Raw genomic sequence first — 376,392 nt, forward strand, 5'->3', positions numbered from 1 at the left:
CAGACCAGATCCTTCACCGCCTAGCCAGTTATCTGAACAGAATTCCTGACTCAGGACACTAGGCGGGGGCCTTGGCGACGAGCGCCTTGCCCGCCTCGACCCAGCGGGCCTCGTCGGGGGTGCCCTCGCCGACGTGGATCTCCAGCAGGTACTTCTCGGTGGCCACGTAGATGTCGCCGCCGGGGGCGCCGAGCGCGGCGGGCACGGTGACCGCGCCCAGGCCGACGTCGGTGATCAGCTTGCTGCCGGGGGTGTTCTTGTTGGCCCGCTGCACGAGTTCGGTGGGGTGCTGGCCGGTCGTGCCGTAGACGTTGATCCAGTTCTTCGGCAGCCCGGTGGCCTCGGTCGGGTAGAAGCAGCTGCGCTTCTGGCCGTCGGGGCCCATGTCCAGCTGGGTGTTCTGCCCCGGCGAGACGGGCTGGCCGACCAGCGTGCTGAACTCGGCCGTGGTGAGCAGGCACTCGTCCTCGACCACGCCGGTGATCAACGGCGCGCCGGAGGTGGTGGTCGGCACGGGGTCCAGCTCGATGTCGGAGGCCGGGGGCTTGGTGAGGGCCACGGAGGGCGCCGAGTGCTCCGGGGTCGCAGGGGGTGGGGGCGCGCCGTCAGCGCCCTTCGCGCACCCGGTCAGCAGGAACGCGGCCACTGCCAAGGCGGCGGTGACCCAGCCACGGCGGTCTGCTCGCACGAGATCCAAATTAGTGCACGGGCGCGTCAGCGGCCTCTGCGCACCAGTTCGAAGCACAGCACGGCGGCGGCGCTGGCCACGTTGAGCGACTCGACACCGCCCGCCATCGGGATGGACACCCAGCTCGTGACGTGCTCGCGGACCTCGGGGGAGACGCCGTCGGTCTCCCCGCCGAGCACGAACGCCACGCGGCCCGGGACCTTCGCCTCGAACAGCGTCGTGCGGCTCGTCCCGTCCATCCCGATCACGGTGTAGCCCGCCGAGCGCAGGTCGTGCGCGGCCTCGCCCGCGGTGGCGCAGCGCAGCATCGGCGCGTGGAAGGCCACTCCGGCGGAGGCCTTCACCACGAGCGGGTCGATGCTCGCGACCCCGCGCCTGGGCACGACGATTCCGCCGATCCCGGCGGCGGTCGCGGTGCGCAGGATCATCCCGACGTTGGCGGGCGTGGTGATCCCGTCCAGCACGAGCACGGAGGACGGCAGCTTGCGCCCGGACAGCGCGGCGTCGAGCGTGCGCATCTTCGGCGCCACCACGTCGGCGAGCACGCCCTGGTCGTGACGGCCGTTGCCTGCGAGCACCTTCACGCGGTGCGGGGTCGCGCGCTGCACCTGCACACCGCGGCGACGCGCGGCGTCGAGGATCTCGTGCGCCGCGGCGCCCCGCGCGTTGTCGGCGAGGATCACCTTGTCCACGGCGAGCTGGTCGTCAGCGAGTGCCTCCAGCACCGGCTTGCGGCCGTACACAGTGACGAATCGGTCCTTCGGTGACACCTGCTCCACGTGGTCAGCATCCCATGCCTCATAAGCGACTCGTTTCCCGCGACATCTCGAACCGGGCGCGCGCTGTGTCAGGATCGACCGCATGCCCGATCGCCTCTCCGCACTCGATGCCTCGTTCCTCTACCTGGAGGACCCGATGACGCCGATGCACCTGGGAGGCGTGTCGATCTTCCGGAAGCCGCGGAGCGGGTTCGACTACGACCGTCTGCTGGGGCTGATCGAGGAGCGGCTGCCGCTGGTGCCCCGCTACCGGCAGAAGGTCATGCAGGTCCCGGCGAGGCTCGCGCGCCCGGTGTGGGTGGACGACCCGGACTTCGACCTGACCTACCACGTGCGTCGCTCCGCGCTCCCCAAGCCGGGCAGCGAGGAACAGCTCAACGAGCTCGTGGCGCGGTTGATGTCGAGGCAGTTGGACCACACACGCCCGCTGTGGGAGGCGTACCTCGTCGAGGGCCTCGCGGGGGGCCGTGTCGCCGTGGTCACCAAGACGCACAACGCGATGGTCGACGGCATCGCGGCGCCGGACATCACTCAGGTCATCCTGGACGTCACCGCGACGCCCAGGAAGACCCCTGAAGAGCTCTGGATGCCCCATCCGCAGCCCAGCGGTGCCCAGTTGGTGTTGGAGGCGGTGGCGGAGGTCGTGCAGCGCCCAGGGGAGCTTCTGGAGAACGTGCACGCCGCTGCGCTCGACGCGGCCGCGACGGTTCGCAAGGTCACCGATGCCGTAGGCGGTCTGGCGTCCGCCGTGACGACTGCTGCGCGCCCAGCGCCTTCGGGGCCGCTGAACGTCCGGATCTCCACGCAGCGCCGTTACGCCGTCGCGCGCACGCGGCTTGAGGAGTACCGCGCGGTGCGGCGCAAGCACGGTGGCACCGTCAACGACGGAGTGCTTGCGGTCATCTCGGGGGCACTACGCAACTGGCTGCTTTCCAGGGGCGAAGCCGTCACGTCCTCCACGACGATCCGCGCGATGGTGCCGGTGTCTGTGCTCGGTACGGACACCGGCAACAGCGTCTCCTCGTACCTGGTCGATCTGCCTGTGGGGGAGCCGAACCCCGTAGTGCGCCTGCACCACGTCAGTCACGCCATGCGCGCACACTCGGAGTCAGGTCAGTCCGTGGCCGCAGAGGCGCTAGTGCGGCTCTCGGGCTTCGCGCCGCCCACGCTGCACGCGCTCGGCGCACGGGCCGCCAGCTCGTTCTCCAAGCGCATCTTCAACCTCGTCGTGACCAATGTTCCGGGGCCGCAGGTGCCGTTGTACGCGGCAGGGGCCAAGATGATGGAAATGTTCCCGGTCGTCCCGTTGGCCATGAACCAGGCGTTGTCGATCGGTGTCACCTCTTACGACGGCGGCGTATATTTCGGGCTCAACGCTGACCGCGACGCGATGTCAGATGCAGACGTGCTCGCCGGAATGGTTGAAGAGTCCTTGGAAGAACTAGTAGGAGCGGTGTCGGTGTGAGGGTCTACATCCCGGTCACGGTGCCGATGTTGCAGCGTTTCGTGAAGGACAGCGAGCTCCAGCCGCTCGGTGGCACGGCGTTCGCGCTGACCCCGATGCTGCGCGAGTCCTACGCCACGGGCGACACCGAAGAGCTGGAGTACGCGGCCATGTCCGAGGCCGCGCGCGCTTCGCTGCGGCTCATCGCCGCCGAACAGGCCGACGACGCGGACGTCCCCGTGCGCCGCGCGGTGGTGTCCGCCGACGTCGAGGACGTGAAGCTGCGCCCGGACCTGGACGACGCAGTGGTGAGGCTGTCCGGCCCCGTGCCGATGAGCGCCGTTGCCGCAGTGCACGTCGACCTGCCCGACGCGGAGAACGCCGTGCGCGCCGCGGCCGCCGTGATCGACGCGGCGGACATGGGCGATCCGGACGCGGAGTTCACGCTCGGCGACGCGGAGGACCACGAGCTGGCTTGGTACGCGGTGCAGGAGCTGCCGTTCCTGCTGGAGCTGATGTAACCGACCGTCAGTGACAGGATGGGCCGGGTAAGTCGATCCGAGAGGGAGGCGAACCCGACCCATGGACGCCGTCACGTCCGTTCCGCGCCCGGTGAACGAGCCGATCCGCTCCTACGCGCCAGGAACCGCCGAGCGCGAATCGTTGCAGCGCAGGATCTCCGAGCTCGAAGGCGACCAGCACGAGCTGACCATGACCATCGGCGGCAAGCAGCGCATGGCCGGTGGCGATCGGATCACCGTGGTGCAGCCGCACGACCACGCGCACGTGCTCGGGGTGACCGCGCAGGCCACCGCGCCCGATGTCGCCGACGCGGTCGCGGCGGCGAAGCAGGCCGCCCCGGGCTGGCGTGAGCTGCCCTTCGACCAGCGAGCCGCCGTGCTGCTGCGTGCGGCCGACCTGCTCGCCGGGCCGTGGCGGGACACGCTCAACGCGGCGACGATCCTGGGGCAGTCCAAGTCGGCGCAGCAGGCCGAGATCGATGCGGCCTGCGAGCTGATCGACTTCCTCCGGTTCAACGTGTCCTTCGCGCGGCAGCTGCTGGAGGAGCAGCCGATCTCCAGCCCCGGCGTGTGGAACCGCTTCGACCACCGCCCGCTGGACGGCTTCGTCGTGGCGATCACCCCGTTCAACTTCACCGCCATCGCGGGGAACCTGCCGCTGGCGCCCGCGCTCATGGGCAACACGGTGGTGTGGAAGCCCTCACCGACCCAGCAGCTCGCCGCGCACCTGACGATGCGCCTGCTGGAGGCCGCGGGCCTGCCGCCCGGCGTGATCAACATGGTGACCGGTGACGGCGCGGCGGTGAGCGAGGTCGCGCTGGCCGATCCCGGGTGCGCGGGCCTGCACTTCACCGGCTCCACCGCGACCTTCAAGAAGCTCTGGCGCTCGATGGCCGACAACCTGGACGTCTACCGCTCCTACCCGCGCATCGTGGGCGAGACCGGCGGCAAGGACTTCGTCGTCGCGCACCCCTCCGCCGATCCCACCGCCGTCGCGGTCGGGCTCGTGCGCGGCGCTTTCGAGTACCAGGGCCAGAAGTGCTCGGCCGCCTCGCGCGCGTACCTGCCACGTTCCTTGTGGGACAACGGACTTCGCGAGCAGCTCGCCGATCTGACCGGCAGTGTCACCTACGGCGACGTCACCGACTTCTCGTTCTTCGGGGGTGCGGTGATCGACTCGCGCGCCTTCGCGAAGAACAAGGGCGCGCAGCTCATGGCGAGCGCGTCGTCCTCGATCGAGGTGCTCGCGGGCGGCACCGCCGACGACTCGGTCGGCTATTTCGTGCAGCCCACGGTGCTCGTCGGCTCCGACCCGACGCACGAGGTGTTCACGACCGAGTTCTTCGGGCCGATCCTCGCTGTGCACGTCTACGAGGACTCGGACTTCGAGAAGGTGTTGCAGATCGTCGACACCACAACGCCTTACGCGCTCACGGGTGCGGTGTTCGCGACGGACCGCGCGGCCGTCGAGCAAGCGCAGAAGTCGCTCCGCTTCGCGGCGGGCAACTTCTACGTCAACGACAAGCCGACCGGAGCCGTCGTCGGCCAGCAGCCCTTCGGCGGCAGTCGCGCGTCGGGCACCAACGACAAGGCGGGGTCGGTCTTCAACCTGCTGCGCTGGACCAGTCCGCGCTCGGTGAAGGAGACCTTGGTTCCCCCGACTGAGCACACCTACCCGCACATGGGCTGAATCCGTTTCTGCTGTGTGGAAGCGTGTCCCGGGTGGAGGACAACACCCGGGACACGCTGGTGGAGCTTCGTTCTGCCGATGACCGCGCGCCGCACGTGGCTGCGGCGGTCCGGACCAGTCTGCGCGACTTCTTCGGGGACGCGGAGTCGGCCATCGCGCGAGATTTCGTTGTCACCGTTGAAGACGGCGACCGTCCGGAGACTCTGATGGTCTTACTCCGGAGGGGCGGCTTCGTCGCTGGCTTTGGGGTCTTCGACGCTGACAACGGGGCTGAGACCCTGGCCGCGGTCGCCGACAGGCTTCAGGACGCGATCACCGAGGAGTTCCGCGTGGCGACGCCGCGCTGCCCCGGCCACCCGCACCCGCTCAGCGTTCGAGTGATCGATGCGGAGCCGATGTGGTTGTGCCCCAAGGACAACAACCACTTCGCCTGCCGTATCGGCGAGTACGAAAAGCCCCCGCCCGCTCCGTGAGGAGCTGACGGGGGCCCTTGTTCTTGGCTAGCGCGGCGGCTGCGGGAGCTGGATGGGCGGGGCGATCTCGCTCTCGGCGGGAGCCTTGATGTCCACCGGCTCACCCCAGTTCGAGTACTTCACGCTGATGCCGTTCGCGTCTTGCTGACCGGGCATCAGCTGGCTGAAGTCGATCTGCTTCGGCAGGTCCTGGCCGTCGATCCAGAAGTCGTAGCTCATGGTCGTCATGCCGGACTTGAGCAGGATGTCCAGACCGAGCTTCTGCAACGGGTCGGTGGTCCGCTCGGCCAGCTTCCGCATGTCCACGTCGATCTTGTGCTTCGTCGCGGGCGCGCCGTCCAGGGTGCCGGGCGTGGAGTTGGCGAGCGTGCCGGCGTCGCCGAACTTCTTGATGGCGATCTGCGGGTCGGCGGAGTCGCGCATCTGCTGGACCAGGCCGCCCATCAGCTTCGACATGATGTCGGTGCCCTTGGGGTCGATCTTCAGCCACTTCTTGCCGGGCGGCACCGAGCCGTCCTTGGGGGCCTCGACGTACATGACCCCGCCGACGAGCAGCATCTTGGTGTCCTGCGCGGGCTGGCCGTCCTCGCCAGGGGTCTTCGAGGTCATCGACAGCGAGACCTCGTTGCCGTCGAAGCGGATCATCCCGTTGCCGCCGACGTCGGCCGCCTTCGGGCCGCTGCCCGCGACGGTGACCTTGGCGGTCTTCTTCGCCTTCATCGCGGTGGCGGCCTTGTCCATCAGCCCGGCGATCGGCCCGGACGGCGCACCGCCACCCCCGCTCGCGGCACTCGTCGGAGCGCCCGCCTGGCCGGAGTTCTGCGCCGGGACTGCCTCGCCCGGCTGAGCCGAGCCGCATGCGGTGAGCACGCCGACGAGCGCGAGCCCGGTCAGCGTGACGATGGTCGTGCGACGCACGGTGCTACCCCCTGGGAGCGAGTGGTGAGGTGCCGTTACGACGGCCCCTGCCGATGTCCGGTTCCGCCCTACTCGGGCGGGAGGTCCTCGACGCCCGCCCGGGAGCCGAGCAACCGGCGAAGGGACTCCAGCCGACCGGATGGTGCCACACCTTCGGCGACCACCTGGTCCAAAGCGCAATCCGGGTCCTCCGGATCTCCCCGGTGCCCGCAGTTGACCTGGCACTCCTCGGCGGCCGCGGCGAACTCCGGGAAAGCCAGCACCAGGTCGTCGGGGGTGATGTGGGCGAGGCCGAACGAGCGCACGCCCGGGGTGTCGACCACCCAGCCGTCGCCCTCCGGAAGCGGCAGGGCGAGCGCGGTGACCGACACGTGCCGTCCCTTGCCGACGCCGGACACCGCGCCGGTGCGCCGGTTCGCGTCCGGAACGAGCTTGTTGACCAGCGTCGACTTGCCCACGCCGGAGTGCCCGATGAACGCGGACACGCGCCCGGTGATCCGCTCGCGCAGCTCGGCCGGGTCCTGGTCGCGCCGCGTCACCACGACCGGCAGGTCCAGGTCGGCGTAGGCGGCCAGCAGTTCCTCGGGGTCGGCGAGGTCGGACTTCGTCAAGCACAGCAACGGGTCCAGGTGCCCCGCGTAGGCCGCTACGAGGCACCGGTCGATGAAGCCGGTGCGCGGCTCGGGGTCGGCGAGCGCGGTGACGATCACCAGTTGGTCGGCGTTGGCCACCACGAGCCGCTCGAACGGGTCGGTGTCGTCGGCGGTGCGCCGCAGGACGCTCTTGCGCTCGGTCACCCGCACGATCCGCGCCAGCGTGTCGGTCTTGCCGGAGGTGTCGCCGACCAGGTCGACCCAGTCGCCGACGACCACGGGCGTTCGGCCCATCTCGCGGGCGCGCATCGCGATCACCTCGCGGCTCGGGTCTCCGCCGAGCGCGCAGGTCCAGCGGCCCCGGTCCACGGTGAGCACCATGGCCGCCTCGGCGTCCTCGTGGCTGGGCCTCAGCTTGCTGCGCGGGCGCGTGCCCTTGCCCGGACGGACGCGGACGTCCGACTCGTCCAGGTTGCGCCAACCCCGCCGACTCACGACGCCTCCACGACCGCCCCGTCCAGCATTGTCCGCCACATCGCGGGGAAGTCCGGGATGGTCTTGTCGGTGGTGCCGATGTCGTCGACCTCCACGCCCTCGACGCGGAGCCCGACGATCGCGCCCGCGGTGGCCATGCGGTGGTCGGCGTAGGCGCCCCACACGCCGCCGTGCAGCGGACGCGGGCGGATGACCAGGCCGTCCTCGGTCTCCTCCGCGTCACCGCCGAGCCGGTTGATCTCCGCCGTCAGCGCGGCGAGCCGGTCGGTCTCGTGCCCGCGGATGTGCGCGATGCCCCGCAGCCGCGTCGTGCCCTCGGCCAGCGCGGCGACGGCCGCCACCGTGGGGCTCAGCTCGGAGGCGTGCCGCAGGTCCATGTCGATCCCGGTGAGCACGTCGGGGCCGCGCACGGTCAACCCGCGCTCGTCGAGCGTCACCTCGCAGCCCATGAGCTGCAGGATCTCGCGGATCGCGTCGCCGGGCTGGGTGGTGCGCGTCGGCCAGCCGGGCACGGTGACCTGGCCGCCGGTGACCGCCGCCGCCGCGAGGAACGGCGTTGCGTTGGACAGGTCGGGCTCGATGTCCCAGTCCCGCGCGCTGATCACACCGGGCCGCACCCGCCAGGTGTTCGGCTCGTCGTCCTCGACCTCGACACCGTGCGCGCGCAGCATCTCCACGGTCATCTCGATGTGCGGCAGCGACGGCACGGGCTTGCCGTCGTGCAGGACGGTGATGCCGTTGTCGTAGCGCGCGCCGGAGAGCAGCAGGCCGGAGACGAACTGCGAGGAGTTCGACGCGTCGATCACCACCTGACCGCCGGTGAGGTGACCGGTTCCGTGCACGGTGAAGGGCAGGGCGTCGCCGTCGATGTCCGCGCCGAGCGCGCGCAGCGCTCCGAGGATCGTGCCCATCGGGCGCAGCCGGGCCTGCGGGTCGCCGTCGAAGCGCACAGTGCCCTTGGCCAGCACCGCGGCGGGCGGCACGAAGCGCATGACGGTGCCCGCGAGGCCGCATTCCAGCTCGGCGGGGCCGGTCAGCGGCGCGGGGGTGACCTGCCACGAGCCGTCCGGCCCGTCCTCCACACCGACGCCCAGCGCGCGCAGCGTGCCGACCATCAGCGCGCTGTCCCGGCTGCGCAGCGGGGCGCGCAGCACCGACGGACCGTCCGCCAGCGCCGCGAGCACGAGCGCGCGGTTGGTGATCGACTTGGAGCCGGGCAGCGGTACTTCCGCGTGCACGGGGGAGTCGGTGCGGGGGGCCAGCCAGTGCGAGGTCATGTGTCGATGATCCCCCAACCGGCCCCGGGCCCCTCGCCCGGACCGGCCTGACATGCCACGATGGTCACGTGTGCGGCAGATTCGCCACCACCCGGGACCCGGATTCGCTTGCCGCCGAGTTCGACGCGGTGGATGGCACCGAAGGTCTCGCGGGCGGCGCTGACTACAACGTGGCCCCGACCAAGCACGTCCCGGCGGTCGTGGCGCGGCACCCGCGCGACGCCGAGGGCGAGCCCGACCCCGACTCCGTGGTCCGCAGCGTCCGGATGATGCGCTGGGGCCTGGTGCCGATGTGGGCGAAGGACCCCTCCGTGGGCTCGCGCATGATCAACGCGCGCGTCGAGTCCGCGGCGGAGAAACCCGCGTTCCGCAAGGCTTTCGCCCGCCGCCGTTGCCTGATCCCCGCCGACGGGTGGTACGAGTGGCAGGTTGACGGCAGCGGCCGCAAGCAGCCCTTCTTCATGACCCCGGAGGACGGCTCCGTGCTGGCCTTCGCCGGGCTCTGGGAGACCTGGCGGCCCAAGGAGGCGGCTGCCGACGAGCCGCCGATGGTGACCTTCGCCGTGCTGACGACGGACTCCTTCGGCCAGCTCGCCGACGTGCACCACCGGATGCCGCTCATGCTCGCCCGGCACGCGTGGGCGGCCTGGCTCGACCCCGACTCCGCCGACCCCTCTGCCCTTCTCGCCCAGCCCGACGAGGCGCTGATCGCGAGGCTTGAGCTGCGCCCGGTGGCGACGAAGGTCAACAGCGTCCGCAACAACGGCCCGGAGCTGCTGGACCGCTTCGTCCAGGAGGAAACGGCCGAACAACCCCTCTTCGAGCTGCCATGACCACCGTGGAGATCGACACGCCGTTCGGCCCGGCGCGGGCGGAGCTGCACTGCGCCCCCGGGGCTCGCGCGGCGCTGCTGCTCGGACACGGCGCCGGTGGGGGCATCAGTGCTCCTGACCTGGTCGCGGTGACGCGCGCGGCGACCGAGGCGGGCCTGGACGTCGCCTTGATCGAGCAGCCGTACCGCGTGGCCGGACGTCGCGCTCCGGCCCCGGCGAAGCAGCTCGACGCGGCCTGGCTCGCGGTGGCCGAGCACCTGGGTTCCTCGTGGTGCGAAGACCTTCCCCTGGTCTTCGGCGGCCGTTCCTCAGGCGCGCGCGTCGCCTGCCGAACCGCCGCTGAGGGGCAGGCGGTCGCGGTGCTGTGCCTGGCGTTCCCCGTGCACCCGCCCGGCAAGCCGGAGAAGTCGCGGATGGCCGAGCTGGCCGAGGTCGACTCCCCGGTGCTCGTCGTCCAGGGCGAGCGCGACCCCTTCGGCATGCCACCCTCCGCCCACCACCGCGAAGTCGTCGTGGTGCCCGGCGACCACTCCCTCAAGGCAGACGTTCCCCTCGTCGCCCGCACCGCGGGCGAATGGCTCGCCCGCGTGCTCCGCCCGCTCGACTAAGAGATGCGGGCCACCACAGCGCCGGTGAGGCGGACCAGGTCGGCGGGGGCCAGCTCGACTTCCAGACCGCGTCGGCCCGCGCTGCAGAAGACCGTGTCGAAGGTCTCGGCGGAGGCGTCCACGACCAGCGGCAGGCGCTTCTTCTGGCCAAGCGGGGAGATCCCGCCCGCCACGTAGCCGGTCGCCCGCTCCGCGTCCGGAACGGCCGCCATCTTGGCCTTCTTGCCGCCCACGGCCGCCGCCAGCGCCTTCAGGTCGAGCTGCGCGGTCACCGGGACCACGCCGACGGTGAGCTTGCCGTCGACCTCGGCCACCAGGGTCTTGAACACCCGACCCGGCGCCAGCCCCAGCGCCTCGGCGGCTTCGAGACCGTAGGAGGCGTGCCTCGGGTCGTGCTCGTAGGAGTGCAGCTCGTGCCGCACCTTCTGCTTGTCCAGCAACGCCGTCGCCGGAGTCCCGCGTCCCGCCATGATCGAACCTTAGGGCCTGCTCCGCAGGCCCGTGTTCGCGATAGCCGGGCCTCGATCCCGCCTCTCATGAACAGGCCCTGGAACGGGGAATGCGCGGGCCCTCCACCGCGTTCCCACCCACGTGGGAACCGAGCTGATGAGCGATCCAGGCAAGCGCTGCCCGGCGCGGCCGCCGAGGGACGCGCGGACCGGCCGCAACGCCGCCCGCCGCGTATCCTCGGGTCCGACGCACGCTTCACCGGCGGTGGGACAGCTCCCGCCGGAGTGGTTGGAAGGGAGCCAGGTGCCCGACACCTCGCCCGAGGTCGGACAGGTCGCTGAGGAGTCCGCCGAGCAGCGCGCGGCGCGCTTCGAGCGGGACGCGATGCCGCTGCTGGACCAGCTGTACTCGGCCGCGCTGCGGATGACCCGCAACCCGGCCGATGCCGAGGACCTGGTGCAGGAGACCTACCTCAAGGCTTACGGCGCGTTCGCGTCGTTCAGGGACGGCACCAACCTCAAGGCGTGGCTCTACCGCATCCTGACCAACACCTACATCAACGGCTACCGGCGCAAGCAGCGCCAGCCGGTGCAGCAGCCGACCGAGGAGATCCAGGACTGGCAGCTCGCCCAGGCCGAGAGCCACACCTCCTCGGGTCTGCGCTCCGCCGAGGTCGAGGCGCTGGACCGGCTGCCGGACAGCGACGTCAAGGACGCCCTTCAGCGACTTCCGGAGGAGTTCCGGATCGCGGTGTACCTCGCCGACGTCGAGGGATTCGCTTACAAGGAGATCGCGGACATCATGGGTACGCCGATCGGGACCGTGATGTCCCGGTTGCACCGCGGCCGGCGCCAACTGCGCGAGATGCTCACCGGTGTGGCCGAGGAGCGTGGTCTGCTGCGCGGTCGCCAGCGCGAGGTGACCGGGTCATGAAGAACTGCGGCGACCACGAGACCGACTGCTCCGAGGTGCTGGCCGAGGTCTGGCTCTACCTGGACCAGGAGTGCGACAAGACCCGCCGGGAGCTGCTGCACCGGCACCTCAACGAGTGCAACCCGTGCCTGGAGAGCTACGGCATCGAGGAGCACATCAAGGCGCTGCTGGCCCGCAAGTGCGGTGGCGAGCACGCCCCGGACACGCTCAAGGACCGCCTGCGCGCGTGCATACGGGAGCAGGCCGAGGTGATCGTCCAGCACGGCGCCGAGGGCACCACGGTGGAGATCCGGCACAAGAAGGTGGAAATCACAGAAGCCGAGCAGTAGCCCAAGCTCAGCAGGACGCGAAAAGGCCCCGCGACCGTGTGGTCGGCGGGGCCTTCGCATGCCTGGTGTCAGGCGTTGGGGCGCTTCCCGTGGTTCGCGCCACCCTTCTTACGGTCGCGCTTCTTGCGTCCGCGCTTCGACATTGCGTCACCTCGTTTTGCTGATGAACGGCCGCAACCGGCGGCCGTAGTCCTACGCCGCCAAGTTTGACACGTCTGAAACCGCGCCCCCCGCCTGGCCTCGTTCGTGATTGGATTGCGCCGGTTCATCAGCGTCAAGGAGGACATGAGATGGCCGAGGAGATCCACGCCGAGATGGTGGCCAACGTCTGGAAGGTGGTCGTCAAGGACGGCGACACCGTGGAGGACGGCGACACCTTGGTGATCTTGGAGTCCATGAAGATGGAGATCCCGGTCGTGGCGGAGGCCGACGGCGTGGTGACCGTCAAGGTGGCCGAGGGCGACGTCGTCCAGGAAGGCGACCTGGTCGCCGTCATCGACTAGTCCGCGTTCGGCACGTCGCCCGGTTCTCCGGTCTTCAAGACCCGCAAACCCCCGCCCCGCCGGTCTCCAACGGCCGCAAACCCCCACGGAGCCTGGGTGTGGGGCGGTTGGCGATGATCGAAACGGGGGTTTGGTGGTCTTGAAGACACGCGAACCCCGGCGACACCGTGATCGCAGCCCGGGTTGGGGCGTCTTGGAGACCGCTCAACCCCCCGCGTGGCGGTCGCCAACGGTGTCGAACCCGCCCCGCGCGCTGGGGCTCGCGGGGGTCGGGTGGTCTTGAAGACCGGCGAACCCCGGGCGCCGGAGGCGCGAAGAGGCCCCGCGCCGCGTGGTGGCGGGTGACAATGGGGTGTGTCCACCCTCAGTGAACTCCTCGCCGAGCACACGCGGCTCCCCGGTACCGCGGTCGACCACCTCCAGCTCGTCGTGGCGGAGTGGCAGCTGCTGTCCGACCTGTCCTTCGCCGACTTCCTGATGTGGGTCCCCACCGAGAGCGCGGAAGACGCGGAGAACACCGACGGCGCCGCCGAGCCCGGGGAAGCGGCTGAAGAGCGCTTCCTGTGCGTGGCCCAGGCCCGGCCGACGACCGCGCCGACCGCCCACCCGGAGGACATGGTGGGCACCGTGGTCACCGCCGCGGAGCACCCGCAGCTGCGCAGGGCCATGTCGGAGGGCCGGATCTGCCGCGAAGAGGACCCCCGCTGGCACCTCGGAGTGCCGGTGCGCCGCGAGACCATCCCGGTGCTCATCGACCGCAGGTGCGTCGCGGTGCTGAGCCGGGACATCAACCTGGCCGTTCCCCGCGTGCCGAGCCCGCTGGAGATCGCCTACCTCGGCAGCGCCGCCGACCTGTGCCAGATGATCGCCGACGGCACCTTCCCCGCGCCCGAGCCGACGCCCGGCGCGCACACCAGCCCCCGCGTCGGCGACGGTTTCATCCGGCTCGACCCGGCGGGCGCGGTCGTCTTCGCCAGCCCCAACGCGCTGTCGGCCTACCACCGCATGGGCCACGCCTCGGACCTCGTCGGCGTGCACCTGGCCCCGCTGACCAGGTCGTTGATCTCCGATCCGTTCGACGCGACCGAGGTCGTGCAGCGGGTCCGCGCCGCACTCGACGGCAAGCCGAGCATGCGCGTGGAGGCCGAGGCACGCGGCGCGATGGTGCTCTTCCGCGCGCTGCCGCTGCGCCCGCGCGGTCAGTCCGCCGGCGCGCTCGTGCTCGTCCGCGACATCACCGAGGTGCGCAGGCGGGACCGCGCGCTGATGTCCAAGGACGCGACCATCCGTGAAATCCACCACCGCGTGAAGAACAACCTCCAGACCGTCGCGGCGCTGCTGCGCCTGCAGGCCCGCAGGACGGGCAGCGACGAAGCTCGCCAGGTCCTCGAGGAGTCGGTGCGCCGGGTGACCTCGATCGCGCTGGTGCACGAGACGCTGTCCATGTCGGCAGACGAGCGGGTCAGCCTCGACGACGTCGTCGACCAGGTCATCCCGATGATGAGCGATGTCGCGACCGCCGAAACGCGGGTCGTGGTCCGCCGCGAGGGCAAGTTCGGCGTCGTGCCCGCCGAGCTGGCGACGCCGCTGGTGATGGTGTTGACCGAACTCGTGCAGAACGCCTTCGAGCACGCCTACGAGCAGGGGCAGCGCGGCGACGTGCTGGTCACCGCGGAGCGCTCGTCGAAGTGGCTGGACGTCGTGGTCTACGACGACGGACGGGGGTTGCCACCGGGGTTCTCGCTGGAGCGGACCAAGTCACTGGGCCTGCAGATCGTGCGCACCCTGGTCGAGTCGGAGCTGCGCGGCTCGCTCAGCCTGCGCAGGCGCACCGCGGCCCCCGGCACGGAGGCAGTGCTTCGGGTACCGCTGAAACGCCGCCGATAGTCGTATACGTGAATGCACACGTAATTACCGATGAACCGAAGATAGCCCGGACATAACTGAGGGCCGACACCTTTGTCGCCAGGTGTCGGCCCTCAGAAATATATGTGGGAGTGTCAGCCTGCAATCAGGCACCGCTCCGGGCCCGGGTGCGAGCGTTGCGGCGCTTCAGCGCACGACGCTCGTCTTCGCTCATTCCGCCCCAGACGCCGGCGTCCTGGCCGCTTTCGAGTGCCCAGGTCAGGCAGTCGGAGATCACGGGGCAGCGACGGCACACGGCCTTCGCCTCGGCGATCTGCAGCAGCGCAGGCCCACTGTTCCCGACCGGGAAGAACGTCTCCGGGTCTTCGTCGCGGCAGGCCGCGCGGTGGCGCCAGTCCATTGTTCCTAGCTCCTCGCCAGGCGCGATAATCACGCCAGTTGTGGGGTTGGGGTGTCGTTCGTGGGTGCTTGTGAATGCTTTCACGAACTCCGGCGATGTCAAGAGGTCCGAACCAAATCGGTGAGGGAACTCACCACATGGGGGGACCGGACTGACCTGCGGTTTCAGGCCGTAACCGGACCTTCGAAAATCTTGCCTCGCGATGGTGTGCCGATCGCGGTGCTGCCGCTGAGGGTCTACACCACTACCTGCAGTGCGCCGGGCACCGAAGTGAAGCGCACCTCGGTCCGCTCGCCGAGCAAGTCACCATCAACCTGCAACTTTACCGGATTCTCGCACGTGATGCGCGTCCATTCAACGTCGTCTTCGCGGAGGAGGTGTACGCCGCGAGGATCGGGAGCGCTCCGGGTTGCCTGGGCGAGGTGTTTTACCACCGTGAGTGGACGAACGTTACTCAGAGCGAACACGCCGAGCCCGGAGTCCAGGGAACAGTCCGGGTTCAGCCGAAGTGGACGGTTCCCGTAGTAGGTCCAGGGGTCGGTGTTGGACACCAGCGCGATGTACTGACCGGTGATCGGCTCCTTGCCGGGAAGGTGCACGGTCAGCTGCGGCTCCTCGCGGCGCAGGCGCAGGTACCTGCCGATGGCGACCTTCGCGTAGAGGAAGGGAGTCGCCTCCTTGCGCTTGACCCGCCGCTGCTCGACCCCGGCCACCACGTCGCCGTCGTAGCCGAGCCCGGCGTTGAAGGTGAACCAGCGCTCGTCGGCGCGGCCGAGCCCGACCCGCCTGCTGCTGCCCGACTCGATCGCGTTGAGCAGCTTGTGCGTGGCTTCCAGCGGGTCCAGCGGAACGCCGAGCGCGCCCGCGAAGACGTTGGCGGAGCCGCCGGGCACCACGCCCAGCATCGGGGCGTCCGGGCGCACGCCCTCGGCGAGCAGGCCGTTGACCACCTCGTTGACCGTGCCGTCCCCGCCGTGGGCCACCACCAGGTCGAAGCCGTCGGCGACGGCCTGGCGGGCGGCGTCGGCCGCGTGACCCCGGTACTGGGTCTCCACCAGGTCCAGCTTGGTGTCGCTGGCCAGGGCGTGGGCGATGACGTCGCGGCCCGCCGGGGTGGTGGAGGTGGCCTGGGGGTTCACCACGAGAAGGGCACGCACCCCAGCAGCGTATGACAGCGCGTGACCAGGTGCGCGGCACAAGGGCTCGGGTTAGACGGACCTCACTCTCGAACGAGTGATGCATGCCCTACCGGGGCGGGTCCCGGTCATCGCCCGCGCCGGGGTGCCCGCGAGGAACGGTCGGGCGGGGAGGCGGGTGCGGGGGCTGGGCTAGCATCGCGGCTCGTGACCAGTCGCGTTGCCGCCCCGACCGCCGTTCGCGCGGCGGGTGCGCTCGTCGCCCTCGAGGGCCTCGCCGGTGTGGTGTTCGTGGTGGCGCTCGTGGTGCGCGCCCTGACCGGGGCGCCCGAGCCCGGCAAGGTGTTCGGTGAGGCGGCCTACTTCTCCGTGCTGACGGCCGGTGTCATCGCCGTGGCCGTGGGGCTGGTGCTCTCCAAGCGCTGGGCGCGCACGCCGGTCGTGGTGATCCAGCTGCTGCTGCTCGGGGTTGCCTGGTACGCGTTCGGGCCCTCGCACCAGTACCTCTACGGCGGGCTCATGGCGGTCTACTGCTTGGCCCCGTTGGTGCTGCTGTTCACCGCGCCGGCCAAGGACTGGGCGATGGGCATCGGCGAGTACGCGGACGCGGGCGCCGACGACTGACCCTGCCGCCACTTGGACAGTGGCGGCAGCGACGTGATGCCGACCCCGGCGATCACCAGCACAGCAGCGACGCAGCGCAGAGGCGTCAGGTCCTCGCCGAGCAGCAGCGCGGCCGAGCTCATCCCGAACAGGGGCACCAGCAGGGAGAACGGCGCGACGGCCGTGGCGTCGTACTCGCGCAGCAGGTAACCCCAGACGCCGAAGCCGAACAGCGTCGCCGCCCACGCCACGTAGAGGGTCGCACCCACCCCCGGCAAGCTGAGCGAGCTGAGCGCGGCCAACCCCGCCGACGGGCCTTCCACCAGCAAGGACAGGCCGAGCAGCGGCAGGATCGGTACGACGCTGACCCACACCATGAACCGGAACATGTCCGGTGGCTGGGCGCGGCGGGTGATGATGTTGGACAGTCCCCAGCACGCCGCCGCGCCGATGGCCAGCAGGAACGCCGCCAGCGGGCTGGACGCGCCGTACTCGACCGCCACCAGCGCGATCCCGGCGAACGCAACGGCCATGCCGGTGAGCCGCCTCCGGCCAGGGCGTTCGCTCAGCAGCAGGGCCGCGAAGAGCGCGGTGAACAGCGCCTGGCTCTGCAACACCAGCGAGGACAGGCCCGCCGTCATGCCCGCCTTCATGCCCACGAAGAGCAGGCCGAACTTGGCCACGCCGAGCACCAGGCCGACGCCGATCACCCAGCGCCACGCGACGCGCGGCGGGCCGATGAACAGGACCGCGGGGATCGCGGCCGCGAGGAACCGCAGTGCTGAGAAGAGCAGCGGCGGGAACTCGTCGAGGCCGATCTCGATGACGACGAAGTTCACGCCCCACACCGCTGCGACCAGCACCGCCAGTGCGACGTGCTTCGGCTTCATGGCTCCCATGGGATGAGCTTCGGCCGAGTTCCCGGTTAAGCACTAGTGCGTTGTTGTAGAGCGTTCCGTTTAGCATCGCTTCATGATTGACCTGGGTCGGCTCCGCGCGCTGCACGCCGTCGCCTTGCACGGCTCGATCGGCGCGGCGGCCTCCGCGCTCGGCTACACGCCGTCGGCGGTGTCGCAGCAGCTCGCGAAGCTGGAGCGCGAGACGAGGACCCCACTGCTGGAGCGGCGTGGGCGCGGAGTGGTGCTGACCGATGCGGCGCTGATGCTCGCTGAGACCGCCGGGCAGGTGCTCGGACTGGTAGAGCAGGCGGAGATAACCCTTGAGGCGCAACGGGGAACGCCCGTCGGACGGTTCTCCGTCGCCGCGTTCGCCACGGTGGCCAGGGGCCTGATGCCGTTGGTGCTGGCCGATCTCGCGCTCCGCTTTCCCGCGCTGGACGTGCGGCTGACCGAGGTCGATCCACCGCAGGCCGTGGACCTCGTCGCGCGCGGTGACATCGACCTCGCGGTCGTGCACGACTGGCAGAACACGCCGTTGGCGGTCCCGGACGGGCTCTCCCGCGCGCCGATCGGCGAGGACGCGGCGGACGTGCTTCTGCCGCGAGGGCACCCGCTCGCCGAACGCGACGTGCTGGTGCCGGAGGACCTGGCTGACCAGCGGTGGATCTGCCAGCAGCCAGGGGCGATCTGCCACGACTGGCTGATCCGCACGCTGCGCGACGCGCACGTCGAGCCGGATGTCGCCCACCAGGTCGTGGAGTACCAGACGCAGAAGGCGCTCATCGCCGCCGGGCTCGGCATCGGCCTGCTGCCGAGGCTCGGGCGGGGCGAGCTGCCGGACGGGATCGTCGTGCGCCCGTTGCGGCCGACTCCGACGCGGAGGCTGTTCGCGCTGTGGCGCGCGCGGGCCAGCCGCCGACCGGCGATCACCGTGCTGGTGGACGCGCTGCGGGAGCACTGGGACGCGCGCGACAGTGCTGACGGGGTGTAGTCCCGGGGTCGCACGTCCGTGGCGCTGCGGTAGCTCGCACCGGTGGACCACGGGTGCGGGCGGCATGTCGATCAGGCTTCGAGCCGAGCCCTGCTCAGTCAGCCCGACGAGCAGAGAGGTGGCCCGCGGTGATCACTCAGGAAATGGTCCAGCAGTTGTTCGGTGACGAGGTGTTCGACCGGCACGGCGAGAAGATCGGCAAGGTCGGTCAGGTCTACATGGACGACCAGACGGGCCAGCCCGTGTGGGTCACGGTGCGCACCGGGCTGTTCGGCATGAAGGAGAGCTTCGTCCCGCTGAACCAGGCGCACGTCAACGGTGACGCGGTCCACGTCCACGTGAGCAAGGACCAGGTCAAGGACGCGCCGAGGATGGACGCGGACGGCGGTCACATGTCGCGGGCCGAGGAGCAGCAGCTCTACCGCTACTACGGCATCGAGTACGCGGCGCTGCCCGGCCAGCGCCAGAGCGAGCGCGGCCAGCAGCGCCAGCCGACCGAACGCGCTCAACAGCGCCAGCCGAGCCAGCAGCCCTCGCGCGACAACGCGACCGAGATGACGCGCTCCGAGGAACGGCTGAAGGTCGGAACGGAGCAGGTGGAGACCGGCAGGGTCCGGCTGCGTAAGCACGTCGTGACCGAGCACCAGCAGATCTCCGTGCCGGTGCGCCACGAGGAGGTCCGGCTCGAACGGGAGCCGATCACCGACGGCGACGCGCGGGGCTCCGCGAAGATCGGCGACGCCGAGCAGGAGGTGGTCCTGCACGCGGAGAAGCCGGTGGTGAGCAAGGAAACCGTGCCCGTGGAGCGGGTCAGGATGGCCAAGGAGACGGTGACCGAGCAGCGCAACGTCGAAGGGGAGGTGCGCAAGGAAGAGATCGAGGTGGACGACTCCTCGAAGCGCCGGAAGAACACGCCTTGAGAACCGTTGTCGGCGGGCGTGGCGCGCGCCCGCCGACAACGCTCAGGACAGCTCGGCGATCGCCGAGACGATGAGGTCCCAGAAACTGGGGACGTCGAGGGTGGTCGCGACCTCCGCGTTGACCGGGCGGCCGGTCACCCCGTGGAAGTCCACGACCGTCGCGCCCCGCGTGTGCTCCCCGGTCAGCTCGATCGCGACAGCGGCCGGGACCGTGGTGACGACGGCGGGGTCGATGAGCCTCGCGACAGCGACCGGATCGTGCAGCGGCGGGGCAGGGAAGCCCCAGATCGCCTTGTAGGTCGACGCGAAGAACGTCAGCAACTCCACGCAGAGCTCCGCCAACGGGCTGCCGATCGCGGCGATGCGGTCACAGACCTCTTGTGTCGCAAGGGCAAGGTGGGTGATGTCGAGCCCGCACATGGTGATCGGCAGGCCTGAGGTGAAGACCAGCTCGGCCGCTTCCGGATCGCAGTAGATGTTGAACTCCGCCGCCGGGGTGGCGTTGCCCAGCCCGGCGGCTCCGCCCATCAGCACGATCCGCGCGATGTGCGGCTTGACCTCGGGGTGATCGCGAAGCAGGACCGCGATGTTGGTGAGCGGACCCGTGGGGACGAGCGTGACCGGCTCCTCGTGGGACAGCAGGATCTCGCGCGTCAGCGTGATCGCGTCCACTGTGGACAGTTCAACGGTCGGCTCGCCGAAGCGCGGTCCGTCCAGGCCGGACTCGCCGTGGACCTCCACCCCGCCGATCTCGGCGCCGACCGCCGATGCGTTGCCGCTCAACGGTTCCGCGCGTCCCTCGGCGATCGGGACGTCGGTGATGCCCGCCGCCGAGCAGATCCGCCGGGCGTTCAGCGTGGTCCTGGCCAGGGTCTGGTTCCCGGCGACCGTGGTGATCGCGAGCAGGTCGATCGCCGGGTTCGCCGCCGCGAGCAGGATCGCCAGCGCGTCGTCGTGGCCCGGGTCGCAGTCCAGGATGATCGGCGTCGGCACCGCGCGTCAGCCCTTGGCGGCGAAGTCGGTGAGCGCGGCGTCGGTGAGGCGGTGCATCTCCCACTCGTCCATGGGAAAGGCTCCTACGGACTTGTAGAAGTCGATCGCGGGCGTGTTCCACTTCAGCACCGACCACTCCAGGCGCTGGTAGCCCTTGCTCACGCACTCGCGCGCCAGCTCCACCAACAGCGCCTTGCCGAGCCCGGAACCGCGCCGCGCGGGGTCGACGTAGAGGTCCTCCATGTAGATGCCGTGCGTGCCGCGCCAGGTGGAGTAGCTCAGGAACCACAGGCAGTACCCGACGACCTCGCCGTCGACCTCCGCGACGTGGCCGAAGACGGCGGGCGCTGCGCCGAAGAGCGAGGCGTGCAGCTGCTCGGAGGTCAGGTGGCACTCCTGCGGCGCCTTCTCGTACTCGGCGAGCGCGTGCACGAGGCGGACCACACTGTCCACATCGGACGGTTGGATGCGGCGGACTGACACGTTCGGATCTCCTTACACGGGTGGGAGGTTGAGGTGCACGAGCTGGGGAACTCCGCGTTCGAAGCCGAGCGTGGCGACACCGGCCGTGCCCATCGCGAAGCCGACTCCGGCCCCTGCGCGCAGCCCCACCCACCTGGCCACCAGCACGCGGCTGAAGTGACCGTGGCCGATCAGGACCACGTCGCCGGTCGCGAGCGCCGGTTGGATCTTCGTCAGCACCTTGTCGGCGCGAGCCGTCACGGAGTCGGCGGTCTCACCGTTCGGGCACGGGTGCGTCCAGACCGTCCAGTCCTCGACGGTCTCGCGGATCTGCGCGGTGGTCAGGCCCTCGTAGTCGCCGTAGTCCCACTCCGCGAGGTCCTCGGTGACGTCGTCGGGCGTGCCGAGCCCGGCCAGCTCAGCCGTCCGCGTCGCGCGCTCGCGCGGGCTCGACAGCAGCAGCGCGGGTTTCTCCGTGCCGCGGAGCCGGGCGAGCACCCGGCCCGCGGCGACGGCCTGCTGCTTTCCTTCGCTGGTGAGGGGAATGTCCGTGCGACCGGTGTGCTGGCCGGTCGCCGACCACTCCGTCTCTCCGTGCCGCAGCACGTACACGAGTCCGTTCGGCATGCACCGAGTCTGTCAAGAGAGCGAGCCGAGCGCCTTGTCGAGCTGGTCGAGGCAGGTCTGCGCGGCCGACACGGAGTAGCCGTCCCACCAGGACACCGGGTCCAGCTCGATGACGCGACCCGCGCGCACGGCGGGGAGCTGCTGCCAGATGCCGCCCTTGGTGACCTTGTCGAAGGTCGTCGCCGCCTTGTCGACCAGGCCGCCACCGCCGACGAAGTACAGCAGGACGTCGGAGTCCGCGAGCACGCCCACGTTCTCCTCGCTCAACGTCACGTAGGTGGCGCTCGGGGAGGAGCGGTCGGTGGAGGCCGGGCGGCGCGCGCCGAGGTCGGAGAGCACCGCCGAACCGAAGATCGGCCCGCGCACGATGCGCAGCTCGTTGCTGGTGAATCGCAGCAGTGCCAAGGAGTTCTTCGCCAGCAGCTCGCGGTGCTCCGCCCTCAGCGCGGCGACGCGCTCGGAGTGGGTGGTGAGCCTGCGGTCGATCTCCGCGCGTGCGCCGAGGACGTCGCCGATGGTGCGCACGGACTGCTGCCAGCCCACTCCGCTGCCTGCGTTCTCGTAGGCCACCGTCGGCGCGATGCCGGTCAGCTTCGCGTAATTGTCCTTGAGCCGCTGGGTGTTCCCGATGATCAGGTCCGGGCGGAGTCCGGCGAGCTGCTCCAGGTTGAGCTGGTTGAAGCCCAGCGCGGTGAACCCGGCGGCGGGCGCGGGCACGTACGGCGGCAGCGGCTGGCCGCCCTGCAACGTCTCCGAGGCGATGAGTGGAACTCCCAGCTCCAGGCTGACCTGGAGGCCGCCGTTGCTGTCCAACGACACCACGCGCTCCGGCTTGACCGGGATCGAGCTGGTGCCGAGCGGATGCGTGACCGAGCGCATCGGCTTGTCGCCGCCGCCCTTGCGGCCGAACGAACAGCCGGAGACGGCGAGCAGACCGGCTGCCGTGAGCAGGCCGCGCCGAGTCAGTTCGGCGTAGGGGGTCGTCGGGCCGCCGCCGAGCACCGGGAGCTGGCCATCCAGGTCGCGAAACACGGCGTGACGGTATTTCTTAGGCTTGCCTAATGTCCAGCGGTTGCCGGAGCTTGGACACCGCCCAGAGCTGCCCACGCGCGTCGTCGTCGAGCAGCGGACACGTCAGGCACATCGTCTGCACGCCGTCGGTGAAGTCCAGGCAGCACGCGCCGCGCACGCCCCACGACTCGCTGTCGGAGTCGCCGTAGCTCGCCAGCACCGGCCGCGAGCGGCGTGGGATGCCTGCCGCGTGCAGCTCCTCCGCCAACTCGGACGCCCGCGCCCACGCCGCCGCTCGATCCCGGCCCAACTGCCTGGCCAGGTTCAGCATGCCGAAGTGCACCATGTCGATCACGTAGCTCCACAGCGTGCGCGCACCCACCCGCGACTGCGCGCACACCTCAATGACCAGCGGAGTGACTGTCGCGACGAAGTCCTGCGCCAGGTCGCGGTCGTCGGCGGCGATCTCTGTGACCACCATGCGCCTGCGGTCGATCTCGCCGTCGTAGTGGAACCAGTAGTGCTCGGCGTCCACGCGCGGCGCGGCTTCGAAGAAGTAGACCGACGCGGCCGTGCAGAAGATCAGCTCACGCAGCAGCAGTCGCACGGCTTCCATCGCGCGCGGGCCCGGTGGGATCGCTTTGTCTTGTGCCGCAAGGAGTGTGCCGACGTGCTTGCGCATTTCGACCGCCGTGAGCCAGCCGTCGCCGGAGGGCGCGTCCTCGGCCAGCTCCGGTAGTGGGGCAAACGCCAGCCCCGCGCAGCGTTCGCGCAGCTCATCGATCACCCGGCCACTGTGGCATTTCCGAGGCGCGCCCCGAAACCCGGGTTTAACCGAGACGACGCAGGAAGCGGCGGTGCGGCCGCGCCTCCTGGCTCACCTCACCGGTGGCCACCCAGCCCGCCCGCTCGTACACCGCGATCGCGCGCTCGTTGTCGTTGATCACCCACAGTTCGAGCGTGTCCCGGCCGATGGCGCGCGCGTGCTCGTCGACCTCGCGCAGCAGCTCACTCCCCACGCCGCCGCCCCACGCGTCCGGGTCGACCGCGAGGTAGAAGACCTCCACCGTCTCCGCCCGAGGCGCCACCAACGCGAACCCCACCGCCCGGCCCTCGCGCCTCGCCATGATCAGCTCCGCGCCATCCAGGCTGAGTCGGCGCAGGATTCCCGGCATGGCCTGCTCCACCGTGGCGGGCTCCGCCTCGTCGTCGCGGCGAGCCGTCGCACGCGCCCAGATCGCGGCCGCTTCCCTCACTTCTTCGTTGTGCACCAAACCATCTTCGCTGACCTATTGTTCAACGCGCTGACGCGCGATCGAGGCCAGCGCGGTTGCTTCGTGTTCATGACGATGGTCGGTTGCTGCCACGTGTTCGAAGACCTCAGCCTGTAGCAGGTACCAGTTCCTCAAAGCGCTCGGTTCGTTGGGATAGCGAGCTAGTAGCCACGTTCGGGCATCTTCCAAGCGGTCCGGCAGCCCCGACTGCCTAATGGTGGGCCTGATCACCATGCGCTCCCCTGTCTGGGTCCGTCGGGCGTGATGACCACAGAAGACACCGGGTGTCGGGCAACAACCCGGACAAACTGTCCGGGGGTTACCGAGCCTGGTTCACCGCGTCGAGCACCGCCGACCAGGGGAGTTGCTTCCCTGAAGAACTGCGCGGCTCGTGCAGCGGCCAGACCTCATCGCCGTAGACCAAATGGACCCCGGCTCGACGGAGTGCCGCCAGGTGGTCGTTCCAGGCCGGGTGCCGGGCGTGCGCGGCATTGACTCGGGGAAACACAACAACGGGCAGATCGTGGGTTCCGATCGCTTCGTTGACCTGAGTCAGCGCCTGGTTGTCGGCCAGGCCGAGGGCGAGCTTGGCGATAGTGTTCGCCGAGGCGGGCGCGACGACGTAACAGTCGACGGGCGGATGCGGGCTGCGCTCAGACGGCGATCGCGGGTCGACCCGCACCGGGAGCCCGGTCGCTCTTTCGATCTCCGCCAGCGCGCCGGTTTCGGTGAGCCACCGCCCAGCAGTCGGTGTCAGCGTGACGCCGACCGTCCAGCCCGATTCTTGAGCCGGTCGGATAAGACAGGGAAGTAGATCCTCAACCCCACCAGCACCCGAACCGACAACACCGAGCACGCGACCGGTCATGGTCACCTCACCGCCCGACAACGCTCAGCGAATGCCAGCAGCGAAGACGACTTCTTGCCGCTGGTAGCAGGGGAACGGCGGTAAATCGACCGAACAACCTCGCGGACAACTGCACTGTGCCGCACGATCCCGGGCGCTTTCCGTTCTGCCGTAAAGAGAATCTGCAGAGCCTTGTCATCCTTCGCGACCAAGCTAAGCGCCCGAGCCACGTCGATCATGTGGCCCACCTGTCGTTCGAGCGGAAGGTGTTCGGTGCTCGTGTGCAGGCCCGCGTCCGCAACCTGCCCAATGTCGCCAAGGTCGAGAGCGACTGACACGCGATGCAAAGCCACGTTGGACGGGCCGAAGCTGGTCGTCCAGTAGTTGGCGTCCCTACCAAGCTGTTCTGCCGCTTGCTCTGCACGGTTCAGCAGTTCGTTCGCCGTCGACCTGTCTTGGTGTCGCGCAGCCGCCACTGCGGTACGCAGGAACAGCATTCCGTACAGGCTCAACGCTGCCGGGTCCCCAGCTTTCATCCGCGGAGCAAGCCAACGGGCAGCCGCGTCACCAAGCTCCAAGGCGTCTTCGAACCGCCCAACCGCAAGCAGTGCATGCGTTCCTGAGCGCGCGGCCGAGGCCAACACCAACGGATCGTCAGCATCGTCGGCCGCTTGAGTCGCCCTCTCCGCAGCGATCCAGGCAAGGTCCGCTTCACCGATCTTGCTCAACGCCGTCGCGGCCAAATGATGGATCCGAGCCGACACCGCAGCACACGAACGCTTGTACGACGGTTCGTCAGTCGAGGCCACTTCGAGGCGCTGCGCCGTTTTGATCAGGTTCGGCAGCGCCGACACCACGCGGCCGAGGTCGCCTCGCTGGTAGTCCGACCACACCGCCTCCGTCAGCGCTGCGACCGGAGCCGGGTCGAGGTACTCAGGGGAGATCTCGGAGGAGTACAACGTCCGCGACAACCTGCGCGGCGCCATCAGCGCGTCACGGATAGCCGGAACGTCATCGTGGTTGTCGTCATCCTCCATCAGCACCGGCTCGCCGAGCAGGTCTCCAAGCGTGACCCGAAGCGCCTTGGCAACTTCGGTAAGCACGTCCAGCCGACGAATCTCCCGCTCGCCCCGCTCGATCTTGCTCAGCCAGTCCTCGGAGCGATCCACGAGGCCCGCGAGCACCGCCTGCGACAGCCCACGCCGACGCCGGTAGAAGGCAATGCGCTCCCCAACACTGAGCTGATCACCACCACCTCGCACCAACTCAGGCTAGCAACCACCTGTCGCAGGCCCCGGTGTCCAGAGTTTCTTTTCTTCTTCAAGGCGGCCCTCTGCGGGGCCGCTGGTCGTTTGTGCCTGCACCCGTCACATAGCTCAGCCCCAGAGGTGTTGTTCGGCGCCTCCAAGCGGGCCTGACGGGCCGCGTCGGCGCCAGCGAGACAACCGCGGCTGTCCGTGACGGACGAGGCCACGACCAGTAACCCCCGCAGGAGGCCACCACATGTCCACTGGAAGCAGGCTTCATCGAGGCCGGTGCGGAAGACTGTACGGATGTCGACGAAGCCGAGCGGGCTGCTTGCGAAGATTCAGGCAGGTGTCCTCGATGAGCAGACATCTCTCTCGTCGTTGCTGCAGATGTGCATTGTGCTCGGAGGCCACACTGGCTCCGAGAAGTTGCGCGCATGGGCTCGCGAGGAGATCAACGGCTACAAGTCGGTGGACGACATGCCGGAATACCGGAAGGTCTCCGCAGCGCTCTACATCAGGGTCGTGAGCAGGATGAACGAGTTCACCCAGATGATCCCGCCAGCACAGATGCCTCCAAGGGTAAGGCAAGCTGGCTACGCCGATGCTGCTCCTATCGCTGCCGGCGTTGGTGAACTCGAAGCGTTCGTGCAAGGCGGAGACGCTGAGATCTCGATCATCGACACGAAGAACCAATCGCGGCTTGTCGCCGAGTTCAACGCCGCAGCCGATGCCCAAGGAGCTCTGCACCCTGCGCAGAGCGTAAGCGTCGTCTACTGGAGCGTTCCGGCGATCATCATCAAAGGACTACTGGTCAGGGTTCGAACAACCCTTGCGGAGCTGGTCGCCGAGCTGGTGAGCACACTTCCCGTTGGTCAGGACCTACCGGACAAGGCCAGCGCCGACCGGGCGATCCACCTGGCAATCGAGGGCAGTGGCAACTCCGTGACGGTGGTCGGGCATCAACACTCTGAGGGGAACGCGACGGTTTCGACAGTTGCACCGCAGCCTGCACCTACCGCTGGCGGTTGGTGGAAGCGGCTACGGAAGCGTGGATGGGTTGTCGCGCTCTCGACGTTCGTCGCGGCCGTTGTAGGAGTGTTCGCGTGGCTCGGTTGGAAACCTTGGGAGGGCTAGTCAACAGTGGAGTTCTTGCATCTGCTTGGCATGTGCTCCAGATGGGACGAGCGCCGGTTGATTGGCTAGAGGAGCCGGATACGGCGCTCGGCTGCCGCGCCTGTGGACAGCTCGCCGCTTGGACTGCGTCGATCAGCCCACAGGGTATGCGCAGAAAGAGTGTGTGCCCGTAGGACGGTCAGTGACAATCCAGCCACAGGTCACAGACATGATCGACTTGGCGCGACACGCCAGCCCGAGCCTTGCATCCTCGGCATGCCAGGTTCACGATCAACGCTGTGGCGGCGTGTCGCGCCAACGATGCGCGGTCGGGCAACTGCCTCGGGTAGCTGCATTCGCGCAGGTCAGGCGCCTTCAGTTGAAGTCTCTGTAGGACTTCGTCACGCAAAAACGGGAGCGGCCCCGTAGGGCGGCTCCCGTTTGTAAGAAAACCACACGGCCTCGGCGTTCAGCCGTGTCCTGGAAGGATAGCTGTTGACTAGCACAGCGCACCAGCCCCCTGCTCACCTGCCACCCGAGCAGGTCATGTTGGCTCGCCTGCTTGAGCTGGCCGATCACCGTAGCTCCTGGAACAGGGCACTTTGGCAGCTCGGTAGTGTGGCCAGCATCCGTGAGTGCCTTGAGTACAACGAACTTGTGCGTGACGAGGTCAGCTCACTAGAAGGCCTCCAGTATGTAGCTCAGTTCACAGCTGAGCAGGTCAAGCAAGATCCGGGGTGCGGCGCTGACGCCATCAAGGATCTCGTGGAAACACACCTTGCAGTAAATGCAAAGTCCGCGCCAAAGGGTCTGGCCGAAGCGTCTATTCAGAAGCTGGAAGTGCTGGCGACGAGGATAAATAACAGGTATCTTCTCGAATGGGTAGATATTATTGAAGGTGGAAAGCTTTCGCTCGCATCGGCAACAGGTGTCTCGGTCGAGCTGGCCGCTCGCAGTGTTGCGTCACACGTGTTTGATGGCGGTCTTTCTGGTGATCATGTGCACGGATGGCTCCTGTCTCTGCAGAAGCGTTCCGAAGAGGCTGGTGGAGACTTTAGGGGCGCATTGTCTGAGTTTATGAAGGACGCGCATGCTGCCTTGCTGGTCCCGCCTCGCGAGTGGCGCGTTCTGGTGCCCTTTGCGAGACTTCCTGGCGACCTAATTAGAAGTCTTCAGGAAGTGCACCTTTCCGCAGAGCGGCTCGATGAGTACTGCGACCTGGCAGGGCTCAAGCGAGAGCGTCGAGGCGCTGGTGCTCTATGGCTGAAAGTGTGTGCTCGCGATGAATATGCGGCAATTGCTCAAGCTGACGCACTCGTTCGCAAGCTGATTGCTCGCGTGAAGGTCGGCGGTGACGTCGCTTCAGCGTCCGGCCGGGCGGCTCTGGAAAGCGAGGGAAAGTGGCGTACATTGCGTACGTGGCAACCTGTTGCGAAACTCCCGTCGATCGTTCGGCATGATTTGATCTTTTCGCAGGTTCAGGCTTTCCCTACTGAGGCTGCCCGACTTGATGACGCGCTGGAGTTGCTTTCTGTCCTCGATGAGTCGACTTCGTGGGCGTCCGTGTCGAGCGCTTGGGCTGCGGTGGAAAGCCTGCTTGCGCCAGGTCAGAGGCGATCTGCTGTAACGGCAGCCGACAGGTTGGCGGCGATTGTCACTTGTTCGTACCCAAGGGCTGAACTTACGAATCTGGCGTGGGTATGGAAAGGCAAGGGGCATGACCGTGTTGCTGCGCAGCTTGCGTCCGCCGCTACTAGTAATCGGCGGCTTACTATCATCCACAGGCATCTGCTCAGTCATGATGTGCCTCCGGCAGTCGCGAAGGCTGACCCTGTTGGCGCCGCGAGGGCGCTTGAGCTAGTTCGTAATCCCAAGCCTGTACTTGATCGAGTGCAACGCTATTTGCAGTCATCTTTGCGTCGCTTGTATAATCAGCGTAACCGTGTTATGCACTCCGCGTCGTCGGACTCTGTAGCTCTACCCGCAACCCTTCGCACGACGCCTGGGCTTGTAGCAGCAGGGGTGGATCGCATCGTTCATGCCGTACATGCAAGACCTTCGATATCTCCACTTGCGCTAGCGGCTAGGGCGGAGATCGAGTTGTCGCTCCTTGGGGGGCCTGGTGAACGTGCATCTCATCGGTTGCTCTAGATCGATCAAGCATTGAATGTCGCACGATTGAAATATGGGGCCGACCCCGTGCGCAGATCTATAGACTGCGCACGGGTTAAGGTGCGCGGCGTCGGGTGTTCCTTCTCGAAGATTTCAGACTGGTTTTGAGTCGTCCCAGGTGCATCCGAATCAGTTCGGGCTTCAGACTCTCTCAGCGGCTTATCTATTGATTTTGTCACTGTGACGGATCAAGTAGTTCCTTGACGCACAACAGGCCGTACTCCGTGACCCACCACGTTGGGAGGCTCGTAAGAAAGGTCGAGCCTGCGTTGCTGGTGATGAGCCCTTGCCCCTCAAGCCGCGCAACAACAGCGTCGAGAACTGGGCGAACCTCTGGCAGCTCGCCAGCGAGGCTCGGTCCGTCGGCATCGGCCGACTTCAGCCACTTGTGGTCCGTCTTGCGGGCCATGTGCAGCAGAACCTTGATGTCGACTGGGTCCAGTGCGGCAAGGCTGATGAATACTCTCTGAGCCGCATCGATGCTTGCACGGTCTTGGGCGAGCGCACCCTTCGCGGCGATCCGCCCATAGAAGCGCACTCTCCGGATGTCTGCAGTCCGCTGCGCCGACTCAAGAGCCTGAATCAGAAGTTCGATCTTCGTGTCGTCGTCGAGAGCTGCGACCAACAGTTCGTCAAGCCGACCGCCTGCTACGCGAGACGCCTCACTGACAGCAACCATCATGCGTTCACGTCGGCGGCGGATGGCACCTTCCCAAGCCGCATGCGCGCTTTTGATCGCCCCGCTGGCAGCGCCACCAAGAGCGGAAGCCGTGATCGGGTCCATGCCCTTTAAGAGGGCAACAGCTTTGACGAACTCGTTTCCCATGTTGCTGGTGATCTCGGCTGCGATCCCGTCACGCTGCGGTTCAAGCTCGGGCATGAACGACACGGTAGTGGGCGAGCAGGGTAGTCACTAGTACGGCTGACGCTGACGCACTTGAGTGGTCGCAGATGGGCGACAGGGCAAACGTGTGCTGGCCTTGGGTTGGCGTGGTTCGCCAGGACGTCGGTGTGTCCTCGAGCAGTCGCAGACTCAGCACTGCAACTGGTCTTGGTCGCGCTTCAGTCGCCTCAATAGTTTGACCACCTCTGACTGCGCCTTGGTGCCGAGGCCGCTTCGAGCCGACCGACCAGCGATAAGAGCGTAGTGGTTCAGATGGAATAGATGTCGCACCAGGTCCGGTGCTGCTGGGCCATCGACCCGCACGCGTTCGCCGGTCGGCGAGCGATCGTCAACGAGCGAAACGACCCCAAAGGACGAGAAACGGCGCCATCCGCGTGGGACGGCGCCGTTTCGGGGGTAGATCAGGCGGCGGCCTTGGTCTCCCAGAAAATCTTGTCGATCTGGGCGATCAGGTCGAGCAGGTCCTGGCCGGTCTTCGGGTCGGTGGAGCCCTTGGCCCCGCCGGCGCCCGCGGCCTTGGTGGCCTTGTTGAACAGCTCGTGCAGCTCCGGGTACTTCTCGAAGTGCGGCGGCTTGAAGTAGTCGGTCCACAGCACCCACAGGTGGTGCTTGACCAACTCGCAGCGCTGCTCCTTGATCTCGATGGCGCGCTGGCGGAACTCGGGGTCCTCGTTGGACTGGTACTTGTCCTGGATCGCCTTCACCGACTCGGCCTCGATCCTGGCCTGGGCCGGGTCGTACACGCCGCACGGCAGATCGCAGTGGGCGGTGACCTCCAGACGGGGGCCGAGGACACGCGACAGAAGTCGCATCTTTCCTCCCTGACAGTGGATGCTCCGACGTGCGGGACCCTACTCCGCACGAGTGAGAGCGGCAGGCGGGGAGGTGATCACGGTGCGCTGGGTGAGGGTGAACGGGCCGTCGATGGTGCCCGCGCTCTACGACGGGGACACGGCCCTGGTGCGCATGGGCGCGGTACCGGAGCCGGGTGACGTGGTGCTGGTGCGCTGGGCGGCTCGGCCCGGCCAGCTCTCGGTGAAGCGGGCCGTGCGCGAGCAGGACGGCGGCTGGTGGGTGTTGGGGGACAACGGTTTCGGGTCGACGGACTCGCGGCAGCTCGGCGCGGCCGAAGTGCTCGGAGTGCTGCGCTGGCGGCTGGGTCCGCGCCCGGGGCGAATCCGCTAGGGGACGAGGACGGAGCGCAGCGAGGCGTAGTGCGCCTGGCACGCCTCGTACTTCGGCAGCAGGTCGGTGGCGACGGCCTCGGCCAGAGTCGGGGCGCCGCGGTCCTTGTCGGACAGGACGGGCTCGATTCCGTCGAGGTAGGACTCCCACGGGATGCCGAGCATGGGGTCCATCGGGTTGACCGCGTGCTCGGCCGCCGGGTTGTACGGAGTGGAGCACAGGTAAGCCATCACCGTGTCCTCCTCCAGCGCCACGAAGGCGTGGCCGATGCCCTCGGCGATGTACACGGCGCGGAAGTCGGTGGAGTCCAGCCGGGCGGCGTCCCAGGTGCCGAAGGTCGGGGAGCCGACGCGCAGGTCAACGACGACGTCCATCAGCGCGCCGCGCGGGCAGTAGACGTACTTCGCCTGGCCGGGCGGGGTGTCGGCGAAGTGGAGGCCACGGATGGCCCCGCGCACCGAGACGCTGTGGTTGGTCTGCGCGAGCCGCATCGGGTGGCCGGTCGCCTCGATCAGCGCCGCCTCCTGGAACGGGGCGACGAAGAGTCCACGGGAATCGGGAAAAGAACGGGGCGTGAACTCGAAGGCGTCTGGGACAGCCAGTTTGCGGACCTGCACGACAAAAAAGTCTATTACATCTCCCAGTTGCGCCGCCTTGGCCAGCGAAGATCAAAACAAGTCGGACGGTCGTCTTGTAAAAAACGCCTCTGACCTGCGACGTCACTTTCTCGCCTCATGTGATCCCCGCCGCAGACATCGGAGGGATTGCCTGCCACACTGGCCGGACTCCGACGCCCGGCGCCGCAGAGCTCACCACCCCTGAGCACTCCTGCGTCGACGTCCTCATGCCTGTCGAGCTGGACGCGATCCCGTCCGGCGACCGGTTTCTAGTCTGAGTTTCTGAGGCCGAAGCGCGATTCTGGCCCGCCCCCGCTGTCTGGAGGGACGCTGTGACCACTGTGGATGATCCGAACGTTTCGACGTCGATCGAGCTGACCGACGCCGAGATCTTCGAGGCGCACGAGGGCGGCAAGCTCGCCGTCGGCGCGACCGCCTCGCTCGCCGACCCGCGCGCCCTCTCCATCGCCTACACCCCCGGTGTGGCCCGCGTCAGCAAGGCCATCGCCGAGGACGCCTCGCTCGCCTCCCGCTACACCTGGACCGGTCGCCTGGTCGCGGTGGTCAGCGACGGCACCGCCGTGCTCGGCCTCGGCGACATCGGCCCGCGCGCCTCGCTGCCGGTGATGGAGGGCAAGTCCGCGCTGTTCAAGACCTTCGGCGGGCTGGACTCGATCCCGCTGGTGCTCGACACCACCGACGTCGACGAGATCGTGGAGACCCTGGTCCGGCTGCGCCCGTCCTTCGGCGCGGTCAACCTGGAGGACGTCTCCGCGCCGCGCTGCTTCGAGCTGGAGGCGCGGCTGATCGAGGCGCTGGACTGCCCGGTCATGCACGACGACCAGCACGGCACCGCGATCGTGGTGCTCGCCGCGCTCAAGGGCGCCGTCGCTGTCCAGGGCCGCTCGCTCAGCGACCTCAAGGTCGTCGTCTCCGGCGCCGGCGCGGCGGGTGTGGCCTGCGCGAAGATCCTGATCGCCGCCGGGGTCGGCGAGGTCGTGGTGCTCGACTCGCGCGGCATCATCGCCGCGGGCCGGGACGGGCTGAACGCGGTCAAGACCGAGCTGGCCGCCGTGACCAACCCGCGCGGGCTCAGCGGCGGGCTGGCCGAGGCGCTGCGCGGGGCGGACGTGTTCCTCGGGCTCTCCTCCTCGAAGGTGCCGGAGGAGCTGGTCGCCACCATGGCGCCGGAGTCGATCGTGTTCGCGCTCTCCAACCCGGACCCGGAGATCCACCCCGAGGTCGCCGCGCGGCACGCCTCGATCGTGGCCACCGGGCGCAGCGACTTCCCGAACCAGATCAACAACGTGTTGGCGTTTCCCGGGGTGTTCAAGGGAGCCCTCGACGCGGGCGCCCGTCGGATCACCGAGCGGATGAAGATCGCTGCCGCCGACGCCATCCATGCCGTGGCCTGCGACGACCTCGCCGCGGACCGCATCGTTCCGAGCGCACTGGACCCCCGCGTCGCCCTTGAGGTGGCCACCGCTGTCGCGGAAGCGGCTAGGCAGGACGGGGTAGCCTGAGACCGCCGGGGGACCAGCAGCCCCTCCGGCACACAGCAAGATCCTTGCCGGGGGTGGTGGAAACCCTTCCACCGGTGGTGGGCAGCGGGTGCCCTCCACCGGCGGAATGCGTCTTCCTGGGGCTGGGCGTTACGCCGCAGAACCGCTACCTTCACTCGGTCGGGTGAGCACTTGAGGGATGTGGCCCGGGCCGTCCGGTCACTCGGGTGCACTGCTGAGACGACCGTCGGCCGGGGCCGCCTTCCGGCACCGACGGGCTCGTCGATGCCGAAGGGTGGACGTCGTGGCCGACCAGGTCCAGCGCACGGGGCGAGCCTCCGGGGTGCTCGACCCCGCCGTGGGCGCCGCCGCCGCGCCGCACTCGGCCAACGGGGTCGTCATGCCAGACGCGCCCGCCCTGCTCTGCGGACCGGACGGCGTGGTGCTCCAGGCCACCCCGGCCGCCGCGCTGCTGGCGGGTGTCGACCGACCGGCCGATCTCGTCGGCGGTCCGCTGACCGAGCTGCTCACCCAGGCAGGTGACTGCGCCGGACTGCACCGCGCCGACGGCACCGAGGTCCTCGTCCGCACCGTGCGCCTGCCCCAGCCGGGTGGTGCCGCCGAACTGGTGCTGCTGGTCGACGTCTCCGACCTCTCCGGCGCCGCGGACGCGCTGCGGAACGAGAAGCGCAGGCTGAACGAGGTCCAGCGGGTCGCGGGCATCGCGTCCTGGGAGCTGGACCCGGCAACGGGCGAGACCTACTGGTCGCCCAACCACTACGAGCTGTTCGGGCTGCGGCCGGGCGATGTCGTGCCCGGCGCGCAGGCCGTGCTCGACCGCGTGCACCCCGAGGACCAGGAGCTGGTCGCGACGTACTGGCGCGACCACCGGCTCTCGGGCGAGGAGATCGACATCGAGTACCGGATCGTCCGGCCGGACGGCGAGGTGCGGCGCATCCGGGGCGAGGCGGAGACCGTCCGCGACGAGCGCGGCGGCACCGTCCGGATCACCGGCTACATCCGGGACATCACCGACCAATGGCGCGTGGAGAACGAGCTGGCCGAGGAGAAGGGGCGACTGCTGGAAGCCCAGCGGATCGCCAGGATGGGCAGTTGGACCTACGAGGTGGGCTCGGCCGACGTCCGCCGCAGCGAGGTCATGGTCGAGCTGTTCCGGGAGGTCGGCAACGAGCCCGGTGACCTGCTCTCCGGTGTGCACCCGGACGACCGGGAGAAGATGGCCGAGCTGCAGCTGCGGCTGCTGCACGCCGAGCACGGGGAGACCGCCGAGGTCGAGTTCCGGGGCGAGCTGGCCGACAAGATCTACAACTGCCGGGTGCGCGCCGAGCACGGCGACGACGGCAAGGTGCGCCGGTTGCAGGCCACCGTCCAGGACGTGACCTCCCTGCGCGCGCTGGAGCGCCAGCTGCGGCACGAGCGCAGGCGGCTGGACGACGCGCAGCGGGTGGCCCGGCTGGGCACCTGGGAGTGGGACTCCACCACCGACCAGATGGCGTGGTCGGACATGCTCAAGGAACTCGTCGGCGTCCCCATCGACGAGCACATCACCTTCGAGGACTTCTTCGAGCTGATCCACCCGGACGACCGGCCGTGGGTCGAGGAGCTGTGGCAGCAGATCCGCGTCGAGGCGCAGCCCTTCGAGTGCGAGCACAAGCTGATCCGCAGGGACGGCTCGCAGCGGGTGTTCCGCTGCTACGGCGCCCCGGTCAGCGGCCCCGGTGAACCGCTGCTGCTGGTCGGCACCGCGCAGGACGTGACCGAGCAGCGGGTGACCGAGACCAGGATGGAGCGGTCGAGCCAGCGCTTCGCCGACCTCGTCTCGGTGACGCCCGTCGGCATCGGCATCTTCGACGACGGCGAACGGCTGGTCGACGCCAACGACGCGCTGTGCGAGCTGCTGGGCTACGACCTGGAGCAGATGCGCGGTATGACGGCCGAGCAGCTGGCGCACCCGGAGGAGCCCGCGCAGCACCTGCGCATGGCGGACAAGGCCGTCGACGACGAGCAGAACAGCTACAAGATCCCGCAGCGGTTGTTGCAGCGCTCCGACGGCGAGCCGGTCTACTGCGAGCTGCACGTGGCGCTGTCGGTGCAGGACGACGGGCGGCGGTTCTGGCTCGTGGTGTTCCAGGACATCACCGAGCGGCGGCGCACCGCGGAAGCCCTGAAGCACCAGGCGACGCACGACGACCTCACCGGCCTGCCGAACCGCAGTGCCGTGAAGGAACTGCTCGCGGAGCTGTTGCAGCAGGACGAGCCGAGCCGGGTCGCGGTGCTGTTCTGCGACATCGACAACTTCAAGCGGGTCAACGACTCCCTCGGTCACGACGCCGGTGACGAGCTGCTCGTGGTGCTCGCGCGCAGGCTTGAGGGCGGCCTGCCCAAGGGGTGCACGGCGGCCCGGCTCTCCGGCGACGAGTACGTGATCATCTGCGCCGACATCGAGGCGGTCGGCGGCGTGGATGCCCTGGCCACCAAGGTTTCCAGCCTGCTGCGGACCGTGGTTCCGGTACACGGCCAGCTGGTCCGGGTCTCCGCGTCGATCGGCGCGGCGATCCCCAACGGCGCGCGTGCGACCGGCGACGACCTGCTGCGCTTCGCCGACGCCGCGATGTTCGAGGCGAAGCGCCGTGGTGCCGGGCGGGTTTCCCTCGCCAGCGCGGCGCTCATGGCCTCGGCGGACTGGCAGGTGCACCTGGAGGGCCAGCTGCGCGAGGCGCTCAACCGCGACGGCCTCGTGCTGCACTACCAGCCGGTCGTGGGGCCGGACGGCCGCGTGGTCACGGCGGAGGCGCTCGTGCGGTGGCCGCACCCCGATCGCGGGCTGCTGTCACCGGATGTGTTCCTGCCGGTGGCCGAGCAGGGCGACCTGATGAAGGAACTCGACCGCTGGGTGCTGCGGACGGCTCTGAAGGAGGCTTCGGCCTGGCCCGAGCCCGACGGCAAGCCGGTCGCGGTCGCGGTGAACCTCGCGGGCCTGCTGCCCGGCGACCCCGACTTCGTGGACATCGTCGCGACGGCGGTGGCGGAGAGCGGGATCGCCTGGGACCGCGTGATCCTGGAGCTGGTGGAGACCAGCCTCGTCGACCTGCCGTCGCGGACCCGGCAGGCCATGGCGGAGCTGGTGGAGCGCGGCGTGCGCTTCGCCGTCGACGACTTCGGCACCGGCTACTCGTCGCTGGCCCGGCTCAAGGACCTGCCCGCGCAGATCATCAAGGTGGACCGGCGCTTCGTCTCCGGGGTCGGCAAGGACCCGTCGGACTTCGCCGTGGCGCAGGCGGTCGTGGACATGGCGCGCGCCATGGGCCGCAGCTGCGTTGCGGAGGGCGTGGAGACCGCGATGCAGTTCCACATCCTCCAGGGCGTCGGGGTGGACGCCTACCAGGGCTGGTTGTTCTCCCGCGCCGTGCCGCCCCGCGAGTTCCGCGCGGTGCTCTCCCTCGGCCCGCTGCACGTCCCCCGCGCCGGGTGACCCGCACTCCGCCCGTCAGGAGAGGTCGGCGGCTGAGGCGGTGATCGCGTCGAGCAGGGGGGCGATGCGGTGCCTGGGGATGTCGATCAGGCGGAGGTTGAGGTCGGTGGGGTTGGGGGCGGCCTCGGCCACCAGGTCGCGGGCGGCGTTGCGGGTCAACGTGATGCCGGTGGCCTTGGCGGTGCTGATCAAGCCCTCGCGCCAGAGGTTTCCCACCTTGCCGTGGGCTCGGTCGAGGATGTGCCGGGCCAACCGCTCGCCCGCGTCCAGGCGGCTGGCGGGGATCTGCTCGGCGACCACCACGGCTGAGCGGTCGTCGGGGGTGCTGCGCAGGAAACGCAGGCGGTACTTGTGCCGCAGCGCGGCGGTGAGCGCGCGCTGACCCACCTGGTTGGAGAGGTCCAGGTGGTTGTTGGCGACGAGCACGGCCACGCGCGGCGCTGACGCGGCGAGCAGCACGCGCAGCAGCCACGGGCCGGGGTCGCCGGTCGCGTTGATGGCCAGCGCGGTGTCCTCGGCGGCGTTGATCGGCTTGTCCCACGCGGGACCGCGCACGTCGTCGACCTTGAGCTTGCCGTCGGCGGAAGCCTTGGCGCGCAACGACTCCAGGTTCGCCGAAGCGGTTTTGTCCTGCGCCTCGACCGATTGCGGACCATGCGTGTAGATGGCCGTGCTCGCCGGGCGCTCGATGAGCTTGCGCGTCTTGGAGGTCGCGCGCAGCACGTACAGCTCGCTGGCGCTGCCGACGGCCTGCGCGCCGTGGTAGCGGTTGAAGCGCGGCAGGATCGCCTCGAACAGCACGCCGAGCTGCATGATCTCCTGCTGCACCTTCAGCCCGAGCGTGGGATTGCGCTCGCTGAAGCCGTACGCGAGCAGGATGCGGCCCCTGTCGACATCGCGCAGGCACGACGCGGCGCGCGCGACGAAAAGGCCGATTCCCTCTGGGGTGTAAGGAGGATCGGTGAACACGAGGTCCGCCCAGCCCTGCGCGGCGGGCGGCAGGCCGAAGCGGAAGTCCGCGTGCACGCAGCGGATGTTGAAGCCGCGTTCGGCCGCGCGGGTGTCGATGAACTCCAGCACGCGCTCGTCCAGATCGACGACGAGCACTTCGAGGTCCGGCCGCACCGCGCACACCGCGAGCGAGGTGAGGTCGTGGTCGCCCAGGCACAGCAACCGCGCTCCGGAGAGCGTGTACTGCTCGTCCAGCCACATCGCGCGCCGCAACATCGTTTGCGCGGTCGCGGCGACGTGGTCCAGCGCGGGCATCGGAGCGGGCACCGCGTGGATGTCCTGCTTGATCCGCGTGACCATCTCCTCGTGCGCCTGCGCGGCGGCTTCGAGCGGATCGGTGTGGTTCAGGGCATTGCCCAACTCCGTGCCCAGTTCGAGGTGCTCGCGGTACACGGTGGTGCGCCACGGGTGGATGCGGTGGCGGTCGCCGTCGCGCTCGATGTCCGGCCCCATGGCGGCCAGCAGCTCCTCGACGGTGCGGCGCGGGACGGCGGGCTGGCGCACGAGTTCGGCCAGCGACTGCCAGCCCGACGTGAGCAGCGCCACGACGATCCGCAGCCTGCGGCCGTGGACTCCGTGGTCGGCGAGGAGGGTCGAGACGCGCTGCACGGGGTCATCGGTGGTCACAAACTGTTGACCTTAGACGTATCGGTCCCGCGTCCGCCTCGCCCCTGTCAGTCGATCGGACTAAGGTCGAACGTCGGCGACGACTGGTGCTCTCAACGGCTCATCAGTCGTCGCCGACATACGGGCGGCCGGCAAGGGGCCGTCACGACCACAAGGGGGACTCGAATGATCGAGTTCCAGGCCGTGACCAAGCGCTTCGACGACGGCACCACAGCCGTCGACAACCTCGACATGGTCGTCGAAGCCGGAACGATCACCGTTTTTGTCGGGCCGTCGGGGTGTGGCAAGACGACATCACTGCGGATGGTGAACCGCATGATCGAGCCGACCAGCGGCACGGTGCTGGTGGACGGCGAGGACATTCGAAAATCGAATCCCGCGCTGCTGCGAAGACGAATCGGTTACGTCATCCAGCAGGCCGGGCTGTTCCCGCACCGCACCGTGCTGGACAACGTGGCCACCGTGCCGCTGCTGTCCGGCTGGACGCGGCGCAAGGCCCGGGCCCGCGCGGCGGAGCTGCTGGAGATCGTCGGACTCGACGCCGCCATGGGCAAGCGCTACCCGGCGCAGCTCTCCGGCGGCCAGCAGCAGCGCGTCGGCGTCGCCCGCGCGCTCGCGGCGGACCCGCCGGTGCTGCTGATGGACGAACCCTTCAGCGCGGTCGATCCCGTTGTGCGGGAAGGGCTTCAGGACGAGCTGCTGCGGCTTCAGGCCGATCTGGACAAGACCATCGTCTTCGTCACCCACGACATCGACGAGGCGGTCAGGATCGGCGAGAAGGTCGCGGTGTTCCGCAAGGGCGGGGTGCTGGCGCAGTACGCGGCGCCCGCCGAACTGCTGTCCAACCCCGCCGACGACTTCGTCTCCTCCTTCGTCGGCAAGGACCGCGGCTACCGGGGGCTGTCGTTCCTCGGCGCCGACGGCATCCAGCTCGGCGGCGTCAGCACGGTGGGACTGCACGACTCGCGACCGTCCACTGTGGGTGGTCCGGACTGGACGCTGGTGCTCGACGACGACCGCCGCCCGCGCGGCTGGCTGCCGCCGGGCGTCGTGGTCGAGGGCGAGCCCGCGGAGGAGGACCTGCGGCCCGGTGGCTCCCTCTACGCGGAGGGGACCGCGCTGCGCGGAGCACTGGACGCCGCGCTCTCGTCACCGTCCGGCCTCGGGGTCGTGGTGGACGACGACGGGCGCTACACCGGTGTTGTCACCGCCCAGCAGGTGATCGACCTGATCGAGGAACGGCGGAAGGACGCCGCCTGATGTTCGAGGACCTCTCGCGGTACCTGAGCAGCACGAGCAACCAGGAACTGGTGCTCACCCAACTCCTGCAACACGTCTACCTCTCCCTGCTGCCACTGGTGATCGGGCTCGCGCTGGCGATCCCGCTCGGCTGGCTCGCGCACCGCCACCGCGCGGCGAGCGGCATCGTGTTCGGCTTCTCCAACGCCATCTACACGGTTCCCTCGCTGGCTCTGTTCGTGGTGATCCCGGTGGTGCTCGGCACGCAGATCCTGGACAGCGTCAACGTCGTGGTGGCGTTGACGGTCTACACCACCGCACTGCTCGTGCGACCCGTCTGCGACGCGCTGGACGCGGTGCCCTTCCACGTCGTCGCCGCGGCGACCGCGATGGGCTACCGGCCACTGCGCCGCTTCGTCACCGTCGAGCTCCCGCTGTCGGTCCCGGTGCTCTCCGCCGGGGTCCGGGTGGCGTCGGTGAGCAACATCAGCCTCGTCAGCGTCGGCGCCCTGATCGGCACCGGCGGGCTCGGCGTGCTCTTCACCAGCGGCTTCCAGATCAGCTACACCGCGCCGATCGTCGTCGGCATCGTGCTCACCCTGGTGCTGGCACTGGTGGTGGACATGGTCCTGGTCGGGCTGCGCAGGGCGCTGACCCCCTGGCTGCGTGCGGGAGGCACCACGTGATCTTCCAGGAGCTGTTCGGCTGGATCGGCGATCCCGCGCACTGGCAGGGCCAGGACGGGGTGCCGAACCGGATGCTGGAGCACCTCGGCTACACCCTGCTCTCGGTCTTCGGCGCCGCCGCCATCGCGATCCCGCTCGGCCTGTACGTGGGCCACACCGGGCGCGGCGGCGTGGTGCTGGTGGGGCTGAGCAACGCCATGCGCGCGTTGCCGACACTGGGCCTGGTCACCTTTCTGTTCCTGATCGCGGGCGGCAGCGAGGCGGGCACCATCGTCGGCCTCATCGTGCTCGCGATCCCGCCGATCCTGGCGGGCACCTACTCCGGCGTGCAGGACACCGACCGGGGCGTCGTCGACGCCGCGCGCGGGATGGGCATGACCGGGTGGCAGCGGTTGTGGCAGGTGGAGGTGCCCAACGCGCTCCCGCTGCTGATGGGCGGGCTGCGCAACGCGGCCCTCCAGGTGGTGGCGACCGCCTCGGTCGCCGCGTACGTGGGTCTCGGCGGCCTCGGCAGGCTGCTGCTCGACGGACTCCGGGTGATCGACTACTCGAAGGTGCTGGCAGGAGCGCTGTTCATCGCGCTCCTCGCGGTGCTGCTGGACCTGGTGCTCGCCGGGTTGCAGCGGATCATCGTGCCGCGCGGGCTCCGGGTGGCCGCGGCCGCCGTCGCCGGTCGCACCAAGGTGAAATCCTCAGGAAGGAACGAGTCATGAAGCGCACCATGGCGGTCGTGGCGGCCGCCGCACTGTTGCTCACCGGGTGCGGTGGCGACCCGCTCAAGGGCGGGGGCGGCGGGGGCGGCGCGGCCGGCGGTCCGATCGTCATCGGCTCCGCGGACTTCTCCGAGAGCGAGCTGCTGATGCACATCTACGCCGGCGCGTTGACCAACGCCGGTGTGAAGGTCACCACCAAGCCGCGCGTGGGCTCGCGCGAGGTGCTGGTGAAGGCGTTGCAGGACAAGTCGCTCGCGGTGGTGCCGGAGTACAGCGGCAACCTGCTGCAGTACTTCGACAAGCAGAACCCCGCCGCGCAGCCGGACGAGGTCACTGCGGCGCTGAAGCAGAAGGTGCCCGGCGGACTCGAGGTGCTGGAGAAGTCGGCCGCCGAGGACTCCGACGCGCTCGTCGTGTCCAAGGAACTGGCCGGGCAGGGCGTCAAGTCGATCGCCGACCTCGGGCCGAAGTGCTCGCAGTACGTGCTCGGCGCGGCGGGGGAGTGGAAGGACCGCTGGCCCGCCAAGCTCACCCAGCTCTACGGCTGCACCTTCAAGGAGATCAAGACCACCGACGCCGCGGGTCCGGTGACGGTGGAGGCGCTCAAGAGCGGCCAGGTGCAGGTGGCCAACCTGTTCACCACCGCCTCCGCCATCACCGCCAACGGTTTCGTGGCGCTCCAGGACCCGAAGCGGCTCTACCCGGCGCAGAACATCCTGCCGCTGATCCGCTCGGAAGCCTTGGACGCCAAGGGCAAGGAGGCGCTGAACAAGGTCTCCGCCGCGCTCACCACGGACAAGCTCATCGCGCTCAACAAGCGCATCGAGCTCGACAAGGAGACCGTGGCCGACGTGGCCAAGGAGTTCGTGACGCAGAACAAGCTCTGACGTTCCTCCTCGGCGGGCATCCTCAGGTCTGGGGGTGCCCGCCGATGCGCGTCGTGAGGTCGGCGGCGGCGCGGAGCACGTGCTCGGCCAGCTCCGGCCAGCTCTGCCCGCACTCGTCCTCGCAGATGTGGCGCAACGTCAACCCGATCGCCGCGACCGGCCGCTGCCCGTGGTCGAAGACCGCCGCCGCGACCGAGGCGAAGCCCGCCGTGACGTGGCCGTCCTCCACCGCCCAGCCGCGCCGCCGCTCCGCGCCGAGGAGTCTGCGCAGGTTCGGGAGGTCCTTGGGGCCGCGCCCCGTGCGGTCCACGAAGCTCTTCTGATCGGGGAAGAGCGCGCGCACCTGGGCGGCGGGCAGCGCGGCCAGCATCGCTCTGCCGGAGGCGGGCAGGTGCGCCGGGAGACGCACACCGACGTCGGTGACGAGCGTCTGCGGGCGCCTCGGTTGCTCCTTGAGCAGGTAGAGCGCTTCGCCGCCGTGCAGCACTCCGAGCTGCGCGGTGAAGCCCGTCTCGTCCACCACGCGGCGCAGCAGCGGCCTGGCGAGACGTTCCAGGGGATCGTGGCGGAGGTAGGCCGAGCCCAGCTCGAAGGCCGCGACCCCCAAGCCGTAGCGGCGCTCCTCCGGCAGGTGCGTGACGAATCCGGCTTCGTGCAGCTCCGCCAGCAGGTGGTAGGTCGTCGACCTCGGCAGCTTCAGCTCGCGCGCCAGTGCCGCCGCCGAGACGGGTCCCGGACGGCTCGCGAGCGACTTCAACACCGCGAGTCCTCGCCGGAGCGCGGGCACATCACTGCTCGCCCCCACCCGCCCTCCCTCCGTCCCGAACACACCCCATCCCCCAATTGGTGCGTCGTAAGCCCTGAACGACCCGTTCAGTGCGTTCAAGGAGCTGAACGGGTCGTTCAGGGCTTAAGAACGACGTTGAGTGTCTGGGGTTTCAGACAGTGTCGCACGGTGTGGGGTTGGGGGAGGTGGTGCGAGCGGGTGTGATGGGGGCATGTCGCACGTTCCTGTCGGCTTGAAGCCGCTGTCCAGGGCGCAGGTGCTCGCCGTCGTCCGCGGCGGAGCGCCGGTGGAGATCACCGCGGAGGCCCGCGAGGCGGTCGCCGCGGCCCGCGCCCACATCGAAGCGCTGGCCGCCGCCGAGACCCCGACGTACGGGGTGTCGACCGGCTTCGGCGCGTTGGCCACGAAGCACATCCCGCTCGACCGCAGGGCCGCGTTGCAGCGCTCGCTGATCCGCTCGCACGCGGCGGGCGCCGGGCCGGAGGTTGAGCCGGAGGTCGTTCGCGGGCTGATGCTGCTGCGCCTGCGCACGCTCGCCTCGGGGCACACCGGGGTGCGTCTGTCCACTGTGGACACACTGGCCGGGATGCTCAACGCGGGGATCGTGCCGGTGGTGCACGAGTACGGCTCGCTCGGCTGCTCGGGCGATCTGGCTCCGCTCTCGGCGATCGCGCTCGCGCTGATCGGCGAGGGCCAGGTCCGTGACGGCTCCGGTGAGCTGCGCGATGCCTCCGAAGCGCTGTACGAGGCCGGTCTTGAGCCCGTGCAGCTCGCGGAGAAGGAAGGCCTGGCGCTGATCAACGGCACGGACGGCATGCTCGGCATGCTGGTCATGGCCTGCGCCGACTTCGCGGAACTGCTGGACATCGCCGACCTCACCGCCGCGATGAGCGTCGAAGCCCTGCTGGGCACCGACCGCGTCTTCGCGCCGGAGCTGCACAGCCTCCGCCCACATCCCGGGCAGGCGCTGTCGGCCTCGCGTATTGCCGCGTTCCTCAAGGAGTCCGGCATCGTCGCGAGCCACCGCGGCCCGGACTGCAACCGCGTCCAAGACGCTTACTCGCTGCGCTGCGCCCCCCAGGTGCACGGCGCGGCGCGCGACAGCCTGACGCACGCGGAAACCGTTGCGGAGCGCGAACTCGCTTCCGCGATCGACAATCCCGTTGTGCTGGCCGATGGTCGCGTCGAGTCCAACGGCAACTTCCACGGCGCCCCAGTGGCTTACGTGCTCGACTTCCTGGCGATCCCGCTCGCCGACGTCGCGAGCATGGCGGAGCGCCGTACCGACCGGATGCTCGACAAGGCGCGCTCGCACGGGCTCCCGCCGTTCCTCGCCGACGACCCGGGCGTCGACTCCGGCCACATGATTGCCCAGTACACGCAGGCCGCGATCGTGTCGGAGCTGAAGCGCCTCGCCGTGCCCGCCTCGGTCGACTCCATTCCCAGCAGCGCCATGCAGGAAGACCACGTGTCCATGGGCTGGTCGGCCGCGCGCAAGCTGCGCAAGGCCATCGACGGACTGCGCACCGTACTGGCCATCGAACTGCTGACCGCAGCTCGTGCGCTCGACATGCGCGCGCCGTTGCAGCCCGGCCCGGCCAGCGCTGGAGTCCTTGCGCTGCTTCGGGAATCCGCGGGCGGGCCCGGCCCCGACCGCCACCTCGCCCCAGAGATCGCCGCGGCGGAGGAGCTGATCCGCTCCGGTGCCGTGCTTGCCCACCTTGAGTCCATTGTGGACGGGAGAAACCGGTGAACGCAGGACCTCGCCCCGTACGTGCCGCTCGGGGGACCGAATTGACCGCACGCAGCTGGGCCACGGAGGCGCCGCTGCGCATGCTCCAGAACAACCTGGACCCGGAGGTGGCGGAGCGCCCCGACGACCTGGTCGTCTACGGCGGCACCGGAAAGGCCGTCCGCGACTGGAACTGCTTCGACGCGATCACCCGTGAGCTGCGCGAGCTCGCCGACGACGAGACCCTGCTCGTCCAGTCCGGCAAGCCAGTCGGCGTGCTGCGCACCCACGAGTGGGCGCCGCGCGTGCTGATCGCGAACTCCAACCTGGTCGGCGACTGGGCAACCTGGCCGGAGTTCCGCAAGCTGGAGGCGCAGGGCCTGACCATGTACGGCCAGATGACGGCCGGATCGTGGATCTACATCGGCACGCAAGGGATTCTCCAGGGCACCTACGAGACCTTCGCCGCCGTGGCGCAGAAGCGCTTCGGGGGCACGCTCGCCGGGACGCTGACCGTCACCGCCGGTCTCGGTGGCATGGGTGGTGCCCAGCCGCTCGCCGTCACGATGAACGAGGGTGTCGCGCTGGTGATCGAGGTCGACCGCGAGCGCGCTCAGCGCCGCGTCGAGACCCGCTACCTCGACGAGGTCGCCGACGACCTGGACGACGCGATTTCCCGTGTTCTGGAAGCGAAATCTTCCAGAAGGGCGCTCTCGGTCGGCGTGATCGGCAACGCTGCCGAGGTGCTGCCGGAGCTGCTGCGCCGGGGCCTCGCGGTGGACATCGTCACCGACCAGACCTCCGCGCACGACCCGTTGGCGTACCTGCCGAAGGGCGTCTCGGTGGAGGAGTGGGCCGACTACGCCGCCGCCAAGCCGGAGGAGTTCACCACCCGCGCCCGCGAGTCGATGGCCGAGCACGTGGCCGCGATGGTCGGTTTCCAGGACGCGGGCGCCGAGGTCTTCGACTACGGCAACTCCATCCGTGGTGAAGCTCAGCTCGGCGGTTACGAGCGGGCCTTCGACTTCCCCGGCTTCGTGCCCGCCTACATCCGCCCGCTGTTCTGCGAGGGCAAGGGCCCGTTCCGCTGGGCCGCGCTCTCCGGTGACCCGGAGGACATCGCCAAGACCGACCGCGCGATCCTGGAGCTGTTCCCGGAGAACGAGCAGCTCGCGCGCTGGATCAAGATGGCGGGCGAACGCGTTGCCTTCCAAGGGCTTCCGTCGCGCATCTGCTGGCTCGGCTACGGCGAGCGGCACCTGGCGGGCCTGAAGTTCAACGAGATGGTGGCCTCCGGTGAGCTCTCCGCGCCCATCGTGATCGGCCGCGACCACCTCGACTGCGGCTCCGTCGCCTCGCCCTACCGCGAGACCGAGGCGATGGCCGACGGCTCCGACGCGATCGCCGACTGGCCGCTGCTGAACGCGCTGATCAACACCGCGTCCGGCGCGACCTGGGTGTCCCTCCACCACGGTGGCGGCGTGGGCATCGGCCGCTCCATCCACGCGGGCCAGGTCACCGTGGCCGACGGCACCGAGCTGGCCGCGCAGAAGCTGGAGCGCGTGCTGACCAACGACCCGGCGATGGGCGTGCTGCGCCACGTGGACGCGGGCTACGGCCGCGCGGACGAGGTCGCCGCCGAGCGTGGCGTGACGATCCCGGTCGCCAAGTCGTGACCGAAGACTCGCTTGCGGAGTCGAGCATCAGCACCGCCAGCTCGTTGCTGGGCGATATCGCTGATGTGGGAAGGGATCGAAGCCGTGGTGGCTATTCGCGGCACGGCTTCGACCCCGTCGAGCTGAGCCTGCGCGAATGGTTCGTCGCCGAGGCGCGGGCCAGGGGTCTGGAGGTCACCTGCGACCGCAACGGGAACCTGTGGGCGTGGTGGGGTCCTCCCGGCCCCGACGCGATCATCACGGGCAGCCACCTCGACTCCGTGCCCGGCGGAGGGGCCTTCGACGGGCCGCTTGGCGTGGTCTCCGCGCTTGCTGCGGTGGATGCCATGCGGGCCAAGGGTTTCAAGCCGTCCAAGCCCTTCGCGATCGTCGTTTTCGCGGAGGAGGAGGGCGGCCGGTTCGGCGTCGCTTGCCTGGGATCGCGGTTGATGTCCGGCGCGATCGACCCGTCGGTCGCCTTGAACCTGCGCGATCCTGACGGGGTTTCCTTCGCTGAAGCCGTTTCCGCCGCCGGGCTCGACCCCGCGCGCATGGGGCGGGACGCCGAAGCGCTGGCGAGCATCGGGTGCTTCATCGAGCTGCACGTGGAGCAGGGGCGCGGGCTGATCGACCTCGACGCGCCCGTCGGGGTGGCGAGCTCGATCCTGGCGCACGGGCGGTGGCGGTTCAGCTTCACCGGTGAGGGCAACCACGCCGGTGCCACGCCCATCGACGACCGGCGCGATCCGATGATCCCGGCTTCGCAGCTGGTCCTCGCCGCTCGCGCGGCGGCGTCCACTGTGGATGGAGCGCGGGCGACGATCGGCCGCATCCAGCCGATCCCGGGCGGCACGAACGTGATCGCGTCCACTGTGGACGTCTGGTTGGACGCGCGCGCGGCCACCGACGAGGTGACCCGCAACGTGGTGGCGGAGATCAAGGCCGCTGGGATGTCCGCCGCCGAGGCCGAGGGCTGCTCGCTCGCGGTCACCGAGGAGTCCTACGGCGACACGGTGATCTTCGACCCCGCGCTCCGGGATCGGTTGGCAGCCCAGCTCGGCGGAGTTCCCGCGCTGCCGACGGGAGCGGGTCACGACGCGGGCATTCTCGCCGCGCACGTTCCCACCGCGATGCTGTTCGTCCGCAACCCCACGGGCATCAGCCACGCGCCCGCTGAGCACGCCGAGCCCGACGACTGCGAGGCTGGAGTGGCCGCGTTGGCGACGGTGCTCGAACACCATCTGTCCACTTAGGACGCCTGGAGAGTGGTATGCGGTTCTGGTGCGAGTCGGCGTGGATCGACGACGATGTAGCCCACGGCGTGCTGGTGGAGGCTGCTGACGGAGTCATCACCGCCGTCACGGTCGGCGCGTCTTCCGAGAACGCCGAAAGGCTTGGGGGACTTGTGCTCCCGGGCTTCGCCAACGCGCATTCCCACGCGTTCCACCGTGCTCTGCGCGGGCGGACGCACGGCGACGGCGGAACCTTCTGGACCTGGCGGACCGGGATGTACGCGCTGGCCCAGCGACTCGAACCAGACAGCTACCTGGCGCTCGCCCGCGCCGCGTACGCCGAGATGGCCATTGCCGGTGTCACGTGCGTGGGCGAGTTCCACTACCTCCATCACGCGGCGGGCGGCCGTGCTTACGCCGATCCGAACGCGATGGGCGAGGCACTCCGCCAGGCGGCTTCCGAGGCAGGCGTCCGGCTCACGCTGCTCGACACCTGTTACCTGGCAGGCGGAATCGGTGAGCCGCTCAACGAGACGCAGCTCCGCTTCGGTGATCGGTCTGCGGCGCAATGGGCTTCGCGAGTCGCCGCGTTCAAGGAGGACGCCAACACCCGCGTAGGCGGTGCGATCCACTCCGTGCGCGCCGTGCCGCGAGCGGCCTTGGCAGAGGTAGCTGCCGGGGTGGCTGGCCCCTTGCACGTCCACCTTTCCGAGCAGCCAGCGGAAAACGTGGCGTGTCAAGCCGCATATGGCTTGACGCCAACGGAGTTGCTGCACGATGCCGGAGTGCTGTCTCCGCGAACGACTGCTGTACATGCGACGCACCTGACCGCCCACGACATTAAGCTGTTGGGCTCGTCGGGAACCGGAGCATGCTTTTGCCCCACAACCGAAGCAGACCTTGCCGACGGCATTGGTCCCGCGCGCGAACTCGTCGACGCGGGTAGCCCGCTCAGCCTCGGCAGTGATCAGCACGCGGTGGTTGACCCGATCCTCGAAGCTCGCGCTCTGGAGCACGGTGAGCGGCTGCGCACGGGCTCACGCGGACGGTTCACCTTGGCGGAGTTGATGACCGCGTCGACCTCCGCCGGGCATGCCGCGCTGGGCTGGCCTTCGGCTGGTCGCATCGCGGTCGGGGCTCCGTGCGACCTCGTCCAGATCCGTCTGGACAGCCCGCGCACAGCGGGATCGCTGCCATCGCAGGCATTGTTGAGCGCGTCAGCGTCCGATGTGGACACTGTGATCAACTCTGGAGTTGTGGTGGCGCGCGGCGGACGGCACGAGCGGTTGGGCGATGTCGGCCAGCTGCTGAAGGACGCGATCGAAGGGCTGTGGACGTGAGTACCCTCATCACCGGCATCGGCGAGCTGACCACCAATGATGACGAGCTGGGCTCGCTCACCGACGCTGCGGTCGTTCTCGACGGCGAGCGCATCGCGTGGGTGGGCGCCGCTTCGGCTGCTCCGGACGCGGATTCGCGCGTCGATGTCCGTGGTCGCGCCGTGCTCCCCGGCTGGGTCGACAGCCACACCCACCTCCTGTTCGCGGGCGACCGCACCGCCGAGTTCTCCGCTCGCATGGCCGGAAAGCCTTACCAGGCAGGCGGAATCGCAGTCACCGTCGAAGCGACCAGGGCTGCCTCCGACACTGAGCTGCTGAAGAACCTCCTCCTGCACGTCGGCGAGGCCAACCGTCAGGGCACCACCACCATCGAGACGAAGACCGGCTACGGCCTCACCGTCACCGACGAGGTCCGTGCCGCCCGCATCGCCGCGTCCGTCGTCGACGACGTCACCTTCCTCGGAGCGCACTTGGTGCCCCCGGGTTCCGAGGCCGAGTCCTATGTGGACTTGGTGCGCGGTGACATGCTCAGCGCTGTAGCGCCTTTCGTGCGCTGGGCCGATGTCTTCTGCGAGACCGGCGCCTTCGACGAGACCCAGTCGCGTGCTGTGCTCAAGTCCGCGCAGGAGGCGGGTCTGGGGCTTCGCGTGCACGGCAACCAGCTCGGCCCCGGCCCCGGCGTGCGCTTGGCGGTTGAGTTGGGCGCCGCGAGCGTCGACCACTGCACGCACCTCACACCGTCCGATGTGGACTGTCTGGCGAACTCCGACACCGTCGCGACGCTGCTGCCCGCGTGCGACCTCTCCACCCGCCAGCCGCTCCCCGACGCCCGCGCGCTGCTCGACGCCGGGGCCACTGTCGCGCTCGCCTCCAACTGCAACCCCGGCTCGTCCTACACGTCATCCATGGCGTTTTGCGTTGCCACCGCTGTACTTCAGATGCGCATGAGCGTCGACGAGGCTGTTCGCGCCGCGACCTGGGGCGGCGCCCGCGCGCTTCGCCGCGAGACCGGAGACGGCGCCGTCGGCGTGATCCGCGTCGGCGCCCGCGCCGACCTCCACGTCCTCGACGCCCCGTCGACCACCCACCTCGCCTACCGGCCCGGCGTCCCCCTCACCCACTCCGTCTACCGCAAGGGCGCCCGCCTCTAACGGTTGAGGTTCGGCAGTCTTCAAGTACCACCAACCCCCACATGCAGAAGTCGCCAACCACCCCAAACGCAGCGCTCCCAGGAGGTTTGCGGCAGCTGGCGACGCGCCGAGCCAGGGTTGGCGGTACTTGAAGACTGGCAAACCCGGGCGCTGGCTCATGGAAGTTCGGTGGTCTTCAAGTACCACTAACCACCCAGTTGATCATCGTTAACCGCCGCATACCTCCGCGCTGTCACTGGGCGCGCGAGGTTTGTGTGGGTTGCGGACAGCTGGGGGAGGGGTTGTGGGGTCTTGAAGACTGGGGAACCCCTCCGCTGAGGCCGAGTCAGTCGTCGAGGTCGTCCTCGTCGTCGCGGGCCAGGAAGGTGGCCAGGCGCTCGATCGGGGTCTCGAAGTCGGGGTTGAGGTCGACGAACGCGCGCAGGCGGTCGGCGAGCCAGGCGAGGGTGACCTCCTCCTCGCCGCGCCGCTGCTCCAGCTCCTCGATGCCGCGGTCGGTGAAGTACAACGCAACTCCCTGCGAAGAGAACGGGACGGAAGACGGCCGAGCCGCCGGACCCAAGGGCCCGGCGGCTCGGCGTGCTCAACGAGAAGACCCTAGTCGAAGGCCTTGTTCATCAGCTCGGCCTGCTCGACGTCGTGCACCTTGCCGGAACCGGCCGACGGGGCGGCCATGGCGCGGCGGGACACCCGGCGGATGCCGGAGAGCCGGTCGGGCACGAGCTCGGGCAGCGCGAGGCCGAAGTACGGCCACGCACCCTGGTTCGCCGGCTCCTCCTGGACCCAGCGGATGTCCTTGGCGTTGGGGTAGCGCTCCAACGCCTGGGTGAGCTTCTTGTACGGCACCGGGTAGAGCTGCTCGACCCGCACGATGGCGGTGTCGGTGGCGCCGCGCTTCTGCCGCTCCGCGTTCAGCTCGTAGCTGATCTTGCCGCTGCACAGCAGGACCTTGCGCACCGACGACGGGTCGCTCACCAGCGGGTCGTCCAGCACCGAGTGGAACTTGCTGCCCTCGACGAACTCCTCGACCGGGCTGGTCGCGGCCTTGAGGCGCAGCATGGACTTCGGCGTGAAGACCACCAGCGGGCGGTTGATGCCGTCCAACGCGTGGCGGCGCAGCAGGTGGAAGTAGTTCGACGGGGTGGACGGGACCGCCACCGTCATCGAACCCTCGGCGCACAGCTGCAGCCAGCGCTCGATGCGGCCCGAGGTGTGGTCGGGCCCCTGGCCCTCGTGGCCGTGCGGCAGCAGCATCACCACGTCGGAGCGCTGGCCCCACTTGGCCTCGCCGGAGGAGATGAACTCGTCGATGATCGGCTGCGCGCCGTTGACGAAGTCACCGAACTGCGCCTCCCACAGCACCAGGGCGTTCGGGTTGGCCACGGAGTAGCCGTACTCGAAGCCCACGGCCGCGAACTCCGACAGCGCGGAGTCGTAGACCAGGAACTTGGCCTGGTCCTCGGAGAGGTTCTGCAGCGGGGTGTACTCCTGGCCGGTCTTGCGGTCGATCAGCACCGAGTGCCGCTGCACGAAGGTGCCGCGCCGCGAGTCCTGACCCGACAGCCGCACCGGGCGGCCCTCGGCGACCAGCGAACCGAACGCCAGCAGCTCGCCGAACGCCCAGTCGATGCCGCCCTCGCGGGCCATCTTCGCGCGGCGCTCCAGCACCGGCTTGACGCGCGGGTGCGGGCTGAAGCCCTCCGGCAGGTTGACGTGGGCGTCGGCGATCAGCTCCAGCAGTTCGCGGGTGATCGCCGTGGGCACCTTGGTCGGGATGACCTGGCTGGACTCGACCGAGCCGCTGGGCGCGGCCTGGTGCTTCTCCAGCTCGCGCACCTCGTTGAAGACGTGCTCCAGCTGGGTGGCGTAGTCCTTCAGCGCGTTCTCGGCCTCCTCGACGGAGATGTCGCCGCGACCGATCAGCGCCTCGGTGTAGCCCTTGCGGACGGAGCGCTTGGTGTCGATCACGTCGTACATCGCCGGCTGGGTCATCGAGGGGTCGTCGCCCTCGTTGTGCCCGCGACGGCGGTAGCAGACCATGTCGATCACGACGTCCTTGCCGAAGGCCTTGCGGTACTCCACCGCCAGCTTCGCCACCCAGACGCACGCCTCGGGGTCGTCGCCGTTCACGTGGAAGACCGGGGCGTCGATCATCTTCGCCACGTCGGTGCAGTACTGGCTGGAGCGCGAGGACTCCGGCGCGGTGGTGAAGCCGACCTGGTTGTTGACGACCACGTGCAGGGTGCCGCCGGTGCGGTAACCGCGCAGCAGCGCCAGGTTCAGCGTCTCGGCGACAACGCCCTGACCGGCGAACGCGGCGTCGCCGTGCATCAGGACGGGCAGCACGGTGAAGCCCTCGCCGCCCTTGTCCAGGATGTCCTGCTTGGCCCTGACGATGCCCTCCAGGACCGGGTCGACCGCCTCCAGGTGGGAGGGGTTGCAGGTCAGCGAGACCTTGGTCTCCCCGTCGCCGAACATGCGGAAGTACTTGCCCTCCGCGCCCAGGTGGTACTTCACGTCACCGGAGCCGTGCGCCTGGCCCGGGTCGAGGTTGCCCTCGAACTCCCGGAAGATCTGCGAGATCGGCTTGCCGACGATGTTGGCGAGCACGTTCAGCCTGCCGCGGTGCGGCATGCCGATGACGACCTCGTCCAGGTCCTGCTCGGCTGCCTTGTCCAGCACGGCGTCCAGCAGCGGGATGACGGTCTCGCCGCCCTCCAGGGAGAACCGCTTCTGGCCGACGTACTTGGTCTGCAGGAAGGTTTCGAACGCCTCGGCCGCGTTGAGCTTGCTCAGGATGTAGGTCTGCTCGGCGCGGTCCGGCTTGGTGTGCGGGACCTCGATGCGCTCCTGCAGCCACTTGCGCTCGTCGGGCTTGAGGATGTGCATGTACTCGACGCCGACGGTGCGGCAGTACGAGTCGCGCAGCACGCCGAGCACCTCGCGCAGCTTCATCCGCTCCCGGCCGGAGAACCCGCCGACGGCGAATTCGCGGTCCAGGTCCCACAGGGTCAGGCCGTGCGAGAGCACGTCCAGGTCGGGGTGCTTGCGCTGCCGGTAGTTCAGCGGGTCCGTGTCGGCCATCAGGTGGCCGCGGCTGCGGAAGGCGTCGATCAGCTCAAGGACGCGGGCGGTCTTGTCGACCGCGCCCTCGGGGATGTCGGTGACCCAGCGGATCGGCTCGTACGGGATGCGCAGCGAGGCGAAGATCTCGTCGTAGAAGCCGTCCTCGCCCAGCAGCAGCTGGTGCACGCGGCGCAGGAACTCGCCGGACTCCGCGCCCTGGATGATCCGGTGGTCGTAGGTGGACGTCAGCGTGATGATCTTGCTGATGCCCATCTTGCCGAGCACCTTCTCGCTGGCGCCCTGGAACTCCGCCGGGTACTCCATCGCGCCGACGCCGATGATCGCGCCCTGACCGGCGGTCAGCCTCGGCACCGAGTGGTTGGTGCCGATGGTGCCCGGGTTGGTCAGCGAGATCGTGGTGCCGGTGAAGTCGTCGGTGCCGAGCTTGCCGCCCCTGGCCTTGCGGATCAGGTCCTCGTAGGCCTGCAGGAACTGCGCGAAGTTCATCGTCTCGCAGCCCTTGATGGAGGCCACGACGAGGGTGCGCTGGCCGTCCTTGCCGGGGAGGTCGATCGCGAGACCGAGGTTCACGTGCTCGGGGGTGACCAGGTTCGGCTTGCCCTCGATCGAGGAGAAGAACCTGTTCATGTTGGGGAAGGCCTCGACGGCCTTCACCACGGCGAACCCGATGAGGTGGGTGAAGGAGACCTTGCCACCCCGGGTCCGCTTGAGGTGGTTGTTGATCACGATCCGGTTGTCGGCGAGCAGCTTCGCCGGGACGGCGCGCACGCTGGTCGCGGTCGGAACACTGAGCGACTGCTCCATGTTCTTCGCGATCGCGGCGGCCGCTCCGCGCAGCTGCTTGTGCTCCTCGCCCGCGCCCGCCGGTTTCACGGGGGCGGCGCTGGCGGCCTTGGCCGGCGTCGGCTTGGCGGCGGGCTTGGCCGAGGGGGCCTGCTTGGCGGGGGCCTGGGTCGGGGCCTTGGCGGGCGCCGCCGTCGCGTTCACCGCCTCGGCCTGCGCGGGCTGGCTCGCCGGAGCCGGCTTCGTCGTGGTGCTGCCGTTGCCGGTCGCCACCTTCTGGGCGGTCGGCTTGTAGTCGGCAAAGAAGTCATGCCACGCCGGATCGACGGAGGACGGGTCGTTGAGGAACTGCTCGTACATTTCCTCGACCAGCCACTCATTCGGGCCGAATTGGGACGCAGTACTGCTGCTGGACACGGCCGCTGCTCGCCTCTATCCATCTGCTCGGGGTACAGATACAGGTGTCGCCAAGGCTAGCCCTCCGCGTCGCACGGGTGGTACACGGCGGTGCTCCTTGGGTGAGGTCTGGCTCACAGAATCGTTTACCTGATCGATTCCGAAGTGTAGGAGCCTCAAGGCTTCCTCAAGCCCTGCCGGCTTCGCCCGCCTTCCACAGACGGGCATATGCCCCATCGGCGCGGAGCAGCTCCGCGTGCGTGCCGACCTCGACCACCCGACCGTTCGCGAGCACCACGACTCGATCCGCCCGCGCGGCGGTCGCCAACCTGTGCGCGACGACGAAGGTCGTTCGACGGGAGGACGCCAGGTCTTCGGTCGCGGCCACAACGGCGGACTCCGTCGCAGGGTCCAAAGCGGCCGTTGCCTCGTCGAGCAGCACCACGTCGGGGTCGACCAGTTCGGCCCGCGCCAGCGCAACGAGCTGACGCTGCCCGGCGGAGAGCCCCTGGCCGCGTTCGCCGACCTCTTGGTGGAAGCCGTGCCGCAGCCGTGCGACGACCGGAATCGCACCGACCCGCCGCACCGCCGCCTCGACCGCGGCCGGCCCAGCGTTCGGGCGGCCGTAGCCGACGTTGTCCGCGATGGTGCCCGTGAACAGGTGCGCCTCCTGAGGCACCACGCCGAGCCTGCTCCGGTAGCTGGGCAGGTCGTACTCGCGCACGTCGACGCCGTCCACCAGAACCGCGCCCTCGGTGGCGTCGTAGAACCGCGCGATCAGCTTGACCAGCGTCGACTTGCCCGCGCCCGTCGTGCCGACCAGGGCGACCGTCTCCCCAGGGCTGACGCGCAGCGAGATTCCGGACAGCGCGGGCGTTTCCGTCCCCGCGTAGGTGAAGCCGACATCGCGCAGCTCGACCTCCCCGCGCAGCCGTGGTGGCACCTCGCGGGGGTGCGCGGCGGGTGGCACGGAGGTCGGGGTGCGCAGCAGTTCGCCGATGCGCTGCAAGCCGATCTTGGCCTGCTGGTAGCCGTCGAAGACGCTGGACAACTGCTGGATCGGCGAGAAGAACAACGTCAGGTACAGCAGGAAGGCGAGCAGGACGCCCGGCGTGAGCCCGTCGGTGGCGACCCGGTGCGCGCCCACCGCGAGCACCGCCGCCTGCACCAGGTCGGACAGCATCGTGACGAACGGGAAGTAGGTCGCGATGTAGCGCTGCGCCCGCAGGCGGGAGCGCCGGTAAGCGTCGCTGCGCTCCGCGAACGCCTCGGCCGAGCGTTCCTCGCGCGTGTAGGCCTGGGAGACGCGCAGTCCGGAGACGTTCTCCTGGAGATCGGCGTTGACGGCGCTGACGCGCTCTCTGGCCTCGGCGTACGCGGCCGAAGAGAGCTTGCGGAAGACGAGTGTGGCCACGAGGAGCACCGGCAGCGCGGCGAGCGCGACCAGGGCGAGCCCGGGATCGGTGAGGATCAGCGCCGCCGAGATGCCCACGACCGTGAACACGCTGACCACGGCCGTGGCGAGCCCGGTCTGCAGGAACGTCGACAACGCGTCGACGTCGGTGGTCATCCTGGTCATGATCCGCCCGGCCAGCTCGCGCTCGTAGTAGTCGAGCCCGAGTCGTTGCAGGTGGGCGAAACTGCGCACCCGGAGCAGGTAGAGCACCGTCTCCCCGGTGCGCGCGGTGACCACGGTCTGCGCGGCGAGCACCAGCGCGGCCACAACGACGAGCGCGACTCCGACCACTGTCGCGGTCCACAGCGGTCCGCCCGCGCTCGCGGTGACGCCGTTGTCGATGCCGTAGCGGAACAGTGTTGGTAGAGCGATCGAGGACAGCGCGTCGATCGCCACTCCGAGGGTTGCGAGCGCCAACGGCCACCGCACCACTCGTAGAACGCGGCGGAGCCGGAAGCCGGGGTCGGGGGCGCGTGCGTCGGTGTCGCCCAGCCTCGGTGCGTCTGTTGCCGGTCGCAGCGCCTCGACCTGCGCGAGCAGCTCAGGCGTTGCGGGCAAACTCCCGGCCTCGCCCGCGTCAGTGCCACCACCGGCACCGTGGATGTCTTCTGCGAACGATCTGTTCGCCGTGTTTTCTGCTCCCACGACCGGCCACAACGCGGCGGTGACACCGTCTTCGCCGGGGGAGTCGGTCGTGATCGGATCGGTGATGTCCTCGATCGCGTCGCCGGGACCGGCGAGCAGCGAGCGGAACAGTGCGCACCGCTCGTCCAGCTCCGCGCGCGTGCCGACGTCGACCACCCGCCCCTGGTCGAGCACCGCGATCCGGTCGGCCAGCGCGAGCGTCGAGCGGCGGTGCGCGATCAGCACGGTCGTTCGGGACTCGGTGACCGCGCGCAGCGTCGCGTGGATCGCCGCCTCGGTCGTCGCGTCCACCGCCGAGGTCGCGTCGTCGAGCAGCAGCACCCTCGGATCGGACAGCAGCGCCCGCGCCAGGGCGACGCGCTGTCGTTGACCACCTGAAAGAGTGAGCCCGCGCTCGCCGACCACGGTGTCGTAGCCGTCGGGCAGCGCGGCGATGAAGTCGTGCGCCTCGGCGGCCTTCGCGGCGGAGCGCACCTCGTCGTCCGTGGCGTCCGGCCTGCCGTAGGCGATGTTCGCGCGCACCGAGTCGGAGAAGAGGAAAGCCTCCTCGAAGACCACACCGATGGCTCCGCGCAACGAGGCCGTCCGCAGCTGCCGCACATCGGTGCCGCCGAGCCGGATCGAGCCGTCCTGGACGTCGTAGAACCTTGGCAGCAGAAGGGAAACCGTCGACTTCCCGGAGCCAGCGGTGCCGACGAGCGCGAGCGTCTCGCCCGGCTCCACGCGCAGTGACACCCCGTCCAGCACCGGTTCGCTGCGCGTGTAGCCGAACCGCACCTCCTCCAGCTCCACCGCGAGCGGCCCGTCCGGAACGTCGACGGCGTCGGGTGTCTCGCGCACTTCCGGCTGCGAGTCGATCAGCTCGTACACGCGCTCCACGCCCGCCCGCGCGAGCTGGGCGGTCACCAGCAGGCTGGCCAGCAGACGGGCCGGCCCGACCAGCGCGGCGATGTAGGTGGCGAACGCCAAGAACGTGCCCAGGCTGATCTGGCCGTTCATCGCCAGCACACCGCCGAGCCCGAGCACGGCGACCTGGCCGAGCACGGGCAGCGCGGCCATCAGCGCGGTCGGTGGCGCGGTCAGCCGGGCCGCGCGCATCCGCTCCGCGAACAGGCGCTTGGCCGCCGCCTCCAGGTTCGCGACCTCGCGCGCCTCCTGGCCGAAGCCCTTGACCACGCGCACGCCGGTGACGGTCTCCTCGACGTGCTGGGCGATGTCGGCAGCGCGCTGTTGTGCCGACCACGTCGCCGGGAACAGCACCGTGCGGGTGCGCACCCCGACGATCACCACGGCGGGCAGCACCACGAGCGCGACCGCCGTCAGCAACGGGGAGAGCCAGAGCATCGCGCCGAGCGCCACCACCGCGAACACCAGCTGCCCGGTCACCAGCGGCAACATCATCAGCACCGACTGCACCAGCTGGAGGTCGGTGATCGCCCGCGACACGATCTGCCCGGTGCGCATCGAGTCCTGGCTGCCGCCGTCCAGCCGCTGCACCGACGCGAAGACCTCGCGCCGCATGTCGTGCTGGACGTTGAGCGCGAGCCTGCCGCCCTGGTAGCGGCGGACGAACGCGCTGCCGAAGGCCAGCACCGCCAGCCCGACGAGCAGGCCGACCAGCCAGCCGAGGTTGTCGGTGTGGCCGGCGACCGCGTCGTCGACGGCCGTTCTGGTCAGCAGCGGGACCGCCGCCTGGAGGCCGACGCCGAGCGCGGACGCGCCGAACGAGGCGAGCACGATGCGGCGGTGCCGCCAGCTCGCTGCGCTGAGACGACGGATCCAACCGGGGGTCTTGGACACGTCACCAGGCTAGATCCGACCCCTGACAGTGTCCGGGACAGCGGGTCGGACACGAAGAAAAGATGAGCCGCCTAGTGCCCGGATGTGGTGCGTGCTAACCCTTTCCCGCTTTGTTCCCGGTGAAGGGCAGGAACGCAAGTGAGATCGATGATTCGCGTCGCGGCCGTCGTCGCGGCGGCGCTGAGCGTGTCCGGGGTTTCCGTGCTGACCGCCGCGCCCGCGTCGGCAGCCGTCACGTGCGACAAGCCCAAGCACTACGCCTGGGCCTACGCCACCGGCGACGAGGTCAACGTGCGGAAGTCGCCGAACTCCGCGAGCGCGGTGACCAGCTACTCCAAGGGACACCGGTTCGACGTCGTCTTCGGGTACTCCTACCAGGGGAAGTTCTGCGTGCAGTACACGTCGGGCCCCAACGTGGTCGGCTGCGCCAAGGACAACTACAAGAGCAACACCTGGTTCACGGTCAGGTACACGTACAAGAAGCAGAAGCTGACCGGCTACGTGCACGGCTCCTGCCTGCGCTTCGCCTTCAACGAGGGCTGACCCCACCGCGAACGGCTAATTTGGTGCGCTCAACGCACTGAACGACCCGTTCAGTGCGTTCAACGCCCTCAACGGGTCGTTCAGTGCGTTCAACGCGTCGAACGGGCCGTTCGCAGTGATCGGAGTGCGGTGGTCGGAGTGCGGTCCGGGCTCAGGTGATGTCGCGCTGCTTGCCCGCGACCGAACCGGCCACCACCATCAGGACCGCGTAGCCCAGGAAGATCAGCGCGCTCGCCCACCAGATCGGCGCGGCCTCGGTCAGCCCCTGCCTCAGCGGCGCCACCAGCGGGGAGTTGGTCAGCCGCTCCGGCAGGTCGCCGAAGAACAGGTTCAGCGCGAGGTCCATGGTCATGTCGTTGCCCGCGGTGTAGGGCAGGAACGGCGGGACCTCCTCGGCCCCGTTGCTCCGCAGGATCCCGGCGAGCACGCCCTCGACCACCTGCGTGTAGAGCAGCAGGCCGAGCACCGCGCCGAGCTGGTTGCCGACGAGCGCGCCGAGACCCACCCCGAACACCGCCCACAGCACCGACGAGACCACGCCGACGGCGCAGATCGCCAGCCACGACACCGCGCTCGGGAAGCCCTCGCCGCCGGAGCCGAGGATCGCCCCGAGCGAGCCGAACAGGGCGGAGGCGACGCCGTAGATCGCGCCAAGGCCCGCGTAGGCGACGAGCTTGGCCACCAGCACGGAATCGCGCGAACCCGCGGTGAGGTAGGTGGTGGTGATGGTGCGGTGCCGGTACTCGCCGGTCACCCCGATCACGCCGACCAGCGCGGAGAACAGGGTGCCGAAGGTCATCCCGCTCGCGAACAGCGGCAGCGCCAGCGGGACCTGCTCGTCGATGTCGCGGACCTGCGCGCCGAGCGAGCCGATCCACGCCCCGCCCGCGGCGAAGCCCAGCGTGATCAACGCGCCGGGGATGAGCAGACCCCACCACATGTTGGTGGAGAAGATCTTGCGGAACTCCGCCTTCACCAGGCCGTTCACGCCGCACCGCCCCCGAATCCGCCCGCTTGGCCCTGGCCCGGCTCACCGCTGGTCAACTGGAGGAACATCCGCTCCAGGTCGGCCTGCTCCTCCTGCATGCCGTAGATGGCCACGCCCGCGGCCAGCGCGATGTCGGCGACCTGCTTGGTGTGCGAACCGGTCACGCCCAGCCTGCCGTCCTCCAGCGTCTCCACGTCGGTCAGCCCGGCCTCGGCCAGCGCCGCGACCAGCGCGTGCGCGTCGGCGGGCTGCACCAGCACGCGGCTGCGCTGGGACCTGCGCAGGTCCTCCAGCGGCCCCTGGTAGCGGGTCTGGCCGCCGCTGATGATCACGACCTGGTCCACGGTCTGCTCCACCTCGGCCAGCAGGTGGCTGGAGACCAGCACCGTGCGCCCGCCGCGCGCGAAGGAGCGCATGAACGTCCGCAGCCAGGCGATGCCCTCGGGGTCCAGCCCGTTCGAGGGCTCGTCGAGCACGAGCACCTGCGGGTCGCCGAGCAGCGCGGTGCCCAGCGCGAGCCGCTGCCGCATGCCCAGCGAGAACTCCCCGGCCCGCCGGTTCGCCGCCGTCGTGAGGCCCACCAGCGTCAGCACCTGCTCCACCCGCTCGTCCGGCAGCCCGGCCGCCGCCGCGTAGCAGCGCAGGTGCGCGCGGGCGGAACGGGTCGGGTGGAAGCTCTGCGCCTCCAGCACCGCGCCGACCACCGTCGCCGGATTGCCCAGCCGGTCGAACGGAAGACCGTTGATCGTGGTGCCGCCCGAGGACGGCCGGACCAGGCCGAGCAGCATGCGCAGCGTGGTGGTCTTGCCAGCCCCGTTCGGCCCCAGGAACCCGGTCACCGACCCCGGTTCGACGGTGAAGCTGAGGTTTTGCACCGCGGTGACCGGCCCGAACCGCTTGGTCAGGTCCTGCACCACGATCCGGCCAGTGCCGTCGTGCACGCGTCCCTCCACGTGAGCTCCTCGCGACCCGGCCTCGTGAACCGGGCGACCCGGCCATCCTGCCCCATTCGGACAGCGGAGGCCCCGAACCCGCCGCCCCATCCTTCACGTTGTGGCAACTCATCGCGAGGAAGAGCGCTCCCCGGTCGCGTCGCGTCGCCAGAACGCGAAAGGACGGCGGGCGGAGAGCTAGTCGTTGAGGGCGTGCTTGGGCTTGGAGTCCAAGGAGCTCAGGGAGTCCGGAACAAGAGCGGAAGGATCGGCGGGGATCACCGGGATCTCGGTGGTGGTCTCCGCGGGCGTCTCCGCCGGGATCACCGGGATCGGGCCGGTCACCTCGACCGCGGCCACGGTCTCCACCGCGCGGAAGTCCTCCTCGGCGCGCACGGAATCCGCCGGACGCATGTCCCTGACCACACCGATCAACTCGACCTCACCCACGCCGCTCGACTCCCTCGGATCCTGCTCACTGATCACATCGACATCGCTGATCCCGCCCACCGCGCGCAACCGGCGCGTGAACGGGTTGCGGACCGAAGCCCGCCGCTCCCGGTGCGTCGTCCCGTCGCCGATCAGATGCCGGTGCGCCATCAGCCACACCTGACAAGGCCACCGACGCCTGCGCAAACCCGAAGGACACGCGCGGCACCGGCCGTCCTGATCCCGCTGGTGCACGGTCAACAACAACCGCCACCCCTCCGCGAGCCGCTGGAGCTCGGTACGCGCAAGCGGCAGCAACGCGGAGGCGTCCCCGCTCTCGGCGGCCTGGTCCAGCATGGCCAGCCGCATCAGCACCGCTTGGCGCATCGGGTCTTCCATCGGCGTCATCCTCTCGGGTCCCCGGACTCGGCCGCGGCATCACTGGCGGTCCCGAGCGTCCGGTGCAATCGATGCGTCTGCTGCGCGGAAAGAACCGCGGTCCCGCCAGGAGGAGCGACCACCAGCACCAGGTCCTCCTCGACGAGCACGGTCACCGAACGGTCCCTGCCGAAGGGATCCCCGCAATCCACCCACCAACGCTGGTCGTTCACGGCGGACCCGGATCATCGCGCGGCACCGGCCGAACCACCACGTTCGGACACCCCGGCTCGGTCACTGGCAAGACATCGGCGGCGAGCGGCCACGCGTACAGGCCAGTCCCCGCAAAATCACCCTGTTGCCCCAATCGGCCCCCGCCACAGGGGTCCGCACGGGTACCCCTGATCAAAAGTGTCCGAGGCGTTGCGACCACGCAGGTGGACACCGAGTAAACTCGCCACCGGCGGCCTGCTCCCGGTAACCCCCAGGCTGGTCGAGCAGGCCGCCTCCTCAGCCCGCGTGTGCTCGGTGCTTCGCGCCTTCGCCGGGTCGTCGTCCACGCCTTTGGGGGGTCGAACCCCCCAAGCCCCCCACGGTGCGGTGGCCTCCTGATCCAGCTCGGTTGTGTTCTGCCCGGCTCGGTCGTGTGTTGTCCAGCTCGGGTGTGTTCTGCCCGGCTTGGGTGCGGCTTGTCCGGCTCGGGTGTGTTTTGTCCGGCTTGGGTGCGGCGGGCTCGCTCGCTCGTGCTCGCTGTGTTCTCTGGCTGTGTGGGGTGTTTGGGGGATAGGTCGGGGTTTGAATATCTTTGTTGCTGAGAGTCTTGGTTTGTGGGTGGATGGGAGGTGTCCAACTGAGGGAGGAAGTCGTGCGGGTTTTGGTTTCGTCGTCGCCGGGGTTGGGGCACCTGTTCCCGATGATTCCGCTGGCGTGGGCGTTGCGGGCGGCGGGGCACGAGGTGCTGGTGGCCACCACGGCTGACGGGGTGGAGCAGTCGGCGCGGGCGGGGCTCGCGGTGGTGGACGCGGCGCCGGGGCTGGACGTGTACAAGTTCTTCCAGGAGTCTTCGAAGGACAGCAGCGTGGACTGGGGGCAGCTGCGCGAGCTGTTCCAGACGGACCCGGCCAAGGCGGCCGAACTGGTCGCGGAGCGCTTCGCGGCGCTTGGTGACCAGCTGAGTGAAGGCATGCTTGAGGCGGCGCAGGGGTGGCGGCCGGACCTGGTGGTCTTCGAGCAGATGGACTCGGCGGGGCCGTTCGTCGCCGCCAAGCTCGGCATCCCCGCCGTGCAGCACAACTTCGGTGCCGCGCGCGGCACCCAGGAAGTGGCGCTCTACGCCAAGCACACCGACGCCTACGACCGGCACGGCGTCACCAGGCCCACCGAACCCGCAGCGATCATCGACATCGCCACGGAGAGCCTCGGAACCACGCAGATCGGCTGGCCGATGCGCTACGTCGCCTACAACGCGGGCGGGAAGCTGCCGGACTGGCTGCTCGCCAAGCGGGAGCGCCCGCGCGTGTGCGTCACCCTCGGCACGGTCGTCACCAAGCTGTCCGGCGTCGGCGCGCTCACCCAGATCGTCGACGCGGCAAGGGAAATGGACGCGGAGTTCGTGTTCGCTCTCGGCGGAAGCGACGTTTCTGAACTCGGCGAGCTGCCCGACAACGTCCGGCTCGCGGAGTGGATCCCGCTCAACGCGCTGCTGGAGAACTGCGACGCGGTCGTGCACCACGGCGGCTCGGGCAGCACGTTCACCGCGCTGACCCGTGGAGTGCCGCAGCTGCTGCTCCCGCACGGCGCCGACCAGTTCGACAACGCGGCGATGGTGCGCAAGGCAGGCATCGGCATGTGGGTCGAGGAGTCAGCAGTCAACGCCTCGCATCTCACGAAGCTGTTGGAAGACAAGGAAATTCGCGCGGCCTGCGAGCGTGTTCGTGACGAGAACGCGGCCCGACCGCTGCCCGTGGACGTCGTGCGCCAGCTGACCGCCCTCGTGGGCTGAGGGTTCGTACCCAATGTGGCATTTGTTGCGTCAGACGTAACAGATGCCACATTGGGTACAAAGATGGCTGGGTAGGTTCAGGCGCGCATGACGGTGGAGATGGGGATGCGCGCGGCTCGCATCGCGGGGATGAGGCCGCCGAGCAGTCCCGCCGCCAGGCCGGCGATCACTCCTGCGACGCCCGCGTCCCACGGGAAGGACATGTCGGCGATCGCGGGGAGCTTGCTGCTGAACATCACCGTCGCCACTTGGAAGCCGAGCACTCCGGCACCGATCGCGGCCATCGCGGTGAGCAGACCGGTCAGCAGTGTCTCGGCCAGCACGATGAAGGTCAGCAGCATCCGCGAGGTGCCGACGGCCCGGCGCAGCGCGAACTCCTCGACCCGTTCGCCGACGGTGGCGAGGCCGACGTTGAGGATGCCCGCGACACCGATCAGCAGCACCAGGCACGCCATGCCGAGGAAGATCATCTTCATGATGCTGAGCATGGAAGCCATGCGGCCCTTGGAGTTCACGGTGGTGGAGCGCATGCCGTCCACGTCGGCGCCCGCGGCCGCGAGTCGTGCCCGCAGCGTCTGCTTGAGGATCTCCGTGGTGGGGCCGGGGGTGAAGTAGGCCGTGGTGAGGCTGCCGCTGCTGCTGTTGCCGTACATGGCGGCCATCGGGGAGGCCGCGGGGCCGCTCGCGGGCTTCTTGGCCTCGGCCGGCATCCAGTTCTGCAGCTCGTCGGCGCGCATGTACGCGGTGGCCGAGTAGTCGCCCTGACCGTCGTCGACCACGCCGACGACCCTCGGGGTCGCGTTCTTCGCCGCGCCCTCGATGTGCAGCTCAGCCGGGATCTGGTGCTTCTTCAACGCCTCGGCCGCACCGGTGTTGAGCACGATCTGCGGCGACATCGACGGCGCGGAGCCGAAGTCCAGCCACTCCCCGGAAACCAGCCGGAACGGCCGGAACTGGCGGAGATCGCCGAGCATCGAGGTCACCCGCACCTCGACCGCGGCGCCCTTCGGCGGCTGCTTCTCCTCGACCGGCTTGCTGGTGCACATGCCGCTGGCGTCGCAGACCGTCGTGTAGCGACCGCTGCCACCGCTGTAGCTGCCGTAGCGCCCGGTCAGCGAGTTGCCACCGGGGTTGAGCGGGGTGACGTTCGGCTCGCCGAGCGTGGCCTTGGCGCCGCCGTAGACCGACACCCCGGGCTGGCCCCCGAGAGTTTCCCTGACCACCGAGGAGGTCTTCTCGTGCGAGGGCAGGGAGAGCGTCTCGGTGCCGTCGATCCCTTGCTGGAGCTCGATGTCGGCCAGCATCGCCTTCTCGGCGACCTGCCCGCCCGCCTGCACCGCGATCACCGCGAGCACGCCGAGGAACAGGCTCATCATGGACAGCACGGTGCGCAGTTTGCGAGCGCGGATGCCCTGGCCGCCGATGATCAGGGAGGACCGGAACTTCCCGGACATCCGGATCACGTGAACACCCTCTCGTTGGCCGGTGAGAGCCTGCCGTCGGTCAGCCGCAGCACGCGCGCCATCCGGTCGGCGTGCTGCCGGTCGTGGGTCACCAGGATCAGCCCGCAGCCGGTGCGGGTGGCGCTGAGCAGCACGTCGATCACCAGCTCGGCGGTCTCGGTGTCCAGCGCGCCGGTCGGCTCGTCGGCCAGCAGCACCTTGGGCTCGCGCACCAGTGCTCGCGCGATGGCGACCCGCTGCTGCTCACCACCGGAGAGCCGGGTCGGCTTGTGCTTGGCGAGGTGGGCGATGCCGACCTTCTCCAGCGCCGCCATGACCTTCGCCTTGCGCCTGCGCGCTGGCAGCCAGCCCTGGCCGTTGACCAGCGCCATCGCCACGTTCTGCGCGGCGGTGAGGTGCTTGAGCAGGAAGAAGCGCTGGAAGACGAAACCGAACTCGGCGCTGCGCAGCACGGCCGCCTTGCGCTCGGGCAGCGTGGTGATGTCGTTGCCGTTCAACAGGTACTGCCCGCCGTCGGCGCGGTCGAAGAGGCCGAGCAGGCTCAGCAGGGTCGACTTGCCGGAGCCGGAGCGGCCGAGGATCGCGACGCTGTCGCCGGGCAGCACGGTCAGGTCCACCCCGGCCAGGATCTGCCGGGGCTCCTCCTGGCCCTTGAGCGTCTTGGTGATCCCGGTCAGCTGGATCAGCGGGTTCATCGGGACCCCGGGGAGGAGCCGCTCGCCTTGCCGCCCGGCAGGTTCGGGCCGGGAACGGCGACCGTCTCGTCCCCGGTGAGACCGGACTTGATCTCCACGACCTTGCCGTCGGTGAGCCCCAGCTCCACCTCGACGGTCCTGCGGGCGCCACCGGCACCCACCACGTCGACCTTGCCGCGGCCGGAGGTGCCCGCGACGGCCTCGACCGGCAGCACCAGCGCGTTGGTGGAGCGGTCGGTGACGACCTCGATGGTCGCCGCGCTCCCGTTGATCATCTTCACGTCGCCGGGCGCGGTGCAGACCAGGCGCAGGCCGGTCGGCTCCGACGGCGTGGTGCCGCCCGCGCCGGGCTTCGTGCCCTGGCCGGGGCCGGGCTTGGTCCCGCTCGGCGGGGTCTTGGGGTCCTCGCCCGGCTTGGGCTCCGGCTCCGGGATGCTGCCGGCGGGCATCGCCGCGATGGTGCCGAGCACCGAGCACGGGAACGGGCCGGGGCCGTTGGTGATCTGGGCCTCGACCGAGCTGAGCGCGCCGGACATCTTGTACGCCTGGTCGCCCTCGATCTCGGCGACGATGCCGTAGCCCGCGTGGCGCGCGGAGACCACCGGCATGCCGGAGGTGACCGAGGCGCGGTCCTCGACGAGCCTGCCCGCGAAGGTGGCCTTGGCCGGGACGCTGATGGTGCTCGCGACGCGCTTGCCGGAGTAGACCTCGGCGACCTTGGTCGACTTGGTCGGGGTGCCCTTGGGCGGCTCGAACTCCAGGTAGCGGATCTCGCCGTTGACCGGCGTCGTCAGGCCGAACACCGGGTTCATCGCGACCTTGCCGGTGAGGCTGACCTTGTTGGTGAGGCTCTGCCTGGTCACCTTCGCGGTCGTCACGGTCGTCCCGCGCGGTGCCAGCTCGGGGTTGGCCTCCGGTTTCTCCGGGCCGCCGCACGCCGTCGTCGCCACGGCCGTGACCACGGCCAATCCGCTCAACCGGAGAATTGTTCTTTTCCGCACCAAGATCCCCAACTCGATTGTGACCGGTTCGCACCGGTAACCCCACAGACGCCTCTCGCTCGGGCGGGGTTGCTTTGGTTCGGACCACGTCGAAGATCTCGAACCGGGCCGTCCGGAAAGCATCGGGCGCGCGATTCCGGACCCGCCCACCGGTGACGTCCGCGCGAAGCCGGGGTGAACAAGCAGGGGTCGCCGTCGGGCCCCCGAGCAGGGGCGGTAGACATTGCCCTGACGAGGCACTGATCGAGGAGGACCCAGCATGGGCGGCGTGATCATCAGCGAGCCGGAGGAAGGCTCCCCAATCGAGGACCTGCCCTGGGTCGTCGTGTTCCAGTCCCTCGACGACGCGTGGGACTCCTTCACCTGCGGGCCGTACGAGCGCGACCACGCCATCGCGCTGGCCGAGGCCGTCGCGGTCGAGGAGGACGACGTCCTCGCCGCCGTCGAGCCGCTGCTGCCCGCGCTGGAGCCGGCCGACATCCTCGCCGACATCGCGGAGCTGCGCGAGGTGCACGAGGACGAGGACGACGAGGAAGACGAGTTCGAAGAGACGGACGAGTCCGAAGAGTCCGAAGAGGACACCGAAGAGGGCGACGAGGAAGAGTCCGAAGAGGACGGTGACGAGCTGGAGATCACCGACATCGAGGTCCCCGACGCGGACGAGGTCCGCGAGGGCATGGCCCGTGTGGTGAACCGGCTGCTCGCCGACGCCTGAGCTCGAACGTGCGAACGCCCGGCCGGGACATCGGCCGGGCGTTCGCGTCTGTGAGGTGATCAGGCGCCTGCCTGGTCGTAGAGCTGCTTGGCCTTCGAGTCGAACAGGGTGCCGTAGGTGACGGTCCGCCGGTCGGAGCGGCTGTTGACCGCCCACACCTTGTCCGAGGAGTTCAGCCACGCGCCGCCGCTCTGGCCGCCGATGCCGTTGCAGGCGATCTTCGCGTCGAAGGTCTGCACCGTCGCGGAGATGCCGCTGCACGTGTACATCTCCTGGCCGGTGTACGGGGACTCCGCCGGGTAGCCGTACATGTCGGTCTTCTGGCTCTTCTTGTCGTCGAAGACGACGCCCTTGGCGCCGACGGTGTCGGTCAGCGACTTGCCGCCCTGCGACTCCACCGAGAAGCCCGCGTAGTCCAGCGAGAAGTCGTTGCCGGAGCTGGAGATCCAGCCCTGCGGGATGAAGGTCTTCTTGGCCGGCCAGGTGCCGTAGGGCTTCTCGTTGTTGAGGAAGCCGGGCAGGAACGTGATGTTCTCCGCGGCGACGCCGCCGTAGTGCACGCAGTGCGCGGCGGTCCACACGAGGTTCTTGTTCGCGGCCTCGACCGAGGTGGCCGAGCAGCTGGAGTTGCGCCCGCCGGTGGTGAACAGCAGGCGGCCCATGCTGCGCAGCTTCTCGGAGCTGTAGGGGCCGGGCACCTTCTGGATCAGGTCGCGCGCACCGGCCTGCGGCGCGGCGGGGGCGCCGTCCGGGGTGGGCATCGGCATCGGGTTGGCCACCGCCTCGGCGATGCGCTCCGGCGTCCAGTAGGCGTCGACCTCGGCGGTCGGCGCCTGGGACCTCTCCACCACGTCGGGGCTCGGCGCCGCCTGGCCGACCGGGGCGAGCGCGAGGACCGCGGCGGAGGCGCCGAGTGCGACGAACAACCTGTTCAGCTTCATAGGACCACCTTTGTGCTCATGTGCAGGGTCATGAGGAATCCCACGGTAGGAAGCCGAAGTCGCCGAAAACCACCGTCCATTCGACGGGAGCCGCTCAAACAATTCACTGATGACAGACGTCCGTATTTCCTATGTTTTAAACTGAATAGGAGCGGGAAAGGGCTCTCGCGCCGCCACGTGGCCGACCCGTGTCCCCCGATCGGACCAGTGCGTTCGTCGGCCCGGCGCCCTACTTACAGCTTCGACGGGTGAAACGAGCTGGTCAGCGCCCGCTCGGCGAGTGGCCCGCTCCGGCTTGTGGTGGCTTTGTATCGGGCGTGTGTCGCGTCCGAGGATGGTTCTGCGACATGAGGATCAGATTCCGGGCCGCCGCCCTGCTGGCGACAGCGGTCGTTTTCACCGGTTTCGGCAGCGCCGCCGCGGCGCCGGGGTGGACCACCACGCCGACGCCGAAGCTCTCGCCCGGTTACTCGCTCTCCGGCGCCTCGATGGTCTCCGCGAACTCGGGGTGGGCGGTCGGCTATCACCTCACCAACATGTGGGCGGGCACGGTCGCGCTGCGTTGGGACGGCAAGAGCTGGCAGCGCACGCCCACGCCGAAGGGGCTCTCGCTGAGCGCCGTCGCCGCAACGGGGGAGAAGAGCGCGCTCGCGGTCGGCGTGAAGTCGGAGAAGGCGAGCCTCGCCGCGCGCTGGGACGGCGCGAAGTGGGTGGAGCTGCCCTCGCCGACGCCGTCCGGGCTGCCCGCCGACGCTTACCCGGAGCTGAGTTCGATCTCCGCGCTGTCGGAGAACGACGCGTGGGCGGCGGGCTGCGCGCAGACCGGTGACTTCTCCGCCGGGGTGCCGCTGCTCAACCGCTGGAACGGCAAGGCGTGGAGCGCGGTCTCGGTGCCCAAGCCCGCCAACGCCAAGTTCGCCTGCCTGCGTTCCGTCACCGCACGCAGCGCGACCGAGGCGTGGGCAGTCGGCTACGCGGGCACCGACGCCGGAGTGCGGCCGCTCGTACTGCGCTGGGACGGCAAGGCGTGGACCGAGGTGGCCGCCGCGCCGACCGGCTCGCCCGAGGCCAAGTTCACCAGCGTGGTGGTCAGCGGCAAGGACGTGTGGGCGATCGGGTTCGTCGACCCCGAGGGCGGCAACCCGTTCGCGCTCGCTCCGCACGTGCAGCGCTGGGACGGCTCGAAGTTCGTCGTCGTGCCCGTTCCGGCGAAGCAAGGCCTGCTCTACGGCGCCACGGCGGACGGCAAGGGCGGCGCCCACGCGGTGGGCTACACCTCCAGCGCCGGGCCGATCGCGTTGCGGTGGAACGGTTCCGCGTGGGTGGAGGAGAAGGCTGGGCTGCCGCAGCACACGTCGCTCATGGCGGTGGCGGCGGTGCCGGGCTCCGGCAAGGTGTGGGCCTTCGGCGATGACGCCGGGGACCCGCAGCAGGGGCTGGCAGCCCATCTCGGAGGCTGACAGGGGCCTCCGAGCGGGCATTCGCGGCTGGCTTCTCTCAGGCGATCCACAGGAAATACGGATGAGTAGCTCAGCTGTGAATGTTCTTCTGAAGGAGCGGGGCGCCCGGGACCACCGGGCGCCCCGACCAACTTCCGCCCCCGGACGCGCGAAAGGGAGCGAACTCCTCCTCCCACGGCGCGTGGTGGGTGCGGCACGCGGCGCCGGGCGGGGATCTCGCTCCCTTTGCGTTTACAGCGGGGACAGAGGGCGTGTTTCAGGGGCCCGTGTTCGCGATGGCCGGGCCGAGGTCGCCCCTGGCGGCGCCGCCAGAAAGCCCACGTACAACACCGGTACGCGGACTTCCCGCCGTCTTGCCAGGAACGACCTCGATCCCGACCCTCATCGAACGAGACCCCAGAAACACGCCCTAGGGACGGTCGGACTCAGAAGCGGTAGACGGCGCCGGTCGAGGCGGCCATGACGCAACCGTTGGAGTAGGTCGCCTTGTGCGTCACGGGCTTGCCGCGCCAGGTGCCGGTCGCGGTGACCTCGAAGGGGTCGTACTCCATGGTGCAGGCCGCGCGGCGGCCGATGGGGTTGAGCCTCGCGAAGTCGCCCTGGGCGAGCTGCAGGTCGCGGCAGGCGTCAGCCGCCTTCGGGTGCGTGCCGCTGGCGGGGTTGCAGCTCAGCAGCGCGACCTTCGGGGCCTCGGAGGTGATGCCGTCGTGGGTGACGGTCAGCGTCAGCGCCGAGGGTGCGACGAGCTCGACCGGCGCGGCGGTGGTGGCCGACGCGGTCGTGACGGAAGCGAGGAGCGCGGCGCCGGAGAGGGCCACGCAGGACAACAGACGAAGTGCTCGCATGGTGATTGATTTACCGTCAATCGCCGCCCATAAGACGGATACTCCCGAGTAGCGACCGGATCGAGCGTCACTCGACCGGGGCGGTTGCGGAGCGCACACGGCCCAGGTGGGAGACACTAGATCGTTTTGGGGTCAGTCCAGTGACCTGGCCAGGGCGCTGCCCACCAGAGCGGCCACGGCGGTCATCCCCGCGGCGTTGGGGTGGACCGGCGCGGCAGGCGCGGTCGGGACGAGTCCCTCCACCCACTTCGTCCCGGGCAGTTGGCAGACGTCGCGGCCGATGCTCGGGGCATAGGTGTCGACGTAACCGACCCCCGCCGAGGTTGCTTGGCTCGCCAACATTCCGTTCAGCCGCTGCTGGAGCCCGTCGAGGTAGGCCACGTCGCCGCGCGCGATCGGCACCAGCGGCCAGCAGCCGTTCGTCGGCGGCAGCAGCCTCAGGTAGCCGATGACCAGCACCTTCGCCTTGGGCGCTCTCTGCTTGACGCTCGCCAGCAGCGCGCCGACCCTCGGCGCGGTCTGCTCGATGCGCCGCACGAGCTCGTCGGTGCCCCCCGCGGTGTGCTCGTCCTTGCAGGGATTGCCGAACGGATCGCGGACGCTGGCCAGCGCGCACGTCGCGAGCACGGGCACGAAGCCGACGTCGTTGCCGCTCACGCTGACGGTCACCAGGTCCGTGTCAGGGGTCAGCGCGTCGAGCTGCGGCGCGTTCTCGCCCAGCAGCACCTTCTGCGGGCTGGTCATGTCGTCGATGACCGCGCCGCTGCAACTGACGTCGACGAAGCTGGCGGGGGCGAGCTGCTTCGCCAACAGGGACGGGTAGTTGCGGTCGGAGCGCAGACACCCGATCGGATCGGTGCGCTGACCGGGGATGAACGGCCCGGCCGTGAAGGAGTCGCCCAGCGCGATGTACTTCTGGACGGCGGGGGCCGCCCCGGCGCTCACCGGGACGGCCAGCGCCGCTGTCGTGGTGGTGATGAGGAGGACGAATGCGCGGCGGAGCAGGGCAGACACGGCCATGAGGTCCTCGTAACCTGGGTTGAGCAGGGGTTACTTCGGATCGTGACCGGTCATGTACTCCGGGTCAATCGCGTGATCGAGTGGTCAGCCCCGGCACAACCGCCCCGGCAGCCACCGCTTGGCCGCGAACAGCTCCGTCTGGTCGGAGAAGTGCGGCGACGCGGGGTTGCTGGACTGGGAGTTCGCCAGGATCGTTCGCGCTTCCGGGCACGCCTTTCCGGTGAACCGCACCGCGAACAGGAAGCTCGTGCCGCCCACGGCCTGTCCCCGCGCGGTGGTTTCGACGAGGTTGTAGACGCCGAGCGCGTTGTCCCCGCCGTGCATCGGGATGCGCTTTCCCTTGCCGTTCAAGGCGAACTGGTGATCGCGGAGGGGTGCGTCGGGAGCGTGGCCCAGTTCGGTGACGGCCTTGGTGAAGGCGGCCCGGACGCGCGGGTCGTCGACGTCGAGCCCGCGTGGCGTGCGGACGGGGTCGGCGGGGGTGAACGGGACCAGCCAAGGGATGTCGCCGATCTCCTGCCAGAACTTGTCGAACAGCAGGGCACCTCGGCTGTCGAGATCGTTGCGGCGGTCCCACTTCGCGAGCGCGTCACAGGCTTTTCCGTGCTGTGGCATGGACTTGCACATGCGCAGCACGTCATCCGCCGCCAGCTCGCCCATGAAGGACCGGTTGGACAGCACCATTTCCTGGGCGTCGTGGAGGTTCGTGATGCGTTCCTGGAGGCCGAAGCGGGTGCGCGGCGAACGTTCGGCGCCCTCGGTGCCGAAGACCCGGGGGAAGCCGTTGAGGGGCTGCTCGGCGCTGGTCAGCCAGTGCGAGTCATTGGAGTTCGCCAGCTGCTCCGTGCTGATCAAGTTCGGCATGCGGTGCGCGCCGAAGGTCCCTGGCACAAGGGAATCGCGGTCGGTCCCGGGTGCGCAGTCCGCTCGCGAACCGTCCAGCACGGGCAGCCCCGCGCGCTCGAACAGCTCGCGTCCCTTCGCGGTGTTGCACCGACGTGCGTGCGCGTCGGTGATGTGCGGGACGGCTTGGACGTTGGCGAAGAGCCCCTTGCCGTTCCGGTCGCTCGCCACCACGTTCGCGTAGGACGTTCCGCCGTTGGCGAAGATCGACCTGCGCAGCTGCTCGACCGACTCGGCGCGAGGGAACTCCACCATGGAGTTGGCTCCCCGCACCGACTTCGCGTTCGCGTCGATGAGCACGAAGGCTCGCTCGGCGGTCCAGTCCAGGCGCTCCGCCGCGCGCTCGCCGAGCCACGGGCTGACCACCATGGAGGTGATCACCGGGCCGTAGCGGGTGGACCACAGCGACCGGCTCTGCGGCTCGCCGCCACGGACATCGACGGTGATCTTGTGCTCTGCCATCCTCTCCGTGCGACCGTCCACTGTGTACGCAGTCGGGTCGCCGGGGACGAGCTTCACCTCCGTCAGCGCGTAGCTCAGCGAGGTCGCGATCGTTGCGGCCCAAGCGGTGTGGCGCGTGTAGCCCGCGACGGTCTCGGGTGTGCCGAGGAGGCTGGCACCGTCCACGTCGAGCTTGCCGGGGATGGTGAGGCGCGCCTGCCAGAACGATGCGATCCCGCGCCACGGCACGTGCGGGTTGCCCATGAAGACCTTGCCCGCCGCGATCGCATTGCTACCACGGGGAATCTCCGGTGCGGAGGGCGTCGGCGGGGCCTTCGGGCGGCTCGGCGGAGTGGCGTCGACGATGCCGCCGAGCGCGCGGATCGCCCCGTCCTGCGCGCTGATGTACCTCAGGCGATGGACATCGATCTCGGTGATCGGGGCTAGCCACTTCGCGCCGTGACAGCTCGGGTCGGTGTGCGTTTCCTGTGCCAGATAGCGGTTGTAGCCCTCCGCGTAGCCGCGCGTCAGGTCGCGGACGTCGTCGGAGGGGCCGACCGGCGCGCGTTGGGCCACGATCTGTTCGACCACGCGCCGGTCGATGAGTTCGCGGGCGTACACGTCGGCGGCGACGTTGCCCTGCGCCGGAGTACCGGCGGTGCGCTCCTCGCCGAAGTGCTTGGCCAGCTCCCCCTTGGTGGACAAGAAGATCTGGCCCAGCGCGCACAGGTGGTCGCGCGCCTGGGCGAAGCCGATCCCACGCCCGAGCCCCGCCTGGTCGCGCGCGACGATGTGCGGAACCCCGTGCGCGGAGCGGTCGATCTCCGTGGCTTGTGCGGCCAGAGGGGTGATTGTCGGAGCGAGGACGGCGGTTGAGGCGAGCAGCAGGTGGAGCTTGCGCAACGTGGAACTCCCAGGCAGTGGCGGTCTTCTGCCTCGATACTGGGTTCGTGTGCGCGCCGTGACATCAATCGACCGGTGGAACGCGTGAGTAGGGTGGTCACGTGGTTACGGAGAGCGTGTTCACGTGGGGTGCTCCGCCGCTGAAGTTCGGGCCGGGCGCTGCCGAGGAGATCGGGTTCGAGCTGGCGCAGCTGGGCGTGCGGTCCGCGCTCGTGGTCACCGACACCGGGGTCGCGGCCACCGGCTTCCCCGCACGCGTGGCTTCGGCGATCGAGTCCGCCGGGGTGACCGTCGCGGTGTACGACGGAGTGCGGGTCGAGCCGACCGACGTCAGCTTCGCCCAAGCGGTTTCCTTTGCCGCGCAGCAGGACTGGCAGGCGTTCGTCGCGGTCGGCGGGGGATCGGTGATCGACACCGCCAAGGCGATGAACCTGATGACCAGCCATCCCGCCGACGTGCTCGACTACGTCAACAAGCCGATCGGCAAGGGCATGGCGCCACCCGGGCCGCTGAAGCCGCTGATCGCGGTGCCGACCACGGCGGGGACCGGGGCGGAGAGCACCCCGGTGTGCGTGCTCGACCTGCTGAGCCTGCACGTGAAGGCCGGGATCAGCCACCCCCGGCTGCGGCCTTCGCTGGCCGTGGTGGACCCGCTGGCCACGCTGAGCATGCCGCCCGAGGTCACCGCCGCGTCCGGGATGGACGTGCTGTGCCACGCGCTGGAGTCCTACACCGCGCGGCCCTACGACACCTTCGCCAAGAAGAAGGCGGAGGAGCGCGTGCCCTACTGCGGCTCCAACCCGATCTCCGACGTCTGGACGGAGAAGACGCTTTCCTTGCTGAGCAAGGCTTTTCGGCGTTCCGTGCTGAACGGGAACGATCTCAAGGCCCGCACCGACATGATGCTCGCCGCGACCATGGCCGGGATGGGCTTCGGCAACGCGGGCGTGCACATCCCGCACGCGTGCGCCTACCCGATCGCCGGGCGCGTGCGCGACTACCGGCCCGCCGGGTACCCGCAGGACGAGCCGATGGTGCCGCACGGGCAGTCCGTGTCGCTGACCGCGCCCGCCGCCTTCAGGTTCACCTTCCCCACCGATCCCGAGCGGCACGTGCACGCCGCGCGGCTGCTGGACGCCGCGACCGCCGACGCCGAGCCGAACCCGAGGGAGAAGCTGCCCGCCGTGCTCACCGCGCTCATGCGCGACATCGGCATCCCCAACGGGATCGGCGCGGTCGGCTACACCGAGCAGGACATCCCCGCGCTGGTCGACGGCACGCTCAAGCAGCAACGGCTGCTCAACGTGGCTCCGCGACAGGTGACCGGTGACGCCATCTGTGAAATCTTCCAGGAGTCGCTGAGCAACTGGTGAAGCGGCTCGGTCCGTCTACTCCACATGAGAGCGACACTGTTCTTGGTCGGTGCCCTGGTCCTGGCCGTCAGCGGCTGCGGTGCGAACGCGCAGCCGAACGAGCCCGCGCCCTCGCCCTCCCAGGAGAAGCCGCCCGCCGTGACCGTCGCGAAAGGACAGAGCGGCGAGGTCGCGCTGAAGGTCGGCGAGGTGATCTCCGTGCCGCCGAGCGAAGGCGCTCCGCTGGTGAAGGACGCTTACGTGCGGCTGCACTTGCAGGGGGACGCGGAGTGGCAGTACCGAGCGATCTCGCCGGGGAGGACGAAGATCCCGACCAGCGCCGACGGCGCGTCGGTCACCGTTGTCATCAGCTGAGCCGAAAGCCCCGGCGCGTGGGAGGAACGCCGGGGCTTTTCGGTTGCCGTGCAACGAGAACTAGCTCGGCATCAGCACGGTGTCGATGATGTAGACGGTGGCGTTGGCGGTCTGGACGTTGCCGCAGACCACGTTCGCGTCGTTGACCTTGAACGAGGTGCCGGAGCCCGAGGTCTTGACCATGCCCTTCTGCAGCGTCTCGAAGTTGCCGGACGCGAGGTCGGCGGTGGTCAGCCGCTTCGGGACCACGTGGTAGGTCAGGATCTTGGTGAGCGTGGCGTTGTCGGCGAGCACCTTGTCCAGGTCCGCCTTCGGGATCTTGTCGAAGGCCACGTTCGCGGGCGCGAAGACGGTGATGTCCTTCGCGGTGTTCAGGGTGTCGCCCAGCTTGGCCTTGGTGACCGCGGCGACCAGGGTGGACAGCGCCGGGTTGTTGCTGGCCGCCGTGGCGACCGGGTCCTTGGCCATGCCCGCGAAGCTGCCGGGGCCGTCCTTCGGGACCGAGGCGCAGGCGGAGCCGAACTCGCCGGAGGCCGCGCTCGCGGTGGTGGTCATCGGGGCGGCCGACGACGGAGCCGGGGCGGAGGACGAGGCGGCGGGCGGGGTGTCCATGCCGCCGGAACACGCGGTCAGGCCGAGTGCGGAGACGGCGGCAGCGGCGACGAGGACGGCGGAGCGCTTGAACTGCATGGTGGGTTCTCCTTCATCAGGTGACCGTCACCGCGACGGAGTGCCATCCGGTGGCACCGCGCGGGAACGGCCTGGTGCGTTCTTCTGGTTGCCAGTCCCCACGGCCGTCGGCCGCGCGAACCTCGAATCGGTGCAGCCCCTTGTCGAGCTGGACGTTGGCGCGCCACTGGCGCCACGTGTCCGGGCTGACCTCGGTGCTGAGCTGGGCGGGTTGCCACTCACCGCCGTCGACGCGGAACTGCACCGCGCCGATGCCCCTGTGCTGCGCCCACGCGACACCGGCGACGGTCACCGGGCCCGCGGGGACCTGGGCGAAGGGCTTGGGAACGTCGATCCGCGATGCGGTGAGCACCGTGCCGATCGGGTCCCACTGCCGCTCCGTCCAGTAGGCGTCGTACTTGTCGAACGTGGTCAGTTCGAGGTCGACCAGCCACTTGGTGGCCGAGGTGTAGCCGAAGAGCCCCGGAACGATCTGCCGGACCGGGAAACCGTTGGTGGGCAACAGAGGCTCGCCGTTCATGCCGATCGCCAGCAGTGACTCGCGGCCGTCCATCACCACCTCGAGCGGCGTGCCGATGGTCATCCCGGCGTGGTCGGTCCCGACGAGCTGGTTCGCCCCGGCCTTGACCCCGGCCTCGCGGAGCAGCTGCGCCAGCGGGAAGCCGAGCCACCTCGCGGTGCTGGCGTACGGGCCGCCGACCTCGTTGGAGACGCAGCAGAGGGTGATGTCGCGCTCGATCAGCGGCTTGGCCATGAGGTCGGCGAAGCTCAGCTCGATCGGGCGGTCGACCATCCCGTGAATGCGCAGGCTCCATTCCTCGGCGGTCAGCTCGGGAATGACCAGCGCGGTGTCCACCCGGTAAAAGTCGCGGTTCGGGGTTTGGAACGGGGTGAGTCCGGGAAGCGAGAATTCGTGTCCGGTCGGACGGGCCGCCGCCGGGCTGACCGGAGCCGGGAGCTTGATCGCGGATCGCGATTGCGCGATATCACCGGAGCGCTGTTGCAGAATTCGGCCGACCGAGGCTCCCAGCAGGGCGTAGGCGGCCGTTCCCGCGCCTGCTGCGAGGAATGTCCGGCGGCTCGGCGAATCCGTGTCGGCATCAGCTCTGAGCAGCAGGTGCAGGACCGCCGCACCCGCGAGGATCGCGGCGAGGGAAGGCAGCGCGTCCAGCGCGGACGCGCCTGGCCTTGTCGTCGCCGCGAGGGCGCCGACCGCGCCGAGCAGGCCGATCATCACCGCGCCGACTGCGAAGCGGCGCACGGCCACGATGCCCGCGACCGCCGCGAAGGCCACCAGCGCGACGAGGATGCCGCCGAGCAGAACGGGCTTGTCGTAATTGCCGAAGGTGCTGATCGCGAAATCTTTCAGCCACACCGGCGCGAGATCGATCGCCGAACTGCCCACAGCCGTGACGGGAGAGGAGTTCGGCCCAGTCGCCGCGGTGACGAGTTCGGCGGTTCCGAGCGCCGCACCGGCGGAAAGGACGCCGATGAGCGCTGCCTTCCACTTGCTTGTCCGGTCGATGCTCACATGGGGCATTCGCGACGGGTCCTGGAGCGGATGGGTCCCATTTGTCAGCTCACTCGAATGGGTTAGTCGATTCGATTCTTCGCTCATAAAAGGAATCTACGCGCGTACGCGCGCGTGGTTCCTTACCGTTCCGTGAAACCTCGTCGGGCGTAGTAGCGTCCGGTCCGACCAATCCGGCTCGGCGCCGGCTTCGAAGTACAGATGTGAACGGCCTGGTCGAGAGGGGTGGTCATGCGTGATCGCGCACGAGCCGTGAGGCAGCTGCACGGCGATGGTGTCGCTTCGCCGACGCCCGAGGAACTGATGCAGCAGGTGGCTCGTGGCGACGAAGCCGCGTTCAACAGCCTCTACGAGGTGCTGGCCGGGCCGATCTACGGTGTGGTGCTGCGCGTCCTGAGGGACCAGGCGCAGTCCGAAGAGGTCGCCCAAGAGGTGCTGGTCGAGCTGTGGCGCACCGCGACGCGCTACGCGCCGGACAAGGGCTCCGTGCTGACCTGGGCGCTGACCGTGGCGCACCGGCGCGCGGTCGACCGCGTCCGCTCCGCGCAGTCCAGCGCCGATCGCGAGGACCGCGCCGGGCGGCTGGACACCGAGCGCCCGTTCGACGAGGTCTCCGAGCAGGTCGCGGCCCGGTTGGAGCGCGAGCAGGTGCGCGTCTGCCTGACCACGCTGACCGAGCTGCAACGCGAAGCCGTGATGCTCGCGTACTACCAGGGCTACACCTACCGAGAGGTCGCCGAGCTGCTCAGCTCGCCGCTCGGAACCATCAAGACCCGGCTGCGGGACGGTCTGATCCGCATGCGCGACTGCCTGGGGGTGGCGTGATGAATCCCGATGTGCACACCCTGACAGGCGCTTACGCCATGAACGCGCTCGACGAGATCGAACGCCGCGAGTTCGAGCGGCACATGGCTGTCTGCCCCGACTGCGAGCAGGAGACCAGGGAGCTGGAGCGCACCGCGGCCCAGCTCGGCATGGCCGCCGCGACCGCACCGCCGCCCGGCATGCGCGCCAAGGTCCTGGCCGAGGTCTCCAGGACCCGCCAGCTGTCCCCGATCGCTCCGCCCGCCGTGTCCACCGTGCAGAAGCTCCGGCCGAAGTGGGCGATGCCGGTCGTGTCGCTGCTCGCGGCGGCCAGTGTGCTCGCCGCCGTGGTGTTCGGCGTCGGCGCGCTCACCGCCAACCAGGAGCTGACCCGCGAACGCGCGCTGACCGAGCAGGTCTCGGCGATCGTCGGGGCGGCCGACGCGCGCACGGAGGTCGCGGGCAACGGCAAGGTCGTGTCGTCCAAGCTGCTGGGCAAGGCCGTGCTCCTGGCCAACGACCAGGTTCCGGCGCCTCGGCCCGGCAACGACCTCCAGGCGTGGTCGATCTCCGACACCGGCTACGTCTCGCTGGGTCTGATGGCGCGGACGCACTCCGGCAAGCACGCGCCGATGGTCTTCCCGACCTCCGGCATCAGCAAGATCGGTGTGACCCTGGAACCCTCCGGCGGGTCCGCGCAGCCGACCAGCACCCCCGTGCTGATCGTGCCCGTGGCCTGATCTGGAACTTCCCGGTCGTTGCCCCGGTGTGGGAGTTGTCCCCTGCCGGGGCTCGCCGTGCTGCACCTCGAACCACCCGTTCGTGGAGCGACGCCTCCGGGGCCGGAGCGCTAGTTTCGGCTCTGTGTCAAGGCTTCTCGCGCCGCTCGGCGCCGTCCTCATGCTGCCCCTGTTCGCCTCGCCCGCGCACGCCGCGACCACCGCCTCGATCAAGCCCGTCTGCGACGCCGCGACCTGGGGCGTGAGCTACACCGCGACCAGTTCCGGCCACCAGAAGAAGGCCGGTATCGAGGTTCGCGTCGACCAGGCCATCGTCGAGGAGTGGGCAGACCACGGGCTCGGCGCCGCCGCCATGGGCGAACCGCGCCGCGCCAAGGCCAACGGCAACGGCACGTGGAGTGAGCGCGTGCGCCTGGTCAAGGGCACCGGCGCCCCCAACGAGACGCGCCCCTACAAGCGCACCTACACGCTCGACCTCACCGTCACCGTGCGCGGAGTGCAGACCCGAGCCTCCGGCTCCTGCTCCCTAACCCTCCGCTAGCCCCCGTTTATGCCCTCAATGACTCATTGGGGTACTTGAACGCGCTGAATGACTCATTGAGGTACTTGAGCGTCCTCAATGAGTCATTCAGCTACCTCAACGGACCAAACGCGGCATTCGCGGTGGGCTCGCGTGGTGGCCAGCGGGGGTTCGGGGTGCTTGAAGGCCGACGAACCCCACGCGCAGACCGCGGCGTAAGCCCTGAACGACCCGTTCAGTGCGTTTAAGGCACTGAACGGGTCGTTTAGTGCGTTCAACGCGTCAAACGGGCCGTTGGTGGTGGGAGTGGGGGCGCAGGCGTCAGGTCACGTCGCGGCGGCGGAGCGCGGCGTGGCTCACGGCGAAGGCGGCGGCGATGTAGGCGGCGAGCACTGCGGCGGCCAGCAGCGGAGTGCCCTGGGCTTGGACGCCGAACGCGCCGGTGATGGTGATCGGTTCGGAGCCGAGTCCCACGGCGAGCCGGTTGGAGCTGTTGCCCAACAGCAGTGTGCTCAGGAATCCCAGTCCTGGCACGATGTTCGCCAGCAACGCCAGGGCGTTCTCCGCGAGAACAGTCCACAGTAGACCGACGATGATCGCGGTGGCGGGACTGCGGGTGAGCATCCCGACGGCGAAGCCGACCGAGCCCCACGCGGCCATCACCAACCACAGCGAACCCAGCTCCAGGGCGAGCACGAGGGGATTGCCGTAGCGGGCAGGGCTGGCGTTGACGAGGGCGATCACGCCGCTGCTGAGCAGGCCGAGCGCCAGCGTCACCACGGCTACCGGCAGCAACGCCACGAGCAGGCCGAGGAAGCGCCCGCCGAGGAAAGCGCCGCGGTCGGACTGGCGGCCGAGGATCGTGCGCAGCGTGCCCCAGCGGTAGTCGCCGGTGGCCAGCAGCGCGCCGATCACGAGCATCACCGGCCCGCCGAAGGTCGGCAGCGCTCCGGCGACGTAGTAGTGCGCGCCCTCCGGGAGCAGGCCGGAGATCATATCGGCGGCCACGGTGGGCGCCATCGCCGAACCCTGTGTCAGGTAGACGATGTAGGGCACCAGGTACGCGAACACCACGACCTGGGTCGACCACATCCCTGCCATGGCGAGGACTCCGGGGCGACGGCGCAGCGCGAACAGCTCCGCCCGCAGGTTGTTCGTGATCATGCCGCGGTCACCCCCGTGAAGACGTCCTCCAACGTGCGCTCCTCCACGCGCAGCTCACTGACTTCGATGCCTTCGACGACGAGGCCCCGGTTGATCCCGGCAGCCGTCGCGGTACCTAGATCGACTTCAACTGTCGTACCGTCCCGTCGCACGCTCCGCACTCCGGGATGCGCGCGCAGTGCGGTTTCCGCCGCCGCTGCTGGCTCGGCCCGCACCACCAGGCGAGGGCCGCCGAGACGGGTCCGGATCTCCGCGAGCGTGCCCTCCGCGACCAAACGTCCACTGTGGATGATGCCGATGCGGTCGGCCACCTGCTCGACCTCGCCGAGCAGGTGGCTCGACAACAGGACCGTGCCGCCGTTGTTGGCGAAGTTCCTGACGAGTTCCCGCATTTCCCGCATGCCCGCCGGGTCGAGACCGTTGGTCGGTTCGTCCAGGATCAGCAGCTCGGGCTTGCCCAGCAGTGCTGCCGCGACGCCGAGCCGCTGCTTCATCCCGAGCGAGTAGCCGGTGAAGCGGTCGCCCGCGCGCTCGCCCAACCCGGACAGCTCCAGCGAACTGTCCACTGTGGAGTCGTCGAGTCCCGAGTAGCGTGCGAGCAGGCGGAGGTTGTCGCGTCCGCTGAGGTGCGGGTAGAACGCGGGCGACTCGACGAGCGAGCCGATCCGCGCGACAGAGCTGGGGTCTCCCAAGGGTTTTCCGAACACCGTGCCCGTGCCGGTCGTCGGTCGGATAAGCCCGAGCAGCATGCGCATCGTGGTGGTCTTGCCAGCGCCGTTGCGCCCGAGGAAGCCGTAGACCTCGCCCGCGCGCACGCTGAGATCCAGTTCCCGGACCGCGTGCACGGTGCCGTAGGACTTGCCCAAGCCGGCTAACTCGATCATGTCAGCATCTCCTTGAGCGCCGCGCTGTAGTCCTCGAAAGCCCTGCGCCCCTTGGTGGTCAGCTCCACGTAGGTGACCGGGGTGCGCCGCTGGTGCGCCTTGGTGATCTCGACGTAGCCCGCGTCCTCCAGCTTGCGCAGGTGCGTCGACAGGTTCCCCGCCGTCATGTCGAGCAGTTCTTGCAGGCGCGGGAAGGTGATCCGGTCGCCGCTGGGCAGCGCGGCCAGGGCGACCGTGACGCGCAGGCGGGCTTGCGCGTGGATCACCGGATCCAGCTCGGGCAGGCCCGCCGTCATGCCGACCTCGCCTCGCGCGCGAAGTGGACGGCGAGGCCGAGCAGCGCGCCGCCTCCGGCAAGGCCCAGCACCAGCAGGTTCGCCGGAACGCCGACGTAGACGCTCGCGCTCGCGGCGAGCAGCAGCCAGACACCCGCGCCGTACTCCGGGACGCTGCGCCGCTGCGCCGCGCCGAGCATGGTCAGCAGCCCCATGATCAGCAGCGGGCCCGTCGTCCACAGCAGGGCGGTGACCTCGATGCTCACGCCGAGCTTCACCGTGAAGCCGACGTTGATCGCGGTCAGCGCCCAGAACCCGAGCGTCCACGTCCAGCCGTACAGCGCTCCGCTGAGCCGTGACTGCCCAGCGATCCCACGTGACGCCCGCACTCCGACCACAATGGACAGTGCGATCGATCCGACGACGGCCGCCGCGAAGACCGCGCCCGCCAACCACAACGGCAGCAGCTCGGGGCCGCTCGGCGTGGCCAGGAACATCAGTGTCCAGCCGGTCAGCCAGGTCGCGCCCCACAGGCCGAAGAGCAGCGCCCGGCTCGGCGACAGGCTCCGGTCCACCTTCGCCCGCTCGTCGCTGATCAGCGCCAACGACTCGGCTGGGGACAGCGGCCCCTCATCGTCCGCAGAACTCATCGTCACGACCGCCTCCTACTTTGCGATACAAAGTCCAACTACTTTGTATCGCAAAGTTGCAGGTCGGGCAAGGCGGAGCGAGATGGTTACGCGCGGCTCAGCGAACAGTCGCCGCAGAGGCCGCCGTTGGGCACGCGGTAGTAGAGGCAGCAGCTGCGTCGGCGGTAGCCGGTCGGTGTGAAGGCGCCGGTCTCGCTCAGTCGCGGGTCGGCGAGCACGGACATGGCGGTGTCCCACGTCCGCTGGTCCAGCTCGCCCGCGTTGGCGATCACCTTCAGCGTGCCAGCCAGCGAGGACGCGGCGTTGCCCCACAGCAGCCCTTCGGCCACCACTCCGCGCAGCGCCGCCACCATGCGCGCGAAGTGCTCGTCGAGCGCGATCTCGGCGAGCGTGTTCTTGGCTTCCCGCAAGGGCTCGGCGCTCGTGAAGCCGCTCTCCGCCCAGTGGATCTCATCGGCGGGCAACGCGGGCACGGGCTCGCCGAGCGCGACAGCGCCGAGCAGCGGCGACCACACCCGCGCGGTGTAGCCCTGGAACAGGATCGAAGCCCCGACACGCCTTTCGGCCGTGCCCAACCGCGCGCACACGTCGTCGACGCGCTCCGCGAGCCCCGAGCCGTCGTACACGTCGTTCAGCGTCGGCGCGTCAAGATCCGCGCCGACACCGACGACGAAGTAGCCCCCGAACCGACTCACTAAGCCGAGTAGTCGTAGAAACCGCGTCCGGACTTCTTGCCGAGCAGGCCGGCGTCGACCATGCGCAGCAGCAGTGGCGGCGGGGAGTACAGGGCTTCCTTGAACTCCGCGTAGAGCGACTCGGCAATGGCCTTCGTGGTGTCCAGGCCGATCAGGTCGGCCAGGCGCAGCGGGCCCATCGGGTGGGCGCAGCCGAGCACCATGCCGTTGTCGATGTCGTCGGCGGAGGCGAAACCGGACTCCAGCATCCGGATCGCGGACAGCAGGTAGGGGATCAGCAGCGCGTTGACGATGAAGCCCGCGCGGTCCTGCGACCGGATGACCTGCTTGCCCAGCACGGTCGCGGCGAACTCCTCCGCGCGCCGCGAGGTCTCCTCGCCGGTGAGCAGCGACGTGACCAGCTCGACCAGCTTCAGCACCGGGACCGGGTTGAAGAAGTGGATGCCGATGACCTGCTCGGGCCGCTGCGTGGCCATGCCGAGCTTCATGATCGGGATGGACGAGGTGTTCGACGCGAAGATCGCGTCCGGGCGGGTGACGACCTTGTCCAGCGTCGCGAAGACGTCGACCTTGGTCTGCTCGTGCTCGGCGACCGCCTCGATCACCAGGTCCCGGTCGGCGAACTCGCCGAGGTCGGTGGTCAGCCGGAGCCGCCCCAGCGCCTCGTCGCGCTCCTCGGGAGCCATCTTGCCCTTGCTGACGGCGCGGTCGACGGACTTGGTGATCCGGGAGCGCCCGGCGTCGGCCGCGGTCGAGGTGACCTCGCTGACCACGACGTCCAGCCCGGCGCGCAGGCACACCTCGGCGATGCCCGCGCCCATCAGCCCCGACCCGACCACACCGACCTTGCTGATGCCGCTCACGTCATCACCCTTCGCGGACCCGTTCAAAAACGAAACTCAGACGTTCCGACGATACTGGCCGCCGACTTCGAAGAACGCCTCGGTGACCTGGCCGAGCGAGCAGACCCGCGCGGCGCGCATGAGCTCGGCGAACACGTTGCCCTCGCCCATGGCCACCTCGCGCAGCCGCTTCAGCGCGGCCTCCGCGGTGTCGGCGTTGTTCCCGTGGAACTCCCGCAGCCTGGTGAGCTGCGACTGCTTCTCCGCCTCGGTGCCCCGCGCCAGCTCGATCGGCCCGGCCGCCTCCGACCCGCGCGGGTTGCGGAAGGTGTTCACGCCGATGATCGGCAGCGAGCCGTCGTGCTTGCGGTGCTCGTAGAGCATGGACTCGTCCTGGATGCGTCCGCGCTGGTAGCCGGTCTCCATCGCGCCGAGCACGCCACCGCGCTCGCTGATCCGGTCGAACTCGACCAGCACGGCCTCCTCGACCAGGTCGGTCAGCTCGTCGATGATGAACGCGCCCTGCAACGGGTTCTCGTTGCGCGCCAGGCCCCACTCGCTGTTGATGATCATCTGGATGGCCAGCGCGCGGCGGACGGAGTCCTCGGTCGGCGTGGTGACCGCCTCGTCGAAAGCGTTGGTGTGCAAGCTGTTGCAGTTGTCGTAGATCGCGATCAGCGCTTGCAGCGTGGTGCGGATGTCGTTGAAGTCCATCTCCTGCGCGTGCAGCGAGCGACCCGAGGTCTGCACGTGGTACTTCAGCTTCTGCGAGCGCTCGTTGCCGCCGTAGCGGTTCTTCATCGCCACGGCCCAGATCCTCCGCGCGACCCGGCCGAGCACCGAGTACTCCGGGTCCATGCCGTTGGAGAAGAAGAAGGACAGGTTCGGCGCGAAGTCGTCGATGTCCATCCCGCGCGCCAGGTAGGACTCCACGTAGGTGAAACCGTTGGCCAGGGTGAAGGCCAGCTGGCTGATCGGGTTCGCCCCGGCCTCGGCGATGTGGTAGCCGGAGATCGACACCGAGTAGAAGTTGCGCACCCCGTTGGAGATGAACCACTGCTGGATGTCGCCCATCATCCGCAGCGAGAACTCGGTGGAGAAGATGCAGGTGTTCTGGCCCTGGTCCTCCTTGAGGATGTCCGCCTGCACCGTGCCGCGCACCGTGGCGAACACCTTCTTGGCGATCTCCGAGGACTCCTCCTCCGACGGAGCGCGGCCGTTGTCCTCGGTGAACTTCGCGACCTGCTGGTCGAGAGCGGTGTTGAGGAAGAACGCCAGGATCGTCGGCGCGGGGCCGTTGATCGTCATCGACACCGAGGTGCTCGGCGAGCACAGGTCGAAGCCGCCGTAGAGCACCTTCATGTCTTCCAGCGTCGCGATCGAGACGCCGGAGGTGCCGACCTTGCCGTAGATGTCGGGGCGCTCGTCGGGGTCGCGGCCGTAGAGGGTGACCGAGTCGAAGGCGGTGGAGAGCCTGGTGGCCTTGGAGTCGGCGGAGAGGATCTGGAAGCGGCGGTTGGTGCGGAAGGGATCGCCCTCGCCCGCGAACATCCGCGCCGGGTCCTCGCCGTCCCGCTTGAACGGGAAAACGCCTGCGGTGAAGGGGAACCGGCCGGGCAGGTTCTCCTCGCGCAGGAAGCGCAGCAGCTCGCCGTGGTCGGTGTAGCGCGGCAGCGCGACGCGCGGAATCCTTGAGCCGGAAAGGGTTTCCCGCCACAGCTGCGTGCGCAGCTCCTTGTCGCGCACCTTCACCACGAGCTCGTCGGCCGAGTACGCCTCGACCGTCCTCGGCCAGTCCTCCAGCAGCGCGTGGCTGTCCGCGGCCAGCTCGCGCTCCGCCTCGGTGTGCAGCTGCTCCAGCACGTCGGTCTCGCCGCTTCGCTTCTCCACCAACGCTTTGCTCGCGGCGAGCTGCTGGCGGCGGCGCGCGATCTCGATCTGCTTCGCGGTCTCGACGTGGTAGCCGCGCACCGACTCGGAGATCTCCGCGAGGTAGCGCACGCGCGCGGACGGGATGATCTGCGCGATCCGCGTGGAGGCCTTGCCGGTGACCTGCGGCAGCACACCCTCGGCTGCCTTGAGCCCGTGCGTGCCCAACATGTCGCGCAGGAACTGGTAGAGCGCGGTCACGCCGTCGTCGTTGAAGGTCGCCGCGCTCGTGCCGAAGACCGGCATCTCCTCCGGCGGCGTGCCGAAGGCCTCGCGGTTGCGCACGAGCTGGCGAGCGACGTCGCGACGCGCGTCCTCGGCGCCCCTGCGCTCGTACTTGTTGATCGCCACCGCGTCGGCGAAGTCCAGCATGTCGATCTTCTCAAGCTGTGACGCTGCGCCGAACTCCGGCGTCATCACGTACAGCGAGGCGTCGACGAACGGCACGATCGCGGCGTCGCCCTGGCCGATACCGGGGGTCTCCACGATCACCAGGTCGTGCCCGGCGGCCTTGCACGCGGCGATCACGTCGGCCAGGCCGGACGGCAGCTCGGTGCCCGCGCCCCTGGTGGCCAGCGAGCGGAAGAAGATCCGGTCCCCGTCCAGGCAGTTCATCCGGATGCGGTCGCCCAGCAGCGCGCCACCGCCCTTGCGGCGGCTCGGGTCGACCGCGATCACCGCGATGCTCAGCTTGTCCTGCTGGTCGATGCGGAAGCGCCGCACCAGCTCGTCGGTCAGCGAGGACTTGCCCGAACCACCGGTGCCCGTGATGCCCAGCACCGGCACGTCCCGGCCTGCGGCGGCCCTGTGCAGCTCGGCGCGCTCGTCCTCGCTGAGCCCGCCCCGCTCGATCCGCGTGATCGCCCTGGACAGCGCCGCCTGCTCGCCGTGGAAGACCCCGGTCAGCGGCAGCGGCTCCAGCTCGACGTCGCAGGTGGCGACCATCGAGTTGACCATCTTCGCCAGGCCCATCGTCTGGCCGTCCTCCGGCGAGAAGATCCGCTCGACCCCGCGTTCGTGCAGGTGCGCGATCTCCTCGGCGACGATCACGCCGCCCCCGCCGCCGTAGACCTTGACGTGCCCGGCGCCGCGCTCGCGCAGCAGGTCGACGAGGTAGCCGAAGAACTCGACGTGCCCGCCCTGGTAGGAGCTGATCGCGATGCCCTGGACGTCCTCCTGGACCGCCGCGGTGACGATCTCGTCGACCGAGCGGTTGTGCCCGAGGTGGATCACCTCCGCGCCCTGGGCCTGCAGGATCCGCCGCATGATGTTGATCGACGCGTCGTGCCCGTCGAACAGGCTCGCCGCGGTCACGAAGCGCACCGGGTTCACGGGAACGTGCAACTCGGACACGGGTACTCCTCGGGCCGACGGTAGAAGCTTGGAAATAAAATAGTAGGACTTCCAAGTGAACCGGTACCAGTCGGTCCTGTGACCCCGCTCATGCGCGCGGTGATGTGCCGCCTCAACGGTGCCGCCGGGGTGTGCGTGTCTTCAAGACCACCGAACTCCCCTGTGGATCATCGCTAACCGCCCCAAACCCAGCGTCCCGCGAGGTTTGCCGTCGTTGAAGACCGCTGGGGCGGGGGTTTGCGTGTCTTGAAGACTGGCGAACCCGATGACTCTCGGGGCGCGGTCGTCAGGCCTTGAGCCAGGCCAGGACGGCGAGGACGCGGCGGTGGTCGTCGTTGGACGGCGGCAGCGTGAGCTTGGTGAAGATCGAGGAGATGTGCTTCTCCACGGCCCCGCCGCTGACCGAGAGCGAGCGCGCGATGGCGGTGTTGGTGCGGCCCTCGGCCATCAGCGCCAGCACCTCGCGCTCGCGCGGCGTCAGCTCGGTCAGCGGGTCGTTGCGGCGGCGCAGCGCGAACAGCCCGGCGACGACCTCGGGGTCGAGCACGGTGCCGCCTTCGGCGACGCGGTGCAGCGCGTCGGAGAGCTCGTCGAGCTTGGAGATGCGGTCCTTCAGCAGGTAGCCGACGCCGCCGGAGCCGGGCTGGCCCGCCTCGGCGAGCAGGTCGGAGGCGTAGGACTCCTCCACGTACTGCGAGAGCACGAGCACGCCGAGCCCGGGGACGGCCGAGCGGGCGCGCATGGCGGCGCGCAGGCCCTCGTCGGTGAACGAGGGTGGCATTCGCACGTCGACGACCGCGATGTCCGGCCGGTGCTCGATAGCGACCTCGACGAGGGAGTCGCCGTCGCCGACGGCGGCCACGACGGTCGCACCGGCCTCGCCGAGCAGCCGGACAAGGCCTTCGCGCAGCAGGACGGAGTCCTCGGCCAACACAACGCGCACCGCGTCACCCCTCTCGCGTTCGAGGGGTAACGCTACCGGTGCGCGCGGCTCAGGTCAGAGGAATGTCGGCGGTGAGCACGGTCGGCCCGCCGGAGGGGCTGGCGATGTCGAGCCTGCCGTCCACGGCGGAGAGGCGGTCCATCAGCCCGGAGAGGCCGTGGCCCTTGCCGACGTGCGCGCCACCGTTGCCGTTGTCGCGGACCTGGAGCAGCAGAACCTGCGCGTCGCGCTTCACGGTGACGGTGCACAGGGACGCCCCGGAGTGCTTGGCCACGTTGGTCAGGGCCTCGCTGACCACGAAGTACGCGGCGTTCTCCACGGACTCGGGCAGTCGCTCGCCGGTCTCCAGGTCGATGTCCAGCGCGACCTCGACCGGGCACCGGGCCGCGGTGGCAGTGAGTGCCGCGCGCAGGCCGCGGTCGGTGAGGATCGGCGGGGCGATGCCACGGGAGACCGCGCGCAGCTCGGACAGCGCTTCCTGGCTCTGCACAAGGGCTTCCTCGACCAGCGGACGCGCGGCCTCGGGGTCGTCGTCGAGCCTGCGGCGCACGGCCTCCAGGTCCATGTTCAGCCGGACCAGCCGCTGCTGCGGGCCGTCGTGGATGTCGCGCTCGACGCGGCGCAGCGTCTGCGCCTCGGCCTGCACGGCGGCGGTGCGACTGGTGGTCAGCTGCTCGGTGCGAGCCCGCAGCGCGGCGGCCTCGTTGGTGAGCATCAGGCGCACCATGCCGGAGTCGAAGGCGGCCAGGCCGCGCAGCACGTACGGCAGCGTCAGCGCGAAGAACAGCCCGATCGCCACGTAGCCGGTCAGGTGGATGAACTCCGAGTTCATCCCGAGCAGCGCGAACAGGTGCACGTTGTCGTTGGGCAGCGACCACTCCCACAGCGGGTAGGTGACACCGCCGAGCGCGACGGAGGACCACGTCACGGTCAGCACCCACGTCACGATGCGGACGGGGAACTGGACGAAGCCGAAGAGCAGGTCCCGCCACGACTGCGGGTCCTGGAGCGAACGCCACAGCCGCCCGAAGCCGCGCCCGTCGTTGCGCCGGTAGTAGGTCGGTGGGAGCTCACGCCGGTAGAGCCAGCGCACCCGCGCCCGCTCACCTGAGGCGTAGCCGCGCGCCGCCGCGTGGCAGCCCGCGAGGATCGCGATGCCGACCCAGATCACCGTCAGGCCGACACCCAGCCAGAAGGTCACCATCAACGGGATGAACGTGGCCAGCGCGATGAACAGCCCGGGGATCAGGTAGCCGAAATCCCTCCGGGCCTGGGCCCAGGTCACGGGGACTGGCCGGTACCGCTCGATGGTGTTCGTGGTCATGGCACAAGCCTGTTCTCTCGGCGCTGCCCGTTCCATCCGGCGACCCGCACACCGTCGGTGGGGCTAACCCCACCCCTGATCAGGTCCCTCGCATGCGGTGCGGCAGCTCCTCGTGGGTCAGCAGGAGGGTGTGGTCGGTGGTGCCGGAGACGATCCGCGCGCGCTCCAGGTTGTGCTCCAGGTAGGCCCACTCGATCTCGTCGATCTCCTCGACGGCGCGGGTGATCGTGGCCCTGTCGGCGGTGCCCCACGCGACCGGGACGGCGACGACGAAGTCCCAGTAGCCCATGCGCGCCCACGGGTGGTCCGGGCTGCTGGCGAAGCGGCACGTCACCGGGACGCGCTCGCCGACCGAGAGCGGGTGTCCTGGCAGGTGCTCCGCGCGCAGCGTGTGCAGCGCGAAGCGCCGGGGGACCTCGCGCGTCGTGGTCACGTCGGCCATCACGAGCACGGTCGCGGCGCCGTTGCTGTCCAGGTGGGCGATCATCCCCGGGCTGAGCGCGCCTCGGCGGAAGTACTGGTGCGGACTGCCGTTGGTCTGCCGCGCCCGCAGCAGGAACAGTCCGCCGAGCACCGCGAGCCCCAACAGGCAGCCGCCGACGACGTAACCCCACAACTGTCCACTGAGGACGAACGCGGCACCGGCGATGGCGAGCACCGCGGTGGTCATGCCGACGGTGATCAGCCACGGCCGGTCACCGCGCCGGTAGATCTCGTTGTACTGGCGCGCGTGGCCGCGATCGGGCTGGAAGTCGAAGCGCCGCTGGCCGTTCTTCGGCGACCACGAGGTTCCCCGGATGAGCGGGAACACCGGGACCGCCTCCGGTGAGACGTGCGGCTGGCCGCGGTCGTCCCAGGCCAGCTCCACGCCGAAGCGCTGCTGCGGGTAGCGCAGCTCGGGCGGCAGCTTGTCCGCGGGCAGCACCAGGGGCCGGTCCTTGCCCTTGAGCTGGCTCGCGCCGTGGGCCAGCTCGCCCAGCAGCACCCACTCGGCCGCGTCGATGGACGCGGTGACATCGCGCAGCACCTGCGCGTCGGCGATCGCCCAGGAGACCGGGGAGGCGTCGAAGTTCGACCAGTAGGCCGACTTCCGGCCGCTGAGGTCGTAGGCCACGCACGGGATGCGCTCGCCCGGCGACCACATCGCGCCGCCGGGCAGCTGGATCAGGCGCAGGGCGAAACGTGGCACGGTCGTGGGGGAGCGGGACATCTCGGCCATCACGAGCACGGCCGCCCTGCCGTCCTTGCCCACTTCGAGCACGACGCCCGGCACGACCTGGCCGCCGTGGTAGGGCCGCCAGGGCTGCCTGCGACCTGCGAGGACGAGGACGACCCCGCCGACCGCGAGCAGCACGCCCAGCACGCCCAGCGCGATCGCCCACCACGGGCCCGTCATCGCCCACGCGCTCAGCGCCAGCACCGGCAACGCTGCCCACAGGGCTCTGGAAAGGCCTGCTCGCCACTGCGCGTAGTGCCCGCTGGTGCTCCGCAGGTGCGCGTCGTCGACCTCCCACTGCTGGTAGCGCTGCGGGTGGGTGGCCGGAAGGCCGTGTCGCGGCTGGTTCAACTCCTGCGCTCCCATGATCGGAGTGGTTCACGAGGAACTTACTTGAGCCGGTGAACCGAGCGCGGGACGCACACAGGCGTACGTACGTATGAATGGATAGGCTCACTCCGTGGGACATCGCGAAGATCTGCTCGCCGGGGCGAAGCAGTGTCTGTACGAGCGGGGTTACGCGCGCACGACAGCCAGGGACATCGTCGCTGTCTCCGGCGCCAACCTCGCTTCCATCGGGTATCACTTCGGTTCCAAAGAGGCGCTGCTGACCGCCGCGCTGATCGAGGCGACCGAGGAGTGGGCGGCCGCCGTCGCCACCATGTGGGCGCCCGATCCCGAAGCGTCGTTCATCGAGCGCTTCGAGTCGCTGTGGAAGGCCGTCGTCGCCTCCCTCGCCGAACACCGCAACCTCTGGGTGTCCACCTTCGAGGCGCTCAACCAGGCCGAACGACTACCCGAGCTGAAGGAACGGCTCGCCGGCGACGTCGAGCACGCCCGCGTCGCCTTCTCCTTCGCCGGCCTCTTCGGCCCCGCGCCCGCGCCCTCTCCGGCGTCCTCGCCCCCCGCCGCGCCCGAGGCCGCGGACCGAGCCGTCGGCGCCTTCTACGTGGCGCTCATGCAGGGGCTGATGGTGCAGCGCCTGCTCGACCCGGAGCGCGCTCCGACCGGCGAGGACCTCGCGCTCGCCCTCCGCACCATCATCGAGCGCGCCGCCCCGCCCCCGGCCCCCCAACCACCTGAATGACTCATCCACTCCGTTCACCGTGCTGAACGAGTCATTCAGCCCGCTCAACCACCTCAACGAGTCGTTCCGCGCGTTGAAGTAGCTGAATGAGTCATTGAGGGCGCTCAACTCCCTGAATGACTCATTGAGGTACTTCGCGGAGGGCCGAAGTGGTGCGGTGACCGGGTCGTTCCACGTGCACTCCGAGCAGACCGTGGGTGGCCGCAGCACCGCACCAAACGGGTCGTTCAGGGCTTCAGCGGCGGGGGCGGAGTGCGGGGGTCAGGGGGTGAGGATGACCTTGCCGATGGTGGCGCGGGTGACGAGGGCGGTGTGCGCGGAGGCGGCCTCGCTGAGGGGGATGGGTGGGTTGACCAGGGGGATGAGTTCTCCGGAGGCCAGTGCGTCCATGGCGCGGCGTTCCAGGGCGCGGAGGCCGCCCGCGCGGTGGACGACGGCGGGGCCGATGGCGACGCCGGCGGTGAGGCTGCGGGCCCACAGGTCGTCCTGCGAGATCTTGGTGGACTCCCCGGCGGACCAGCCGAAGAAGTAGACGCGACCGCCCGCGCCGAGCAAGTCGAGCGACGCCTGCCCGACGGGGCCGCCGACGCTGTCGAGGACGAGGGTGACCTGGCGGGAGCCCAGGAGCGCGCGGACCTGATCGGGCCAGTCCTCCTGCGTGTAGTCGACGGCGATCTCCGCGCCGAGCCCGCGCACGAGGTCGACCTTCGCTGAGCCGCCCGCGAGGCCGACGACGGTCGCGCCGACGTTGCGGGCGTGCTGCACCAGGAGGTTCCCGATGCCGCCCGCGGCGGCGGTCACGAGCACGACATCGTCGGCGGTGATCGCGGCGGAGTGCAGGACGGCCATGGTGGTGCGGCCGGTGCCGATCATCGCGACGGCCGCACCGTCGGAGACGCCCGTGGGGATCTCGTAGAGCGACTCCACCTGAGCCACGGCCAGCTCCGCGTAGCCGCCGCTGGCCATGCCGAGGTGCGCGACGACGCGGCGGCCGAGCCAGTCCTCCGAAACGCCGGGACCGACCGCGTCGACGACCCCGGCGACCTCGCGGCCCGGGGTCATCGGCAGCTCGGGCAGCGGCATCGGGCCGCCGCCGATCCCGGCCCTGATCGTGGTGTCGACCAGGTGCACGCCCGCGGCCGCCACCCTGATCCTGACCGACCCCTCGCCCGGCGAAGGGTCGGGGACCTCTTGGTAGACCAGGGTTTCGGCCGGGCCGAACTCGTGCTGCCGGATCGCGCGCATGTCGTCTCCTCGCTCGTCGAGCTTGTCGGAGGCGACGCTAGAAGCCCAACCGGAGTTGAGGTCAAGCTCAGAACGGCTGCTGGTTCGGCTTGCAGACGAGCCCGGCCTTGGGCAGCTCCAGCGCGGTCAGGTACTTCTCGGCGGCGCCGTCGACGCAGTCGCTCGACCCGAGGCTGGTGTGCCCGAACGCGTCCACGTCGAGCAGGCGCGCGTTGCCGAGCTGCTCGGACATCCGCTTGGAGAACGTGTACGGCGTCGCCGGGTCGTTGTAGATGCCGACGACCAGCACGGGCGCCGAGGTCTTGGCGTTCCACGGGCCCCGGTAGACCTTCTTCGCGCTGACCGGCCAGTGCGCGCAGCCGACGAAGTCGTGGAATGCCTGGCGCCGACCGAAAGTCGGTGCTTCGCGCTCCCACGCGGCAGCGACCGAGGGCACGAGCGCGGGCGTCTTCGGGAACGGCTTGTCGGAGCAGTTGACGCCGTAGAAAGCGTCGTGCCCGGTGTAGGGAGCGTCGGTCGAACGGGACTGCGACGTCGACTGCGACAGCTGCTGGAGTTCGGTCGCCAGCTTGGCCAGCTCGACGGGGCCGGTCAGCGGGATGGTCTCCAGCACTCCGCCGACCTTCGCGACGAACTGGCTCAAGGTCATCGGGCCGCCGCCCTTGCGCAGCCGCTCGCGGATCGCGTCGAACTTCGCGCGCGGGTCACCCTCGCTGAACGCGCACTCCGGGCCCTCTTCCTTGCAGCGCTTGAGGAAGGCCGACAACGCGTGCTCGAAGGCGAGCGCGCGCTCACGGTCGTAGCGCAGCGCGTCGTTGGTGCGCAGGGACGGATCGACCGCGCCGTCGAGGATCATCGCGCGCACCTTGTTCGGGAACAGGTTCGCGTAGGTCGCGCCGAGCAGGGTTCCGTAGGACAGGCCGACGTAGGTCAGCTTCGCGTCCCCGACGGCCGCCCTGATCAGGTCGAGGTCGCGCGCGGTGTCCTCTGTGGACATGTGGTTGATGATCGGCCCGCCGACCTTGCCGCAGGACTTCCCGAACTCCGCGTGAGCGTCCACAGTGGACTTGATCTCCTGCGCGGTCACCGGGACCTGGGTCATCCGCGCCCGCAGCGCGTCAGCGCTCTCCTGGGTGGTGAAGCACTTCAGCGGGTTGCTCCGGCCGACGCCGCGCGGGTCGAACCCGATCAGGTCGAAGCGGTCGGGCACCGAGGAGGGGAACAGCACGCTCGGGATCGTGGCGAGCAGCAGACCGTCGGCGCCGGGACCACCGGGGTTGATCACGACGGAGCCGATGCGCTCGGCTGGCTTGGAAGCCGCGCGGCGCAACAACATCAGGTCGATCTTGCTCGCGCCGGGCTTGGCGTGGTCGAGCGGGACGGCGAGGTTGCCGCAGCTGTAGCGGAAGCGGTCCTCCGGCGGAACGAAGGTCAGCGCGTCCTCGGGGCACGGGCCCCACGCGACGGGAGCGGCGGGAGCCTTGATGACGGGCTGCGCGACTGCGGGTGCTGCTGACCCGATCAGTGCCGCGACGGCCAGGGTGATCACGGGGAACCGAAGCACTGAAAGCCCTCCTCGGGTTTGCTCTCAGCGTCGCATCGCCCACGTGCCACTGGCATCCACAAAAGTGCTCACTCGCAACGCTTTTCGGCCTCATCGGCTCCATGCATGCGCAGGCACTAGAGCGGAGGCAGGGGTGCTTCGTCCAACCAGGCGCCGAGTAGGGGGCGGACGTCCACGGCGGAGTGGGCCTCTGCCAAGGAGATGAAGTCAGGGGTGGTCGCGGTGGAGTGGCGGTGGGCGGTGGTCCACTCGCGGAGCAGGCGGAAGAACGCGGCGTCGCCCATGGCCGTGCGGAGCGCGTGCAGGGTCAGCGCACCGCGCTCGTACACGCGGTCGTCGAAGATCCGCCGTACGCCGGGGGCGCTGAGCGTGAGGTCCTGCGGGAGCTGCGCGAGCTTGGCGTGGGACCGCAGTGCGAGCGCGTGGCAGGACCGCCCGTCAGCCTCCGCCCACAGCCACTCCGCGTAGGTCGCGAAGCCCTCGTGCAGCCAGATGTGCCGCCAGTCGGACGCCGTCACGCTGTTGCCGAACCACTGGTGCGCGAGTTCGTGCGCCACCAGGCGTTCCGAGCCGCGCCGCCCGTCGACGTGGTTGCTGCCGAAGATCGACATCGCCTGGGCCTCAACGGGAACGTCGAGCTCCTCGTCCACCACGACGACGCCGTACTCCGTGAACGGGTACGGGCCGAAGAGCCGGGAGAACTCCTTGAGCATCCTGGGCTGGTTGGCGAAGTCGTGGCGGAACGCGCGCAGCAGCCGCGCGGGCACGGCGGCGGGCTGGCGGACGGGCGCCTTCGCCAGCTCCGCCGACACGTACCGTCCGATTTGGACGGACACGAGGTACGGCGAGGTCGGTTCGGGCTGCTCGTAGACCCACGTGGTGCCCGTGTGGGACACCAGCGTGCCGCTCGCGATCACGGTGTAGCTCGGAGCGGTCGTGACCGAGATCCGGTACGCGGCCTTGTCGGAGGGGCGGTCGTTGCACGGGAACCACGACGAGGCGCCGGTGGGTTGGCTCGCCACCAAGGCGCCGTCGGTGAGCTGCGTCCAGCCGATCTCGCCCCAGTGCCCGCGATTCGGCCGTGGCACACCGGCGTAGCGCACCTCGACGGTGAACTCCTCGCCCACCGCGAGCACGCGCCCCGGGCGCACGCGGAGCTTGCCGAGCCGGTGCGCGTAGCGGACCACCTTGCCGTCGAACAGGATTCGGTCCACGCGCAACGGGCCGAAGTCCAGGCTCACGCTGTTCAGCGCGGAGCGCGCGACAGCGGTGATCACGGCGCGCCCACCGAGCCGGTTCGCCCCGGGGCGGTAGTCGAGGTGCAGGTCGTAGCGCAGGACGGAGTACCCGTCGTCGCCGTGCGCGTCGAGGTAGGGCAGCTGCCTCATCCCTTGCGGGCCTTCCCGGTGCGCCACGCGGCGATCGGGTTGCCCACCCAGCGGGTGTCCGGCGGAACGCTCTCGCCGCTCATCATCAGCGACGCCGGGCCGACCGTGGTCCGCGCGCCGATCGCGGTGCCGGGCAGCGCGATGCCGTGCGGCCCGAGCGTCGCGCCCTCGCCGAGGGTGACCGTGTCCATCCGCATGATCCGATCATGGAACAGGTGGGTCTGGACCACGCACCCCCGGTTGACGGTCGCGCCCCGGCCGATCCGCACGAGATCCGCCTCGGGGAGCCAGTACGACTCGCACCACGCGCCCCGGCCGATCCGGGCGCCGAGCCCGCGCAGCCACAGGTTCATCAGCGGGGTGCCGCCGACCGAGCCGACCAGCCACGGCACCGCGAGCACCTCGACGAAGGTGTCGGCCAGCTCGTTGCGCCACACGAACGAGCTCCACAGCGGACGTTCGATCCGGCCGAACCGCCCGACCAGCAACCACTTCGCCAGGCAGGCGACCACACAGGCCACGACGCCCGCGCCCAGCAGCACGACACCGCTGAGCCACACCGGGGCCGAGCGCAGCACCCACAGCACCGACACGGCGAGCGCCACCGTGCACATCACCGGCATCACCCGGCACAGCTCGACGAGCGCACGCGCGATCACGAGCCGTCGCGGCGGGTCGAACGTCCTGCTCTGGTCGCCGGTCTCCGCGACACGAGGCAGCTTCATCGGCGGCATGCCGAGCCACGAACTGCCCGCCTTGGCCCGCTTCGGCGTGGACGAGAGCACGCCGACGAGGCCGCGGTTGGGCACTGAACGACCCGGCGCGGTCATGCCGGAGTTGCCGAGGAAAGCGCGCTTGCCGACCTTCGCGGCGCCGATCCGCATCCAGCCGCCGCCCAGCTCGTAGGTGCCGACCATCGTGTCGTCGGCGAGGAAAGCGCCGTCGCCGACCGTGGTCATCGACGGCAGCGCGAGCACCGTCGAGGCTTCGACCCGACGCCCGACCCTCATGCCGAGCGCACGCAGCCACACCGGCGTGAACAGGCTGGCGTAGAAGGGGAACAGAGCCACCCGCGAGGAGTTCATCAGCCGCTCGGTCGCCCACGCCTGCCACGCGATCCGCCCGTGCACGGGGTGGTAGCCCTCGCGCAGGCCGATGCTCAGCAATCGCACGCTGACCAGCACGAGCACCGCGTAGGTGAGCATGAACAGCACTGTCACCAACGGAACCGACAGCAGCGAGCCGTCGAAGGCCACGAGCACGAGCAGACTGGGGATCGCGCCGACCACGGGCAGCAGGTCCAGGAAGAACGACGTCACGTTGTAGGTCAACGCCCAGCGGCGCTTGTGCTCAGGCCGCTCGTCGGGCCAGCGCTGCGCCGCCTTGCCGGAGCGCACGGCGGGCACTCCGGCCCAGCGCTGCCCGGCCGGGACCGAGCCCAGCACGCACGAGCCGGGCGCGACCTGAGCGCGCTTGCCGATCCGCGCGCCGGGCATCAGCGTGCTGCGAGCGCCGACGGTCGCGCCAGCTCCGACGCGGATGCGGCCGACGTGCAGGACGTCGCCGTCGAGCCAGTGGCCGGTCAGATCGACCTCGGGTTCGATCGCGCTTCCCTTGCCCAGCTTCAGCATTCCCGTCACCGGCGGCACCGAGTGCAGGTCGACGCCCTGCCCGATCCGCGCCCCGAGCGCCTTGGCGTAGTAGGTCGTCCACGCGCCGGAGAGCTTGGAAGCTCCGCTCAGCTCGGCCAGCTTCTCCGCCGTCCACAGTCTCAAGTGGACACTTCCGCCGCGCGGATAGGAGCCGGGACGCAGGCTCCGCAACAGCAACCGCGCTCCGCCGACCGCGATCCCCACACGGCCGGGCGGGCTGATGAACACCGCCCACCCCGCGAGCACCCACCACCACGACACGGCGGGCGTCCAGCCCAGCACGTTTCCCGCGGCGGCGAGCACGGTGACCCACCGCATCCCGACCACGGTCAGCAGCAGTGGCAGCAAAGCGATCTGCGCGAGCCCGGCGCGAAGGCGGGTCGGCTCGACGACGCGCTCAGCCGCCTCGGTGACCTTGAACTCGTCGAGCCTCGCGGCGAGCTCGGCGACCGTGGAGCGCTGGTAGACATCGTTGACCGAGCAGCTCGGATAGCGCTGCCGGAGGAGCGAGACCAGCTGGGCGGCTGCCAGGCTGCCACCGCCGCTGGAGAAGAAGTCGGTGTCCTTGTCGGCGGGTGGCCTGCCGAGCACCTCGGTCCACTGCTCAGCGAGCCACGCCTGCGTGCCGTCCAGGTCGGCGGTCTGCTCGGTCGTGCTGGGCAGCGGCCACGGAAGCGCGTTGCGGTCGACCTTGCCGGAGGTGCGCGTCGGCAGCGTGTCGACGATCGCCAGCAGCGGGACCAGCGCGGCCGGTAGTGCGGCGCGCAGCCGGTCGAGCGCGGCGGCCTGGTCGAACTCGTCCACTGTGGACACCAGATAGCCGACGAGGATCTGGTTGCCGCCCTTGGTCCCGCGCACGGCGGCCGCGGCGCCCGCCACGTCGGGCAGTGCCTGAAGCGCGGCGTCGACCTCGCCCAGCTCGATGCGGCGCCCGCCCAGTTTGACCTGTTCGTCCGCCCTGCCAAGGAAAACGAGGCCCTCGGGCTCCGCGCGGACCAGGTCGCCGCTGCGGTAGGCGCGGTCCCAGCCCAACGACGGCAGCGGCGCGTACTTCTCCGCGTCCTTGTCCGGGTCCAGGTAGCGCGCCAGGCCCACGCCGCCGATCACCAGCTCACCGGAGCCGCCCATCGGGACCAGCTCCCCGGCGGAGTCCACGACGGCCAGCTCCCAGCCGTCCAGCGGAAGCCCGATGCGCACCGGACCCTCGCCGGTCAGCTGCGCGCCGCACGCGACCACAGTGGCCTCGGTCGGGCCGTAGGTGTTCCAGACCTCGCGCCCCTCGACGGCGACACGCTCAGCCAGCTCCGGCGGGCACGCCTCGCCGCCGAAGATCAGCAGCCGCACCTCGTCCAGCGCCTCGGCGGGCCACAGCGCCGCCAACGTCGGCACGGTGGACACCACGGTGATCTCGTGCTCGACCAGCCAGGGGCCGAGGTCCATTCCCGTGCGCACCAACGCCCTCGGCGCCGCGACGAGGCACGCGCCGTGCCGCCACGCGAGCCACATCTCCTCGCAGGAGGCGTCGAAAGCCACCGACAGCCCCGCGAGCACGCGATCTCCCGGCCCGATCGGTTCGTCCACAAGGAACAGTCGAGCTTCGGCATCGACGAACGCAGCCGCGCACCGGTGGCTGACGGCGACGCCCTTCGGCTTCCCCGTGGAGCCCGAGGTGAAGATGATCCACGCGTCGTCGTCCGGCCCAGGCTCGCCCGCGACGCGCATAGGAGTACCGCGCACGGTCAGCACGCGGTCCGCGCCCAGCACCGCGCACACGTCCGCTTCGCCGAACACCAGATCGGCTCGCTCGTCCGGGTCCTCGGCGTCGACCGGCACGTAGGCCGCGCCCGCCGCGAGCACCGCGAGGATGCTGACGTAGAGGTCCGTCGTTCCGGAAGGCACGCGCACACCGACGCGGTCGCCGACGCCGATCCCCGCCGCCGCAAGAGAATCGCGCAGCTCGTCGACCTCGGCCAGCAACGCCCGGTAGGTCAGCACGGTCGCTCCCGCCCGCAGCGCGTGCGCCGTCGGGTGCAGCCGTGCGGTCTCGGTGACGATGTCGAGCAGCGTGCGCTCCGGCGGCGCGGACGAACCCGCGAACAAGGCCGGAGCCAGCGTCTGCACCGCGGTCATGCGCGTCCTCCGAACTCAGGAATGCGCTTTTCGGCTGTGCGTAAAGAAAATCCGATGAGCGCGACCCCAGAGCCTACCGCGAGCGCGGTGAATCCGCTGCTCTCACGGGCTAACGTCACACCAGGCGGAGCCGCCGCGGCGCGCTCTCCGGCCGTTCGGTGAACCCCGTGAGGCCGCGCAGCGTCGCGGTGTCGACGCGCAGGCGAACAGCGAGCGCGGCCAGGTCCACCCCGTGCTCCGCGGCGAGAACCACGGCGCGGCACAACAGGTTCGGCCGCTCGCCGAGGTGCTCGCGGTCGACCGGCTCGGCCGTCCGCCAGCCGCGCTTGGCCAGTGCCGTCAACAGCCGCCGGTGCGCCGCGTCGGTCATCAAGCCCAGCGCGCGCCCACGTGCGGCGAGCGCGGCGGCCGTCACGCCGTACGCGTCTGCCAGCTCCTTCACCGCATCGAGGCCGGCGTGCAGTGGGAAGGTCCCGGCGATCTCCTCGGCGGGCATCAGGAACTCGGCGGCGAAGGCGTCCGCCTCCGACTCGTGCACGCGGCTGCCCGGTGCCGGGTCCGGGTGCAGCACGAGGTGGCCAAGCTCGTGCGCCACGGAAAAGCGTTGGCGCAGGGGGTTTTCCCGCTCCGTCAGGACGATCGTCGGCCGCTCGGGGAGCACGCAGGAGAACACGCCGACAGCGGCTTGCACGGGCAGGCGGCTCACCACGACGCCGTGAGCTTCGAGCGAGCGAACCAGGTCGGGAACCGGGCCGGACTCCACGCCCCACGCTGCGCGGACCGCGTGCGCGGCACGTTCAGGGCTGTCGTGCTGGCCGGTGAGGTCGGCAGTTGGCAGCCCGACCACCTCCTCCAGCGCGGTGGTGACCTCCCACAGCAGCTCCACGTGCGCGAGCGCCTGAGCGCGCTTGGCGGCTGTGGTCGCGCGCAGCGAGCGGAAGTGGGCGCGCGCGGTGTCCAGCCGCAGATGCGGCCGTCCCGGTGCGAAGAAGTCGACCTGGACGCCGAGCCGCTCGGCGCAGCGCGCGAGCACGCTCGGGTCTGGGCGGAGCTGGCCCAGCTCGATCCGCGAGACGGCCGCGGGGGCGAGCCCGGCGGCCTCGGCCAGCTCCCGCGCGCGGAGCCCGGCGAGCGCGCGGGCCATCGCCAAGCGCGCCGGATCGAAGCCCGACGCGGTGGCGTGGGCGTCCGTGGTCACGGCGTCTCCTCGGGCTGCGCGTGGGGGTACCAGCATCATCACCCACCACTCGATCGTGTCGGAGCACCGGGGCCGAATTCAGGTGAAGGACCGTCGCATTTCGAGAAACGTTTGCGCACCTGGCAAATGCCCAATGTCTGAGTGGGTGAAATTCCCCGAACGGCGGTTGACCGACAATTCGGCAGATCTGTCGCGTGTGGAGCGCTGACCTGCGATTCCTTCGGCTCCGCGTGCTCGCGACGCACACGGGCGGCCTAATCTCGGGCCCGGAGAGGATCACCTTCCGTAGCCGCTCGCGTGGCCGACTCGCTAGTCTTCTTGCCTTGTGCGCAAAGGAACCTAGTGAGGTAGCCGTGGCGTTCCCCGGTCCATTTCCGGCCGTAGCGCGAGGTGGACGGGCCTGATGACCCTTCCGCTGCCGGACCGCTCACCGCACTCGCCGGAGCTTCGGATCTCCGCCGAGTCGCTGGATCGCGCCCGCACCAGGCTGGCCAAGAAATGGGCCTACCTGGTCAGCTCGACCACCTACATCCCGATGCCACAGCCGGAGATCGAGCACAGGCTCGGCGAGCTGGTCGGCGTCCTGTTCACCGCGATGCGCACCGAGCCGTTCTCCTCGGAGGGCGCGACCGAGGTGGGCGCGCGCCTGGTCGAGCTGAACTTCACGGGCAGGACGAGTCTGCGCCGCACGGTGGAGATCCTGGGCAAGTCCCTGCTCGCCATGACCGAGCTGTTCCCGGCCGACCGGTTGCCGGAACGCGTCGTCGGCCTGCTCGGCGCCCTGACCTCCGGCTACGTCGAGGCCGTCCGGCTGTCGATCTTCACGCAGCAGGAGAACCTCAACCGCGCGCTGATCAAGGCGGCGCAGGACGCGCAGCGCGACCGCAAGGCCAGCGAGGCGCGCTTCGACGAGGTCTTCACCTCCTCCAACAGCGGCATCGCGATCACCGACCTGGACGGCGCGTTCGTCCGCACCAACGCCGCTCTCGGCGAGATCCTCGACCTCACCCCGGCGGAGTTCGACGGACTGGCGCTGTTCGACGTCGTCGCGCCCGAGGACGTGCCGTTCGTGCGCAACGGGCTGCGTGAACTTGCCGACGGCAAGTCGGAACGGCTGCGCCAGCGCCGCACCATGCTCGGCAAGGACGGCGAGACCGTGCAGGCGCACCTCGCGATCTCGCTGCTGCGCGACGGCGACGGCAACCCCAACCACTACGTGGTGATCGTCGGCGACGACACCGAGCTGACGTTGTTGCAGGGCCAGCTCAGCCACCAGTCGCTGCACGACGTGCTGACCGGCCTGCCGAACCGGCAGTTCTTCACCACCAGGCTGGAGCGGGTGCTCCGGCATGCCGACCAGACCTTCGGCGTGACCATGTACCACCTGGACCTCGACGCCTTCTCGGTGATCGCGAACGGACTCGGGGCGCCCGCGGCGGAGGCGCTGCTGAAGAGCACCGCCGAGCGGCTGCGCTCGATCTTCGCCGGTGAGAGCGCGATGGTCGCCAGGCTCGGCGGCGACGAGTTCGGCGTACTCGTGCAGAACGAGGCCGGCACGCCGGACGTCGTGCGGACCATCGAGCAGATCAACGAGGTGCTGGCCGAGCCGCTCTACGTGGACGGCAACGGTGTCGCGTCCTCCGCGTGCATCGGCGTCGTGCACCGCCCGCAGCCCGACATCGAAGCCGCCGAGCTGTTGCGCTTGGCGGACATGACGTTGCGTCGCGCCAAGCGCAACGGCAGCAGGCAGTGGGGCGTGTACGACCCGGTGCAGAGCGAGCTGGACCGCGCCCGTTTCGGCCTCGCCGCGACGATGCCCGGCGCGTGGGAGAGCGGCGAGGTCGGCATGTACTCGCGCCCGCTCGCCAGGCTCGCCGACGGCGGAACCGTTGCGGTGGAAGCACTCTTGCGCTGGGAGCACCCCGAACTCGGGCAGCTCCCGCACGCGCAGTGCGTCGAGCTCGCCGAGCAGATCGGCCTCGTCATGCCGCTGGGCACGTGGTTGCTGCGCTCCGCGTGCGAGAGCATGGCCGAGCGCCAGCTCCCGCTCGGCGTCGGGCTCACCCCGTACCAGGCCGCCGACGCCGACCTGGTCGGCGAGGTGTTGCAGGTGCTCGAGGACACCGGTCTCGACCCGGCGCGGCTCCAGCTCGGCATGCCCGTGCGGGCGGTGCTCTCCGACTGCGGTGAGGCCGCCGACAACCTCGCGGTGCTCGCCGACTCCGGGATCGGCATCGTGCTCGACGGCTTCGGCACCTCCGCGACCGATCTCGCCCTCGTCGAGGACCTGCCCGTGCGCGGCGTCCGCCTCGCCTCATCACTGGTCCGGCTCCAAGCCGAACGCTCCGGCCGCTCCGCGCTCGACCGGTCGCTGACCGAACTCGTCGCGCACGTGCGCTCCGCCGGAGTCGCCGTGATCGTCGACGGCATCGAGACGCCCGCGCAGCTGGACTGGTGGCGCTCGGCGGGCGCCGACTTCGGGCTCGGCCGGATGTTCCCCGTCCTGTCCTGAGGTCCGTGCCCGGTGGGAACTCGCGAGTCGTTACGCTCGTTGGGTGAGTGGCAGTGCCGCCGGTGGGGGACGGACGAGAAAGCTGTGATGGAGACGACGGGGGAGAACCCGCTGGTGCGCCGCTCGCGCTCGTCCGGCTCCGAGCTGGCCGGAGCGCCACTGCTGGAGGACTTCCGCAGGCTGTCCCAGTTCCTGCTGGTGTACAAGTTCGCCGTCGAGGAGCTGCTGACGAAGCTGCGCATCCTCAGCGAGGAGTTCGACTTCGTCCACCGGCACGACCCGATCGAGCACATCACCCACCGCGTCAAGCGGCCCGAGGCGATCATCGAGAAGCTGCGGCGCAAGGGGCTCAGCACCGATCTCGACACCATCGCCGAACACCTCGACGACGTCGCGGGCGTCCGCGTCGTGTGCCCGTTCGTCTCCGACGTCTACGGCGTCCGCGAGATGCTCGGCCGCCAGCACGACGTCGAGATCCTGCACACCAAGGACTACATCGCCTCGCCCAAGCCCAACGGCTACCGCAGCCTGCACCTCATCGTGCGGATCCCGGTGTTCCTCTCCGACCGCGTCGAGCACGTCAAGGTCGAGGTGCAGATGCGCACCATCGCCATGGACTTCTGGGCCACCCTGGAGCACAAGCTCTTCTACAAGTACGACGACCACGTGCCCTCCGACTTCGCCGACGAGCTCGCCAGCACCGCCGCCGTCGCCGCCCAGCTCGACGCCCGCATGGAGTCCCTGCACCGCCGCCTCCACCGCTGAGTGACACGCGGCGGTTTCATGACTAGAATTCTGACCATGAAGACACTGCCGTTGGCTGAGGTGAAGGCGCACCTGTCCGCCCTCGTCTCCGAGATCGAGGCGCAACACGAGCAGGTCACCGTGACCAAGAACGGCGCGCCTGCCGCTGTGGTGATCTCCGTGCACGAGTGGGAGTCCCTGCTGGAGACGATCGCCGTGCTCAGTGATCAGCAAACGGTGGCTGATCTCGCAGAGGCGCAGCGCACTCGTGCCGCAGGTGAGACTTATGGAACCGATGACGTCCTGGCGGCTTTCGAGGCACGGCGGTCCGCAGGCGCGTGAGTGAGATTTTTGAGCTGTCCTGGTCCAGTGCGGCCAGGAGAGCGGTCGCCAAAGACTTGCCAGAAGCCGTAGCCGCAGCAGTGCTCGAACTCGTGCTCGGACCTTTGCGGGAGAACCCGTACCGCGTGGGCAAGCCGTTGAGAGAGCCCTTCGAAGGAGTTTGGTCGGCACGGCGTGCCACGTATCGCGTGCTGTACCGCATCAACGAGGAAGAACGGACCGTGCTGATCGAGGCGATCAAGCACAGAGGAGACGCGTACCGCTGAGGCGATACCTTCAAATCGGCCAACGTAACGTTCGGCGTTACTTTAGGCGATTTCGAGGTACTCGCGGAGCGCCTCGCTCTTCGTGGAACAACAGTCGGCTAGGTAGCGATGAGCTGCGCGAACGGCTTGTTTGACGCGTTGAGCGCACTGAACGGGTCGTTCAGGGCTTCAGCGACAGCGCGAGTGCGAGTTCGCTGGTCTTCAAGTACGGCCAACCCCTGCTGCGGCCGTCTCCAACGACGGTAAACCGTTGGTGGTGTGCGCGAACGGCTTGTTTGACGCGTTGAGGTACCTGAATGAGTCATTCAGGACGCTCAAGTACCTCAATGAGTCATTCAGCGCGTAACGGGGGTCAGAGGTGGTTGCGGCGCCATTCGCGGACGAGGAGCCAGGCGAGGTAGGTGCCGCCGATGGCGCTGGTGAGGATGCCGACGGGGAGCGGGGTCGGGGAGAAGAGGCGTTGCACGGCCAGGTCGCTGGCGACGAGCAGCAGGGAGCCGGTGGCCGCGGCGGCGGTGAGGCCGGGGCCGGGGGCGGCGGTGAGTTTGCGGGCCAGTTGCGGGGCGGCGAGGGCGACGAAGGTGATGGGACCGGCCGCGGCGGTGGCGACGGAGGCGAGGGTGACGCTGACGCCGAGCAGGGCCAGGCGGGTGGTCTCGACGGGGACGCCGAGTGCGCGGGCCTTGTCGTCGCCGAGTTCGAGCAGCGCGAGCTTCTGTCCGAAGTAGACGGTCGGCGGGAGCAGGAGCGCGAGGGCGATCAGCAGCGGGACGAGCTGGGTCCAGGTGCGGCCGTTGAGGGTGCCGGTGATCCACGTCTGCGCGGCGAGCGCGCCGGTGAGCGAAGCGCGCGTGACGAGGTAGTTGTTGGCGGCCAACAGCATGGCGCTCAGGCCGATGCCGACGAGCACGAGCCGGAAGCCCTGGACGCCGCGCCGGAAGGCGAGCAGGTAGGCGAGCGCGGCGGTGGCGGTACCGCCGATGAGCGCGCCGAGGGAGATCTCGGCCATGCTGCCCTGGAACACCAGGATGGCGATCAGCGCGCCGGTCGCGGAGCCGTTGGCGAAGCCGATGAAGTCGGGGCTGCCCAGGGGATTGCGGGTCAGGCTCTGCAACACGGCACCGCTCAGCGCGAGCGCGGCGCCGACGAGGACGGCGATGAGCACGCGGGGCAGGCGCAGGCGGTTGACGATGAACTCCGTCGAGGGATCGCCGAAGCCGAGCACGGTGCGCACGACCTCCCAGACGGTGAGCGGGAAATCGCCGGTGGTCATGCTGATGGCGCCGAGCGCGAAGGTCAGCAGCAGCAACGTGATCACGACGCTGGCCGAGCGCGGGCGCACGCGCACGGAGACGGCGCGGAAGCGGAGGAGCATCACAACCTGCCAGGGGAACGACGGCGGCACAGCGCGATGAACACCGGGGCGCCGATGAACGCGGTGACGATGCCGACCTGCAACTCCGCGGGAGCGATCACGAAGCGGCCGATGATGTCCGCGCCCACCAACAGGATCGGCGCGAGCACGGCCGAATAGGGCAGCACCCAGCGCTGGTCGGTGCCGACGACCAGGCGCGCGGCGTGGGGAACGGCGAGGCCGACGAAGGCGATGGGCCCGGCAGCCGCCGTCGCCGCTCCACAAAGGACAGTCACGGCGAGCACGCCGAGCACGCGGGTGCGGCCGACGTGCACGCCGAGGGACTTGCCGACCTGCTCTCCGAGCGCCAGCGCGTTGAGCGGGCGGGACAGCAGCAGCGCGGCGGGAACGCTCACCAGGAGGAACGGCGCGACCTGGGCGAGCACGTCGGCACCGCGACCGGCGAGCGCGCCGACCTCCCAGAACCGGAACTGGCCGAAGGACTGCGGGAAGAGCAGCAACATCGCGGAGTTGACCGCGTACAGCGTCGCGGTGATCGCGGCGCCGGCCAGCACGAGCCGCTCCGGGGTGGGCCTGCCGCGACCGCTCGCGCCGAGCAGGTAGACCACCACCGAAGCCGTTGCCGCGCCGGCGAAAGCGAGCCAGACGTGTCCGGTCACGGTGGTCACGCCGAAGAAGGTGATGCCCGAGACCACGGCGGTGGACGCGCCGAGCGTCACACCGAGCAGCCCGGGGTCGGCGAGGGGGTTGTGGGTGAGCGCCTGCATGAGCGCGCCCGACAACCCCAACGCCGCGCCGACCAGGACGCCGAGCAGCGTCCTGGGCAGCCGAACCTCGTGCACGGTCACGGCCTCGACGGAGCCGTCGTGGTGCCACAACACGCGCCACAGCTCGGAGATCGGGATGTTGCGCAGTCCGAGCCACACGCTGAGCACGATGGTGACGCCGAGCGCGACCAGCGCGACGACGAGGCCGAGCCCTCGCAGAGCTGGTCTCACTTCACCTTGCCCGCCAGCATCGGAACGAGCTTGTCGATGGCGTAGGGGATCGACAGCACGGTGTTGAACGAGATCGCGGCGCCGATCGGCGGCTCGTTGTACGGCACGAACAGGTCGCGCTTCTCCTGCGCGACCTTGAGCTTGCGGTACAGCGGCTCGTCGCGGACGCGCTGCGAGGCCACCTCGTCCTCCGACAGCCAGAGCAGCAGGTCCACGTCGAGCAGGTCCAAGCCCTCCGAGCCGATGCTGATGATGTTCTCCGCCTTGGGGACGTCGACGATCTTCTGCGGCATCTTGAAGCCGGACTCGGTCAGGAACGCGGCCTTCGGGTCGTGCGCGGCGAACGCGGCGTAGTTGCCGGGCTCGAAGGTGTCGGCGACGATCGCGGTCTTGGTCGCGAACGCCGGGTTCTCCTTGCGCACCTTGGCGAAACGCTCACCGATGTCGGTGATCAGCTTCTCCCCGGTCGCACCCTTGCCCAGCGCCTTGGCCAGGTTGCGGGTCATCTCCTGCCAGGTCGCGGCGTAGTCGGCGAACTTCCCGGACTGCGCGACCACGGGCACGCCGATCTGGCTGAGCGTGTCGTACTGCTCCTTCTTCATCCCCGAGTACTGGGCGATGATCAGGTCGGGGCGCAGCTTGGCGATCTTCTCCAGGTTGTACTCGTCGCGCTCGCCGACGATCTCCGGAGGGGTGGTGCCCCACAACGGCTGCGTCCACGGCCACTTGCCGAACGGGCGCTCCTTGAACCAGTCGACGACGCCGACCGGCTTGACGCCCACGGCGAGCGCGACGTCCTGGTCGGACAGGCCCAGCGTCACCACGCGCTGCGGCTGCGACTTGATCTCGGTGACCCCGTACTTGTGCTCCACGCGCACCGGGAACACGCCGTCAGCCGTGGGTGCCGACCCCCCGGCGTCACCCGGCTGAGGGGTTGCCGTGCTTCCGCACGCGGCCAGGACGACGGCCATGGCTAGCGCGCTGATCAGGCGTAATGACACTCTGGGCACGAGGCTCCCCTTCGACGTGGTAACCCGAATGAGGGAAGGCTAACCTAAGGCCCGGTCCCCTCGTAACGCCGTGGTGCCCATCGGCCAAGAAGAGGTGTCGCACACGACTCAGGGGACGGGTGGCCGATGACCGACTTCACGCGAACAGGCCACGATCCCGCCGCGTTCGAGGCGTTCTACCGCGAGCACGTCCAGGCGGTGCAGCGCTTCGTCGTCCGCCGCGTCGACGATCCGCACCTCGCCGCCGACCTGACCGCTGACGTGTTCCTCGCGGTGATCGACACGGCGCACACCTTCCGCGCGGACAGGGGTGACCCGAAGCGCTGGCTCTTCGGAGTCGCGCGCAACGTGGTCGCGGGGGAGCTGCGGCGCCGGGCACGAGGACTGCGCGCGGCGAGCCGGATCGCCGGGCGGGCGCTGCTCGACGAGGACGACATCGCCGCGCTGGAGCGGCGGATCGACGCGGCGAGCCGGGCGCGCGAGCTGTACCGGGCGATGGACCGGCTCTCCGACGGGGAACGGGCCGTGCTCGAACTGGTCGCGCTCGACGGGCTGACCGTCCAGGACGCCGCGAAGGCGCTGGGCGTGCGGGCCGGGACCGCGCGGGTGCGCCTGCACCGGGCGCGGCGGCTGATGCGCGAGCACCTCGTCTCCTCGACCGCGGAGGTCCTGCCATGACCGAACGATTCGAAGACCGCCTGCTCACCGAGCTGAAGCAGGTCGTCGCGGAGCGCGAGCCCGTCCGCCCGGCGGCCAGGTGGCGCCTCGCGCTCGCCGCAACGGGGCTCGCGGCCGTCGCGGTGCCTCTTCTGTTCACCGGTGGTGGAGCTGCCTTCGCGCTGGAGAAACAGCAGGACGGCACCGTGCGCGTGGAGATCAAGCAGCTAAGCGACGCGGCGGGGCTGGAGCGCAAGCTCGCTGAGCTGGGCATCAAGGCGAAGGTCGACTACCTCCCCGCGGGCAAGACGTGCCGGGCTCCGCGCTTCACGCCGATGCGGGACAAGCCGGTGAGCTCGGCCGGAGCGCTGTCGACGGGGCTCAGCAGCTCGGAGGCGGCGGGCACGGCGGCGGTGTTCACCTTCGACCCGGCGGATTTCACCGGCGACCGGGCCGTGGTGATCGAGACCTCCGGCGAAGGGGACGTGTCCGGGCTGGTGGTCACCTTCGCGGAGGGGGCGGTCGGCGCGTGCGTGCCGGTCGACGCTCCGATCCGGCCGGGTCTGGACAGCGGCGGGCCCCGGTAGGCTCGGTGGGGTCCCAGCCCCGAGCCTGAGCCGGACGGATCGATGAAGCAGGTGTCCATGAAGGACCGCTCAGGCAGCCAGGCGTGGCTCGGGCCGATCTCCCTGGGCCTCGCGGTCGCCAGCTGGATCTTTCCGTACGTGAACCTGGTGCTCGTGGTGATCGCGTGCGTCTGCGGCGTCGTCTCGATCGTCACCAGGAAGTGGCACACCATCGACTGGACGGCCGTCGCGGGCATCTGTGTCGCGTCGGGGCAGGCGGTGCTCTCGCTGCTGGTGTACGCAGCGTCGCTGCACCCGTAGGAGGGAGCACAGGTGGAGTACTTCGCGTTGCGGACGTACAAGAAGGACGGATCAGCGGTCACGGGCCCGATCTGGCTCGCACCCGCGGGAGGCCGCCTCTACGGCTACACGCCGAGTCGTTCGTGGAAGGTCAAGCGGCTGCGGCGTGATCCGCGCGTGGAGTTCGCGCCGTCGGACTTCCACGGCAATCCGCACGGGCAGTGGCGCAGCGGGCGGGCGCGCGTGCTGCCGCCCGCCGAGCTGCGCACCGCCAAACGCGCGATGACTGCCAAGTACGGCAACAAGTTCCGGTGGTTCACCATCGTGCTCCTGCTCGGCAGGGTGCGGCGCAACGGCGGCTCGGCGGTGGGGATCGAGATCGAGGCCAGCCCGTCGGAGTTCAGCCCGTCGGCGTGAGGTAGTCCGCCCCGCCGACGAAGACGGTGTGCCCGGTCGCGACCGGCTCCACGGCGGCGCGGGCGACGGCCTCGGCGAACTCGGCGACGGTGGGCAGGCTCTGCACTTCGGCCCGGCGCGCGTCGACGATGCCGGGCTCGGCGCGGTCGAGCAGCGTGACGGTGATCGTGCCCTCGATCATGTCGCCGGACACCACGACCAGCCCGATCCCGCGCTCGCTCAACGAAGGGATGCGTGCCCGGAGTGCGTCCTCCCCGGCGCGCTTGCTCGCCGCGACGGCCTCGTAGGAGTCGTAGGTCGGGCGCTGGCCGTGGAAGTGCGCTTGGTGGCTGGTCACGAACACCACGCGGGAGAGCGCGGGCATGAGCGGCAGCGCCAGTTCCACCGCACGCACCTGCGCATCGCGGTTGAGCCGCATCGCGTAGTCCGGGTCGCGATCGCGCTCCATGCCGCCAGAAGCGTTGAGCACCAACGCATCCAGCCGACCGCAGCGCGCGCGGACGAGGTCGAACATCGCCGCGACCTCGGACGGGTCGGTGAGGTCGGCCTTGACCGCCTCGGCGCTGCCGCCCGCCGTCACGATGTCCGCCACCACGCCGTCAGCGCGCTTCGCCTTGTCCCGGTAGTTCACGAAGACGTGCGCTCCGGAGGCGGCGAGCAGGCGTGCGGTGTCGGCTCCGACGCCACGCGAGGCTCCCGTCACGAGCACGACTCGACCAGTCATCATTTCTTCCTGCTTCCCAAGGCTTTCAGGCGCTCAGCCGCGATGGTGACCCCGTCAAGGAGCTCGGTTCCGCGCGGTACTCGGCGACGGGGGAGGTGGGTGTTGAGCACGGCGCCGAAGCCCACCGTGCGCACGGTCGCGTCGATGATCTCGTTCACGTCGTCGGGCCACGGCAGCGCCGGCTGAGTGATCAGCAGCGCCGCGCAGCCATGCACGGCGGTCCACATGGTCAGCGCGACGGTGTCGGGATTCCCTTTCAGCACACCGCTTTCCACGCACGCGGTGACCGCGTTCACCATGTGCTCGAAGCACGTCCTCGACGCTTCTGCGGAGGCCGAGGGGCGCATCAGCAGCAGGCGGTACTGCACGGGGTGGTCGAGCGCGAAGTGCACGTAGGCGCGCCCGCACTCGCCGAGCGCGATGAGCGGGTCGGTGATGCGGCTGACCGCCTCGCGGATGCGGTTGCCCAGCTCGTCCCACACGCGCAGGCACACGGCCTCGATCAGCGCTTCCTTGCCGCTGAAGTGCAGGTACACCGAGGGTGTCGTGACCCTGGTGCGCTGCGCGACCGCGCGCAGGGTCAGCGCGTCCTCGCTGCCGGTCTCCACGAGCAGGCGTTCGGCGTTGCGCAGGATCTCCTCGCGCAGCCGTGCGCCGTCCCCCGGCTTGGCGCGGGTCCTCCTGGCTTCCACGCCGCTATGTTGACGTCGTCAAGTTGACGGTGTCAAGCTGGGCGCGTGATCGAGGTCGCCCCGCTGGTCCCCGAGGACCGCGAGAGATGGGAAGTCCTGGCCCGTGGCTACAAGGACTTCTACAAGACGGTCGAAACCGACGAGAGCTACGAGCGGACCTGGCGCAGATTGCTGGCGGGTGATGGCGCGCACGGGATGGCCGCGCACCTGGACGGGCAGCTCGTCGGCATTGCGCACTACCTCGTCCACACGACGGTGTGGACGGGGGATTCCTGTTATCTCCAAGACCTTTTCGTCGACGAGGCCGCGCGCGGCCACGGTGCCGCACGGGCTCTCATCGAGGGTGTCGCGGCGGTGGCGCGCGACCGGGGCTGTCCTCGCCTGTACTGGCAGACGCATCAGGACAACGCCACCGCCCGCGCGCTCTACGACAAGGTCGCGTCCTTCGGCGGGATGATCGTCTACGTCAGTAGCCCACCGTGAACCGCGTGCGGCGGTGGCGCGGGCGCTCGGCCTCGTCGAGCAGCGCCACGGCCAGGTCCTCCATGGAGATCGTCGAGTTCCCCTCGGCGTCGACGATCAGTTCGTCCCGGCCGAGTCGGTAGGAACCGGTCCGCGCTCCGGGCTCCAGCAGCGCGGGCGGGCTCAGGTATGCCCAGTCCGCAACGGTTTCCGCCCGGCAGACCGCGAGCTGGGCATCGCACGCCTCGGCGATCGCCCGGATCTCCGGCGGCAGGTTCGGGTCGTCGAGCACTGTCGTGCCGGTGCCGGTGCCGGTGCCGGTGCCGGGAACGGTGAGGCTCGCCGCGCCGCCGACCATCAGCAGGCGCACTCCGGTCTCGGCGAGCCCGGCCAGTACCGCCTTCGTCGTCGTGACCAGTTCCGCCTCGCGTCCGGTCGCCGGGCGGGTCGCGCTGATCACCAGGTCCTGGCCTCGGCTGAGCGCGATCACGTCCTCGACATCGGCCGCGTTTCCTCGGCGCAGCTCGGGAAAGCGCGTGGCGTCACGCGTGACTCCGGTGACCGAGTGCCCCCGCGAGCGCGCCTCCGCCATCACCCGGCTGCCGACGCTGCCCGCTGCTCCGAACACTGTGATCCTCAAGGGGTGCTGCCTTTCTGGTCTGGGCGACGATGAGCGCGGCGAGCACGATGAGCGCGCCGATCGCTTGCAGGACGGTGAGTTCCTGGCCGAGTGCGAGCCAGCCGAGCATGGTCGCGACGACCGGGCTGAGCTGGCCGAGGAAGGTGACCTGGGTGGGCGGCAGCTCGCGGATGCCCCGGAACCACAGTGCGTAGGCGAACGCGGCGCCGATGATGGAGAGGTAGGCGTAGCCGAGGAGGTTGCTCGTGCTCAGCTCGGCGGGCGGCGGCCCTTCGACCAGCAGCGTCACCGGGATCAGCACGATGCCGCCCGCGATGAGCTGCCAGCCCGTGGTGGCCAGCACGGGAGCCGGTGACGTCCAGCGCTTGCTGAGCACCACTCCGGCGGCCATGACCACGGCACTGCCGACCGCCGCCGCGAGCCCGATCGCGTCGAGCTGGGCTTCGGCCTTGAGCACGAGCAGGCCGACCCCGAGGATCGCGGCCAGCGCGGCGACGACGGTCCGCGCCGACATCCGCTGACCGAGCAGTCCGGCGGAGAAACCGGCCACCAGCAACGGTTGCAGCGCTCCGACGGTCGCCGCGATGCCGCCGGGCAGCCGGTAGGCGGCGACGAACAGCAGCGCGAGGAACGCTCCGATGTTCAGCGTGCCGAGCACCGCCGCGCGCCACCACCACGAGCCGGACGGCAACCGCCGGGTGATCGCGAGCAGCAGCAGGCCCGCCGGTAACGCGCGCACCGTCGCGGCCAGGAGCGGCCGGTCCGGCGGCAGGAACTCCGTCGTGACCAGGTACGTCGTGCCCCAGATGGCCGGGGCCAGTGCGGTCACCGCGATGAGGCCGATCCGATTGTTTAGCACTAAGATAAAGTAGCTTAGTGCTAAGAGACTTCGCAAGGGGGCTAGGGTGACGACCATGGCGGACCACGTCGACCGGGTGCTCGCGCAGTGGGCCGAACAGCGGCCTGACCTGGATGTTTCCCCGATGGGCGTGATCGGGAGACTGAGCAGGGCGGCCCTGCGCGCCGACACCGAGCTGAAGCGCGTCTTCGCCGAGCACGGCCTCGACCGGGCGTCCTTCGACGTGCTCGCGACGCTGCGCCGCAACGGCCCGGAGCGCTGCATGACCCCCGCGGAGCTGACCCGCTCCGCGATGGTGACCTCCGGCGCGATCACCCAGCGCCTCGACCGCCTCCAGGCGCGCGGCCTCGTCAGCCGGACGCCGAGCGACACCGACGGGCGCGTGGTGCTCGTGAAGCTCACCGCCGAGGGCCGCGAGCTGATCGACCGCGCCCTGCCCGACCACGTCGCCAACGAACACCGCATGCTCGGCGGCCTGTCGGTGGCCGAGCGCGACCAGCTGGCCGCTCTCCTCAGCAAGCTCCTCACCAGCTTCGAGGGCTGAGCCTGTCCGGTATGTCACCGGGTTCGGCGGTCTTGAAGACCACCCAACCCCCGCCCCGGCCGTCTTCAACGACGGCAAACCTCGCGAGGTCGCTGGGTTTGCGGCGGTTAACGATGATCAACAAGTGGGTTTGGTGGTCTTGAAGACACACGCCGCAACCCGCTGGGAGACGAGGGCTGAGCACCCTTCGGCTGGAGGGGAAAGGTGTCCGGATGGGGACAGGGTGGTTGGGGGCGGGGTGACGGGCTTCTAGCGTTCGGCGGGTGACGGGCTACCCGACTCGGCGGAAGTTCCTGGCGGCCAGCGGTCTCGCCGCAGGGCTCGCGTTCTCCGGTGCGCTCCCGGGCATCGGCACCTCCAACGCCTCCACCGTCGAGGTGGACCGGCTCCGCGACCACCCCTTCCGGCTCGGCATCGCCTCCGGTGATCCGCTGCCGGACTCCGTGGTGATCTGGACCAGGCTCGCGCCGCGCCCGCTCGACCCCTTCGGCGGGGTGAACGAGCGTCCGGTCGCGGTCGTCTGGCAGGTCGCCGAGGACGAGCGGTTCCGGCGCGTCGTGCGCAGCGGCGTCGAGATCGCCAGGCGCGAGTTCTCGCACAGCGTCCACGTGGACGTGCGGGGACTGCGACCGTGGCGGCATTACTACTACCGCTTCATCGTCGGTGGGCACATCAGTCCCGTTGGCCGCACGCGGACGGCTCCGGCTCCGCGACAAGCCTTGTCCGGCATGACTTTCGCCTTCGCGTCGTGCCAGGCGTGGTGGGAGGGTTACTACACCGCCTTCCGCGACATGGCCGTGCAGGAGCACGACGTCGTGTTCCACCTCGGTGACTACATCTATGAGTACGGCGTCGGAGCGGACTCCGGCGTTCGCCAGCAAGCGGTTCCGGTGGAGTTCACGCGCGAGACGATGACGCTCGACGAGTACCGGGGCCGATACGCGCTCTACAAGACCGATCCGGACCTCCAAGCAGCGCATGCGGTCGCGCCGTGGATCGTCACGGTCGACGACCACGAGGTGGAGAACAACTGGGCGGGGCCGATCTCGGAGAACAACGCGCCGCGCGAGGAGTTCCTCGTGCGTATGGCCAACGCCTTCCGTGCCTGGTACGAGCACACGCCGGTGCGGCTCGCGCAGGCACCGAACGGCCCGTCGGTGCAGCTCTACCGCCGCTTCCAGTACGGCGACCTGGCGCGCTTCAACCTGCTGGACACGCGCCAGTACCGCGACGACCAGGCGGGCGGCGACGGTGAGAAGCCGCCGAATCCCGGCTCACTCGACCCGAAGCGCTCGATCACCGGTGCGGCGCAAGAGAAATGGCTGCTCGACGGCATGGCGGAGAAGTCGGCGCGCTGGGAGGTCCTGGCGCACCAGACGGCCATCGCGCAGCTCGACGTGAAGGCTGGGCCGGAGGTGGTGGTGCCCATGGACACCTGGGACGGCTATGTGGCTTCGCGCAAGCGAATCCTCGGTGGCGCAAGGGAAAGAGGCGTGCGCAACCTGGTCAGCATCGCGGGCGACCTGCACCGCAGCGTCGCTTCCGAGCTGCGTGAGGACTACGCGGCGTCCTCGCCGGTCGTGGGCACGGAGTTCGTCGGGACCTCGGTCACCTCGGGGCGCGACGGCATGGACCACGACCAGGTCGGCCGGACGATCCTGGCGGAGAACCCGCACGTGAAGTTCCACAACTTCCAGCGTGGCTACGTCCGGTGCGAGGTGAACGCGTCGCAGTGGGTCGCCGACTACCGCGTCGCGGACCGCGTGACCGTGGCCGACGGCACGGTGACCTCGCGGTCCAAGCTCACCGTCGAGGACGGCGTCCCCGCGATTCAGGTGAGGTGATCGGTCATGTGGGCTCTCGCGCTGACAGCGGTGCTCCTGGCACCAGTCACGATCTCGGTGGCTCCGGAGAAGCTGCAGGTCGTCGGCCTGCCGTGCATGCCGGGCTCGCTCAAGGTCGGCCTGACCAACACCGGGACCACCGACCGCTACGCCGACGTCGAGCTGTCCGCGAAGGGACCGCTCGTCCTCGATCGTAAGATCATTTCAACATGGCTGCCCGCGTGGGACCCGGACCACACGGTGAACACCCAGGTCGGAGTGACCGTCCCGCGCACCGCGAAGCCCGGGACCTACTCGCTGAGCCTCAGCATCGACCGAACGCTGCGCACCGTTCCTGTTGAAGTTCTTCCCTTGCCGCCCAAAGACAATCTCGTGCTCGGCGAGCAGGCTTCCGCGTCGTCCACGCACGGCAGCTTCCGCGTCTGCGGTGCCGTCGACGGCGATGCGAACTCGGCGAACTGGTCGACGAGCACCGGGTGGAACGACGCGACTCGCGGAGTGTTCCCGGACGACTACTCCGTCAGCCTCGTCGCGCCCACCACGATCGGGCGAGTGGAGTTGCAGACGCTCGACTCCGCGCGCTATCCGGCCGCGCAGAACGGTTTGCGTGACTGGGACGTCCAGGTGCGCAGCGCCGGAGCTTGGGTGACGGTCGACTCCGTTCGGGGCAACGTCGCCGGTCGGGTGAAGTCGGTTTTCCCTGCCGTGACGGGGGATGCCGTGCGGATCGTGGCGCTGGACTCCAACGACCACGCGTACTCGCGGATCGTGGAGCTGGAGGCCTACGCGCGCTGACCGTCGAACAACGACATGGTGGTGTCGACGAGCGCGAGCAACCGTTTCCTCGGCACACCGTCGCGCGCTTGGACCGACAGTCCGTGCAGGACGGTCGCGAAGGTGTCACCGAGGGCCTGGGCATCTGTGTCCGGCCGGAGCTCTCGTTGTGCGACAGCGGTCTTGACGAGCCCGATGATGGACTTCGTCCGCTTCACGCGGTGTTGTTCAAGCCATCTGAGCACCGCGTCGTTGGCGGCCGAGCAGTTCGTGGCCGCGCTGACCACCATGCAGCCCAACGGTTTCCCCGGCCTGGTGTAGACGGTCGCCGCCTCCCGCAGAGTCCGTCGCAGCGCTTCCCTCGCCGTGCTCTCCTCCGCGAGCGCTCGGTCCGCGAAGCCGCCCTCCTCGCGCTCGTACAGCTCGACGGCCTCGCGGAACAACGCCTCCTTGGAGCCGAAAGCCGCGTAGATGCGGGAGGAGGCGAGGCCGAGCGCGGCGACGAGGTCCGACATCGACGTGCCTTCGTAGCCTCGCTCCCAGAACGCGGCCTGAGCCCGGCGCAGCGCCTCGTCCCGGTCGAACTCCCTCGGCCGCCCCGCCACCCGCGCCTACCTTCCGCCGAACTCGTCGATCACCACGACGCCACTCGTGCCGTAGTCGCCCATGGCCGCCAGCACGTCGCTCACCTGGTGCAGGCCAACGGTCTCGGACACCACGGCGCCCGGCCGCAGCCGTCCGGAGGCGACCATGTCGAGCATCGTGCCGTACCGCTGCCCCTGCATGCCGAAGCCGCCGACGAACTGTAGTTCGTTGAGCAGCATGACGTCGATCGGCAGCGCCACCTCGCCGCGCTCCGCCCGCGTGGTGTGCCCGAGCTGGAGGTGCCGCCCCCGCTTTCGCAGTGACAGCACGGAGTTCCGGCAGGTCTCGGCGATGCCGAGCGCGTCGACCGACACCTGTGCGCCACCGCGCGTCAGTTCGCGAATCGCCGCGACCGGGTCCTCCTCTGTGGCGTTGACGGTGTGCACGGCGCCGACCTCGCGCGCCATGGCCAGCTGCTCGGCGCCGATGTCGACGGCGATCACGCTGGCCCCCGCAGCCGCGGCGACCTGCACCGCCGACAGCCCCATTCCGCCGCAGCCGTGCACCGCGACCCATTCGCCGCCGCGCACGCCGACCTGGTCGACCACGCCGTGGAAGGCGGCCATGTAGCGGCAGGCGAAGCTCGCCGCGTCCACGAAGCTGACCGCCTCCGGCAGCCTGACCAGGTTCACGTCGGCGTGCCGCACCGCCACCAGCTCGGCGAAGGCGCCCGCGTAGGAGACACCGGGTACCAGGGCTGCGCCGGAGTCGCAGATGTGCTGATGACCGTCGCGGCACCACTCGCAGGTTCCCTCACCGGGGTTCATCGGGAACACCACGCGGTCGCCCACGTGCCAGTCCCGCACCTCGGCCCCGACCTCCACGACGGTCCCGGCGAACTCGTGCCCGAGGATGAACGGCGGCTCGACCGCGAGGCCCCGCCACGCCCAGTCCCCGGTCCACAGGTGCCAGTCGGTCCGGCAGATCCCGTTCGCCCCGACCTCGACGACCGCGCCGTCCTGCGGGCAGCGCGGGTCCGGAACGTCTTGCAGGACGAGAGGTTCAGCGATCTCTTCGATGACTGCGGCGCGCATGGTGCTCCATTCTGTGTCGATCGACCAAGAATTAGCACGCCGGAGCCGGACAGGGCAAGGCCGGCGCGGGGGCACCACGCCGGCCTCGGGGGAGAGCGGTGCCGCTCAGTCGCTGCGCGCGACGATCTTGACGAGGTCGTGCAGGGCCTGGCGCACCTCGTCGGCGAGCCGCAGGCCCGCGAGCGTACGTTTGGCGGAGTGGACGCGATCGCGCAGCATGCCCCGCACCTCGTCGAGCGCGCCGGAGGAGGTGATGATCTCCTTCGCCTCGGCCACCCCCGCCTCGCTCAGCTCGGGATCGGCGAGCAGTTCCAGCAACCGCGCGGCGACGGCGGGCGGTGCGCTCGCGAGCGCGGCCGCGATGAGGGTGGTGCGCTTGCCCTGCCGGATGTCCTCGCCGACCGGCTTGCCGACCTCGGCCGCGCTCCCGAAGACGCCGAGCACGTCGTCATGCATCTGGAACGCCTCGCCGAGCACGGTTCCGAACGCCTCGAACCCGCGAACGGTGTCCTGGTCGACGCCGCCCGCGAGCGCGCCGAGGCGCAGCGGCATGCTGACCGAGTAGTTGCCGGACTTGAGCCGCGCCAGCCGCAGCGCCGAGGTCATCGAGGTGTCGCCGGAGCCGCCGGTGGCGATGTCGAGGTACTGCCCGGAGATCAGTTCGAGCCGCATTTCGTCGTAGGCGCGCCGGAATGGTTCCGCGCGCCCGTTCGGCGGTGGGTTCTGGGAAATCGTCATATCGGCCCAGATGCACAGGGCGTCTCCGGCAAGAATTCCCGCAGACACTCCGAAATGCTCGGCGTCGCCATTCCAGCCGCGTTCCCGGTGGAGTGCGGCGAGCTGTTTGTGCGCGGTGGGAACTCCGCGCCGGGTGTCCGCGAGGTCCATCAGGTCGTCGTGCACGAGAGCGAAGACGTGGAACAGTTCGATCGCCGTCGCGAGCTCGATTATCTCGGGCCTGTCCGCCTCGCCGCCCGCGCGGTAGCCCCAGTAGAACAACTGTGGCCGGATGCGCTTCCCGCCCGCCGAAGTCACCCTGGTCAGAGCGTTGACCAGGTCGAGCATCTCGGGCGTGCTGCTGCCGCTCACCCGGCAGAAACTCTCCATCGAGCGTGCGAGCGCCTCGTCGATGCGCGCGACGAGCGAGGAGCTGCGCTCCAGAGTCGGAATGCTCTCAGCGGTCATCGTGATTCCTTCCGGCCGTGGTGGGACTGGTTCCTCTCCCGTTGCCAAACCGTGTCATTTCGGGGCTGACCGGATCATTCCCGGGAATCTCCTGCTGCTGCTGTGTCTACCACGCGCGAGGAGGTGCGTCGATCGACGGAGCGGCATCGATCTGGGCAAAATTTCCCTCGTGGTGTTCGCATTCCGAAGGGAATGTGAATCGTGAGCCGGGTCGCTCGTGCTGACTGATCGAGGCCTATTCACTCAACCGCCGAGCGGGTGGTCTTGATCGTTTGGCGGGCGTCGGCCGACGAACTGAACCTTGCGCTCCGCACGTCCCACCGTGTTACTGTCGTGTCGTGCCCCGTATGGGCCTACGCATGGAGGTAGCGGCTTTCTGAGCCACTTCTGGACGGCATGAGTCCGTTCTCGCACATGGCATCCCCGAACCATTCAGTGTTCGTGCCGTGTTCGAATGCGCAGCGCCGACGGGGCTTTCTCGTGCGCGTCTCGAAGTGGTTCCGCAGCCGGTCGACCCGTGTGACCAACCGCGAAAGGACCACATGACCGAGACCCATGAAGAGTTCGACTTCGCCGACTTCCAACGCCGGATCATCGCCGAATTCCGCGCCAACTCCGGCCGCGTCGGCGGCATGTTCGAGGGGTCGACGCTCGCGCTGCTCACCACCACCGGAGCGCGCAGCGGACTGCCGAGGACCAGCCCGCTGGGCTACCTGGAGATCGGCGGCCAGCCCGTCGTGATCGCTTCCGCCGCCGGTGCGCCGACCCATCCCGCCTGGTACCACAACATTCGCCGGAACCCGGCCGTGACCGTGGAGGTCGGCACCGAGACCTACCAGGCGCTCGCCGGGATTCCCGAGGGCGAGGAGCGCGACCGGCTCTTCGCCGAGGTCGTCGAGCGGGCCCCGGGCTACGGCGAGTACCAGAAGAAGACCACGCGCGTGATCCCCGTGGTGACGCTGCACCGGGTGGACGCCCAGACCAGGGGGTTGGGCGACTTCCTCGTGGAGGTGCACGACTGGCTCCGCGCCGAGCTGGCCGGACTCCGCGCCGAGGTGGACGCGATCATCGCGGGACGGCAGGCTCCGGCCGACCTCGTCGTGCAGCTGCGCGCGCACTGCTCCGAGTTCTGCGGGGCGTTGTCCAAGCACCACGGCGGCGAGGACTACGGCGCGTTTCCCATGCTGGCGCAACGGTTTCCCGCGCTCGCGCCCGAACTGGAGAAGCTCGGCGCCGAGCACAGGATCGTCGCCGAACTCCAGGAGTCGATCACCGCGCTGGTCGATGCCCACACACCCGGCGTCAGCGATCCCGTGCTGCTGCGCGAAGAGCTGGGCCGCCTGACCGCGCAGCTCGAAGCGCACTTCGAGTACGAGGAGAGCACCGTCGTCACCGCGCTCAACGCCCTCGGCCCGGCTCCGTCCTAGGAGATGGGGGCGGCCCAGTCGATGTGGTGTTCGTAGAGCCAGGACTGGAAGGCGCGGCGGCGCTCGGTCAGCTCGGCCAGCTCCTCGGCGGTGGGCTGCCGGGGCGGAGCACCGCTCGTGCGGGCGGCGTCGCGGTCGGCGCTGCTGGCGACGAGTCGCTCCACGCGGTCGCGGCGCAGGCGCTCGTAGGCGGGGAAACCCTTGTGCGGCGGGAGATCCCGGAGGCACTTCGCGAGGGTGACCGCGTCTTCGAGCGCCATCGACGCGCCTTGACCGGCCGCCGGGGACGCTGCGTGGGCGGCGTCTCCGGCGAGGACCATGCGCGCGGTGTGCCAGTTCGGCGTGGTGGGGATGTCGTAGACGTTGCTGCCGATGACCTCCTCGCCCGTGGACTGGATGATCTCCGCGGCGGGGAAGTCGTCGTCGGCGAAGTACGCGGCGGCGTGGTCTTTCCGTTGCTGCGGCGTCATTGCGCGCAGGTCGAGCTCTTCGCCGGGGAGGCGGCTGAACCACCACGTCTGCCCGGTCGGCACGCCGATGCAGCCGAACGCGGCGCGCGTGCCGTGGACGAAGGTGTAGGTGTTCGGCTCCTCACCCTCACGGGCGGGCGCGTAGCCGTAGACCACGTTCAACCCGGTGTACCTGGCGCGTGGAGCTTCGGGGTTGATGATCGCGCGGGCGGTGGAGTGCGTGCCGTCGGCGGCGATCAGCACATCGCCCTCGGCCGTGCTGCCGTCGGCGAACGTCGCGATCACACCACCGGCGTTCTCGCTCGCGGTGACCAGGCGCTTGCCGTGCTCGACGCGGATGCCGCGCTTGGCGGCCTCGGCGTGCAGCAGCTGGTAGAGCGCGGCGCGACGCAGGGTTCGGGGCCCCTGCGTGTAGCTCTGCGCGCTGACCTCGCGCCCGGCCCCGGTGAGCAGCCGGACCCCCTGCGCGGGGTAGGAGTGCTCGGCCACCGCTTGATCGAGGTCGACGGCGGCCAGCGCGTCCATACCGTTGTGCATGATCGTGAAGAAGGCCCCGGCGTCGTTGGCGCCGGAGGGGTAGGACTCGTGCACCACCGAGTCGATCCCCGCCTTGTGCAAGGCGATCGCGGCGACAGTGCCCGCGATGCCACCCCCGATGACCACGGCCCTCTCGACCACGTCTCCCCCTCGGTCCATCACCTGAGCCTACGCACGCGCTGGGGGAGTTCGCCCCGCGCGGTGATCGCGTGGTCGCGCAGCGCCCGAGCGCCGCAGGCGGTGAACAGCTTGGCGCTCGCGGTCAGCTCGGTGAGCGCGCGGTCGTGGTGGCCCGCGTTGCTCAGGCTCAGCCCGGCGCGCAGCCGAGCCCGGCCCTCGTCGAGCCGGAAACCGTTGCTGTGGAAGGTCTTCGCGGCGCTCAGCGCGAGTTCGGCGGAGCGCTCCGGCTCGTCGTCGGTCAGCGCGTGGGCCCGGATGAGGTCGGCCATCGCGCAGTTGGTCTCGTGCGACGGGTGGCGCACCCGTTCCGCGCGATCGGCCCACTCGGTCGCCGCACCGGCCCTGCCCCGCGCGGCCTCCGCGTAGGCCAGGGCCTCCAGCAGGACCAGCATCTCCGTCTCGTCCCGCGCGACGAATTCGTAGTCGTCACAAGCACTTCGCACGCTCTCGCGCCCGGCGTCGACGTCGCCGGAGTAGACGAGCACCAGTCCGGGGCCGCATCGAGCCATGATCGCGCGCCAGTCGCGGCGGGACTCCGCGCACCGGGCGGCCTCCGCGCCCAGCCGCAGCGCGTTGTCGTGGTCGCCGAGCCAGCTCAGCACCAACGAGTGCGCGGACAACGCCATCGACATCGTTTCCGGCAGGCTGATCAGCCGAGCCCGCTCCACCGCGCTCGCGGCCAGCGCCGCGGCCTCGGCCAGCCGACCCATCCGCCCGAGCACGAACGACTTCACCGACATCACGGTGGACATGACGTGGTGTTCCATCACGTAGTTGGCCATGCAGTTCTCGGCCAGCTCCGCCGTGTGGTCCGCGCGCGCCAACCCGGATTCGACGCGGCCGGTCAGCACCTCCACCCAGGACATCCACGACAGCGCCTCGATCCAGGCGGCGTGCTCGTCCCGCGACATCTTCGGCAGCAGCGCGTCGGCGAGGTCCAGCCACGTGCGCGTCGCGGGCACGTCGCCGTGCAGGTAGGAGGACATCGCGCGCAGCACAGCGAGGGAGAACCGCATCGCGGTCCCCAGCTCCATCGCCCCCAACCGGTCGAGCAGCTCTGTCGAGCCCTCGACGTCCCCTGCGGTGAGGTGCTCGACCGCGAGCCGCATGTGCAGAGTCGCGGATTCGGGGGAGTCTCCCTCCGGCAGCCTCTGCAACTCGCCGAGCAGCATCGACTTCGCCCGGCCCGCCGAGCCGAACATGCGCTCCACGGTGGCGCACAACATGACCGCGATCATCCGGCGCGTGCCGTCGTCGGCGGGCAGCATCGCCAGCAGGCGCCTGGTGGACTCCACACCCTCAGCGCCCTGCCCGTCGAGGCACTGCGCGAAGGCCAGCAACTTCAGCATCTGCAACCGCACCGGCTCGGCGTCCTCGCCGTCCGGCACCAGCTTCTGCGCGGCCAGGATGTTCGGCCGCTCGGTCCTGAGCCAGCTGATTCCCCTGTCGTAGGAGGGGAAGACGGGAAGACCGGTCTCGATCTCGTCTGTCCTAAAAGGATGGTCGGTGACGCCTTCGATGGAGACGCCCATCTGCGCCGCGTTCGCCCCGGCCGTGCAGTAGTAGCCCAGTACCCGGTCGACGGCGGCCTCGCGCTCGTCCTCCGGCTCCTCCGTCAGCGCGACCGAGCGCGCGTGCTCGCGGAGCAGGTCGTGCAGCTGGTAGCGGCCGGGCGAGGGCTGCGTGAGCAGGTGCACGTCAAGCAGCTGCTCAAGGCCCTCCTCGGCCTCGGTGAAGTGCGTCGCGGTCAGCGCGCCCGCGAGGTAGGCGTCCCAGTGCGGGCCGGGAACCAGGCCGAGCAGCCGGAACAGCCGCCGCCGCTCGGGTGGGAGATCGTTGTAGGACAAGGAGAACGCCGCCGCGACGCTGCGATCGCCCACCGACAGCTCGGCCAGCCTGCGCCGCTCGTCCCGCAGCCGCTCGGCGAGGTGCGCCACCGTCCACGCGGACCTGGCGCGCAGCCTCGCGGCGGCGATGCGCAGCGCGAGCGGCAGATATCCGCACAGCTGAGCCACTTCCTCGGTCGCCAACGGCTCGGCGTCTGCTCGCTGCCGCCCGATGATCCGGGTGAACAGCGCGATCGCGTCGGCCTTCGGCAGCAGCTCCAACGAGATCGAGCAGGCGGTGTCGAGGTCCGCGAGACGGCGTCGGCTTGTCACGAGCGTCAGCGAACCCGCGGTCCCCGGCAGCAGTGGCCGCACCTGCGCCGCGGTGGCCGCGTTGTCCAGCACCACGAGGACTTGGCGCTGCGCCAGCTCGGCCCGCCAACGAGAAGCGCGCTCCTCCACGGAGTCCGGGATCTGCTCGGTGGGCACGCCGACCGCGCACAGCAGGCTGCCCAGCGCTGCGGCCGGCTCCACCGGCTGCCGTCCTTCGGTGTAGCCGTGCAGGTCAAGGAAGAGCTGGCCGTCGGGGTAGCGGTCGGCGAGCTGGTGCGCGGCGCGCAGCGCGAGCGTGGTCTTGCCGATGCCCGCCATGCCGTCGATCGCGGAGATCACCACGGTCGTGCCCGCGCTGATGTCCAGCAGCTGCCGGATCTCCTCGGTGCGGCCGGTGAAATCGGCGACGTCGCCGGGGAGGTCGCTGCGCGGCGCGGACAGCGCGAGCGCCGGGTCCTCGCGGAGGATCTGTTGGTGCAGCTGGCGCAGTGCCGGTCCGGGATCGGTCCCCAGCTCCTCGGCGAGGCACGCCCGGGTCTGCTCGTAGCGCGTCAGAGCTTCGGCCTGGCGGCCACCGCGGTAGAGCGCGAGCATCAGCTGCCCGGCCAACCGCTCGTCCAGCGGGTTCTGGTCGAGCCGCGCCGCCAGGGGCAACACCAGGTCCTCGTGCTGGCCGCAGCGCAGGCGGACGTCGGTGTGGTCCAGCTCGGCGGCGGTGCGCTCGGCCTCCAGTGCTGTGCGCACCGTGGTGAGCCACGCGGTGTCCAGCCCGGCGAACGCCTCGCCCCGCCACAGCTGCAATGCCTCGCCGTAGAGAGCGAGCGCGCGTTCGTCGTCGGCTGAGCGGGCCTGCGCGAGCAGCTGGCGGAAACTGTGCAGGTCAACGGACTTGGCGTCGGCGACGAGCGCGTAGCCGCCGGGGTGGCGGTTGATCTCCAGGCCCGCCGTGCGCAGCCGCGCGAGGTAGCCGTGCAGGGCGTTGCGCGCGCTCGCCGGAGGACAGTCGCCCCAGACGCGCTCGATCAGCTGCTCCGTCGACACCGGGCGGTTCGCTTCGACCAGCAGCGCGACCAGCACGCACTGCCGCCGCGCGTGGCCCACGTCGACGAGCTGGTCCTCCACCCACGCCTCGACACCACCGAACAGGCGAAACCGCACCGCCACTCGGCCCCCTCACCGTGCTTCGACCGGTCGGCGACAAGTCTGCCGCCGACCGGCCGAACAGCCCAGGCTTTTGGGGATTCCGGGCGGGTCTATTCAGGTGTTCGCATCAGCCGGTCGGCCACGGCGGGCGGCAGTTCTGCCGGGGCAGGTGGACCGAGCCGTTGGTGAAGACGCCGTCGGCGATGGTGTCGCCCATGATCGAGCGGCGGTCGGCGGGACGGGTCCACTGGTAGCACTGGTGCTGGGCGAAGTACCCGCCAGGAGCCTCCAGCGTGTCGAAGTGGCACACGCCGTCGGTCTCGATGCAATAGCGGATGAAGGGAATTCCGCCGAAATCGGTCCGGCCGGGACCGAAGGAGACATAACCGCCGAAAGGCGAGGGAGCGCCCATTCCTGCCGGAACGATGGCGCTGATTCCCCGTCCGGGCGGCCCGACGGGCTGCATCGGGTCGGCGAAGATCTTCGCGCGGAAACGCGACTTGTCGACGCCGAGGCGGCCGTCGGCGATGTCGTTGAGCACCTTGTTGGCGACGAGCGCGCCCTGCGAGTACCCGACGACGGTGAAGGTGGCGCGCGGGTTCTCCCTGAAGGAGTCCGTGACCACGCGCTTCGCCACGTCGTGGCCGATCGCCACGCTGCGGTCCATCGGCGTCTGGTCGCAGCCCGGCAGCCCGGCGGCGCCCGCCGGGTAGTGCACGACCTTGCGGATCCCGCCGCGCAACCACGCGTTGTCGTACACGTTCCCGGCACCGTCGCAGGTGCCGCCGATGAGAATGTAGTAATTGGCCCCCTGGGCCTGTGCAGTCGACGAGCTCGCCCCGAACAATCCGGCGACGAGTGTCGCTACAGCCGCGCCGACCAGGGCGGCGCGTCTGGTCTTCTTCACGTTTTTCCCTTTCGTTCCACGCGCAGGGACACGCAGTGGGGAATGCGCGGCGGACGCTAGCGACGGGCGCTGAAATCGGGGTGAAACCGCAGGACGAACTTGTTCGTGACGAACATGTTCGTTACGGTGGTGCCATGACCGCACCGCGCAGCCGCCGCGAACGCCCCGCCAAGCCCGCCCTCACCAGGGAGGGCATCGTCGCGGCGGCCGTGGGGATCATGCGGGCCGATGGCCTGCGCAAAGTCACCATGCGGCGCCTCGCCGAGGAGCTGGACACGGGCCCGGCCTCGCTCTACGTCTACGTGCGCAACACGGCCGAACTGCACGCGGCGGTGCTCGACGAGCTGCTCGGCACCGTCGAGCCGCCCGAGGCCACCGGTGACTGGCGCGAGCGACTGGAACGCGTGCTGACCTCGTACACGTTCGTGCTGTTCGAGCACCCCGGTCTCGCGCAGGCGGCGCTGACGTCCCGCCCGAGCGGGCGCAACTACCTGAACCTCCTGGAACATCTGCTGGCACTGCTCGACGAGGGCGGAGTGCCGCGCGCGCAGGCCGCCTGGGGCGTCGACCTGCTGCTCCAGTTCGGCACCGCGACCGCCGCCGAGCATTCCGAGGGCGTGCAAGACGCGTCCGGCCTCGCCGACGCGCTGAACTCCACCCGAACCCACCCGCACATCGCCGGGCTCGCCACCGACCTGCTCTCCGGCGATCCGCGTGCTCGGCTCTCGTGGGGATTCCAGGCACTGATCAACGGCATCCTGCACACGCATCGGAGCGACACATGAACGCGATCACCATCGTCGGCGCGGGCTTGGGCGGGCTCACCCTCGCTCGTGTCCTGCACGTGCACGGCATCGAGGCCACCGTCCTCGAGCTCGACGCTTCTCCCACGGCGCGCGCCCAAGGCGGCATGCTCGACATCCACGAGGACACCGGCCAGGCGGCACTGCGTGCGGCCGGACTGCACGAGGAGTTCCGCGCGCTCGTCCACCCCGGCGGCGAGGCCATGCGCATCCTCGACCGCCACGCCGTGGTCCACTTCGATGCGCCCGACGACGGCGACGGCGCTCGCCCCGAGGTCGAACGCGGAGCGCTGCGCGATCTCCTGCTCCGATCGATTCCCCCAGTTCGTTGGGGCACGAAGGTTGTAGGAGCACGGCCGCTCGGCGACGGCCGCCACGAAGTCCGCTTGGCGGACGGCACGGCCTTCAACACCGACCTGCTCGTCGGTGCGGACGGTGCGTGGTCCCGCATCCGCCCACTGGTCTCGCCGGCGAAACCCAGCTATACGGGCGTTTCGCTCATCGAACTGGACTTGCACTCAGCCGATGCGCGTCACCCTGCCAGCTCCGCGCTCGTCGGCAGCGGCTTCTTCTTCGCTCTCGGCTCGGGGAAGGGATTCCTGGCGCACCGCGAGCCCGACGGCAGCCTGCACGTGTACACAGCGCTCACCGTTGCCGAGGACTGGCACACCACCGCTTCGGCTCGTTCCAAAACCGCTGTGCTGCAACACTTCTCGGACTGGGACCCGCGCTTGCGAGCTCTGATCGCCGACGCTGATGGAGCGCTCGTGCCGCGCCCGGTCCACGCCCTGCCCGTTGGTCACCTGTGGCCGCGCACGCCCGGCGTCACGCTGCTCGGTGACGCCGCCCACCTCATGTCGCCGTTCGCCGGTGAGGGCGCCAACCTCGCCATGATCGACGGCGCTTCGCTCGGCGAGGCCATCGCCGCGCACCCCGGCGACGTCGAGGCCGCACTGACCGCTTACGAGCGGAACCTGTTCCCGCGCAGCGCATCCGCCGCCGCTGCCTCCGCCGCCGGGCTCGCCACGTGCTTCGCCGAGAACGCCCCGCAGGGCCTACTCGACCAGTTCGCCGCTTGATCGCCCGCGAGGGATGATGAGCGTGAAAACGGCGCCGCCAGCGTTGGACACGTCGATCCGTCCACCGTGCAGCACAGCGTTTTCGTAGGCGATCGCCAGCCCCAGCCCGCTGCCCTCGGTGTGCTGTCGCGCTCGGTCACCGCGAACGAAGCGGTCGAACACGTACGGCGCCAAGTCCTCGGCCAGGCCCGGCCCGGAATCCGCGACGATCACGCGAACCCACCCGGGCCCGGTGCCGTCGACGGTCACGGTGACGGGCTCGCCGCCGTGACGCAGCGCATTGGTCACGAGGTTCCGAACGATCGTGTGCAGTCGCCGTGGATCACCGACCACGGTGGCATTCCCTGTGGTGTCAACGGTGATCGAAGCTTCGGGCGCGGACAGGGCGACCGCGTCGGCGACGAGCGCGGTGAGGTCGAGCTGCTCAGGACGGAAGTCGGCGGCCCCGGCGTCGAAGCGCGACATCTCCAGCAGGTCCTCCACGAGCGTGCTCAGTCGTCGCACCTGCGTGCCGAGCAGCTCGGCCGAGCGCCTGCGGTCGTCCTCGCTCGGGTCGTTCAGGCTCTCGGTCGCGGCGAGCATGGACGCCAGCGGAGTGCGCAGGTCGTGCGCCACGTCGGCGACGAACTGGCGCTGCTGCTCGTCCTTGCGGCGCAACTGGTCGATGGATTCGCTGAGCCGCTGAGCCATGGAGTTGAACGAGGTCGCCAGGTCGGCCAGCTCATCGCGGCCCTGCACAGGCAGTCGCGTGTCCAGCGCGCCCGACCCCAGGCGCCTCGCCGCCTCGGCCGCGATCCGCACGCGTCGCTGGATCCGCCTCGCCGCGAGCACACCGGCACCCGCGCCGAGCAGTACCACGATGATCGCGACCAGCACGAGTTGGCGGCGCAACTGGGAGAGTTCGGCGTCGAGCTTCTTGGTCGTGTAGGTCTCTACCAGCATCACGTCCGGCGAGATCTCCCCGACGAGCACCAGCCGCGTGTCGCCGTGGATCTCCGCCCACGTGGTCGCCTTGCGCGGCCACTGCGTGTTCTGGCTGATCAGCCACCCGGGCCACCACTGGTCCTCCATGCCGGGGGACGCGGCGACGGAGGAGTAGCGCCCGCCCTCGAACTCCGAGACCTTGCCCGCGTTGGACTTGAGGTTCACCACGGCCCACCCGGACAGGCCGAGCCTGCCCCGCATGTAGTCCGCGATCTGGTCCACTTTGGACGAAACAGCCGGCGTCTTGACGGTGAACTGGTGCGCCTGCTGGACATCGGAGTCGAAACTCGCGTGCGCGGAGGCGCTGAACCTGTCCAGCGTCGCGCCGACCTGGAGCCGGTAGGTCACCAGCGCCACCACTCCGGTCGCCACGAACGTGACCAGGACGACGGTGAGCGCGATGCTCGCCCGCAGTCCCGGCTGCCACTTCACGGCGGGTCCATGCGGTAGCCGAATCCGCGCACCGTGCGCAGCAGCGTCGGCCTGCTCGGGTCCGGTTCGATCTTCCCGCGCAGCCGTGCCACCGCCGCGTCCACCAGGCGCGAATCCCCGGCGTAGCCGTAGTCCCACACTCGGCGCAGCAACGCCTGCCTGCTCAGCACCTGGCCGGGATGGTCGGCGAACTCCATCAGCAGCCGCATCTCCGTCGCGGTCAACCGAAGTTCCACGCCGCCCTTGGTGACTGTCATGCCCGTGCGGTCGATCTCCAGCTCGCCGATCGCGCGCACGCCCTCACGCGACTGCGGCGCGGGCGCGACACGGCGCAGGATCGTCTTCACGCGGGCGTCCAACACCCGGGGCTCCACCGGCTTGACCACGTAGTCGTCGGCGCCGCCTTCCAAGCCGACGACCATGTCCACCGGATCGCTGCGCGCGGTCAACAGCAGCACCGGGATCGTGTCCCGCGCGCGAATTCGCCTGCACACCTCGAAACCGTCGATACCGGGCAGCATCACGTCGAGCAGCACCGCATCGGTCGGCGAACGGCGCTCGAACAGCGTGTCCAGGGCGTGCTCTCCGGTGGGGGAGACCTCGACCTCGTGGCCGAGGCCGCGCAGCGCGCGCGAGAGCGCCTCGGCGAGCACGGCGTCGTCTTCGACGAGCAACAACCGGGGCACCGAAAACACCTCAGTCTCAGCAGAGATCAACTGGTGGCCGAATAGTAGGGCGAGGCGCCGGGGTGCGGCATCCGCACGGGCGGCCTCCCATCGGTCTCCGGACGGAACTCGAAGTGCCACCACTCGTTGTCGTAGGTCCGGTAGAGGTCGTAGCGACCGCCGTGCAGCTCCAGCCAGTACGCACCCTGCGTCGGCCGCACGTCCATCGCGATCCCGCGCACGTGACCCGACTCCTCCGGCGGCAGAACCCGTTGCCGCGCCGCCGCGAAGGACCCCGTCCTGCGGACCTCCTCGGAGAACATGCGGTGCTGCTCGGCCGCGTCGCGGTGGCCCGACGTCAGCCCGATGAGCTGACCGTCCTGCCAGAACGCGTGAGTGCGGGCGTCCTCGAAAGCCTTGCGGGCCCGGGGATCCAGCCCACGCAGGTCCTCTGCGGGATAGCGCAGCCCGAGCGCCCACTGGCAGGCGAGATGACGCGCTCGCCCTGGCGCGCGCAGGAACGCCGCGGGCAGCAACAGCACGGCGAGCACCCGAGTGACCATCCGCAGCAGACGGTCACGGAGACGATCAGGAACGGCACGGGATTCGGTCATGACTCCAAGGTCCGCCGCGACCGTTCCGGCCTGGTCCGTGTTGTGTGACGAGATCTCGACCAACTGTCACAGTTCCGCACGGATCTCCGAGTGTGACCCAGGTCACCCCAACTGCTGGGCCGAGTGGCGGCATCACACCTGATGTCGGGGCGGCCACGGGGGTGGCCGCGAACAACAGTGAGAGAAGAGTCGTTCCATGAGGAAGTTCCAGCGCGTCATCGGTCTCGCCGTTCTGACCGCGGCCTCGCTCGCCGTGACCGCCGGCACCGGCAACGCCCTGCCTCCGAAGCTCTCCATCTCGGTGGTGGGCGACGCGGTCGAGCTCAGCGGTGGCTGCCCCAACGAGGCGCCCGCGGCCCACGGTTGGTACGGCTTCGTCGACGGCGCGGACCCGGAGGAGATCAAGGAGATGACCTTCGCCAACGGCACCTGGTCGACCACCTTCACCGGCCTGAAGCCCGGCAGCTACATCGGTGTCATGTCCTGCGACGGCGAGCAGGAGACCGCCGTCCAGCACTTCACGGTCGGCGCGCGCTGATCAGCTTCGGGAGCCGGGCGGTCCGCGACGACGCGGGCGCCCGGCTCCGCCGTCTTCGGCGTGTGCCGAACGGAAAGAAAAAGCAGGGCGTTAGCATCATCGCCACTACGGCCGTTTAGGGGAACGGCCGCCCGAGACACGAGGGGGCGGCGTGCTCAGCGCCTGGGGGCTCACCAAGGTCTACGACGGCCGCAAGGTCGTCGACCAAGTCGGCTTCGAACTCCAGCCCGGAACCGTCACCGCGTTCCTCGGTCCCAACGGCGCGGGCAAGTCGACGACGCTGCGGATGATCAGCGGGCTGACCGTGCCGGACGCGGGCCAGTCGCTCGTCGCCGGGCGCCCGTTCACCCAGTGGCCCAACCCGTCCTACGTCGCGGGCGTACTGCTCGACGGCCAGGCCGTGCACCCCGGCCGCTCCGGCCTCACGCACCTGCGCACCTCCGCGATGCTCTCCGGCGTGCCCAAGCGCCGCTGCGACGAGGTGCTGCAGATGGTCGGCCTCGCCGACGCGGCCAAGCGCAAGATCGGCAAGTACAGCCTCGGCATGCGGCAGCGCCTCGGCCTCGCGCACGCCCTGCTGACCAACCCGCCGGTGCTGATCCTGGACGAGCCGATCAACGGCCTCGACCCCGAGGGCATCCGCTCGGTGCGGACCCTGTTGCGTGACTACGCCGCGCGCGGCGGCACGGTGCTGCTGTCCAGCCACGTGCTGTCCGAGGTGGACCAGACCGCCGACCGCGTGCTGATGATCGGTGGCGGGCGCATCCTGCGCGACGGGCCGCTGGCCGAGCTGACCAAGTCCAACCGCACCTTGGTGAAGGCCGCCGACATGAACCGGCTCGCCCAGGTGCTGATGGAGAACCAGCTCCAGCCGATGCAGGGCGCCGACGGGCACATCGCGGTGAACGCGACGCTGCAACAGGTGTCGGAACTCGCGATGAAGTCCGGGATCGCCGTGCTCAGTCTCAAGGAAGACCAGTTGAGCCTCGAAGACCTCTTCTTCCAGGTCACCGGGAACGGAGGTCAGGCATGACCGCGCCATGGCCGCCCACCGGCCCGCAGCCCCACCAGCCCCATCCGCAGCAGCCGTACCCACAACAGCCGTACCCGCAACAGCCCCACCCGCAACAGCCCCACCCGCCGCAGCCCTACCAGCAGCAGTACCCGCAGCAGGGTTTCCCGCCGCCGGTCGCTCCGCCGCAGGTGCAGGTCGCTCCGCCCGGTGCGGAATGGGCGGTCAACGCCGACCGGAAGACGCCGTTCGTCAAGCTCGTGCTCGCCGAGTTCATGAAGCTCACCGGCACGCTGTCGGACCGGATCACGCTGGCCGTCGGCCCGATCTTCCTGTTCGCCATGCTGTTCGTGTACAGCGCGCTCGCCAAGTCGGGCATGATCATCTCGGCCTACGACCAGGTCATCCCGCTGATCCTGGTCACCCAGTTCGGCTCGCTCTTCCTGCTGGTCTCGGTGATCAAGCTGGTCGCGGGCGAGTGGCAGTACAAGAGCGTGCAGCCGACCCTGCTCGTGCAGCCTGCGCGCCTGCGCTACCTCGCTGCCCAGGCGACGGTCATCATGATCGTCTGGTTCGTCACCGCGATGAGCACCTTCGGGCTGTTCCTGCTGTTCAGGGGCATCGGCGCGGAGGCGTCCAACGTCGGCTACCTGCTGCCGATGCGGCTCGGCTGGGTGCTGCTGATCGCCGTGCTGTCCACCTTCATGGTGCTCGCGGCCTCGCTGATCATCGCGATGCTGCTGCCCAACAGCACGGGCGCGCTGGTCGTCTACTTCCTCACGGTGCCGCTGCTGCTGTTCGTCCGGGAGATGGCACCCCAGGTCTTCGGCCCGCTCTACCCGTTGGAGATGGCCTACTACGTCGCGGGCGAGCCCAACTCGGGCGCCGTGCAGGCGTGGATCTCCCTCGTCGTCTGGCTGGCGCTGCTGGTCTTCGGCGCGTTCCTGGTCCGCCGCCGCGACGCGGGCTGAGGGTCCTTCCGCACGGGGGTGGTGGTGTCTTCAAGACCACCACAAACCCCGGCATGCCTGAGGGTTTGTCGTCGTTGAAGACCGCTGGGGCGGGGGGTTCCACGCGCCAGGTGCGTGTGTGCGTTTCTTCCGTTTCGTACTCATAGCGCGCGCTCTGGGGCGCTATGAGTACGAAACGGGTGGGGGACTACGGCGCTAGCCTGCTGCCGCCGTTGGGCTCGATGAGCGGGAGCAGCTTCTCGGCGGCCTGCTGCGCCTTGGGGCAGATGGTGTTCACCACGTCGTCGACGGGGAAGTCCTGGTCCTGGCGCTGGTACTTCTCGGCCTGGTCCCTCGGCGGTGAGGCCCGGAAGGTCAGCGGTTCGACGTTGCCGGTGTCCACGACCACCAGGCACGTGCCGTACTCCGACTTCCCGACGGCCATCAGCGCGTAGTAGCGGTTCAGCAGGATCATCCGCCGGGCGTAACCGCTGCCCATGTAGACGTTGCCGTTCCAGTAGTCGGAGAAGTGCTGCTGCTTCGACTGCCGGTACGCGGGCGGGCCCTGGGTGATGGTCAGCGAGCCCCACGGCTCGGTGAACGAGCAGCCCGCGCCGTAGCCGCTGATCGGCTGCGTGCTCATTCCGATCTTCGGGCCGAAGCCCGCCGGAAGGCCTTCGCACTTGCGCTCGTCCTTGTAGACGCGATCGCGCGTGGTGACGAAGTCCAGGTTGTCGTAAGCGATCGCGTTCGGGTCCAGCTCCGGCGCGGAGCCGCTCTGCACCGCAGGTTCCGGCGCCGCGCATCCCGCGAGCACGACCGCGCACGCCACCAGTCCTGCTGCCATCCCCCGCTTCATCGGCCCCACCTTCGCGTTCGCGCGGCTTCCCCTGAACGGCCGCATGGGGTGAATGCTAATGCCAGCCCTGACGCGCCGACCACGCACACGCCGCTCGGCGTCGCCGATTTCCGAAGGGAAATTCACGATTGCGCGTCGGTAATGGCTCGTAGAGCTGGTCCTTCGCGTTCTTCGCTACACGCGGGGTGGATGTCACCCCTTCGCGCGTCACCCGAGTGAATTGCCTTTATGAGGCGAGCTGGTCAATTCCCTGGGTTTTTGTGGTGCGGCTCACGGACATGCGCCGGTCCTGACACTTTCGGTTGATCGAATAACCGCATTGTCGTGGCGTTGAAACGTGGGGTTCCGCGGTGGTCATGGCCCGTTCTTCCTGCGGTTTTCCGGCTGCCCGGCGCTGTCGCTCGCCGCGTGAACGACCCTGGCTTGCCCCCGTGGAAAGTGCTGTTCGCGGCCGGACGTACACTCCCGCCCCATTGTGATCGGTGATCAACAACTAGTGCGGTCGGGGATTCTGGAAGGGGCTGCTCGACGCGGTGCCCGGGAATTGTTGCGCGGTGAAGCAAATGCTATTCGCGTCGATTTTCCGATTGCGTCGGATCGGCCGCTGTCCAGCGTGAACCAGCCGCAGCAGCGTGCAGAGATCGAGAAGGGACCGGAAGGCGTGACCGACCACACGACCGTGCTCATCGTGGGCGCGGGGCCAGCGGGGCTGGTGTTGGGGAACCTGTTACAGGCGGCGGGGGTCGAGACGCTCGTCGTGGAACGGGCCAGCCGGGAACAGGTGCAGACCAGGGCGCGAGCCGGGTTCTTGGGCCCGCACAGCGCGAAGGTGCTCGCCGAGCACGGGCTCGGCACCGGGATGCTCCACAAAGGACACTCACACGGTTTGTGCGCGTTCCGCGGCGCGAACGGCGAGTTCGAACTCGACTACGCCCGGCTCGGCCAGGGCGAGACGCACACCGTCTACCCGCAACAGGATCTGGTCTCCGACCTGATCGAGGAGTACATCACCAGAGGCGGCGAGCTTCGTTTCGGCGTCACCGTCACCGACGTCGACGCGCGGACGGCCACCATCCGCTACCGCGACGCGAACGGCTCAGGTCAGCTGACGGGCCAGTTCCTCGCAGGGTGCGACGGCAGCAGGGGAATGACCCGGCACGCCATGCCGGACGCGGTGACCCGGCACCACCAGGACCACGGCGTTGCCTGGCTGGCGGTGCTCGCCGAAGCCCCGCAGAGCATGGCGGCCGTCACCTACGCCATTCACGACGACGGCTTCGCCGGTCACATGGCGCGCAGCCCCGAAGTGACGCGCTACTACCTCCAGGTCTCGCCCGACGACGACGCCGAAGCCTGGACGGACGAACGGATCTGGGCCGCGCTCGACACGCGGATGCGGACCGACGAGTTCGGCCCGCTGCGCAGGGGAAGGATCACCGAGCGCCGGATCGTGCACCTGCGCTCCGAGGTCGTCGACCCCATCCAGCACGAGCGGATGTTCCTCGTCGGCGACGCCGCCAGCGTGATCAGCCCGTCCGCCGCCAAGGGCGCCAACCTGGCGATCATGGAGGCCGAGCTGCTGGCCCGCGCGCTCGTCGACGCGCTCGACCGCGACGACCACAGCGCGCTCGACGCGTACTCGCGCACCTGCCTGCCGCGCATCTGGCGGGCGCAGGAGTTCTCCCGCTGGATGATCGAACTCCTGCACGGGCCCGTTGAGGCCACTGCGGAAGCCGACTTCCAACGCGCGCTCCGCCACGCCCGGCTGGACAGCCTGCGCGAGTCCCACGCGCACCAGAACTTCTTCGCCGAGCACTACGTCGGCATCTGACATTTTCGGCTTCACACAACGGAAAGCGCCATGACCGCGACAGCAACCCCAGTACTCGCCGCAGCGGACATCAGCCGCATCACCTCGGCGATCGCCCTCCTCAGCGCCAACGACACCGAGTCGGTGCTCGCCGCCGCGGTGCCCTCGCTGGAGGAGGACGACCGCGCCGCCGTGGCGGCACACGTCACCGTCGACCACGTCGCACTGCTGATCTTCCCCGAGACCCTCGACGGGCTGGCCGAGGAATTAGCCGCGCACGGCGTCCAGGTCGGCGAGATGACGCCCAGCGTCGTCGTCCGCGAACGGCTGAGCAGCCGGTACGGCGTTCCGCTGCACGACCTCCAGGTCCGCATCCTGCGCACCCCGGTCACCGACCGCACCGAGGTCGAGATCTTCGCGATGGTCACGCCGCCCGAGCTGGCGCACATCGCCGAGGACGAGCGCGCACACGGCCGCGAGAACCACTTCGCGCTCGCTGTTCCGTGCGCTGATTCGGCTCTGCTGCGTGGACTTCGCGCCATCATCACCACCGCGATGCGCCCGGACGGCGGCGGCTACAACGGCTATGAGAACTCCACCGTCCTCTACTTCCGCGACGCGCACGGCACCGATCCGGCGTTCCGCCGGCTGGAGCTGATCTGCGCGGGCCAGTTCACGCGGCTGCTCGCCACCCATCTGCGCGAGTCGTGCGCCGGCAGCGAACTGCTCCGCCTGATGACCGGCGCGTGGGCCACGCAGGCCATCGCGACCGGTGCCGAGCTGCGCCTGTTCGACCACCTGGCTTCTGTCGGGGACTTGCCGGAACTCGCCACCGTAACGGGTTCTGACCCGCAGAGCCTCGTCCGGCTGCTGCGCTACCTGACCTCGCTCGGCATCGTGCACACCTCCGGTGCGCACTACGGCCTGACCGAACTCGGCGAGTTGCTGCGCTCTGACGTCGCCAGCTCGATGCGCCCGCTCGCGCTCATGTACGGCGGCCCGTTCTACCAGTCCTTCGCCGCGCTCATCGAATCCGTGCGCAGCGGTGGCGAGTCCTACGCGAAAGTCTTCGGCTCGCACCACTTCCAGCACATGGCCGCCGATCCTGAGCTGGCGGAGCTGTTCCACCAGTCCATGGCCGCCAGCAACGCCATGTTCGCCGGTGTTCCCCGGGTCTACGACTTCTCCGCCGCGCGCACCGTCGTCGATGTGGCCGGTGGCAACGGAGAACTGCTGTCCCGTGTGCTGCGCGCCAACCCGACCGTGCACGGCGTGCTGATGGACCGCCCGCACGCACTGACCGTTGCGCAGAACAGGCTCGCCGACGTCGCCGACCGCGTCACCCTCGTCCCCGGCGACTTCACCGAGGCCGTTCCCCACTCCGGCGACGTCTACCTGCTGTCCCGCGTTCTGCACGACTGGGACGACTCGCAGTGCCGCACCATTCTGGCCACGTGTGCGCAGAACATGCCTGCGGGCGCTGAGCTTCTGGTGATCGAACGCCTGCTGCCCTCTTCAGGTGACGCCGCCTCGCTCGCCGTCCCGTGGGACATCCACATGCTCTGCAACACCGGCGGCCGCGAGCGCACCGAGTCCGACTACCGCGACCTGCTCGCCGACACCGGCTTCGACCTCGTCGAGACCCACCCACTACCCCTCGACGCCCACCTCATCCGCGCCCGCCTCCGCTAACCCGTCGTTCGGCCGTTTCGTACTCATGATGGGAAGCCGCTATGAGTACGAAACGGCGTTTCTCCGGTGACGTCGAAACGCACTTAGGATGTCGGGATGCTTGAGGGGCTCACCGACATCGCGTGGTACCGGCTCGATCACGCTTACGGTTGGGCGGAGAACGTGCCGGACCTGGTGCGCGCCGCCGCGTCGGCTGACGGGGACGCTGCGTTGGAGGCGATCGACGAGCTGTACGGAAGCGTTGTGCACCAAGGCTCCGTGTACTCGTCGACGCCTTTCGTGCTGCCTTTCGTGTTCGAGATCGTCGCCGATCCTCGCGCGCACCACCGTGCCCTGCTCGTCGGGTTGATCAGCGCGTCCGCCGAAGGTGACCGCGACGGGTCGGTCAAGGCCGTTCTCGATGAACGCGTCGACGAGCTGCTTGACCTGCTCGCCGACGACGACGATCACGTCCGCGGAATGGCCGCGACGACCCTGGGCCGAATGCGGGGCGTGTCGCCGAGCCAGATGCGGTGGGACGCCGAGACGAACCCGCGGGTCCGCTCACTGATCCTGGTGGCGGCCTTCCACCAGGACCGCACCCGGGCCGCGGCATGGCTCGGCCAGGCCCTTCAGGAGGAGGCAGCGGTGCGGGTCGCGGCGGCCTACGCCATCGCGACGAACGGTCTGCCGTGGACGCCCGAGGTGACTGCGGCCGTCGTGTCGGGCTGCGCCGACGGGGATCCTTTGGAGGGCTGGGAATGGGACCAGAGCTGGCTGTCCACTGTGGTCTGTTCGGTCGCAGTCGGCGTCGTGCCGGAGCTCCTCGCGGAACTGGCCCGATCCGAGCACCGCGATGTCCGGCTCGCGTGCGTGTACGCCGCGATCGACGCGATGAACAGCCGCCGCTCGTTGCCGGAGCCCTTGGTGCCCGTGCTCGCGCAGATGCTGGCGGACTCTGACATCGGCATCGTGCGCGGCGCTGTCTCGGCCATCCGCATGAGCGGTTTCGCGGCGCGCGCCGCCGACGAGCTGGCGGCGTTGACCGCTCGGGAACTCGACCTGGAGAGCCCGCGATCGACTGATCCGCGCGCATCGGCCTTGCGCACCTTGATCGAGATCGATGACCCGAGATGGCGTGCGAAAGTGCTCGCCGGACGGCTGACCGCCGAGATCGCGACCGCCATGGTGGACGCGGCGGTGCCGGTGGACGCCGATCTGTTCGATGCCGTGCGCACCGCGTTCGCGGGCGAATCGGACCGCAGCCACCGGGTCGCACTGGTGCGGCTGCTCGGAAGCTGGGGACCGGCGGCCAGTGCCGCACTCCCGGAAGTTCTGTCCACTGTGGACTACGCGGGGGGCGTGGCCGTGCTGGCCCTCGCCGCGATCGCTCCTGACTCTGCCCAGGTGCACGAAGCCCTGGCGCGGAAGTTGGGCGACGTGGTGGCAGCGAAGGCGCTGCACGAGCTGACCGGTGATCCCGAGCCGCTGCTCTTCGCCATCGAAGCCAACCTCCGCGACCACGCCGCCATCGCGGTGCTGGCCGACGTCGGCGACGCCGCACACCGGCTCCTCCCACGCCTGCGGGAGGAGTTGGGCGATGATGACGCCACCATTCCCGTCCGCAGGGCGCGCATCGCCGCCGCGAGAGAGTATTGGCGGCTGACGGGGGAGACGTCCACCGTGCTGCCGACGGTGGCGGGTGTGCTCGCCTACGGCGACGTTCCAGCCATCGACGCCGCCGAGTTCGCGGCCGAACTCGGAGACGAGTCGTTGGTTCCCTTGCTGGAGAACCTTTTGACAGACGATTCGGCAGCGGTCCCCGCCGCGCTCTCCCTGTGGCGGATCACCGGACGCGCTGCCGTCGACCCGGCGCTCCAGGTTCTCGCTGACGGCTGGCCCAGGCCGTCGCAGGCGGTGGCGGCACTCGTGGAGATGCGCGCGACTGACACCGTCAGCGTTCTGCGCGACCTTGCCGAGCGCGAGGAACGCGTGGTGCGATCCGGCGTCGAGAGTTCGATCATTCGCGCGGACGAGGCGCTTCGCGTCCGGCTCCGCGAGGCTGTCATCGCCTTGAGCCAGTAGCGGCGAGCTCGTCATCGGGGGCGTGAACGGCATCAGGTAATGGGCGATCGTGAGATTGCGATGGCGGTGATGGTTCCTTGGCGGGCTTTCGTCGTCGGGTGAGGGCGCGAACGAGACGACGTTGTTCGGCTCGGGCGAGGGTGTCTCGTTGGTAGTAGCTCGCTGCGGCGTAGTGCGCGTCCGGGTGGTGCATGGGGACTCCCAGGCAAGTCGGTGTGAATGAGGGCGCGCGAAACCAGGGACATGGCTGGCATGCCCCGGAGATGAAGGTGCGGCCTTCAGGTCAGGAGGGTGTTGAGAGGTTCTCGCTCGCTGTCGTAGCGGGTGATTCGTCCTCAGCGATGCGCGAGGACTACGACGAGGTGTCCCGTGGCTTGGTGTCCTGCGGCCGGTAGAGCGCGGTGAACAGGTCGACGGCCGATTCCTGCGGGTCGTGCAGTGCGGCGAGCTCTGCGTGGAGCGCGGCGATCTTCTCCACGGCCCGGTCGAGGTTCTCCGGGCTCAGTCTCAGGAATTTGTGCCGCATGTCCTTGACCGCGTCGCCCGGGGCCGCCTCGACGTCGGCCAGGGCGTTGCGCATGAGGGTGTTGGGCTGTCCGGGCCCGCTGTCGGGGAGGTGGATCTGGCCCGCCAGGCCGTAGTAGAGCTCGGTGACGCCGCGCACCTTGCGGCTGTCCACCACCTGGATCAGGCCGGCCTTGGCCAGCACCTTGACGTGGTAGTTCGAGCTGCCCTTCGCGATGCCCAGGTGGTCGGCGATCTGGGTGACCGTGGCGGGCGCGTCCCGCAGAACTCGCAGGACGCGGTGGCGCACCAGGCTGCCGAGGGCGTGGAGTTGCTGGTCGGTCTCGACGCGGACGACATCGTCGGCGGGGGGATCCGGGGGTCCCGTGGGCGTGGGGGCCATGGATCCAATGGTCAAGATTTGTTGACCGTTTGTCAAGGAGCCCGCGCGGGCCCTCCTCAACGACCTGGGGCAGACCCCCCAGTGCAAGCACCTTGAGGGGCAGGCAACGTCAGAGGGAAACCGCAATCCACCTGAGCCAAGCTGGAACCGCACCAAGCTGGGACCGCACAACGCTGGGACCACTGGGGGGTCCGGGGGCCAGCCCCCGGCGTGGGGCGTGGGGGCTCGGCCCCCACAAACACAAACGCCCGATCCCGTGAGCGCGGTGCGCGGTGCGCGAACAGGATCGGGCCAATCGGGTGCCCCCGGCAGGATTCGAACCTGCGCTCCCGCCTCCGGAGGGCGGTGCTCTATCCCCTGAGCTACGGGGGCCCATCGCGTTAGCGACTGGGGAAGCTTAGCGCATGGGGCGAGCGGGTTCGCGCGGGTACCCCGGGTGTGGGCCAGGGCACGATTGCTCATATGCGCATCTCGCTATATGTTCGTGGGGAGAGGAGGTCCGATGGGACACGGGCATGGGCACGGCATCGCGGCGAACAAGCCGGAGAGCGCCTCGGCCAAGCACCTGAACCGGCTCTACGCCGCGGTGGGGCTCGGGGCGTTCACGTTGGTCATGCAGGTCGTGGTGGGGTTGAGCACCTCATCGCTCGCACTGCTCTCGGACTCCGCGCACGTGTTCACCGACGTCTTGGGGATCACCCTCGCCGTTGTCGCGATCCTGTTGGCCCGCAAGGCCAAGGGGGAGAAGGGCCGCACGTTCGGCATGTACCGCGCCGAGGTGCTGGCGGCGCTGGCCAACACGCTGCTGCTCTTCGGCGTGGCGATCGGCGTGCTGATCGAGGCGGTCAACCGCCTGGACGCGCCGCCGGAGGTGCCGGGGCTGCCGGTCACGCTGGTGGCGCTGGTCGGCCTGATCGCCAACGTGATCGCCTTCTTCCTGCTCCAGGCGGGCGCGAAGGAGAGCATCAACGTCCGGGGCGCCTACCTCGAGGTCATGGCCGACATGATCGGCTCGGTCGGCGTGCTGCTCAGCGGGCTCATCACGATGTTCTTCGGCTGGCGCTACGCGGACCCGCTGATCGGCGTGGCGATCGGCCTGTTCGTCCTGCCCCGGGCCTACGTGCTCGGCCGCAACGCGCTGCGCATCCTGTTCCAGCACGCGCCGGAGCGGGTGGACGTGGCCTCGGTGCGCGAGGACCTGCTGACCCTCGGCGGTGTGATCGAGGTGCACGACCTGCACGTGTGGACGCTGACCTCGGGCATGGAGGTGGCCTCGGCGCACCTGATCACCGAGCCCGGGATCGAGCACACCGAGGTTCTCCTTGCCGCACAACGGTCCCTGGCCGAGAAGTACCACATCGAGCACGCCACGCTCCAGGTCGAGCCTGCCGACTGCGCCACCCCGTGCCGCGAACTAGCCTGGTGAACCGACCGCGAGCACGAAGGCGGCCCGCGCGGGCATCCCGAGCGCGCTCCACAGCTGGCCCCCACCGGGATCAGCAAGGCGCACAAGGGGTTCGGTCACGGACTTCAGCGCGGTGAGCGCGCGGTCCAGCAGCTCGTGCTCCCGCTCGATGTCCTCGGCCCGCGCGGTGACCAGGTAGCGCAACCCCTCGTCGGCGCGGATCTCGAACAGGAACAGGTGCACGGTCGGTCTCGGGCGCGGTTCGGCCAGCCAACTCGGGGTCGGCGGGTCGAAGCGCACGAGGGTTCCGCGCGGCAAGGAGTCCAGCAGCGCCGCGCGGAGCGCCTCGCCCGCTTCCACGATCACCTCAAATCAGCCCTTCCCGCAACGCGAACGCCACCGCGTGCGGGCGGTTGCGCAGCTGGAAGCGGCTGATGATGTCGTGCAGGATGCTCTTCACCGTTCGCTGCGAGTAGTTCAGCCGCTCCGAGATCTCCCGCGTGTCCAGCCCGTCGGCCACCATGCGCAGGACCTCGGTCTCCCTCGGCGTCATCCCGGTGATCGCCCCGCCCCGCCCGGACCCCGGCCGGTGCAGCCGCGACACCCGCTGGATGAGCTTGCCCAGCAGCTCCGGCGGGAGGGTGCTGTCCCCGCTCGCCGCCGCCATCACCAGGCGCAGCAACGCCTCCGGAGTCGCCTCCGCCCTTCGGAGTACCCCGCAGACCCCGATCTCGACGGCGGTGAGCAGCTCGGCGTCCTCGAACTCCGATGCCACCAGCACCAGCTTGGTGAATCCCCGGTACCTCAGTTCCCGCAGCACCTGCGAGCTGCGGGCGTCAGTGCGGTCGGTGACGACCATCGCCACCGCGTCCGGCCGCGCCTCTTCGACGCTGACGAACCGGACTTCCTGTCGTTGACCCAGCGCGGCGGCCACACCCGCGCGGGAGATGCCGTCCGTCGCGTGCAAGAGCAGCGAGAGCCGTTCGGTCATCATCAAGGTGCCCACTTCGATCCCCCTAGATCGACCCTGCCTTGGTTCGCAGCGTCTACATTGGCCGGGGGTGTGTCCCGGGCGCATGGGACCGGGAGTCCCGTCTTTGCCTGAACGGGCTACAGGCCAGCTTCCCTCGCGCGCATGATCGCCTGGGTCCGGTCGGCGACGTGCAGCTTGCTGAAGATGTTGGACACGTGGTTGCGCACCGTTTTCGGGCTGATCACCAGGTTCCTGGCGATCGCCGGGTTGCTCTCGCCCTGCGCGATCAGCGACAGCACCTCCCGCTCCCGCGAGGTCAGCTCGGGGAAGGCCTCGACGGGTTGGGTCGTCGGTGTGCTGCCGAAGAACCCGAGCAGCCGGGTCGCGACGGCGGGCCCGAAGATCGCCTCGCCCTGCCCGACCGCGCGGATCGCCCTGACGATCTCGTCCTCGCCCGCGCCCTTGAGCAGGTAGCCGCGGGCGCCCGCGCGCATCGCGGCGAACACCGACTGGTCGTCGTCGAACATCGTCAGCACCAGCACCCCGATGTGCGGGCTGGTGTGGGTGATCCGCCTGCTCGCCTCGACCCCGTTGAAGTCGGGCATGTTCAGGTCCATCACCACCACGTCCGGCTGCAACGACGCGGCCAGCGACACCGCGGCCGTGCCCGTCGCGGCCTCGCCGACGACCTCGATCTCCGGAACGGTCGAGAGCATCGCGCAGAGCCCGTATCGGAACAGCGGATGGTCATCGACAACCAGGACGCGCATCTGCTCCATCCTCAGTGTCCCCCTTCTGGCAACGGCAGGCGGGCGAGCACGCGGGTCCCGCGCCCTGCCGCCGACTCCACGGTGCAACTTCCCCCGAGCTCGACCGCGCGTTCGCGCATCGAGTGCAGTCCCACGCCGTCCCGGTACCGGGCGGGCAGTCCGACCCCGTCGTCGGAGATCTCCAGCGTGAGCCCGCCGTCCAGGCCGAGCCGGACCGCGCAGCGCTTCGCCTTCGAATGCCGCGCGACGTTGGTCAGCGCCTCGCACACGATCCGGTAGGCCGCGACCTCCACGGCCGCGGGCAGCGCGGGCAGCTCTTCCGGCAGGTCCATCTCCACGCTCAACGGCCCGAGCCGCCCGGCGATGGTGTTGGCGTGCTCGCGCACGGCCGTCACCAGGCCCAGCTGGTCCAGCACGGGCGGGCGCAACTCGTTGGCGACGCGGCGGATCTCGCCGATCGCGTTCTGCAGGTCGTCTTCGAGCCTGTGCAGCATGTCCTTGGCCGCAGGCGGATTCGTGGTCAGCAGGCGCCGCGACGCCTGGAGACCGAGCGTTGCCGCCGCGAGCGTGGGGCCGACTCCGTCGTGCAGGTCGTGCAGCAGTCGTCGCCGTTCCTCTTCACGCGCCTGCACGATCTCCGCACGGCTGCGCGCGAGGTCCGTGGTCAGCCGCGCGGTGTGCACGATCGCCCCGGCGTGCCGCGCGATGTCCGCGAGCGCAGCCCGGTCCTTGCGGTTGAAGCGTTCGCGCGGGCCTCCCGCCACCACCAGGTCACCGAGCACTTCTCCTTGGTAGCTCAAGGGAAGACGCGTCAACAGGCCCACCGGTGTACCAAAGGCTGCCACCTGCTCGAAGCCCTCACCGCGGCGTAGCTCGATCGCCGCGTACGGCAGGCGCAGTGCCTGGCCGACTGTCTCCACAACGGCTTGCACGGTCTCTTTGGGTGTTTTCGTGCCTTGAAGGCGATCGGAGAGCACGGACACCACGCGGTACGGGTCTTGGCGTGCGCCGAACAGACGCTGGTTGATGACCGCGTGCACGCGGTCACGCAGCGGCAAGGTCAGCGCTGCGGCCACACCTGCGGCAATTGCCTGCTGCCACAAGCTGTTCAGCCGTGGCAGCGTCGTGGACAGGATGCTGACAATGACCGCGTAGCCGACACCTACGCACGCGGAAAGCAACGCGTAGGCCAACGAGCGGCTGACGACCACTTCGATGTTGAGTGCGTGATAGCGCAGCACGGCCGCCGCGAGCGCCAACGGCGCGGGCATGAAGACAACGGGGTAGAACTCGCGCGGGAGCAACAACGTGTCCCACAGCATCTCCGGCGCCACCCAGAACACCAGGTAGAGCAAGGACGCTCCGCCCAACGTGGCCGCGAGCCAGCGCAACCGTTGCTGCGCGAGCGTGTCCTCGCACGTGCGGTACCGGTACACCAGCATCACGAAAACGAGCGCGGGGTAGACGAAGACGAGCAGTCGCACGGGCGCTCCGACGAGTTCCCAGCGCGCGAGCGCGGTCGTCGCCCACGGCAACCGTGGCAGGACGTCGACCAGGTAGAGCAGCGCGGGACCGAGGTAGGACAACGCCACCCAGAGCTTGCGGTGCCGCGAAGCCAGCGCAGTGGGGAAGGACAGCGCGAAGTGCAGTATCGAGCCCCACAACAGCGCGAAACCGACCTGCGCGAGGTACCAGCGCCAGAACTGGACGCCGGAGACGAGGTCCAACGCCTCCAACTTGAAGTAGCCGCTGCCCGAGGTGCAGAACAACGACGTCATCGCGATCATCAGTGACGCGCGGGCGGCGGGGTCGCGCGGCCGGTTGGCGAAGATGAACAGCGCGACGCTGACGATGATCGAGATCAGCAGCACCATCGGCCACTGGTTCGCGAGCGCGGACAGCACCGGGTACGGCTGGAGCTCGACCTCGACCGGCACCAACGCTCCGTCGCGCAGCACGACGTAGGGCAGCCGATCACCCACCTCGGCGGGGATCGCGCCGGGGCGGATCTGGTCCGCGAGCACGCGTCCACCCAGGGAGACGACCACATCGCCCACCCGCAGCGGGCTGCCCGGGACGACCTGCCGGACGACGACCTCGCCGTCGGCGAAGGCCATGTCGCCGACGTTGACGATCGTGCCGTCCGACGGCGCGGCGGCGCGGGTCCAGAAGCAGAGCACGCTGAGCACGAGCAGCACCAGGGACGCCGTCACGAGCGGCACGGTCCTGCGAGGGAACCTCGACCAGAAAGCGCTGCCCGCCACCCGCTCAGTGTGCCGGTGAAGCCCCGCCCGGTCACGGGAGCAGGTGTCCCGATCAGGGCGGGACAAAGTCACGGCTCGGCCAGGAACTCCTCGCGGATCTCCTTGGGGCCGAAGGGCCACGACCGCTCGCGACGTGCCCAGACGAGGAACGCGACCACGCCGAGCCCCACCCATCCGAGGGACAGCATGAACTGGTTGATCCCGGTCCCGGGGATCTCCTGCTGTCCGGAGTGGACGTACACGAAGCCCCAGCCCAGCAGCGCGATGACGCACGGCACCGGGTAGAGCCACTGGCGGTACGGCCGCGCCAGGTCCGGCTGCCGCCTGCGCAGCACGACCAGCGCGAGCACCTGCGCGATCGACTGCACCAGCACGAACACGGCGGTCAGCATGGCGATCACCGTGGCCAGGTCCAGCAGCGAACCGGCCGCCGTGATCACCCCCATCGCCAGCAGGCCGGTGTGCGGGAAGTTCAGGCGCGGGTGCAGCTTGCCGAACCAGGACAGGAACACACCGTCCTTGGCCGCGTTGTACGGCACCCGGGAGCCGCCGAGCAGCCCGGCGAAGACCGACGCGAACGCGGTCACCACGACGAGCGCGGTCAGGATCTGCGCGGCGGTGGTGCCCCAGTTGTGCTCGACGACGGTGGAGGCGATCGGGCCGGGCTTGGCGGCCTCCTCCCACGGCAGCACGCCGAGGATGCCGACCTGGAGCACGAAGTACAGCGCCATGATCCCCAGGATCGACAGCACGATGGAGCGCGGGATGTTCCTGCCGGGGTCGCGGATCTCCGCCCCCAGGTAGGCGCTGGTGTTGTAGCCGAGGTAGTCGTAGATGGCGATCATCAGGCCCGCGCCGAGGCCGAGCCAGAACGAGCCGCCGTCCAGCGAGAACGCGCCCGGGGTGAAGGTGAACGCCAGCTCCGCGTGCCAGTTCGAGTACGCCGCGATGATCACCGCGAACACCGACACCAGCATCACGCCGAACAGCACCGTGGTGAGCCGGGTGATCTCGCCGATCCTGCGGTAGAGCAGCAGCACGACCAGCGCCACCACGCCGATGCCGACGGCGTGCCCGGTGAACGTCGCCGCCCCGTCCGCGTCCACGAGGCCGGGCACCAGGTACCCCAAATACGTGACGAGGCCGATCACGCCCGTCGACATGATCAACGGGATGAACAGCATCGCCGTCCAGGTGAACAGGAACGGCATCAGCCGCCCGGTCCGGTACTGGAACGCTTCGCGCAGGTAGAGGTAGGTGCCACCGGCTCCCGGCATGGCCGCGCCGAGCTCAGCCCAGACCAGCCCGTCGGCGAGCACGATCACCGCGCCGATCAGCCAGCCGAACATGGCCTGCGGCCCGTTCATCGCGGCGATCATGCCCGGGATCGTGATGAAGGGGCCGATCCCGCACATCTGGGTCATGTTGATGCCGGTGGCCTGCAATAGACCGATCCTGCGCTCGAACCCCGCCTCCGGAGATCCGGACGACGGTGGGGAGACACCTGCCACGACGAACCTCCTGGGCCTATTTTGGAAGACTTCTTAACATAGGCTGTTGGTGAAGGGAATCCTCCGCTCGTGCGGTGCGCTGAATAGACTCCCGTGGTTCTCGGACGAAGGCAGGTCGCCTCTTGACGCCACCCCTCGGCACCCCGTCGAGCATGCGCACGCTCAACCAGCGCGCCGTGCTGGAGCGGCTGCGCCAGAACGGCTCCGCCACCCGGCCGCGGATCGCGAAGGACACCGGGCTGTCCAAGCCCACCGTCGGCCAGGCCCTGCTCGGGCTGGAGGAGGCCGGGCTCGTCCGCGCGGTCGGCCGGACCTCGGCGGGCCCCGGGCGCTCCGCCGTCGTCTACGAGGCCGACCCCACGGCGGGGCACGTGCTGGCCGTCGACATCGGCCGGGAACGCATCAGGCTCAGCGTCGTCGACCTCAGCGGCGCGCAGATCGCCAGCAGCGACGAGCGCAACCGCTGCCGCTCCGCCAGCTCGCTCGTGCGCACCGTGCGCAAGCTCGCCGAGCAGCTGTTGGAGAGCGCCGACCGCACGCTGGAGGACGTGGTCGCGAAGGTCGTCGGCAGTCCCGGTGTGCCCGATCGCGGCAACCGTGCGCTCCAGCACGCGCCGAACCTGCCGGGCTGGGGGCGCAAGGGCCTGCTCGACGAGCTCGAAGCCGAACTGGGCGCGGGCCTGGTGGTGGAGAACGACGCCAACCTCGCCGCGCTCGGCGAGCGGCAGCTGGGCGCGGCGCGCGGCGCGAACTCCTTCGTGCTGATCACCGTCGGCACCGGGCTCGGCATGGGCATCGTGGTGGACGGCAAGCTCTTCCGGGGCGCGAACGGCGCGGCGGGGGAGATCGGCTACCTGCCCTACGGGCACTTCGACGAGGCGACGCTGCTCTCCGGCGAACTCTCCCCGCCGCCCGGCGGCATGCTCGAACGCGTCTCCGCCGCGCGCTCGGTCGTCGAGCTGGCCGTGGCGTTCGGCATGGAGGAGCCCGAGAGCGCCCGCGAGGTCTTCGACGCCGCGCGTGCCGGTGACAGCAAGGCGTTGCGCGCGGTCGAGCTGATCGGGGTCCGGCTCGCGTACGGCGTGGCGTCGGTGTCCGCGGTGATCGACCCCGAGCTGGTGGTGCTCAGCGGCGGTGTCGGTCGCAATGGTGACCTGTTGCTGGAGCCCCTCAACCGCGCGCTACGGGGCTTCACGCCGCTGACGCCGCGCATCGTCGAGGGAGAGCTGGGCGAGGAGGCCGTGCTCTCCGGCGCGGTCGCGGTCGGGCTCGAAAACGCGCAACGGCTGGTGTTCGACCGCCACTTCGGCGCGATCTGATCAGGGCTGATCAGGCCGGGAAGCGCACTTCGTTGCGGTCCATCTTCGCGTGCGCGGCGGCGAGCAGGTCGATCCCGCTCGCGTCCGCCAACTGCATCAGGTAGAGGAACACGTCGGCGGACTCGTCGGCCAGGCGCTGCTTCAGCGGTCCGTCGGCGAGGCCCTCGGTGATCTCGGCGTCGCTGAGCCACTGGAGTTCGGCGACCACCTCACCCGCCTCCCCGGCCAACGCCATCGCGAGGTTCTTCGGGGTGTGGAACGGTTCCCACTGCCTGGCGGCGGCGAAGGCGCGCAGACGCGCGGAAAGAGCGGCGAGCTCGGACATGCCATCAAGGTAGACAGCTGCCCGGCTCACCGCTCCGACCGGTCCGGTGTTACTCCCAGCGGAACCAGCGCGCCGCCGCGAACCCCGCGATCGCGGTGAAGCCCAGCATCACCAGCAGGTGCAGCGGCTGCGGCCAGCCACCCGCCCACGCCGCCTTGATCGCCTGGCTGCCCGCGCCGAGCGGGCTGAACGAGGCGATGTTGCGCAGGAACTCCGGCATGGTCGGGCCGGGGGTCCACAGGCCCGCGAGGAACGCGACCGGGAAGAACAGCAGCGAGCCGATCCCGGACGCCAAGCGCCCCGACGTGGCGAGCGCGGCGATGAGCAGGCCGATCGCGAACACGGCGGTGATGGCCAGCACCAGTGCGAGCACGAAACCGAGCGCGTTCGCGGGCAGCGCCAGGTCGAACCAGATCGCTCCGATGGCGAGCAGCAGGACGACCGACAGCAGCGCCATCAGCAGGTGCGTCACCACCTGCGCGGTCAGCAGGAAACCGGGCCGCACCGGCGTGGTGGCCAGCCTGCGCAGCACGCCCTTCTCCCGGTAGGAAGCCAGGATCGTGGGCAGCGAGCTGAGCGCCAGCATCGCGAGCGAGGTCGCGATCAGCGCGGGCGCGTACACCTCGATGAAGCGTTGCCCGCCGAGGTCCGGATCGGGCGCTGCGAAGGACGGGATCGATCCGAAGATCACCAACAGCAGCGGCGGCAGCGCGATGCCGAAGACGACCGTCATCGGTTCCCGCAGGAAGAGCCGGAGTTCGGCGGCGGTGATGCGGGCAAGGCGGTTCATCGTCATCTCTCCCGTGTCTCAGCCGGCCAGCTTGCGGCCGGTCAGCGCCAAGAAGGCGTCGTCGAGGGTGGTGTGCTCGGTGCGCATGTCCGCCGGGGTGATACCGGCCGCAGCCAGCGCCGCGGTGACGTGCGGCAGCAGTTCGCCGGTGCCCGCGACCTGCACCTGGGGGCCGGTCCTGCGCACCCCGGTCACGCACGGCAGGTCGGTCAGCACCGCTTCGTCGAACGGTCCGGTGACCCGGAAGCGCAGCCGCGTCCCGCTGTCCACCCGTGCGATCAGGCCGGTGGGGCTGTCGGTGGCGACCACGCGTCCGTCGTCGATCAGCGAGAGGCGGTCGCAGAGGAACTCGGCCTCCTCCATGAAGTGCGTGACCAGCAGGACCGTGACGCCGCGGTCGCGCACCCGCTGGACCACCTCCCAGGTGTCCCTGCGGGCCTGCGGGTCGAGTCCGGTGGTCAGCTCGTCGAGCACGGCCACCTCGGGGTTGCCGACCAGCGCGAGCGCGATGGACAGCCGCTGCTTCTGGCCGCCGGAGAGCTTGCGGAACTCGGTGCCGAGCTTGTCCGCGATGCCCAGCTGATCGGCCAGCTCCCGCCAGTCGAGCGGATCGGGGTAGAAGGAGCTGTAGAGCGACAGCGCCTCGCGCACCTTCATCCGTTCCGGCAGTTCGCTCTGCTGGAGCTGCACGCCGACCCGGGTGCGCACCCGGTCGCGGTCGCGGACCGGGTCCATGCCCAGCACGGAGATCGTGCCGCCGTCGGGCTTGCGCAGCCCGATCACGGACTCCACGGTGGTGGTCTTGCCCGCCCCGTTCGGGCCGAGGATCCCGAAGATCTCGCCCTCGTCGACGCTGAAGGAGACGTCGTGCACGGCGACCTTGCCGGGGTAGCGCTTGTGCAGGTTGGTGACCTCGATGACCGGCATCTCGCCCGCCTTTCCGACTGTGCTGCGGTGACGGGGAGAACGCTAGGGACGCGGGGGTCCGGTCAGAATCCGTCTGACTCCCGAGTGGGGGTGGGCCTAGCACCACCCCCTTCGGGGCCCTCGGCGGAATGCGTCCGCCGGGCGCGGCACCGCAGACTGATCGCGTCGTTCCACCGAGTTGTCAGGAGCAGGCCATGGTGCGCAGGTATTCCGTCGCGATGGCGCGGAGCGTTGCCTTCGCGGGACTCGCGATCGCGGGACTGCTCGGAGGGCTGCTCCTGGTGGTCGCGCTCGCCCCGGTCTTCGTCGGACTGGTCTTCACCCACATGCCCGTGGTCGAGGGAACCCGTTTCCTGCCGAGGCTCGCGCGCCGCCTCTCCGGCCGGTGGTCCACAGTGGACATCCCAGATCCGTACCGCCCAGCGCCGGAACCCGTGCGGCCCGAGGCGGACGGGTGGTACCGCGACGGCGACCAGCTGTTCAAGCACGGGTGGTGGCCGAACTACCAGAAGCGGTTCACCTGGATCGGCGAGGACCCCGCTACGTGGCGCGACCACCTGTGGATGCTGGCCAACGGGATCGTCGGCACCGTCCTCGGCCTGCTGCCCGTCGCCGCGCTCGGCTACGGCCTGTTCGGCCTCATCGCGCCGTGGCAGCCGTTCGGAATCGCTTGGTACGCGGGCGTTCCCCTGGGGTTCGCCCCGCTGATCGGCCTGGCGCTCATGGTGCTCGGCGTGCTCTCCGCGCCGCGTCTGCTGACCGCGCAGGGCAAGTGGAACCGCCTGCTGCTCAAGGTTCGGCGCGAGCGTGGCGCGAAGTCCCGACCGCGCGTGTGGCTGGGCGACCGGCTGCGCACCATCGGGTACGGCGCCGCCGTCGCCGCGTTCGGCGTGCTGGGCTTCCTGTTGTTCCTGGCGAACCTCATCGTGTTCGTCGTCAGCCAGTTCACCGGGATGCAGCCCCTCGTGTGGCCGCCCCTGGTCGAGGCTTCTCGCACGCTGCCCAACTTGGCCCGCGCCCGGGTGAAAGAGTTGCTCGGCGAAGAGATCGCGGATCCCTACCTGCCCGAGCCCCCGCTGCCCCGCCCTCGCCCGGACGGCAAGTTCCAGGCCGCGCGCCACCTGTACCGCACCGCTGGCCCGGTAATCCGGCACGAGCGGTGGAAGTGGGTGATGACCGACCGGGCCACCTGGCGCGACCTCGCCTGGATGCTGCTCAACACCGTGGTGAGCCTGCTGCCGTTCCTGCCCGCGGTCCTGGCGTGCATCGGCACCTTCGGCTGGGTGGTCCCGTGGTTCTGGGAGCCGCTGCTCGCCTACTTCTTCGACAAGGCACCGAAACCCGGCTACACCCTCACCGACCTGCTGCTGCCGAAGGCGACGCTGCTCGGCCCGCTGCCCGGCGTCTTCGAGCTGGTGTTCGGCGTGCTGCTGACCGTGCTCGCGTTCGTCATCACGCCGCGCCTGCTGCTGATCTACGCCAAGTGGAACAAGTACCTGCTCGCGCCCACCCAGGCGGCTCTGCTCGCCAAGCGCGTGCAGACCCTGACCGAGTCTCGCGCCGAGGCCTCCGACGCCCAGGCCGCCGAGCTGCGCCGCATCGAGCGCGACCTGCACGACGGAGCACAGGCCCGCCTCGTCGCGATGGGCCTGAAGCTCGGCGCCGCCGAGGTGCTCATCGACCGCGACCCCGCCGCAGCCAAGGCGCTCGTCGCCCAGGTCCGCGAGGTGTCCTCGGTCGCCCTGCGGGAACTCCGCGACCTCGTGCGCGGCATCCACCCACCGGTGCTCGCCGAACGCGGCCTCGTCGACGCCGTCCGCGCGCTCGCCCTGGACAGCGCCCTCGACGTCGAGGTCACCGGCTCGCTCCCCGGACGGCCTGAGGCACCCGTGGAGTCCGCCGCCTACTTCGGTGTGTCCGAGGTGCTCGCCAACGCCACCAAGCACGCCGAGGCCAACCACCTCGCGATCCACCTGGAGCACGACGGCGAACGCCTCCGGATCGTCGCCACCGACGACGGGCGCGGGGGAGCGGACCCGGTCAACGGCAGTGGTCTGCGCGGCATCGAACGCAGGTTCGCGACCTTCGACGGTACGTTCACCGTCGACAGCCCGGTGGGCGGGCCGACCAAGGTGATCATGGAGTTGCCGTGCGCGTTGTCCTCGCCGAAGACCTCTACCTCCTCCGAGACGGTCTGACACACCTGTTGCAGGCACACGGTTTCGAGATCGTGGCGGCGGTGGAGAGCGGTCCCGAGCTCCAGCACGCGCTCACCGAGCACCGGCCGGACGTGGCCGTCGTCGACGTCCGGCTCCCGCCGACCTTCACCGACGAGGGCCTCCAGGCGGCGCTGTCCGCCCGCCGCGAGGTGCCCGGCCTGCCCGTGCTGGTGCTGTCCCAGCACGTGGAGCAGCTCTACGCCAGGGAGCTGCTCGCCGACGGCACGGGCGCCATCGGCTACCTGTTGAAGGACCGCGTGTTCAACGCCGACCAGTTCGTCGACGCCGTCCGCCGCGTCGCCGGTGGAGGCACGGTGATGGACCCCGAGGTCATCTCGAAGTTGTTGGCCAGCAACGCCCGTGACGAACCTCTCGGCAAGCTGACCGAGCGCGAGCGGGAGGTGCTGGAGCAGATGGCCGAGGGCCGCTCCAACGCCGCCATCGCGCAGCGGCTGTTCATCAGCGAAGGCGCCATCGGCAAGCACACCGCGAGCATCTTCACCAAGCTCGGCCTCGCGCCCTCCGACGACGACAACCGCCGCGTCCTCGCCGTGCTCGCCTACCTGAACGGCACCGCCCCGCACTGATCCGCCAGCACGATCCGCCGCGCACCTACCCGCACTTACCGCACAGAACTGAGCCGCCCAGTACCGATCCGCTGTGTACTGAGCCGCCCAGTACCGATCCGCTGTGTACTGAACCGCCCAGTACCGATCCGCTGTGTACTGAACCGCCCAGCACTGACCCGCTGTGCACTGAACCACCCTGCACTGAACCGCTCAGCACTGACGCCCTGCGCACCGAACCGCTCAGCACTGAGCCGCCGTGCACTGAACCGCTGTGCACCGAACCACGCAGCACCGATCCGGCCTGGAACTAGCCGTGCAGCACTGATCCGCGAACAGCACTGGAGGAACCGCATGACCGACTCCCGCCCGGTCGCCCTGGTCACCGGCGCCAGCCGGGGGATCGGGGCCGCCATCGCCCGCGACCTCGGTTCCCGTGGCCACCACGTGGTGGTCAACTACCGCAGCGACGCCGAGTCGGCCGAGTCCACCGTGCGCGCCATCGCCGACGCCGGTGGCACCGCCGAGGCGATCGCCGCCGACGTTCGGGACGCTGACCAGGTGAACGCCATGGTGGAGGCGGTGCTCGGCACCACCGGCCGGATCGACGCGCTGGTGTGCAACGCCAACATCCAACCGCCGTTCGCGGACATCCGGTCGCTGCCGTGGCAGGTGTTCCTGGACAAGGTGGGCGGCGAACTGGCCTGTGCCTTTCACATCACCCAGCGGGTGCTCCCCTCGATGAAGGACCGCGGTCGCGGTCGGATCGTGTACATCTCCAGCAGCGTCACCGGCAAGGCCGCGCCGGCCCTGCTCGCCCACGGCACCGCCAAGACCGCGCTGGAGGCGTTGATGCGCAACGTCGCCGCCGATGCGGGACGAGCGGGCATCACGGTGAACGCCGTCGCTCCCGCGGCCGTCGCCACCGAGGCCACCACCGACGTGTTGTCCCCGGCCTACCGCGACCACCTCGCGAGCAGGTCGGTGCTCCGCCGCGTGATGGAGCCGGACGACATCGCCCGAGTGGTCGGACTCGTCCTCGACGACGGGTTCGCTGCGGTGACCGGCCAGATCATCCGCGTCGACGCCGGGTTCGAGGTGCTGGCGCCCTCAGCGGTCTAGAACCCGTCGCGCCGGATCTCCACCCGCGCCTCCACCCTCGGGAGGTCTGGTCGCCCCTGGTCGGCGACCTAGCGTTCCCCTCATCGGAGAAAGGGGAGAACGTGGAACACATCATGGAGTTCTACCTGCTGCGCGTGGGAATCATCGCGGCGGTCGTCGTCGGGCTGGTGATCCTGGGCATCGTCGTCCTGGTGGTGGTGAAGAAGCTGGGACTGCTCGGACAGGCGAAGAACGTCGTCGGGCCGGTGCTCCAGCGCAGGAGCCAGGACACTGGGCTCAAGGGAACGGTGGCCAAGGTGGTGCTCGACCGCCTCGACGACCCGCGTTCTCGCTGACCGAGTCCGGGAAGGAACGGGGAATGGCCGGAACACGGGTGGCCGACCGGCTCGCGCCGAGCTGGCTCGTGGTCCAGGTGCTGGGCACGGTGGTGCTGACCGCCACCGTCGTCACGGCGGTTCCGGCCCCCACCTGGCTGCTGCTGGTCTACCTGGCGAGCCTCGCGTGCTGGGTCCTCTGGTTGCTGTCGGCGTCTCGGTTGCCGCGCACCTCCCTGGGGTTGCTGGTGCTCGCGTCGTTGCTGCCCGCGCTCGTCGTCGGCGCGAGCCCGGACGGCACGGCGATGATCATGCTGGCGGTGGTGCTCGGGCGAATGGCCATGCTGCCGAGCGTGACCGTCACGGTGATCGGGGCGACCACCGCGCTGGACGCCCTGGCCGCGACCGCCAGCTGCGTGCTTCTGGACCGGCCGCTGAGCCTCGTGCTCGGTGCCGTGGCCCTCTGCGTCTTCGTCACCTTGCTCGGACTGCACCCGCGCCACCACCAGATGCAGGCCGCGCACTCCCGCCAGCTGCTTGAGCAGACCCGCCTGGCCCAGCGGGAACAGGCTCGCGCCGCCGCGCTGGACGAACGCACGCGCATCGCGAGGGAGTTGCACGACGTCCTCGCGCATTCCCTTGGCGCCCTTGGCGTTCAGCTGGAAGTGGCCGAGGTCCTGCTGATCGACAAGGGCGACGTCGACGGCGCGGTGGAGCGGGTCCGGCGATCGCGCCGGTTGGCCGCCGAAGGCCTCGCCGAAGCCCGTCGAGCGGTGGCCGCCCTCCGCGCCGACGTGGTGCCTCTCGCCGAGGCGGTGACCTCGCTCGCCGAGTCACACCATTCCGACCACGGAGTGGATGTCGAGGTGACCTCTGAAGGCGAACCGCGCCCGCTTCCCTCAGCCGCCACGGTGTGCCTGCTGGGCACCGTGCGCGAGGCGTTGACCAACGCGGCCAAGCACGCTCCAGGCGCACCCGTCACGATCACCTTGAGGTACAACGCCGCGGACGTTCAGGTCGAGGTCCGCAACGCACCACCGGAGCGAGTCCCGAACACCGGCGAGGAGGCCGAGGGCTACGGCCTCACCGGGATGCGCGAGCGGGTCGCCCTGGTCGGTGGCAGTCTCACCACTGCGCCGACCGAGGACGGCGGTTGGTCGGTGATTGTGGAGGTTCCGGGGTGAACGAGCCGATCCGCGTGATCGTCACCGACGACCAGCAGGTCATGCGCGAGGGGCTGGTGGCATTGCTGGACCTCCTTCCCGAGGTCGAGGTGGTGGGCGCCGCGAGCAACGGCCGCGAAGCGGTGGAACTGCTCGACGAGGTTGCCGCGGACGTCGTGCTGATGGACCTGCGGATGCCGGTCATGAGCGGCGCGGAGGCGACGCGCCGCATCGTGGAACGGCATCCCCGGGTCGCGGTGCTGGTGCTCACGACCTATGACGACGACGAGTCGATCGCCTCGGCCCTGAGCGCGGGCGCACGTGGCTACCTGACCAAGGACGCCGGTCGCGCCGAGATCGCCGCCGCACTTAGCTCGGTCACCGCCGGACAGTCCACTTTCGACACAGCGATCTCCCAGCGCTTGGTCGCCGCGTTCGCCGGTGACACCGAGGCCGCGGCGATCCGGCGGCCCGCGGACGGCCTGACCCCGCGAGAGACCGAGGTGCTCGCCCTCATCGCGACCGGGCTCAGCAACGGTGAGATCGCGAAGAAGCTCTACATCGGCGAGACCACGGTGAAGACGCACATCAACAACGCGTTCGCGAAAATCGGCGCCCGCAATCGTGCGGACGCGGTCCGCTACGCGTACCGACATGGCCTCGCCGCCGGAGAAGCAGGGGACCCCGGGCTCGGTTAGCCTCGCCCTGTGGGGGCTGATTCGGTCGGGCGGAGGACACGGCCCGAGGGACTTCGCGGGTGGGGACCGGTCACCATCGGCGTTCTGCTCGGACTGCCGATGGCCTTGGTGGACATCGGGTTTCTGCTGTGGGCGGGCCTCGTGTCCGCGCCCGGACTCGTCTGGCCGACGCTGCGCCGAGCGTCCACCAGCATGGTGTTCGCCCAGGCGTGTGCGCTGCTCTGGGTGGAACGCCGACGCCTCGTGCGGTGGTGCGGCGCTGAACCCGGGCGGGACAACGACGGGCGCCGTGCGTTGCGGTACCTCGCCGCACGCGCTCCGCTCGGCCTGCTCGGAGGCTTGGTCGTCCTCGTCGGAATCTGGTACGGCGTCAGCTTTCTGCTCGTGTACATCTACGTTCCGCCGGGTTCTCCGCTGGAGGGCACGCGGGGCTGGGCCGTCCAGGCCAACCCGGACGACGCTCGCTCCGGTGTCTACATGGTCGCGCTGACGGCCCTCGGGCTGATCGGCCTCTACGCCACGGCCCTGTTCACCTTCGCGCAGGCGTCCGTCGAACGCTGGTTGCTGCGCCACCTGCTCGGGCCGAGCGCGATCGAGGTGTTGCAGCGCAGGGTCACCCAGCTCTCGGTGAGCCGGGCTGAGGTGGTGAAGGCCGTCAATGACGAGCGTCGCAGGATCGAGCGGGACCTGCACGACGGCATCCAGCAGCGCCTCGTCGCGCTCGGCATGCTGCTGGGCAGGGTGCGCAGGGGGACGGACCCGGACAAGGCTCAGGATTTGCTGCGCCAGGCGCACGAGGAGTCGCAGCAGGCGTTGACCGACCTGCGTGAGGTGGCGTGGCGGGTGTACCCGAGCACTCTCGACAACCTGGGCCTCGCCGACGTCCTCGCCGCGCTCGCCGAGCGCTCCGAGGTCCCGGTGGAGCTGCGCTACCGGCTGGAGGAACGCCTCGCCGCTCCGGTCGAGGCCGTCGTGTACTTCGTCGTGTTCGAGGCGGTGACCAACGCGGTGAAGCATTCGGGTGCCTCCTCTGTCGAGGTCTCCGTTGGACGAGTGGGGGAGCAGATCGTGGTCGTGGTCCGTGACGACGGGCGTGGTGGTGCCGATCCGGCCGGGCGGGGGCTGAGCGGCCTCGCCGGTCGGGTCGCCGCTCTCGACGGCGAGTTCGTGCTGAGCAGCCCCGAGGGCGGGCCGACGGAGCTGCGGGTGATGCTGCCGTGCGCGTGATCCTCGCCGAGGACTCGGCGCTGCTGCGGGAAGGCCTGGTTCGCCTGCTGGCCGAGGAGGGCCACGAGGTACTGGCCGCGGTCGGTGACGCGACCGAACTGCTCGCCCAGGTGCGCCAGCGGCAGCCGGACGTGGTCGTGGTGGACGTCCGCATGCCACCGACGCACACGGACGAGGGCCTGCGTGCCGCGCTGGAGATCCGGCGCACCTGGCCCGGGGTGGGTGTTCTGGTGCTGTCGCAGTACGTGGAGAAGCGGTACGCGACCGAGTTGCTCAGCACCGACTCCGAAGGCGTCGGTTACTTGCTCAAGGACCGGGTGGTCCAGGTGGGCGAGTTCCTTGACGCGCTGCAACGGGTCGCCGAGGGCGGGGCCGCCTTCGATCCCGAGGTGGTCCGGCAGCTGCTGTCCCGAACCCGCCACGTCGATCCGTTGGCGCGCTTGACGATCCGGGAACGCGACGTGCTCGACAGGATGGCGCAGGGACACACCAACAACACCATCGCCGAACAGCTGCACGTGTCTCGGAGCGCCGTGGAGAAGCACGTCAACGCGATCTTCGAGAAGCTGGACCTCTCGCACACCACGGGGTACAGCCGTCGCGTGCTCGCGGTCCTGCGCTACCTCGGGTCCTGAACCCGCCTGCGCTTCGCCACCCGCGTCACCACGAACCAGATCACCACCAGGACGACCGCCGCGGCCACTCCCTTCGACAGCACGCCCGCGTACTGCTCGACCAGTCCCCAGTTCTCCCCCAGGGTGTAGCCCGCGAGCACGAAGGCGGTGTTCCACACCAGGCTTCCCAGCGTGGTGAAGAACAGGAAGGTCGACATCCGCATCCGCTCCACGCCCGCGGGAACGGAGATGAAGCTGCGGAAGATCGGGATCATCCGGCCGAAGAACACCGCCTTCACCCCGTGCCGGGCGAACCACGCCTCGGTGCGGTCGATGTCCGCGACCTTCACGAGAGGCAGTTTCGCCGCGATGGCGCGGGTGCGCTCCCGGCCGAGCAACGCGCCGACCGCGTACAGGACCAGTGCGCCGACGACGGAGCCGAGCGTGGTCCACAGGATCGCGCCCACGAGGCTGAGGCTCCCCTTGCTCGCGGTGAAGCCCGCCAACGGCAGGATCACCTCGCTGGGGAGAGGGGGGAACAGGTTCTCCAGTGCGATGGCGAGGCCCGCTCCGGGCCCTCCCAACGCTTCCATCAGCCCGATGGCCCAGCCGGTGATGCCGCCGGGCTCGGTGCTGGTTGCCAGGTTCATGACTTCGTCGATCACACCTACGACGCTAGGAAGCCCGATGCGGGAAGTCGCTGAGGAAGACCACCCAGAACTGAGTTGAGAACCACAGCAAAAGATTGAAGAAAACCTCAGTGCGCCGAGCCCCCGCACCGTCCCAGACTGGCCGAGGCGGAATCGCTGTGCACGGATCACACAGCCGGTTCCGCTCAAGGACCGAGGGCAACGGACGGCTCTCGGCTCGCTCGGATCACGGAACTGGAGGCCGAACCCGATGCCGAAGGACTGATCGATGGGAAAACTGAACAGAGAGAAGCGTGCGGCCGAGGCACGGCAACGAGCGCGCGACCGTGGCGGACGCACCTGGCCGTGGACCACCTCGGACATGGCGGACGTCGACGACGACCGCCGGGGCGAGGGGAAGGGCGACGAGGCGTCGTCGCACACGCTGCGATCACTCGCCCGCACCGCCGCCCAGGTTCTTGTGCACAGTGGACCGTTGGCAGCGAGGACGTTCATCGACGACCTGAACTCCGTCTGCCAGACGCTCGGTCTGCGGCGGGCGCACCTCGTCCTGGACCAGGTGTTGCTGGAAGAGGTCCAGCGGGCGTGGCAGCGCGGATGGCTGCCGATCGACGTGTTCCAGTTCGTCCGGCGCAGGGTGGGGAACGAGGCCGCATCGCTGGCGGTCGACGTGGTCGCGGCGGAGCACGCACGTCATGCCTCGGCCACCGTGCACCCGCGGTGGCAGGACCAGGTGGTGGAGATCGGAGCCACTGTCTGGTGGGACCTGGCGGAGCCGCTGCTGAGCCAGTGGGCCCGTCGGCACGACCACGACGAGATGACCGCGCTCATCACTGCGGTCGCTGTTCTCGGTGAACTCGCCTTCGCTCTGGCCACCATGCCGAGCCTGCCGCCACCCGGCAGTGTTCGGGACGCCGGCCAAGCGTGTTCCGGTGTTGATGAGAAGGTGCTCTCACGGGTTCGAGGTCTGCTTGCCAAGGCCGAGTCGACCGACTACCCCGATGAGGCCGAGGCGTTGTCGGCCAAGGCACAGGAGCTGATGAACCGGTACGCGCTGGACCGTGCGGCGGTGGAATCCGAGACACGCGCAACACCCGCCGTGGCCGTGCGTCGGATCTGGTTGGAAAGCCCCTACCTGGCGGAGAAAGCGCATTTGGCCACAGCGGTCGCCACTGCCAACCGGTGTCGTTCGGTGCTCGCGGAGAAGCCGGGCTACCTCACGCTGATCGGTGATCAGTTCGACCTCGACACCACCGAACTGCTGTCGACCTCGCTGCTGGTGCAGGCCAACAGGGAGATGCTGGTCGCAGGAAAACGGACCGGTCAGGCGAAGACCCGCTCGTTTCGCCACGCCTTCTTGATCTCGTACGGCGTGCGAATCGGCGAGCGACTGCGCGCGGTCACCGAACTCAAGGACACGGAGTCCCGTGAGCTCGTCCCCGTGTTCGCCGCGCGCGAGCGGGCGATCGACGGCACCTTCGGCGAACTGTTCCCACAACTGACACCGCGGCGTTTCACCGTGCGCGACGCAACCGGCTGGGCTGCCGGGCACGCCGCCGCGGATCGAGCCCGCCTCACCCTGGAACGCGATCAGCTCCGTTGAGCGCGGACCCCGAGGCTGTCCGAACCGCAGAGAGTCCGAGCCACAGAGATTCCGAGCCACAGAGAGGAGGACAACCCACAGCGTGCGTTTCACTCTGGGAGTTGGCGAACCTGGGAGGCGTCGATCTCCAGGCGTCCCGTGGTGTCACCGGCGATCTGGAGGCGGTGGGTTATGGCGTGGTCGAGCTGCTTGGCCAGCCTCGGGATCGTGGTCGAGCTCAGGTAGGTCTCGGCGCCCGCGTCGAGCAGGCGGCGGATCGGACCCTCGTAGCTGACCCCGAGGACGTCGTCCTCGATCTCGGCGATGATGACGCGGGCCTTCGGGAACTTCGACTGGAGGCCGCCGATCAACTGCGGGCTGATCGGCGGCGTGAGCAGGACTTCGGCGGTCGCCGGGGCCTTGTGCATGTCCAGCACGATGTAGTCCGCGCCGAGTTCGGCGGACAGCAAGGCCCGAGCGGAGGCTGACAACTTCATCGCGGTGGCGACGATGGTGACTTCGTCCTCCTCGTCCTCCGCGTCCGGAGAACCGGGCTCGGTGAAGGCTTCGTCCGGCGTGCCGCGTGCGGTGGAGATCGTCGCGATCGGCTCGCCGTCCTGGGTGATGACTACGTTCTCGCCGGGCCTCAGGGCGTCGATGAGGGATGCGACGTCGTCGGGGAGGCGGGTCACATCGACCTGCCACGTCGGCGAGGTGGAGCGTTCGCGGGTCATGCGACGCGGGACGAGTGCGGGACGGTGATGACGAGAGCCTGCTGGGTATCTCGGGCTCGGGCCTGGCGGGCCGGTCTGGTTCTCGCAGTGGACGCGGTCGCTGTCGTCATGAACTCGGTCTCCCCACCTTGGCCGGATCACCGTCTGACGCTCGTCCTGCGGTAGACGGCACTCGTCAGGACGCTCGGCGGCGGTACCGGGTTGCGCGTGGCACTGCAGCTGAGCGCGCGCCGTACGGCGGTACCTGCGATGACGTGCTGGAGGATGACCTGTGGGGCCGGTGGGACTCGAACCCACACTGGCACGGACCTAAACCGTGTGCCTCTGCCAATTGGGCTACGGCCCCCTGCGGGACACAGCCTATCGGCCGTGCCGGAGGGCGTCGCGGGCAGCGTCGGAACGTGGTTTGCCGACTTTCGGCGTGCCGGTGTCCGGCCTGCGCGCGGTGCTGACTACCGTGTTGGGCCGGAGTGTGTCGTGAGCGAGGAGGAGCCGTGGCCCGCGACCCGGACACCATTGAGCGCGAGATCGAGCAGGCGCGAGACGCGCTCGCCACCACGTTGGACCAGCTGAGTGTGCGTGCGCACCCGAAGCGGTTCGTGGAGAGCGGATCGGACGCCGTGCGTCACAAGCTGGACGACCCCAAGATCAAGCTTCCGCTGATCGGGCTGGGCGTGCTTGTGGTGCTGACCCTCGTGCGCAAGCTGTTCCGCTAGGCGGTTCAGCGCAGCAGGGGCATCAGGGCCTCGTCGACGAGCCGGTCGATGTAGGTCGGATCAGCGGGCTCACCGATCAGCATCAGCCGGTGGGTGAGCGCCGCACCGGCCAGTTCGACGACGATGCCGTGCGGGGCGTCCTCGCGGATCTCACCGCGCGCGGTGCCCGCTTCGAGGATTCTGCGCAGGATCCTCCGCTGCGAGCTGAGGAAGCCCGCGCGGAACGCCTCCGCGAGCTCGGGTTCGTGCGGCAGCTCGCCGACGAGTGCCTGCGCGGCCTTGCCGATGGGGCCGGTGAGCAGGGTGGCGTAGGTGGACAGGAACTCGCGCAGGTCGTCGGCGACGGTTCCGGTGTCCGGTTGCGCGATGGCGCGGCTGACCAGCTCCTGGCAGGTGTCGATGACCAGTTCGAGCTTGGACTCCCAGCGGCGGTAGATGGTGGCCTTGCCCGCCCTGGCCCGCGCGGCGACCGCGTCCATGGTCAGTGCGCGGTAGCCGACCTCGGCCATGACCTCCAGCGTCGCCTTGCGCAGTGCGTCGTCCCTGGTGGCGTCGCGGGGTCTGCCCCGCTGAACTGTTCTGGGCTGTTCCGACTGGGGCGCTGTGGCCACCGTGCCTCCCCTGCGACCGGATGCGGCCCGTGTGCCCGCGCGCCAATCCTAGGTCGCCGGGGGAAGCCCCGTGCTCAGCCCGCCGCGCTCGTGGACTCCTCGGGCTCGGCCTCGGGGGCCGGGGGCTGCTCGGGCGGGGCGCCGCCGGAGGTCATGCCGTGGCGGGCGTGCAGGTAGGCGGTGGTGAAGGCGAAGGCGTCGCCGTTGAGCAGGTGCACGACGGTGCGCTGCTTCTTCCCGGTGACGATCTTCTCGACGATCTGGTCGGCGCTGTCGCGTGCCGCGATCAGGCCGGGGGCGTGCGCGGTGGTGCTCTCCTCGCCCGCGTTGACCGTGATGGTCCAGTCGTCACCGTCGGGAACGTAGTTGATCGTGATCGGTGTGCTGTCCATGCCGCGCCTCCCGTGGGCTCGCTCCCATGGTGGGAGACGGTCGGCGTCTCCGCAGGGCGAGCTTCACCCGGATGGCCGCCAGTAACGAATTCGGTTCGCAATCGGACAAACCAGGTGTCCGACCACGGGTGAGGAGGGTTGCCGTGCGGTTTCTCGGTGGAGTGCTGGTCGCGTGCGCGCTCGTCCTCTCCGTTCAGCACACAGCGGTCGCCGAGCAGGCGCCGGACTGCGGCATCGTCGTCGCGCTGGGCCTGACGCCGGAGGACTGCCAGATCACCGCCCCGTCGCCGCCCACGGCCAGGACGGCCGAGCCGACCTCGGCGGCCGACCCGTACTACGCCGGGGGCGACACGGTCTCCGGCGGCGCGATGCTGGCTTCACCGCCGGAGAGCCCCGTGCGCGGAGCCCCGGCGCCCGCACTCGCCATCGGCCTCGCCCTGCTGGCTCTCGCGGGGGTCGGCGCGGTGGCGGTGCGGATCGTCCGGGACTGAGGCTCAGGCGGGTTGCAGTCCGCGCGAGCGGTCGAGCAGGTGGACCGCGAGCGTGCACACGGCTCCGGTCAGCATCAGCGCCAACCAGGGTAGGTAGGGCGCTCCGATCTCCTCAGCGAGGTCCAGCGCGGCGCCGGTGAGCAGGTTGCCCACGGTGATCCCGATGCCGGAGATCGTGTTGTACAGGCCGTAGTGCGTCGCGACCTGGCGGTTGCCCGACAGCGAGACGATCGTGTCCATCTCGAACGGGTAGCCGACCATCGTGCCTGCCGTCAGCACCGCCGCGGCCAGCAGCGCGGGGACGAGTGCGACGGGGGAGCCCGCGTGGTCCACGCCGAGCAGCGACGCGCCGAGCAGGACCGCGAACGCCGCCGTCATCAGGCCGATGCCGAGCACGAGGCAGCGGCCGGGTGACAGTTTTCGCTTGCACCACGCGGTGATCCGGACCTGGCCGACGATCGCCACGACGGCGGAGATGGCGAACAGCGCGCCGACGCCGATGGTGCCGCCGAGCTCGCTCCCACTGACCTTCCGCACGTGCAGCGGCAGCAGCAGGTAGACCTGGAACGACAGCACGTAGGAGCCGATCATCGCGGCGGAGAACAGCAGGAACTGCCGGTTCCGCAGCACGGTCCGCCACGAGGAGACGCGGTCCGCGTTCGCCGCCTCGTGCGTGGGCAGGGCCCGGACCTGGGCGATGGTCAGCCCCAGGAACACTGCGGCGGCGACGAGGCAGGTGAGCCGGAAGTCGAGACCGGTCAGCGCGAGCCCGAGCAGCGGACCGACCAGGATTCCCGCCTGGTAGAAGACGTTGAACAGCGCGAACGCCTCCACCCGGCGCTCTCCGGCGTCGGCGGCCAGGTAGGCGCGGACGGCGGGGTTGAACAGCGCCCCGGCGAACCCGGTCGCGAACGAGGCGATGATCAGCGCGGGCAGCGAGTCGACCAGCCCGAGCAGCGCGAAGCCCCCGGTGCGCAGCGTGCACCCGGCGACGATCAGCGGTTTGTAGCCGAAGCGGTCGGCGAGCGCTCCGCCGAGCAGGAACATGCCCTGCTGCGAGAGGTTGCGAACGCCGAGCACGAGCCCGACCAGCCAGCCCGCGAGCCCGAGCGTGCCGGACAGGTGCGCGGCGAGGTACGGCATGAGCATGTAGAACGCGACGTTGATCGTGAACTGGTTGACCACGAGCATCCGCGCGGGGCGGTTGAAGGACCGGTACTGCGCAAGGGTTTCTCGCATCACGCACCCACCGGGGCGGTCACGGCGGCGCAGCGGGTCCAGCGGTGGATCTCGCGCTCGGTGGGGCTGGCCACCTCGTCCGGGTTCTCCGCGACGGACGCGCCGAGCAGGCCGTTCGCCTCGCAGTACTCATCGTTGAACACGGTGTCGTAATACCGTTGCGGCCCATCGGGAAACACGGCGGCGACGCGCGTGTCAGGGGCTGAGGTCCGAGCCACCCAGCCCGCGACCAGTGACACCGCGCCCACGCTCCACCCGCCGGTGGCGAAGCTGGTCGCGGCGAGCTCGCGGCACATCCGGACGGCCTCGGCGGGCGCGACCCAGTGGACCTCGTCGAAGTGCTCGTAGGCGACGTTGCGGGGGTAGATGCTGGAGCCGAGCCCGCGCATCAGCCGGGGCCGCGCGGGTTGGCCGAAGATCGTCGAGCCGATGGTGTCCACGCCGATCAGGCGCAGCCGCGGGAAGTGCTTGCGCAGCTCGCGGGACACGCCCGCGGAGTGCCCGCCGGTGCCGACCGAGCACACGAGCGCGTCCACGCGGCCCAGCTGCGCGATCAGCTCGTGCGCCAGCGACGCGTAGCCGTCGACGTTGTCGGGGTTGTTGTACTGGTCGGGGCAGTAGGAGCCGGGATAACGGGCGAGCAGTTCGGCGACGCGCTGCCTGCGCGCCTCCTGCCAGCCGCCGGTGGGGTGCGGCCGCCGGACCAGCTCCACGCGCGCACCGTGCGCGGCGAGCAGGCGGTGCATGATCGGCTCCAGCCCGGGGTCGGTGACCAGGGTGACCGGGTGGTCGAAGGCGATCCCGGCCAGCGCGAGGCCGAGGCCGAGCGTGCCGCTGGTGGACTCGACGATCATGCAGCCGGGCGCGAGGTCGCCGCGCTCCCTGGCCTTGCCGATCATGTGCAGCGCCGGGCGGTCCTTCATCCCGCCGGGATTGCTGCCCTCCAGTTTCGCCCAGAAACCGTGGCCGCCCGGCTCGTCGATCCACAACACCGGGGTGTTGCCGACGACGGAGGTCAGATCGGTTCGGACCTGCGTGGTGGTGTTCATCTGCGTTGTCCCTCAAGGGATTGTGGGCGCGCGAAAGCGCGACCGAGCGCGAATGTGACGGTGGACCGTCCCCGGAAAGGGGCGGTGGCACTGTCAGTTCCGAGCCACGCAAATGGTCAGCAGAATTGCTCGTCCACTGTGGACTGATCTGCCGGAGGAGTTCCGCCGTCGCCGTGGCGGAACCGGAGACGTCACGAGCCCGAAGGCGGGCAGGATGACGGCCAGTTCGGCCAGCGGCGCGGGTTCGCCCTTCGCGCGCGGCAGAGCGGTGCACAGCAAGTCATCCGAGGAATGCGCGTGCGGATCGCACGGCGGCAGGTTGTGCGAGTGCCCATGCGACGCGTGCGCGACGGGAGCCGGGGTTCCGGACTCGAAAGAGCAGCACACAGACAGGTGCAGCGTCACGTAAATGGCGAGCAGGAAGAAAGTCGAGAAACGGATCCGGACACGCTGCGTGGCCATCTCGTTTCGCACAGCCACAGGGTACCCACTTCGTGATGTGAACGGGGATGCCATCTGCCGGAGCCGCGTGTAGGAATGTGCGATGACAACCCCGAGAACTGCGCGGACCCGGCTCGGTCTGGCTGTCCTCGCCGTGGTCCCGGTGCTGGCAGGTGTGCTCACGCCGGTCTCAGCGACCGCGGCACCCGAGGACCGGATGGGATGGCCGGGCGGCGCCAAGCGCGCCACCTCCACCGGCTACGGCGGTGGCGTGGCCACCGTCGACCACGATGCGACCAAGGCGGGGATCGAAGCCCTCGCCAGGGGTGGCACGGCTGTGGACGCAGCCGTCGCCGCGGCGGCCGCGCTGGGTGTCACCGAGGCGTACTCGGCCGGCATCGGCGGCGGCGGCTTCTTCGTCTACTACGACGCCCGCACCAAGCAGGTGCACACGATCGACGGCCGTGAGACGGCGCCCGCCGCCATGGGCCCGAACTCCTTCGTGGACCCCAAGACCGGCAAGGTGCTGCCCTTCGACCAGGCCGTCACCTCCGGCCTCTCCGTCGGCGTGCCCGGCACCCCGGCGACGTGGGACCGCGCGCTGCGCAAGTGGGGCCGCCTGGACCTCAGGCAGAACCTGCGTCCCGCCATCGAGATCGCCCGCAAGGGCTTCGTCGTCGACGAGGAGTTCCGCGGCCAGACCGCGCTGAACGAGAAGCGTTTCCGCGCCTTCCCCGCGACCGCCGAGCTGTACCTGCCGGGCGGCAAGCTGCCCGAGGTCGGCTCGAAGCTGAAGAACCCGGACCTGGCCGACACCTACGAGCAGCTCGGCCGCAAGGGCGTCGACTGGCTCTACAAGGGCGAGCTGGGCCGCGACGTCGCCAGGACGTCGGAGAAGCCCCCGGTGGACCCCGCTGCCGGGCTGACCGTGCCCGCGGGCCTGATGAAGCCCGCCGACCTCGCCGCCTACGAGGTGGAGGAGCGCAAGCCGACCAAGATCGGCTACCGGGGCCTGGACGTCTACAGCATGGCCCCGCCGTCCTCCGGTGGCACCACCGTCGGCGAGGCGTTGAACATCCTGGAGAACTACCGGCTCTCCGGCAAGACGCCCAAGGACGAGGCCGAGGCGCTGCACCTCTACCTGGAGGCCACGCGGCTGGCCTACGCCGACCGCAACAAGTGGGTCGGCGACCCGGGCTTCGTGAACGTCCCGGTGCAGGGGCTGCTCTCCGACGAGTTCGCCAAGCAGCGGGCCTGCGCCATCAAGCAGGACAAGACGATGGGCCACCCCGCGGTCGCCGGTGACCCGACGAAGATCGTCCCCGGCCAGCCGTGCGCGACGCCGATGCCCGCCGCCCCGATGACCTACGAGGGCCCGTCCACCACGCACCTGGTGACGGCGGACCGCTGGGGCAACGTGGTGTCCTACACGCTCACCATCGAGCAGACCGGCGGCAGCGGGATCACCGTGCCCAAGCGCGGGTTCCTGCTCAACAACGAGCTGACCGACTTCGACATCGAGCCGCCCGCCGCGGGCAAGCCGCTGCCCGCCAACGCGCCCGCCGCGGGCAAGCGCCCGCGCAGCAGCATGTCGCCGACCATCGTGCTCAAGAACGGCAAGCCGCTGCTCGCGGTCGGCTCGCCCGGTGGCTCGACGATCATCACCACCGTGCTGCAGACGCTGGTGAACCGGCTCGATCTCGGCAAGTCGCTGCCGGAAGCCGTTCTCGCGCCGCGGATCTCGCAGCGCAACGCCGCCAAGACCGAGGCGGAGAAGGGCTTCATGGACGGCCGGCTGCGCTCCCTGCTGGAGGCGAAGGGGCACCAGTTCACGCTGGCGCCGACCACCTTCGCGCCGAATCCGGAGATCGGCACGGTCGCCGCGCTGGAGTTCCTCGGCAACGGCCGCATCCAGTTCGCCGCCGAGCCCAGCAGGCGCGGCGGGGGAAGCGCGCTCGCGCTCATCCCGATCCGCTAGCGGACAACCCCGACGGGCCCCCGGACGACCGGTTCCGGGGGCCCGTCGGGCTCCGCAGGGGGGAACCCTGAAAACACCCCCAGATCGCCTTCGCGGGCGACTGGGCAGGGCTTTTCGGGGATACCTTCGGAGCATGGAATCGTTCTGCTCCTTCGAGGGCTCGGGTGGCACGGTGGTGCCGGTCCGCCGGACCGTTGCCAGCACCGACAACGTCGCGGTCGGTGTCACCGCGATGTGGGCCACCCCGCAGGGCTGCCTCCTGGAGGTGAGCGTCACCGCCAGGTCCGATGGCCTCGCGGGCGCGGAGTGGGAGCGGATCCGAGCGGGCCTGACGGACTCGGCCACTTCGCCGCGCTTCGCCGTCCGGTTCGCCGACGACACGCTCGCCGTCGAGCACGGCGGGGGCTGGCCGAGCTACCGGCACAGCGACGGTGCGTGGCGGCTGGAGCCGTCGTTCAGCGTCACCTGGGCCGAGGCCACGGTCAGCGACGACGCGGTCCGCACCTACGCGATGCTGTCGCTGTGGCCGTTGCCGCCCGAGCAGCCCTTCGAATTCCTGGTCGAGTGGTTCTCCGCCGGGGTGGAGCCCACCGGGATCATGTTGGACGGCGCCGAGATCGCCGCGCTGCTCCGCGACACCGGGTCATGACCTGAGCGGCAGCGTGACCCGCACGTGCAGGCCGCCCTTCGCCCTGGCCTCGGCCGCGACGGAACCGCCGTGCGCCTGGACGATCGAGGACACGATCGACAGGCCGAGCCCGGCGCCACCGTCGGAGGAGCCCGTGCGCTCGGTGCCCCTGCGGAACGGCTCGAACAGCAGTGGAACTGTCGACGGATCGATCACCCGGCCCGTGTTCACCACTTGGAGCCCGCTGCGCGCGTTGGTGCGAACCCAGATCTGGCCGCCATCCACGTTGTGCCGCACCGCATTGCCGATGAGGTTGGTCACGAGCTGAGTGAGCAGCACGAGATCTCCCAGCACCAGCAACGGTTCCGCGTTCACCTCGACCTCGATGGAACGGCCCGCCGCGGCGGACGCGTGCTGTTCGACGACGTCGGTGACGATGCGGTGCAGCTCGACGGGAACCCTGTTCTCGATGCCGCGATCACTGCGCGCGAGCAGCAGCAGCCCGTCGATGAGCCGTTCGCTGCGGCGGTTGGCCTCCAGCATCTGTTCGCTGACCTGGGCGAGCTGCTCGCGGTCGGGGTTCTTCAGCCCGATCTGGATGGCCGCGCGCTGGATGGCCAACGGCGTGCGCAGCTCGTGCGAGGCGTTGGCGATGAACCGGCGCTGGCTGTCGAACGCGTGCTGCAACCGGTCCAGCATCGTGTCGAAGGTCCCGGCCAGCTCGGTCAGCTCGTCGCGCGGACCGGCCAGCGCGATCCGCTCGTGCAGGTTGGCCGAGGACAGCCGCTGCGCCGTCGCGGTGATCTGGTGCAGCGGGCGCAGCACCCGGCCGGAGATCCACCAGCCCGCCGCCACCGACAGCGCCGCGATGAAGATCAACGCCAGTGCGGAGTACAGCAGCAGGGACGACAGGGCGGTGTCGGCGCTGACGGCGGCGATGTCCTTGGTCAGCAACTCGAACCGCCGCGCGGCCGTGAACTCGACGCCGGACGCTGGGATGCCCGGTGTCACGCCGCTCCACAGCATCTGTGCTTCGGTCGGCACGTCGGACTTCGCCACCGCGATCGACACCCGGTCCGCGATCGTCTGGGACATCAGCAGGTAGACCACGGTGACGAGCACCGTGCCGGAAGCCAGGAAGAGTCCGGTGTAGAGCGCGGTCAGCTTGGTGCGCACGGTCGGCCGCAGCAGATCCATCGCGGCCTCAGATCCGGTAGCCGGCGCCGGGAACGGTCTCGATCACCGGCGGCTCGCCGAGCTTGGAGCGCAGTTTCGACATCGCCACGCGCACCGCGTTGGTGAACGGGTCGGCGAACTCGTCCCACGCCTGCCTGAGCAGCTGTTCGGAGCTGACCACCGTGCCCTGCGCGCGCAGCAGCACTTCCAGCACGGCGAACTCCTTCGGTGTCAGCTCGATCCGCCTGCCGTCCCTGGTGACCCGGCGTCGCGCCGCGTCCAGCTCGACGCCCTTCGCGCTGAGCACGGGCGGCAGCACGGGGGCGGCGCGGCGGGCCAGCGCGCGCACGCGCGCCACCAGCTCCGGGTACTCGAACGGCTTGGTCAGGTAGTCGTCGGCGCCGAGTTCGAGGCCGTCCACGCGGTCGTCCAGCGAGCCCGCCGCGGTCAGCATCAGCACCTTGGTCCGGCTGGCCGAGCGCGCGAGCTCCCCGCAGATGTCGTCACCGTGCATGCCGGGCAGGTCGCGGTCGAGCACCACCACGTCGTAGTCGTGCACGGCGAGCCGTTCGTGCGCGGTGAGCCCGTCGTAGGCGACGTCGACGGCCATCGCCTCGGACCGCAGCCCCGAGGCGACCAGATCGGCGAGGACCTTCTCGTCCTCGGCCACCAACACCCTCATCCGGCCCTCCACCAGCTCGGTTGTACCCGCCCACCCTGCACGGGCCGGGGTTTCCGAAAGGTTTCCGGTGAACGAAAACCTTCCGAAACACCCCACCACGTAGACCTGGTCGCCGTAACGCCGACGACGGCGAAGTCAGCTATTCGAGGAGAGCGACACGATGAGAACACTGCGGCTCGCTGGTGTCAGCGCCGTCCTGATGTCGGCGCTGGTGCTGGCCGGGTGCTCCGGAACGCCCGACAACAAGGTCGCCTCGCTCGGCGGGGACAAGGGCAAGACCGCCGAGCAGAGCGACGCGGACGTGCCCAAGGACCCCAAGGAACGCATGCTCAAGTTCGCGAAGTGCATGCGGGACAACGGCGTGGACATGCCCGACCCCGAGTTCGGCGAAGGCGGTTCGTCGATCACGCTCGGCCAGGGCGATGTGGACAGGGACAAGTTCGAGAAGGCCAACAAGGCCTGCGAGAAGTACTCCGGCGCCAAGGACTTCAACCCCAACGACCCGAAGTTCAAGGAGGAGCAGCTGAAGTTCGCGAAGTGCATGCGGGACAACGGCGTCGACATGCCCGATCCCGGTGCCGACGGCTCGGCGAGGGCGATCCCCATGGACAAGGACCCGGCGAAGATGGAGGAGGCGCTCAAGAAGTGCAGCGGTGACGGCAAGGGCGGCTTCGTCTCGGTGCGCCCGGGTGGTGGCAAGTGACCGAGAAGCGCAGCGGCCGCAGGGCCGCCATCGTCGTCGGAGCCGCCGCGGTGCTCGCCGCGGGCGGGATCACCACGGCCGCACTGCTCAGCGGAGGGGACCCGGCCGCAGCCGACGGCGCGAAGACCAAGCCGGGCGCCACCTCGGCGATCGAGAAGACCACCTTGGTGCAGCAGGAGAAGGTCGATGGCAAGCTCGGCTTCGGCGGCACCTACGACGTGACGGCGGGCGGCTCCGGCGGCGGCATCTACACGTCGCTGCCGAAGGAGGGCCAGGTCGTCAGGCAGGGCCAGCAGCTGTACTCCGTCAACGACCGCACGGTGCCGCTGTGGCGGGGCGGGGTTCCCCTGTGGCGCAAGCTCTCCTCCGGCGTGGACAAGGGCTCCGACGTCAAGATCGTCGAGCAGAACCTGCGCGATCTCGGGTTCTTCAAGCAGACCCCAGACGAGAAGTTCAACGACGCCACGGCCGCGGCGATCAAGAAGTGGCAGAAGGCGCTCGGCGTCGAGCAGACCGGCGCGATCGACGTCGGCGACGTGGTGATCATGCCGAGCGACATCCGGATGACCAAGGTCGAGGGCACGCTCGGCGGTCCCGCGCAGGGCAAGCTCGGCACGGCCAGCACCACCGATCGCGTCGTCACGGTGAAGATGCCGGTGACCAAGCAGTCGGTCGCCAAGAACGGCGCCAAGGTCGAGGTCGCGCTCCCCGGTGGCAAGCGCGCGCCGGGCAGGATCACCTCGGTCGGCACGGTCGCGACCAAAGCCGAGGACGACAAGGGCTTCGGCGGCTCCCCGCCCACGGTCGACGTGGAGGTCGTGCTCGACGACCCCGGCTCGGCGGGCGCGCTCGACGGGGCGCCGGTGTCGGTCTACTTCACCAGCGAGAGCAAGGAGAACGTGCTCGCGGTGCCGCTGAACGCCTTGCTGCGCTTGGCGGAGGGCGGCTACGGCGTGGAGCTGGTGCAGCCCGACGGCAGCACGAAGCTGGTCGGCGTCGAGCTGGGCCTGTTCGGCAACGGCAAGGTCGAGGTGACCGGCGCGGACATCCGCGAGGGCGCCAGGATCAAGGTCGCGGCATGACGAACCCGACCCTCGCCACGGTGATCGAGATGGAGCGGGTCTCCAGGACCTACGCCGGGGACGTGCGCGCGCTGCGCGAGGCGTCGCTGCGGATCGTGGAGGGCGAACTGCTCGCGGTCGTCGGCCCGTCCGGCTCCGGCAAGTCCACCATGCTCCAGCTCATGGGCACGCTGGACCGGCCGTCCGAGGGCGTGGTGCGGCTGCTCGGCCACGACGTCGCCGCGCTGTCGGACCGGCAGCTCTCCGCGGTGCGGGCGAACTGGATCGGCTTCGTGTTCCAGCAGTTCTTCCTCACCCCGCACCTGAGCGCGGCGCAGAACGTGGAGACGGGCCTGCTCTACCACGGGCTCAGCCGCGCGCAGCGGCGGCGCAGGGCGCTGGAGGCGCTGGAGCGGGTCGGCCTGGGCCACCGCGTCGAGCACCGGCCCGCCGAGCTCTCCGGCGGGGAGAAGCAGCGGGTGGCGGTCGCGCGGGCGCTGGTGGCGCGACCGGCCGTCCTGCTCGCCGACGAGCCGACCGGGGCGCTGGACTCGCGCTCCGGGGCGGGCGTCCTCGCGCTGCTGCACGAGCTGAACGCGGAGGGCACGACGATCGCGGTGATCACCCACGACCAGGAGATCGCCCGCTCGCTGCCGCGCCGGGTGGAGCTGCTGGACGGGACGATCCGGCACGACACCTCGATCCGGGAGGCGGCATGACCACGCTCATCGACCGGCCCGCGAGCGCGGCACCGCAACCGCGCCCGTTGCCGAAGTCCGCGAGGGTCGGTCTCGCCGACCTGATCCGCGCGGGGCTCGCCGGTGTCGTCGGCAGGCCGACGCGGGCCGTGCTCTCCGCGCTGGGCATCGCGATCGGGGTCGCCGCGATGGTGGCGGTGCTCGGGATCAGCGCCGCCAGCCAGGCGGAGCTCAAGGCGCAGCTGGACAAGCTCGGCACCAACCTGCTCCAGGTGAGCGCGGGCAAGTCGTTCTTCGGCAACGAGACCCGGCTGCCGAAGGAGGTGGTGGAGATGGTCGCCAGGATCGGCAGCGTGCGGCAGGCGAGCGGGACCGGCGCGGTGCCCAACGTCAACGTCTTCCGCACCGACCTCAGCGACGCCAGGGAGACCGGCGGGATCTCCGTGCTCGCGGCGAAGCTCAACCTGCCGGAGACCGTCGGCGCGAGTGTCCGAAGTGGGACGTGGCTCAACGGCGCCATCGCCAAGTATCCCGGAGTTGTGCTGGGGCACAAGGCGGCCGAGCACCTCGGCATCGACAAGCCGGGCGCGCAGGTGTGGCTCGGCGCGCAGTGGTTCACCGTGGTCGGCATCCTCGACCCGGTGCAGCTGGTGCCGGAGCTGGACCGCGCCGCGCTCGTCGGCTGGGAGGTCGCCGAGCAGAAGCTGCGCTTCGACGGGCATCCCAGCACCGTCTACGAGCGCTCCGACGACGACAGCGTCGAGCAGGTCCGCGAGGTGCTGCCGGGAACGGTGAACCCGCAGAGCCCCAACGAGGTCAGCGTCAGCAGGCCGTCGGATGCGTTGCAGGCGCAGATCACCGCGCAGAACACCTTCGCCACCATGTTCCTCGGCCTCGGCGCGGTCGCGCTGCTGGTCGGCGGGGTCGGGGTGGCCAACACCATGGTCGTCTCCGTGCTGGAGCGGCGTTCGGAGATCGGGTTGCGACGCGCGCTCGGGGCGGGCAGGCGGCAGATCAGGGCGCAGTTCCTCACCGAGGCGGTGCTGCTGTCCGGGCTGGGCGGGCTCTTCGGGGTCCTGCTCGGGCTGGGCATCAGCATCGTGTGGTCGGTCAACAGCGGGTGGCCGATCACGGTGCCTGTCGTGGCGATCGGGGCCGGGGTGGGGGCCTCGGTGCTGATCGGTTCGCTGGCGGGCTGGTTCCCGGCGGGCAAGGCGGCGAAGCTCTCGCCGACCGAGGCGCTGGCGACCGCCTGAGGCAGGCGCGACAAGAGGAAGCCGGGGAGGTCAGGGCTCCCCGGCTTCCTCTCGCAGTGGTTTTCCTAGGCGGCGTAACCCTTACCGCCGATCCAGGTGCCGAGGTTGTGCGTGCTGATCCAGTACGCCCTCGGCACGTTGGCCCAGCCACCGCCGCCGGAACCCTCACCGGCGGGGTCGGCGATCAGGGCCTCGGCCCCGCCCGCCCGGTACCCGACGACCGCGACGTAGTGGTAGATGGTGCCGCCGGGGTAGCCCGGGGGGCGCCAGCCGCTGACCACGTTCGCGACGATCGGGTAGTTGTTGTCGATGTTGAGAACCAGGTCGCGGCGGAGCAGGTCCCGCTGTCCCTGGCTGGGCGGGTCCGTCATGTTCTTGGCCTCGAACCACGTGGTGCCCGCGAAGTGGTTCAGCGCGTTGCGGACGAGCCCGATGTGGTTGGTCCCGTTCGTCGTGGTGCCCATGAAGTTCGCCAGCGTCTGCTGGCTGGGCGGGGAGATCCTGGTGCTCAACGCGATCTGCGTGGAGCCGGGGCCGCACCAGTAGCCGGTCTCCTGACGGCGCCAGGTGTAGTTCAGTACCTTGCTGTCCGCCTGGGCGACGACGCCCTCGGAGGCCGCGTCAGGGGCGGCGTTCGCGGTACCGGCGGCGATGAGCGTCATGGTCGACGCACCGACGAGCAGCAGGGTTGCCAGTCGTTTGATCATGTTGAGTCTCCGTTGCTGATGACGTCCACAAAGGACGGACGGGACTGCGATGTGGAGTTGTCCGCCAGAGGCAGGGGTGGCGAGTGGCTCCACAGTGGACGTGCGTGGGCGTCCACTGTGGAGCGACCGCGAACTCAGGCGGTGTAGCCCTTTCCGCCGATCCAGGTACCCAGGTTGTAGGTGCTGATCCAGTAGGTGCGCGGCACGTTGTTCCAGCTCCCACCGCCGGCCCCGGCGGCGGCCGGGTCGGCGATGAGGGCCTCGGCACCACCGGCGCGGTAGCCGACGACGGCGACGTAGTGGTAGATCGTGCCGCCGGGGTAGCCGGGCGGGCGCCAGCCGCTGACCACGTTGGCGACCATCGGGAAGTTGTTGTTGACGTTGAGCACCAGGTCGTACTGCAGGCGGTCGCGCTGGGCCTGCGACGGCGGGTCGGGCAGGTTCTTGACCTCGAACCAGCTCGTGCCGATGTAGTAGTTCAGCGCGTTGCGGACGAGACCGATGTGGTTGGTCCCGTTCGTCGTGGTGCCCATGTAGTTCGCCAGCTGCTGCTGGCTGGGCGGCGTGCGCCGGGTGGCGATCGCCATCTTGGCCGAGCCGGGGCCGCACCAGTACCACGTCTCCTGGCCGTACCAGGTGTGGTTGAGGACCTTGCTGGACAGGGCGTTGACGGAGCCCGCGCTGGCCTCCGCCTTGCTCGCCGGGGTCGCCGGGGCGGCGGAGACGACGCCACCGGAGACGAGGGACAGGGCCGCCGAAGCGACCACCGCGAGGGCGGTCAATCTCTTGATCATGCTGTTCTCCGTGGGTGCAGGGGGTGATCACGGAGTGTGAGTGGCCTCACACGTGAAACAGGTTCGCCCCTGTCGGCGCTTTTGTGCGCCCCCCTTCAAGGCTGATCGAAGAACGCGCCGGTAATTCGATTCCGATCTGCTCCGTTCGGCGCAAGGGGGAACTCGCGCATCGAGGTCTTGTCCTCACCTGTTGACTCAGCGGAATGCGTGTGACTCTCTTCAGATTCCAGTTCGCCGGGGAGAGCGGGAGTCACCATGCTGCGCATTCACTTCACCACGGAGGACCTGGGCAGGACGCGCGTCGCCGCCGCACCGGACCCGCTGTGGGAGACGGTGCTGAGCGTGCAACGCCTGCTCGCGCGGGACAGCGACGCGATCTTCGACGGCTGGCGGCACCAGGTCCGCTCGGCCTTCACCCAGCCCAGCCTGCTCGACCAGTTGCGGCTGCTGCTCCCGTTGCTGCCCCCGCGCGGCTACTTCCCCGACTTCCTGACGCCGACGAACGGCTCTCAGGGCCTGCGTGCGGGCATCGAGGCGATCCTGAGCACGCCCAAGCAGCGTCTGCGCGCCGAGCTGGAGCTGCTGGACAACCGCTACCAGTTGCCGTCGTGGGTCAGCGCGCTCGCGGAGGGTGACCGGGAGGTGCTGCGCAGGCTGACCTCGGCGATCGTCACCTACCACGAGGTCGCGCTCGCCCCGTACCAGTCGCGCCTGCAGGCGTGCGTGGATTCCGACCGCGCCGTCCGTGCCCGCACCGTGCTCGACGCGGGCGCGGAGGGGTTGCTTTCCGGGTTGCGGCCGATGATGCGCTGGTCGTACCCGATTCTGGAAGTGGAGTACCCAGTCGATCAAGAACTGCGCTTGGACGGCAGAGGGCTGCTCCTGCTTCCCTCTTTCTTCTGCTACCAGTACCCGGTTTCGCTGATGGATCCGACGTTGACACCGGTGCTGGTGTATCCGGTGGAACGCGACGCCAGGTGGATCGGCGACGATTCCCGGCGCGCACGCAGCGACGCCGAACGCGCGCTCGCGGCGCTGCTCGGCAACACGCGGGCCGGAGTGCTCGAAGCGGTCGCGGCGGGGCACACCACCAGCGAGCTGGCGCGGCGGATGAACATCTCCCCGGCGTCGGCCAGCCAGCACGCGACCGTGCTGCGCAACGCCGGTCTGGTGACCAGCCGTCGCTACGGCAGCGCCGTGCTGCACACGCTCACGCCGCTCGGGGCGTCGCTGCTGCGCAATCCCGCCGAGCGCGCGGTCCAGGAGTCGCGCGCTTACGGCAGCCGGTAGCTCAGCCTCGCGATCCGCCCGCGCTCACCGGAGGCCCAGCAGGCGCCGTCGGTGGTGCAGTCGACGGTGTCGAAGCTCCCGCCGTCCAGGCGCGTCCAGCTCCGCCCGCCGTCCCGGCTCACGTCGCTGCCGGTCGGCCCGACCGCGACCACCGACCTCGGCCGGACGGCGATCCCCGACCGGTATCCGCCGAGCTGGCTCGGGCCCGCCTGCCAGGTGCGGCCGCCGTCACCGGTCAGCGCGACGGTGCTCGCCCCAGTGGCATTGGCGAAGTCCCCGCCGACCGCGACGCCCTCGCGCTTCCCGGTGAAGGCCATCCCGAAGATCCCGGCGCTCTCGCTCGCCGCGACCGGTGATTCCGTTGCGCGCCAAGTACGTCCACGGTCGTCGGAGTGGAAGACCCGCGACCTCGTCCCGCCGCCCGTCGCGAACCACGCGTCTCGGCGACCAGAGGAGACCAGGCACTGACCGCTCGCCGCGAACGCGGCCTCCTTGGCCAGAGCGGGCGGCATTCCCTTGTCGGGCAACACACTCCAGCTCCGCCCACTGTCCGAAGTGGACAGAATGCGGAACTTCCCGTCCACCGGGTCGCTCAGTGCGATGCCGTTGCGCGAGTCGAAGAACGTGAGGCAGTCGTAGAACGCCTTCGGCTCGGCGTTCTGGAAGGCCAGCTGCCAGCTCCGCCCGCCGTCCGAGGTCCGGTAGACCCGTGAGTCCGTGCCCTCGCCGATCGACAGCACCACCGCGCGGTCCGCGTCGAAGGCGTGGATGTCGCGGAACTGGAGCGCGCTCGCGCCCGGCGGATCGACGCGCTGCCACGCACGGCCACCGTTGACGGTGCGCAGCACGACCCCGCCGCTGCCGCCCGCCCAGGCGACGCGGTCGCTCACGGCTGACAGACCTCGGAAGCGCGCTTCGGTGTTTGTCGGGGTGAGCTGCCATGGTGACGCTGCCGCCGTCGCGGGAAGCGGAGTCAGCACGAGCAGGGCGACACTCAGGGGCAACCACCTCATGCGGTCGCAAGGTAGTGGCCGCGAGCAGTGGTTCATAGAGCTGGAAGGAGCAGCGCGTGTTGTTCCCCCAACGGTTTCTCGACGCCCTCGCGCAGGGGCGCGCCGACCTGGCGTTCCGCAGGTGGACCAAGCCCGCCGCGCGCACCGGCGGCAGCCAGCGCACCGCCGCAGGAGTCGTCGAGTTCGTCTCCGTCGAGGTCGTCGGGTCTCAGGAGATCTCCGCCGAGGCCGCGCGCCGCGCCGGGTACTCCTCGCTCGACGAGCTGCTGGCCGAGCTGGACCGGCGACCGGGGGAGATCTACCGCGTCCAGGTCCGGCTCACAGGCGCCGATCCGCGCGTTGCGCTGCGCGAGCGGGCTCCGACCCCCGCCGAGCTGACCGAGATCCGTGCTCGTCTGGACCGCTTCGACTCCGCGAGCACGCACGGCGCGTGGACGCTCGCCGTGCTGCGGCTGATCGCGGAGAGCCCAGGGGAGCCCGCCGCCCACCTCGCCGGCAGGCGGGGCCGGGAGACGCGACTGTTCAAAGTGGACGTTCGCAAGCTGAAAGAGCTGGGGCTGACCGAAAGCCTCGCCGTGGGCTACCGGCTCTCGGCCAGGGGCGAGGCGGTGCTGGCGGCTCTGGGCTGACCTGCTGGGCTGACCTGCGGAAAACGCCGTGCCCGCTGCCACTAAACTGGGTGACGACCCGCTCTTGCTCAACCAAATGCTGGGGAGACCATGTCCGGCGCGTCCTTCATCTCCACGACGATTCCCTACGTCAACGCCAGCCCGCACCTGGGCCACGCGCTGGAGTGGGTCCAGACGGACGCGTTCGCCCGGCACATGGCCATGCGCGGCCAGGACGTCTACGTGCTCAGCGGCTCCGACGAGAACGCTCTGAAGAACGTGCTCGCCGCCGAGAAGGCGGGCGTCTCCGCCGAGGAGCTCGTCGCGAGCAACGTGGTCTTCTTCGAGGAGCTGATGAAGCGCCTTGAGGTCGGCCTCACCCGGTTCATCCGGACCAGCGTCGACCAGGACCACATCGACGGCGCCGTGGAGATCTGGCGCAGGATGGCCGCCAGCGGCGACATCTACACCAAGGAGTACTCCGGCCTGTACTGCGTGGGCTGCGAGCAGTTCTACGGTGAGGACGAGCTGGTCGACGGCAAGTGCCCTGAGCACCTCACCGTGCCCGACCTGGTCAGCGAGACCAACTACTTCTTCAAGCTCTCCCGCTACGGCGACCGCCTGCTGAGCGCGCTGGACTCCGGCGAGATCAAGATCGTCCCGGAGACCCGCCGCAACGAGGTGACCAGCTTCGTCCGCGCGGGGCTCGAGGACATCAGCATCTCCCGCTCGATGGCTCGCGCGCGCGGCTGGGGCATTCCGGTCCCGGACGACGACAGCCAGGTCATGTACGTCTGGATCGACGCGCTGACCAACTACACCAACGCCCTCGGCTGGTTCCGCGACGACGAGAACTGGCGCAAGTACTGGGTCGAGGCCGATGACCGCGTGCACGTGGTCGGCAAGGGCGTCACCCGGTTCCACGCCGTGTACTGGCCCGCCATGCTCATGTCCGCGGGGCTGCCGCTGCCCACCGAGATCATGGTGCACGGCTACATCACCGCGGGCGGGCGCAAGATCGGCAAGTCTCTCGGCAACGCCGTCGACCCGGTCGCCCTCGTCGAGCAGTTCGGCGTCAACGCGATCCGCTACTTCCTGCTCGCCGACTTCTCGCCCTTCGGCGACGGCGACTTCAGCGAGGAGCGGCTCGTCTCGCGCTACAACACCGACCTGGCCAACGGCCTCGGCAACCTCGTCAGCCGCGTCACCAGCATGACGCAGCGCTACCGCGAGGGCATCGTCCCCGCGCCCGGCCCCGTCGAGGCGCCCGAGCAGTCCCTGGCCGAGCAGGTCGCCGTCAGTGCGCGCGAGTCCCTTGAGGCGATGGTCCGCTACGACCACCGCGAGGCCCTGACCAAGGTGTGGGACCTCGTCCGGCGCACCAACGCCTACGTCGACGAGCGCGCCCCGTGGCACCTCGCGAAGGCCGGCACCCCCGAGTCCGAGGCCCTGCTCGACACCACGCTGCACCACCTCGTCGGTGCCGTCCGGCAGCTCGGCGGGCTCATCCAGCCGTACCTGCCCGTGCCCAGCGCCGCGATCCTGGAGGCCCTCGGCGAGAAGGCCGAGAGCGTCCCCGCCGCCGACGCGTGGCTCTCCGACCTCACCGGCCGCGCCATCACCAAGCCCCCGGCCCTCTTCCCCCGCCTGGAACTCCCCACAGACGCGTCCTGACCCGCGCGAACCGGCCCAGTGAACGATTGAGTTGAACGTTCACAGGGCCGGTTCGCCCGTCTTCAAGACCCGCGAACCCCACCCCCGGCGGTCTCAAACCACGGCAAATACGCGGCCAGTCCGGCATCGGGTTCGCCAGTCGTCAAGTACCCCCGACCTAGGCTGGCGCCGTGACGGCTCGCCGTGGGAGGGCGGGGCGCTACAGGTTGATGCCGCCGTGGACGTCGCGCGCTTGGACGGCCTTGCCGCTGACGTCGCCAGAGATGTGGCTCACCACGCTGCCGCCGTCCGCGTGGATCTCCACTTTGGCCCTGTCGTACCTCTCGCGCAGCTCGCGCCCGAATTCCGGGTTCGCCTGCTCCGCCCGCTCCAGCTCCCTGCTCAGCTCCCCGACGCGCACCTCGTCCTCCGGCGCCTCGACCGCGGCCTCCAACGCCGCCCGCGCCTCCGGGCTCAACTGCTCCTTCACCCACCGAACAAGCCCACCGAACGCGGACGTCGCGGCCTTCGTCGCCAACACCGCCGCCATCGTCATGATCACCGGTTCCGGCATGTCATCCCCCATGCGCTCTCCGTGTACGTTCGTCAAATTAGTTGATCCAGTAGTAGGAGACCCTATTTTATTGCGCTCAATGTTCAGATCTTGTGTTTTTCGATAACTTCTCGGATGCTGTCGACAAGCGATTCTTGATCGATCAGGGAAAGTCTTCGTGAGCGATCGAAGATGACATCAACTTTCGATCTCGGACGTCGCTTCTTTTCTAGCCAGGAAAGTAGTGATTCGATGTCGGTATGCGGTAGGTTTTGTACGTCTTTTAGAATTTCATCTCGAGTCTCAGGGTTGGCGAGAATGTCTCGCAAAGGTTCGTTGCATCGAGCGCATTCCGTCTGCAAGTTTTCAGGCTGTGATGATCCGCCTCGTGCTTGGGGGATTAGATGCCCGATGGTTATCTTGGCTGCAGTGCCAGGTTCGCCTGGGTAAGGCTCTCTGACGCCAACGCCGCACACGGTGCAACGGTGCCCGTCACGCTCAAACACCAGGCGGCGATTCTTTTGGGATACAGAATCCTTTGGTGCTCGCTCGCCAAGCCAGCCGCGTGATCCCTTCTTGTCGAGTCGGTAGGTGTCAGTCGGAAGATTTTGAGGCTCATCTTTGTAAGAAGCGATGAGCCATCCGTCTGGTCGAAGTGCGCGAAGTCGTCGGTTGAGATGCTCGGCGCTTTCCGGGACTCCTTCATTTCCTAGATTGCTTCGAAGCTGTCTCATGGTGAAAGTTTCGCCAACTTCCACATTGAACCACAAATAAGCTGACAGTCTCTTCTCTGCTCCGAACTTGCTCTTTTTTCCTGGAGTTATCTGGACCTGCCACCACGGAACGCCATCGGGTGCCAGTGGTGACTCGCCGTTCGATTCGGGAAGCATCTGTCCAGTGTGTCCTGTTTGTTGAGGTACCTCAAGGTCATCATCTGGCCCTAGACCGTTCGGCAGGGTGTGTCAGTCCGTCGGGCTATCGTCGGACCCATGTTCGACATGGTTGAGCACTCCGACGACGCTGTCTACAGCTGCGGACAGCTCCTCGTGCTCCCACAGGCGGACCACGTGCCAGCCTGCGACCGTGAGGGCATCGTTGACCCTTCGATCGCGTTGGACGTTCCTGTGGAGCTTCGGTGTCCAGTACCACTCGTTGGTCGTGGGCTGTCGCCCATGGGTGGGGCAGGCATGCCAGAAGCAGCCGTCGACGAAGATCGCTACCTTGCGGGCCGTGAAGACGATGTCAGGCTTGACTCGCACACCATTGGGAAGCCGCAAGAGCAGGTCTTTGCGGTAGCGGTAGCCCAAGCCGAAGAGCGCTTTGCGCAGCGCGATCTCCGGCTTGGTGTCAGCCCTCCGGATTGCTCTCATGTTGCGCGAACGTCCAGCGTTCAACGGGGTGGGGTGGAGCCCGCTTGCGCGTGCGCTGTCGCGATCATCGCCGCTGCTCTTATCAGACATGCGCTGTCACCTGTTGCGATGGTGTACGTATGGAACCTGGTGTCCATGGACGATACTGCACGCGGTTGCTTGCTTGATCATTCTGACTAGAAGAGGAGTACCTGTTGCCCGGCCTCGAAGTGGTAGAGATCTGTGCTGGTGCAGGTGGTCAGGCGCTCGGCCTGGAAAAGGCCGGGTTCAGGCATCGGCTTGCTGTTGAGCTTGACGCGAACGCCTCGGCGACGTTGCGGAGGAATCTCAGTTCTGGTGAGGTCGTCACAGGCGATGTGGCTGATCTTGCAGTATGGAACCCTATTGAGCATCTGGGTGTTTCGTTGCTTGCTGGAGGGGTTCCATGCCCGCCATTCAGTATTGCCGGAAAGCAGCTGGGTGCCAATGATGAGCGAGATCTGTTTGCGTGGTCGGTCGAGTTGTGTGACCTTATCAAGCCTCAAGCTTTGATGCTGGAAAATGTTCGAGGGCTAAGTATGCCCCGCTTCGCTGGTTATCGGCAACATGTTCTAGACCGTCTTTCTCACATGGGGTACGTGGCCGAATGGAGACTGTTGCAAGCATCCGATTTTGGTGTTCCTCAGCTGAGGCCAAGATTTGTGCTGGTTGCCTTGCAGAACAAATACTCGCCCTACTTTTCGTGGCCAGAGCCGGTTGGGGCTCCCCCTACAGTAGGTGACACGCTTCGTGACCTGATGGCGTCCGGAGGGTGGGAAGGGGCTGATGCTTGGGCTCGAGGGGCCCAGCAAATTGCTCCAACAATCGTGGGTGGCTCTAAAAAGCACGGCGGCGCCGACCTGGGACCAACTCGGGCAAAAAAGGCATGGGCTGAGCTGGGCGTGGACGCGATGGGCGTCGCGGATGCGCCACCAGGGCCTGGTGACAAGTTTAAGATTGGCCCAAAGTTGACTTGCGAGATGGTTGCTCGAATTCAAGGTTGGAAAGCTGGCGAATGGGAATTCGAGGGGCGCAAGACGTCTCGCTACAGGCAGATCGGTAATGCATTTCCTCCTCCTGTTGCGGAGGCTGTTGGTCGACGTATTCATGAAGCCCTTAGGCAAGTTGGGGAGCGTCGGGATCGAACGGTTGACGTCGAACATGATCCAATCTATCTGGCGTTGCGCAAGATTAATGATTTTATGAGTCATCGCCAGTTGGAGAGGGTCTTGGGCAGGTCCCTTGAGGTGCATGAGCTGGAGCGTGCAATTAGTGATCTCAGTCGTGATTTTGTTATTGAAATCAACGATGATGCCAACGTGATGGCATATAAACTTGGCCCGTTCAAGGCCTTTACGGGACAAGAAGGTCATCTGAGAAATGAGATTTTTCTCAAGCATAAGGCAAGAATTAGTTGATGTGCATGACCTGCCTGATTCGGTCTAGCTTCATGGGGGGCGATACAGCTTCATCGGGTTTGTCGTGACTGCGCGATGCGTCTTTCAGGTGCTATTTTAGGCGGTTTGGACTGGGCTTGTTGAGCAAACTCGGTTTCAAGAGCCCGTTTGACTGGTTCCGCATGAGGCTTGATTCAGTGGCGCTTTGAGTGAAAGGGATCATTAGCTGGTTCAAGTCAGGCAGCCGGGGTCCAGATGGCTCATGAGCTCATTCTTCTCTGTTGAGTGAGACTGGTCTTGATGCTCGGTATCGCCGCGCTAGTGTTGGCAACGTCATCGCGCTGCCGACTGTGCTTAGTCATCTCGTTTATGTGCCCAGTCGCGCGCCATGATTACGCGAGTTCATCAAACTGTACGTGGGCAAGGACTGTGACGTACGTCCCCTGTTGTTGGCTTCGTGAAAGTGGCATCGCGAGGCGCATGCTTGGCGTTGGCATTGGCGCCTGCGGGAGAAGCTGGGGCGGCGCAGCCGCTAGTTCGTCAAACGTGCCAGCTTCTGACTCGCTGATCACCGCAGACCTGTCCTGAGTTGTGAACACGCAGTTAGAACTGCCTTAGATTTATCGCCCGAGTAGCGATTGCTGGAGCGGGTCACGCTGTAGCCGTAGCTTTTCTTCGTGTCTCCCTCGGTTTGCCAGTGCCGCAAACGGATGGAGAGACATCTAGCAGAGGGGAGCGCCGCGGTGGGGTGGCTTGGTTGACTCGCACCCATGCGGATCGTCTTGGACACCGACCCTGGGATCGACGACGCGCTCGCGATCCTCTACCTCGCGGCGCAGCCGGGGGTGGAGCTGGTGGGCGTGGGAACGGTGCACGGCAACGTGGCGGCTGACACGGCTGCCGAGAACGCGTTGCGGGTGCTGGAGTTGGTGGGGTGGGGGGACGTGCCGGTCGCCGTGGGCGCGAGGAGGCCGATGGCGCAGCCGCTGAGGACCTACGAGCACGTGCACGGCGATGACGGCCTCGGCAACGTCGCGGGGGCGAAGCCGAAGGGCACGCCGACGGAGGAGTCGGCGGTCGAGCAGCTCGTCAGGCTGGCGCGGCGGTACCCGGGGGAGCTGGACCTGCTGGCGCTCGGGCCGTTGACGAACGTGGCGGTGGCGCTGCTGGTGGAGCCGGAGCTGCCGAAGCTGCTGCGCAAGGTCGTGGTGATGGGCGGGGCGGTGTGGGCGCCGGGCAACGCGACGGCGCACGCGGAGGCCAACATCCACAACGACCCGGAAGCGGCTGATCTTGTTCTGGGGGCGGGGTTCGACCTCACGCTCGTGGGCCTCGAAGCGACGGCGCACGCCATCGCCAATGCCACCTGGTTGGATGAACTCGCGGCCCACGACAGCCCCCGGGCCCGGTTCGCGAGCGGTGTTCTCGGCCACTACGTCGACTTCTACGAGCCGCTGGTCGGGGTGCGTCAGTGCACGCTCTACGACCCTCTCGCGGCGGCGATCCTGCTGGACCCGGAACTGGCGCGCTACCGCGAGCTTCCGGTGCACGTGGAGCTGCGGGGCACGCACACCAGGGGAACCACCGTCGCCGACCTGCGCGGTTACCAGGACACGACCGCCGAGCGGCCCGCGGTGAAGATCGCGGCGGAGCTGGAGGAGGCCGAGTTCCTCGACCGGATGTTGCGGGCCCTGCAAGCGGGGACCGCCGGCGCACCTTGATCGGCAAGGGCGGCTGTCTGCTTCCGCTGTCGGCGGGGCACGCTACGATATTTGCAGGAACAGATGCCCAGACAAGCGGAGCCGCCCACGGGTGAGGCCCGCTTGTCCTCGTATAGGGAGGTCGAGCTATGGGGCGCGGCCGAGCCAAGGCAAAGCAGGCCAAGGTGGCAAGGGAGCTCAAGTACAGCTCTCACCCAACTGACCTGCATGCACTCCAGAACGAGTTGTCGGGCGGGGGGTCGTCGGCGGATCGCAGGCCGGACGACCGCCTCGAACTCGACGACCGGTATGACGATTACCGCGGGTGAACATCTGAGCTGAGCCGCCCGACCACGAGCACCGTGGCCGGGGCGGCTTCAGTCTTCCTCTTCTCAGCTCCTCAGCGCTGGTGCTGGTCCACGAAGCCGGACAGGCTCGCGATGGACTCCAGCGCGTCCAGGTTCAGGTCCTCGGCGGCGACGTCGACCCCGAACCGCTCGCGCACGGAGTCCAGCAGGCGCGCGCCCGCGAGCGAGCTGAGGCCGACCTCGGGGCCGAACAACCGGGTGTCCCCGGGCAACGCGGCCACGACGGCCTCGTCCTGGCCGATGGCCTCGGCGATCAGCTCGCGGACCACCGCGTCGGTGCTCATGAGTCCTCCTCCACGATCGTCAGCCAGGCCGGCGCGTCCGGGGGCGGTGTGCCCGCGGGGGCTCCGAGCACGGCCAGGTCGTGCGCGGGCTGCTCGACCACGCGCATCCCGCACTGCCGGAACAGCACGCGCAGTTCGAGGTTCGCGCTGGTCGGGCGCATGAGCACCTCGATGCCAGCGCCGGAGCGCTCCATCAGCCAGCGCAGGAACGCCAGCGCCACTCCGCGCCCGGCCACCCGGCAGGACAGCGCGAGCAAGTGCACCCGCCACGCGGCGTCGCGGCGCTCCACCAACGCCGCGCCGATCATCCCGTAGCTGCCGAAGCGGTCGGTCAACCGAGCCACCGGCACGAACCACTCCGGCGAAGCGAGCATCGAGCGAAGCTCCTCCGCCGACGGCACCTCACCGGTCGAGTTGAGCCGGTGCGTCCGCGTGGCCAGCTCCAGCAGCCGGTCCAGGTCCGAAGGGCGAGCCTCGCGCACCGCCAGCCGCATGTCGCAGTCGCGCAGGAAGTCCTCGCGGGAGCCGCCGAAGCTCGCCGCGGCGGCCTTGCGATCGGAGTCCTCGCGGTAGCGGCGGACACGCGCCCGGCTGTCGTCGGTGAGCACCGGAGGCAGCAGCGGCGGTTCGTCCAACCGCGCGGCCAGCTCCTCGGGGGAGAGGACGAGCACCTCGGGGGCGCGCGCCGCGACCTCCGCGCGCTCGAAGGCGGTGTCGTCGACGAACGCGAGGGTGTCCAGGCCGATGCCCAGCTCCGCGGCGATCCGGCGCAGCGAATCGCTCTTGTCGCCCCAGCCCAGCTGCGGCGCGACGAAACGTTCCGCCAGCTCAGGGGTGGACTTGAGCAGCGCGAGCAGCGACGGGTCGGTCCGGCTGGCGACGCTGCTCAGGATGCCGCGCTCGGCGAGCACGTCGATCGCGCGCAGCACGTCGGGTCGTGGTGTCGGCAGGCTCTGCCCGTCGCCCTCGATCGCGACCTCGTCCCACACCGTGCCGTCGAGGTCCCAGACGACGCACTTCACCGAGCGGCCAGAACTCATTTCCTCATGTCCAGGCGCATCGACAGGTGCGTCGACTCGAAGCCGTACTTCCGGTAGAGCGAGCGCATGCCGGTGTTGCCGACGTGCACCTTGCCGGTGACCTCGGTCAGCTCGTTGCGCGCTGCGAAGGCGAGGCCCTCCTCCAGCAGCAGCTCCGCGACCTCGGTCCGCTCCGGCAGCTCCGCGACCGCGAGCGAGCGGAAGTTGGCGTAGCGGTCGCCGGTGAGGAAGTTGGTGTTGAGCGCCATCCACAGCCAGCCGACCGGCGCCTCAGCACCGCGCGAGGCCACGAACATGCCCTCGGGCTGCTTCTTCAGCGCGTTGGCCAGCTTCTTGCGGTGCGTCGCCGGATCGTCCACCGCGTCGTCGCCGAAGGAGATCTTGGCGATCTCCACCTCGAAGTCCGCGATGGTGTCCAGGTCCCGCTCCTCGGCCTGGCGCACGACGTACGAGGTCACTTCGACTCCGACTCCGCCACCAGCTGCAACGGCCGGAACGGGCCGCCCTTGCACTCCGGGCACCCGGCCTCGCGCAGTTCGGCGACCGAGTCGAACGCCGCGCCGACCCCGACGGGGATCTTCGCCGAGCACGAGACGCACTCGTACTCGCGCTGCCGGGAGCGCTTCTCCCTGGTGTAGAGCGGGCCCTCGTAGCTGCCCGCCACCGAGGACGCGGTCTCCGCCGTGGTCAGCAGGTGCTGCAGGAACCCGGTGCCGCCGAGGATGCCGCTGCCCTCGTACTCGTTGAAGTTGCGGATCATCCCGTGGGTGACCAGGCCGAGGCCGAGGACCTCGCGCTGGACGTCCAGCATCTCCTCGGTCCCCTTGGCGCCGAAGGAGAACAGCACGTTGCGCGCCGCACCCGGCTTGAGGCCCTCGACCACGCGGGAGAGGAACAGCTTCGCGCCCTCCGCGGTGTAGGGCGGGTCGGTCATGCCCGCGTCGAACTGGCCGCGCAGCTCCTCCGGCAGCGGGTCGCGCAGGTTGTGCTGCACCAGGTCCACGTCGATGCCGAGGGTGTCTGCGGTGTCGGCGATGTACTCCAGGATGTCCGCGGAGAGGTCGACCACGGTGACCTTGCTGGCCAACGGCACGTCGAGGACGTCGCTGACCACGCCGATCGCGATCGAGACCAGGTCGTCGTCGCCGACGAGCAGCACCGAGCCGCCCGGCAGCACGCCCGCCCTGATCAGCGCGAGCACCCTGCGGACCTTGGTCTCGGCGGTGCACAGCGACTGGTCGAGCGCGACGTTCACGCCCGGCGCGGCGGCCATGATCCGCTTCATCCGCTCGACGGCCTCGTTGAGCACCGCGGGGATGGCGATCTCCAGACCGCCACAGCGGTAGCAGTCCGGGTCGAGGTTGAGCTCGACGCCCAGTTCGGTGGTCAGCGCGTGCCCGCGCGGGGTGAGCCGGGAGGGCCGCTCCTCGCCGAGCAGGCCGCGGCTGCGCAACTCGTTGCCGACCGCGGCCACGATGGGCAGCGGAAGGCCGGTGCGGCGGCTGATCGCCCTCGTCGGTGCCGGGGCGAGCTGGCGGAAGGCCTGGAGGATGGCGCGGACGCCCATCTCGCCCTCCTGCAGCCGCACTGCGTCGGCCACCTCGGCGAGCAGTGCCAGGTCAGGATTCTGGGACTCGGCGCTCATGAGGCGAATCGCAGACAGGTCAACACGGTGCTGTTCAACATGGTGCGGCGAGCTTAGCAACCGGCGTGCTCACCAGCGGGTTCACCTGGTGGCGCGGAGCAGTCGGGAGACGTTGGTGCGCACCGGGGACAGTCCAGCCTCCAGCGTGGTGATCATGCGCTCGGCGTTGATCCGGCCGTAGGCGAGCAGATCGATGTTGGCCAGGGTGAACTCGGGCCAGGTGTGGATGCTCAGGTGCGACTGCGAGAGCACCAGGACGGCGGTCACCGCGCCGTTGGGGAAGACGTGCCGGGACTCGCCGAGGATCGTCGCGCCGCCCGCGAGCGCGGCTTCGGTGAGCAGTCGCAGCAGCGCGGGCTCGTCGGTCAGGATCGCGGGGTCGGCCACCCACGCGTCGACCGCGTAGGAGCACAGCTCGCCGACCTCGACCGCTCCGTCATCCGCCATGCGGCGAGGGTAGTTGTCCCTCGGCCGGAGGACTTCCCGAAGGCTTCGGGCACCCCCGTACGATCGACGGGATCCGTCTGAGGGAGGCCGCTGTGCCCGGACCCGTTCGGCTCGGCGAGCGCGACATCCGCGTCCTTCTGGTCGAGGACGATGACGGAGACGCCTTCCTCGTCGAGGAACACCTGGCGTTGCAGAACGAGCGCGTCCGCCTCGACCGCGTGCGCACCCTCGCCGACGCCGAGGCGGAGATCCTGGGCCGCCGCGTCGACTGCGTGCTGCTGGACCTGCAACTGCCCGACGCGACCGGGCTCGACGGCCTGCGCAGGCTGCGCTCGGTCGGCGCGGCGGGCAGCGTCGCCTTCATCGTGCTCACCGGCCACGACGACCGGCAGCAGGGCGTCGACGCCGTCGCGGCGGGCGCCCAGGACTACCTGATCAAGGGCGATGTGGACGGGCGGCTGCTCGGAAGGGCGATCCGCTACGCCATCGAGCGCCTGCGCGCGGAGGAGACCCAGCGCCAGCTCGACGAGGAGCGGCTGCGCGGTGAGGAGAACGCCAGGCTGGAGCGCGGCCTGCTGCCCTCGCCGCTGCTGCGCGACCCGCACACGACCTTCGTCGCCCGCTACCGCGCGGGCGGAGCCACCATGCTCGTCGGTGGGGACTTCTACGATGCGGTGCAGACCGAGGACGGCACGGTGCACGTCGTCATCGGCGATGTCTGCGGGCACGGTCCCGATGAGGCGGCCGTCGGGGTGTGCCTGCGCATCGCGTGGCGCGCGCTCGTGCTCTCCGGTCAGCCGACCGAGGTGATTCTTCGGACGCTGCAACAGGTTCTGCTCGCGGAGCGGTTGCGAAGGGGTGTCTTCGCGACGATCGCGACGATCTCGGTCAGCCCCGACCAGCAGACCGCGACCATGCACCTGGCCGGGCACCCGGAGCCGCTGCTGCTCAGCGGCGGCCGGGCCGTCGCCGTGCCCAGGGACGACGCGGGCATGCCGCTGGGCATCGACCCGCAGGCGAGCTGGTTGCCGATGACCATCGACCTGCCGCAGGACTGGGCGCTGGTGCTCTACACCGACGGGCTGATCGAGGGCCGTGTGGGCGAGGGACCGGAACGCCTTGGCGTGGAAGGACTCCACGGCCTGGTCGAGGAGCGGATCGCCGAGGACCCGCGCTGGCGCTCCGACCCGCACACACTGCTGGACCACCTCGTCGAGCGGACCGAGGCCCTGCACGGCCAGCGCCTCACCGACGACGTGGCCGTGCTGCTGCTGACGTCGAACTACCGGCGGCCGAGGTGACGCGTTCCCTCAGCCGCTGGTTGCTGGCGGCCGGAGCGTTCCTGCTGGTGTTCGCGGTGAGCGCGATCGTGCTGGGTGCCTACGCGATCACCGAGCTGACCGACGCCAGGCGCACCGGAACCACCTACGTCCAGCCCGCCGCCCGGCTCGCGCAGACGATGACCACCGCGTTCCTCGACCAGGAGACCGGCGTCCGGGGCTACGTGCTGACCGGCCGCCCCGACTTCCTGGAGCCGTACCGCACCGGTGAGCGCCAGGCGATGGACGCGTACGCGAGGCTCACCGAGCTGATCAAGAACGGCGGCGCGGTCGAGCGCGCGAACCTGCTGACGGTCGACGCGGCGAACCGGGCGTGGCTCAGCGGCTACGTCGAGCCGACCCTGGAGATCGTGCACACCCGGGGCGCCTCGGGCGACATCGGGAACTCCGCGCGCGGCAAGATCCTCTTCGACGAGGTGCGCGCCGCGCTGAACCGGCAGACCGAGCACTACGACCTGCTGCGCGCGAACTCGCAGCGGCTGGTGGACGGCGCGGCCCGGACCCTGATCACGGTCTGCGTCACGGTCGCGGTGCTGCTGGTGCTCGCGATCGTCGCGCTGTTCCTCGGCACCCGGCGGGTGGTGCTGCGGCCGCTCGCCGACCTGAGCGCCGAGGCCAGGCGCGTGGCCGGCGGCGACTTCCACCACCAGCTCGAAGTGCGCGGCCCCCGCGAGATCGTCGACCTCGGGCGTGACGTGGACGAGATGCGCGGGCACATCCTGCGTGAGCTGGGGGCGTTGCAGGAGGCCCACCGCGCCCTCGACGAACAGGCCCGCGAGCTGCAGCGGTCCAACGCGGAGCTGGAGCAGTTCGCCTACGTCGCCTCGCACGACCTGCAGGAACCACTGCGCAAGGTCGCGGGGTTCTGCCAGCTGCTGGCCACCCGCTACCGGGGGCAGCTCGACGACCGGGCGGACCAGTACATCGACTTCGCGGTGGACGGCGCCAAGCGGATGCAGGTGCTGATCAACGACCTGCTGGCGTTCTCCAGGGTCGGCAGGACCAGCGGCGAGCAGCGCGAACTCGACAGCGCCGAGCTGGTCGCACAGGCTGAGCGCAACCTCGCCGCCGTCATCGAGGACAGCGGCGCGGAGATCCGCACCGGGGACCTGCCCGTGGTGCGCGGTGAGGCGTCGCTGCTGACCACGGTCTTCCAGAACCTGATCGGCAACGCGGTGAAGTTCCGAGGCGAGCAACCGCCCCGGCTGCGGATCGAGGCGGAGCGCTTCGGTGAGATGTGGGAGTTCTCCTTCTCCGACAACGGGATCGGCATCGAATCGCAGTACGCCGAGCGCATCTTCGTGATCTTCCAGCGGCTGCACGCCAAGGAGGCCTACGAGGGCACGGGCATCGGCCTCGCCCTGTGCCGCAAGATCGTCGAGCACCACGGCGGCACCATCCGGCTGGACACCGGGTACCGGGGCGGGACGCGCTTCGTGTTCACCCTGCCCGCCGTCCCGGAACAGACAGAAGCACAGCAGACGACCGAAGGTGACCATGACTGACCAGACCCCGCTCACCCCCTTCGACGTCCTGCTCGTCGAGGACGACCCGGGCGATGTGCTGATGACCCAGGAAGCCTTCGAGCTGCACAAGATCCGCAACAGCCTGCACGTGGTCCCCGACGGCGTCGAGGCGCTGGCCTTCCTGCGCCGCGAGGGCGCGCACGCGAACGCGCCGAGGCCGGGGCTGATCCTGCTCGACCTGAACCTGCCGAAGAAGGACGGCCGCGAGGTCCTCGCCGAGATCAAGGCGGACGAGTCGCTGCGCACCATCCCCGTTGTGGTGCTGACCACCTCGGAGGCGGAGGAGGACATCCTGCGCAGCTACGACCTGCACGCCAACGCCTACGTCACCAAGCCGGTGGACTTCCACCGCTTCGTGGAGATCGTCCAGCGCATCGACGACTTCTTCGTCACGGTGGTCAAGCTGCCGCGCTGAACTAGGTTGGTCTCATGGCAGCGAACCAGGTCGTCTCGCGCACTGTGGTCATCAACGCCCCGCCGGAGCGCGTCTTCGAGGTGTTGGCCAATCCCTACGAGCACGCCAACTTCGACGGCTCCGGCAGCGTGCGCGGGCAGCTGCACGGGCCGGAGCGCCTGGAGCTGGGCGCGAAGTTCGGCATGCGGATGCGGGTCCTGCTGCCGTACCGGATCGAGAACGAGGTCGTGGAGTTCGAGGCCGACCGGCTCATCGCCTGGCGGCACACCGGCCACCACCGCTGGCGCTACGCGCTGGAGCCGACCGAGGACGGCACCAGGGTCACCGAGAGCTTCGACTGGGGCACCGCGCGCTCGCCGAAGGCGTTGGAGCTGCTGGGTTACCCCAGGCGGAACGCCCGTTCGATCGAGCAAACCTTGGCACGGCTGAAGACGCTCGTCGAACAGCGCTCCGGCTGAGTTGATCCGCTGAGTTGTTCTGTGATGCCGCCGTGCCCTCGGTGATCTCCGCCGCGCGGATCATGGGTCACTCCCGGGCTGACAGGGGTGGCCATGAACTGGCGAATACGGGGCGTCATCGCCCTGCTCGTGCTCGTGATGACGACGGGGTGCGGTGCGGACGGAACGCTGAAGCTGGCGCCGCCGTTCCTGCCGATCGCCTTCGGCATCAACAGCAAGGGCGATGTGACCTTCTCCTACGACAAGACCTTCGTGACACCGCTCGGCCGGATCACCCTCGGCGCCGACCTGCCCGTCGTCGACGAGGCGGAGGGGCACCTGCTGGTGATCCAGCAGCGCATCGCCAACCGCGACGTCCGCGACCTCTACACGCTGCGGATCGAGGGCAACCTCGCCGCTTGCCTGAACGGGCGGTTCCACCTCGGGGTGTCCGGCAACACGATCACCCTGGTGCTGCTGACCCAGGTGAGCCGGTTCTGGCTGGTCGCGGCCACCGAGAACGCCCGCACGGCGTGTCCGCCCGAGCCGGGCATCACCCGCGCGCTGCCAACCACGCGGCCCCGGCCGACGACCACGACGGTCCGGCCCACGACCACGTTCAGGCCCGTGCTGACCACGACGACCCGTCGGCCGGTCGTGACGACCACGACCCGCTAGCGCCGGCGGGAGCGCAGCGAGCGGCTCCTCAGTTGTGCCACGGCGCGATGCCTGACCGGCTTCTCGTTGTACGGCAAGGACTCCGGGTCGCGCACCACGCGTATCCGAGTCGTCTCCGGCGCGAGCTCCCACGCGCGGAGATCGCTCGGGTACGGGTGGAAGCCGTGGCACAGCAACGTGTCCCGTAACGCCCACATCGGCGGCGGCACGTCGGGGTCGTGCTCAATCCGGAACTCCAGCTCGCCGACCCGCATCACCCAGTGACTCTCGGACTTGTGGTGCAACCGTGCCGATCCGGCGTCAGCGGTGATCATCGGGGCCCTCCGGTTCCGGCTTCTCGCAGGTGAAGCCACCCGGTTGTTACCCAAACGGTGGACACCTAACCGCCCCGCGCAACCACAGCCTCCTCTGCCCCGACCGCGGCGCGTGGAGGTTCGCGGGTCTTCAAGACCAGCAAACCGCCCTGTCGATCATCGTTAACCGCCGCAAACCCAGCGTCGCCCCGAGGTTCGCCGTCGTTGACGACCGCCGAGGTGGGGGTTCGTGGGACTTGAAGACCAGCAAACCCGATGGCGGGCAGGACACGGCCTAGCAGTCACCACCTCGCCCGCGCGCTCCTTCGCTCCGCCCACCGCAACCCGCATGCTCCGCCATCACACACGTGCACTCCGCTGCTGTCCCGCCACTATGCGCGCGCCAAAGTTCCCCAGTCTTCAAGACCGGCAAACTCTGCTCGCGCTTGTCTTCAACCGCCTCACACCCTTGGTGGCTCGCGGGTTTGAGGCGGTTGAAGACCTCTGGAGCGGGGGTTTGTGGGTCTTGAAGACGGGAGGACTTCCGGGCGGGCGAGGTGGCGGTCAGAGCTGTTCGACGAGCTTCACGGCTTCGGTCAGCTCCATGCCGGAGTAGGTGCGCCGCACCTCGCGGACCGCGCGGACGTGGCCCTCGTGGTCGCGGATCTCGCGGAACCGGCTCAGGTCCTCGGTCTCCAGGATGGCGTCGACGGAGGTGTGCGCGGCGACGAACTCGGCGCGCCGCCGTTTTCTGTCCACTGTGGACACATAGGCGGAGAAGGCGACTGACGCGAGTGCGGCGAAGGTGGCGGCCAGGGACTGTTCGGCCGCGAGCAGCACCAGCACCACCGCGACGAGCGCGATGTTGACCATCCAGAGCAGGCGCGTCGGCATGGGGGCATTCTCCTGCTCGGCGCGTGCGCTGCGCCAGAGGGTGGGAAATCGCTGAAAGTTCTTCTTGTGCGGGGCGGCAATGGTGTGATGGACGGTTACGATGGGGCAATCCGGCTGTACGCGTGATCGGCAGGCAGGAGAGCGACATGGTTGCGCCGTTCCGTTTCGGCGTTGTTCTGGTGTCCGAAGCGTGTTCGCGCGCGGAGTGGGTGGCGAAGTGCCGCCGCGCGGAAGAACTCGGCTATGACGTCGTCTCCGCCTGCGAGCACGTGAACCTGCCGTCCCCGTTCCCCTCGGTGATCCTCGCCGCAGAAGCGACGGAACGGCCCAGGATCGGCATCTACGTGCTGAACACCAGTTTCCACAATCCGACCCTGTTGGCCAGGGACGTGGTCACGGTGGACCAGTTCGTGGAAGGCAGGCTCGAACTCGGACTGGGCACCGGCTACGTCGAATGGGAATTCGAGAAGGCGGGCATTCCCTTCGGCACTCCTGGTAGCAGGGTGGACAAGCTGGAGAACACGATCGACGAGCTCCAGCGCCTGCTGAACGACCCCGAGCACCCGAAGACCGTGCAGCGGCCGCACCCTCCGATGCTGGTGGGAGGGCATGGAAACCGGGTTCTGCGGCTCGCGGCGCGCAACGCCGAGATCGTCAGCTTCGTCGGCGCGCAGTACCGCCCGGAGTACGGCCGCATGGTCATCGCGACGGCGGAGGAAATGGTGGAACGGGCCGAGTTCGCCCGCCGCGCCGCCGGTGCCAGGGCCGACGAGCTCGAATACAACATTCTTTCCAAGGCGACCATCATCACCGATGACCGGCGGTCCGCGCTGGAGCAGGTCAGGCGTTTCGCCCCGCACCTCGACGATGAGCAGATCCTCGCGGCTCCGACATTGTCCATCGGAACTCCCGGGCAGATCGCGGAACAGCTCAGGGAGAACCGCGAGGTGTACGGGATCAACTATGTGACGGTGATGGAACCGGCAATGGAAGCTTTCGGCAAGGTCATCGAGGTCATGCGCTGACCCAACCCGGAGAAAGGCCCGGCCACCGTGGTCGGGCCTTTTTGCGCGAAGGGGCAGAAAAGAACGAGCGCCACGTCGGACGACGCGGCGCTGCGGTGGTGCTCGCCTTTCTGGCTGGGACCGGCCGCGTGCAGGGGGCGGCCGGTCCCAGCTGTCGCTGATCGTCGTGCGGCGAGCGGGTGGGTCAGAGGACGTGCACCTCGGGGACGTACAGGATCCACTTGCCGCCGGCCTCGCGGAACGCCTTCTCCTTCGCCATGATCTCCTCGGCGTGGTTCCAGGCGAACAGCAGCGCGTAGTCCGGGTAGGGGTTGCTGAACGCCTCGGGGCTGCGCACGGGGATGTGCGTGCCCGGGGTGAGGCGGTTCTGCTTCTGCGGCGTGGTGTCGCAGACGAAGGAGACCAGCTCGGAGCTCAGCCCGCACAGGTTCGCCACGGTCGCGCTCTTCGCGGTGGCGCCGTAGGCCACGACGGTCTTGCCCTCCTCGCGCAGCTTCGTGAGCAGCGCGACGAGGTCCTCCTTGATCTTGGTGACCTTGGCGCCGAAGGCCTCCAGGGTCGGCAGCGTTGCCAGGCCGGCCGCGGTCTCCTCGGCGATCAGCTCGGCGACGGCGGCGCTGGGCTCACGGGCACCGGCGCGCGCGATGGTGTAGCGCACCTCGCCGCCGTGCACCGGGTAGCGCTCGACGTCGACGAGGTCGAAGCCGAACTTGCGCGCCATGGCCTGCACCGAGCGCGCGGTGAACAGGTAGTAGTGCTCGTCGTAGATCTGGTCGAAGGACGTCCGCTGGTTGATGTCGCCCAGGTACGGGTCCTCGAAGACGAACACGCCGTTCGGCTTCAGCAGCGCGTCGATGCCGCGGAAGATCGAGTCCATGTACGGGATGTGGCAGATGGTGTTCGCGGCGAAGATGACGTCCGCGTGCCCCTCCTCCTTGGCCACCTCGACCGCGGTCGACTCCTCGAAGAAGGCGGTGCGCACGCGGATCCCCTTGCCGCGAGCCACTTCCCCGACCCCGCCGGAGGGGTCGACACCGAGGTGCTTGACGCCCGCCTCGGCCGCGGTCTTCAGCATGATGCCGTCGTTGCAGCCGATCTCGACGATGAACGGGTCCGGGCCGGTGAGCTCGGTCTCCAGGAACTTCCGCGCGGTCAGCTCGAAGTGCTTGCGCATCACCGAGGAGCCCGAGGAGAAGTACGGGTAGTCCTCGTGGAACATCTTGTCCCTCGGGACCTCCTCCATGAGCTGGACCATGGTGCAGTCCGAGCACAGACCCACGGCGAGGCGGAAGAAGAACTCGCCTTCGAGCTTGTCCGGCTCCAGGAAAGCATCGGAGAGGGGCTGGCGTCCGAAATCGTAGAATTCGGTGAGAACGCCGCCGCAGATACGACAATCAGCCATATCGCACAACCTAAGTCGCGGCAAGGGACCGGCCAACCCCTAACCTGCCCCGCACCCCTAGCCGTGCTCACCCCTAGCGGACCTGAGCTGCGGTGATCAACTTTCGGCCGGTTCGAGAGGGCCCTGTCCGAAGTATTCGTTTTCGAGTTCCTGGCGGCATATCAGGGACTCTGAAGCCGATCGCGCGAACCCCGCTCCTGAGGACGGCGTCCTCGAAGTGGATGTGTCCGATTTCGGAGCATGGGGAGAACTGTGCGTGTATTACGGGGTTCCCGGATGGGGAACGTGAAGGTGGTCGTCGTGGCCGCCCTGCTGGTGGCCGTGATCGCCAGCGTGTCCTGGATCAGCGCCCGGGGGCGGGCCGACGCCGAGCCCGGCTTCGAGGTGCCGCGCGCGCCGGTCGCGGAGCAGCCCGCCGCGCGCCAGGCGGTTCCCGCACCCGACGCGGGCGTTGCGGAGAAGGTGCGCAGCGCGCCCGAGGGCCGTGTCATCGCGCGCGGGCCGTCGATGGTCGCCGACGAGATCACCACGCACACCGACCGGGCCCCGCTGCTGCGGCTGACCGTCTCCGGTGACTTCCCGGTGCGCGCGCTGGACTACACCGTCCTCGTCGACGGCCAGCCGGTCGGCAGGGGCATCCCCACCGAGGACCTCACCGCGATCCGCGTCGCGCTGCCGCAGCCGCGCTCCGGCGCCGAGGTGGCCGTCCGCTACGGCGCCGAGCAGGCGAGGCCGATCGGCCAGTTGAAGGAGGAGGGCAAGTGAAGCGCATCGGATTCTTTGCCACCACCGCCACCACTGCCGCCGTCCTCGCCGCCTCGCTGGCCGGGACGGTCACCGGCTCCGCGAGCGCCGCGCCGCAGGTGGACCCGCTCACCCCGGGCCCGCACAAGGTCGCTGAGGCCTCCTACGACCTGGGGAACGAGGCGTTCCAGCCCAACGGCTTCCCCAAGCCCGTCGAGCTGGCCGGGCAGGTCTACCACCCGGAGAAGCTGGCTGACTCCGCCTACCCGGTCGTGGTCTTCCTGCACGGCAGGCACGTCACGTGCATGTCGAAGACCGAGCCGAGGCCGAAGCTGGCCTGGCCGTGCCCGACCGGCTACGAGCCGATCCCCAGCCACCTCGGCTACGACTACGTCGCCAAGCAGCTCGCCAGCCACGGTTACGCGGTGATCTCCCTCAGCGCCAACGGGATCAACGGCAACGACTCGCTCGACCCGCAGTACGGCCAGCGGGCGCGCGGTGAACTCGTGCTCAAGCACCTCGACCTGTGGAACGAGTGGCGCTCCAAGCCCGGCGGCCCCGTGCCGATCACGGTGACGCGTTCCTTCGACTTCACCCGCATCGGCCTGATGGGCCACTCGCGGGGCGGCGAGGGTGTGGTCAACGCCGTCGCGCAGAACGCGTTGCGCGAAAAGCCCTACAAGTTGCGCGCGCTGCTGCCGCTCGCCGCGACGGACTTCGAGCGACGCATCCCGGTCGGCATCACCATGGCCACGCTCCAGCCGGACTGCGACGGCGACGTCTCGGACCTCCAAGGCGTGCACTACTACGACGACAGTCGCTACTACGTGAACACCGACCGCGCGACGCGCAACAACGTCACCGTGCTCGGCGCGAACCACAACTACTTCAACACCAACTGGACGCCGAGCAGCGGGCTGCAAGGCGCGGTCGACGACTGGCGCGGCGACGCGAGCTCGCCCTGCCACCCCTCGAAGCCGACCCGGCTCACCGAGCAGCAGCAGCGCAACGTGGGCATCGGCTACATCGGCGGCTTCTTCCGGCACTACCTCGGCGGCGAGAAAGCTCTGGGGCCGTTGTGGCGCGGCGAGACCGGTGTCCCGGCGTCGATCGCCCCGGCCACGGTCAACGTCTCCTACCACCCGCCCGCCGCGTCGGGACAGCGCTTGGACGTCAACCGGCAGGACGGCTTCCGGGACACCAACACCTTGGGGGGCAAGGTCACCGCGACCGGAGCGACCCAGACCAGGTGTGGTGGCTCTGGCGTCGAACCTGCCTCCGGATCGTGTCTGAGCAAGCCGGGCACGCGGTTGACCGAGCCGCACCGCGGATGGGGTTTCTCCGGCGTCATCGCGGGCAGGACCGCGTGGGCCGCGACCGGTGGCACGGTCACCAACGAGATCCCCGCGCAACACGGTGACGTGAAGAAGTACAAGGCGTTGCAGTTCCGCGGCGGCGTCGACTTCAGCGACGCGGCCAACGTCGCGGGCCAGCCGCAGGACCTGCGGATCGTGCTCACCGACACCACCGGCAAGTCCGCGTCGGTGAAGGCCTCAGAGTTCGGCAAGGCGCTGGACTACCCGCTGGTGTCCGGTGCGCAGGGCGACGTGGTGCCGAAGCTGCACCTCAACCAGGTGCGCGTGCCGCTGACCGCGTTCGCCGGGGTCGACCTCACCAAGGTCGCGACCGTGGCGCTCGCGCTCGACGTGAACCCGACCGGCGCGCTCGCCGTCGCGGACCTTGTGTTCACGGACTGACAGCACGCCCAGAAACGACAGCGGCGCCGGTGGTGATCCACCGGCGCCGCTGTCTCGCGAGGGCTACTTCTTGCCGCCCTTGAGCCATTCCTCCCACGGGATCTGCCAGTCCCCGAAGCCGTCCCAGGACCTCAGGTCCGGACCGCCGGAGTTGGTGATCACCACGATGTCGCCCTTCTTCACCGTGTCGAAGTACCACTTGGCGTTCTCGGTCGACATGTTGATGCAGCCGTGGCTGACGTTGCGGCGCCCCTGGTCGCGCACGGACCACGGCGCGGCGTGGGTGAACTCGCCGCCGTTGGAGATCCGGACCGCCCAGTTGACCTTGGTGCGGTAGCCGCCCCGGTCCAGCGGCAGGCCGTAGCTCGTCGAGTCCATGACCTTGGTCGGGTGCTTCTCGGTCACCACGTGGATGCCGTTGTTCGACGGGAACTTGGCGCTGCCGAGGGACACCGGCATCTCCTTGACCACCTGGCCGTTGACCTTGACGACCATCTGGTGCGAGCCGCCGTCGGCCTCGGCGATGACCGCGTCGCCGATGGTGATGGCGGCCTTGCGGTCCTCCTGGCCGTAGATGCCGCCGCCGAGGTCCTTGCCGTAGACCTTGACGTCGATGCTGACCTTCGTGCCCGGCTTCCAGTACTCGCGCGGGCGCCAGTGGACCTCCTTGTCGGAGAACCAGTAGAAGGCGCCCTCGGCCTTGGGCTCCGCAGTGACCTGGATGGCCTTCTGCGCGGCCTCCTTGTTCGGCGGCGCGACGTCGAAGATGAACGCCAGCGGCTGGCCGACGCCCACGGTCTGACCGTCGAGCGGGTTCATCGACACGAACGCCTGCCTGCGCGGCTTCACCGTGCTGAAGGCCGACTTCGCGGTCACGGGCTTGCCGTCGGTACCGGTCGCGGTGGCGTTGAGCGTGTAGGACTTGTTGTAGCCCAAGGTTTCCGTGGAGGTCCACTTGAGACCGTCCTGCGAAACCTGACCCGCGACGGGCTTGCCGTCCGGGTTGAGCAGGCTCACCTCGCCGAGCTTGCCGCCGGTCGCGGTGACGGTCACCGGCTCACCCGGCGCCACCCCCTGCGAGCCCTCGGCGGGCACCAGCGCGAGCGTCGCGGGGCCCGGCGGCGTGGTCGGCGTGGAGCCGCCCCCGCCGGGCTGGCCGCCGCCCCCCGGCGCGCCCTGACCGCCCCCACCACCGGTGCACCCGGAGACGAACGCGGCCACCAGCCCAAGAGTCCCCACCGCGAGCGCGCGGCGCCGCCCCAGCACGACTCGATCTTTCGGGCTTCCTGGCACCAACATCGGCGACCGTCCGTTCCGCTCGTTCCCACAGGCTGTGCACGATCCAGTGTGCTACACCACCCGGTCGAGGCGAGTGCCCCGGGTGAAGCAACAGGGCGTAGCTCCTGTCGCCTTCACCACTCCTCTGACGCAAAAATCAGTCCGCAGGTTGCTCGCGGGAGCGCCCCCGGGGGAGCCGAACGTAACCTTGATCACTCCGGTCGGCCACGCGGGGTCCCCGTCCTGCGGGGACGGGCCCCGCTGAGGCCCCGAAACCGCCTCTGACCAGCCGATTGGGAACCGTGAGACCCCCTGTGCTAAGTTTTCTCCCGTCCGAAAGGACAACAACAAAACAAGCGCCGCTAGCTCAAGTGGTAGAGCAGCTGACTCTTAATCAGCGGGTTCGGGGTTCGAGTCCCTGGCGGCGCACAAACTAGAAACGCCCGGTTCCTCACACGAGGGACCGGGCGTTGTCTTTGTGGGCCGGACCGGCTAGCAGAGGTGGCCGTCGTACCAGGCGTCGCGAACCGAGAAGATGGTGCCGAGGGTCGTGATGCCCGGGCGAACGCACTTCGTGTAGGCATCGCCGAGCCACGGGTCGATCCGGATCACGACCGAGGTGTTCTCGTCGCAGTGGTTGTAAATGACGGCATGGCCGTCCTTCACCGAAACGCCGCACCGCGTGCGGGCGAGGTCGTCAGTGGCGGAGGCGTTCGCCGTCGTGGTGGCGAGGCTCGTCATGGCGGCGGCGGCCGCCGCGGCTACGGCGAACCGGGTTCGTGCGCGCACAGATAACTCCGTATGTCTTCTGCATTTTCTGGAACGTGGAGTGTTGTTTCGCTGGGCCGGAAGATGTCACCCCAGGAAACCGTGGCGGTCGAGGTGAGGCATGCCGCGCTCGACTTGCTCATGAGTGCGCCCTTCGCTCTTGTGGCGCGTCGACCGCGCACGGCGCACATCGAAACAGCAGGTGGGGCGCTGCTACATGGGTCGAAGGTGGTATTTCTTTGCGAAAGACGGTTTTCCGTCCGTCTCAGATGTATGTGGGATACAGTTCCGCCCCGACCCCTTTGTTCCATTGCAGGAGACGAATCATGGCGAGAGTTCTCAGGTCCCTTCTCACCGGTGCCGCCGTCGCGGCCGTCGCGGCTGGCGCGCTCGCGGTGGCGCCCGCCAGCGCGTTCGCGAACCCGACCCCCGAGCTGTACCCGACCTTCGCCAAGTGCGAGAAGCGGGCCGCCTCGATCCGCCAGGGCTCGGTCGGCGCCTGGTGCGAGGCGGAGAAGGTCGGCAGGCCGCCGCTGACGGCGACCTTGTGGCGGCTGCACATCTCCGGTGCCTGATCGTCCACAGAGGACGGACCCGCGGGCGCGGGGAAAGCGGAAGGGCCCCGCACGTGATGTGCGGGGCCCTTCCGTTGGGGTGAGTGACGGGACTTGAACCCGCGACTTCCTGGACCACAACCAGGTGCTCTACCAGCTGAGCTACACCCACCGTATTCGTACCCACTGCGTTTCGTACCCACTGCATTTCGTTGCCGCCGAGGCAGCCGCATCAGCGTAGCGTGCCGCCCCGCGTGAGCGAAATCGGGTTACCCCTTGGCCTGCTCCGCGACCAGCTCGGCGGCGATGGCCTGGGCTTTCTCGGTGCTGGGGCCGGGCGGCGGGACGAAGAGCGCGCGCCGGTAGTAGGCCAGCTCCACGATCGACTCCTGGATGTCGGCAAGCGCACGGTGGGCGAGCCCCTTCGCGGGCTGGCCGTAGTAGACCTTGGGGTACCAGCGGCGGCACAGCTCCTTGATGGAGGAGACGTCGACCATCCGGTAGTGCAGGTGCGCGTCCAGCTCCTGCATGTCGCGGGCGATGAAGCCGCGGTCGGTGGCGATGGAGTTGCCCGCCAGCGGAGCGGTCCGCTTGTCCGGGACCCACTCGCGCACGTAGTCGAGCACCGCGCGCTGGGCCTGCTCGATGGTCACCGTGGAACGGCGGACCTCCTCGGTCAGCCCGGACTTGGCGTGCATGTCGCGCACGACGTCCGGCATGCTCTCCAGCACCTTGTCATCGGCGTGGATCACGATGTCCACGCCCTCGCCGAGCACGTTCAGGTCGGCGTCGGTCACCAGGGCCGCGATCTCGATGAGCGCGTCCTTGCCCAGGTCCAGGCCGGTCATCTCGCAGTCGATCCACACTAGACGTTCCGTCACGCGGGTGAGCCTATCCCTTACCGTCCGCGCTCAACGGTCAACGGTGAACGAGACCAGGAACGGGGTGAGCAGACCAGGGAGAGCGGTCTCCGCCAGCGCCAGCGCGTCGGACTCGCCGAGGTCCTCCACCGAGTAGGCGCCGGACTCGGCCTCCGTGCGGCCGGTGCTCGCGCCGGTGGTGGCGTGCAGCGTGACCAGTCCGGCCCGTCGCTGGAAGATCGACCTGGTGACCTTCCAGCCGATGATGCCGTGGCGGTGCAGCGCGACGGTCTGCCTGACCAGCGAGCCTGAGCGGCTGACGAGGTAGTCGTCGTGGGTGTACGCGTGCCCCAGGTTGCGGTAGCGGTCGACGCCCAGCAGCAGCGACACCGGCAGCAGGCACAGGGCCACGATCCACGGCCAGTCCGGGAAGGACAGGTAGATCCGCAGTCCGCCCAGGATCGCCGCGAGCACCAGAACCGGCACTGTGGCACGGAAAAGCCGTCGGACGAGCGCGGCGCGCGGGTGGCTGGTCAGCACGGCGGTCGTCGGCGACACGGCGAGCTGGAGGGCTTCCGCCGCGACGCGGTGGGCCTCGGCGCGCGGAGCCTGGGGGAGCAGCATGCCGCTGCCTTCCCCGGTGCCGAGGCCGGTGGCGATGGCGCTGCACTTGGCGCCCTTGCCCGTGCGCAGCAGCAGCGGTTCCTCGACCTTGGCCCCGCGCATGCGCTTCTGCTCGATGGAGACCGAACGGACTTCGAGCAGGCCGTAGCGCACCAGCAGCGAACCGTGCTCCTCCCGGCTCAGTTCGTAGTTCCAGTAGGAGATCACGTACAGGGCGATGCCCGCGATGCTGGAGATCACCAGCGCGGCCGCGACGACCACCGGGATCGTGGTCAGCAACGAGTTCGTGGTGAACCAGTCGACGACGGCCTGCACCGGCCCGATGTGGAACAGGTCGACCTTGATCTGCCGGGCGACCGCCGCGGCACCACCGAACAGCGTGCCGACCGCGATCACGCCGAAGAGCGTCAGCGGCGCGAACCTCAGCCACCTCGGGTCCATCTTGGACAGAAGTGTGACCGGGGAGTCCGAAGTGTCCATTGTGGACGTTTCGGGGCTTTCCTCCTGTTGGGGAGCGGGTTCCCGGCGCAGCAAGGTCAGTCGGAGCGCCTCCGCCTGCGCCTTGGTGATCGCGTTGAGGGTCAGCTCGTCCTCGGTGCCGGAGTCCTGGCGGCCGGTGCCGAGCCGGACGACGGACAGCCCGACGAGGCGGTGCGGCACCGACGCCTTGAGGTCCACGGTGCGCAGCCGGTCCCGCGCCACCTGCCGGTGCTTCTTGACCAGCCAGCCGGTGTGCAGCTCGACGTGCTTGGCGGTGACGCGGTAGCGCGTGGTCAGCCAGCGCACCATGGCGTAGGCGATGAGGCTGCCGGAGACGCCGAGCGCCACCGCGGTCTCCCAGAAGCCCAGCTCGAACCGCCCGCGCACCACCAGGATCAGCACGAGGACGCCGAGCACGCTGGCGATCTCGTTGAGCGGGTCGGCGATCATCACCTTCGGGTTGAGCCGGTGCCACTCCGTGTCCGGCTCCTCCAGCGGGGGCGCCGCGGGAAGGTCGGTGAAGTCGTTCGCCTGCTGGCTCACGTCGCATCACCCTGCGCGGCCTCGGCCACCGCGGTCAGCTCGTCGACCATGCGGGTGGCGACGTCGTGGTCCACCCCGGCGATCTCCAGCGGGCCCGCCGCCGAAGCGGTGGTGACCACCACGGTCGCCAGCCCGAGCCACTGCTGCAACGGGCCGCGCTTCATGTCCACCGTCTGCACCCGCGACACCGGAGCGACCCGCGCGTCCAACCAGAACCAGCCCGACTGCACGTACACGGCCTGCTCGGTGGTCTCCCAGCGGTGCACCCGGTAGCGCCACAACGGCATCACCGCCGTGTGCGCCCCGCCGAGCACGATCGCCAGCACCAGCGCGGTCGTCGGCCACGGGCCGGTCCAGTCGAAGAAGAAGCGGGCCGCCACGAGCGCGCCGACGAGCACCAGCCACTCGATCCCCGCCTGGATCGCCCACCAGGCGATCGCCTTGCGGCTGACCTGGTTGGCCGGCGGGCGCAGACGCAGCTGGAGACGCGGTTCAGCAGTGTTCACGCGCACACTCTGCCCCACCCGCGGCGCACTCGGCAGAAGAACGCGCCTTTGGTCAGCGCCGCTCGCTACTTTCGTCTAGCCGGTCGCACTTCGCGGGCTGCCGGAGGTAGGGCAGTCTTCAAGACCACCAAACCCCCGTCGCGGAGGTCTTCAACCGCCCCAAACCTCCTGTGCGCCACCGCGCCCGCGCACGAGGGTTTGTAGCGGTTGGCGACCGTGTGGGAGGGGGTTTGCGGGTCTTGAAGACTGGTGAACCCGGCGCTAGGTCAGGTCGCGTTTGACGACCTTGCCGGTGGCGTTGCGGGGGAGCGCGTCGAGGAAGGTCACCTCGCGCGGCACGCAGAAGCGGGTGAGCGTGGCGCGGACGTGCTTGCGCAGCTCGTCGGCGTCGAGGAGCACGCCGTTGGCGGGCACCACGTAGGCGGCCAGGCGCTGGCCGAACTCCTCGTCTGGCACGCCGACCACGGCGACCTCTCGGACGTCGGGCAGCGCGGCGAGCACGTCCTCGACCTCGCGCGGGTACAGGTTCTCGCCGCCGGAGATGATCATGTCGTCGTCGCGGCCCGCCACGAAGAGCAGGCCGTGCCTGTCGAGGTAGCCCATGTCGCCGGTGGAGAGCATGCCGTCGACGACCTGCTTGCCGGAACCGTTGGTGTAGCCGTCGAAGAGCATCTCGTTGGCGACGAAGATCCGTCCGGTGCGCCCGCGCGAGACCGGGCGGCCGTCCTCGTCCAAGATCGCCAAGCGCGTGCCGAGCGGAGGTTTTCCGGCTGTGCCAGGGGCGATCCGCAGTTCCTCGGGCGAGGCGACGGAGACCCACGACGCCTCGGTCGAGCCGTAGAAGTTGTAGAGCACGGGCCCGAACGCGTCGAGGAAGTCGGTGGCGAGCGCGCCGGGGAGGACGGAACCCGTGCACGCCACCGTGCGCAGGAACGACGTGTCGTGCCGCCGCCGTTGCTCGGCGGGCAGCTCCATGATCCGCTGCAACATCACCGGGGCGGCGAACATGCTGGCGCAGCGGTGTTTCTGGATCGTGGCGAGCGCGTCGGCGGGCTCGAACCTGCGCCGCAGCACGATCGGCGAGCCGAGCACGAGGCTGATCTGGAACGCCCCGATGCCCCAGCTGTGGAACATCGGCGCGGGGATGAACATCGGCTCGCCCGCGCGCAGCGGGATGCGCGACAGGAACGGCGCGGCCGAGCCCAGCAGCCCCTTGGGGTGCGGTCTGCGCGCACCCTTCGGGGTCCCGGTCGTGCCCGAGGTCAGCACGACCAGCCGCGACGCCGACGGCTTGGGCAGCTCGGTCGCGGGCGAGGACGCGATCAGCTGCTCCACGGTGGTGCTCCGGGTCGGTCCGTCGGTCCACGCGGTCACGCGCTTCACCCCGCGCGGCGCGTTCACCAGCATCGGCCGGAACTCGGTGTCGGCGACGACGAGGCAGATCTCCTGCTCGCGCAGCACCGCGCCGAGCTGCGCGGGGCTCGCGCCGGTGTTGAGCAGCACGGCGTGCGCGCCGAGCTTGGCCAGCGCGGCGATCGACTCGGCGAAGCCGCGGTGGTTGCGGCACAGCACTCCCACGTGCGACCCGGCGCGCACCCCGTGCTCGGCGAGGCCGTGCGCGAGCCTCGTCGTCCGGTCGTGCACCTCGGCCCAGGTCAGCGAGCCCAGCTCGTCGATGATCGCCGGCCTGTCGGGGTGCAGCGCCGCACCGGAGGCGTAGCCCGCCGCGATGCTGTACTCGTACTTGCGCAACGCCTGCGCCGCCCTGATGAGCCGGTCGGGGCTGCGAGGGACGAGCACGCGGCTCCTGGCCAGCACCAGCAGTCCCTTCGCCTGGTTCGCCGTGCGCTGGGTGAGTCTCTGGGCAAATCTCTGGGCTGACCGGGTGAACCGCATCTTCGCGTCCCTCCACAGTGGATGGTCAGGGCGTGCGCCGTGGTGCCTCCGGCATAAGGCGATACAGCAGGTGCATGGCGCGATCAACCGCCTTGGGGGTGACGGCGTAGGCGGCCTGGGCGAGTGCTCCGATCGGGGAGCCGACCCGCTTGGGCCGTCGGGTCAGCGCGCGCACCACCAACCTGGCGCCCTCCTCCGGGGTGGCGGCGGGCAGCCGGTCGTATGCCGAGGTCGCCTGGCTCATCGGGGTCCTGACGAGTCCCATGTGGACGGTGCTGAAGGTGACCCCGTCGGCGACGGTCTCGCTCGCGACCACCCGGCTGAACATGTCCAACGCCGCTTTCGAGGCCAGGTAAGCGGAATACCTCGGCGTGGCGAGCTGAACGCCCTGTGTCGACACGTTCACCACGTGCCCGAAGCGGCGGGATGTCATGTGCGGCAACAAGGCCAGTACCAGGCGCACCGCTCCGAAGTAGTTGATCGCCATGGTGCGCTCGTAGTCGTGCAGGCGGTCCACCGAGTTCAGCACGCCGCGCCGGATCGACCGCCCGGCGTTGTTGACCAGCATGTCGATGCCCTCGTGGTCGCTGAGCATCCGCTTCACCGTGGCGCGCACCGACTCCGTGTCGGTCAGGTCGCAGGGGTACACGTGCGCCTGGCCGCCCTCGTGCACGATCTCCTCGCGCACCGACTCCAGCTCCTCCGCGCGCCGGGCGACCAGCAGCGGCACCGCGCCGAGCTTCGCCACCTGCAACGCCGTCGCCCGGCCGATCCCGGAGGAGGCACCGGTGATCACGATCCGCCGCCCGCGCAGACCCGCCCTGGGGCGCCGCGCGCGATCCGGGTCGAGGTGCCGTTTCCAGAAGCGCCACAACCGGTCCGCGTACTCCCCGAACTCCGGCGTCGGCAGGTCGCTGAGCGCGCGGTCGGTGTTCGAGCGGTCGAAGCTCGCCGAGAACGCCATGTGCGGCAACACTTCCGGCGGCACGCCGAGGACCTTGCCCAAGCCGGGCAGCTTCGCCAGCGCTCGCACCGGAACGGGCACGGGCGCGGTCACCGCGATCTTCGGCGCTCCGGCCGCAGCGGCGAGCGCGTTGTAGACCGAGGTCAGCGGTTGCCCGCCGGGCGCGGTGAGGTGGAAGGTCCTCCCGGGTAAGAAGTCGTTGTGCACCAAGCGGTCCAGTGCGTCAGCGACCCAGTCCACCGGCACGAGGTTGGTCGTGCCCAGATCGGCCCCGGCGAGGGGGAGTGCCGCGGGCAGCCGGGACAGCTCCGCGAGCGCGCCGAAGAAGTAGTACGGGCCGTCGATCTTGTCCATCTCACCCGTGCGCGAGTCGCCGACGATCGCGCCCGGCCGGTAGACCTGCCAGTGGACGCCCGCGCTCTCGCGGACGACGCGCTCCGCCTCGAACTTCGTCGAGTGGTACGGCGAGCCGAAGCGCTGCCCCAGGTCGAAGTCGTCCTCGGTGAACGGCCCGCTGTGCTCGCCCGCGACGGCGACCGAGGACACGTGGTGCAGCTTCGCGCCCAGTTGGGTGGCGAGGTCCACGACGTGGCGCGTGCCGTCGACGTTCGCGGCCCGCGCGGCTGGTTCACCGGCCGTGAGGTCGTAGCTCGCGCCGAGGTGGACGACGTGCTCGACGCCGGAGAGCCGCGCGAGGTCGTCCTCGGCCAGCCCGAGACCCGGGCTGATCAGGTCGCCGGACACCGGCCAGACGCGCTCCGCCTGCGGCCAGCGTTGCGCGAGCTCGTCGAACTTCGCCCTGGAACCGGGCCTGACCAGCACGAACACGCGCTCGCACGTCGCGCGCCGAAGCAGTCTTTCGACCAGCCGAACGCCGACGAAGCCGGTCGCGCCGGTCACCAGGTAGGAGGTCACCCCTCGATACTGACACTACCTACCCGTGAGTAGGAAGAGCTGAGGGCTCGGCACGCAGGAAGCAGGGGACCAACGTGCCGAGCCCCCGTCAGGGGTGGCGGCGCAGGCGCCGTTCGAGGACCTGGCCCGGCCAGTCCCCGACCTCGAAGCCGTGCAGCCTGGTGAAACCCGCCGAGACGTAGAAGTCCACGAGCGCGCCGTCACCACCCGCCCAGCAATCGACCCGCAGGCGGGAGACCCCCGCCGCCACCGCCTTCTGGTGTGCCGCCTCCAACAAGGCCCGACCCGCACCGCGCGCAGCGGCCTGCCGCCCAGAGACCAGGCCGCTGACGTACAGCTCGGGTTCGTCGGAGGCGGGCACGTGGTCCGGGGCTTCCGGCAGCAGCACGAGCGCGCCGACCGCCTCCCCGAACCGTTCGGCGATGTGCAGCCCGCCGGAGCCGCACCACCGCTCCACCTGCAGGACGCGCTTCGGACTCTCCGAGAACGGGGTGGTGCCCCACTGGCCGGTCTGCCCCTTGACCGTCAACCAGCGCACCGCGTCGTCGAAAAGCCCGAGCACCGTTGCGGCGTCGCTGACCGTCCCGCTCCGAACGGTCAGCTCAGACGCCTGTTCTCCTGCTTGCTCGCTCACAGTTCGGCACCCACTGCCGCCATCGCCGCCTGCCGCAGCGCGGACCGCAGTTCACCGACCTCCAAGGGCGCGAGCACGGCCGCCTCGCCCGGCGGCGAGATCACCACGACCTGTCCCTGGTTCACCAGCACCGTCAACGACCGCCGTCGGCCCGCGACATCGCGGCAGCCCACGATCCACTCCCTCCGGACAACCACGTTCCCCGACCTCCAGCCCTGGTCCGTTCGGCGATGCGGGGGTGGGACGCCCGGATCGGCGGGGCATGACGCGGTACTTGAGCCCGTTCAGTCGATCGGCTGAACGGGCGCACGGTGCCGGCGCTCTGAACAGCGGTTACTCGGAAGGGGCTCCCGGGCCGACATCGGCGACGGTCAGCGGGACGCGCTGGCCACCGCGCTCGTCGGCACCGACGTCCTTGCGGTCGTCGCGCCGCAGCCCGTCCACGTCCAGCTCCACCATCGGGTAAGAGCCGACGGAGGCGTTGAGCACCGGGCTGTCCGAGGCCGGGCGCCTGAGTTCTCCGGAGAGCTTGGGGTCGGCCTGGCGGTAGCCGCCGGAGGGGATGTCACCGGCGCTGCCGCCCCAGAGCACGTTGCCCTCCCAGCGGAACTTGGAGAACTGCGTCTGCCGCACGAGCTGGCCGTTGCCGGTGAGCACGTTGTTGGCGATCACGCACGAGTCCGGCCCGTAGGTCTTGTTCTCGCCCGCGATGGCCGTCGCCGTGCCGGAGACCGTGTTGAAAGCGACCAGAACTCGGTCCGGGCGGTCGTTGCCGGTGCTGCTCGTGTCATCGATGACGGTTCCACTGCCGACGGTGATCCCGTTGCCGCCGCTGCCGTTCACGACGTTGTTCACGATCACGTGGTCGTTGCCGTAGAAGCGGATTCCGGAAGCTCCACCGAGCATGATGTTGCCCTCGACGCGCGTGCGGTTGCCGTGCCGCAACACGATCTGGCCCTTGCTGTCACGGATGGTGTTGTTGCGCACGACGTTGTCGGAGGACTTGACCGAGATCGCCTCGGGATCGCCGTTGGCCTTCTCGAAGAGGTTGTTCTCCACCAGGGCGCGCGCGGAGAACCGCTGCTTCGAACTGACCCCGAGCCTGATCGACTCGCCGCCGTTGGAGCCGGAGAACGAGTGGTTGTGGAAGTAGTTGCGGTGGATGTGCGTCCGCTGCGCCATTCCGCTGCTCGGCCCGAAGATCGACAGGTAGACGCCCTGGGTGCTCTTGCCGGTGAAGGTGTTCCGGTCGACCTCGACGTCGTCGCCGTCCACGTTCACCCAGTGCTTGCCCGCCTCGGAGCGCAGCTGGAAGACGTTGCGGCTCAAGCGGATGTGGCGCGAACTGGACGGAACGGACACGGTCGCGGCGTGGGTGAACCTGAAGCCCTCCACCGTGACGTGGTCGGAGGACTCGAAGGTGAAGCCGTTCGCACCGAAGATCTCGGCGCCACCGACCGAGGCGGCGGCGATCGTGACACCGGACTTGCGGGCGATCTTGATCGGCTGCTTGGCCTCGTAACGGCCCGCCGCGAGCACGACGCGGTCACCGGACTTGGCCTTGTCGATCGCGCTCTGCAGCGCCGACAACGAGGTCACGGGCGCGGCATCGGCGATCGGGGTGATCCCCAACAGCAGCAGCGCGGTGACCGGGACGAGGGCATGTCTCATCGCTGGATCTCCTTGAAGGGAGTACCTGCGACGGCGTAGCCGACCGTAGTGCCCGCGATGCGCCCGGTCATCATCCGGAAGGACGACAGAGCTGTTCGAGTGCGTGAACCGCTTTGCCCACACCGTTTTCCGTGCGCACCAGCGCGCCGAGCCGCGCGGCCTCCTGTGACCTGCTCAGCGCCTCCTTGATCGATGCGGCCAGCTCCCCGGCGTCCAGCGCGCGCTCGGGCAGCGGAGGCGGGGCCACGCCGAGTTCGTGCATCCGGCGGCCCCAGTACGGCTGGTCCGCGATGAACGGGCACAGCACTTGAGGCCGCCCGGACGCGACAGCCGCAGCCGCTGTCCCGGCTCCGCCGTGGTGCACAACGGCATCCACCAACGGGAAGAGGCGTTCGTGCGGGATCTGGTCGATCATCGTCACGTTCTTCGGCAGGTCCGTCGGGGTCAGCCCGCCCCAGCCGCGCGCGAGGATCGCGTGGACCCCGGCCAGCCTGACGGCTTCGAGCACGGTCGCGGTCGTCCGCGCGGGATCGGCCCCCGTCATGCTGCCGAATCCAATGTAGACAGTCGTCGCGGTGATCCGGGGAAGCTCGGTGTCCTCTGGGGATTCGAGGAACCAGTAGCCCGTGGTGTGCGCGCTCGCGGGCCAGTCCGAAGGCCGGGGCACGACGTGCTCGCTGATCGCGTGCAGCACCGCGTCCCGCCTTCCCCGGCCGGGCGGCAGACCTAGCCGGTCGGAGCGCCACCGCGTCACGAGCTTCCGGAACGGCAGACTGATGGCGTCGACAAGGTGGTAGCTCGCGCGGTTGAAGGCCGGGGGCGTCCACGGGGGCAGCAAGGGCAGCGGAAACGCTTGTGTGGGAACGTAAAGCGGGGTCAGCGCGCCGATCACCGCCGGGACACCGAGGCGCTCGGCGATGTGCGCTCCGACGAGCGCTCCCGGGTGGTGCACGACCACGTCCGCGCCGTCGGCCGCGACCGCCCACGCGTCGTCGAACATCCGGCCCATCATGCCCTTGGCCTTGCGGTAGAGCGCGAGCTTGCTCTCCGTCGCCGCGCTCTCGGCCAGCGCGAGCGGACCCTCGTCCAGCTCGGCGAAGGGGAAGCCGAGCCCGGCGAAGGCCTCGCCCGAACGGGTGGCCGCGGCCAGGACCGGCTCGTGCCCGGCGGCCCGCAGCGCGACCGCGAGCGCCGCGTAGGGCTGCACGTCGCCCCTGCTGCCTGCGGTGATCATGAGAATCTTCACGGCGTCCTCCGAGTTCGGGACAGACAGTAGTGATCACCGGACGTGCCAGACTGGTCACGCTGAGCCCTCTGCCTGGAAGGACGCACGGATGGCCGACGATCCGGTAGCGGTTGCCGTGCGGCAGGCCGCGGAACTGTGCCGCTCCGGCAAGGCCGCCAAGGCGGTCCGGCTGCTGCGCCCGGTGACCGCGCAGGCCCCGACCGACGTGGACGCCTGGTGCGCTCTCTCCGCCGCCTACTTCGCGAACGACCAGCCCAAGAAGGCGTTGGAGGCGGCCCAGCACGCGATGGTCCTCGGTTCCGGCAGGGAGGGACCGCACCGGCTGGCCAGCTGCGCGCTCACCCAGCTCGGCCGCTCGGCCGAGGCCGTCGCGGCTGCCGACAGCGCGGTCCGCGCGGACCCCTTCGAATGGCGTTGCCACATCGCGCTCGCCGAAGCCCTGATCGCTTCGGGAGCGGTGGAGCGGGTGAACCAGGAGGAGGACGACGCCAAGCGCGCGCTCATCGCCGCGCACCGCGCGTCCGAGCTGGCGCCGACCGAGTCCCGTCCCTTCGAGGTGCTCAGCGAGATCGCTTCGCGCGCGCACCGGTGGGACGTGGCCGAACAGGCGCTGCTGACCGCAGTGCAGCTCAACCCGGACAACGAGCACCTCCGCGACGAGCTGGCGAAGGTGCGGCGCGGTGAGCCCGCCCCCGAACCCGTGGTCCCCGACGCGGAGCCGGTGCTGTGGGACGTGTTGTGGCGCCTGGTGGTCTTGCAGGGCATCGGCAGCCTGGCGTTGGTGATCGGCGGGCTTCCCCGGCCGTCGTCCGGCTACGCGGTGTTCGGGCTGATCCTGATCGCGGCCATGGCCGCCGTGGTGTGGCAATTCGTGTCCAAGGTGCCCGCGGCGGTGCGGCCGAGCCTGGTGCGACTGGTGCGATCGCGCAAGCTGCTGCTGGCGGCATGTGCCCTGTTCGCGCTGGGTACGGCATTGCTGGTGCTGTGGACGCTGACGCTGGTCGTGTGGCCGGGCATGCTCCAGACGGCTGTCGTGGCGTGCGTGGTGACCGTGCTGGCCGGAGCCGTGACCGTTGGCGGACGGCGGTTGTCGCGCTGGCGCAGCCGTACGTGAAGTCTGTTTCCGCTCTGGAAAGTGTGTTATAGCGTCAATCCGCTGGATGGAGTCTTTCTGGGGCGGAGGCGGTGCCGTGCCGCAACTCAGCGTGTCCGCGCTGGTGCCGGGGTTCACCGAGCCGCAGAGCTCGGCGGTCAACCCCTTGGCGGAGCGCGCCGAGGACGAGGCCGTCTCGTGGTTGTGGCGCATCGGGTTCCTCGTCGACGAGGCCCAGGAAGATCATCTTCGGTCCTTCCGGTTCGGGCTCTACCACGGGATCGCCACGCCGTCGCTCGGCCTGGACGCGCTCGTGCTCGGCATGAAGTGGTTCTGCTGGGGCTCGCTGGCCGACGACCAGTACGACAACTACGACTGGGGCGAGCGCGACAGCCGGATGTGCTCGGTCATCCGCTCCGCCCGCACGATCCTCGACGGCGGCGCGGTCCCGGGTGCCGATCCGGTCGTCAGGGGGCTCGCGGAGTTCTGGCCCGAGCTGATCGCGGACCTGGCGCCGGCGGCTCGGCTTCGCGTGGCGCGGAACTTCCTCGACTACCTCGAAGCGGTCCGGCTCCAGAACCGCTTCCACGTCAAGGGAGAAGTCCCCGACGCGGCGACGTTCCTCGGCCTGCGCAGGCACACCATCGCGATGATCTTCCAGGCTGACGTGCTCGAAGCCCTGTCCGGCCTGCACATCCCGGAAGCGCTGCGCTCGCACCGGATGTTCCGCGAACTCGTGTGGTGCTTCGCCGACATCACCGCGTGGCACAACGACATTTACGGCCTGGAGAAGGACATCGACGACGAGCAGCTGTGCAACACCGTGCTCGTGGTGTCGGCGAGCGAAGGCTGCCCGACCGAAGTCGCCGTGGAACGCGTTGTGGAGCGAGCCAAGGAACGGCAACGGCTCTTCCTGCACATCGAGGGCGAGTTACCCGAGCTGGCCTCGGAGTTGGGGCTCGGCCCGGACGCTGTTTCGCGGGCGCTCGCTCTGACGCAGCAACTGCGGGCCTACGCGTACGCGAACCTCGTGTGGATCGAGCACACCAAGCGCTACGACCTTGACCGGCCTCGAATTCGGGGGATCTTCGACAATGTCCTCTGATCTGCGCGCCGTTCCGGTCGCCCCCGGACGGCTACCCGGCATCGGGCACCTCGGCGCGCTGGCCCGTGGCCCACTGCCGTTCCTGGTGTCGCTGCGCGAATCCGGCGACATCGTGCGCGTCGACCTCGGCCCGAAGCCGGTCTACTTCATCACCTCGCCCGCTCTGCATCGGCAAGCGTTGACCAGCAACGGTTTCGCGCGCGGTCAGATCTACGAGCGCGCGCGAACCCTGTTCGGCGACGGCCTCGCGACCTCCGACGGAGCGCTGCACTTGCGGCAACGCCGGCTCGTGCAGCCACTTTTCCACCGCGCTCACATCGAGTCCTACTTCGACATGATGGTCGCCCAGACCCGCGCGCTCACCGACTCCTGGCAGCACGGCAGGGTTGTGGCGGTCGACCAGGCGATGAGCTCGCTCATGCTGAAGATCGTCGTCAACGCGTTGACCTCTCGCGACATCGGCCGCGCCGCCGCCGAGGAGATCCACCGCCTCATGCCCGTGATCATGAAGGGCATCGCGCTGCGCATGGTCACGCCGTTGCACCCGCGCTTCGACTCCGCGTCGGCGCGGTTGCGGCACCTGGTCTCGTCGTTGATCACCAGTTATCGCGCGGATTCCGGCTCGGGTGAGGATCTGTTGAGCATGCTGGTTTCCGCGGGGATGTCCGATGCGGAGATCTGCGACGAGGTCGTTTCGTTGCTGATGGCGGGCACTGAGACTCCGAGTTCGACTCTGGCGTGGATCTTCCACGAGCTGTCTTCGAATCCGGCCGTCTTGTCGCGCGTTCAGGCCGAAGTGGATTCTGTGCTTGGTGGGCAGCCTGTGACGATGTCGTCCGTGCGGGAGTTGGAGTACACGCGTCGAGTGGTGACTGAGGCCCTGCGATTGCATCCGACGCTGCTGTTCACCTTGCGGCCCACACGGCAAGTTTCCCTTGGGGGTTATGCGTTTCCGGCGGGGGTGGAGGTTGCGTACAGCCCTTATGCGTTGCACCGCGATCCGGAGTTGTTCCCGTCGCCGCTGCGGTTCGATCCGGATCGTTCGATGCCGGAGTTGTTCTCTCCGTTCAACTTCGGCGTGCATCGTTGTGTGGGGGAGCACTTCGCTTGGGCGGAGATGATGGTCGCGGTAGTGGGTGTTGTGCAGCGGTGGTCGTTGCGCGGGGTTGAGGAGCGGGTGCGGGAGGCGTTGGCGATCGTGCCTCGGCCGCGGTCGTTGCGGATGCGGGTCCTGTCTCGTTGATGCCGGGCGGGGGCTGGGTTTTCTGGTGGGGTACGGCTGGGTTTCCTGGTTGGGGACGGCTGGGCTTCCAAGCCGGGGACGGCTGGGCTTCCAGCGGGGGACGGCTGAACTTCCTGGTTGGGAACGGCTGGGTTTCTGGTGGGGGACGGCTGGACTTCCGGTTGGGGTACGGCTGGGCTTCCAAGCCGGGGACGGCTGAACTTCCAGCGGGGGACGGCTGGGTTTCCAGCTGGGGTACGGCTGGACTTCCAGCGGGGGGAACAGCAGGAGCCTTTAGCTCTTTCCAGCGGGGTGCGGCTGCGCTTCCCGGTTGAGTTGGGTGCGCGTCGGTTCCAGCGCAGGGTCGGCTTGACCTGGGGGCCCCTTGCGCGTGCCGTCATGGGCCGGGCGGGCACGGTGAAGGATCACCGGCCCACGCCAGCAAGCGTATGGCACGCGCTCCTCAGGTAAAGCCGACCGTTTCGTGGGCGCCTGGCGGTTTCGTTGTGGGTGGCTGGTTTTGGGGTGATGTCGACGGAGTCGACGGGCGAAAGCTGTTGTGGCTCAACGTGATTCACCCTATGGGGACAGGATCTCGATCTTCGAATTTGAGACAATAGAAAGGAGGAGCGAGGGGGAGAAAGTTGTTTGATGCCAACGGAATGATCGAATCTTTGAAGGTGCATCTGGGGCAGCGGGATGTGTATCAGTTGACTGGTGATGCGCTGCTGGAGCATTTGCGTGAGCATGAGACGATCTTGAATTTGGTGACTGCTTCGGCGATCGAGGTCGCTGCTGAGGCGGAGTCTCAGGGGTTGCCTGCGCGGGAAGGGTGTAAGGATCTGGCGGTGTTGTTGCGTGCCACGGTGAAGATCGCGCCGGAGGATGCGAGTCGGCGTAGTCGGTTGGTGAAGCAACTGCCCTCGTTGGAGAGGGTGAGGGAGAAGTTGCATGCGGGGGTGATCAGTGCCCGGCATGCGCAGATCATCGCCGATACCGTCGCGAAGGTGCCTGTGAAGAAGGCGGAGGCGGTGGAGAGGGAGCTGTGTCGTCACGCGCCCCGCCTCAACCCCAGGCAGTTGATGTATGCGGCGAAGGTGACCCGGGCCCACTGCGACCCCGAAGGCACTTATCGGGATGAGAAGGAAGGTGTGGCGCAGCGGTCGGTGAAGATGGGCACCAACGAACACGGCCACCTGCACTTGATCGGTAGCTTCGACACCCTGACCGGGCAGAAGATCCAGGCCCTGATGCATGCCCTGGCCAAGAAGCGTCCGGGCGATGACCGCACCACCGAACAGCGGTACGCCGACGCCTTCGCGGAAGTGATCGATTTGGCGTTGGCGACGAAGGTGTTGCCGACCAACGGGGGCGAACGTCCTCAGGTGATCGTCACGATCTCCTACGCCGACCTGATGGCCAGCCTCGGCACCGGCTACACCGCGTGGGGCGACCCGATCACCGCGCGCCTTGTGCGGCAGATCGCTTGTGATGCCAACATTCTGCCGGTTCTGCTGGGTGGTGAGGGAAGGCCGCTGGATGTCGGACGCAACAACCGGACCGCGACACCGGCCATGCGTAAGGCGTTGGCGGTGCGGGACAAGGGATGTGCCTTCCCTGGTTGTGATCGGCCTCCGGCGTGGACGGAGGCTCATCATGTGGTGCATTGGCTTCATGGCGGCGACACGAAGATCGACAACCTCGTCCTGTTGTGTTCACACCACCATCACGTGATGCACGACGAAGGCTGGAAGATCACCTTCCACGACGGCATCCCGACCTTCATTCCGCCGCGTTGGGTCGATCCTGATCAGAAGCCGATGCGCAACATCAGGGTTGAGCTAGCTGGGGAAAGCGCCTCGTAGCGCGTGATCGGCGAGGTCGGTCGCGCGAGCCGCAGGCGACAGAAGATCAGGATCGGCGAGCCAGGTGCTCGTGACACCGCTGACGATGGAAACAATGCCGAACGCGGCGATCTCGACATCGGTACCGGGGCGCAAGTACTCCGGCGCGGAGGCGAGGACGTCGGCGATCTGGCTCACCCAGGAACGCATGACATCCCGCTTCAGATCCAAGCCGGGAGCGTTGCCGGACTTGTAGATGGTGACACTCAAGATCGACCGCATGGTGTCGTTGCGCTCCAACGCGACGAAGTAGCGGCGCAGATGTTCGCGGAGACGGAACTCGGCAGGCGCCTCGGAAGTCAAGGGCTCCCACACCTCGACGGAGGCCACGGGCCACTTCTCGGAGACGACAGCCAAATACAGCTCGGCCTTGTCCTTGAAATGGTGGTAGGCCGCGCCACGCGTCACACCAGCGGCAGCGGCGATGTCAGCGAGAGAAGCCTCCGCGAAACCGGATTCGGCGAACACGCGCAAGCCAGCGTCCACGAGATCAGCCCTGGTCGCTGCGGCCTCGGCCGCCGTTCTCCGCATGACACCACCCTATACGTGCGGAGGCGTATGTATGGGTCAGTGGAACAGCGGGGGCACGGTCGGCAGGACCTCCTCGGGCGGGCCGCTGAGACGGCACTCCACCGCGAGGGAACCGGTATAGCCGATCTCCGCCAGCGTCGCGGTCAACACCTTCCAATCGAGGTGGCCGGCGCCGGGCTCCAAGCGGTTGGAGTCGCTGATCTGCACGTGGCCCAACCACGGCGCGGCCTCGCGGAGGGCATTCATGGGCTCGGCCTCCTCGATGTTCATGTGGTAGGTGTCGGCGCCGACCCGGACACCGTCGCAGTCCGTTGCCTTGATCAGTTCGATGGCGTGGTCGAGGCGGTTGACCATGTGGTCCTCGTAGCGGTTCAACGGCTCCAACAACAGCACAACGCCCTCGCGCTCGGCGTGCTCACCCAGTTCGTTCAGCGCCTCCAACAGCACCTTGCGGTCCTCCTCGGCGCTGCGCGGCGGGACGAACGGAGGCAGGCGGTACGAGAACATGCCCCACGAAGCCGGAGTCATCGCGCCGACACCTTCAAGCTCGGCGATCACCGAGAGCTGACTTGCCATGTTGGTGATCGCATCACGGCGGCGGTCGGCGTCGAAGTCGCCGATGAAGTGCGACATCTCCACGCAGACGGTCGGCATCACGACACCGGCGGCCTTCGCCTGACGCAGCTCGGGAACGCGGTCGCGGAAAGCGAGATCGCCCTTGCCTCGCAACTCGATGGCCTCGAAACCGGCGCGTCGCGCGAAGTCCCACTTCGCCAGCAGGGTGGCACCGGGCAACATCTGCTCCTGGCAGGACAACAACATCGTCAACTCCCGTCCACATCGGCGAAATCGAGCACTACCTGCAACGTGTCGGCGGGGCGCTCGTCGATCTCGGCGAAGGCCCGCGCCACCTCGCGCGCGCCCATCACGTGCGACACCAGCGGAAGCGGATCGAGCGTGCCTGCGGCGACGAGGTCCATGAAAGTGCGCTGCAACCGCTCCACCGACCACCGCTGCGCCAGCCCGGGATTCACCCCGCCGATCTGCGACGCGACCAAGCGCACGCGGTTGTGGTGGAACTCCTCGCCGAGCCGCAGGCCGATCGCATCCCCTTGGTAGAAGCCGGAAGCGACCACGCGACCAGCCACGCCGACGGACCTGATCGCCTCGTGCAAAGCCCTCACCGAGCCGCTGATCTCGATGCACGTGTCCGCACCGCGCCCGTCGGTGTGCGTGGTGATCCGCTCCGCGACCGCGTCGTCGACCGCGTTGAGCGCGAGCACGGCGCCCTGCTTCGCGGCGAGCCCCAGCCGTTGGGGGAGCGCGTCAACGGCGATCACGCGGGCGCCGTTGAGCGTCGCGAGCCGCGTGGTGATCAGGCCGAGCACGCCCTGGCCGAACACGGCGACGTCCTCGCCGAGGTGGATGTCCGCGTCCAGCACCGCGTTCAGTGCGATCGCGCCGAGCCGCGCGAACACCCCGGCCATCGGCGGCACGGACTCCGGCAGCACGTGCCCTTCCAGCTTCGCGGCGTCCACCACTGCCTCGGAGCGGTGCCCCCAGATACCCCAAACCCGTTGCCCCACCTGGAGATCGGGCACGGAGGTCTCGGTGACCGCGCCGACCTCCTGATAGCCCCAACCGGCCACGGGGTAGCCGAAGGAGGGCGTGCCGTCCACGAACAACCGGCGCTCAGCGTCCCAGTGCTTGCTCAGGTACGGGTTCGAGCCGCGATAGGCGGTCAGCTCGGTCCCCGCCGAGATCCCCGAGTACAGCGTGCGCACCCGGACCTGCCCGGGAGCCAGCACCGCTGCGGGCTCCTCGACCAGCTCGACCGAACGCGGCGCGGAGAACTGCACGACTGTGGGCACGCGCATACCTAGCCGCACGGACTTATGTCTTGTCAAGCGACAGAAGTGGGAGGTAACCGGCATTTCACGGGTCACCGGTTGATATGAGTGGGCGACGTGTTGAGGAGGCGCCGTGCTCACCCCCGAACTCACCCCTGCTCTGACGAGGCGCAACGGTGTCGCGCGCCCGCTCGCGATCGGCGGCACGGTCGCCGCGCTGAGCGCCGTCGCGATCATCGCCGTGCTCGACCTGGTCCCGGCCATCGGCATGATCAACCCGGTGCGGCGCACGATCAGCGAACACGCGCTCGGCCCGAACCGGGTGGTCTACGACATCGCGTTGCTGCTGCTCGCGGTCGGGTCGCTGGCGATCCTCGCGGCACTGGAGCGAGGCGGCCTGGTCCGGCTCCGCTCGGTCGGGGCGGTCCTGCTCGCCCTGTGGAGCGCCGGGCTGACCGTGGTCGTGCTCTTCCCCAAGCACAACTGGGCCGTCGGGCCGAGCCTCAGCGGCGACATCCACCGCGTCGGCAGCCTCGTGGCGTTCCTCAGCCTGCCCGTCGCCGTGCTGCTCATCGCCCGCCGCTGGCTGCGCGACGAGCGGTGGGGCGTGCACGCGAGGCGCACCCGCGCGCTCGGCGTGCTGGCCGTGCTGTCCTTCGCGCCCGTCGTCTACGTGCTGGTCTACGCGATGGCGGTCGGCGGTTCGTGGTGGCAGGTGCTCCCGCTCGGCGTGATTGAACGCTTGCTCGCGCTGTGCGAGGTCATCGCGGTCGTCGGCGTAGGGGTGTGGGCGATCGCCTCGACCCGGCCCGTGGTCGCTGAGCCGTTTCGAAGCCCACTTGACACCCCTGCGCCGATCGAGTGACCTCATCGGTGATGACGAACCGAGTTGTGCGCCCCAAGCCGAAGCCGGACGCGCGGCGCGTGCTGATCTGCCTGAGCTACGCGGGCGGAGGCACCGCGCCGTTCCGTGGCTGGGCCGACCGCGTGCCGCATGACGTCGAGCTGGCGCTGGTCTGCTACCCCGGCCGGGAGCGGCGCACCCGCGAGGAGATGCCGCCGACCTGGGCGCAACTGCTCGCCGACGTCGAACTCGCCGTCGAGGAAGCCGCCGCCGGGCGCCCCTACGTGCTCTTCGGGCACAGCATGGGCGGCGCCGTCGCGGCGAGCCTCGCGACGCGGTCCGCCAAGGCCGCCTCGGTCGTGCTGTCGGCGACACGTTCGCCCACGTCGGGGTTGAAGTACACGCTCGGCCCGCACGACACCGACGACGAGTACGTCGAGTGGATCAGGGAGAAGGCCCAGGTCCCCGACGAGGTCCTCGAACACCCGGAGCTGCGCGAGATGGCGATCTCCATGCTGCGCGGTGACATCACGGCCCTGCACGACCTGGTGTACGACCCCGCCGTGCGGATCAGTGCGCCGACGCAGGTCCTCTACGGCGAGCTGGACGAGGTCGACGAGGCGGCCGTGCGCGGTTGGGGTGAGATCGTCACCGGAGACCTGCGGATCGACCGGCTGCCCGGCGGCCACTTCTATGTGCCCGAGGTCTGGGAACGGCTGCCGGAACACATTCACGCGCTGCGAGAGGACGGCTGAGGTGCCCAAGGCGGACGTGTGGTGGGTCGAGCTGGGCTCGGTGCCACTGGAGCCGATGCTGGCCTGGCTCAACGACGAGGAGCGCGACCGCTGGTCCCGCTACCTCAAGGACGACGACAAGCAGCGGTTCCTCCTCGGCGCCTCGCTGTCCAGGGCGATCGTCGCGCGCTCGCTCGGTGTCGCCGCCGCCGACGTTCCGCTGGAGCGGCACTGCTCCCGCTGCGAGGGGCCGCACGGGCCTGTGACGTCGCCTCTGCCGGGCGCTCCGAAGCTCTCCGTCACGCATGCTGGGGAGCTGGTCGGCGTCGCCGCGTCGATGGACGGCTTGGTCGGGCTCGACGTGGAGCCGTCGTCCGGGCGCGCGCCGTTGAAGGACTTGAGCGTGGTGTTCGGGCCTGACGAGATCGCGGGCATCACGCGGGCCGGTGGCGGCTCGGAGCCTTTCCTGCGCATGTGGACCCGCAAGGAGGCCGTGGTCAAGGCGGTCGGCGTCGGCTTCATGGTGTCGCTGCCCGATGTGGTCCTCACCGGTCCGGCCAGTGCTCCGCGCCTGCTCAGCTGGCCCGCGGAGGAGCCCGGCGCGGACCGCTACCCCGCCGAGATGCGCATGGCCGACGTCCAGGCTCCGCGTGATCACGTCGGTGCCGTGGCCGTGGTGGCCGAGCGCGCGGCGGGCGAACTCGTGGTCGCCCAGCACAACGGCGCCGATCTGCTCACCGCCGCGATCCCCGCGTAGTTCCCGCTGGTTCACTCGGCTGCGGGTAGCTTTGCGGCTGCTTAATGTGGAACTTTCTCATGTATGAGGGTGTTCGCGGTCACACTTGTTCTCGCGCTGCTGGCGGCTGGGGCTCCCGTGGCCTCGGCTTCGGATGACAGCGGCACGGTCGTTGTCGGCACCAAGTCCGTTGGTGGGCGGACGGTTCACGTGTTCCGCGATCAGCTCGGCCGTGAGGTGGTGCTGCGCGGCTTCAACGTCTCCGGCACCACGAAGCTCAATGAGCACGGCAGGCTGCCTTTCGCGTCCGTGGCCGATGCCGCGCGCTCCGCGACTTCGATGCGCGACGAGACGGGGGCGAACGCGGTCCGTTTTCTCGTTGCGTGGGACGGAGTGCAGCCCGCGCCGAACACCATCGACACCGCCTACCTTTCCCGGGCTACTGCGCAGATCCGTGAGTTCACGCGTCGCGGAGTGCACGTGCTGCTCGACTTCCACCAGGACCTGTTCTCGCGCGATCTGTTCAACGTCGATAGCTGGTACACGGGCAATGGGGCTCCGAAGTGGGTGATCGACGCGGCCAAGTACCCCAAGGAGCATTGCGTCGCGTGTGTGACGTGGGGCCAGAACCAGTGGCAGAACGACGCCGTCCGCTCGGCCTTCCGCGATTTTTGGCTCAACCGCAAGCTTGAGACGCCCGCCGGGCAGATCGGCATGCAGGACGCTTTCCTCGACCAGGCCGCCGCGACCATGCGGCACGTGAAGAATTCCTTGCCCGCCAAGGAGTTCGGCCTCGTGCTCGGGCTCGACCCGTTCAACGAGCCCGCCGACGGTGAGGGCGCGATCTCCTTGACTGACCGCGAGAAGGAGCTGATCTGGCCGTTCTACCAACGTGTTCGCGCGCGCATGGACGCCGTGGGGTGGCAGGACAAGCCGCTCTACGCCGAGCCGTTGGTGAACTGGAACCTGGCCGTTGTCGGGATTCGGCGCGGTGGGTTCGGCAGCATCGGGAGCATGGGGCCGCGCTATGTGTTCAACTCCCACTTCTACGACACTTTGCGCCTCTCGATCGATCCGACCAAACCCGGTGACGGCGGATATGCCAATCAGACCAACGAGATCCGCGAGCGCTCCGAGCAGTTGGGCACTGTTGGTTTTCTCTCCGAGTTCGGTCACCGCATGAGCGGTTGGTCCTCCGAGAAGGCGCCGATGATCCTCAAGGGCGCTTACCAGGGGCTCGATCGCGGCGCCGGGAACTCCGATTGGTGGGCTCGGCCGATGGCTGCGGGGGCGGTGATGTCCGCGACCCAGTGGCATTGGGACATCTACAACGGCAAGCACCGCGAGCTGATGAACGGCAACCCCTCCAAGGTGCAGACCGCAGGCGATGCGTGGAACGACGAGGACCATTCCGTCATTGACGCCAACGGTTTCCGCGTTGATCAACGTGTGCTCGACCGGATGTATCCTGGGGTCGTCGCGGGGGACACGCTCGCGTTCGCTTACGAGGACATGGCCAAGGACGGGTTTGCTTCGTCAACCGCCCCGTCCGTGCGGTGGCTTCAGGTGCCCGCCCAGTACCCGGCGCTCGCCAAGGTCGTGGAGAACCGCCAGTTCGGCATCCTCGCGTGGCGCGGCGGTGCACGTGGCGCGACCGAACTCCACCTGCCGCGCACGTTCTCCCCTTCGGAGTCCTCGGTCGCCGCGTCCTTCGGTGTCCACTCTGGACTGTCCACTTCGGACTCCGTGGCGCGCGTGGGTTTCGAGGCGGGATCTTCGGTCGCCCGCAAGCTCGTGATCGACGCGGGGGCCGGGGTGCACGTGGCCCTCGTCGTCAACGCCCGCGTCCCCGTCGCCGACCTCGCCGCCGCCCAACGCGACCTCACCGCGTGGGCCGCCGCCGTGGGCATGACCTGAATGACTCATTCAGGTGGTTGAGGGTGCTGAATGACTCATTGAGGTACCTCAACGCACTGAATGAGTCATTGAGGTACTTCAAGTACCCGAACGACCCTTTCGGGACCGCCCCGACGCACCGAACGGGCCGTTGGGGGCACCCCCATGTACCTGAACGACCCGTTCAGCGCGCTCAACGCACCAAACGGGCCGTTCGGAGTGACCGACGCACCAAACGGGTCGTTGAGGGCTCCCAACGCACTGAACGGGCCGTTCAGGGTCCCTAACGCACTGAACGGGTCGTTCAGGGCTCCGACGCACCAAACGGGTCGTTGAGGGCGCCCCCCGAGTACCTGAACGGGCCGTTGGGGGTCCCTAACGCACTGAACGGGTCGTTGAGGGCGCCTTCCGAGTACCTGAACGGGCCGTTGGGTGCGCTCAACGCACTGAACGGGTCGTTCGGGGCAGTTCCAGGTACCCGAAGGGGGCGTTCAGGGCCTTGGAGTACCCGAAGGGGTCATTGGGGGAGTTCAGGTACCTGAAGGGGTCATTCGGGGCGCTCAAGTACCTCAATGACTCATTCAGCGCGCTCAATCACGTGAACGGGTCGTTCAGGGGGTGACGGGGGTGGGGGTGGGGCGGGCGAGGGTGGTGAGGGCCAGGAGGGAGAGGGTGGAGACGGCGGCGATGGTGATGGTCATGGGGAGGGCGGTGCCGGGGCCGCCGAGGCCGACGAGCGGGGCGGTCGCGGCGGCCACGAGGAATTGGAGCATGCCGAGGAGGGCGCTGGCGCTGCCGGCGATGTGGGGGTGGTCGGCCATGCTGAGGGCGAGGGCGTTGGGGCTGATCATGCCGATGCTGGCGACGAGGGTGAACAGGGGCACGAGCAGGCCGAAGATGCCGAGCGTGCCGATGGCAGTGGTGAGCAGCAGGGCCAAGGCGGACACCAGGTTCACGCCGATGCCGACGCCGAGCAGGCGCCGAGGGCCGTAGCGGGAGACGAGGCGGCCGTTGAGCTGGCCGACGATGACGAAGCCGAGGGCGTTGACGCCGAAGATGATGCTGTAGAGCTGGGGCGAGGCGTGGTGGAGGTCCTGGATCACGAACGGCGAGCCGGAGATGTAGGCGAAGAGCGCGGCGCCGGCGAACGCGGTGGTCAAGGACAGGCCGACGAAAGCGCGGTCGGCGGAGAGGGTGCCTGCGGCGCGGAGAACGGCGCGCAGGCCGCCGGTGTTGCGGCGCGCGGCGGGGAGCGACTCGGGCAGGCCGAGCGCGACCGCGAGGAGCAGCAGGCCGCCGAAGATCGACAGGGCGGCGAAGACCCCGCGCCAGCCGGTGGAGGCGGTCAGCTCGCCGCCGATGACGGGGGCCAGGATCGGGGCGAGGCCGAAGACGAGCATCAGGGTGGAGAAGAACCGCGCGGCCTCGGCGCCGGAGTACAGGTCGCGCACCACGGCCCTGGCCACGACGATCCCGGCGGCCCCGGCGAAGCCCTGGACGAAGCGGACGACGGTGAAGCTCGCGATGTCGTCGGTGAACACGCAGGCCAGCGACGCCAGCACGAACAGGCCGATGCCGAACAGCAGCGGGCGCTTGCGGCCCCACATGTCGCTGAGCGGACCGATCACCAGCTGGCCGACGGCGAGGCCGATCATGCACGCGGTCAGCGTGAGCTGGACCTGGGAGTGGCTCGCGCCGAGCCTGGCGGCGATCTCGGGGAAGGCGGGCAGGTACATGTCCAGGCACAGCGGCCCGAACGCGCTGAGACCCCCGAGCACGAGCACCAACCGTGTCCTGCCGTTACTCTCCCGCACCCGTCCCCCAAGTACCCTCAGAAGCTGTTAGCTCTGAGACAGAGTAATTGAGGAAGATCCGACCCGTGACCCCTGTTTCCCATGACGTGGACCTCAGCTGCACCGTCGGCCGGTTGCAGCGCGCACTGCGCCGCGCCTCAGCTCGCGCGGCGGGGGATTCGGCGCTGTCCAACGCCAAGGTCGAGCTGCTGCTCGCGGTGAAGCGCCAGCCGGGGATCAGCGTGAAGGAGGTCGCGACGGTGCTCTGCGCTGCGGCCAACACCGTCAGCACGCTGGTCGGCGACCTGGCCGACGCGGGGTTGCTGCTGCGGGAACGGGATCCCGGCAACCGCAGGGTGGTGCGGCTCGCCCTCACCGAGGACGGCCACACCACCATGGCGGACTACCAGGACCAGCGCAGGCGCAGCGTGGCCGAGGCCGCGGCGCGGCTGAGCGAGCGGGACCGGGCCGATCTGGAACGGGCCATGCCCGCGCTGCTGCGGCTGGTGGAGGTCATCGAGCAGGGGTGAGCGCGGCGCCCCGGACGATCGCTTCGACGTCGCCGACGGCCTCGTCGAGGCAGGGCAGCGCGAGCACGGCGCGCCTGGCCTGGCGCGCGCGGGCGGTGAAGCTCGGCTCGCCCAGCACGCGGGAGCACGCCTCGCGGACCTCCTCGACGGAGCCTTCGTGCACGCGCAGGCCCAGGCCCAGTTCGACCGTGCGGTCGGCGTTGGACGGCTGGTCGCCGAACGCGGGCTGGACCACCATCGGCACGCCGGAGCGCAGCGACTCGCGGATGCCGTTGTAGCCGCCGTGCGTCAGGAACAGGTCGGCGCACTCCAGCACGAGCGGCTGCGGCACGTGGTTGACCAGGTGCACGTTCGGCGCGGCGACCGAGTCGGGGATCGGAACGCCGCCGGTGGCCACGATCGCGGTGACGTCCAAAGTGGACAGAGCCTCGACGGCGACGCGCAGCCGCGCGGCGGGGTCGATCCCGGCGAAGGAGGCGGGCAGGTTCGTCTTGTCCATCTCGGTGGTCAGCGGCAGCGCCGTGCCGATCGCGGCGAGCACGAGCGGCCGGTCCGCCGGCGCGTCGGCCAGCCAGCCGGGCAGCCGCTCGCCGTGGCGCGCGAGCACCGGCTGGCGGTAGGCGGTGGCGACCGGAGCTGGCGCGGCGGTGTAGGAGAACTCCGTTGGCACGTAGTCGATCCGGCCGTAGCGGTAGACGAAGTCCGTGCCCAGATCGATCGCCGGGTCGGCCATGGCCGCGTGTTCGAGCAGCACCTGCTCGGCCAGCGCGGGGTCACCGATGTTGACGAAGCCGCCCGGCAGGCAGACGTGCGGGATGCCGAGCTTCTCCGCGAGCAGCACCGCGCCGTACTCGGCGTCGTCGCGCAGCACGACGTCGGGCCGGAACTCCTCGGCCAGCGGGAGCATCCGCTGGTAGGCGTCCAGCGCCATCGGACCGGCCATCAGGCCCATGATCACCGACATGTTGCCGGGCTCCGAGGCCGGGTGCAGCGGCTTGTCCGGGTCGGAGGTCATCTCCTTGAGCCGGTCGCGCATCCCGTGCAGCACGCCGGCGGGCCTCACCTTCTCCGAGGCGAACAGCGGGAGGAAGTCCTCCGGCATGGCGACCACGACCTCGTGGCCGGCTTTGGCCAGCGCACGGGTGATCGGGACGAGGGAACGGGTGTGCGACGGCGAACCGGTGACGGTGCACAGCACGCGCAAGGCGAGCCTCCTCAGCAGGAACAGGGCGACAGGTCTGGTTGCACCAACCAACCAAACCGCCTGCATCGTCCCGGAGCCGGAGTGTTCTGGGTGCATCCGGTTGGTCGTATCTGTGCTCAAACGACTAAAACCACGTGCACTCGCGCTATGGTCCGAGATGAATTCCTTCTCGGTCGTACTGTCGACACTCGGTCGGTGTACTCGACGTACTGGCAAGTAACGACCATCAGCGTCCTCCGAAATACCCACTTCAGCGGGTAAAAGGATGGTCGACGTGAGCATTTCTCCCTCCTTGCCCCGCCCTCGGTGATTGGTCAGAGTGCGTCTGTGCCGCCCCGGTGGAGCGCATCCCGGCCGAACAGCCGGATCTCGCCACCGCGGCACGAGTGAGGGGCCACCTCGCCTCGCACAGCACGAACCACGGCGCCCCCCAGCGCCGATCCAGGAGTGCTTCGCCGAGTAGGCGTGGAGTGAGTCATGAGACAGATCCAGACCGCATGCAGGCCGCCGCACAGGTCGGCCACCCCGGCCGCGACCCCCACGCCAGGCATGCTCGCCGCGGAACGACGGCGCGGGCCCGTCCGGGTCGCCCTGCTCGACCGCCACCCGGTGACCGTGGAGGGACTGGCGCAGCTGCTCTCCGCGCAGCAGGGCGTCTCCGTGGTCGGCCGCTTCTACCGGGTCAACGACGCGCTGGCCAGCCTGAGCCGCTGCGAGGCGCACGTGCTCGTGGTCGACCCGCAGGTCGCCGGGCCGGACGCGATCGCGCTGCTGCGCCTGCTCCAGCGGGAGTACCCGAACCTCGCGGTGCTCGTGCTCAGCGACAACACCGACTACGTCAGCGCTGCGCTGGACGCGGGGGCCAACGGCTTCCTGCTCAAGACCGCGGTGCTCGGCGAGATCCTCAGCGGCATCCTCAAGGCGGCCGACGGCCAGACCCCGGTCTCCCGGTCGCTGCTGCCGATGCTGGCCTCCGAGGTGCGCGGTGGCGGACGGACCAGGCAGCGCCTGTCCAGCCGTGAGCTGCAGATCCTGGAGCAGGTCGCCACCGGCAACACCAACGCCGAGATCGCTCGCAACCTGTTCATCAGCGAGGCGACCGTCAAGACGCACCTGCACCGGGTGTTCAACAAGCTCAGCGTGCCGGACCGGGCCTCGGCGGTGGCGACCGCGATCTCCCTCGGCCTGCTCCGCGGCGCCCTGCGCTAGACCACCACGTCCCACCAGCCGACTTTTTCCGTTCCGTGCTCCTGGCAGCCGAGAGAGCGCTCTCCAGGCCTGGGAGGAGCACGGAACGGGGGAGCGGTGCTAGTCCTCGTCGGGGAACGCGGCGGGGGCGGCTCGGTGGGCGAGGAGTCCGGCCCACCAGGCGACCGCGCCGGTGCGTCGCTGGACGCCGAGGGTCTTGTAGATGCGTTGCAGGTGGTTCTGCACGGTCTTCGGCGACAGGCCGAGGTCCTCGGCGATCATCGTCGCGGACTGGCCCTCGACCAGGCGTTGCAGGATCTCGATGCGGCGCATGGTCAGCCCCATCCGCAGCGCCACGCGGACCGGGTCCTCCGCGTGCGGATCGGGCTCGGGCGTGGTGGCCACGGGGGTCGGCGAGATGCCGGAGGCCTTGGGGCGCTGCTCGGTCAGGCCACCGCCGTCGTCCGTGTGCAGGCCGAGCCCGGCCAGCCAGTGCCCGACGATGTTGTTCTCCCGGACGCGCAGCAGGTCACGGCCTTGCTGGGCTTCCCAGAGCTTGTACTGCTCCAGGTGCTTGCGCGCGTGGTAGAGCGCGCGGTCCAGCGTCCCGGCCTGCTCGTGCGCCTGGCTCAGCAGCTCGTGCGCCCGCGCGGTGTACTCCCTGGCCAGCGCGCTCTCGGCCAGTTCGGCGGCGGCTTCGAGGCACTTGATCTGCTCGGAGTGGCGGCCGTCCATGCCGTAGAGCCGACCGCGCAGCATCTTCAGCTCCGCCTGCGGGATCACGCGGTCGGAGCTGCGCAGCAGGTAACCCGCGCGCTCGCAGAAGCGCCGCGCGCGCAGCTTGTCGCCGAGTTCGGCGCGCAGGTCGCCGATCATGATGTTCACCCTGGCGAGCCGGACCGGGTCGTCGAGCGACTTCCACTTGTCGCGGCACGCCTTGGCCAGCTCCTCCGAGCGCAGCAGCTTGAGCTTGCACGCGTCGCCCTCGACCCCGCAGCGCAGCGACTGCACCTTGACCATGCAGTTGCCGAAGTACTGCGCGCGCACCATCTGCGCCTGGTGCAACAACATCTCGCCGATCAGGCCGCCGTCGCCGGAGAGCTCGGCGAAGCCCTGAGCCCTTGCCAGGGTGGCCAGGGCACGTTCGGTCGAGTTGACCTTGACCTCGATCGAGGAGCGCGCGAGGTTGATCCGCGCCTGGAGCTCGATCGTCCTGCGCTGCACGGCGAAGCGCTCGATCTCGGCCAGCGCGTCCAGCGCCGGGGCCCACAACCCGCGCTTGGCCAGCGTCACCGCCTGCACGATCGCGGAGTAGGCGACGCCGACCGGATCGCCGAGCCACGCGAAGCCGGCCGCCGCCTTCTCCGCCCACTCCAACGCCTCCCACGCCCGGCCCTCGTCGATCGCGGCGCGCGCCTCGGCGAGGTTGTCGTCCGCGCTGCGGCGCGCGCTCAGCTCGGCGGCGGTGCTGGTCTTGTCGATCGGGGACAGCACTCGGCTCACCCGAATTCCAGGGTCGCGGCAACCCTCGGAGAATTGGTTTTCGGCATCGGTGTCCCACCCTCGCGCCCGTGAACCGAACCGGGCGAGAGTACCCCGAACATGAAGACGCGCTTTCACGAAATGAATAGGCTCAGGTCAGCGCAGCGAATGCGTGCGCAGGACGGTCTGTTTCACGGTGTTGCCGTCCTTGTCCTCGGCCTGCACGCGCAGCGACCCGTACCCGCCCGCCTTGCCCCCGGCTGGCAGGGTGCCCTGCCAGCGCTCACCGTTCTGCCGCATCGGCACATCGACCCACGTGGCGCCCTCGTCGTAGCTCACCGACAACCGCACTCCAGTGATCCACTTCGACGAGCCCGTGATCTCGATCGGCTGCGCCGTTGCGGCGGGCACGGCGTTGTCGGCGTCGACCGGGAGCCTCGGGTCGAGCACCACAGCGCTGATCGGCGCGATGTCCTGGCCGGAGAAGCCGGAGGTGAAGCCCCACGTGACGTCGGCGGAGGTGCCGAGCGCTCCGGGCTTGGCCTCGCGAGTCGCGGTGAAGCGCGCTTCGTAGCGACCGCGCTCGGCCGGGACCAGCGCGTGGATGCCGCCTCCGGCGGACCTGGCGATCACCTCGCCGTCCTTGCTCAGCGTGGCTTCGCCGAGCGGGGAGAACACGTTGGACCAGCCACCGCGACCGCGCGCTCCGAACAGGTCGGGCGAGAGCGCGATCTCGTTGCCCATCCTGGCGAACGAGCGGGGGTCGAACGCCGGGCCGAACGGACCGGAGTTGAGCTCCAGCCGCTGCGGCGCGCCCTTCGCGAACCTGGTGGTGCTGAACGGTTCCAGCCTGTTGTTGCCGGAGAAGCTCGTCGTCGGCGTCCTGGCGATGCCGACCTCGTGCCGCCACCAGCCGGGGCTGACGTACTCGGTGCGGGTCGTGCCCAGCTCCACCAGCGGAGCCGGTGCGCGGAACGGGTGCGAGATCGGCACCAGCGTCTCCTTCTGGCCGTCGAGGCCCGGCCGCACCTGCGGGCGCGCGCCGAAGGAGTGGCCGTCGCGGTGATAGCTCGTGTCGACCTTGACGAGGTCCTCCTTGCGGATCACGTGCTCACCGCCGTCGGGCATCGTGCCGGAGGAGGTCAGTGCGACGTCATAGCTGACCGGACTGTCCTTGGCGCCGACCACGCGCACGGCGACCGGACCGGCCTTGAGCAGCTCGGCGAGCTTGGCGATGCGGTGCTCGGCGGCGGCGAACACCGTGATCGGCGGGTTCGCGCTCACCTCCTTGGCGGGCTGGACGATCAGCGCGGCCTTGGCGCCCGCGTCGGCGACGGCGATGACGGCCTTGGTGGTGTCGTCGGCCTTCGGGTCCGGTGTCAGCAGGACGAGCTTTCCCTTGACGTCCAGGCCCTTCAGGTCCTCGGTACGACCGCGCTTGCCGTCGACCACGTCCATCCTGTGCTCGCCGACGAGTGCGGGTGACTGCTGCTCGCGGCTCATGGTGAGCGGGAAGCGTTGCGGTGCGACGATCTCCGAGGTCACCTCGGGGCGGACCGCCGTGATGTGGTTGACGTGGCGGAAACCCTCGGCCTTGCCGCCGAGCGATCCGATCAGGACGGGGACGTCGCTGTCGACGTAGGTGCCCGCGCGCTGCGACGCGCTGCCGTCCTTGCCGTGCAACACGGACAGGCTCTGGCGGATGACCTTCATCCCGGGGTCGTCCAGCCGCACGTTCATCGGCTTCGCGGTCCGGGCGTCGATGTCCAGCGTGCGGTCGGAGTCCAAGGTGACCTTCGGAGCGACCTGGCTGACCAGCGCGATCGGATCGGAGTTGTACTCGCCGCGCGGCCCGTGCTCGTACAGCTCGCTGACCACCATGTAGTCGCCGGCAGGCAGTCGGAGCGTGCCGGTCCCGTTCGCGTCGAGCTCGATCGGTTCGACGCGCTGGCGGGCCTTGGCGAGGTCGACCACGGTCACAGAAGGCTTGGCGGGCTTGCCATCCCGGCCGGTCGCCTTCACGGAGAGGGTGTGCACGGGTTCTTCGACGTGAGCACCGATCGCGGTCCTGATCACATCGGAGCCCGCCGTCGCGGTCAGCCATCCGCCGTAGAGCCCGGCGCGCCTGGCCGGGTCCACTGTGACGGAGATCTTGGCGGTTCCCTTCGCCGGGATGGTGATCTCGTTGGCGCTCAAGCGGAACTGGTTGCCGTCAGCTGGCCTGCCTTCTTTGTCCACAATGGACATGTCGAGCTTCGCGGTCACCGGCTTGTCGCCGTCGTTGCGGTAGGTGACGTCCTTTGTGGACGGTTGCTGTCCGTTGTGCGGCCAGGTGAAGTAGCCCAGCGACAGGCTTCCCTGCTCCGCGGTGACCCGCTGAGCGGTGGCCCGCGCGAGGTCGACGAGCCCGGTTCCCTGCCCGTAGACGGACGCCCCCTTGAGCGGGCTGGCCGTGCCCATCAGCGTCGCCTTGATCCGGCCAGGGGTCCAGTCCGGGTGCTGCCCGGCGAGGATCGCGGCGGCGCCGGTCAGGTGCGGCGCGGCCATCGAGGTGCCGCTGTGCACCGCGTAGTGCTCCGGAAGCCCGCTGGTGCCACGGGTTCCGGCCGCCCGCGCCGCGACGATCTCCGAGCCGGGGCCGGTGATGTCGGGCTTGACCGCGTGGTCGGAGTACCTGGGACCTTTGGAAGAGAAGGAACTCAGCTCCTTCTGCTTGGTGGCGCTGGCGACGGCGAGCGAGGACTCGGCGGTGCCGGGGGAGCCGATCTGGCCGTCCGGGCCGGTGTTGCCCGCCGCGACCACGAACAACGTGCCCTGCTCCTCGGTCAGGCGGTCGATCGCCGCCATCACCGGGCTCTGCTCCTCGGGGTCGCCGCCGAAGCTCATGTTGACGACCTTGGCCTTGTTCTCCACCGACGCCCACGCCATCGCGCCGAGCACGGCTTCCTCGTCGATCTCGAAGTCGCCGACCTTGCCCATGAGCACCTTGGCGCCCTTGGTCATGCCCGCGTACTTGCCGCCGCTGGCCGCCCCGGTGCCCGCGACGGTGCCGGTCACGTGGGTGCCGTGGCCGTTCACGTCCTGCACGCCGTCTCGTGAGCCGGAGAAGTCCTTCGCCACTACGCCGACCAGGTCGGGGTGCTTGGTGTCGATGCCGGAGTCCAGCACCGCGACGGTGACGTCCTTGGCGGTGTGCCCGGCCTTCCACGCCTCCGGCGCTCCGGTCAGCGGGACGCTCGTGTCCGTCGAGTACGACATCTTTCCGTTGAGCCACACGCGATCCGCGCCGTTGATCGACCGCGCGCCGCTCGGCCCGCGCAGGCTCTCCCACGTCGCGGTCGCGCTGGCCTTGGGTGCGCTCACCGACGTGATGCCGAGCGCGGGGACCCCTCCCGCACGCCTGCTGCCCTGCGGCGCGGTCGGTGCTGAGCGGGCCGCGCCCTGGGACAGCAGCAGTGGGATCTCGCTGACCTTCGAGTCCTCGTAGCCGTACTTCACCAGCAGCGAGATGTTGAAGAGCCTGCGGTCCAAGCGCCCGGACTCCAAGGGGGCCTTGGCATCCTCCGGGATCACGTAGTGGTGGCCGTTGCGGGTCGAGTTCAGGAACTTCGTCCCGGCCCGCTTCGGCGCGGCCTCGGTGTGCACCGGGACCCCGGCGGCGTCGAGGTGCACCCGGTCACCGGTGATCAGCGTGACCGTGCGGCTCGTACCGGCAGGGGTGGGCGCGGGAGCGGCTGAGGCGGGCACGCCCGCGCTCCCCGCGATCAGCGCGGCGGCGACGAGCGCGCTGGGCAGCGTTCTGCGATGCATGTGTTCCTCTCGGGCCGGACGTGCACGCGGCACGGTTCCGGTGCGACAAGGTCATCTGGCGGATCGCTACATGGTGGACGCGCCGCGGGCGTGCGGCCCACCGTGCTACCACCCCGAAAGCCCTGATTCCTCGCGCGACCCGCCCCCTAGTGGGGCCTCCTCCTTCTGACCGCCGAACCTCGGGCGGTGGGAGGGCTTCTGGGTGGTCAGGCGGGGCTTCTCGCGGTACCAAAACGTCGAAGACGGGACCAGGGGTGCGGTGAGCCAATACGCTGGCGCGCGTGGAACACGGCCCCGCACCGCGACAGCGACCTCCGGCGAAGCGAACCGGCTTCCTGATCGGCTACGGCCTCGCGCTGGCGCTGTACCTGCTCATGGTCGCGACCGGGGAGCTGTGGGACCCGGCGAAGAGCACGACCGTGCAGGTCCTCACCCTCCTGATGGCCCCTGCCGTTGCCGGTGGCCTGCCCGGCTTCCTGATCGGCGTGGTCGTCGACCTGGTGCGCGGCCGGGGAAAGCCCGCGCCGCAACGACTTCCCCCGGCGACGGCGGAGTTGGAGCCGGGGCCGAGGCGGGACGCCTGGGACCGGCTGCTGGCCCAGTGCGAGGAGCCGGTGCGCAGGGCCGAGGTCGTCACGGCCGCGCTGCCCGAGTCGGCGGCCCGCGAGTGGCTGGAACAGATCACCGAGGCCATGCGCGCGGAGCTGCCCGCGGCGCGTGCACTGGCCGAGACCGGCAAGCAGCTGTACCCGCCGAGCACTCCGTCGATCACCACGCAGCCGGTGTACCTGCGGCTCAAGGAAGCCGCCGAGGAGTTCGCCGCCGCCGAGCGCAAGATCGCCGACGTTGTCGGTGAGCTGGCCGCGAAGCCGGAACTCGGCCGCGTCGACGACCAACTGCGGCTGCTCGAACAGAACCTCCCGCACCTGCGCTCACCGGAGATTTAGCCGGAGCTGAATTCGTGGTGGGTCGCCGCGGCCGGCGCGACCGTGGGCGGCGTGATGACCAACTCCAGCCCCACCTTCGTCCTCGGCGGCGAGCTGCCCGTGCGGCGCCTGGGATTCGGCGCCATGCGGCTCACCGGCTGGCGGCCGGACACCGACCGCGCCGGGCCGATCTCCGTCGCGCGCAGGGCGGTCGAGCTCGGCGTGAGCTTCATCGACACCGCGGACTCCTACGGTCTCGGCGCCAACGAGGAACTGCTGGCCGAGGCGCTGCACCCGTACGCGGACGGCCTGGTCATCGCCACCAAGGCGGGCCAGTCGCGGCCGGGCCGGGGGCGGTGGGTGCCGCTCGGACGGCCCGAATACCTTGTGCAGCAAGCGGAACTGAGCCTGCGCAGGTTGCGCGTGGAGCGCATCGACCTCTTCCAGCTGCACCGCGTCGACCCGAAGGTGCCCGAGGACGAGCAGTACGACGCGCTGGCCCAGCTGCGCGCGGACGGCACCGTGCGGCACGTCGGGCTCTCCGAGGTCGGGGTGCGGCAGATCGAGCGCGCGCGTCGCTTCGTCGACATCGCCAGCGTGCAGAACCTCTACAACGTCGGGGATCGGCGGCACGAGGAGGTGCTGGAGCACTGCGAGCGCGAAGGCATCGCGTTCGTGCCGTGGCTGCCCATCGCCAACGGCTCGGCCGATGCCGACGTCCACGCCGCGCTCGCTGCCGTTGCTGAGGAGATTTCCCTTGCCGCGGAGGGGAAGCCCGTGACGCCGACGCAGGTTGCGCTGGCCTGGCTGCTCGCCCGCTCGCCGGTCGTGGTGCCGATCCCGGGGACCTCCTCCGCCGCCCACCTTGAGGAGAACGTGGCGGCCGCCGATCTGCGCCTGAGCCCAGAGCAGTTCGCCAGGTTGTCGGCCCTGCGCGCGACCCCTGTGTAATTCACTGCCGGTCGGCGGGGGTGCGCGCGTGTCGCGATATCCCGGTTATGCGCCCGCTCATGTGAACCGCGCACGGGTTCACTCGAACGGCTCAGCTCAGTCCCGTGCATTCATTTCGGTCGCTCTCGGTACCCGCTCACGGCGCTCGCGTTGATCCCGCCGTGAGCGGGTACGTGCGTTTCGGCGACGACGAACGGTGGTCCATCCGAGGACTGTTCGGATTACCGGAACGTGCTTTCTTACCCTCGTGATTGACCGCGCTATTACCACTGTCCGCGCCGCCGCATTCACCCGGCCCCCGCGCGGTGGCCCGCCCGCCCCTGACGGCCGCCCTCCAGTCCGGCGGGGCCCGCTCCCCGGCGAGGGTTGGCGGCCCCTGGGACGACGTTTCCGGATGACGATGTAGGCCAACTGGCGTAATAGTGCGATGAAATGGCCCCGAGCGCGGTGACGCGCTGGTGGCGGCTCGGCACCGTCCGCAGTGAAATCGTGTCCGTGTCGTGTCCCGCAGACCCTTCCGGGCTAGGGGAACCACTATAGAAGCATCCCTTTATATAGAAAACGCTGAACCGGCACTGTGACAGTTGTCATGGGTGAGGCACGCTGTTGGTTGGCTTTTGGAGTGCATCAGTCGCAATGGTCCCTCGCTCCACCTCCGGTGTCGGGCCAGATACGTCGTCCAGCACCTAGTGGAAATGCTTCCCCGCGCGTCATCCAGGTGTTACACAAGGTTTGTCCGTGGATAGATTGATAGTCCCTAGTGCGCTAGTTGACGATCACGTAACCTCGCGGTGTCTCCGCTCGGTGGAACATATTTTCAGCCTTCGACGAGCATCACGTAGGGCGCGTGGTGGGAGTGGCTGGGGGAGGTGGAGTACGTGTTACTAGTGGAGCGGGATCAGGAGCTGGGCACCCTGAAAGGCCTGTTCGCGGACACGATGCGCGGCAATGGGCGAGTCGCGGTCGTGAGCGGCGGTGTCGCCAGCGGTAAGACCGAGCTACTCCGCAGCATGGTGGAGCACTCGACGTCTTCGGGCGCTCTGCACCTCAACGCAAATGGCTCCCCGATGGAACGGGCGATTCCGCTCGGGGTGCTTCACCAACTATTGTCGCGGGCTCCGCTGAATCAGGAGCACGCGCCACTCGTCAAGAACATCCTTGCCAGTTCGAAAAGCGTCGGCGGGTGTGCCGGTGCCCATTCTGGGGGAATGGGCAAAGGGATTGACCACCTGCCGCTGAACCTGGTCCGGGATGTGGCCGACGCACTCACCGAACTCGCGCGGACCGCGCCGGTCCTGGTGACCGTCGACGATATCCAGTACGCGGATTTCGCGTCGCTGAACTGCCTGCGGCACCTGGTGGACCACCTCCAGGGCTCGCGGATCATGATGGTGCTCACGGAGTCCACGCACTCCGCCCCCGTGCACCCGGTGTTCCACACGGAGACCCTGCGCTCCAGGATCTGCAGCAGGGTCCGCCTCGGCACCCTCTCGAAGAGCGCGGTCCGCGCCGTCACCGCCGAGCACCTGGGCGCCGACGCGGCCGACCGACTCGCCGAGGACTACTTCCGTTGCACGGGCGGTAATCCATTGCTCGTGCGCGCGCTGATCGACGACGCGCAGACGGCGGTCGTGGCGACCACGACGGCGGGTGTGACCTTGGAGTGCGCGCCGGGCCACGGGTTCCGCCAGGCGGTGCTCGCGTGCCTTGAGCGCAGCGAGGAGCAGACCCTGGACGTGGCGCGGGCAGCCGCCGTCCTGGAGACCTCCGGAACGCTCGCGGCCTCCTCGGTCGCGGACGCGAAGGTGTTGCTGCGCAGGGTTCTCGACACGGACCCGGAGACGGTGGACACCGCGCTCGGCGTGCTCGACGCGATGGGCGTGCTGGACGGTTCGCTGGCCTTCCGGCACGCGGCGGGGCGCGCCGCGGTGCTGGACGACCTCGACCGCGAGCACCGGGCGCACTTGCACTTCCGCGCGGCTCAACTGCTCCACCTGGAAGGCGCTCCGGCCGGGCGCATCGCGGCGCACCTCGTCGCGATCGGCCAGGCGGGCTCCAGCTGGGAGGCCGAGGTGCTGCTGGAGGCGGCGGAGCGGGCGCTGGTCGAGGACGACACCGAGAACGCGTCGCGCTACCTGGAGCTGGCCGAGGCCGGGTGCACCGACGACGACCAGCTGGCCAGGATCAGGGCCGCGCTGTCCAGGGTGGAGTGGCGGCTCAACCCCGGAACCGCGCTGCGCTATCTGACGCCGCTGTTCGAGGCGTTCACCCGCAACCAGCTCGGCGACGGCGACGCCAGCACGCTGCTGCGCTACCTGCTGTGGCACGGCCGCGTGGACCGGGCCGCCGAGGCGATCGAGCGCACGGCGCACGCCGACCGCTCGCGCGTCGGGCTCCAGTTCGGCTCCGCGTGCCAGCTGCTGGTCAACTCCTACCCGCCGTTGCGGCCGGTGGTGGCGCGGGCGCAGCAGCTCCCGGTCATCGAGCCGTACGCGTCGGCGAACGTCAGCCGGTGCGCGCAGGCGGCGAACGCGTTGCACAGCGCGCTCACCGACGGCCCCGGCAACCGGGTCACCGAGAGCGCGTTGCAGTTCCTCCAGCGCACCAAGCTCTCCGACAACACCATCGAGGCGGTCGAGTCGGCGCTGCTGGCCCTGGTCTACGGGGAGCGCACGGACAAGGCCGGGCCGCTGTGCGAGGAACTGCTGGAGGAGGCCGCCTCGCGCGGCGTCCGCACCTGGCAGGCCGTGCTCAGCGGTGTTCGCGCGGAAATCGCTCTGCGGCAAGGAGATCTGCCCGCCGCTCGCCAGTTCGCCGAGCGCGCGCTCGCCAGCATTCCCCGGCAGAGCTGGGGCGTGGCGGCGGCCGGCCCGCTGGCGACCCTCGCGCTGGCCACGCTGGCCATGGGCGAGATCGACAAGGCGGCCGAGCAGCTGGAGTTCCAGGTGCCGGACTCGGTGTTCCAGAGCCGTTTCGGGCTCCAGTACCTCCAGGCGCGCGGTCACTACTACCTGGCCACCGACCAGCTCCAGGCGGCGCTCGCGGACTTCCAGTTCTGCGGCGCGCTGATGCGGGAGTGGGGGATGGACTCGCCGAGCTTCCTGCCGTGGCGCTCCGACGCCGCACAGGTGCACCTGCGGCTCGGCGAGGCGGCCAAGGCGCAGGAGCTGCTGACCGAGCAGCTCGACCTGACCTGCGCCGCCAGCCACCGCGCGCGCGGCACCTCGCTGTTCCTGCTCGCCAGGACCAAGGAGGTCGGCAAGCGGGTCGCGGTGTTCCGGCAGGCCATCGACTCGCTGTACGCGGCGGGCGACCGGTTCATGCTCAGCAAGGCCATGCACGGGCTGGGGCAGACCTACCACTCGCTGAACGAGCCAGGGAAGGCGCGGATGTTCAAGCACCGCGCCGAACAGCTCGCGATGCAGCTGCGCCCCTCGGGAGGGGACGCGGAGCGGCTGGAGCCCGAGTCGCGGCCCAGCGCCGAGCGGGTCGAGGAGAAGGCGCACGAGCCGCAGGCCCGGGTGTCCAGCCTGACCAGCTCGGAGCGCAGGGTCGCCGAGCTGGCCGCGCACGGCTACACCAACCGGGAGATCTCCCGGCACCTCTACATCACGGTGAGCACGGTGGAGCAGCACCTGACGCGGGTCTACCGCAAGCTCAACGTCGGCAGCCGCGCCGCGCTGCCGAGGGAGCTCCAGCTCGACATGAAGACGGCCGACACCGCGGCGAGCTAGCGGGTTCAGCAGTCTTCAAGACCGGCAAACCCCACCCGCGACGGTCTTCAACCGCCCCCTACCTCCGTCTACCACGGAGGGGTTGGGCGTACTTGAAGACCGGTGTACCCGGGCTGAGCGGAAGAGGTTCAGGCCATCGTGGGACCCCCTGTCGTGCGACGGGGGGTCCCACGCTGCTTTCACTGGTCCTGACCTGCGAAAAGGGATTCATGCACGAGCATGACAACTGTCACCGGGAGCTCGTGACGGGCGGCCTACGCGGACTGTCGGTGCCTTGCCCATAGTTAGTGGCATGGAAGAGGTTCTGGCTTCGGAGAGCACCGGGCGGCGTGTGGCCGGCGGCAACGGTGCGGCGATCCACATCAGCGGGCTGAAGAAGCACTACGGCGCGGTCCGCGCGGTCGACGGCATCGATCTGTCGATCGCCCCGGGCGAGGTCGTCGCGCTGCTCGGCCCCAACGGGGCGGGCAAGTCGACCGCCGTCGACATGATCCTCGGGCTCACCAAGCCGGACCACGGCGAGGTGACCATCTTCGGCAAGACGCCGAAGGAGGCCGTCTCCCACGGCACCATCGGCGCGATGCTGCAGAGCGGCGCGCTGCTGGACGACGCCACGGTCGGCGAGATGGTCGGCATGGTGGCCTCGTTGCACCGCAAGCCGATGCCGGTCAAGGAGGCGCTGCGCCGCGCGGGCATCGCCGATCTGGTCAAGCGCCGCTCCACGCGCCTGTCCGGCGGCCAGAAGCAGCGCGTGCGCTACGCCGTCGCCCTGGTCAGCGACCCCGACCTGCTGATCCTGGACGAGCCGACCGCCGCCATGGACGTGGGCACCCGGCGCGAGTTCTGGCTGTCCATGCAGGAGTTCACCGCAGCCGGTCGCACCGTGGTCTTCGCGACGCACTACCTGGAGGAGGCGGAGGAGTTCGCCGACCGGGTCATCTTCATGAAGGCGGGCAAGATCGTCGCGGACGGCTCCGTGGCCGAGGTGCAGGCGCTGGCCGCAGGTCGCACCCTGCACGCCAAGATCCCCGGCGCCACCCAGGCCGAGATCGAGGCGCTGCCCGGTGTCGCCGACGTGGACGTCCGGCACGACAAGGTGGTGATCGTCAGCTCCAGCTCCGACACCACGCTGCGCGCGCTGCTGGCCCGGTTCCCCAACGCGCGGGACATCGAGATCGCGGGTGTCAGCCTCGACGAGGCTTTCATCACGCTCACCAGCAACCTCAACAACAGCTGAGCGGGAGTAGAGACAGCCATGAACCTCGGATACCTCGGTCTGGAGATCCGGCGTGCGCTGCGCGCTCCAGGCACGCTGCTGTTCACCATCGGCTTCCCGGCGATGTTCTACCTGCTGGAGATGATGCTCTTCAAGGACGTCGCCGGAGCGGGCGCGGAGGGCGGTGCGGGAACCGCCGCCGCGCAATACCCGGTGACGATCATGGTCGGCCTGTGCGCGTGGGGCGTGATGACCGCCGGTCTGCTCATCGGCACCCGCGTGGTGCACGAGCGCACGGCGGGCTGGCAGCGCCAGCTGCGGCTGACCCCCTTGTCCGGCGCGGGATTCCTGGTCGGCAAGGTCACCGTCGGCATGGCCGTCGCGCTGCCGACCGCGATCGTGGTGCCGGTGGTCGCGGTGCTGGTGGAGAACGTCCAGCTGACCCCGGTCGGCTGGCTGCACGCCACGCTGTTCGTCTGGCTCGGCTCGCTGCCGTTCGCGATCATGGGTCTGCTGATCGGCCAGCTGTCCAACAAGGACAACGTGCAGAACTTCGTCATCGTGGGCATGTTGCTGCTGGCCATGTTCGGCGGGCTGTTCATGCCGCTGGACATGCTGCCGCCGTGGTGGAACGACCTGGCGCAGTTCGTGCCCAGCTACTGGCTGGCGGAGATCGGCCGGGTCGGGGTGCTGCCGAACTACGGCACGCTGGTGACGCCCACGCTGGTGCTGCTCGGCTGGGCCGTGGTGCTCAGCGCCGGTGTCATGTGGCGCTACCAGCGCGACAGCGCGCGCACCTGATCTAGTGTCGCCGTCATGATGCGCAAGCTGCTGGACTGGGGTGGTGGACCGGGGTTGCGGTCCACCACCCCGGATTCGGACGAGGGGTCGAAGGCCGCACCGGCGCTCGCGGTGCTCTTCAGCGTGATGATGATCCCCGCCTGGATCGACGCGCTCGGCCAGGTCCGCGAGGCCCGCCCGCAGCTGTGGGCGCTCGCGGCCTTCGTCGGCGTCTCCTACAGCGTCGCCTGCATTCTCGCGGTTCCCCTGGCGCGCAAGGTTTCCTGGTCCTCCCAGGTGCTGGTGTGCCTGGCGCTGCTGGCCATGGGCATCGCCTTCGTGGTGCTGACCGGCCTGGAGAACTCCTGGGTGCTGATCTGCGCGCTGGGCATCGTGGCCGCGCTGATGCCGCCGGTGGTCACCATCGTGGTCACCCTGGTGACGCTGGTCGGGCTGTCGGTCAGCGCGATCCACCTCGGCAAGTTCGAGGCTCAGCTGCCCAATTTCGTCCTGCTGTTCTCGGTGACCGCGGCCGCGGCGCTGATGGTGGGGTTGGCGAACGCCTACGTCGAGCTGAAGAAGGCGCGGGACCAGATCGCGATGTTCGCCGTCGCCAAGGAGCGCGCCCGCTTCGCCAGGGACCTGCACGACATCCTCGGGCACAGCCTCACCACGATCACCCTCAAGGCCGGGCTCGCCCGCCGCGTGCTGGAGATGGACGACCTCGACCGCGCCATGACGGAGATCCGCGACGTGGAAAGGCTTGGCAGACAAGCACTCGCGGACGTGCGGGCGACCGTGTCGGAGTACCGCGTCGTCACACTCTCCGGTGAGCTGGCCGGGGCCAACGAGACGTTGCGCGCCGCGGGCATCGAGGCCGACCTGCCGCGCGCCGTCGACGACGTCGCGCCCGAACTGCAGCAGGTTTTCGGTTACGTGCTCAGGGAAGCGGTGACCAACGTGGTCCGGCACTCGGGCGCGCAGAAGATGAGCGTGCGGCTGGGCAACGACTGGATCACCGTCACCGACGACGGGGTCGGCGCCCCCGCCCACGCGGTCGGCAACGGGCTGCGCGGACTGAGCGAGCGGATGGAAGCGGTCGGCGGCACCCTGGAGGCCGGGGCCGTGCCGAGGGGCGGCTTCCAGCTCAGGGCCAGCGCCCCCGTTCCCGAACACCCCCAGCACCCCCCGGCACCCGCCGAGGCGGAGAATGCCGTCGAGAGCACGGGAGGACAGGCGTGATTCGGGTTCTTGTCGCCGACGACCAGGCGCTGGTGCGCGGCGCACTGGCGACGATGCTGGACCTGGAGCCGGACATCACCGTCGTGGCCCAGGTCGGCTCCGGTGACGACGTGCTGCCCGCCGCGCGGCAGTCCGCGCCCGACGTGGTGCTGCTGGACGTGCACATGCCGGGCAAGGACGGCCTGGCCGCGGCGAAGGAGCTGCACGCCGAGCTGCCCGACTGCAAGATCCTCATCTGCACCACCTTCGGCAGGCCCGGCTACCTCGTGCGGGCCATGGCCGCGGGAGCGTCCGGCTTCATCGTCAAGGACGCCCCGCCGGAGCAGTTGGTGGACGCGGTGCGCCGGGTGTACAACGGCCTGCGCGTCGTGGACCCCGTGCTCGCGGCGGAGTCGCTGGCCACCGGGCCGAACCCGTTGACCGTGCGGGAGCGCGAGGTGCTCGGCGCGGTCGCCGACGGCAGCACGGTGGCGAAGGTGGCCAAGGCGCTGCACCTGACCGAGGGCACGGTGCGCAACCACCTGTCCTCGGCCATCGGCAAGACCGGCGCCCGGACCAGGGGCGAGGCCTACCGGATCTCGGAGGAACGCGGCTGGTTGTAGACGGCCACTCCGCAAGGACGCCCCTTCGCGGGGCCCGGCGCGGGACGGCGACGCCCGGGGGGATACGCCCCCCTAATCTCCCGGGCCGACTCGTCCCGCGCCGTTCTTTTTGTCCGGTTCTCCCGTGTGTCGCCTTGAGGGGTTGCGGAACCGGCCGGTGGCGGATAAGGGGAAATGTGTAGGAGAACCCCCTTTTGTTAGGGGCGAAGTCCCGTGTTCTAGGGGTGACGGCGGCGCCGGAGCGCTGGCTACTGTCGATGAGGCAGGCGCGTGTATGCGTATGCATGAAACTGGGGGCTTCAGCGCGGTCATAGCCTGACCTGCGGTTACGTCGCGCCGACGCACCCTCCGACAGCCCGGAGGAACCGTCGTGCAGGAGATCGTCGACGCGGTCCTCTCCGAGGACGCCGACGCCGCGGACTTCGCCGCGGTGCCGATCCCGGAGAGCTATCTCGGCGCGGTGGTGCTCGCCGAGGAGTCCGAGATGTTTGCCGGCATGGACACCCGGGACAAGGACCCGGTGAAGTCCCTGCACGTGCAGCCGGTCCCCACCCCGCAGATCGGCCCGGACGAGGTGCTGGTCGCGGTGATGGCCAGCGCGATCAACTACAACACCGTCTGGACCTCGATCTTCGAGCCGATGCCGACCTTCGGCTTCCTCAAGCGCTACGCCCGCGCCGTTCCCGGCGCCGAGCACCACGACCAGCCCTTCCACGTGGTCGGCTCCGACCTGTCCGGGATCGTGCTGCGCACCGGCTCCGGCGTGCGCGGGTGGCAGCCCGGTGCGCGCGTGGTCGCGCACTGCCTCGACGTGCAGCTGAACTCGCCGGACGGCCACGACGACTCGATGCTCGACCCGGAGCAGCGGATCTGGGGCTTCGAGACCAACTACGGCGGCCTCGCGCAGCTGACCGTCGTGAAGGCCAACCAGCTGATGCCCAAGCCCGCGCACCTCACGTGGGAGGAGGCGGCGGCGTCCGGGCTGGTGAACTCCACCGCCTACCGCCAGCTCGTCTCCGCCAACGGCGCGCGGATGAAGCAGGGCGACGTGGTGCTGATCTGGGGCGCCGCGGGTGGTTTGGGCTCCTACGCCACGCAGATCGTGCTCAACGGCGGCGGCATCCCGGTGTGCGTGGTGTCCAGCCCGGAGAAGGCCGAACTGGTGCGCTCCATGGGCGCGGAGCTGGTGATCGACCGCTCCGCCGAGGGCTACAAGTTCTGGAAGAACGAGCGCGAGCAGGACCCGCGCGAGTGGAAGCGCTTCGGCGCCAAGATCCGTGAGCTGACCGGTGGCGAGGACCCCGACGTCGTCTACGAGCACCCGGGCCGGGAGACCTTCGGCGCCAGCGTGTTCGTCACCCGGCGCGGCGGGACCGTGGTCACCTGCGCGTCCACGTCGGGCTTCGAGCACAGCTACGACAACCGCTACCTGTGGATGCACCTGAAGAAGATCGTCGGCTCGCACTTCGCGAACTACCGCGAGGCGTGGGAGGCGAACCGCTTGATCGCCAAGGGAATGATCCACCCGACACTGTCCACTGTGTACCCGTTGGCGGAGACGGGGCGTGCGACCAGCGAGGTCCACGCGAACCAGCACAGCGGCAAGGTCGGCGTGCTCGGCCTCGCACCGTCGCCCGGTCTCGGCGTCACCGACCAGGAGCTGCGCGCGCGGCACGTCTCGCAGATCACCCGATTCCAGCAGCACAGCCACTGAGAGGCATCGGCGCCATGACAGCTCAGCACGCCAGTTTCGGCCCGGTCGGTGTTGTCGGCCTCGGCTCGGTCGGCCAGTCACTCGTCGAACTGCTCAGCGGAGCGGGCATCGACGTCCTCGGCGTGGACTGCGACCCCGGCGCGGTGACCCGCGCCCGTGGCCGCGCACCCGGATCTGTGTTGCTGGGCAACGACATCTCCGCGCTGAGCGCGGCCGAGGTGGTGATCGAGGCGGTTCCGGAGCACTACGAGCGCAAGGCGCTGGTGCTGCGCGCGATCGCTGAGACCTGCCAGCCCGGCACCGTTCTGGTCAGCACCACCGCCTCGCTGTCGCTGGCCTCCCTCGCGGTCGCCTCCGGCCGCCCCGGGCAGGTCGTCGGGCTCGCCTTCCTGGCTCCGCCCGCCGAGCGCACCGGCGTCGAGCTGGTCGTCACGGCCATGTCGAGCGCTGAGGCCGCGGCGAAGGCCAAGGAACTGCTCGAACTGCTGCCGATCGCGCAGAAGGACCTGGGCGCGGCGCGCGGGCACGCGTGGGATCTCGTGCTGGCGTACCTGAACCGCTCGGTCGCCCTGTACGAGGTCGGCTACGCCACGCGGGAGGACATCGACACCGCGATGCGGCTCGGCTGCGGTCTGCCGACCGGACCGCTCGCGCTGCTCGACCGCATCGGGCTCGACGTGGCGCAGCGCGCGCTCACCGACCTGCACGAGCGCACCGGCATCGCCACGCACGCGCCGACCGGGCTGCTGAACCGGATGGTCGAGGGCGGGCTGCTCGGGCGCAAGGCGGGACAGGGCTTCTACACCTACTCCCCGGCGGGGGAGATCGACTCGGAGCCCGAGCGCTCCGACCGCGGCGGCGCCGCGCTGGCGCGCGAGATCAAGCGCGTCGGCGTTGTCGGCTCCGGCACGATGGCGCGCGGCATCGCCCAGGTGATCACCCAGGCCGGACTGGAAACGGTGCTGGTGGCCAGGGACGAGCACAAGGCCGACGCCGCCGTGCGGGCCGTCGACGAATCGCTGGTGCGCGCGGTCAGGCGTGGTCGGGTCACGCCGGACCAGCGCCGCGCGGCGCTGTCGCTGCTCATCCCCAGCGCCTCGCGGGCCGCGGTCGCCGACTGCGACCTGGTCATCGAGGCGACGGCGGAGGAGATCGAGGTCAAGACCGCGGTCTTCGCGGAGCTGGACGGGATCTGCAAGAAGGGCGCGATCCTGGCGACCACCACCTCCAGCCTGTCGGTGACCGCGTGCGCCGAGGCGACGACGCGGCGCGCCGACGTGGTGGGCATGCACTTCTTCAACCCGGCGCCCGCGATGAAGCTGGTCGAGGTCTCGCGCACCGAGTTCACCGGTGACGACGTGCTGACTTCCGTGCACGCCTTGGCATCCCGGCTGCGCAAGACCACAGTGGACTGTTCCGACCGCGCCGGGTTCATCGTCAACTACCTGCTGTTCCCCTACCTCAACGACGCCATCAGGCTCGTGGAGTCGGGGGCGGCGACGGTACCCGGGCTGGACGCCGCGATCGAGAGCGGATTCGGATATCCGATGGGGCCCTTCACGTTGCTGGACACCATCGGTCTGGACATCTCCGAGGCGATCCAGTGGCGCCTGCACGAAATCAACTACGACCCCGACGTGAAGCCCGCGACCCTGCTGACCAGGCTCGTCGAGCTGGGTCGCCTGGGCCGCAAGACCGGTGCGGGTTTCTGGGGTGCCTAGGGGTTGTTGTCACCACGTCGCTGAGATTGGCTGACCGGACGGCGGCGGTCGCTGGCTTGGAGGTTCTGCGTACCCATGGTTACTCGTGTCTGGGACTACATGCTCGAATACGAGCAGGAGCGCGAAGACATCCACGACGCGGTGGAGACGGTCTTCCGGTCCGGGCAGCTCGTGCTGGGCAACAGCGTGCGCGGCTTCGAGGAGGAGTACTCGGCCTACCACGGCGTCGACCACACCATCAGCGTGGACAACGGCACCAACGCGATCGTGCTCGGGCTGCGCGCCCTGGGCGTCGGTCCGGGTGACGAGGTCATCACGGTGTCCAACACCGCCGCGCCCACCGTCATCGCGATCGACCAGATCGGCGCGATCCCGGTGTTCGTGGACGTGCACGAGGACGACTACCTGATGGACGTGGGTCAGGTGGAAGCCAAGATCACGCCCAAGACCAAGGCCCTGCTGCCGGTGCACCTGTACGGCCAGTGCGTCGACATGGCGCCCTTGCAGGAGATCGCCGACCGGCACGGCATCCCGATCCTGGAGGACTGCGCCCAGTCCCACGCCGCCCGCCACCACGGCAAGATCGCGGGCACGATGGGCAAGGCGGCCGCGTTCTCCTTCTACCCCACCAAGGTCCTCGGCGCCTACGGCGACGGCGGCGCCACGATCACCTCCGACGAGGAGATCGCGGGCAACCTGCGGCGGCTGCGCTACTACGGCATGGAGACGACCTACTTCGTGGTCTCCACGCCCGGGCACAACGCGCGCCTGGACGAGCTGCACGCGGAGATCCTGCGCCGCAAGCTCACCCGGCTCGACGACTACGCGCAGGGCCGCCGCGACGTGGCTCAGCGCTACCTCGAAGGGCTCGGCGACACCGATCTGGTGCTGCCCAAGGTGAACCCGGGCAACGAGCACGTCTACTACGTCTACGTGGTCCGCCACCCCAAGCGGGACGCGATCATCGAGGCGTTGAAGGCCTACGACATCCACCTCAACATCAGCTACCCCTGGCCGGTCCACCGGCAGACCGGCTTCCACAAGCTGGGCTACGAGGAGGGGTCGCTCCCGGTGACCGAGAAGCTCGCCAAGGAGATCTTCTCGCTCCCCATGTACCCGACGCTGCCGATCGGCACGCAGGAGAAGGTCATCGCCGCGGTGCGGGAAGTTCTCGCCACCGTCTGAGCAGTGGGAGAAGTCCAGTCATGCGCGTACTGTTCGCGACCGTCTCGGAGAAGTCGCACGTTCTGACCATGGCGCCGCTGGCGTGGGCGCTGACCAACGCCGGCCACGAGGTGCGCGTGGCCAGCGCCCCTGGGGTGACCGACACCATCACCAACGCGGGGCTGTCGGCGGTGCCGATCGGTACCGAGCACACCGTGCACGAGATGCTCGCCGAGCAGGAGACGATCGAGAACGAGTTCTCCGACTGGAGCGAACCGTACCTGGACAAGCAGCAGTGGGAGACCCTGTTGCTGCGCTACCAGATCGCGGTCGAGTACGCGTTCACGCCGTACAACGACACGTTGCTCGACGACCTCGTCGAGTTCTCGCGGTTCTGGAAGCCGGATCTGGTGCTGTGGGACCCGATCACCTTCGCCGGCGGTGTCGCGGCGCGGGTGGTCGGGGCGGCGCACGCGCGGCTCAACTGGGCCGTGGACGTCTACGGCGCGATGCGCGAGGTGTTCCTGCAACTCAAGGACCAGCAGCCCGCTGAGGCGCAGACCGACCCCATGGCCGACTGGCTCGGCGGGCACCTCGCGCGCTTCGGCTCGGACTTCCACGAGGACGTCGTCAGCGGTCAGTTCACCATCGACCAGGTGCCGTCCAGCATCCAGCTTCCCTTGAACGTCAACAGGGTCGCGATGCGGTACACGCCGTACAACGGCCGCTCGGTGATCCCTTCGTGGCTCAACGAGCCCCAGGAGCGGCGCCGCGTCCTGCTCACCCCCGGCATGTCCTTCGCCAAGGCGCTCGGTGGCACCTTCGTGCCGCTGAAGGAGTCCTTCGAGGCGCTCGCCGACCTCGACGTCGAGATCGTCGCGACGCTGAGCTCCCAGGAGCGCGATTTGGTGGGCACGCTCCCGCCCAACGCGCGCGTCGTCGACTTCGTGCCGATGCACGCCGTGCTGCCGACGTGTTCCGCAGCGGTGCACCACGGTGGTTTCGGCACGTGGTCGACCGCCGCGCTCTACGGAGTGCCGCAGTTCATCCTGCCCATCCGCATGGCCGACATGTGGATCAAGGCCAAGCTCACCGAGAAGGCAGGCGCGGGCCTCTACTCGCACCCCACGCAGACCACCGCGGAGAGCCTGCGCGAGGGCGTGCGGCGGCTGACCGAGGAGTCCACCTTCGCCGAGGGCGCCAAGCACCTCCGCCAGGGCATCCTCGAAACGCCCACCCCCAACGACATCATCTCCACCCTCGAAACCCTCACCACCACCCACCGCACGTAGGGCGTGTCGGTGCCGCTGGTGGGGTTGGGGTGTCTTCAAGTACCCCAAACCCCCTTGTTGATCATCGTTAACCGCCCTGTACCTCGGCGTCCGCAGCTCTGCGGGGGCCGGCGCACGTGCGGAGACGGCGGGTTCTCCAGAGGTGGGTGTTGCCTGGAGCCGGTTGCGCGGATCGGGCAGTGTTGATGGGATTTCGGGTGATGATCATCCGATGGCGGGGGCTCTGGGCCTAGCGTCGGGGATCGGCCGCACCCACGCCCAGCAGCAGGAGAACCCATGGTCGCCGACATCCTGGCCAGGAAGTACAACAAGATCTTCAGCCTGTACGACAACGACCGCAACGGCTACGTCGAGAAGGCCGACGTGCAGCGGATGAAGCGGCGCTACCTCAACGCCTTCGAGGTCGATCCCGCCTCGGCGAAGGGGGTGGCGGTCGGCGAGTGCTGGGACTCCTTCTGGAAGGCGCTCACCAGCTCGCTCGACCACGACGAGGACGGCCAGGTCAGCAGGGAGGAGTTCCTCAGCGGCTTCGGCGCGCTGGCGCTCGGCGACCCGGCCACCTTCGACAAGGTGCTGCGCCCGCTCGTCCAGACGGCGTTCACCCTCATGGACACCGACGGCAGCGACGCGGTCAGCGCCAAGGAGTTCCGCCGCTTCCAGGCCTCGGTCGGCAACGGCGACCAGGCGGACGCCGTGCTCGCGAAGATCGACCTGGACGGCGACGGCGTGATCTCGCTCGACGAACTCATCGACGACGCGCGCGCGTTCCTCACCAGCACCGACCCGAGCGACTCCACCAACTGGCTACTGGGCCCGATCTGACTCCCGGTCCGCACGCACGGCGAAAACGGATCAGGGGGTGGTGTGCGGGGCGAAGAGGGAGTGCATGCAGGCCACGAGGCTGCGCGCCTGGACGTTGACGTAGTGGCTGTGGCGGAGCAGGCCGACCAGTTGGTGCAGGGGGAGCCAGCGGTGGTCGGGGTGGGCGTCGAGGTCGACGTCCTCCTCGGTCTCCACGACCAGGTAGCGGGTCCTGGCGTGGTAGAAGCGACCGCCTTCCTCGGAAAGCATTGTGTCGTAACGGATCTGCGACTCGGGCGCGGTGCGCAGCGTGTCGAGGAACGGTAGCCGGTCGCTCGGCGGCATGTGCATGTAGTTGTCCACGGTGCACTGCACGGTCGGTGCCAGCTCGACGACGTCGAGGTAGCCGGGCTCGACGCGGGCGTGCACCAGGGCGTGCAGGACCCCGCCGAAGCGCTTCACCAGGAACGCGGAGAGGCCGTCGCCACTGGGCTCCAGCATCGGTTGCGACCACTGGAGCACCTCGCGGCCACCGGCGCGCACGTCGATGCCGATCACGTTGAAGAAGCGGCCGGTCTCGTGCGAGATGCCCGCGTCGGTGTGCTTCCACTGGTCGATCCCCTTGAGGGGGACGCGGTTCGCGGTGATGTCGTGGCGGGTGCGCGCACCGGTGATCCAGCTCAGGATCTCGTCGGTGGTGTGGACCGCGCCCTCGCTCTCGGTGCACGAGCGCATGATCGAGGTGGTGAAGGCGTCGCGCTCGGTGTCGGGCAGCAGCGTCGCGAGGTCGGTGCCGGAGAACGGCAGGCACGACAGCACGGTGCGCGCGTCCATGTTCACCAGGTCGTCCTCGCGGAGCAGCTGGTGCAGCTGGCCGAGCGTCAGCCAGCAGAAGTCTTCGAGCAGCTCGACGTCCTCGGTGACCTCGACGACCATGTTGCGGTTGCGCTTCTGGAAGAACCACGAGCCCTGCTCGGACTGGAGCACATCGGCGATCACCTTGTGCTGCTTGGTTTCCATGAAGTATTCGAGGTAGGGGACGGGCTTGCCCTTGTGCACGCGGGTGTAGTTGCTGCGCGTGGCCTGCACGGTCGGCGAGAGCTGCACGCCGTTGCAGTTGCCGGGCTCCACCTTGCCCTGCATCAGGCAGTGCAGCACGCCGTCGAACTCCTTGACGACGATGCCCAGGATGCCGATCTCCGGCTGGTTGATGATCGGCTGCGACCAGTGCTCGACCCAGTGCCCGGGCCGCTCGATCTCCAGGCCCTCCACGACGAAGAACTTGCCGCTGGAGTGGCCGATGTTGCCCGTGACCGGATCGGCCGCCCAGTTCGCGAGGCGGTCCAGCGGGACCCGGTCCACCTCGGTGTAGTTGCGGGTGCCGCAGTCGGTGAACCACGTGCGGAAGTCGGCCATGGAGGTGCGGCCGTCGACGGTCAGCGCGGACTCGGCGATCCGCAGCGCGATGGTGGCGTCCGCGGTGCGCAGCGCTACGGCGGAGTGGGTCGAAGTCTCGGTCACGGGATAGTCCTTCGTCCGCTGGAGTAACGCCGTTCTCCGGAAGGCAATTTCGTGACCCCACCCTATGGCGAATTCGAAATCAACGGCCCCACCCGCCGGAGAATAGGGGTGGGGTTAGGGGGAGCAAAAACAATCAGGCGGACACCGGGAGCGCGCCGAGCATCGCCCGCACGGACTCCGCCACGGGCACCGCCGCCCGCCAGCCCAGCAGCTCGCGCGCCTTGTCGGTGCTCGACAGCGTCCAGTCGCCGCCCTTGCTGGTGACCTGCGCGCCCAGCTCGCGCACCGCACCCGCGTCGAGACCGGCCGCCTCGACCAGGCCGTACACCAGATCCCGCAGGTCGATCGCGCTGCCGCGACCGATGTTGATCACCTCGCCGGTCACTCCGGCGTGTGCGGCGCGCAGCACGGCCTCGGCCGCGTCGCGGGCGTCCACGTAGTCCCGCCGAGCCTCCGCGATGCTCAGCTCAAGCGGCTGACCAGGTGAAACCGTGCGCAGCTTGGCGGAGAGCGCGCCGAGGAAGCTCGCAGGGGAGGGGTGCGGGCCGAAGACGTTCACCACCCGCAGCACCACGCCGTCCACGTCCCCGGCGGCGGTCGCGCGCAGCACCTCCTCGGAGCCGGCGAGCTTCGTCCGCGCGTACATCGTGGTCGGGGCGGGCACGACGTCCTCGTCGATCACCGTGCCGGGGGCGGCCGGGCCGTACTCGTGGATCGTGCCCACGTGCACCAGCCGAGGCCGTTGCGGCACCTCGGCCACCGCCTCGACCAGGCGTTTCACCAGGCCCACGTGGGAGTAGGTCATCTCCTGCTCCGTGCTGCCCCACCCGCCGGTGGCGTTGACGACCACCCGCACCCGCTCCGCCGTGAGCATGTGCGCCAGGCGTGGCACGTCCGCGCCGCCCACGTCCAGCGACCGGTAGCGGTAGCCGGCGATCTGCGGGGCGAACCGCCTGGCCACCGCGATCACCTCGTAGTCGGCGTCGGCGAAGGCCGCGCAGACCTGCCTGCCGACGCAGCCCGTCGCGCCGAGCACCGCCACACGGGGGCGGGCGAATCGGTCGGTGATGGTCATGGACCGACGCAATCACGGCCCAGACCACCCGACAACCCCTAACGTGCAGGTCAAGGGCTTCGCGCACCCCGGAAAGGACTCAGAGTTCGAGGCAGTCGGAGTACTTGGGCAGCAGCCCCTGGGCCTCTGCCTCTTTGAAGCTCGGCGCCGCGGTGTCGCGGTCGGAGAGCAGGTAGTCGAGGTCCTTCGGCCACGGCAGCGCGAGGTCGGCGTCCAGCGGGTTGATCGACAGCTCGTTCGCCGGGTCGTAGAAGCTGGTGACCACGTACGACATCACCGTGTTGTCCTCGAGCGCCACGAACGCGTGCCCGACGCCGACCGGGAAGTACATGGATCGGAAGGACACGTCGTCCATCTCCACCACGTCCCACTTGCCGAAGGTCGGCGAGCCCAGCCGCAGGTCGACCACGACGTCCAGCGCCCTGCCGCGCGCGCAGTAGACGTACTTCGCCTGGCCGGGGGGCGTCCTGGTGAAGTGGATGCCGCGCACGACACCCTTCGCGGAGCGGTTGTGGTTGGTCTGCGCCACGGAGTGCTTGCGCCCGACGGCCGCCTCGAAAGCGGGCTCCTGGAACGGGGAAACAAACACCCCACGGCTGTCGGGGTAGACCGTCGGGGTGAATTCGAATGCGCCTTCGACGGCCAGCTCACGTGTCTGCATACCCGTACACTACCTATTCCCCGGGCTCCGGAGAATGTAGTTGAAAACGCTTTTTCAGCCCGTCGGCTGTGCGGCCCCGTCCCGCAGCGGGGCCCACCAGTCGCGGTTCTCCCGGTACCAGGCGGCCGTCTCGGCGATGCCCGTCGCGAAGTCCTTCAGCGGCGCGTAGCCCAGTTCGCTCGCGGCCTTGCTGATGTCCACGGAGTAGCGCAGGTCGTGGCCCTTGCGGTCGGCCACGGTGCGCACCATCGACCAGTCCGCGCCCATCAGCCGCAGCAGCTCCTCGGTCAGCTCGCGGTTGCTCAGCTCCGTGCCCCCGCCGAGGTTGTAGACCTCGCCGGCCCGGCCGCGCTCGGCGACCAGCGCGATGCCCCGGCAGTGGTCGTCGACGTGCAGCCAGTCGCGGACGTTGCGTCCGTCCCCGTAGAGCGGAACCTTCAGGCCCTCCAACAGGTTCGTGACGAACAGCGGAATGACCTTCTCCGGGAACTGGTACGGCCCGTAGTTGTTGGAGCAGCGCGTGATGCACGTGTGCATGCCGTGCGTGCGGTGGTAGGAGCGCACGAGCAGGTCCGAGGACGCCTTCGACGCGGAGTACGGCGAGTTCGGCAGCAGCGGGTGGTCCTCCGGCCACGAGCCGCTGTCGATGGAGCCGTAGACCTCGTCGGTGGAGACGTGCACGAACTTGCCGACGGCCGCGTCCATCGCGCCCTGCAACAGGGTTTGCGTGCCGAGCACGTTGGTGCGGATGAACTCCGCCGAGCCGGTGATGGATCTGTCCACGTGGGACTCGGCAGCGAAGTGCACCACCAGGTCGACGCCCGCCATCAGCGAGCGCACCAGCTCCGCGTCGCAGATGTCGCCGTGCACGAAGCGCAGCTCCGGCAGATCGGCGACCGGCGCCAGGTTGGCCAGGTTGCCCGCGTAGGTCAGCTTGTCGAGCACGAGCACTTCGGCGCCGGAGAGCGCGGGGTAGCGCCCGGCGAGCAGTTCGCGGACGAAGTGCGAGCCGATGAAGCCGGCACCGCCGGTGACCAGGATGCGCACGCTGGAGACCTTTCTAGGACCTGTTCTGCACGTGGTTGAGCCGTGGCGGTGGCGCCGGGGGTTAGGCAGTCTTCAAGACCACCGAACCCCCCTGTCGATCATCGTTAACCGCCCCAAACCCGGATAAGGCCGAGGGTTTGCCGTCGTTGGAGACCCCTTGGGCGGGGGTTTGCGGGTCTTGAAGACTGGTGAACCCCGGCACGGGTCTAGGGACGGAATTCCTTGGCCACGTCCATGATGTAGCGGCCGTAGCCGGTCTTGGAGAGCTTCGCGCCGAGCGCGTGGCAGGCGTCGGCGTCGATGAACCCCATGCGCAGCGCGATCTCTTCGAGGCACGCGATGCGCACGCCCTGCCGGTTCTCCAGCGTCGCGAGGTACTGCCCCGCCTGGAGCAGCGAGTCGTGGGTGCCGGTGTCCAGCCACGCGAAACCCCGGCCGAGGTCGATCAGCCTGGCGTCGCCGCGCTCCAGGTACGCGCGGTTCACGTCGGTGATCTCCAGTTCGCCGCGCGCCGACGGCCGGATGTTCTTGGCGATGTCGACCACGTCGTTGTCGTAGAAGTACAGGCCGGTGATCGCCCGGTTGGACTTCGGGTTCTCCGGCTTCTCCTCGATGGAGATCAGCCTGCCCTCGGAGTCGGTCTCGCCGACGCCGTAGCGGTGCGGGTCGTGCACCGGGTAGCCGAAGAGCACGCAGCCCTTCACGTCCTGCGCGGTCGCTTCGAGGATCTCGGAGAACCGCTGCCCGTGGAAGATGTTGTCGCCGAGGATGAGCGCGGCGGTGTCGTTGCCGACGTGGTCGGCGCCGATCACGAACGCCTCGGCGAGCCCGCGCGGCTCGGCCTGCTCGGCGTAGGTGATGTTCAGCCCGAGCTGGGCGCCGTCGCCGAGCAGCCGCTCGAACAGCGGCAGGTCCTGCGGAGTGGAGATCAGCAGGATGTCCCGGATGCCGGAGAGCATCAGCACCGACAGCGGGTAGTAGATCATCGGCTTGTCGTAGACCGGCAGCAGCTGCTTGGACACCGACAGCGTCACCGGGTGCAGCCGGGTCCCGGACCCGCCCGCGAGCACGATCCCCTTCATGCCTGAGCCCCTCCCGGGACCGGTGGCGGCCCCGTGGAGCAAGCTATGTCGCCGCGCACACCGCGAGCCAGCGCCTTCCAGGAATTGAGGGGCGGTACCGGTGGGTTCAGGGGTGGGTGCTTGACCTGTTTTTTCAGCCCTTGACGGCGCGCGGCGGCGCATTTTCCCGGCTTCGTGAGGTCGCGAAACGCCTGTTTGGACACGGCGTCGCCGAGCTAAACCGGGACAATTCACGGGACACTTCGGACTGCTCCGAACGGCCCCTTGCGAGCCCGGTGGCGTCGACCGTCCGGTGGATCACGTCAAGAACCTTTTCCCTCGTCGGGGGCCATGTCACTGGCCTCTCAGGCGGAACGTTAGGGGTTGTTGCTAGGGGTGGGGCTGGAGTTAGTTTCGGAACCAACCGCGCGTGGGTGCAAGAACAACAGGGAAATCAATTTCTTTGATACGGGTCTCGCTTTAGGGCGTGAGCGGGACAACACCGAGGTTGTTCTCCTTCTCGATCAACCGAGTATGCGGGGACTAGGGGCGATGGTGGCTGAAGGCGAGAAGGACCAGAGAACGGGTATCGCTGTCATCGGTATTGCCTGCCGGTTGCCGGAGGCGGGTGATCCGGGTGCCTTCTGGGGACTGCTGCGCTCGGGCACCGACGCGATCTCCGAGACCGAGCAGGGCCGGGCCGGTCGCCTCGCCGAGGTCGACGGGTTCGACCCCACCTTCTTCGGCATCGCCCCGCGCGAGGCCGCGGCCATGGACCCGCAGCAGCGGCTGGCGCTGGAGCTGAGCTGGGAGGCCCTGGAGGACGCCGGGCTGCCCGCCGACTCCCTGACCGGTCAGCGCGCGGGTGTCTTCGTCGGCGCGATCGGTGACGACTACGCGACGCTGCTGCACCGCGCGGGCGCCGACGTCGGCCAGCACACGCTCACCGGCCTCAACCGCGGCATGATCGCCAACCGCGTGTCCTACCTGCTCGGCCTGCGCGGGCCCAGCATGGTCGTCGACAGTGGACAGTCGTCCTCGCTGGTCGCCGTGCACATGGCGTGCGAGAGCATCCGCAGCGGGGACGCGGACATCGCCCTCGCCGGTGGCGTGACCCTGAACCTGGCTCCGGAGAGCACGCTCGGCGCCGCCGCGTTCGGCGCGCTGTCCCCGGACGGCCGCTGCTACACCTTCGACGCCCGCGCCAACGGTTACGTCCGTGGTGAGGGCGGCGGTGTCGTCGTGCTGAAGCCGCTGCACAAGGCGCTCGCCGACGGTGACCCGATCTACTGCGTCATCGCGGGCGGCGCGGTCAACAACGACGGTGGTGGCGACACGCTGACCACGCCGGACCGCGCGGGCCAGGAAGACCTTCTGCGAGCCGCATATCGGCGCGCGGGCGTCGACCCCGCCAAGGTCCAGTACGTCGAGCTGCACGGCACGGGCACTCGCGTTGGTGACCCTGTGGAGGCCGGAGCGCTCGGCGCGGTGCTCGGCGCAGCCCGCTCCGGCGACGCTCCGCTGCTGGTCGGCTCGGCCAAGACCAACGTCGGCCACCTCGAAGGCGCCGCTGGTGTCACCGGCCTCATCAAGGCCGCGCTCGCCGTGCGCAACCGGGAACTGCCGCCGAGCCTGAACTTCGAGTCGCCCAACCCCGCGATCGACCTGGACGCGTTGAACCTCCGCGTGCAGACCGAGCTCGGAGCGTGGCCCGGCGAAGAGATCGTTGCCGGTGTCTCCTCCTTCGGCATGGGCGGCACCAACTGCCACCTCGTGCTCACCGAAGCTCCGCAGCGCGAAGCCGTGCAGCCGGGCACCGCGCCGAGCGTCCTCCCATGGGTGCTCTCGGCCAAGACACCGCAGGCGTTGCGCGCACAGGCTTCCCGTCTTCTGTCCACTATGGACAGTGCGTTGGACGTTGCGCACTCGCTCGCCACCACGCGCGCCGCACTGAACCACCGAGTCGGAGTCGTCGGCCGCGACCGCGAAGAGCTGATCAGCGGACTGCGCGCCTACGCGGACGGCATGCCACACGCGGCGGTCGTCGAAGGTCGCGTGGGCGAGGGCAAGATCGCGTTCCTGTTCACCGGCCAAGGCGCTCAGCGCGCTGGTATGGGCCGCGAGCTGCACGCAGCTTTCCCCGCGTTCGCAACGGCTTTCGATGAGGTCGCGGCCGCGTTCGACATGCCGCTGGCCGAGATCATCGCGAGTGGCGACGAGCTTGACCAGACGCAGTACACGCAGCCCGCGCTGTTCGCGATCGAGGTGGCGCTGTTCCGCCTCGCGGAGAGCTGGGGCCTGCGGCCGGACTACCTCTCCGGGCACTCCATCGGCGAGATCGCGGCGGCCCACGTCGCGGGTGTCCTTTCGTTGGCGGACGCCGCCAAGCTCGTCACGGCGCGCGGTCGGTTGATGCAGGCGCTGCCCACCGGTGGCGCGATGGTGTCGATCCAGGCCAGCGAAGCCGATGTGCTGCCACTGCTCAACGATCGCGTCAGTATCGCGGCGCTCAACGGTCCACAGTCGACGGTCATCGCCGGTGACGAGGACTCGGTACTCCAGATCGCCGCCGCGACCGGCGCGAAGACCAAGCGGCTCACGGTGTCCCACGCGTTCCACTCGCCGCTGATGGACCCGATGCTCGACGACTTCCGCGCGGTTGCGGAGTCGCTGACGTACTCGGCGCCGACGATCCCGATCATCTCGGGGACCGAGGTCGAGCAGTACTCGGCGGACTACTGGGTCCAGCACGTGCGCGGCACCGTTCGCTTTTACGACAGCGTGCTGAGCCTCGAAGCCAACGGCGTCACCCGCTACCTGGAACTGGGCCCGCACGGCGTGCTGACCGCTGCCGCCAAGGACTCGTTGACCGTCAAGGACGGCATCGCGCTCGTTCCGTTGCTGCGCAAGGACCGCGCCGAGGACGAGGCCGCGCTGAGTGCCCTGGTTTCCTTGCACGTCAACGGTGTTGAGGTCGACTGGGCGAGCTTCTTCGCGGGTAGCGGATCCCGTCGCGTCGCGCTGCCGACTTACGCCTTCCAGCGGCAGCGCTGCTGGCTCGACGCCGCCGTCAGCACCGCGGTCACGGAACGGGCAGCCGAGCCAGCGACCGAGGATCGGCCGATCCTGTGGCAGAAGCTCGCGGAGGTCCTGGGCGAGGACGAGCAGCGGCGGATCTCGCTGGACATGGTGCGCGCGCTCGTGGCGTCCGTGCTCGGCTACACCGATCTCGCCGCCGTCGACCCGGAGTTGCCGTTCAAGGACCTCGGCTTCGACTCGCTGACCGCCGTCGAGCTGCGCGACCGGCTCGCCACCGCGACCGGGCTCGACCTGCCCAGCTCCCTGCTGTTCAACTACCCCACGCCGAAGCGCCTCGCCGAGCACACCCTGGACGAGTTCCTGGGGCGTGCAGGGGAAGACGTCGTCGAGACGAGCGCCACCGATCACAGCGAGCCGATCGCGATCGTGGCGATGGGGTGCCGCTTCCCGGGCGGAGTGAACTCGCCGGAGCAGCTGTGGGAGGTCCTGGCCAACGGCCGCGACCTGGTCGGGGAGTTCCCGGCCGAGCGCGGGTGGGACATCGACTCGATCTACGACCCGGACCCCGACAAGACGGGCAAGAGCTACGTCCGCGAGGGTGGTTTCCTCAAGCAGGCCCACGAGTTCGACCCGACGTTCTTCGGCATCTCCGCGCGCGAGGCCATGGCGATGGACCCGCAGCAGCGGGTGATCATGGAGACCGCGTGGGAGTCCTTGGAGCGCGCGGGAATCACGCCGAAGGAGCTGCGCGGGAGCCGGGCCGGGGTGTTCGTCGGCGCGATGCCGCAGGACTACGGCCCCCGCATGTACGAGGCGGGCGAAGGCGTCGAGGGCTACCTGCTCACCGGAACGACCACGAGCGTCGCGTCCGGCCGCATCGCGTACACGCTCGGCCTCGAAGGCCCTGCGGTCACGGTGGACACCGCGTGCTCGTCCTCGTTGGTGGCAGTGCACATGGCCGTGCAGTCGCTGCGCAACGGCGAGTGCACGCTGGCGTTGGCCGGTGGTGTCACGGTCATGCCGAACCCGGGCATCTTCATCGAGCTGACCCGTCAGCGCGCGCTGTCGCCGACCGGCCGCTGCCGCGCGTTCTCCGCCGACGCGGACGGCACGGGCTGGGCCGAGGGCGCGGGCATGCTGGTGCTGGAGAAGCTCTCCGACGCCGAGCGCAACGGTCACCAAGTGCTCGCGGTCATCCGGGGCAGTGCGATGAACCAGGACGGCGCGTCCAACGGGCTCACCGCGCCGAACGGCTTGGCGCAGGAGCGGGTCATCCGGCAGGCGCTGGCCAACGCGGGCCTCGGCTTCGGCGACGTCGACGCGGTGGAGGCGCACGGCACCGGCACCAAGCTCGGTGACCCGATCGAGGCCAACGCGCTGATCGCCACCTACGGCCGTGACCGGGAAACCCCGGTGTGGCTGGGTTCTCTCAAGTCCAACACCGGTCACACGCAGGCCGCCGCAGGCGTCGGTGGCATCATCAAGATGGTCATGGCGTTGCGGCACAACACTTTGCCGAAGACGCTGCACGTGACCGAGCCGACGTCCCATGTGGACTGGTCTTCCGGCGCGGTCCGGCTGCTCACCCAGGCTCAACCGTGGGAGAGCGACCGCCCGCGTCGTGCGGCCATCTCATCCTTTGGCATCAGTGGGACCAACGCGCACGCGATCATCGAGGAAGCTCCTGCGGCCGCCGAAAAGGAAGCCGATGAGAACGAAGGCGCGTTCCCGTTCGTGCTCTCCGGCAAGTCCGAGGCGGCCCTGAAGGCTCAGGCCGACCAGCTCTGGTCCCTTGTGGACGAAGAGCAGGACCTGGACCTCGTCGCCTTCGCGCGCTCGCTCGCGACGACGCGCAGTTCCTTCGACCAGCGCGCCGCAGTGGTGGCCAAGGACCGCGTGGAGCTGCTGTGCGGCTTGGACGCGCTGGTCAACGGGGAGCCCGCCGCGAACGTCAGCCGGGGCAATGGCGCGGACGGCCGCAAGGTGGTCTTCGTGTTCCCGGGCCAGGGCTCGCAGTGGCCCGACATGGCGCTGTCGCTGTGGGAGCACTACCCGTCCTTCCGCACGCAGGTCCTCGCGTGCGACGAAGCTCTGCGCTCCTACATCGACTGGTCCATTGTGGACGTTCTGTTCAAGAAGGACGGCGCTCCGTCCCTCGAGCGCATCGATGTGATCCAGCCGGTGCTCTTCGCGATGATGACCGGCCTCGCGCAGCTCTGGCGCGCGCACGGCGTCGAGCCCGCCGCCGTGGTCGGGCACTCGCAGGGCGAGGTCGCCGCCGCGTTCATCGCGGGCGCGCTCACCCTGGACGAGGCGTGCCGCATCATCGCCCGCCGCAGCCAGGCGTGGTTCCGGCTCAGCGGCAAGGGCGGCATGCTCTCCGTGCTGCTGCCCGCCGACGAGATCCGCCCGCACCTGGAGCAGTGGGGCGACGTGCTGGGCATCGCGGCGGTGAACAGCCACAGCTCGGCGACGATCTCCGGCGCGGTGGAAGCACTCGACTCGCTGGCCGCGGAGCTGACTCAGCTCGGCGTGAAGTGCCGCAGGGTTCCCGGTGTGGACACCGCCGGTCACTCGCCGCAGGTGGACGCGCTGCGCGAGCAGCTCTACGCCGACCTGGACGGCATCGAGCCGCTGAAGAACAGCATTCCCTTCTACTCCACGGTGACCGGCGACGTGCTGCCCGGCCTGGAGCTGGACACCGACTACTGGTACCGCAACATCCGCGAGTCCGTGGACTTCGAGCGCGCGACCCGGGCTCTGCTCGCCGCAGGGCACACCGCGTTCATCGAGATCAGCCCGCACCCCATGCTCGCCATGGCGATGCAGGAAACCATTGAGGACTCAGGAACCGACGCGGTCACGGTCGGCACGCTGCGCCGCGAGGAGGGCGACCGCTCGCGGTTGATGCTCTCGCTGGCCGACGCCTACGTGCGCGGTGTGACCGTGTCGTGGAGCGACACCTTCGGCGCCGGCCCGGTCGTGGACCTGCCGACCTACCCCTTCCAGCGGCAGCGCTACTGGCTGGAGGTCGAGCAGGCGGCAGGCGACCTCGGTGCGGCGGGCCTCAGCGGTACCGCGCACCCGTTGCTGGGCACCGGGACCGCGCTCCCCGTCAACGGCGGATACCTGTTCACCGGGCGGCTTTCCCTGCGTGAGGAGCCGTGGCTGGCCGACCACCAGGTCGCCGGGCTCGTGGTGGCTCCGCCGTCGCTGCTCGTGGAGTTCGCTGTCGCAGCAGGAGATCTGCTCGGCTGTGACGAGGTCGAAGAGCTGACGCTGGACCACCCGCTCGTGGTGCAGCCCTCCTGCGCGCGCATGGTGCAGGTCGTGCTCGGCGGCCCTGATGACTCCGGTCGCCGCCGCATCAGCATCTTCTCCAGGCCGGACACCGAAGTTGAGGTCGACGACCAGCAGTGGACCCAGCACGCGACGGGTGTCGTGGCGACGGGCGCCGAGCAGGCCGACTTCGATCTGTCCGCGTGGCCGCCGGAGGAGGCGAACCCCGTTGACGTCGGCGGGATCTACGCCGATCTGACCTCGCGCGGCCTCGGTTGCGGCCCGGCGCTCAAGGGCCTGCGCAAGGTCTGGCGTCGCGGCGAGGAGGTCTTCGCCGAGGTCGCCATCGACGCCGAACATCACGCCGACGCCGCCGAGTTCGTGCTGCACCCGGCGCTTCTCGGCGCCGCACTGCACGCGGCCGGGGTCAACATGCCCGCCGATCCCGGAGAGCCGATGCTCGCCGTTGGCTGGCAAGGCGTTGTGGTGCACGCCAACGCGGCGACCGCGCTGCGCGTGCGCCTCGTGCCGACCGGCGAGAACTGCTACTCGATGACGGTTGCGAACCCGACTGGCATGCCGGTGATCACCGCGCGCACGGTTCGCTTTGCAGCGCTGGACATCGACCTCCTGCGCACTGCCGGTTCGCCCGCCGACGACGCGCTGTTCCGCACCGCGTGGCAGCCCGTTGCGCTTCCGTCGGAGCCTGCGGGTGGTCGCTGGACCCGGGTCGGCGCGGACTGCTTCGGCTTGGACGCGGTGCTCGGCACCACCGGCCGTCCATCCACTTTGGACGATCTCCAGCTGCTGATGGACGCGGGTGGCGACGTTCCGGACGTGGTCGTGGTCCAGTTCGGCCCCGACCCGCTGGACGAGGGCGACCTGCCGACGGCCGTGCGCACGGTGACCTACCGCGCGCTGGAGCTGTTGCAGCACTGGCTCGCCGACGAGCGCTTCGAGAACTCCGGCCTGCTCCTCGTCACCAAGGGCGCGATGGCCACCGAGGCCGGAGCGGACGTCACCGACCTCGCCGCCGGTGCCCTGTGGGGCCTCGTGCGATCCGCGCAGTCCGAGAACCCCGGTCGCGTGGTGATCGTCGACCTCGACAGCACGACGAGCACGGCGGAGTCCCGGCAGGCGCTGCGCCGCGTCATGGCGGTGCACGAGCCGCAGCTCGCTCTGCGCGGCGGAAAGCTTTTGGCACCAAGGCTTGCGCGCGTGGAGGCGAAGCCGCAGAAGCTCGACCTCCACCCCGAGGGCACGGTCCTCATCACCGGCGCGACCGGGGTGCTCGCGGGCCTGCTCGCCAGCCACCTCGTCACCGAGCACGGCGTCAAGCACCTGCTCATGGCCAGCCGCAGCGGCTTGGTCGCGGAGGGCGCGGTCGAGCTGGCGTTGGAGCTGGCCGAACTCGGTGCCACAGTCCGGTTCGCGGCCTGCGACGCCGCCGACCGGGACGCGGTCGAGGTGCTGCTGGACTCGATCTACCCCGAGCACCCGCTGACCGGTGTCGTGCACACCGCGGGGGTTCTGGACGACGGCATCCTCGGAGCCCTTACGCCGCAACGTTTCGACACTGTGCTCCGGCCCAAGGTCGACGCGGTGATGAACCTGCACGAGCTGACCAAGGACCTGGATCTGCCGCTGTTCGCGCTGTACTCCTCGATGGTCGCCTCCTTCGGCAACCCCGGGCAGGCGAACTACGCGGCGGCCAACGCGTTCCTTGACGCTCTGGCAACTCACCGTCGGGCCAACGGGCTCTCCGGTGTCTCGCTCGGCTGGGGTTTCTGGGCACAGCGCAGCGGGATGAGCGACCACCTGACCGACGCCGACGTGCAGCGCATGGCCCGCTCGGGTGTCGTTCCCCTTGCCTCAGAAGAAGGTCTGTCGCTGTTCGACGCGGCGGCCGGTGCCGAGGACGCGGCGCTGCTGCCGGTCCGCCTGGACACCGCGACGCTGCGCAACCGCATCAGCGACCCGGCGATGTCGCCGCTGATGCGGGGCCTGGTCAAGGTGCCGCAGCGGCGCAGCGCCGCGACTGCGGTCAGCAAGCCCACCACCGGCGGCTCCGCGCTGGCCGACCGCCTCGCCGGTCTGTCGCCCGCCGACCAGGACCGCGCCGTGCTCGACCTGGTGCGCACGCAGGCCGCGGCCGTCATCGCGCACCCGGACCCGGACGCCTTGGAGCCCAAGCGTGCGTTCAAGGAGGTCGGCTTCGACTCGCTGACCGCCGTCGAGCTGCGCAACCGGCTCAGCGAGGCGTCCGGTCTCAAGCTGCCGACCACGTTGCTGTTCGACTACCCGACTCCCGCCGTGCTCGCGGAGTTCCTGCGCAGCCAGGCTTTGGGCGACCGCAAGGCCGCCGCCGCGACCCTCACGCGGGTGGTGCAGGACGACGACCCGATCGCCATCGTGTCGATGAGCTGCCGCCTGCCCGGTGGTGTGCGCACCCCGGAGCAGCTGTGGGAGATGCTCACCGACGGCCGCGACGCGATGGGTCTGCTGCCGACCGACCGTGGCTGGGACGAGGACCTGTACGACCCGAACCCGGAGAGCCACGGCAAGACCTACTCCCGCGTCGGCGGATTCCTTTACGACGCGGGCGAGTTCGACCCGGCGTTCTTCGGGATCAGCCCGCGTGAAGCGCTCGCGATGGACCCGCAGCAGCGAGTTCTCCTTGAGACCGCGTGGGAAGCCCTTGAGCGCGGCGGGGTCGCCCCGTCCTCGGTCAGCGGCGAGCAGGTCGGCGTCTACGTCGGCACCAACGGCCAGGACTACGCCGGGCACCTGACGAAGATGCCTGCCGACCTGGAGGGCTACCTGCTCACCGGCAAGGCCGCGAGCGTGGTGTCCGGCCGGATCTCCTACATCCTCGGCACCGAGGGCCCGTCGATCACGCTCGACACCGCGTGCTCGTCCTCGCTGGTCGCGATCCACCTCGCGTGCCAGGCACTCCGCCAGGGCGAGTGCGACCTCGCGCTGGCCGGTGGCGTGACCGTGATGTCCATGCCGAGCCTGTTCATCGAGTTCTCCCGCCAGCGCGGCCTCGCCCGCGACGGCCGGGTGAAGGCGTTCTCCGACGCCGCCGACGGCACGAGCTGGTCCGAAGGCGCCGGAATGCTGTTGCTGGAGCGCCTTTCCGACGCTCGCGCCCGTGGGCACAAGGTGCTCGCGGTGGTGCGGGGTTCGGCGGTCAACCAGGACGGCGCGTCCAACGGGCTCGCCGCGCCCAACGGCCCCTCGCAGCAGCGCGTCATCCGGCAGGCGCTGGCCAACGCCGGAGTCGCACCGTCCGATGTGGACCTGATCGAAGCGCACGGCACCGGAACCGTTCTGGGCGACCCGATCGAGGCGCAGGCACTGCTCGCCACCTACGGCCAGGACCGCGACCGCCCGGTGCAGCTCGGCGCGCTGAAGTCCAACATCGGCCACACCCAGGCCGCCTCCGGTGTTGCGGGCGTGATCAAGCTCGTGCTCGCGATGCAGCACGGGATCATGCCGAAGACGCTCAACGCCGACGTTCCCTCCACCCACGTGGACTGGTCGGCGGGCGAGGTGTCACTGCTGACCGAGCAGGTGGAGTGGCCGGAGCGCGAGGGGCCGCGCCTCGCGGGCATCTCCGCCTTCGGCATCAGCGGCACCAACGCGCACGCGATCATCGAGCAGGCGCCCTCTGTTGAGGAGCCGGAGGTCACGACCGAGCGCGAACTGCCTGTGCTGCCGTGGACCCTGTCGGCGCGCTCGGAGAAGGCGTTGCGCGATCAGGCTTCCCTGCTCCGCGAGCGCGCTTCGACCGGCTCGCTGCTGGACCTGTCCTACTCGCTGGCCACCACGCGGACGGCCTTCGAGTACCGGGCTACGATCGTCGGCTCGGAGCGCGAGGGGCTGCTCAACGCGCTCTCCGCGCTGGCCGACGGCGACGGCGCGATCAGCGTGGTGAACGAGGGCAAGACGGCCTTCCTGTTCACCGGTCAGGGTGCTCAGCGGGCCGGGATGGGGCGCGCGCTGTACAACGCGTTCCCGTTCTACGCCAAGGCTTTCGACGAGGTCGTCGCCGAGCTGGACAAGTACATGGCCAAGCCGCTCGCCGCCGTGCTCGACACCGAGGAACTGAGCCGCACCGAGTTCACGCAGCCCGCGCTCTTCGCGATCGAGGTCGCGCTGTTCCGCCTGGTCTCCGAATGGGGCCTGACGCCGGACTACCTCGCCGGGCACTCCATCGGCGAGATCGCCGCCGCGCACGTCGCCGGAGTGCTGTCGCTGACCGACGCGGCGAAGCTGGTCACCTCGCGCGGCAGGCTGATGCAGGCTCTGCCGTCGGGTGGCGCGATGGTCTCGCTCCAGGCGGCTGAGGCCGATGTGCTGCCGCTGCTGGAAGCCCGCGCCGACGTCAGCGTGGCCGCCGTCAACGGCCCGCGCTCGACGGTGATCGCCGGGGCCGAGGAGTCGGTGCTCGCGGTCGCGGAGGCCACCGGTGCGAAGTCCAAGCGCCTCAACGTCTCCCACGCGTTCCACTCGCCGCTGATGGAGCCGATGATCGCCGAGTTCCGCGATCTCGTGACGTCACTGGAGTACGCCGAGCCGAGCATCCCGATCGTCTCGGCGGTGACCGGCGAGATCGCGCGGCTGGCCGACCCGGAGTACTGGGTCACCCACGTCCGCAACGAGGTCCGTTTCCTCGACGCGGTGCGGTTCTTGGAGAAGCGCGGGGTCACGCGCTACCTGGAGCTGGGCCCGGACTCGATCCTCACTGCCGCCGCGCGCGACTGCCTGGTCAACGACAGCGACAAGGTCGTCGTGGTGGCCGCTCTGCGCCGCAACCGCCCCGAGGAGCAGACGCTGCTCACCGGTGTGACGGAGCTGTACGGGCGCGGTGCCGAGCTGGACTGGGAGAAGTTCTTCGCGGGCACGGGCGCGCGCTGGACGGAGCTGCCGACCTACGCCTTCCAGCACGACCGCTTCTGGTACCAGCCGCCGAAGGACGAGATCTCCCTCTCCGCCGGGTCCACCGACGCGGAGTTCTGGGAGATCGTGGAGAACGGTGATCCCGATGCGATCCGGTCCACTTTGGACATTGACGCCGACCGCCCACTGTCGGAGCTGCTGCCCGCGCTGTCGGAGTGGCGCCGCCGCAACCAGGAGCGGTCCACTGTGGACGGTTGGCGCTACCACGCCGTCTGGCGCGCACAGCCCGAGGTGCACGAGCCCGCCCTGCCCGGAGCCTGGGTCGTCCTGACGCCCGAGCCCGGCATCGGCGGCCACGCGGTCTCCGCGACGGTCAAGGCGCTGGAGACCTTCGGCGCCCGAGTGACCACCGTGGAGCTCGGCGCGGCCGAAGCCGACCGCGAACTGGCTGCCACCAAGCTCAAGGAAGCGACGGCCAGCGAGCCGATCAGCGGCGTGCTGTCCTTGCTGGCGCTGGACGAGCGCCCGCACCCGGAGCACTCGGCCCTGTCGATCGGGCTCGCGGCCACGATCGGTGTGGTGCAGGCGATGCACGACATGGACGCCAAGGCCCGGCTCTGGCTGGTCACCTGCGGCGCGGTCGTCACCGGCGACGCGGACGGCGCGATCAACCCCGGGCAGACGAGCGTCTGGGGTCTGGGCAGGGTTCTCGGCCTTGAGCAGCCGCAACGCCTCGGCGCCCTGATCGACCTGCCGCAGGACCTGGACGAGCGCGCGATGTACCGCTTTGCGTCCGCTCTGTCGGCTCCGACCGACGACGACCAGCTGGCGATCCGTGCCTCTGGCACCTTCGCCCAGCGACTCGTGCACGCCGACAGCTCGCCGGGCACCGAGTTCCGGCCGCGTGGCACGGTGCTGATCACTGGCGGAACCGGTGGCCTGGCCGGGCACGTCGCGCGCTGGCTCGCGGGCAACGGCGCGGACCGGCTCGTGCTGACCAGCCGTCGCGGTCCGGACGCCCCCGGAGCCGCCGAGCTCGTCGCGGAGCTGGAGGCGCTCGGAGCCTGGGTGACCGTGGCGTCGTGCGACACCTCCGACCGCGACCAGCTCGCCGCGCTCGTGGCTGACGTGGAGCAGGACGGGCCGATCCGCTCGGTCTTCCACACCGCCGGTGTCGTGCGCTTCGCGCCGCTGGCCGAGACTTCGCTGGACGAGGTCGCGGAAGTGGCTGTGGGCAAGGTGATCGGCGCCGCGCACCTCGACGATCTGTTCGCCGACCGCGAGCTGGACGCCTTCGTGCTCTTCTCCTCCGTCGCCGCCGTCTGGGGCAGCGGTGGGCAGGGCGGCTACGCGGCGGCCAACGCGTTCCTGGACTCCTTGGCCGAGCGGCGTCGTGCACGCGGACAGACCGCGATGTCGATCGCGTGGGGTCCGTGGGCCGATGACGGCATGATCCGCGGCGAGGGCGTTGAGGAGCACCTGGCCCGGCGCGGCCTCGTTCCCATGGCGCCCGAGCTGGCGGTCACGTCGCTGAAGGTGGCTCTGGACAACGACGACACGTGCCTGGCCGTCGCGGACATGAACTGGGAGCGCTTCGTTCCCGGTTACACCGCAGGGCGGGCGCGGCCCATGCTCGACGAACTGCCTGCGGTGAAGGCGATGCAGGCCGAGGCCGCTCAGCCGGAACCGGCTCCGGACGCCTTCGACTTCGCCAAGCACCTGGCCGGGCTGCCCAAGTCCGAGCAGGCGCGCGAGCTGCTGGACATGGTGCGCGCGCAGGCTGCGGCAGTGCTGGGGCACGCGTCGGCGGACTCCGTCGCGGCGGACCGCGCGTTCAAGGAGCTGGGCTTTGACTCGCTGATGGCGGTCGAGCTGCGCGACCGGCTGCACAAGGCGGTCGGACTGCGGCTCAGCGCGATGATGATCTTCGATTACCCGGATTCGCAGGCGCTCTCGGAGTTCATCCGAGGGGAACTGCTGCCGGAGCAGCCCGAGGCCACGCCGTCGGTCTTCGCGGAACTTGAGCGCATCGAGTCCGCGTTGCCCGGTGTCGAGGCAGATCCGGTGCTGCGTGCCGAACTCGCTGCCAGGTTCGCGGACCTGGCGAGCCGTCTTGGTGCAGTGTCCAAGGTGGACGATCGTTTGGGCGACGAGGCGAGTGCGGAGGACGTGTTCAGGTTCATCGATGAGCTGGGGTCATAGGGAGCCACCATGAGCGACGACGAGAAACTTCTCACGTACCTCAAAAAGGTCGCTGGCGATCTGGCCACGGCCCGTGAGCAGCTGAAAGAGAAGGAAGCCGCCGAGAGCGAGCCGATCGCGATCGTCTCGATGGGCTGCCGTTTCGCCGGTGGTGTGCGCTCTCCTGAGGACCTGTGGGATCTCGTCGTCGAAGGCCGCGACGCGGTCGGCGGCTTCCCGACCGATCGCGGTTGGGACCCGGCTGTCCTGGACGCCGGTGACAGTGACGTCAAGGGTTCGAGCACGCAGCAGGGTGCGTTCATCTACGACGCGGGCGACTTCGACCCGGCGTTCTTCGGCATCAGCCCGCGCGAGGCGCTCGCGATGGACCCGCAGCAGCGGCTCGTGCTTGAGGTCGCGTGGGAGGCGATCGAGCGCGCCCGCATCGACCCGCTTTCCTTGCGCGGCAGCAAGGCGGGCATGTTCGTCGGTGCCACGTCGTTCAACTACGGCGGCGACTACCTCGGCGCGCCCGAGGAGCTGGGCGGCCACCTGATCACCGGCAACGTGACGAGCGTGCTCTCCGGCCGGGTCAACTACACGCTCGGCCTCGAAGGCCCGTCGATGACCTTCGACACCGCGTGCTCGTCCTCGCTGGTCGCGATGCACCTTGCCGCACAAGCACTTCGGCGCGGTGAATGCTCTCTCGCGCTGGCCGGTGGCGCGGCGATCATGTCCACCGCCGGCGTGTTCGTGGAGTTCAGCCGCCAGCGCGGGCTCGCGGCCGACGGGCGCTGCAAGTCCTTCGCCGAGGCCGCCGACGGCACCGGCTGGGGTGAGGGCGTCGGCCTGATCCTGCTCGAAAAGCTCTCCGACGCGCGCCGCAACGGACACCCCGTTCTGGCCGTGCTGCGCGGATCGGCGTGGAACCAGGACGGCGCGTCCAACGGCCTCACCGCCCCCAACGGCCGCGCCCAGCAGCGAGTGATCAAGCAGGCGCTGGCCAACGCGGGCCTCAAGTCCGAGGACGTCGACGTCGTCGAGGCGCACGGCACCGGCACCACGCTCGGCGACCCGATCGAGGCCAACGCGCTGATCAACACCTACGGCAAGGAGCGCCCGGCTGACCGCCCGCTGTGGCTGGGCTCGCTGAAGTCCAACATCGCGCACACTCAGGCGGCTGCGGGCTCGGGCTCGGTCATCAAGATGGTGATGGCCTTGCAGCACGGGCTGTTGCCGAAGACCCTGCACGTCGACGCGCCGTCCTCGGAGATCAACTGGTCGGACGGCGCGGTGTCGCTGCTGACCGAAGCCGTGCCGTGGCACGCCGGTGATCGCGTTCGCCGCGCCGGTGTTTCCGCGTTCGGTGTCAGCGGCACCAATGCGCACCTGATCCTCGAAGAGGCGCCTGCCGCTGATTCGGCCGAGCGGGTCGTTGAGGCTCCGGCCGTCATGCCGTGGGTGCTCGCCGGTCGTGGCGCGGACGCTCTGAAGGCTCAGGCCGCCCGCCTCGCGTCCTTTGTGGACGGTCAGGAGCCGGTGGACCTGGCGTACTCGCTGGCCACCACGCGCTCGGCCTTCGAGAACCGCGCGGTCGTGCTCGCGGGCTCCAACGCGGAGTTCAAGGCTTCGCTCGGGTTGACGGGCGAGAACGTCGTGGTGGGCGAGGCTGTTAAGGACCCGCGCCCGGTCTTCGTGTTCCCCGGCCAGGGTTCGCAGTGGGCGGGCATGGCGGTAGAGCTGATCGACTCCTCGCCGGTCTTCGCCAAGCGCATCAAGGAGTGCGACGAGGCGCTGTCGGAGTTCGTCGACTTCTCGGTCGTGGACGTGCTGCGCGGCAAGCCCGGCACGCCGTCCACCGAGCGGGTCGACGTGATCCAGCCACTGCTGTGGGCGGTCATGGTGTCGCTCGCCGAGCTGTGGCGCTCCTTCGGCGTCGAGCCCGCCGCGGTGATCGGCCACTCCCAGGGCGAGATCGCCGCCGCCGCCGTCTCGGGCGCCCTGTCGCTTTCCGACGCGGCAAGGGTGTGCGCGCTGCGGAGCCGCTCGATCATCGCGCTCTCCGACCGTGGTGGCATGTTGTCGCTGACGATGCCGCTCGCGGACGCCTCGCAGCTCATCGCCGAGTGGGGCTCGAAGGTCTCCATCGCGGCGGTGAACGGGCCGTCGTCGGTGGTGGTCTCCGGTGAGCCGCAGGCGCTCGTCGAGGTCCAGCAGGCCGCCGAGGCGCAGGACGTGCGCGCTCGGATGATCGACGTGAACTACGCGTCGCACTCCGCCCAGGTGGAGGAACTGCGTGCTGAGCTGCTCGACGTGCTCGCGCCGATCAAGCCGCGCTCGTCGGAGATCTCCTTCATCTCCACGGTGACCGGCGAGCCGATCGACACGGTGAAGCTCGACGCGGAGTACTGGGTCACCAACCTCCGCCAGACCGTGCAGCTGGAGGCCGCGACCCGCGCTGCCCTTGAGCGCCGCCACCGCCTGTTCATCGAGGCGAGTCCGCATCCCGTGCTGGGCATGGCTTTGCAGTCCACCGCCGAGTCCGCCTCCGTTGAGGCCGTCGTCGTGGGTTCTCTGCGCCGCAACGAGGGTGGGCCCGCGCGGTTCCTCCGCTCGGCGGCCGAGGCTTACGTCAACGGCGCTCCGGTGAAGTGGGAGGCCGCGTTCGCCGAGCTGCCCGCGCGCAAGATCGCTCTGCCGACCTACGCCTTCCAGCGGCAGCGCTTCTGGTACACCCCGCCCGTGCCTTCGGCGGCCAGCCCGGCGGAGACGCGCTTCTGGGACGCCGTCGACTCCGAGGACCTGACCTCGGTCGCGGCCACGCTCGGCCTCGGCGCCGAAGCTCCGCTCAGCGAGGTCGTGAGCAGCCTGTCCGGTTGGCGCAGGCGCAGCATCGAAGTGTCCGCTGTGGACGATTGGTGCTACGAGATCGGTTGGCGCTCGGTCAACCTGTCCCAGAAGGCGCTCAGCGGGGAGTGGCTCGTCGTCACCCCGGCCAGCGGTGCGGAGTCGGTGAAGGACGTGCTCAGCCTGATGACGGCTGCTGGCGCGGAGATCACCCGCATCGACGTCGACGCCACCGACATCGCTGAGCGCGCGGACTTGGCTTCTCGCCTCGACGGCTACTACGACGGCGTGCTTTCCCTGCTGGCGCTGGATGATTCGGCGCGCACTGCTGGCTTGACCGGCACGCTGACGCTGACGCAGGCGTTGGGTGACGCTGGCATCGACGCTCCGCTGTGGTGTGTCACGCAGAGCGCGATCGCGTTGAACTCGGCGGAAACCCTCGTCAACCCCGACCAGGCCATGGTGTGGGGCCTCGCCGGTTCCTACGGCGCCGAGCGCCCGCAGCGCTGGGGCGGCCTGGTGGACCTGCCCGTGCAGGCCGACGAGCGTTCGCTCAGCCAGCTCGTCGCGGCGCTCAGCGGCTCCGAGGCGGGGGAGCAGTACGCGGTCCGCCCGTCCGGCGTGTTCACGCGGCGCCTGGCCAACGCGGTTCCTCGCCGAGCCCGTCGCGACTGGAAGCCGAGCGGAACCGTTGTCATCACTGGCGGCCTCGGTGCTCTCGGCAGCCACCTCGCGCGCTGGGTGACCGCGAACGGCGCCGAGCACGTGCTGCTGCTCGGTCGCCGTGGTCTGGACACCCCTGGTGCTGAGGCGCTGCGCGATGAGCTGGGCGCGACCGTCGTGGCGTGCGACGCCGCCGACCGCGACCAGCTCGCGGCAGCGCTGGCGCAGGCTCCGACTCCGATCAAGGCGGTGTTCCACGCGGCCGGAGTGCTCGACGACTCCCCGCTGGACTCGCTCACCACTGCTCAGCTCGACGCGGTTGTGCGCAACAAGGCCACCGCCGCGCACAATCTGCACGAGCTGACCTCGGACCTCGACGCGTTCGTCATGTTCTCCGCCGTCGCGGGCACGATCGGTGTTGCGGGGCAAGGGAACTACGCGGCGGCGAATGCCTACTTGGACGCGCTCGCGCAGCACCGACGTTCGCAGGGGCTGCCCGCGACCACCGTGGCGTGGAGCGCCTGGGAGGACTCCGGCATGGTCGACGCGGCCACGGCCGAGGTGCTTCGCGGACGTGGCATTCCCGCGATGCCGCGCGAGCTGGCGATGACCGCCTTGCAGCGCGCGCTGGACGTCGACGAGACCTTCCTCGTCGTCGCCGACATCACGTGGGACAAGTTCCTGGACAGCGGCGCCGTCACGGCCACTCCGCTGCTCACCGAGGTGATCCCCGCCGTCGCGGTGGAGGCCGAGGACACGGGCGAACTCCGCGGCAAACTGTCCACTGTGGACAAGGTGGCGGGTCTGCGTCTCTTGCAGGACGTGGTGATCGCGCAGGCGGGATCGGTGCTCGGCTACGACGGCGCTTCCCTGCCCGCGCAGCGCTCCTTTAAGGAGCTGGGCGTGGACTCGCTGACCGCCGTGCAGCTGCGCAACCGGCTCTCCGAGGCCACCGGGCTCCGCCTGCCGGTGACCCTGGCCTTCGACCACCCCAACGCCGCGTCGCTCGCCGAGCACCTCTACGAGGAGCTGGCCCCGAGCGCATCCGGCGTCGCCGACCTGGTCCGCGAGGAGCTGGACAAGCTGGAGGCCACCCTGACCTCCGTGCCCAGCGACGACGCCGCAGCCCGCGAAGCCATCACCGCGCGCCTGCGCTCGCTGATGTGGAAGTGGGAGGGCGCCGACGCCGCTGTCTCGGCGGAGGCCGACAACCTCGACACCGCGACCGACGACGAAGTGTTCGATCTGCTGGATAAAGAACTCGGATTCGCCTGAGCCGGATCGGTTTACTCCGTTTCGTACTCATAGCGGCCCTCGACCCCGCTATGAGTACGAAACGACCGTTCCCCCGAGGTCTGTCCTCCACGTGTTGAGGTGCACGCCCCGGTCGCAGCGCCGCCCAGGGGTGCGCCGGTCTTCAAGACCACCGAACCCCCTTCTCGATCATCGTTAATCGCCGCAAACCCGGTGCTCGATGACGTTCGCCGTCGTTGGAGACAGCGGAGGCGAGGGTGTGCGGGACTTGAAGACCAGCGAACTCAGCCTCACAGGACACGGCCCAGCGGCTCATGAAGCCCCCTTGGACGACGTGTGCAAGGCCGTATACGAGTTCTTCACCTCAGCTGGTGCACGGCCGGGGGACGTACCCAATGTGGCATTTGTTTCATCTGACGTAACAAATGCCACATTGGGTTCAAAAGTCTGAGCGAACCCCCAGGCACCCCTGAGTCCACCCCTCACTTCGGTTCGCCCTATAGCGGTGCGCGGGGGCCAGGCGGTCGGATGGGGGTGCGGTCGAGAGGCCGGACGGAAGGAGCTGCGGGCTGTGGACAACAACGAGGCGAAGCTCCGCGACTACCTCAAGCGGGCCACGACGGACCTGCGCGCGGTGAAGCGCAGGTTGCGCGAGGTCGAGGAGCAGGCGGCGGAGCCGATCGCCATCGTGGGCATGGCCTGCCGGTTCCCCGGCGGTGTGCGCGGGCCCGACGACCTGTGGGCCGCCGTAGCCGAGGGGCGCGACCTGATGGGCCCGTTCCCGGGCGACCGCGGCTGGGACCTGGACTCCCTCTACGACCCCACCGGCGAGCGCCGCAACAGCAGCTACGTCAACGAAGGCGCGTTCCTGGAGGGCGTGGCGCTCTTCGACGCCGGGTTCTTCGGCATCTCCCCGCGTGAAGCGCTCGCGATGGACCCGCAGCAGCGACTGCTGCTGGAGACCGCCTGGGAGGGCTTCGAGCGCGCGGGCATCGACCCCGCCTCGCTTCGCGGCAGCCAGACCGGCGTCTACCTCGGCGCCACCGACCACGACTACGGCCGCGGCATGACCGAGCTGCCCGAGGAGCTCGAAGGCAATGTGATGATCGGCCGCTCCGGCGCGATCTCCTCCGGCCGCATCGCCTACTTCCTCGGCCTGCACGGGCCCGCCGTCACGATCGACACCATGTGCTCGTCGTCGTTGGTGGCGCTGCACATGGCCTGCGAGGGCCTGCGCCGCGGCGACTGCTCGATGGCGGTCACGGGCGGCACCACGGTCTTGTCAACCCCAGAGGGGTACACCGAGTTCAGCCGTCAGGGCGCGCTGGCCAAGGACGGGCGCTGCAAGGCGTTCTCCGCCGCCGCCGACGGGACCGGCTGGGCCGAGGGCGTCGGCGTGCTCGTCGTGGAGCGCCTCTCCGACGCGCAGCGCAACGGGCACAACGTCCTCGCGGTCGTGCGCGGCTCGGCGATCAACCAGGACGGCGCGTCCAACGGCCTCACCGCCCCCAACGGCACCGCGCAGCGCAAGGTCATCCAGCAGGCGCTGACCAACGCGCGCATCTCCGCCGACGAGGTCGACGCCGTCGAAGCGCACGGCACCGGCACCACGCTCGGCGACCCCATCGAGGCGCACGCGCTGCTCGCCACCTACGGCCAGAAGCGCGAAACCCCGCTGTGGCTGGGCTCCCTGAAGTCCAACCTCGGGCACGCCGCCGCCGCTGCCGGGGTCGCCGGTGTGATCAAGATGGTCATGGCTCTCCAGAACGGCCTGCTGCCCAAGACGCTGCACGTCGACGAGCCCTCGCCGAAGATCGACTGGTCGGCGGGCGCCGTGTCGCTGCTGACCGAGGCCCGCGACTGGGCCCGCAACGGTCACCCCCGCCGAGCCGGTGTCTCCGCGTTCGGCGCGAGTGGCACCAACGCACACGTCATCCTCGAAGAGACTCCCGAAGCCCCTGAGCCGGAGGACGCCGTCGAGGAAACCGCGCCGGAGGTGAAGGTGAGCACTGGCGCCCTGCCGTGGGTCCTGTCCGCGCGCACCGCCGACGCACTCCGCGCTCAGGCCCGCAGACTGAGATCCACTGTGGACGGAGAAGTGCCTGAGGTCGGGTACTCGCTGGCCAAGACCCGCTCCACCTTCGAGCACCGCGCGGTGATCATCGGATCGGACCGCGAGGAGATGCTGGCCGGGCTCGACGCGGTGGCGCTCGGCGAGGAGCGGGACAACGTGGTGCGCGGCCTTTCCTCCGACCTCGGCAAGTCGGTCTTCGTCTTCCCCGGTCAGGGCGCTCAGTGGGCGGGAATGGCCGTGGAGCTGCTGGAGACCTCGCCGGTGTTCGCGGCGCGCATCCAGGAGTGCCACGACGCGTTGGCTTCACACACCGACTGGTCGCTGCTGGATGTGTTGCAGGGCAACGACACCGCATGGCTTGAGCGCGTCGACATGGTTCAGCCCGCGCTGTGGGCGGTCATGGTCTCCCTCGCGTCGTTGTGGCGGGCCTCGGGCGTCGAGCCGTCCGCCGTGATCGGCCACTCCCAGGGCGAGATCGCCGCCGCGGTCGTCGCCGGAGCACTGTCCATTGAGGACGGCGCGCGCGTCGTGGCTCTGCGCAGCAAGGCGATCCGCGCCATCGCCGGTGTCGGCGGGATGATGTCGGTCCAGCTGCCCCGCGAGCAGGCTCTCGCGCACGTGACCGAAGGCCTGTCGCTCGCGGCCGTCAACGGCTCCGGCTCCGTGGTGATCTCCGGCGACAACCAGGCTCTGGACGCGCTCCAGGCCAAGCTCGAAGGCCAGGACGTCCGCGTTCGCCGGGTGCCGGTGGACTACGCCTCGCACTCCGCGCACGTGGAGAAGATCCACGCCGAGCTGCTCGACGTGCTCGGCCCGATCGCGCCGAAGGCCAGCGGGATCCCGTTCTACTCCACCGTTCTCGGCGAGCAGATCGACACCACGACGGTGGACGCCGAGTACTGGTACCGCAACCTGCGTCAGACCGTGGAGCTGGAGAAGACCACGCGCCTGCTCGTCGAGCACGGCCACGACGTCTTCATCGAGGTCAGCCCGCACTCCGTGTTGCTGCCCGCGCTGGGGGAGACCCTGGACGCGCTCGGCCGCGACGGTGCGACGGTCGGCTCACTGCGCCGCGACCAGGGCGGCATGGACCGCTTCCTCGCCTCGGCCGCCGAGCTGCACACCAAGGGTGGCACCGTCGCGTGGACCTCGGTCTTCGCGGGGCTCGGCGCGACCGTGATCGACCTGCCGACCTACGCCTTTCAGCGCCGCCGCTACTGGCTCGAAGCCCCGGAGAAGCCGGTCGAGCAGGCCGTTGCCGCGGATTCCGGGCTGGACAACGACTTCTGGCGGGCCATCGAGCAGGGCGACGTGTCCGCGCTGGCCAGCACCGTCGGCTTCGACACCGACAAGCCGCTGAGCGCGCTGCTGCCCGACCTCGCGGGCTGGCGCTCGAAGCGACGCGAACAGTCCATTGTGGACTCCTGGCGCTACCGCGTGGACTGGGCGCCGATCGACGAGCCCGCTCCGGCGAAGCTCGACGGCACGTGGCTCGTCATCGTCCCGGTCGACGCGGGCTACGACGCACTCCGTGCTCGCGTCCGCGCGACCGTTGAGCAGCACGGCGGCAAGCCCGTTGTGTTGGAGCTGGCCGAAGGTGACACCGACCGCGAGCTGCTGGCCAAGCGGCTGCGGGACATCAACGGCCCGCTGCGCGGAGTCCTGTCGCTGCTCGGCCTCGACCAGCGGTGGCACGTCGAGCACCGCGGCCTGCCGAACGGGCTCGCCTCCACGCTCGCGCTGATCCAAGCCTTGGGCGACGCGGAGATCGACGCTCCACTGTGGCTGATCACCAGCGGCAGCGAGCAGAGCCCCGCGCAGGCGGCGGTCTGGGGTCTCGGCCGCGTCGCGGCGCTGGAGTTCTCGCAGCGGTGGGGCGGCATGGTCGACGTGCCGCAGAACCTCGATGAGGCCGCCGTCAACCGCCTTGCCGGAGTCCTTGCGGGACACGGTGATGAGGACCAGGTCGCCATCCGCACGAGCGGGCTGTTCGCGCGCAGGCTCGTGCGGGTGGCGAGCGAGAACGTGCAGCCGACCTGGAAGCCGCAGAGCTGCGTGCTGCTGACCGGCGGCACCGGCGGCGTCGGCGCGCAGATCGCCCGCTGGCTGGCCAAGAACCGCGCCCGCCGCCTCGTGCTGACCAGCCGTCGCGGCATGGACGCCCCCGGCGCCCGCGAACTCGTCGCGGAGCTGGCCGAGCTGGGCACCGAAGCCATCGTCGTGGCGTGCGACGTCGGCGACGAGCAGGCGCTGATCGAACTCAAGCGCCGCATGGAGACCGACGGCTGGCCGATCACCTCGGTCATGCACATCGCCGGGGCGGGTGTCCTCAACGGACTGTCCGCCACCGACCTGGACGAGTTCGCCGACACCGCCTACGCGAAGATCGCCGGAGCCGCCGTGCTCGACGCGGTCTTCGACACCGACGAGGTCGCCGAGTTCATCCTGTTCTCCTCGATCTCCGCCGTGTGGGGCTCCGGCGACCACGGCGCCTACGCGGCGGCCAACGCCTACCTCGACGGCCTCGCGGAGTCGCGGCGCGGTCGCGGGCGCCCGGCGCTGTCGCTCGTCTGGGGCATCTGGGACCCGGAGGAGGGCGGCGGCATGGCGGCCAACCTCGTCGAGCAGGCACTGCGCGACCGAGGCATCCCGTTCATGAACCCCCGCCTGGCGATCGATGGATTCCACCGCGTGCTCAGCGATTCCACGCGCGCGGTCGAGGTTGTTGCCGAAGTCGACTGGTCGAAGTTCGTTCCGGTGTTCACCGCCGGGCGACCGAGCCCCTTGCTGGAGACCGTTCCCGAGGTCCGCGCGGCCTTGCAGAAGGAACAGGCCGCCGCCGCGAAGGTCAGCGACGGCGAGGCTTCGCTCAAGGACAAGCTCGCCGCGCTCAGCCCCGCCGAGCGGTCGCTGACCATCGCATCCGTTGTGCGCACACAGGTCGCGGCCTCGCTGAAGTACCCGGGGCCGGAGGCCGTGGAGACCTCGCGGGCGTTCCGTGAGCTGGGCTTCGACTCGCTGACCGCCGTCGATCTGCGCAACCGCCTCGGTGAGGCAACGGGCCTGCGCCTGCCGGTGACGATCGTCTTCGACCACCCCAACGTGGTCGAACTCGCGAAGCACGTGGAGAAGCAGCTGGTCCCGGCCGCCGAAGACCCGCTTGCGGGGTCGAGCATTGGCTCAGGAGCGGCGTCCTCAGCAGTCAGCGAGACGTCGGCGCTGTTCTCCAAGATCCCGATGGACAAGCTGCGCGAGGCCGGGTTGCTGGACACGTTGCTGCGCTTGGCGAACGGCACCGAGGACGAGCCGGAGAACGACATCGACGACATGGACGTCAGCGCCCTGGTCGCCATGGCCCTCGAAACCGACAACTAGTTCGGAGCGGATGATGTCGGACTCGAACCAGCAGGTCGTCAACGCGCTGCGCGCCTCCCTCAAGGAGACCGAGCGGCTGCGCAAGGCCAACCAGCAGCTCACCGCCGCCTCCCGCGAGCCGATCGCGATCGTGGCGATGAGCTGCCGGTACCCGGGCGGGGTCGCCTCGCCGGAGGACCTGTGGGACGTCGTCGCCGAGGGCCGCGACGTGGTGGGCTCCTTCCCGGCCAACCGCGGCTGGGACCTGGACGCCATGTACGACCCGGACCCGGACGTGCAGGGCACCTGCTACACGACGCAGGGCGGTTTCCTCTACGAGGCGGACCGCTTCGACCCGGCGTTCTTCGGGATCTCCCCGCGCGAGGCCGCGACCATGGACCCGCAGCAGCGGTTGCTGCTGGAGACCTCGTGGGAGGTCTTCGAGCGCGCGGGCCTGACTCCCCAGGCGCTCAAGGGAACCCCGACCGGCGTGTTCGTCGGCGCGGCCTACCAGGGCTACGGTGAGAGCTGGCGCGACGCGCCCGACGGCCTCCAGGGGCACCTCGTCACCGGCATGTCCACGAGCATCATTTCCGGCCGGATCGCTTACACACTGGGACTTGAAGGCCCGGCGGTCACCATCGACACCGCCTGCTCGTCCTCGCTCGTCGCGATCCACATGGCGATTCAGGCTCTGCGCCAAGGAGATTGCTCGCTCGCGGTCGCCGGTGGTGCCGCGATCATCTCCGCGCCCATCTCGCTCGTCGGCTTCGCACGGCAGCGCGGGCTCGCCGAAGACGGCCGCGGCAAGGCTTTCGGCGCGGGCGCGGACGGCATGGGCCTCGGCGAGGGCGCGGCGGTCATCCTGCTGGAGCGCCTTTCCGACGCCGAGCGCAACGGGCACAAGGTGCTCGCGGTCATCAAGGGCAGCGCGCTCAACCAGGACGGCGCCTCCAACGGCCTCGCCGCGCCGAGCGGTCCCGCGCAACGCAAGGTGATCAACGCGGCGCTGGCCAACGCACAGCTGAAGCACGAGCAGATCGACATGGTCGAGACGCACGGCACCGGCACCAAGCTCGGCGACCCGATCGAAGCCCACGCGCTGCTGGAGACCTACGGCCAGGCCCGCGCCGACGACCGTCCACTGTGGATCGGATCGGTCAAGACCAACATCGCGCACGCGCAGGCCGCCTCTGGTGTGGCCGGCGTGATCAAGACGGTGATGGCCTTGCGGCACGGTGTTCTGCCGAAGACCCTGCATGCCGAGGAGCTGTCCCCGTTCATCGACTGGGAGACCGGTAACGTCGAGGTCCTGCGTGAGCAGCGCGAGTGGCCCGCAACCGGTGCGCCTCGCCGCGCGGCCGTTTCGTCCTTCGGTCTCAGCGGCACCAACGCGCACGTGATCTTGGAGCAGGCGCCTGCGGCTCCTGAGGAATCGCACGAGCGGAATGAGCCCTCGCACACGCCGTGGCTGCTCTCGGCGCGCAGCGAGGCGGCTCTGCGCGAGCAAGCTCAGCGCCTCCGCGAGCACATCGAGAACAACCCGGGAATCAAGCCCCTGGACATCGCGTTCTCGCTCGCGACCACCCGCGCTCGCTTCGAGAATCGCGCGGTAGTGCTGGGCAAGACCGAGGCCGATCTACTGTCCTCTTTGGACGCTCTGGCCAAGGGTGAGCCCGCCGGGTCCGTGGTGCGCGGCGCGGTCACCGACATCAACCGCACGGTCTTCGTCTTCCCCGGCCAGGGTTCGCAGTGGGCTGGCATGGCCAACTCGCTGCTGAGCACTTCGCCGGTGTTCGCCGCGCGGATGCGGGAGTGCCACGACGCGCTCGCGCCGTTCACCGACTGGCGCCTGCTGGACACTTTGGACGGTGACGACGCTTCGTGGATGGAGCGCGTCGACATCGTTCAGCCGGTGCTCTGGGCGGTTATGATCTCTCTCGCCGCGCTGTGGCAGTCCCACGGCGTCCAGCCCTCGGCAGTCGTCGGCCACTCGCAGGGCGAGATCGCGGCGGCCGTCGTCGCGGGCGCACTGTCCATTGAGGACGGTGCTCGTGTCGTGGCTCTGCGCAGCAAGACCATCAGCGCCATCGCGGGTCGCGGCGGCATGATGTCGGTTGCCCTGTCGCGCACCGATGTGCAGCCGTGGTTGGACCGGCCGGGCATCTCACTCGCCGCAGTCAACGGCGCGAACTCCGTTGTGGTGTCGGGCGAAACCTCCGCGCTGGACGAGCTTCAGGCTGCCCTTGAGGCTGCTGACATCCGCGTTCGCCGAGTGAACGTGGACTACGCGTCGCACTCCGCCCACGTCGAAGAGATCCGCGACCAGATTCTTGAGGTCCTAGCGCCGGTCTCCCCGCGCACGCCGGAGATCCCCGTCTACTCCACGGTGACCCGCGAGGTGATCGCCGGGCCGGAGATGGGCGCGGACTACTGGTACCGCAGCCTCCGCCAGACCGTGGAGCTGGAGGACATCACCCGCCTGCTCATCGAGCACGGTCACGAGGCGTTCGTCGAGACCAGCGCCCACCCCGTGCTCCTGCCTGCGATCCAGGAGACCCTGTTCACCACGGACAAGGGCTCCTCGTCGGTCGTCGTCGGTTCGTTGCGCCGTGATGAGGGCGGCTTCGACCGGTTCCTGACGTCGCTGAGCGAGCTGTACGTGCGCGGCGGCTCGGTGGACTTCGACCCGATCTTCGAGGGCAGCCTCGCGCGCAAGGTGGAGCTGCCGACCTACGCCTTCCAGCGGCAGAACTACTGGATGGAGTCCTCCGCCACTGTTTCCGCAGTGTCCTCAGCTCCGGATGATGACTTCTGGTCCGCTGTGGAGACCGAAGACCTGCATGCTCTCGCCTCCACTTTGGGCATCGAGGCCGAGGACTCGCTGGGCGCACTGCTCCCGGTGCTGGCGAAGTGGCGCAAGGCGAAGCAGGAATCGTCCACTGTGGACGCGCTTCGCTACAAGGTGACCTGGGAACCGGTGGCCGACACCACGCCCGCGCCGACTGGCACCTGGCTGGCGGTCGTTCCGGCCGGACACCGCAGCGACGTGCTCGACGCCACGGTGATCACCCTCGAACTCGACACCGCCGACATCGACCGCGCGCGCCTGACCTCGCGGATCGCCGAGCTGTCCGAGCTGTCCGAAGTGGACGGCGTGATCTCCCTGCTGGCGTTGGACGAGCGCCCGCACTCCGCCTCTGGCCAGACCGTTGGCATGGCGCTCACCGTCGCATTGACGCAGGCTCTCGGTGACGCTGGAGTGGAAGCGCCACTGTGGCTGGCGACTCGTGGAGCCGTTGCGGTCTCGCGTGCTGACCGCGTCGCCAACCCCGGCCAAGCCGCGATCTGGGGCCTCGGCCGCATCGCCGCGCTGGAGTACCCGCACCGCTTCGGCGGCGTCGTCGACCTCCCGGAAAGCCTTGACGCACGGGCACTTCGCCGCGTCACCTCGCTCGTCACCACCGGCGCCGAGCCGGAGTGCGCGGTCCGGTCGTCCGGCACCTTCGCTCGCCGGCTGGTCCGCCACGCGGGCACTGGCGGAGAGCAGTGGACCGCGCGCGGGACAGTCCTGGTCACAGGCGGCACGGGCGGTCTCGCGAAGCACGTGGGCCGCTGGCTCGCGGGCAACGGCGCCGAGCACTTGGTGCTGACCAGCCGTCGTGGCGCCGATGCGCCCGGAGCCGCTGAGCTGGCCGACGAGCTGCGCGAACTCGGCGTTGAGGTCACGATCGCCGCGTGCGACGTGTCCGACCGGGACGCGCTGAAGACCCTCATCGACGGCCTGGCCGACCTGCGCGCCGTGGTGCACACCGCTGGCGTGCTGGACGACGGCCTGATCGACACGCTCACGCCGGATCGCACGGACACCGTGTTCGCGCCCAAGGTCGCCGCCGCGCAGAACCTGCACGAGCTGACCTCGGGCCTCGACGCGTTCGTGCTGTTCTCCTCCTTCGCCGGTACGGCAGGCGGTTCTGGCCAGGGAAGCTACGCAGCGGCTAACGCCTACCTCGATGCGCTCGCACTTCAGCGGCGCTCCGACGGCCTGCCCGCGACCTCGATCGCCTGGGGCGCTTGGGCTGGCGGAGGACTTGTCGACGCGGCCACCGCAGAGCGGTTGCGGCGCGGCGGAATCCCCGCGATGCAGCCGGAGATCGCGATCGCGGCGATGCAGCGCACTCTGGACGAGGACGGCACCTGCGTCGCGGTCGTGGACATCGACTGGCCGACGCTCGCGCAGAACTCCCCGGCCGTGAAAACCAACCCCGTCTTCGGCGACCTGGCCGAGATCAAGGCAGTCCCGCAGGCCGCCGACGCGCCAAGCGCTGAGGGTTGGGGCGGACTGTCCGAAGAGGACCGTCGCAAGGCACTGATCGACGTGGTCGCCGGGCAGGTGGCCGCCGTGCTCGGCTACGCGGGCGGCGACCAGATCGAGCCCGCGAAGGCGTTCCGAGACCTCGGGTTCGACTCGCTGACCGCCGTGGACCTGCGCAACCGGATCGCCGAGGCCACCGGGCTGCGCCTGCCGGTCACGCTGGTCTTCGACTATCCGACCGTCACGGTGCTGGCCGAGCACCTGGCTTCGCAGCTCGGCGGGACCACCGTCGAGACCGCGGCTCCTGTCGCCGTCGGGAACACCGACGAGCCGATCGCGATCGTGGCGCTGAGCTGCCGTTACCCCGGTGGCGCGAGCACTCCCGAGAAGTTCTGGGAGCTGCTGGTCGAAGGCCGTGACGCCGTGGGCGAGTACCCGAGCGACCGTGGTTGGGACCTCGAAGGCCGCTACGACCCGGACGCCGACAAGCCCGGCACCTTCTACGCCACCGGCGGCGGATTCCTGCACGACGCGGCGAACTTCGACCCGGCGTTCTTCGGCATCAGCCCCCGCGAGGCGCTGGCGATCGACCCGCAGCAGCGGCTCCTGCTCGAAACCGCCTGGGAGAGCTTCGAGCGCGCGGGCATCGACCCGACGTCGGTCAAGGGCAGCCGGGGCGGCGTGTTCATCGGCGCCAGCTACAACGACTACGGCTCGCGCTTCGACACGGCGCCCCCGGAGTTCGAGGGCTACCTCGCCCTCGGCAGCTCCAGCAGCGTCGCGTCGGGCCGCCTCTCCTACACCTTCGGGCTAGAAGGCCCGGCGGTCACCGTGGACACCGCGTGCTCGTCCTCGCTGGTGGCGCTGCACCTCGCCGCGAAGGCGCTGCGCAACAACGAGTGCGACTCCGCGCTCGCGGGCGGCGTCGTCGTCATGTCCACAATGGACAGCTTCATCGAGTTCTCCCGCCAGCGCGCGATGTCGCCGGACGGTCGCTGCAAGGCGTTCTCCGACAAGGCCGACGGCGCAGGGTGGTCCGAGGGCGTCGGCATGCTCCTGCTGATGCGGCTCTCCGACGCGCAGCGCGACGGCCACCCCGTCCTCGCCGTGCTCAAGGGCACCGCGATCAACCAAGACGGCGCCTCCAACGGCCTCACCGCCCCGAACGGCCCGGCTCAGCAGCGGGTCATCCGCGCCGCACTGGCCGACGCGGGCCTGACGCCGCAGGAAGTCGACGCTGTTGAGGCGCACGGCACCGGCACCTCGCTCGGCGACCCGATCGAAGCGCAGGCGCTGTTCGCCACTTACGGTCAGAGTCGCGAGAAGCCGTTGTGGCTCGGCGCTCTGAAGTCCAACATCGGTCACACGCAGGCGGCCTCGGGCATCGCCGGTGTGATCAAGATGGTGCTCTCGTTGCAGAACGGCCTCCTGCCGCGAACCCTGCACGCGGAGACGCCGTCGCCGCACATCGACTGGTCCGCCGGTGAGGTCGCGTTGCTGACCGAAGCCGTGGAGTGGGAGCGCAACGGCCACCCCCGCGCCGCCGGCATCTCCGCCTTCGGTGTCAGCGGTACCAACGCCCACGTGATTCTCCAGGAAGCCCCTGAGGTGGTGGAGGAAGACCGTGTCGCGCCCGAACTCCCTGCTACGCCGTGGGTTCTCTCCGCCCGGAGCAGCGCGGCACTGCGCGGCCAGGCCGAACAGCTCCTGGCTCACGTCGACGCTCCGCTGGTCGACACAGCCTTCTCGCTGGTGACCAGTCGGTCCACTTCGGACTATCGCGCGGTGATCGTCGGCCAGGACCTCGCGGCGATGCGTGCTGGCCTGGCCTCCCTCGCGGAGGGCAGTGAAGCCCGTGGAGTCGTGAGCGGCCTCGCGGGGAACAGCCGCAGTGCCGTGATGTTCACCGGCCAGGGCTCGCAGCGCGAGGGCATGGGACGCGAGCTGTACGAAGCGTTCCCGGTCTACGCCTCGGCTTTCGACGCGGTGTGCGCGCACCTCGAAGCCCACTTGGACCGCCCGATCCGCGACGTGATCTTCGACGGCGAGGGGCTCGACGAGACCGGCTACACGCAGCCCGCGCTGTTCGCGGTCGAGGTCGCGCTGTACCGGCTCGCGGAGAGCTTCGGCGTCCGCCCCGACTACCTCGTCGGCCACTCGATCGGCGAGCTGGCCGCCGCGCACGTCGCCGGAGTGCTGTCGCTGGCCGACGCCGCCAAGCTCGTCGCCGCGCGCGGTCGCCTCATGCAGGCGCTGCCCACCGGCGGCGCGATGGTGTCGCTCCAGGCCGCTGAAGCCGATGTGCTGCCGCTGCTGAACTCCGAGGTCTCCATCGCGGCGCTCAACGGTCCACTGTCGACGGTCATCGCCGGAGCTGAAGAGGCCGTGCTCGCGGTCGCCGAGGCCAGCGGTGTGAAGACCAAGCGCCTCGCGGTGTCGCACGCGTTCCACTCGCCGCTGATGGAGCCGATGCTCGCGGAATTCCGCAAGGTCGCCGAGTCGATCAGCTACGAGAAGCCGAGACTGTCCATTGTGTCCAATCTGACCGGCGGGTTGGTCGAAGAGATCGACGCCGACTACTGGGTCCGCCACGTGCGCGAGGCGGTGCGTTTCCAGGACGGCATCCGCTGGCTGGAGAACAACGGCGTCGGCACCTTCGTGGAGCTGGGCCCCGGCGGAGTGCTCGCGTCGATGGCGCGGGACTGCCTTGAGCGCGAAGCGGTTCTGGCTCCGTGCCTGCGCAAGGACCGCCCGGAAACGGAGTCGTTCCTGACCGCGCTCGCGGAGCTGCACGTGCGCGGTGCCGCGATCGATTGGACCCCGCTCTTCGAAGGCGCACGCCGCGTCGACCTGCCGACCTACGCCTTCCAGCGTCAGCGCTACTGGCTGGACGCGTCGCAGCAGACCGCCGATGTGGCCAGCGTCGGCCTCAACACGACCGAGCACCCATTGCTCGGCGCGGTCACCGAGCTCGCGGACAGTGAGGGCTACCTCTTCACCGGCACGATCTCCGCGAAGACGCATCCTTGGCTGCTCGATCACGCGGTCGCGGGCTCGGTTCTCTTCCCCGGCACGGGTTTCCTGGAGCTGGCCCTTCACGTGGCGGCCGAGGTCGGCAGCCCGGTCGTCGACGAGCTGACCCTCGAAGCACCGCTTGTGCTGCTGGACAAGGGTTCTGTGACCCTCCAGCTCTCTGTGAGCGCGTCGGACGAGAACGGCAACCGCTCGCTGGCTGTGCACTCGCAGTCCGGCGACACCTGGCTTCGCCACGGCACCGGGACATTGACCGGGTCCTCCGAGGAAGCCGAGCGGATGACCGGCGCGTGGCCCCCGGCGAACGCGGAGAAGCTCGACACCGACGGCCTCTACGACCGGATGCTTGAAGGCGGCTTCGGCTACGGGCCGACCTTCCAGGGCCTCAAGGCGGCGTGGCGGGACGGCTCCGACATCGTCGGCGAGGTCGCGCTTCCCGAGGACCAGCGCTCGGCGGCGGCGAAGTTCGGCCTGCACCCGGCGCTGCTCGACGCGGCCCTGCACACGCTCGCGTTCGGTGGGCTCGAAGGACTGGAGGGCGGCCTGATGCCGTTCTCCTGGACCGGAGTCTCGCTGCACGCCGTTGGAGCCCGCGAGCTGCGCGTGCGGATCACGCCCAACGGCAAGGAATCCGTGCGCGTCGAGGTCACCGACCAGACCGGGCAGCCGGTTGCTTCGGTGGAGTCCCTCGTGCTCCGCCCGGTCTCCAAGGACAGCATCAAGGCGGCTTCGGCCGGTGACGGCTCGGCCCTGTACACCGTGGGCTGGACCGAACTGTCCACTTCGGACGATGTGACCACCGGCGAATGGGTCTTCCTCGGCGACGAGGCGCACCCGGCGGTCCAGGCGCTGCGCACCAGCGGCGTCAAGATCACCGCGAGTCCCAGCATCTCCGCGCTCACCACGATCCCCGAGGTCGTGCTGGCCCCGCGCGCCGTCTCCGCCACCGGGAACCTTCCGGAGCAGGTGCGCGCCGAGGCGCACGCGGCGCTCGCCCTGGCCCAGGAATGGCTGCGCGAGGACCGTTTCGCCGGATCGAAGCTCGTGTTCCTCACCGAGGACGCCGACTCGCTGGCCCAGGCCGCGGTATGGGGTCTGATCCGCTCGGCCAGCAACGAGAACCCGGACCGCTTCGCGCTCGTCGACACCGACGGCACGGACGCCTCGCACTCCGCGCTGCCGATCGCCTTGGCTGCCGACGAACCGCAGTTGCGGGTGCGCGACGGCAAGATCTTCGCGGCGCGGGTGGCCAGGGCCGCAGAGGTCCCTGCCACGAGGGAGATCGACTCCAACGGGACCGTTCTCGTCACCGGCGCGACGGGCATGCTCGGCCAGCTGGTCGCGCGGAACCTGGTCACTGTGCAGCAGGTCAAGCACCTCGTGCTGGTGGGCCGTCGCGGGCTCAACGCACCTGGCGCGACCGAACTCCGGGACGAACTGACCGACCTCGGCGCCGAAGTCTCAGTCGTGGCCTGCGATGTCTCCGACCCCGAAGCCGTCGCCGTTGTGCTGAAGGAAGTTTCGGCCGACCACCCGCTCACGGCAGTGATCCACACCGCCGGAGTGCTCGACGACGGCGTGTTCGACTCGCTGACGCCGGAGCGGATCGACACCGTGTTCCGCGCCAAGGTCGACGCGGCCGTGAACCTCTACGAGCTGGTCAAGGACATCGACCTCGCCGCGTTCGTGCTGTTCTCCTCGATCGCGGGCGTGGTCGGTGGTGCCGGCCAGGCGAACTACGCCGCCGCCAACGGATTCCTGGACGCCTACGCGCAGAGCTTGCGCGCCAAGGGTTTCCCGGCCCAGTCGCACGCGTGGGGCCTGTGGGCGGAGCGCAGCGGCATGACCGGCAAGCTCGACTCCGCCGACATGCAGCGCGCCGCGCGTTCCGGCATCGCGCCGATGACCACGGACGAAGCGCTCGGGCTGTTCGACGCCGCCCTGCGCTCCGGCCACGGCGCGGTGATCCCGGCCCGGCTCGACCCGACCGCGCTCAAGGCCGAAGCCGCCAGCGGCTCCATCCAGCCGGTGTTCCGGGGCCTGGTGCGGACCCCGGCGAAGCGCGCGGCGGCTTCCACCGCGACCACGTCGGCCGGGCTCGCCGAGCGACTGTCCGGTTTGGACAGTGACGAGAAGGCCCAGGTGCTGCTCGACCTGGTGCAGAACACGGCGGCGGCGGTGCTCGGCTACTCCGACGCGAACGGCATCGACGCCGAACGCGGCCTGCTGGAGCTGGGCTTCGACTCGCTGACCGCCGTCGAACTGCGCAACCGGCTCAGCAAAGCCACTTCGCTGCGCCTGCCGGTGACGCTGCTCTTCGACTACCCGACTTCGACGGCGATCGCGGGTTACCTCGGTACGCAGATCAAGACCACCGAGGTCGACCCGGCCCAGCAGAGCCTCGCCGAGCTGGACAAGGTCGCGCGTGGGTTGGGCCGGATCGCCTCGGACGACAAGGCGAAAGCCAAGGTGGCGGCGCGGTTGCAGGAACTCCTCGGTGTGCTCGGGGTGGAGACCGACGCGGTGTCCACGCGGCTGTCCGAGGCCAGCGACGACGACATCTTTGACTTCATCGACAACGAGCTGGGTCTGTGAGGCGGTAGCGCGGTGAGTGAGGACAAGCTCCGGGATTACTTGAAGCGGGTCACGGCCGACCTGCACCGCACTCGGCAGCGGCTCCAGTCCTTCGAGGAGCCGGTGGCGATCGTGGGCATGGCCTGCCGTTACCCCGGCGGGGTGAGCACGCCGGAACAGCTCTGGGAGCTGGTCGCCTCGGGCACCGACGCGATCAACGACTTCCCCGACGACCGGGGTTGGGACCTGGAAGCCCTGTACAACCCCGATCCCGACGTGCCGGGCACCTCCTACGCCCGCGAGGGCGGCTTCATCGACGACGCCGACCACTTCGACGCGGCGTTCTTCGGGATCTCCCCGCGCGAGGCCGTCGCGATGGACCCGCAGCAACGCCTGCTGCTGGAGACCGCGTGGGAGGCCTTGGAGCGCACGGGAATCGACCCGAGTTCGCTCAAGGGCAGCCGCACCGGTGTCTTCGCGGGCGTCATGTACCAGGACTACAGCCGCCGCCTGACCACCGTCCCCGACGACGTCGAGGGCTACCTCGGCGCGGGGAACTCCGGCAGCATCGCCTCCGGCCGGATCGCCTACATCCTCGGCCTCGAAGGCCCTGCGGTCACCGTTGACACGGCGTGTTCGTCGTCCTTGGTCGCTCTGCACCTGGCCGCGCGTTCCCTGCGGCACAACGAGTGCGACCTCGCGCTGGTCGGCGGCTCGATGGTCATGTCGACCCCGGTCGCGTTCGTGGACTTCGCCCGGCAGCGCGGCCTCGCCCCTGACGGCCGCTGCAAGGCCTACGCCGACTCGGCCGACGGCACGGGTTGGGGCGAGGGCGTCGGCATGATCGCCGTCGAGCGCCTCTCCGACGCGCAGCGCAACGGCCACAAGGTCCTCGCGATCGTCAAGGGTTCCGCGATGAACCAGGACGGCGCTTCCAGTGGTCTCACCGCGCCCAACGGCCCGTCGCAGGAGCGCGTCATCCGCGCCGCGCTGGCCAACGCGCGCCTCCAGGCCGATGAGGTCGACCTTGTCGAGGGCCACGGCACCGGCACTTCGCTCGGCGACCCCATTGAGGCTCAGGCGCTGCTGAACACCTACGGCCAGGAGCGGGACACACCGTTGTGGCTGGGCTCGCTGAAGTCCAACATCGGTCACACCCAGGCGGCTGCGGGCGTCGGTGGCGTGATCAAGATGGTCATGGCGCTGCGCAACGGCGTGATGCCCAAGACCCTGCACGCCGACACCGCTTCGTCCAATGTGGACTGGACGGTCGGTGCCGTCTCCCTGCTCACCGAAGCCCGTGACTGGCCGCGCGGCGAGAACCCCCGCCGTGGTGCGATCTCGTCCTTCGGCTTCTCCGGCACCAACGCGCACGTGATCTTGGAGGAAGCTCCTCCCGTTGAGCCCGCGCCGGTCGAGGTCACCGCCTCGGTTCCGGTCGTGCCCCTGGTGGTCTCCGGCAAGACGCCCGACGCCTTGGAGGCTCAGGTCTCCCGGGTGGAGTCCGTTGAAGCGTCTACTGTGGACATCGCGCACTCGCTGGTGACCACGCGCTCGGCCTTCGAGTACCGCTCGGTGCTCCTCGGCTCGAACCGCGTCACCGGCCGTGCCACCGGCGGCAAGACAGCCTTCCAGTTCACCGGCCAGGGTGCTCAGCGCATCGGCATGGGCCAGCAGCTCCACAAGGCTTTCCCCGCCTACGCCAAGGCTTTCGACGAGGTCGCGGCCAAGCTCGACAAGCACCTTGCCCGGCCCATCGCCGACGTGATCGCCGACGGCGATGGCCTGGACCGCACCGAGTACACGCAGCCCGCGCTGTTCGCTGTCGAGGTCGCGCTGTTCCGCCTGGTCACCAGCTGGGGCGTGAAGCCGGACTTCCTGATCGGCCACTCCATCGGCGAGCTGGCCGCCGCCCACGTCGCCGGAGCACTGTCCCTTGAGGACGCTGCCGCGCTGGTCACCGCACGCGCCAGGCTGATGCAGTCCGCGCCTTCAGGTGGTGCGATGGTCTCAGTCCGCGCCGCCGAGGACGTGGTCACGCCGCACCTCAACGACCGCGTCGACATCGCGGCCGTCAACGGGCCCGAGGCCACGGTCATCGCCGGTGACGCCGACGAGGTCCTGAAGATCGCGGCGGCCCTGGAAGCCGAGGGCGTCAAGACCAAGCAGCTCAAGGTCAGCCATGCCTTCCACTCCCCGCACATGGCCGGGATCTTGGAGGAGTTCCGCAAGGTCGCGTCCTCGATCTCCTACGCAGCGCCGAAGATCCCGGTGATCTCCAACCTCGATGGCCAGCGCGTGAGCGCCTACACCGCCGACTACTGGGTCGACCACATCCGCGGGGCCGTGCGTTTCCGAGACGGCATCAGCACCCTGGAAAGCCTTGGTGTGATGCGGTTCCTGGAACTCGGCCCGGACGGTGTGCTGACCGCCGCCGCTGCCGAGTCCCTTGCCGACACCACGACCCTGGTGTCCGCGCAGCGCCGCGACCGCGATGAAGTGGACACGCTGCTCGCCGCCGTCGCCGGGATCTACACCTCCGGCGGCCAGGTGAAGTGGACGGAGTACCTCGCGGGAACCGGCGGTTCGCGCATCGACCTGCCGACCTACGCTTTCCAGCGCGAGAAGTACTGGCTCGACGCGGTCGCCGAAGCTGGCGATGTCGAGAGCGCTGGCCAGCGCGGCGCCGAACACCCGCTGCTCGGTGCGATCGTGGACCTGCCCGACTCCGACGGCATGGTGTTCACCGGTCGCCTGTCCGCGCAGACCCACCCCTGGCTGGTCGACCACGCGGTCGGCGGCACGATCCTGTTCCCCGGAACAGGTTTCCTGGAGCTGGCCATCCGCGCTGGCGATGAGGTCGGTTGCGACCGCGTCGAAGACCTGACGTTGCAGGCGCCCCTCACACTGTCCACAAAGGGCGGTGTGTCGTTCCAGGTCAGCGTCGGCGCTCCGGACGACTCCGGCGCGCGCGAGCTGAACGTCTACTCCCACAACGGTGAGGAGTGGGTCTGCCACGCCACCGGCACGCTTTCCGTTGGTGCGACTGAACCCACGCCGACGCTGACCGCATGGCCGCCCGCCGACGCCGAAGAGCTTGAGGTCGAAGACCTGTACGAGCGCTTCGCCAGCAACGGTTTCGCGTACGGCCCGGCTTTCCAAGGCGTGCGCGCCGCCTGGGCGAAGGGCGACGAGGTGTACGCCGAAGTCGCTCTGCCGACGAAGCAGCGCGAGGACGCCGCGTCCTTCGGCCTGCACCCGGCGTTGCTCGACGCGGCCCTGCACCCGATTGCGCTCGGGGCTTCGCTGCTCGACCCGGGCGAGGACCCGACCCGTGGACGCCTTCCGTTCTCGTGGACCGGAGTGAGCCTGCACGCGTCCGGCGCCGAGGAGGTCCGCGTGCGCCTCGCACGCGCCAGCGGTGACTCGGTCACGCTGACCATCGCCGACGCCGAGGGCAACCCCGTCGCTGACGTGGAAGCGTTGGTGCTGCGGCAGATGGCGGCGGCGACCACCACTCCGGCCGCCGCGCCGACCAACCTGCACGAGTCGCTGTTCCGGCTCGACTGGAACGCGATCCCGGTCGGCTCCACGCCGCTTCGCCGCGCAGGTCTCGTCGGCCTGGACGAGCTGAAGATCACCGAAGCCCTGGACAGCGCGGGCGTGCACGTCGAGTCCTACGCGGACCTCGATTCCCTCGCCGGAGCGATCTCCACCGGCACCTCTCCGCCCGGCGTGGTCCTTGTCCCTTGTGGACAGATCTCCGGGAGCGTCCCCGCAGCCGCGCGTACGACCACTGCGGCTGCTCTGGAGCTTGTGCAGCAGTGGTTCGCCGATGACCGCTACAGCGACTCGCGGCTGGTCTTCGTCACCCAGGGCGCTGTTCAAGCCACCGAGGACGACGAGGTCACCGACCTGGCGAACTCCGCTCTGTGGGGCCTCTTGCGGTCCGCGCAGTCGGAGATGCCGGACCGCATCGGCCTCGTGGACATCGACGACGACCCCACGAGCCACAACTCGCTCGCCACGATCCTCGCGATCGCCGAACCGCAGCTCGCCGTGCGCGCGGCCGTCCCTCACACGCCGCGTCTGGCTCGCATCGCGGTCCCCGACAACCTGTCTGCGGTTGAGTTTCCGGCCGACGGCACGGTGCTGATCACCGGTGCGACCGGCTCGCTCGGCAAGGCGCTCGCGAAGCACCTCGTCACCGAGCACGGCGTGAAGCACCTCGTGCTCACCAGTCGCAGGGGTCTCGCCGCCGAAGGCGCCGAGCAGTTCCGGGATTCCCTTGCTGCTCAAGGTGTCTCGGTTTCCGTTGAGGCGTGCGACGCAGCTGATCGGGATGCTTTGGCCGCACTGATCAACGGCTTGGACAGGCCGTTGGCGGCGGTCGTGCACACCGCTGGCGTGCTCGACGACGGCACGATGGCGTCGCTGACCCCGGAGCGCATCGACACGGTGCTGAAGCCGAAGGTCGACGCCGTGGTCAACCTGCACGAGCTGACCAAGGACATGGACCTCGCCGCGTTCGTGCTGTTCTCCTCCGCCGCTGGTGTGCTCGGCGGCGCGGGGCAGGGCAACTACGCGGCGGCGAACACCTTCCTCGACACTTTCGCGCAGAGTCTGCGCAAGCAGGGGCGCCCCGTGATCTCGCTGGCGTGGGGCGTGTGGGCGAGCGAAGGCAGCATGGCGGACACGGGCCGAAGCAACCGCTCCGGCATCGCTCCGTTGTCCACCACACAAGGGCTTTCGCTGTTCGACACCGCGCTCTCGCTGGGCGAAGGCGTCGTCATCCCGATGCGCCTGGACATGAACTCGTTGCGCGCCAACGCGGCTTCGGGCTCCGCGCCGTTGCTGTTGCGCGGCTTGGTGAAGGTTCCGGCTCGCCGTGCTGCGAAGGCCCGTGCTGCCTCCGGTGGTGGCCTCGCGCAGAAGCTGGCTTCTCTCCCTGAGGAGCAGCGCCTCAGTACCGTCTTGGACGTGGTGCGAGAGCACGTCGCCACGGTGCTCGGCCACGCCGACGCTTCGGCGATCAGCGCGGACCACGCGTTCGTCGACTCCGGCTTCGACTCGCTGACCGCCGTGGAGCTGCGCAACCGCCTGGCCACCGCGACCGGCCTGCGGCTGCCCGCGACGCTCGTCTTCGACCACGCCGACCCTGCCGCCCTGGCCGCACATTTGCTGGGAGAGCTGGGGAACGTGGCTCCGACCTCGGACGCCGTCGCCGCACCGTCCACTAAGGACACGGGCGGGACGACGCTGATGTCGCTCTACCTTGAGGCTTTCCAGACCGGCAAGTGGGCGGAGATCTTCGAACTGCTCCGCGCCGCCGCCGCGCTGCGCCCGAGCTTCACCGGCTCCGACGACCTGGACAAGCTCCAGCAGATGCCCAAGCCCGTGCTGCTCTCGCGCGGTGAGGCCGAGAAGAAGATCTACTGCTTCTCCTCCTGCCTCGCGGTCGCCGGTATCCACCAGTACGCGCGCTTCGCCGCGAGTTTCCGGGGCCAGCGCAACGTTTCCGCGCTCGCCGTGCCCGGCTTCAACCGCGGCGAGAGCCTCCCGGTCGACATCGCCGCCGTGATCCAGGCGCAGGCCGAGGCCGTCCGCCGCGACGCCGACGGCGCTCCGATCGTGCTCCTGGGCTCGTCGGCGGGCGGCTGGTTCGCGCACGCCGCGGCCGGCTACCTGGAAAGCGTGGGGGAGCGGCCCGCCGGTGTCGTGCTCGTCGACACCTACACGCCGAAGAGCAACCTCATCAACCAGTTCGGACTGTCCCTTATGGACGGAATGGTCGAGCGCGAAGGCGTCTTCGTCACCATGGACGACGCCCGACTGTCGGCAATGGGTTGGTATCTCACACTTTTCGGCAAGTGGGGTCCGGACGAGATCGACACGCGTACGCTCTTGGTGCGCGCGACCGAACCGCTGTCGCAGGGTTCGATGCGCGCGCTCGGTGAGGACTGGCGCTCCTTCTGGGAGTACCCGCACGACGTGGTCGACGTGCCGGGCAACCACTTCTCGATGCTGGAGGAGTACTCCAGCCAGACCGCGTCGGCGATCAGCGACTGGATCGACGGCCTCTGAAGGGACGAGCAATGCTGGAGCTTTCTCCGGAACTGTCGCTGTGGTTCCGCAGGTTCCACCAGCCCGCGGACGGTGCGCCGGTGCTGGTGTGCTTCCCGCACGCGGGTGGATCGGCGAGCTACTTCTACAAGCTCTCCGAGGCGCTCGCGCCCGAGATCGACGTCTTGGCGGTGCAGTACCCCGGCCGCCAGGACCGGCGCGCGGAACGCTGCGTCGACAACGTGGTGACGCTCGCCGAACAGGTCGTCTCAGCGATCCTGCCGCTGCGCGATCAGCGCCCGTTGACCTTCTTCGGCCACAGCATGGGCGCCACCGTCGGCTTCGAGGTCGCGCGCCGCCTTGAGCACTCGCGCGGCCTGCCCATCGAGCGGTTCCTCGTCTCCGCCCGGTGCGCGCCGTCGTTGCACCGCAGCGCCGACATCCACAAGCGCGACGACGACGGCATCATCGCCGAGATCGCGCGGCTCAGCGGCACCGAGTCCGCCCTGCTCGGCGACGAAGAGCTGCTGCGCATGGTGCTCCCGTCCATCCGCAACGACTACAAGGCCGCCGAGACCTACGCCTACCGCCCCGGCGAGCCCTTGAGTTCCCCCATCGTCGGCCTCTGCGGCGACTCCGACCCGCGCGTCTCCCCCGCCGACCTGGACGGCTGGGCCACCCACACCACCGCCCCCTACACCGCGCAGACCTTCCCCGGCGGCCACTTCTACTTCGGCGACACCCCCACCCCCCTGGCCACCGAAATCCGCACCCACCTCCTCACCCCCGCCCTTAAGCCCTGAACGACCCGTTCAGTGAGTTGAACGCACCAAACGACCCGTTCAGCGCGCTCAGCGCACCAAACGGGCCGTTGGGGATTGCGGCGGTGGTGGGCCTCCGGCGTGGGGCGTCTCGTGAAGCCGACCGCATGGGCGCAGGGGAGTGTGCTGGTCTTCAAGTACGGCGAACCCCCCGTCACGGAGGTCAGTAACCGCCGCAAACCCGTGGTGGCTTCGGGGTTTGCGGCGGTTAGCGATGATCAGCAGCGGGGTTCGCGGGTCTTGAAGACTGGCGAACCCCTGTGGGGCGCGAGCTAGGGGGTGCCGACGATCTCTTCGATGATCTTGACGGCGGCGATGGTGCCCCCGGCCTCGTCGAGCTCCTTCTTGAAGGTCACCAGGCTGTCCTTGACGCTCTGGTCCTTGGGCACCTCGTCGATGAGCTTCTTCAGCGCGTCCACGGTGACCTTGTCGGCGGGCAGGTGACGGCCGATGTTCACCGCCTCCATGCGGTCGGCGGTCGCGCTCTGCTCCACCATCTGCGGCACCGCGATCATCGGGACGCCGAAGTGCACGGCCTCCATGACGCTGGTGATGCCCGCGTGGTTGATGAACAGATCGGTGTGCGGGAGGATCGCCATCTGCGGCACCGCGTTGTGGACCTCGAAGTTCTCCGGGATCTCACCGAGCAGCGAGCGGTCGACGCGCTCGCTGACCACCAGCACGACGTGCCAGTCGGTCCCGCTGAACGCCTTGATCACGTCGACGAAGAACTCCGGCCGCGCCGTGTAGATCGTGCCGAGGGACACCAGGCACACCGGCTTGCCCGAGGCGGGCGGCTGCCACTCGCCCTGGCTGGAGCGCTCGGCCAGGCACGGGCCGATGAAGTGGAAGTCCTCGCCGAAGCTCTCCTGCGCGAACTGGAACGAGCGCGGCATGAACACCAGCTGCCCGACCACGCCGGTGCCGGTGCCGTCGGCCAGCTCGGCCATGGTCAGCCCGGCCTTCTTCGCCATCCGGTGCATGCCCGCCGCGAACCGCCACAACCGCAGGTCGAGCGGGTTCGGCTTGATGTAGTTGTTGGTCAGCGCCCAGGTGTCGTTGGAGACGAAGGTCGTCCAGTCCGGCATGCACGGGACGTCGAGCTCCTTGGCGATCAACCGCCCCCACCACCCGGCGATCCCGTCGAAGACGACCAGGTCGGGCTTGTTCTCGCGGTAGAACGGCAGCAGCTTCGGCACCTGCTGGCGGGTCTCGTTGAGGTTCGCCATCAGCCCGCGCGAGAGGTCGACGCCGGTCAGCTTGAACGGCTTGTCCGGCGGCGGCGCCACGGTGGTCTCGAACAGCACGACCTCGGCGCCGGCCTCGGCCACCCGGTCCGCGTAGGTCGTGGTGGTGGCGTAGGTGACCCGGTGGCCACGAGCCGTCAGCTCGGCGACCATGCCCAGGGTGGGGTTGATGTGCCCCGCGGCGGACGGCGGGAAGAAGGCGATGTGAGCCATTGTGGCGGGCGACCCTTCTAGCGTGAGAAGCCGACTGCTCGCTCGGCACTCATGAAGCTACTATTCGAGGAATGCCCCGCAACCCCTAAACACGGGGCGGGACGGGCCGTGACGGTGAGTCATACCCACTATCTTTTATCCCACTCCGCCCGGATGTCCGATTCTGCCTCCTGACAGTTGTCACGGGCAGCTCGTGACAGGAGGCCTAGGTGGTCAGCCGGGCTCAGGGGCAGTCTGGTGCCATGACCACGGCAGCCCCCGCCCCGGCGGGGAACGGTCATCGCCCGAATTGCCCGAAGGCCACCCCGGTCAATGGGTAAAAGGCTCGAACACTCCGGGATCGGAATATCGAGCGCCAGCACCGAGGAGGAACAATGTCGAAGCCGGACAAGAACAAGCAGATTCTGGTCATGTCGATCGCCGCGATCATCGGTGGCGTCATCGGCGGGCTCTGCGGGCTGTTCGTGCTCAACCCGGGCATCCTCATCCCGATCGGTGTCGTGATCGGCATCGCCGTCAGCCTGCCGATGGTCAACAGCAAGACCTGACCGTCGGCAGCCGGAGCCGCCCCGAACCCCCAGCGCGGGCGGCCCCGGCACCCGGTCCGGCGACGACGCCCTGCGTCGCCGGACCACCAGCCGCCGGGCGGGGACCGTTCCAGTCGGTCCCCGCCCGGCCCCTTTTCTGTTGCCCCACAACCCATCCACCCCCGCATCCCATCGCGCACGGCCTTCCCGTTTCCTGAGTTGAGCACGGAACGGGTACGCCGTGCCCGGCGGACGTTGAGGGGCACGGGGGCGAGCGGTGCGGCCGATGAGCGTGCGCGCCTGCTGAGCAGAGAACCCCCCAACCCACCCCAGCGCCTGGCACTCCGCCACCCCTGCCCACCACACTGGGACATCGGGGGACCCCGGAACCGGGCGAAAGCCACCCTCGCCCGCACCACGCGCCGCTGACCGAGGCCCTCCCCGCCCGCCAATGCCGCGTTTGGTCCGCTCAACTCCCTGAATGACTCATTCAGGACGCTCAAGTACCTCAATGAGTCATTCAGCGCGTTCGACCACGGCGTGCTCGGGACGTGCCGGTGCCCCCGGCCGAGGAGGCCGGGGGCACCGGGGATGAGGCTGGGAGATCAGCCGGTCACGTCGAGCTGGGCCGGAGCCGGGACCGGGCGCGGGGCCACGCCGCCGTTGCCGCCGGAGCTCGCCGTGGTGGTCGAGGTACCGGAGCCGGGCGAGGTGGAGGTGGGGGTGCCGGGCTTGCTGGTGGAGGTGGAGGGCTTGGTGGTGGAGGTGCCACCGTCGCCGCCGTCCTTGCCGGCCGCGCAGGTCGCGGACGCCACGGTGATCTTCTGCAGCTCGGAGATCTTGATCGAGATCGCGTTGACCGTGGTGGTCCCGTTCTTGTTCTTCACCTGCTCGTTGAGCATGACCTTGGCCAGGCCGGGCACCTCGATGCCGGTGTTGGCGGGCACCGCGACGTCGAGCGGCTTGCCGAGCAGCTTGGCGCCGACCAGCGAGGAGGACACGCCGGTCTTGTCGCACTTGGCGGTGATGACCTGCGCGTTGAGCAGCTGGCTGCCGCCGAGCTTGAGCTCCTTGAGCAGGTCCAAGCCCAGGTCGACGGACAGGTTGACGACGGTGGCCTTGGCGTTGTGCTTGCCCGCCTCCGCCTCCAGCGCCTTGACCTGAACAGACTTCGCGGGGATCTCGACGACCTTCTTGTGGTCGTAGCCGTTCTTGCCGTTCACCTGCGGCAGCGGGTCGATGTTGATGAGGCCCTTCGCGGAGAGCGCGAACGCCTCGCCCGCGACGGAGGGGGTCGCGGACGCGGCGGGGGCGGCGACGAGTCCTGCTGCGGCGAGCGCGGCGAGCGCGCCCAGGATCTTCTTGCTGGACAAGGAAAAACCTTTCAAAGGGAGGAGGGTGCGGTGTGGCCAGGGCCGGGTGCTGGCGGTGCGTCCCCGACGCGACCCGGCCACCGACCGGGAGGGGAGAGGCTCAGGTGATGGAGATGACCGTGCCCAGGGGCAGGTCCATCAGCTTGGTCAGCGTCTCCGGGGTGACCCGGATGCAACCGTCGCTGGTGCTCTTGCCGATGTGCTCGTTGGTCGGCCAGGTGTGCAGCGCGACGGTGCCGGGCCCGCCGCCGAAGGTCTCGTGCGAGTCGGAGTGCGCGGACAGCGGCAGCACGTACTTGCTGTAGGTGTTCTTGGTCTCCTCGATGGAGGCCATCAGGTAGTGCCTGCCCTTGGGCGTGGGGAACTCGGCCTTGCCGATGCCCACCTTGTGGGTGCCCTGCGACTTGCCGTCCTTGAAGATCTCCAGCGTGTAGCCGGCCAGGTTCACGGTGACGGTGTAGGGGTTGGTCGCGGACTCGGTGGCGCCGGGGGTGTGGATCCACCCGGCCAGGCCGTTGGGCCGCGCGGGCAGCAGCACCTGGGCCCAGTCGCCCTGCTCGGCGATGGCGGGGACCCACGTCGGCGAGCCGACCTGGACGGTCGGGAGCTTGCCGAAGGGCTTGCCGCCGGGCTTGTCGTAGACCGGCAGCTCCTTGGTGACCTTGAAGACCTTGGTGGTGGCCTTGGCGGCCGGAGCCGGGTCCAGCGGCGCGTTCTCGATCTTGCCGAAGGTGTTCAGGTCGGGCAGCACGGCCGTCTCGGCGGTGCCCAGTTCGGCAGGGGCGGCCTGGGCCGGGGCCTCAGCGGAGCAGCCGGTGGTGAGAAGGGAGAGGCTCACGAGGCCGATCAGGGCGGACAGCACCGTGCGGGAGGAGGCGGTTGTTGCCATCGGAAACCTTGACTCCGGGAATGTCTGGTTGCGGGCGGGGGACGCGGTTGTGCCGCACCGGGTCGTCGCGAATGCGACGGTGTTTCGGCTCTGCCCGAAGGCGTCCACGCGGGAACCGAGCACCGGGCCGGGTGGGCCTCTCGGTTGGCGGAGCCAGGATTCGGGCGAGCCGGAAAGCGTGACCGGGCGTTGTCGGGGGAAGAACAACCGCTGGTCGTGAAACCAAGACTGTGCGGCAACTTCCTACTTCAGCGAAAAGGCTCGGTCAATGCCCGGCGACATCACGCCAGGGACACGTAACCAGCAGCATTAGGGCATTTCCCCAGGTAGTCCGCCCCACAAGGGGACCACCTGAACGGGTGACGTTCGTTCCAGATGTAACGGCTGGTGCTGATGTTGAGATCACATGACCTTTCCGGGTGGCCACCGTGGTGGGGGAGCCTCCTCGTTGCTCCCGGGGTGCGCGTTACGGTCCACGGGCCCTTTTTGGCCGGTGCATCTCGCTGTTCCGGGAGCCATTTACCGAGCCGATCCGGATGGGGGGCGAAAATTTCCCATCGCGAAGCAACCTGGAAGCGGTTCAGGCGTACCTAATGCGCGACCACATCCACTTCCACGGAAATCTCTTCCCGAGACACAACCAGATCTGCGGTGCCACCTCCCGGGCCGAGTCGAAGTAGGGCCGGACGCGGTCCACGTCCTCGCCGATGTAGAGGACGGTGTCCTTGTGCTCGTCCGGCGCGCCGAAGTACCAGTACCCGCGATGCGGGCTTTGAGTCAGCGGAAGCCCCAGCTCGGGGCCGAACCGGTCGAGCGTCGCCGCGGTCGGGTAGATCGCCGCCACCACCGCGGTGCGTTCCCGCTGCTCAGCCGGGAGCCGGTGGAACTCCGCCGCCACCTTCGCCGTCTCGGCCGGACCCGACTCGGCGAACGGTGCCTGGGCGGCGATCACGAACCCGCCGACGCCGAGCGCCACCACGGTCGAGAGCACGTAGCCGGGCCACCGCAGGCTCCAGCTCCACCAGCGCGCGGGCTGCGCCCGTTCGAAGCGCACCGCGCCCGCCGCGAACAGCAACGGGTAGAGCCCCGCGACGTACCTGGGCTGACCGTTGGTGATCAACAGCAGTGCGACCACACCGACGACCGTCCAGCCCAGGAAGCGCAGTTCCTTGTGCTGCAACAGGAACCAGCCGCCGTAGAGACACAGCAGTACGCCGGCGAGCACTCCGGCCGAGACGAGCCCGCCGATGAGCAGCGCCGGTCGTCCGCCCTGCATCGCGGCCTCGCGCGCGACGACCTGCGTCATCTCCGCCTGCGGCCACCCGTTCGCCGCCTGCCACACCAGCCCGGGAACCGTCGCCAGCACCGCCAACCCCGCACCGAGCCACAGCATCGGGCGCCGCAGCAGCTCACGCGGTCCGACCACGAGCACGCTCAACCCGAGCGCCACCCACAGCACGGGAATGAGGAACTTCGTCTGCAAGGCCAACGCCGTCACGACGCCCGCGCCCAGCAGCAGGCGGTCCTCCCGCGTGCGGACCCACCGCGTCACGAGCAGCAGCGCGAGCGACCACCACAGCGGGTCGAGCATGTAGGTCGCGAGCCAGTGGTTGATCGTCACCGCGTGCAGCGAGATCGCCGCCGCGCCCGCCGCCATGACCTGCGCCCGCTTCGCGCCGCCCAGCTCGCGCGCCGTCAGCGCCGCCACCACGACGGTCGCCGCCATGACGAGCGTCGCGGGCAGGCGCAGCCCCACCACTGAGCCGGGGAAGAGGAAGTCCATCGCGCGCGCCAGCAACGGCACCAGCGGCGGTTGGTCGGCGTAGCCCCAGTCGAGGTGGTGCTTGCCCGCGCTCAGGAAGTACAGCTCGTCGAAGAAGTAGCCGTCCACCGCGCTGGCGATCAGCATCAGCAGCGCGGCCACCCCGGCGATGACCAGGACCGGTTTCTTGGCGAAAGGAGTCACCAAGGCAGCGTGTCGCCGCGCGATGCCCCCGCGCCTCGACCACGCGGCCCCGCCCTGCCGACACGCGGTGGACCGCTGCATCCACCAATCGGTTGATCTAGCTCGCCGGAGCTGTCAGCGATTCCAGTGCGCGCACCAGGGGCGCCTGCTCGGGCAGCTTCGCGGCCTCGGTGAGCGCCTCGTCCAGCACGCGGTCGTGCGTCGGTCGCGCCGCTTCGAGCAGCTCGTGGCCCTCGGCGGTCACCTCGGTGTAGATGCCGCGCCGGTCGTCAGCGCACAGGTACCGCTGCAAGAGCCCGCGGTCTTCGAGGCGGCTGACCAGGCGCGTGGTGGCCGACTGGCTGAGCACGACCGCGCGCGAGAGCTGGTTCATCCGCATGTGCCAGCCGTCCTGCCTGGCCAGCACGTCGAGAACGCTGTACTCGCTGACGGAGAGCCGGTGCTCCTGCTGGAGCGCGCGCTCCAGGCCGTCCTCGATGCGCGCGTGCAGCGCCGCCAGCGCGCGCCAACCTTGGGCGCGCGCCTCGACCGCGTCGTCGGACAGTCCCACGGTTCACCCCTGAAGTCGGCGGCTGTGTAGGTCGAGCGTACGACTTGCGCACGGTCGTTGCATAGGGCAGCATCAGGCGTCGTCAATAGAAAGCGTGTGCAACTATCTCGGACGCGGGTTGTTGAGTGCGCTAGGTAACAGACTACGCAGGAAGAAGACCTGACATGCCCGCTGCCCTGCTCGCACTGGCGATCAGCGCCTTCGGCATCGGAACAACCGAGTTCGTCATCATGGGCCTGTTGCCCGAGGTCGCGGCCGACTTCGGGGTCAGCATCCCCGCCGCCGGGCTGCTGATCTCCGGCTACGCGCTCGGCGTCGTCGTCGGCGCGCCCCTGCTCACCGCCATCGGAGCGCGACTGCCCCGCAAGACCATCCTCGTCGCGCTGATGGGCCTGTTCATCGTCGGCAACCTGGTGTCGGCGGTCGCGGACAGCTACGGCCTGCTGATGACCGGCCGCGTCGTCGCAGCCCTCTCGCACGGCGCGTTCTTCGGCGTCGGCTCGGTCGTCGCGGCCGGGCTCGTCGCCCCGGAGCGCAAGGCCAGCGCCATCGCGCTGATGTTCACCGGCCTCACCGTCGCCAACGTGCTCGGTGTGCCGATGGGCACCGCGCTCGGCCAGCAGCTCGGCTGGCGCTCCACCTTCTGGGCGGTCACCGCGCTCGGCGTCATCGGCCTCGTCGGCATCCTCACCCTGGTGCCGCGCCAGCCGGTCGAGGACAACGGCGGCCTTCGCGGCGAGCTGGCCGTGTTCCGCGACCGGCAGGTGTGGCTCGCGCTGGCCACGACCGCGCTCGGCTTCGGCGCCGTGTTCGCCTCCTTCACCTACATCGCGCCGATGATGACCGACGTCGCCGGGTTCTCGCCCGGTGCGGTGACGTGGCTGCTGGTGTTGTTTGGCGCGGGGCTGTTCGCGGGCAACCTCGTCGGAGGCCGCGCCGCCGACCGCTCCTTGATGCCCAGCCTGTACGCCTTCCTCGCCGCGCTCGTCGTGGTGCTGGTGGTCTTCGTGTTCACCGCGCACTCGCAGGTGCCCGCCGCGATCACCATCGCCGTGCTGGGCGCGGTCGGCTTCGCCACGGTGCCGTCGTTGCAGATGAGGGTGATGCGCAAGGCCGAAGGCGCTCCGGCGCTCGCCTCCGCCGCCAACATCGCCGCCTTCAACCTCGGCAACGCGCTCGGCGCCTGGCTGGGCGGCGTCGCGATCGAGGGCGGGCTCGGGCTCACCGCGCCGAACTGGATCGGGGCGGTCCTCGCGGCGGCCGGACTGGCCGTCGCCCTGTACTCCGGAGCGCTGGACCGGCGCTCGGAAACCAAGCAAGGAGTCCTCCTCCGATGAACATCGACCTCACTGGCCGGACCGCGCTCGTCACCGGGTCCACGTCGGGAATCGGCTACACCACCGCGGAAACCCTGGCCCGCGCGGGCGCGACGGTCATCGTCAACGGTCGCGACGAAGGGCGCGTGAAGTCCACTGTGGACAAACTCGCCGCCGGTGGTGCCACCGTCAGGGGCGTCGCCGCCGACGTCGGCACGGAGGAGGGCGCGAGCGCGCTGCTCGCCGCTGAGCCCGAGGTCGACATCCTGGTCAACAACGCCGGGATCTTCGCCCCGCAGGACGTCTTCGAGATCCCCGACGCGGAGTGGCTGCGCTTCTTCGAGGTCAACGTGCTCTCCGGCGTCCGCCTCGCCAGGCACCACGCCCCGAGGATGGTCGAGCGCGGCTGGGGCCGGGTGATCTTCGTCAGCAGCGAGTCCGCCGTGCAGACCCCGACCGAGATGGTGCACTACGGCATGACCAAGACCGCGCAGCTCGCGGTCTCGCGAGGCATGGCGCAGTCCGTCGCGGGTACCGGTGTCACCGTGAACAGCGTGCTGCCCGGCCCGACGCTCACCCCCGGCGTCGAGGAGTTCATCCGCGACCTCAACGGTTCCGACGTGCCGTTCGAGGAGGCCGAGCGCGAGTTCATGGCCAAGGACCGGCCGACCTCGTTGCTGCGCAGGCTGATCCGCCCGCAGGAGGTGGCGAACATGATCACCTACGTCGCCTCCGACCTGGCGTCGGCCACCACCGGCGGCGCGCTCCGCGTCGACGGCGGCGTCGCCACCTCCATCATCCCGTGAGCTACCCGAAAGGACACATCATGAGCGGCGTTCCCACGGTCACCCTGAACAACGGAGTGGCCATGCCGCAGCTGGGCTTCGGCGTCTTCCAGGTGCCCGAGGACGAGACCGTCGCCGCGGTCACCTCGGCGCTGGAGACCGGCTACCGCAGCATCGACACCGCGGCCATCTACGGCAACGAGGCCGGGGTCGGCATCGCGCTGGAGAAGTCCGGCGTCCCGCACGACGAGCTGTTCGTCACCACCAAGGTGTGGAACGCCGACCAGGGCTACGACAAGACCCTCGCGGCCTTCGACGCCAGCCTGGAGAAGCTGCGGCTGGACCGGATCGACCTGTACCTCATCCACTGGCCGACCCCGGCGCGCGATCTCTACGTCGACACCTGGAAGGCGCTCAACAAGCTGCTCGGCGACGGCCGGGTTCGCGCGATCGGCGTGGTGCCGTCGGTCAACCAGATCGAGCTGCACCCGTTGCTGCAGCAGGAAGAGCTGCGCGCCGTGCACGCGGAGCTGGGCATCCACACCGAGGCGTGGAGCCCGCTCGGCCAGGGCGGCGACCTGCTCAAGGACCCGGTGCTCGCCGAGATCGCCGCCAAGCACGGGCGCTCGACCGCTCAGGTCGTGCTGCGCTGGCACCTCCAGCTCGGCAACGTGGTGATCCCCAAGTCCGTCACGCCCAAGCGGATCGCGGAGAACTTCGACGTGTTCGGCTTCGAACTGGACACCGCAGACGTCGAGCGGATCGCGGCGTTGAACAAGAACGGGCGGATCGGACCCGACCCGGACGAGTTCAACGCCGCGTGATCCCGCGCCGGATCAGGTGGTGTAGGCCCGCTTCTCCTTGCCCTCGCGCAAGGTCTCGGCCCACCACCTGATCTGGTCCAGCATCGTCTTCGCCGCCGCGTTCACCTCGACGGGGCGCACCGGCTCGCCCTCGCCGTCGAAGGCGCCGAAGACGTTGTGGAAGCTCACCGTGTCTCGCACCGAGACCGCGTGCAGCTCCGCGAAGACCTGGCGCAGCTGCTCGACCGCCCTGAGCCCGCCGGAGATCCCGCCGTAGGAGACGAAGCCGACCGGCTTGGCCTGCCAGCCGTGGTAGCAGGAGTCGATCGCGAACTTCAGCGAGGCCGGGTAGCCGTGGTTGTACTCCGGCGTCAGCACCACGAACGCGTCCGCGTCGGCCACCCGCTCGTTGAAGCGGGCCAGCTCGGGCGTGGTCCGCTTCGGGTGGCGCTCGCCGAGCAGGGGGTCCGCGAGGTCGATCACGTCGATCTCGAAGTCCGCGTTCTGCTTGGCGCGCTTGAGGAACCAGTTCGCGACGACGTCGGCGAGACGGCCTTCACGGGTGCTGCCGATGATGACGGCCAGCTTGACGGTGCTCATGGGGTGTCCTTTCTGGACGGAGTGATGGACAGGGCGAGAGCGGAGGCGAGGACCATGACCAGGCCGATGCTGAGGAAGACCGTGTTCATCGCGCCCGAGAGACCGGCGACGATCGGGGCGGCCTCGTGCGGGGCGAGCCGAGCGAGGAACGAGGTGTCGTCGAGGTCGACGGCGCCACCGATCCGGTCAGCGGCGAGGGTGAACACCAGTGACAGGAACACCGCGGTCCCCGCGACCCCGCCGAGCTGACGGGAGAATCCGGACAGGCTGCTCGCGACGCCGAGGTCCCGCGGTTCGACCGCGTCCTGCAACGTCACCAGCACGACCTGGAAGAACATGCCGCCGCCGATCCCGTTGGCCAGCACCACCGCGGTGATCAGCGCCATCGGCGTCGTCGGCCCCGCGAACGCGAGCACCAGGTACGCGATGCCGGACAGGCCCAGCCCGGCGGTCAGCACGTGCTTGTAGTGGACTCCCTTGTTCAGCAACGGTCCTACGAGCCTGGAGCCGGTGATCGTGGCGAGGGACTGGGGGAGCAGCAGCAGTCCGGCGTTGGTCGGGCTCAGCCCCTGGACGAGCTGGAGGTACAGCGGCACGAACGCGAGCGCGGTGAACACGCCGACCCCGCCGAGGAAGTTCACCACGTTGATCAGCGTGAAAGCCTTGTCGCGGAACAACTTCGGCGGCAGCAGCGCCGAGTCCTGCCTGCGGATCTGCACGCGGACGAACACCGCGAGGCCGAGCACCCCGATCGCCGCCAGCACCAGAGCCGTCACCGGCGTGGCGTCACGGCCCTGTTCTGCCAGTAGCAGCAACGGAACCAGGCCCACCGCCAGCGAGATCGCGCCCGCGAAGTCGACCGGCTGCGGGGTGCGCGGCGTCCGCACGGTGAAGAACTTCCCGACCACGACCATCGTGATCAGGCCGATCGGCACGTTGATCAGGAACAACCAGCGCCAGCCCGCGATGCCCAGCACGCTGTCCAGTCCCGCCAGCAGTCCGCCGAGCACCGGGCCGCTGATGCTGGCTCCCGCGAAGGAGAACCCGAACAGCGCCTGCCACTTCGTGCGCTGCTCCGCGGGCACCATGTCCGCGATCGCCGCCAGCGCCAGGGCCATCAGCCCGCCGCCGCCGAGTCCTTGCACGGCGCGGAAGACCGCGAGCTGGCCCATGCTCTGCGCGAGCGCGCACAGCACCGACCCGAGCAGGAACACCGCGATCGCGGCCAGGTAGAGCCGCTTGCGGCCGTAGATGTCGGAGAGCTTGCCGTACAACGGCATCGCGATCATCGAGGCGATCAGGTAGGCCGTGGTCACGGACGCCTGCATGGTGAGGCCGTGCAGCTCGTCGGCGATGGTCCGGATCGCGGTCACCATGACCATCGTGTCCAGCGCGCCGAGGAAGGTGCCGATGAGCAGGCCGATGACCACGGCCCTGACCCGCCGCTGGCTCACCGCGCTCGCGGCTTCGGTGGTTGTCATGCACCCACCGTGCAACCCCAACATTAGTTGAGGTCAAGAGCGCCGTTGATCAGATGTCGCTGACCATCGCGGTCGCCCAGAACTCGCGGAGCACTCGCATGGCGACAGCGAGGTCCGGAGGTGTCTCGGTCAGGTTCGTGGCGATCGCCGGATAGCCGGATTCCCACGCGGGAGGCGGATCCGGGATCGTGTCGGGGACGGGATGGGTGTCCCTGACAGCGAAGACGTGCCGCACCGCGTCGACGAGTTCCCGATCGGGGCTGAGGCCGAGTTCGATCAGCAGCACGAGATCGGCGAGGTCCTTCGTGCGCGTGTTCGGCCTGCCCTCGTAGTCCCTGGTCAGGGCATGGAGCTTCTCGGCGAAGTGCTGTCGGGTGGTCACGGCCTCCACCGTGCGCGCGGGGATCTCCGCGAAGGAGAGCGCTCCGGGCATCCGTAGTTGTTCGGTGCTGGTCAGCTCGACGCCTCGCGCCGCGGCGTCGAGCCGGACCGATGCGAACGGCTTGCCCGCCAACCGCGCTTCCACGGAGAACCGCCAGGCCCCTCGCCCTGCCGCATCCGCTGCCAGCGGGACCGGAGATGACGTTTGGAAGCTGAAACCGTCCTCGTCGGGGTCAGCGGAGAGACTCTCGACGAGGGCTTCGCGCAGAACCTCGCCGTCCGCGTCGTCGATCCGCACTGCGAGGTCGATGTCCTTGGTGCTGCGCGCCTTGTCGAGCAGGCGGAACTCCAGTGCCGCCCCGCCCTTCAACACCCACTCGCCAGCTCCTGCCTCAGCGAGGCGGACGGCAAGGCGTTCGAACACGACACGTCGGCGCAGGCGTCCCAGATCGGTTCCCGTGTCGTCGGACTCTGTTTCAACCGGACTTCAAGTGCGCGTCGAAGTGCGGCGGAGTTCTTGTAGGTGCTCATGTGCTTTCTGTCTGAAGTGCTCGCTCGACAGCGAGTTCGGCTCGGGGACTCATGCGCTGCGCCGCGTGCAGCAGCTGGCGCTTCGTCGAACTTCCGCGTGTGAGCAGCTCGGTCACCGCGGAGTCCAGAACGTCTTGTGGCACACCGAGATCAGCGGTCTCGGCGATGGCTCTGTACGGCTTGGTCACGCGAAACCCCTGGTGGTCCTCGATGTCAGCCTTGTCCAGGGCGACCCTGTGCAGCACGACCTCGCGGCTCGACTGTCGAAAGCTCGGAGGCACGCTGAGGTGGACCCGGTCGGGATTGGCTACGCCCAGATCGTGGACGGCCAGTGCGGAGGTGTGCGACACAACAGCGCGCTGCCGGCTCCACAGTGCCCACCGGACGAAGTGAGCGTTCCCGTCGTCGGGCAGGTCCAGGTACTCCTTGAACCGGTAGATCCCTCGACTGACCTTGGTCCAGTTCCCGCGCTGCACGTGGAAGTACTGGGACTGGTGGGAGAAGCCCGCTTCGGTCGCCTGGGCGGCGGTGAAGTACCCCTGCTGCTCGGCGGCCACCTGCCACAGGAGATCACGCGAAGGACTGCCCACGCCTACATCATACTAAAAGAAAACTTTAGTTCCACGTGTTGATCAAGGGCGCTGACCGGCGTGCCCCTGCGGGAAGGGCACGATCACGACGGTGATGTTGTCGCGCCCGCCGTCATCGAGCGCGCGCTGCGTCAGCACCCGCGCGGCGTCCACGGGGGACTCCAGGGTGTCGGAGAGCGTGATCTGCGCCAGCTCCTCCGCCGACGGCACGTAGTTCCACAGCCCGTCGCTGCACACCACGACCACGCCGGGGCCCTCGGGGCGGAACGTGGCGACGTGCGGTTCGATCTTGCCCGCGTTCGCGCCGAGCCACGCCATCAGCACGTGCGCCATGCGGTGGTTGTGCGCCTCCTCCTCGGTGAGGTGGCCCGCGGCGACCATCTGCGCGGCCCACGCGTCGTCGAGGGTCATGCACGCGGACTTCTCGGGCGGCGCGGTCAGCCAGTACGCGCGGCTGTCGCCGACCCAGCCGACAGTGATGGTCTCGTCGGTGACCACGGCGGAGACGAACGTGCATGCGGGCGGGCGCCCGGTCTCGCTCTCCTCCTTGGGGCGCTCCAGCGCCGAGACCGCCTCAGCGGCCGCGGTGATCGCGTGGCGCGTCGCGGTGATCGGATCGGCCCCGGTCTCCCGCGCCTCCAGCAGCGTGTCCGCGGCGGTGGTGGCGGCAGTGCGCGAGGCGAGGTCGGGGTTGTCCGAAGTGGACACCCCGTCGCAGACGACGGCGATCACCTCGGCCGAGCGGGTGACGCGGCGCACCGCCATCGAGTCCTCGTTGCGGTGGTGCCGCAGGCCTCGGTCGCTGACCCCCGCGACGGCACCGAGGTCGAGTTCCACCCGGTCCTGCCCCGTCGGCTCACTGGTCATGCCGTGCCCCCTTGCTGGTGAAACTCGCGGACCACACAAGGAGGACGCTGCGGACACCGGGTCGTTGCGCGAGAAGTTGATCAAGTTTTCTGGGGTGGGTCCCACCCTATGATCTCGCGCCCGACCCGGTGCCGCCCGGGGCGGGGTGAACATCGTTCAGTCGGACGGCACGCCTGTCGGGGTGACGGAGGGAGCTCCCCGATGGCCTTCGACCTCCTGCTGGTGGCGACCGCGGTCGCCGTCGGCGTCGCGCTGCCCAGCGTGCTGATCACCGAGTTGCGGTCCTGCCCGAAGGACTGCCCGTGCCTCGACGATCAACCTCAGACCCGCCCGGTGAAGACCGCCTTGTCCGCGACGAAGGAGGGGCGCAGCGTCAACTGCATCTCGCCGGGGTCGGTCCCGACCGAATAGGAGACGTCGTAGGTGTAGGTCTTGCCGGGCAGCACGGTCGCCGAGCTGAAACCGCCGTTGTTCCCGCAGCCGCCGCCGTGGTCGTAGACCGCCTCGGCCGCCTTGCCGTTGAACTGCGCGTCACTGCTCGCGCTCAGCACGACGGCCTCGAACGGCTTGTCGGTGCCGTTGGTGACGGTCACCGTGAACCGCACCGCACGCGCGACGGTGCTGGGGGAGGAAGCGGGGCCGGGCTTGCACTCCGTGGGGGCCGAGACCTCCACGGCGAGCCCGTCGCCCCACGTGTGCCGCTTGCCCCAGCTCAGCGTCTCGACGCGCTGGTCAGTTCCTTCAAGGGCGCGCACCGCGGCGTTCTGCGCCACGAGCGTGAAAACGATCCCGAGCACTGACAGTCCCACGCCGAACCCCGCCATGACCTTGTGCGAGCCGGACAGCGCGATCGCACCGAGCACCGCTCCGACCGCGGCGGCGACGGCGGTCACGTTGTTGAGCAGCAGCACAGGGGAACCGCAGACCCCGACGATCCCGAGCACGAGCGAGGCGATCGCGAGACCGCCGAACCTGGTGGGGGTCGGCCTGAGCTGGATGACGGTCATGTTCTCTCCCTCAGCGCGGTGGTGTCGCCGAGGACGTCGAATCCCGCCGAATGCGCGTTTCGCTTTTCCGGAAAGGCTAAGTGGAAAGAGTGAAACCTCCGCCGGAGAAGTCACGATCGACGCACGGGTGTAACGGCTATCGCTGGTAGCGCAGCAATACGACCTGGGAGTCGAACACCCGCGACTCGACCAGGCGCAGCGCGAACCGCTTGCCGGGATCGCGGAACACCGGCTTGCCGCCGCCGAGCACGACCGGGTGCACGAACACCTGGTACTCGTCGATGAGATCCCGTTCGGTCAGGCTCGCGGCCAGGTCGGAGCCGCCGAACAGCACCATGTCCTGCCCCAGGCCCGCCAGCTCGGCGACATCTCCGACGACGCGGGTGTTCCACTCCGCCGCGGTGAGCGTGCGCGACACCACCACTTTCGGCTTGTCCCGCCAAATCGGCGCGAATGCCAGATCGTGCTCGTGGTCGGAATACTCCTCAGCCTTCGGCCAGTAGCTCGACATCAGTTCCCACACGACGCGCCCGTAGAGGAACGCCTCCGCTGAGTTGCTCAGTCCCTCCGAGTGCGCCGACAGTTCCGGCCCCATCACCGGCCAGTCGAACTCGCCGTTCGGCCCGTGGATGAACCCGTCGGCGGACTGGTGCACGAAGTGGACGATCCTGCTCATGGCTTGCCTCCCGAGGTGGTGTCACGTTGATGGACAGGCGCGGTTCCGGGAACTCATCGCGACTGCGTTGTGATGTGCGCCACACTGCACCTTGGGGCAAGGTTGTCGTTGTGCGCCAAGGGTTCCCGAGAGACTGGAGAGTCGCCTTCGTGCTGTGAGGAGCCCGCCTTGCGAGTGCTGTGCACCGTCACCGGTACGCCGTCGCACACCCGATCCCTCGTACCCATCGCCAGAGCCCTCGCCGCGCGCGGCCATGAGGTCCTGGTCGCCGCGCCACCCAACCTGGCCGCACTCCTCGCAGAAGAGCCTGTGCGTGCTGAGGGCGTGCTCGGCGGCATCATGACCGGATTGCGCGCGGCACTCGCCGACGATCCCTCGCTCGACCCCATGACCACGTTGCTGCGCCTGTCCGTCACGTCGATCCCGGCCGACGAAGCGCAGCGCGTCCTGCCGCTCGCGCGCGATTTCGCCCCGGACCTTATCCTGCGCGACGACGCGGAGCTGGGCGCGATCCTGGTGGCCAGGACGCTCGGCGTCCCCTGTGTGACGCTGCCCGGCGGTCTGGTCAACGCGGTCGATCCGGAGCTCGTGCGCTCAGCGCTGAGCGAGCACGTGCAGATCGACCTGCCAACCCTGTTCCCGGACGGGCGGATCGACTACGTACCAACGGAGTTCTCGTTCACTGTCACACCGGCGCCTATTGCGCGCGCTTATAGGCAGCCGGTGTTGGCGCGTCCGGGGGAGCAGTTGCCGGGATGGCTGCCGGACGGCCCGTTGGTGCTCGTGTCCATGGGCACGGCGTTGACGGTCCCGCTGCCCGGCAGGCTGGGCACGATCGACCCCACGTCCCGTCTGCGTGCGATGGCCGATGCACTGTCCGAAGTGGACTGTTCGGCCGTGGTCGTCACCGCGGGCCTGGACGTTGCTTCCGTGCCGCTGCCGCCGAACGTGCACGTGGCTCCGACCGTGCCGCAACCGCTGGTTCTGGAAGTCGCAGACCTCTTCCTCACCCACGGCGGCTACAACGGCGTCCGCGAAGCACTCCGTGCCGGGGTGCCGATGGTCGTCTGGCCGGGCGTCGCCGATCAGCCGTCGAACGCCGCGCGAGTTGAAGAACTCGGCCTCGGGCTCCGCGTGGACGGTCCTGAACAAGTGCGCGCGGCGTGCGCACGTGCGCTGTCAGAGCCGAGTTTCGCCGCGCGGGCCAAGCAGGCGAAGCGCGCGATGTTGGCCCTACCGAGCCTGGACGTGGCCGTGCGCGATTTGGTCGAGCTAGGGGCGTAGGACGAGCAGCGAGCACCGTTGGCTGGGGTGCTCGACGTCGGGGTGCGGGCCACGGTCGAGGCGGGCGATGACTTCGAGCCCGGCCTCGGCCAGCATCCGCGACTCCTCCACGGGGTCGAGGAACCGGAACGTCAGGTCGACGCCGTGTCCCCACCAGTCGCTGAGCCGCTTCTCGCCGCCCACGGGCACATCGGAGTCGCTGATGTGGAACGAGATGAGCGCGTGCCCGCCGGAGCGAAGCACGCGGGCGAACTCCTTATAAGCAGCGGCGCGCTGCACGGCGTCGAGGTGGATGACCGCGTAGAGGCTCACCAAGCCCGTCAGCGCATCGGCTCGAACGGGCAACGCGGTCATGTCCGCCGCGAACGTTGGCACGGACGCGTTCGCGCACATCGCGGGGGACAGATCGGTGCCGAGCGCGCGGACTCCTCGTGCGGACAGGTACTCCGCGACATGGCCGGGGCCGCACCCCACGTCCAGGACGGTTCCGCTCATCGTCAGCTCGGTGAACGCGTCCAACATCGCGCGGTCCAACGGTTTGCGCCGCAGCTCGTCGCGGAGTTCCGAGGCGTAGCGGTCGGCGACCAAGTCGTAGCTCCGGCGCGTGCTCGCCCCGTCACCCATGCCGACCGCTCCTCCTCTATGTGCGCCCCTGGCAGGACTCGAACCTGCGACCGACAGATTAGAAGTCTGTTGCTCTATCCAGCTGAGCTACAGAGGCTGAGCGCTCGCGCGCCGGAAGAAGAGTAACTGTTGTTTCCGCGTGGTTCGCGCTTGATCCGCAAACCCGGGCACGCGAAGCAGAGCGATCCAGGTCACGGCTTAGGCTCGGAGGGTGCCTGAAGCCCCCACCCCGGCCCGTGGTCGCGCCGCCGGTATCGCCGCTCTGGTGCTGCCCGGCGTCCTGCTGGCGCTCGTCGTGGCCGCGGCGCTCACCGCGCTCTCTCCCGGTGAGGAGCTGATCCGGTTCGGGTTGCCCGACCCCGGCCAGCTCACGCGCCTCGGTCTGCCGATGGTTCGCACGCTCGCCGAAGCGGGCGCGGTGCTCTGCGTCGGTTCGCTGATGTTCGCGGCGTTCATGGTCGCGCAGCAGCGCAACGGCAGGCTGTCAGCTGACGGTTGGGCCGCGCTGCGCCTCGGCTCGTGGGGCGCGTTCGCGTGGTTCGCGGGCGCCGCACTGACAGTGCCGTTCTTCACGGCCAACGCGGTGGGCAAGCCCGTCTCCGAGCTGATGTCGTCGGGGTCGCTCTTCGTGCTTGTAGGACAGCTGGAGCAGGCGAAGGCATGGGTGCTCACGGCGTTGCTCGCGGGCGTCGTGGCGATCGTGAGCCGCGTTGTCCTCTCGTGGGGCTGGACGGTCGCCTGTCTCGCGCTGGCGCTCGTGTCGCTTCTTCCGGTCGCGGTGACCGGTCACTCCGCCACGGGCGGTTCGCACGACGTGGGCACCAACAGCCTCATCTACCACCTCGTGGCGATGTCGCTGTGGGTCGGCGGTCTCATCGCGCTCGTGGCGCACGCGCGGCGCGGTGGCGGCAACCTCGGGCTCGCGTACTCCCGCTTCTCCAAGGTCGCACTGGTCTGCTGGATCGTCATGGCGGTCTCCGGCGTGCTCAACGGCTTGGTGCGCCTGCCGATCGAAGACCTCTTCACCACGACTTACGGCCTGCTCCTGGTGGCGAAGATCGTCGCGCTCGGCCTGCTCGGCGTCTTCGGCCAGCTTCAGCGCCAACGCGGCGTGAAGGCGATCTCCGACGGTGAGTCCCGTGGTGTGCTGCTGCGCATCGGTGGCCCCGAAGTGCTGTTGATGCTGGCGACCATCGCGATCGGCGTGGCGCTCGGCAGCACTCCGCCGCCCAACGAGGCACCTGTTCTCGGCACCGACGAGGTCATGATCGGCTACAAGCTCAACGGTCCGCCCACGCTGCTCAACCTGGTGCTGGACTGGCGTTTCGACCTCGTCTTCGGCACGGCGGCCGTGGTGCTCGCGGTGCTCTACGTCGCCGGTGTCCGCCGCTTGCGCCTGCGCGGGGACAAGTGGCCCGTGGGGCGCACGGTCGCCTGGCTGTGCGGCTGCGCGACGCTGCTCATCGCGACCTCGACCGGTATCGGCCGGTACGCGCCCGCCATGTTCAGCGTGCACATGGGCAGCCACATGCTGCTGTCCATGCTCGTGCCGATCCTGCTCGTGCTCGGCGGTCCGATGACGCTGGCGCTGCGCGCGATCCCGCCCGCGGGCAAGGAAGGTCCTCCCGGGCCGCGCGAGTGGCTGCTGGCCTTCGTGAACTCACCGGTGAGCCGGTTCCTCACGCACCCGATCGTCGCGCTCGTGCTGTTCGTCGGCTCCTTCTACGGCCTGTACTTCTCCGGCCTGTTCGACGCGGCGCTGCCGGAGCACTGGGCGCACCTGGCGATGAACCTGCACTTCATCGTCGCGGGCTACGTCTTCTACTGGCCCGTCGTCGGCATCGACCCGGCGCCGCGCAGGCTGCCGCCGTTGGGACGCCTGGGCCTGCTCTTCGCCGCGATCCCGTTCCACGCGTTCTTCGGCATCGCGCTGATGAGCGCGCAGTACGTGATCGGCCAGCAGTTCTACTCCCAGCTCGCGCTGCCGTGGGTCACCGACCTGCTCGTCGACCAGCGCCTCGGCGGCGGCCTCACCTGGGCCTCCGGCGAGATCCCGCTGCTCGTCGTGGTGATCGCGCTGCTCGTGCAGTGGGCCCGCGACGACGAGCGCGAGGCCAAGCGCGGCGACCGCAAGGCGGAGACCGACGGCGACGCCGACCTCAACGCCTACAACGAGATGCTCGCCCGCCTGGCCGAGCGCGACCGGTGAGCAACGGCTACTGCCTGCGGAAACCCCTGGCCGCGAACACCATCCCGGCCGCCGCGATCACCAGGCTGATGCCGATCGAGGTGAACGCGGTCGAGCTGATCGTGCCCTGCAGGGTCAGCTCGCGGGAGGCGTCGATCGCGTAGGTCAGCGGGTTGACCGAGGCCAGGAACCGCATCCAGGTCGGCAGGCCCTCCAGCGGCATGTACGCGCTGGAGCCGAACATCAGCGGGAACATCGCCAGGAAGGTGAACATCTGCAGGGTCTCGGGGTTGCGCATCCAGGTCGCCACGGCCAGGAAGAGCCAGCCGAGCCCCCAGCCAACGACCAGCGCCAGCAGCAACGCGCCCACCACGCCGAAGCCCTTGGGGGTGAAGCCGAACAGCGCGACCGCCGCGATGATCATGATGGTCAGCTGCACCGCGCTGCGCACCAGGTCGGCGAGGCTGCGCGCGGCCAGCACCGAACCGCCGTTGATCGGCAGCGCGCGGAAGCGGGCCAGCACGCCGTTGCGCAGGTCGTTGACGAAGCCGACGCCCGCGGTCATCGCCGCCGACAGCGCCGTGGTGACCAGCGTCGCGGGCATCAGGAAGTTGATGTAGCTGACGCCCTTGGGGAAGGCGGGGGTGTTGGCGACGTTGGCGAACACCTGGCTGAACAGCAGCAGCATCATCAACGGCGTCAGCAGGGTGAACAGCAGGTTCTTCGGGTCCAGCAGCACACTGCGCAGCGACCGCCCGGTCAGCACCATGACCTGCGTGTAGAGGGAGCTGCCCCGCCAGGCGGCGCCCTGGGTCGCGGGAGCGAGGGACGAACTCATCTGGGGACTCCTACTCACGCCGCGGAGATGGCTTTGATGATCTGGGTGACGGCGTTGGCGTTGTCCGCGTCGGCCTTCGGGTCGTGGTTGAGCGCCAGGTAGACGTCGTCCAGCGAGGGCTCGGAGATGCCGAGCTCGGTCACCATCACCCCGGCCCGGTCCAGCGCCCGCACGGCCAGGATCAGATCCGTGGAGGCCCCGGCGGGGGAGGAGATCTTGCGCCTGGTCACGTCGTGCGAGGGGTGCAGCCCGGCCCGCTTCAACGCGTCCATCGCCACCGTGACGTCACCGGGGTGGGCCAGCGTCAGCAGGATCGTCCGCGTGCCGATGTCGCCCTTGAGCTGGTCGGCGGTGCCCGCGGCCACGATCCGCCCGGAGGCCAGCACCGTGATCCGGTCGGCCAGCCGGTCGGCCTCCTCCAGGTACTGCGTGGTCAGCAGCACCGTGGTGCCCTCGCGGACCAGCCGCTCGACGATCTCCCACAGGCTGTTGCGGCTGGAGGGGTCCAGCCCCGTCGTCGGCTCGTCCAGGAAGATCACGTCGGGGTGGCCGACCAGGCTGGAGGCCAGGTCCAGCCGCCTGCGCATGCCGCCGGAGTAGGTCTGCGCCTTGCGCCCGCCCGCCGCGGTCAGGTCGAAGACCTCCAGCAGCTCCTTGGCCCTGCGCCGCGCCTGCTTCGGGCTCGCGCCGAGCAGCCTGGCGATCAGCAGCAGGTTGTCCAGCCCGGTGATCTGCTCGTCCACCGAGGCGAACTGCCCGGTCAGCCCGATCCGGCCGCGCACGTCGTGCCCGTGGGTGATCACGTCGTAGCCCGCCACCCGCGCGGTCCCCGAGGTCGCCGCCGTCAGCGTCGACAGGATGTTGACCAGCGTGGTCTTGCCCGCGCCGTTGTGCCCGAGCAGTCCCATCACCGTGCCCTTGGGGACCTGCAGGTCCACGCCGTCCAGGGCTGTCATCTTGCCGAACTTCTTGGTGATCCGGACGGCGTCGATCATCAGCTCGGTCATGCCAGCGGTCCTTCCTCGGTGCTGCTGCCTGCTCCGCGCAGGAAGAGGTCGACGAGTTCCTCGGGGTCTGCGGTGCTGCCACCGAACCTGCCCGCCAGCCGGTCGACGAAGACCAGGCCGATCAGGTAGCCGGTCGAGCGCTCGGCACCCAGCCGCAGCCGCTCGTCGTGCGGGGCGAGCAGGGTGGAGAGCGCCCGGCTGATCGGGCCCAGGTGGCGCATGGGCCCGTCGCCGCCGTCGGCATTCTTCCCGTCGTCCTGGCGGTAGCCGGAGGCGGCCAGCCCCTGCATCAGCGCGCCCAGCCGGTCCACGTACGAGCCGATCGCCCGCGCCGCCCGCACCAGGATCTCGCGCAGGCCCTCGGCCGCCGGGATCGCGGTCAGCTCGGCGACGAGCCCGTCGGGGCGGAAGGCCTCCTCCAGGCAGGCGCCGATCAGCTCCTTCTTGTCGGCGAAGACCCGGAAGACGGTGCCCTCGGCGATCCCCGCCGCCCTGGCGATCTGGCCGGTCGTGACGTTGCCGCCGTGCTCGGCCAGCAGCGGAAGCGTCGCGCGCACGATCGACTCCCTGCGGTCCTCCGGGCTCATCGCCGGGGCGCGTCGACGGCGCTGGCTGGCCACTGGCATGCGCGCCAACCTATCTGAGTGAGTCCTCACTCAGTCAACCGGACCTCAACATTTTCGCACCACCCCGGCCCGCGCGTCCCCACTCCGAGGGACCGACCAGGTGCGGCTGGGTTGTCCACATCGCGGGTGGTTGTCCACAGATCCGCTTCGAGGTGGTCCACGGCGCAGGCGGGAGCAGCACAGTGGAACCCGTCAGCCCAGTCCGACCGGAGGTGCAGATGCACGACTCGAAGACGACCGTGATCGGGAACGTGGTCAACGATCCGCAGAGCCGCACAGTGAAGTCCGGCGCCTGCGTGGTGTCCTTCCGCGTCGCCAGCAACCGGCGCCGCCTGGACAGGGCGACCGGGGAGTGGATCGACGCCGACCCGCTGTTCCTGGCGGTGCAGTGCTGGGGCGAGCTCGGCGCGGGCGTGGCCTACTCGCTGCGCAAGGGCGATCCGGTCGTGGTCACCGGTCGCCTGCGCACCAGGGAGTGGGAGGCCGAGGGGCAGCGCCGCTCCGTGGTGGAACTGGACGCCGACGCGGTCGGCCCCGACCTCGCGCGCAGCCTGGCGCGGGTGCAGCGCGTGCACCGGGGCCAGAGCAGCGGCGCTGCGCCGGAACCGAGGGAGCCCGAGGAGGACAGCGGCCTTCGCGAGGCGTCAGGTTCCCTGTACCCCGTGTGATCGCGCCTGGGGATCACCCCGGCCCGAGGACGGCGAGGGCGTCAACCACACTGGTGTTCGCGCACCATTCCGCCACGGCGGGGTCGCGCGTCAATCAGGCACCGACAGGACGGATACGATCGCGGTTATGGCCGAGTACATCTACACCATGAAAAAGGTGCGCAAGGCACACGGGGACAAGGTCATCCTCGATGACGTCTACATCCAGTTCCTGCCCGGTGCCAAGATCGGCGTCGTCGGCCCGAACGGCGCCGGCAAGTCGAGCGTGCTGAAGATCATGGCCGGCCTTGATCAGCCCAACAACGGCGAGGCCTACCTCGCCCCGGGCTACACGGTCGGCATCCTCCAGCAGGAGCCGCCGCTGAACGAGGAGAAGACCGTCCTCGGCAACGTCGAGGAGGGCGTCGGCGAGATCAAGGTCAAGCTCGACCGCTTCAACGCGATCGCCGAGCAGATGGCCACCGACTACTCCGACGAGCTGATGGAGGAGATGGGCAAGCTCCAGGAGGAGCTGGACCACGCCGACGCGTGGGACCTGGACTCCCAGCTGGAGCAGGCGATGGACGCGCTGCGCTGCCCGCCGCCGGACTCCCCCGTCGACATCCTCTCCGGTGGTGAGCGCCGCCGCGTCGCGCTCTGCAAGCTGCTGCTGTCCAAGCCGGACCTGCTGCTGCTCGACGAGCCCACCAACCACCTGGACGCCGAGAGCGTGCTCTGGCTGGAGCAGCACCTCGCGGGCTACGCGGGCGCCGTCCTCGCCGTCACGCACGACCGGTACTTCCTGGACAACGTGGCCCAGTGGATCCTGGAGATCGACCGCGGCCGCACCCACCCCTACGAGGGCAACTACTCCACGTACTTGGAGAAGAAGGCCGAGCGCTTGGCCGTGGAGGGCAAGAAGGACGCCAAGCTGCAGAAGCGCCTCAAGGAGGAGCTGGCCTGGGTCCGCTCCAACGCCAAGGCCAAGCAGACCAAGTCCCGCGCCCGCCTCGACCGCTACGAGGAGATGGCCGCCGAGGCCGAGAAGACCAGGAAGCTGGACTTCGAGGAGATCCAGATCCCGCCGGGCCCGCGCCTGGGCAACATCGTGGTCGAGGTCGACAAGCTGCGGAAGGGCTTCGAGGACCGGGTCCTGATCGACGGGCTCAGCTTCGACCTGCCGCGCAACGGCATCGTCGGTGTGATCGGGCCCAACGGCGTCGGCAAGACCACGCTGTTCAAGACGATCGTGGGTCTGGAGAAGGCCGACGAGGGCAACGTCAAGATCGGCGAGACGGTCAAGCTGTCCTACGTCGACCAGAACCGCGCGGGCATCGACCCGAAGAAGAGCGTCTGGCAGACGGTCTCCGGCGGGCTGGACTACATCCAGGTCGGCAACGTCGAGATGCCCTCGCGCGCCTACGTCGGCGCGTTCGGCTTCAAGGGCACCGACCAGCAGAAGGCCGCGGGCGTGCTCTCCGGTGGTGAGCGCAACCGGCTCAACCTCGCGCTCACCCTCAAGCAGGGCGGAAACCTGATCCTGCTCGACGAGCCCACCAACGACCTCGACGTCGAGACCCTGGGTTCGCTGGAGAACGCGCTGGAGCAGTTCCCGGGCTGCGCGGTGGTCATCTCGCACGATCGCTGGTTCCTCGACCGGGTCGCCACGCACATCCTGGCGTGGGAGGGCACCGACGAGAACCCGTCCCAGTGGTTCTGGTTCGAGGGCAACTTCGAGGGCTACGAGAAGAACAAGGTCCAGCGGCTCGGCGCGGAGGCCGCGCGTCCGCACCGGGTCACCTACCGCAAGCTGACCAGAGGCTGAGCGGGGACTGACGATCGTGGCGGCTGGTGGAGCGAACCAGGGAAGCGGCGAGGCGGGGTTGCTGGTCACCTCCGCCTGGCGGCTTCGCTGGCGCGCGCCCGAGCTGACGCTGGTGCTGGGCGAGCGCGCAGCGGAGATCGCGCTCGCCCACTCCGACGAGTGGGCCCGGCTGCGCGGCGAGATGCTGGCCCTGTTCGCGCTGAACCGGCTCGGCCAGGGTGTCGCCGTCGCCGAGCGCGCCGTCGCCGCCATGGCCGCGGCGGAGGCGGTCGGCGAGGTCGAGCTGGGCTGGCGGCTGCGGATCGAACTGGCGAACTCCGCCAGGGTGGTCGGCACGCCGCTCACCGGTTTCGCCCTGCTGCGCCCGCTGCTGGAGGCGGGTGACGCTCCGTCCGGTCTGCGCGGCGCGGCGATGGTCCAGCTCGTGGACTGCCTGGCGAGGCTCGGCAGCGTGCCCGAGCTGACCGACGCCCTCAGCGACGCCGACCAGCTCTACCAGCAGGATCGGCAGCTCGAAGCCGATACCGTGGTCATCCTGCGGTCCCTGCTGCGCGCGGCGGCCGCGGGCAACCACCGCCGCTGGGGCGACCTGCCCGCCGCGGTGCACGCCGCGGAGGAGGGCATCGCCATGCTCTCCGAGCTCTCCGATCCGGCCGCCGACAGCGGCTACGCCGGCGGAAGGCTTGTCCTGCAACAGGTCTGCGCGCTCTTCGACCTGGACCGGGGCCGCGAGGCCGAGCGGATCGCGCTGGACTTCATGGAGCGCCCCGTGCGCTCCCCGCTGGCGAACAGCGTCGGCTGGCTCAAGCTCGCCCTCGCCACGCGGTTGCACCTGCCCAAGGGCAACGTCGAGACGGCCGCGGAGTTGTTGCGCGGCACCGCTCACCTCGCCCGCAGGCACCGTTCGGAGGCGCTGCTCACGCAGAGCCTCCAGTCGCTGGCGCACGTCTACGAGCTGACCGGCGAGCTGACCGAGGCGCTCGGCTGCCTGCGCGACGCGCACGCCGCTGAACGCCGCCGCCAGCGCGCGGTGCACGGCGTGCGGATGATGCTGATCGAGCGGCTCAGCAGCATCCAGGCGCCCGGTCACGACGCCGCTGACACCGGCACCTCCCTGCGCGACCAGGTCGCGGCCACGCTGCGCCGGGGCAGGGTCCGCCGCGACGTCGAGCGCGGGTCCGCCGAGATCGACATGGACGTGGTGCCCGGCCTGCTCAGCCAGAGCGGGTTCCGCCGCAGGCTGGACGCGGTGGTCAACGACGGCGCCACGGCGGGCACGCTCGCACTGGTGCTGCTCGACCTCGGAGCCTCCGACCCCGCTGACGCCGAGCCCCGGCCGGAGGAGATGCTCAACTCGCTGGTGGAGCGCGTGCGCAGCAGCGTGCCCGGCGAGGCCACCCTGGCCAGGGTGGACGGCGACGAGCTCGCCGTGCTGCTGCCCGGCACCACCCGGGACGAGGCGGAGCGCTGGGTCGCGGAGCTGCGCTCGGCCATCGGGTTCCCGGTCACCGTCAACGCGGGCATCGTCGAGCACCGTCCCGGCGCCCACCCCGAGGACCTGTTCAGCCAGGCGGACCGTGCGCTCGCCGAGGCCAAGCGCCCCGCGCCGGTCGCCGTGCCCGACACCGTCGCCGACTTCGCCGCCAGCAGGCACTTCAGCTCCAGCGCGGATCTCACTCCCAGCGCGGACCACCGCTCTGCTGCGGATTTCGGTCCCACCGCGGACTTCAGTCCTACTGAGGATTTCAGCGTGGTCGCTGACCTCGACCCCGGCACAACTCTCAGCTCCAGCGTTGATTTCGGCCCCAGCACGGAGGTCAGCCCCAGCACTGACTTCGACTCCCGCGCCGACTTCGACTCCCGCGCGGACCTCAGTGCCAGCTCCGACTTCGGCACCGTCGCGGACGTGAACTCCAGTTCCGACTTCGGCACTGTCGCGGATTTCGGGCACGTGGATGTCGGCGCCGAACTCGACCGCAGCTTCGGTGCCGACCTCAGCGCGGACTTCGACACCGCCATCGGTTTCGACGACGAGCCGCCGTTCGTCAACCAAGCGCCCGTCGAGCCGTTGTTCATCGAACCGGTGCCCGTCGAACCGCTCGCCGCTGAAGAGCCGCCGATCGAGCCGCCGTTCGTCGACTCGCACTTCGAAGACCCGCACTCCGCCGAACAACCGGCCGACAGCCACCCGGCCGACAGGCACCCGACGGACGACTACCTGACCGACGACTCCTTCGAGGCCGACCCGCTGCTGGACGCGCCGTTCCTGGGCGACCCGCGCCTGGACGAACCCGTCCAGGAAGAACCGGTTCGCGAGGTCCACGCCACCAGTCACCGGTTCGTCCAAGACCGGCCCGAACCGGTCGAGGACGAGCTGGCCGAACCCGTCGCGATCACCCCGCTGCCGAGCGGTGTGGTGCCCGAGGACTTCGGCTATCGCCTTGAGGACTCACATGAAGCGGAGGACGACGACAGCTCCTGGTCGGTCATCGACCCCGCCCCTGAGTCGCGCCGCGACGTCGTCGACGAGTTCGAGGACGAGGCCGTCGCAGACGAGGATCCGGCGCTCGACGAGTCGCCGGAGCCCGCGTTCTTCGAGGCGCCGACCACGCAGTTCCCGGTGATCACCGAAGACGGGCACACCGAAGACGGTCACATCGAGTTCGGTCACATCGAGGTCAGCCGCCCGGAAGCCCGGCTCGCCGCGGACGGGTTCGCCGACGGCTCCGACCACCCCGAGCCGGAGACCTCGTTCTCCGCCGAGGACTTGGAAACCCTTGCGGCGCACGGGATCGAGTCGGAGACGGACGACGAGTACGACCTGCCGAGCGGCCTGCTGCCCTCGGTGGTGGGCTTCACCGCGCTGCCGGACTCGCACACCGCGGCGCCGGAGGCCGAGGCGGACACCACCGACCTCGACGACGAGCTGGTGGAGATCACCGACGTGCGCTTGGCCGCCGAGCCGGACGCACTGCCGGAGCCGGTCGTCGACTCCTACCACCGCGACCGCTGGTCGGAGCCGGACGAGCTGGAACTGTCCGCGCAGTCCGGCTTCAGCGAGCCGGAACCCGAGGCCGACCAGGCGCGCAAGGACTCGGTGGCCGAACTCCTCGCGCAGGTGATGGCCATGTCCAAGGATGGCGCCGAGAGCCTGCCGGTGACCCCAGCCGAGGACGAGCCGGAGCTGTCCGATCCCGGGCCGGTGCACAACAACGGCTGGACCGAGCCCGTCGAAGCGCGGCCCGCTGATCCCGCGCCCGCCCAGGACGACGACTCCTCGGCGTACGACCGCGTGATGGCGCACGATTTCCTCGCCGAGATGCACCAGGTCGAGGTCCCCGCCGCGGAACAGGAACACGACGACCTGGTCGAGGACTCCGAGGACGAGCAGGACTCCTCCTTCGACGGGCTGAGCTTCTCCGTCGGGCTCCCCGTGAGCGCCCCGCAGCCCGTCGAGGACGACCACGAGGCCCTCGAAGCGCCCGCCGACTGGCCGCCGATGCTGACCTCGCGCGACGTTCAGCTGCCGAGCGCCGTGCGCCCCGTTCCCTTAGCCCACGGGCCCGAGACCACCCCGGCCGAGGAGGCTCCGCGCAACGGCTGGTCGAGCGGCTTCCCCGCGTGGCCCGCCCCCACCGCCGCCCCTGCTGCCGCGCCGTCGGCGAACACCGTCCCCGAGCCGCCTCCCGCGCCGAAGCTGCCGGAGCCCGACGAGGACCCCGAGCGCCGCGAACCCAGTCCGATCCCGGACGTGCCGGAGCCGCAGCCCATCCCGGACGAGCCCGGCCCCGATGCCATCCCCGCGCCGCCTCGCCCGGTGACACCCCCGCAGCCGGAGGTCGTTCACCGCGAAAGCGCGCCACAAGCCCCCGAGCACACCTCCTACGTGCCCACGGCTGCCCCAGAGCACGCCGCCTCAGCGATGACAGGCGCTCAGGAACACGTGCCCGCTCCGGATCATGCGGCCACTCCGGGACACATCGCCGCTCCGGCGAGTGCGACCGTTCAAGAACCCACGCCGGCGCACCCGGTTGCCCCAGCACACGTGGCCACTGCGGAACACGCCGCTGCTCCGGAAGAACGCGTGGCCGCTTCGGAATCGGCGAGTGCGTCGGGACACGTGGCCGCTTCGGATCACGCGGTGGCCCCGCCACGCGTGATCGCTCCCGAACAGGCCGCCGCGCCGAACCGCCTTGCCGCGCCGGATCGTGAGACCACCTCGGATCGAGCGGTGGCTCCTGAACACGCGACCACTTCCGAACACTCAGCCACTGCTGATCACACGGCCACCCCGGAAACCGCCGCCACCCCGGAAACCGCGGCCGGTCGGGATCGCGTGGGCGCTGACCAGGCCGGTCCTGAGCAGGCGGCGGGCGCGCCCCCGGCCTCCGAGCCCTCCGGAGATCCTGAGGACCCGCCGGTCGCCAGGCCGTCCCGCTTCGTCCGCAGACGGTCACTCGCCGCCGAGTTCGCCAGTTGGGCCAACAGCCCCGAGGCCGAGGGCGAGCAACCGCACAGTGATCATGCCAACAACGGTGACCACGCCAACAACGGTGATCATGCCAACAACGGTGATCAACCCGACAACGGCGGCGGGCGGAGCCCGAGCGAGCCTCCGGCGGAACAGCCCGTCGTCCACCTGAGCAACCCCTCGCTCGCCATCCACCGCGTCGTCCAGCGCCGCACCCTCGACGAGGTCGCCGAGCCGAAGCCGGCCGGGGAACAGCCGACAGAGCCGAACCAGGACGCCGCCGATCAGGCCGCCGGACGACCCGAGCGGCCGTCCGGGGAGCAGGCGCAGGACCAGCCGGAACAGGAACGGAAGCGTCCGCCGGGCGGACCGTCGTCGCGACGCCGCAAGGCGGGGATCGGCCTGGCCGAACTGCTCGCCGAGGCGATGGTCGCCTACGAGAGCACCAAGCACGAGAACCAGAACACCACCGTCGTGCCCGATGCGATCGCTCTTGACGGCATGCTCGAACAGCAGGCGCAGGCCAACGGCGCGCCGCCGACGACGATCGTGCGAGCGCCGGACTCCGCGACGACGCTGATGCCCGCCCCGGGCAACTCCGCCGCGCTGCCGCTGCCCGGCCAGCCGACCACGGTCGTCCCTCGCCCCGGCCACCACCCGACCGGCCACCACCCGACCGGCCAGCAGACGGTCAGCCAGCACACCGCTGGGCACCACGCGACCGGCCAGCACACCGCCAGCCAGCACACCGCCAGCCAGCACACCGCCGGACAGCACACGACGGTGCTGCCCACCGGCCACGCCGCCGCCCATCGCGACAAGGCGCAGGAGACGACCTTCCTGAGGCCGCAGGAACCCGGCCACCGCCGCGCGGAGCCGCAGGACCAGCGCACGCAGCAATGGGACACGCCCAGGACCGCGCCCTACGTGTCCTCCAGCCAGCTCAACCCGTCCACGGATCCCCGGCACCGCCCGGAGCCGAGGCACGGCGGCGAGCACTCGACTCCGGCCTACGACACCGGCTGGCTGGCGCGCACGCAGCGGGCACCGCTGTCCATGCCGTCGCTGCCGATGGGGCTGCCACCGGGTCCGACGAGCACACCGCCGGCGCCGGGCGAGTACGGCACGGGCGAGCACTGGGCGCCGTTCGGCGCGGGTGAGGGCACGTCCGGCCACCAAGATCCATCTGCCCGGCACAGGGTCCCACCGGAGCCACCACCGGCCGCCGCACCGCGACCACCAGCCGTCGCAGCGGGTCCCGGCGAACCCGGCTCGGCCGACCGTCCCACGGGCTGGGAGGACGGGCCGGACGGATCACCACCCTGGGTGAGCCGCACCACGCCTGACCAGCACTGGTGAGCGCTGGATCGGGGTCACCCGAACGACTGACGGTGTGTCGCTCGTCGCGTCTGAAAGCGGGTGTGCCCGCTTCCCGGTTACCGCATTAGGGGAGTTACCCTCGCGAGGTCCCGGCACAGCGGCGTGCCGGAGAGCGCGTGGAGCCTGCTGACCATGACTTCGACCGGAGAACCGTTGGGTACCGCAACGTCCCGTCCCGAGTCCACCCGCAACCCCGTCGACGACGCCCCGGGCAGTCCCGAGTCGGTCCGCGACGAGCTGCTTGACCGAGCGGTGCACGCCGCTCCCGACCTCGCCGAGCTGCTCCGCCTCTACTACCGGCACGTGCCGGCCGAGGAGGTCGTCGAGGACGAGCCCGTCGACCTGGTCGGGGCGGTCCGCTCGCACTACCAGCTCGCCGAGAACCGGGTGCCCGGCCGCCCGGCGGTCCGCGCGCTGAACCCGGAGCGCGCCCACGACGGCTGGTCCTGCCCGGCCACCGTCGTCCAGCTGGTCACCGACGACATGCCCTACCTGGTCGACTCGGTCGTCGCCGAGCTGACCCGCAGCGGCGTCCAAGTTCAGCGGGTGGTGCACCCGATCCTGGTGGTGCGCAGGGACGTCACCGGCGCCCTGCTGGAGGTCCTCGACGACGCGGACCCCAGCGACCCGCCCGCGGACGCGCTCGCCGAGTCGTGGATGCACCTCGAGGTCGACTACATCACCGACGCCGAGCGCGCCCGCGACCTGGAACAGCGCCTGCTGTCGGTGCTCAACGACGTCCGCGAGGTCGTCGAGGACAGCGCGAAGATGGCGGGCACCGCCCTTGAGCTGGCCGGTCAGCTGGAGACCGCGCCGCCGCCGCTGCCGAGCGAGGAGGTCGTCGACGGCGCCGGCCTGCTGCGCTGGCTGGCCGACGGGCACTTCACCTTCCTCGGTTACCGGCACTACGAGCTGGTCCAGGACGAGACCACAGACAACGAGCCCGCACTGCGCGCCGTCCTCGCCTCCGGGCTGGGCGTGCTGCGCCAGGACAGCCTCGCCGCGCGCAGCTTCACCGCGGGTCCCGACGCCGCCGCGCAGGCGCTGGCGAAGGAACTGCTGGTGCTCACGCAGGCCAGCGCGCCGTCCACGGTGCACCGCTCGGTCTACCCGTACTACGTCGGCGTGAAGACCTTCGACGCCGACGGCCGGGTCAACGGCGAGCACCGCTTCCTCGGCGTCTTCACCACCACGGCGCTGCACGAGAACGTGCTCGACATCCCGGTGATGGAGCGCCGCGTGCGCCAGGTGATCCACCGCGCGGGCTTCCCGCTGGCCTCCTACTCGGGGCAGCGGATGCTCGAGGTGATCCAGAACTACCCGCGCACCGAGCTGTTCTCCACCGACCCCGAGTCGCTGTTCCAGACCACCACGAAGGTGCTGGCGCTGGCGGAGCGCCGCAAGCTGCGGCTGTTCCTGCGCCGCGACCCGTACCGCCGCTTCTTCTCCTGCCTGGTCTACCTGCCGCGCGACCGCTACACGACGACCTCGCGGCTGGCCATGCAGGAGGTGCTGCTCGCGGAGCTGAACGGCACCGGCCTGGAGTACAGCGCGCGCATCGGCGAGTCGGCCCTGGCGCGCGTGCACTTCATGGTGCACACGGACCCGCAGAGCGACATCGAGCCGGACACCGCGAGCATCCAGCAGCGCCTGACCGACGCCGCGCGCAGCTGGGACGACCTCATGGTGGACGCCGTGCTCGCCGAGCAGACGGCGGTCACCGCGGGCACCGAGTCCGCGACGGAGCTGGGCCAGCGCTACGCCACGATGTTCCCGGAGTCCTACAAGGAGGACTTCCCGGCCACCGAGGGCCTCTCCGACCTGCGCAGGCTGCAACGGCTCTCCGGCCCCGGCGATGCGGACATGTGCTTCTACGTTCCCGAGCAGGCCGAGCCGGGGGAGCGCCGCTTCAAGCTCTACCTCGCCGGTCGCCGGATCACGCTGTCCCAGGTGCTGCCGGTGTTGCAGGGCATGGGCGTCGAGGTCGTCGACGAGCACCCCTACGAGGTCATGCGCGAGGACGGCACCCAGTGCTGGATCTTCGACTTCGGCCTGCGCCTGGAGCCGTCGGTGCTGGAGCAGATCGGCACCGAGAACCTGGACGCGCTGCGCAAGCGCTTCCAGGACGCCTTCGCCGCCGCGTGGCGGGGTGAGGCCGAGGTCGACCGGTTCAACTCGCTGGTGCTGCGCGCCGGGCTGGACTGGCAGCAGGCCGCGCTGCTGCGCGCCTACGCCAAGTACCTGCGCCAGGCCCGCACCCCGTACAGCCAGGACTACATCGAGGACGCCGTCCTGGCGCACACCGACGTGATCGCGGCGCTGGTGCGGCTGTTCGAGGTCCGCTTCGACCCGAGGCTGGCCGACGAGGGCCGCCAAGCGCAGACCGACACCCTGGTGGCCGAGGTGACCAGGATGATCGACGAGGTCACCAGCCTGGACTCGGACCGCATCCTGCGCTCCTACCTCACCCTGATCAACGCCACGCTGCGGACGAACTACTTCTTCCGCGACGAGGCCGGCGAGGCCAAGCCGTACCTGTCCTTCAAGCTGGAGCCGAAGGCCATCCCGGACCTGCCCCAGCCGCGCCCGGCGTTCGAGATCTTCGTGTACTCGCCGCGCGTCGAGGGCGTGCACCTGCGCTTCGGCCCGGTGGCGCGCGGCGGTCTGCGCTGGTCCGACCGGCGCGAGGACTTCCGCACGGAGGTGCTGGGCCTGGTCAAGGCGCAGGCCGTGAAGAACGCGGTGATCGTGCCCGTCGGCTCCAAGGGCGGCTTCGTGGTGAAGCGCCCGCCGACGCCCACCGGCGACCCCGGCCTTGACCGCGAGGCGAACCTGGCCGAGGGCATCGCCTGCTACCGGATGTTCATCTCCGGCCTGCTCGACCTCACCGACAACCTGCGCGCCACCGCCGACGGCAACGTCGTCGTCCCGGCGCCGCAGGTGGTGCGGCACGACGGCGACGACACCTACCTGGTCGTCGCGGCGGACAAGGGCACGGCGACCTTCTCCGACATCGCCAACGAGGTCGCGGCCAGCTACGGCTTCTGGCTGGGCGACGCCTTCGCCTCCGGCGGCTCCATCGGCTACGACCACAAGGCCATGGGCATCACCGCCCGCGGCGCGTGGGAGGCCGTCAAGCGCGCCTTCCGCGAGCTGGGCACCGACACGCAGACGCAGGAGTTCACCGTCGTCGGCGTCGGTGACATGTCCGGCGACGTCTTCGGCAACGGCATGCTGCTCTCCGAGCACATCCGCCTCGTCGCGGCCTTCGACCACCGGCACGTCTTCATCGACCCGGAGCCCGACGCCGCGCGCGGGTTCGCCGAGCGCGCCAGGCTGTTCGCGCTGCCGCGCTCCTCGTGGGACGACTACGACCGGGGTCTGATCAGCGAGGGCGGCGGGGTCTGGCCGCGCACCGCGAAGTCCATCCCGCTCTCCGAGCAGGTCCGCGCGGCGCTGGGCGTCGACGAGGGCGTGGAGAAGCTGTCCCCGGCCGAGCTGATCAAGGCGATCCTGCTCTCCCCGGTGGACCTGCTGTGGAACGGTGGCATCGGCACCTACGTCAAGGCCAGCACCGAGAGCCACGCCGAGGTCGGCGACAAGGCCAACGACGCGGTCCGCGTCGACGGCTCCGCGCTGCGGGTCAAGGTGGTCGGCGAGGGCGGCAACCTGGGGCTGACCCAGCTCGGCCGGATCGAGTTCGCCAAGGCGGGCGGCAAGGTCAACACCGACGCGCTGGACAACTCCGCCGGGGTGGACTGCTCCGACCACGAGGTCAACATCAAGATCCTGCTCGACCGCCTGGTGGCCGACGGCAAGCTGGACGGCGCGCAGCGCGATGAGCTGCTGGTCCAGATGACCGACGAGGTCGCGGACCTGGTGCTGACCGACAACTACCGGCAGAACGGGGTGCTCGGCGTCAGCCGCGCGCACGCCGCGCCGATGCTGTCGGTGCACGCGCGCCTGGTCACCGACCTGGAGAAGAAGCGCGGCCTGGACCGGGCGCTGGAGGCGCTGCCGACCAGGGGCCAGTTCAAGGCCATGGAGCAGGCGGGCGAGGGGCTGACCTCGCCGGAGCTGGCCACGCTGCTGGCGCACGTGAAGCTGGCGCTCAAGGACGACGTGCTGGCCAGCGACCTGCCCGAGCTGGGCACGTTCGCGAGCCGGTTGCCGGAGTACTTCCCGCACCCGCTGCGCGAGCGCTTCGGCGACGCGATCCCCTCGCACCCGCTGCGCCGCGAGATCATCGCGACACTGCTGGTCAACGAGGTCGTCGACGGCGGCGGCATCTCCTACGCCTTCCGCCTCGCCGAGGAGATGACCGCATCGCCCACCGACGCGGTGCGCGCCTTCGCGGTGGTGACCAAGGTCTACGACCTGCCGTCGCTGTGGCGGGAGATCGAGGCGCTGGACAACGTCATCCCGACCGACGTGGCCGACGACATGGTGCTGGAGTCGCGGCGCCTGCTCGACCGCGCGGCCAGGTGGCTGCTGTCCAACCGCCCGCAGCCGCTCGCCGTCGGCGCCGACATCACCCGCTTCCAGCGCGTGGTCGGCGATCTCGCGCCGAAGGCGATGGAGATGCTGCGCGGTCGTGAGCTGGAGACCGTGCAGGCGCACGCCGACCGGCTGATGGCCTCGGGGGTCCCGGAGAAGCTGGCCTGCCGGGTCGCCTCGCTGCTCTACACCTACTGCCTGCTCGACGTCACCGAGGTGGCGGAGCTGGCCGAGCGCGAGGGCGGCCTGGTGCACGGCGAGCACAGCCCGCGCCAGACGGCGGAGCTGTACTACGCGCTGTCGGAGCACCTGGACGTCGACCGGATGCTGGTCTCGGTGAGCGCGCTGGAGCGGGGCAACCGCTGGCACGCGCTGGCCAGGCTGGCGCTGCGGGACGACCTGTACTCCACGATGCGGGCGATCACCCTGGACGTGCTGCGCACCAGCGACCCGGACGACTCCGCGGACTCCAAGATCGCGAAGTGGGAGGAGGCCAACGCCTCCCGGCTCGGCAGGATGCGGGCGGCGATGCAGGAGATCAAGGAAGCCGGGCGGCTCGACCTGCCTACGCTGTCGGTTGCGGCCCGGCAGGTCCGCAGCATCGTGCGATAAGGGGAAACAGCAGCAGTGAGTCCGTTCGTGACCCATGTCCACCCGCGTTGGGCGGACATAGACCTCAACCGCCACGTCAACCACGCGGTGATCGTGACGCTGATGGAGGAAGCGCGCGGGCACATGCTGTTCACCGACTCCTCGCCCTGGGCCGGGTTCTCGGACCCGGCCCGGGGCCTGGTGGTCGCGAAGCTGACCGTCGACTTCCGCGCCCCGCTGGACTGGACGGGCAAGCCCGTCCGCGTCCGGGTCGACGTCAGCGACCTGCGCCCGGCCACGTTCGTCATGCGCCACACCGTCCACTGTGGACCGTCCGAGGAGGACAGGGTCGCTGCGGTCGGTGAGGTGCTCGTCGCGGGTTTCCACGTGACGACGACGCGGCCGCGCAGGCTCGCCGAGGAAGAGCGCGAGTTCCTCGCGGAGTACGTGGTGGAGGACGTTCATGCCTGAGCTGCTCATCGCCGACAAGGACGAGCGCGACGACCTCGGCGCCTTCGTGGCGCGCGCGGTCCGGCTCGACACCGGGGTCCTGGTGCGCCTGCGCACCCGGCCCAGCGCCGACGGCGAACACCTGCTGGAGGCGTGGGCGTCGACCCCGTTCGACACCCTGGTCACCCGCACCGTTCGCGGTCAGGTGGAGCCGGGCGACCTCACGGTCAACGGCAACGAACTGCTGGCCTCGCTCGCCGTCGTCGGTGGTGCGCGGGTCGATCCCGGGCCGCCGCAGGACATCCTGTGGCGCTCCGCGCTGCCGCCCGCCGTGGGCTGGCTGCCCGTGGACGACCTGCCCGCCGAGATGGTCGCCGACCTGGCCGACCAGGGCGTCGCGGTCGCCAAGGAGAACCCGGGTCCGCGCGGCACACCGCCCGCGTCGCTGCTCGACCAGTCGGTGCTCACGGTCAGCGGCTCGGGGCTGGACGTGAAGATCCCGCTGCGCTGCCTCTTCGCGCTCTCCGGCATGGGATTCCTGACCAGCAGGCACGAGGGCGACAAGGTCCGCGTCACCGCCACCGACTCGTGGCTGCGCATGGACGCGCGCTTCGGCGCCGTGGTCCGCCGGCGCCACTCCCTCCTGCCCCTCCTCGTCTGAGAAGGGGCAGGCGAGAGAAGGGGACTAGGGCGTGTTTCACAGGTCCGTGTTCGCGATAGCCGGGCCGAGCCCGCCCCTGGCCGCGCCGCCGGAAAGCCCACGTACAACACCGGTACGCGGACTTCCCGCCGTCTTGCCGGGAACGACCTCGATCCCGGCTCTCATCGAACGAGACCTATGAAACACGCCCTAGCCGAGCCAGGCGGCGGTGTTGGGCGGGAGTTGGCCGTCGGAGGTGAGCTCCGCGCTGGAGAGGATGACCTCGCCGGGCGGGAGCGGGACTGCGACGGGCGAGGTGTTGAGCGCGCAGATGAGGCCGCCCGACCCGCGCCTGAAGGCGAAGCAGCCCTCCGGCGCGCCGTACCACTCGACGTCCTGGCCCGCGAAGCCCGGATGCGTGCGCCGCAGCTCGATGGCCTGCCGGTAGAGCGAGAGCATCGAACCCGGGTCCTCCAGCTGCGCCTCCACGGTCAGCGGAGCCCAGTCCTGCGGCATGGGCAGCCAGGTGCTCTCGCCGGAGGTGAAGCCGAACACCGGCCCGGAGCCCTCCCACGGCATCGGCACGCGGCAGCCGTCACGCCCGCGCTCGGTGTGCCCGGAGCGCTCCCAGACGGGGTCCTGCAACGCCCAGTCCGGCAGGTCCACGTTGGGCAGGCCCAGCTCTTCGCCGTTGTACAGGTAGACGACGCCGGGCAGGGCCAGCTCGACCAGCGCCATCGCGCGCGCCCGCGCCCGGCCCAGCTCGCCGCCGCCGTAGCGGGTGGTGTGCCGCACGACGTCGTGGTTGGACAGCGTCCACGTCGGCAGCGCGCCGACGGTGCGCACGGCCGCGACGGAGTGCTCGATCGCCGAGCGCACGGACGCCGCGTCGAAGTCGGTCTCCACCAGGCGGAAGTTGAAGCCCAGGTGCAGCTCGTCGGGGCGGACGTAGGCCGCGAAGCGCTCGTCGCCCTTCACCCAGATCTCGCCGACGGCCATCCGGTCCTGGTACTCGTCGAGCACCTTGCGGATGCGGCGGTGGATCTCGTGCACCTCGTCGTTGTCGAAGCGCGGGTCGTTGGCGTTGTCGTGCAAGACACCGCTGCCGTCGACGAAGCCCTCCGCGACGTCCGGCAGACCTGCGGGCTTGGCCATGCCGTGCGCCACGTCGATCCGGAAGCCGTCGACGTCGCGGTCCAGCCAGAACCGCAGCGTGGTGTCGAGGTCCTCGACCACCTCGGGGTTGGCCCAGTTCAGGTCCGGCTGCTCGGGGGCGAACAGGTGCAGGTACCACTGGCCGTCGGCGACGCGGGTCCACGCGGGCCCGCCGAAGATGCTCGGCCAGTTGTTCGGCGGCTGCGAGCCGTCGGCGCCGCGACCCTCGCGGAAGACGTAGCGCTCGCGCTCGGGGCTGCCGGGGCCAGCGCGCAGGGCGGCCTGGAACCACTCGTGCTGGTCGCTGCTGTGGTTGGGCACGAGGTCGACGGTGACCTTGATGCCCCGGGCGTGCGCGTCGGCGACCAACCGGTCGAAGGCGGCCAGGTCGCCGAAGAGCGGGTCGACGTCCCTCGGGTCGGCGACGTCGTAGCCGTGGTCGGCCATCGGCGAGCGGAAGAACGGGGTCAGCCACAGGGCGTCGACACCGAGCAGTTCCAGGTAGCCGAGCCGCGCCCGGATGCCGTCCAAGTCGCCGACCCCGTCACCGTTCGCGTCGGCGAAGGAGCGGACGTAGACCTGGTAGAACACGGTGTTGTTCCACCACGGCGTGGCGGCTGCTTCGGGGGAAGGTCGCACGGGGGTCCATCCTGCCATCCGACACTGACAACCACCCCCGATTCACAGTCGGGTGGCCTACACCCGACGCTCAGACGGGCGAGTTCATCAGGCTGTTCGCCGCCATCTCCAGGTAGTCCCAGAGCTGCTTGCGGTGCGCCTCCGACAGCCCCGCCTCGTCCACCGCGATCCGCGCGCAGCGCAGCCAGGCGTCGCGTTCGAGCGGCCCGACCTTGAACGGCATGTGGCGCATCCGCAGCCGGGGGTGTCCGCGCTGGTCGGAGTAGTCGTGCGGCCCGCCCCAGTACTGCATCAGGAACATCCGGAAGCGGTCCTCGGCGGGTCCGAGGTCCTCCTCCGGGTACATCGGGCGCAGCAGCGGGTCGGTGGCCACCTCGGCGTAGAAGCGCGCGACGATGCGCCGGAAGGTCTCTTCGCCGCCCACGGCCTCGTAGAAAGTCTCGGGTGTGCCCACGTCCCCATCCTGACACGCCGCGGCCGGGCGCTTCGACGAGCGCCCGGCCGCGGTGAGCATCAGGACTTCAGAGCGTCAGGACTTCAGCGTGTCAGGAGTCGGCGGTCGTGGCGGGCGGGGCCTCGATGCCCGCCTCGTCCACCGCCGCCTTGACCTTGGCCCGCAGCGCGCGCTGCACGGCCCACTGCCTGCTCGGCCTGACCTTGACGGTGACGCGCACGGTGACGGTCTCCGAGGTGACCTTCTCCACGCCCAGGACCTCGGGCGCCTCCAGCACGTCGTCGGCCAGCGGAGCGACCTGGGTGGCCTCCGCCGTGGTGGTGCCGATCAGCTCGATCGCCTTGTTGATGTCCACGGTGTAGGCCAGCGGCACGTCGACGACGGCCACCGCGAAACCCTGGGTGGAGTTGCCCACCCGCTGCACGATGCCGTTGCGGACGTACCAGACCGTGCCGTTGCCGTCCCGCAGCGTGGTGATGCGCAAGCCGACCGCCTCGACGGTGCCGCTGGCATCGCCCAGGTCGACGACGTCACCGACCCCGTACTGGTCCTCCATCAGCATGAACATGCCGGACAGGAAGTCCTTGACCAGGTTCTGCGCGCCGAAACCGATCGCGACGCCGAGCACGCTGGCCGAGGCCAGGATCGGCGTGAGGTTGATGCCGAGCACGCCCAGCACCATCATGAACGCCACGGCGAAGATCACGATCGAGAACGCCGAGCGCAGCACCGAGCCCATGGTCTGGGCGCGCTGCTTGCGGCGCTCCGACAGCAGCGGCCCGAGCGACTCCGGCGCCCGCTCCTTCAACGGCCGCAGCAGTTTCGGCACGCTGCCGTCGCCGCCGCTGGTGAGCTTGCGGATCGCGCGGTGCGCGAGGAACCGGGCCACGAACGCCAGCAGGATGATGAGCAGGACCTGGCCCGTGCCCACCAGCACCGCGTGCCACTGCACCTGGCCGAGCTGCTTCACCAGCGCGCCCGGGTCCAGCACCGTGTCGGTCATCGCGGTCACGTCTATGGGGAGCTGCTCCACTTACCGACTCTCCAGGTCCAATCCGGTGGCCGAGGCCAGGAACGCCAACTCGTCCGTGAGGAGGTCGACCATCCTGGACACCGACCGTGTTGAGTGGCCGACCTCAGTCTCGCGGCGGAACACTATCGGGCGATCACTGTCCGACCCAGTGGTGGAGTGCTGTAGCGCGGCGCACATTTTCCTTGCGTGGCAAGGGTCGACACGGCTGTCCGACTCGAACACGGAGAACAGCACCGACGGGTAGCGCACGCCCTCGCGCACGTGGTGGTACGGCGAGTAGGACAGCAGCCAGGCCAGCTCCTCGGGCTTGTCCGCGCTGCCGTACTCGTCGTTCCAGGTGCGCCCGATGAGGAACTTCTCGTAGCGCACCATGTCCAGCAGCGGCGCCGAGCAGACCACCGCGCGGTAGAGCTCCGGCCGCTGGGTGAGCGCGGCGCCGACGAGCAGCCCGCCGTTGGAGCCGCCCATGATCGACAGCTGCTCCGAGGTCGTCCAGCCGCCCGCGATCAGGTGCTCGGCCGCGGCGTGCAGGTCGTCGAAGGTGTTCTGCTTGTTCGCCCGCATGCCCGCTTGGTGCCACGTCTCGCCCTCCTCGCCGCCACCGCGCAGCGAGGCGATCGCGTACACGCCACCGGCCTCGGCCCACGCCAGCGCCGCCGCGCGGTACCCGGGCGAGGAGCTGTTGGAGAAGCCGCCGTAGCCGTTGAGCAGCACGGGGAGCGGCTGCTCCGGGCGCTCGGTCGGCGCGATCACGAACATCCGGACGGCGGTCCCGTCCTTCGAGGTGTAGGTGAGCTGGCTCGTGTGCACGGAGGGCGCGGTGGTGGCGCCGGGCGCCGAGGACTCCAGCTCGACCTCGCCGGTGGCCAGCGAGAAGCGGTAGACGCACGGCGGCGTGACGAAGTCCGCCCAGCCCAGCCACACGTCGTCGGCGTGCACGTCGGTCAGAGCGTCCACAGTGGACAGAGCGTGCACCGAACCCATGCCGGGCAGCTGGACCTGGTTGATGTGCTCACCGGTCACGTCGTCGTGCAGGTGCAGCTCGGAGACCGCGTGCCGGGTCCGCAGCACCAGCAGCCGGGCGGGCCGGTCGGCGGTCGCGGCCACCCGGTGCACGCCCTCCAGCACCGAGTCGGCCTCCTCGGCGATCAGCTCGGTCCAGTTCGCCCGCTCGGGGTGCTCCGGATCAGCGACGCACAGCCGCCACCGGGGCGAGTCCAGCGTGGTCATCAGGTAGAGCCGGTTGTCGTCCTCGAACCAGGCGGAGCAGTAGCCGCCCTCGGCGTCGCCGTCCACGATCTTGCGCAGCTCGCCGTCGCCGTGCAGGTCGGCCAGCCACACCGTCTGCCTCGGCGCGGTGCCGGGGGTGGCGTCGACGATCAGCCAGCGGCCGTCCTCGGATACCCGGGTGCCGTAGTAGAGGGTCATGTCGAGGCCGTCGCCGTGCAGCAGCACGTCGGTGGAGGTGTCCGCGCCGACGCGGTGCCGCCACACCCGCCGGTGGAAGAGCTCCTCGCCGTCCGGGACCGCCTCCGGCGGCAGCCGCCGCACGTAGATCATCTCCTCGCCGCCGGGCAGCCAGGTCATCGCGCTGAACCGCATCCGGTCGATCGGGCCGTCCAGCACCTCACCGGAGGCCACGTCGATGACGGTCAGCCGCGACTCCTCGTCACCGCTGGAGGAGACCTTGTAGGACAGCCGCGTGCCCTCGATGCTCGGCGCCCAGCCGTCGAGCGTGGTCAGCCCGGTCGGGTCCATCGCGGTGACGTCCACCAGCACGCGCTCGGTGCCATCGGCCTCGCGCACGTAGAGCACCGGGTGCTCCTGGTCCGGCAGCCGCCTGGTGAAGAAGGCCCGGCCACCGCGCCAGCGCGGCGCGGCCACCGAGCCGGTGCGCATCAGGCCGTCGAGTCTGCTCGCGATCCGGTCCCGGCCCGGCAGTGCCGTGAGCTGCGCTTTCGCCAGCTCGTCCTGGGCGGCGGCCCAGTCCGTGGTGCGCTCGTCGGTGACGTCCTCAAGCCAGCGGTAGGGGTCGGCGACGAGGTGGCCGTGCAGGTCCTCGACGAGGTCGAGGCGCTCGGCGGCGGGGTAGGAGGTGAGCGGAGCGGGAGGTCGCGAGTGGGTCACGGCCCCGACGATAGAGGCTCCCGCCGACACGCCCGACGCCGCTGGCCTGCTCAGAGGTCGTGCCAGGCGCGGGCATTGGCTGATTCTTCATCGACACGTCATGAATCACACGTGCGTTCCGGGCCGGTTGTGTGGTCGACTAAGAACTGAACCGGTGGAGGTGGTCGCGTGCCAGACCGACAACCGACTACCAAGGGTGCGCCCCTGCGGGTGGCACCCCGGGTAAGGCCGTGTCCGACAGGGGTGGCGACAAGATCATCCCATGCCGAATCCGGTGATCTGCGAGGGGTCGACAAGGCCACCGCGGACGGTAAGCCGATCTGGGGCAGACGCCGGGTTCTGCTGCTCAACGCCACCTACGAGCCGCTCACGGCGCTCCCGCTGCGCAGGGCCATCGTCCTGCTGATCTGCGGCAAGGCCGAGGTCGTCCACGGGGACCCCGCCGGGCTGGTGCTGCACTCCGCGAGCGAGGTGGTGCTGGTCCCATCGGTGATCCGGCTGAGCACCTTCGTGCGCGTCCCCTACCGGGGGCGCGTTCCCATGACGAGGGCCGCGTTGATGTACCGCGACCGCTACCGCTGCGCGTACTGCGGGAGCAGGGCCGAGACGATCGACCACGTGGTTCCGCGCAGTCGGGGCGGGCCGCACACGTGGGAGAACTGCGTCGCCTGCTGCGCCAAGTGCAACCACCGCAAGGCGGACAAGCAGTTGGCCGAGCTGGGCTGGAGGCTCCGAGTGGTTCCGCGCGCTCCGCGCGGTCGCTACTGGAGGCTGCTCGCGAGCATTTCCGAGGCGGACCCGTTGTGGCTGCCCTACCTCGATGAAGCGGCGTGAGGGGCTGTCTCAGCCCCGTCCGCCACGAGTGCTTCTGACGTGCTTTAAGCCTAAGCCGCTGCCGCGAGAGCCGAGATCCGGACGCCGTCTCGGCTGATGCGCACGCCCTCGCGGCCGCTGATGCGCACGCCTTCGCGAGCACTGATGCGAACGCCGTCGCGCTGCGAGCTGATCCGAACGCCTTCGCGAGCACTGATGCGCACGCCCTCGCACTGGGAGCTGATGCGCACGCCGTCGCGCTGCGAGCTGATTCTGACGCCATCGCGTGCGCTGATCCGCACGCCCTGGTACGAAGAGCACGCTGAGGTAAACAGACCCTTACCCGGACGGGTGACGTTGTTGCTCTGCGAGGTGATGGCGGACGTGAACATGAGTGCCCTCCGGCGATCATCGTTCGGATAAGGGGAGATCGGATTTCTATGCAAGACCCGGATAGGTGAAAAAGTAGAGCTACGGCGCTCGGAGAACAAGCCGCCAAGCTGACCGCCATTCGCCGCCGTCCGGACCGGGGCCATTCGGCCGCAGCTCGTGGTCTCGTCGAGTGATCTTCGGCAACCGCTCCCAGGACGCGGTCGCGAGCGCTCCGGCGGTATCGGACAATGCGGCATCGCCGCAGGTCCGCCGGTCTTCGGCGAGGGGCGGCCGGACGAGGGGCCGCAGGGAGGACGCGAGCACGGTGAGTCGCCCCGACGAGAAGGTGGCAGAGGGCTCCGGCGTGCGCGGACCCGGCTTTCGCAGACTTTTTCTCGCCTGGTCGGTCTCCCTCGTCGGCGACGGCGTCCGCGCGGCGGCCCTGCCCCTCTACGTCGCGGTCAGCACGGGGGACCCGCTGGCCGCCTCGGCGGTCGTCGCGGCCGAGCTGCTGCCGTGGCTGTTGGTCGCGCTCCCAGCCGGTGCGCTCGTGGACCGCTGGCGCCCGAGAACCGTCGTCCTGACGGCCTACGCCATCCGCGCGGTGCTGACCGCCGTGCTGGCCGCCGTGGTGTTCACCGGGAACGATCCGGTGATCGTTCTCGCGCTCCTCGCATTCCTGCTGACGACCGTGGAGACCTTCGCCGACTCCGCCTCGCAGCTGCTTCTCGTGGAGATCGCCGGGCCTGCGGATCTGGATCGCGCCAACAGCCGTTTCGTCACCGCGGAGACGATCGGCGTCGACCTGGCCGGCCCGCTCGCGGCGAGCCTGCTGTTCGTGTGGGAGCCCGCCGCGTGCTTCGCGCTCGACGCGGTGTCCTTCGCAGTGGCCGCCTGGTACGTCGCACGGGTGCCGGACGTGGTCCCGCACCGTGAGAAGCATGACGGCGAGTCGTTGGTGCGCCAGGTCGTCGAGGGCGTGCGCTACCTGCTGACCGATCGCTCGCTGCGCGTGCTCGTGCTGGCCGTCGTCCTGTGCGCGATGTCGGCGGCGGCGGTGAACGTGGTGAGCGCGCTGTTCGCGATCCAGGTGCTCGGCTTCGCGCCCGAGCTGGTGCCGACGCTGATGGTCACGATGGCGCTGGGCATCCTGCTCGCCGCGCGAGTGACACCGGCGCTGGGCGCCCGCGTCGGCGAGGGCGTGCTGATGATCATCTCGCTGCTGCTCGTGGCCGGGGGCTTCGCGCTGCTGGCCGCCGCCGTGGTGCCCGCGCTGGCGTGGGTGGCGTACTTCGTCACGGGCCTGGGCAGCGGCTGCTGGAACGTGCTCTCGGCGACCCGGCGGCAGCGGCTGACCCCGGGGCACCTGATGGGCAGGATCTCCAGCGGTTACCGCGTGCTCGCCTGGGGGCTGATGCCCGTGGGGGCCGCGCTGGCCGGGCCGATCGCGGGTGCGACCACGCTCGGGACGGTGCTCTTCGGCGCCGCAGTGATCGTCGCCACGACCGCGGTGGTGCTCGGTGGGCCGCTGCTGCGCACCGGTGGACCTGGCCACGCCCCGCGCTCTTCGGGCATCTAGAGTACGAGCCGTGAACGTCGCGGAGACCCTCCTCGTCTTTGCGCTGATCCCGCTGGCCATCTACGGCGTGATCGCGCTCCTGACGCTGTGGCCCAAGTTCGCCCGTACCCCGAGGTACAGCCCGGGGCAGGACTGGGACTACGAGCCGGTGTGGTGGACGGCCAACCCGGCCGGTGTGGGCGCGCGCCCCGCCTCCGGTGCCACCGCCGTGGACGCGCAGTCCGTTCGTACCGCTCGGGGAGGTGCCCGTGGTAGCTGGTGAGGTCGTCAAGAAGGAGCTCGACCGTGAGCTCGGTATCGGTGAGGCGCTGACCATCAGCGGCCGCGTCTCGGTGGCCAGGATGGTGTCGCCGCAGCCGCCCACCGTCCCGTTCTCGCCGTCGCAGCTCGCGTCCCTCGACGAGGCGCTGACGCTGGCGAGCAGGCTCACCGGGCTGGACTTCAGCGTCTACCTCGGCGGGCTCGGCGAGGACAGCCGGGCGACCGCCGAGTCGCTGCACGCCCAGATCGGCCCGCGCGCCTCCGACGCCGTGCTGATCGCGGTGTCCCCGGGCGCGCGCGTGCTGGAGGTGGTGACCGGCGAGGAGTCCTCGCGCCGCATCTCCGACCGCAGCTGCAAGCTCGCCGTCATGAGCATGGTCGCCTCCTTCAAGGAGGGCGACCTCTCCGGCGGTCTGGTCAGCGCCCTGCGCATGCTCTCCGACCAGGCGGGCCCCGCCCCCAAGCACTGATCCCGCTCAACGCACAACGCCCGCCCACTGTCGCAGTGGGCGGGCGTTGTCGCGTCAGGGGCTACGAGCGGTCGAACTCGCGGGCCCGGAGCGCGCGGACGACGCCCGCGCGGCCCTCGGTGATCAGCCGGCGCAGCGCTGGGGAGGCCTCACCCTCCAGCCACTTGTCCGCGGCGTCCACCGTGGCCTGCTCGATCGCCCAGCTCGGGAACAGGCCCTCGACGCACGGCTGGGCCTGCTCGGTGGAGCGGCGCGACCACATCTCCGCCACCTCGGCGAAGTAGCGCGGCACGTACGGCGCGAGCAGCTCGATCTGCGCCGGGTGGTAGAAGCCGCCGACGATCGCCTCGTTGATCGCGTTGGGCAGCTCGTCGTCGCGCATGGCCCGCTCCCACGCCTCCGCCTTGGCCTCGGCCAGCGGACGGGCGGCACGGGCGCGCTCGGCGGCGCGCTGACCGGTCGCGGTCTGGTCGGCGGCCAGCTCCGCCTCGATCTCGTCCTCACCGGCGGCGCCGTGCGAGACCAGCGCGTGCAGCAGCCGCCAGCGCAGGTCGGTGTCCACGGTGAGCCCGCGCAGCTCGCGGGAGCCGTCCAGCCAGCCGCGCAGCACCTCGGTCTGCTCCGGCCGCAGCACGGAGCCGCACAGCGTGTTGACGTAGGTCAGCTGCTGGTCGGAGCCCTCCTCCGCGGTCTCCACCAGCTCGAAGAGCTTGGAGGTGAAGCGGAACCAGCCCTCGGAGCGCCACGACGGGTCGGCGTAGGAGTTCAGCGCCGCCTGGACCTGCATCAGCAGGCGCATCACGACGCCGATCTCGGACTCCGCGTCGATGCCGTTGAGCACCAGGGTGATGAAGTCGCGGGCCTTCAGCTCGGCCTCGCGGGTCATCTCCCACGCCGCGGACCAGCACAGCGTGCGCGGCAGGGACTCCTCGACGTCGCCGATGCTGTCGATCAGCGTCGCCAGCGAGGCCGGGTCCAGGCGCATCGCGCAGTAGGTCAGGTCGTCGTCGTTGACCAGCACGAGCTTGCCGCGCGGAGTGCCGACCAGCTCGGGCACCTCCGTGACCTCGCCGTCCACGTCGAGCTCGATGCGGTTGATCCGCACCAGCTTGCCCGTGGTCTCGTCGCGGTCGTAGACGCCGATCGCGGTGCGGTGCGTGCGCAGCTCACCGGCACCCGGCTTGGCACCGCTCTGCAGCACCGCGAAGGAGGTGAACCGGTCGCTCGCGTCGACCTCGAAGCGCGGGCGCAGCGTGTTCATGCCCGTGGTCTGCAACCACTGCGCGCTCCACCACGACAGGTCGCGGCCGGAGGCCTGCTCCAGCGAGCTGAGCAGGTCGGCGAGCGTGGCGTTGCCCCACGCGTGCTTGTCGAAGTACATCCGCAGGCCGGAGAGGAAGTGCTCGATGCCCACGTACGCGACGAGCTGCTTGAGGACGCTGGCGCCCTTCGCGTAGGTGATGCCGTCGAAGTTGACCTCGACGGCCTCCACGTCGCTGATCTCGCACGCGATCGGGTGCGTCGACGGCAGCATGTCCTGCCGGTAGGCCCACGACTTCTCCACGTTGGCGAAGGTGGTCCACGCGCTCTTGTACTCGGTGGCCTCGGACTGCGCGTAGACGCTGGCCCAGGTCGCGAAGGACTCGTTCAGCCACAGGTCGTCCCACCAGCGCATGGTGACCAGGTCGCCGAACCACATGTGCGCCATCTCGTGCAGCACGGTCTCGGCGCGGCGCTCGTAGACGTAGCGGGTGACGCGCGAGCGGAAGATGTACTCGTCGCGGAAGGTCACGCAGCCCGCGTTCTCCATGGCGCCCGCGTTGAACTCCGGCACGAAGCACTGGTCGTACTTGCCGAAGGGGTAGCGCACCCCGAACGCCTTGTTGAAGAACTCGAAGCCCTGCTTGGTCTCGGTGAACAGGCGCTCGTGGTCCATGTGCTCGGCCAGCGAGGCGCGCACGTACAGGCCGAGCGGGATGTCTCCCTCGTCGTCGGTGTAGACGTCGCGCCACTCCGCGTAGGGACCGGCCACCAGCGCGACGAGGTAGGTCGACATCGGCTTGGTGGTGGGGAAGTGGTGGGTCACCGCGCCCAGTTCGGTGCTCTCGGTGCCGGTGGCCGCCGCGTTGGAGATGACCCGCCAGTCGTTGGCCGCGGTCACCGTGAGCGTGTAGACCGACTTCAGGTCCGGCTGGTCGAAGCAGGCGAACATCCGCTTCGCGTCCGCCGTCTCGAACTGGGTGTACAGGTAGACCGACTTGTCCACCGGGTCGACGAAGCGGTGCACGCCCTCGCCGGTGTTCATGTAGCGGCATTCCGCCTCCACGACCAGCTCGTTGGTCGCGGCGAGGCCGGGCAACGCGATGCCGTCCTCCTCGCGGTAGCCGGTGACGTCCAGCTCCACACCGTTGAGCACCGCGCGCCGCACCCCGGCCGCGACGATGTCCACCCACGTGGACGCGCCCGGCTCCGAGCAGGTGAAGCGGGCCGTCGTGGTGGAGCGGAAGGTGGTCTCACCAGGCCCGGCGGCACCATCGGTGAGGTCCAAGGAGATGTCGTAGGACTCCACCTTCAGCAGCGCGGCGCGCTCCCGCGCCTGCTCCCACGTGAGGTTCGGTGCTGCCACGTGTTCACCCCTGTCCTGGTTCGTAGACGTCGACTGCTGGGCATCCAATCACGGACCCCCAAAGAACTTTTTACTACCTGCGCGGGGGAATGGTCAGGAGCCTTCAGGGGTTGGCATCGACATGACCGCTGTTGAGCCTGGCAAGACCCGCGTCGACTTCTGGTTCGACCCGCTGTGCCCGTGGGCCTGGATCACTTCCCGCTGGATGCTGGAGGTCGAGAAGGTCCGTGACGTGGAGCTGGACTTCCACGTGATGAGCCTCTCCGTGCTCAACTCCGGCCGCGACCTCCCCGAGCAGTACAAGGCGCTGCTCACCAAGGGCTGGGGCCCCGTGCGCGTGGCCATCGCCGCCGCCCAGAAGCACGGCCAGGAGGTGCTGCGCCCGCTCTACACCGCGCTGGGCACGCGCATCCACAACGACGGTCGGCAGGACTGGGACAACGTGATCGCGGAGGCCCTCGCCGAGCTGGGCCTGCCCGCCGAGCTGGCCGAGGCCGCGACCTCGACCGACTACGACGACGAGCTGAAGGTCAGCCACCACCGCGGCATGGACCCGGTGGGCATGGACGTCGGCACCCCGGTCATCCACGTCGACGGCGTGGCGTTCTTCGGCCCGGTGCTCTCGCGCATCCCGCGCGGCGAGGACGCGGGCAAGGTCTTCGACGGCGCCCGGCTGCTGGCGGGCTTCCCGCACTTCTTCGAGCTGAAGCGGACGCGCACCGAGGACCCCGAGTTCTCCTGAATCGGTGCACGAAGTGAACGGCGTCACCTCAGCGGTGGCGCCGTTTTCACTGCGTGGGGCTCATGTTCACCCGGCTGTGTCAGACTCGGACATGGCCGCAACGGGGCGGCCACGATCGGCAGGGAAGTGGTAGGCGCAGATGGCGATCAGCGTGTTCGAGCTCTTCAAGATCGGCATCGGTCCGTCCAGTTCGCACACGGTCGGTCCGATGCGGGCAGCGCACACGTTCGTCGCAGGTCTGAAGGCTGACGGCCTGCTCGCCGATGTCGTCCGCGTGCGCTCGGAGCTGTTCGGCTCGCTCGGCGCCACCGGCCACGGCCACGGCAGTGACAAGGCCGTGCTGCTCGGCCTCGAAGGCGAGGACCCCGAGTCGGTCGACACCGACTCCGTCGAGCCCCGGGTGGCCCAGATCCGCGCGACCGGGCGGCTCAACCTGATCGGCACGCACGAGATCGCCTTCGCCGAGCGCGAGGACCTGGCGCTGCACCGCCGCAAGTCCCTCCCGTACCACCCCAACGGCATGACCTTCGCGGCCTTCGACGCCAAGGGCGCCGAGCTGCGCGCGCGGACCTACTACTCCGTCGGCGGTGGCTTCGTCGTCGACGAGAACGCCGCGGGCGCCGACCGGATCAAGGAAGACGACACCGCGCTGCCGTACCCGTTCCTCAACGGCGTCGAGCTGCTGGAGCAGACCAAGCGCACCGGCATGTCGATCAGCGACATCATGCTCGCCAACGAGCAGGTGTGGCGCTCCGAGGCCGAGATCCGCTCCGGGCTGCTGCACATCTGGCAGGTCATGCAGGACTGCGTCAGCGAGGGCTGCCAGACCCAGGGCGTGCTGCCCGGCGGCCTCAAGGTCCAGCGCCGCGCCGCCACCCTGTTCCAGACGCTGTCCACCGAGCACTACACGACCGACCCGTTGCGCGTCATGGACTGGGTGACCCTGTTCGCCCTCGCCGTCAACGAGCAGAACGCCTCCGGTGGCCGCGTCGTCACCGCCCCCACCAACGGCGCCGCCGGGATCATCCCCGCCGTGCTGCACTACTACGCGCGCTTCGTGCCCGGCGCCAACGACGACGCGATCGTCAGGTTCTTGCTCACCGCCGCCGCGATCGGCGTGCTGTACAAGGAGAACGCGTCCATCTCCGGCGCCGAGGTCGGGTGCCAGGGCGAGGTCGGCTCCGCGTGCTCCATGGCCGCTGCCGGGCTGACCGAGGTCCTCGGTGGCACCCCGGAGCAGGTCGAGAACGCCGCCGAGATCGCGCTGGAGCACAACCTCGGCCTCACCTGCGACCCCATCGGCGGGCTCGTGCAGATCCCGTGCATCGAGCGCAACGCCGTCGCGTCCATCAAGGCGATCACCGCTTCGCGCATGGCGATCCGGGGCGACGGCACGCACTTCGTGTCGCTGGACAAGGCCATCAAGACGATGCGCGAGACCGGCGCCGACATGAAGGTCAAGTACAAGGAGACCGCGCGCGGCGGCCTCGCCGTCAACGTCATCGAGTGCTGAGCGTGCGTTCCAACGCCTCGCGGGTGAACTCGGCGGGGTAGGGGGAAGCGGCCAAAGCGTCCGAAGTGGACAGTTCGCCGGACGCGACGGCGCGGCAGAGCTGGGCGACGGCACGCAGCTCTTCGCGTTGGGCGGCGACAAACGACAGGTCGACGGGATCTCCGTGTCCCGCAACGACAACGTCGACGTCGTACTCCAGGATCGTGGTCAGTGCGGTCGGCCAGCTCAGCGGGTGCGCGTCGCCGAACTGGGGCGGAGCGCCGTTCTCCACGAGGTCGCCGACGAAGAGAACGCGGGCGTCCGGAACGTGCACGAGCAGGTCGCCGCTGGAGTGCGCCAAACCCGCGTACACCAGCGAAACCTCCCGCCCGCCAAGGGAAAGCGAAGCGTGGTCGTCGACGAGATCGGTGGGCAGCACCAAAGACGTGCGGTCCAACGCGGCAGCGATCGAAGGCTTGCCCTCGGCGAGGTAGTGGGCACTCCACTTCCGCAGCTCGGAAGCACCGTGCTCGGCCATGTCCTTGTGGCACAACCGATGTGCCCACACCGAAGCTCCGGGGAACGCCGAAGTGCCGAAGCAGTGGTCGAAATGGGCGTGCGTGTACACGACCGTCCACGGGAGCGGAGTGAGCGAACGCACGGCGGCGGCCAGCTCAGCGCCCTGCTCCAGATCACCGCGTGTGTCGATCACCAGGCAGCCGTCATCGCCGACCACGAGCCCGACGGTGAGGTCGAGTTCGGCGTAGCGCCGCACGTACACGCGGTCGGCGATCTCGATCCAGGAAGTCACGAAAGAACTCCATCGCGTAGCTGCGGCGTCACGGTGCTGACGTTGACCTCGGTGGCCAGGCGAACATCATCGGGGTAGCCGGCCGCGATCAGCTCCTTGGCCCCGACGCACTCGTGCAGCAGCGAAGCCCCGGTCGCCGCATAGGTCAGCGCGGCCATCTCCGCCTCGGGCGAGCGCCCACCACGCAACGCCGAGATGATCGCGCCCGCGCCGAGCAGGTCCTCCCAGCACGGCCGCAGCGGGTCGCCGGGCAGCCGCCAGCGCTCTCCGCCCGCGATGACCCCGATCGGGCGGTCACCGGCGAGTTCACGCGCTCGTGCGGCGACGGCGTCGGCGTTGCGGAGGCAGCCGGTCAGCACGTGCGCGCCGGTCTTCGACGCCAGGTCGCACAGCGTCGCCCCGTTCGCCGACGGCAACGCCAGCGTGGTGCCAGCCTCGATCGAGGTCAGCGACGACGGCCGCAGGGACAAGGTCCCACCGAAAGCCTCACCCACGGGCAGACCGGCGAGGCGGGCCTGCGCGGCGGCGGCCTCGTCCTTCCAGCGCAGCGGCATGATCCGGGCGCCCCTGCTGACCGCGATGTCCACGGAAGTCGTGAAGGACAACACATCGACGATGACGAGCACAGCGCAGTCGGCGCCGAGCGCGGTCACCCCGTCGGGTCCCCATTCGAGTCTTACCTGGTAGCCGTCCTGCCGGAACCACGCGTCCACCGGAGCATCCTGGCAAGGCAGAGCAGGGGCGGCCAGTGAATACCCGGACGGCGGATGACAGACTCCGTTTCCGTGCGCGTTTATCTTGGATCGGACCACGCGGGCTTCGAGTTGAAGTCCTACCTCGTCGAGCACCTCACCGGCCGCGGTCACGACGTCGTCGACGTCGGCCCGCACGCCTACGACGCCCTGGACGACTACCCGCCCTTCTGCATCGAGACCGCCCGCCGCGTCGTCGCGGACTCCGGCAGCCTCGGCGTCGTCATCGGCGGCTCCGGCAACGGCGAGCAGATCGCCGCGAACAAGGTCGAGGGCTGCCGGGCCGCGCTGGCCTGGAGCACCGAGATCGCCCAGCTCGCCCGGGAGCACAACAACGCCCAGGTGATCGGCGTCGGCGCCCGCCAGCACACCGAGGAGGAGGCTGCGGCGATCGTGGACGCCTTCGTCGGGACCCCGTTCTCCGACGACGATCGGCACATCCGCCGCATCGGCCTCATCTCGGAGTACGAGAAGACCAAGGAAGCGCCCGTCCTGCCCTGACGCCGGTTGCCGTGCGCTCCCGGTGGGTACCCGGGAGCGCATGGCTCGTGTGCGTGAGTTCGGAACGGCGACGTGGCTGGTGTCAGCCGCGGTCGCCTTCGGCGTGACCGTGGTCGGTGTGCTGGCGCTGTACTTCGCGCAGAGCACGGTCATCATCAACTCCTTCGACGGTCAGCCCCCGTGCGGCCCACCCGACTGCGGCCTCGGCATCGGTGTGTGGCTGATCGTCAGCGCCTTCGTGGTGCCCCTCATCGCGCTCGTCGCCGGAGTGGTGCACGCGCGGCGCCGTCGCGCGGAGCTCGTCGTGGGCAGCGCGGTCCGCTCCGGCCTGCTGATCGCTGCTTGGTGCCTGCTCGGCTACGTTGGCCTCTCCGTGATCGCATGGGGCCCCGCGTGGTGGCCCAGCTGAACCGAATGAGCGCAGATGCCTGAAGGTCACACGCTGCACCGGCTCGCCCGGCTGCACCACAAGCGCTACGCGGGCCACGAGGTGGCCGTGGACAGTCCGCAGGGCCGCTTCGCGATCGGCGCCTCGCTCGTCAACGGGCACGTCTTCGAGAGCGCGGAGGCCGTCGGCAAGCACCTGTTGCACCACTACGGCCCCGACCGCACGGTGCACGTCCACCTTGGCCTGTACGGAAAATTCGCCGAGGAGCCCCGGCCCGTCACGCCGCCTCAGGGGCTCGTGCGGATGCGCATCATCGGGCCGACCCACTGGACGGACCTGCGCGGTCCGACCGCGTGCGAGGTGCTCACGGAGGAAGAGGTCGAGGTGCTGCGCGAGCGCCTCGGGCCGGACCCGCTGCGCGCGGACGCGGACTCCGACAAGGCGTGGCGGCGCATCCAGAACTCGCGCACCTCGATCGCGGCCCTGCTGATGGACCAGCGGATCGTGGCGGGCGCGGGCAACATCTTCCGCGCCGAGGTCCTCTACCGGCTGGGCATCCCGCCGCTGACTCCCGGCCGCGACATCGACGAGGCCACGTGGAAGGCGATCTGGGATGACCTCAAGGAGCTGATGGAGTACGGCGTCCGCGTCGGCCGCATCGACACCGTCCGCCCGGAGCACGAGCCCGAGGCGATGGGCCGCGCCCCGCGCGAGGACCGGCACGGCGGCGAGGTCTACGTCTACCGCAGGGATTCCCAGCCGTGTCTCGTCTGCGGGACACCAGTGGCGATCGCGAAGCTCGTCTCCCGCAACCTCTACTGGTGTCCCACCTGCCAGGCGTAGGAAGGGAGCCGGGCCCACTGGGGGCTGAGGGAAGGGCCCGGCTCCCAGTTCAGGGGATCAGCAGTTGCGGCTCCGGTAGGTGAGGTAGTTCGGGAAGTTCACGTAGCGGATCGCGGAGTTGTTCCACAGGATCGGCACGGGCCTCGCGTTGAGCCGCTGCTCGTAGTGCAGGTGGAACTGGCCGGGGCTGCCGACGTCACCGACCAGGCCGACCTTCGCGCCCCTGGCGACCGTGGTGCCCGCCTTGATCAGCGATCCGCGCTGCATGTGCAGGTAGCGGGTGGACCAGCCGCCGCCGTGGTCGATGATCACGAAGGACACGCCGTCGTTGTAGATGCCGCTGCCGGTGACGCGCCCCGCGTAGCTGGCGCGCACGATCTTGCCCGCCGACGGCGGCTGCCCCATGTCGATCTGGGCGTTCGGGAAGGCGTGCCCGGTGTGCGTGTACGCCCGCCAGATCTGGTCGCAGCCGAAGGGCATCTGGAACACCGGTCGCGCGTCGGGGGATGCCTGTGCGGCCGGGGCGACGAACAATGCGGCGATCAGGCCGAAAAGTAATGTGACGACTCGTGCTTTCATGGCTGTTTCCTTTGCAGGGGAAGGAGTATCAGCACTTGTTCCGGCTGGTCAGGTTGAACGGCCTTCCGGGGACGAGCTGGTAGGTGACGCCGTTGAAGATCGGGCGCACCCATTCGCCGTTCTCGCCGTTGTTGTTGCCGTTGAAGTCGTAGAGCAGCTCGTAGTGCAGGTGCGCGACGCCGGTGTTGACGCTGCCGACCGTCCCGATCCGCTGCCCGGCGGCCACGCGGGTGCCGACGTTGACGTTGCGCGAGCTCATGTGCAGGTAGAGGCTGAAGTAGCCGCCACCGTGGTTGATCTCGACGCCGCCGACACCCGGGTGCACCTCGTTCACCACGCCCGCCGCGGACGCGACGACGGCCGAGCCGCGAGTGACTCCACCGACCCGGAAGAAATCGATCTTCTTGTCATCGGGACTGTGGCCCCGATAGGTGGTGAGCGCCCACGTCTGCCCGCAGGGGAAGGGCAGTTGGAATTTCGGGACCGCCATTGCAGAAGGTTCTTGCTGTGGTTTGTCGGCCAGCGCGGACGGGGAACCGAGAAGTCCCGCCGTCAGCGCCAAGGCGATGCCGGCGACGGCATGCCTGATGCTTTTGTTCATGTGTTTCCTTTCCCGCAGGGAGGGAGGGAAAGGAAAGCGTCGCAGGCTCAGTGAGCAGAAATCTTGCGAGAACCTTGCGCGCAGTAGGCCGCCGCTTCCGCGATGCCCGCGCGCACGTCGGTCGGCAACGGTTCCAGCGGCGGTCCGCCGAGGCCGAGTCCGTCGAGCTGCCCGGTGAAGCCCAGCGGCTCGGGCAGTCCCCGGCCGTGCCGCAACCCGTCCCACAGCCGCGCCAGCCGGTCAGCGTCGCGCGTGTCGCCGCGGTCGCGCGCGATCAGGGCGGCGACGAGCACCCCGGTCAACCGTGAGCGGTCCTGCCCGTCGTCGCGATCGAGGACCGCGCGCAGCACCTCCACCGCGGACTTCAGTTCGCCCCGCCTGCGCAGCAGATCCGCGTGCAGGACCTCCAGCACCGAGTACCGGGAAGCAACCGCGCGCGGCACGGTGGCCAGCCACGCCATGGTCTCCGACACCAACCGCGCCGCCCGCTCGACCTCGCCGCCCGCCAGGTAGGTGAACGCCAGCGCGCGCAGCGGCCCCTGGTGCTCGGCCGCGTGCGGCACGTCGGGCAGCTCTCCGTGCAGCCGCGTGGCCAGCGACCGAGCCGTCTCCCAGTCGCCCCGGCCGAGCAGCGCTTCGATCCGGATCGATTGCTGCACAGGGGATTCCGGCCGATCGAGCACGATCGCGCGGCGCACGTAGCTGTCGCACAGCTCGTTCGCCTCGTCGTAGTACCCCCAGCCGAGCAACGCGCTGCTCGCGGCGCTGAGCACGATCAGGGACTCCTCCCGATCGGACACCAGCGCTTCCACCACCACCTCCGGGATCTCCTCCAGCACAACGGGGTCCAACAGCAGGCTCCGCGCGGTGATCATGTTGGCGCGCGCCTCCCAGAGCTCGCGCGGCCGGTAGCGCCGCAGATCCGCGACGACCTCCGACATCACCGCGATGTTCGCCTCGTTGGCCCCGTCGAAGCCCAATCGCAGCGCGTGGTGGAACCGCAGCAGCGCCCGCGTCGCCGGTTCCGTGGCCGTGGTGCGCAGCGCGCGATCGAGCCACAGCTGCCCCCGCGTGAGGTGGGCGGGGAGCAGGTACCACAGCTCGAAGGTGAGCGCGACGATCTCCGCGACCTCGGCTGCTCGCCCGTTGGCGTCGCCGAACTCCAAGCAGCGGAACAGGTTCTCGATGTCCGGAGCCAGTCCGCGCAGCTCGTCGACCCGGTCCCAGTAGGCGTCCAACGCGTCGATGCGCCGGGCCACGGTGAGCCAGTGGTCGACGTGCCGGTGCGCCGTTGCCTCCGCGTCGCCGAACGCCAGCAGCCTGCGGTGCGCGAACGCCCTGATCATCTCCAGCAGTCGCAGCCGCCTGCCTCGCTCGGCCTGGTACGGCTGCACGAGGGAGCGATCGACCAGCGTGGTGAGCAGCCCGGCGATCTCCTTGCCGCACAGGGGAGGGGCCGCGCACACCGCCTCCGCGTCGGCTGGCCGGAACCCGCCGGGGAAGGTGGAAAGCCTTGCCAGCAGTACCTTTTCGGCCTCGTCGAGGTCGCGGTAGGACCAGTCGACCGCTGCCGTGAGGGTCGCGTGCCGGTCGTCGTCGGAGCCGGTGGTGCGCAGCAGCAGGTCCATGTCCGTGCCCAACCGCGCGGCCAGCTCAGCGACCGGGAACGTGCGAACCCGGCTCGCCGCCAGCTCAAGCGCCAGCGGGAGCCCGTCCAGCCTGCGACAGATCTCTCCCGCCACATCGAGGAAATCCGCGTCCACGCGCAGTTCGGGATCGGCTTGGGCGGCGCGCTCGGCGAACAACTCCACCGCGTGGGGCTCCGGCAGGGGAGCGAGCGGCAGCAGAGCCTCGCCCGCGATGCCCAGCGGCTGCCGCGAGGTGACCAGCACCGACAGCCGTGGCCGTGCGGCGAGCAGCCCGCGAATCGGCCCGGCCAGCTCAGCCGCGAGGTGCTCGCAGTTGTCCAGCACGAGCAGCCGCGCGCCGTCGGGAAAGGCCTCTTCCACGGCGAGCCAGTGATCGGCGTCGACGGGCGCACGAGCTTCGAGCAGCTCCAGCAAGGCATCAGCGGCCTGCGCGGCGCTCCGCAGCGGTGCGAGCGCCACCGCCAGCACGTCCAACCACCGCGCACGAGCGACCTCTGCCGCGGCGTGCAGGGCGAGCGTGGTCTTGCCGGAGCCGCCCGCGCCGGTGATCGTCACCAGCCTGCTCCGCGCGAGCGCGTCAGACACCGCGCCCAGCTCCGCCTCGCGCCCGATCAGCCGGTCCAGGTGCGCGCGGGGCCCTCGCCACTTCGGTGCTGCCGCCACCGCGACGCGCGGCTCTTCAGCGAGGATTTCCTGGTAGAGCGCGCGCAAGCGACTGTCCGGCTCCACGCCCAGCTCGTCGACGATGCGGCGGCGGACCTCGGCGTAACAGGCGACGGCCTCCGCGCTGCGTCCCGCCGAGACCAACGCCCGGATCAGCCGCTCAGCCACCGCCTCCGCCAGCGGGTGCTCATCGAGCAGGTGCCGCAGCTCGCCGACGACCGGCTCCCACGCACCGTCGGCCAGCTCCAAGTCGGCCCACTGGACCGCCGCGCCGATCCGCTGCTGCTCCAAGCCGCCGCGCACGTCGGCCGCCCATGCTCCAGCGACTCCGGCCAGCGGAGCGCCGCGCCACTGCGCCAACGCCTCCCGCAACAGCTCCTTGCGCCCGGCCGTGCTCGTGCGCGCGGAGGCGAGCGCGGCGCGGAACCGGCACCAGTCCACGGCCTCGGGCGCGACGTTCAGCGCGTAGCCCCCGGAGCGCCGCTCGATCGCGGCACGTCCGCCGAAGTGCGGCTTCAGCACGCCGCGCAGCCGGTTCACGTGCGCGTAGACGGTGCTCCGGGCCTCGCGCGGCGGGTGCGCGCCCCAGATCCGATCGGTCAGCGTCTCCAGCGGAACGACCTGGCCGGGCGCCCAGAGCAGGGCCGCGGCGACGCACCGCTGCTTCGCAGGGCCCAGCTCGACCAGCCGCCCGCCCACCCACAGCTCGACGGGCCCGAACATCCGGAAGTCCATGACGTCTCCCGCGGTCCAGGGGTGCAGGCGGGCAACTACACCACCGGGGAACGCGCGGGCCTAGACGGCTTCGAGCACTCTTTCCCGAAACATCCTCGGGAACTTCTCAGAAGTCGAAGTCGCTCCCGCCGAAGTCGAAGCCGCCCATGTCACCGCCGAAGTCGGTGCCGATGTCGCCGATGCTGTCCATGTCGCTCGCCCCGGCCAGGTCGCCGACGCCGTCCAGACCGCCCATGTCGCTGACGGCCGCCGCCGCGGCGACCCCGGCCATGCCGGAGAACATCGCGCCGAACAGCAGCGCGGTCCCGACGCCCCAGGCACCCGCGACCAGCGCGGGCTTCCACCAGGGCTCGCTGTACCAGCCCTGCGGCACCGGCCGCCCGGCCACCATGCCGCCGGGGTAGTAGTGCGGAGTGCGGTTGTCCGGGCGCGGTGAGGCCGTGTAGTTGTGGCCCTGCACCTCGACGTCGCGCTCCTCGGTCACCGAGCCCGCGTGCCGCTGCCCGTTCAGGTCCGGCAGCTCGGGACCGGGGTCCATGTCCATGGCCACGCGCGCCGCGCGGACGTAGTAGAGGCCCTCCATCGCGGTCTGCATGGCGAGGCGGCACTGCGCGGCGGTGTTCGCCTGCTCCATCTGCGAGCCCGCAGCGGTGTAGCGCTCGGACGCGTCGGCCAGCGCCTGCTTGGCGGCCTCGTTCGTGCCGATCAGGTTGACCACCTGGCCGCCGAGGCGCTCCACCCAGCGGCGGGCCTCGGCCTTCGCGTCGTCCAGCTCCCGGCGCTGAGCGGCCGCGCGCTGCCGGGACATCACCACCATCCCGCCGATCAGCGCGATGACCAGCACCAGCAAGAGGAACTCCATCACGGGCCTTTCGATCACGGGACTCGACTCGTCAGTTCAACGGCCGAGACCACCGCGCTGGTTCCCGCTCAGAACAAGTCGGGGGAGTGCGGCTGGTGCTCGGTCGAGAACGCCAGGCCGAGCGCGGCCAGCGCGCCTGGTCGCAGCTCCCTGATCCGCGCGGCCCCGGCCAGGCCCGCCACACCGACGCCGCCGAGGAACAGCGAGCCCAGCTCCGTCGTGCTCAGCACAAGGTCGGCGTCGTCGTCACTGCGCTGAACCCGCGCCACGCCGTCGGAGTCCACGGTGAACCGCCAGCGCCCCGCGTTCCAGGGACAGAAAGCGTCCTCCAGTTCCAGAACGAGGTCGGCGGGCGCGCTGTAATGGCGTTCCACCAGCGCACGGTCCACGTCGACAAGTCGGAGCCACAGCGCGTCGCCGACCTTGCGCGTGGCCGCGCGGTGGTCGACGAGCATGTGCGGCAGGGGATCGTCCACGGCCAGGTTCTCGTAGATGACCTCGCCGGTCAGGTCGAGGTCGAGCAGGTAGCGCCAGATCGCCGAGTGCGCGACCGGGTTCACCGAGGCGATCTCGTGCACCTCCACCTTGTGCTGAGGTCCGCGCAGCGTCCACTCCTTGCGCACCCGGTACGCCGCGTAGGCCTCGGAGAGCACGGCGAACCGGAGCGCGGTCGGACCGTCGTCGTGGTACCAGTGCTGCCAGTCGTCATCGGTGCGGGCGAGCCAGCCGATGCGCGAAGGAGCGACCCGCTCGTAGATCTCTTTCATGGCAACGAAAGCGTCCTCGCGCGGCAGCTCGCGCACGCGCTCGGATCCGCAGTCCACAGTGGACAGAAACGCCGCTCCTCGCGGGACCCCGGTGAACAAGCGCATCGTCGCGAGGCCGTACCCGAAACGCCCGTAGATGCCCGCCTCGGAGCACCACAGCGCGGCGATCGGCTGCGCCGCCTCGTCGCGCAGGCCTTCGAGCTGAGCGCGCATCAGGCTCGTCAGAACACCCCGCCGACGGCTGTCGACTGCGGTCGCGACCGCAGTCACGCCTGCCACCGCGCGCGGTCCGGTTCCGGGGATTGTCATCCTTTTCGAAAGGATTCCCGCCCCACCGATCAGTTCGTCCCCGTCGAATGCGCCGTGGAAGCGCCCGTTGGCGAACTGCACCCGGTCCCGCTCCACCTCGGCCTCGGTGGCCGTCTTCAGGAACGCCGAGTTCACGACCCTGTGGAAGGCCACGAAATCGGAGTCGTCGAGCAACCTGACACGCGGGGTGAATGTGGTCATCGTCACTGTGTAGCCGGGGTGTGTCCGCGCGGCCACCGGTTTTCCGCCAGGAAGTGCGATCACGCACTGTGTGACGGTGGTCAACCTTGCGCAAACAATCAGACCGGCGGGGATAACTTCATTGACATGAATCTGCCGGAGTCATCAACGTTGATGTCCGAAGCGGGCAGGCAGTCCCTTCTCGACCTCGCCGACCGGGCCGACCGGATCGCCGACGAACTGGCCCGCGCCGTGCGCGAGTGGGACATCCCCGCCGAGGCCGGAGAACACCTCGTCGACGACGGCTGGCGCCTCGCCCTCGCCGCCCAGCGCACCAGGGAACTGGCCGCCGACGCCGTCACCGTCGAGCAGCGCATCGCCGTGCTGGAAGCCCAGTTCAGCCAGGACTAGCGCGCAACCTCTCCCGCATCGCCGAGGTGATCTCGGCGAGCTGACCGAGCTGGTCGGGGGAGAGCGCGTCGATCAGGAACGTCCGCACCGTGCGCACGTGCCCCGGCGCGATCCGCTCCAGCAGCGCGATCCCCGCGTCGGTGAGCACCGCCAGCACCCCGCGCTCGTCCAGCGGGTGCGCCACCCTGCGCACCAGACCCGCCTTCTCCAGCTTGCCGACCTGGTAGGTCAGGCCGCTCTTGGAGACGATCACCGCCGCCGCCAGCTCCGTCATCCGCATCCGCCGCTCCGGGCTCGCGGACAACGTCGACAGGATGTCGTACTGCGCGTGCGAGATCCCGGCCTCGTCCTGCAACTGCCGCTCCAGCTGGCGCTCCAGCAGGTTCGTGGCCTCCAGGTACCCGAGCCACGCACGCATCTCCTGCGGTGACAACCACCGAGGCTCGCTCATGCCCCGACTGTAAACGAGCCGGAAAAGACGAAAGACCGTCCACAAAGGACGATCTCCGCGGCGAACCGCCACCCGAGGGCGACGTTGGCCCCCGCCCCCACCGGACCACGCTGGTTCGGAAGGACCCCGCACCGCAGGAGGTTTGGGGGACTCGGTCCCCCGACATCACAAAGGCCGACCCGGCGAAAGCGGCGAAGCCACTGAGCAGGGTCGGCCTTTGGACGAGCGGGTGACGGGAATCGAACCCGCGTGGCCAGCTTGGAAGGCTGGGGCTCTACCATTGAGCTACACCCGCACGACGCCTCGTCAGAGGCGACGCTGGGAAGCCTACAGGCTCCGGCTAGGCTCGTGCGAGGCAGTACCGGGGTGTGGCGCAGCTTGGTAGCGCACCCGCTTTGGGAGCGGGGGGTCGCAGGTTCAAATCCTGTCACCCCGACGATGGGCGACCCGTGTCCGCAGGAATGCGCGGACCGGGTCGTCTTCGTATCGCCGGGGGGCCGAGCCCCCCGAGACCCCCCACGGTGCGTCGTCTCGTCGACCCGGCCTGCTCGCGTTGGTTCCGTCCGCCCGGTGGTTGATGGGGGCCACCGAAAGGTCTCGGTGGGGTCCACATAGACTCGGCGGCTGTTACCCGGGGCCGGATCCGGTTTGCCGGGGTTTGCGCACGCTTGTTGTCCGCACGAGGAGAAATACGTGAAGAGCACCGTCGAGCAGCTGAGCCCGACGCGCGTCCGGATCAACGTCGAGGTGCCGTTCGACGAGCTGAAGGCGAACTTCGACCGGGCGTACCGGAAGCTCGCCAAGCAGGTCCGCATCCCGGGCTTCCGCCCCGGCAAGGCCCCCGCGCGCGTCCTGGAGAACCGCCTTGGTCGGGGCGTCGTCCTCGACGAGGTGGTCAACGAGGCGATCCCGGCCAAGTACCTGGAAGCGGTGAACACCGGCGAGGTGCGCACCCTCGGCCGCCCGGACATCGAGCTGACCAAGCTGGAGGACGGCGACCTGCTCGCCTTCACCGCCGAGGTCGACGTCCGCCCGGAGATCACCGTCCCCGCCTTCGGTGAGCTCGCCGTCACCGTCGACGACGTCGAACTCGCCGACGAAGAGGTCGACACCCAGCTCGACGAGCTGCGGGCCCGCTTCGGCAGCCTGGTCGGCGTCGAGCGCGCGGCCGAGAAGGGCGACTTCGTCGTCCTGGACCTCTCCGCCACCGTCGACGGCGAGGACGTCGAGGACGCCAAGACCTCCGGCCTGTCCTACGAGATCGGCTCCGGCCAGCTCATCGAGGGCATCGACGACGCGCTGATCGGTGCCGCGCAGGGCGAGACCCGCACCTTCACCACGAAGCTGGTGGCGGGCGAGCACGTCGGCAAGGACGCCGAGGTCACCGCGGTCGTCCAGTCGATCAAGGAGCGCCAGCTCCCCGACGCCGACGACGAGTTCGCCCAGATGGCCAGCGAGTTCGACACCCTGGACGAGCTGAAGGCCGACCTGCGCACCCGGCTCGGCCGGGTCAAGAACATGCAGCAGGGCATGCAGGCCAGGGACAAGGTCCTTGAGGCGCTGCTGGCCGTCGTCGAGGTCCCGCTGCCGGAGACCGCGGTCGACGCCGAGGTCGACGTGCGCAAGTACGACGCGCTCTACAACTTCGGCCAGGACGAGGACCGCCTGGCGCAGTGGCTCGAGGGTCAGGACAAGACCCGCGAGCAGTTCGACACCGAGCTGCGCGAAGCCGCCGAGGAGACGGTGAAGACCCAGCTCGTGCTGGACGCCGTCGCCGACGCCGAGCAGGTCGAGGTCAGCGACAACGAGCTGACCGAGCGCATCGTCTACCAGGCGCAGCGCTTCGGCATCAGCCCGGACGAGTACGTCCAGCGGGCCCAGCAGTCCGGCCAGCTCGGCGCGATCTACGCCGACGTGCGCCGGGGCAAGGCCCTCGCCGGGATCGTCCGCAAGGCCACGGTGACCGACGCCTCCGGCGCGGCCGTCGACATGGACGAGCTGTTCGGCACCGAAGAGCCCGTCGCCGCGGCAGCCGAGTGACGACTGAACCCTCCAGGTGTGCCGGGGTTCACCCCCGAAACACGCTCTGAGCGAACGCGGGCGGTGTCGGGACTACGACGCCGCCCGCTTTCGTTAGGGTCGGATACAACAAGATCCTCCCAGCAGCCGGCGGAATCCGCCGTGGCGCCCCGGTGGCGACACGAGATCTTCCAAGGCCACCGAACATCGTTGGAAAAGGCAGGCAGACGTGACGCAGCACGAGACCGTCCCGACGCCCATGATGCGGGCGAGCAGCAGCGGACTGAACCTCAACGACTCGGTGTACGAGCGCCTGCTCCGCGAGCGCATCATCGTCCTGGGCTCGCAGGTGGACGACAACATCGCCAACCAGATCTGCGCGCAGATGCTGCTGCTTGCCGCGGAGAACCCGGACGAGGACATCAAGCTCTACATCAACTCGCCCGGCGGCTCCGTCACCGCGGGCATGGCCATCTACGACACGATGGAGTTCATCGAGCCGGACGTGGCCACCTACGGCATGGGCCTGGCCGCCTCCATGGGCCAGTTCCTGCTCTCCGCGGGCACCAGGGGCAAGCGCTACGCCCTCCCGCACGCGCGGATCATGATGCACCAGCCCTCCGCCGGCGTCGGTGGCACGGCGGCCGACATCGAGATCCAGGCCCAGATGCTGGTCAAGCACAAGCGCGAGATGGCCGAGCTGATCGCGTCGCAGACCGGTCAGACGGTCGAGAAGATCGTGGCCGACTCCGACCGCGACCGCTGGTTCACCGCCGAAGAGGCCAAGGACTACGGCTTCATCGACTCCGTGATCAGCCGCGCCGCCCAGACCCGCTGAACCGCCGAACCGGATAGGAGAGCAGGAACATGATGAGCGAATCACGCTCCCCGCAGTCCAGGTACATCCTCCCGTCCTTCGTCGAGCGGACGAACTACGGGGTCAAGGAGTCCAACCCCTACAACAAGCTGTTCGAAGAGCGGATCATCTTCGTCGGCAGCCAGCTCGACGACGTCTCCGCCAACGACGTCATGGCGCAGCTGCTGTACCTGGAGTCCGCCGACCCGGACCGCGACATCGAGATGTACATCAACTCCCCCGGTGGCTCCTTCACCTCGTTGATGGCCGTCTACGACACCATGCAGTACGTCCGCCCGGACATCCGCACCGTCTGCCTCGGCCAGGCCGCCTCCGCGGCCGCCGTGCTGCTGGCCGCGGGCACCCCCGGCAAGCGCTCCGCGCTGCCCAACACCCGGGTGCTCATCCACCAGCCCGCCACCGAGGGCGTGTACGGCCAGGTCTCCGACCTGGAGATCCAGGCGAACGAGATCCAGCGGGTCCGCCAGCTGCTGGAGACCACGCTGGCACGGCACACCAAGCGCACCCCCGCGCAGGTCCGCGCCGACATCGACCGTGACAAGATCCTCACGGCCGACGAGGCCAAGGAGTACGGCATCATCGACGAGGTCATGCCGTACCGGAAGCTCTCCGCGAACTGATCTCGGCGCGCGAGAAGCACCCGCAGTAGACAAGTGGTCCTGCCTCGACACGCCGAGCGGCGCGGTTTCCGTTGCGCGCTCGGCGTGTTCGAGAGAGGCTTGTGACTCACTTACCGAGGACACGTTCGGAGCACGACAGTTCGGCAGACGTGTCCTACCACTCTCGCTTTTCCGGGTGGGACGGGTACCGTCGAGGACGTAGACGGCCAGGCGCGCGCACCCGTGCGCCGGAGGGGACAGAGGTCAACGGCCATGGCACGTATCGGTGACGGCGGCGACCTGCTGAAATGCTCTTTCTGCGGGAAGAGTCAGAAGCAGGTGAAGAAGCTCATCGCCGGTCCCGGCGTCTACATCTGCGACGAGTGCATCGACCTCTGCAACGAGATCATCGAAGAGGAGCTGGCCGAGGCCGGCGACGTCAAGCTCGACGAGCTGCCCAAGCCCGCCGAGATCCACGACTTCCTCGACCAGTACGTGATCGGGCAGGGCGACGCCAAGCGCACGCTGTCGGTGGCGGTCTACAACCACTACAAGCGGATCCAGGCGGGCGACCGGCTCAAGGACGGCCAGAACGACATCGAGCTGGGCAAGTCCAACATCCTGCTGCTCGGCCCGACGGGCTGCGGCAAGACCTACCTCGCCCAGACGTTGGCGAAGCTGCTGAACGTCCCGTTCGCCATCGCCGACGCCACCGCCCTCACCGAGGCGGGCTACGTGGGCGAGGACGTCGAGAACATCCTGCTCAAGCTGATCCAGGCCGCCGACTACGACGTCAAGCGCGCCGAGACCGGCATCATCTACATCGACGAGGTGGACAAGATCGCTCGCAAGAGCGAGAACCCCTCGATCACCAGGGACGTCTCCGGCGAGGGCGTGCAGCAGGCGCTGCTGAAGATCCTGGAGGGCACCACCGCGAGCGTGCCGCCGCAGGGCGGTCGCAAGCACCCGCACCAGGAGTTCATCCAGATCGACACGACGAACGTGCTGTTCATCGTGGCCGGCGCCTTCGCGGGCCTGGAGCGGATCGTGCAGGACCGGGTCGGCAAGCGCGGCCTGGGCTTCGGCGCGGAGATCCGGTCCAAGGCCGAGACCGACACCGCCGACGTCTTCGGCGACGTCATGCCGGAGGACCTGATCAAGTTCGGCCTGATCCCCGAGTTCATCGGCCGGTTGCCGATCGTGGCGACCGTGGAGAACCTGGACAAGCCGTCGCTGGTGAAGATCCTCACCGAGCCGCGCAACGCGCTCTCCAAGCAGTACCAGCGGCTGTTCGAGATGGACGGCGTCGAACTGGAGTTCACCAAGTCGGCCCTGGAGGCCGTCGCCGACCAGGCGATCCTGCGCGGAACCGGGGCACGCGGCCTGCGCGCGATCATGGAGGAGGTGCTCCAGCCGGTGATGTACGACATCCCCAGCCGCACCGACGTCGCCAAGGTCGTGATCACCGAGCAGACGGTGCGCGAGAACGTGAACCCGACCATCGTCGCCCGCCAGCCCACGCGCCGCGAGCGCCGCGAGAAGTCCGCCTGATCGGGCTATCTCTCCCGGCCAGCTGATGCGATCCCGCTCCCTCCAGCGGTAGTACTTGACTACCTCTGGAAGGGAGCGGACGCATGCGTCGGGGGTATGTGCTCTTGCTGCACGGCTGGACCGGATCAGGCACTGACCACTGGCAGAGCTGGCTCGCCGCCGAACTGCCCAAGTACGGCGTCGCTGTCGACCAACCCCGCTTCCCCGACCCCGCGCACCCGGACCTCGACGCGTGGCTGCCCGTGCTGCGCCACCGCCTCGGCACCGTCCCACCGGACGCCGACCTCGTGGTCCTCGCGCACTCGCTCGGCGGAATCCTCTGGCTGCACCACGCCGCGACGCTGAGCGGCCGAACCCGGCGCGCGCACCGCGTCCTGCTGGTCGCCCCGCCCTCCGCGAGCGCCGTCCACCCCGGCTGGAACGGCTTCCGCGCCGTGGCCCGCGACCCGCGCGGAGTGCGCCTCGCGGCCAGCATCACACGCATGGTCGCCGGTCAGGGAGACCCGTACTGCTCGCAGGCGGAGTCCCGCGCGATGGCCTCGGAGCTGGGCGTGGACCTCGACGTGATCCCCGGCGGCGAGCACCTCAACGCCGACTCCGGCTTCCACCGCTGGCCCGCCGCCCTCGAATGGGCCCTCGGCACCCGCCCCACCCTCCAGGCCCACGCCCCCGCCCCCACCACCTAGGGCCGGTCCTGCGCGTCATCGGGTTTGCCGGTCTTCAAGACCACCCAACCCCCGCCCCCACCGTCTTCAACGACGGCAAACCTCGCGAGGCTGCTGGGTTTGCGGCGGTTAACGATGATCGACAGGGGGGTTTGGTGGTCTTGAAGACACCCCGACCCCCAGCTGCTCGCGTTCCGCTTCTGCGCGACGTTCAGCCAGTAGGGCCTCGACCGCTTCCCCCGCCGGTGAGCGCGCTTGAGCGTGCTTGAGCGGGAGGGCGCGGCGGTCAGGGGATGTGGCGGCCGACGAAGCGGACCACGTCGGGCAGGACGCGGTTGTAGAAGACCTGGTTGTGGCCGCCGGGGCCGGTGGCGGCGACGACGGGGCGGGCGCGCTGGATGTACTGGCGGACGCCGGTGATGAAGCTGTCCTCGGTGCCGCACCACATGCCGACCTTGGCGCCGCCGTGCTTGTCGAGGTTGCGCAGCGGGTCCATGGAGGCCCACTCGGCCTGGTCGCGGAAGGCCTTGCGCTTGCTCATCTCGGTCCACGAGGTGATGAGCGCGGGCGAGATCGCGGCGATGGCGCGCACCGGGTCGCGGCGCTCCTGCCTGCGCCGGGCGTAGAGGAACGCGCCGAAGCCGCCCATGGAGATGCCGGAGACGGCGAAGGGCTTGCCCTCGGGACCGCCGAGGCCGCGCTCGGCGAGCCAGGTCGGGATCTCCTCCAGCAGCATCGCCAGCGGGTTGTCGTTCTGCTGCTGGTGCCAGTAGGTGTTGGCGCCACCGTCGACGGCCACGAAGGCGAACGGCTTGACGTGGCCCTTGGCGACGGCGGAGGCGAGCGCGCCCGCGAGGTCGCCTCCGGGCGCGGAGCGGGCGTTGCCGAAGCGGCCGTGCAGCAGCAGGCAGACGGGCAGGTCCTTGCTGGTGTTGCTGGGCAGGAAGGTGGCGATCTCCACGCTCTGCCTGCGGTAGGCGGAGCGGACCTGCTCCACCCGCATCACCCCGCGCGAGGGCGCGGACGCGAGCACGGGTGTGCTGCTCGGTGCCGGAGCGGGGGGCTTGACCCCCTTCTCGGCGTGGCGCAACGCCCCGCTGCCCGCGGTCACCCCGAGAGTGACCGTGGCGGCCGCCCCCGCGGCCGCTCCCATCAGCACCGTGCGCCTGACGACGCGGCGGTGACTGTTGCCCCCCTGCACGCTGAACCTCCCCTGCGAGCGCGGCGACCGAATCATCCCCGCACTCACTTGACGCACCTCAGGCCATTCTCGTTACCGATCACACGGAATTTATCCTGAGTGATCCGCCTCACACTCGAAAGAGGGTTGTCAGACGGCTCCCTTTTCGCGGAGTTTACGGGCGCTCCGTTCGTCGTAGCCCAGCCAGCTCAAGATCGCGTCGGTGTGCTGCCCCAACCGGGGGATGGCGGTCGGTGACCAGCTCCACTGCGTGGCGTCGACGGGCGGCCGGAGCATGCGGGGGTTCGCGCCGGGAGCGGGCACCTCGTGCCACCGCTCGCGCGCCGCGAGCTGGGGGTGCTCGGCCAGGCCCAGGACGTCCCGGGTGCGGGAGGCGGGCACGTCGGCGGCGTCGAGCGCGGCCAGCACGTCCTCCGCGGTCATCCCCGCGAAGACCGAGAGCAGTTCGGCGTGCAGCGCTTCGCGGTGCTCCACGCGCGATGCCACCGAGGTGAAGCGGGGATCGGTCGCCAGCTCCGGGCGGTTGAGCACGCGGGCGCACAGGCGCGTCCACTGCGGCTCGTTCTGCACGGCGAGGTGCACGGTCCCGTCGTCGCCGCACCGGAACGGCCCGTACGGCGCGATGCTGGCGTGGTGGGCGCCCGAGCGCGGCGGAATCCTGCCGGTGCCCGTCGCGTAGAGCAGCGGCTGCTGCACCCACTCCGCCAGCGACTCCAGCAGTGACAGGCGCAGCGCGGTGCCCTCGCCGGTCCGTTCGCGGTGGTAGAGCGCGGCCAGCACGGCGGAGTGCAGGTGGACTCCGCCGGAGATGTCGGCGACGGAGATGCCCGTGCGCGCGGTCACCTCGCCCTCGCCGGTCAGCTCGATCAGCCCGGCCTCGGACTGCACGAGCGCGTCGTAGGCCTTGCGCTCCGCGTAGGGGCCGCCGTCGCCGTAGCCGGAGAGCTCGCCGACGATCAGCTCCGGGCGGTCGGCGCGCAGCGTTTCCGCGTCCACGCCGAGACGACGGGCCGCGGCGGGGGAGAGGTTGCACAGCACCACGTCGGCGCGCTCGACGAGCTTGGTCAGGACCTCGCGGCCCTCGGGCAGCTTGAAGTCGAGGGTGATCGACTCCTTGCCGACGTTGGCCCACGCGAAGTACGAGGAGACCTCGCCGCACGCGCTGTCGTAGTGCCGCGCGAAGTCGCCGCCGTCGACGCGCTCGACCTTGATCACGCGGGCGCCGAGGTCGGCGAGCAGGCGGGAGGCGTAGGGCACCGCGACGGCCTGCTCGAGACTGAGCACCACGACGCCGGTGAGCGGACCGGTCATCTGTCCACTCTGGACTGTCCTGAGTAGACGTTCATCGACGCCTCCCTGAGAAAGCCGACGAGGGTCATGCCCTGCTCCTCCGCGAGGTCGGCGGCGAGCGAGGAGGGTGCGGAGACCGCTGCCAGAACGGGGATACCGGCCATCGTCGCCTTCTGCACGAGCTCGAAGGACGCCCGTCCCGACACCATCAGCACGCAGCCGTGCAGTGGCACTCGGCCACTGAGAAGTGCCCAGCCGAGGACCTTGTCCACGGCGTTGTGCCTGCCCACGTCCTCCCGCGCGACGAGCAGTTCTCCGTCGGCGGTGAACAGCCCTGCCGCGTGCAGGCCGCCTGTGCTGTCGAAGACGCGCTGAGCGGCGCGGAGCTTGTCGGGCAAGGAGAGCAGCGTGTCGACGCCGACCTTGACGCCGTCCTTCGTGAGGTCGTGGTGGCCCTTCACGCGCACCGAGTCCAGCGCCGCCTTGCCGCAGACCCCGCAGGAGGACGTGGTGTGGAAGTTCCGCTCGACGCCGACCTGAACGGGTGGGACGTGCGCGGCCAGCGCGAGGTCGAGGACGTTGTAGGTGTTCCTGCCGTCCTCGTCCGTGCCGTCGCAGTAGCGCGCGGTCCGCACGTCCTCGACGGCGGTGATCACGCCCTCGGAGAGCAGGAACCCGTGCGCCAGTTCGACGTCCTGGCCGGGCGTGCGCATCGTGACCGTGAGAGCTCGGCCGTTCACGCGCAGCTCCAACGGTTCCTCGGCGGCCAGCGCGTCCGGTCGACGCACCTCGCGGCCGCCGGAGATCCGCAGCACCTGGCGGCGGACGGTGACCCTGCCCATGAGGGCCTCCTTCCTCGGTTCCGGGTGACAGATCCCAATTGTGAGTTTATGTTGCGTTTCTGGCGACGGGAGGCGCTCTGTGGAGTTTCTGAGTCGTGCCCGCATCGTCGCACCGCCCGGATGGAGCCGGTGGTTGGTGCCACCGGCCGCATTGTCCGTGCACCTCGCGATCGGCCAGGTGTACGCGTGGAGCGTGTTCAAGCCGCCGCTGGAGGGCGCGCTCAGGCTCAGCGGAACCCAGAGCGCGCTGCCGTTCCAGATCGGCATCGTGATGCTCGGCCTGTCGGCGGCGTTCGGCGGAACGACGGTTGAGCGCAACGGACCACGCTGGGCGATGTTCGTCTCCGCCGCGTGCTTCTGCTCCGGCTTCCTGGTGTCAGCGCTCGGGGTGGCCGTCTCGCAGTACTGGTTGGTGGTGCTGGGCTACGGCGTGATCGGCGGGGTCGGGCTCGGCATCGGCTACATCTCACCGGTGTCCACGCTGATCAAGTGGTTCCCCGACCGGCCGGGCATGGCCACCGGCATCGCGATCATGGGCTTCGGTGGCGGAGCGCTGATCGCCTCACCGTGGTCGGCCGCGATGCTGGAGGGCTTCGGCAAGGACACCTCGGGCATCGCCGCCACGTTCCTGGTGCACGGCCTGGTCTACGCGGTGTTCATGACGATCGGCGTGCTGCTGGTGCGCGTGCCCGCTGACGACTGGCGCCCGCCGGGCTCGGTCGCTTCGGCGGAGCCCGTCGCCGTGGTGAACGTGTCGGCGCGCAACGCGATCCGCACCCCGCAGTTCTGGTGCCTGTGGATCGTCCTGTGCTTCAACGTGACCGCGGGCATCGGCATCCTGGAGAAGGCCGCGCCGATGATCCGCGACTTCTTCGCGGGCAGCTCCGCGCCGGTGAGCGCCGGCGCGGCGGCGGGCTTCGTCGCGTTGCTGTCACTGGCGAACATGCTCGGCCGGTTCGTGTGGTCGTCCACTTCGGACATCATCGGCCGCAAGAACGTCTACCGCGTGTACCTCGGCGTCGGAGCGCTCTTCTACCTGGCAATTGCCTTGCTGGGCAACACTTCCCAGCTGCTGTTCACCGTCTGCGCGATGGCGGTCCTGTCCTTCTACGGCGGTGGGTTCGCCACGATCCCGGCCTACCTCAAGGACCTCTTCGGGAGCTACCAGGTCGGCGCGATCCACGGACGGCTGCTCACGGCGTGGTCGCTGGCCGGAGTGCTCGGTCCGCTGATCATCAACGCCGTCGCCGACGCGCAGAAGGCCGCGGGCAGGTCGGGGCCGGAGCTGTACACGGCGTCGTTCTCCATCGTGATCGTCCTGCTGGTGATCGCTTTCGTCGCGAACGAGCTCGTGCGGCCGGTGCACCCGCGCCACCACGAGCCCGTCGCCGCGCCCTAGTTCCTGGGAACCAGCCGGATCACGATGGACTTCGACGTCGGGGTGTTGGAGATCTCCGCCGTGGAGTCCAGCGGCACCAACGCGTTCGCCTCCGGGAAGTAGGCCGCCGCGCAGCCCCGCGCCGTGGGGTAGGACACGACCCGGAAGCGCTCCGCCGTGCGGTCCTCGTCGCCCGCCCACTCGCTGACCAGGTCGACCAGTGCGCCGTCGGCGATGCCCAGATCGACAAGGTCGTTGGGGTTGACGAAGACCACGCGCCGCGCGTCCTTCACGCCCCGATAGCGGTCGTCCAAGCCGTAGATCGTCGTGTTGAACTGGTCGTGGCTGCGCAGGGTTTGCAGCAGCAGACGGCCTTCCGGGATGTGCGGCGCCTCGAAGGTGTTCGCGGTGAAGTTCGCTTTTCCTGTGGTGGTGCGGAATTCGCGGCTGTCGCGCGGCGGGTGCGGCAGGACGAAGCCGTCCTTGTCGCGCACGCGCTCGTTGTAGTTGGCGAAGCCGGGGATCACGCGCTCGATGCGGTCGCGGACGCGGTCGTAGTCGGACTCGAAGTCCTCCCACGGGATCGGGTGTGCCGAGCCGAGGACCGCGCGTGCCAGGCGCGCGACGATCGCGACCTCGGAGATCAGGTGCTCGCTGGCCGGAGCGTTGCGGCCACGGGAGCTGTGCACGACCGACATCGAGTCCTCGACGCTGACGAACTGCTCGCCGCTCTGCTGCACATCGCGCTCGGTGCGCCCGAGTGTCGGCAGGACGAGGGAAACCTCGCCGGGCACGACGTGCGAGCGGTTGAGCTTCGTCGAGACGTTGACGGTCAGCGCGCACGAGGACAGCGCGCGCTCGGTGAGCTTGGTGTCCGGCGTCGCGGAGACGAAGTTGCCGCCCATCGCGAAGAAGACCGAAGCGCGGCCGTCGCGCATCGCGCGCAACGAGTCCACGGTGTCGTAGCCGTGCTTGCGCGGCACGGAGATGGAGAACTCCTTCTCCAGCGCGGACATGAACTCCTCCGGCATCTTCTCCCAGATGCCCATCGTGCGGTCGCCCTGCACGTTGGAGTGGCCGCGCACCGGGCACACGCCCGCGCCCGGCTTGCCGATCATTCCGCGCAGCAACAACACGTTCACGATCTCGCGGATCGTCGGAACGGAGTGCTTGTGCTGGGTGAGCCCCATGGCCCAGCAGATGATCGTCCGTTCGGAGTCGATCAGCATCCGCGAGACCTTGGCGATCTGCTCGCGCGGCACACCGGTCGCGGCGTCCACGGCGTCCCAGTCGAGTTCCCGGACCTGTTTGGCGTATGCCGCAAAGTCGTGGGTGTGCGCGTCGATGAACGCGTGGTCCAGCACGGTGCCGGGCGCGGCCTCCTCCGCCGCGAGCACGAGGTGGCCCAGCGCCTGGAAGAACGCGAGGTCGCCGCCGAGCTTGATCTGGCAGAACTCGTCGGAGAGCGCAGTTCCCCTGCCCACGAGGCCGCTGACGTTCTGCGGATTCTTGAAGCGCAGCAAACCGGCTTCCGGCAAGGGGTTCACCGCGACGATGCGCGCGCCGCGCTTCTTCGCGACCTCCAGCGAGGAGAGCATGCGCGGGTGGTTGGTTCCGGGGTTCTGGCCAACGACGATGAGCAGGTCGGCCGACTCCACGTCCTCCAGCGAGACCGAGCCCTTGCCGATGCCGATGGTCTCCTTGAGCGCCGCACCGGAGGACTCGTGGCACATGTTCGAGCAGTCGGGCAGGTTGTTCGTGCCGTAGCTGCGGCAGAACAGCTGGTAGAGGAACGCGGCCTCGTTGCTGGTGCGCCCGGAGGTGTAGAAGATCGCCTCGTCGGGGCTCGCGAGGCCGTTGAGCTGCTCCGCGATCAGCCCGAACGCCCCGTGCCAGGAGATCGGCGAGTAGTGGGTTTCCCCGCGCCGCAACACCATCGGCTCGGTGATCCGGCCCTGCTGGCCCAGCCAGTAGTCGGACTTCTCGGCCAGCTCGGCGATGCCGTGCCTGGCGAAGAACTCGCGGTCCACGCGTCGCCGCGTCGCCTCCTCGGCGATCGCCTTCGCGCCGTTCTCGCAGAACTCCGCGAGCTTGCGGTGGCCCCGCGCCTCCGGCCAGGCGCACCCGGGGCAGTCGACGCCGTCGTGCTGGTTGAGCACCTTCAGCGAGCGCACCGTGCGGCCGACGCCCATCTGCTCGACGCTGCGCTTGAGCGAGACGGCGACGCCGGGGAGGCCCGCCGCCCACGCCTTCGGCTTGCTGACGACCAGCTCGGACTCGTCGACGTCGTGCTCCGGGGGCTTGCGGCTCATACCTTCATCTTGCGTCGTCCTTCGGCTCGGCACCAAGGGAACGCTTGCTGATTAGTGCTTCCAGACCGTCCAGCACGCGCGCGAGGCCGAACTCGAAGTCCATCTCCACCACGTCGAAGGCGCCCGAGCTCCGGAGGCGGTTCATCGTGGGGAAGCGCTCGGGATCGGCCAAGTGTTGCCAGAACTGTTCGCGGCTGGACCACCACTCGTCCTCCGAAAGGCCGGTGTGCCGTTCGGCCAGCCTGGCATCCACCGACGTCCTCGCGGCTCCGCGCACGTAACCGTAGAGGGTGTTGAACACGGCCACCATCTCCTTGTCCGACAAGCCGATCCCGCTCAGCGCCGCGAGCGCGGACTCGTAGCTGGTGACGCTGTTGGGGCCGAGGACCGGTCGGTGCCACGCGAGGTGCAGCACCCAGGGGTGGCGGTGGAACAGCGCCCACTCCTCGCGCGCGCAGACCTCCATCTTCGCCCGCCATCCGCCTTCGACGTGCTCCAGCACCGGGGACTCGGCGTTGACCGTGTCCACCATGACGTCCAGCAGCTCGGCCTTGCCCGGCACGTAGCGGTAGATCGACATCGTGGTGAAGCCGAGCCGTTCGGCGACCGCGCGCATGGACAGCGCGCCGAGCCCGTCGGCGTCGGCGATCTCGATCGCGGCGCGCGCGACGGCGGCCAGCGTCAGCGCGGGCCTGGGACCTCGGCTCGGCCGCGTCGGCTCGCCCCAGAGCAGCTCCAGGGTGCGGTGCGGATCGCCGCTGCTGTACTCGGTCATCGGGGCTCATCGTAGAACTGTGTGCGCTGTACACTGAACTGTGTACGACATACGCGGAGGTGGGCTGTGCGGGTTCGGGAAGCGGTGCGGGCCGAGGCGTCGACGATGGCGGAGGTCCTGGTCAGGGCGTTCGACGCCGATCCGGTGATGGGGTGGGTGTTCGCCGACCCGGAGCAGCGCAGGCGGGTCTACCCGAGGATGATGGCCGCGCTGATCAAGTACTCCTACCTGCACCGGGGCGGCTGCCAGGTCGCGGGCGCCGACGGCGCGACGGCGGGCGTGGCGCTGTGGGTGCCACCGGGCCGGGAGAAGGTCGCGCTGTGGCGCCAGCTCCTCGCCGGGGCGGCCATGCTCGCCAGCGCGGGTCCCGGGCAGTTCTTCCGGATCAGCCGGCGCGGAGCCCGGCTCGAAGCGGCGGTCAAGGCCGCGCATCCCCGTGAACCGCACTGGTACCTGGCCGTGCTCGGGACCGAGCCCCGTGCGCAGGGGACGGGCGTCGGCGGGACGCTGCTGCGCGCCAGGCTGGCGGAGTGCGACCGCGACGGCTTACCCGCGTACCTGGAGTGCATCGAGTCGAACGTGCCGTACTACGAGCGCTTCGGCTTCACGCTGATCAGCGACATCCCCCTGCCCGACGGCGGCCCCACCCTCCACGGCATGTGGCGCGCCTGAACCCGGTCAGGTGCAGGACTCGTCGGTGATGGGGTTGGTGGGGTCGAGGTAGTAGGACTCGTCGTGCTTCGCGGAGGGGCCGGTGGTGGGGGTGAGCCTGCCCTTGCCGAAGGTGGGCGCGAGCAGGCCCTCCTTCGCGGCGGCGCAGTCCATCATGAAGGTGAAACCGTTGGTGGCGCCCGGCCACAGCTTCCCGTCGGTGGCGTCCTCGTAGAGCAGGTACTCCGCCTCCCACCGCTCGGTCGCGATGCGGTCGGTCGGGTCGGCCAGGCGGCGCGGGTCGTCGTGGTGGAAGGCGTAGGCCACGATGAAGTTGGTCTTCGCCACCAGGGCTCCGCGATCCCCGACCGACACGGTCATCGACCCGGTGACCCTGGGCGGGTCGGTGGCGAGGCGGAACTTCGGCGAGATCAGCGTGCGCGCCCAGCCCAGCTCCGCCTGCGTGCCCTTGATGTCCTTGTGCGACTCGGGGGCGAAGAGGTCGAGCACCGGCTGCACCGTCTTGCCCGTCAGCACCTCCGGGTTGAGCCGGGCCGCGACGAGCATCGCGCGGACCTTGTCGGTGAACGCGGAGACCTTGTCCGGGCCGTACTTGCCGACCTGGGCCGGTGGCGGAGCCACGAAGCCCGCGGCGCCCTCCGGCCAGTTCGCCATCCTGGTGCCGAGGAAGGCGTTGACCGGGGCGGGCGCCTCGGTCGAGGTCCCGTCGCGGCCGAGCAGACCGTCGAACCGGCCGTCCTGGTACATCAGCACGCCGACTCCGACGATGCCGATGACGGCCAGCGCGGAGACGATCAAGTTGCCCCGCTTGCGATCGCTCATGGACGGTCCCCCTGCCGAGTGAGTAGCGGCGGAACGCTAACAGCGTGCGCGGCCGGCGCGGGAGATGTCGGATGAAACCGTTTCTCGGCGCTCCGTAAACTCTCCAGGTGTGACCGAGACCCTTCCGCACCAGGCCAGCACCGAACTCCCCGCGCAGTGGGACCACGCGCGGGTAGAGGGCGAGCTGTACCAGCGGTGGGTGGATCGGGGCTACTTCACCGCGCGCCCGGACAGCGAGCGCCCGCCGTTCTCCGTCGTGATCCCGCCGCCCAACGTCACCGGCAGCCTGCACATCGGGCACGCGCTGGACCACTCGCTGATCGACACCCTCGTCCGCTGGCGTCGCATGCAGGGCTACGACGCGCTGTACCTGCCCGGGATGGACCACGCGAGCATCGCCGTCCACACGCTGGTGGAGAAGCAGCTCGTCATCGAGGGCACCTCACGGCGCGAGCTCGGCCGCGAGGCGTTCATCGAGCGCACCTGGCAGTGGAAGAACGAGTACGGCGGCAAGATCCTCGACCAGATGCGGCGCCTCGGCGAGAGCGTGGACTGGACGCGCGAGGCGTTCACCATGGACGAGGCGCGCAGCCGTGCGGTCCAGACGATGTTCAAGCGGCTCTACGACGACGGCCTGATCTACCGCGCAGAGCGACTGGTCAACTGGTCGCCGGCCGCGCGGTCGGTGCTCTCCGACGCCGAGGTCGACCACAAGGAGGTCGAGGGCGAGCTGGTCTCGATGCGCTACGGCGACGGGGACGCCTCGATCGTCGTCGCGACCACGCGCGTGGAGACGATGCTCGGTGACACCGCCGTCGCGGTGCACCCCGACGACGAGCGCTACAAGCACCTCGTCGGCACCTTGATCACCCAGCCGCTGACCGGCAGGCAGATCCCGGTCGTCGCTGACGACTACGTCGACCCCGAGTTCGGCTCCGGCGCCGTCAAGATCACCCCGGCGCACGACCCGAACGACTTCGAGCTGGGCAAGCGGCACGGCCTGCCGATGCCGACGATCATGGACGAGCAGGGCCGGATCGCGAACTCCGGCACCCGCTTCGACGGCATGGACCGCTTCGAGGCGCGGGTGGCCATCCGCGAGGCGCTGCGCGAAGAGGGCCGCATCGTCGCGGAGAAGCGGCCGTACCTGCACAGCGTCGGGCACAGCGAGCGCGGCAAGGAGCCGATCGAGCCGCGCCTGTCCATGCAGTGGTTCGTCAACGTCGGACCGCTGGCCAAGGCCGCGGGCGACGCCGTGCGCGACGGCAAGGTCAACGTCCACCCGGCCGACATGACCAAGCGGTACCTGGACTGGACCGACAACCTGCACGACTGGTGCATCTCGCGGCAGCTGTGGTGGGGCCACCGCATTCCCGTGTGGCACGGGCCGAACGGCGAGATGGTCTGCGTCGGCCCCGATGAGCAGCCGCCGACGGGTCCGGGCTGGCGCCAGGACGAGGACGTCCTCGACACCTGGTTCTCCTCGGGGCTGTGGCCGTTCTCCACCATGGGCTGGCCGGACAAGACCGAGGACCTGGCCAAGTACTACCCCACCAGCGTTCTGGTCACCGGCTACGACATCATCTTCTTCTGGGTCGTCCGGATGATGATGTTCGGCCTGTACGCCATGGACGGCGTCCCCCCGTTCCACACCATCGCGTTGCACGGCATGGTCCGCGACGGCCAGGGGCGCAAGATGTCCAAGACCCTGGGCAACGGCGTCGACCCCATCGAGTGGATGGACCGCTACGGCACCGACGCCGTGCGCTTCGCCATGGTCCGCGGCGCCAACCCCGGCACCGACGTGCCGATGAGCGAGGAGTGGGTCGGCGGCGCCCGCAACTTCTGCACGAAGCTGTGGAACGCCACGCGGTTCGCGATGATCAACGGCGCCAAGGTCGTCTCCAACCCGCCGACGATCGCCGAGCTGACCGACGCGGACCGGTGGATCCTCGGCCGCCTCGACGAGCTGACCGCGGAGATGAACGCCTACCTGGAGGACTTCCAGTTCGCGAAGTCCACCGAGGCGCTCTACCACTTCGTCTGGGACGAGTTCTGCGACTGGTACGTCGAGCTGGCCAAGGTCCAGCTGGCCGACCCGGGGCAGGTCGAGCAGACCCGCGCGGTGCTCGGCCACGTGCTCGACACCGTGCTGCGGCTGCTGCACCCGGTCGCGCCGTTCATCTCCGAGCAGCTGTGGACCACCCTCACCGGCAACGAGTCCCTCGTCATCGCCCCGTGGCCCACGCCGTCCGGTCGGCTGAAGGACACCACCTCCGCCGAGCGCGTCGCCTCCGTGCAGAAGCTCGTCACCGAGATCCGCCGCTTCCGCTCCGACCAGGGCCTCAAGCCGAGCCAGAAGGTCTCCGCGCGCCTTGTCGGCATCGACGCGGCCGGGCTGGGCGGGCTGGAGAAGGCGCTGCGCTCGCTGGTGCGGCTGACCGAGCCCGACGAGTCCTTCGCCGCGTCGGCCTCCTTCGAGCTGGGCCTGCACTCCGGCCCGGTCACCGTGGAGCTCGACCTCTCCGGGGCGATCGACGTCGCGGCCGAGCGCAAGCGCCTGGCCAAGGACCTCGCCGTCGCGGAGAAGGAGTTCGCGGGCACCGACGCCAAGCTCAACAACCCCAAGTTCACCGACAAGGCCCCGGCCGAAGTGGTGGAGAAGATCCGCGCGCGGCGCGCGGCGGCCCAGGCCGACATCGACCGCGTCAACGCCCGCATCGCCAGCCTCCC

General features: G+C 69.5%; 314 protein-coding genes, 7 tRNA genes and 2 pseudogenes. 153 read left to right on the top strand and 170 right to left on the bottom strand.

Annotation, left to right across the window (positions count from 1 at the left end; genetic code table 11):
• Positions 1 to 58 precede the first annotated feature (58 nt).
• A complete protein-coding gene (locus ABD798_RS21100) occupies positions 59 to 688 on the bottom strand; it encodes a hypothetical protein (RefSeq protein WP_344877423.1) in 630 nt (209 codons plus the stop codon).
• Between the two features lie 26 nt (positions 689 to 714).
• On the bottom strand, positions 715 to 1,467 hold the full coding sequence (locus ABD798_RS21105) for a TrmH family RNA methyltransferase (RefSeq protein WP_344877425.1): 753 nt from the start codon (positions 1,465 to 1,467) through the stop codon (positions 715 to 717).
• An 82-nt stretch (positions 1,468 to 1,549) separates the two neighbouring features.
• On the opposite strand from ABD798_RS21105, the gene ABD798_RS21110 reads away from it, so the two are divergent.
• The 4 genes from ABD798_RS21110 (at position 1,550) to ABD798_RS21125 (ending at position 5,595) form a co-directional block, all read left to right on the top strand.
• Positions 1,550 to 2,932 (top strand): WS/DGAT/MGAT family O-acyltransferase, encoded by a 1,383-nt coding sequence (locus ABD798_RS21110; RefSeq protein WP_344877427.1) that lies wholly within the window; start codon positions 1,550 to 1,552, stop codon positions 2,930 to 2,932.
• The gene (locus tag ABD798_RS21115; RefSeq protein WP_344877429.1) at positions 2,929 to 3,432 is read left to right on the top strand and encodes a DUF6912 family protein; all 504 of its coding nucleotides are present in this window, start codon (positions 2,929 to 2,931) and stop codon (positions 3,430 to 3,432) included. The genes ABD798_RS21110 and ABD798_RS21115 overlap by 4 nt, the downstream gene beginning before the upstream one ends.
• A 61-nt stretch (positions 3,433 to 3,493) precedes the next feature.
• On the top strand, positions 3,494 to 5,122 hold the full coding sequence (gene pruA / locus ABD798_RS21120; RefSeq protein ID WP_344877431.1) for an L-glutamate gamma-semialdehyde dehydrogenase: 1,629 nt from the start codon (positions 3,494 to 3,496) through the stop codon (positions 5,120 to 5,122).
• A 32-nt stretch (positions 5,123 to 5,154) separates the two neighbouring features.
• A complete protein-coding gene (locus tag ABD798_RS21125) occupies positions 5,155 to 5,595 on the top strand; it encodes a hypothetical protein (protein ID WP_344877433.1) in 441 nt (146 codons plus the stop codon).
• Positions 5,596 to 5,622: 27 nt separating this feature from the next.
• On the opposite strand, the gene ABD798_RS21130 is transcribed toward ABD798_RS21125, so the two are convergent.
• From ABD798_RS21130 to aroA, 3 genes are all read right to left on the bottom strand, one after another.
• Entirely contained in the window at positions 5,623 to 6,513 is an 891-nt protein-coding gene (locus ABD798_RS21130; protein ID WP_344877435.1) for an SCO4651 family lipoprotein, read from the bottom strand.
• A 68-nt stretch (positions 6,514 to 6,581) separates the two neighbouring features.
• Entirely contained in the window at positions 6,582 to 7,601 is a 1,020-nt protein-coding gene (rsgA, locus tag ABD798_RS21135; RefSeq protein WP_344877437.1) for a ribosome small subunit-dependent GTPase A, read from the bottom strand.
• Positions 7,598 to 8,878: a 3-phosphoshikimate 1-carboxyvinyltransferase gene (aroA, locus tag ABD798_RS21140; RefSeq protein ID WP_344877439.1), complete on the bottom strand. Its 1,281-nt coding sequence runs from the start codon at positions 8,876 to 8,878 to the stop codon at positions 7,598 to 7,600. The genes rsgA and aroA overlap by 4 nt, the downstream gene beginning before the upstream one ends.
• 68 nt (positions 8,879 to 8,946) lie before the next feature.
• On the opposite strand from aroA, the gene ABD798_RS21145 reads away from it, so the two are divergent.
• Together ABD798_RS21145 and ABD798_RS21150 are read left to right on the top strand one after the other, a co-directional pair.
• Complete coding sequence (locus ABD798_RS21145) at positions 8,947 to 9,711, top strand: SOS response-associated peptidase (protein ID WP_344877441.1); 765 nt, start codon at positions 8,947 to 8,949, stop codon at positions 9,709 to 9,711.
• Entirely contained in the window at positions 9,708 to 10,319 is a 612-nt protein-coding gene (locus ABD798_RS21150; protein WP_344877443.1) for an alpha/beta hydrolase family protein, read from the top strand. Before ABD798_RS21145 ends, ABD798_RS21150 begins: the two co-directional genes overlap by 4 nt.
• On the opposite strand, the gene ybaK is transcribed toward ABD798_RS21150, so the two are convergent.
• On the bottom strand, positions 10,316 to 10,789 hold the full coding sequence (gene ybaK / locus ABD798_RS21155) for a Cys-tRNA(Pro) deacylase (RefSeq protein ID WP_344877445.1): 474 nt from the start codon (positions 10,787 to 10,789) through the stop codon (positions 10,316 to 10,318). The two genes, ABD798_RS21150 and ybaK, sit on opposite strands and share 4 nt — an antisense overlap.
• Before the next feature lie 136 nt (positions 10,790 to 10,925).
• Between ybaK and ABD798_RS21160 the strand changes: the two genes are divergently transcribed.
• Both ABD798_RS21160 and rsrA read left to right on the top strand, forming a co-directional pair.
• The gene (locus ABD798_RS21160) at positions 10,926 to 11,702 is read left to right on the top strand and encodes a sigma-70 family RNA polymerase sigma factor (protein WP_344877447.1); all 777 of its coding nucleotides are present in this window, start codon (positions 10,926 to 10,928) and stop codon (positions 11,700 to 11,702) included.
• Complete coding sequence (gene rsrA, locus ABD798_RS21165) at positions 11,699 to 12,031, top strand: mycothiol system anti-sigma-R factor (protein ID WP_344877449.1); 333 nt, start codon at positions 11,699 to 11,701, stop codon at positions 12,029 to 12,031. The genes ABD798_RS21160 and rsrA overlap by 4 nt, the downstream gene beginning before the upstream one ends.
• 68 nt (positions 12,032 to 12,099) lie before the next feature.
• Here rsrA and ABD798_RS37235 read toward each other — a convergent pair whose 3' ends face one another.
• Positions 12,100 to 12,174 carry a 50S ribosomal protein bL37 gene (locus ABD798_RS37235; protein WP_143261917.1) on the bottom strand — a complete coding sequence of 25 codons (75 nt, stop codon included), beginning with the start codon at positions 12,172 to 12,174 and terminating at the stop codon, positions 12,100 to 12,102.
• Positions 12,175 to 12,321: 147 nt separating this feature from the next.
• Between ABD798_RS37235 and ABD798_RS21170 the strand changes: the two genes are divergently transcribed.
• Positions 12,322 to 12,534: a biotin/lipoyl-binding carrier protein gene (locus ABD798_RS21170; RefSeq protein ID WP_344877451.1), complete on the top strand. Its 213-nt coding sequence runs from the start codon at positions 12,322 to 12,324 to the stop codon at positions 12,532 to 12,534.
• Positions 12,535 to 12,888: 354 nt separating this feature from the next.
• A complete protein-coding gene (locus tag ABD798_RS21175) occupies positions 12,889 to 14,421 on the top strand; it encodes a sensor histidine kinase (RefSeq protein ID WP_344877453.1) in 1,533 nt (510 codons plus the stop codon).
• A 124-nt stretch (positions 14,422 to 14,545) separates the two neighbouring features.
• Here ABD798_RS21175 and ABD798_RS21180 read toward each other — a convergent pair whose 3' ends face one another.
• Together ABD798_RS21180 and ABD798_RS21185 are read right to left on the bottom strand one after the other, a co-directional pair.
• A complete protein-coding gene (locus tag ABD798_RS21180; protein WP_030426778.1) occupies positions 14,546 to 14,800 on the bottom strand; it encodes a WhiB family transcriptional regulator in 255 nt (84 codons plus the stop codon).
• Positions 14,801 to 15,036: 236 nt separating this feature from the next.
• Complete coding sequence (locus ABD798_RS21185; protein ID WP_344877457.1) at positions 15,037 to 15,957, bottom strand: diacylglycerol/lipid kinase family protein; 921 nt, start codon at positions 15,955 to 15,957, stop codon at positions 15,037 to 15,039.
• Positions 15,958 to 16,143: 186 nt separating this feature from the next.
• Here ABD798_RS21185 and ABD798_RS21190 point away from each other — a divergent pair, with 186 nt between their 5' ends.
• Positions 16,144 to 16,560: a hypothetical protein gene (locus ABD798_RS21190; protein ID WP_344877459.1), complete on the top strand. Its 417-nt coding sequence runs from the start codon at positions 16,144 to 16,146 to the stop codon at positions 16,558 to 16,560.
• Here the strand turns inward: ABD798_RS21190 and ABD798_RS21195 are convergent.
• Complete coding sequence (locus ABD798_RS21195; RefSeq protein ID WP_344877461.1) at positions 16,464 to 17,429, bottom strand: EamA family transporter; 966 nt, start codon at positions 17,427 to 17,429, stop codon at positions 16,464 to 16,466. The genes ABD798_RS21190 and ABD798_RS21195 overlap by 97 nt on opposite strands.
• A gap of 82 nt (positions 17,430 to 17,511) precedes the next feature.
• Between ABD798_RS21195 and ABD798_RS21200 the strand changes: the two genes are divergently transcribed.
• On the top strand, positions 17,512 to 18,429 hold the full coding sequence (locus tag ABD798_RS21200) for a LysR family transcriptional regulator (protein ID WP_344877463.1): 918 nt from the start codon (positions 17,512 to 17,514) through the stop codon (positions 18,427 to 18,429).
• A gap of 143 nt (positions 18,430 to 18,572) precedes the next feature.
• Positions 18,573 to 19,349 (top strand): DUF2382 domain-containing protein, encoded by a 777-nt coding sequence (locus ABD798_RS21205; RefSeq protein ID WP_344878650.1) that lies wholly within the window; start codon positions 18,573 to 18,575, stop codon positions 19,347 to 19,349.
• A 42-nt stretch (positions 19,350 to 19,391) separates the two neighbouring features.
• Here ABD798_RS21205 and ABD798_RS21210 read toward each other — a convergent pair whose 3' ends face one another.
• From ABD798_RS21210 to ABD798_RS21245, 9 genes are all read right to left on the bottom strand, one after another.
• Complete coding sequence (locus ABD798_RS21210) at positions 19,392 to 20,342, bottom strand: nucleoside hydrolase (RefSeq protein ID WP_344877465.1); 951 nt, start codon at positions 20,340 to 20,342, stop codon at positions 19,392 to 19,394.
• A 6-nt stretch (positions 20,343 to 20,348) separates the two neighbouring features.
• Positions 20,349 to 20,825, bottom strand: a complete 477-nt coding sequence (locus ABD798_RS21215) for a GNAT family N-acetyltransferase (protein WP_344877467.1) — start codon at positions 20,823 to 20,825, stop codon at positions 20,349 to 20,351.
• Between the two features lie 12 nt (positions 20,826 to 20,837).
• Positions 20,838 to 21,431 carry an acid phosphatase gene (locus ABD798_RS21220; protein WP_344877469.1) on the bottom strand — a complete coding sequence of 198 codons (594 nt, stop codon included), beginning with the start codon at positions 21,429 to 21,431 and terminating at the stop codon, positions 20,838 to 20,840.
• A gap of 12 nt (positions 21,432 to 21,443) precedes the next feature.
• On the bottom strand, positions 21,444 to 22,463 hold the full coding sequence (locus ABD798_RS21225; protein ID WP_344877471.1) for an iron-siderophore ABC transporter substrate-binding protein: 1,020 nt from the start codon (positions 22,461 to 22,463) through the stop codon (positions 21,444 to 21,446).
• Positions 22,464 to 22,479: 16 nt separating this feature from the next.
• Positions 22,480 to 23,229: a hypothetical protein gene (locus ABD798_RS21230; protein ID WP_344877473.1), complete on the bottom strand. Its 750-nt coding sequence runs from the start codon at positions 23,227 to 23,229 to the stop codon at positions 22,480 to 22,482.
• Positions 23,230 to 23,272: 43 nt separating this feature from the next.
• Positions 23,273 to 23,713, bottom strand: coding sequence for a GNAT family N-acetyltransferase (locus ABD798_RS21235; RefSeq protein WP_344877475.1), 441 nt, complete (start codon positions 23,711 to 23,713; stop codon positions 23,273 to 23,275).
• Between the two features lie 18 nt (positions 23,714 to 23,731).
• Entirely contained in the window at positions 23,732 to 23,950 is a 219-nt protein-coding gene (locus ABD798_RS37240) for an AMED_5909 family protein (protein WP_425549250.1), read from the bottom strand.
• Positions 23,951 to 24,035: 85 nt separating this feature from the next.
• Positions 24,036 to 24,584, bottom strand: a complete 549-nt coding sequence (locus tag ABD798_RS21240) for a flavoprotein (protein WP_344877477.1) — start codon at positions 24,582 to 24,584, stop codon at positions 24,036 to 24,038.
• A 2-nt stretch (positions 24,585 to 24,586) separates the two neighbouring features.
• Entirely contained in the window at positions 24,587 to 25,825 is a 1,239-nt protein-coding gene (locus tag ABD798_RS21245) for a helix-turn-helix domain-containing protein (RefSeq protein WP_344877479.1), read from the bottom strand.
• A 291-nt stretch (positions 25,826 to 26,116) separates the two neighbouring features.
• Between ABD798_RS21245 and ABD798_RS21250 the strand changes: the two genes are divergently transcribed.
• Both ABD798_RS21250 and ABD798_RS21255 read left to right on the top strand, forming a co-directional pair.
• Complete coding sequence (locus tag ABD798_RS21250; protein ID WP_344877481.1) at positions 26,117 to 26,947, top strand: AbiTii domain-containing protein; 831 nt, start codon at positions 26,117 to 26,119, stop codon at positions 26,945 to 26,947.
• 525 nt (positions 26,948 to 27,472) lie between these two features.
• Complete coding sequence (locus ABD798_RS21255; protein ID WP_344877483.1) at positions 27,473 to 29,077, top strand: hypothetical protein; 1,605 nt, start codon at positions 27,473 to 27,475, stop codon at positions 29,075 to 29,077.
• A gap of 196 nt (positions 29,078 to 29,273) precedes the next feature.
• Here the strand turns inward: ABD798_RS21255 and ABD798_RS21260 are convergent, their stop codons facing one another.
• Both ABD798_RS21260 and sodN read right to left on the bottom strand, forming a co-directional pair.
• The gene (locus ABD798_RS21260; RefSeq protein ID WP_344877485.1) at positions 29,274 to 29,978 is read right to left on the bottom strand and encodes a hypothetical protein; all 705 of its coding nucleotides are present in this window, start codon (positions 29,976 to 29,978) and stop codon (positions 29,274 to 29,276) included.
• A gap of 425 nt (positions 29,979 to 30,403) precedes the next feature.
• On the bottom strand, positions 30,404 to 30,814 hold the full coding sequence (sodN, locus tag ABD798_RS21265; RefSeq protein ID WP_254235439.1) for a superoxide dismutase, Ni: 411 nt from the start codon (positions 30,812 to 30,814) through the stop codon (positions 30,404 to 30,406).
• A gap of 82 nt (positions 30,815 to 30,896) precedes the next feature.
• Between sodN and ABD798_RS21270 the strand changes: the two genes are divergently transcribed.
• Positions 30,897 to 31,187, top strand: a complete 291-nt coding sequence (locus tag ABD798_RS21270) for a S26 family signal peptidase (protein WP_344877489.1) — start codon at positions 30,897 to 30,899, stop codon at positions 31,185 to 31,187.
• On the opposite strand, the gene ABD798_RS21275 is transcribed toward ABD798_RS21270, so the two are convergent.
• Positions 31,184 to 31,804, bottom strand: coding sequence for a dTDP-4-dehydrorhamnose 3,5-epimerase family protein (locus ABD798_RS21275; protein ID WP_344877491.1), 621 nt, complete (start codon positions 31,802 to 31,804; stop codon positions 31,184 to 31,186). The genes ABD798_RS21270 and ABD798_RS21275 overlap by 4 nt on opposite strands.
• Positions 31,805 to 32,136: 332 nt before the next feature.
• Between ABD798_RS21275 and ABD798_RS21280 the strand changes: the two genes are divergently transcribed.
• Positions 32,137 to 33,327, top strand: a complete 1,191-nt coding sequence (locus tag ABD798_RS21280; protein WP_344877493.1) for an NAD(P)-dependent malic enzyme — start codon at positions 32,137 to 32,139, stop codon at positions 33,325 to 33,327.
• Positions 33,328 to 33,610: 283 nt separating this feature from the next.
• The gene (locus ABD798_RS21285) at positions 33,611 to 36,799 is read left to right on the top strand and encodes a sensor domain-containing protein (protein ID WP_344877496.1); all 3,189 of its coding nucleotides are present in this window, start codon (positions 33,611 to 33,613) and stop codon (positions 36,797 to 36,799) included.
• Positions 36,800 to 36,814: 15 nt separating this feature from the next.
• On the opposite strand, the gene ABD798_RS21290 is transcribed toward ABD798_RS21285, so the two are convergent.
• Positions 36,815 to 38,437, bottom strand: a complete 1,623-nt coding sequence (locus ABD798_RS21290; protein WP_344877498.1) for a bis-aminopropyl spermidine synthase family protein — start codon at positions 38,435 to 38,437, stop codon at positions 36,815 to 36,817.
• 165 nt (positions 38,438 to 38,602) lie between these two features.
• On the opposite strand from ABD798_RS21290, the gene ABD798_RS21295 reads away from it, so the two are divergent.
• From ABD798_RS21295 to ABD798_RS21310, 4 genes are read left to right on the top strand one after another with little or no spacing between them, the layout of a single operon-like run.
• Complete coding sequence (locus ABD798_RS21295) at positions 38,603 to 39,697, top strand: ABC transporter ATP-binding protein (protein ID WP_344877500.1); 1,095 nt, start codon at positions 38,603 to 38,605, stop codon at positions 39,695 to 39,697.
• Positions 39,697 to 40,362: an ABC transporter permease gene (locus ABD798_RS21300; RefSeq protein ID WP_344877502.1), complete on the top strand. Its 666-nt coding sequence runs from the start codon at positions 39,697 to 39,699 to the stop codon at positions 40,360 to 40,362. Before ABD798_RS21295 ends, ABD798_RS21300 begins: the two co-directional genes overlap by 1 nt.
• Entirely contained in the window at positions 40,362 to 41,075 is a 714-nt protein-coding gene (locus tag ABD798_RS21305) for an ABC transporter permease (RefSeq protein ID WP_344878653.1), read from the top strand. The genes ABD798_RS21300 and ABD798_RS21305 overlap by 1 nt, the downstream gene beginning before the upstream one ends.
• Complete coding sequence (locus tag ABD798_RS21310; RefSeq protein WP_344877504.1) at positions 41,072 to 41,962, top strand: ABC transporter substrate-binding protein; 891 nt, start codon at positions 41,072 to 41,074, stop codon at positions 41,960 to 41,962. The genes ABD798_RS21305 and ABD798_RS21310 overlap by 4 nt, the downstream gene beginning before the upstream one ends.
• 22 nt (positions 41,963 to 41,984) lie before the next feature.
• Here the strand turns inward: ABD798_RS21310 and ABD798_RS21315 are convergent, their stop codons facing one another.
• Positions 41,985 to 42,767: an IclR family transcriptional regulator gene (locus ABD798_RS21315; RefSeq protein ID WP_344877507.1), complete on the bottom strand. Its 783-nt coding sequence runs from the start codon at positions 42,765 to 42,767 to the stop codon at positions 41,985 to 41,987.
• A gap of 193 nt (positions 42,768 to 42,960) precedes the next feature.
• Between ABD798_RS21315 and hutH the strand changes: the two genes are divergently transcribed.
• Genes hutH through hutI form a run of 5 tightly spaced genes read left to right on the top strand, consistent with a single transcriptional unit; the run spans position 42,961 to position 49,859 of the window.
• The gene (gene hutH, locus ABD798_RS21320) at positions 42,961 to 44,502 is read left to right on the top strand and encodes a histidine ammonia-lyase (protein WP_344877509.1); all 1,542 of its coding nucleotides are present in this window, start codon (positions 42,961 to 42,963) and stop codon (positions 44,500 to 44,502) included.
• On the top strand, positions 44,499 to 46,157 hold the full coding sequence (gene hutU, locus ABD798_RS21325; RefSeq protein WP_344877511.1) for a urocanate hydratase: 1,659 nt from the start codon (positions 44,499 to 44,501) through the stop codon (positions 46,155 to 46,157). The genes hutH and hutU overlap by 4 nt, the downstream gene beginning before the upstream one ends.
• Positions 46,158 to 46,183: 26 nt before the next feature.
• Positions 46,184 to 47,389, top strand: a complete 1,206-nt coding sequence (locus ABD798_RS21330) for an allantoate amidohydrolase (protein WP_344878658.1) — start codon at positions 46,184 to 46,186, stop codon at positions 47,387 to 47,389.
• 17 nt (positions 47,390 to 47,406) lie between these two features.
• On the top strand, positions 47,407 to 48,708 hold the full coding sequence (locus ABD798_RS21335) for a formimidoylglutamate deiminase (protein ID WP_344877513.1): 1,302 nt from the start codon (positions 47,407 to 47,409) through the stop codon (positions 48,706 to 48,708).
• Entirely contained in the window at positions 48,705 to 49,859 is a 1,155-nt protein-coding gene (gene hutI / locus ABD798_RS21340) for an imidazolonepropionase (protein ID WP_344877515.1), read from the top strand. Before ABD798_RS21335 ends, hutI begins: the two co-directional genes overlap by 4 nt.
• A gap of 325 nt (positions 49,860 to 50,184) precedes the next feature.
• Here the strand turns inward: hutI and ABD798_RS21345 are convergent, their stop codons facing one another.
• The 3 genes from ABD798_RS21345 to ABD798_RS21355 all read right to left on the bottom strand — a co-directional run bounded on the left by ABD798_RS21345 (position 50,185) and on the right by ABD798_RS21355 (position 58,026).
• Positions 50,185 to 50,367, bottom strand: coding sequence for a DUF6104 family protein (locus ABD798_RS21345; RefSeq protein WP_030426748.1), 183 nt, complete (start codon positions 50,365 to 50,367; stop codon positions 50,185 to 50,187).
• An 89-nt stretch (positions 50,368 to 50,456) separates the two neighbouring features.
• A complete protein-coding gene (locus ABD798_RS21350; protein WP_344877518.1) occupies positions 50,457 to 54,146 on the bottom strand; it encodes a multifunctional oxoglutarate decarboxylase/oxoglutarate dehydrogenase thiamine pyrophosphate-binding subunit/dihydrolipoyllysine-residue succinyltransferase subunit in 3,690 nt (1,229 codons plus the stop codon).
• 166 nt (positions 54,147 to 54,312) lie between these two features.
• Positions 54,313 to 58,026, bottom strand: coding sequence for an ABC transporter ATP-binding protein (locus ABD798_RS21355; RefSeq protein ID WP_344877520.1), 3,714 nt, complete (start codon positions 58,024 to 58,026; stop codon positions 54,313 to 54,315).
• Between the two features lie 138 nt (positions 58,027 to 58,164).
• Here ABD798_RS21355 and ABD798_RS21360 point away from each other — a divergent pair, with 138 nt between their 5' ends.
• Entirely contained in the window at positions 58,165 to 58,569 is a 405-nt protein-coding gene (locus ABD798_RS21360; RefSeq protein WP_344877522.1) for a hypothetical protein, read from the top strand.
• Positions 58,570 to 58,720: 151 nt separating this feature from the next.
• Here the strand turns inward: ABD798_RS21360 and ABD798_RS21365 are convergent, their stop codons facing one another.
• The 4 genes from ABD798_RS21365 to ABD798_RS21380 form a co-directional block, all read right to left on the bottom strand.
• Positions 58,721 to 59,557: an ABC transporter permease subunit gene (locus ABD798_RS21365; protein ID WP_344877524.1), complete on the bottom strand. Its 837-nt coding sequence runs from the start codon at positions 59,555 to 59,557 to the stop codon at positions 58,721 to 58,723.
• A complete protein-coding gene (locus tag ABD798_RS21370) occupies positions 59,554 to 60,498 on the bottom strand; it encodes an ABC transporter ATP-binding protein (protein ID WP_344878661.1) in 945 nt (314 codons plus the stop codon). The genes ABD798_RS21365 and ABD798_RS21370 overlap by 4 nt, the downstream gene beginning before the upstream one ends.
• 189 nt (positions 60,499 to 60,687) lie before the next feature.
• Positions 60,688 to 61,317 (bottom strand): hypothetical protein, encoded by a 630-nt coding sequence (locus ABD798_RS21375; RefSeq protein WP_344877526.1) that lies wholly within the window; start codon positions 61,315 to 61,317, stop codon positions 60,688 to 60,690.
• Between the two features lie 5 nt (positions 61,318 to 61,322).
• Positions 61,323 to 61,472 (bottom strand): hypothetical protein, encoded by a 150-nt coding sequence (locus tag ABD798_RS21380; protein WP_344877528.1) that lies wholly within the window; start codon positions 61,470 to 61,472, stop codon positions 61,323 to 61,325.
• Positions 61,473 to 62,161: 689 nt separating this feature from the next.
• Here ABD798_RS21380 and ABD798_RS21385 point away from each other — a divergent pair.
• Complete coding sequence (locus ABD798_RS21385; protein ID WP_344877530.1) at positions 62,162 to 63,298, top strand: nucleotide disphospho-sugar-binding domain-containing protein; 1,137 nt, start codon at positions 62,162 to 62,164, stop codon at positions 63,296 to 63,298.
• A gap of 77 nt (positions 63,299 to 63,375) precedes the next feature.
• Here ABD798_RS21385 and ABD798_RS21390 read toward each other — a convergent pair whose 3' ends face one another.
• Genes ABD798_RS21390 through ABD798_RS21400 form a run of 3 tightly spaced genes read right to left on the bottom strand, consistent with a single transcriptional unit; the run spans position 63,376 to position 66,433 of the window.
• Positions 63,376 to 64,752: an ABC transporter permease gene (locus ABD798_RS21390; RefSeq protein ID WP_344878664.1), complete on the bottom strand. Its 1,377-nt coding sequence runs from the start codon at positions 64,750 to 64,752 to the stop codon at positions 63,376 to 63,378.
• 5 nt (positions 64,753 to 64,757) lie between these two features.
• Positions 64,758 to 65,456: an ABC transporter ATP-binding protein gene (locus tag ABD798_RS21395; RefSeq protein WP_344877532.1), complete on the bottom strand. Its 699-nt coding sequence runs from the start codon at positions 65,454 to 65,456 to the stop codon at positions 64,758 to 64,760.
• On the bottom strand, positions 65,453 to 66,433 hold the full coding sequence (locus ABD798_RS21400) for an efflux RND transporter periplasmic adaptor subunit (protein ID WP_344877534.1): 981 nt from the start codon (positions 66,431 to 66,433) through the stop codon (positions 65,453 to 65,455). Before ABD798_RS21400 ends, ABD798_RS21395 begins: the two co-directional genes overlap by 4 nt.
• A 283-nt stretch (positions 66,434 to 66,716) precedes the next feature.
• Here ABD798_RS21400 and ABD798_RS21405 point away from each other — a divergent pair, with 283 nt between their 5' ends.
• A complete protein-coding gene (locus tag ABD798_RS21405) occupies positions 66,717 to 67,172 on the top strand; it encodes a hypothetical protein (protein ID WP_344877536.1) in 456 nt (151 codons plus the stop codon).
• Between the two features lie 59 nt (positions 67,173 to 67,231).
• On the opposite strand, the gene ABD798_RS21410 is transcribed toward ABD798_RS21405, so the two are convergent.
• Positions 67,232 to 68,113, bottom strand: a complete 882-nt coding sequence (locus ABD798_RS21410) for a trypsin-like serine peptidase (RefSeq protein WP_344877538.1) — start codon at positions 68,111 to 68,113, stop codon at positions 67,232 to 67,234.
• A gap of 347 nt (positions 68,114 to 68,460) precedes the next feature.
• Between ABD798_RS21410 and ABD798_RS21415 the strand changes: the two genes are divergently transcribed.
• On the top strand, positions 68,461 to 69,573 hold the full coding sequence (locus ABD798_RS21415) for a hypothetical protein (protein ID WP_344877540.1): 1,113 nt from the start codon (positions 68,461 to 68,463) through the stop codon (positions 69,571 to 69,573).
• A 256-nt stretch (positions 69,574 to 69,829) separates the two neighbouring features.
• Here ABD798_RS21415 and ABD798_RS21420 read toward each other — a convergent pair whose 3' ends face one another.
• The 4 genes from ABD798_RS21420 to ABD798_RS21435 form a co-directional block, all read right to left on the bottom strand.
• Positions 69,830 to 69,958: a hypothetical protein gene (locus ABD798_RS21420; RefSeq protein ID WP_344877542.1), complete on the bottom strand. Its 129-nt coding sequence runs from the start codon at positions 69,956 to 69,958 to the stop codon at positions 69,830 to 69,832.
• A 40-nt stretch (positions 69,959 to 69,998) separates the two neighbouring features.
• On the bottom strand, positions 69,999 to 70,418 hold the full coding sequence (locus tag ABD798_RS21425; protein ID WP_344877544.1) for an SSI family serine proteinase inhibitor: 420 nt from the start codon (positions 70,416 to 70,418) through the stop codon (positions 69,999 to 70,001).
• A 132-nt stretch (positions 70,419 to 70,550) separates the two neighbouring features.
• Entirely contained in the window at positions 70,551 to 71,438 is an 888-nt protein-coding gene (locus tag ABD798_RS21430; protein WP_344877546.1) for an SGNH/GDSL hydrolase family protein, read from the bottom strand.
• A gap of 84 nt (positions 71,439 to 71,522) precedes the next feature.
• Positions 71,523 to 73,685, bottom strand: a complete 2,163-nt coding sequence (locus tag ABD798_RS21435; RefSeq protein WP_344877548.1) for a penicillin acylase family protein — start codon at positions 73,683 to 73,685, stop codon at positions 71,523 to 71,525.
• A gap of 101 nt (positions 73,686 to 73,786) precedes the next feature.
• Here ABD798_RS21435 and ABD798_RS21440 point away from each other — a divergent pair, with 101 nt between their 5' ends.
• The gene (locus tag ABD798_RS21440) at positions 73,787 to 75,058 is read left to right on the top strand and encodes a hydroxyacid-oxoacid transhydrogenase (RefSeq protein WP_344877550.1); all 1,272 of its coding nucleotides are present in this window, start codon (positions 73,787 to 73,789) and stop codon (positions 75,056 to 75,058) included.
• A 24-nt stretch (positions 75,059 to 75,082) separates the two neighbouring features.
• A complete protein-coding gene (locus tag ABD798_RS21445) occupies positions 75,083 to 75,412 on the top strand; it encodes a hypothetical protein (RefSeq protein WP_344877552.1) in 330 nt (109 codons plus the stop codon).
• Between the two features lie 60 nt (positions 75,413 to 75,472).
• On the opposite strand, the gene ABD798_RS21450 is transcribed toward ABD798_RS21445, so the two are convergent.
• Both ABD798_RS21450 and ABD798_RS21455 read right to left on the bottom strand, forming a co-directional pair.
• Positions 75,473 to 76,102, bottom strand: coding sequence for a fasciclin domain-containing protein (locus tag ABD798_RS21450; protein ID WP_344877554.1), 630 nt, complete (start codon positions 76,100 to 76,102; stop codon positions 75,473 to 75,475).
• 16 nt (positions 76,103 to 76,118) lie between these two features.
• The gene (locus ABD798_RS21455) at positions 76,119 to 77,633 is read right to left on the bottom strand and encodes a molybdopterin-dependent oxidoreductase (RefSeq protein WP_344877556.1); all 1,515 of its coding nucleotides are present in this window, start codon (positions 77,631 to 77,633) and stop codon (positions 76,119 to 76,121) included.
• A 231-nt stretch (positions 77,634 to 77,864) separates the two neighbouring features.
• On the opposite strand from ABD798_RS21455, the gene sigK reads away from it, so the two are divergent.
• The 3 genes from sigK (at position 77,865) to ABD798_RS21470 (ending at position 79,718) form a co-directional block, all read left to right on the top strand.
• The gene (gene sigK, locus ABD798_RS21460) at positions 77,865 to 78,458 is read left to right on the top strand and encodes an ECF RNA polymerase sigma factor SigK (RefSeq protein WP_344877558.1); all 594 of its coding nucleotides are present in this window, start codon (positions 77,865 to 77,867) and stop codon (positions 78,456 to 78,458) included.
• Positions 78,458 to 79,177, top strand: a complete 720-nt coding sequence (locus tag ABD798_RS21465; RefSeq protein WP_344877560.1) for an anti-sigma factor — start codon at positions 78,458 to 78,460, stop codon at positions 79,175 to 79,177. Before sigK ends, ABD798_RS21465 begins: the two co-directional genes overlap by 1 nt.
• 124 nt (positions 79,178 to 79,301) lie before the next feature.
• Positions 79,302 to 79,718: a hypothetical protein gene (locus tag ABD798_RS21470; RefSeq protein ID WP_344877562.1), complete on the top strand. Its 417-nt coding sequence runs from the start codon at positions 79,302 to 79,304 to the stop codon at positions 79,716 to 79,718.
• Between the two features lie 300 nt (positions 79,719 to 80,018).
• On the opposite strand, the gene ABD798_RS21475 is transcribed toward ABD798_RS21470, so the two are convergent.
• From ABD798_RS21475 to ABD798_RS21520, 10 genes are all read right to left on the bottom strand, one after another.
• Complete coding sequence (locus ABD798_RS21475) at positions 80,019 to 80,861, bottom strand: ABC transporter permease (RefSeq protein WP_344877564.1); 843 nt, start codon at positions 80,859 to 80,861, stop codon at positions 80,019 to 80,021.
• Positions 80,858 to 81,745: an ATP-binding cassette domain-containing protein gene (locus tag ABD798_RS21480; protein WP_344877566.1), complete on the bottom strand. Its 888-nt coding sequence runs from the start codon at positions 81,743 to 81,745 to the stop codon at positions 80,858 to 80,860. Before ABD798_RS21480 ends, ABD798_RS21475 begins: the two co-directional genes overlap by 4 nt.
• A complete protein-coding gene (locus tag ABD798_RS21485; RefSeq protein WP_344877568.1) occupies positions 81,742 to 82,041 on the bottom strand; it encodes a transcriptional regulator in 300 nt (99 codons plus the stop codon). The genes ABD798_RS21480 and ABD798_RS21485 overlap by 4 nt, the downstream gene beginning before the upstream one ends.
• Entirely contained in the window at positions 82,038 to 82,676 is a 639-nt protein-coding gene (locus ABD798_RS21490) for a hypothetical protein (RefSeq protein ID WP_344877570.1), read from the bottom strand. The genes ABD798_RS21485 and ABD798_RS21490 overlap by 4 nt, the downstream gene beginning before the upstream one ends.
• 80 nt (positions 82,677 to 82,756) lie before the next feature.
• Positions 82,757 to 83,365 carry a (2Fe-2S)-binding protein gene (locus ABD798_RS21495; protein ID WP_344877572.1) on the bottom strand — a complete coding sequence of 203 codons (609 nt, stop codon included), beginning with the start codon at positions 83,363 to 83,365 and terminating at the stop codon, positions 82,757 to 82,759.
• Positions 83,365 to 84,228 carry a 3-hydroxybutyryl-CoA dehydrogenase gene (locus ABD798_RS21500; RefSeq protein WP_344877574.1) on the bottom strand — a complete coding sequence of 288 codons (864 nt, stop codon included), beginning with the start codon at positions 84,226 to 84,228 and terminating at the stop codon, positions 83,365 to 83,367. The genes ABD798_RS21495 and ABD798_RS21500 overlap by 1 nt, the downstream gene beginning before the upstream one ends.
• A 36-nt stretch (positions 84,229 to 84,264) precedes the next feature.
• Positions 84,265 to 87,489: a fused isobutyryl-CoA mutase/GTPase IcmF gene (icmF, locus tag ABD798_RS21505; protein ID WP_344877576.1), complete on the bottom strand. Its 3,225-nt coding sequence runs from the start codon at positions 87,487 to 87,489 to the stop codon at positions 84,265 to 84,267.
• A 286-nt stretch (positions 87,490 to 87,775) separates the two neighbouring features.
• Entirely contained in the window at positions 87,776 to 88,432 is a 657-nt protein-coding gene (locus ABD798_RS21510) for a response regulator transcription factor (protein WP_344877578.1), read from the bottom strand.
• A 49-nt stretch (positions 88,433 to 88,481) separates the two neighbouring features.
• Entirely contained in the window at positions 88,482 to 89,756 is a 1,275-nt protein-coding gene (locus ABD798_RS21515; protein WP_344877580.1) for a sensor histidine kinase, read from the bottom strand.
• A 79-nt stretch (positions 89,757 to 89,835) separates the two neighbouring features.
• Positions 89,836 to 91,338, bottom strand: coding sequence for a DUF3239 domain-containing protein (locus tag ABD798_RS21520; protein WP_344877582.1), 1,503 nt, complete (start codon positions 91,336 to 91,338; stop codon positions 89,836 to 89,838).
• 94 nt (positions 91,339 to 91,432) lie between these two features.
• Between ABD798_RS21520 and ABD798_RS21525 the strand changes: the two genes are divergently transcribed.
• The gene (locus ABD798_RS21525; protein ID WP_344877584.1) at positions 91,433 to 92,059 is read left to right on the top strand and encodes a TetR/AcrR family transcriptional regulator; all 627 of its coding nucleotides are present in this window, start codon (positions 91,433 to 91,435) and stop codon (positions 92,057 to 92,059) included.
• Between the two features lie 261 nt (positions 92,060 to 92,320).
• Here ABD798_RS21525 and ABD798_RS21530 read toward each other — a convergent pair whose 3' ends face one another.
• The 5 genes from ABD798_RS21530 to ABD798_RS21550 form a co-directional block, all read right to left on the bottom strand.
• Entirely contained in the window at positions 92,321 to 93,304 is a 984-nt protein-coding gene (locus ABD798_RS21530; protein WP_344877586.1) for a zinc-binding dehydrogenase, read from the bottom strand.
• Between the two features lie 67 nt (positions 93,305 to 93,371).
• The gene (locus tag ABD798_RS21535) at positions 93,372 to 94,868 is read right to left on the bottom strand and encodes an alpha/beta hydrolase (protein ID WP_344877588.1); all 1,497 of its coding nucleotides are present in this window, start codon (positions 94,866 to 94,868) and stop codon (positions 93,372 to 93,374) included.
• Between the two features lie 116 nt (positions 94,869 to 94,984).
• Complete coding sequence (locus tag ABD798_RS21540; RefSeq protein WP_344877590.1) at positions 94,985 to 96,256, bottom strand: M1 family metallopeptidase; 1,272 nt, start codon at positions 96,254 to 96,256, stop codon at positions 94,985 to 94,987.
• A complete protein-coding gene (locus ABD798_RS21545; protein WP_344877592.1) occupies positions 96,253 to 100,038 on the bottom strand; it encodes a Pls/PosA family non-ribosomal peptide synthetase in 3,786 nt (1,261 codons plus the stop codon). The genes ABD798_RS21540 and ABD798_RS21545 overlap by 4 nt, the downstream gene beginning before the upstream one ends.
• A 115-nt stretch (positions 100,039 to 100,153) precedes the next feature.
• Complete coding sequence (locus ABD798_RS21550; protein ID WP_344877594.1) at positions 100,154 to 101,236, bottom strand: ImmA/IrrE family metallo-endopeptidase; 1,083 nt, start codon at positions 101,234 to 101,236, stop codon at positions 100,154 to 100,156.
• Positions 101,237 to 101,639: 403 nt separating this feature from the next.
• Here ABD798_RS21550 and ABD798_RS21555 point away from each other — a divergent pair, with 403 nt between their 5' ends.
• The 4 genes from ABD798_RS21555 to ABD798_RS21570 all read left to right on the top strand — a co-directional run bounded on the left by ABD798_RS21555 (position 101,640) and on the right by ABD798_RS21570 (position 105,100).
• Entirely contained in the window at positions 101,640 to 103,748 is a 2,109-nt protein-coding gene (locus ABD798_RS21555; RefSeq protein ID WP_344877596.1) for a putative bifunctional diguanylate cyclase/phosphodiesterase, read from the top strand.
• An 87-nt stretch (positions 103,749 to 103,835) separates the two neighbouring features.
• Positions 103,836 to 104,513 carry a GTP pyrophosphokinase gene (locus ABD798_RS21560; protein ID WP_344877598.1) on the top strand — a complete coding sequence of 226 codons (678 nt, stop codon included), beginning with the start codon at positions 103,836 to 103,838 and terminating at the stop codon, positions 104,511 to 104,513.
• Positions 104,514 to 104,549: 36 nt separating this feature from the next.
• Complete coding sequence (locus ABD798_RS21565) at positions 104,550 to 104,834, top strand: type II toxin-antitoxin system Phd/YefM family antitoxin (protein WP_344877600.1); 285 nt, start codon at positions 104,550 to 104,552, stop codon at positions 104,832 to 104,834.
• A complete protein-coding gene (locus tag ABD798_RS21570; protein ID WP_344877602.1) occupies positions 104,831 to 105,100 on the top strand; it encodes a type II toxin-antitoxin system RelE family toxin in 270 nt (89 codons plus the stop codon). Before ABD798_RS21565 ends, ABD798_RS21570 begins: the two co-directional genes overlap by 4 nt.
• 352 nt (positions 105,101 to 105,452) lie before the next feature.
• Here the strand turns inward: ABD798_RS21570 and ABD798_RS21575 are convergent, their stop codons facing one another.
• Genes ABD798_RS21575 through ABD798_RS21585 form a run of 3 tightly spaced genes read right to left on the bottom strand, consistent with a single transcriptional unit; the run spans position 105,453 to position 108,483 of the window.
• Entirely contained in the window at positions 105,453 to 106,475 is a 1,023-nt protein-coding gene (locus tag ABD798_RS21575) for a FecCD family ABC transporter permease (RefSeq protein WP_344877604.1), read from the bottom strand.
• Entirely contained in the window at positions 106,475 to 107,473 is a 999-nt protein-coding gene (locus ABD798_RS21580) for a FecCD family ABC transporter permease (protein ID WP_344877606.1), read from the bottom strand. The genes ABD798_RS21575 and ABD798_RS21580 overlap by 1 nt, the downstream gene beginning before the upstream one ends.
• The gene (locus ABD798_RS21585) at positions 107,470 to 108,483 is read right to left on the bottom strand and encodes an iron-siderophore ABC transporter substrate-binding protein (protein WP_344877608.1); all 1,014 of its coding nucleotides are present in this window, start codon (positions 108,481 to 108,483) and stop codon (positions 107,470 to 107,472) included. Before ABD798_RS21585 ends, ABD798_RS21580 begins: the two co-directional genes overlap by 4 nt.
• 126 nt (positions 108,484 to 108,609) lie before the next feature.
• On the opposite strand from ABD798_RS21585, the gene ABD798_RS21590 reads away from it, so the two are divergent.
• Genes ABD798_RS21590 through ABD798_RS21605 form a run of 4 tightly spaced genes read left to right on the top strand, consistent with a single transcriptional unit; the run spans position 108,610 to position 110,423 of the window.
• The gene (locus ABD798_RS21590; protein WP_344877610.1) at positions 108,610 to 109,161 is read left to right on the top strand and encodes an RNA polymerase sigma factor; all 552 of its coding nucleotides are present in this window, start codon (positions 108,610 to 108,612) and stop codon (positions 109,159 to 109,161) included.
• On the top strand, positions 109,158 to 109,727 hold the full coding sequence (locus ABD798_RS21595; protein WP_344877612.1) for a hypothetical protein: 570 nt from the start codon (positions 109,158 to 109,160) through the stop codon (positions 109,725 to 109,727). The genes ABD798_RS21590 and ABD798_RS21595 overlap by 4 nt, the downstream gene beginning before the upstream one ends.
• Positions 109,728 to 109,784: 57 nt before the next feature.
• Positions 109,785 to 110,027 carry a hypothetical protein gene (locus tag ABD798_RS21600; protein ID WP_344877614.1) on the top strand — a complete coding sequence of 81 codons (243 nt, stop codon included), beginning with the start codon at positions 109,785 to 109,787 and terminating at the stop codon, positions 110,025 to 110,027.
• 12 nt (positions 110,028 to 110,039) lie between these two features.
• Positions 110,040 to 110,423, top strand: a complete 384-nt coding sequence (locus tag ABD798_RS21605) for a PPOX class F420-dependent oxidoreductase (RefSeq protein WP_344877616.1) — start codon at positions 110,040 to 110,042, stop codon at positions 110,421 to 110,423.
• Here the strand turns inward: ABD798_RS21605 and ABD798_RS21610 are convergent.
• Together ABD798_RS21610 and ABD798_RS21615 are read right to left on the bottom strand one after the other, a co-directional pair.
• Complete coding sequence (locus tag ABD798_RS21610; RefSeq protein WP_344877618.1) at positions 110,407 to 111,147, bottom strand: SDR family oxidoreductase; 741 nt, start codon at positions 111,145 to 111,147, stop codon at positions 110,407 to 110,409. The two genes, ABD798_RS21605 and ABD798_RS21610, sit on opposite strands and share 17 nt — an antisense overlap.
• Positions 111,147 to 111,839, bottom strand: a complete 693-nt coding sequence (locus ABD798_RS21615) for a TetR/AcrR family transcriptional regulator (RefSeq protein ID WP_344877620.1) — start codon at positions 111,837 to 111,839, stop codon at positions 111,147 to 111,149. The genes ABD798_RS21610 and ABD798_RS21615 overlap by 1 nt, the downstream gene beginning before the upstream one ends.
• A 45-nt stretch (positions 111,840 to 111,884) precedes the next feature.
• Here ABD798_RS21615 and ABD798_RS21620 point away from each other — a divergent pair, with 45 nt between their 5' ends.
• Positions 111,885 to 112,322, top strand: coding sequence for a GNAT family N-acetyltransferase (locus ABD798_RS21620; protein WP_344877622.1), 438 nt, complete (start codon positions 111,885 to 111,887; stop codon positions 112,320 to 112,322).
• Here ABD798_RS21620 and ABD798_RS21625 read toward each other — a convergent pair.
• Positions 112,306 to 112,929 (bottom strand): NAD(P)-dependent oxidoreductase, encoded by a 624-nt coding sequence (locus tag ABD798_RS21625; protein WP_344877624.1) that lies wholly within the window; start codon positions 112,927 to 112,929, stop codon positions 112,306 to 112,308. The genes ABD798_RS21620 and ABD798_RS21625 overlap by 17 nt on opposite strands.
• Positions 112,844 to 113,800: an EamA family transporter gene (locus ABD798_RS21630; protein ID WP_344877626.1), complete on the bottom strand. Its 957-nt coding sequence runs from the start codon at positions 113,798 to 113,800 to the stop codon at positions 112,844 to 112,846. Before ABD798_RS21630 ends, ABD798_RS21625 begins: the two co-directional genes overlap by 86 nt.
• A 55-nt stretch (positions 113,801 to 113,855) precedes the next feature.
• Between ABD798_RS21630 and ABD798_RS21635 the strand changes: the two genes are divergently transcribed.
• The 3 genes from ABD798_RS21635 (at position 113,856) to ABD798_RS21645 (ending at position 116,983) form a co-directional block, all read left to right on the top strand.
• A complete protein-coding gene (locus ABD798_RS21635) occupies positions 113,856 to 114,344 on the top strand; it encodes a MarR family winged helix-turn-helix transcriptional regulator (protein WP_344877628.1) in 489 nt (162 codons plus the stop codon).
• 263 nt (positions 114,345 to 114,607) lie between these two features.
• Positions 114,608 to 116,188 carry an alkaline phosphatase D family protein gene (locus tag ABD798_RS21640; protein ID WP_344877630.1) on the top strand — a complete coding sequence of 527 codons (1,581 nt, stop codon included), beginning with the start codon at positions 114,608 to 114,610 and terminating at the stop codon, positions 116,186 to 116,188.
• A gap of 6 nt (positions 116,189 to 116,194) precedes the next feature.
• Entirely contained in the window at positions 116,195 to 116,983 is a 789-nt protein-coding gene (locus tag ABD798_RS21645) for a COG1361 family protein (protein ID WP_344877632.1), read from the top strand.
• Here the strand turns inward: ABD798_RS21645 and ABD798_RS21650 are convergent.
• From ABD798_RS21650 to ABD798_RS21660, 3 genes are all read right to left on the bottom strand, one after another.
• On the bottom strand, positions 116,971 to 117,567 hold the full coding sequence (locus ABD798_RS21650; protein ID WP_344877634.1) for a TetR/AcrR family transcriptional regulator: 597 nt from the start codon (positions 117,565 to 117,567) through the stop codon (positions 116,971 to 116,973). The genes ABD798_RS21645 and ABD798_RS21650 overlap by 13 nt on opposite strands.
• Before the next feature lie 6 nt (positions 117,568 to 117,573).
• Positions 117,574 to 118,641 carry an alcohol dehydrogenase catalytic domain-containing protein gene (locus ABD798_RS21655; RefSeq protein ID WP_344877636.1) on the bottom strand — a complete coding sequence of 356 codons (1,068 nt, stop codon included), beginning with the start codon at positions 118,639 to 118,641 and terminating at the stop codon, positions 117,574 to 117,576.
• 105 nt (positions 118,642 to 118,746) lie between these two features.
• Positions 118,747 to 119,826 (bottom strand): polyprenyl synthetase family protein, encoded by a 1,080-nt coding sequence (locus ABD798_RS21660; protein WP_344877638.1) that lies wholly within the window; start codon positions 119,824 to 119,826, stop codon positions 118,747 to 118,749.
• 542 nt (positions 119,827 to 120,368) lie between these two features.
• Between ABD798_RS21660 and ABD798_RS21665 the strand changes: the two genes are divergently transcribed.
• The gene (locus tag ABD798_RS21665; protein WP_344877640.1) at positions 120,369 to 121,253 is read left to right on the top strand and encodes a nitroreductase/quinone reductase family protein; all 885 of its coding nucleotides are present in this window, start codon (positions 120,369 to 120,371) and stop codon (positions 121,251 to 121,253) included.
• Here ABD798_RS21665 and ABD798_RS21670 read toward each other — a convergent pair.
• The 3 genes from ABD798_RS21670 to ABD798_RS21680 form a co-directional block, all read right to left on the bottom strand.
• Positions 121,250 to 122,419, bottom strand: a complete 1,170-nt coding sequence (locus tag ABD798_RS21670; RefSeq protein WP_344877642.1) for an FAD-dependent monooxygenase — start codon at positions 122,417 to 122,419, stop codon at positions 121,250 to 121,252. The genes ABD798_RS21665 and ABD798_RS21670 overlap by 4 nt on opposite strands.
• The gene (locus tag ABD798_RS21675; RefSeq protein WP_344877644.1) at positions 122,419 to 125,763 is read right to left on the bottom strand and encodes an AfsR/SARP family transcriptional regulator; all 3,345 of its coding nucleotides are present in this window, start codon (positions 125,761 to 125,763) and stop codon (positions 122,419 to 122,421) included. The genes ABD798_RS21670 and ABD798_RS21675 overlap by 1 nt, the downstream gene beginning before the upstream one ends.
• Positions 125,764 to 125,869: 106 nt before the next feature.
• A complete protein-coding gene (locus ABD798_RS21680) occupies positions 125,870 to 126,649 on the bottom strand; it encodes a PE-PPE domain-containing protein (RefSeq protein WP_344877646.1) in 780 nt (259 codons plus the stop codon).
• A 134-nt stretch (positions 126,650 to 126,783) separates the two neighbouring features.
• Between ABD798_RS21680 and ABD798_RS21685 the strand changes: the two genes are divergently transcribed.
• Both ABD798_RS21685 and ABD798_RS21690 read left to right on the top strand, forming a co-directional pair.
• Positions 126,784 to 127,434, top strand: a complete 651-nt coding sequence (locus ABD798_RS21685) for a TetR/AcrR family transcriptional regulator (protein WP_344877648.1) — start codon at positions 126,784 to 126,786, stop codon at positions 127,432 to 127,434.
• Complete coding sequence (locus ABD798_RS21690; RefSeq protein WP_344877650.1) at positions 127,431 to 128,531, top strand: FAD-dependent oxidoreductase; 1,101 nt, start codon at positions 127,431 to 127,433, stop codon at positions 128,529 to 128,531. Before ABD798_RS21685 ends, ABD798_RS21690 begins: the two co-directional genes overlap by 4 nt.
• On the opposite strand, the gene ABD798_RS21695 is transcribed toward ABD798_RS21690, so the two are convergent.
• From ABD798_RS21695 to vanY-N, 3 genes are read right to left on the bottom strand one after another with little or no spacing between them, the layout of a single operon-like run.
• Entirely contained in the window at positions 128,508 to 129,947 is a 1,440-nt protein-coding gene (locus ABD798_RS21695; protein ID WP_344877652.1) for a sensor histidine kinase, read from the bottom strand. The genes ABD798_RS21690 and ABD798_RS21695 overlap by 24 nt on opposite strands.
• Positions 129,944 to 130,633 (bottom strand): response regulator, encoded by a 690-nt coding sequence (locus ABD798_RS21700; protein ID WP_344877654.1) that lies wholly within the window; start codon positions 130,631 to 130,633, stop codon positions 129,944 to 129,946. The genes ABD798_RS21695 and ABD798_RS21700 overlap by 4 nt, the downstream gene beginning before the upstream one ends.
• Before the next feature lie 26 nt (positions 130,634 to 130,659).
• Positions 130,660 to 131,226 (bottom strand): D,D-peptidase/D,D-carboxypeptidase VanY-N, encoded by a 567-nt coding sequence (vanY-N, locus tag ABD798_RS21705; RefSeq protein WP_344877656.1) that lies wholly within the window; start codon positions 131,224 to 131,226, stop codon positions 130,660 to 130,662.
• A 196-nt stretch (positions 131,227 to 131,422) separates the two neighbouring features.
• On the opposite strand from vanY-N, the gene ABD798_RS21710 reads away from it, so the two are divergent.
• The 3 genes from ABD798_RS21710 (at position 131,423) to ABD798_RS21720 (ending at position 133,747) form a co-directional block, all read left to right on the top strand.
• The gene (locus ABD798_RS21710) at positions 131,423 to 131,764 is read left to right on the top strand and encodes a hypothetical protein (RefSeq protein ID WP_344877658.1); all 342 of its coding nucleotides are present in this window, start codon (positions 131,423 to 131,425) and stop codon (positions 131,762 to 131,764) included.
• Positions 131,765 to 131,915: 151 nt separating this feature from the next.
• Entirely contained in the window at positions 131,916 to 132,797 is an 882-nt protein-coding gene (locus tag ABD798_RS21715) for an ABC transporter ATP-binding protein (RefSeq protein WP_344877660.1), read from the top strand.
• Positions 132,794 to 133,747: a hypothetical protein gene (locus ABD798_RS21720; RefSeq protein WP_344877662.1), complete on the top strand. Its 954-nt coding sequence runs from the start codon at positions 132,794 to 132,796 to the stop codon at positions 133,745 to 133,747. The genes ABD798_RS21715 and ABD798_RS21720 overlap by 4 nt, the downstream gene beginning before the upstream one ends.
• A gap of 187 nt (positions 133,748 to 133,934) precedes the next feature.
• Here the strand turns inward: ABD798_RS21720 and ABD798_RS21725 are convergent, their stop codons facing one another.
• Positions 133,935 to 134,585 carry a hypothetical protein gene (locus ABD798_RS21725; protein WP_344877664.1) on the bottom strand — a complete coding sequence of 217 codons (651 nt, stop codon included), beginning with the start codon at positions 134,583 to 134,585 and terminating at the stop codon, positions 133,935 to 133,937.
• Between the two features lie 661 nt (positions 134,586 to 135,246).
• Between ABD798_RS21725 and ABD798_RS21730 the strand changes: the two genes are divergently transcribed.
• The 3 genes from ABD798_RS21730 to ABD798_RS21740 all read left to right on the top strand — a co-directional run bounded on the left by ABD798_RS21730 (position 135,247) and on the right by ABD798_RS21740 (position 140,151).
• Complete coding sequence (locus ABD798_RS21730) at positions 135,247 to 136,416, top strand: 4-hydroxybenzoate 3-monooxygenase (RefSeq protein ID WP_344877666.1); 1,170 nt, start codon at positions 135,247 to 135,249, stop codon at positions 136,414 to 136,416.
• 30 nt (positions 136,417 to 136,446) lie between these two features.
• Positions 136,447 to 138,087: a methyltransferase gene (locus tag ABD798_RS21735; RefSeq protein ID WP_344877668.1), complete on the top strand. Its 1,641-nt coding sequence runs from the start codon at positions 136,447 to 136,449 to the stop codon at positions 138,085 to 138,087.
• A gap of 96 nt (positions 138,088 to 138,183) precedes the next feature.
• Complete coding sequence (locus ABD798_RS21740) at positions 138,184 to 140,151, top strand: hypothetical protein (protein WP_344877670.1); 1,968 nt, start codon at positions 138,184 to 138,186, stop codon at positions 140,149 to 140,151.
• A gap of 352 nt (positions 140,152 to 140,503) precedes the next feature.
• On the opposite strand, the gene ABD798_RS21745 is transcribed toward ABD798_RS21740, so the two are convergent.
• Entirely contained in the window at positions 140,504 to 141,058 is a 555-nt protein-coding gene (locus ABD798_RS21745) for an ArsR/SmtB family transcription factor (RefSeq protein WP_344877672.1), read from the bottom strand.
• A gap of 300 nt (positions 141,059 to 141,358) precedes the next feature.
• Positions 141,359 to 141,430 (bottom strand) — tRNA-Arg (locus ABD798_RS21750).
• A gap of 130 nt (positions 141,431 to 141,560) precedes the next feature.
• Here ABD798_RS21750 and ABD798_RS21755 point away from each other — a divergent pair.
• Entirely contained in the window at positions 141,561 to 142,484 is a 924-nt protein-coding gene (locus ABD798_RS21755) for a cation diffusion facilitator family transporter (protein ID WP_344877674.1), read from the top strand.
• Here ABD798_RS21755 and ABD798_RS21760 read toward each other — a convergent pair.
• The 5 genes from ABD798_RS21760 to ABD798_RS21780 form a co-directional block, all read right to left on the bottom strand.
• A complete protein-coding gene (locus tag ABD798_RS21760; protein ID WP_344877676.1) occupies positions 142,473 to 142,829 on the bottom strand; it encodes a Pvc16 family protein in 357 nt (118 codons plus the stop codon). The genes ABD798_RS21755 and ABD798_RS21760 overlap by 12 nt on opposite strands.
• A 1-nt stretch (position 142,830) precedes the next feature.
• Positions 142,831 to 143,460, bottom strand: coding sequence for a response regulator transcription factor (locus tag ABD798_RS21765; RefSeq protein WP_425549256.1), 630 nt, complete (start codon positions 143,458 to 143,460; stop codon positions 142,831 to 142,833).
• Positions 143,461 to 143,573: 113 nt separating this feature from the next.
• The gene (locus ABD798_RS21770) at positions 143,574 to 144,215 is read right to left on the bottom strand and encodes a response regulator (protein WP_344877678.1); all 642 of its coding nucleotides are present in this window, start codon (positions 144,213 to 144,215) and stop codon (positions 143,574 to 143,576) included.
• A 2-nt stretch (positions 144,216 to 144,217) separates the two neighbouring features.
• Positions 144,218 to 146,419, bottom strand: a complete 2,202-nt coding sequence (locus ABD798_RS21775) for a histidine kinase (RefSeq protein WP_344877680.1) — start codon at positions 146,417 to 146,419, stop codon at positions 144,218 to 144,220.
• A 119-nt stretch (positions 146,420 to 146,538) separates the two neighbouring features.
• Complete coding sequence (locus ABD798_RS21780) at positions 146,539 to 147,915, bottom strand: APC family permease (protein WP_344877682.1); 1,377 nt, start codon at positions 147,913 to 147,915, stop codon at positions 146,539 to 146,541.
• A 218-nt stretch (positions 147,916 to 148,133) separates the two neighbouring features.
• On the opposite strand from ABD798_RS21780, the gene ABD798_RS21785 reads away from it, so the two are divergent.
• Complete coding sequence (locus tag ABD798_RS21785; RefSeq protein WP_344877684.1) at positions 148,134 to 149,300, top strand: ROK family transcriptional regulator; 1,167 nt, start codon at positions 148,134 to 148,136, stop codon at positions 149,298 to 149,300.
• A gap of 10 nt (positions 149,301 to 149,310) precedes the next feature.
• Here ABD798_RS21785 and ABD798_RS21790 read toward each other — a convergent pair whose 3' ends face one another.
• Genes ABD798_RS21790 through ABD798_RS21800 form a run of 3 tightly spaced genes read right to left on the bottom strand, consistent with a single transcriptional unit; the run spans position 149,311 to position 151,342 of the window.
• Positions 149,311 to 149,625, bottom strand: coding sequence for a nucleotide pyrophosphohydrolase (locus tag ABD798_RS21790; RefSeq protein WP_344877686.1), 315 nt, complete (start codon positions 149,623 to 149,625; stop codon positions 149,311 to 149,313).
• 49 nt (positions 149,626 to 149,674) lie between these two features.
• Positions 149,675 to 150,415, bottom strand: coding sequence for an ABC transporter permease (locus tag ABD798_RS21795; protein WP_344877688.1), 741 nt, complete (start codon positions 150,413 to 150,415; stop codon positions 149,675 to 149,677).
• An 18-nt stretch (positions 150,416 to 150,433) separates the two neighbouring features.
• Positions 150,434 to 151,342, bottom strand: coding sequence for an ABC transporter ATP-binding protein (locus ABD798_RS21800; RefSeq protein WP_344877690.1), 909 nt, complete (start codon positions 151,340 to 151,342; stop codon positions 150,434 to 150,436).
• Between the two features lie 194 nt (positions 151,343 to 151,536).
• On the opposite strand from ABD798_RS21800, the gene ABD798_RS21805 reads away from it, so the two are divergent.
• From ABD798_RS21805 to ABD798_RS21840, 8 genes are all read left to right on the top strand, one after another.
• On the top strand, positions 151,537 to 153,540 hold the full coding sequence (locus ABD798_RS21805; protein ID WP_344877691.1) for a sensor histidine kinase: 2,004 nt from the start codon (positions 151,537 to 151,539) through the stop codon (positions 153,538 to 153,540).
• Complete coding sequence (locus ABD798_RS21810; protein ID WP_344877693.1) at positions 153,492 to 154,148, top strand: response regulator transcription factor; 657 nt, start codon at positions 153,492 to 153,494, stop codon at positions 154,146 to 154,148. The genes ABD798_RS21805 and ABD798_RS21810 overlap by 49 nt, the downstream gene beginning before the upstream one ends.
• Positions 154,149 to 154,481: 333 nt before the next feature.
• Positions 154,482 to 155,249 carry an SDR family oxidoreductase gene (locus tag ABD798_RS21815; RefSeq protein WP_344877695.1) on the top strand — a complete coding sequence of 256 codons (768 nt, stop codon included), beginning with the start codon at positions 154,482 to 154,484 and terminating at the stop codon, positions 155,247 to 155,249.
• Positions 155,250 to 155,350: 101 nt separating this feature from the next.
• Positions 155,351 to 155,584: a hypothetical protein gene (locus ABD798_RS21820; RefSeq protein ID WP_344877697.1), complete on the top strand. Its 234-nt coding sequence runs from the start codon at positions 155,351 to 155,353 to the stop codon at positions 155,582 to 155,584.
• Between the two features lie 23 nt (positions 155,585 to 155,607).
• Positions 155,608 to 156,747, top strand: coding sequence for a sensor histidine kinase (locus ABD798_RS21825; RefSeq protein ID WP_344877699.1), 1,140 nt, complete (start codon positions 155,608 to 155,610; stop codon positions 156,745 to 156,747).
• A 41-nt stretch (positions 156,748 to 156,788) separates the two neighbouring features.
• Entirely contained in the window at positions 156,789 to 157,424 is a 636-nt protein-coding gene (locus ABD798_RS21830; RefSeq protein ID WP_425549257.1) for a response regulator, read from the top strand.
• 9 nt (positions 157,425 to 157,433) lie between these two features.
• Positions 157,434 to 158,651, top strand: coding sequence for a sensor histidine kinase (locus ABD798_RS21835; RefSeq protein ID WP_344877703.1), 1,218 nt, complete (start codon positions 157,434 to 157,436; stop codon positions 158,649 to 158,651).
• Positions 158,642 to 159,286: a response regulator transcription factor gene (locus ABD798_RS21840; protein ID WP_344877705.1), complete on the top strand. Its 645-nt coding sequence runs from the start codon at positions 158,642 to 158,644 to the stop codon at positions 159,284 to 159,286. Before ABD798_RS21835 ends, ABD798_RS21840 begins: the two co-directional genes overlap by 10 nt.
• Here ABD798_RS21840 and ABD798_RS21845 read toward each other — a convergent pair.
• Positions 159,271 to 159,915 (bottom strand): DedA family protein, encoded by a 645-nt coding sequence (locus ABD798_RS21845; RefSeq protein ID WP_344878670.1) that lies wholly within the window; start codon positions 159,913 to 159,915, stop codon positions 159,271 to 159,273. The two genes, ABD798_RS21840 and ABD798_RS21845, sit on opposite strands and share 16 nt — an antisense overlap.
• A gap of 268 nt (positions 159,916 to 160,183) precedes the next feature.
• Here ABD798_RS21845 and ABD798_RS21850 point away from each other — a divergent pair, with 268 nt between their 5' ends.
• Positions 160,184 to 161,518 (top strand): DUF2786 domain-containing protein, encoded by a 1,335-nt coding sequence (locus ABD798_RS21850; protein ID WP_344877707.1) that lies wholly within the window; start codon positions 160,184 to 160,186, stop codon positions 161,516 to 161,518.
• A gap of 89 nt (positions 161,519 to 161,607) precedes the next feature.
• On the opposite strand, the gene ABD798_RS21855 is transcribed toward ABD798_RS21850, so the two are convergent.
• Together ABD798_RS21855 and ABD798_RS21860 are read right to left on the bottom strand one after the other, a co-directional pair.
• Entirely contained in the window at positions 161,608 to 162,231 is a 624-nt protein-coding gene (locus tag ABD798_RS21855) for a hypothetical protein (protein ID WP_344877709.1), read from the bottom strand.
• A 272-nt stretch (positions 162,232 to 162,503) separates the two neighbouring features.
• Positions 162,504 to 162,577, bottom strand: a tRNA-Leu gene (locus ABD798_RS21860).
• A 148-nt stretch (positions 162,578 to 162,725) separates the two neighbouring features.
• Between ABD798_RS21860 and ABD798_RS21865 the strand changes: the two genes are divergently transcribed.
• On the top strand, positions 162,726 to 162,947 hold the full coding sequence (locus tag ABD798_RS21865; RefSeq protein ID WP_030426645.1) for a DUF3618 domain-containing protein: 222 nt from the start codon (positions 162,726 to 162,728) through the stop codon (positions 162,945 to 162,947).
• Between the two features lie 5 nt (positions 162,948 to 162,952).
• On the opposite strand, the gene ABD798_RS21870 is transcribed toward ABD798_RS21865, so the two are convergent.
• Together ABD798_RS21870 and ABD798_RS21875 are read right to left on the bottom strand one after the other, a co-directional pair.
• Positions 162,953 to 163,558, bottom strand: coding sequence for a TetR/AcrR family transcriptional regulator (locus ABD798_RS21870; protein ID WP_344877713.1), 606 nt, complete (start codon positions 163,556 to 163,558; stop codon positions 162,953 to 162,955).
• 74 nt (positions 163,559 to 163,632) lie between these two features.
• Positions 163,633 to 163,950 (bottom strand): hypothetical protein, encoded by a 318-nt coding sequence (locus tag ABD798_RS21875; RefSeq protein WP_344877715.1) that lies wholly within the window; start codon positions 163,948 to 163,950, stop codon positions 163,633 to 163,635.
• A 143-nt stretch (positions 163,951 to 164,093) separates the two neighbouring features.
• On the opposite strand from ABD798_RS21875, the gene ABD798_RS21880 reads away from it, so the two are divergent.
• The gene (locus ABD798_RS21880; RefSeq protein ID WP_344877717.1) at positions 164,094 to 164,441 is read left to right on the top strand and encodes a hypothetical protein; all 348 of its coding nucleotides are present in this window, start codon (positions 164,094 to 164,096) and stop codon (positions 164,439 to 164,441) included.
• A 3-nt stretch (positions 164,442 to 164,444) separates the two neighbouring features.
• Here ABD798_RS21880 and ABD798_RS21885 read toward each other — a convergent pair whose 3' ends face one another.
• From ABD798_RS21885 to ABD798_RS21895, 3 genes are all read right to left on the bottom strand, one after another.
• Entirely contained in the window at positions 164,445 to 165,680 is a 1,236-nt protein-coding gene (locus tag ABD798_RS21885; protein ID WP_344877719.1) for an MDR family MFS transporter, read from the bottom strand.
• Positions 165,680 to 166,729 carry a PLP-dependent cysteine synthase family protein gene (locus ABD798_RS21890; RefSeq protein WP_344877721.1) on the bottom strand — a complete coding sequence of 350 codons (1,050 nt, stop codon included), beginning with the start codon at positions 166,727 to 166,729 and terminating at the stop codon, positions 165,680 to 165,682. Before ABD798_RS21890 ends, ABD798_RS21885 begins: the two co-directional genes overlap by 1 nt.
• A gap of 93 nt (positions 166,730 to 166,822) precedes the next feature.
• Positions 166,823 to 167,203 (bottom strand): hypothetical protein, encoded by a 381-nt coding sequence (locus tag ABD798_RS21895; protein WP_344877723.1) that lies wholly within the window; start codon positions 167,201 to 167,203, stop codon positions 166,823 to 166,825.
• A gap of 70 nt (positions 167,204 to 167,273) precedes the next feature.
• On the opposite strand from ABD798_RS21895, the gene ggt reads away from it, so the two are divergent.
• Both ggt and ABD798_RS21905 read left to right on the top strand, forming a co-directional pair.
• On the top strand, positions 167,274 to 169,148 hold the full coding sequence (ggt, locus tag ABD798_RS21900) for a gamma-glutamyltransferase (protein ID WP_344877725.1): 1,875 nt from the start codon (positions 167,274 to 167,276) through the stop codon (positions 169,146 to 169,148).
• Between the two features lie 133 nt (positions 169,149 to 169,281).
• Positions 169,282 to 169,797, top strand: coding sequence for a hypothetical protein (locus tag ABD798_RS21905; protein ID WP_344877727.1), 516 nt, complete (start codon positions 169,282 to 169,284; stop codon positions 169,795 to 169,797).
• Here the strand turns inward: ABD798_RS21905 and ABD798_RS21910 are convergent.
• Complete coding sequence (locus ABD798_RS21910) at positions 169,792 to 170,973, bottom strand: sensor histidine kinase (RefSeq protein WP_344877729.1); 1,182 nt, start codon at positions 170,971 to 170,973, stop codon at positions 169,792 to 169,794. The two genes, ABD798_RS21905 and ABD798_RS21910, sit on opposite strands and share 6 nt — an antisense overlap.
• Before the next feature lie 7 nt (positions 170,974 to 170,980).
• Positions 170,981 to 171,634 (bottom strand): response regulator transcription factor, encoded by a 654-nt coding sequence (locus ABD798_RS21915; RefSeq protein ID WP_344877731.1) that lies wholly within the window; start codon positions 171,632 to 171,634, stop codon positions 170,981 to 170,983.
• 160 nt (positions 171,635 to 171,794) lie between these two features.
• Here ABD798_RS21915 and ABD798_RS21920 point away from each other — a divergent pair, with 160 nt between their 5' ends.
• The 4 genes from ABD798_RS21920 to ABD798_RS21935 are packed head-to-tail and all read left to right on the top strand — an operon-like array spanning position 171,795 to position 175,352.
• Complete coding sequence (locus tag ABD798_RS21920; protein WP_344877733.1) at positions 171,795 to 172,337, top strand: hypothetical protein; 543 nt, start codon at positions 171,795 to 171,797, stop codon at positions 172,335 to 172,337.
• Positions 172,334 to 173,419, top strand: a complete 1,086-nt coding sequence (locus ABD798_RS21925; protein ID WP_344877735.1) for a peptidoglycan-binding protein — start codon at positions 172,334 to 172,336, stop codon at positions 173,417 to 173,419. The genes ABD798_RS21920 and ABD798_RS21925 overlap by 4 nt, the downstream gene beginning before the upstream one ends.
• The gene (locus ABD798_RS21930) at positions 173,416 to 174,117 is read left to right on the top strand and encodes an ABC transporter ATP-binding protein (RefSeq protein ID WP_344877737.1); all 702 of its coding nucleotides are present in this window, start codon (positions 173,416 to 173,418) and stop codon (positions 174,115 to 174,117) included. The genes ABD798_RS21925 and ABD798_RS21930 overlap by 4 nt, the downstream gene beginning before the upstream one ends.
• A complete protein-coding gene (locus ABD798_RS21935; RefSeq protein ID WP_344877739.1) occupies positions 174,114 to 175,352 on the top strand; it encodes an ABC transporter permease in 1,239 nt (412 codons plus the stop codon). Before ABD798_RS21930 ends, ABD798_RS21935 begins: the two co-directional genes overlap by 4 nt.
• A gap of 65 nt (positions 175,353 to 175,417) precedes the next feature.
• Here the strand turns inward: ABD798_RS21935 and ABD798_RS21940 are convergent, their stop codons facing one another.
• Both ABD798_RS21940 and ABD798_RS21945 read right to left on the bottom strand, forming a co-directional pair.
• The gene (locus ABD798_RS21940) at positions 175,418 to 176,059 is read right to left on the bottom strand and encodes a C39 family peptidase (protein WP_344877741.1); all 642 of its coding nucleotides are present in this window, start codon (positions 176,057 to 176,059) and stop codon (positions 175,418 to 175,420) included.
• Between the two features lie 134 nt (positions 176,060 to 176,193).
• Positions 176,194 to 176,853, bottom strand: a complete 660-nt coding sequence (locus ABD798_RS21945) for a C39 family peptidase (protein WP_344877743.1) — start codon at positions 176,851 to 176,853, stop codon at positions 176,194 to 176,196.
• 255 nt (positions 176,854 to 177,108) lie between these two features.
• Here ABD798_RS21945 and ABD798_RS21950 point away from each other — a divergent pair, with 255 nt between their 5' ends.
• Positions 177,109 to 178,143: an ArsR/SmtB family transcription factor gene (locus ABD798_RS21950; protein ID WP_344877745.1), complete on the top strand. Its 1,035-nt coding sequence runs from the start codon at positions 177,109 to 177,111 to the stop codon at positions 178,141 to 178,143.
• Here ABD798_RS21950 and ABD798_RS21955 read toward each other — a convergent pair.
• Complete coding sequence (locus tag ABD798_RS21955; protein WP_425549251.1) at positions 178,128 to 179,192, bottom strand: WD40/YVTN/BNR-like repeat-containing protein; 1,065 nt, start codon at positions 179,190 to 179,192, stop codon at positions 178,128 to 178,130. The genes ABD798_RS21950 and ABD798_RS21955 overlap by 16 nt on opposite strands.
• A gap of 20 nt (positions 179,193 to 179,212) precedes the next feature.
• Here ABD798_RS21955 and ABD798_RS21960 point away from each other — a divergent pair, with 20 nt between their 5' ends.
• Positions 179,213 to 179,785, top strand: a complete 573-nt coding sequence (locus ABD798_RS21960; protein WP_344877749.1) for a hypothetical protein — start codon at positions 179,213 to 179,215, stop codon at positions 179,783 to 179,785.
• A 90-nt stretch (positions 179,786 to 179,875) separates the two neighbouring features.
• Complete coding sequence (metG, locus tag ABD798_RS21965; RefSeq protein ID WP_344877751.1) at positions 179,876 to 181,438, top strand: methionine--tRNA ligase; 1,563 nt, start codon at positions 179,876 to 179,878, stop codon at positions 181,436 to 181,438.
• A 199-nt stretch (positions 181,439 to 181,637) separates the two neighbouring features.
• Here metG and ABD798_RS21970 read toward each other — a convergent pair whose 3' ends face one another.
• From ABD798_RS21970 to ABD798_RS21980, 3 genes are all read right to left on the bottom strand, one after another.
• Positions 181,638 to 182,003: a hypothetical protein gene (locus ABD798_RS21970; protein WP_344877753.1), complete on the bottom strand. Its 366-nt coding sequence runs from the start codon at positions 182,001 to 182,003 to the stop codon at positions 181,638 to 181,640.
• Between the two features lie 71 nt (positions 182,004 to 182,074).
• The gene (locus ABD798_RS21975; protein ID WP_344877755.1) at positions 182,075 to 182,860 is read right to left on the bottom strand and encodes an HNH endonuclease; all 786 of its coding nucleotides are present in this window, start codon (positions 182,858 to 182,860) and stop codon (positions 182,075 to 182,077) included.
• A 72-nt stretch (positions 182,861 to 182,932) separates the two neighbouring features.
• The gene (locus tag ABD798_RS21980; RefSeq protein ID WP_344877757.1) at positions 182,933 to 183,430 is read right to left on the bottom strand and encodes a very short patch repair endonuclease; all 498 of its coding nucleotides are present in this window, start codon (positions 183,428 to 183,430) and stop codon (positions 182,933 to 182,935) included.
• 104 nt (positions 183,431 to 183,534) lie between these two features.
• Here ABD798_RS21980 and ABD798_RS21985 point away from each other — a divergent pair, with 104 nt between their 5' ends.
• From ABD798_RS21985 to ABD798_RS21995, 3 genes are all read left to right on the top strand, one after another.
• Positions 183,535 to 184,776 carry a DNA cytosine methyltransferase gene (locus ABD798_RS21985; RefSeq protein ID WP_344877759.1) on the top strand — a complete coding sequence of 414 codons (1,242 nt, stop codon included), beginning with the start codon at positions 183,535 to 183,537 and terminating at the stop codon, positions 184,774 to 184,776.
• Between the two features lie 749 nt (positions 184,777 to 185,525).
• Positions 185,526 to 186,476: a nucleoside hydrolase gene (locus tag ABD798_RS21990; RefSeq protein WP_344877761.1), complete on the top strand. Its 951-nt coding sequence runs from the start codon at positions 185,526 to 185,528 to the stop codon at positions 186,474 to 186,476.
• A gap of 128 nt (positions 186,477 to 186,604) precedes the next feature.
• On the top strand, positions 186,605 to 186,784 hold the full coding sequence (locus ABD798_RS21995) for a DUF3073 domain-containing protein (protein WP_086819759.1): 180 nt from the start codon (positions 186,605 to 186,607) through the stop codon (positions 186,782 to 186,784).
• A 71-nt stretch (positions 186,785 to 186,855) separates the two neighbouring features.
• Here ABD798_RS21995 and ABD798_RS22000 read toward each other — a convergent pair whose 3' ends face one another.
• From ABD798_RS22000 to ABD798_RS22020, 5 genes are all read right to left on the bottom strand, one after another.
• Positions 186,856 to 187,107, bottom strand: a complete 252-nt coding sequence (locus ABD798_RS22000; protein WP_344877765.1) for an acyl carrier protein — start codon at positions 187,105 to 187,107, stop codon at positions 186,856 to 186,858.
• Positions 187,104 to 188,147, bottom strand: coding sequence for an HAD-IIIC family phosphatase (locus ABD798_RS22005; protein WP_344877767.1), 1,044 nt, complete (start codon positions 188,145 to 188,147; stop codon positions 187,104 to 187,106). Before ABD798_RS22005 ends, ABD798_RS22000 begins: the two co-directional genes overlap by 4 nt.
• Complete coding sequence (locus ABD798_RS22010; RefSeq protein WP_344877769.1) at positions 188,144 to 188,605, bottom strand: GNAT family N-acetyltransferase; 462 nt, start codon at positions 188,603 to 188,605, stop codon at positions 188,144 to 188,146. The genes ABD798_RS22005 and ABD798_RS22010 overlap by 4 nt, the downstream gene beginning before the upstream one ends.
• The gene (locus tag ABD798_RS22015; RefSeq protein ID WP_344877771.1) at positions 188,602 to 189,792 is read right to left on the bottom strand and encodes a bis-aminopropyl spermidine synthase family protein; all 1,191 of its coding nucleotides are present in this window, start codon (positions 189,790 to 189,792) and stop codon (positions 188,602 to 188,604) included. The genes ABD798_RS22010 and ABD798_RS22015 overlap by 4 nt, the downstream gene beginning before the upstream one ends.
• Positions 189,793 to 189,873: 81 nt before the next feature.
• Positions 189,874 to 190,239, bottom strand: a complete 366-nt coding sequence (locus ABD798_RS22020) for an S-adenosylmethionine decarboxylase family protein (RefSeq protein WP_344877773.1) — start codon at positions 190,237 to 190,239, stop codon at positions 189,874 to 189,876.
• Between the two features lie 92 nt (positions 190,240 to 190,331).
• Between ABD798_RS22020 and ABD798_RS22025 the strand changes: the two genes are divergently transcribed.
• The 5 genes from ABD798_RS22025 (at position 190,332) to ABD798_RS22045 (ending at position 194,635) form a co-directional block, all read left to right on the top strand.
• Positions 190,332 to 191,540 (top strand): PP2C family protein-serine/threonine phosphatase, encoded by a 1,209-nt coding sequence (locus tag ABD798_RS22025; RefSeq protein ID WP_344877775.1) that lies wholly within the window; start codon positions 190,332 to 190,334, stop codon positions 191,538 to 191,540.
• Positions 191,537 to 193,084 carry a sensor histidine kinase gene (locus ABD798_RS22030; RefSeq protein ID WP_344877777.1) on the top strand — a complete coding sequence of 516 codons (1,548 nt, stop codon included), beginning with the start codon at positions 191,537 to 191,539 and terminating at the stop codon, positions 193,082 to 193,084. Before ABD798_RS22025 ends, ABD798_RS22030 begins: the two co-directional genes overlap by 4 nt.
• Positions 193,077 to 193,520: a response regulator gene (locus tag ABD798_RS22035; RefSeq protein ID WP_086819753.1), complete on the top strand. Its 444-nt coding sequence runs from the start codon at positions 193,077 to 193,079 to the stop codon at positions 193,518 to 193,520. Before ABD798_RS22030 ends, ABD798_RS22035 begins: the two co-directional genes overlap by 8 nt.
• A 14-nt stretch (positions 193,521 to 193,534) precedes the next feature.
• On the top strand, positions 193,535 to 193,978 hold the full coding sequence (locus tag ABD798_RS22040) for an SRPBCC family protein (RefSeq protein WP_344877781.1): 444 nt from the start codon (positions 193,535 to 193,537) through the stop codon (positions 193,976 to 193,978).
• A 93-nt stretch (positions 193,979 to 194,071) separates the two neighbouring features.
• Positions 194,072 to 194,635, top strand: coding sequence for a hypothetical protein (locus tag ABD798_RS22045; protein ID WP_344877783.1), 564 nt, complete (start codon positions 194,072 to 194,074; stop codon positions 194,633 to 194,635).
• On the opposite strand, the gene ABD798_RS22050 is transcribed toward ABD798_RS22045, so the two are convergent.
• Positions 194,632 to 194,949, bottom strand: coding sequence for a hypothetical protein (locus ABD798_RS22050; protein ID WP_344877785.1), 318 nt, complete (start codon positions 194,947 to 194,949; stop codon positions 194,632 to 194,634). The two genes, ABD798_RS22045 and ABD798_RS22050, sit on opposite strands and share 4 nt — an antisense overlap.
• 543 nt (positions 194,950 to 195,492) lie before the next feature.
• Entirely contained in the window at positions 195,493 to 195,822 is a 330-nt protein-coding gene (locus ABD798_RS22055; protein WP_344877787.1) for a hypothetical protein, read from the bottom strand.
• A 146-nt stretch (positions 195,823 to 195,968) separates the two neighbouring features.
• Here ABD798_RS22055 and ABD798_RS22060 point away from each other — a divergent pair, with 146 nt between their 5' ends.
• On the top strand, positions 195,969 to 196,847 hold the full coding sequence (locus ABD798_RS22060; protein ID WP_344877789.1) for a TIGR03621 family F420-dependent LLM class oxidoreductase: 879 nt from the start codon (positions 195,969 to 195,971) through the stop codon (positions 196,845 to 196,847).
• A 184-nt stretch (positions 196,848 to 197,031) separates the two neighbouring features.
• Here ABD798_RS22060 and ABD798_RS22065 read toward each other — a convergent pair whose 3' ends face one another.
• Entirely contained in the window at positions 197,032 to 198,249 is a 1,218-nt protein-coding gene (locus ABD798_RS22065; RefSeq protein ID WP_210407895.1) for a class I SAM-dependent methyltransferase, read from the bottom strand.
• A 276-nt stretch (positions 198,250 to 198,525) separates the two neighbouring features.
• Between ABD798_RS22065 and ABD798_RS22070 the strand changes: the two genes are divergently transcribed.
• Positions 198,526 to 199,014, top strand: a complete 489-nt coding sequence (locus ABD798_RS22070) for a hypothetical protein (protein WP_344877792.1) — start codon at positions 198,526 to 198,528, stop codon at positions 199,012 to 199,014.
• Positions 199,011 to 200,750 (top strand): poly(ethylene terephthalate) hydrolase family protein, encoded by a 1,740-nt coding sequence (locus ABD798_RS22075; protein ID WP_344877794.1) that lies wholly within the window; start codon positions 199,011 to 199,013, stop codon positions 200,748 to 200,750. Before ABD798_RS22070 ends, ABD798_RS22075 begins: the two co-directional genes overlap by 4 nt.
• Before the next feature lie 63 nt (positions 200,751 to 200,813).
• Here the strand turns inward: ABD798_RS22075 and ABD798_RS22080 are convergent, their stop codons facing one another.
• Positions 200,814 to 202,016 (bottom strand): L,D-transpeptidase, encoded by a 1,203-nt coding sequence (locus tag ABD798_RS22080; protein WP_344877796.1) that lies wholly within the window; start codon positions 202,014 to 202,016, stop codon positions 200,814 to 200,816.
• 368 nt (positions 202,017 to 202,384) lie between these two features.
• On the opposite strand from ABD798_RS22080, the gene ABD798_RS22085 reads away from it, so the two are divergent.
• A tRNA-Lys gene (locus ABD798_RS22085) sits at positions 202,385 to 202,457 on the top strand.
• A 63-nt stretch (positions 202,458 to 202,520) separates the two neighbouring features.
• Here the strand turns inward: ABD798_RS22085 and ABD798_RS22090 are convergent.
• The gene (locus tag ABD798_RS22090; RefSeq protein WP_344877798.1) at positions 202,521 to 202,817 is read right to left on the bottom strand and encodes a DUF6355 family natural product biosynthesis protein; all 297 of its coding nucleotides are present in this window, start codon (positions 202,815 to 202,817) and stop codon (positions 202,521 to 202,523) included.
• A 305-nt stretch (positions 202,818 to 203,122) separates the two neighbouring features.
• On the opposite strand from ABD798_RS22090, the gene ABD798_RS22095 reads away from it, so the two are divergent.
• Entirely contained in the window at positions 203,123 to 203,371 is a 249-nt protein-coding gene (locus ABD798_RS22095; protein WP_344877800.1) for a hypothetical protein, read from the top strand.
• A gap of 75 nt (positions 203,372 to 203,446) precedes the next feature.
• On the opposite strand, the gene ABD798_RS22100 is transcribed toward ABD798_RS22095, so the two are convergent.
• From ABD798_RS22100 to ABD798_RS22145, 10 genes are all read right to left on the bottom strand, one after another.
• Positions 203,447 to 203,522: transfer RNA gene (locus ABD798_RS22100), tRNA-His, on the bottom strand.
• Positions 203,523 to 203,619: 97 nt separating this feature from the next.
• Positions 203,620 to 204,231: an oligoribonuclease gene (gene orn, locus ABD798_RS22105; RefSeq protein ID WP_344877802.1), complete on the bottom strand. Its 612-nt coding sequence runs from the start codon at positions 204,229 to 204,231 to the stop codon at positions 203,620 to 203,622.
• Positions 204,232 to 204,261: 30 nt separating this feature from the next.
• Positions 204,262 to 205,857 carry a PH domain-containing protein gene (locus tag ABD798_RS22110; protein ID WP_344877804.1) on the bottom strand — a complete coding sequence of 532 codons (1,596 nt, stop codon included), beginning with the start codon at positions 205,855 to 205,857 and terminating at the stop codon, positions 204,262 to 204,264.
• On the bottom strand, positions 205,854 to 206,363 hold the full coding sequence (locus ABD798_RS22115; protein ID WP_344877806.1) for a PH domain-containing protein: 510 nt from the start codon (positions 206,361 to 206,363) through the stop codon (positions 205,854 to 205,856). The genes ABD798_RS22110 and ABD798_RS22115 overlap by 4 nt, the downstream gene beginning before the upstream one ends.
• A 261-nt stretch (positions 206,364 to 206,624) precedes the next feature.
• The gene (locus tag ABD798_RS22120) at positions 206,625 to 208,259 is read right to left on the bottom strand and encodes an AMP-binding protein (protein WP_344877808.1); all 1,635 of its coding nucleotides are present in this window, start codon (positions 208,257 to 208,259) and stop codon (positions 206,625 to 206,627) included.
• Positions 208,260 to 208,284: 25 nt separating this feature from the next.
• Positions 208,285 to 210,138, bottom strand: a complete 1,854-nt coding sequence (locus tag ABD798_RS22125; RefSeq protein WP_344877810.1) for an SDR family oxidoreductase — start codon at positions 210,136 to 210,138, stop codon at positions 208,285 to 208,287.
• An 88-nt stretch (positions 210,139 to 210,226) separates the two neighbouring features.
• Positions 210,227 to 210,772 carry a GNAT family N-acetyltransferase gene (locus ABD798_RS22130; RefSeq protein WP_344877812.1) on the bottom strand — a complete coding sequence of 182 codons (546 nt, stop codon included), beginning with the start codon at positions 210,770 to 210,772 and terminating at the stop codon, positions 210,227 to 210,229.
• Positions 210,769 to 210,969, bottom strand: coding sequence for a hypothetical protein (locus ABD798_RS22135; RefSeq protein WP_254235670.1), 201 nt, complete (start codon positions 210,967 to 210,969; stop codon positions 210,769 to 210,771). Before ABD798_RS22135 ends, ABD798_RS22130 begins: the two co-directional genes overlap by 4 nt.
• 136 nt (positions 210,970 to 211,105) lie before the next feature.
• A complete protein-coding gene (locus ABD798_RS22140; RefSeq protein WP_344877816.1) occupies positions 211,106 to 212,443 on the bottom strand; it encodes a polysaccharide lyase 6 family protein in 1,338 nt (445 codons plus the stop codon).
• A 70-nt stretch (positions 212,444 to 212,513) separates the two neighbouring features.
• A complete protein-coding gene (locus ABD798_RS22145; protein ID WP_344877817.1) occupies positions 212,514 to 213,689 on the bottom strand; it encodes a glycosyltransferase in 1,176 nt (391 codons plus the stop codon).
• 88 nt (positions 213,690 to 213,777) lie between these two features.
• On the opposite strand from ABD798_RS22145, the gene ABD798_RS22150 reads away from it, so the two are divergent.
• The 4 genes from ABD798_RS22150 (at position 213,778) to ABD798_RS22165 (ending at position 218,974) form a co-directional block, all read left to right on the top strand.
• Positions 213,778 to 214,803: a tetratricopeptide repeat protein gene (locus tag ABD798_RS22150; RefSeq protein WP_344877819.1), complete on the top strand. Its 1,026-nt coding sequence runs from the start codon at positions 213,778 to 213,780 to the stop codon at positions 214,801 to 214,803.
• Positions 214,804 to 214,879: 76 nt separating this feature from the next.
• Positions 214,880 to 215,887, top strand: coding sequence for a terpene synthase family protein (locus ABD798_RS22155; RefSeq protein ID WP_344877821.1), 1,008 nt, complete (start codon positions 214,880 to 214,882; stop codon positions 215,885 to 215,887).
• Positions 215,877 to 217,130 carry a cytochrome P450 gene (locus tag ABD798_RS22160; protein ID WP_344877823.1) on the top strand — a complete coding sequence of 418 codons (1,254 nt, stop codon included), beginning with the start codon at positions 215,877 to 215,879 and terminating at the stop codon, positions 217,128 to 217,130. The genes ABD798_RS22155 and ABD798_RS22160 overlap by 11 nt, the downstream gene beginning before the upstream one ends.
• A gap of 623 nt (positions 217,131 to 217,753) precedes the next feature.
• Positions 217,754 to 218,974 (top strand): HNH endonuclease signature motif containing protein, encoded by a 1,221-nt coding sequence (locus ABD798_RS22165; RefSeq protein ID WP_344877825.1) that lies wholly within the window; start codon positions 217,754 to 217,756, stop codon positions 218,972 to 218,974.
• On the opposite strand, the gene ABD798_RS22170 is transcribed toward ABD798_RS22165, so the two are convergent.
• From ABD798_RS22170 to ABD798_RS22180, 3 genes are read right to left on the bottom strand one after another with little or no spacing between them, the layout of a single operon-like run.
• Positions 218,951 to 219,544 (bottom strand): TetR/AcrR family transcriptional regulator, encoded by a 594-nt coding sequence (locus ABD798_RS22170; RefSeq protein ID WP_344877827.1) that lies wholly within the window; start codon positions 219,542 to 219,544, stop codon positions 218,951 to 218,953. The two genes, ABD798_RS22165 and ABD798_RS22170, sit on opposite strands and share 24 nt — an antisense overlap.
• Positions 219,545 to 219,580: 36 nt before the next feature.
• Complete coding sequence (locus ABD798_RS22175) at positions 219,581 to 220,366, bottom strand: TIM barrel protein (RefSeq protein WP_344877829.1); 786 nt, start codon at positions 220,364 to 220,366, stop codon at positions 219,581 to 219,583.
• Between the two features lie 2 nt (positions 220,367 to 220,368).
• Entirely contained in the window at positions 220,369 to 221,415 is a 1,047-nt protein-coding gene (locus ABD798_RS22180; protein WP_344877831.1) for a zinc-binding dehydrogenase, read from the bottom strand.
• A gap of 112 nt (positions 221,416 to 221,527) precedes the next feature.
• On the opposite strand from ABD798_RS22180, the gene ABD798_RS22185 reads away from it, so the two are divergent.
• The 4 genes from ABD798_RS22185 to ABD798_RS22200 all read left to right on the top strand — a co-directional run bounded on the left by ABD798_RS22185 (position 221,528) and on the right by ABD798_RS22200 (position 225,625).
• Complete coding sequence (locus ABD798_RS22185; RefSeq protein WP_344877833.1) at positions 221,528 to 222,259, top strand: DUF998 domain-containing protein; 732 nt, start codon at positions 221,528 to 221,530, stop codon at positions 222,257 to 222,259.
• 11 nt (positions 222,260 to 222,270) lie between these two features.
• Positions 222,271 to 222,993, top strand: a complete 723-nt coding sequence (locus ABD798_RS22190) for a thioesterase II family protein (protein ID WP_344877835.1) — start codon at positions 222,271 to 222,273, stop codon at positions 222,991 to 222,993.
• 1 nt (position 222,994) lies between these two features.
• A complete protein-coding gene (locus ABD798_RS22195; RefSeq protein ID WP_344877837.1) occupies positions 222,995 to 223,729 on the top strand; it encodes a 4'-phosphopantetheinyl transferase family protein in 735 nt (244 codons plus the stop codon).
• A 63-nt stretch (positions 223,730 to 223,792) separates the two neighbouring features.
• Complete coding sequence (locus tag ABD798_RS22200; protein WP_344877839.1) at positions 223,793 to 225,625, top strand: cellulase family glycosylhydrolase; 1,833 nt, start codon at positions 223,793 to 223,795, stop codon at positions 225,623 to 225,625.
• A gap of 590 nt (positions 225,626 to 226,215) precedes the next feature.
• Here ABD798_RS22200 and ABD798_RS22205 read toward each other — a convergent pair.
• The gene (locus ABD798_RS22205) at positions 226,216 to 227,418 is read right to left on the bottom strand and encodes a Bcr/CflA family multidrug efflux MFS transporter (protein ID WP_344877841.1); all 1,203 of its coding nucleotides are present in this window, start codon (positions 227,416 to 227,418) and stop codon (positions 226,216 to 226,218) included.
• 65 nt (positions 227,419 to 227,483) lie between these two features.
• On the opposite strand from ABD798_RS22205, the gene ABD798_RS22210 reads away from it, so the two are divergent.
• Positions 227,484 to 227,927, top strand: a complete 444-nt coding sequence (locus ABD798_RS22210; protein WP_344877843.1) for a MarR family winged helix-turn-helix transcriptional regulator — start codon at positions 227,484 to 227,486, stop codon at positions 227,925 to 227,927.
• Here ABD798_RS22210 and ABD798_RS22215 read toward each other — a convergent pair.
• The gene (locus tag ABD798_RS22215; RefSeq protein ID WP_344878674.1) at positions 227,911 to 229,125 is read right to left on the bottom strand and encodes a glycosyltransferase; all 1,215 of its coding nucleotides are present in this window, start codon (positions 229,123 to 229,125) and stop codon (positions 227,911 to 227,913) included. The two genes, ABD798_RS22210 and ABD798_RS22215, sit on opposite strands and share 17 nt — an antisense overlap.
• 483 nt (positions 229,126 to 229,608) lie before the next feature.
• Between ABD798_RS22215 and ABD798_RS22220 the strand changes: the two genes are divergently transcribed.
• Positions 229,609 to 230,340: a LuxR C-terminal-related transcriptional regulator gene (locus ABD798_RS22220; protein ID WP_344877845.1), complete on the top strand. Its 732-nt coding sequence runs from the start codon at positions 229,609 to 229,611 to the stop codon at positions 230,338 to 230,340.
• 99 nt (positions 230,341 to 230,439) lie between these two features.
• On the opposite strand, the gene ABD798_RS22225 is transcribed toward ABD798_RS22220, so the two are convergent.
• Both ABD798_RS22225 and ABD798_RS22230 read right to left on the bottom strand, forming a co-directional pair.
• Entirely contained in the window at positions 230,440 to 231,822 is a 1,383-nt protein-coding gene (locus ABD798_RS22225) for a helix-turn-helix transcriptional regulator (protein WP_344877847.1), read from the bottom strand.
• Between the two features lie 135 nt (positions 231,823 to 231,957).
• Positions 231,958 to 235,611, bottom strand: coding sequence for a S8 family peptidase (locus ABD798_RS22230; RefSeq protein WP_344877849.1), 3,654 nt, complete (start codon positions 235,609 to 235,611; stop codon positions 231,958 to 231,960).
• A 281-nt stretch (positions 235,612 to 235,892) separates the two neighbouring features.
• On the opposite strand from ABD798_RS22230, the gene ABD798_RS22235 reads away from it, so the two are divergent.
• From ABD798_RS22235 to ABD798_RS22290, 12 genes are all read left to right on the top strand, one after another.
• Entirely contained in the window at positions 235,893 to 236,558 is a 666-nt protein-coding gene (locus ABD798_RS22235; RefSeq protein WP_344877850.1) for a hypothetical protein, read from the top strand.
• Between the two features lie 54 nt (positions 236,559 to 236,612).
• Positions 236,613 to 237,488: an aldo/keto reductase gene (locus ABD798_RS22240; protein WP_344878677.1), complete on the top strand. Its 876-nt coding sequence runs from the start codon at positions 236,613 to 236,615 to the stop codon at positions 237,486 to 237,488.
• An 887-nt stretch (positions 237,489 to 238,375) separates the two neighbouring features.
• On the top strand, positions 238,376 to 241,222 hold the full coding sequence (locus ABD798_RS22245; RefSeq protein ID WP_344878680.1) for an ATP-binding protein: 2,847 nt from the start codon (positions 238,376 to 238,378) through the stop codon (positions 241,220 to 241,222).
• A 292-nt stretch (positions 241,223 to 241,514) separates the two neighbouring features.
• Positions 241,515 to 242,459 carry an ABC transporter ATP-binding protein gene (locus tag ABD798_RS22250; protein WP_344877851.1) on the top strand — a complete coding sequence of 315 codons (945 nt, stop codon included), beginning with the start codon at positions 241,515 to 241,517 and terminating at the stop codon, positions 242,457 to 242,459.
• An 18-nt stretch (positions 242,460 to 242,477) separates the two neighbouring features.
• Positions 242,478 to 243,239: an ABC transporter permease gene (locus ABD798_RS22255; protein WP_344877852.1), complete on the top strand. Its 762-nt coding sequence runs from the start codon at positions 242,478 to 242,480 to the stop codon at positions 243,237 to 243,239.
• Between the two features lie 15 nt (positions 243,240 to 243,254).
• The gene (locus ABD798_RS22260; protein ID WP_344877854.1) at positions 243,255 to 244,460 is read left to right on the top strand and encodes a sensor histidine kinase; all 1,206 of its coding nucleotides are present in this window, start codon (positions 243,255 to 243,257) and stop codon (positions 244,458 to 244,460) included.
• The gene (locus tag ABD798_RS22265; protein ID WP_344877856.1) at positions 244,457 to 245,062 is read left to right on the top strand and encodes a response regulator transcription factor; all 606 of its coding nucleotides are present in this window, start codon (positions 244,457 to 244,459) and stop codon (positions 245,060 to 245,062) included. The genes ABD798_RS22260 and ABD798_RS22265 overlap by 4 nt, the downstream gene beginning before the upstream one ends.
• Positions 245,063 to 245,432: 370 nt before the next feature.
• Complete coding sequence (ccrA, locus tag ABD798_RS22270) at positions 245,433 to 246,776, top strand: crotonyl-CoA carboxylase/reductase (RefSeq protein ID WP_344877858.1); 1,344 nt, start codon at positions 245,433 to 245,435, stop codon at positions 246,774 to 246,776.
• A gap of 14 nt (positions 246,777 to 246,790) precedes the next feature.
• Positions 246,791 to 248,497: a 3-hydroxyacyl-CoA dehydrogenase family protein gene (locus ABD798_RS22275; RefSeq protein WP_344877860.1), complete on the top strand. Its 1,707-nt coding sequence runs from the start codon at positions 246,791 to 246,793 to the stop codon at positions 248,495 to 248,497.
• Between the two features lie 75 nt (positions 248,498 to 248,572).
• Entirely contained in the window at positions 248,573 to 249,682 is a 1,110-nt protein-coding gene (locus tag ABD798_RS22280) for a DegT/DnrJ/EryC1/StrS family aminotransferase (protein ID WP_344877862.1), read from the top strand.
• Positions 249,683 to 249,702: 20 nt separating this feature from the next.
• Positions 249,703 to 250,953: an activator-dependent family glycosyltransferase gene (locus tag ABD798_RS22285; RefSeq protein WP_344877864.1), complete on the top strand. Its 1,251-nt coding sequence runs from the start codon at positions 249,703 to 249,705 to the stop codon at positions 250,951 to 250,953.
• A 276-nt stretch (positions 250,954 to 251,229) separates the two neighbouring features.
• The gene (locus tag ABD798_RS22290; RefSeq protein WP_344877866.1) at positions 251,230 to 251,775 is read left to right on the top strand and encodes an EF-hand domain-containing protein; all 546 of its coding nucleotides are present in this window, start codon (positions 251,230 to 251,232) and stop codon (positions 251,773 to 251,775) included.
• A gap of 30 nt (positions 251,776 to 251,805) precedes the next feature.
• Here ABD798_RS22290 and ABD798_RS22295 read toward each other — a convergent pair whose 3' ends face one another.
• From ABD798_RS22295 to rfbA, 5 genes are all read right to left on the bottom strand, one after another.
• A complete protein-coding gene (locus ABD798_RS22295) occupies positions 251,806 to 253,275 on the bottom strand; it encodes an NDP-hexose 2,3-dehydratase family protein (RefSeq protein WP_344877868.1) in 1,470 nt (489 codons plus the stop codon).
• Between the two features lie 133 nt (positions 253,276 to 253,408).
• Entirely contained in the window at positions 253,409 to 254,350 is a 942-nt protein-coding gene (locus ABD798_RS22300) for an NAD-dependent epimerase/dehydratase family protein (RefSeq protein WP_344877870.1), read from the bottom strand.
• Positions 254,351 to 254,429: 79 nt separating this feature from the next.
• A complete protein-coding gene (locus ABD798_RS22305; protein ID WP_344877872.1) occupies positions 254,430 to 255,011 on the bottom strand; it encodes a dTDP-4-dehydrorhamnose 3,5-epimerase family protein in 582 nt (193 codons plus the stop codon).
• Positions 255,012 to 255,065: 54 nt separating this feature from the next.
• Positions 255,066 to 256,058, bottom strand: coding sequence for a dTDP-glucose 4,6-dehydratase (gene rfbB, locus ABD798_RS22310; protein WP_344877874.1), 993 nt, complete (start codon positions 256,056 to 256,058; stop codon positions 255,066 to 255,068).
• Positions 256,059 to 256,264: 206 nt separating this feature from the next.
• Positions 256,265 to 257,140 carry a glucose-1-phosphate thymidylyltransferase RfbA gene (gene rfbA, locus ABD798_RS22315; RefSeq protein ID WP_344877876.1) on the bottom strand — a complete coding sequence of 292 codons (876 nt, stop codon included), beginning with the start codon at positions 257,138 to 257,140 and terminating at the stop codon, positions 256,265 to 256,267.
• Positions 257,141 to 257,674: 534 nt separating this feature from the next.
• Between rfbA and ABD798_RS22320 the strand changes: the two genes are divergently transcribed.
• The 7 genes and pseudogenes from ABD798_RS22320 to ABD798_RS22345 all read left to right on the top strand — a co-directional run bounded on the left by ABD798_RS22320 (position 257,675) and on the right by ABD798_RS22345 (position 297,503).
• Complete coding sequence (locus tag ABD798_RS22320; protein WP_344877878.1) at positions 257,675 to 270,544, top strand: type I polyketide synthase; 12,870 nt, start codon at positions 257,675 to 257,677, stop codon at positions 270,542 to 270,544.
• A 9-nt stretch (positions 270,545 to 270,553) separates the two neighbouring features.
• Entirely contained in the window at positions 270,554 to 275,308 is a 4,755-nt protein-coding gene (locus tag ABD798_RS22325; RefSeq protein ID WP_344877880.1) for a type I polyketide synthase, read from the top strand.
• A 199-nt stretch (positions 275,309 to 275,507) separates the two neighbouring features.
• Positions 275,508 to 275,738 carry an Imm1 family immunity protein gene (locus tag ABD798_RS37245; protein WP_425549252.1) on the top strand — a complete coding sequence of 77 codons (231 nt, stop codon included), beginning with the start codon at positions 275,508 to 275,510 and terminating at the stop codon, positions 275,736 to 275,738.
• Positions 275,739 to 275,858: 120 nt separating this feature from the next.
• The gene (locus tag ABD798_RS22330) at positions 275,859 to 280,736 is read left to right on the top strand and encodes a type I polyketide synthase (RefSeq protein ID WP_344877882.1); all 4,878 of its coding nucleotides are present in this window, start codon (positions 275,859 to 275,861) and stop codon (positions 280,734 to 280,736) included.
• A gap of 22 nt (positions 280,737 to 280,758) precedes the next feature.
• Positions 280,759 to 290,658: pseudogene (locus ABD798_RS22335) on the top strand (type I polyketide synthase); the annotation flags it as partial.
• A gap of 21 nt (positions 290,659 to 290,679) precedes the next feature.
• Positions 290,680 to 296,721, top strand: a pseudogene (locus ABD798_RS22340) (type I polyketide synthase); the annotation flags it as partial.
• 11 nt (positions 296,722 to 296,732) lie between these two features.
• Positions 296,733 to 297,503, top strand: a complete 771-nt coding sequence (locus tag ABD798_RS22345; protein ID WP_344877888.1) for a thioesterase II family protein — start codon at positions 296,733 to 296,735, stop codon at positions 297,501 to 297,503.
• A gap of 290 nt (positions 297,504 to 297,793) precedes the next feature.
• On the opposite strand, the gene ABD798_RS22350 is transcribed toward ABD798_RS22345, so the two are convergent.
• A complete protein-coding gene (locus ABD798_RS22350) occupies positions 297,794 to 298,981 on the bottom strand; it encodes a macrolide family glycosyltransferase (RefSeq protein ID WP_344877890.1) in 1,188 nt (395 codons plus the stop codon).
• 374 nt (positions 298,982 to 299,355) lie between these two features.
• Here ABD798_RS22350 and ABD798_RS22355 point away from each other — a divergent pair, with 374 nt between their 5' ends.
• Positions 299,356 to 299,529 carry a hypothetical protein gene (locus ABD798_RS22355; protein WP_344877892.1) on the top strand — a complete coding sequence of 58 codons (174 nt, stop codon included), beginning with the start codon at positions 299,356 to 299,358 and terminating at the stop codon, positions 299,527 to 299,529.
• A gap of 584 nt (positions 299,530 to 300,113) precedes the next feature.
• Here the strand turns inward: ABD798_RS22355 and ABD798_RS22360 are convergent.
• From ABD798_RS22360 to ABD798_RS22375, 4 genes are all read right to left on the bottom strand, one after another.
• Positions 300,114 to 300,881 carry a choice-of-anchor P family protein gene (locus tag ABD798_RS22360; protein WP_344877894.1) on the bottom strand — a complete coding sequence of 256 codons (768 nt, stop codon included), beginning with the start codon at positions 300,879 to 300,881 and terminating at the stop codon, positions 300,114 to 300,116.
• Positions 300,882 to 300,981: 100 nt separating this feature from the next.
• On the bottom strand, positions 300,982 to 301,770 hold the full coding sequence (locus ABD798_RS22365) for a L,D-transpeptidase family protein (RefSeq protein WP_344877896.1): 789 nt from the start codon (positions 301,768 to 301,770) through the stop codon (positions 300,982 to 300,984).
• A gap of 580 nt (positions 301,771 to 302,350) precedes the next feature.
• Entirely contained in the window at positions 302,351 to 303,736 is a 1,386-nt protein-coding gene (locus tag ABD798_RS22370; RefSeq protein WP_344877898.1) for an ArnT family glycosyltransferase, read from the bottom strand.
• A gap of 97 nt (positions 303,737 to 303,833) precedes the next feature.
• Positions 303,834 to 304,286, bottom strand: a complete 453-nt coding sequence (locus tag ABD798_RS22375) for a MarR family winged helix-turn-helix transcriptional regulator (RefSeq protein WP_344877900.1) — start codon at positions 304,284 to 304,286, stop codon at positions 303,834 to 303,836.
• A 164-nt stretch (positions 304,287 to 304,450) separates the two neighbouring features.
• Between ABD798_RS22375 and ABD798_RS22380 the strand changes: the two genes are divergently transcribed.
• The 3 genes from ABD798_RS22380 to ABD798_RS22390 are packed head-to-tail and all read left to right on the top strand — an operon-like array spanning position 304,451 to position 307,211.
• Positions 304,451 to 305,623 (top strand): MFS transporter, encoded by a 1,173-nt coding sequence (locus tag ABD798_RS22380; RefSeq protein ID WP_344877902.1) that lies wholly within the window; start codon positions 304,451 to 304,453, stop codon positions 305,621 to 305,623.
• Positions 305,620 to 306,408, top strand: coding sequence for an SDR family NAD(P)-dependent oxidoreductase (locus tag ABD798_RS22385; RefSeq protein ID WP_344877904.1), 789 nt, complete (start codon positions 305,620 to 305,622; stop codon positions 306,406 to 306,408). The genes ABD798_RS22380 and ABD798_RS22385 overlap by 4 nt, the downstream gene beginning before the upstream one ends.
• A gap of 20 nt (positions 306,409 to 306,428) precedes the next feature.
• A complete protein-coding gene (locus tag ABD798_RS22390) occupies positions 306,429 to 307,211 on the top strand; it encodes an aldo/keto reductase (protein ID WP_344877906.1) in 783 nt (260 codons plus the stop codon).
• Between the two features lie 12 nt (positions 307,212 to 307,223).
• Here the strand turns inward: ABD798_RS22390 and ABD798_RS22395 are convergent, their stop codons facing one another.
• The 7 genes from ABD798_RS22395 to ABD798_RS22425 all read right to left on the bottom strand — a co-directional run bounded on the left by ABD798_RS22395 (position 307,224) and on the right by ABD798_RS22425 (position 313,323).
• The gene (locus tag ABD798_RS22395; RefSeq protein WP_344877908.1) at positions 307,224 to 307,790 is read right to left on the bottom strand and encodes an NADPH-dependent FMN reductase; all 567 of its coding nucleotides are present in this window, start codon (positions 307,788 to 307,790) and stop codon (positions 307,224 to 307,226) included.
• Positions 307,787 to 309,271: an MFS transporter gene (locus tag ABD798_RS22400; protein WP_344877910.1), complete on the bottom strand. Its 1,485-nt coding sequence runs from the start codon at positions 309,269 to 309,271 to the stop codon at positions 307,787 to 307,789. The genes ABD798_RS22395 and ABD798_RS22400 overlap by 4 nt, the downstream gene beginning before the upstream one ends.
• Positions 309,272 to 309,320: 49 nt before the next feature.
• The gene (locus tag ABD798_RS22405) at positions 309,321 to 310,076 is read right to left on the bottom strand and encodes a nucleotidyl transferase AbiEii/AbiGii toxin family protein (protein WP_344877912.1); all 756 of its coding nucleotides are present in this window, start codon (positions 310,074 to 310,076) and stop codon (positions 309,321 to 309,323) included.
• A 103-nt stretch (positions 310,077 to 310,179) separates the two neighbouring features.
• Positions 310,180 to 310,773: a type IV toxin-antitoxin system AbiEi family antitoxin domain-containing protein gene (locus ABD798_RS22410; protein ID WP_344877914.1), complete on the bottom strand. Its 594-nt coding sequence runs from the start codon at positions 310,771 to 310,773 to the stop codon at positions 310,180 to 310,182.
• Positions 310,774 to 310,815: 42 nt separating this feature from the next.
• Positions 310,816 to 311,640 (bottom strand): PP2C family protein-serine/threonine phosphatase, encoded by an 825-nt coding sequence (locus tag ABD798_RS22415; RefSeq protein WP_344877916.1) that lies wholly within the window; start codon positions 311,638 to 311,640, stop codon positions 310,816 to 310,818.
• Between the two features lie 320 nt (positions 311,641 to 311,960).
• The gene (locus ABD798_RS22420; RefSeq protein WP_344877918.1) at positions 311,961 to 312,647 is read right to left on the bottom strand and encodes a hypothetical protein; all 687 of its coding nucleotides are present in this window, start codon (positions 312,645 to 312,647) and stop codon (positions 311,961 to 311,963) included.
• Positions 312,648 to 312,783: 136 nt separating this feature from the next.
• Positions 312,784 to 313,323, bottom strand: a complete 540-nt coding sequence (locus tag ABD798_RS22425) for a dihydrofolate reductase family protein (RefSeq protein ID WP_344877920.1) — start codon at positions 313,321 to 313,323, stop codon at positions 312,784 to 312,786.
• A 174-nt stretch (positions 313,324 to 313,497) separates the two neighbouring features.
• Between ABD798_RS22425 and ABD798_RS22430 the strand changes: the two genes are divergently transcribed.
• Positions 313,498 to 314,607 carry a glycosyltransferase gene (locus ABD798_RS22430; protein WP_344878683.1) on the top strand — a complete coding sequence of 370 codons (1,110 nt, stop codon included), beginning with the start codon at positions 313,498 to 313,500 and terminating at the stop codon, positions 314,605 to 314,607.
• Here the strand turns inward: ABD798_RS22430 and ABD798_RS22435 are convergent.
• Both ABD798_RS22435 and ABD798_RS22440 read right to left on the bottom strand, forming a co-directional pair.
• Positions 314,596 to 315,231 carry a class I SAM-dependent methyltransferase gene (locus ABD798_RS22435; protein ID WP_344877922.1) on the bottom strand — a complete coding sequence of 212 codons (636 nt, stop codon included), beginning with the start codon at positions 315,229 to 315,231 and terminating at the stop codon, positions 314,596 to 314,598. The two genes, ABD798_RS22430 and ABD798_RS22435, sit on opposite strands and share 12 nt — an antisense overlap.
• A 23-nt stretch (positions 315,232 to 315,254) precedes the next feature.
• A tRNA-Arg gene (locus ABD798_RS22440) sits at positions 315,255 to 315,328 on the bottom strand.
• A 114-nt stretch (positions 315,329 to 315,442) separates the two neighbouring features.
• Between ABD798_RS22440 and ABD798_RS22445 the strand changes: the two genes are divergently transcribed.
• Complete coding sequence (locus ABD798_RS22445) at positions 315,443 to 317,440, top strand: bifunctional copper resistance protein CopD/cytochrome c oxidase assembly protein (protein ID WP_344877924.1); 1,998 nt, start codon at positions 315,443 to 315,445, stop codon at positions 317,438 to 317,440.
• A gap of 7 nt (positions 317,441 to 317,447) precedes the next feature.
• On the opposite strand, the gene ABD798_RS22450 is transcribed toward ABD798_RS22445, so the two are convergent.
• The 3 genes from ABD798_RS22450 to ABD798_RS22460 are packed head-to-tail and all read right to left on the bottom strand — an operon-like array spanning position 317,448 to position 319,890.
• Positions 317,448 to 318,257: an ABC transporter permease gene (locus tag ABD798_RS22450; protein ID WP_344877926.1), complete on the bottom strand. Its 810-nt coding sequence runs from the start codon at positions 318,255 to 318,257 to the stop codon at positions 317,448 to 317,450.
• A gap of 14 nt (positions 318,258 to 318,271) precedes the next feature.
• Positions 318,272 to 319,264 carry an ATP-binding cassette domain-containing protein gene (locus ABD798_RS22455; protein ID WP_344877928.1) on the bottom strand — a complete coding sequence of 331 codons (993 nt, stop codon included), beginning with the start codon at positions 319,262 to 319,264 and terminating at the stop codon, positions 318,272 to 318,274.
• A complete protein-coding gene (locus ABD798_RS22460) occupies positions 319,261 to 319,890 on the bottom strand; it encodes a TetR/AcrR family transcriptional regulator (protein WP_344877930.1) in 630 nt (209 codons plus the stop codon). Before ABD798_RS22460 ends, ABD798_RS22455 begins: the two co-directional genes overlap by 4 nt.
• A 218-nt stretch (positions 319,891 to 320,108) precedes the next feature.
• On the opposite strand from ABD798_RS22460, the gene ssb reads away from it, so the two are divergent.
• The 6 genes from ssb (at position 320,109) to ABD798_RS22490 (ending at position 334,412) form a co-directional block, all read left to right on the top strand.
• Positions 320,109 to 320,558, top strand: coding sequence for a single-stranded DNA-binding protein (ssb, locus tag ABD798_RS22465; protein ID WP_344877932.1), 450 nt, complete (start codon positions 320,109 to 320,111; stop codon positions 320,556 to 320,558).
• Positions 320,559 to 320,685: 127 nt separating this feature from the next.
• Positions 320,686 to 322,362, top strand: a complete 1,677-nt coding sequence (ettA, locus tag ABD798_RS22470) for an energy-dependent translational throttle protein EttA (protein WP_344877934.1) — start codon at positions 320,686 to 320,688, stop codon at positions 322,360 to 322,362.
• Positions 322,363 to 322,378: 16 nt separating this feature from the next.
• A complete protein-coding gene (locus ABD798_RS22475; protein WP_344877936.1) occupies positions 322,379 to 328,192 on the top strand; it encodes a diguanylate cyclase domain-containing protein in 5,814 nt (1,937 codons plus the stop codon).
• Between the two features lie 153 nt (positions 328,193 to 328,345).
• Complete coding sequence (locus tag ABD798_RS22480; protein ID WP_344877938.1) at positions 328,346 to 333,322, top strand: NAD-glutamate dehydrogenase; 4,977 nt, start codon at positions 328,346 to 328,348, stop codon at positions 333,320 to 333,322.
• Between the two features lie 27 nt (positions 333,323 to 333,349).
• Positions 333,350 to 333,772, top strand: coding sequence for an acyl-CoA thioesterase (locus tag ABD798_RS22485; RefSeq protein ID WP_344877940.1), 423 nt, complete (start codon positions 333,350 to 333,352; stop codon positions 333,770 to 333,772).
• A complete protein-coding gene (locus ABD798_RS22490) occupies positions 333,765 to 334,412 on the top strand; it encodes a DUF8185 domain-containing protein (RefSeq protein WP_344877942.1) in 648 nt (215 codons plus the stop codon). Before ABD798_RS22485 ends, ABD798_RS22490 begins: the two co-directional genes overlap by 8 nt.
• A gap of 36 nt (positions 334,413 to 334,448) precedes the next feature.
• Here ABD798_RS22490 and ABD798_RS22495 read toward each other — a convergent pair whose 3' ends face one another.
• The 5 genes from ABD798_RS22495 to ABD798_RS22515 form a co-directional block, all read right to left on the bottom strand.
• Positions 334,449 to 334,577, bottom strand: a complete 129-nt coding sequence (locus tag ABD798_RS22495; RefSeq protein ID WP_344877944.1) for a hypothetical protein — start codon at positions 334,575 to 334,577, stop codon at positions 334,449 to 334,451.
• 24 nt (positions 334,578 to 334,601) lie between these two features.
• A complete protein-coding gene (locus ABD798_RS22500) occupies positions 334,602 to 336,185 on the bottom strand; it encodes a glycoside hydrolase family 13 protein (protein ID WP_344877945.1) in 1,584 nt (527 codons plus the stop codon).
• A 70-nt stretch (positions 336,186 to 336,255) separates the two neighbouring features.
• Entirely contained in the window at positions 336,256 to 336,639 is a 384-nt protein-coding gene (locus ABD798_RS22505; RefSeq protein WP_344877947.1) for a globin, read from the bottom strand.
• A 91-nt stretch (positions 336,640 to 336,730) separates the two neighbouring features.
• Complete coding sequence (locus tag ABD798_RS22510) at positions 336,731 to 337,672, bottom strand: mechanosensitive ion channel family protein (RefSeq protein ID WP_344877949.1); 942 nt, start codon at positions 337,670 to 337,672, stop codon at positions 336,731 to 336,733.
• Positions 337,673 to 339,799 carry a prolyl oligopeptidase family serine peptidase gene (locus tag ABD798_RS22515; RefSeq protein ID WP_344877951.1) on the bottom strand — a complete coding sequence of 709 codons (2,127 nt, stop codon included), beginning with the start codon at positions 339,797 to 339,799 and terminating at the stop codon, positions 337,673 to 337,675.
• Between the two features lie 168 nt (positions 339,800 to 339,967).
• Between ABD798_RS22515 and ABD798_RS22520 the strand changes: the two genes are divergently transcribed.
• Entirely contained in the window at positions 339,968 to 340,633 is a 666-nt protein-coding gene (locus tag ABD798_RS22520; protein ID WP_425549253.1) for an HNH endonuclease, read from the top strand.
• Between the two features lie 50 nt (positions 340,634 to 340,683).
• On the opposite strand, the gene ABD798_RS22525 is transcribed toward ABD798_RS22520, so the two are convergent.
• Positions 340,684 to 341,004, bottom strand: a complete 321-nt coding sequence (locus ABD798_RS22525) for a DUF2345 domain-containing protein (RefSeq protein WP_344877953.1) — start codon at positions 341,002 to 341,004, stop codon at positions 340,684 to 340,686.
• Positions 341,005 to 341,309: 305 nt separating this feature from the next.
• On the opposite strand from ABD798_RS22525, the gene ABD798_RS22530 reads away from it, so the two are divergent.
• From ABD798_RS22530 to ABD798_RS22540, 3 genes are read left to right on the top strand one after another with little or no spacing between them, the layout of a single operon-like run.
• Entirely contained in the window at positions 341,310 to 342,563 is a 1,254-nt protein-coding gene (locus ABD798_RS22530) for an MFS transporter (RefSeq protein WP_344877955.1), read from the top strand.
• A 10-nt stretch (positions 342,564 to 342,573) separates the two neighbouring features.
• A complete protein-coding gene (gene ctaJ, locus ABD798_RS22535; RefSeq protein ID WP_344877957.1) occupies positions 342,574 to 342,825 on the top strand; it encodes an aa3-type cytochrome oxidase subunit CtaJ in 252 nt (83 codons plus the stop codon).
• Complete coding sequence (locus tag ABD798_RS22540) at positions 342,812 to 343,294, top strand: DUF5130 family protein (protein WP_344877959.1); 483 nt, start codon at positions 342,812 to 342,814, stop codon at positions 343,292 to 343,294. Before ctaJ ends, ABD798_RS22540 begins: the two co-directional genes overlap by 14 nt.
• Before the next feature lie 61 nt (positions 343,295 to 343,355).
• Here ABD798_RS22540 and pepN read toward each other — a convergent pair whose 3' ends face one another.
• A complete protein-coding gene (gene pepN / locus ABD798_RS22545) occupies positions 343,356 to 345,920 on the bottom strand; it encodes an aminopeptidase N (RefSeq protein WP_344877961.1) in 2,565 nt (854 codons plus the stop codon).
• Between the two features lie 121 nt (positions 345,921 to 346,041).
• Here pepN and ABD798_RS22550 point away from each other — a divergent pair, with 121 nt between their 5' ends.
• Both ABD798_RS22550 and ABD798_RS22555 read left to right on the top strand, forming a co-directional pair.
• A complete protein-coding gene (locus ABD798_RS22550) occupies positions 346,042 to 346,662 on the top strand; it encodes a mycothiol-dependent nitroreductase Rv2466c family protein (RefSeq protein ID WP_344877963.1) in 621 nt (206 codons plus the stop codon).
• Positions 346,663 to 346,801: 139 nt separating this feature from the next.
• Complete coding sequence (locus tag ABD798_RS22555) at positions 346,802 to 348,175, top strand: L-serine ammonia-lyase (protein ID WP_344877966.1); 1,374 nt, start codon at positions 346,802 to 346,804, stop codon at positions 348,173 to 348,175.
• Here the strand turns inward: ABD798_RS22555 and ABD798_RS22560 are convergent.
• Positions 348,162 to 348,965: an MBL fold metallo-hydrolase gene (locus ABD798_RS22560; RefSeq protein ID WP_344877968.1), complete on the bottom strand. Its 804-nt coding sequence runs from the start codon at positions 348,963 to 348,965 to the stop codon at positions 348,162 to 348,164. The genes ABD798_RS22555 and ABD798_RS22560 overlap by 14 nt on opposite strands.
• Positions 348,962 to 349,678, bottom strand: coding sequence for a 2-phosphosulfolactate phosphatase (locus ABD798_RS22565; protein WP_344877970.1), 717 nt, complete (start codon positions 349,676 to 349,678; stop codon positions 348,962 to 348,964). The genes ABD798_RS22560 and ABD798_RS22565 overlap by 4 nt, the downstream gene beginning before the upstream one ends.
• Positions 349,679 to 349,750: 72 nt before the next feature.
• Here ABD798_RS22565 and ABD798_RS22570 point away from each other — a divergent pair, with 72 nt between their 5' ends.
• From ABD798_RS22570 to ABD798_RS22580, 3 genes are read left to right on the top strand one after another with little or no spacing between them, the layout of a single operon-like run.
• Positions 349,751 to 350,218, top strand: a complete 468-nt coding sequence (locus tag ABD798_RS22570) for a ribose-5-phosphate isomerase (protein WP_344877972.1) — start codon at positions 349,751 to 349,753, stop codon at positions 350,216 to 350,218.
• Positions 350,219 to 350,258: 40 nt separating this feature from the next.
• On the top strand, positions 350,259 to 350,627 hold the full coding sequence (locus ABD798_RS22575; protein ID WP_344877974.1) for a hypothetical protein: 369 nt from the start codon (positions 350,259 to 350,261) through the stop codon (positions 350,625 to 350,627).
• 15 nt (positions 350,628 to 350,642) lie between these two features.
• Positions 350,643 to 351,449, top strand: a complete 807-nt coding sequence (locus ABD798_RS22580) for an Fpg/Nei family DNA glycosylase (protein WP_344877976.1) — start codon at positions 350,643 to 350,645, stop codon at positions 351,447 to 351,449.
• A 57-nt stretch (positions 351,450 to 351,506) separates the two neighbouring features.
• Here the strand turns inward: ABD798_RS22580 and ABD798_RS22585 are convergent, their stop codons facing one another.
• The 5 genes from ABD798_RS22585 to ABD798_RS22605 form a co-directional block, all read right to left on the bottom strand.
• The gene (locus ABD798_RS22585) at positions 351,507 to 352,028 is read right to left on the bottom strand and encodes a M23 family metallopeptidase (protein ID WP_344877978.1); all 522 of its coding nucleotides are present in this window, start codon (positions 352,026 to 352,028) and stop codon (positions 351,507 to 351,509) included.
• Positions 352,029 to 352,056: 28 nt separating this feature from the next.
• Positions 352,057 to 352,629 carry a M23 family metallopeptidase gene (locus ABD798_RS22590; RefSeq protein WP_344877980.1) on the bottom strand — a complete coding sequence of 191 codons (573 nt, stop codon included), beginning with the start codon at positions 352,627 to 352,629 and terminating at the stop codon, positions 352,057 to 352,059.
• Positions 352,630 to 352,676: 47 nt separating this feature from the next.
• Positions 352,677 to 355,676 carry an AfsR/SARP family transcriptional regulator gene (locus tag ABD798_RS22595; RefSeq protein ID WP_344877982.1) on the bottom strand — a complete coding sequence of 1,000 codons (3,000 nt, stop codon included), beginning with the start codon at positions 355,674 to 355,676 and terminating at the stop codon, positions 352,677 to 352,679.
• Between the two features lie 106 nt (positions 355,677 to 355,782).
• The gene (locus ABD798_RS22600) at positions 355,783 to 356,538 is read right to left on the bottom strand and encodes a hypothetical protein (protein ID WP_344878689.1); all 756 of its coding nucleotides are present in this window, start codon (positions 356,536 to 356,538) and stop codon (positions 355,783 to 355,785) included.
• Positions 356,539 to 356,606: 68 nt separating this feature from the next.
• Positions 356,607 to 357,815 carry a GNAT family N-acetyltransferase gene (locus tag ABD798_RS22605; RefSeq protein WP_344877984.1) on the bottom strand — a complete coding sequence of 403 codons (1,209 nt, stop codon included), beginning with the start codon at positions 357,813 to 357,815 and terminating at the stop codon, positions 356,607 to 356,609.
• Between the two features lie 126 nt (positions 357,816 to 357,941).
• On the opposite strand from ABD798_RS22605, the gene ABD798_RS22610 reads away from it, so the two are divergent.
• On the top strand, positions 357,942 to 358,205 hold the full coding sequence (locus ABD798_RS22610) for a hypothetical protein (protein WP_143261938.1): 264 nt from the start codon (positions 357,942 to 357,944) through the stop codon (positions 358,203 to 358,205).
• Here the strand turns inward: ABD798_RS22610 and ABD798_RS22615 are convergent.
• Together ABD798_RS22615 and ABD798_RS22620 are read right to left on the bottom strand one after the other, a co-directional pair.
• Entirely contained in the window at positions 358,192 to 358,656 is a 465-nt protein-coding gene (locus ABD798_RS22615; RefSeq protein WP_344877987.1) for a MarR family winged helix-turn-helix transcriptional regulator, read from the bottom strand. The genes ABD798_RS22610 and ABD798_RS22615 overlap by 14 nt on opposite strands.
• A gap of 224 nt (positions 358,657 to 358,880) precedes the next feature.
• Positions 358,881 to 358,951 (bottom strand) — tRNA-Gly (locus tag ABD798_RS22620).
• 67 nt (positions 358,952 to 359,018) lie between these two features.
• On the opposite strand from ABD798_RS22620, the gene ABD798_RS22625 reads away from it, so the two are divergent.
• The 6 genes from ABD798_RS22625 (at position 359,019) to ABD798_RS22650 (ending at position 364,388) form a co-directional block, all read left to right on the top strand.
• Positions 359,019 to 359,092, top strand: a tRNA-Pro gene (locus tag ABD798_RS22625).
• 257 nt (positions 359,093 to 359,349) lie between these two features.
• Positions 359,350 to 360,696 carry a trigger factor gene (gene tig, locus ABD798_RS22630; protein ID WP_344877989.1) on the top strand — a complete coding sequence of 449 codons (1,347 nt, stop codon included), beginning with the start codon at positions 359,350 to 359,352 and terminating at the stop codon, positions 360,694 to 360,696.
• Positions 360,697 to 360,904: 208 nt separating this feature from the next.
• Positions 360,905 to 361,513, top strand: a complete 609-nt coding sequence (locus ABD798_RS22635) for an ATP-dependent Clp protease proteolytic subunit (RefSeq protein ID WP_086829335.1) — start codon at positions 360,905 to 360,907, stop codon at positions 361,511 to 361,513.
• 32 nt (positions 361,514 to 361,545) lie between these two features.
• Positions 361,546 to 362,172 carry an ATP-dependent Clp protease proteolytic subunit gene (locus ABD798_RS22640; RefSeq protein WP_086829339.1) on the top strand — a complete coding sequence of 209 codons (627 nt, stop codon included), beginning with the start codon at positions 361,546 to 361,548 and terminating at the stop codon, positions 362,170 to 362,172.
• A 252-nt stretch (positions 362,173 to 362,424) separates the two neighbouring features.
• A complete protein-coding gene (clpX, locus tag ABD798_RS22645) occupies positions 362,425 to 363,702 on the top strand; it encodes an ATP-dependent Clp protease ATP-binding subunit ClpX (protein WP_344877993.1) in 1,278 nt (425 codons plus the stop codon).
• Positions 363,703 to 363,785: 83 nt separating this feature from the next.
• A complete protein-coding gene (locus tag ABD798_RS22650) occupies positions 363,786 to 364,388 on the top strand; it encodes an RBBP9/YdeN family alpha/beta hydrolase (RefSeq protein WP_344877994.1) in 603 nt (200 codons plus the stop codon).
• A gap of 265 nt (positions 364,389 to 364,653) precedes the next feature.
• Here the strand turns inward: ABD798_RS22650 and ABD798_RS22655 are convergent, their stop codons facing one another.
• The 3 genes from ABD798_RS22655 to fdhD all read right to left on the bottom strand — a co-directional run bounded on the left by ABD798_RS22655 (position 364,654) and on the right by fdhD (position 367,700).
• A complete protein-coding gene (locus tag ABD798_RS22655; RefSeq protein WP_344877996.1) occupies positions 364,654 to 365,568 on the bottom strand; it encodes an alpha/beta hydrolase in 915 nt (304 codons plus the stop codon).
• 129 nt (positions 365,569 to 365,697) lie between these two features.
• Entirely contained in the window at positions 365,698 to 366,879 is a 1,182-nt protein-coding gene (locus ABD798_RS22660) for a CaiB/BaiF CoA transferase family protein (RefSeq protein WP_344877998.1), read from the bottom strand.
• Complete coding sequence (gene fdhD, locus ABD798_RS22665; protein ID WP_344878000.1) at positions 366,876 to 367,700, bottom strand: formate dehydrogenase accessory sulfurtransferase FdhD; 825 nt, start codon at positions 367,698 to 367,700, stop codon at positions 366,876 to 366,878. Before fdhD ends, ABD798_RS22660 begins: the two co-directional genes overlap by 4 nt.
• Positions 367,701 to 367,779: 79 nt before the next feature.
• On the opposite strand from fdhD, the gene ABD798_RS22670 reads away from it, so the two are divergent.
• Positions 367,780 to 369,099 carry an OFA family MFS transporter gene (locus ABD798_RS22670; RefSeq protein WP_425549254.1) on the top strand — a complete coding sequence of 440 codons (1,320 nt, stop codon included), beginning with the start codon at positions 367,780 to 367,782 and terminating at the stop codon, positions 369,097 to 369,099.
• Here ABD798_RS22670 and ABD798_RS22675 read toward each other — a convergent pair.
• Both ABD798_RS22675 and ABD798_RS22680 read right to left on the bottom strand, forming a co-directional pair.
• Positions 369,096 to 371,390: an FdhF/YdeP family oxidoreductase gene (locus tag ABD798_RS22675; RefSeq protein ID WP_344878004.1), complete on the bottom strand. Its 2,295-nt coding sequence runs from the start codon at positions 371,388 to 371,390 to the stop codon at positions 369,096 to 369,098. The genes ABD798_RS22670 and ABD798_RS22675 overlap by 4 nt on opposite strands.
• A 4-nt stretch (positions 371,391 to 371,394) precedes the next feature.
• Entirely contained in the window at positions 371,395 to 372,165 is a 771-nt protein-coding gene (locus ABD798_RS22680; protein ID WP_344878006.1) for a TetR/AcrR family transcriptional regulator, read from the bottom strand.
• Between the two features lie 66 nt (positions 372,166 to 372,231).
• On the opposite strand from ABD798_RS22680, the gene ABD798_RS22685 reads away from it, so the two are divergent.
• Complete coding sequence (locus ABD798_RS22685; protein WP_344878008.1) at positions 372,232 to 372,837, top strand: GNAT family N-acetyltransferase; 606 nt, start codon at positions 372,232 to 372,234, stop codon at positions 372,835 to 372,837.
• 6 nt (positions 372,838 to 372,843) lie between these two features.
• On the opposite strand, the gene ABD798_RS22690 is transcribed toward ABD798_RS22685, so the two are convergent.
• The gene (locus ABD798_RS22690) at positions 372,844 to 373,659 is read right to left on the bottom strand and encodes a hypothetical protein (protein ID WP_344878010.1); all 816 of its coding nucleotides are present in this window, start codon (positions 373,657 to 373,659) and stop codon (positions 372,844 to 372,846) included.
• A gap of 109 nt (positions 373,660 to 373,768) precedes the next feature.
• Here ABD798_RS22690 and ABD798_RS22695 point away from each other — a divergent pair.
• On the top strand, positions 373,769 to 376,392 hold a 2,624-nt coding region (locus ABD798_RS22695; RefSeq protein ID WP_344878012.1), incomplete at its 3' end, for a valine--tRNA ligase.

Source organism: Allokutzneria multivorans (assembly GCF_039537405.1).
In the GTDB taxonomy this organism is placed as follows: Bacteria; Actinomycetota; Actinomycetes; order Mycobacteriales; family Pseudonocardiaceae; genus Allokutzneria; species Allokutzneria multivorans.

Excerpts from the sequence above, each read along its gene's own strand:
- ABD798_RS21110 (WP_344877427.1), top strand. The coding sequence starts at position 1,550 with ATGCCCGATCGCCTCTCCGCACTCGATGCCTCGTTCCTCTACCTGGAG.
- pruA (WP_344877431.1), top strand. The coding sequence starts at position 3,494 with ATGGACGCCGTCACGTCCGTTCCGCGCCCGGTGAACGAGCCGATCCGC.
- aroA (WP_344877439.1), bottom strand. The coding sequence starts at position 8,878 with ATGACCTCGCACTGGCTGGCCCCCCGCACCGACTCCCCCGTGCACGCG.
- ABD798_RS21150 (WP_344877443.1), top strand. The coding sequence starts at position 9,708 with ATGACCACCGTGGAGATCGACACGCCGTTCGGCCCGGCGCGGGCGGAG.
- ybaK (WP_344877445.1), bottom strand. The coding sequence starts at position 10,789 with ATGGCGGGACGCGGGACTCCGGCGACGGCGTTGCTGGACAAGCAGAAG.
- ABD798_RS21160 (WP_344877447.1), top strand. The coding sequence starts at position 10,926 with ATGAGCGATCCAGGCAAGCGCTGCCCGGCGCGGCCGCCGAGGGACGCG.
- rsrA (WP_344877449.1), top strand. The coding sequence starts at position 11,699 with ATGAAGAACTGCGGCGACCACGAGACCGACTGCTCCGAGGTGCTGGCC.
- ABD798_RS21170 (WP_344877451.1), top strand. The coding sequence starts at position 12,322 with ATGGCCGAGGAGATCCACGCCGAGATGGTGGCCAACGTCTGGAAGGTG.
- ABD798_RS21180 (WP_030426778.1), bottom strand. The coding sequence starts at position 14,800 with ATGGACTGGCGCCACCGCGCGGCCTGCCGCGACGAAGACCCGGAGACG.
- ABD798_RS21195 (WP_344877461.1), bottom strand. The coding sequence starts at position 17,429 with ATGAAGCCGAAGCACGTCGCACTGGCGGTGCTGGTCGCAGCGGTGTGG.
- ABD798_RS21200 (WP_344877463.1), top strand. The coding sequence starts at position 17,512 with ATGATTGACCTGGGTCGGCTCCGCGCGCTGCACGCCGTCGCCTTGCAC.
- ABD798_RS21205 (WP_344878650.1), top strand. The coding sequence starts at position 18,573 with ATGGTCCAGCAGTTGTTCGGTGACGAGGTGTTCGACCGGCACGGCGAG.
- ABD798_RS21220 (WP_344877469.1), bottom strand. The coding sequence starts at position 21,431 with ATGCCGAACGGACTCGTGTACGTGCTGCGGCACGGAGAGACGGAGTGG.
- ABD798_RS37240 (WP_425549250.1), bottom strand. The coding sequence starts at position 23,950 with ATGGTGATCAGGCCCACCATTAGGCAGTCGGGGCTGCCGGACCGCTTG.
- ABD798_RS21240 (WP_344877477.1), bottom strand. The coding sequence starts at position 24,584 with ATGACCGGTCGCGTGCTCGGTGTTGTCGGTTCGGGTGCTGGTGGGGTT.
- ABD798_RS21250 (WP_344877481.1), top strand. The coding sequence starts at position 26,117 with ATGTCGACGAAGCCGAGCGGGCTGCTTGCGAAGATTCAGGCAGGTGTC.
- ABD798_RS21255 (WP_344877483.1), top strand. The coding sequence starts at position 27,473 with ATGTTGGCTCGCCTGCTTGAGCTGGCCGATCACCGTAGCTCCTGGAAC.
- ABD798_RS21260 (WP_344877485.1), bottom strand. The coding sequence starts at position 29,978 with ATGCCCGAGCTTGAACCGCAGCGTGACGGGATCGCAGCCGAGATCACC.
- sodN (WP_254235439.1), bottom strand. The coding sequence starts at position 30,814 with ATGCGACTTCTGTCGCGTGTCCTCGGCCCCCGTCTGGAGGTCACCGCC.
- ABD798_RS21295 (WP_344877500.1), top strand. The coding sequence starts at position 38,603 with ATGATCGAGTTCCAGGCCGTGACCAAGCGCTTCGACGACGGCACCACA.
- ABD798_RS21300 (WP_344877502.1), top strand. The coding sequence starts at position 39,697 with ATGTTCGAGGACCTCTCGCGGTACCTGAGCAGCACGAGCAACCAGGAA.
- ABD798_RS21310 (WP_344877504.1), top strand. The coding sequence starts at position 41,072 with ATGAAGCGCACCATGGCGGTCGTGGCGGCCGCCGCACTGTTGCTCACC.
- hutH (WP_344877509.1), top strand. The coding sequence starts at position 42,961 with ATGTCGCACGTTCCTGTCGGCTTGAAGCCGCTGTCCAGGGCGCAGGTG.
- ABD798_RS21335 (WP_344877513.1), top strand. The coding sequence starts at position 47,407 with ATGCGGTTCTGGTGCGAGTCGGCGTGGATCGACGACGATGTAGCCCAC.
- ABD798_RS21375 (WP_344877526.1), bottom strand. The coding sequence starts at position 61,317 with ATGGAAGACCCGATGCGCCAAGCGGTGCTGATGCGGCTGGCCATGCTG.
- ABD798_RS21390 (WP_344878664.1), bottom strand. The coding sequence starts at position 64,752 with ATGTCCGGGAAGTTCCGGTCCTCCCTGATCATCGGCGGCCAGGGCATC.
- ABD798_RS21395 (WP_344877532.1), bottom strand. The coding sequence starts at position 65,456 with ATGAACCCGCTGATCCAGCTGACCGGGATCACCAAGACGCTCAAGGGC.
- ABD798_RS21405 (WP_344877536.1), top strand. The coding sequence starts at position 66,717 with ATGGGCGGCGTGATCATCAGCGAGCCGGAGGAAGGCTCCCCAATCGAG.
- ABD798_RS21410 (WP_344877538.1), bottom strand. The coding sequence starts at position 68,113 with ATGAAGCTGAACAGGTTGTTCGTCGCACTCGGCGCCTCCGCCGCGGTC.
- ABD798_RS21415 (WP_344877540.1), top strand. The coding sequence starts at position 68,461 with ATGAGGATCAGATTCCGGGCCGCCGCCCTGCTGGCGACAGCGGTCGTT.
- ABD798_RS21420 (WP_344877542.1), bottom strand. The coding sequence starts at position 69,958 with ATGAGGGTCGGGATCGAGGTCGTTCCTGGCAAGACGGCGGGAAGTCCG.
- ABD798_RS21425 (WP_344877544.1), bottom strand. The coding sequence starts at position 70,418 with ATGCGAGCACTTCGTCTGTTGTCCTGCGTGGCCCTCTCCGGCGCCGCG.
- ABD798_RS21430 (WP_344877546.1), bottom strand. The coding sequence starts at position 71,438 with ATGGCCGTGTCTGCCCTGCTCCGCCGCGCATTCGTCCTCCTCATCACC.
- ABD798_RS21445 (WP_344877552.1), top strand. The coding sequence starts at position 75,083 with ATGAGAGCGACACTGTTCTTGGTCGGTGCCCTGGTCCTGGCCGTCAGC.
- ABD798_RS21450 (WP_344877554.1), bottom strand. The coding sequence starts at position 76,102 with ATGCAGTTCAAGCGCTCCGCCGTCCTCGTCGCCGCTGCCGCCGTCTCC.
- sigK (WP_344877558.1), top strand. The coding sequence starts at position 77,865 with ATGCGTGATCGCGCACGAGCCGTGAGGCAGCTGCACGGCGATGGTGTC.
- ABD798_RS21465 (WP_344877560.1), top strand. The coding sequence starts at position 78,458 with ATGAATCCCGATGTGCACACCCTGACAGGCGCTTACGCCATGAACGCG.
- ABD798_RS21475 (WP_344877564.1), bottom strand. The coding sequence starts at position 80,861 with ATGATCACGAACAACCTGCGGGCGGAGCTGTTCGCGCTGCGCCGTCGC.
- ABD798_RS21480 (WP_344877566.1), bottom strand. The coding sequence starts at position 81,745 with ATGATCGAGTTAGCCGGCTTGGGCAAGTCCTACGGCACCGTGCACGCG.
- ABD798_RS21485 (WP_344877568.1), bottom strand. The coding sequence starts at position 82,041 with ATGACGGCGGGCCTGCCCGAGCTGGATCCGGTGATCCACGCGCAAGCC.
- ABD798_RS21515 (WP_344877580.1), bottom strand. The coding sequence starts at position 89,756 with ATGACCACGAACACCATCGAGCGGTACCGGCCAGTCCCCGTGACCTGG.
- ABD798_RS21520 (WP_344877582.1), bottom strand. The coding sequence starts at position 91,338 with ATGGGAGCGCAGGAGTTGAACCAGCCGCGACACGGCCTTCCGGCCACC.
- ABD798_RS21530 (WP_344877586.1), bottom strand. The coding sequence starts at position 93,304 with ATGCGCGCGATCCGGCAGCACGAGTTCGGCCCGGCCGAAACCCTGGTC.
- ABD798_RS21540 (WP_344877590.1), bottom strand. The coding sequence starts at position 96,256 with ATGAGGCAGCTGCCCTACCTCGACGCGCACGGCGACGACGGGTACTCC.
- ABD798_RS21545 (WP_344877592.1), bottom strand. The coding sequence starts at position 100,038 with ATGACCGCGGTGCAGACGCTGGCTCCGGCCTTGTTCGCGGGTTCGTCC.
- ABD798_RS21555 (WP_344877596.1), top strand. The coding sequence starts at position 101,640 with ATGACCCTTCCGCTGCCGGACCGCTCACCGCACTCGCCGGAGCTTCGG.
- ABD798_RS21560 (WP_344877598.1), top strand. The coding sequence starts at position 103,836 with ATGGAGACGACGGGGGAGAACCCGCTGGTGCGCCGCTCGCGCTCGTCC.
- ABD798_RS21565 (WP_344877600.1), top strand. The coding sequence starts at position 104,550 with ATGAAGACACTGCCGTTGGCTGAGGTGAAGGCGCACCTGTCCGCCCTC.
- ABD798_RS21575 (WP_344877604.1), bottom strand. The coding sequence starts at position 106,475 with ATGCTCCTCCGCTTCCGCGCCGTCTCCGTGCGCGTGCGCCCGCGCTCG.
- ABD798_RS21590 (WP_344877610.1), top strand. The coding sequence starts at position 108,610 with ATGACCGACTTCACGCGAACAGGCCACGATCCCGCCGCGTTCGAGGCG.
- ABD798_RS21595 (WP_344877612.1), top strand. The coding sequence starts at position 109,158 with ATGACCGAACGATTCGAAGACCGCCTGCTCACCGAGCTGAAGCAGGTC.
- ABD798_RS21600 (WP_344877614.1), top strand. The coding sequence starts at position 109,785 with ATGAAGGACCGCTCAGGCAGCCAGGCGTGGCTCGGGCCGATCTCCCTG.
- ABD798_RS21610 (WP_344877618.1), bottom strand. The coding sequence starts at position 111,147 with ATGACTGGTCGAGTCGTGCTCGTGACGGGAGCCTCGCGTGGCGTCGGA.
- ABD798_RS21635 (WP_344877628.1), top strand. The coding sequence starts at position 113,856 with ATGGCGGACCACGTCGACCGGGTGCTCGCGCAGTGGGCCGAACAGCGG.
- ABD798_RS21645 (WP_344877632.1), top strand. The coding sequence starts at position 116,195 with ATGTGGGCTCTCGCGCTGACAGCGGTGCTCCTGGCACCAGTCACGATC.
- ABD798_RS21655 (WP_344877636.1), bottom strand. The coding sequence starts at position 118,641 with ATGCGCGCCGCAGTCATCGAAGAGATCGCTGAACCTCTCGTCCTGCAA.
- ABD798_RS21660 (WP_344877638.1), bottom strand. The coding sequence starts at position 119,826 with ATGACCGCTGAGAGCATTCCGACTCTGGAGCGCAGCTCCTCGCTCGTC.
- ABD798_RS21665 (WP_344877640.1), top strand. The coding sequence starts at position 120,369 with ATGACCGAGACCCATGAAGAGTTCGACTTCGCCGACTTCCAACGCCGG.
- ABD798_RS21670 (WP_344877642.1), bottom strand. The coding sequence starts at position 122,419 with ATGGACCGAGGGGGAGACGTGGTCGAGAGGGCCGTGGTCATCGGGGGT.
- ABD798_RS21685 (WP_344877648.1), top strand. The coding sequence starts at position 126,784 with ATGACCGCACCGCGCAGCCGCCGCGAACGCCCCGCCAAGCCCGCCCTC.
- ABD798_RS21690 (WP_344877650.1), top strand. The coding sequence starts at position 127,431 with ATGAACGCGATCACCATCGTCGGCGCGGGCTTGGGCGGGCTCACCCTC.
- vanY-N (WP_344877656.1), bottom strand. The coding sequence starts at position 131,226 with ATGACCGAATCCCGTGCCGTTCCTGATCGTCTCCGTGACCGTCTGCTG.
- ABD798_RS21710 (WP_344877658.1), top strand. The coding sequence starts at position 131,423 with ATGAGGAAGTTCCAGCGCGTCATCGGTCTCGCCGTTCTGACCGCGGCC.
- ABD798_RS21720 (WP_344877662.1), top strand. The coding sequence starts at position 132,794 with ATGACCGCGCCATGGCCGCCCACCGGCCCGCAGCCCCACCAGCCCCAT.
- ABD798_RS21725 (WP_344877664.1), bottom strand. The coding sequence starts at position 134,585 with ATGAAGCGGGGGATGGCAGCAGGACTGGTGGCGTGCGCGGTCGTGCTC.
- ABD798_RS21735 (WP_344877668.1), top strand. The coding sequence starts at position 136,447 with ATGACCGCGACAGCAACCCCAGTACTCGCCGCAGCGGACATCAGCCGC.
- ABD798_RS21740 (WP_344877670.1), top strand. The coding sequence starts at position 138,184 with ATGCTTGAGGGGCTCACCGACATCGCGTGGTACCGGCTCGATCACGCT.
- ABD798_RS21745 (WP_344877672.1), bottom strand. The coding sequence starts at position 141,058 with ATGGCCCCCACGCCCACGGGACCCCCGGATCCCCCCGCCGACGATGTC.
- ABD798_RS21755 (WP_344877674.1), top strand. The coding sequence starts at position 141,561 with ATGGGACACGGGCATGGGCACGGCATCGCGGCGAACAAGCCGGAGAGC.
- ABD798_RS21770 (WP_344877678.1), bottom strand. The coding sequence starts at position 144,215 with ATGGAGCAGATGCGCGTCCTGGTTGTCGATGACCATCCGCTGTTCCGA.
- ABD798_RS21785 (WP_344877684.1), top strand. The coding sequence starts at position 148,134 with ATGCGCACGCTCAACCAGCGCGCCGTGCTGGAGCGGCTGCGCCAGAAC.
- ABD798_RS21790 (WP_344877686.1), bottom strand. The coding sequence starts at position 149,625 with ATGTCCGAGCTCGCCGCTCTTTCCGCGCGTCTGCGCGCCTTCGCCGCC.
- ABD798_RS21795 (WP_344877688.1), bottom strand. The coding sequence starts at position 150,415 with ATGAACCGCCTTGCCCGCATCACCGCCGCCGAACTCCGGCTCTTCCTG.
- ABD798_RS21800 (WP_344877690.1), bottom strand. The coding sequence starts at position 151,342 with ATGCCGGTCATCGAGGTCACCAACCTGCACAAGCGCTACCCCGGCAAG.
- ABD798_RS21805 (WP_344877691.1), top strand. The coding sequence starts at position 151,537 with ATGGTGCGCAGGTATTCCGTCGCGATGGCGCGGAGCGTTGCCTTCGCG.
- ABD798_RS21815 (WP_344877695.1), top strand. The coding sequence starts at position 154,482 with ATGACCGACTCCCGCCCGGTCGCCCTGGTCACCGGCGCCAGCCGGGGG.
- ABD798_RS21825 (WP_344877699.1), top strand. The coding sequence starts at position 155,608 with ATGGCCGGAACACGGGTGGCCGACCGGCTCGCGCCGAGCTGGCTCGTG.
- ABD798_RS21830 (WP_425549257.1), top strand. The coding sequence starts at position 156,789 with ATGCGCGAGGGGCTGGTGGCATTGCTGGACCTCCTTCCCGAGGTCGAG.
- ABD798_RS21845 (WP_344878670.1), bottom strand. The coding sequence starts at position 159,915 with ATGAACCTGGCAACCAGCACCGAGCCCGGCGGCATCACCGGCTGGGCC.
- ABD798_RS21850 (WP_344877707.1), top strand. The coding sequence starts at position 160,184 with ATGGGAAAACTGAACAGAGAGAAGCGTGCGGCCGAGGCACGGCAACGA.
- ABD798_RS21855 (WP_344877709.1), bottom strand. The coding sequence starts at position 162,231 with ATGACCCGCGAACGCTCCACCTCGCCGACGTGGCAGGTCGATGTGACC.
- ABD798_RS21875 (WP_344877715.1), bottom strand. The coding sequence starts at position 163,950 with ATGGACAGCACACCGATCACGATCAACTACGTTCCCGACGGTGACGAC.
- ABD798_RS21885 (WP_344877719.1), bottom strand. The coding sequence starts at position 165,680 with ATGCGAGAAACCCTTGCGCAGTACCGGTCCTTCAACCGCCCCGCGCGG.
- ABD798_RS21890 (WP_344877721.1), bottom strand. The coding sequence starts at position 166,729 with ATGAACACCACCACGCAGGTCCGAACCGATCTGACCTCCGTCGTCGGC.
- ggt (WP_344877725.1), top strand. The coding sequence starts at position 167,274 with ATGACAACCCCGAGAACTGCGCGGACCCGGCTCGGTCTGGCTGTCCTC.
- ABD798_RS21905 (WP_344877727.1), top strand. The coding sequence starts at position 169,282 with ATGGAATCGTTCTGCTCCTTCGAGGGCTCGGGTGGCACGGTGGTGCCG.
- ABD798_RS21910 (WP_344877729.1), bottom strand. The coding sequence starts at position 170,973 with ATGGATCTGCTGCGGCCGACCGTGCGCACCAAGCTGACCGCGCTCTAC.
- ABD798_RS21915 (WP_344877731.1), bottom strand. The coding sequence starts at position 171,634 with ATGAGGGTGTTGGTGGCCGAGGACGAGAAGGTCCTCGCCGATCTGGTC.
- ABD798_RS21920 (WP_344877733.1), top strand. The coding sequence starts at position 171,795 with ATGAGAACACTGCGGCTCGCTGGTGTCAGCGCCGTCCTGATGTCGGCG.
- ABD798_RS21930 (WP_344877737.1), top strand. The coding sequence starts at position 173,416 with ATGACGAACCCGACCCTCGCCACGGTGATCGAGATGGAGCGGGTCTCC.
- ABD798_RS21935 (WP_344877739.1), top strand. The coding sequence starts at position 174,114 with ATGACCACGCTCATCGACCGGCCCGCGAGCGCGGCACCGCAACCGCGC.
- ABD798_RS21940 (WP_344877741.1), bottom strand. The coding sequence starts at position 176,059 with ATGATCAAACGACTGGCAACCCTGCTGCTCGTCGGTGCGTCGACCATG.
- ABD798_RS21945 (WP_344877743.1), bottom strand. The coding sequence starts at position 176,853 with ATGATCAAGAGATTGACCGCCCTCGCGGTGGTCGCTTCGGCGGCCCTG.
- ABD798_RS21950 (WP_344877745.1), top strand. The coding sequence starts at position 177,109 with ATGCTGCGCATTCACTTCACCACGGAGGACCTGGGCAGGACGCGCGTC.
- ABD798_RS21955 (WP_425549251.1), bottom strand. The coding sequence starts at position 179,192 with ATGAACCACTGCTCGCGGCCACTACCTTGCGACCGCATGAGGTGGTTG.
- metG (WP_344877751.1), top strand. The coding sequence starts at position 179,876 with ATGTCCGGCGCGTCCTTCATCTCCACGACGATTCCCTACGTCAACGCC.
- ABD798_RS21970 (WP_344877753.1), bottom strand. The coding sequence starts at position 182,003 with ATGGGGGATGACATGCCGGAACCGGTGATCATGACGATGGCGGCGGTG.
- ABD798_RS21975 (WP_344877755.1), bottom strand. The coding sequence starts at position 182,860 with ATGCTTCCCGAATCGAACGGCGAGTCACCACTGGCACCCGATGGCGTT.
- ABD798_RS21980 (WP_344877757.1), bottom strand. The coding sequence starts at position 183,430 with ATGTCTGATAAGAGCAGCGGCGATGATCGCGACAGCGCACGCGCAAGC.
- ABD798_RS21990 (WP_344877761.1), top strand. The coding sequence starts at position 185,526 with ATGCGGATCGTCTTGGACACCGACCCTGGGATCGACGACGCGCTCGCG.
- ABD798_RS21995 (WP_086819759.1), top strand. The coding sequence starts at position 186,605 with ATGGGGCGCGGCCGAGCCAAGGCAAAGCAGGCCAAGGTGGCAAGGGAG.
- ABD798_RS22000 (WP_344877765.1), bottom strand. The coding sequence starts at position 187,107 with ATGAGCACCGACGCGGTGGTCCGCGAGCTGATCGCCGAGGCCATCGGC.
- ABD798_RS22005 (WP_344877767.1), bottom strand. The coding sequence starts at position 188,147 with ATGAGTTCTGGCCGCTCGGTGAAGTGCGTCGTCTGGGACCTCGACGGC.
- ABD798_RS22015 (WP_344877771.1), bottom strand. The coding sequence starts at position 189,792 with ATGAGCGCCGAGTCCCAGAATCCTGACCTGGCACTGCTCGCCGAGGTG.
- ABD798_RS22020 (WP_344877773.1), bottom strand. The coding sequence starts at position 190,239 with ATGGCGGATGACGGAGCGGTCGAGGTCGGCGAGCTGTGCTCCTACGCG.
- ABD798_RS22035 (WP_086819753.1), top strand. The coding sequence starts at position 193,077 with ATGACTGACCAGACCCCGCTCACCCCCTTCGACGTCCTGCTCGTCGAG.
- ABD798_RS22040 (WP_344877781.1), top strand. The coding sequence starts at position 193,535 with ATGGCAGCGAACCAGGTCGTCTCGCGCACTGTGGTCATCAACGCCCCG.
- ABD798_RS22045 (WP_344877783.1), top strand. The coding sequence starts at position 194,072 with ATGAACTGGCGAATACGGGGCGTCATCGCCCTGCTCGTGCTCGTGATG.
- ABD798_RS22050 (WP_344877785.1), bottom strand. The coding sequence starts at position 194,949 with ATGATCACCGCTGACGCCGGATCGGCACGGTTGCACCACAAGTCCGAG.
- ABD798_RS22055 (WP_344877787.1), bottom strand. The coding sequence starts at position 195,822 with ATGCCGACGCGCCTGCTCTGGATGGTCAACATCGCGCTCGTCGCGGTG.
- ABD798_RS22060 (WP_344877789.1), top strand. The coding sequence starts at position 195,969 with ATGGTTGCGCCGTTCCGTTTCGGCGTTGTTCTGGTGTCCGAAGCGTGT.
- ABD798_RS22065 (WP_210407895.1), bottom strand. The coding sequence starts at position 198,249 with ATGGCTGATTGTCGTATCTGCGGCGGCGTTCTCACCGAATTCTACGAT.
- ABD798_RS22070 (WP_344877792.1), top strand. The coding sequence starts at position 198,526 with ATGGGGAACGTGAAGGTGGTCGTCGTGGCCGCCCTGCTGGTGGCCGTG.
- ABD798_RS22095 (WP_344877800.1), top strand. The coding sequence starts at position 203,123 with ATGGCGAGAGTTCTCAGGTCCCTTCTCACCGGTGCCGCCGTCGCGGCC.
- ABD798_RS22120 (WP_344877808.1), bottom strand. The coding sequence starts at position 208,259 with ATGCGGTTCACCCGGTCAGCCCAGAGATTTGCCCAGAGACTCACCCAG.
- ABD798_RS22140 (WP_344877816.1), bottom strand. The coding sequence starts at position 212,443 with ATGAGACATGCCCTCGTCCCGGTCACCGCGCTGCTGCTGTTGGGGATC.
- ABD798_RS22150 (WP_344877819.1), top strand. The coding sequence starts at position 213,778 with ATGGCCGACGATCCGGTAGCGGTTGCCGTGCGGCAGGCCGCGGAACTG.
- ABD798_RS22160 (WP_344877823.1), top strand. The coding sequence starts at position 215,877 with ATGTCCTCTGATCTGCGCGCCGTTCCGGTCGCCCCCGGACGGCTACCC.
- ABD798_RS22170 (WP_344877827.1), bottom strand. The coding sequence starts at position 219,544 with ATGCGGAGAACGGCGGCCGAGGCCGCAGCGACCAGGGCTGATCTCGTG.
- ABD798_RS22175 (WP_344877829.1), bottom strand. The coding sequence starts at position 220,366 with ATGTTGTTGTCCTGCCAGGAGCAGATGTTGCCCGGTGCCACCCTGCTG.
- ABD798_RS22190 (WP_344877835.1), top strand. The coding sequence starts at position 222,271 with ATGACGAACCGAGTTGTGCGCCCCAAGCCGAAGCCGGACGCGCGGCGC.
- ABD798_RS22200 (WP_344877839.1), top strand. The coding sequence starts at position 223,793 with ATGAGGGTGTTCGCGGTCACACTTGTTCTCGCGCTGCTGGCGGCTGGG.
- ABD798_RS22220 (WP_344877845.1), top strand. The coding sequence starts at position 229,609 with ATGAGACAGATCCAGACCGCATGCAGGCCGCCGCACAGGTCGGCCACC.
- ABD798_RS22230 (WP_344877849.1), bottom strand. The coding sequence starts at position 235,611 with ATGCATCGCAGAACGCTGCCCAGCGCGCTCGTCGCCGCCGCGCTGATC.
- ABD798_RS22240 (WP_344878677.1), top strand. The coding sequence starts at position 236,613 with ATGACCAACTCCAGCCCCACCTTCGTCCTCGGCGGCGAGCTGCCCGTG.
- ABD798_RS22250 (WP_344877851.1), top strand. The coding sequence starts at position 241,515 with ATGGAAGAGGTTCTGGCTTCGGAGAGCACCGGGCGGCGTGTGGCCGGC.
- ABD798_RS22255 (WP_344877852.1), top strand. The coding sequence starts at position 242,478 with ATGAACCTCGGATACCTCGGTCTGGAGATCCGGCGTGCGCTGCGCGCT.
- ABD798_RS22260 (WP_344877854.1), top strand. The coding sequence starts at position 243,255 with ATGATGCGCAAGCTGCTGGACTGGGGTGGTGGACCGGGGTTGCGGTCC.
- ABD798_RS22275 (WP_344877860.1), top strand. The coding sequence starts at position 246,791 with ATGACAGCTCAGCACGCCAGTTTCGGCCCGGTCGGTGTTGTCGGCCTC.
- ABD798_RS22280 (WP_344877862.1), top strand. The coding sequence starts at position 248,573 with ATGGTTACTCGTGTCTGGGACTACATGCTCGAATACGAGCAGGAGCGC.
- ABD798_RS22285 (WP_344877864.1), top strand. The coding sequence starts at position 249,703 with ATGCGCGTACTGTTCGCGACCGTCTCGGAGAAGTCGCACGTTCTGACC.
- ABD798_RS22290 (WP_344877866.1), top strand. The coding sequence starts at position 251,230 with ATGGTCGCCGACATCCTGGCCAGGAAGTACAACAAGATCTTCAGCCTG.
- ABD798_RS22300 (WP_344877870.1), bottom strand. The coding sequence starts at position 254,350 with ATGACCATCACCGACCGATTCGCCCGCCCCCGTGTGGCGGTGCTCGGC.
- ABD798_RS22305 (WP_344877872.1), bottom strand. The coding sequence starts at position 255,011 with ATGCAGACACGTGAGCTGGCCGTCGAAGGCGCATTCGAATTCACCCCG.
- rfbA (WP_344877876.1), bottom strand. The coding sequence starts at position 257,140 with ATGAAGGGGATCGTGCTCGCGGGCGGGTCCGGGACCCGGCTGCACCCG.
- ABD798_RS22325 (WP_344877880.1), top strand. The coding sequence starts at position 270,554 with ATGAGCGACGACGAGAAACTTCTCACGTACCTCAAAAAGGTCGCTGGC.
- ABD798_RS37245 (WP_425549252.1), top strand. The coding sequence starts at position 275,508 with ATGACGTTCGCCGTCGTTGGAGACAGCGGAGGCGAGGGTGTGCGGGAC.
- ABD798_RS22345 (WP_344877888.1), top strand. The coding sequence starts at position 296,733 with ATGCTGGAGCTTTCTCCGGAACTGTCGCTGTGGTTCCGCAGGTTCCAC.
- ABD798_RS22350 (WP_344877890.1), bottom strand. The coding sequence starts at position 298,981 with ATGGCTCACATCGCCTTCTTCCCGCCGTCCGCCGCGGGGCACATCAAC.
- ABD798_RS22355 (WP_344877892.1), top strand. The coding sequence starts at position 299,356 with ATGTCGAAGCCGGACAAGAACAAGCAGATTCTGGTCATGTCGATCGCC.
- ABD798_RS22365 (WP_344877896.1), bottom strand. The coding sequence starts at position 301,770 with ATGGCAACAACCGCCTCCTCCCGCACGGTGCTGTCCGCCCTGATCGGC.
- ABD798_RS22380 (WP_344877902.1), top strand. The coding sequence starts at position 304,451 with ATGCCCGCTGCCCTGCTCGCACTGGCGATCAGCGCCTTCGGCATCGGA.
- ABD798_RS22385 (WP_344877904.1), top strand. The coding sequence starts at position 305,620 with ATGAACATCGACCTCACTGGCCGGACCGCGCTCGTCACCGGGTCCACG.
- ABD798_RS22390 (WP_344877906.1), top strand. The coding sequence starts at position 306,429 with ATGAGCGGCGTTCCCACGGTCACCCTGAACAACGGAGTGGCCATGCCG.
- ABD798_RS22395 (WP_344877908.1), bottom strand. The coding sequence starts at position 307,790 with ATGAGCACCGTCAAGCTGGCCGTCATCATCGGCAGCACCCGTGAAGGC.
- ABD798_RS22400 (WP_344877910.1), bottom strand. The coding sequence starts at position 309,271 with ATGACAACCACCGAAGCCGCGAGCGCGGTGAGCCAGCGGCGGGTCAGG.
- ABD798_RS22415 (WP_344877916.1), bottom strand. The coding sequence starts at position 311,640 with ATGACCAGTGAGCCGACGGGGCAGGACCGGGTGGAACTCGACCTCGGT.
- ABD798_RS22420 (WP_344877918.1), bottom strand. The coding sequence starts at position 312,647 with ATGACCGTCATCCAGCTCAGGCCGACCCCCACCAGGTTCGGCGGTCTC.
- ABD798_RS22425 (WP_344877920.1), bottom strand. The coding sequence starts at position 313,323 with ATGAGCAGGATCGTCCACTTCGTGCACCAGTCCGCCGACGGGTTCATC.
- ABD798_RS22435 (WP_344877922.1), bottom strand. The coding sequence starts at position 315,231 with ATGGGTGACGGGGCGAGCACGCGCCGGAGCTACGACTTGGTCGCCGAC.
- ABD798_RS22450 (WP_344877926.1), bottom strand. The coding sequence starts at position 318,257 with ATGAGTTCGTCCCTCGCTCCCGCGACCCAGGGCGCCGCCTGGCGGGGC.
- ABD798_RS22455 (WP_344877928.1), bottom strand. The coding sequence starts at position 319,264 with ATGACCGAGCTGATGATCGACGCCGTCCGGATCACCAAGAAGTTCGGC.
- ABD798_RS22460 (WP_344877930.1), bottom strand. The coding sequence starts at position 319,890 with ATGCCAGTGGCCAGCCAGCGCCGTCGACGCGCCCCGGCGATGAGCCCG.
- ssb (WP_344877932.1), top strand. The coding sequence starts at position 320,109 with ATGCACGACTCGAAGACGACCGTGATCGGGAACGTGGTCAACGATCCG.
- ettA (WP_344877934.1), top strand. The coding sequence starts at position 320,686 with ATGGCCGAGTACATCTACACCATGAAAAAGGTGCGCAAGGCACACGGG.
- ABD798_RS22480 (WP_344877938.1), top strand. The coding sequence starts at position 328,346 with ATGACTTCGACCGGAGAACCGTTGGGTACCGCAACGTCCCGTCCCGAG.
- ABD798_RS22490 (WP_344877942.1), top strand. The coding sequence starts at position 333,765 with ATGCCTGAGCTGCTCATCGCCGACAAGGACGAGCGCGACGACCTCGGC.
- ABD798_RS22495 (WP_344877944.1), bottom strand. The coding sequence starts at position 334,577 with ATGAGAGCCGGGATCGAGGTCGTTCCCGGCAAGACGGCGGGAAGTCCG.
- ABD798_RS22525 (WP_344877953.1), bottom strand. The coding sequence starts at position 341,004 with ATGTTCACGTCCGCCATCACCTCGCAGAGCAACAACGTCACCCGTCCG.
- ABD798_RS22550 (WP_344877963.1), top strand. The coding sequence starts at position 346,042 with ATGACCGCTGTTGAGCCTGGCAAGACCCGCGTCGACTTCTGGTTCGAC.
- ABD798_RS22555 (WP_344877966.1), top strand. The coding sequence starts at position 346,802 with ATGGCGATCAGCGTGTTCGAGCTCTTCAAGATCGGCATCGGTCCGTCC.
- ABD798_RS22575 (WP_344877974.1), top strand. The coding sequence starts at position 350,259 with ATGGCTCGTGTGCGTGAGTTCGGAACGGCGACGTGGCTGGTGTCAGCC.
- ABD798_RS22580 (WP_344877976.1), top strand. The coding sequence starts at position 350,643 with ATGCCTGAAGGTCACACGCTGCACCGGCTCGCCCGGCTGCACCACAAG.
- ABD798_RS22585 (WP_344877978.1), bottom strand. The coding sequence starts at position 352,028 with ATGAAAGCACGAGTCGTCACATTACTTTTCGGCCTGATCGCCGCATTG.
- ABD798_RS22590 (WP_344877980.1), bottom strand. The coding sequence starts at position 352,629 with ATGAACAAAAGCATCAGGCATGCCGTCGCCGGCATCGCCTTGGCGCTG.
- ABD798_RS22595 (WP_344877982.1), bottom strand. The coding sequence starts at position 355,676 with ATGGACTTCCGGATGTTCGGGCCCGTCGAGCTGTGGGTGGGCGGGCGG.
- ABD798_RS22600 (WP_344878689.1), bottom strand. The coding sequence starts at position 356,538 with ATGGAGTTCCTCTTGCTGGTGCTGGTCATCGCGCTGATCGGCGGGATG.
- ABD798_RS22605 (WP_344877984.1), bottom strand. The coding sequence starts at position 357,815 with ATGACCACATTCACCCCGCGTGTCAGGTTGCTCGACGACTCCGATTTC.
- ABD798_RS22610 (WP_143261938.1), top strand. The coding sequence starts at position 357,942 with ATGAATCTGCCGGAGTCATCAACGTTGATGTCCGAAGCGGGCAGGCAG.
- ABD798_RS22615 (WP_344877987.1), bottom strand. The coding sequence starts at position 358,656 with ATGAGCGAGCCTCGGTGGTTGTCACCGCAGGAGATGCGTGCGTGGCTC.
- ABD798_RS22640 (WP_086829339.1), top strand. The coding sequence starts at position 361,546 with ATGAGCGAATCACGCTCCCCGCAGTCCAGGTACATCCTCCCGTCCTTC.
- clpX (WP_344877993.1), top strand. The coding sequence starts at position 362,425 with ATGGCACGTATCGGTGACGGCGGCGACCTGCTGAAATGCTCTTTCTGC.
- ABD798_RS22650 (WP_344877994.1), top strand. The coding sequence starts at position 363,786 with ATGCGTCGGGGGTATGTGCTCTTGCTGCACGGCTGGACCGGATCAGGC.
- ABD798_RS22660 (WP_344877998.1), bottom strand. The coding sequence starts at position 366,879 with ATGACCGGTCCGCTCACCGGCGTCGTGGTGCTCAGTCTCGAGCAGGCC.
- fdhD (WP_344878000.1), bottom strand. The coding sequence starts at position 367,700 with ATGGGCAGGGTCACCGTCCGCCGCCAGGTGCTGCGGATCTCCGGCGGC.
- ABD798_RS22675 (WP_344878004.1), bottom strand. The coding sequence starts at position 371,390 with ATGAGCCGCAAGCCCCCGGAGCACGACGTCGACGAGTCCGAGCTGGTC.
- ABD798_RS22680 (WP_344878006.1), bottom strand. The coding sequence starts at position 372,165 with ATGACCGAGTACAGCAGCGGCGATCCGCACCGCACCCTGGAGCTGCTC.
- ABD798_RS22690 (WP_344878010.1), bottom strand. The coding sequence starts at position 373,659 with ATGAGCGATCGCAAGCGGGGCAACTTGATCGTCTCCGCGCTGGCCGTC.